Annotated in this window: 327 protein-coding genes, 2 tRNA genes, 2 rRNA genes and 2 riboswitches (2 of these 333 running past the window's edge); of the genes, 184 read left to right on the top strand and 147 right to left on the bottom strand. The window is 45.1% G+C overall.

Annotated features, from left to right (window positions below):
• A 23S ribosomal RNA gene (locus ECHVI_RS19295) occupies positions 1-862 on the top strand (it extends 2,036 nt beyond the left edge of the window).
• A gap of 94 nt (positions 863-956) precedes the next feature.
• Positions 957-1,068: ribosomal RNA gene (rrf, locus tag ECHVI_RS19290) — 5S ribosomal RNA — on the top strand.
• A 649-nt stretch (positions 1,069-1,717) separates the two neighbouring features.
• Here rrf and ECHVI_RS19280 read toward each other — a convergent pair.
• From ECHVI_RS19280 to ECHVI_RS19270, 3 genes are read right to left on the bottom strand one after another with little or no spacing between them, the layout of a single operon-like run.
• Positions 1,718-2,296: a Maf family nucleotide pyrophosphatase gene (locus ECHVI_RS19280; protein ID WP_015267712.1), complete on the bottom strand. Its 579-nt coding sequence runs from the start codon at positions 2,294-2,296 to the stop codon at positions 1,718-1,720.
• 12 nt (positions 2,297-2,308) lie between these two features.
• The gene (locus ECHVI_RS19275; protein WP_015267711.1) at positions 2,309-3,592 is read right to left on the bottom strand and encodes a DUF1015 domain-containing protein; all 1,284 of its coding nucleotides are present in this window, start codon (positions 3,590-3,592) and stop codon (positions 2,309-2,311) included.
• Positions 3,585-5,084, bottom strand: coding sequence for an acetyl-CoA carboxylase biotin carboxylase subunit (locus tag ECHVI_RS19270; RefSeq protein WP_015267710.1), 1,500 nt, complete (start codon positions 5,082-5,084; stop codon positions 3,585-3,587). The genes ECHVI_RS19275 and ECHVI_RS19270 overlap by 8 nt, the downstream gene beginning before the upstream one ends.
• A gap of 176 nt (positions 5,085-5,260) precedes the next feature.
• Here ECHVI_RS19270 and ECHVI_RS19265 point away from each other — a divergent pair, with 176 nt between their 5' ends.
• Positions 5,261-6,511, top strand: a complete 1,251-nt coding sequence (locus ECHVI_RS19265; protein ID WP_015267709.1) for an aminotransferase class I/II-fold pyridoxal phosphate-dependent enzyme — start codon at positions 5,261-5,263, stop codon at positions 6,509-6,511.
• 97 nt (positions 6,512-6,608) lie between these two features.
• Complete coding sequence (locus tag ECHVI_RS19260; protein WP_015267708.1) at positions 6,609-6,785, top strand: histone H1-like protein Hc1; 177 nt, start codon at positions 6,609-6,611, stop codon at positions 6,783-6,785.
• A 111-nt stretch (positions 6,786-6,896) separates the two neighbouring features.
• Here ECHVI_RS19260 and dapA read toward each other — a convergent pair whose 3' ends face one another.
• The 3 genes from dapA to ligA are packed head-to-tail and all read right to left on the bottom strand — an operon-like array spanning position 6,897 to position 10,733.
• Entirely contained in the window at positions 6,897-7,757 is an 861-nt protein-coding gene (gene dapA / locus ECHVI_RS19255; protein WP_015267707.1) for a 4-hydroxy-tetrahydrodipicolinate synthase, read from the bottom strand.
• 3 nt (positions 7,758-7,760) lie between these two features.
• A complete protein-coding gene (locus ECHVI_RS19250; protein ID WP_015267706.1) occupies positions 7,761-8,249 on the bottom strand; it encodes a DUF6913 domain-containing protein in 489 nt (162 codons plus the stop codon).
• A 21-nt stretch (positions 8,250-8,270) separates the two neighbouring features.
• Positions 8,271-10,733, bottom strand: coding sequence for an NAD-dependent DNA ligase LigA (gene ligA, locus ECHVI_RS19245; RefSeq protein WP_015267705.1), 2,463 nt, complete (start codon positions 10,731-10,733; stop codon positions 8,271-8,273).
• 142 nt (positions 10,734-10,875) lie between these two features.
• Here ligA and ECHVI_RS19240 point away from each other — a divergent pair, with 142 nt between their 5' ends.
• Positions 10,876-11,520, top strand: coding sequence for a TetR/AcrR family transcriptional regulator (locus ECHVI_RS19240; RefSeq protein WP_015267704.1), 645 nt, complete (start codon positions 10,876-10,878; stop codon positions 11,518-11,520).
• Positions 11,521-11,572: 52 nt separating this feature from the next.
• On the opposite strand, the gene xseB is transcribed toward ECHVI_RS19240, so the two are convergent.
• The gene (xseB, locus tag ECHVI_RS19235; RefSeq protein WP_015267703.1) at positions 11,573-11,779 is read right to left on the bottom strand and encodes an exodeoxyribonuclease VII small subunit; all 207 of its coding nucleotides are present in this window, start codon (positions 11,777-11,779) and stop codon (positions 11,573-11,575) included.
• Positions 11,772-13,085 carry an exodeoxyribonuclease VII large subunit gene (xseA, locus tag ECHVI_RS19230; protein WP_015267702.1) on the bottom strand — a complete coding sequence of 438 codons (1,314 nt, stop codon included), beginning with the start codon at positions 13,083-13,085 and terminating at the stop codon, positions 11,772-11,774. The genes xseB and xseA overlap by 8 nt, the downstream gene beginning before the upstream one ends.
• A gap of 333 nt (positions 13,086-13,418) precedes the next feature.
• Here xseA and ECHVI_RS19225 point away from each other — a divergent pair, with 333 nt between their 5' ends.
• From ECHVI_RS19225 to ggt, 6 genes are all read left to right on the top strand, one after another.
• Positions 13,419-14,330 (top strand): dihydrodipicolinate synthase family protein, encoded by a 912-nt coding sequence (locus tag ECHVI_RS19225; protein ID WP_015267701.1) that lies wholly within the window; start codon positions 13,419-13,421, stop codon positions 14,328-14,330.
• Positions 14,331-15,767 carry an aldehyde dehydrogenase (NADP(+)) gene (locus ECHVI_RS19220; RefSeq protein WP_015267700.1) on the top strand — a complete coding sequence of 479 codons (1,437 nt, stop codon included), beginning with the start codon at positions 14,331-14,333 and terminating at the stop codon, positions 15,765-15,767.
• A gap of 70 nt (positions 15,768-15,837) precedes the next feature.
• Positions 15,838-16,836, top strand: coding sequence for a 4-hydroxyproline epimerase (locus ECHVI_RS19215; protein ID WP_015267699.1), 999 nt, complete (start codon positions 15,838-15,840; stop codon positions 16,834-16,836).
• A gap of 144 nt (positions 16,837-16,980) precedes the next feature.
• Complete coding sequence (locus ECHVI_RS19210; RefSeq protein ID WP_015267698.1) at positions 16,981-18,231, top strand: NAD(P)/FAD-dependent oxidoreductase; 1,251 nt, start codon at positions 16,981-16,983, stop codon at positions 18,229-18,231.
• A gap of 169 nt (positions 18,232-18,400) precedes the next feature.
• A complete protein-coding gene (locus ECHVI_RS19205) occupies positions 18,401-19,279 on the top strand; it encodes a PPK2 family polyphosphate kinase (RefSeq protein ID WP_015267697.1) in 879 nt (292 codons plus the stop codon).
• Positions 19,280-19,663: 384 nt separating this feature from the next.
• Positions 19,664-21,412: a gamma-glutamyltransferase gene (ggt, locus tag ECHVI_RS19200; RefSeq protein WP_015267696.1), complete on the top strand. Its 1,749-nt coding sequence runs from the start codon at positions 19,664-19,666 to the stop codon at positions 21,410-21,412.
• 186 nt (positions 21,413-21,598) lie between these two features.
• Here ggt and ECHVI_RS19195 read toward each other — a convergent pair whose 3' ends face one another.
• The 8 genes from ECHVI_RS19195 to ECHVI_RS19160 all read right to left on the bottom strand — a co-directional run bounded on the left by ECHVI_RS19195 (position 21,599) and on the right by ECHVI_RS19160 (position 33,487).
• Positions 21,599-23,209, bottom strand: a complete 1,611-nt coding sequence (locus ECHVI_RS19195; RefSeq protein ID WP_041738924.1) for a hypothetical protein — start codon at positions 23,207-23,209, stop codon at positions 21,599-21,601.
• A 40-nt stretch (positions 23,210-23,249) separates the two neighbouring features.
• Positions 23,250-24,419, bottom strand: coding sequence for a DUF4249 domain-containing protein (locus tag ECHVI_RS19190; protein ID WP_015267694.1), 1,170 nt, complete (start codon positions 24,417-24,419; stop codon positions 23,250-23,252).
• 6 nt (positions 24,420-24,425) lie between these two features.
• On the bottom strand, positions 24,426-27,191 hold the full coding sequence (locus ECHVI_RS19185) for a TonB-dependent receptor (RefSeq protein WP_015267693.1): 2,766 nt from the start codon (positions 27,189-27,191) through the stop codon (positions 24,426-24,428).
• A 3-nt stretch (positions 27,192-27,194) separates the two neighbouring features.
• Positions 27,195-27,929 carry a hypothetical protein gene (locus ECHVI_RS19180; protein ID WP_015267692.1) on the bottom strand — a complete coding sequence of 245 codons (735 nt, stop codon included), beginning with the start codon at positions 27,927-27,929 and terminating at the stop codon, positions 27,195-27,197.
• Between the two features lie 306 nt (positions 27,930-28,235).
• Entirely contained in the window at positions 28,236-29,951 is a 1,716-nt protein-coding gene (locus tag ECHVI_RS19175; protein WP_015267691.1) for a pectate lyase family protein, read from the bottom strand.
• Between the two features lie 370 nt (positions 29,952-30,321).
• Entirely contained in the window at positions 30,322-31,089 is a 768-nt protein-coding gene (locus ECHVI_RS19170) for a LytR/AlgR family response regulator transcription factor (RefSeq protein WP_015267690.1), read from the bottom strand.
• 23 nt (positions 31,090-31,112) lie between these two features.
• Complete coding sequence (locus ECHVI_RS19165; protein ID WP_015267689.1) at positions 31,113-32,153, bottom strand: sensor histidine kinase; 1,041 nt, start codon at positions 32,151-32,153, stop codon at positions 31,113-31,115.
• Between the two features lie 71 nt (positions 32,154-32,224).
• Positions 32,225-33,487 (bottom strand): hypothetical protein, encoded by a 1,263-nt coding sequence (locus ECHVI_RS19160; RefSeq protein ID WP_015267688.1) that lies wholly within the window; start codon positions 33,485-33,487, stop codon positions 32,225-32,227.
• 26 nt (positions 33,488-33,513) lie between these two features.
• Here ECHVI_RS19160 and ECHVI_RS19155 point away from each other — a divergent pair, with 26 nt between their 5' ends.
• From ECHVI_RS19155 to ECHVI_RS19105, 9 genes are all read left to right on the top strand, one after another.
• Positions 33,514-33,693 (top strand): hypothetical protein, encoded by a 180-nt coding sequence (locus ECHVI_RS19155; RefSeq protein ID WP_041738917.1) that lies wholly within the window; start codon positions 33,514-33,516, stop codon positions 33,691-33,693.
• 157 nt (positions 33,694-33,850) lie between these two features.
• Positions 33,851-36,334 carry a hypothetical protein gene (locus ECHVI_RS19150; protein ID WP_015267687.1) on the top strand — a complete coding sequence of 828 codons (2,484 nt, stop codon included), beginning with the start codon at positions 33,851-33,853 and terminating at the stop codon, positions 36,332-36,334.
• A gap of 1,227 nt (positions 36,335-37,561) precedes the next feature.
• Positions 37,562-38,554 carry a 2-hydroxyacid dehydrogenase gene (locus ECHVI_RS19135; RefSeq protein ID WP_015267684.1) on the top strand — a complete coding sequence of 331 codons (993 nt, stop codon included), beginning with the start codon at positions 37,562-37,564 and terminating at the stop codon, positions 38,552-38,554.
• A 312-nt stretch (positions 38,555-38,866) separates the two neighbouring features.
• On the top strand, positions 38,867-39,331 hold the full coding sequence (locus tag ECHVI_RS19130) for a hypothetical protein (protein WP_015267683.1): 465 nt from the start codon (positions 38,867-38,869) through the stop codon (positions 39,329-39,331).
• A 129-nt stretch (positions 39,332-39,460) separates the two neighbouring features.
• On the top strand, positions 39,461-39,706 hold the full coding sequence (locus ECHVI_RS19125) for a YtxH domain-containing protein (protein ID WP_015267682.1): 246 nt from the start codon (positions 39,461-39,463) through the stop codon (positions 39,704-39,706).
• A gap of 1,670 nt (positions 39,707-41,376) precedes the next feature.
• Complete coding sequence (locus ECHVI_RS19120; protein ID WP_015267681.1) at positions 41,377-42,999, top strand: sulfatase; 1,623 nt, start codon at positions 41,377-41,379, stop codon at positions 42,997-42,999.
• A gap of 280 nt (positions 43,000-43,279) precedes the next feature.
• Positions 43,280-44,518 (top strand): heparan-alpha-glucosaminide N-acetyltransferase domain-containing protein, encoded by a 1,239-nt coding sequence (locus ECHVI_RS19115; protein ID WP_015267680.1) that lies wholly within the window; start codon positions 43,280-43,282, stop codon positions 44,516-44,518.
• Between the two features lie 8 nt (positions 44,519-44,526).
• Positions 44,527-45,651, top strand: coding sequence for a family 20 glycosylhydrolase (locus ECHVI_RS19110; protein ID WP_015267679.1), 1,125 nt, complete (start codon positions 44,527-44,529; stop codon positions 45,649-45,651).
• Between the two features lie 234 nt (positions 45,652-45,885).
• Positions 45,886-47,352 carry an alpha-L-fucosidase gene (locus ECHVI_RS19105; protein WP_015267678.1) on the top strand — a complete coding sequence of 489 codons (1,467 nt, stop codon included), beginning with the start codon at positions 45,886-45,888 and terminating at the stop codon, positions 47,350-47,352.
• Positions 47,353-47,437: 85 nt separating this feature from the next.
• Here ECHVI_RS19105 and ECHVI_RS19100 read toward each other — a convergent pair whose 3' ends face one another.
• A complete protein-coding gene (locus ECHVI_RS19100) occupies positions 47,438-48,019 on the bottom strand; it encodes a TetR/AcrR family transcriptional regulator (RefSeq protein ID WP_015267677.1) in 582 nt (193 codons plus the stop codon).
• Positions 48,020-48,114: 95 nt separating this feature from the next.
• Complete coding sequence (locus tag ECHVI_RS19095; RefSeq protein ID WP_015267676.1) at positions 48,115-48,873, bottom strand: SDR family NAD(P)-dependent oxidoreductase; 759 nt, start codon at positions 48,871-48,873, stop codon at positions 48,115-48,117.
• A gap of 290 nt (positions 48,874-49,163) precedes the next feature.
• On the opposite strand from ECHVI_RS19095, the gene ECHVI_RS19090 reads away from it, so the two are divergent.
• Positions 49,164-49,808, top strand: a complete 645-nt coding sequence (locus tag ECHVI_RS19090) for an SDR family oxidoreductase (protein WP_015267675.1) — start codon at positions 49,164-49,166, stop codon at positions 49,806-49,808.
• Positions 49,809-49,971: 163 nt separating this feature from the next.
• Here ECHVI_RS19090 and msrB read toward each other — a convergent pair whose 3' ends face one another.
• The 3 genes from msrB to ECHVI_RS19075 form a co-directional block, all read right to left on the bottom strand.
• Positions 49,972-50,484 carry a peptide-methionine (R)-S-oxide reductase MsrB gene (msrB, locus tag ECHVI_RS19085; protein WP_015267674.1) on the bottom strand — a complete coding sequence of 171 codons (513 nt, stop codon included), beginning with the start codon at positions 50,482-50,484 and terminating at the stop codon, positions 49,972-49,974.
• Between the two features lie 104 nt (positions 50,485-50,588).
• Positions 50,589-51,194 (bottom strand): peptide-methionine (S)-S-oxide reductase MsrA, encoded by a 606-nt coding sequence (gene msrA / locus ECHVI_RS19080; protein WP_015267673.1) that lies wholly within the window; start codon positions 51,192-51,194, stop codon positions 50,589-50,591.
• A 184-nt stretch (positions 51,195-51,378) separates the two neighbouring features.
• Complete coding sequence (locus ECHVI_RS19075) at positions 51,379-51,954, bottom strand: RNA polymerase sigma-70 factor (RefSeq protein WP_015267672.1); 576 nt, start codon at positions 51,952-51,954, stop codon at positions 51,379-51,381.
• Between the two features lie 212 nt (positions 51,955-52,166).
• Between ECHVI_RS19075 and ECHVI_RS19070 the strand changes: the two genes are divergently transcribed.
• The 4 genes from ECHVI_RS19070 to ECHVI_RS19055 all read left to right on the top strand — a co-directional run bounded on the left by ECHVI_RS19070 (position 52,167) and on the right by ECHVI_RS19055 (position 59,557).
• Complete coding sequence (locus ECHVI_RS19070) at positions 52,167-53,201, top strand: FecR family protein (RefSeq protein ID WP_015267671.1); 1,035 nt, start codon at positions 52,167-52,169, stop codon at positions 53,199-53,201.
• 148 nt (positions 53,202-53,349) lie between these two features.
• Positions 53,350-56,871, top strand: coding sequence for a SusC/RagA family TonB-linked outer membrane protein (locus tag ECHVI_RS19065; RefSeq protein WP_015267669.1), 3,522 nt, complete (start codon positions 53,350-53,352; stop codon positions 56,869-56,871).
• An 11-nt stretch (positions 56,872-56,882) separates the two neighbouring features.
• Positions 56,883-58,643 carry a RagB/SusD family nutrient uptake outer membrane protein gene (locus tag ECHVI_RS19060; protein ID WP_041740037.1) on the top strand — a complete coding sequence of 587 codons (1,761 nt, stop codon included), beginning with the start codon at positions 56,883-56,885 and terminating at the stop codon, positions 58,641-58,643.
• Positions 58,644-58,891: 248 nt separating this feature from the next.
• Positions 58,892-59,557: a 3-keto-disaccharide hydrolase gene (locus tag ECHVI_RS19055; RefSeq protein ID WP_052331501.1), complete on the top strand. Its 666-nt coding sequence runs from the start codon at positions 58,892-58,894 to the stop codon at positions 59,555-59,557.
• 192 nt (positions 59,558-59,749) lie between these two features.
• Here the strand turns inward: ECHVI_RS19055 and ECHVI_RS19050 are convergent, their stop codons facing one another.
• A complete protein-coding gene (locus tag ECHVI_RS19050; protein WP_015267666.1) occupies positions 59,750-59,929 on the bottom strand; it encodes a histone H1-like protein Hc1 in 180 nt (59 codons plus the stop codon).
• A 357-nt stretch (positions 59,930-60,286) separates the two neighbouring features.
• The gene (locus tag ECHVI_RS23770) at positions 60,287-61,648 is read right to left on the bottom strand and encodes a DUF6600 domain-containing protein (protein WP_015267665.1); all 1,362 of its coding nucleotides are present in this window, start codon (positions 61,646-61,648) and stop codon (positions 60,287-60,289) included.
• A 575-nt stretch (positions 61,649-62,223) separates the two neighbouring features.
• On the opposite strand from ECHVI_RS23770, the gene ECHVI_RS19040 reads away from it, so the two are divergent.
• From ECHVI_RS19040 to ECHVI_RS23080, 17 genes are all read left to right on the top strand, one after another.
• Complete coding sequence (locus ECHVI_RS19040) at positions 62,224-65,325, top strand: SusC/RagA family TonB-linked outer membrane protein (RefSeq protein WP_015267664.1); 3,102 nt, start codon at positions 62,224-62,226, stop codon at positions 65,323-65,325.
• A gap of 2 nt (positions 65,326-65,327) precedes the next feature.
• Entirely contained in the window at positions 65,328-66,932 is a 1,605-nt protein-coding gene (locus ECHVI_RS19035) for a SusD/RagB family nutrient-binding outer membrane lipoprotein (RefSeq protein WP_015267663.1), read from the top strand.
• Positions 66,933-67,206: 274 nt separating this feature from the next.
• Positions 67,207-68,241 carry a LacI family DNA-binding transcriptional regulator gene (locus ECHVI_RS19030; RefSeq protein WP_015267662.1) on the top strand — a complete coding sequence of 345 codons (1,035 nt, stop codon included), beginning with the start codon at positions 67,207-67,209 and terminating at the stop codon, positions 68,239-68,241.
• Between the two features lie 682 nt (positions 68,242-68,923).
• Positions 68,924-71,992, top strand: a complete 3,069-nt coding sequence (locus ECHVI_RS19025; protein WP_015267661.1) for a SusC/RagA family TonB-linked outer membrane protein — start codon at positions 68,924-68,926, stop codon at positions 71,990-71,992.
• A 12-nt stretch (positions 71,993-72,004) separates the two neighbouring features.
• Positions 72,005-73,633 (top strand): RagB/SusD family nutrient uptake outer membrane protein, encoded by a 1,629-nt coding sequence (locus ECHVI_RS19020; RefSeq protein ID WP_015267660.1) that lies wholly within the window; start codon positions 72,005-72,007, stop codon positions 73,631-73,633.
• Positions 73,634-75,042: 1,409 nt separating this feature from the next.
• A complete protein-coding gene (locus ECHVI_RS19015; protein ID WP_015267659.1) occupies positions 75,043-77,337 on the top strand; it encodes a GH92 family glycosyl hydrolase in 2,295 nt (764 codons plus the stop codon).
• Between the two features lie 32 nt (positions 77,338-77,369).
• Positions 77,370-78,269 carry an ROK family protein gene (locus tag ECHVI_RS19010; protein WP_015267658.1) on the top strand — a complete coding sequence of 300 codons (900 nt, stop codon included), beginning with the start codon at positions 77,370-77,372 and terminating at the stop codon, positions 78,267-78,269.
• Between the two features lie 165 nt (positions 78,270-78,434).
• Positions 78,435-79,844: a sugar MFS transporter gene (locus tag ECHVI_RS19005; RefSeq protein ID WP_015267657.1), complete on the top strand. Its 1,410-nt coding sequence runs from the start codon at positions 78,435-78,437 to the stop codon at positions 79,842-79,844.
• Between the two features lie 391 nt (positions 79,845-80,235).
• Positions 80,236-82,542: a GH92 family glycosyl hydrolase gene (locus tag ECHVI_RS19000; RefSeq protein ID WP_015267656.1), complete on the top strand. Its 2,307-nt coding sequence runs from the start codon at positions 80,236-80,238 to the stop codon at positions 82,540-82,542.
• 55 nt (positions 82,543-82,597) lie between these two features.
• Complete coding sequence (locus ECHVI_RS18995; RefSeq protein ID WP_015267655.1) at positions 82,598-83,110, top strand: cupin domain-containing protein; 513 nt, start codon at positions 82,598-82,600, stop codon at positions 83,108-83,110.
• A gap of 527 nt (positions 83,111-83,637) precedes the next feature.
• Positions 83,638-84,108: a TIR domain-containing protein gene (locus ECHVI_RS23765; protein WP_052331450.1), complete on the top strand. Its 471-nt coding sequence runs from the start codon at positions 83,638-83,640 to the stop codon at positions 84,106-84,108.
• Positions 84,072-84,488 (top strand): hypothetical protein, encoded by a 417-nt coding sequence (locus ECHVI_RS23760; protein ID WP_052331449.1) that lies wholly within the window; start codon positions 84,072-84,074, stop codon positions 84,486-84,488. Before ECHVI_RS23765 ends, ECHVI_RS23760 begins: the two co-directional genes overlap by 37 nt.
• Positions 84,489-84,583: 95 nt before the next feature.
• On the top strand, positions 84,584-85,216 hold the full coding sequence (locus ECHVI_RS18985) for a DUF5343 domain-containing protein (RefSeq protein ID WP_015267654.1): 633 nt from the start codon (positions 84,584-84,586) through the stop codon (positions 85,214-85,216).
• Positions 85,209-85,790 (top strand): Swt1 family HEPN domain-containing protein, encoded by a 582-nt coding sequence (locus ECHVI_RS18980; RefSeq protein ID WP_015267653.1) that lies wholly within the window; start codon positions 85,209-85,211, stop codon positions 85,788-85,790. The genes ECHVI_RS18985 and ECHVI_RS18980 overlap by 8 nt, the downstream gene beginning before the upstream one ends.
• Positions 85,791-85,803: 13 nt before the next feature.
• Entirely contained in the window at positions 85,804-86,361 is a 558-nt protein-coding gene (locus ECHVI_RS18975; RefSeq protein ID WP_015267652.1) for a hypothetical protein, read from the top strand.
• A 139-nt stretch (positions 86,362-86,500) separates the two neighbouring features.
• Positions 86,501-87,070: a hypothetical protein gene (locus tag ECHVI_RS18970; RefSeq protein WP_015267651.1), complete on the top strand. Its 570-nt coding sequence runs from the start codon at positions 86,501-86,503 to the stop codon at positions 87,068-87,070.
• A 157-nt stretch (positions 87,071-87,227) separates the two neighbouring features.
• Positions 87,228-88,118 (top strand): TlpA family protein disulfide reductase, encoded by an 891-nt coding sequence (locus ECHVI_RS23080; RefSeq protein WP_015267649.1) that lies wholly within the window; start codon positions 87,228-87,230, stop codon positions 88,116-88,118.
• A gap of 19 nt (positions 88,119-88,137) precedes the next feature.
• Here the strand turns inward: ECHVI_RS23080 and ECHVI_RS18960 are convergent, their stop codons facing one another.
• The 14 genes from ECHVI_RS18960 to ECHVI_RS18890 form a co-directional block, all read right to left on the bottom strand.
• Positions 88,138-88,998 (bottom strand): vanadium-dependent haloperoxidase, encoded by an 861-nt coding sequence (locus tag ECHVI_RS18960; protein ID WP_342662023.1) that lies wholly within the window; start codon positions 88,996-88,998, stop codon positions 88,138-88,140.
• Between the two features lie 77 nt (positions 88,999-89,075).
• Positions 89,076-90,629, bottom strand: coding sequence for an IS66 family transposase (gene tnpC, locus ECHVI_RS18955; protein WP_015267032.1), 1,554 nt, complete (start codon positions 90,627-90,629; stop codon positions 89,076-89,078).
• Positions 90,630-90,799: 170 nt separating this feature from the next.
• The gene (gene tnpB, locus ECHVI_RS18950) at positions 90,800-91,141 is read right to left on the bottom strand and encodes an IS66 family insertion sequence element accessory protein TnpB (protein ID WP_015267031.1); all 342 of its coding nucleotides are present in this window, start codon (positions 91,139-91,141) and stop codon (positions 90,800-90,802) included.
• Positions 91,141-91,446: an IS66 family insertion sequence element accessory protein TnpA gene (gene tnpA, locus ECHVI_RS18945; RefSeq protein WP_041738757.1), complete on the bottom strand. Its 306-nt coding sequence runs from the start codon at positions 91,444-91,446 to the stop codon at positions 91,141-91,143. Before tnpA (ECHVI_RS18945) ends, tnpB (ECHVI_RS18950) begins: the two co-directional genes overlap by 1 nt.
• 38 nt (positions 91,447-91,484) lie before the next feature.
• Positions 91,485-91,931, bottom strand: coding sequence for a hypothetical protein (locus tag ECHVI_RS18940; RefSeq protein ID WP_157501531.1), 447 nt, complete (start codon positions 91,929-91,931; stop codon positions 91,485-91,487).
• The gene (locus ECHVI_RS18935) at positions 91,928-95,233 is read right to left on the bottom strand and encodes a VCBS repeat-containing protein (RefSeq protein WP_015267648.1); all 3,306 of its coding nucleotides are present in this window, start codon (positions 95,231-95,233) and stop codon (positions 91,928-91,930) included. Before ECHVI_RS18935 ends, ECHVI_RS18940 begins: the two co-directional genes overlap by 4 nt.
• A gap of 1,475 nt (positions 95,234-96,708) precedes the next feature.
• Positions 96,709-97,584, bottom strand: coding sequence for an ROK family protein (locus tag ECHVI_RS18930; RefSeq protein ID WP_015267647.1), 876 nt, complete (start codon positions 97,582-97,584; stop codon positions 96,709-96,711).
• Positions 97,585-97,674: 90 nt separating this feature from the next.
• A complete protein-coding gene (locus tag ECHVI_RS18925) occupies positions 97,675-100,002 on the bottom strand; it encodes a PIG-L family deacetylase (RefSeq protein ID WP_015267646.1) in 2,328 nt (775 codons plus the stop codon).
• 73 nt (positions 100,003-100,075) lie between these two features.
• The gene (locus ECHVI_RS18920) at positions 100,076-101,314 is read right to left on the bottom strand and encodes an ROK family transcriptional regulator (RefSeq protein ID WP_015267645.1); all 1,239 of its coding nucleotides are present in this window, start codon (positions 101,312-101,314) and stop codon (positions 100,076-100,078) included.
• Positions 101,315-101,791: 477 nt separating this feature from the next.
• Entirely contained in the window at positions 101,792-103,378 is a 1,587-nt protein-coding gene (locus tag ECHVI_RS18915; RefSeq protein WP_041738900.1) for a toxin-antitoxin system YwqK family antitoxin, read from the bottom strand.
• 100 nt (positions 103,379-103,478) lie between these two features.
• Complete coding sequence (locus ECHVI_RS18910; protein ID WP_015267643.1) at positions 103,479-104,048, bottom strand: hypothetical protein; 570 nt, start codon at positions 104,046-104,048, stop codon at positions 103,479-103,481.
• 10 nt (positions 104,049-104,058) lie between these two features.
• Positions 104,059-105,057: a 3-oxoacyl-ACP synthase III family protein gene (locus ECHVI_RS18905; RefSeq protein ID WP_015267642.1), complete on the bottom strand. Its 999-nt coding sequence runs from the start codon at positions 105,055-105,057 to the stop codon at positions 104,059-104,061.
• Between the two features lie 285 nt (positions 105,058-105,342).
• The gene (locus tag ECHVI_RS18895; protein ID WP_015267641.1) at positions 105,343-106,041 is read right to left on the bottom strand and encodes an SOS response-associated peptidase; all 699 of its coding nucleotides are present in this window, start codon (positions 106,039-106,041) and stop codon (positions 105,343-105,345) included.
• Positions 106,042-106,067: 26 nt separating this feature from the next.
• Positions 106,068-107,027 (bottom strand): YheT family hydrolase, encoded by a 960-nt coding sequence (locus ECHVI_RS18890; protein WP_041740026.1) that lies wholly within the window; start codon positions 107,025-107,027, stop codon positions 106,068-106,070.
• Positions 107,028-107,150: 123 nt separating this feature from the next.
• Here ECHVI_RS18890 and ECHVI_RS18885 point away from each other — a divergent pair, with 123 nt between their 5' ends.
• On the top strand, positions 107,151-108,821 hold the full coding sequence (locus ECHVI_RS18885) for a pyruvate dehydrogenase complex dihydrolipoamide acetyltransferase (RefSeq protein WP_041738894.1): 1,671 nt from the start codon (positions 107,151-107,153) through the stop codon (positions 108,819-108,821).
• 299 nt (positions 108,822-109,120) lie between these two features.
• On the top strand, positions 109,121-109,663 hold the full coding sequence (gene hslV / locus ECHVI_RS18880) for an ATP-dependent protease subunit HslV (protein WP_015267638.1): 543 nt from the start codon (positions 109,121-109,123) through the stop codon (positions 109,661-109,663).
• 164 nt (positions 109,664-109,827) lie between these two features.
• Here the strand turns inward: hslV and ECHVI_RS18875 are convergent, their stop codons facing one another.
• Positions 109,828-112,554, bottom strand: a complete 2,727-nt coding sequence (locus ECHVI_RS18875; RefSeq protein WP_015267637.1) for a tetratricopeptide repeat-containing hybrid sensor histidine kinase/response regulator — start codon at positions 112,552-112,554, stop codon at positions 109,828-109,830.
• Between the two features lie 57 nt (positions 112,555-112,611).
• Positions 112,612-113,004 (bottom strand): Dabb family protein, encoded by a 393-nt coding sequence (locus ECHVI_RS18870; protein ID WP_015267636.1) that lies wholly within the window; start codon positions 113,002-113,004, stop codon positions 112,612-112,614.
• Positions 113,005-113,179: 175 nt separating this feature from the next.
• Here ECHVI_RS18870 and ECHVI_RS18865 point away from each other — a divergent pair, with 175 nt between their 5' ends.
• From ECHVI_RS18865 to ECHVI_RS18845, 5 genes are all read left to right on the top strand, one after another.
• On the top strand, positions 113,180-114,166 hold the full coding sequence (locus tag ECHVI_RS18865; RefSeq protein ID WP_015267635.1) for an aldo/keto reductase: 987 nt from the start codon (positions 113,180-113,182) through the stop codon (positions 114,164-114,166).
• A gap of 15 nt (positions 114,167-114,181) precedes the next feature.
• The gene (locus tag ECHVI_RS18860; RefSeq protein WP_015267634.1) at positions 114,182-115,078 is read left to right on the top strand and encodes an aldo/keto reductase; all 897 of its coding nucleotides are present in this window, start codon (positions 114,182-114,184) and stop codon (positions 115,076-115,078) included.
• 437 nt (positions 115,079-115,515) lie between these two features.
• Entirely contained in the window at positions 115,516-115,785 is a 270-nt protein-coding gene (locus ECHVI_RS18855; RefSeq protein ID WP_015267633.1) for a hypothetical protein, read from the top strand.
• Between the two features lie 132 nt (positions 115,786-115,917).
• Positions 115,918-117,564 carry a SulP family inorganic anion transporter gene (locus ECHVI_RS18850; RefSeq protein WP_015267632.1) on the top strand — a complete coding sequence of 549 codons (1,647 nt, stop codon included), beginning with the start codon at positions 115,918-115,920 and terminating at the stop codon, positions 117,562-117,564.
• 137 nt (positions 117,565-117,701) lie between these two features.
• Positions 117,702-118,334 (top strand): carbonic anhydrase family protein, encoded by a 633-nt coding sequence (locus ECHVI_RS18845; RefSeq protein WP_015267631.1) that lies wholly within the window; start codon positions 117,702-117,704, stop codon positions 118,332-118,334.
• Between the two features lie 1,954 nt (positions 118,335-120,288).
• On the opposite strand, the gene ECHVI_RS18840 is transcribed toward ECHVI_RS18845, so the two are convergent.
• A complete protein-coding gene (locus ECHVI_RS18840; protein ID WP_041740023.1) occupies positions 120,289-120,639 on the bottom strand; it encodes a single-stranded DNA-binding protein in 351 nt (116 codons plus the stop codon).
• Between the two features lie 207 nt (positions 120,640-120,846).
• Here ECHVI_RS18840 and ECHVI_RS18835 point away from each other — a divergent pair, with 207 nt between their 5' ends.
• The 7 genes from ECHVI_RS18835 (at position 120,847) to ECHVI_RS18805 (ending at position 125,467) form a co-directional block, all read left to right on the top strand.
• A complete protein-coding gene (locus ECHVI_RS18835) occupies positions 120,847-121,221 on the top strand; it encodes a hypothetical protein (RefSeq protein WP_015267629.1) in 375 nt (124 codons plus the stop codon).
• Between the two features lie 38 nt (positions 121,222-121,259).
• Positions 121,260-121,892 (top strand): cation efflux transmembrane domain-containing protein, encoded by a 633-nt coding sequence (locus tag ECHVI_RS18830; RefSeq protein WP_015267628.1) that lies wholly within the window; start codon positions 121,260-121,262, stop codon positions 121,890-121,892.
• Between the two features lie 183 nt (positions 121,893-122,075).
• A complete protein-coding gene (locus ECHVI_RS18825; protein WP_052331447.1) occupies positions 122,076-122,798 on the top strand; it encodes an aspartate/glutamate racemase family protein in 723 nt (240 codons plus the stop codon).
• Between the two features lie 30 nt (positions 122,799-122,828).
• The gene (locus ECHVI_RS18820) at positions 122,829-123,566 is read left to right on the top strand and encodes a flavodoxin family protein (RefSeq protein WP_217189903.1); all 738 of its coding nucleotides are present in this window, start codon (positions 122,829-122,831) and stop codon (positions 123,564-123,566) included.
• Between the two features lie 54 nt (positions 123,567-123,620).
• The gene (locus ECHVI_RS18815) at positions 123,621-123,995 is read left to right on the top strand and encodes a nuclear transport factor 2 family protein (protein ID WP_245553370.1); all 375 of its coding nucleotides are present in this window, start codon (positions 123,621-123,623) and stop codon (positions 123,993-123,995) included.
• An 85-nt stretch (positions 123,996-124,080) separates the two neighbouring features.
• Positions 124,081-124,497: a DUF3995 domain-containing protein gene (locus tag ECHVI_RS18810; protein ID WP_015267624.1), complete on the top strand. Its 417-nt coding sequence runs from the start codon at positions 124,081-124,083 to the stop codon at positions 124,495-124,497.
• A 208-nt stretch (positions 124,498-124,705) separates the two neighbouring features.
• Positions 124,706-125,467, top strand: coding sequence for a DUF1835 domain-containing protein (locus tag ECHVI_RS18805; protein ID WP_015267622.1), 762 nt, complete (start codon positions 124,706-124,708; stop codon positions 125,465-125,467).
• A gap of 127 nt (positions 125,468-125,594) precedes the next feature.
• Here the strand turns inward: ECHVI_RS18805 and ECHVI_RS18800 are convergent, their stop codons facing one another.
• A complete protein-coding gene (locus tag ECHVI_RS18800; protein ID WP_015267621.1) occupies positions 125,595-128,231 on the bottom strand; it encodes a glycoside hydrolase family 2 protein in 2,637 nt (878 codons plus the stop codon).
• 203 nt (positions 128,232-128,434) lie between these two features.
• Here ECHVI_RS18800 and ECHVI_RS18795 point away from each other — a divergent pair, with 203 nt between their 5' ends.
• The 6 genes from ECHVI_RS18795 (at position 128,435) to ECHVI_RS18770 (ending at position 137,254) form a co-directional block, all read left to right on the top strand.
• Positions 128,435-128,872 carry a VOC family protein gene (locus ECHVI_RS18795; RefSeq protein WP_015267620.1) on the top strand — a complete coding sequence of 146 codons (438 nt, stop codon included), beginning with the start codon at positions 128,435-128,437 and terminating at the stop codon, positions 128,870-128,872.
• Between the two features lie 54 nt (positions 128,873-128,926).
• Positions 128,927-130,276, top strand: a complete 1,350-nt coding sequence (locus tag ECHVI_RS18790; protein ID WP_015267619.1) for a DUF2254 domain-containing protein — start codon at positions 128,927-128,929, stop codon at positions 130,274-130,276.
• 136 nt (positions 130,277-130,412) lie between these two features.
• Positions 130,413-133,361 carry an FAD-binding and (Fe-S)-binding domain-containing protein gene (locus ECHVI_RS18785; protein WP_015267618.1) on the top strand — a complete coding sequence of 983 codons (2,949 nt, stop codon included), beginning with the start codon at positions 130,413-130,415 and terminating at the stop codon, positions 133,359-133,361.
• Between the two features lie 164 nt (positions 133,362-133,525).
• Positions 133,526-134,680, top strand: coding sequence for a glycosyltransferase family 4 protein (locus tag ECHVI_RS18780; RefSeq protein ID WP_015267617.1), 1,155 nt, complete (start codon positions 133,526-133,528; stop codon positions 134,678-134,680).
• Positions 134,681-134,868: 188 nt separating this feature from the next.
• On the top strand, positions 134,869-136,179 hold the full coding sequence (locus ECHVI_RS18775) for a glycosyltransferase family 4 protein (RefSeq protein ID WP_015267616.1): 1,311 nt from the start codon (positions 134,869-134,871) through the stop codon (positions 136,177-136,179).
• A complete protein-coding gene (locus ECHVI_RS18770) occupies positions 136,154-137,254 on the top strand; it encodes a DegT/DnrJ/EryC1/StrS family aminotransferase (protein ID WP_015267615.1) in 1,101 nt (366 codons plus the stop codon). Before ECHVI_RS18775 ends, ECHVI_RS18770 begins: the two co-directional genes overlap by 26 nt.
• Before the next feature lie 105 nt (positions 137,255-137,359).
• Here the strand turns inward: ECHVI_RS18770 and ECHVI_RS18765 are convergent, their stop codons facing one another.
• Genes ECHVI_RS18765 through ECHVI_RS18745 form a run of 5 tightly spaced genes read right to left on the bottom strand, consistent with a single transcriptional unit; the run spans position 137,360 to position 143,630 of the window.
• Positions 137,360-138,850, bottom strand: a complete 1,491-nt coding sequence (locus tag ECHVI_RS18765) for a lipopolysaccharide biosynthesis protein (RefSeq protein ID WP_015267614.1) — start codon at positions 138,848-138,850, stop codon at positions 137,360-137,362.
• A gap of 3 nt (positions 138,851-138,853) precedes the next feature.
• Positions 138,854-139,570 carry a class I SAM-dependent methyltransferase gene (locus ECHVI_RS18760; protein WP_015267613.1) on the bottom strand — a complete coding sequence of 239 codons (717 nt, stop codon included), beginning with the start codon at positions 139,568-139,570 and terminating at the stop codon, positions 138,854-138,856.
• A 50-nt stretch (positions 139,571-139,620) separates the two neighbouring features.
• Entirely contained in the window at positions 139,621-140,478 is an 858-nt protein-coding gene (locus tag ECHVI_RS18755) for a glycosyltransferase family 2 protein (protein ID WP_015267612.1), read from the bottom strand.
• 22 nt (positions 140,479-140,500) lie between these two features.
• On the bottom strand, positions 140,501-141,211 hold the full coding sequence (locus ECHVI_RS18750; protein ID WP_015267611.1) for an SAM-dependent methyltransferase: 711 nt from the start codon (positions 141,209-141,211) through the stop codon (positions 140,501-140,503).
• On the bottom strand, positions 141,195-143,630 hold the full coding sequence (locus ECHVI_RS18745; protein ID WP_015267610.1) for a YfhO family protein: 2,436 nt from the start codon (positions 143,628-143,630) through the stop codon (positions 141,195-141,197). The genes ECHVI_RS18750 and ECHVI_RS18745 overlap by 17 nt, the downstream gene beginning before the upstream one ends.
• A 1,597-nt stretch (positions 143,631-145,227) precedes the next feature.
• Here ECHVI_RS18745 and ECHVI_RS18740 point away from each other — a divergent pair.
• Positions 145,228-146,073, top strand: a complete 846-nt coding sequence (locus tag ECHVI_RS18740) for a hydroxymethylglutaryl-CoA lyase (protein ID WP_015267608.1) — start codon at positions 145,228-145,230, stop codon at positions 146,071-146,073.
• Between the two features lie 65 nt (positions 146,074-146,138).
• On the opposite strand, the gene dprA is transcribed toward ECHVI_RS18740, so the two are convergent.
• The 10 genes from dprA to ECHVI_RS18690 all read right to left on the bottom strand — a co-directional run bounded on the left by dprA (position 146,139) and on the right by ECHVI_RS18690 (position 156,631).
• Positions 146,139-147,260: a DNA-processing protein DprA gene (gene dprA, locus ECHVI_RS18735; RefSeq protein WP_015267607.1), complete on the bottom strand. Its 1,122-nt coding sequence runs from the start codon at positions 147,258-147,260 to the stop codon at positions 146,139-146,141.
• On the bottom strand, positions 147,241-147,594 hold the full coding sequence (locus tag ECHVI_RS18730) for a MerR family transcriptional regulator (RefSeq protein ID WP_041738885.1): 354 nt from the start codon (positions 147,592-147,594) through the stop codon (positions 147,241-147,243). The genes dprA and ECHVI_RS18730 overlap by 20 nt, the downstream gene beginning before the upstream one ends.
• Before the next feature lie 403 nt (positions 147,595-147,997).
• On the bottom strand, positions 147,998-149,332 hold the full coding sequence (argH, locus tag ECHVI_RS18725) for an argininosuccinate lyase (protein ID WP_015267605.1): 1,335 nt from the start codon (positions 149,330-149,332) through the stop codon (positions 147,998-148,000).
• Between the two features lie 188 nt (positions 149,333-149,520).
• Positions 149,521-150,609 (bottom strand): M20 family metallo-hydrolase, encoded by a 1,089-nt coding sequence (locus tag ECHVI_RS18720; RefSeq protein WP_015267604.1) that lies wholly within the window; start codon positions 150,607-150,609, stop codon positions 149,521-149,523.
• Between the two features lie 63 nt (positions 150,610-150,672).
• A complete protein-coding gene (gene argB / locus ECHVI_RS18715) occupies positions 150,673-151,473 on the bottom strand; it encodes an acetylglutamate kinase (protein ID WP_015267603.1) in 801 nt (266 codons plus the stop codon).
• Positions 151,474-151,505: 32 nt separating this feature from the next.
• Positions 151,506-152,447 carry an N-acetylornithine carbamoyltransferase gene (locus tag ECHVI_RS18710; RefSeq protein WP_015267602.1) on the bottom strand — a complete coding sequence of 314 codons (942 nt, stop codon included), beginning with the start codon at positions 152,445-152,447 and terminating at the stop codon, positions 151,506-151,508.
• 144 nt (positions 152,448-152,591) lie between these two features.
• Positions 152,592-153,737 (bottom strand): aspartate aminotransferase family protein, encoded by a 1,146-nt coding sequence (locus tag ECHVI_RS18705; protein ID WP_015267601.1) that lies wholly within the window; start codon positions 153,735-153,737, stop codon positions 152,592-152,594.
• A gap of 49 nt (positions 153,738-153,786) precedes the next feature.
• A complete protein-coding gene (gene argC, locus ECHVI_RS18700) occupies positions 153,787-154,755 on the bottom strand; it encodes an N-acetyl-gamma-glutamyl-phosphate reductase (protein WP_015267600.1) in 969 nt (322 codons plus the stop codon).
• Positions 154,748-155,947, bottom strand: coding sequence for an argininosuccinate synthase (gene argG / locus ECHVI_RS18695; protein WP_015267599.1), 1,200 nt, complete (start codon positions 155,945-155,947; stop codon positions 154,748-154,750). The genes argC and argG overlap by 8 nt, the downstream gene beginning before the upstream one ends.
• A 9-nt stretch (positions 155,948-155,956) precedes the next feature.
• Positions 155,957-156,631, bottom strand: coding sequence for a GNAT family N-acetyltransferase (locus tag ECHVI_RS18690; RefSeq protein ID WP_015267598.1), 675 nt, complete (start codon positions 156,629-156,631; stop codon positions 155,957-155,959).
• Positions 156,632-157,440: 809 nt separating this feature from the next.
• Here ECHVI_RS18690 and ECHVI_RS24125 point away from each other — a divergent pair.
• Together ECHVI_RS24125 and ECHVI_RS24120 are read left to right on the top strand one after the other, a co-directional pair.
• Positions 157,441-157,821 carry a helix-turn-helix domain-containing protein gene (locus ECHVI_RS24125; RefSeq protein WP_015267595.1) on the top strand — a complete coding sequence of 127 codons (381 nt, stop codon included), beginning with the start codon at positions 157,441-157,443 and terminating at the stop codon, positions 157,819-157,821.
• 30 nt (positions 157,822-157,851) lie between these two features.
• Complete coding sequence (locus tag ECHVI_RS24120) at positions 157,852-158,511, top strand: Fic family protein (RefSeq protein WP_015267594.1); 660 nt, start codon at positions 157,852-157,854, stop codon at positions 158,509-158,511.
• Positions 158,512-158,776: 265 nt separating this feature from the next.
• On the opposite strand, the gene ECHVI_RS23895 is transcribed toward ECHVI_RS24120, so the two are convergent.
• The gene (locus ECHVI_RS23895) at positions 158,777-158,932 is read right to left on the bottom strand and encodes a hypothetical protein (RefSeq protein ID WP_015267593.1); all 156 of its coding nucleotides are present in this window, start codon (positions 158,930-158,932) and stop codon (positions 158,777-158,779) included.
• A 129-nt stretch (positions 158,933-159,061) separates the two neighbouring features.
• Here ECHVI_RS23895 and ECHVI_RS18670 point away from each other — a divergent pair, with 129 nt between their 5' ends.
• The gene (locus ECHVI_RS18670; protein ID WP_041740018.1) at positions 159,062-159,772 is read left to right on the top strand and encodes a DsbA family oxidoreductase; all 711 of its coding nucleotides are present in this window, start codon (positions 159,062-159,064) and stop codon (positions 159,770-159,772) included.
• 121 nt (positions 159,773-159,893) lie between these two features.
• On the top strand, positions 159,894-162,068 hold the full coding sequence (locus ECHVI_RS18665; protein WP_015267591.1) for a B12-binding domain-containing radical SAM protein: 2,175 nt from the start codon (positions 159,894-159,896) through the stop codon (positions 162,066-162,068).
• 93 nt (positions 162,069-162,161) lie between these two features.
• Here the strand turns inward: ECHVI_RS18665 and smc are convergent, their stop codons facing one another.
• Both smc and ECHVI_RS18655 read right to left on the bottom strand, forming a co-directional pair.
• Positions 162,162-165,716: a chromosome segregation protein SMC gene (gene smc, locus ECHVI_RS18660; RefSeq protein WP_015267590.1), complete on the bottom strand. Its 3,555-nt coding sequence runs from the start codon at positions 165,714-165,716 to the stop codon at positions 162,162-162,164.
• Positions 165,717-165,922: 206 nt separating this feature from the next.
• Positions 165,923-167,155: an IS4 family transposase gene (locus ECHVI_RS18655; protein ID WP_015264509.1), complete on the bottom strand. Its 1,233-nt coding sequence runs from the start codon at positions 167,153-167,155 to the stop codon at positions 165,923-165,925.
• A gap of 660 nt (positions 167,156-167,815) precedes the next feature.
• Between ECHVI_RS18655 and ECHVI_RS18650 the strand changes: the two genes are divergently transcribed.
• Both ECHVI_RS18650 and ffh read left to right on the top strand, forming a co-directional pair.
• Positions 167,816-168,343, top strand: coding sequence for a large conductance mechanosensitive channel protein MscL (locus tag ECHVI_RS18650; protein WP_015267589.1), 528 nt, complete (start codon positions 167,816-167,818; stop codon positions 168,341-168,343).
• Positions 168,344-169,605: 1,262 nt separating this feature from the next.
• Complete coding sequence (ffh, locus tag ECHVI_RS18645; protein ID WP_015267588.1) at positions 169,606-170,946, top strand: signal recognition particle protein; 1,341 nt, start codon at positions 169,606-169,608, stop codon at positions 170,944-170,946.
• A gap of 85 nt (positions 170,947-171,031) precedes the next feature.
• On the opposite strand, the gene ECHVI_RS18640 is transcribed toward ffh, so the two are convergent.
• Entirely contained in the window at positions 171,032-172,204 is a 1,173-nt protein-coding gene (locus ECHVI_RS18640; protein WP_015267587.1) for a 2-isopropylmalate synthase, read from the bottom strand.
• 143 nt (positions 172,205-172,347) lie between these two features.
• On the opposite strand from ECHVI_RS18640, the gene ECHVI_RS18635 reads away from it, so the two are divergent.
• Positions 172,348-173,904, top strand: a complete 1,557-nt coding sequence (locus ECHVI_RS18635) for a hypothetical protein (protein ID WP_015267586.1) — start codon at positions 172,348-172,350, stop codon at positions 173,902-173,904.
• Positions 173,905-174,165: 261 nt separating this feature from the next.
• Complete coding sequence (locus tag ECHVI_RS18630; protein ID WP_157501529.1) at positions 174,166-174,558, top strand: hypothetical protein; 393 nt, start codon at positions 174,166-174,168, stop codon at positions 174,556-174,558.
• Positions 174,559-174,575: 17 nt separating this feature from the next.
• Here the strand turns inward: ECHVI_RS18630 and ECHVI_RS18625 are convergent, their stop codons facing one another.
• The 4 genes from ECHVI_RS18625 to ECHVI_RS18610 form a co-directional block, all read right to left on the bottom strand.
• Entirely contained in the window at positions 174,576-175,952 is a 1,377-nt protein-coding gene (locus ECHVI_RS18625) for a pyridoxal phosphate-dependent decarboxylase family protein (RefSeq protein ID WP_015267584.1), read from the bottom strand.
• Between the two features lie 47 nt (positions 175,953-175,999).
• Positions 176,000-176,476, bottom strand: a complete 477-nt coding sequence (locus ECHVI_RS18620) for a nucleoside deaminase (protein WP_015267583.1) — start codon at positions 176,474-176,476, stop codon at positions 176,000-176,002.
• A 140-nt stretch (positions 176,477-176,616) separates the two neighbouring features.
• Positions 176,617-177,348, bottom strand: coding sequence for a LytR/AlgR family response regulator transcription factor (locus ECHVI_RS18615; protein WP_015267582.1), 732 nt, complete (start codon positions 177,346-177,348; stop codon positions 176,617-176,619).
• Entirely contained in the window at positions 177,345-178,421 is a 1,077-nt protein-coding gene (locus tag ECHVI_RS18610; RefSeq protein ID WP_015267581.1) for a sensor histidine kinase, read from the bottom strand. Before ECHVI_RS18610 ends, ECHVI_RS18615 begins: the two co-directional genes overlap by 4 nt.
• Before the next feature lie 299 nt (positions 178,422-178,720).
• On the opposite strand from ECHVI_RS18610, the gene ECHVI_RS18605 reads away from it, so the two are divergent.
• Together ECHVI_RS18605 and ECHVI_RS18600 are read left to right on the top strand one after the other, a co-directional pair.
• Positions 178,721-181,240, top strand: a complete 2,520-nt coding sequence (locus tag ECHVI_RS18605; RefSeq protein WP_041740015.1) for a TonB-dependent receptor — start codon at positions 178,721-178,723, stop codon at positions 181,238-181,240.
• Positions 181,241-181,534: 294 nt separating this feature from the next.
• Positions 181,535-182,770 carry an acyloxyacyl hydrolase gene (locus ECHVI_RS18600; protein ID WP_015267579.1) on the top strand — a complete coding sequence of 412 codons (1,236 nt, stop codon included), beginning with the start codon at positions 181,535-181,537 and terminating at the stop codon, positions 182,768-182,770.
• Positions 182,771-183,663: 893 nt separating this feature from the next.
• Here ECHVI_RS18600 and ECHVI_RS18595 read toward each other — a convergent pair.
• The 3 genes from ECHVI_RS18595 to ECHVI_RS18585 form a co-directional block, all read right to left on the bottom strand.
• Entirely contained in the window at positions 183,664-184,644 is a 981-nt protein-coding gene (locus tag ECHVI_RS18595) for a pyruvate dehydrogenase complex E1 component subunit beta (RefSeq protein ID WP_015267577.1), read from the bottom strand.
• A 198-nt stretch (positions 184,645-184,842) separates the two neighbouring features.
• Positions 184,843-186,204 carry an NAD-dependent succinate-semialdehyde dehydrogenase gene (locus ECHVI_RS18590; RefSeq protein WP_015267576.1) on the bottom strand — a complete coding sequence of 454 codons (1,362 nt, stop codon included), beginning with the start codon at positions 186,202-186,204 and terminating at the stop codon, positions 184,843-184,845.
• A 342-nt stretch (positions 186,205-186,546) separates the two neighbouring features.
• Entirely contained in the window at positions 186,547-187,413 is an 867-nt protein-coding gene (locus ECHVI_RS18585; protein WP_015267575.1) for a DUF808 domain-containing protein, read from the bottom strand.
• A gap of 964 nt (positions 187,414-188,377) precedes the next feature.
• On the opposite strand from ECHVI_RS18585, the gene ECHVI_RS18580 reads away from it, so the two are divergent.
• Positions 188,378-188,890: a metallophosphoesterase family protein gene (locus ECHVI_RS18580; RefSeq protein WP_015267574.1), complete on the top strand. Its 513-nt coding sequence runs from the start codon at positions 188,378-188,380 to the stop codon at positions 188,888-188,890.
• Between the two features lie 37 nt (positions 188,891-188,927).
• The gene (locus tag ECHVI_RS18575; protein ID WP_015267573.1) at positions 188,928-189,662 is read left to right on the top strand and encodes an EcsC family protein; all 735 of its coding nucleotides are present in this window, start codon (positions 188,928-188,930) and stop codon (positions 189,660-189,662) included.
• 261 nt (positions 189,663-189,923) lie between these two features.
• On the opposite strand, the gene ECHVI_RS18570 is transcribed toward ECHVI_RS18575, so the two are convergent.
• Together ECHVI_RS18570 and ECHVI_RS18565 are read right to left on the bottom strand one after the other, a co-directional pair.
• A complete protein-coding gene (locus ECHVI_RS18570; RefSeq protein WP_015267572.1) occupies positions 189,924-190,730 on the bottom strand; it encodes a 3'-5' exonuclease in 807 nt (268 codons plus the stop codon).
• A 394-nt stretch (positions 190,731-191,124) separates the two neighbouring features.
• On the bottom strand, positions 191,125-192,528 hold the full coding sequence (locus ECHVI_RS18565) for a fibrobacter succinogenes major paralogous domain-containing protein (protein ID WP_015267571.1): 1,404 nt from the start codon (positions 192,526-192,528) through the stop codon (positions 191,125-191,127).
• A gap of 304 nt (positions 192,529-192,832) precedes the next feature.
• Here ECHVI_RS18565 and ECHVI_RS18560 point away from each other — a divergent pair, with 304 nt between their 5' ends.
• Positions 192,833-194,389 carry a sulfatase family protein gene (locus ECHVI_RS18560; RefSeq protein WP_015267570.1) on the top strand — a complete coding sequence of 519 codons (1,557 nt, stop codon included), beginning with the start codon at positions 192,833-192,835 and terminating at the stop codon, positions 194,387-194,389.
• Between the two features lie 62 nt (positions 194,390-194,451).
• Here ECHVI_RS18560 and ECHVI_RS18555 read toward each other — a convergent pair whose 3' ends face one another.
• Positions 194,452-195,531: a phosphatidylinositol-specific phospholipase C1-like protein gene (locus ECHVI_RS18555; protein WP_015267569.1), complete on the bottom strand. Its 1,080-nt coding sequence runs from the start codon at positions 195,529-195,531 to the stop codon at positions 194,452-194,454.
• 450 nt (positions 195,532-195,981) lie between these two features.
• Here ECHVI_RS18555 and ECHVI_RS18550 point away from each other — a divergent pair, with 450 nt between their 5' ends.
• The 3 genes from ECHVI_RS18550 to ECHVI_RS18540 all read left to right on the top strand — a co-directional run bounded on the left by ECHVI_RS18550 (position 195,982) and on the right by ECHVI_RS18540 (position 198,832).
• Entirely contained in the window at positions 195,982-196,401 is a 420-nt protein-coding gene (locus ECHVI_RS18550; protein WP_015267568.1) for an SRPBCC family protein, read from the top strand.
• Positions 196,402-196,444: 43 nt separating this feature from the next.
• Positions 196,445-196,936, top strand: coding sequence for a VOC family protein (locus ECHVI_RS18545; RefSeq protein ID WP_015267567.1), 492 nt, complete (start codon positions 196,445-196,447; stop codon positions 196,934-196,936).
• A gap of 252 nt (positions 196,937-197,188) precedes the next feature.
• Positions 197,189-198,832, top strand: coding sequence for a purple acid phosphatase family protein (locus tag ECHVI_RS18540; protein ID WP_015267566.1), 1,644 nt, complete (start codon positions 197,189-197,191; stop codon positions 198,830-198,832).
• A gap of 6 nt (positions 198,833-198,838) precedes the next feature.
• Here the strand turns inward: ECHVI_RS18540 and ECHVI_RS18535 are convergent, their stop codons facing one another.
• Positions 198,839-199,234, bottom strand: a complete 396-nt coding sequence (locus tag ECHVI_RS18535; protein WP_015267565.1) for a response regulator — start codon at positions 199,232-199,234, stop codon at positions 198,839-198,841.
• A gap of 1,058 nt (positions 199,235-200,292) precedes the next feature.
• Here ECHVI_RS18535 and ECHVI_RS18530 point away from each other — a divergent pair.
• Positions 200,293-202,104, top strand: coding sequence for a DUF5060 domain-containing protein (locus tag ECHVI_RS18530; protein WP_015267564.1), 1,812 nt, complete (start codon positions 200,293-200,295; stop codon positions 202,102-202,104).
• A 1-nt stretch (position 202,105) separates the two neighbouring features.
• On the top strand, positions 202,106-203,977 hold the full coding sequence (locus ECHVI_RS18525) for a sulfatase-like hydrolase/transferase (RefSeq protein ID WP_157501527.1): 1,872 nt from the start codon (positions 202,106-202,108) through the stop codon (positions 203,975-203,977).
• A gap of 379 nt (positions 203,978-204,356) precedes the next feature.
• Here the strand turns inward: ECHVI_RS18525 and ECHVI_RS18520 are convergent, their stop codons facing one another.
• Positions 204,357-206,699, bottom strand: coding sequence for a type IA DNA topoisomerase (locus ECHVI_RS18520; RefSeq protein WP_015267562.1), 2,343 nt, complete (start codon positions 206,697-206,699; stop codon positions 204,357-204,359).
• Positions 206,700-206,998: 299 nt separating this feature from the next.
• Positions 206,999-207,886: an NAD(P)/FAD-dependent oxidoreductase gene (locus ECHVI_RS18515; RefSeq protein WP_015267561.1), complete on the bottom strand. Its 888-nt coding sequence runs from the start codon at positions 207,884-207,886 to the stop codon at positions 206,999-207,001.
• Positions 207,887-208,212: 326 nt separating this feature from the next.
• On the opposite strand from ECHVI_RS18515, the gene ECHVI_RS18510 reads away from it, so the two are divergent.
• From ECHVI_RS18510 to ECHVI_RS23755, 4 genes are all read left to right on the top strand, one after another.
• Positions 208,213-209,940: a capsule assembly Wzi family protein gene (locus tag ECHVI_RS18510; RefSeq protein WP_015267560.1), complete on the top strand. Its 1,728-nt coding sequence runs from the start codon at positions 208,213-208,215 to the stop codon at positions 209,938-209,940.
• A gap of 282 nt (positions 209,941-210,222) precedes the next feature.
• On the top strand, positions 210,223-210,939 hold the full coding sequence (locus ECHVI_RS18505) for a sugar transferase (protein ID WP_015267559.1): 717 nt from the start codon (positions 210,223-210,225) through the stop codon (positions 210,937-210,939).
• 215 nt (positions 210,940-211,154) lie between these two features.
• On the top strand, positions 211,155-212,228 hold the full coding sequence (locus tag ECHVI_RS18500; RefSeq protein ID WP_015267558.1) for an NAD-dependent epimerase: 1,074 nt from the start codon (positions 211,155-211,157) through the stop codon (positions 212,226-212,228).
• Positions 212,212-212,391, top strand: a complete 180-nt coding sequence (locus ECHVI_RS23755; protein ID WP_157501525.1) for a hypothetical protein — start codon at positions 212,212-212,214, stop codon at positions 212,389-212,391. The genes ECHVI_RS18500 and ECHVI_RS23755 overlap by 17 nt, the downstream gene beginning before the upstream one ends.
• Positions 212,392-212,393: 2 nt before the next feature.
• On the opposite strand, the gene ECHVI_RS18495 is transcribed toward ECHVI_RS23755, so the two are convergent.
• Positions 212,394-213,110 carry a LytR/AlgR family response regulator transcription factor gene (locus ECHVI_RS18495; RefSeq protein WP_015267557.1) on the bottom strand — a complete coding sequence of 239 codons (717 nt, stop codon included), beginning with the start codon at positions 213,108-213,110 and terminating at the stop codon, positions 212,394-212,396.
• 1,459 nt (positions 213,111-214,569) lie between these two features.
• On the opposite strand from ECHVI_RS18495, the gene ECHVI_RS18480 reads away from it, so the two are divergent.
• The 27 genes from ECHVI_RS18480 (at position 214,570) to ECHVI_RS18350 (ending at position 253,124) form a co-directional block, all read left to right on the top strand.
• Positions 214,570-215,391 (top strand): polysaccharide biosynthesis/export family protein, encoded by an 822-nt coding sequence (locus tag ECHVI_RS18480; RefSeq protein ID WP_015267556.1) that lies wholly within the window; start codon positions 214,570-214,572, stop codon positions 215,389-215,391.
• 7 nt (positions 215,392-215,398) lie between these two features.
• Positions 215,399-217,831 (top strand): GumC family protein, encoded by a 2,433-nt coding sequence (locus ECHVI_RS18475; protein ID WP_015267555.1) that lies wholly within the window; start codon positions 215,399-215,401, stop codon positions 217,829-217,831.
• A 476-nt stretch (positions 217,832-218,307) separates the two neighbouring features.
• Positions 218,308-219,252, top strand: coding sequence for a UDP-glucuronic acid decarboxylase family protein (locus tag ECHVI_RS18470; RefSeq protein WP_015267553.1), 945 nt, complete (start codon positions 218,308-218,310; stop codon positions 219,250-219,252).
• On the top strand, positions 219,249-220,250 hold the full coding sequence (locus tag ECHVI_RS18465) for a mannose-1-phosphate guanylyltransferase (protein ID WP_015267552.1): 1,002 nt from the start codon (positions 219,249-219,251) through the stop codon (positions 220,248-220,250). The genes ECHVI_RS18470 and ECHVI_RS18465 overlap by 4 nt, the downstream gene beginning before the upstream one ends.
• Before the next feature lie 37 nt (positions 220,251-220,287).
• On the top strand, positions 220,288-221,835 hold the full coding sequence (locus tag ECHVI_RS18460) for an MATE family efflux transporter (RefSeq protein WP_015267551.1): 1,548 nt from the start codon (positions 220,288-220,290) through the stop codon (positions 221,833-221,835).
• Positions 221,836-221,842: 7 nt separating this feature from the next.
• Positions 221,843-222,754 (top strand): polysaccharide pyruvyl transferase family protein, encoded by a 912-nt coding sequence (locus ECHVI_RS18455; protein ID WP_015267550.1) that lies wholly within the window; start codon positions 221,843-221,845, stop codon positions 222,752-222,754.
• Entirely contained in the window at positions 222,754-223,905 is a 1,152-nt protein-coding gene (locus tag ECHVI_RS18450; RefSeq protein WP_015267549.1) for a glycosyltransferase family 4 protein, read from the top strand. The genes ECHVI_RS18455 and ECHVI_RS18450 overlap by 1 nt, the downstream gene beginning before the upstream one ends.
• Before the next feature lies 1 nt (position 223,906).
• Positions 223,907-225,157, top strand: coding sequence for a glycosyltransferase (locus ECHVI_RS18445; RefSeq protein ID WP_015267548.1), 1,251 nt, complete (start codon positions 223,907-223,909; stop codon positions 225,155-225,157).
• Positions 225,158-225,175: 18 nt separating this feature from the next.
• The gene (locus ECHVI_RS18440) at positions 225,176-226,597 is read left to right on the top strand and encodes an O-antigen ligase family protein (RefSeq protein ID WP_041738868.1); all 1,422 of its coding nucleotides are present in this window, start codon (positions 225,176-225,178) and stop codon (positions 226,595-226,597) included.
• A gap of 8 nt (positions 226,598-226,605) precedes the next feature.
• Positions 226,606-227,733 (top strand): polysaccharide pyruvyl transferase family protein, encoded by a 1,128-nt coding sequence (locus tag ECHVI_RS18435; RefSeq protein ID WP_015267546.1) that lies wholly within the window; start codon positions 226,606-226,608, stop codon positions 227,731-227,733.
• Between the two features lie 60 nt (positions 227,734-227,793).
• Positions 227,794-228,960, top strand: a complete 1,167-nt coding sequence (locus ECHVI_RS18430) for a glycosyltransferase (RefSeq protein WP_015267545.1) — start codon at positions 227,794-227,796, stop codon at positions 228,958-228,960.
• 1 nt (position 228,961) lies between these two features.
• The gene (locus tag ECHVI_RS18425) at positions 228,962-229,732 is read left to right on the top strand and encodes a WecB/TagA/CpsF family glycosyltransferase (RefSeq protein ID WP_015267544.1); all 771 of its coding nucleotides are present in this window, start codon (positions 228,962-228,964) and stop codon (positions 229,730-229,732) included.
• Between the two features lie 112 nt (positions 229,733-229,844).
• Positions 229,845-231,287, top strand: a complete 1,443-nt coding sequence (locus ECHVI_RS18420; protein WP_015267543.1) for an MBOAT family O-acyltransferase — start codon at positions 229,845-229,847, stop codon at positions 231,285-231,287.
• A gap of 6 nt (positions 231,288-231,293) precedes the next feature.
• Positions 231,294-232,181 (top strand): hypothetical protein, encoded by an 888-nt coding sequence (locus ECHVI_RS18415; RefSeq protein ID WP_015267542.1) that lies wholly within the window; start codon positions 231,294-231,296, stop codon positions 232,179-232,181.
• A gap of 10 nt (positions 232,182-232,191) precedes the next feature.
• Positions 232,192-234,099 (top strand): heparinase II/III domain-containing protein, encoded by a 1,908-nt coding sequence (locus ECHVI_RS18410; protein WP_157501523.1) that lies wholly within the window; start codon positions 232,192-232,194, stop codon positions 234,097-234,099.
• Positions 234,100-234,248: 149 nt separating this feature from the next.
• A complete protein-coding gene (locus tag ECHVI_RS18405) occupies positions 234,249-235,646 on the top strand; it encodes a UDP-glucose 6-dehydrogenase (RefSeq protein ID WP_015267540.1) in 1,398 nt (465 codons plus the stop codon).
• 136 nt (positions 235,647-235,782) lie between these two features.
• Entirely contained in the window at positions 235,783-237,303 is a 1,521-nt protein-coding gene (locus ECHVI_RS18400) for a DUF4301 family protein (protein ID WP_015267539.1), read from the top strand.
• 3 nt (positions 237,304-237,306) lie between these two features.
• A complete protein-coding gene (locus tag ECHVI_RS18395) occupies positions 237,307-237,966 on the top strand; it encodes a hypothetical protein (protein ID WP_015267538.1) in 660 nt (219 codons plus the stop codon).
• Between the two features lie 29 nt (positions 237,967-237,995).
• Positions 237,996-239,696 carry a capsule assembly Wzi family protein gene (locus ECHVI_RS18390; protein ID WP_015267537.1) on the top strand — a complete coding sequence of 567 codons (1,701 nt, stop codon included), beginning with the start codon at positions 237,996-237,998 and terminating at the stop codon, positions 239,694-239,696.
• Between the two features lie 274 nt (positions 239,697-239,970).
• Positions 239,971-240,591: an RNA polymerase sigma factor gene (locus ECHVI_RS18385; protein WP_015267536.1), complete on the top strand. Its 621-nt coding sequence runs from the start codon at positions 239,971-239,973 to the stop codon at positions 240,589-240,591.
• A gap of 9 nt (positions 240,592-240,600) precedes the next feature.
• Positions 240,601-241,665, top strand: coding sequence for a FecR family protein (locus ECHVI_RS18380; protein WP_015267535.1), 1,065 nt, complete (start codon positions 240,601-240,603; stop codon positions 241,663-241,665).
• A gap of 347 nt (positions 241,666-242,012) precedes the next feature.
• A complete protein-coding gene (locus ECHVI_RS18375; protein WP_157501521.1) occupies positions 242,013-245,357 on the top strand; it encodes a SusC/RagA family TonB-linked outer membrane protein in 3,345 nt (1,114 codons plus the stop codon).
• Between the two features lie 20 nt (positions 245,358-245,377).
• Entirely contained in the window at positions 245,378-246,832 is a 1,455-nt protein-coding gene (locus ECHVI_RS18370; RefSeq protein ID WP_217189901.1) for a RagB/SusD family nutrient uptake outer membrane protein, read from the top strand.
• Positions 246,833-247,160: 328 nt separating this feature from the next.
• Complete coding sequence (locus tag ECHVI_RS18365; RefSeq protein ID WP_015267532.1) at positions 247,161-248,618, top strand: sulfatase family protein; 1,458 nt, start codon at positions 247,161-247,163, stop codon at positions 248,616-248,618.
• Positions 248,608-249,741, top strand: coding sequence for a family 43 glycosylhydrolase (locus ECHVI_RS18360; protein WP_015267531.1), 1,134 nt, complete (start codon positions 248,608-248,610; stop codon positions 249,739-249,741). Before ECHVI_RS18365 ends, ECHVI_RS18360 begins: the two co-directional genes overlap by 11 nt.
• 214 nt (positions 249,742-249,955) lie before the next feature.
• Positions 249,956-251,470, top strand: coding sequence for a sulfatase (locus tag ECHVI_RS18355; protein WP_015267530.1), 1,515 nt, complete (start codon positions 249,956-249,958; stop codon positions 251,468-251,470).
• 13 nt (positions 251,471-251,483) lie between these two features.
• Positions 251,484-253,124, top strand: a complete 1,641-nt coding sequence (locus tag ECHVI_RS18350) for an arylsulfatase (protein ID WP_157501518.1) — start codon at positions 251,484-251,486, stop codon at positions 253,122-253,124.
• 69 nt (positions 253,125-253,193) lie between these two features.
• On the opposite strand, the gene ECHVI_RS18345 is transcribed toward ECHVI_RS18350, so the two are convergent.
• Positions 253,194-253,820: an HPP family protein gene (locus ECHVI_RS18345; RefSeq protein WP_015267528.1), complete on the bottom strand. Its 627-nt coding sequence runs from the start codon at positions 253,818-253,820 to the stop codon at positions 253,194-253,196.
• A 320-nt stretch (positions 253,821-254,140) separates the two neighbouring features.
• On the bottom strand, positions 254,141-256,975 hold the full coding sequence (locus ECHVI_RS18340; protein ID WP_015267526.1) for a glycoside hydrolase family 2 protein: 2,835 nt from the start codon (positions 256,973-256,975) through the stop codon (positions 254,141-254,143).
• A 296-nt stretch (positions 256,976-257,271) separates the two neighbouring features.
• Between ECHVI_RS18340 and ECHVI_RS18335 the strand changes: the two genes are divergently transcribed.
• The 5 genes from ECHVI_RS18335 (at position 257,272) to ECHVI_RS18315 (ending at position 262,377) form a co-directional block, all read left to right on the top strand.
• A complete protein-coding gene (locus ECHVI_RS18335; protein WP_015267525.1) occupies positions 257,272-258,012 on the top strand; it encodes a FadR/GntR family transcriptional regulator in 741 nt (246 codons plus the stop codon).
• Between the two features lie 2 nt (positions 258,013-258,014).
• Positions 258,015-258,653 (top strand): bifunctional 4-hydroxy-2-oxoglutarate aldolase/2-dehydro-3-deoxy-phosphogluconate aldolase, encoded by a 639-nt coding sequence (locus ECHVI_RS18330; RefSeq protein WP_041739999.1) that lies wholly within the window; start codon positions 258,015-258,017, stop codon positions 258,651-258,653.
• Entirely contained in the window at positions 258,643-259,803 is a 1,161-nt protein-coding gene (dgoD, locus tag ECHVI_RS18325; protein WP_015267523.1) for a galactonate dehydratase, read from the top strand. Before ECHVI_RS18330 ends, dgoD begins: the two co-directional genes overlap by 11 nt.
• Positions 259,804-260,015: 212 nt before the next feature.
• Positions 260,016-261,338, top strand: a complete 1,323-nt coding sequence (locus ECHVI_RS18320; protein WP_015267522.1) for a GntP family permease — start codon at positions 260,016-260,018, stop codon at positions 261,336-261,338.
• Between the two features lie 4 nt (positions 261,339-261,342).
• Positions 261,343-262,377 (top strand): SMP-30/gluconolactonase/LRE family protein, encoded by a 1,035-nt coding sequence (locus ECHVI_RS18315; protein ID WP_015267521.1) that lies wholly within the window; start codon positions 261,343-261,345, stop codon positions 262,375-262,377.
• 194 nt (positions 262,378-262,571) lie between these two features.
• On the opposite strand, the gene ECHVI_RS18310 is transcribed toward ECHVI_RS18315, so the two are convergent.
• The 11 genes from ECHVI_RS18310 to ECHVI_RS18260 all read right to left on the bottom strand — a co-directional run bounded on the left by ECHVI_RS18310 (position 262,572) and on the right by ECHVI_RS18260 (position 271,866).
• Positions 262,572-263,246: a hypothetical protein gene (locus tag ECHVI_RS18310; protein WP_015267520.1), complete on the bottom strand. Its 675-nt coding sequence runs from the start codon at positions 263,244-263,246 to the stop codon at positions 262,572-262,574.
• A 75-nt stretch (positions 263,247-263,321) separates the two neighbouring features.
• A complete protein-coding gene (locus ECHVI_RS18305; RefSeq protein ID WP_015267518.1) occupies positions 263,322-263,726 on the bottom strand; it encodes a GntR family transcriptional regulator in 405 nt (134 codons plus the stop codon).
• A 2-nt stretch (positions 263,727-263,728) separates the two neighbouring features.
• Positions 263,729-264,592 (bottom strand): hypothetical protein, encoded by an 864-nt coding sequence (locus ECHVI_RS18300; RefSeq protein ID WP_015267517.1) that lies wholly within the window; start codon positions 264,590-264,592, stop codon positions 263,729-263,731.
• A gap of 4 nt (positions 264,593-264,596) precedes the next feature.
• Positions 264,597-265,433, bottom strand: a complete 837-nt coding sequence (locus tag ECHVI_RS18295; protein ID WP_015267516.1) for an ABC transporter ATP-binding protein — start codon at positions 265,431-265,433, stop codon at positions 264,597-264,599.
• 212 nt (positions 265,434-265,645) lie between these two features.
• Positions 265,646-266,188, bottom strand: a complete 543-nt coding sequence (gene cobC / locus ECHVI_RS18290; protein ID WP_015267515.1) for an alpha-ribazole phosphatase family protein — start codon at positions 266,186-266,188, stop codon at positions 265,646-265,648.
• On the bottom strand, positions 266,173-266,979 hold the full coding sequence (locus ECHVI_RS18285; protein ID WP_015267514.1) for an adenosylcobinamide-GDP ribazoletransferase: 807 nt from the start codon (positions 266,977-266,979) through the stop codon (positions 266,173-266,175). Before ECHVI_RS18285 ends, cobC begins: the two co-directional genes overlap by 16 nt.
• A 26-nt stretch (positions 266,980-267,005) precedes the next feature.
• Positions 267,006-268,055, bottom strand: coding sequence for a nicotinate-nucleotide--dimethylbenzimidazole phosphoribosyltransferase (cobT, locus tag ECHVI_RS18280; RefSeq protein WP_015267513.1), 1,050 nt, complete (start codon positions 268,053-268,055; stop codon positions 267,006-267,008).
• Positions 268,055-268,786 (bottom strand): Dph6-related ATP pyrophosphatase, encoded by a 732-nt coding sequence (locus tag ECHVI_RS18275; RefSeq protein ID WP_015267512.1) that lies wholly within the window; start codon positions 268,784-268,786, stop codon positions 268,055-268,057. The genes cobT and ECHVI_RS18275 overlap by 1 nt, the downstream gene beginning before the upstream one ends.
• Before the next feature lie 152 nt (positions 268,787-268,938).
• Complete coding sequence (locus ECHVI_RS18270) at positions 268,939-269,448, bottom strand: bifunctional adenosylcobinamide kinase/adenosylcobinamide-phosphate guanylyltransferase (RefSeq protein WP_015267511.1); 510 nt, start codon at positions 269,446-269,448, stop codon at positions 268,939-268,941.
• Positions 269,445-269,597: a DUF5522 domain-containing protein gene (locus ECHVI_RS24115; protein ID WP_245553367.1), complete on the bottom strand. Its 153-nt coding sequence runs from the start codon at positions 269,595-269,597 to the stop codon at positions 269,445-269,447. Before ECHVI_RS24115 ends, ECHVI_RS18270 begins: the two co-directional genes overlap by 4 nt.
• 361 nt (positions 269,598-269,958) lie before the next feature.
• A complete protein-coding gene (locus ECHVI_RS18260) occupies positions 269,959-271,866 on the bottom strand; it encodes a TonB-dependent receptor plug domain-containing protein (RefSeq protein WP_015267509.1) in 1,908 nt (635 codons plus the stop codon).
• A 183-nt stretch (positions 271,867-272,049) separates the two neighbouring features.
• A riboswitch (cobalamin riboswitch) is annotated at positions 272,050-272,246 on the bottom strand.
• 178 nt (positions 272,247-272,424) lie between these two features.
• On the opposite strand from ECHVI_RS18260, the gene ECHVI_RS18255 reads away from it, so the two are divergent.
• From ECHVI_RS18255 to ECHVI_RS18230, 6 genes are all read left to right on the top strand, one after another.
• Positions 272,425-276,555, top strand: coding sequence for a hybrid sensor histidine kinase/response regulator transcription factor (locus ECHVI_RS18255; RefSeq protein ID WP_041738863.1), 4,131 nt, complete (start codon positions 272,425-272,427; stop codon positions 276,553-276,555).
• A gap of 559 nt (positions 276,556-277,114) precedes the next feature.
• Positions 277,115-280,273, top strand: a complete 3,159-nt coding sequence (locus tag ECHVI_RS18250) for a SusC/RagA family TonB-linked outer membrane protein (protein WP_015267506.1) — start codon at positions 277,115-277,117, stop codon at positions 280,271-280,273.
• A 20-nt stretch (positions 280,274-280,293) separates the two neighbouring features.
• Positions 280,294-281,958, top strand: a complete 1,665-nt coding sequence (locus ECHVI_RS18245; protein ID WP_015267505.1) for a RagB/SusD family nutrient uptake outer membrane protein — start codon at positions 280,294-280,296, stop codon at positions 281,956-281,958.
• 45 nt (positions 281,959-282,003) lie between these two features.
• Complete coding sequence (locus ECHVI_RS18240; RefSeq protein WP_015267504.1) at positions 282,004-283,278, top strand: glycan-binding surface protein; 1,275 nt, start codon at positions 282,004-282,006, stop codon at positions 283,276-283,278.
• A gap of 412 nt (positions 283,279-283,690) precedes the next feature.
• Positions 283,691-287,014, top strand: a complete 3,324-nt coding sequence (locus ECHVI_RS18235; RefSeq protein ID WP_015267503.1) for a VCBS repeat-containing protein — start codon at positions 283,691-283,693, stop codon at positions 287,012-287,014.
• Between the two features lie 12 nt (positions 287,015-287,026).
• Positions 287,027-288,784, top strand: coding sequence for a glycoside hydrolase family 9 protein (locus ECHVI_RS18230; protein ID WP_015267502.1), 1,758 nt, complete (start codon positions 287,027-287,029; stop codon positions 288,782-288,784).
• 74 nt (positions 288,785-288,858) lie between these two features.
• On the opposite strand, the gene mgrA is transcribed toward ECHVI_RS18230, so the two are convergent.
• A complete protein-coding gene (gene mgrA, locus ECHVI_RS18225; protein WP_015267501.1) occupies positions 288,859-289,848 on the bottom strand; it encodes an L-glyceraldehyde 3-phosphate reductase in 990 nt (329 codons plus the stop codon).
• A gap of 372 nt (positions 289,849-290,220) precedes the next feature.
• Between mgrA and ECHVI_RS18220 the strand changes: the two genes are divergently transcribed.
• Complete coding sequence (locus ECHVI_RS18220) at positions 290,221-290,640, top strand: hypothetical protein (protein WP_015267500.1); 420 nt, start codon at positions 290,221-290,223, stop codon at positions 290,638-290,640.
• Positions 290,641-291,557: 917 nt separating this feature from the next.
• Here ECHVI_RS18220 and ECHVI_RS23750 read toward each other — a convergent pair.
• Positions 291,558-291,800 (bottom strand): hypothetical protein, encoded by a 243-nt coding sequence (locus tag ECHVI_RS23750; RefSeq protein WP_157501514.1) that lies wholly within the window; start codon positions 291,798-291,800, stop codon positions 291,558-291,560.
• A gap of 1,436 nt (positions 291,801-293,236) precedes the next feature.
• On the opposite strand from ECHVI_RS23750, the gene ECHVI_RS18205 reads away from it, so the two are divergent.
• From ECHVI_RS18205 to ECHVI_RS18185, 5 genes are all read left to right on the top strand, one after another.
• Complete coding sequence (locus ECHVI_RS18205) at positions 293,237-293,809, top strand: TetR/AcrR family transcriptional regulator (RefSeq protein WP_015267497.1); 573 nt, start codon at positions 293,237-293,239, stop codon at positions 293,807-293,809.
• Between the two features lie 110 nt (positions 293,810-293,919).
• Entirely contained in the window at positions 293,920-295,254 is a 1,335-nt protein-coding gene (locus ECHVI_RS18200; protein ID WP_015267496.1) for a TolC family protein, read from the top strand.
• Positions 295,255-295,276: 22 nt separating this feature from the next.
• Positions 295,277-296,383, top strand: coding sequence for an efflux RND transporter periplasmic adaptor subunit (locus tag ECHVI_RS18195; RefSeq protein ID WP_015267495.1), 1,107 nt, complete (start codon positions 295,277-295,279; stop codon positions 296,381-296,383).
• A 41-nt stretch (positions 296,384-296,424) separates the two neighbouring features.
• Positions 296,425-299,583, top strand: a complete 3,159-nt coding sequence (locus tag ECHVI_RS18190) for an efflux RND transporter permease subunit (RefSeq protein WP_015267494.1) — start codon at positions 296,425-296,427, stop codon at positions 299,581-299,583.
• Positions 299,584-299,911: 328 nt separating this feature from the next.
• Positions 299,912-300,328 carry a LytR/AlgR family response regulator transcription factor gene (locus ECHVI_RS18185; RefSeq protein ID WP_015267493.1) on the top strand — a complete coding sequence of 139 codons (417 nt, stop codon included), beginning with the start codon at positions 299,912-299,914 and terminating at the stop codon, positions 300,326-300,328.
• On the opposite strand, the gene ECHVI_RS18180 is transcribed toward ECHVI_RS18185, so the two are convergent.
• The gene (locus ECHVI_RS18180; RefSeq protein WP_157501867.1) at positions 300,325-301,548 is read right to left on the bottom strand and encodes an S-adenosylmethionine:tRNA ribosyltransferase-isomerase; all 1,224 of its coding nucleotides are present in this window, start codon (positions 301,546-301,548) and stop codon (positions 300,325-300,327) included. The genes ECHVI_RS18185 and ECHVI_RS18180 overlap by 4 nt on opposite strands.
• 108 nt (positions 301,549-301,656) lie before the next feature.
• Between ECHVI_RS18180 and menC the strand changes: the two genes are divergently transcribed.
• Positions 301,657-302,754: an o-succinylbenzoate synthase gene (menC, locus tag ECHVI_RS18175; RefSeq protein ID WP_015267491.1), complete on the top strand. Its 1,098-nt coding sequence runs from the start codon at positions 301,657-301,659 to the stop codon at positions 302,752-302,754.
• Between the two features lie 20 nt (positions 302,755-302,774).
• Here the strand turns inward: menC and ECHVI_RS18170 are convergent, their stop codons facing one another.
• Together ECHVI_RS18170 and ECHVI_RS18165 are read right to left on the bottom strand one after the other, a co-directional pair.
• Positions 302,775-304,181 carry an amidohydrolase family protein gene (locus ECHVI_RS18170; RefSeq protein ID WP_157501512.1) on the bottom strand — a complete coding sequence of 469 codons (1,407 nt, stop codon included), beginning with the start codon at positions 304,179-304,181 and terminating at the stop codon, positions 302,775-302,777.
• A 365-nt stretch (positions 304,182-304,546) separates the two neighbouring features.
• Positions 304,547-305,536, bottom strand: a complete 990-nt coding sequence (locus ECHVI_RS18165; protein ID WP_015267489.1) for an NAD(P)H-quinone oxidoreductase — start codon at positions 305,534-305,536, stop codon at positions 304,547-304,549.
• Positions 305,537-305,857: 321 nt separating this feature from the next.
• Between ECHVI_RS18165 and ECHVI_RS18160 the strand changes: the two genes are divergently transcribed.
• The 5 genes from ECHVI_RS18160 to ECHVI_RS18140 all read left to right on the top strand — a co-directional run bounded on the left by ECHVI_RS18160 (position 305,858) and on the right by ECHVI_RS18140 (position 315,320).
• Positions 305,858-308,104: a sodium-translocating pyrophosphatase gene (locus tag ECHVI_RS18160; protein ID WP_015267488.1), complete on the top strand. Its 2,247-nt coding sequence runs from the start codon at positions 305,858-305,860 to the stop codon at positions 308,102-308,104.
• A 269-nt stretch (positions 308,105-308,373) separates the two neighbouring features.
• Entirely contained in the window at positions 308,374-311,469 is a 3,096-nt protein-coding gene (locus ECHVI_RS18155) for a SusC/RagA family TonB-linked outer membrane protein (protein ID WP_015267487.1), read from the top strand.
• Between the two features lie 12 nt (positions 311,470-311,481).
• Positions 311,482-312,894: a SusD/RagB family nutrient-binding outer membrane lipoprotein gene (locus tag ECHVI_RS18150; protein WP_015267486.1), complete on the top strand. Its 1,413-nt coding sequence runs from the start codon at positions 311,482-311,484 to the stop codon at positions 312,892-312,894.
• Between the two features lie 140 nt (positions 312,895-313,034).
• Positions 313,035-314,330 carry a D-alanyl-D-alanine carboxypeptidase/D-alanyl-D-alanine-endopeptidase gene (locus ECHVI_RS18145; protein ID WP_015267485.1) on the top strand — a complete coding sequence of 432 codons (1,296 nt, stop codon included), beginning with the start codon at positions 313,035-313,037 and terminating at the stop codon, positions 314,328-314,330.
• 9 nt (positions 314,331-314,339) lie between these two features.
• Positions 314,340-315,320 (top strand): glycoside hydrolase family 43 protein, encoded by a 981-nt coding sequence (locus ECHVI_RS18140; RefSeq protein WP_015267484.1) that lies wholly within the window; start codon positions 314,340-314,342, stop codon positions 315,318-315,320.
• A 64-nt stretch (positions 315,321-315,384) separates the two neighbouring features.
• Here the strand turns inward: ECHVI_RS18140 and ECHVI_RS18135 are convergent, their stop codons facing one another.
• Positions 315,385-315,576, bottom strand: a complete 192-nt coding sequence (locus ECHVI_RS18135; RefSeq protein ID WP_015267483.1) for a cold-shock protein — start codon at positions 315,574-315,576, stop codon at positions 315,385-315,387.
• Between the two features lie 710 nt (positions 315,577-316,286).
• Positions 316,287-317,465: a lactonase family protein gene (locus ECHVI_RS18130; RefSeq protein ID WP_015267482.1), complete on the bottom strand. Its 1,179-nt coding sequence runs from the start codon at positions 317,463-317,465 to the stop codon at positions 316,287-316,289.
• Between the two features lie 332 nt (positions 317,466-317,797).
• Between ECHVI_RS18130 and ECHVI_RS18125 the strand changes: the two genes are divergently transcribed.
• Positions 317,798-320,347, top strand: coding sequence for a phosphoenolpyruvate carboxylase (locus tag ECHVI_RS18125; RefSeq protein WP_015267481.1), 2,550 nt, complete (start codon positions 317,798-317,800; stop codon positions 320,345-320,347).
• A gap of 827 nt (positions 320,348-321,174) precedes the next feature.
• Here the strand turns inward: ECHVI_RS18125 and ECHVI_RS18120 are convergent.
• The 6 genes from ECHVI_RS18120 to ECHVI_RS18095 form a co-directional block, all read right to left on the bottom strand.
• The gene (locus ECHVI_RS18120; RefSeq protein WP_015267480.1) at positions 321,175-321,663 is read right to left on the bottom strand and encodes a Dps family protein; all 489 of its coding nucleotides are present in this window, start codon (positions 321,661-321,663) and stop codon (positions 321,175-321,177) included.
• A 322-nt stretch (positions 321,664-321,985) separates the two neighbouring features.
• Positions 321,986-323,002 carry a hypothetical protein gene (locus ECHVI_RS18115; RefSeq protein WP_015267479.1) on the bottom strand — a complete coding sequence of 339 codons (1,017 nt, stop codon included), beginning with the start codon at positions 323,000-323,002 and terminating at the stop codon, positions 321,986-321,988.
• Between the two features lie 20 nt (positions 323,003-323,022).
• Positions 323,023-323,346: a DUF3817 domain-containing protein gene (locus tag ECHVI_RS18110; protein WP_015267478.1), complete on the bottom strand. Its 324-nt coding sequence runs from the start codon at positions 323,344-323,346 to the stop codon at positions 323,023-323,025.
• A 6-nt stretch (positions 323,347-323,352) separates the two neighbouring features.
• Positions 323,353-323,916 (bottom strand): hypothetical protein, encoded by a 564-nt coding sequence (locus ECHVI_RS18105; RefSeq protein WP_245553365.1) that lies wholly within the window; start codon positions 323,914-323,916, stop codon positions 323,353-323,355.
• A 178-nt stretch (positions 323,917-324,094) separates the two neighbouring features.
• Positions 324,095-324,637 (bottom strand): acyl-CoA thioesterase, encoded by a 543-nt coding sequence (locus ECHVI_RS18100; protein WP_015267476.1) that lies wholly within the window; start codon positions 324,635-324,637, stop codon positions 324,095-324,097.
• 140 nt (positions 324,638-324,777) lie between these two features.
• Positions 324,778-325,431 (bottom strand): protein-L-isoaspartate(D-aspartate) O-methyltransferase, encoded by a 654-nt coding sequence (locus ECHVI_RS18095; protein ID WP_015267475.1) that lies wholly within the window; start codon positions 325,429-325,431, stop codon positions 324,778-324,780.
• A 134-nt stretch (positions 325,432-325,565) separates the two neighbouring features.
• On the opposite strand from ECHVI_RS18095, the gene ECHVI_RS18090 reads away from it, so the two are divergent.
• Positions 325,566-326,153: a riboflavin synthase gene (locus ECHVI_RS18090; RefSeq protein WP_015267474.1), complete on the top strand. Its 588-nt coding sequence runs from the start codon at positions 325,566-325,568 to the stop codon at positions 326,151-326,153.
• Positions 326,154-326,402: 249 nt separating this feature from the next.
• Here ECHVI_RS18090 and ECHVI_RS18085 read toward each other — a convergent pair whose 3' ends face one another.
• The 3 genes from ECHVI_RS18085 to tamL all read right to left on the bottom strand — a co-directional run bounded on the left by ECHVI_RS18085 (position 326,403) and on the right by tamL (position 330,565).
• On the bottom strand, positions 326,403-326,990 hold the full coding sequence (locus ECHVI_RS18085; RefSeq protein WP_015267473.1) for a phosphatase PAP2 family protein: 588 nt from the start codon (positions 326,988-326,990) through the stop codon (positions 326,403-326,405).
• A gap of 4 nt (positions 326,991-326,994) precedes the next feature.
• Positions 326,995-327,903 carry an oxygen-dependent coproporphyrinogen oxidase gene (gene hemF / locus ECHVI_RS18080; RefSeq protein WP_015267472.1) on the bottom strand — a complete coding sequence of 303 codons (909 nt, stop codon included), beginning with the start codon at positions 327,901-327,903 and terminating at the stop codon, positions 326,995-326,997.
• Between the two features lie 244 nt (positions 327,904-328,147).
• On the bottom strand, positions 328,148-330,565 hold the full coding sequence (gene tamL, locus ECHVI_RS18075; RefSeq protein WP_015267471.1) for a translocation and assembly module lipoprotein TamL: 2,418 nt from the start codon (positions 330,563-330,565) through the stop codon (positions 328,148-328,150).
• 15 nt (positions 330,566-330,580) lie between these two features.
• On the opposite strand from tamL, the gene ECHVI_RS18070 reads away from it, so the two are divergent.
• Positions 330,581-331,342 carry a TrmH family RNA methyltransferase gene (locus ECHVI_RS18070; protein WP_015267470.1) on the top strand — a complete coding sequence of 254 codons (762 nt, stop codon included), beginning with the start codon at positions 330,581-330,583 and terminating at the stop codon, positions 331,340-331,342.
• A 107-nt stretch (positions 331,343-331,449) separates the two neighbouring features.
• Positions 331,450-332,445, top strand: coding sequence for a bile acid:sodium symporter family protein (locus ECHVI_RS18065; RefSeq protein WP_015267469.1), 996 nt, complete (start codon positions 331,450-331,452; stop codon positions 332,443-332,445).
• Positions 332,446-332,560: 115 nt separating this feature from the next.
• Here ECHVI_RS18065 and ECHVI_RS23390 read toward each other — a convergent pair whose 3' ends face one another.
• From ECHVI_RS23390 to ECHVI_RS18005, 12 genes are all read right to left on the bottom strand, one after another.
• Positions 332,561-333,172: an outer membrane beta-barrel protein gene (locus tag ECHVI_RS23390; RefSeq protein ID WP_015267468.1), complete on the bottom strand. Its 612-nt coding sequence runs from the start codon at positions 333,170-333,172 to the stop codon at positions 332,561-332,563.
• Positions 333,173-333,577: 405 nt separating this feature from the next.
• Positions 333,578-334,270, bottom strand: coding sequence for a CPBP family intramembrane glutamic endopeptidase (locus ECHVI_RS18055; protein ID WP_015267467.1), 693 nt, complete (start codon positions 334,268-334,270; stop codon positions 333,578-333,580).
• 320 nt (positions 334,271-334,590) lie between these two features.
• Positions 334,591-334,887: a hypothetical protein gene (locus ECHVI_RS18050; protein ID WP_015267465.1), complete on the bottom strand. Its 297-nt coding sequence runs from the start codon at positions 334,885-334,887 to the stop codon at positions 334,591-334,593.
• Positions 334,888-335,019: 132 nt separating this feature from the next.
• Positions 335,020-335,820 (bottom strand): queuosine precursor transporter, encoded by an 801-nt coding sequence (locus ECHVI_RS18045; RefSeq protein ID WP_015267464.1) that lies wholly within the window; start codon positions 335,818-335,820, stop codon positions 335,020-335,022.
• A 3-nt stretch (positions 335,821-335,823) separates the two neighbouring features.
• On the bottom strand, positions 335,824-336,735 hold the full coding sequence (locus ECHVI_RS18040) for a ribonuclease Z (protein ID WP_015267463.1): 912 nt from the start codon (positions 336,733-336,735) through the stop codon (positions 335,824-335,826).
• A gap of 2 nt (positions 336,736-336,737) precedes the next feature.
• Positions 336,738-337,121: an STAS domain-containing protein gene (locus tag ECHVI_RS18035; RefSeq protein ID WP_015267462.1), complete on the bottom strand. Its 384-nt coding sequence runs from the start codon at positions 337,119-337,121 to the stop codon at positions 336,738-336,740.
• Positions 337,122-337,173: 52 nt separating this feature from the next.
• The gene (locus ECHVI_RS18030) at positions 337,174-338,109 is read right to left on the bottom strand and encodes a phosphoribosylaminoimidazolesuccinocarboxamide synthase (protein WP_015267461.1); all 936 of its coding nucleotides are present in this window, start codon (positions 338,107-338,109) and stop codon (positions 337,174-337,176) included.
• Positions 338,110-338,232: 123 nt separating this feature from the next.
• The gene (locus ECHVI_RS18025; protein ID WP_015267460.1) at positions 338,233-339,537 is read right to left on the bottom strand and encodes a toxin-antitoxin system YwqK family antitoxin; all 1,305 of its coding nucleotides are present in this window, start codon (positions 339,535-339,537) and stop codon (positions 338,233-338,235) included.
• Positions 339,538-339,608: 71 nt separating this feature from the next.
• Complete coding sequence (locus ECHVI_RS18020; protein WP_015267459.1) at positions 339,609-340,790, bottom strand: acetyl-CoA C-acyltransferase; 1,182 nt, start codon at positions 340,788-340,790, stop codon at positions 339,609-339,611.
• Positions 340,791-341,003: 213 nt separating this feature from the next.
• Positions 341,004-341,666, bottom strand: a complete 663-nt coding sequence (locus tag ECHVI_RS18015) for a hypothetical protein (protein WP_157501509.1) — start codon at positions 341,664-341,666, stop codon at positions 341,004-341,006.
• Positions 341,656-342,303, bottom strand: a complete 648-nt coding sequence (locus ECHVI_RS18010; RefSeq protein WP_015267457.1) for a hypothetical protein — start codon at positions 342,301-342,303, stop codon at positions 341,656-341,658. The genes ECHVI_RS18015 and ECHVI_RS18010 overlap by 11 nt, the downstream gene beginning before the upstream one ends.
• 23 nt (positions 342,304-342,326) lie before the next feature.
• Positions 342,327-343,292, bottom strand: a complete 966-nt coding sequence (locus tag ECHVI_RS18005; protein ID WP_015267456.1) for a vWA domain-containing protein — start codon at positions 343,290-343,292, stop codon at positions 342,327-342,329.
• Between the two features lie 289 nt (positions 343,293-343,581).
• Here ECHVI_RS18005 and ECHVI_RS18000 point away from each other — a divergent pair, with 289 nt between their 5' ends.
• The 7 genes from ECHVI_RS18000 to ECHVI_RS17970 all read left to right on the top strand — a co-directional run bounded on the left by ECHVI_RS18000 (position 343,582) and on the right by ECHVI_RS17970 (position 352,916).
• Positions 343,582-345,978, top strand: a complete 2,397-nt coding sequence (locus ECHVI_RS18000; protein WP_041739993.1) for a TonB-dependent receptor — start codon at positions 343,582-343,584, stop codon at positions 345,976-345,978.
• Positions 345,979-345,983: 5 nt separating this feature from the next.
• Positions 345,984-346,805: a DUF4249 domain-containing protein gene (locus ECHVI_RS17995; RefSeq protein WP_041738851.1), complete on the top strand. Its 822-nt coding sequence runs from the start codon at positions 345,984-345,986 to the stop codon at positions 346,803-346,805.
• A 178-nt stretch (positions 346,806-346,983) separates the two neighbouring features.
• Positions 346,984-347,832 (top strand): lyso-glycine lipid O-acyltransferase GlsA, encoded by an 849-nt coding sequence (gene glsA, locus ECHVI_RS17990; protein ID WP_015267452.1) that lies wholly within the window; start codon positions 346,984-346,986, stop codon positions 347,830-347,832.
• Between the two features lie 8 nt (positions 347,833-347,840).
• Positions 347,841-348,797, top strand: a complete 957-nt coding sequence (gene glsB, locus ECHVI_RS17985) for a glycine N(alpha)-acyltransferase GlsB (protein WP_015267451.1) — start codon at positions 347,841-347,843, stop codon at positions 348,795-348,797.
• A 101-nt stretch (positions 348,798-348,898) separates the two neighbouring features.
• Positions 348,899-349,252: a hypothetical protein gene (locus ECHVI_RS23075; protein ID WP_015267450.1), complete on the top strand. Its 354-nt coding sequence runs from the start codon at positions 348,899-348,901 to the stop codon at positions 349,250-349,252.
• A 68-nt stretch (positions 349,253-349,320) separates the two neighbouring features.
• Entirely contained in the window at positions 349,321-350,169 is an 849-nt protein-coding gene (locus ECHVI_RS17975; RefSeq protein ID WP_015267449.1) for an HAEPLYID family protein, read from the top strand.
• A gap of 248 nt (positions 350,170-350,417) precedes the next feature.
• The gene (locus tag ECHVI_RS17970) at positions 350,418-352,916 is read left to right on the top strand and encodes a receptor L domain-containing protein (protein WP_015267447.1); all 2,499 of its coding nucleotides are present in this window, start codon (positions 350,418-350,420) and stop codon (positions 352,914-352,916) included.
• Here ECHVI_RS17970 and ECHVI_RS17965 read toward each other — a convergent pair.
• Together ECHVI_RS17965 and ECHVI_RS17960 are read right to left on the bottom strand one after the other, a co-directional pair.
• Positions 352,913-354,328, bottom strand: coding sequence for an SDR family oxidoreductase (locus ECHVI_RS17965; RefSeq protein WP_015267446.1), 1,416 nt, complete (start codon positions 354,326-354,328; stop codon positions 352,913-352,915). The genes ECHVI_RS17970 and ECHVI_RS17965 overlap by 4 nt on opposite strands.
• Before the next feature lie 146 nt (positions 354,329-354,474).
• Positions 354,475-355,053, bottom strand: coding sequence for a DJ-1/PfpI family protein (locus tag ECHVI_RS17960; protein ID WP_015267445.1), 579 nt, complete (start codon positions 355,051-355,053; stop codon positions 354,475-354,477).
• Positions 355,054-355,293: 240 nt separating this feature from the next.
• Here ECHVI_RS17960 and ECHVI_RS17955 point away from each other — a divergent pair, with 240 nt between their 5' ends.
• The 6 genes from ECHVI_RS17955 (at position 355,294) to ECHVI_RS23890 (ending at position 360,678) form a co-directional block, all read left to right on the top strand.
• Positions 355,294-356,760: a sulfatase gene (locus tag ECHVI_RS17955; RefSeq protein WP_015267444.1), complete on the top strand. Its 1,467-nt coding sequence runs from the start codon at positions 355,294-355,296 to the stop codon at positions 356,758-356,760.
• Between the two features lie 80 nt (positions 356,761-356,840).
• The gene (locus ECHVI_RS17950; RefSeq protein WP_015267443.1) at positions 356,841-358,388 is read left to right on the top strand and encodes a sulfatase family protein; all 1,548 of its coding nucleotides are present in this window, start codon (positions 356,841-356,843) and stop codon (positions 358,386-358,388) included.
• Positions 358,389-359,380: 992 nt separating this feature from the next.
• Complete coding sequence (locus ECHVI_RS17945) at positions 359,381-359,998, top strand: DUF4230 domain-containing protein (protein ID WP_015267442.1); 618 nt, start codon at positions 359,381-359,383, stop codon at positions 359,996-359,998.
• A gap of 162 nt (positions 359,999-360,160) precedes the next feature.
• A tRNA-Glu gene (locus ECHVI_RS17940) sits at positions 360,161-360,235 on the top strand.
• A gap of 25 nt (positions 360,236-360,260) precedes the next feature.
• Positions 360,261-360,332, top strand: a tRNA-Glu gene (locus tag ECHVI_RS17935).
• A 205-nt stretch (positions 360,333-360,537) separates the two neighbouring features.
• Positions 360,538-360,678, top strand: coding sequence for a hypothetical protein (locus ECHVI_RS23890; RefSeq protein WP_169316424.1), 141 nt, complete (start codon positions 360,538-360,540; stop codon positions 360,676-360,678).
• Positions 360,679-361,705: 1,027 nt separating this feature from the next.
• Here the strand turns inward: ECHVI_RS23890 and ECHVI_RS17930 are convergent.
• From ECHVI_RS17930 to gldC, 3 genes are all read right to left on the bottom strand, one after another.
• Complete coding sequence (locus ECHVI_RS17930; RefSeq protein ID WP_015267441.1) at positions 361,706-363,169, bottom strand: SGNH/GDSL hydrolase family protein; 1,464 nt, start codon at positions 363,167-363,169, stop codon at positions 361,706-361,708.
• 12 nt (positions 363,170-363,181) lie between these two features.
• On the bottom strand, positions 363,182-366,070 hold the full coding sequence (locus tag ECHVI_RS17925; RefSeq protein WP_015267440.1) for a TonB-dependent receptor: 2,889 nt from the start codon (positions 366,068-366,070) through the stop codon (positions 363,182-363,184).
• Between the two features lie 214 nt (positions 366,071-366,284).
• Positions 366,285-366,626 (bottom strand): gliding motility protein GldC, encoded by a 342-nt coding sequence (gene gldC / locus ECHVI_RS17920; protein WP_015267439.1) that lies wholly within the window; start codon positions 366,624-366,626, stop codon positions 366,285-366,287.
• 93 nt (positions 366,627-366,719) lie between these two features.
• On the opposite strand from gldC, the gene ECHVI_RS17915 reads away from it, so the two are divergent.
• Positions 366,720-367,163 carry a DUF2147 domain-containing protein gene (locus tag ECHVI_RS17915; protein ID WP_041738848.1) on the top strand — a complete coding sequence of 148 codons (444 nt, stop codon included), beginning with the start codon at positions 366,720-366,722 and terminating at the stop codon, positions 367,161-367,163.
• A gap of 72 nt (positions 367,164-367,235) precedes the next feature.
• Here the strand turns inward: ECHVI_RS17915 and ECHVI_RS17910 are convergent, their stop codons facing one another.
• The 7 genes from ECHVI_RS17910 to ECHVI_RS17875 all read right to left on the bottom strand — a co-directional run bounded on the left by ECHVI_RS17910 (position 367,236) and on the right by ECHVI_RS17875 (position 372,716).
• Positions 367,236-367,739 carry an SRPBCC family protein gene (locus tag ECHVI_RS17910; RefSeq protein WP_015267437.1) on the bottom strand — a complete coding sequence of 168 codons (504 nt, stop codon included), beginning with the start codon at positions 367,737-367,739 and terminating at the stop codon, positions 367,236-367,238.
• Positions 367,736-368,062, bottom strand: a complete 327-nt coding sequence (locus tag ECHVI_RS17905) for a metalloregulator ArsR/SmtB family transcription factor (RefSeq protein WP_015267436.1) — start codon at positions 368,060-368,062, stop codon at positions 367,736-367,738. The genes ECHVI_RS17910 and ECHVI_RS17905 overlap by 4 nt, the downstream gene beginning before the upstream one ends.
• Before the next feature lie 279 nt (positions 368,063-368,341).
• Positions 368,342-368,923 carry a sugar O-acetyltransferase gene (locus ECHVI_RS17900; RefSeq protein WP_041738846.1) on the bottom strand — a complete coding sequence of 194 codons (582 nt, stop codon included), beginning with the start codon at positions 368,921-368,923 and terminating at the stop codon, positions 368,342-368,344.
• Between the two features lie 256 nt (positions 368,924-369,179).
• Positions 369,180-370,247, bottom strand: coding sequence for a beta/gamma crystallin-related protein (locus tag ECHVI_RS17895; RefSeq protein ID WP_015267434.1), 1,068 nt, complete (start codon positions 370,245-370,247; stop codon positions 369,180-369,182).
• A 282-nt stretch (positions 370,248-370,529) separates the two neighbouring features.
• Positions 370,530-370,895 carry a DUF2200 domain-containing protein gene (locus ECHVI_RS17890; protein ID WP_015267433.1) on the bottom strand — a complete coding sequence of 122 codons (366 nt, stop codon included), beginning with the start codon at positions 370,893-370,895 and terminating at the stop codon, positions 370,530-370,532.
• A gap of 471 nt (positions 370,896-371,366) precedes the next feature.
• Positions 371,367-371,642, bottom strand: coding sequence for a hypothetical protein (locus tag ECHVI_RS23970; protein WP_015267432.1), 276 nt, complete (start codon positions 371,640-371,642; stop codon positions 371,367-371,369).
• Between the two features lie 42 nt (positions 371,643-371,684).
• Entirely contained in the window at positions 371,685-372,716 is a 1,032-nt protein-coding gene (locus tag ECHVI_RS17875) for a serine hydrolase domain-containing protein (RefSeq protein WP_015267431.1), read from the bottom strand.
• A 64-nt stretch (positions 372,717-372,780) separates the two neighbouring features.
• On the opposite strand from ECHVI_RS17875, the gene ECHVI_RS24310 reads away from it, so the two are divergent.
• The gene (locus ECHVI_RS24310; protein ID WP_157501507.1) at positions 372,781-372,900 is read left to right on the top strand and encodes a transposase; all 120 of its coding nucleotides are present in this window, start codon (positions 372,781-372,783) and stop codon (positions 372,898-372,900) included.
• A gap of 415 nt (positions 372,901-373,315) precedes the next feature.
• Here ECHVI_RS24310 and ECHVI_RS17870 read toward each other — a convergent pair whose 3' ends face one another.
• The 3 genes from ECHVI_RS17870 to ECHVI_RS17860 form a co-directional block, all read right to left on the bottom strand.
• Positions 373,316-374,158 carry a DUF5694 domain-containing protein gene (locus tag ECHVI_RS17870; RefSeq protein ID WP_015267430.1) on the bottom strand — a complete coding sequence of 281 codons (843 nt, stop codon included), beginning with the start codon at positions 374,156-374,158 and terminating at the stop codon, positions 373,316-373,318.
• Positions 374,159-374,319: 161 nt separating this feature from the next.
• Positions 374,320-374,814, bottom strand: coding sequence for a VOC family protein (locus ECHVI_RS17865; protein WP_015267429.1), 495 nt, complete (start codon positions 374,812-374,814; stop codon positions 374,320-374,322).
• A 73-nt stretch (positions 374,815-374,887) separates the two neighbouring features.
• Positions 374,888-375,703 carry an AraC family transcriptional regulator gene (locus ECHVI_RS17860; RefSeq protein ID WP_015267428.1) on the bottom strand — a complete coding sequence of 272 codons (816 nt, stop codon included), beginning with the start codon at positions 375,701-375,703 and terminating at the stop codon, positions 374,888-374,890.
• Positions 375,704-376,096: 393 nt separating this feature from the next.
• Between ECHVI_RS17860 and tnpA (ECHVI_RS17850) the strand changes: the two genes are divergently transcribed.
• The 10 genes from tnpA (ECHVI_RS17850) to ECHVI_RS17805 all read left to right on the top strand — a co-directional run bounded on the left by tnpA (ECHVI_RS17850) (position 376,097) and on the right by ECHVI_RS17805 (position 404,983).
• The gene (tnpA, locus tag ECHVI_RS17850) at positions 376,097-376,402 is read left to right on the top strand and encodes an IS66 family insertion sequence element accessory protein TnpA (RefSeq protein WP_041738757.1); all 306 of its coding nucleotides are present in this window, start codon (positions 376,097-376,099) and stop codon (positions 376,400-376,402) included.
• A complete protein-coding gene (gene tnpB / locus ECHVI_RS17845; RefSeq protein WP_015267031.1) occupies positions 376,402-376,743 on the top strand; it encodes an IS66 family insertion sequence element accessory protein TnpB in 342 nt (113 codons plus the stop codon). Before tnpA (ECHVI_RS17850) ends, tnpB (ECHVI_RS17845) begins: the two co-directional genes overlap by 1 nt.
• A 170-nt stretch (positions 376,744-376,913) precedes the next feature.
• Positions 376,914-378,467, top strand: a complete 1,554-nt coding sequence (gene tnpC, locus ECHVI_RS17840) for an IS66 family transposase (RefSeq protein ID WP_015267032.1) — start codon at positions 376,914-376,916, stop codon at positions 378,465-378,467.
• A gap of 819 nt (positions 378,468-379,286) precedes the next feature.
• Positions 379,287-397,973 carry a T9SS C-terminal target domain-containing protein gene (locus ECHVI_RS17835; RefSeq protein WP_015267426.1) on the top strand — a complete coding sequence of 6,229 codons (18,687 nt, stop codon included), beginning with the start codon at positions 379,287-379,289 and terminating at the stop codon, positions 397,971-397,973.
• A 3-nt stretch (positions 397,974-397,976) separates the two neighbouring features.
• The gene (locus tag ECHVI_RS17830) at positions 397,977-398,945 is read left to right on the top strand and encodes a PorP/SprF family type IX secretion system membrane protein (protein WP_015267425.1); all 969 of its coding nucleotides are present in this window, start codon (positions 397,977-397,979) and stop codon (positions 398,943-398,945) included.
• Between the two features lie 241 nt (positions 398,946-399,186).
• Entirely contained in the window at positions 399,187-400,011 is an 825-nt protein-coding gene (locus ECHVI_RS23070; RefSeq protein ID WP_015267424.1) for a DUF5675 family protein, read from the top strand.
• Positions 400,008-401,711 carry an N-acetylmuramidase domain-containing protein gene (locus ECHVI_RS17820; protein ID WP_015267423.1) on the top strand — a complete coding sequence of 568 codons (1,704 nt, stop codon included), beginning with the start codon at positions 400,008-400,010 and terminating at the stop codon, positions 401,709-401,711. The genes ECHVI_RS23070 and ECHVI_RS17820 overlap by 4 nt, the downstream gene beginning before the upstream one ends.
• Positions 401,708-402,337 (top strand): DUF4230 domain-containing protein, encoded by a 630-nt coding sequence (locus ECHVI_RS17815; RefSeq protein WP_015267422.1) that lies wholly within the window; start codon positions 401,708-401,710, stop codon positions 402,335-402,337. Before ECHVI_RS17820 ends, ECHVI_RS17815 begins: the two co-directional genes overlap by 4 nt.
• Positions 402,334-404,490, top strand: coding sequence for a DUF4230 domain-containing protein (locus ECHVI_RS17810; protein WP_015267421.1), 2,157 nt, complete (start codon positions 402,334-402,336; stop codon positions 404,488-404,490). Before ECHVI_RS17815 ends, ECHVI_RS17810 begins: the two co-directional genes overlap by 4 nt.
• Positions 404,491-404,569: 79 nt before the next feature.
• Entirely contained in the window at positions 404,570-404,983 is a 414-nt protein-coding gene (locus tag ECHVI_RS17805) for an NUDIX hydrolase (protein ID WP_015267420.1), read from the top strand.
• 58 nt (positions 404,984-405,041) lie between these two features.
• Here the strand turns inward: ECHVI_RS17805 and ECHVI_RS17800 are convergent, their stop codons facing one another.
• The 5 genes from ECHVI_RS17800 to ECHVI_RS17780 all read right to left on the bottom strand — a co-directional run bounded on the left by ECHVI_RS17800 (position 405,042) and on the right by ECHVI_RS17780 (position 410,665).
• Positions 405,042-406,082, bottom strand: coding sequence for an LA_2272 family surface repeat-containing protein (locus ECHVI_RS17800; protein WP_015267419.1), 1,041 nt, complete (start codon positions 406,080-406,082; stop codon positions 405,042-405,044).
• Positions 406,083-406,278: 196 nt separating this feature from the next.
• A complete protein-coding gene (locus ECHVI_RS17795; protein WP_157501505.1) occupies positions 406,279-407,934 on the bottom strand; it encodes a peptidase associated/transthyretin-like domain-containing protein in 1,656 nt (551 codons plus the stop codon).
• Between the two features lie 45 nt (positions 407,935-407,979).
• Complete coding sequence (locus ECHVI_RS17790; RefSeq protein ID WP_015267417.1) at positions 407,980-408,930, bottom strand: FecR family protein; 951 nt, start codon at positions 408,928-408,930, stop codon at positions 407,980-407,982.
• 4 nt (positions 408,931-408,934) lie between these two features.
• Positions 408,935-409,498: an RNA polymerase sigma-70 factor gene (locus ECHVI_RS17785; RefSeq protein ID WP_015267416.1), complete on the bottom strand. Its 564-nt coding sequence runs from the start codon at positions 409,496-409,498 to the stop codon at positions 408,935-408,937.
• A gap of 117 nt (positions 409,499-409,615) precedes the next feature.
• Positions 409,616-410,665, bottom strand: a complete 1,050-nt coding sequence (locus ECHVI_RS17780) for an MBL fold metallo-hydrolase (RefSeq protein ID WP_015267415.1) — start codon at positions 410,663-410,665, stop codon at positions 409,616-409,618.
• Between the two features lie 157 nt (positions 410,666-410,822).
• Here ECHVI_RS17780 and ECHVI_RS17775 point away from each other — a divergent pair, with 157 nt between their 5' ends.
• Positions 410,823-411,152: a hypothetical protein gene (locus tag ECHVI_RS17775; protein ID WP_157501503.1), complete on the top strand. Its 330-nt coding sequence runs from the start codon at positions 410,823-410,825 to the stop codon at positions 411,150-411,152.
• Between the two features lie 22 nt (positions 411,153-411,174).
• On the opposite strand, the gene ECHVI_RS17770 is transcribed toward ECHVI_RS17775, so the two are convergent.
• From ECHVI_RS17770 to aceK, 7 genes are all read right to left on the bottom strand, one after another.
• Positions 411,175-412,047: an ABC transporter ATP-binding protein gene (locus ECHVI_RS17770; protein WP_015267413.1), complete on the bottom strand. Its 873-nt coding sequence runs from the start codon at positions 412,045-412,047 to the stop codon at positions 411,175-411,177.
• Entirely contained in the window at positions 412,044-412,715 is a 672-nt protein-coding gene (gene modB / locus ECHVI_RS17765; protein WP_015267412.1) for a molybdate ABC transporter permease subunit, read from the bottom strand. Before modB ends, ECHVI_RS17770 begins: the two co-directional genes overlap by 4 nt.
• Positions 412,712-413,116 carry a TOBE domain-containing protein gene (locus ECHVI_RS17760; RefSeq protein ID WP_015267411.1) on the bottom strand — a complete coding sequence of 135 codons (405 nt, stop codon included), beginning with the start codon at positions 413,114-413,116 and terminating at the stop codon, positions 412,712-412,714. The genes modB and ECHVI_RS17760 overlap by 4 nt, the downstream gene beginning before the upstream one ends.
• A gap of 40 nt (positions 413,117-413,156) precedes the next feature.
• Positions 413,157-413,918: a molybdate ABC transporter substrate-binding protein gene (gene modA, locus ECHVI_RS17755; protein ID WP_015267410.1), complete on the bottom strand. Its 762-nt coding sequence runs from the start codon at positions 413,916-413,918 to the stop codon at positions 413,157-413,159.
• Positions 413,919-414,050: 132 nt separating this feature from the next.
• The gene (locus ECHVI_RS17750) at positions 414,051-417,569 is read right to left on the bottom strand and encodes a response regulator (RefSeq protein ID WP_015267409.1); all 3,519 of its coding nucleotides are present in this window, start codon (positions 417,567-417,569) and stop codon (positions 414,051-414,053) included.
• Between the two features lie 1,040 nt (positions 417,570-418,609).
• Positions 418,610-419,239 carry a DUF4136 domain-containing protein gene (locus tag ECHVI_RS17745; protein ID WP_015267407.1) on the bottom strand — a complete coding sequence of 210 codons (630 nt, stop codon included), beginning with the start codon at positions 419,237-419,239 and terminating at the stop codon, positions 418,610-418,612.
• A 355-nt stretch (positions 419,240-419,594) separates the two neighbouring features.
• Entirely contained in the window at positions 419,595-421,322 is a 1,728-nt protein-coding gene (aceK, locus tag ECHVI_RS17740) for a bifunctional isocitrate dehydrogenase kinase/phosphatase (RefSeq protein WP_015267405.1), read from the bottom strand.
• A gap of 1,083 nt (positions 421,323-422,405) precedes the next feature.
• On the opposite strand from aceK, the gene ECHVI_RS17735 reads away from it, so the two are divergent.
• The 3 genes from ECHVI_RS17735 (at position 422,406) to ECHVI_RS17720 (ending at position 424,893) form a co-directional block, all read left to right on the top strand.
• Positions 422,406-423,035, top strand: coding sequence for an NUDIX hydrolase (locus tag ECHVI_RS17735; protein WP_041739985.1), 630 nt, complete (start codon positions 422,406-422,408; stop codon positions 423,033-423,035).
• 343 nt (positions 423,036-423,378) lie between these two features.
• Positions 423,379-424,632, top strand: coding sequence for a DUF819 family protein (locus ECHVI_RS17725; RefSeq protein ID WP_015267403.1), 1,254 nt, complete (start codon positions 423,379-423,381; stop codon positions 424,630-424,632).
• A 6-nt stretch (positions 424,633-424,638) separates the two neighbouring features.
• Positions 424,639-424,893: a (2Fe-2S) ferredoxin domain-containing protein gene (locus ECHVI_RS17720; protein WP_015267402.1), complete on the top strand. Its 255-nt coding sequence runs from the start codon at positions 424,639-424,641 to the stop codon at positions 424,891-424,893.
• Between the two features lie 80 nt (positions 424,894-424,973).
• On the opposite strand, the gene ECHVI_RS17715 is transcribed toward ECHVI_RS17720, so the two are convergent.
• On the bottom strand, positions 424,974-425,297 hold the full coding sequence (locus ECHVI_RS17715; RefSeq protein WP_015267401.1) for a YbjQ family protein: 324 nt from the start codon (positions 425,295-425,297) through the stop codon (positions 424,974-424,976).
• Positions 425,298-425,628: 331 nt separating this feature from the next.
• Here ECHVI_RS17715 and ECHVI_RS17710 point away from each other — a divergent pair, with 331 nt between their 5' ends.
• The 6 genes from ECHVI_RS17710 to ECHVI_RS17685 all read left to right on the top strand — a co-directional run bounded on the left by ECHVI_RS17710 (position 425,629) and on the right by ECHVI_RS17685 (position 434,909).
• On the top strand, positions 425,629-426,939 hold the full coding sequence (locus tag ECHVI_RS17710; RefSeq protein WP_015267400.1) for a hypothetical protein: 1,311 nt from the start codon (positions 425,629-425,631) through the stop codon (positions 426,937-426,939).
• 94 nt (positions 426,940-427,033) lie between these two features.
• Positions 427,034-427,135: riboswitch (SAM riboswitch) on the top strand.
• Positions 427,136-427,198: 63 nt separating this feature from the next.
• Complete coding sequence (locus ECHVI_RS17705; protein ID WP_015267399.1) at positions 427,199-428,242, top strand: homocysteine S-methyltransferase family protein; 1,044 nt, start codon at positions 427,199-427,201, stop codon at positions 428,240-428,242.
• Positions 428,243-428,247: 5 nt separating this feature from the next.
• Positions 428,248-430,956 (top strand): methionine synthase, encoded by a 2,709-nt coding sequence (gene metH / locus ECHVI_RS17700; protein ID WP_015267398.1) that lies wholly within the window; start codon positions 428,248-428,250, stop codon positions 430,954-430,956.
• 84 nt (positions 430,957-431,040) lie between these two features.
• Positions 431,041-431,994 (top strand): methylenetetrahydrofolate reductase [NAD(P)H], encoded by a 954-nt coding sequence (gene metF / locus ECHVI_RS17695; RefSeq protein ID WP_015267397.1) that lies wholly within the window; start codon positions 431,041-431,043, stop codon positions 431,992-431,994.
• Between the two features lie 580 nt (positions 431,995-432,574).
• On the top strand, positions 432,575-433,564 hold the full coding sequence (locus ECHVI_RS17690; RefSeq protein ID WP_015267396.1) for a formylglycine-generating enzyme family protein: 990 nt from the start codon (positions 432,575-432,577) through the stop codon (positions 433,562-433,564).
• Positions 433,565-433,589: 25 nt separating this feature from the next.
• Positions 433,590-434,909: a Gfo/Idh/MocA family protein gene (locus ECHVI_RS17685; RefSeq protein ID WP_015267395.1), complete on the top strand. Its 1,320-nt coding sequence runs from the start codon at positions 433,590-433,592 to the stop codon at positions 434,907-434,909.
• Between the two features lie 596 nt (positions 434,910-435,505).
• Here the strand turns inward: ECHVI_RS17685 and ECHVI_RS17680 are convergent.
• The 3 genes from ECHVI_RS17680 to ECHVI_RS17670 form a co-directional block, all read right to left on the bottom strand.
• The gene (locus ECHVI_RS17680; protein WP_015267394.1) at positions 435,506-436,855 is read right to left on the bottom strand and encodes a Gfo/Idh/MocA family protein; all 1,350 of its coding nucleotides are present in this window, start codon (positions 436,853-436,855) and stop codon (positions 435,506-435,508) included.
• A 126-nt stretch (positions 436,856-436,981) separates the two neighbouring features.
• Positions 436,982-438,367 carry a 3-keto-disaccharide hydrolase gene (locus ECHVI_RS17675; protein WP_015267393.1) on the bottom strand — a complete coding sequence of 462 codons (1,386 nt, stop codon included), beginning with the start codon at positions 438,365-438,367 and terminating at the stop codon, positions 436,982-436,984.
• Between the two features lie 377 nt (positions 438,368-438,744).
• Entirely contained in the window at positions 438,745-440,391 is a 1,647-nt protein-coding gene (locus tag ECHVI_RS17670) for a UxaA family hydrolase (protein ID WP_015267392.1), read from the bottom strand.
• Positions 440,392-440,765: 374 nt separating this feature from the next.
• Here ECHVI_RS17670 and ECHVI_RS17665 point away from each other — a divergent pair, with 374 nt between their 5' ends.
• The 7 genes from ECHVI_RS17665 to ECHVI_RS17635 all read left to right on the top strand — a co-directional run bounded on the left by ECHVI_RS17665 (position 440,766) and on the right by ECHVI_RS17635 (position 449,464).
• Positions 440,766-441,761, top strand: coding sequence for a sugar kinase (locus ECHVI_RS17665; RefSeq protein WP_015267391.1), 996 nt, complete (start codon positions 440,766-440,768; stop codon positions 441,759-441,761).
• A gap of 18 nt (positions 441,762-441,779) precedes the next feature.
• Positions 441,780-442,448, top strand: a complete 669-nt coding sequence (locus ECHVI_RS17660) for a bifunctional 4-hydroxy-2-oxoglutarate aldolase/2-dehydro-3-deoxy-phosphogluconate aldolase (RefSeq protein WP_015267390.1) — start codon at positions 441,780-441,782, stop codon at positions 442,446-442,448.
• A gap of 3 nt (positions 442,449-442,451) precedes the next feature.
• On the top strand, positions 442,452-443,459 hold the full coding sequence (locus ECHVI_RS17655; protein ID WP_015267389.1) for a TRAP transporter substrate-binding protein: 1,008 nt from the start codon (positions 442,452-442,454) through the stop codon (positions 443,457-443,459).
• Complete coding sequence (locus ECHVI_RS17650; RefSeq protein ID WP_015267388.1) at positions 443,452-443,946, top strand: TRAP transporter small permease; 495 nt, start codon at positions 443,452-443,454, stop codon at positions 443,944-443,946. Before ECHVI_RS17655 ends, ECHVI_RS17650 begins: the two co-directional genes overlap by 8 nt.
• A gap of 2 nt (positions 443,947-443,948) precedes the next feature.
• On the top strand, positions 443,949-445,244 hold the full coding sequence (locus tag ECHVI_RS17645) for a TRAP transporter large permease (protein ID WP_015267387.1): 1,296 nt from the start codon (positions 443,949-443,951) through the stop codon (positions 445,242-445,244).
• Positions 445,245-446,456: 1,212 nt separating this feature from the next.
• Positions 446,457-448,169, top strand: a complete 1,713-nt coding sequence (locus tag ECHVI_RS17640; protein WP_015267385.1) for an acyl-CoA dehydrogenase family protein — start codon at positions 446,457-446,459, stop codon at positions 448,167-448,169.
• A gap of 119 nt (positions 448,170-448,288) precedes the next feature.
• The gene (locus ECHVI_RS17635) at positions 448,289-449,464 is read left to right on the top strand and encodes a BamA/TamA family outer membrane protein (protein WP_015267384.1); all 1,176 of its coding nucleotides are present in this window, start codon (positions 448,289-448,291) and stop codon (positions 449,462-449,464) included.
• Between the two features lie 18 nt (positions 449,465-449,482).
• Here ECHVI_RS17635 and ECHVI_RS17630 read toward each other — a convergent pair whose 3' ends face one another.
• Positions 449,483-450,196, bottom strand: coding sequence for a glycerophosphodiester phosphodiesterase (locus ECHVI_RS17630; RefSeq protein ID WP_245553363.1), 714 nt, complete (start codon positions 450,194-450,196; stop codon positions 449,483-449,485).
• 442 nt (positions 450,197-450,638) lie between these two features.
• On the opposite strand from ECHVI_RS17630, the gene ECHVI_RS17625 reads away from it, so the two are divergent.
• The 3 genes from ECHVI_RS17625 to ECHVI_RS17620 all read left to right on the top strand — a co-directional run.
• Positions 450,639-451,016: a response regulator gene (locus ECHVI_RS17625; protein WP_041738832.1), complete on the top strand. Its 378-nt coding sequence runs from the start codon at positions 450,639-450,641 to the stop codon at positions 451,014-451,016.
• Between the two features lie 73 nt (positions 451,017-451,089).
• Entirely contained in the window at positions 451,090-451,413 is a 324-nt protein-coding gene (locus ECHVI_RS23740; protein WP_157501499.1) for a DUF6660 family protein, read from the top strand.
• A 389-nt stretch (positions 451,414-451,802) separates the two neighbouring features.
• A protein-coding gene (locus ECHVI_RS17620; RefSeq protein ID WP_015267381.1) for a CusA/CzcA family heavy metal efflux RND transporter crosses the window boundary here: on the top strand, positions 451,803-452,721 show its beginning. The gene runs 3,437 nt beyond the window's last position; 919 of the gene's 4,356 nt are visible here — the first part of the coding sequence; the start codon lies at positions 451,803-451,805; the stop codon falls past the right edge of the window.

Raw genomic sequence — 452,721 nt, 5'->3', positions numbered from 1 at the left:
ATTGTAGTCGCGGTGAAGATGCCGCGTACCCGCAACGGGACGGAAAGACCCCATGAACCTTTACTGCAGCTTAGCATTGGCATTGGGCAAACAATGTGTAGGATAGGCCGGAGGCCGTGAAGGGGCGTCGCCAGGCGTTCCGGAGCCACTGTTGAAATACGGCCCTTTGTTTGTCCGGTGTCTAACCCGCCAGAGGCGGGGACATTGCTTGGTGGGTAGTTTGACTGGGGTGGTCGCCTCCAAAAGGATAACGGAGGCTTCCAAAGGTTCCCTCAGCACGCTTGGTAACCGTGCGCGGAGTGCAATAGCATAAGGGAGCTTGACTGCGAGGCCGACAAGCCGAGCAGGGTGGAAACACGGGTATAGTGATCCGGCGGTACCGTATGGAAGGGCCGTCGCTCAAAGGATAAAAGGTACTCTGGGGATAACAGGCTGATCTCCCCCAAGAGCTCATATCGACGGGGAGGTTTGGCACCTCGATGTCGGCTCGTCACATCCTGGGGCTGGAGAAGGTCCCAAGGGTTGGGCTGTTCGCCCATTAAAGTGGCACGCGAGCTGGGTTCAGAACGTCGTGAGACAGTTCGGTCCCTATCTGTTGCGGGCGTGGGAAACTTGAGAGGATCTGACCTTAGTACGAGAGGACCGGGTTGGACGGACCGCTGGTGTACCGGTTGTGGTGCCAACTGCACTGCCGGGTAGCTACGTCCGGAAGGGATAAGCGCTGAAAGCATCTAAGTGCGAAACCCACCTCGAGATGAGGTTTCCGTACAGGGTTGTCATAGACGATGACGTTGATAGGCTGCAGGTGTAAAGCCGGAGACGGCATAGCTGAGCAGTACTAATAGCCCGAAAGCTTGCCTGTGGACACGTTGTATTATCTTTGGTCATGTCGAAAGCCAAAAAGGAAATAAGGATATTGTTCCGTCGCCTGAGAAATGCCGGCGGGACGAAGAGCTTAGGGTGGTACGGCACGGGGGATCCACCTCTTCCCATCCCGAACAGAGAAGTTAAGCCCTGTCGCGCCGATGGTACTGGGGTTACACCCGGGAGAGTAGGTCGCCGCCCGCTTTTATACAGGCCCTTCCGCAGTTGCGGAAGGGCCTTTTCTTTTTTGTGCAGGTCCCAAAGTGTTGGGGATCTGCCTACTTATGATTGCCGGACATGTGCCTTGCCACGGATGGGCACGGATAAATAAGAAAGCCACAAAGCCACCAAGTCCATGTTGGTCCAGCATGGAAAGGAATGTATCATTGCCTTGTGCCCGGGAGCCTTGGCGGCATGTGATTGTTCGGATAACTAAATTCATCACATTTTTGAAGTATTGAGTGATTAAATTTTACGCCGTAGTGCAAACTGGGGAGAGGTGAAATACAAGATATAAATTGTGTTGTAGCTGGCATTATGGATGACATACATTCGAAAGCCAGCCCCGGAGGGGCGGCACATCCATAGCCATGGGTGAAGCCCTTGGTGAATTAACCCATTCAGCGTTTTCCGTTTTAGCCGCATTGACCGCCCTATTCCCCACAACTTCCCGCCAAAACCCGTTCGTGCGGATAGAGCAAAACCATCACTTTAACGGGGCTACATTATCTTTTACAAAAACGTGTCAACATTCATCCCCTGGATAAGCCATAAAGTCCAAACCACCAAATGCATGCTGCGACCTGCATGGAAAGGGATGTATAATTGCCTTGTGACTTTGCGTCTTAGTGGCCTACCAGTTTTTGAGTGTTTCATATACTTTGTGCACAGGTAATCCCATGACGGTATAGAATGAACCAACTAATTTGTAAACTGCAGCATAGCCAATCCACTCTTGAACGCCATATGATCCTGCTTTATCAAAGGGATGATATTTTTCTATGTAATGCGCTATTTCATCATCGGAAAGATGCTTGAAATGTACCTCCGTGATATCGTCAAAAACAACCTTTTTGGCCTTATCCATGATGCAGACACCGGAGATGACGTGATGGACATTACCGGATAGCATTTGTAACATTTGGACGGCCTCTTCCTGATCATTCGGTTTGTTGAGGACCTTGTCGTTGATTAAAACAGTGGTGTCGGAAGTGATCAAGATTTCGTTATCGTTCAGGTCAGTCTCAAAAGCGGCCGCCTTCTTTTCCGCAAGAAAGGCCGCGACCTGATTGTCCGGGAGTTCTGCAGGGAAATCTTCATTGACATCCTTTGTCCTGATCTCAAAATTGATGTCAAGGCCTTTTAATAGCTCTTGTCTTCGTGGAGACTTACTGGCAAGAATTATTTTTTTATGGGGTAAGATGGTTTTCAAGGTGTTTTAGCGTTAAGGAAAGGTACTGAATTCATTTTCTTTGATAGAACCAAAAAGCAAACCTGAGGATGTTTTTGGATAAAAATTGGTGGTTTTTTGTGGGAGTGTATAGCCCGATTTACATACTTCCATGACCGTATTAACAGATATCTCCCTAGTAATGATGGCTACATCAGCTTGGTGTTGGGATAGTTTCTCTTGGCATTTTATAAGGTCTGTTTCAAATGTGATTTGTTCCGATGATCGCTGTTCGTTCATCGGAATACCTATGATACATTCAACAAAGAAATAATGCAATACCGATATATCCAAACGTTTAACGGTATCTGGTAGGGTTGCCGCAAATTGGTTGAATTTCTCTTTACGCAAGGATATTTCATAGGCATCCCCTCTTAGCATAAGCATATACGTCCAAGGTTTGGTGATGGTAAATGATTCAAGTGAGGTGTCATCTGGAATACGTTCTACTGTAAAGTACAAGGCTGTTTTTTGCAGTAAATGCTCCTTAGTAATGTTGACATTCGAGATCACCCTATGGGTAGGAAGGATTTTTAAGGCATCCGAATGGAGATTGGTGAAATTCATCATATGATAGTTGTAACCTTCCATTCCGGTGTGCGTGGCGCCTTTCCTTTTACAATTGTCTCGATGAAGGATAGCGGCTTGGAACCTATGGTGGCCATCTGCCAAAATAACTTGTTGGCCCTTTAAGAGCTGCACAAACTGCATGATATCCTTTTCTTGGGTGATTGCTGCCAACTGTTCCCGGATTCCTAGATCATTTTTGAAATCATAGAGCGGTGTTTTCATGGCCTGGTCCATTAAGGGCGTCAAGGCGTCTTGGGGATCTTCATAGAGCCCAAGGGTAGGGGTAGGATGTATTTGGGATTTTTCCAATTGCTGAACCCTATTGGGCAGTGCATGGGAAATGGTGTCTTCATGTCTTAACACCACCCTGTCTTCCCAATGATAAGCTCTTATAAACGCAATAAACCCTTTTCTACAATATAAATTGGATGATCCAGGCAAGTTGAAATGCTGAAAATAAACATAAATGGAGGGGAGAGGATCTTGTATCAGGACACCAGAAGATTTCCAATTGTCCAAAAGTGTTGCAGCTTTGGTAGGGGACGGTGATTCCGGCAGTGCAAGGTGGATACTGTTTTGGGGTAGTCGATAACGGGAGGATAGGTTGTCTTCATCGTAGCTTTCCAGTGCGGGCAACGATAATTGGCTGATCTGAGGGCGAAATTTCGGGGCATACCGCCAAGCCCTGAACGGTATGATTTCAGCCATTCATCCTTCGGGTTTTCCATTTGGAATTGTTCTGATCTTGACCATTAACGTTCGTAGATGGCTGTTTTGCGTTCGGAAGCAGGTACGCGGCGATGGTGGCCAAAATTTCCTCTTCCTCTTCTGAGAAATTCTCTGCCAATTTACTTGGTGCAAAATGCTTTTCGACAAACTTGGTGTCAAATTCACCAGATTGAAAAGCAGGGTGAAGCATGACAAATCGGGCAAAGGACAGCGTGGTCGAGATCCCTGTGATATGGTAATCGTCAATGGCTCGGACCATTTTTTGGATGGCCTTTGGTCGATCTTCCTCAAAGGTGACCAGCTTGGCAATCATGGGATCATAATAGATGGGGATTTCCATGCCCTCCCGAAAGCCATCGTCTACGCGGATGCCGGGCCCCTGTGGAAGCCGGTAGGTCGCCAATTTGCCAATGTCAGGCAGGAAATTATTGGTCGGATCTTCAGCATAGACCCTGGTTTCTATGGCGTGGCCCAGAATGGTAAGGTCATCCTGTGCGAAGGAAAGTGCTTGGCCTTCCGCAATGAAAATTTGCTCCCGGACCAAATCCTTCCCGGTGATCATTTCGGTTACGGGATGCTCCACCTGAAGCCGTGTATTCATTTCCAGGAAGTAAAAATTAAGCGCCTCATCGACGATAAATTCGACCGTGCCTGCACCGTAGTATTGACAGGCTTTGGCCACATCAATGGCCGCCTGGCCCATCGCTTTTCTCATTTCTTGGTTCACCACTGCAGAAGGAGCTTCTTCTATGACTTTCTGGTGCCGACGCTGTACAGAGCATTCCCTTTCAAACAAATGGAGGTAATTTCCATGCTGATCTGCTAGGATTTGGATCTCAATATGCCTTGGAGAGGTGATGTATTTTTCGATAAACACGGCACCATCACCAAAAGCAGACTGAGCTTCACTGACAGCCCTTTTCATCTGTTCTTCAAACTCCCCCTCGTCTTGCACGATGCGCATGCCTTTGCCACCTCCTCCTGCACTGGCCTTGATAAGGATAGGGTAGCCAATTTCTACCGCTGTTTTTTTGGCTTCTTGGATGTCCAGAATAGCATGGTCGGTCCCAGGAACCATCGGGATGTCATAGTGGGAAACGGCTTTTTTGGCCGCCAATTTGTCTCCCATGATTTCGATTGATTCAGGAGAAGGGCCGATAAAAATGAGTCCAGCGTCAGCTACCTTTTTAGCAAAGGCCGTATTTTCCGATAGGAAGCCATAGCCCGGATGGATGGCATCTGCACCGAGGGCTTGGCACGCTTCAATGATGCGTTCTCCGAGGAGATAGGATTTGTGGGAAGGTGCTGGCCCGAGGCAATAAGATTCGTCTGCATACAACACATGTGGAGCGTTTTTGTCCACCTCACTGTAGACCGCTACGCTTTTAAGTCCCATTTCCCTGATGGTTCTCATGATTCGTAAGGCTATTTCCCCACGGTTGGCTACCAGGATCTTTCTTATTTTTGGCATAATCGATAAGGGCTTCGTCCAAGGCTAAAAATTCCGTAAATGTAAGATAGTAATTAATGGGTAAATAACTGAAAAACGGGGCTTTTTTTGCACAAGACTGGAAAAAGTGCTATTTTTGGGGGTTTTAACGGACCGCTATAAGAAGTAAAGATTAAGTACTCTAAACGTTATAAGTTTTGGATATATTTGAAAAATTAAACACGAATCTAGGCCCCTTGGGCAAACATTCGGATTTGTCTGAAGGATATTTCATGTTCCCGAAGTTGGAAGGTGAAATTGCACCTAGAATGAAATTTAAAGGGGAGGAAGTGCTGACCTGGAGTTTGAACAACTACTTAGGACTGGCCAATCACCCTGAAATCAGAAAAGCTGATGCAGAAGCTGCCAAGAGATGGGGAGCTGCCTATCCCATGGGCGCTAGAATGATGTCAGGAAACACTGATATGCATGAGCAGTTGGAAAATGAATTGGCAGCATTTGTAGGGAAGGAAAAGGCTTACTTACTCAACTACGGCTATCAGGGAATTATGTCCGTCATCGATTCTCTAGTGGATCGTAAGGATGTCATCGTGTACGATAGCGAATGCCATGCCTCTATCATCGATGGACTGAGAATGCACATGGGCAAGCGCTTTGTGTATCCTCATAATGATATGGAGAGCTTCGAAAAGCAATTGATCAGAGCTGAGAAGCTTACCAATGAAACCGGAGGAGGTATCTTGGTGATCACCGAAGGAGTTTTCGGGATGACCGGTAATATGGGAGACCTCAAAGGTATCGTCAAGTACAAGGAAAAGTACCAATTCAGATTAGTGGTGGATGATGCCCACGGATTCGGAACTATGGGGCCTACAGGTGCCGGTGCCGGTGAAGCTCAGGGGGTACAAGATCAAGTGGACCTTTATTTCTCCACTTTTGCCAAGTCAATGGCTGGAATTGGAGCATTTGTGGCCGGTGATACCAAGGTGGTACACTACCTGAAATACAATATGCGTTCCCAGATTTTTGCCAAGGCGTTGCCGATGATTTTCGTGGAAGGAGCCTTGAAAAGGTTGGAGATGATTCGCGAAAACCCTAAGCACAAAGAAAGATTATGGGAAGTAGTCAATGCCCTTCAGAACGGCCTTAAAGAGAAAGGCTTCAGCATCGGTACGACTACCACTCCGGTGACTCCTGTGGTCCTGAACGGTACCGTAGGCGAAGCAGCGACGCTTAGCAAGGACCTCCGTGAAAATTACAATATATTCTGTTCTGTGGTGATCTATCCGGTCGTGCCAAAAGGCATGATTATCCTCCGTTTGATCCCTACTGCAGCGCATACGTTGGAAGATGTAAGTGAAACGATTATTGCCTTTGAAGCCATTAAGGACAAATTGACCAGTGGCTATTATAAAACTACCGAATTGGCAACCTCATTTGGAGAATAAATCCAAAAAATATGCCTCTTCTGTTGTTTTATAAACATTTTGACTATATTGAGAAGGTAAATAAAACTTATCATCAACCAAAAAACTAATTTTTACTATGAGCAGATTTAGTGAAATTAAAGATCTCGTTACCGCTTTGGAGTCAGACTTCGAGAAGTTCTATGACAAAGGCAATCAAGCTGCTGGTACCAGAGTAAGAAAGGGAATGCAAGATCTTAAGAATATCGCACAAGATATTCGTAAAGAGGTTCAGGAAATCAAGAATAAAGAGTAATATATCTTCTTGTATTAAAAAAGGAGACCAACTTAATTGGTCTCCTTTTTTTTTGTTCTTATATGGTCTTGTTTCAAACAGGCCAGCCCTTCTTTACTTGGTAATTTAGGGTTAAACCTTTGCGGCAAGTTCCTTGATTTTTTTGTCCAGACTTTCCGTAGCCCTCAGCAAGGGGAGGCGCACTTGATCGCCACATACGCCCATGTGCTTGAGGAGATTTTTGACTCCTACGGGATTACTTTCGACATACATCCAAGCATTGATGTCCAATAGCCTGAAAGTAGCCGCCAGTGATTCTTCCGCACTGCCATGGCAAATGGTCTTAAAGATATCGGGATAGGCATTGGCCAATACCGAAATGGCTCCGTGTCCACCGATGGCTTTTAGTGAAGTCGTTAACATGTCATCACCAGAAATCAATAAAAAGTCCGATGGTTTTTTGCGGATGATATCCATGCATTGGACCATATCGCCGCTAGCTTCTTTCACGCCGATAATCTTAGGGTGTTCGGAAAGGCGTAAGGTCGTCGCTGCCGTGATATTGGACATCGTACGGCCAGGGACGTTGTAAAGGATAATTGGAACTGGACTGGCATCAGCCACTTTGATATAGTGTTGATAGATTCCTTCTTGGGTGGGTTTATTATAGTACGGACTGACCGATAGCAAGGCGGCCACCCCTGAAAGGTCCGTTTCATCTATTTCATCAATAGCAGCTTGCGTGTTATTGGCTCCGATACCATAAACGATGGGTAACCTTCCATTATTGGTTTTAACGGCTGCAGCAAGGATGTCATGCTTTTCCTTGCGGCTCATGGTGGATGCCTCTCCAGTGGTACCCATGACCACCAAGTAATCGGCTCCTCCCTGGATGACATGCTCTATTACCTTGTCCAATCCATTATAATCAATATTCCCTTCTTCATCAAACGGCGTAACTAATGCTACCCCTGTCCCAATAAATTGTTCCATTTTTTAAATTATCTTCTTTAGGTATTTCAGTAAATTTTCAATATTTGGCGATAGATTATTTCCATCTTTTTCCAACATTAAATCCAATAATTCCCCACCGATCTCACTTCGAAAGCCGATTTTATAATCTGCAGGCTTTCGCTGGACGACCAAGTGCATAAAAGGATCAAAAGTGGTGGTGGTTACCATCAAGATATCAGCGTGTCGGTCAATGAAATCCTGCAAGGCTTCATCTGGCTTTCCAAACAAACTGAAATTTTGAATAGAGAAGCCTTTTGAGTCCTCTTTACTTTCATGATAGTACATGCCTGAAATGGTGATGCCAGGCCAATGGGTGGCAACACATTGCTCAGCTTTTGCCAAATTTTCATAAGAATTTGCTAAAATATGAATTGATTTTATTTCCTCAATCGATTTTTTGCTTTTCTCGTATTTTTGGTCCTTATTTTTCTGGATTTTTAGTCCAACAAAGAATTTTTTGATCCATTTCATACCTGATGGCTTGGGGATGGGTTAATCCGCGATCATGCTTAAGAATTCATTTTCAGAAATCATCTTGATGCCGAGTTTTTGCGCTTTTTCTTTTTTACTGGGCCCCATGTCTGCTCCTTCAATGATCAGGTCAAGGTTTTTAGAAACGGATTTTAGGTAGGTGCCCCCGTGGGCAGAAATGGCCTCTATGATCTCGTCACGTTTGAAATGTTCAAATTTTCCCGAGGCCAGCACTTTCAGGCCTTCCAAGGCATTGCCCTTTTGCTCTGGGAGATCTTCTGCTTTGATTTCAAAATGTAGCCCATGGGCTTTTAGCCGCTGGATATTTTGCTTGTTTTCTTCTTGTGAAAAGAACTCCCGAATGCTACCGACCAATGTCTCCCCAACACCGTTGATGTCCAGTAGCTGTTCGGTGCTCGCTTGAGTAAGGTTTTCAATGGTCTTAAAATGCCTCGCCAAGAGTTGGGCGGTATTTTCTCCGATATTTCTAATGCCCAAGGCAAAAAGCACCTTTTCGAAAGGTTGGTTTTTGGAGGCTTGGATTCCAGCGAGCATATTGGAAATGACACCTTCCTGGAAGGTGTTGCCTTTCAGTTTTTTGATTTTATCTTCTTGATCCTGATGCAGTTCAAAATCAAAGGTCAATACGATATCATGCACCGTGTTCTTTTGTTGGCTCAGGAGCTGCAGCTTTTCCATGGAGCATTGATTCCCTACAAACATGGCCATCACCGCCGAAACGGGCAAGAAATCTTCGATTTGGTCATGGGGAAGGTCGCTCAAGGTGTCCTTCAGCTTGTCAAGCGCAGCCAGGTTTAAGGCTACTTTTTTGTTTTGCTGCTGGATGAAATCAGGGAATTGCGCCAGCTTCTGATGCTGCTCCAGTGCTTCGGTGTCCGATAGGTACCGGTCGATGGCTGAAAGTGAAATGCCATCAGTGATCGCAAAGAGCGCCTTTCGCAAGGTGACATATAAATATCCGTCGCTGCTTTTTTCATATTGCTCGGCATTGATCTCCAAGCCTAGCAGCTGGTCTTTTTTAGCTTCCAGTTCGTACAGGTCGGCAGGATGCTCTATGTATCCTTGATTGATCAAGGCCCTTATTCGCTCGGTTCCCATACTGTCAATATCCATGGCGCGCTTATGCACAAAGTGCTCTATCCGGCCAAGTACTTGTGGTGGACAGGATGCAGTATTTGGACAGAAATGTTTGGCTTCACCTTCTTTCCTTTCCAGTGGTGTGCCACATTCCGGGCAGTGGGTGATGTAAGCGATGGGCTTGGCATCAGCTTTCCTTTTTTCTACCGCCACGGCGGTTATTTTAGGAATGATCTCTCCGCCTTTCTCCACAAAGACCACGTCACCGTGGTGCAGGTCCAGTCGCATGATTTCATTGGCATTGTGCAGGGAAGCACGCTTAACGGTGGTGCCTGCAAGCAAGACAGGGGAAAGATTGGCCACGGGAGTGATGGCTCCCGTTCTGCCCACTTGGTAAGTGACGGACATGAGCGTACTTTCCGCACTTTCTGCTTTATACTTATAGGCGATCGCCCAACGGGGGATTTTAGCGGTGAAGCCAAGTTCTTCGCGCTGGGCATAATCGTTTACCTTAAGCACTACACCGTCCGTTTCCAGTGGCAAGCTGTGGCGCTTTTCCCGCCATGATTCTATGTATTCGAATACGGCATTGATATCCGTACATTTTTTATAGGTAGGAGAGATGTTAAATCCCCATTTTTCCAAGCGGTCCATGGCTTGATCATGCTGGTCCACTCCGATTTGATCGCCCAGAAGCTGATAAAAGTAACAGTTTAGGCGCCTTTTGGCGACAATACTGCTGTCCTGCATCTTTAAGGTGCCTGACGCCGTGTTTCTAGGATTGGCCAAAAGCGCTTCGCCATTGGCCTCCCTTTCGGTATTGATCTTTTCAAATTCCTTGACGGGAAGGAAAATCTCACCACGGATTTCAAATTTGTCCGGAACATCATCGCCTTGCAGGTAAAGTGGAATGTTCTTGATGGTTTTTACATTGGCCGTGACATTATCGCCCCGGTAGCCATCTCCACGCGTGACCGCCCTGACCAGTTCGCCTTTTTCATAAACCAAACTGATGGCCACGCCATCAAATTTCAGTTCACAGCAATAACTATATTGGCGATGTCCCAAGCCTTTGGCCACACGCTCATCAAAGGCAATGAGCTCCTCTTTGCTGTAGGTATTTCCCAAGGACAGCATCCGGGTTTCATGTTCCACGGTTTCGAATTCCTTGGTGATGGTGCCGCCGACATGCTGGGTAGGACTGTTTTTATCCTGAAACTCTGGAAACTGTTCTTCCAGTAGCATCAACTCTTCCAGCAACTTGTCAAATTCAAAGTCACTGATCTCACTTTGATCTTTCTGATAGTACAGCTGGTTATGGTGGTTAATGGTAGCTGTTAGCTCAGCAATTCTTTTTTGGGCTTCAGGTTTTGGAATGGTGCTCATCTAGCTGCTTAAATTCTGATTGCTTCTTGATGTTCAAATCTACATTTTTTCGTCGAATTTACGGGGGAAAACCCCTTCATTATTTGTTTAGGCTGGCTATTTTGCCTACAATAGCTATATTTGGGGTGGAGCAACGACAACAATGAAAGCGCAACGAAACGAGGAAGTGGAATTAAAAATTCTGGAAACGGCTAATCAGCTGTTTTTAAAGAATGGGTTCAAACATACCACCATGGATGATATCTCCAAAAAATTGGGGATGAGCAAAAAGACCGTTTATCAGTATTTTCCAGGTAAGCAGGAGTTATTGGAAGCCTCTTTTAACATGCTGAGAACCAAGCTGAGCATGAAGGTGGAAACCATTTTGGAAAATGAGGAACTCAGTTTCCTGCTAAAGTTGAAATCCATGTTGTCTGCCATTGCCAAGGATTTGGCGCCTATCAATCCGGCCTTGTTGGCCGATATGCGAGAACAGGTGCCAGAAGTGTGGGCTGCCCTGGAGGACTATATCCGAACTTCCGCTTATTTGCGTTTCCAGCGGTTGATTCAGACGGGAATTGATCAGGGGCTGGTGGCTTCCCACGTGGACAAGAGCATGGTGGTGCTGCTGTACGCCTCGGCCATCCAAAATTTAATCGATCCCAAATTTTTGGGGCAGTTTCCAAAAGAGATGGTGGAGGGCCTGAAAACCAACCCGGCCAAAATATATGATCAGGCCATTTCCATTATATTTGAGGGCATCTTGACGCCTGAGGCACGGGAGGAATACCTACGGGGAAAAGCCTGAAGGTGACAAGGTTGGCACAGTTGAAGGGGATATAATCCAGGTTGGCTAATTTTTATTGGTTTTCATCCTCTCCAAAAGCCTTTAGGATGTCTTCTTCTGTCATTCTCAACTTGGACTTGCAGTCTTTTACCAGTTTACTGGCCTCCTTTACCAATACGGAAAGCTCGTCGATGCTTTTGTCATCTTGTTCCAAAAGACGGACGATTTCTTCTATTCTGGCCACTGCTTTGTCGTAACTGAAATTTTTCTGATCACTCATGGTTTTCTATTGATTTGATGGTACTCTGAATCGTTGTTTTTGCCCCATAGGTCGTAAGCTGATCGCCTTCTTGGGGATTGGCCTTGCTGATGGGGAGGCCATTGATTTCTGAACGTGTATATCCTTTTTTGAAGAAGGTGGCAGGGTCAAGCCGGATCAGGTCCGTTTTCAGGCTTTCCATTTTGTCTTTTTGCTGCTGGAGGATCCCCTGTACTTCTTTTTTGAAGATCCCTTCCATGGTTTCCAGTTGATGGGAACGTAGCTTTATGGCCTGGTTGGCGAGGGATCGAATGCGGTATTGGAGGAGGTTAGTCCGTTCTTGCGCGCGGTTCTTTTGGTTCTGGAAAAGGCTTTTCAGCAGGTGACCGTGCTGGGAGATTTTTCGCTCTTCTTTTTGAAGATGGTAGGCTGCATTTCTTTCCAATATCTTAAGGTGCTTTTCCAATAAATCCTCAAATTCCCTGAAACCTTCCAGGATAAATGCGGCTACTGCAGTAGGGGTTTTCATTTTGGTGTGGGCGACCATGTCCACTATGGATTCATCCCGCTCGTGACCGATGCCCGTGACCACTGGCAAGGTGGTATTGGCGATGGCCTTGGCCAATCCATAATCATCAAAACAGTCCAGGTCCAACTGGGCTCCTCCGCCCCGAATGATGACCAGCAGATCAAAGGGGTGGGCCTGATTGGCCATTTCGACCTGCTCAATGGCCAAAGTCATGCTGGCGGCCGCCTGATCTCCTTGGAGCGTGGCTTGGTAAAGTTTCCAGTGTACCTGAAAACCTTCACGGTTATGGTCTACCTGATTGATAAAATCCTCAAAACCTGCTGCATTTGCCGAGCTGATGATCGCCACCCGCTGCGGGACTTGGGGCAAGATAAATTGTCTGTTCAACTCCATAAGCCCTTCTTTGGTAAGCCTGTCGATGGTCTCCTGTCGTTTTCTGGCTTTTTCTCCCAAGGTGAAGTTTGGGTCGATGTCCTTGATGTTTAGGCTCAAGCCGTAGACTTCATGGAATTGCACACTCACCTGTGCCAAGACTTTCATGCCGGGTTTAAGGGATTGGCCGGTAATGGATGAAAACCTACTGGAAATGCCCCGGTAGGTATAGGACCAGATGTTTCCTCGGATTTTGGCGAGGATCTGTTGGTCTGTTTTCTCCACCAGTTCCAAATAGGCATGCCCACGGGGTGAATCCCGCAGTTCACCAATCTCTGCGATGACCCAATAGCTGGGATGAAGCTGGATATCCAGGGCTTGCTGGATGAGTTGGTTCAGCTCAGAAAGGGAAAGTGGATGTTGCATGACGGCAAAGTAAAGAAAAAATAAGGGGAGAGAGAAGCATGTGACATGAACTGTCGCGATATTCTGAAAGCTATTTTCACACCTGAAATAGGAAAAGGATAAGATCCACCAAAGGAATCATGGTTCCGTGGCCAAAGGCCATCAGAAAAAGAGGGGGTAGCACAAAAAAAGATTGGCGTACCAGTAGTACAAAGGATACCTAGCATACACAAAATGTATTTGCCCTGTTTCAAAATTCCGCTCAGCCAATATTGTATCAATAATCACTAATTTGGTGCAATAATCACACGGGACCAACTGTTACCTTTGTTACGAACGATAAATTAAGAACGTATGAATTGGAACGGAGTTTTTCCTGCGGTTACCACGAAATTTCATGGTGACGGCAGCATTGATTATGATACTTTCTTCCTTAATTTGGAAGCCCAAATAGATGCAGGCGTCAGCGGTGTGATCTTGGGAGGTACTTTGGGTGAGTCCAGTGTGTTGGAGGATGAAGAAAAAATCGAACTGACCAAGAAGACCAAGGAAAAGATAGCCGGCAGGGTTCCCGTGGTGCTGAACATCGCTGAAGGCTCCACCGCAAAGGCTATTTATTGGGCCAAAAAGGCGGAAGAGCTGGGGCTGGACGCCTTGATGTTGCTTCCTCCCATGCGGTATCCTTCTGATCATAGGGAAACAGTTACCTATTTTAAAACGGTGGCACAGGCGACCCATCTGCCGATCATGATCTATAACAATCCGGTGGATTACAAGACCTATGTTACCTTGGAGATGTTCGATGAGCTGATGGAATGCGAGAATATCCAAGCAGTAAAGGAGTCCACGCGTGATGTGTCCAATGTGACCCGTATGAAAACCAGGTTTGGTGATCGCTATAAAATCCTTTGTGGGGTGGACACCTTGACCATGGAAAGTGTCCTGATGGGCGCCGATGGACTGGTAGCAGGATTGGTTTGTGCCTTCCCAAAAGAAACCGTCGTTCTTTTTGACTTGTGCAAAGAGCGTAGGATTGAAGAGGCATTGCCGATTTATCAGTGGTTTTTGCCCTTGCTGGAATTGGATATTCATCCTAAATTGGTGCAATACATCAAACTGGCTGAGCAAATGGCCGGCATTGGTACAGAAAACGTGCGTGCACCCCGATTGACGTTGATAGGAGAAGAACGTGCGCGTGTCGAAAAACTCATTCAAACCGGTTTGGAAAACCGACCGGAATTAGCTGAAATCAAAACCAGTATATAAATGCAACTAGATAAGGTAGTTTACCAATCTGAAGCAGCTTTTGAACAGTATAAAATCACTTCTTTGGCAGAGCGGGCGGCTTTTCTCCGGAAAATTGCCGACCAATTGGAAGCCATCAAGGAGGCCTTGATTCCTACGGCGTGTGAGGAATCGCATTTACCAGAAGGAAGGATCACCGGAGAATTGGGCCGCACTACCGGCCAAATCCGTCTTTTTGCCAAATACGTAGAAGAGGGAACTTGGCTTGAAGTCACGATTGACCATGGAGATCCAGAAAGAACTCCCGCTCCCAAACCAGACTTGAGAAGGATGCTCGTGCCCTTGGGGCCCGTGGCGGTGTTTGGGGCCAGCAATTTCCCATTGGCATTTTCTACGGCCGGTGGAGACAGCATTTCAGCCCTTGCGGCAGGATGTACGGTGGTGTACAAAGGACACCCGGGTCATCCCAAAACTTCCTTGATGGTATTCGAAGCCATTCAGCAGGCCATTGCAGCGGCGGGGCTTCCAGAGGGTGTTTTTCAGCATGTGGAAGGGGGCATTTCCGAAGGCCAGACTTTGGTGCAGCACCCTGCGATCAAGGCGGTAGGGTTTACAGGTTCCTTTAAGGGGGGTAAAGCCCTGTTTGACTTGGCCAACAGCCGGCCTGAACCCATTCCCGTTTATGCAGAAATGGGCAGTATCAATCCGATTATTGCCTTTGAAAGCGCACTGGCCAATTCCGAGCAAGTAGCCGGGCAATATGCCCAGTCCCTGACATTGGGAGCCGGGCAATTCTGTACCAATCCGGGGGTGATTTTTGTGCCTGCGGACATGGCAGAGGCCTTTGCCCAAAATACAGGAAAAGTGCTGGCGGATGCTGCGGGACAAGCCATGTTACATGAAGGAATCCAAACCGCGTATCACCAAAGCCTGGATCACTTGGCAGACACAGGTGGACTGAAGTGGATCCAAAAGGCTGCGGCAAAGGATGCCGGACATCCTGCCCTGGCTTTGACCGACTTGGATACTTGGATCAAATCACCATCGCTGCAAGAAGAGGTTTTTGGACCATTTGGCATCGTGGTGGCTTATGACAGCATAGCGGCGTTGCTAAAAGCAGCAAAAACCCTCCAAGGACAGCTGACCATCACCCTGTGGGCCAGTGAAAGCGAACTTACCGATCAGGCGGCCTTGATCAATACGCTACAAGATAAATGTGGCCGGTTACTCTTTGGCGGCGTGCCGACAGGAGTGGAAGTGGGACATGCCATGCAGCATGGCGGACCGTTCCCTGCCACCACCGATAGCAGGAGTACCTCTGTAGGGGTTTATGCCATCAAACGTTTTGCCCGACCATTTGCCTACCAAAACTGCCCCGACGGGTTATTGCCCAAGGAGCTGAAAGAAGCCAATCCATTGGACATCATCAGAACCGTGGACGGTGAAGTAGTGAAGTAGGGCAGTATCAAGAGAATAATAAAAGAGGGAAATCTTCAGCAGTAAGATAGATGTAGTTATCACGCTATAAATGAAAAAAACCTTTAGTTGTATTGACGCCCACACGTGTGGCAATCCGGTACGGGTGGTCACGGGCGGTCTCCCTTTTTTGGAAGGGGAAAACATGTTTGAGAAAAGGCAATTTTTCATCAAACATTACGATTGGATCAGAAGAGGGTTGATGTTTGAGCCGAGAGGGCATGATATGATGTCCGGCTCCATGCTTTATCCGCCACATGATCCTGAGAATGATGTGGCTGTTTTGTACATTGAGACCAGCGGGTGCTTGCCCATGTGCGGACATGGTACGATCGGAACGGTGACAGTGGCCATTGAGGAAGGACTGATCACGCCAAAGGTACCTGGAAAGCTAAGGTTGGAGACCCCCGCAGGGTTGGTTTTGGTGAGTTATACGCAAGAAGGAGAGAAGGTTACTTCCGTCAAATTGACCAATGTCCCCAGCTTTGTGATTGCGAAGGATTTGAACATCAGCTGTGACGTGCTTGGAGAGTTGATCTTTGATGTTTCCTACGGCGGTAATTTCTATGCGATTATCGAGCCGCAGGAAAATTTCGGAGGATTACAGGACTTTACCGCAGAGCAGCTGATTACCATGAGCCGAAAACTGCGCAAGGCGATCAATGAAGTTTATACCTTTGTGCATCCCGAAAATTCGCGGATCAACGGCCTCAGCCATATCCAGTGGATTGGCAGGACCTTGGATGAACATTCCCATGGCCGAAATGCCGTTTTTTATGGCGACAAGGCCATCGACCGCTCTCCATGTGGGACGGGGACTTCGGCGCGGATGGCCCAATTGTATTCCCGCGGATTACTCAAGGCAAATGAACCCTTTGTCAACGAAAGCTATATCGGCTCCACCTTTACCGGTGAGATTATCGGGGAGACCAACGTTGGCGACTATGATGCCATCATTCCCAGCATCGAAGGCTGGGCTAAAATCACCGGATACAATACCATTTTCCTTGACGATGATGATCCGTATGTGCATGGATTTCAGGTGATTTAGGAAAGGGTAGCGGGCCGATTATAGACAAATGTAAGTACGAGGTACACGGGATCAAGTATTCAGAACCAAGTGCAAAGATGGATTAGCCTTATCGCTATCCACAGAATAACAGTTGAACACAAAACAATTCGACAACAAAGCAATATGAAACCAACGGTGGTAATTGGAGGTGGTGTGGTAGGACTCTTTACGGCATATTTTCTCCAGCAGCAGGGAGAAGAGGTGATTGTCGTGGACAAAGGAGACATGGAGGAGAATTGTTCTACGGGCAATGCCGGCATGATCGTGCCCAGTCATATTGTGCCCTTGGCTTCTCCGGGGATGATCGCCAAAGGGATGGCCTGGATGTTCTCGTCCAAGAGCCCTTTTTATATTCAGCCCCGTTTGGATAAGCGTTTGGTGGATTGGTGCTTGCAATTTTACCGTCACTCCAATGCTGCCCATGTGCAGCGCTCCATCCCTTACCTCAAGGCAATTAGCCTGTACAGCAAGCAGCTTTACTTGGATTTTGTCGCCACACATGGTAATGAGGCTATAAAATTACAAGATCGAGGATTACTGATGCTTTACAAAACCAAGGAAGGAGAGAAGGAGGAAGCAGCCCTGGCGCATTTGGCCCGTGAAAGTGGGCTACGCGCTGAAATCCTCAGCAAGGATGATATCCGTAAACTGGAGCCTCACCACGAAGTGGATGTCCTTGGTGGCGTATATTTTCCCGATGATGCCCACCTTTCGCCCAAGGACCTCTACCGCTTGCTCAAAAACCACTTGGAGAAAAGTGGTGTCCAGCTCCAGCGTAATGTCACCATCACCGGATTTGAGAAATCAGCCGGTAATGTAAACGCCGTCATGACCAATGAAGGTAAGATCGACTGTGGCCAGGTGATGGTTTGCGCCGGGTCTTGGTCCGGGGAGATCGCTAAGATGCTTGGGTTCAGGCTTCCCATGATGGGAGGGAAGGGCTATAGTTTTGAGCTGCCCAATACGCCGGAGCTGAAGCAGGCAAGTATCCTTACCGAGGCCAGGGTATCCCAAAGCCCTTATGGCGAGAAGGTCCGGTTTGGGGGAACCATGGAAATTTCCAGTCACGTGGACAAAATAAATATGCGCCGGGTGCAAGGAATTTTTGAGTCCATAAAAGCCTATTATCCTGAATTTAAGGCAGCATTTCCTTCCCAAGACAAGATTTGGAAAGGCATGCGCCCCTGCTCACCCGACGGGTTGCCCTATATCGGCAAGGCCCCCGGCTGGGAAAATGTCGCCTTCGGGGCGGGCCATAGCATGATGGGCGTAAGCTTGGCACCGGCCACCGGCAAACTTTTGGCGGACCTCAAAAGCGGAAAGATCGGAACCCTAAAAACCGATGCATTTGCAGTGGATCGGTATGCTCGGTAAAAAACAGATTTCATGTATGGGGGTGATTTAAGGAGCAAGTAGATTTGACTCATGCCGTTCAATGCAAAATCCTTCATTAACCAGTACTCAAAAACACCTATGCCTTCCAATGGTATTCAAGGTCCTATGGAGTTTTGATGAAATGATTTTATATTGAATAAAAAAAGCAATGGATAAAATCAAGACTTCTTATTATCGAGTAGATGCCCCTATCCGTTTGAAAGATGTACCGACCTTAACCAATCTAAATGCTTCAGATGATCAATTGAAGGATCGCCTGAGTGATATCAGAAGGAAAATAGGAAAGCTACAAGATGTCCTGTACGCCCACGGCAAGTATAGTGTGTTGGTGTGTTTTCAAGGCATGGATACCGCAGGGAAAGACAGCTTGATACGAGAAGTCTTTAAGGATTTTAACTCAAGAGGAGTAGTGGTGCATAGTTTTAAAACGCCTACTAGTATCCAAAAGAAACAAGACTATTTGTGGCGACATTATATAGCATTGCCTGCCCGTGGGAAATTTGGTGTCTTTAACCGCTCCCACTACGAAAATGTATTGGTAACCCGGGTACATCCCGAGTACATCTTGGGAGAGCACCTTCCTGGAGTAGATTCGGTGGAAGATATTACGGATGCCTTTTGGCATGAACGTTTTGAGCAGATCAAGGCATTTGAAAGGCATTTGGCACAAAATGGCACCATTATTTTCAAGTTTTTTCTCCATTTATCCAAAGAGGAGCAAAAGAATAGGCTGTTAAGGAGGTTACGTCTTGAGGAAAAAAACTGGAAATTCTCTCCAGATGATCTAAAAGAACGCACCTTGTGGGACAAATACCAGCAATATTATGAAGAAGCCATCAATATTACCTCAACGGACCATGCACCGTGGTATATTATTCCGGCAGACAATAAAAAGGCTGCTAGAACCATAGTGGCCGACATTATGTATGATGAGCTGAAAGAGCGAAAAGACATCAAATATCCCGTGCTAGGAGAAGAGGTAAGGGCAAAGTTAGATGTTTATAAAAAGCAGCTCCACCATGAATAAAGGTTTCCTGTGCGGAATGCAAGGTGTGTTCACCGCTTCTTCATACGGGCACTACAAACTGCTAAGTGGTGATTTGCTTTCGGCAATACGTTAACATTTATGAGAACCATTGAAAAACCAAAGTTCACGAATAATTATACCTTGCCATGGTAATCACAGCTTTAGTAGGATTCATACATTTAGACCATCTGTTGTGAACTCTTAATCTTGCTTACTCCCTGGGATTTTTTAGGAAAAATTCCTTACCCTTTCAAGTTTTTTTGACCAACGGAAACAAAATATTCGCAAAAAAAGCAGATATTTTGCAGGTGTTACGGAGGTATGGAGCGGTCTGATTGACAAAATAGTAATAGGAGTACACAAAAATTAAAACAAATCCCCTTTATGAAGTTGATAGTACGACAGCAAATGGCTGACAAGCGATTTTTTTTGAAAATAACGGCCCTGTTGATGGCCTTGGTGTATGTTTCCGGCTGTGCCAACCTGGGCCAAAAGGAATACCTGGAAGGCAAAACCGTTTTTGGTGAAAAGGCCATGGTGGTATCCGCCCATCCAGAGGCCACTCGAGTGGGCGTGGAGGTGCTTGAGAAAGGAGGAAATGCCGTTGATGCGATGGTCGCGGTGCATTTTGCGCTGGCGGTGGTGTACCCCGCAGCGGGAAACTTGGGCGGCGGAGGCTTTATGATGTACCGTCAGCCGAATGGGGAAGTGGTGTCGCTGGATTTTAGAGAAAAGGCACCCCTAGCGGCATACGAGGAAATGTACCAAGATGAAAATGGGGATATCATCGATGGCCTCAGCCTGGCTGGGCCGATGGCTTCGGGCGTTCCCGGATCCGTGGACGGCATGCTCAAGGCCCATGCCCGATATGGCACTATTCCCTTGAAGGAATTGTTACAGCCCGCCTATACCTTGGCACGGAGTGGTTTTGCGATCACCGCCAAGCAGGCCAATAATTATAACAGGTACCGTAAGACGTTCATCGAGCATAACCGCGATAGCACAGACATTCCTTTGGTAAAGCTGGAAGGAGAATGGGCAGAAGGCGACCTGCTGATCCAAAAAGACTTGGCCGCTACCATCAAACGCATCCAAAAAGCGGGAAGAGATGGTTTTTATAAAGGGAAAACGGCCGAATTGCTGGTGGCAGAGATGAAAGCTGGAAATGGCATCATCGAGCTGGAAGACATGGCCAAGTACACGTCCAAGTGGCGTGAACCTATCACCGGCCAGTACCGGGGGGCGACCATTTATAGCATGGGACCGCCCAGCAGTGGCGGCATTGCCCTGATGCAATTGCTAAAAATGTCGGAGCATTTTCCAATGGGCGATCTGGGCTTCCATACTCCCGAAACCATTCACCTGATGACCGAAATGGAGCGAAGGGTCTATGCGGATAGGGCCAAGCACCTTGGGGATGCAGACTTTTGGGAGGTGCCGCAGAAAGCACTGTTGGATGACCAATATATTGCCAGTCGCGTAAAGCAGATCAATCCGAATAAGGCCACCGATAGTGAAGAGGTGCTGGCCATGCAGCTAAATCACCAGGAGAGCGAAGAAACCACCCATTACTCCATCGTGGACGCCAATGGCCATGCCGTGTCGGTGACGACCACCATCAATTCCGGCTATGGCTCCAAGGTATTCGTTTCCGGAGCCGGCTTCTTGATGAACAATGAAATGGATGACTTTAGCAGCAAACCAGGGGTGCCCAATGTTTACGGACTCCTGGGAGGAAAGGCCAATGCCATTCAGCCTGAAAAGCGCATGCTGAGCGCCATGACCCCAACCATAGTGGAAAAAGATGGAAAGCTTAAAATGGTGGTCGGAACACCGGGGGGAAGTACGATCATTACTTCTGTTTACCAAGTGGTCATGAATGTGCTGGACCATGAGATGAACATGACCGATGCGGTATCCAGTGGCAGGGTACACCACCAGTGGAAGCCCAATTTTATTTTTCCCGAAAGAGATGCCTTGGATCCAGCGATCAAAAAAGCCCTAGAAAAAATGGGCCACCAAATCAAAGAAAGGGGCAGCATTGGACGGGTAGATGCGATATTGGTAGGGCCGGACGGTAAGCTGGAAGGTGCCGGTGATCCTCGCGGAGACGATTGGGCAGCAGGTTTTTAACCTGCTGCATTGGCTATTTTCTTCTCTATGCCGTGGCACACAGGCATTGCGATCTAAACGGCCACGGCGGATAACATCATTCGAGCAAATCTGTGTTCATCCCTTTTATCCATGGCTTAAACCCGAAAGGTCCTCCTTTTGGGGAAGGAGCCTCCGGGAATAGTGCTTGATCCCCATACGGTGGGCTTATTTTTCGTCGATAACTTCCAATTCCTTCGTGGTCCAAACTTGGCGACCATCTGGTGTAATTTGGCTGACCCTGATTTCATAGGTTCCGGGCACCTGCGAGGCTGTAAATGAAAGGCTTGCCTTTCCGGAATCGTCCAGCTGAACCGATTCTTCCCAAAGCAAAACAGACCTAAAATCTGGAAAATGCTCGTCCTTTTTGGGAGCATTGAACTGCCAGCTTACAGGCTGCTGGATGGGAGGGTATTCCAGGTACAGCGCATGTTCAGGAATGGGGTAGCCTCCAAAGTCATTGTCGTAAGAAGTGAAACTTAGGATTCCATCAAATCCATAGCTGAGAATATAAAAGCGGCGGTTGATGATCTCAGCCCGTTTGATGTTTTCAGGGCTAAACTGGGCAAGCTTATCACTGTCAAAAACGGGCATCCCATCCACAAGGATCAGCGGATTGCCATCAAAGACAGAATGTTCTGGGATATTGGTCAGTTTAAAGTAGTATTTTCCTTTGTTTTTCCGCACCAGTGCCGTGGGCATGTACTCCTTTAGCGTAGTGGCCAAGTCCTCAAAACGATTGTAATCATCCAAGTTGTAGCCGCGGTCAGGGGCGTAGCCAGTGACGATGGGCTGAAGATTTTGCTGCCGAGGTTTTAAAAAGTACGTACTTGTACTGGCACTCAACACCAAATTGTCCAAGAGTTCTTTTTGTGCTGGGGTGATTTCAAGTGGTGGAAAGTCCAACCCTTCAGCGGGAGCATCGGCAAAAGGGAGCTGTAAGTTTAACCCAAAGGGAACCGAATCCACATCCGATTGGAGCAGGAGAAATTCATAGTGCTTCAGGGCTCCCAAGTCAAAGTAGATTTCTCCTTTCCTGTTGGCCTTTCCGAGGTATAAAGCCGATTGGTCACCATGAGCGGAAAGGAAGTACAGTTTGGTCGTGTCCGCTTCTTTTGCCGTCAGCGTGCCTTTGATGATGTGGCCACGAAGTTCCGGTAAAAGCGCTTCCATTTGGGGCTTGGTTTTGGAGGGAGGGGAGTTTTGCACCCATTGCGTCCTATCCAAAAATGGATTTTTCCTGCTGATGGAAACGGTGACCTTGCTGTCGGGGGATGCCGATAAACGAAGACTGGATTGTTCGCCAAGGTTCAGCGCTTCCTTTTCGGGCTGTACCGTAATGGCATTGGAAGCCGTGATGGATTGCCAATTGCCGTCAAGTGGTTTTTCCGCGGCCTTAGGGGCAGGAGGGATGGCAGGATTGATCACAGAAATCAATTCCTGGTGGTACTGGCTGGCATCGTTCAGGGAGGCTGCGTAACGCGAATAAACCCTAAGCAAGTAATGGTCTGAAGGGGTGTTTTCCGGAACGGTGAGGTAAGCAGATGCTTTCCCATTTTTCAAGGGAATGACCGCCCCGCCGAAGCGTTTCCCTGATCGACTGACCAAATCTGCATACGCGAATGTCGACTTGGTCGGCGCTTGGTCCATGGTGATGTTGATGGATAGCGGTAGCCGTTCACCGGCCACGGCAATGGATTGGCCGGCATGGACATAGACGTCCTCTTTTGGCAGTGAGGACACTGGTTGGTTTTGCTGCGCCAGCAGGTTTGATCCCATTATGGCGAATATAAAGAGTAAGGTTAGTCTCATCATCATATTAATTAGCCCAAAAGTCAGGTTGAACATTGGTGCCTCGTAAGGTACAGTCGGTGCATCTTCTACTTCCTCCCCGATAACCAATAATTCCTCCAAAACCTCCTTCTACGATTTGTACTGGTACTGTTCTTCCACTTGAAAACCAATTGGAGGCTTCCGGCACTGGAATGGTATCGTAGATTAAGTCACAACCGGCATAAAAGGGGTTGGTAACAATCCAATGTCCGATATCCAATCGGTCAAAAAACACCCTTTTAGAGGCCGAAGCGCCAGCAGTGACCATGCCGATGGCCTTGTAGCTGCCATTGTCCTGAAAGTGGACGTTGGTATTGATGTTGGAAGGTAATGGGCTGAAAATATCGCCCATATCATTGGTGTTTTTGTTCAGCGTTTCATAAAAGGTAAAGGCTTCCTGCGAGATGGCACGCTGATGGACCAAGATGGAATACCTTTGGGTAAACCTTTCCGAGCCAAAGGGCACTTCTTGGATGACCTTTTCGTAAATGTACTCGTCTTGGAAACGGGCCGATGAGGCAATATTAATGGTGTTGGAATATTCTGTGCGCCAACACCGGTCAATTCGTTCAGTGCTAAGATCTCGATACACCACGGAATCCTGTTCCGGATCAAATTTCAAAAAAGAACGCAATTCCGGATTGAAAATCCAGGTTTCTTCGTACTCCCAAGCGAAATAACGAACATCTTCATTGCCATGTGTGGAAACATAAATCTCCGTTGCAGACCGGTCATTATCTTCTCTTTTTATGCCTACATTCTCGATCGCTGGGCTAATGATCGGCGTAAGCCATTCACTTTGATACAGCCCTTGGTCCGGTATGTCGATGTTTAGTCGGTATTGTTGATCATTGGAAAGCTCGTGCAGCTGGGTGTAGGTGCCATTTTCGGTAAACGGAAGCGGATAGGTCTGTCCCGATTGGCTCTCGATAGATACTTGTGCGTTAGATACCGGTATATAGGAATTCAGCACATCGTTCAGCGAACCGGTAGTGCTCAGTTTAACGACCGTCGCTCGGCCTCCGGTTTCGATGTGCCCTTCCACCACGAGGATACCCAAGTCTTCTTGGTTGATCTCAGGATCGTAAGGCTCACGACAACTGATCAGCAGCAGGGAAAATATGATGAGCGTGTATATGCGTTGGGATAGCTTCATGTCCAATTAGAATTTGAAATTGTAGGTAATGTACGGGATAGGCTGTGCATAGATAGACAATTGATAGCCTCTCAGGTTACCATTTACGGGCGTGAAATATACGGAGTACGGATTACTCCTTCCGAGGAGGTTGTATACCCCCAGTGACCAAGAAGCATGGGCAGGTTTGTCCACTTTGTGGTTTCCTTCCAGGTTCATGGAGAGGTCAACTCTAAAGTAATCAGGAATTCTGTAAGCGTTGCGGTCGGAGAAGTAAACTTGTTCCGCACCATTATAGTAGAATTTTGAAACAGGAAGTGTGATGGGACGTCCTGTGCTGTAATTGGTGTTCAGGGAGACATTGGCGCGTTTGGAAAGCTCATAGTTCATGGCCAGCACTACTGCATGAGGCTGGTCAAAATTACTGGGATACCAGCTGCCGCCATTGATTTTCTCAGCAGGCTCATCTGAAGCGGTTTGAAGCTCAGACCTGGAGTACGTATAACTCAGCCATCCACTCAGCTTTCCTGTGGATTTTTTTACTTGGAATTCCAGCCCATAGGCCCTTCCATCGGTGTTGAGCACATCTTGCTCGATTTCATTGTTTAAGAGCAGTTCCGCCCCACTTCTGTAATCGATGAGGTTTTTCATTCCACGGTAATACACCTCCACGGAAGCTTCCAGCTTATCTTCCTTCAGGAGCAAATCCTTATAGAATCCCACCGAAAACTGGTTGCCTTGCTGTGGCCTGATATAGGGATCACTCAGTTTCCAAGTGTCGGTAGGGGTAGCAGCGGAAGTGTTTGAAAGCAGATGGATGTATTGCCGCGTCGTATGGTAGCCCGCCTTGATAGAGGTGAAATTGTCAATGATATACCGTCCGGAAACCCTTATTTCAGGAGCCGAATAGGTGGTAATCACTTCGTTGTTATCATAGCGCGTTTCGCCGGTGATAGTGGCTTCACTTTTGGGCAGCCCGTCTGCATAATCGTACAGTTGGTTTGGCCCCAAAAAATTATAGATCACGTACCGAACACCATAATCGGCCGTCAGCTTTTCATTGATCTCAAAACGATCTCCAAGATAAAGGGCCGTTTCCAGGGCCTTTTCCCGGTTCACCGTTTCCGGAATGATGATGGATTCGTCGCTTAAAGGGACCATTTTACCCGGGTTCATGTTGTAGTAGATGTTATCCATGCCAAAATGAAGGGTATGCTGATCATCATGCTCGTAGGTGAAGTGTGCCTTCAGGTTGTACTGCTCGATATCAAAATCAAATGCATAAGTGTTGAGCGGATTTTCATATCCTTCGATCCCAAATTCATATTGGTCGATGCCAAGGATGATTTCACCTTCCAGGCGGTCACTGTAATAATGCTTCCAGTTGAGGTTTGCATTGCGGTTGCTGTAATTGAACAACGTGTCTGCCGCAAAATTAAAATCGTCCTGGCTCCAATAGGAAGAAAAGCTCAGTTCGTTTTTGTCGTTAAAATAGTGCTTTAGGTTTAGGTTAAGGTCGTAAAATGATGCGCCGGCAGCATTGAGGTCAGATTTTTCATTGACCAAGTCCAGAAGCCAATCGCTGTAGGTCGCCCGTCCGCTGACCAAAAAGGTGGTTTTCTCACCTATCGGCCCATCAAAGGTCAGCCGGCTGGTAAGCAGTCCAATACCACCCTTTCCATGAAATTTCTCCTGATTGCCATAGTCTCCCTTCACATCCAAGACAGACGATAACCTGCCGCCGTATTGGACTGGCATGCCTGCTTTATGGAGTTCTACTTCCTCCACCATATCGCCATTAAAAGACGAGAAAAAGCCAAACAGGTGAGAAGGATTGTAAACGGTAGAATTATTCAATAGGATCAGGTTTTGGTCGGCAGCGCCCCCCCGGACATTAAAGCCCACGCTGGATTCCCCGACGGTTTTGACACCGGGGAGCGTAAGGATGCTCTTGATGACATCCACTTCGCCCATGACCGATGGCAGTCTTTTCATGGATGCTATGGACATGGTCTCTACCCCCATTTCCGTGCGGTTGATATTGGACAAGCGGTCTGAGCTGACGATAATTTCATCCAAGGAAACGATGCTTTCGTCGATTTGCATGACCAAGCTTCCATCACCCAATAAGTCCACCTGTCGCTGCTCTTGATACTGGCCCAAATGCTGCACGTGAAGGGTGTGTCGGCCTTTAGGCAAGGTGATGCTAAAGCGTCCGTTTTCATCCGTTACAGCGCGCGTGTATTGCTGCTTTTCAAAGACTACTGCGCCAATGATCGGTTCGCCATTCTTGAGGCTGAAGATCCGACCACGCAGGGTGGCCTTGTCACCGTCGTCCTGGTCGTCCGGGCTGCCGATAGTCCATAATTTGTTGCCGGTATAAGCCCTGTCCAGGTAGCGCTCGTCCTGGGTATTTCCCAGGCTGTCCGAAGGCTGCTCCGGGTCAAAGAAATTTTTTGAAAGTCCCGTGTGAAAATGGTCTGTGGTATGGATAAACACTCTTTTCTGGTCGTCAATGGTGTATTGGAGTGGTGTTTTCTCAAACATCAAATCCAACACATCTTCCAGGTCATTTTCCTTGGCGCTGATATTTACGGAAAGCGTGTCCACATCCGCTTCGTCATAGAAGAAGCGATAGGAGGTTTTGTTTTCCACAGTATGGACAAATTGGGAAAAACGAACGCCAGGGAATAATCCCGTGATGGTTTCCTGCTGTCCGTCCTGGCCATATGCCTGAAGTGACATGAGCGTAAGGCATCCCCATAAAAAAAACTGTCGTAGAAGGTTCCTCATAAGTTAACGGTTGATTGATTCGGAAGTGTAAAAATTGCCCAAGGCAATCAGGACCTGTCGTGTGTTCTTTTTGAACCGCAGGCCTTCCTGACGAAGGATCTTATTGATTTGTTTTTTCGAAATTCCCATCGTCTCCACAACGTGTTTTTTACGGGTAACACGCCGAAAGCCATTGGAGGTTTTGATAAAAAAATCTTCATGATTTTCAAACTCAAATGACTTTTCCGAAGAACCGAAATCTTTTTTGATTTCTTCTTCTTTGTAATGCTTGGAGATGATCATGATGTCCTTTTCCCAAAGTACTTCATAATAACCGTTATAATGCCACGTGTATCCCGGCATGTCCGGTAATTGGATGAATTTTCTTCCGCTTACCAGCTGAAACGTCTGCACCTTTCTATGGTCCAAAATAATCTGCTGATAGTTTCGGGGATGATAGGTGATGAGCTGGTCTTTGACGACATCTAAGTTGAGCAAGACCTTGTCGAATTCCTCCCCATTGATGTTCACGGCCCCTTCTCCATAGTCAGAGGATACCAAGAATGGTGTCCCGTCCACATGAAAGGTTCCTCCCACCTCATATTGTCCTCCCGTGGCGGTCTCCTGTGGAAAGGGGATTTTATCCTTGTATGCCTGTTGTAGAAGCGATAGGTCTGTCTGTAAATGCTGGGCATGGCCCATTTGGGAAAGGAAACAGAAAACAAATAAAGCAGTTCCTAAGTAAAAGTAGTTGATCATACAGCAAATTAGGTAATTCGCATATGAAAATGAAAAAGAGTTTGGTAATTGTTTTAATCCAGTGATAAGTGGTATTCAAGCTTAATCGAAAGGAAAATGTGGAGGGCTTTTTAAATACAAAGGAGCCTGCCTCAAAAGTCCATGTCAAGGCGATCTCCAGCGTCTGAGAAGTAATCATCTGGGTACAATACCAGTACATCAAATCACTCCCGTTTACTTGGAATCGCTTGTCCCGAGCATTTTCGGGGACATGTGTTGACTTATGAAACAGCCTCCTTAATTGGACTTGTCAGAAATCATTAACCTTTATTTTTCCACTGAAAGTCCATTTTTGGCCAACGTGTCCTCATTATTGGACAGATCAGACCAGTCAACGGTTAGTTTAGGGTTAATTCCGTTGATGTATTTTTCGATGTTGGTATAGCCATCTCCATTGAGATCGCCATTGGCATCGGTAGGGTCATTGGGGTCCAGGCCGTGTTTGTTTTCCCACTCATCGGGCATGCCGTCCTTATCGGCGTCCTGATAGGGGGTGCCGCTGTAGGTTGGGTAGCCGCCCACCTGGCTGATATCGGTAATGATGCCTTTTTTATAGGAGTCCCTTGGTAGCCTTCGGTGTTCGAATTGGTAGAAGGATTCAGGATCGAGTCCTTTTACGTATTCAGGCTTTCCCGTTTTTACCGTTCGGATGATTCGTTGGTCCACGGGATCCCTTTTGGGAAGAGTGGCCCCTACATTTTCGGTCACAAATTCGACGGCCTTTTCGGTCGGCATGATGGTCATGTGCGGCATGGGAAAAGGCTTGTTGGACTTCATCCTCGGAAAGAAGTGGGTAGCTTCTTCATACGTCATGAGTTTGCCATCTTTTCCTTCCATTTGCACGCCACCTTGCCAATTGTCTGAAGTGACTTTTTCATTGCCCTCCACAATATTGCCGGTAACATATGCCCTGCCAAATACCATGGAGTCCAAATCACTTCTCCCAGCTTCTGGCTTGAGGATCCTGTAACTTACCGGGCGACTGAGGTCGGTTACGGGACCTGGTTTATAATAATTGTTGATGATGTTATATTTTGCTTTATAATCACCACCGTCTGTGGTGCGGTGTGACCAATTGAAGACGATGTTGTTGACGAAATTAAAGATGCCGTTCCAGCCAATGGAAGGATTTCTGCCCGCATTGCTGGCCCACAGGTTTCGCATAAAAGAACAGTTTTCTCCCCCCAGGGTACTGCCCAGTGAGTGATTATAGGTGTCGAGGTCTTCGGAGAAGATGCTGTTTTGAATGGTGATGTTTACCGTAGGCAGCTTTTCACGTTTATATCCTCCTCCTGGATCGTACATGTGCCTGTAGATGGACATGTTTTCGTCCAATCCCCAGCTGGCAGAGACGTGGTCGATCATGATGTTTCCCACGGGGTTTCCTCCGATGGCATCGTCCCTTCTGCCGACAAAGGTTTCTCCTCTGCGGAACCTCATGTGACGGATCACGACATCATGGGTGTCCACCCATACGGTTTCTCCTGCCACACATACGCCATCACCGGGAGCTGTTTGGCCCGCGATTGTCACGTAAGGGGCGCGGATGATCAGGGGTGTTTCCAGTTTGATGATACCCGCCACGTTAAAAACAATGATCCGGGCTCCACCGGTTTCACATGCCTCACGAAGGGTACCGGGGCCGTGATCTTCTAAGCTGGTGACCGTGATGACCTTGCCGCCACGACCGCCAAAGCTGTACATTCCGCCTCCTTCAGCACCTGGAAAGGCCGGAATATCGGCTTGGGGCAGGTCTGTAGGACGGGCAGCCCAAGGAATATAGGGCTTGCCTTGCATTTCTTCCCGGTAAACGGCAATCCGAGCCTTTTCCCAAGCTTCATCTGAGTGCTGTAATGCTGCGGACTTGATAGCGTCTGCCTTTGCCCGCTGCTCGGAGGAAACATCCGGATATTGGGCAAACACTTCCGAAAATGACATGAAAGTGATGACCAAGCATAAAAAGCTGATTCGATTCTTTAGCATTGCAATATGGTTTATTGTTCTGTTGGATCGAACAGGAGAAGTTCTTTCTTGTTTATTCCTGTTTTTTAGTAATGCTAACTTACTTTAATTAATACAATCCAGTAACCAACGGCTTTTCAAAAGGGACATTCTTCCATTGAACCGGGATATTTCGGCCTTGGAATTATGGATGTAAACCCGAGATGTCCTTTTCTTGGAAATGAAGCCCAAAGCGTAAAAAGCTGGGGACAGCAGTATCCTTGTTCCGAAAAATGCAGACATTTATCATCCCACAGCAAGATGGTTTGATCCAAAATGCAGTGTGCCGAGTAGTTTTGGAGGTATCCGCCATCACCGCTTGCGAATGGTGTTTTTGATGGAGAAGGATGTGCTATTTATCCAGCCAGGCTTTGAAATCTGGTGTTTTTTCGCTGCTGATGATGATTTCAGCGTCCAGTGGAGGAGTGAGGTCAAGTTTCACCCTGCCTTTGAAATAAGGGTGTATGGCCGAAACCGAATCGATGTGCAGGATCAGCTGACGGTTGGCGCGGAAAAATGTGTCAGGATCGAGGATGTGTGTAAGTTCGTCTAGTGATTGATCCACGGGATATCGGTCTCCTTCATTGGTAACCAACAGGTTTAGCTTCCGGTCAGTATAGACATAGGCGATATCCCTTGTTTTGATGGAGCGAATTTTCGTTCCTGATTTTACCAAAAACCGGGATTTATACGAAGGCTCTTGTTGCTTCAGCGCGGTGAGCAGCTCATCCACATCGATCGAAGCGGAAGTTGGGCGGGAGGATGCATTGATTTTTTTTAATTTCTCAAGGCTTTGCTTCAGTTTTTCATATGAAAAGGGCTTTAGCAGGTAATCGATGCTGTGTACTTGAAAGGCCTTGATGGCATATTGGTCGTAGGCAGTGGTGAAAATGACCGGGCTGGTCACTTCGACTTGCTGGAAAATCTCAAAACAAACCCCGTCATCTATCTGGATATCCATCATGATCAAGTCGGGCGCGGGGTTTTCCCGGAGCCATTGAACCGTTTCGTGAACAGCGGTAAGGTTGTCTAAGACCTCAATGCCGCTGTCATATTTTTCCATCATTTTCTTCAGTTTTGCGGCAGCTAAATGCTCGTCTTCTACGATCAGTACTTTCATGACAGATACCGTTGGTTTGGCGTTTAGTAAGTGGAGGATTTAAGGCGATCCACTTTTAGTAGTGGAAGCTTAACCGTGAATTTACCATCGTTTTGGGAAATGACCATTTCCTCATCGGAGAAATAGGCCAATCTCTTTTTGATATTTTCCAGCCCAGACTTGGGCAAAGCGGAATATTCCCTGTTTTTGGGCTGATACGTGTTTTCGACGATGATGTACCGTTCCTCTTCCAGGAAGATCCTGATGGTCAATGGTTGGGAAACGGTGGCGATATTGTGTTTAATGGCATTTTCCAACAACATTTGTACGGCCAAAGTGGGAATGTGATGGGAGGGGTTGGCAGCTTGATAGTCGATGGAGATTTTCAGTTGTCGGTTTAGTCGCTGCTGGAAAAGGTAAATATAGGAGTGGATAAATTCGATTTCAGTATCCAATTCGACCAATTCCTCGTCCCGGTGCTGGAGGACATAGCGATACACTTCGGCAAACTTGTCCAGAAAGCGATGGGCATCTTCGGTATCAATATCGATCAGTGAAGAAAGTACATTGAGGTTGTTAAACAAGAAGTGAGGATCAATGTGTACTTTAAGGGATTCCAAGCGGCTTTTGAGGTTTTCTGCTTGGAGCTGTTCGGACCGTAGCGCAGCTTTTTTCCAGCGTTGCATAAAGTATACCCCAAAATTGAGGGACATTACAGGGATAAAAAACAATAGGCCGTAGATGTTCAGCAGCAGCATTTGTTCCCCGTCGGGCGGTAAGCCGATAAAAAGTGTTTTCAGAAAATAGTAGCAGATATTAATACAGACCAATGAATAGACACCACTGGCCAAAAACTGAATCAAAAAGCGACGAAGGGGCAGTTTTCCCCATGGGTGGAGCCTGTCCAGTAGCTGATGGAGCTTGATATTTCCCCAAACCAAAAGGATCAGGACTGCAATGATCCATAGCAGGGCAGCGGCATAACTGGTTTCACCAAAGGCAAACAATCCCAGTACGGGCAGTGCTGCAGCGATCATCGCTACAAAAAACCAATTTTTATTTGTAAAACCCCTCTTTACTTCCATCCAGATAGTAGAAATTAAAACCGAATTGTGTGCAATTTATGTTTTTGCATCGAAAAAGCACTAAGATTGCGCTAGTGATCAAACTTTAGCCGTTGTAAATTTTGCCAAGGAACATAACTGAACTGGCCATCTGTTGATTGGATCATGATGCCCCAGTTGTTTTGGTCCACATCGCTTCGTTCACCAAGAATGATTTTTTGGTCGTCCATCAGGATCACGGCGGTGTGAGTGGCACTTACGGGATAAATTTCCTTGATCAGTGAAAAGGGCACTTGCCTTAACCCACCACCTTTTGCCCAGCCGTCCAAGGTTTCAATGCTCCAATGCTCATCCAGGTCGTAATAAATGGATCCTTTTATTTCCTGTCCACTTTTAAGCGCTACGGTGCCATGCAGGGCATTGGGGATTTTGAAGTCATCGTAGCCAAATCCCGCTCCAGCCGGATACGGAGTGAAATGGGCGGTTTTAAAATCTCCCCACTTCAGTTCTATCTGCCCCCAATGTGGATTGCGGACTTGTATACCGGCATTTTTATTGGTGACATTGCTTAATTCATGCAGGTAAATTTCTTTGTTGGACTGTAGTTGGATAAGTGACCCTTTGTTTTTTGGCCGAATGGATTTTACCTCATAGAAGTGATAGCGGCCCCTGCGATCATCGATGGTGGTGCCATCGAGGTATTGGTCATCGAGGTGCTCATGGAGGTCCCACTTGATCAGGCCCTCATAAGCATATCCCGTTCGCGTGGTTACTTGCCCATAAAGTGGCTTGCTTTCATAATTGGCGAGTGTAGTGGGTGTTCGCTGAAACCGTACTCGCTCAATTTCCCTCCAGGGAAGGCTTGTTCTTTCGCCATTTTGGAGCTGGACGTGGATGGCTTCCCCTAACTGGTGGGCATATTCCGGATCATCGTTTAAAAAAACCCGAATGTTTTCGTGGTTTTTAAGGACAATGGTGGCCTCTTCCTCTCCCGTGACCATGATCTCCAAAATATTGCCAAATTGACTTTGGAAGGTAAGCTTCCGGGAAGGATATTGATTTTTCCATAGGGCCATAAACCCCCAATCGGACTTTTTTTCCCCTGCACTGAGGTGCCTGATGTCTTCTTGTCGGAGGTGGTCAAGGATGGTGTTGTCCCTTTTTTCAGCCACCAGGAGATCCACCCAGAGGTTTTGCCCTGCGCTCCAAGTGATAATTCCTTTCAGTCTCGATTCATCCCGGAGTTCGACTTCACCGTAGATAAAGGCCTCATGCTGGGCATTGAGCTGGAGGCTGGAGAAAACACAAAGCATTAACAACAAAAGGGGCCGAATATGGATCAAGCGGATATACATTTTGGATTTACGAAAATATAAAATAAGTGGAAAACAGGACCATTGGCAATGGCGAATCTTTAAACAGGGACAGTCGATTGCTGAATCGGGATGTCAGCTGGCTGAAAGGAGGGAAGGGAAGTGAGTTTAACGTTTCCCTTGTACCAGGGGCCAGCAGGAAAGGCCAAATTCCATTGAACGTGGGTGGAGGTTTTTCGGCAGGTTAATTTCCCGATTCAGTGGAGAAATATCCATTTTGGCAGGAGATGGTTTAAGATTGGTGAAGAAGGATGGTACTTTTGGGGTATCTAAGAACGCTTAAATGGATGCAACAACCTGACTTGTTTCAGCAGTATCCAAACACCAAAAATAACCCATAGCATCATGATAAAGCGAAAAATGACCACTTTAGGAAAGTACTTTTTAACCTTGGCCGGAGTAATGCATCTTGGCCTGATGGCCATGCAGGGTTACGCACAATCGCCGACGGTGAAAGTTGATTTTGACTTTGGAGGAAGAAAATTGGCAGAAGTAAATGAGCCGGGGTATACCTCCTGGATCGTGGAAGAAGGCCAAAAGGCCGAAGCGACTTTTTCAGGCGTCCACTTTACCATCAGTGGAGAAGGGCTTCAAAGCAGTTGGTACAAGGCAGGTGTTCAAGCTCCCTTTTATGCCCGATTGAGCAATGATGGTATGGTGGCCGAGCGGGAGATTCACATGGAGATCAAAGGACTTCCGGCGGGGAAACATACCTTATTGGGTTTCTTCAATACTTTTGACAACCCGGAGAACCATTCCTTTTCACCGATCGATGTGTATGTCAATGGTGAATTGCAAGCGGATGACCTTATCCCTTCCAACAGAACCGAGAGCAAAGCGGCGACTGCCACAGGGTATTTGGAGTTTGAGGTGGCCGCAGGCGAATCGGTAAAGATCAGGATGGTGAATGACCCCAAAGCAGATGGAGATGCAGCAGAGTTGGTATGGAATGGCTTTGAACTGAACACGCCCAATATCAAGCAGCAGGCGAAGACGCCATTTCCTGAAGATGGGGATGAGCATGTGGAGGCAGAAAATGGGGTGACCTTGACATGGAAGCCTGCAAAAGGAAGCGTCAAACACCAACTTTATTTCGGGACTTCAAAAGCGGCTGTAGCGGCCGCCACACCCAATAGTGACCTCTATCAAGGAGAATTATCATCCGCAGCATATCAGGTGTCGGACCTTTACAGCATGGATACCTATTATTGGCGGGTGGATGAAATAGATGAAAAGGGCGCATTGACCAAAGGAAATATTTGGTATTTCAGGCCCGCACAATTGGCCTTTAGAGGAGCAGAGGGCTATGGTCGCTATGCACGAGGCGGAAGAGGTGGAAAAGTGGTCACGGTGACCAACCTTAACGACAGTGGCCCAGGAAGTTTAAGAGCGGCCGTTACCAATGATATAGGGCCTAGAACAATCGTTTTTTCCGTGGGAGGGACCATTGAGCTGAAGTCCAGACTGGTGTCAAACCAGCGTTACGTGACGATCGCCGGTCAGACGGCGCCAGGGAAAGGTATTATGATCGAGCGAGCACCCCTTGGCATTACCGGAGACGATGGAGTGGCCCGTTTTCTTCGGGTAGGAATCGGTGCCGGCAGAACATTTGATGGCATGGGGCTTACCGGTGCTAATTACAGCATTATCGATCACTGTTCCATCAGATGGACGATCGATGAATCCTTTAGCTCTCGAGGGGCACACCACATCACTTTACAGAAGACCCTGATTGCCGAAGCTTTGAATGTGGCAGATCACAGCAAATATGAAGAAGGAAAGATGCACGGCTATGCAGCCACGATAGGCGGAGATATTGGTAGTTTCCACCATAATTTGTTGGCGCATAATTACGGTAGAAACTGGAGTATGGGAAGCGGGTTGGATGGCAATGCCTACTACAAAGGCAAGCTGGACATCAGAAACAATGTCGTTTATAATTGGGGAAGCAGAACCACGGACGGAGGATCCCATGAGGTGAATTTTGTCAATAATTATTACAAGCCCGGACCGGGTACCAAGCATTTTATAGCCTTGACCATTGATCATGAGGGCGTTGGTCTTGGAACACAGCGGGGTTATTTTTCCGGTAATGTCATGCCGGGTTATTTTGATGAGGACAATCAGGAAGAGGGCAGAAGAGAGCGTTATCATAATGGTGATTATAAGAAGTACGAAGGCTTTGTCGATAAGCCGTTCTTTCCTTCTCATGTCACCACCCAACCTGCACGGGAAGCTTATAAAATCGTCCTTTCGGATGTCGGTGCCAACCAGCCGGTGTTGGACGATCATGACCAAAGGATTATCCAAGAAACCCTGGACAGCACTTATACTTATAAAGGCAGTCTGAGCGGTATTCCCGGGATGCCGGATACAGAGCAAGATGTCGGCGGATGGGAAGAATACCCTGAGGTGCACCGATCAGAAAACTGGGACAGTGACCTGGATGGGCTGCCCGACTGGTGGGAAGTAGCGAAAGGATTGAACCCCGAAAGTCCAAGCGATGACTTCTCAGATGCCAATCAAGATGCCGATCGGGATGGATTTACCCAACTGGATGATTACTTGGACTGGATGGCGCGGCCGCATTATTTTCTTAGCAAAGGAGAACTGCTCGAGCTTGATCTATCGACTTTGTTTAAGGGCTTTGAAGAATCGCCTCGTTTTTCAGTGATGGATCGGTCCGAAGGGCAAGGATTTGAAATTTCGGATGGAGAGTTGACATTCAAGGCTAAAGATGCGGGGTTTGCAGCCGTGAAAGTTAAAGTAAAAGATCAGGAAGGACATACCATGACCAGAATGGTAAATGTCTTTGTAAAAGATAATTAATTCGTTATTTGGGTTTTTGTTAATTGATGGCAGTGCTTGCCTTCTGGGTGAGGATTGCCTAAAAGAAAGGTTGGAGTGGAAACACTTCAACCTTTTTAGCTTTCGGGCAACCGTATTTTTTAGTTCTTTAGCTGGATTTATGCATTGGGCTTACGTGCGGCATGAAATGGGACAGCACCAGGGTGTTTCAGCGTGTGGGTGAAATTATAAATCGTAGTATAACGAAGGGTTCAAAACTATTTAAGATCACCATAATTTTTCTACTGCACACTCCGTGTTTAGTTAACTAGCGCTGGTGTATCCGTGCTGGTTTCCTTGAGCAGTTTAAGGACAGCTGAGTGCAGGGACCGAAAAGTAAAAGGCTTATTTACGATTTCCTTTTTAAGCTTGCAGTTACATTGTTCGATTTCATTTGGGCCTAGAAGGCCTGGGGAGAGGATTATCAGAGGACAGTGGTAATGGGCGCACAATTGGTCGATTTTCGCTAGGAATGCATGATCATTTCGATCTTCAAAACCCACGATTAACAGGGAAGGATGATGCGAAGGGATTTTTATACCTTCGGGCAATGATTTTAAGACAACGGGATTGAAATTGCCATATTTTAGCATTTCGCAAATGTTGTCCGCCAGATCAAGATCCTTTTCAAAGATTACAATTTCAGCCATATCAAATAATTGGAAAGATGCTTCAAGACTCCTTATCAATTTAAATGCCGCATTACGATTGACATGAATCCCTCAGTGAGTTGGTGTATCTTGATAGAGGGATTTGCTAAGGCTTGTCTCTTTCCGTGTTGATTAATATAAGGGGTTCTTTAATGATTGAGTATTGCTACTTGTAAATGAACAAAGAATTTTAATCTTAATAAAAAAATATTCAATAAAAGAAGTGTTTTATGATAAAAATCATCTTTTCATGGTGTTTTTTTAACCGTTCAGCTGCGTTATGGATCCATTTGTTGTTTAAAGAAGGTAAATCCTTGTAGGAGTCGTCCTGTGAGGCATGACCAATGTATATGAACATAACGACAAAAAAATAGAGGTTAGGATGAAAAAACATAGGTGATTTACACGGGGGCATCCAAAATTATGGAAAGGATACTTTTGAAGTAAAGAGGAATTGGCTACTTTTAGTAAGTAATTTTTGCATGTTTAAGGAGCCGTAAAGAGCTTTTCTGAAGGCGTTATTTTACGCGTTACCATCCACCTTTTAATGTCACTAAAGATGAAGATCACAGCATTCAGTGCCCACAAATTTGAACATAGTTATTTAAAGGAAGCACTTTCGGATCACGAGCTGAAGCTCTTGGAGGTGCGGTTGACAATGGATACGGTAGACCTGGCAGCAGGAAGTGATGCGGTAGCGATTTTTGTGACCGATAATGGTTCCCGACCGGTACTGGAAAAGTTACAGCAATTTGGCGTGAAGTATTTGGCATTACGCTCTGCAGGGTTTAACCATGTCGATCTTTCTGCCGCGGAGGAATTGGGGCTAAAAGTGGCCCGGGTGCCTGAGTATTCTCCTGCAGCCATTGCGGAGCATACCGTTGCGCTGATGCTCGCATTGAACCGTAAATTGGTCAAAGCCCATAACCGCGTGCGGGATTTGAATTTTTCCTTGGATGGCCTGGTGGGGTTTGACATGGAAGGGAAAACCATTGGTATCGCCGGTACCGGTAAGATTGGCAGCAAAGTGGCCAAAACCCTCAGCGGATTTGGGTGCAGGTTGTTGGCATATGATCCCTATATCAATGAAAGCTTGAAAGCGGAATTGGAGATCGAATACGTGGATTTTAAAACGCTCTGTACCGAATCAGATATCATCACCCTCCATTTACCACTCTCATCTTCATCCCAATACATGATCAATTCGTCCAGTATGGAAGACATGAAAAAGGGAGTGATGCTCATCAATACGAGTCGAGGAGCCTTGGTGAATACCAAAGAGGTCATCGAGGCCTTAAAAACCGGAAAAATCGGTAGTTTCGGGATGGATGTGTACGAAGAGGAAGAAGACCTGTTTTTTGAAGATCATTCGGAAGATATCCTGCAGGATGACGTGATCGCCCGTTTGCTTACGTTCCAGAATGTCTTGATCACCAGCCACCAGGCATTTTTGACCAAAGAAGCACTGGAAAAAATAGCTGGAGTCACAGCCTTTAACCTCAACTGCTGGGCAAAAAATGAATCCAGTCCTCATGAGCTTAAAGGAGGCTAAGGGCTGCAATTAGCCTTCGGGTCTCCTCGGGGAAAGGGCTTTGTGTTTATTTTTTAAGATTTTGTTGTCAATAGGCGTTCATTTGGTTAAATTATATCCAAGAGAAGCACATGGTATTTCGAATTCGTGCAATTGGCTCAAAAAAGGTGATTTCAACTAAATATTGGTTGGGATATCGTTTCGAATTCAGGGTCACAACAGGGGATGCCGGTTTTGGGGGATGGGATTACCAAGCCACCAAAACAAATGTGGCCTGAATCCACGATAGAAACAAGGGCATGCCAAAAGTAGACGCAATCCACCCCATAAGTTATGAAGGCTGGTTTTGGAGATCAAAAAGAAAGCTCAAACGTGCACCAAAACGGTGACTTGAGTACTGAGTTTTATGCGCTTGGTGAGCATTGGAGGTCTGATTTGGCCTTTTATCAAGATGAAATTCGTTTTCTAAAGGAACTAATGGCGGGGTATTTCCATCATTTTTTGGAAGATCTTGATTTTAATTTCTCCAGGAAAATAGAAAACCGGTTGGCCATTTTGGATCGAAGAAGGGAAGAGGTAGATGACAAAGTCAGCCGCCAGCTCCATGAGATCAGTCAAGGCTGCTATACAGGTCGTCCCGTGTCAAGGGAGGTATTCAGGCGCCAAGAGGAATTGGAAGCATTGGTAGCCCTTTTTGCAAAGGATTTTAGAATCCTAAAAAAACAAATCTTTAGGCTGACCGAGGACGGGTTAAGCCGCTTGCGAAAAGAAAATGATCAAGAATATCAGGGGTTGTGAATATTTCTAGCATGGTTGTTGATTGAATATGAGTGTGCGTATCCATTTGGTACATAAGTTTTTAACCATGGGACGTAATTTTGTAAAATAAAATTAAAATTAGTTTAAATCACTAAAAATTGTAAAATTATGGGTGAAGGAAAAGTATTATTAGGAGTAGTAGCCGGATTGGCTGCTGGAGTTGCCTTGGGAATTATGTTTGCTCCTGATGAAGGAGGCAAGACTAGAAAAAAAGTCCAAAAACAAGGCGAAGATTTGGCTCATTCCCTCAACGGAAAGTTAGACAAGAAATTTGATGAATTAAAAGGTTCTATCTCTGATCTTAGCAAAAAGGTCAAGGCACAAAAAGATGCTGTAATTGCTAAAGAATCTTAATTTTAAAGCATCCTAAGCCATTAGGCTAGAATATTTGATAAAAAGTCCTCGGTTGCGAAACCGGGGACTTTTTTGTTTTTTCAATGCATGTTTTGGCGTTTCAACTGATCAAGCAATATTTCTGGGAGGGGAGAGTTTGTTATCTAGGGGAATAATGATTCGCCACGAAGGCTCAAAGGCACAAAGCAATTATTAATGACTTTCCGTGTAGATTATAGCATCCACTTCGTGTCTTGGGTACATTTTTATTTAGCCTGGGTTTTGCCATCGATATAGCCTTAATTCCTGTTATTTTGCATCAAGTCATATTTTTGGGGAGATGAACACGGATTTACAATGCCTAAGCATCCTATCTTCTGTCTTTATCAACGTTCATCCGTGGCCGAATAGCATACCATCGAAAAGACTAGTCCCGAACTTTTACGCTTGGTCTAAGAGGATCACCTTGGATTTTTTTTCAGCCCGACAGGGACTTCAAGTAGATGTTTGTCCCCAAACCCCATGCTGGAAACGAAGGCTAAAAGCCTAGCTCAGCACTTCGGTAGCCCCCTTCTTGATGATCAATGGGATCAAGCCACTTTTCCAGGGAATAAATATTGACATGTTCTGATGAAAGAATACTTCACACCGTTACAACGATGGTTTTCCGCTATCCGCACAAATGGGTTTTAGCGGGAAGTTGTGGGGAATAGGGCGGTCAATGCGGCTAAAACCGGCTATATTGTATGGGCAAATTTACCATGGGCTTCACCCCATGGCTAAGAATGTGTCGAGGTTGTCTCATAAATAAATAATCCGTCATCACGAGCGGAGTGAAGTGATCTCGATGAGCTTTCATTGCACGGATGACGAGATTGCTTCTTCCGATATCCATCGGAATCGCAATGACGAGGACTTATGAGACAGCCTCTATTTTTCGAACATATATAAGACATAATGATAGTTACAAAATATCTTGTGTTTCACCTCTCCCCAGATCACCCCATGGATAAAATGTGATCAAGCGATAATAATGGAGTACTTATACGAGGGCATGACAAATGCCCTTCCCTGCAGTCCATATTTCAAATGCGGACTAGATGATGAATTTAGTTATCAGAACAATGATACGCCGCCAAAGCCAACATGCACTTGGTGCCTTGGTGTCTTTGTGGCATTTTTTTTATCCGTGGTTTTGCCAATAAGTAAAACTGGCAGTCCCCAACTTTTCCGCTTGATCCACAAAAGTGGTGGGGCAGTTGGTTTAATGATGGGGAAAGTATAAAGTACGCGGTAGGGCTTTCCTGCAAGGCAGGGATCGCCCGTGTTGCGGGTACTCCTTTAACCCGCATTATGCATTAGCCTATCTACACCACGGTGCACAAGTATTGCGACCTGAACCTACTTCAAAATCAGTCGCTTCGCTGCTGTTTTCGATTTTACCATAGCGATGCTATGATTCAATCTCCAAACAGCCTGATTTCCTTGTAGTTTCAGCTCTCATTACGATTCCTAATGCAAAAAGCGGGTTTAAGAGGTGGAGTGCTCCTGAGCATCCTAGTGGTAAGCGGTATCTTGAAGTCAAGCCGTAAGGCATAATCACCTACCGAAATGGAAAATTTTACGTTTTGCTTAAGTAATATTTATTTTTTCCTATGTTTCATAAGTAAAAAGTTGTATAATGTTACATTATGCGAAATTTATATGATCTGAGCAGTATGGTGAATTTGTTTTTTAAGCGGGATTTAAAACCGTTTGTATTGGTTTCATTGATGTTAGGATTGGTGGCCATTCATCCAGCAAGTGGTCAAGAAAACAACCAGCCCAATGTCTTGGTAATTTTGGTGGATGACCTGGGGTATCATGATTTGGGCATTACGGGAAGTGATTTTTATGAAACCCCACATATCGACAAGTTAGGAAATGCAGCTTTTCGTTTTGAGCAGGGATATGCTTCGTCAAGGGTTTGTAGTCCCTCGCGGGCGGGGTTGATGACAGGTGTTACGCCCGCAGTACACGGTATTACCGATTGGATAGGTGCCCCAGAGGGAGAGCAATGGCGAAATTATGGACGCTTCACCCAGTTGCTTCCGCCAAATTATTCCCATTCCCTTCCCGATCAGCTTATCACCATTCCAGAAGCCATGAAAGCAAATGGTTATGAGACCTTTTTTGCGGGAAAATGGCATTTGGGCGGTGAAGGTTCATTCCCTGAGGACCATGGCTTCGATATCAATATCGGTGGTTATGAAGCGGGCAGTCCAAAGGGCGGCTATTTTGCCCCATATGATAATCCAAAGCTTAGCCAAGGGCCAGATGGAGAAAACCTCAGCATCCGTCTGGCAAAAGAGACAGCAGCATTTATCGAAAACGCACATGAGAAGCCCTTTTTTGCCATGATATCTTTTTATGCCGTACATGGCCCCATCCAGACGACGGCAGAGAAGTGGTCCAAGTACCGTGACAAAGCTGAGGAGTCGGGTATTGCAGCCAATGGGTATGCCATGGAACGACGGATGCCCATTCGACAGGTGCAGGATAATCCAGTGTACGGGGGATTGGTGGATACCATGGATGAGGCCGTGGGAATGGTGTTGGAGGCCTTGGAGGCTCAGGGGCTGGCTGACAATACCTTAGTGGTGTTTACATCGGACCATGGTGGTGTAGCTTCTGGCGATAATTTCTCCACCTCCAATTTGCCCCTCCGTGGAGGGAAGGGGTATCAGTGGGAAGGAGGACTTCGAGTGCCCCTTTTCATAAAGGTGCCAGGCACCCTAGGAGGAGCCATCCAAACGCCAGCCAGTAATATTGATTTATTGCCTACACTGGTAGAGTTGACCGGTGGAGACTTGACAGCCCTGAAAGGAGTGGAGGGGGTGAGCTTGGTACCTGTGATGGAGGGTAAAAAGATCAATCCCCGGGATCTTTATTGGCATTATCCCCACTATGGAAACCAAGGGGGCGATCCAAGTTCCATTATCAGGTCCGGTGAGTGGAAGCTGATATATTACTGGGAAAATGGGCAAGCTGAGCTTTACCATTTACCTTCGGATCCGTACGAGCAGCATGACCTTGCCGGCTCAGAGCCGAAAACCGTGAAGCGGCTCACCCAAAAGCTACGGGACTATCTGGAAGCGCATAAGGCTCGGTTTCCCTATCCTGACCCTAATTATGATCCTGCAAAGGAAGCCGAGTGGCAAGAACGGATGAGGACCCAGCGTCTACAAACACTCGAAGAGCAGCGGAAAGCTATGCTTTCACCTGGATGGCAGCCCAATGACGATTGGTGGGGAAGTAAAGTAACGAGTGAATAAAAAAATAACCTCGATATGGTGAGCGATTTTACTGAAATCTAACCATTCACCCATGCAGGTAAATTTTACTATACGAGTTGCCAAAAAACAATGTCCTCACTGGGATTGATATAGCCATCTTAAAACAATAATACCTTTCACATTTTACTTCACAGCTCCGGTAATTTTCGATGTATTAAGGGTTGTTTGTAAAAAAAATCATTAAATAAAAAACTATTATTGTATAAATTACATTATTGATGGTTTAGTTTTTAATAAAATAAAGTATTAAATTCAGCCAATGCATGTCAATAATCCTACGAAAACCCAAAGGCCGTCCAAAGTTTCGGAACCGATAATTGAAGCGAAGCGATCGTATGCCATCGATGTGTTTCGGGCGGTTACCATGCTGTTGATGATTTTTGTGAACGACTTGTGGACATTGGAGGGATACCCCGATTGGTTGGGCCATGCTGCGGTCGGGGAGGATCGACTAGGCTTTTCGGATGTCATTTTTCCAGCATTTCTATTTATCGTTGGTTTATCCATTCCATTTGCGCTGCAGAATCGTTTTCGTAAAAGAATACCCAAGATCAAGCTGGCGGAGCATATTATCCTACGGGGGCTGGCATTGTTGGTCATGGGCATCTTTCACGTCAACTTGGAATCTTATGCGGCACAAGCGCCCTTGACCAAGCCTGTTTGGCAGCTATTGATCACAGCGGGCTTTTTCTTGATCTGGATGGATTATCCTTTGGGCTGGAGGAAAGTCGCTAAAAGAGGGTTGAGGGGGATCGGGATCGGGTTGTTGGTGATCATGGCATTTCTTTACCGGGGAGGCACTGAAGCCAACCTGAGTGGTATGAAGTTCCATTGGTATGGGATTTTGGGATTGATAGGATGGGCGTACCTGATTTGTGCCTTGATATTCCTGTTTACCAAAGGCAATCTCCTTAAACAATGGATGGCTTTTCTCTTCTTCATGGCCTTTAATTCGTTGGAAAGCCTGGGCTTGCTGGAATTTCTGGAGCCCGTCAAGCCTTATGTGTGGATCGTGGGGAATGGTGCCATGCCGGCATTTACCATGGCGGGTGTAGTGGTGTCACTTTATTATCAAAGATGGTTCTTACAGGGACAGTCAAGACGCTTTGCGCAATTTGTAACGGGTTTTTCAGGGGTGATGCTAGGCTATGGTATCGCTACAAGACCCCTTTGGGGAATTCATAAAATCGGTGACTCACCTTCTTGGGTGGCCATTTGCCTGACCATAAGCGTGGCCGCTTTTGGTTTTTTTATTTGGCTGGTAGACATTAAAGGGAAGAAAGCGTGGTTTAGCTGGCTCAAACCTGCAGGAACAAGTACCTTGACTTGTTACCTGATTCCGTATGTCCATTATGCACTTTATGTCATGGTAGGGGTACAGTTGCCTGATGTTCTGCGCACGGGGCATTTGGGGATCCTGAAGTGCTTAGGCTATGCACTGGCCATCGTCCTGCTCACAGGTTTATTGGAAAGAAAACAAATTCGATTAAAACTATAATAAGCGTTATGAACAATTTCTTCAAATTATGCTGTACACTATTGGTGATTTTGGCCAATGTTTTTGGCCTTAAGGGGCAGGACACTACCTCCCGCCAACTTCCGGTGCGGGCGTTTGCCATTGCCGCCCCTTCTCCCAATGAACTGGACAGGTTTGTGCAGTTCATCGACGAAGAATTGGCTCCGCGCAAGGTAAATGTACTGATACTGCGTGTGGAATATGGCTATGAATATGAAAGCCATCCCGAACTTCGGGCAGATGATCCACTGACCAAAGGAGAGGTAAAGCAGTTGGTAAAGGTATGTCGGGAAAATGGCATTCAAATTATTCCACAGGTCAACTTGCTCGGCCATCAGTCTTGGCATGGTGATTTGGGTAAATTGCTGGAAGTATATCCGGAGTTTGATGAGACGCCCCACGTGCAATTGCCCGAGAATTACGAATGGCCCAATGAAGATGGGCTTTATTGCAAAAGTTACTGTCCCCTGCATCCGGATGTGCATGCGGTGGTCTTTGATTTGGTAGATGAAATCTGTGATGCCTTTGAAGCAGAGGCTTTTCATGCAGGGATGGACGAGGTGTTTTACATCGGAGACGACCAATGTCCACGTTGTAGCGGAAGGGACAAGGCCAAGCTCTTTGCGGATGAAGTTTGGAGAATCCGCAATCATTTGGCTGATAGCGGCCGGGAGCTATGGATCTGGGGAGACCGCCTGCTGGATGGGAAGATCACCGGACTGGGAATGTGGGAAGCCAGCATGAACAACACCCACCGAGCCATTGACATGATCCCAAAGGATGTGGTGATCGGGGATTGGCATTACGAAAGACCTGATCAGTCGGCCGTTTATTTCGCCATGAAGGGCCTTCGTGTGCTGACGTGCAATTGGCGTAAACCCAAGGTGTCCGCGCAGCAGGTAGAGGATATGTACCGGTTTAGGGATTCGGCTACCGAAGAAATGAAGCCCAACTTTTACGGCATGATGCAAACCGTTTGGTCCAGTGCAGGAGGCTTTATGGAAGGGTTTTATGCCAATAAACCTGACCAAGAAGGAGGCAATGAAACCGCTTGGCATACCTTTCGAGTGATGTTTGACAGGGTGAATGAACTGGAAGGACAAACGAACCCCTGAAAGGGAGAAAGAGGTGGTAAAGCATTTCCCTTTCGTCATCCTGAGCGCTTGCCTGTCCGGGAGGGGGAGAAGGATGGCGAAGCGAGCCCATGTTTTGGATAATGGGATCGCGCTACTCCGTGGCCATGGCGTTCGTGATGACGTTCGGTAAGGAGTTTTGTCCATTGAGTAGTGATGAGAAATAATGCCAACGTTGAACAAATCATTAACTGAAAATAGTAACTTCCTGAACTTATGAAAACGAAAAGATTATTGCTCCTTTGCCTGATGGTAGTGACCGTTTCCCTTCAGGCGCAGGAATATGAGGCCAACTGGGCTTCCTTGGATCAGCGGCCAGTGCCCGCTTGGTTTGAGGATGCGAAATTTGGGATTTTTATTCATTGGGGGCCGTATTCGGTGCCCGCATGGTCACCCAAAGGCACTTATACCGAGTGGTACCAGTATTGGCTGCAGAGCAAAAAGTTGTTTGGCAATGGAGATTTTGAAGGGGATGAAGTATACCGATACCATGTCAAAACATATGGGGAGGATTTTCCTTATTATAATTTTGGGGAAATGTTTACCGCAGACCTGTTCGATCCCAAGGAATGGGCGGCACTTTTTGAAGAGGCCGGAGCCAAATACATTGTCCTGACTTCCAAGCACCATGACGGTTTTACCCTGTGGCCAAACGAACAGGCCAATGACCGTGGATTTGCCTGGAACAGCATGGAAGTAGGGGCCCATCGAGACCTTGTCGGTGAGCTTACCAAGGCGGTGCGCAAGACGGAAGTGAAGATGGGGGTGTATTACTCCCTGTACGAATGGTACCACCCGTGGTGGCAGCATGACAAGGAGCGGTTTGTAGAAGATCATTATCTCCCCCAGATCAAAGATCTGGTCCAGCGTTATCAACCGGATATTCTTTGGACGGATGGTGAATGGGAAATGGAAGGGGAGCAGTGGAAAAGTGAAGCATTCCTGGCCTGGCTCTATAACGAATCGGCCGCCAAAGACCATATTCTTGTTAACGACCGCTGGGGCAAAGGCCTTCGCCAACAGCATGGCGGTTACTATACGACCGAATACGAGGCCGGTAAGACCTTTGACAAGCCATGGGAAGAGTGCCGCGGCATGGGATTTTCCTTTGGATACAACCAAAACGAAGATGCACAGGACTATAATAGTGCCCAGGCCCTGATCCTGATGCTGGTGGATATCGTGAGCAATGGCGGTAATCTCCTGCTGGACATCGGTCCAGACGCTCGGGGAAACATTCCTCCCATCATGCAAGAGAGGCTGCTCGAAATAGGCCAATGGCTAGAAGTGAATGGGGAAGCTATCTATGGTACCAGAAAATGGACTAAGGCTGCCCAATGGTCTGAAGGAGACCGTGAAATTGACCACGAGAAGGGATATCGTGGTGGTGATTACATCCTCAAGCAAACCATCGATCCCACTCCCGGAAAGGCCGTCAAACAGCTGTTCTTTACCCAAAAAGAAGGAGATGTATATGCCATCAGCCCTGTCTATCCGGCGGAGACATTACGCATCAAGGACCTCCAGGCCAGCACGTCCACGGAAGTCACGTTGCTGGGGCATGATGCTCCACTGGATTTTCAGCAGCAAGGAAAAGATCTCTTGGTTACCGTACCCCGCTTGGCCTCTAACCAGATGCCCTGCCAGCATGCTTGGAGTTTCCGGATTACGAATGTAGAGTGAGGTGGTCACCCATTATGCACGAGCTTGTCTGCTGCTAGAGAGAGAAAAGGATCGCTTTACTACATATCTGTTCCCGTGAAAAATACTAATCCAACACCGAAAGCAGCGCATCTACCGACCGGGAAAATTCGGTGGGGTCGAAGTCTGTTTTGGTGATGACCTTTAGGCCATTATAAAAGGTGAAAAAGAGGGTGGCGATGGCACGAAGGTCCTTGTCTTTGGATATTTGGTTGCGCTCGACGCCAGTAGTTAGGTAGTGATAAAGCATGGTCTCGCAGCGAAGTTTGTTCTGATTGATCAGTGTCGCAAATTCCGCTTCATGCGAGATGAACTCAACGGTGCAGTTGACGGCAAAGCAGCCTTTTTTTTCCGTGTCCAGGGAGGATTCCTGAATGGCACGTTCAAAGAGCTTTTTTAATCCAGTTCTTACATCTGGATGGGAGTCGAGAAATTCTCGTTGGTGGGATGATTGGGTGGTGGTATAATGGCAGAAAGCCTTTTCAAACAGTTCTTTTTTACCGCCAAAAGTAGCGTACAGGCTTGCCCTGTTGATGTCCAGAAAGGCCACCAGGTCTTGGATAGAAGTGGCGTAGTAGCCCTTTCTCCAAAAAAGGTTCATGGCCTTTTCCAGCACTTTCTGCTCATCGAATGACTTATCTCTTGGCATGGTTTATTACATCGGAACTTTACAGGTACATGTTCACTCGGTACCCGCAAAGTTCCGATATTGGAATTTTCATTCCAAATCAATACAAAAAAACATTAGCTTACCAGCAGCGGATTGACATTGGTACCGCCATCGATGTTGTATTCTGCACCGGTAATAAAGGATGCCCTGTCAGAGGCCAAGAAAGCTACCAATTCGGCAATGTCTTCAGGTTTTCCGTATCGTTTGAGCGGGATTCTGTTTTGCATCGCTGCGGCCATACCGTTAAGCTGGTCTTCAGACATGCCGGTTTTACTGAAAATCGGAGTGTAAACAGGCCCGGGATTGACCGCATTCACGCGGATCTTTCGGGGTGCCAGTTCGGTGGCTGCTGTTCTGGTGTAGGAATTCAGTGCCGCTTTGGATGCACCGTAGATGCTTGTGTTGGGCATTCCTGTGTAGGCATTGATGGAGGACAAGTTGATGATGCTCCCACCATCCTTCAGAATGGGCAAGAATTTCTCGATGGTAAATACGGCTCCTTTGAGATTGATGTCCATCTGTTGGTCAAAGAGGTCTTCCGTCGTTTGGCCAATCGGCGCCGGTAAAAAGATGCCTGCATTGACAAAAAGGATATCGACATGACCAAAATCGGCTTTCACCTGGTTGACTGCCGCATCAATCGCCGCTAGCTCCAAAACATCTGCAGTAATGCCCGTGACGCCTAGCTCAGCAGCCGCTACATTGACTTTTTCGGCAGATCGACCGGTGATGATGACCTGCGCACCTTCTTCTTTTAGTTTTTTCGCAGTGGAATAGCCAATGCCACTGTTGCCTCCAGTGACCACGGCCACTTTTCCGTTTAAATGACTCATAAAGCTTGTGTTTATTGTGTTAAAAATATTTTAGAACGATCGTTCCAGAAAGAAACCTGCATATTGGAACGATAGTTCCAGAATGGTGATGATAATGAAAAAAATTTTTGGCTTTCCTTTGGCTGGGCTCAGGAATCGGAGGAGTGAGGTGGTGGCGAATGGACTTACTAATCCCTTACCTGTCAAATTAGGCCTTTTTAACCATCCCGCTTTCCACCCTTCTTACCTTTATATTTTTTGAAGTCTCCTTGATCTTTTTAACTTTATGCTCAACCAAAAATAAGCATGCAATGAAAGTACTTGTGATAGGAGCAAATGGACAAATAGGCCAATTGATCGTGGAGAACCTTCAGGCAGCTGATGGCTTTTCGCCAGTAGCCATGGTCAGAAAGGAAGAACAGAAAGCTGGTTTGAAGGAAAAAGGCATCACGAGTGTTTTGGCTGATTTGGAAGGCCCGGTGGAGGACTTGACCAAGGCCATGAAAGGATGCGATGCGGTTGTATTTACGGCTGGATCCGGTGGGAAGACCGGGGCAGACAAAACCTTGTTGATCGACCTGGATGGAGCCGTTAAATGCGTGGAGGCAGCGGAAGCAGCCAATGTCAAACGGTTTGTGATGATCAGTGCCTTGCAGGCCAATAACCGGGAAAATTGGAACGATGCCCTGCGCCCATATTACGTGGCCAAGCATTATGCTGACCGGATGTTAGAGATGAGCAAGCTGGACTATACCATCATCCGGCCAGGTGGGCTGCTGAACGAACCTGGAACAGGGAAGGTTAATGCAGGAGGAACCCTTGACCGTAGCACAATCCCTAGGGCGGATGTCGCCCATACTGTTCTTGAAGCGCTTAAAACGGATCGGACAGTCAAAAAGTCCTTTGATCTAGTCAGTGGCGAACGATCCATTCCCAAAGCCCTAGAACAGCTCTAGGATAAGTGGATGATAGCCATTTCGCTTGTAGTTCCTGCTGCACTTTTTATATCGCGGGGAGGGGACAGGGCATGGGTTTTGGTGGATGAGGTGGCGCTGGATTGATAACAACAGCCACCCTGCAATTCTTCTTAAAATCTTCTCTTTATTGTCAATGCTTGGCTCAGTTGAGGCCAACAGTGCCCAAGGGCTCAAAATCCAAGGAAACCGAATTCATACAAAAACGCTTGTGCGTGGGGGGAGGCCCATCGTTAAAGATATGTCCAAGATGGGAGTCGCATCTTCCACAAAGTACTTCGATGCGCTGCATGCCATGGGAATTATCTTCTTGGTAGATCACACTATTTTTGCGTACCGCCTCAAAAAAACTGGGCCATCCACAGTCGCTTTGGAATTTAGCCTCTGAAAGGAACAATTTGTTACCACAGACCGCACAATAATACGTGCCTTTTGTATCGCTGTCCCAGTATTTGCCGGTAAAGGCCCTTTCTGTGGCAGCTTCACGGGCGACGGCGTAGAGAAAAGGAGGAAGGATTTCTTTCCATTCGCTGTCCGAAACGTTCAGTTTGGTAGTATCCGTTCTGGAATAATAGGGATTGTCGGTTTTTTGGCTTTGTCCCATGCTGCTGCCATAAACGGAAAGCAGTACGAGACCCAATAAGATAATTTTTTTCATGATGCTTGTTGCTTTAGTGTAGGGTGTGTTGCCTGTGTAGCATGACAAAACATGGTGTTGGTGCGCTAAACGCCATCGATTTTACCACTGGTCATCATCATCAGTTATTTGCTTTCCTTCAATTTATCTTTAAACACCTTTTTGAATTTTTCTAATTTTGGCGTAATGACAAACTGGCAATAACCTTGATTTTTATTCAGATTGTAGTAGTTCTGGTGGTACTCTTCTGCTACATAGAATTTCTCCATGGGCGCTACTTCCGTAACAATCTTTTTGGGATAGATGTTTTCTTCGTCCAGTTTGCGGATATAATATTCAGCTTTTTCCTTTTGGGCCGCAGAATGGTAAAATATGGCACTTCTATACTGGGTGCCGACATCATTTCCCTGCCGGTTTAGCTGGGTAGGGTCATGGGCGACAAAAAAGGCTTCCAACAGTTCATCATAGGTGATCACCGCTGGATCATACACGATGGAAATGGCTTCTGCATGGCCGGTTTTACCGGTACAGACAGCTTTGTAGGTAGGATTGGCCACATGGCCTCCAGTGTATCCCGACACCACTTTTGATACTCCTTCAAGTTGTAAAAACTGTGCTTCCACACACCAGAAGCATCCTGCGGCAAAGGTGGCGCTATCCGTTTTGGCCGATTCAGCGGATTGGGCAATCTGGGGGGTGAAGAGCAGCAGTAGGCATGCCAGGGTCAGCATAAGGCTTTTCATAATCGAATGGGGATAGGGTTACTATGCTTTATTTTTTGTTCGTACATTTTATAGTACGTGAAATGCCCGGTAAATGGTTTGTTTTCGGTTCATATTAGCGGCAAAAAATTAGCAAAGGTAGGGGTAAGGGAGTAATAGTAAAAAGTGGTGATGAAGCTGTGCGTTAGCGATGTCAAGTGAGAAAAAAGGCCAATAGTGATGTAGACATGATTTTGGCATCCTGAAATACTTGTCTGAAGTTTTGAAGAGCTAATGTAAGATGGTTTTCAACCGTTTTAGTAGAAATATTCAAATTACTAGCGATTTCTTTATGAGACATTCCCTGTAATCGAGACATTTCGAAAACCTGTCTTCTCCTTTCGGGTAAGGCTGTAAGCGTTTTTTCTACAATTCCCATGAGTTCATTGTATTCAAGGGTGTTCTCCGTATTATTTACAGGGAGAATTAGGTTCATTTGATAGGTCTTGTTGGCTTTGGATCGGATGCTTTTTCTGAGCATATCAAGGATCGTGTTTTTGGAAATCATAAAAAGATAGGCTTTTATACATTTTTCTGGGTCTATATTTTTTCTCGAGCACCAGAATTTAACGAAGACGTCCTGTGTTATTTCTTCAGCATCAGACGATTTTAAGCCATAGTGGATACAGAAAAAGTAGATCCTTTTATGGAATAATTGATAAAACTCGTGAAAAGCACTTTTATCACTTTGTTTGATTCTAAACGCTATTTCAGAAAGATCGGTATGCATTTAAGTAACACTGTTTTTAATAAAATGAAAGGAAGGGGGATGAAGTGTGTTGTAATATAAAAAAATGAAAGTGATTTTTATAATAAAATAAGTAAAAATCAATTGTTTTGTTTTAAAATATTTTATAACTGAAAAATTATTTAATAAAAAATAAAGGAAGTATTAGGGGGATTAGAATGGTGAAGCGTATTAATAAATAAACATCGGTAGAAATGAGTCCATTGCTTATAAGGAAATTTTTTGAGGGAAAGTGTACTTCTGAGGAAGTGCATGAGATATTGGTATGGATTAATTCAGCCTCTGGAAAGTGTCAACTCGAGAAGGAATTTGAGAAGTATGATGAGAACATGGGTGGGCAAGGGGCTTTGGATAGTGAAGCTTTGTTTTCAAAAATAAAAGAAAAAATAAAAGTAAAAGAGCGTTCAAACCCGGCTTTTCGAGACGACAGAAAGGACTGGGAGTTTCAACGAAAAAGAAGAGGATACAAAAAATGGTATGCCATTGCTGCAGTGATGGTGTTGGTGGGATGTTTGGCGTTTTGGGGAGCTAAGATGGATAAGAGTGAGCATTCCATGCCTGTACAGAAAATAGAGATGATCACAAAATCCACCTCGATTGGGCAAAAATTACAATTGACGTTGGTAGATGGCAGTCATGTATACTTGAATGCTGGAAGTAAGCTGATCTTTCCCCGTCACTTTGATGATCAGGTCAGGGAAGTTTATTTGGAAGGAGAAGCTTTCTTTGATGTTGAAAGGGACGAACAGCGGCCATTTATCGTGAAAACTCCAAATACTACTACGCGAGTCTTAGGGACCTCCTTTGTCGTAAAGGAATCTGGCCATTTAGGAGAGACCAAGGTGGGCGTTTTGACGGGTAAGGTAAAAGTTACCAATAATGTCATGGACGAAAATAGTGAGCGGAAACTTCAGTTTACGTTGCTACCTATGGAAGCCGTCAGTTATTCGTATGTGGACGGTAGTATGACAAAGTCCAGGGTCGAATATGATGAAATGTTTGCCTGGAAAGACAATATTATCAGTTTTAAGGCTGCCAGTTTTCAAGAAGTTATTGCCGTACTGACAAAGTGGTATGGAGTGAGGTTTGATATACGAAAGGGCTTTTCCAGCAGTAAGGATTTTACAGGAAGGTTTGAGCATGAGTCATTAGATCACGTGCTGGAAGGACTGAGTTTTACATTCCAGTTCAACTATCGGATAGAAAAAGAAAAGATACTTATTTATTAATCCAAAAGAAAAAAGAATGCCTATGAACAAAAATAGAATATAATCAAAAACAAAAAAGATCACTGAGCATAGCTGTATTTGGTCGTCCAGCATGCCCAATGATCCGAATTGTTTAACAGACAATTAATTATCCATAAACAACTTAAGTATGAAAACAAAGTTACTAAAAAAAATTGTAACCGTGGGAAAGTACGCCTTTTTCGGTATGATCATTCAGTGCTTGTTCTTCAGCAGTTTATTGGCTGGGGAGACGAGTGGACAAACAAGTCTGGAAGAGGTGTATGTGTCCCTTAATGAAGATGAAATGTCGGTGGAGGAAATATTTAAAGCCATCGAAAAGGAAACCGATTTTAGGTTTAGTTATAAAAGAGGAGATGTAAGAAGGCAATCTTTCACCAATGAAGCGTCCAGTGCAGATGTGTCCATAGGAAATGTGTTGAGGCAGTTATCCATGGATGCTGACCTAAAATTCAAAAGAATCAATAATGTTATTTATGTAGGGAAAAAAGGGCATGTTCATCCTACTGAATTGGAAGAAACGTATGTGGCAGATGTAAAGGTCACTGGCACCATCCTCGATGAAAATGGGATGCCTATCCCAGGGGTGACCGTTACGGTGCAGGGAACCACGAAAGGTACGGTAACAGACATTGATGGAAATTATACGATCATGGTGCCAGAGGAAGGGGCACTGATATTCTCGTTTATTGGTTATGCCACTCAAATCATACCCGTAGGAGATAAAAGTGTAATAGATGTCACTATGGCGGAGGATACCAAAGCCCTAGAGGAATTTGTGGTTGTCGGATATGGAAAGCAGAAAAAGGTAAATATAACAGGAGCGATTACTGCTGTAGAAACAGATAACCTTACTCAGATTCCCACCAATAACCTATCCAATACTTTGGCCGGTAGGGCTCCAGGGGTAAATGTGACCGGTACTTCTGGGCTTTCAGGCTCTACCTCCTCTATCAGGATCAGGGGGAGTTTTGGCGATCCATTATACGTGATTGACGGCATCGTGCGTGATAAGACGGCTTTTGATGCATTGGAAGCCCAAGAGGTGGATCAAATTAGTTTTTTGAAGGATGCTGCTACTGCATCTATTTACGGGTCCCGTGCAGGAAATGGAGTAGTTTTGGTGACTACCAAGAGCGGATCGAAGCAAAAACCCATGTTTAATTTCCAAACTTCTTATGCTTTTTTTTCGCCCACAATGGAGCTGCTATCGGATAAGACCACGGCAACTGATGAGCTTATTTATCAGAATAGGGTAGCAGAATATAGGGGAACTGCTCCTCCCAATGGAGAAGAGGAATTTGCCTATTTCAGCGATAGAAGCTATAATGTGAACGACTTTATTTGGCAGAATCCTTGGAGTCAGAATTATTCCCTGAGTGTAACAGGGGGAAGTGATAAATTGACCTATTATTCCCTGTTGAGTTACAGAGGAGAGGAAGGATCGTATAAAAGCCTCGAACATGGAAAATTTAACTTACGAACCAACGTCACTGCCCAAATTTCGGACCGAATCAAGCTTGGGGTAAATATAGCTGCTACCCAGCAAAACCATGATCGGTTTTACTGGCCTTTTTCAGGAGATGATGATTATGATGTTTCGGATTTATACCGAGTGACGTTTAACTGGCCTAAGGTTTATCCTTATTACTTGGAGGAAGATGGAACTCCAGCGAATTATGTGACCGATTACCCTGTCCAGACTCCTATGGGGAGTTGGTTGGCATGGAGTGTTATTGATCAGATAGTAGGGGATAGGTACATCAAGACCCGTAAACGACAATTGAACAATATTCTCACTTTGGATGTCGACTTGGGGGATTTGGTGCCTGGACTGACCACAAAGGTCGTGGGGAATTACCTGGCCCAAGATTTCATGAGGAAGAAATTCCTGACTTTTCAGACCAATTATGTCTTTAACCAGGCCGATCCAGATGGGAATCGATTCTTACCAGCTCCACCCGATCCAAATAATACCAATGTATTTACATTTAGCCAAAACCAGGAGTTTTTGAGCTATGATATCAATACCGCTTGGAGTTATCAATTTGATTGGTTTTTGAACTATTCGAAGGTCTTTGGAAAACATGGAATCGATGCGATGGCGGTTTATGAACAAGCAGAAAATGGCTTATATGGGGCATTTGCCAAGGCAGAAGACCCCGTAACGGACTATGATCAGGATTTTGTGTATTCTACTGATGCCCAGATGCGCTATGGTAATGGCTATGAGGAAGTGGGAGCGAGGAGATCCCTGATCGGTAGAGTGAATTATAATTTTGCAGAAAGGTATATTGCTGAGTTTTCTTTCCGATATGATGGTAATACTTTATTTCCAAAAGACAAACGCTGGGGATTTTTCCCATCTGTTTCAGCCGCCTGGAGGATCATTGATGAGCCTTTTATGTCCAATGCCTCAAACTGGTTGAGTGATTTGAAATTACGCGCTTCTGTAGGAACCACGGGAAATGACCTAGATGTCAATGGCAATAAAATCACACCGTTTTCATACATAAGGACCTATGGAAATAGCGGCACTTATATTTTCGGCAATGATCTTTACAGAGGGATTGCACCTGGGGATACTCCCAATCCTAATTTGACCTGGGCCACTTCCACTACCTACAACATAGGAGTGGATTTCGAAATGATCGACACAAGGCTTTCAGGGTCGATAGATGTTTTTTATAAAAAGGAAGAAGATATCCTAGGGTCTAGGTTGGTAACACTTCCTGATAATTATGGCCAATCGTTGGCTCCGGAAAATTATGCAGCTCGTTCCTGGAGAGGTGGTGAACTATCCTTAATGTGGCGGGATATGGCAGCAGGAGGTAAGTTGGATTATTCCATCTATGGTAACTTGGGTTATGCCAAAGACCAATGGGATGTTTTAGATCAAAACCCGATTTACCTTGAGGGTGGCAACCGGGCATCGGAAAGTCAGATCGGCCAGCCGGCCAATCGCATTTTTGGTTTAAGAGCTTTGGGCATTATCAGGACGCAGGAGCAGCTAGATGAACTCATGGAGGCTGGTTTTAAGCAATATGGACGTGATCCTTACCTTGGAGGGCTTTATTTTGAAGATATTCGAGGGGATGGTTACTCACCAGGGCCTGATGGTAAAATTGACGGTAATGATTTTCAATTGTTATCAAATAATGCTGCACCGCGGCTCAATTACGGTTTTGGGTTCAATGTAAACTGGAACAATTTTACTGTCAATGCCCATTTCCAAGGAGTTGGCGTGTATGACAGGATTATCAGTAACCAGGAAGGAGCAGGAATGAGGCAGCATGGTGGAACAATCCGGCCTTATTACCCGCTATGGGCAGATGATGTATGGACACCGGAGAATCCAAATGCCAAATATCCTCGCCCCATAGGGTATAACTGGTATGAGTCCGGCACTGGTTCGACTTCTTTTTGGATTAGAAATGGCGCTTATCTGAGGTTAAAAAACCTGAATGTAGCTTATAACCTGCCCCAATCTTGGGTGTCCTCCATAAACGTGGCAAATGCCCAAGTGTTTTTCAATGGAACCAACCTGTTTTCCATTTCCGATATGAAGGAATTTCATGATCCAGAGCAGAAGAACTACGATTCTTTTCCACTTATGAAGTCTCTGACGGTTGGTTTAAATGTTAAATTTTAATGAACAATACGATGAAAAAGATCATATATACTCTGACGATCCTGGTCTGGATGACGAGTTGTTCTGATGTGCTAGATATAGAAAACATCGACAACTACGATCCTGAGCAAGTATGGAATGACGAAAGGCTGGCCAATGCATACTTGGCAAATTTATACAGTATGTTTGGCAATTGGAGTACTGGTGCAGACAGGACTAGTCAGCAAATAGCGGGGATCGTTTGGTATGAAGACCAAATAACGATTTCAAATGACAATTTTAAAAGCTGGAATTATAACCAAATCAGGTTGATCAATCAGGCTATCCAAGATGTTCAAACAGGTACTTTATCACAAGAAGTTAAAGACGAGGTGCTGGGACAAGCGCTGTTTATGCGCGCTTATGCCTATTTTGAAATGGTCATGTATCATGGCGGGGTTCCTTATATTAAGGTCCCTCAGGATCGCTACGAGGATGATTTATATGTTGCTAGAAATACCACAGCGGAGTGTTTTGATTTCTTAATTGAAGATTTGGACCAGGCAATAGATTTGCTGCCAACCCATATTGAATCTTCCAGTTCCGATTATGGGAAAATTGATGGAAATTTTGCGTTGGCTTTTAAGGGAAAAGTGTTGCTGTATAAAGCTTCGCCTCAATTTAACCCTTCCAACCCTTGGGATAATTCTCATTGGCAAGAGGCTTTTGAAGCCAATAAATTGGCCTATGAAACATTGTTGGAACAAGGATACGCTTTGGTAGCGGATTATTCCAACGTAGCGTTAGAGGAAAGGAACAGTGAGGTGGTTTTTTCAGTGATTAACAGCTATCCAAATAAAACTGCCGTTTGGGAACATGGTGTTCGTCCAGGTTCGGAGAGTAGAGGGCCGGCTTCGGCATGCCCTACTTGGGAATTTATCAAGGAATTTCCCATGAAGGATGGGAAATTGTATTCTGACCCCACAGGAGCCTACTACATGTCTGAAGCCGATTTTTTGCAAAACTATTGGAAAAACCGAGATCCGAGGTTTGATAAATCCATCGTGTGGGCAGGGAAGACCTATGAAGTCTCCGGTAAGGCAGGAAAACGCCAATATACTGCATTGGGTATTGCCCATGAGCTAGATGATTTTGGGATCAATCCTGCCGCACAGACAAATTCTACCAATTTGGATCGTTATACTGGCTTTTTTATCCTAAAAAACAGTTTGCTAAATCTCACCCAAGCTGAAGTGCAACAGTATGACCTTGATTATGTCCTGATGCGTTTTGCAGAAGTAATGCTGAATTATGCAGAAGCAGCCAATGAGATGGGCGATATGACGACCGCCCTTGAAATACTTCGTCAAATCCGGGAAAGAGCTGGCATAACTCCGGGAAATGACGGGAACTTTGGGATTCAGGTAGGGTCCAGAGAGCAAATTCGAGAAGCCATATTGGCCGAGAGGAATATTGAATTTTGTTTTGAAGGACATCGTTTTTGGGATTTGAGAAGACTTAGGATGCTGGATAGATTGGATGGTACTACCAAGCACGGAGTGGAATCCATTGCTATTGATGAGGATGGTTCAGAAATGCCACTGGTTGAAGCACGTTCATTGGCAAGTGCCTATGAGTTGACGGAAGAGGATTTTAAATACTCCATTTTACAGGTGCCACGTTCCGGTGTGAAGGTCAGTGTGGTACCGGAAACATACTACTTCTTCCCAATTCAAAAAGCTGTTTTAGATCGCAATCCAAATTTAGAGCAAAATGAAGGTTGGGGAGGGACGTTTGACCCTACGTTAGAATAGTTAGCCCCTTTACCTTGTCTTTTGAAAGTTGATAGGGCTTTCAAAATCAAAAACAGGTATCACGATCCACTGCTGTGGATCGTGATTTTAATGATACTCCACAACATGGAGTATCATTGTTTACAGAAAAGGTGAAATCAACAGATAAACTAGTAAGGGAGATCGCCTTATGCTCATATTGATTGGGATAGATTGAATTTTCTTGCTAACTATATATGATTCAGAATGTTTATTTTAAAAAACAAAAGATGCGTGATTATTTAGATTTTAACAAACCACCTTTCCTAGCGGTATTGACCTGCTGTTTGTGCTTTGTATTGATCAGTTTTACACCTAAAAAGGCCTTTGTAAGCCTTTTCAATGGAAAAGACTTAGACGGTTGGGTGGGGAATAAAAAGGCCTACTCAGTAGAAGAGGGCCTCTTAGTTATTAATCCGGAAAATGGAGGTGGTGGAAATTTATATACAGAAAAGGAGTACAGTGACTTCCATTTAAAGTTTGAGTTTTTATTGACTCCAGGAGCCAACAATGGATTAGGCATTAGGGCTCCCTTAGAAGGGGATGCAGCATATGCGGGAATGGAACTGCAGATTTTGGACAATAGTGCAGAGAAATATGCTGACTTGCATGAATACCAGTATCACGGTTCGGTATATGGCGTGATTCCAGCCAAAAGAGGCTTTCTGAATCCTGTCGGAAAATGGAACAGTGAAGAAGTGACCATTAAAGGAAAGAAAATAAAGGTGATCTTAAATGGGCATACGATCCTCAAAGGGAATATCGCCAAGGCGAGTGCAGGAGGAACTTTGGACGGAAAAGAACATCCTGGATTAACTCGTGACAAAGGGCATATTGGCTTCCTTGGTCATGGCTCTGTAGTGAAGTTCCGGAATATAGAAATAAAGGAATTATGATTGATGGGAATTCCCCCTTTTATGAAATTACCGTGATGAATAGAGAATACGCACTTTAATTTACTTGGGATTGAGTGATCAAGAAGAAGTATACATGACTACCGTCAATAGTGTATTCTTACAAAAAAACAGCCGCTGATTTTATCAGCGGCTGTTTTTATTTGATTCATGCTATTAAAAATAGCAAGAAGATTATTTTCCTGAATTCTTGATATCAGTTACTTCTTTTCTGATATCTTGAGCAAGGGTTTTGATCGCTTGCATGCCGTTTCTAACTCTTGTGCCAGCAGCTTTGTTACCTTTTTCGTAGAATTTGGCGAAATCGTCTTCCAATGAATCAACTAGTTCTTTTACTTCTGTGAATCTGCTCATAGTGTTAAATTATTTAAGTTTATGTCATTAAAAACGTGAATATAGGGAGTTTATTTAGTTTTCAATAGCCCTTTCACGACATTTAGCATTTAATTTAATCGTTTTATTCGGCTTATTTGTCCATTTTAGAGGGTTTTTTAGTAAAATTTAACATGGAAGTAAAAGCCCTTTCCTGCTTACTTATATCAGGTTTTTTACGTTTCTATATGTAATTAGCTCAAAGTCTGCGAGTTAGTGTGGGTAGATTGACTTTTGAGGCATCATGTTTACCATTTAGAAAGAAAAAAAGCACAACCAGACCTCCGGTCGTGCTTTTCAGTAATCTATCACCTAACATTAAAATCTATTTCAATAATATTATTCATTATTACCTCTTGATCTGCTATTCCCCCCACGGGAGGAGCTTCCAGACCTGCTTCTGCTGCTAGAAGATGAACCTGATGACCTACTCACCCTAGAAGAGCTGCCTGAGCTACTTCTACTGACAGCCGAACCGCTTCGGCTTTTGGAAGGTGTTGCTGTAGGCCTAGAAGATTGGCTCCTGGAACCAGTGGATTTGCGCATGGATTCCCTGTTGTTCGTAGGCCTGGCCGATCTGCTTTGGGCACTGGATCCTTTGTTAGAACGCGATTCATATCGCTTGCTGGCAGAGGATGATCTTCCATAAGACTTACTATTGCTTTTCGTGGGCTTAGCCATTTCACGAGAAGTATTTCCAGTTCTTGTGGAACTCCTAGCATTATTTTGCTCCCTCCTGGAAGGGGTACTTCTATTGTCATAGGTCGAATTTGTGGAACGCCTAGATGGAGAAACTGCTCTTTCATTCGATCCACTTCGCTGTCCTCTGGAAGGGGACGCACTGTTTGAACGGGACCTGGCATTGGAATTATACCTGGTCGTGTTAGCGCGACTCGTCCTTGCTTGTTCACGGGAAGTGACTCTTTGGGGTTTACCCGTGACGCCCCTGTCATTTCTGGCCGTCCTTAAATCAGGCCTGTATACATTTAGGGTGTTTCTTGACCTTGATAAGGACGCACGGCCAGCATTTCTGGAATAGTTTATCCTATAGACATCGACTGATCGTCTGCTATACCGTTCGATATCACGTCTATGAGGTCCGCCCACATACCGATTATTATTATATACAACGGTATTGTTAATAATGGTGGTATTATGATAAATGTTTACAATATTTCGCCTAGGGGCATAATATCGATAAACGTGTCGGTTCATAAATCGGGTCCTTGGAACGAATACCCAGTGAAAGCTTGGTAAATTGATGGAGACATTGATGGATACTCCTGGTCCTAAAGGAGCCCAGCCGTAATATCCTCCGCCCGTTCTCCAGTTGACCCATGCAGGTCCCCATTCATATCCAGGTACCCATGCCCAGCCGTAATAATCATCATACAGCCATCTGCCGTAGTGGAACGGAGCCCATCCCCAATCGTAATACGATACCCACGTGTTTCCGTATTCGGTCATGGCCCAATGCCCATTAGACCCGTAGGGATGGAAATCCCTGTCTACATACGGTAACCATATATAACCGTGTCTGGGGTCATTTATCCAATCACCATAAGGAGATAATTCGTCATAGAAAACCTGAAACGATACTCCCATCGGTGTTTCTGCTTGTGTCTTTTTGGTATTCATTACAAAAACCAAACACGTTATCAGCGTTATGCCGATCCATTTTATGTTTCTTATTTTATTCATAACTAATGGGATTAAGAGTTAAATAATAGGTTGGTTTGGTTAAACGAGCTGTTGCTGCGTTCAAATAGTCTAAAGCTAAAACCGTTCCAATTTGAAAAGGGTAGAATTATTCATAAAGGGCTAAAATGATTTATTAGGCTTTAAATACTTGTTATTTTTTTGTCTTGACAAAACACAATCGTGTTCATAGAAAAGTATTGATTAATTAAGGAGGGATAACTGTAAAATTTAATATAAGTATGTGATTTTTGTGAAAAATAGAAGTGATTATACCTGTGATTTAGTAATTAATAGTTTTTTAAACTGTTGTAAGATAAAAAAACAATTAACAGTTTTGTCTTTATTGCCAATTGTCTATATTTATTAAAACAAGTAAAAAAACCGTAAAAATAACAAATCACCCTTTTTAAATGTTTAATAGTCCGATCATCCTAAAATGAAGCGGGCGTGCCAAAGAAAGAAAATAACCCAATATAACTGCCCTGTTTGCGACCGGAAAAATACCCAGGGTATTTTAACTTGGTCTGATGAAGACCTTTTTGCTTAATCATTTTAACCTAAAACCCTATATTCAAATGAGAAAAATTCTACTGACCATGATGATCATGGTAATGATGGGAGGGCACTATATGTCAATGGCCCAGACCCCATCACCTTCGAGTTCATCTCCGGCCAAGACCATTACAGGTACGGTCACAGATGCAGATAGTGGAGAGCCAATACCTGGCGTGAATGTCTTTCGAAAGGGCACTACGACAGGGACTTCCACGGACTTAGATGGTAATTACACGCTGAATAATGTTCCAGAGAATGCCACATTGGTATTTTCCTTTATCGGGTATACTTCCCAAGAAATGCCTGTTCAAGGCAAAAGCACGATCGATGTGGCTTTGTCCCAGGATACGGAAGAATTGGGCGAAGTGGTCGTAACCGCCCTGGGCATCAGCAAGGAAAAGGAGAAGCTAGGCTATTCTGTGACAGAAGTAGGTAGCGAGGCCTTGGATCAGGCGCGGGAAACGAACGTGGCCAATTCCTTGGCCGGCCGTGTGGCTGGTTTGGTCGTAAAGGGGACAAGCAGTGGGCCGGGAGGTACTTCGAAGATTACCCTTCGAGGATTGCCCAGTATCAGTGGTACAGGTTCTCCTTTATACGTTATAAACGGAATCCCAATGGATAATACCCAACGTGGATCGGCCGGACAATGGGGCGGTAGTGATAACGGTGACGGCATCGGTAACCTCAGCCCTGATGATATTGAATCCATGACGGTGCTTAAAGGACAGGCCGCTTCGGCATTATATGGCTCAAGGGCTTCTAATGGCGTGATTCTCATTACCACAAAAGCCGGTAAAAAGGGAGGAGACTGGTCCTTGGATTATACCATGAACTTTATGGCAGAGCAAGCGGTAGACTTTACAGACTTCCAAAACGTTTATGGTCAAGGAACTGGCGGGTTAAAGCCTACCACCGCCGCTGATGCACAGACTACAGGGAGATTGGCATGGGGAGCCATGATGGATGGCAGTCAAGTGATTGGTTTTGATGGAAACAATTATCCTTATGCTCCCGCCAGTGAAAATTATATTGATTTTTACAGGACAGGGACGAATTTCACCAATACCGTTTCGGTATCAAAAGGTTTGGGTGACGACGGGTCGTTCAGGCTGTCCTTCTCTAACCTCGATGCCAATTCCATAGTCCCTAATAGTGGAATGGATCGAAAGACCATTAACCTGAATGTAGATCAAAATATTACCGATAAGTTGAATGTTACCGCTATGGTCAATTATGTCAATCAGCTATCGACGAATATTCCCTACCTGAGTGATGGCCCCAGAAACCCCAATAACTTCCTGTTCTTGGCCCCAAATATTGACCATAATATCTTCGCTCCGGGATATAATCCTGAAACGGGAGCGGAGACGGTCTTCAGTGATGATATTTATGTGACCAATCCTTACTTCATTACCGAAAAAGGGATCAACGACTTGGAAAGAAACCGTACCATTTCGGCCTTATCGGCCAAATACAGCTTTACTCCTGATATTTATGCGATGGTCCGTGTGGGAAATGACGTTTCCAATGACAAAGTGAATACCGTGGAACCTTACGGACTTGCTTATACAGCAGATTTACAAGGTGCACTGAACAATCGTGGCCAGTCGACCCGGTCTGAACTTAATATTGACGGTATTTTCGGGGCTGTTGTAGATTTGACGGAGGACATAGAAATGGATGCCCTCGCAGGGGTAAACATGCGTAAGAATAAATTCGAATCCATTGGTTTGAGTGGTAGCCGATTTGTATTGCCTTACCTGTATTCTCCTTATAATACCGAAATATTCAACAGGAACAATAATACGCTGTCCTACCAAGAGCGGGAGGTGCATTCGGCTTACTATTCCCTAGGCTTTGGGTACAAGGATTTTCTGACCTTGACCACTACTGGTCGATATGATGTTTACAGTACATTGAATCCAGAGAATAACAGTATCTTTTCGCCATCGGTAACCCTGGCGTTTGTCTTTGATCGACTGCTGAATATCGATGCCATGGACTTTGGGAAATTCAGGGCATCCTATGCGGTGACGAGTGGAGAACCTACCCAGCCGTACCAGACGCAGTTTTACTACAGCTCTGCCAACGCCTTTAATGGTGTTCCTGCCGGATCAGCACCGCTTTCTTTACCAAACAAAGATTTGAAACCGTTTACCACGGATGAGGTAGAACTCGGGTTGGACTTGAGCTTCTTTAAAAACAGGTTGAGCTTTGACATTGCCTACTTTACCAAGACTACCCATGACGAGATCATGAATGCCACTTACAGCATTACCTCTGGATTTAACAGTGGCGTGGTAGCGACGGGGTCTGTGTCCAACAAAGGATTGGAAGTGTTGGTGTCAGGTGTGCCTGTCCAGACCACCAAGTTCTCCTGGAACACCTCCGTTAACATGACCAGTGTAAAAAATGAGGTGCTCAGTACAGGACCGGACAATAACCCTATTACCTTGGGGCAAAACAGGGCTACACTAGGCAATGCTGTGACGGCTTTCGTCGTGGGAGAATCCGGGCCGCAGATCAGGGCCTATGATTATGCCTATAATGAAGATGGCAGCATCATGGTGGATGATTCTGGCTTGCCAGTAAGAGGAGAACTCAAAAATTGGGGATCTGTCCTGCCCACTTTCTATGGTGGATGGAACAACACCTTCAACTATAACGGGATCTCGTTTTCATTCTTGATCGATTATAGCTTTGGTAATAAGGTGCTGTCCGCGACGGAATATTATTCCACCTGGAGGGGCTTGCATAAAAACACCTTGGTGGGAAGAGAAGGTGGTATTTCCACCAATGGAGAAACGGCATCCGCAGAGGACTATTACAAGTCCCTGGCCCAAAACGTCACCAGTACCAGTGTAGTGGATGGTGACTTTATCAAGCTAAGGCAACTGACCCTTGGGTATGCGTTGCCTGCCAAGTGGTTTGCCAATACGCCTGTTGTCAAAGGGCTTAACGTGTCATTGGTAGCCAGAAACTTGGCCATTTTGATGCGTCATGCTGAAAACATCGACCCTGAAGCTTCCTTTGGTTCCAATATCAACTATACAGGTATCGAAGGGACCAGTTTGCCAAGCACCCGGTCATACGGATTTAACCTTAAATTTAAATTGAATTGATCATGAAAAGATATATAAGTTTAATGCTGGTAGGGTTGTTAGTGGCTTTCACCGGCTGTGATGGAGATTTTGAAGAGATCAATACCGATCCTAATCAGGCGGACGGCGACCTCTTTGATCCCAACCTGATTTTGCCGACCGTGTCCTACAATTATGGAAACATGGTAACGGGATACACCGGTTCGATTCTGTTTCAGAGTATGTGGGTACAGGTGTTGGCCTCTACGTCCACAGGAGGAGCCAATTATTACTCCAATGCAGACAAGTATGTCATCTCGGGGAGTACCAATAATTACATCCAAGGTGTGTGGAACTTAGGGTACGAAGCCTCTTCCAGGATCAATCAGATGCAGCAATTGGCCATGGACAAGGGAATGACCAACCTCAATGCCGTTGGGGACATCATGAAGGTGTTGACCTTGTCTTTTGTGACGGATATCTATGGCGATATCCCCTATACCGAAGCCCTGCAGGGACAAGAAGGGGTTACCCAGCCGAAGTATGACCAGCAGTCGGCCCTGTACATGACGATGTTGGCAGACCTGGAAAATGCCATCAACACCTTGGGCACAGGGAGTGATGAGATTACCAATGACGTGATCTATGGAGGCGATATTGCCAAATGGAAGAAGTTTGGTTATTCCTTGATGCTGAAAATGGCCATGAGAATGGTGACTGTAGACCCTGCGTCCGCCCAAAGTTACGTCGAAAAGGCGGTCGCCGGTGGAGTTTTTGCTTCTGCTGCGGACGACGCCTTGATGTATTCGGATCAGAATAACGGCTATTCCAATTCCAGTGCGAATGCCCTTAATGTACAGGATGATATTTATGAAGTACGGTGGTCTAAAGAGATGATTGATTACTTGAAAATGATGGATGATCCACGTTTGCCGGTCATTGCTGAAGTTCCCCCAGCTGGCCTTGCGGCCAATAGGAACGGCAATGTGGTCGGTAACAATGATCCGGCTGTGCAAATCGGCATGCCCAATGGTTATGACCTTAAAGGTCAAGCTACCGATATAAAAAATGAGCCAAACTATCCAGGGGGAACAGGTGAAGGAGACGATGTGGCTCCCATTGGGAACTATTCCCGGCCTACCGCCATCTACCGGGATAGGGACGCACCGATTTTCTTCCTGACTTATGCGGAGGTGCAGTTGTTACTGGCTGAAGCAGCCGTAAGGGGCTATAATGTGCCTGGAACTGCCGCAGAGCATTATGAAGCTGGGGTATTGGGAGCGATGACCTCCATTGGGAAATTTGGTGGAGGAATGGTCTCCAGTGCTGAGGCCAATGCTTATGTGCAGGCCAATGCCTTGGATATGAGTTCGACAGCAAGTGCCATGGAAATGATCAATGAGCAAATTTGGGCCACTACGGGGCTGTTTGCCAATTTTGTGGAGGCGTGGAACAACTGGAAGCGTTCGGGCTACCCGATGCTTACACCTGTGAATTATACCGGAAACTTCTCCAATGGCGAGATACCGCGCAGGCAAATTTATCCTTCTTCTGAAGGAACCACGAATCCCCAAAGCCTAAATGATGCCATTTCCAACATGGGCGGTGACACATGGACAACGACCGTTTGGTGGGATCAAGGAAACTAACGGGATACATTACCTTAAATTTAGATAAGTAAGTAAGGTTGTCCTTCTTTAAGGGCAACCTTATTTTAGTGGATGAAATCTTTGTAAAAATTTTTATCAAACTTCTGAATACCTTATATTCAACTACCTTTATCCGAAGTGTCCCAATTAACCATTTTCGCACAACTCAAGGGCAGTTGATCACGAAAAAAACACAAGAATCCATTATATTTGACGGTTCCCCAACTTTATGATCCCTAGAAGTAGGGAGATCGTTTTCGTATAACCACTAAGAATGCAAAAAAAGAAACATTCCATAAAAGCCATTGCCAAGGAGCTAAATATTTCAGTAACCACCGTTTCATTTGTGTTGAATGGCAAGGCAGAAGAAAATAGGATTAGCCAAAAGCTGATCGATAAGGTTCAGGCTTATGTGAAGAAAATTGGTTACCAGCCCAGTCAGCTGGCCAAAAGTCTACGAACAGGAAAGTCTAATATCATTGTGTTTATGGTAGAGGATATTTCGAATCCATTTTTTGCGACTATTGCCAAGATGATCGAAGACCAAGCCTTTAAGGATGGCTATAAGATCATTTATTCCAGCACCAATAATGACCCGGCCAAAACCATGGGCTTGATCAGTATGTTTAGGGATTTGCAAGTGGATGGCTATATCCTTACCCCACCTGTGGGAATGGATGCTGGATTTTTGTCCGAATTGTCTAGGGACCGGAATCCGTTGATCCTTTTTGACCGATACCTTCCGGAGGTAGATTGCAGCTATGTGGTGATCGATAATTACCAAGGAGCAAAGCAAGGACTGGATTTGTTCTTGAAAGATGGATTGAAAAAAATCGGTTTTGTAACCATTGACTCCGACCAATCGCAGATGCATGAGAGGAGGGAGGCTTACGTACAGATGTGCAAAAAAGAAGCCATCGATCCCAAGATTTTGGAAATCCCTTATGATACTTATTCTTCTCAGGAAACAGAGGATGCCATGACGGCGTTTTTCGAATCCAACGGTGATTTAGAGGCCGTGTTCTTTGCTACCAATTACTTGGCCATGAAGGGAATGCAGGTGATCAAACAGCTAGGAAAGAAAATTCCTGCAGATTTGGCCGTGATTGCATTTGATGATAATGAGTTTTTCAAGTTCAATACTCCCTCAGTATCCAGTATCGTCCAACCCAAGGAAGAAATTGCACGGGGCCTGATCCAATCTATGCTGAAATTGATCAATACCCCTCAAGAAGAAAGAACATCCCATCAAATCGTCTTACAGGCATCCCTTAAAGAAAGAGAATCTACCCAAAAGCTGACTTCTTAGAGGTAGAAAGGGTGGGGTTTCAGTGATGAATTTGCTCTAGCTGTTTTCAGGTAAAGCGTGTGCTTTTTATGATTATAGGATATAAGGTAGTCTGATTTTTTGCCTGATGAGGTTGAATATTATTAAACGATTGATTTGCGTACGGTTTTCTGATATGACTTTTCGGAGTGTAATTTGGTTTATTTTGATTAAAAATTGTTGAATTAACACTTATTGCTGAAGTTGTTAGCAAGACTACTTTTTACTACTTAGAAAAATGTTTTTTTAATTTTTTTTTGAATAAAATAGTAAGATCCTTTACGCTTTGTTTTAAACGATTTTTTGTTGTTTTCAACTATTTAAAGGGCTTTTAATGGTTTTTTTAATGAAGTCGTTGATTTGATAGAAATAATCTATGTTGATGGATTTGAAATTAATAAATGAAAAAATAGGATTTTTGGACTAATTGTGCAAACAGTTTTTTTGAGATTGTCAATGGCCTTTTTTTGTCCGTATTCGTGCAGCGATTTTCTCACCCAAAAAATTAGTAGAAATACGTACTACTAAATCGACTTTGCTTTTATACTAAAAGGGTTTAGCTTTAAAGTAGATTTTGCTTAGTCCTTTCCGTGCATTTCATGAAAATGTACAGTTTGGAGGCAGAAGATTAATAGTTAGTTGATAACCTAAAACCCAAAGTTAAATGAAAGAAAAGTTACCAGCTGTTCGTCGCCTTAGCGGCACAGGCATGAGCTTTCGTAAAGTGAAAGGAGGCATTTTAATGATGCTATTTTCAGGAGCCTTAGGCTCCGTCACACATGCGGAAGAAACGTTTTTTGTAACCGATGAGTCCAGCACGTCAGCCAGCATGTCGTTTTTTCAAACTACCGCCAAGCAAGTCACCGGCACCGTGACTGACGAGTCTGGGGAGCCTCTTCCCGGGGTTTCCATCCTAGAAAAAGGAACGACCAATGGTACCGTGACCGACCTCGATGGCAATTACAAGATATCTGTCGCCTCTGATGAGGCGGTATTGGTATTTAGCTTTATCGGGATGGCCAGTCAGGAAGTTCCGGTGGGTAGCCAATCGACCCTGAATGTGGAACTGACGTCCAATACCGAATCACTGGAGGAATTTGTGGTGATCGGCTATGGGTCCCAGAAAAAGCGGGAAATTACCTCAGCAGTGGCGAATGTGGAGGAAGATGATTTTGTACAGGGCGGTATGCGGTCGCCAATGGAGCTTATCCAGGGTAAAGTGGCCGGTCTGAACATTAACAGGCCCCAAGGAAACAACCCCAATGGATCCACAGATATCCAGTTGAGGGGCTTGACCTCTTTAGTGGGTACGACCAGTCCGTTGATTGTGATTGATGGAATTCCCGGCGGGAGTTTGGATTTGCTTCAGCAGGATGATATTGCCTCTTTTGATGTGCTGAAAGATGGGTCCGCAGCAGCCATCTACGGTACCCGGGGCAATGCAGGGGTAATTCTAATTACCACCAAAAAAGGGAAGGCAGGGCAATCCCGGTTCGATTATTCGACCTATTTCCAACGGGAATATGTGGATAGGAAACCAGATTTCCTTACTGCAGATCAGTTCAGAGAACTAATTGATCAAGGATTGATGGACGAAGTCAATGATTTGGGTAGCTCTACTGATCTCTATGAACGATTGCTGAATAAGCAGAACCTGAGCCAATACCATAACTTTGCAGCTTCCGGTGGTGGCGAAAACTCATCTTACCGTGCGTCCTTCTATTTTAATGATGCAGAAGGAATCGCTAGGGAAAACAGTCGTAGGCAATTTGGTGGAAGGATCAATTTTAATCAAACAGGACTAAATGATCGGTTGACCTTGGCGGCAAATATTGCCACTAACTTCAACAAGGCAAACATGCTGGGCGGTAGCTCTGGAGATTTTGAGCAAGCCATTCAGCGAAACCCAACGGCGCCTATTTTCAATGAGGATGGGTCCTTTGTAGAAACTGAAGCCTATAACAACTATAATCCGCTTTCCCGGTATGCCAATAGAATCAGTGAAAGAAATCAACAAACCTTTTCTGGAGATGCCAGGTTGTCTTTGGACATTATAGAAGGGCTAACCGCATCTGCATTCGGTGCTTATGTGAGAAACACTTACAACGATCGGTATTACCAGTCCATGAATGATTTTGCCAACCGGCCGACCTCCCAATATCAGGGAATGGGCTATGCGTCAAAATTCAACCACCTTAACTGGTCCAATACCTTTGAGTCAACGCTGAACTATAAGAAGATATTCGACTCCGTTCATTCATTGGATGTCGTAGGAGGCTATAGTTATCAGTATTTTTCCACAGAAACCTTCAATGTAAACAACAATGGCTTTACCACTGATGGATTTCTGGATTGGAATCTCGGCGCAGGTAGTGCCATTAACAATACTCAACTTCCCCGTCCGGGAATGGGTAGTTTCAAGGAAGACAATACCTTGATTGCCTTGTTCGCTAGGGCAAGTTACGCCTTTGACGAGAAGTATTTCCTTCAGGCAACGATCAGGAGAGAGGGTTCTTCACGTTTTGGGGAGAACCACAAATGGGGGAATTTCCCAGCTGTATCCGTAGGTTGGGAACTGACCAAAGAAAGTTTCCTTGCTAACAGTACAGCGGTAAATAACCTGAAAGTAAGGCTTGGCTATGGCGTTACCGGTAACCAGGGGATAGGCAACTATAATTCCATTGTTACGCTCTCTACCGGAGGGGTTTATCCGCAAGAGGGGATTTTCTATCAGACCTATGGGGCTTCCCGAAACCCTAACCCAGACCTTCGCTGGGAGAAAAAGAGAGAGTGGAACCTGGGATTTGATTTCTTGCTCTTTAACAATAAGCTAGGGGGATCTTTGGATCTTTACAATAGAGAGACGGTCGATTTGCTCTACAATTATACCGCCCAGCAACCGCCATTTGTGCGGAGCTCGCTACTGACCAATGTGGGAAGTATCAATAACAGAGGGATAGAGATTTACCTGACTTCCACATTGATTCAGAATAGTGACTTTAGCTGGCGGGCAGACTTGACGGCCAATACCCAGCGGAACAAGGTGAATTCACTTTCCAATGACGTCTTTACCATTTCGTGGATCGAGGAAGGCGGACTGCCCAGTCCCGGAAACTTGGGTAATGCCATACGAGTGGAAGAGGGTGGAGCCATTGGTAATTTCTATGGTAAGCGCTTTGCAGGGTTTACGGAAGACGGGAAGTGGCAATTTTATAAAGCCGACGGTTCGGTCGGAGGCACAGCTGACATGACCACCGAAGACCTTACCATTATCGGTAATGGTGTTCCCAAGTACATGGCTTCATTGAACAATACCTTTACCTATAAGAATTTTGACCTGACGTTGTTTTTCCGAGGCAAGTTTGGATTTGATATTTTGAATACCAAGGACCTGTATTTTGGCAATAAAAGATGGTTGCCGAATAACCTGCTGGAGAGTGCTATCACCACGCACGATGAGCTGGACGATGATCCCCAGTATTCCGATTATTACTTGGAAAAGGGAAGCTTTGTAAAGCTTGACAACGTAACCTTGGGCTATAATTTCACCCTTAACAGCCCATACCTCAGAAACCTGCGTGTGTATGCTTCCGGTCGAAACCTTCTGACCATTACCGGTTATTCTGGGATCGACCCTGAACTTCAGGATGTTGGCTTGAACACCGGAATCGATAACCGAGGGTTCTATCCTAGAACAAAATCATTTGCACTGGGTCTAAAAGTTGGATTTTAAAGCGAGGAAATCATGAAAAAATACATCAATAAAATAGCAGGAATCCTTGCACCGGCAGCGATATTGGGAACAGTATCCTGTATGGACTTGGATGAAACGATATACAGTGAATTATCAAAAGATAATTTTTACAACAATAAAGTTGAAATCATGCAAGGGGTGCTTCGGCCATTCACCCACATGCAAGCTTGGTTAGCCCCGACAGGGCAAAGCGGTTATTATTATCATGGCGAGATGGCTGCGGATCAAGTGGCTTGGCCGCAAAAGGGGAGACACGGATATGATGGCGGTGACCATATCAGGTTACATTATCATACCTGGACCTCACAAGAACCACGGTTAAGATCAGCATGGTCGCTGATGTGGGCAGGTTTGGGTTATGTGAATTCTGCCTTGTCTGATTTGGAAAGCGTGGATTTTGCCGCGGCGGGCGTTTCGGAAGAAGAAAAGCAATCCCTATTGGCAGAAGTCCGTGTGATGCGGGCTTATCATTATCTGAAAATCATGGACATGTGGGGAAATGTACCGATCGTGACAACGGTGGGCGAACCCATCAATCCACCGTCAGCGACAAGACAAGAAGTATTCGCCTTTGTGGAGCAGGAGCTGCTTGATAATGTGGAATTGCTACAGCCACTGTCCCAAGAGTTGGTAGGGCGTGTATCCAAGGCTGCTGGATATTCCATGCTTTCGGAGCTTTACCTCAATGCCGAAAAGTGGACCGGTACGGCCATGTATGACAAGTGTATCGAATACAGTGATAAGGTCATCGATGGTGAAGGAGGAAGCCTGACGGGCACCATGGAGCTGGATCCCGATATCCTAGGGCCTTTTAACAATACCAATCATATGTCTCCTGAGAATATTTTCCAGTTTGCCTTCAGTAGAAAAGGAGGTTTTGAATTTAACTGGGGAGGCTTTTATGTGGGCTACAGCAACATGTCCGAAGTATGGGACGTGACCTTCAGTGGCTGGAATGCCTTTGTGGTGATTCCTTCGGCATTTGACGCATACGCTGAAAATGACCTTAGAAAACAGGAATGGTTTCTTTTTGGCACGCAGTATAAATACGGCACCAATGAACCAGTACTCGGGACTGAAGAGTACGACGGACAGCCGCTTACATATGTAAATACCATCCGTAGAAACAGTGAAGGTGCCACTGGTGAAGGCAGCATGACCGAGGGAGAAGAAAACAGTGGGGCGCGCTTTAACAAATACCGGTCCGGTACCAAAGAGGATGAGAATTACTGGGAAAATGACTATATCATCTACCGGCTGACAGAGCTTTACTTTAACAAAGCCGAAGCCATCATGCGTCAGAATGGAGGTACGGCCACGCAGGAAGCAGTGGACCTGATCAATGCCAGCAAACAACGGGCATTTACAGCGGCCGACTGGGTGAATGAGCAGTATACCACCGCTACGCTGACCTTGGATGAACTGCTAGCAGAGCGTGGAAGGGAATTTATCTTCGAAGGAAAAAGAAGGACGGATTTGATCCGCTTTGGAGAATTTACCCAGGGAAGCTGGTGGGATCATGAGGCGACCAATGATCCCAATCGAGAATTGTTCCCGATTCCTCACGTGCAAACCGCCCTTAACCCGAACCTTGAGCAAAACCCTGGTTATAACCAGTAAAAAGCCTGGGTAAGGAGCTGAACAAACTATAGTAAAGCCACGGATTCACAGATGAATGATGGAAGTTGCCCAAAAGGCACCGCTGACCATTCACGATCTGTGTGTCTGTGGCTATTTTTATTGCTAATGAACTTATCGAAATTGGCCATTGATGCACGGTTGGGCGTCATTATGCATTATTTCTGGGGGATGAATGCTGACATGTTCTTATGAAAGAAGATTTCACACCGTTCAAACGATGGTTTTCCTCCATCCGCAAGAATGGGTTTTAGCGGGAAGTTGCGTAAGCCACGGATAAAAGGGATGTACACAGATTTGCCATTTCATAAGCATCCTATCTGTGTTTATCAGTGTTCATTCGTGGCCAAATAGCAACCAAAAGCTAAGAATGTGTCGAGGTTGTTTCAAAAATAAATAATCCGTCATCACGAGCGGAGTGAAGTGATCTCGATGTGCTTTCATTGCACGTATGACGAGATTGCTTCTTCCGATATCCATCGGAATCGCAAGGACGAGGACTTATGAGACAACCTCTGGCTTTCGATTTTTCATCATACATAGTACCAGGGATCAAGGAATATTTCTGATATGAAATGGAAGAATCCAAGCTTTGCCGAGAAGCCCTCACCATAGCCAAAGGCATGTGCATCATAAACTTTTAGGTCACGTAAGCCACGGATAAAAGGGATGTACACAGATTTGCAATGGTTTAATCATCCTATCTGTGTTTATCAGTGTTCATTCGTGGCCAAATAGGAACCAAAAGCTAAGAATGTGTCGAGGTTGTTTCAAAAATAAATAATCCGTCATCACGAGCGGAGTGAAGTGATCTCGATGTACTTTCATTGCACGTATGACGAGATTGCTTCTTCCGATATCCATCGGAATCGCAATGACGAGAACTTATGAGACAACCTCTGGTTTTCGAGTTTACATCATGCATAACACCAGAGATCAAGCAATATTTCCAAGGGCAGCTTCCTTAGACGGAAGGCATTTTATCTACGGACTGTAAGAATCCAAGCTTTGCCGAGAAGCCCTCACCATAGCCAAAGGCATGTGCATCGTAAACTTTTAGGTCACGTAAGCCACGGATAAAAGGGATGTACACAGATTTGCCATTTCATAAGCACCCTATCTGTGTTTATCAGTGTTCATTCGTGGCCAAATAGGAACCAAAAGCTAAGAATGTGTCGCCCTTTTGGGGCTGGCTGTCGAGTGTACTTCATACCTAATGCTAGAATCAAAATCCATACCCTATAAATTAATCAAAAATAAAAACTAAAAGGGTTTAGCTTTTTAACGTTTAGCTAATATATTTGTAACGATGGGTTGGATTAGGTAAAAAGTACAAAAATCCATTCCGAGAAATCAAATAACAACTAACTAAATAACCAATCAATAATACAATGAAGAAATTTTGGATCAAGACCTTGGCGATGATGACCTTGGCCGTGACGGCTTATGGGCAAACCGAGCTGGTGGAGCAGGTGGATCATCCTGTGGATTATGCCAAGCCCCTCATGGGAACGGATTCTGATTATAGTTTATCAAATGGGAATGTGTACCCCGCTATTGCCATGCCATGGGGGATGAATTTTTGGACACCCCAGACCGGAAAGATGGGAGATGGCTGGGCATACATGTACGATGCCACCAAAATCAAAGGGTTTAAGCAAACCCACCAGCCTTCCCCATGGATGAATGATTATGGCCAATTTTCCATTATGCCCATTACCGGTAAGCCGGTATTTAAAGAGGAAGAGCGTCAAAGTTGGTTTTCACATAAGGCCGAAACGGTTACGCCCTATTATTACAGCGTTTACCTGGCCGACCATGATGTGACCACGGAGATTACGCCTACAGAACGGGCTGCCCGGTTCAGGTTTACCTTCCCAGACACGGACAGTGCCTTTGTGGTGTTGGATGCTTTTGATAGGGGATCCTATGTGAAAGTACTTCCCGAGGAGCGCAAAATTATTGGCTATACGACACGAAACAGCGGTGGCGTACCGGATAATTTCCGCAATTACTTTGTAGTGGAGTTTGACAAGGCGTTTACCTTCACCAAAACCTTCAAAGACGATGCCCTTCAGGATGCCCTGGAAGCAGAGGCTAATCATGCTGGGGCTGTCATCGGTTTTAAAACCACCAAAGGGGAAATTGTCAATGCTAAAGTAGCTTCTTCTTTTATCAGCTATGAGCAGGCAGCCCTCAACTTACAAGAAATTGGCGGTCATGATTTTGATGCATTAAAGGAGCTGGGCAGGAAAACATGGGATGAACAGCTTGGCCGTATCAAGGTTTCCGGCGGCACCCAAGACCAGATGGAGACCTTTTATTCTTGCCTTTACCGTTCATTGCTATTTCCAAGGAAGTTTTTCGAATATGATGCTGATGGCAACGTGGTGCATTACAGTCCATATAACGGCGAGGTCTTGCCGGGTTATATGTTTACCGACACCGGTTTTTGGGATACCTTCCGCTCTTTGTTTCCATTCTTAAACCTGATGTATCCGGAGCTAAATGCCCAGATGCAGGAAGGCCTTGCCAATGCCTACAAAGAAAGTGGATGGCTGCCAGAATGGGCCAGCCCTGGGCTACGGAATGTCATGGTGGGCAATAATTCTGCTTCTGTGGTAGCCGATGCGTTCTTAAAATACGAAGGAGATTACGATTATGATATTGAAACCTTGTACGAGGCGGTCATCCATGGCGCCAATAATGCCGGACCGCTGACTGCTGTGGGCCGTGCTGGAGCTGAATACTATAAGGAACTCGGGTATGTGCCTTACGATGTGGGCATCAATGAAAACGCTGCAAGGACACTGGAATATGCTTATGACGACTTTACCATTTATCAATTGGCCAAGGCGTTGGACAAGCCAAAAGAAGAGGTAGAGCTGTACAAACAAAGAAGCTTGAACTATAAGAAGCTTTTTGATCCTGAGACCAAGCTGATGCGAGGCAAAAACCAAGATGGTGAATTTATGGCACCATTTAACCCATTCAAGTGGGGTGATGCTTTCACGGAAGGAAATAGCTGGCATTATACCTGGTCAGTTTTCCACGACGTGCAGGGATTGATTGACTTGATGGGAGGCCGCGAGGATTTTGTAGCGCAACTGGATAAGGTTTTTTCATTGCCGCCGGTGTTTGACGACAGCTATTATGGTGGTGTGATCCATGAGATTCGGGAGATGCAGATTGCCAATATGGGCCAATATGCCCATGGAAACCAGCCGATCCAGCACATGATTTACCTGTACAATTACGCCGGGGAACCGTGGAAGGCACAGCACTGGGTGCGGGAAACCATGAACCGCATGTACATGCCTACCCCTGATGGTTACTGCGGAGATGAAGACAATGGACAGACTTCTGCTTGGTACGTATTCTCTGCGATGGGCTTCTATCCTGTATGCCCCGGGACCGACCAGTATGTCATTGGAGCACCGCTCTTTAAGCAGGTCACCCTTTCCCTTCAGAACGGCGAGGAAGTGGTGATCAATGCTCCTGAAAACAGTGCTCAAAACCGGTACATTGATGCGTTAAAAGTAAATGGCAAAAGCTATTCAAAAAATTGGCTGAGCCACAAGGAACTGATGAAAGGTGCGCAGTTGGACTTTGACATGTCAGCCAAGCCCAACAAAAAACGAGGTACTAGCAAAAATGATGTTCCTTTTTCACTTTCAAACGAGTAAAAGGCCGATCACGACAAGAGCAACGATCATAGATGGACAAAAATAAAGTAGTAGGAGTAGACATCGGTGGGTCTCATATAACCACTGGATTGGTGGACATCGATACCAATGTGTTGGATGAGGCCTCTTTAGTAAGAAGGGAAGTGGATTCTTCCGGTAGTGCTGCGGCCATTATCGAAGAATGGAAAACAGCCATTGAAGCCATTCCCGGTTATTCCGTCCAGCACCTGAAGATTGGCATCGCGATGCCGGGGCCATTTGATTATCCCAATGGAATCTCGCTGATCGAGCAGCAGGGAAAATACACCTCCCTATATGGTTTGGAGGTGAAAAAGATGCTCGCAGAGGCTTTGGGCTGTGATGAGACAAGCATTCATTTCGAAAATGATGCGGCTTGTTTTCTACAGGGCGAGGTGGCCAGCGGTGCTGCCCGTTCTTTTGACCATGCCATTGGCCTTACCCTGGGCACCGGCCTTGGGAGCTCCCGTTACCATGGGCATTTTGCTGAAGATGCCGCGCTATGGTGCAGTCCCTTCCAAGGAAGTATCGTGGAAGAGTTTGTCTCCACAAGGTGGTTCGTGGAAGCTTATCAAAAGAAAACGGGGAAAGCTATTACCGAAGTTCGGGAGCTGACCCTTAAGGAAGAGAACAAGGCATACGCTGCGGATATTTTCGAAGAATTTGGGGAAAACCTGGCCCGATTCCTCATCGATTTCATTCAAAAGGAATCTCCAGAGGTCATCGTCCTAGGGGGAAACATCACCAAAGCGGAAGAGCTCTTTCTGCCCAAGGTAAAGGAAGAACTGGAACATGCTGGCCTGTCCACACCTATCAGGATTACCGAACTGGGTGAGCAGGCAGCGCTGATCGGTGCCGCATGCAGCTGGAAAGTCCAAAAGGAAAATGGCAGTGCCGGTTCCAATGGCCAATAAAGAATCTTGATCCCACCAGTCGCTTGTTCGGCTGAAAGGACGGAAACAGGACATGGCGGGCAGCAGGCGGTATCCAAACCCTGCCTGCTGCCCGCTTTAATAAAGAGTCTTTACCACATAAAACCAATTCCATTTATACCATTCACCCAATAACTTAATAAGCCCATGGCGTCAGTTACCATTTCTAAAGAGACCGAGGACAACAACGTAGAATTTGATTCAGGTCAGCAATATTTGGGACCATTGTTTTTGGTTACCATGTTGTTCTTTATGTGGGGATTTATCACCTGTATGAATGACATCCTAATTCCCCATTTACAGCAAGTATTTACCCTACAAAACTGGCAGGCCATGCTGATTCAGACGGCTTTTTTTGGGGCTTATTTCTTTATTTCACTTGGCTATTATTTGATATCCATCACCAAAGGCGATCCTATTGGCAGGATCGGTTATAAAAATGGCATCATCCTGGGTTTGGTGATTTCGGCCGTGGGATGCCTGTTTTTTTATCCTGCCGCCAGTTTGGTCAGCTTTGGTTTTTTCCTGTTTGCCTTGTTTGTGCTGGCATCAGGGATTACGATCTTGCAGATTGCTGCCAATCCCTATGTGACCATCTTGGGAAAGCCTTCGGGGGCTTCCAGCCGATTGAACATGACCCAGGCGTTTAACTCGCTGGGGACCACCATTGCGCCATTGATAGGAGGGTACCTAATTTTCGGGGCCATAGGGGATGTGGACATCAGTGCCGATTCGGTGAAAATGCCTTATGTAGCTTTGGCGCTTACCCTGTTGCTGATTGCCTTAATTTTCAAGCTGTTTAAATTACCGGAAATAGGCTCGCAAGGAGTGATCATCTCGGATAGCGGAGCCTTGAAGCATCGACATTTGATGCTTGGAATCGGAGCTATATTCGCCTATGTCGGTGGAGAAGTCACCGTGGGAAGTAATTTGATCAACTTCGCCCGGCTGCCGGAAATTGCAGGGCTGGATGAAGCAGAGGCCAGCCATTACCTGGCGCTCTTCTGGGGAGGAGCCATGGTAGGGCGGTTCTTCGGAGCAGTAGCCTTGGCGGATTTTAAGCACAATTTGAATCGTTTTCTCATTATAGGAGCGATTACAGCGATATCATATGTGACCATCTATTATGTGTACGGGGGAGAGATGGCTCTTTATGCCTTGGCGTTCATCGGACTGAATATTGTCGTGATCATCATCGGACAATTTATCCCCAACCGGACCTTATGGCTCTTTGGCATTACAGGCATAGGCTTATTGGTTATCGGCCTGCTGACATCGGGACAGTTGGCGTTATGGTCCATTGTAGCCTTGGGCTTGTTTAACTCCATCATGTTTCCGACCATCTTTTCCCTGGCCATTAAGGGCCTTGGCAAATACACGGCACAAGCATCTTCACTGCTCGTCATGGCGATTGTTGGCGGCGCCATTGTACCGCTGCTGCAGGGCCTATTGGCGGACATCAGCGGGAGTGTGCAGCTTTCGTTTTTGGTTCCTTTGGCCTGTTATCTGTATATTGTTTTTTACGGTATGAAAGGATATCGGGTAGAGGAGGGGTGAGTCTTGAGTCTTGAGTCTTAAGTCTAGCTACTTGATACTAGCTACTAGCTACCTCTGACGTAGGTTATGATAAATTTTGCAGTGTTTTAGATTACCGGGTGGTGCTGGGTCTCTGCCCCAGCACTGGCTAGCTTGGAGTCTCTGACTCCATTATGCTGTCCATCAGCATTTGCAAATTCTAGGGGGTGATTCCCGATAGGGGCCCTTCGGCTACGCTCATGGACCCTTATCAGACTGTTCCTGGTTTGAAATCAGGAATTCGTGAGAGGGGATTTGCAATCCCCGTGATGGATAAATGAAGCGACTAGCTCGGAGAGGAATGGTTTATCCTTTTTACTTACATAATGATAAATTTTGTAGTGTTTTTGATTACTAAAGAATAGCAAACCCAATGAAAAAGATACTATTAACGAGTCTAATGGGCTTTTTAGCTTGGGGCACCCAAGCCCAAGAAGACCTTTCCCAATACGTGGATCCCATGATTGGTACCGCTAAAATGGGGCACACCTATCCGGGGGCTACGGTTCCCTTTGGCAGTGTGCAGCTGAGTCCGGATACCGATACGATTCCCTACGAGGTAAACGGCCGCTATAATCCGGAGGTATACCGCTACTGTGCCGGTTATCAATATGATGATGCCACCATCGTCGGTTTTAGCCATACCCATTTCAGTGGCACGGGACATTCCGACTTGGGGGATTTTCTCATGATGCCGACCAGTGGGCCTTTACAGCTCAATCCCGGCACCGAAGCCGACCCTGATTCGGGCTATCGGTCCCGGTTTTCCCATGATCGTGAACATGCCGCTCCAGCGTATTATCAGGTAACGCTGGATGATTATGACATCGACGTGGAGCTGACCGCCACCACCAGGGTAGGCGTACACCGCTATACATTTGCCCAGGGAGAGGATGCCCATGTGATTTTGGACCTGATGGCAGGAATTTACAATTATGACGACAAAAATGTCTGGACCTTTATGCGGGAGGAGAATGACACGCTGGTGACAGGTTTTCGCGAAACCACCGGCTGGGCGCGGACGCGGAAAGTGTTTTTTGCCCTTTCCTTTGACAAGCCGATCAAGCAATACGGCAACCGCAAATATGATGAAAAGCAAGCCTATCGAGGCTTTTGGGGCCGGTTTAACGAATCCGAAAATTTCCCAGAAATTGCCGGTAGGAAGATCCGTGCCTATTTTGATTTTGACTTGGAGGACGGCGAGCAGCTGATCGCCAAAATGGCCATTTCACCCGTAAGTACGGCCGGTGCCATCAAAAACATGCAAGCCGAAACACCGGGATGGGATTTTGATGCCATTCACCAAGCAGGTGTGGACAGCTGGAACAAGGAACTGCATAAAGTTCAGGTAAAAACCATCCAGGAAAGCGACAAGGTGAATTTCTACACGGCCATGTACCATGCCTTTTTGGGGCCGACGGTTTATGGAGACGTGGACGGGCGATATCGTGGCTTGGACATGAATATCCATCAGGCAGAAGGCTTCACCAATTATACCAGTTTTTCCCTTTGGGATACCTACCGGGCCTTACATCCGCTGTTCAATGTCCTGCAGCCTGCCCGGAACAGGGACATGGTAAAATCCATGTTGGCCCATTACGATCAGAGTGTCCATCCGATGCTGCCGATATGGTCGCATTATGCCAATGAAAACTGGTGCATGATCGGCTACCATAGTGCTTCGGTGATTGCAGATGCCGTGGTGAAAGAAACGGTGACTGCTGATTTGGCCCATGCGCTGGATGCAGCCGTGACCACGGCCCAGACAGCTTATTTTGACGGCATCGGAGCTTATATGGAAAAGGGCTATGTGCCGGAAGATGTCAGCGGGGCTTCTGTTTCCAAAACCTTGGAATATGCTTACGACGACTGGGCCATCGCGCAGATGGCGGACAAAATAGGCAATGCATCCATTTCCCGGGAGTTTGCCGCTAGAGCAGAGAACTACAAAAATGTCTACGATCAGCAGACCGGGTTTATGCGGCCAAAGCTCAAGGACGGCAGCTGGAAGCAGGGCTTTGATCCGCTGGATACCCATGGGCAAGGATTTATCGAGGGGAATGCTTGGAATTACAGCCTTTACGTGCCCCATGCTCCCCAAGAGATGATCAACATGATGGGCGGCGACCATCGTTTTGTGGAGCATCTGGACTCCTTGTTCAGCATGGACCTGCCGGACAGGTATTTTGCCAATACAGAAGATATTTCCCGAGAAGGCATCATCGGCAACTATGTGCACGGAAACGAGCCTTCACACCATGTGGTGTACCTTTACAACTGGACCGACCAAGCTTGGAAATCCCACGACAAGATCAGGATGATCCTTAGGGCGATGTACCAAACCGGTGCGGATGGACTGGGCGGAAACGATGACTTTGGCCAGATGAGTGCTTGGTACCTGTTCAGTGCCTTGGGTTTTTATCCGGTGGCCCCAGGATCAGTGGAGTATGCCCTGGGCAGTCCGTTGGTAGAAGAAGCCACCCTTAACCTGGAAAATGGCAAGACATTTACGGTAGAAGCACAAAACCAATCAGAGAAAAACCAGTATGTCAGCAAGGTGCTTTTGAACGGTGAAGAGCTGCACGAACCCTTTATCCGGCATGCCGATATTATGAAAGGTGGCAAATTGACATTTATTATGAAGGGAAGGCCGAATAAAAAGATTTTTTCCAAGGATTAATCTTTAGCAATTCCTAATTTTAAGTGCGAACGAATCTATTAAACCGTAGAACAATATGAAAATCGAAAAGAGCGCTTCAAAGGAAGCCATTTTTAAGCAGATCAAAGATTGGTTGGATTTTAACGGATATGAAGTAGCCGCTGAGGACCGAGAAAGACCTTGGGGCGGTTTCTTTGTGATCGAGGAAAGCCAGATCGCCAAATTCAGGTCGCAGTTTTTTGCCAGCGTGGAGTTTTCGGAAGAGCAGTTAAAGCAAAAACTAAGTCCGAAAATTCTGATCGTAGGACCTGAAAAACGTTTGTCCTGGCAATACCACCACAGAAGAGCTGAAATCTGGAAATTGGTAGGCGGAGAAGGCGGCATCGTGACCAGCCCAACTGACGAAGAAGGTGAGTTGCAGCCGTTGGTGTTAGGAGAAGTCGTAGAACTGGCGAAAGGCGAGCGGCACCGTTTGGTAGGCATGGACAATTGGGGCGTGGTGGCCGAAATCTGGATGCACACCGACCCTTCCAATCCTTCCAATGAAGAAGACATCGTCCGCGTACAAGATGATTTCCAGCGGAAATAAGCACTGCACAGCTTAAAATATAGGATGGCGGAACATAATCGCCAATCCCCACGAACCCCTTCAGCAAAACCTGAAGGGGTTTTGCTTTTCCCCTCGATCTAACGTCTCCGCAAGGTTATAAAAAGCACCATCACCCAAAGATTCTTCGTGTCTTGGTGCCTTTGTGGCGATTAAGAGACCGTCACTGCGAGGCGAGGGATGTGATTAGCGGGCTGGAGCCGTGGCAGTCTTGATCTCGAGCGACAACACCCTTACCCCATGCACCATTCTTATAGGCGCAAACATGTACCCTTTTTTACCGTGCCGAAAAAGTTTAGCGGAGGCAAACCGCGACCAGCCCCAAGTTACATTTTCTGAGGAAATATCGATAAACGAATAAATACCCCATTTAGGGTATTTTTCAGCATATAAATTTTCGGTAAATTTCGAAAAAATTCGATTATAGTCGGATGTAAACGTTTATAGTCGTTTTTTAACGGTTTATAGTGGGTATAAAGGTGTTAGCTACAAATTAAAATAGACAAAAAATGAAAGTATTTTTAAGTTGGTCAGGCACTAAAAGCCATAAGGTTGCATTAACACTTAGAGACTGGTTGCCATCAGTAATCCAATCTATTGAACCATATGTCAGCTCAGAGGATATCGACAAAGGAGCTCGTTGGAGTACGGACATTGCAAAAGAACTTGAAGATTCAGGCTTTGGAATTCTGTGCGTGACTAAGGATAATCTTCATGCTCCTTGGCTGACATTTGAAGCAGGCGCATTATCTAAGAAACTGGAGAAGTCTTATGTTAGTCCATTTTTATTTGACATAAAAAGGTCCGAAATAAATGGCCCAATTCTTCAATTCCAATCAACAGTTCATAATCAGGAAGATGTATTGAAGTTGATTAAAACCATTAATAAGGCATGCGGAGACACTAAGCTAAGTGATGAAATGGTTGAGAAGGCATTTAAAGCATGGTATCCTACACTTCAAGAAGAATTAAAAAAGTAGCCGAAGAATTCAAAACAGAAGAGGCTGACACAGAAGAACCTGAAAAGGAAAAACAGGAAATACTTGAAGAACTTCTTGAGTTAACCAGAATTAATCAAAAAATTCTTCGTTCACCCGAAATATTAATGCCCCCTGATTATTTAAATGAAGTTTTAAGAGAAAAAGGAGACAAACAGGCAATGATGTTCTATGATGAATATAGGCACTTTAACAAAGAATTAGAGCACATGATTTACCGTCTAAAAGAGTTAGTTGATAGGTACAGTGGACAGAAGATGCCAGTAGATGAAGAATTTATGGATTTGATAATGCGAATGAGTGAAATTCATGAAAGAATCCAAATGCTTGATAGAAGAATGAGAAAAAATATGATGAGATAAAAATCTGTAGCTAACAAAGGCTATAAGCAACAGCACCCTGCGGGATGCTACTGCTCATAGCTGGACCGTTGTGCATTATTTAAAACCGAATAATTATGAGTAAAGATTTACCATACATGAGTTCACCAGGTACCTTACCAAAAATTCTTAATAAAATAATTGAGGCAAGCGTACCAGAAAATTTTAATTACGACTTTCTTGGGACTAAACTTGGGTTTACCGGAGGCAATCAAAAAACTTTCATTTCATGGGCGAAAAAATGTGATTTGTTAAATCAAGATGGGACTCCGACTCAGATTTATAAAAATTTTAGAAATCCAGATTATAGAGGTGCAGCTATGGCTAAAGCACTTAAAACCGGTTACATAGAGTTATACACTCGGAACGAATATGCACATGACCTTGCTGATAAAGAGCTTAAGAAACTTATTTCAGAAGTAACAGGAAAACCACATGACAATAGCACAGTTAAAGCAATTTACAATTCATTCAAAAATGCAAAGGAATTTGCAGATTTCGAAGCAACTGTACCGAAAAAAGAAAAACCAGCTGAAAAGACTAAAGAACAAACACCTTCCAATTTGCCCGTTCCAATCCAAAAAGCACAATCTTCCGAATTGAAATTAGGCCTTAATTACACCATCAACTTAGTTTTACCTAAAACAGATGATCCAGCTATTTATGATGCCATTTTTAAATCACTCAAAGAAAATCTATTAGATGAGTAATTTAGATAAGATTAAATTGTTTGCAATGGCTAACTCGCTAACTGAACACCAGTTAGATAAAATTGAGAAGGATTTTGACATAGATCTTGAAAGAAATCCTAAACAAGAGGTTCAAAAAAAAGAATACTATCTACAATTTGACTCTGAATTTAGAAGGGAGGCAAAATCAATGGCCGAGCATTATGAGGTCTTCTATTGCTTAGAAAAATCAATTAGAGCCTTAATCCTCCAATTGATGGAGGAAAGGTATGGAGTTAATTGGTGGGTAGATCAAGTGGCAGAACCGATTAAGGTAAACGTTGAGAAAAATATAAAAAGAGATGAAGATTCGGGCTTCACTATCAGGTCAGATGAAAAAATTGATTACACGACATTTGGAGAACTAAGCCAAATTGTAACGGGTAACTGGGAGGCCTTTGAAGAGCTATTTAAGCGGGGTAAAAGATCCTTCCAAAAAATAATGACCAATTTGAATCAGCTTCGGGGCCCAATCGCTCATTGCAGTCCTTTGGCCGAAGATGAAGTCGTAAGACTAGAGTTGACAGTGAAAGATTGGTTTAGGTTAATGGAATAAACTCAAATTTCTAATGAAGGCTTTACAAATCAGACTATTTAGAGAGAGACTTGCTCAAGACAAGGAGAACCTAAGCATTAGGAGGACACTTCATGAACACTATGAATGGCTCGAATCATATTGGCAAAATCGCTACAATGGGAATAATCATATAGATCAATTTGACAAAGAATTTGGCGAATTTTATTGGGCTAGAAAAGATACGAAATCTATTGCTCGAAAATTTTCCTCTTATCCACCAGTAGGCAGTTCAAGGATGGACTTTGAACCAACAGTTTCCCTTCAAAGAGCGACATTCTATCTAAGATATTTTTGCGATCTGTTTGAGGAGAAATTTCATGATACAAGTAACGAAAATGAAATTGGAGAGGCATGGACAAAAAGTCCATTTGTTGCTCTGCTCACAATAGTTAAACAAGTACGGGATAATCTTTTTCATGGATGTAAAATGGAGTTGGACGAACCTCAGTACACAAGAAATAAAGAACTTATTGGAATGTCAGTAGAAGTAACTACTATCGTTCTTGACAACCTTGAAAAAGCGGAAGAAAATAACTGTGCACAACAATGACTATAAATAACCGATAATCAAGTTAATAAACGAAAAAAAGTAAAACAAAGGTCAGTGCTAAACTGAAAAAATTAGGGTATAAAATGCCCAACTGTTTTTAGCCTCGACCGATTTAGTGCATTTGAAAAAAATCAGAACAATGAATAAAATTGAGTATGAAAAATTCAAATTTGACAACATTTTGCAAACCCTTGCGAATGAAGAATTATTTGTTCAATGGTTAAGAAAGTTATTCTACTTGAATAGCGAACTGAACAAGGAATATGATTCAATTTATCAAAGTTCACTTTATGTAGTCTTTTACGAACTAACAACTGTAGGAATTGAATACTCAAAAAAAGTATTTGAACACGTAAAAACCAGTCAAAATCTCAAAAAGAAAGAATTTTATTTGGAGCTTATAAATGGTCTTAAAAATTTAAAATCACTCTTCTCTGAATCGGAATTTGAATTTATAGAATACAAAAGGCATAGTTCTTCTCACATTTTTCAAAACCACTATGAAAAGCGGATTACTGACAATGGAAAGATTATAACAAAACGAAAAGGAAAGTTAATAGACGAACTGAATAAAGAATTTGGAGAAACTCTAATAAAGTATGGTTTTGATAGAGGTTTCGATGAATATATGACACGAAAACTTTATCCAAAAGTAACGGAGTTATATAACGGACTTGAAAAAATAAAAATGCACTATAACAATGTATAACCGCAATTACGGCGGATTCGACTATCCCGAAGTAAGTTCGGGACAGGCTGTCCGAATCCACTCGGAATTGCTATCGTCTGTGCTAAACTGAAAAACACTATCTTTAAACCCGTAACTGACGGTTATACGAGACCGTTAACAACAATCTAAATCACTAATGATGCTGAAAAACAATTTCTTTTTGATGTTAATATTGACATTTTTAGGTAGTTGTCAGAAAGAACAAAAAAGTTCATATAAAACTGTGGAGTTTCAAAAAGGTTTTCCTGAAATTTTAGAACCTATTGAAAAAAACCTGCCCTTTAAAATTCAAAGCCATTCTATTTTGGAATCCAATAATGATTCAATCGATATTTATATTGGATTTCTTAAGCAAGGAGAACAATCTGGAAATTGGATTGCACTAGCTTCAAACAAGCAAATAAAACAATTTAGCACAGTTGATTTAAACCCAGATTCAGAAAATATAAAAGAGAACGATATCGATATCGAGTTTAATAATTCAATAAACCGAGTTTCTTTAAGAATAAAAAAAATTGACACACTAAAAAACAGTATCACTTATTCTTGGGTTAACCAATCAATCTTAACTGACTCACTAACTGTTTTAACAATCGACAAACCTCTGGTTAAAGGAAAAATATTTCCTTCAATCGAACTAACAGATATTAACGGAGAGAAATTCGATTTGGATAATTTCAACGGGCAAACTATTGTTGTTAATTGGTGGGCTGTTTGGTGTGCACCTTGTAGAAAAGAAATTCCAGGATTGAATAAATTAGTCAGCAAATATTCCGATAACGATGTAAGGTTTGTATCAATAACCGATGACTCAAAAGATAAAGTATCTAGCTTTTTAGAAAAAAATGATTTTGAATATGATATAACGTTCATTTCTGAAAATGATAGGGTTTTATTTGGAAATACTTATCCCAAAAACATTATAATTGATAACAATAAAAACATTGTTTTTTACAAAGAAGGAGGAAATGAAAATGTCTGGTTTGAAATTGATCAACACCTTAAAGAAATTAATAATATTGAATAAAAAACTAATAACACCCCAATCACCGCTCCACCACCTTCTCCTTTTCCAGCAGTCCGATGATATAATTTCCGATTTTGTGGCCTTGTTTGACGCCTACTTCGATGGCGTCGCGAAAGTGAATGCCTCCGTAGAGCCTGGAAATGGCCGCTTCGTCAGAAGCCTGTAGGAAGGATGTGAATTTTCGTGGTGGCAGGCCAAAATACTCTTCTGAGGTATCCGTATAGGCAAAATGATCCCCAAAATAGTAGGTGAGGAGGGTGGCGCTGGTCCTGGAGATCACGCTGTGTCCACTGGTGTATTCCGGGAAAGGGGGCGTTTGGAGGATGGGGCGCCATGTGGGGTCGATGTGGCGGTTGATGACCGTCTCTGGCCGGATCCTGTCGGAGTCGTATTTTTCTTCCCAGCAGCTGATAAAGGCATCGTGCAGCCCCGTGGAGAGGAGGGCATGGACTTCCACGGTTTCGGCAAAGGTAATCCCCGCCTTTTTGCAGGCGATGCCGGTGATGTTTACCCAGTGGCCACCCGGACTGATTTTCTTCAGCCCAATGGCCATATGCCCGCTGTAAGACACCATAAAGGGATTGCAGTCCCAGAAATTGGCAATCAAGCGCTGCTCCTTGGTCAAGACCTTGGTCGTGTCATAAACTTCTTTGGTCAGCAGGTAAAAGTCACTGGTGCTGTCCATGGAGTACGGGGCAGGCGGCCGGGGCTTAAATTGGGGCAGGTCGGACAGGTAAAAAGGGCGGATGGTCTTCCACTCCGGATCGATGGCCCCAAGGTACGCCGGAGGCGTGGGATACCAAGTGCCTGGCTCCTGGGCAGGGGCGTAGCGCGGGAGGGTGCTGAGCTTGCCATATCCGTCACTTTTGCTGTAGGCCAAGACCTGCTTGGCGATATTTTCGGCGTATACACGGCTGTTTTCGAGCGTTTGGGGGCTGATCCACTGTAACCGCCCTATTAACCGCGTGTTGTTTGGTTAAAGTTTTGTGGGTATAGGTCACGGATGTTCTTATGGTTGGTGGTCATGATATTTCTCAGAGCATGTTCGAGCCACTGTTGGGGATTGACGTCATGTAATTTACAGATGCCGAAGAAGGAATAGATCATGGCCGCCCTTTGGGCCGCTTTATGGGAGCCGGCAAACAGGTAGTTTTTTCTGCCGACCACCATTGATCTGATTTCCCTTTCCACGGGATTGTTGTCGATCTCCAGTTTACCGTCATACAGGTAATTGGACAGTTCGGCCCATCTGTTTGCCGAGTAGAACAGGGCTTTTCTCAGCCCACTTTTGGGCAGGGCCTTGGGCAGCTGCTTCTTGATCCACTCGGACATTTTGTTGATCACCGGCAAGGCCTCGTCCAAACGGAGCTTCTTGCGGTCTTCGGCAGAGAGGTTTTCCTTCTTGGCCTTTCTTTCCACATCGTAAAGCTTGCCGATAAAGCCCAGGGCCTCGGAAGCGGCCTTCTTGTTTTCCACCAAGGTCTCAAAAAACTTTCTCCTTGCATGTGCCCAACAGGCCAGGTGGGTGACCTGCTTATTGGCCACATAATGTTCGTACACGCCATATCCATCACTCTGCAGGTAGCCCTGAAAGTTTTCCAGTATGGCACTGGGGCCTTCCTTGCTCCGGGTAGGCCGGTAATCAAAGAGTACGGTGTTTTCCAAAGGGTTATGGTATACCCAGTAGTAACCCGTGTGGCAGGCGCCCTTCTTGTTGTCGCTGTCCAATACCCGGATGGTACTCTCGTCCACCATAAGATAGCCCATGGCCTTGGTGTCGTCCACCAGACAGTCGTACAGGGGTTCGAGTTTTTCCAGCCCCTGTTTCACCCATCCCTCAAGTGTGGTGGGCGCTATGGGGATCTTTTCCCGTTTGAAACGCTGCGCCTGCCGGTACAGCGGCATATGTTCCAGGTATTTCCTTGTAAGGATGTCGGTGAGCAGGCCGTAACCCGGGATGCCCTTTGGAATGGCCCTTTCCGGCAACAGGCCGATCTTTACCCCGGCACTGCTGTACCTGTCCTTTGGGGCATACTTATAGCGGATGTATCTTCTGCGGATATATTGGGCAGGGATATAGTCCAGCTCTTCGGTCACTTCCTTGCCGATACACTCCATGCCGGAAAGGTCCCCTTCCGGATGGATCTCGATCTCTTCCACGGGAAGGTGGTCGGGCAAGGGCTGTCTGCCCGTATGGGCGGGACGTTTCTTGCGGATGTATTCCACCTTGCGGGAAAACCCTTCCTGCTGTTGCTGTTCTTGCTCTTGGTCAGGTTCAAAGGGCAGGGCCATCTGGTCCTTGTTCCCTAAAAAGCGCTCCCGCTTCTGGGCAAAGGACATGCGCTTGAACTTCTCGATCATCGCCAACAACTGCTTCTCATAAGCTTCTTTCTCGGCCAGGATACGTTCCTTCTCGGCTATCACCCGCTCACGGTCGGCCACCTGTTGCTCTGACTTTTGCAGCAGGGCAAGCAGTTCGGCTTTGGTCAACTGGTCGAGTGGCTTTGACATGCCCGAAAATAAAACCTCCCGCTTATAAAACCATGGACTTTTTTTCCACAGCCCCTGTGGAAAAAAACCTCAGGAGATGATTTCGGCCATTCTGGCTTCAAAAAGCTGTCCGTAGGACTAACAGAAGGGCATACAGCCCCGAAAAGCTGAACACGGGTCAGTAAAAAAAATCAACCGGGGATATACCGGGGACGCTGCCGGTAGCCTTCCACCTGGATGCCCGCGACCATCAGCACCAGTTCGGGCCAATCCAGCACGCCGTCACCCCTGTCCTCCGGGAGCAGGAAAGTGCCTTTTTCCAATCGTTTGTAATAGACCACGAAACCGCCCTTCTCCCAGTGCAGGAGTTTGATCAGGTTGCGGTGGCGGTTGACAAAGACGAACACTTCCCCGGAGACCGGGTCACGGTCCAGTTCATTGGTGACGATCCCGGAAAGCCCGTTGAACCCTTTGCGCATGTCAACCGGGCTGCGGTACAGGAAATATTGGTGGTGGGAGCCCAGCGAAAACATCAGTACAGCCTGATCAGGTTGGACAACAGCGATAGGTCCTCGGACGGCACCCGCAGCTTTACCCCGTTCGGGTACACCACTTCCACCGCCTCTGCAGGAACACTGCTGCCCTGGGTACGGACCGGTAGAAAACCAGTGGGTTCCCGGACCTGTTCCCCCGCCAGCTTTCGGTACCAATAATTGAACTTGGGATAACCGATCCCCTTTCGCGCACTGAAGGATTTCTGCGTCAGACCGCTGCTCTTGTACTCTTTGACAAGGGCGGCCATTTCTTCTTGTAGGTTCATCACTTTTGCTTTTTCCACAAAGCTATGCGGTCAAAACACGCCATGAAACATGTACTTTATAAGGTGGTTACGATCCACTTTTGGCTACGGTAGCGGTCGATAAGCTTTTGCTGGGCGACTTGGAGGCTTATGCCGGAAGGCATGATACCTTTTCCCACACTCAGCATGCTGTAAATGGCCGCAAAGGTACGGTCGATCTCCTGAGCGGGAGGATAGGAGATGGCCATGGGTGAGATAAACTGCTGCTGAAGCGGCTGGGCAAGGCGGACGGGTTTATCCAAGGCCACATAGGCGCCCATGGTGATATAGCCGTAAAAGCGCGCTGCTCCGGTCGGAGAAGTGACATCCGACACCATGATTTTGGTGGTTTCGAACAAGTTCTCTACATATAAGTTGACTTTTTGTTGTTCCGTCTGTCCATTTCCGTCGGTGGGCAGCTGAACCAAAAGCAGTACGGTAAGTAGCCAGGCATAGCCAATAGAAGAGGGTATCTTTTTCATCATGGGGTTACTTTTTTGTAGGCGATGATCCCTTGGTTGTTCAGGCCAAACAGCAGGAATTTTCCTCCCGGCAGGGTCAGGGGCAGGATGGATTTGATATCGCCCTTGATGGCGAGGCCCGACTTGTTTTGAGGAAGAAATTCAAAATTCCCTTGGCCATCCCCCAGGAAGACCTGGCCGTAGTTGGCATCCATGACACCGATGCTCAGTCGGGAATAGGTTTGGTTTCCCCCGAGGAGGATATCCAGGGTTCCATTTTCATCATAGTCCATCACCTCAATGCTGTACACGGGGGCAAACTGCGCTTCGATGGGCAGGAAATGCAGCTTGAACCCGTCGCCCATATTTTCCAGGTACAGCGTCCTCAGCTCGTTGACGGTGAGTTTTGCGGCCTGTTCCAGTTGTTCTTTGGTCAAAATGTCCTCCATCTTCGCCTTGGAATAGGTTTCGTAATCGGTGAATTTGCTGCGCATGCCGTACAGCTGGTCGAGCAGCTCATCCCGGCTGGCAAAAGGATATGCTTCTCCTTGCACGTACCTTTCCATAAGCGGGTCGATCGATCCGTTATCGTCAAAATCCCCATAGTACAAGGTCATGGGTTGTTCTTTGGTGGCTTTCAGTTGGGAGTTCAGGCCATAATTTCCCAAGATCACATCCTCATCCCCATCCTGGTCCACGTCCCCTTTTGCCATGCTGCTCCAAAGGCCATGCGGGGAATCGGGCAGCCATTGGGCCGTTTGATCGATCAGTTGTTGGCCGTTTTGGTTGATGTACACCTGAATGGGCAGGCATTCCCCCGCAATGATGAGGTCACTGAATTGATCGCCGTTGAGGTCTGTCCACAGGGCATCCGTCACCATGCCGATGTGTGCGAGTTCAGGGGCCAGGGTGGCGGTTGCGACGGTAAACTTGCCGGTACCATCATTCATCAGCAGGTAGCTTTCAGGGACTTCAGGGTATTTTCCCGGTACTATTCGCCCGCCCACAAACAAATCCGGAAAGCCGTCCCTATTGATGTCCGCAGTCCGGACCACGGCGGTGCTGGTCAGCATGGTGGGCAGCGCTTCCTCGTTGAGGACAAGTTTTCCGGTGCCATCGTTGAGGTAAAGCCGGTCTTGCAGCGCTTCGTCTTGGGCGATGTACTGATGATAGCCCCCGCTGGCCACATACAGGTCGGGATGACCGTCCATGTTGGCGTCGAGAAAGTGTGCATCCGCATCCGTGTGTGCTTCGCTGGAAGTAAATCCCTTGCTGGGCACGATGTGGCCGGCCGTATCGACCTGAAACAGTTGGCCGGGATTGCCTTTGGTACCGCCAATGTACAAGAGCATGCTGCTATCCGAGAGGACGGTGGAAGCGATTTTAGGGCCGAGGTAACTGGGCATTTCCGTTAAAAGCGGTTGGCGCTTGAAATCGTTATAGCCTTTTTCCTGATGCCGATACTGGACAGGTGATGGGGCCAATGCATAGTAAGGAGCGGCCGTGCTTGACTGGTCGAGTTGCTCCATTGGCGAAGCCTGTGATTCGTCGAGGACAAGGGTTTGGTTTGGCTGGACTCCTTTTAGCAGTTGTGTTTTGCCAGAAGGCCATACGATGCGCAGGGAATCCACTGTTTCATGCCTCCCCAATCCCACCTGCAAGGTGTAGCTGATGGAAGATTGGAAGCCTCTGGTGGGCATTTGTTCCAAGAGCAAGGGGCGGTGGCCGGCATATACCGTTACTTGACTGCCGATGCCAAAGGTGTTTTTCCCTTCCCCCTTGAGCTTGACTTTTAAGAAATTAGCGGTGCCGCTAGAGCTGGGCGTATTTTGATACACGGAAGCCACTTCATTCAGGTTGTTGACGACCAGGTCCAGCATGCCGTCATTGTCCAAATCGGCATAGGCTGCCCCATTGGAGAATCCCCGTTTCGACAGGTTCCATTGGTCGGAGACATCTTTGAAGGTAAGGTCGCCGTTGTTTTGAAAGGCATAGTTGGGAATAGGAGTGGAGGTCATGGACGTGACCAGCTCCAGCGTATCGGCTTTTTCACGGTCGATGGCCTTTTGGAAATAATAGTCTCCCTTGTATTTCAGAAAATCACGGTTGGTATAGTCCCGGTAGTAGCCATTGGTCACATAGAGGTCCTTGTAGCCGTCGTTATTGGCATCGAAGAACAGGGAAGACCAGCTCCAGTCCGTATTGGAGACGCCCGCAAGTTGGCCCACTTCACTGAAGGTGCTGTTGCCATTGTTCACTTGGAGCATGTTGCGCATATTTTGATGGTGAAAGCCCTCGGCTACCATCAGCCCATAATGCTCATAATTTTCTGGTCCATAGAGCAATTTTTGGCGTTTATTGTCTTCCGGCAGCATGTCCAAGGTAAAGATGTCCTTCATGCCGTCGTTGTTGATGTCCGCGATGTCCAGGCCCATGCTGAAATGGCTGATGTGCTGCAGCTTTTCGGTCAGCTTTTCGGAGAAGGTGCCGTCTTGGTTGTTGAGGTAGAGGTAATCGTGCTCCACGTAATCATTGGAAATGTAGAGGTCCGGCCAGCCGTCGTCGTTGATATCCGAAGCAATGATCCCCAGCCCGAAGCCAAGGGAATTTCCGATGATGCCGGCAGCTTCACTAATGTCCGTAAACGTCCCGTTGTCGTTTCGGTAAAGGCGGTCTCCGGCCGTAGGGTGTCGGTCTGTCTTTGCCGCGGTGAATTCCAGTTCGTGAATGACTTCGATGTTATGGTTGAGCAAAAACATGTCCAGGTCACCATCCTTGTCAAAGTCAAAGAAGAGTGCCTGCGTACTGTTTGAAGTAGCGTCCAGCCCATAGGCGGCAGCGCTTTCGGTAAAGGTAAGGTCACCATTATTGATGTACAGTTCATTGGTACGGCTGAGGGCATCGCCGTCACCGGAATAGCAGACGTAAATGTCCAGAAAGCCATCCGCGTTTACATCAGCCATGGTCACGCCTGTCGTCCAACTGTCTTTTCCCCTGACACCAGCTTTTTTGCTGATATCCTTGAAGTGAAAATTGCCTAAATTATGGTACAGGGCATTGTCCACCATGTTTCCGGTCAGGAAAATTTCATCCAGGCCGTCATTGTCAAGATCGCCTACCGCCACCCCGCCACCATTGTAGAAATATTCGTAGGTCAGGATGTTATGGTGTTCGTCCTCTGTGATCTGGTTTTTAAAGGTTACCCCGCTGGATTTTGGTTTGACCTCTTCGAACGTGATCGCAGGAACAGCCTTTTGTGCATGACTTGTTTGGGCCAAGGCCATCAGCAGTATGAGGATGGTTAGGGTAACGTGTTTTCCAAACATTTTTTTTGATAAGTGGTTGAATATGTACGGGAATTAAGCATGTATAATATAAAAGGATAATTTGTTATTTCAATGGTTTATGGGAAACAGTTTGTTCCTTCCATAAGGTTACAGGGAAATGCGGAGAGGATGATTCGGTAAGGTGGCATTACAAATGCCATGCTCGGCAATCCGCATTACAAATGCGGATTAGCGACGCACTAACTCCAAAAAACTTTGCGCCTTAGTGCCTTCGTGGCAATAAATAAACAGTGATGTATTGGCATTACAACTGCGGATTACAGGACACGGGGACAGCCCTGAAAGGGCGTCATAATCATAGCCATGGGTAAAACCCCTGGTTAAATAGCCCGTTGGAATTTCCCGTTTTAGCCGCAAAAACGATCCTACTCCCCAAAAATTCCCGCTAAAACCCATTTATGGTGAATAAGGAAGAACATTTCCACATGAGATGGGTATTGGCATTACAAATGCCGTGCTCCGCAATCCACATTACAACTGCAGATTAGCGACACACCACCCCCCAAAATCCTTTGCGCCTCAGTGTCTTCGTGGCAATAAATAAACAGTGGTGTATTGGCATTACAAATGCGGATTACAGGACACGGGATAGCCCTGAAAGGGCGTCATAACCATAGCCATGGGTAAAACCCATGGTCAAATAGCCCGTTGGAATATCCCGTTTTAGCCGCAAAAACGATCCTACTCCCCGAAAATTCCCGCTAAAACCTATTTATGGTGAATAAGGAAGAACATTTCCACATGAGATGGGTATTGGCATTACAAATGCCATGCTCAGGAATCCGCATTACAACTGCAGATTAGTGACACACCACCCCCAAAAATCCTTTGTGCTTTAGTGCCTTCGTGGCGATGAAAAATAGTGATGTATTGGCATTACAAATGCCATGCTCAGGAATCCGCATTACAAATGCGGTTTAGCGATGCACCAACCCCAAAAAACTTTGTGCCTTAGTGCCTTCGTGGCAATAAATAAACAGTGATGTATTGGCATTACAAATGCCATGCTCAGGAATCCGCATTACAAATGCGGATTAGCGACACACCACCCCCCAAAATCCTTTGTGCCTTAGTGCCTTCGTGGCAATAAATAAACAGCGATGTATTGGCATTACAAATGCCATGCTCAGGAATCCGCATTACAAATGCGGATTATCGACACACCAACCCCAAAAAACTTTGTGCCTTAGTGCCTTCGTGGCAATAAATAAACAGTGATGTATTGGCATTACAAATGCCATGCTCAGGAATCCGCATTATAAATGCGGATTAGCGATGCACCAACCCCGAAAAAACTTTGTGCCTTAGTGCCTTTGTGGCCAAAAAAAACTTGTGACCCTATTAATGATGGAAGTGGGAAACAGAAAAATGAACAAAAGCTGTCCCATTCATATATCCACGTAAGAAACAGCCCATGTTTTCAGGTTATTCCGGGGAATGATGAGACAGCTTTTTTATTTGGCTAGATTGGCTACGTGAGACTCCGCTTCAGTAACCAAAGCAGCGGCTCCCATGATGGCCGAATCATCAAATGATGAGGTGTAAATGGTCAGGTTATCGCTGATGGAGGAATAGGGGAAGGTCTCCACCGTTTCCTTAAGTCCTTTGGAGAAATAGGGAAATGCCTTTCTGATCGAGCCTCCGATAACAATGGCCTCTGGGGCATAGGTGAACAAGATGTATTTGATCAGGTTTCCGATGTGGGTCCCGTATTCATAAAACAGCTTTAAGGCTTCCTGGTCTCCTTCAGCGGCTTTGGCAGCCAATTTCTTGGCGGTGGTATGGTGCAGTTTACGGAAAAACTTACTGCTGCAGTAATTCTCAAAATTACTGTCCAGATAAGGTACGCCGCCCCATTCGCCCGCTCCGCAGAGAAATCCCGGATAAAGCTCTCCATTGGTGATGACACCGGTGCCAATGCCTGTTCCCAAGGTGATGCCTACCATGTGACGGTGCTTATTGGCTCCACCAAATTTGTATTCCCCTAAGGCAAAACAGTTGGCATCATTGTTAATATACACTGGCTTTTCCAGTGTTCTTTCCAAGTAATCTTTGAGGGCTACTTTATTGAAAGCAGGGATGTTTTCAAGGTTATACACGATGCCTTTCTCAGCATCCACCAAGCCGGGAATGCCTATACCTATTCCATCTATCTCATGTGAAAAGTAGGAAGCGATAAAGTCAGCGATAGTCGATAATATGACTTCTTGGGGCTCCTGTGAAGGGGTGGGAATTTCCCGCTTCTCTATCAGTTCCCCATCTTTCATAATACCGGCATTTATAGAAGTCCCTCCAATATCAAGTCCCAGAATCAGCCGATTTTTTTTCATGTATCTACGTTTAAAAACCAAAGATATCCGAAGGCACGTACGCCCTCGGATACCTCAATAATTATCAGGCGTAAGGTTTAAAGCCTGAGATTAGATCATCCCTTCGATTGATTTTTCCAATTCTCTGGCGTGGGCGATGAATTCTTCGACATTCATGTCCTTGAAGAAAATCAAGCCATGGCTAGCCCTTACCTTAGCCATATCGTGCTGGTAGAAATAGTCTTTTCCTAGCAATAACTGCACGTCGTTCAGCTGGTTTACCCAAGTGCGTTTGGCGATGGTGCTGAATTTACCGTTGTGGGCATAGCTAGGGAACGAGGCATTTACCTGGCTGAGGTAGCAGTTGGCAAAAGAGTCTTCCATCACGGAGAGGTCACCTAACGAAACCGGTACGATGACATTGGACTCCGCTGCTTCAAACTTAAACCATACGTTTCTGTACCCGATGATGCGCAGGTCGCTGAGGTCTTTTTCTTTGCTCCACTGTCTTACGGCTTCGGCAGTTGCTTGAAGCACTTTGTAGTGGGTGTCAGGACCACTGCCTTCCGGATCCAAGGTCAAGCTGATTTTGGTAGGATTGATTTCGCGGAACATCTCCACGATAGGTTCCACATCCCGCTTTTTGTCCGGTTGCTCGGTGAAGATATCACCGGTATAGAAGCCTAGTCTCAGGTGGTGTACATTTCTTACTTTTACCCCAAAGTGTGCCCATACCAATTCCTCTTCGAACTCCCGGATCATGCCTTTCAGCTTCTGGATTTTTGGTGGGTTTTTCTCTCCATCGTAAGAGTTTTTGAGAATGCTGATCACATCGTTAATGGTCTCACGAAGCTTTTGGTTGTTTTTCACGCCAAATACTTCCACTACTGCCCTTACCACACGGTGACAAAGCCCTCTTTTTTGTTGCTCAGGATCTTCTGAAGCCACATTGGTGAGGTAATGGTACACATCTTTGTCCATTTTCAGCTTATAACCGGTCTGGAAGAAATCCTCATAGTTGACCATCTGGATTTGGTCTTCATCCAGCAATTTCTTGGTATGCAGCAAGGTGTCGATCACAAAGGTGTTCGTCACCGCCGTAAACCCTGAAGTCAATACGGAGAAATGCGCTTCATTGGTTTTTTCGCTCAGCTGGTTGGTGATGTGCGGCAGGATCCCCAAAGAAATGTCATCATGGTGTGGTCCTGTGTGCAGCAGTACTTCATTTTCCTCTTTTTCGATTCCTCGATTCAGCTTATCGATGGTGCTTTGGATCACCGATGCCACCGTGTTTTCTGAAAGATCAGGAATAAGGGAAGTATAAGGATCGTTTTTCAGGTCCTCTAGTTTAAGCCTACTGGCATATTTGCCCAGCTTTTTACACAGCTCAAGGATGGACTTTTCGGTTTTGGCCTGTGTCCATTCGCCTGTTTTGTAGTAGGTGTTGATGCTATCGGTGAGCTTGGAAGCGCCCCCTTTGGTCAGGTAAAAGCGACCATTTTTCAGTTTTTGGAGTACCGTAGCCGGGTGGATGTTGGTCAGGTCTGTCTCCAGTGAATCTTTGACGATTTGTGCCTTGGCCTCGCCAGCAGCGATGATGATGCCCACGGCTTCTGGATTGTAGACGATGGTGTCCAACCCAATGGTAATGACCAGGCGGTTTGCCGAGACTTCTATCCCGCCCAGGTCACCAGCTGCTACCGCTTGTGTTTCAAAGTTGGTTTCTGTCAGCCTGGTCGTGGAGAAGATGTCGGATCCTCGGGTGTTGAAGGCAATGTGGCCATCAGGACCGATGCCGCCCAAGAAGAAGCCGATGCCTCCTTTTTCCCTGATTTTTTGTTCATACTCTCCGCACCATTTGTCGATCAGAAAGATGGATTCCTGCTGCAGTTTTTCTTGCTTGTTGGCAGCTTCCCTAAACCTCAGGGAAAGGTCTACTTTAAGATCCGGGAAAATTTCGGAAAAGTGTTTTCCTTCTGCCAATGGAATATCATCGGAATTGATCAGCAACGCTTTTTTAGGATCAAGTCCAAAGCCATCAATGTAAAACTTGTTTACATAATGGTAAAAACTGTTGTGCTGGGAGGAAGAGATAGGGTAAAATTCGTCGATCTGTACAAAATGCAGGTCTTTAAGCACCGGCTTTTTGAGATCGCTCATTCCGTAGTCTTCACGGATTTGCTTGCCTTTTTTGCTATCCCAATTCTCAAGCAGAAATTGGGTCCATTTGATGAAAAACTCAGGAGTTTTACCGGTTGGTAAGCTGATCACCCCGTTAGGGTTGTGGGCAGCCCACTCCAGGAACCTACATGCCGTCAATAACCCAAGCTTTGGGAAATTGTCTACAGTCAGGTAAGGGATCTTGGTGGTGATCTCTTTCACCCCTGACTCTTTTAAGAAACATTCTTCTACTTCCGATAAAGGATAGTTGCTTAGCATATTAAAATTGTTTTTTATGTTAATGCTATGTTCAAAATGATCTCTAGGCATGCAGTATTCGCTGCTACCCGGATCAGTTGATAATATCTTCAAATATATTCTCGATCACTACGGCAACTCCGCCCAATAGTCCCACTTCCTTGCCCAGTTTGTACAGGGTCAGTTCGGACTTTTCACGGGACTTGGCCATGCTGAAAATGTTCAGGGCCTGCTGGATCGGTGTGATCAGGTATTGCTGCGCTTCTGCCACGCTGCCCCCCACGATGATCAAGTCTGGGTTGAGCAATTGGATCAGAATGGAAATTCCCCTGCCCAAATCCAGTCCCACATCCGAAAGGATGGTGATGGCCCGTTGGTCTCCCGCCAGTGCGGCATCCACGATCAGGGAAGGATCAATGCCTTCCCCACGCTCCCTGGCCATACGGCTCAGGATAGAGTCGCTGTCTTTTTCGATGGCTTCTTCGGCCATTCTTACCATGGCGGTGCCAGAAGCCACTGCTTCGAGACAGCCCTTTTTGCCACAGGTACAGGAAATCTCCCGGGATTCGAAAATGGGGGAGTGGCTGAACTCGCCCGCAAACCCAGCTCCGCCCCGGTAGAGCTTGCCGTCAATGATGATGCCCAAGCCGATTCCCCAACCTACAAAGATGCCGAGGACGTTGTTGTATTTTTGATCTTGGCTAAACTTGAATTCGGCCAAGGTCATCGCGCGGGCATCGTTTTCTATGAAAACTTTTCTGTCAAAACGTGCTTCAAAATTTTCGACCAAGCTTTTCTTGCCAAACTTCAGGTAAGTATGGTTTACGCCATTTACGGAGTCCACCAATCCCGGCATGGACATGCCGATCGCAATGATTTTTTCGTTCGGAATCCCTGATTCCTGCATGTAGGTCTCCATGAAATCACCTATTTTATCGAACGTGGATTTTTCGTTGTTCAAGGTGATTTTAAAGGTACCCGTTTCAGTGACGGCTTGGTTTGAACTGTCATATATGGCCGCACGAACCACAAACTTGCTTATATCAAGCGCCAAGACATAGAAAGAATCTTGTGCCAATCTGTAAAGGTCGGGCTTTCGGCCACCTTGTGATTCTGCTCGGCCTTGTTTGACGAGCTTTCCGGCTTTGATCAGATCAGTCAGTAAGGAGTTTACAGTAGGCAAACTGATGCCTACCTCATTACAAATCTCACTTGCGGTATTGCTACCATTCATATAGAGATTCTTAATGATTTTGATTTTGTTGAGGTAGTTTTTGATTTCTACTACTCCCTCTTTTTCGTCTAGGCTCTTTTTTGGATCGATTAAATTCATGTATGTTTTATTTATTAGGGTATTCAAATAAACAAAATATGCCTCAATATAAAAAATACTTTTATAAAAAAATTAAAAAAGATTTATGTGTTTATGTTAAAATATTGATTGGTAGGTGCTGTTATCGGAGAGATTGTTAAGAAATGTACTCAATTAATGGTGAAAAAGGAAGAACAAAAGTCCTCTAATAAACGAAGTGTGGAATGAAAAATGAAAATTTTGAAAATAAAAATGGCTATGGATGTGTAGCCCCTCTGGGGCGAGGCATCGGGTGTGCTACATACCAAATTCCGTGTGTTCATTGAAGTTTCCAGAGCAGGGGGATTCCCCATGAAGATAAACCTTACCCTCAGAAATATGGCTTGATCTGCACTTGCCTTGCTCAATGTCCTATTCTAAAAGCACAAAACCCTGCTCCAACATATGTAGAAACAGGGTTTTGTTCACTTGAAGCATTGATGCCTGAAGGTGGTATTGCTAATCAAATGTTTGGAAGGGTAGATCGGGTTCGGGCAGTTTGTCCGGGACGATCTCATCATCCTTAAAGGTAATGATTTCAGCCAATTTGCCAGAACGTGTGTAATAGTTCCACCGGCCTTCTTTCTTACCGTCCTCCATGTTTCCAGAAGACGCGATTTTTCCATTGTCATGATAGTACGTCCACTTTCCCGTTTGCTTGCCAAAGGAGTAAGTGCCTTCTGATTCTTTGGTGCCGTTGACATAATACGTGAAACGGGTGCCTTCACCGTCTTTAAGGGTCCCCTTGTCCAAGGTGCTTTTACCGTTATAGGTGTGGTATTCGCTCACATTCATCAGCCTGCCATTGCTCCAGTACTCTTCCTGCGTAAGGTTTTTATTGTCATAGAAAAGGCCCCAAGTGCCTTCCTCAAAGCCGTAAAAATAACTGCCGACAGATTTTAACTGGCCACCATCGTAGTAATAGAACCATTGGCCGTGTTCGGAGCCAAGTTCATATTCTCCTTCAGCGATGAGGATGCCTATTTTATTAAAATATTTCCAAAGCCCTGATTTTACACCATTTTTATATTCTCCAATGGAATAGAGCTGCCCATCAGTGTAATAACTTTTCCATAGGCCTGTTTTTACCCCACCGGAATACTGGCCGCGGACGGAAGGTTCGCCATCTTCATGGTTTTCTTGGTATTCTCCGACCGGCATTCCCAGCTCATAGACTTTGCGCTTGGCCAGGTTTTTATTGGGAAAATACTCTTCCCAAGTGCCTACTGGAATATCGTTTTCATAGCGTTCTACTCTGGCGAGCCTTCGGTTTTCATAATAATACTTCCAAGTGCCCGTTTTATGGCCATTTTCGTCATACTGCTCTTCGGAAGCGACGGTCTTAGAGCCAGGAAAATAAGTGGTCCAGGTGCCGGTCTTTTTCCCGTTGGTGTATTCTCCCGTTTGCTCGACCACATTATCGATCGAATAGCGGGTGAAATTGCCATCAGGTTCTCCTTCTACATAATTGACTTCGATGACGAGTTGGCCTTCACGGCTGTATTCCAAGTATGGCCCGTGTAATTCTCCTTCCTTGTAAGTGCTCTTAATGGCCAGCTGACCACTTTCATAATAGGAGAGCCATTCACCGTCCAGCATACCGGCTTTGAACTGTCCTTCTCGCTTTCGTCTCCTGGAGGGGTTGTACCCGTAAACGGCCACGCTGGCACCGTAATACTCTTTGTATTCGCCCACAGCGACACTATCCTTATAGGTGGCATCTACCAGCAGGTAGCCTTCTTTGTCATATTCTTTAAATGGCCCGGTGAGGTTGCCGTTGCGGTATTCCGCCACGATGTGTTTCGTGCCATTGGCGTAATAGGTCGTCCAAGTGCCGTCCTTTTTACCGGCCTTGAGATAACCTTCTTCCAAAAGCCTTTCATCTTTGGGCGAGTTAAGCTGCCATAATCCTTCCATTTTGCCGTCTACCACTACGCCTGAGGCCACTACTGAGGAGTCGGCATTGTATATTTGTACAGCTTTTTTCTGCGAATAACTGAAGGTGGTACTCGCCAAAAGACAACATATTATAAAAAGATACTTCATTAGCGTTATAGAGCGTTTCTGATAGGTTTTTGTATGAGGGGTTTACGTTTTCTGTTCTTTTCTTGTTTCTAAATTAGAATTAATTCTTTAAAAAAAACGATTAGATATCGTGAATCTTCTTCAAAGAAAGCCATTCTGCAGTGATGTGTTCGCGGAGTTTTTCCAGGTCGGCAGGGAAAGGAATATGTTTGACCATTTGCAGGTGGCGATAGCGCTTGACATGATGGGGAAGTTCCTCATGCGCGATGGATAACGTGCGCCGGCCATGCTTGATAATGCCCGTGTAATCCCATGGAGAGCCAGTAATGCAAGTTTCGAAACCATGCTGTTGGTAGCCATTGAAAACCTCCTTTTTGGGCGGTCGCTCACTCCCAAAAAATACCAGGACATAAAGGCCATTTCCCCACCAATTGAGAAAGCGAATGTTAAAGCCCTCTTTCTTATCAAAGTTTCTCACCAAATCCAATACTTGGTAAGGGCAATGTTGTAGTTCGTTGCCTTTGGTGATTTTGCTGCCCTGTGCTGCGGGATGAAAGATGGCCAGTTCTTGGTCGCTGATTTGATTGGCAATGCCCGAAAACAGCGAGACGAATTGTGTCTTGAGGCGATGGATGCCCAAAAACAAATTTTCATCTTCCAAAATATGTAAGTTGATCTTTCCTTCCTCCATATTGGCAGGCTTACCAGTAAAGCAATACCGACCCCCAGGCAAAGCCACTTCCAAAGGCTGCCAAACACACCAAATCGCCTTCTTTTAACCTTCCCTGTTCCCACGCTTCGCTGAGCGCAAGCGGGATGGTAGCGGCCGTGGTGTTGCCGTATCGCTGGATATTGTTGAATACTTTTTCGTCAGAGAGGCCAAATTTTTGCTGAATAAATTGGCTGATCCGCAGGTTGGCTTGGTGGGGGACGAGGAGGTCCAAGTCACCGACCGTTTTGTTATTGGCAGTAAGGGCCTCCTGAATGACTTCATGAAAGCGAACTACGGCATGTTTAAATACCACATTGCCGTTCATCTGCATTCTGAAACTGTCATCATCTACCATTTCTGGCGAAAGCCGCACTTCTCGGCTGCTGCCCGGATCCTTGAGGTACAATTCTTCGGCATAATCGCCATCAGCATGCAAATGGCTGGAGAGAATGCCTTGCTGTTCCCCATCGGTCGCCTGGATGATGGCAGCACCTGCGCCGTCCGCAAAGATCACCGCATTGGACCTTCCTGCGGTGCTTTTATCCAAGGCAGAGGACTGGATTTCTGCACCGACCAAAAGGATGGTCTTGTACATGCCCGTTTTGATAAATTGATCGGCGACAGACAGTCCGTAAATAAAACCGGAACATGCATTTCTGATATCCAAGGCACCAATGCCCTGTAGGCCAAGTTCCCGCTGCAGCAAAACCCCATTGCCAGGGGCAAAATAATCAGGGGTGCTGGTCGCAAAAATAATGAAGTCAATGTCGTCAAGAGCAATCCCGGCACGATCGGCAGCCATTTTGGTGGCCTTGGTGGACATGTTGGCTACTGTATCCACTCCCGGGGTAAACCATCTGCGCTCTTTGATGCCGGTTCGTTCCGTGATCCATTGGTCATTGGTGTCCATCATCTTGGTGAGGTCGTCATTGGTGACGATGTTTTCGGGGACGTAGTGGCCCACACCGATTATTTTGGATTTTTTCATGATCAGTTTGGTTAATTTCAGCCTTTAGCAGCTTAAAATGGCCATTTGAAATGCATGACCTAGGGTACAAATATGCACCATCTTTGTGAATTTTCATGGGGAAATGGAATATTCGAGATGGGAATGGCTATAAAAAATGCTTTTGCAAAAAAAAATGAAACGGAGGGAAGCGCTTCCTTTGGGAAAGAAAGGGGAGGTCGAATGGCTATGAATGTATTGCCCCTCCGGGGCGAGGCGTCGGGTGTGCTACATGCTGAACGTTAACTCATCGAACGCTTATATTCTTTACCCAAAGAGGGTATAGTTTCCGAACTGGTCCATTGGGCCGGTCTTTTTGAGGAGGAATTCAGCGTCCACATTGATCTGATTGACCATTTGCGAGACGGTGTAGGCGGTCATGCTTCCCGCGTCCGGGCCATGGAGAACGGCCAGCAGCTGGTCGGTGCCTTTGAATTTGTCCAGCCATATTTTTTCTTGATCCCGCTCTAATATTACCGGCATCCGATCCCCAAAATCCTGATGGAGGGCGTCAGCTTCTGTGGTCAGCAGGGAAAACGTGTGGTTCACCTTGCCGGATTCACTCTCAAATTCCTCCCAAATCCCCGCAAAGCTGAACAGCCTCTTGTCGTGAAAGGTAATGCGGTAAGGAATTTTGGTTTTCTTGCCTACTTTTTTCCACATATAATAGCCATCGGCAGGGATGATGCACCTTCTCCTTTGGAAAGCGGATTTGCTGGAGGCCTTCAGGTGAACGGTTTCAGCTTTGGCATTGATGTACTTTTGGGAAACCGGCTTGTTTTTGGAAAATTCCGGCGTCACTCCCCAATAAAAATGGGAAAACCCCCGCGGACTTTCAGAAGTGATGATGGGCAAAAGCTGGGTAGGGGCAATATTGTACCGGGGTTGGAAATTGTCCAACATTTCCGCTTCAAAGCGGCTTTCCAAATCTTGTTTGGTGGTGGCTAAAGAATATCGTTCACACATGGTGGTCAGTGGGAGTTTGGTGTAAATTAAGCATCGGAATCGATAAATTCAAATGCCCGGTTTTCTGACCAGTAGATTTCTTTACGTTTTCGTGGTGTAAACCCCACGTGTCCACCGATTTCAGGGAATTCCATAAAGACCTTTTCCAGAGAATGGGCTTTCTCCACGGGAAAGCATTCTTCGCTCAAGAAAGGGTCATTTTTGGCATTCAGAATCAAGGTAGGGATGGTGATGCCATCGAGATAATACAGTGAAGAGCACTGGTCATAATAATGATCGGCATCCCTATAGCCGTGCATGGGGCCGGTAAATTTATCGTCAAATTCCTTAAGGGTCTTTACTTTTTGAAGCCCATCAGTAGACAGGTCGTCTGGAAACATGAGGGCTTTCTGTTGGACTTTTACTTTGAGGGTTTTTAAAAAACGGTTGGAGTAGATCAGGTTTTCCTTGCTGCTGATTTTGGTACAACTGCTTTTGAGGTGAAGGGGCACGGAGATGGCGACGGCCTTTTTTATTTTGGAGCTTTTGGGAAGGGGCTCTCCGAGGTACTTTAAGGTGAGGTTTCCGCCGAGACTAAAACCAATCAGGTAAACCTGAGCATATTTTTCCGCTGCATGATTGACCACTGTCTCCAGGTCATAAGTAGCTCCGGAATGGTAAAAGAAAGGTCTGATATTGAGTTCGCCGCTGCATCCCCTGAAATTCCAGGTCAACACATCATATTTATTTTGAAAAAAATGTTTGGCCATACCGCGCATATAGGGTCTTCTGCTATCCCCCTCCAGACCATGACAGATAATGACAAGTTTTTTACTATCTTGGCGCAACCAATCCAGGTCGAGGAAGTCCCCGTCCGGGGTGGTAATTCTTTCTCTATCAAAGGGTAAGGATAAGTGCTTGCGGAACAGCGCGGGAAAGATGGTTTGCAAATGACCGTTAAACAGGACAGAAGGTCCGGTATATGAGGTGTTGGTAATCAAAGGCATTTTAGAAAGAATCGAAACGTTTTCATGATTTGCAGTCATGAAATTACCATTATTAAATTTGAATAAAGATATTTTAAGAACTATTTTTGACTTGCGTAAAATTGAATAGGATATAGAAAACTTATGGCCGAAGTAATAAGAATGCCCAAAATGAGCGACACCATGGAAGAAGGGGTGATCGCAGCTTGGTTAAAGAAAGTAGGAGACGATGTAAAAGCCGGGGACATCTTGGCAGAAGTGGAAACCGACAAAGCTACCATGGAGCTGGAGTCTTATGATGAAGGGGTGTTATTGCACATTGGAGTGGAAGAGAAAGACGCTGTCCCAGTAAATGGAGTAATCGCTATTATCGGTGAAAAAGGAGAAGACATCGATGACTTGCTCAAAGATCTAGATGGTGGAGGCAGCGGAGATGCCGATGCTGCTAAATCGGAAGCTCCTGCAGAAGATAAAAAAGAAGAAAGCAGCAGTGAAGCGGATCCTTCAGAAGAAATTGACACATCCGATATCAATGCCAACCTGATCACCATGCCTAAAATGAGTGATACCATGCAGGAAGGTACCATTGCCTCTTGGTTGAAAAAAGAAGGCGATGAAGTGAAATCAGGCGATATCTTGGCAGAAGTGGAAACCGATAAGGCTACCATGGAGCTGGAATCTTATGATGACGGCGTATTGCTGCATATCGGTGTTCAGGAAGGAGATAGCGTGCCGATCGATGGCGTGATCGCGGTGATCGGGGAGAAAGGTGCCGATTACGAAAAACTGCTCAAAGCGCACGAACAAAAATCCAATGGTGGCAGTGACGAAAAACCTGCAGCCAAGGAAGAAGAAAAGAAAGAAGCTCCAAAAGAAGCATCCAAACCAGCACCGAAGAAAGAGGAAACTGCAAAGCAGACCACTTCTTCAAGCAGTGCTTCTTCCGACAATGGCAGAATCAAAGCTTCTCCATTGGCCAAAAAACTTGCGGAAGACAAGGGTGTGGATATCGCATTGATCAAGGGATCTGGTGAAGGCGGAAGGATCATCAAGCGTGATGTGGAGAGCTTTGACCCTGCTTCGGTACAGCCTGCTGCCCAATCGGGTGTAGCGGCGCCAGCAGCCGTGGGACAAGAGTCATACACGGAAGAAAAAGTTTCCCAAATGCGGAAAACCATTGCCAAGCGATTGGCAGAAAGTAAGTTCAGTGCGCCGCACTTCTACCTGACCATGGAGATCAACATGGACAAGGCAATCGAAGCGCGAAAAAGCATGAATGAAATTGCTCCAGTGAAGATCTCCTTCAATGACATGGTGATCAAAGCGGTGGCCGCCTCACTGAAGCAGCATCCAAAAGTGAATTCCAGCTGGCTGGGAGATAAAATCCGTTATAACGAGCACGTTCATATCGGAATGGCCGTGGCCGTAGAAGAGGGACTTTTGGTACCGGTGATTCGTTTCGCGGACAGCAAGACGTTATCCCAGATTTCCCAAGAAGCCAAAACCCTTGGTGGAAAAGCCAAAAACAAAGAACTGCAGCCTAAAGATTGGGAAGGAAACACCTTTACCATTTCAAACTTGGGGATGTTTGGCATTGAAGAATTTACGGCAATCGTAAATCCGCCAGATGCATGTATCCTTGCTGTGGGAGGAATCAAGGAAACGGTTATCGTAAAAGATGGTCAGATGCAGGTAGGAAACGTGATGAAAGTAACCTTGTCTTGTGATCACCGAGTGGTCGACGGGGCAGTAGGCTCTGGTTTCCTTAAAACCCTCAAGGGACTATTGGAAGATCCTGTGAGAATCTTGATTTAAGTTTGTAACAGCGGCACACCACTGTGCTGTAAACATATGTCAAAAAGTCCTGTTCGGTGTATTCCTGACAGGACTTTTTCCTTTAGTATGGTTTTTGTCCCATTCGGATGAAGTTTTATGCAAGGACGACGGTTTCGCATGGCAAATTATTTTTGGGTGTGGATGTTGTTCCTTGTTGTGAACGCAGATGATCCGGTCATGGAAAGTGATGCCGCAATGTTGAAGGCTACATGCAGGATCATTTGGGAATTATAAAGCAGAAAGCATATTCATATTTTAGCAATACAATAGAACAAGACATGGAAAAATTAAGATCCACTACGGTAGTGGCGATCAAACATAACGGTGAAGTAGTCATTGGTGCGGACGGCCAGGCCACGTTGGGCAATACCGTGGCCAAGAGCAGTGTCAATAAAGTGAGGAAACTCCAAGGCGGAAAAATAGTCACGGGATTTGCAGGTTCCACAGCGGATGCATTTACGCTGTTGGAAAAATTCGAAGAAAAGCTGGGAGCCTACGGAAATAATATGAAAAGGGCGGCGGTAGAATTGGCCAAAGAATGGCGCACCGACCGTATGCTGAGTAAATTGGAGGCGATGATGATCGTCGCAGACGCTGATGATGTGCTGATCATTTCCGGGACAGGAGATGTGATCGAACCGGATATGGAAATTGCGACGATAGGCTCTGGGAGTATGTATGCCCAGTCCGCGGCCAGAGCGTTCAAAAAGTTTGCCACGCAGCTTACAGCAGAGGAAATGGTAAGGGAGAGCCTGACGATAGCTGCAGATATCTGCATCTACACCAACCACAATTTGGTGGTGGAAAAAGTGACCTCTTGATTTAAGGAAGCTTTTTTGCCATCAATGCCATTTCGTGTAAGGAATTAAAGCAGATGACAGTCAGTGCGAAGTTAAGGGCCTTAGAGTGCCCGATGATTTCACGCTGGTGGTCTTCTTGCTTGATTAGGGATATTTGGATGTAGCCAAAGAGATAAAATGCACTGTCAGCTCCCCACTTTCTGGGTGAGGTGGTGGAGCAGTATTTTGGTGATGGCTTCTTTGTCCATTGGTTTTGCGGTAAAGTCGTCGAGGCCTGCCGTTTGACTTTTTTGTTTTTCATTGTTCAAGATTCCGGCTGTCAGGGCAATGATCGGAGTATGCCTGTCAGTACCTTCGATTTCACGAATCTTTTGGGTGGCTTCATAGCCATTTAGCACGGGCATTTGGATATCCATAAAGATCATGTCCACTTCATTGTTTTGGAACACTTCCACCGCCTGCTTTCCGTTTTTGGCCTCCAAAATAGTTGATTTTGGCACGAGGGAACGAAGCAGCTTTTTGGTCAGGATCATATTGACCATATTGTCTTCTGCAATTAAAAAAGTAGGGGATATGACTTCGAGTTCTTTAAGGTCATTTGGCTGGGGCAATATAGTTGAGCTTACTTCATGCACGGGCTCAGTATTGAATAGCTTCTGTGCAATGTCCAGAAAATCAGGTTTCTTAAAGGGTTTGATAAGAAAAGCATCCACGTGTTCTGGAAGGGTGGCGTCCCGTACAAAAGCGTTGTGCATGAGGATGACCTTGGTCGTCTCAGGAATCAGGGTGTTTTCTTGGAGTTTTTTGATCAATGAAATGCCATCAATGCTGTAGAGGCTTTGATTGATCAAGATCAGGTCAAAAGGACCTTCTTTTTCCAATAATGACTGGGCTTGCGCATCATTTTTCGCCAATTTGGAGGTACCCTTGAGTCTTCTAATAATCGTGCTGATGACTTGACGATGGCGCTTGTTATCATCGATGACAAGAACCTGACGATTGGATAGTAGGGTAGAAGGGACTTCCTCGGCATTCTTCTTGAGCACGACAAGATCCAGGTCAAACCAAAATGTACTGCCTTTACCCATTTCACTTTCCAAATGGATTTGGCTATCCATCATTTCCAGTAATTTTTTGGAAATGGCCAGACCAAGTCCGGTTCCACCAAATTTGCGGCTAGTGGAAGAATCTTCTTGGGTAAAGGCACTGAATATTTTGGCCTGGTTCTTTTTGTTAATCCCTGTTCCGGTGTCTTTTACCATAAACCGGATGGTGGCTTCCCCGTTTGGAAGCGACCTTACATAGGATATTTTCAGGATGATTTCACCTTTTGAGGTAAATTTCACCGCATTGCCCAAGAGGTTGATCAGGATTTGTTTTAGCCTAAGCTGGTCGGCCATCACAGAGAAGGGGATGTCCTCGTCGATATCCAAGATCAGTTCGAGTTTTTTCTTGTGGGCATGAAAAGCAATCAGGTTAACGGCCTCAATTCCCAAGGCATACATTTCTGTGGGAGCCTTTTCTATTTCAAGCTTGCCGGCTTCTATTTTGGAGAAGTCCAGAATATCGTTGACGATTTCCATCAAAGACTTTGCTGATTGGTTGATGAGGTTGATGTATTGTCTTTGGCTGGCGTCCAAGCTGGTGGAGCTGAGCAGGTCTGAAAAGCCGATGACACCGTTTAGGGGAGTCCTGATTTCGTGGCTCATGCTGCTGATAAAGTCCGATTTTGCCCGGTTGGCCGATTCTGCCTGCTGTTTGGCCTTTCTGATCCTGTAAGTGCTAAACAGGATGAACGTGGCCAGGATAATCATCAGGATAAAACCAATGAGAAAAATGTTCCTTTTGAAGATTTGTTGCTGCAGTTTTTCATTGATGAGTTTTTCGTTCAGGGCCATTTCGGTATTGATGGCGTCCAAGCGCTGGTCAAAGTCAAACTGTGCTTCCAACTTGCCCATGCTTTTGGCATTCAGCTCACCATGGAGGCTGTCTTCCAAGGCGGTATATTCTTTTTGGTAATTGAGGGCTTGCTTCCAATTTCCCAATGCTTCATAATAGTGGGCATACATTTGGTTGATCTCCATCATATGCTCCCGATACTGGTTTCGGGTGCTGATGGTCTTGCCTATGTCCAAGTAGCGCTTAGCCATATAATACTGGCCAGAAGCTAAATATAAGCGGGACAGTCGGATGATGACACTTACTGTGGTGAAGTAGTAAGCGTTCTCGTTTTTCAGGATATTGTAGCATGCGGTGTAGTTCCCAATAGCTGCTGTTGTATCCCCTTCTGCCACATTGATATCCCCCAGCGTCCTATGGGCAAAGGATGAAAGAAATTGATTGCTCCCTTTTTTAATGTAAGGAGTGATCAGGTCTCGGGCCTCTCCATAGTTGCCCATTTGGGTCAAAATCCAAGCAATATTGTTTAGCGCCCTTCCGGTAAGCATACTGTCATTTAGGGGCTTACTTTTTTCATAAGCCTGTTTAAAATATCCCAGCGCATCCTCAAGTTGGTCGGTGCTTCCGCTATAAATAGCGCCAATATTCAGTAGAGACTTGACCAATAGCCGCTGGTTGTTCAGCGGAACGATGCTTTGGTGGCCCTTGAACGCATACTCAATGGCCATGGCATACTGGTTCATCCGGAAATAGATCCAGCCCAGATTGATCATGCTTTCTGCTTCGCCTAAGCTGTAGTTGATTTTTCGGGCTTGATCGAGTGCTATGATGGAATTGTCAAGGGCTTTCTGGGTATCTTTCTCAATGTTTTTTTCAGCCCAATTGTTCAGGCTATCAATTTTACCTTCCAACGATAAGGCCAAGTGCGGCGAATTGACCTGAAAGGACATCGCCTCAGAGAATGGCATCATCGAAATGAGCTGAAGGATCAATATGAAACGAAGAAGTTTCATCGAGAATTTTTTCTAGGGGTTATTAATCGACGAACTGGTTGGTAAACAGGGGAATGGCTATTCTATTTTGGTGTCGTAGACCTGCACCTTTTTCCATTTTTCTTCATGCTTGGCAATGAATTTTTTGTGCGTTTCATGAATTTGGTAAATATTATGGTCTTCCATGGTCCTAAAATGCACGGTAAGCGACACATGAAAGGAATGGTCCACAGCTTCCCTTCTGGCAGTGGCTGCGGGTTTACCAATATAAGCCTTCTTGATGCTGTCAATTTTGATAAGGTCTTCGCAGCCCTTGAGGAAGCTTTTCATGTCCTTTTCTGGGTCTTTGAGCCAAAAATAGACCTGATGGATCAACAAGTCTTTAGCAGGAGCTGCTTTGGCGCTTAACGGGAGAAAAAGGCTCGTACCAATTACCCCCAATCGATTAAGAAATGATCTTCTGGTTTTCATAGTTGTTTTTATATCTTCAATTTAATTGAAAAAATAAGTGGTTATTCAGGAATTACTTAAACATCTTTGGGTCATTAACCGACAAATAAACATAATTGCTTATTCATGCTATATAATTGAATTTTATTAGTGTTTACTTTGCTAATGTATAAAAAAAGGATAAAATATCAGTCATATGAATTATAGAAAACTAGGAGGTACCGACATCGAGGTTTCAGAAGTTTCACTTGGCACCTGGCAAGTAGGTGGCGGCTGGGGAGGAGGCTTTGATGAAAAAGCTGCAGCCAAGATCTTGCATGAAGCCGTCGATGGTGGTGTAAACTTCATCGATACCGCAGATGTCTATGATGATGGAAAAAGTGAAGCGGCGGTAGGCAGGCTGCTCAAGGAACGAAGCGAACAGCTCTACGTGGCCAGTAAATGTGGCAGGCAGATAAACCCTCATGTGAGTGAAGGATATACCCCTGAAGCTCTTCGGAAATACGTGGAAGCAAGCCTGAAGAACATTGGAATAGAAACGTTGGATCTGATCCAACTCCACTGTCCACCCACGGCCGTGTACCGGCGGGACGAGATTTTTGAGCTGTTTGATCGGTTAAAGGAAGAAGGGAAAATCAAGCATCTCGGCGTAAGTGTGGAAAAGGTAACGGAAGCGGAGTTGGCGCTGAATTACCCCAATGTGAAAACGGTGCAGATCATCTTCAACATGTTTCGTCAAAAGCCAGCCGACAGCTTTTTTGAACTAGCCAAAGCCAAAGATGTGGGTGTTATCGTTCGGGTGCCTTTGGCCAGCGGCCTTCTCAGTGGAAAGATGGACCGTGAAAGGGTGTTTGATAAAAATGACCACCGTCATTTCAATAGAGAAGGACAAGCTTTTGATAAAGGAGAGACATTTTCCGGAGTGGATTTTGAGAAGGGACTGGAAGCAGTAGCTGCACTCAAGGATGTTTTGGGAGAAGAGGAACCTTTGGCGGCTTGGGCTTTACGTTGGATTTTGATGTTTGACCAAGTAAGTACGGTCATCCCAGGAGCATCTCGGCCATCCCAGGTAAAGGCCAACCTGCTTGCATCGGCCTTACCTGCCTTGACCGCTCAGCAAATGGAGGCTGTTAAAGCAGTCTATGCACAATATATCAAACCCGATGTACATCATTTGTGGTAATTAAAACAAGCATTTATGCATTATAACCAGTTAGGAAAATCAAACATCAAAATCAGTGAGGTTTCGTTTGGCTGTATGTCCCTGAAGGGGAGCAAGAAGGAAAATATACAACTCATTCACCAAGCTATTGAGCACGGCATCAATTATTTTGATACGGCAGACCTGTATGATGCAGGCGAAAATGAGAAAGTCGTGGGAGAGGCGCTGAAAGGGCTTCGTCAAGATGTGGTGCTGGCCACCAAAGTGGGAAACGAGTTACGGGCTGATGGAAGCGGCTGGGATTGGAACCCCCGGAAATCCTATATCCTCAAGGCCGTCGATAAGAGCCTCAAGCGGTTGAAGACCGACTATATTGATCTTTACCAACTGCACGGGGGAACCTTGGATGACCCGATTGATGAAACTATTGAAGCCTTTGAATTGCTCAAATCCCAGGGGAAAATCCGAGAATATGGCATTTCTTCCATACGCCCCAATGTCATCCGCCAGTATGTGGAAAAATCAAACATAGCAGGAGTGATGCTGCAATATAGTTTGTTAGACAGAAGACCGGAAGAATCCGTCTTGGACTTGCTGGAACAAAACGGCATCAGTGTCTTGGTGCGCGGAGGATACGCCAAGGGGATGTTGCTGGATAAACCTGCCAAGGAATATTTAGACTGGTCGGAAAAAGATGTTCGCCAGGTGAAGGAAAAGCTGATGACGCTGAGCAAAAACCAAGAAACTGTTCAGCAAGTAGCGTTAAAGTACCCGTTGGCACATGCGGCGGTGACAACTGTTGTTTCTGGCATTCGAACATACGAGCAGCTGTTGAGCACGATGGAAGCATTAGAAGCGGGGCCAGCGGTAGATGGCATTATCCAGCAGCTCAAAGCTGACCTGAAGCCCAATTTTTATGAAGCCCATCGATGAGCCACCCTTTGTGTAGGGGTGACTTTCAGTTGGTATTGGGGAACAGTGAAAGCATCCCATGTTTTGGACCGCTGGTCGATGGAGTATCGGCCAACTCGCGCGCATTTCTTACCAAAAGAAACCCCTTTTGTTGGTAGAAAATCATGCTTCCTTTTCCTCAGGCCATGTCGCCAGATGAAAAGGGAGTTCAGGTAAAAAAAGCAAGGTGTTTAGGATTATGTGGCTAACCGATTGATAGCCAAAACCAGTGGTGTAAAAATAAAGGCTTCTTTTACTAAAAATTTCACTATCGCTATAAAATACCGAATCATAAACCGCCGAAGGTTATTGAATCCCCAAACTTTTCGCTATTTTTGACGTATAAGATTACGGCAGTTTTGTCAACTATTTTGAAAATTTGTAACACACATATCAGAAAAAATCTAGCAATACTGTTAATGGTATTGTTCACTGGATTTATCTTTACACCTATAGTCGTCACGATTATAGATGCAAAGACTGATGTGTCCATGTTTTATTCTGTGGTGGAAGAGGAAGAAAATGCTGAAAACCACAAAACTGAAAAATCAACATTTTTTAAGCGAAATGAAATGATGGCATTATCAATGATCTTGGCCGATGAAGAAATCAGTCCAAGGTTTCATTTGGAAAGTGATTATGCCTTTGTCATGGGCGACCAATTTTGCCCACCTCCCGAATTCTCTTAAGTTTTACTCGTTCCTTTAGGTACTGAATTTCCGTGCCTCAAGCTGTTTGCAATCATGCGTGGCAGCAGTGTGCTGAGCTCTTTATTGGCGCAAATCAATCGATTACTAAAAAAATCAAAACGAATAAATTTTATGACAAAGGTGAAAAATCTCTTTGCAAACCTTAGATCAGATATTCCATCGGGACTGGTAGTCTTCTTAGTCGCCCTTCCGTTATGTTTGGGCATTGCCTTGGCTTCTGGAGCCCCATTATTCTCTGGGATAATCACGGGCATTGTGGGCGGTATCGTGGTAGGACTGCTGAGCCAATCCCATGTAAGTGTGTCAGGACCAGCAGCAGGATTGACGGCCATTGTAATTGTAGCCATTCAGGATTTGGGAGGTTTCCAGATTTTTCTGGTGGCAGTGGTATTGGCCGGTTTGATGCAGCTTGTCCTTGGTTTTCTTAAAGCAGGAAGCATTTCCAATTACATCCCAAGTAATGTCATAACCGGCATGTTGGCCGGTATCGGTGTCATCATATTTTTGAAACAAGTGCCTGTAGCGCTTGGATCAGATGCTGAAGTAGGTTCTGGTCTAGACATTTTCACGGGATTGGCGGCTTCCTTTATGGACATGAAAATGGGAGTGATACTGGTGACGGCAGTTTCATTATTTATCTTGATCGCATGGGGGAGTGTCCCCGCCCTTAAGCGTCTAAAACTCGTACCTCCTGCACTTGTGGCAGTAGTAGCTGGTGTTATCGTCAATGAGCTTTTTATCATGAGTGGCAGCGCCCTCGCAATAGGAGAGAAGTACTTGGTAAGCCTTCCTGTACCGACTACTCCAGAAGAATTTAAAGGTTTGATCACCATGCCGCAGTTTGCAGAGATCGGTAATCCTGAAGTGTGGATTGTGGCCGCTACAATAGCCGTGGTGGCTTCTATTGAAACGCTATTATGTATTGAAGCGGCAGATCGAATGGATCCCATGAAGCGGGTAACCAATACCAATGTAGAGCTAAAAGCCCAAGGTATCGGTAATATTATCAGTGGAATGATCGGAGGACTTCCCATGACCTCAGTAGTGGTAAGAACCACCGCCAATGTGAACTCTGGAGCAAAATCAAAAATGTCAGCGGTAATCCATGGCTTTTTCTTGCTGATCAGTGTGTTGACCATTCCGTTTATCCTAAATAAGATTCCGTTGGCCACCCTGGCGGCCATCTTGCTGATGATCGGGTTTAAGTTGGCCAACCCAGCTACCTTCAAGTACTTCTGGAACCAAGGAAAGTACCAGTTTATTCCATTTATCGCCACCCTTACAGGGGTCGTGTTTTTGGATCTTCTGAAAGGAGTAGCGTTGGGGCTTGTGATCAGTGTTTTCTTTATCCTTAGAGGAAATGCAAGACGCGTATACTATTTCAATAAGGAAGGTTATCAAGACGGGGACGTGATCCATGTGGACCTGGCCCAAGAGGTGTCTTTCCTGAACAAAGCAGCCATCAAGCAGACCTTAAATCATATCCCTAATGGGGCAAGAGTGGTCATTGATGCTTCAGATACCGTTTATGTGGCGCATGACGTGCTAGAGCTTATTCGGGAATTCAAAAAAATCCAAGCTCCAGAAAGGGAAATATCCGTAAAATTGGTAGGCTTTAAGGATGCCTATAACCTTGAAAATGACATGGATGAATCCAATCATGTTTCTACCGAGCACAAAAACATCATCAATTACCGTAAAAAAGGAAGTACTTCACACCGTGAGGTGATTTCTGATTTAATTAACGGAAATAATTAAATTCGTATTACAGAACCTGTCCAGAGACAGCCAAAATCTAAAAGGAAGCTTAATGCTTCCTTTTTAATGCACGGTGATGCAGGCCTGTAAGTAGAAATACCCAAATATTTGTATTATTTAAATAAACTAACCAAAATATGAAAGCACATACTGCGGAAACCCAAGCGTCAGTAACTCCTCAAAAAGCATTGGCTTTTTTGAAAGAAGGTAATGAACGGTTTGTAAACAACTTGAAATTAAACAGACACCTTCTTAACCAAGTAAATGATACCCGTGATGGCCAGTGGCCCTTTGCTATAGTGCTGAGCTGCATCGATAGCCGGACTTCTGCGGAGTTGATTTTTGATCAGGGATTGGGGGATATCTTCAGCGTGCGGATTGCAGGTAATGTAGCCAATGAAGACATTCTGGGCAGCATGGAGTATGCCTGTAAGGTAGCAGGCTCCAAGTTGGTCGTAGTCCTTGGTCATAGTAAGTGCGGAGCCGTTACTGGTGCCTGTGCTGAAGTAAAGATGGGAAACCTAACAGGGTTATTGGAAAAAGTGAATCCTTCCATTGAGAGGATCAGCCAAAAGTCCGATAAAGAACATACCGATCCGGCATTCGTGGAAGAAGTTTCCAAACAAAATGTTTTGGATACCATGGATGTGATTTTGGAAAAAAGTGATGTCCTAAAGGAGCTTTTCGATGAAGGCAAAATAGGACTTGCCGGAGCGTATTATGATGTGGAGACAGGAGAGGTAACCGTGACCAAAGAGATGTTCAAGTAATCACAATAAGTAGCTGTTTGATTTTATGAAAAGGGATGGTCGTTTGGCAAGGTGGTGGTAATACGCTCCGCTTTGAGCCATTTCCACTTCCATTAAAGCACCGGTTGCCGTTTCCAGTGTGATCTATCCACCTTTGGCGGAACCGGCCCCAAAGGCATTAGTGCTTTATCAAACCGAGACTATACGTTAAAGAGCGACTGTTCTATTTGAGAACAGTCGCTTTTCTTTTTCTATGAGATCAAATGGGATCAAGCAATATTTCTGGGGGACGAATTTTGACATGGTCTTATGAAATAGAATTTCATACCGTTAAAACGATGGACTTCCTCAATAGGGCAAACGCTTTTAAAAAAAAAGTTCCTATTTGCATTTATATCTGCCGTTCCTACGGAACTTACCCTTTTGTGTGTAATCATTGTTGGTGCAGGTGACAACCTGGACCTTCTATATGCCCCTCCGCCAAAGGCGGATTAGGCAGGAAGCCCAGTTGTTAGCGCATATGCAGGGTATAACCTCATCCAAGCCAACCACTATACATGAGCAGATAGCCGTGACGACTTGTGCGATCCAAATTAACAAATCATTCTTTCAGCCTATTCCGCCATTCGGCACCATAGGCTACTGCGGTTTCCAATGTGCACATCGTGGCAAAGTGCCTGCGGCACGATAAATTTTGTAACCTGCGGATTCATCCGCAGGAACTTAAGGGCTCCCCAACTTCCCGAAGGAGTGCCAGCGGCACGGATGATAGCTCCTCTACACGAAATTAATACTAAAAGCATTTGCCACATTTGACAAACCATCAGGGAAATCGCTATTAGCCCCTTGAAGTTCTTTAATTCAGGCTTACACCTCTTTACTAACAGTTTAAAAGTGTTTGCCCTGGGGGAACTGACAATTTTTATTATGGAGTAAAATGCCCCCAACTTTTCGGCTTGATCCTGAATTTTGACATGTTCTTATGAAAGAAAATTTTACACCTTTAATACGATGGTTTTCCTTTATCCGCACGAATGGGTTTTAGCGGGAATTTGTAGGGAATAGGGCAGTCAATGCGGCTAAAACGGAAAACGTTGGATGGGGTAATTTACTATGGGCTTCACCCATGGCTATGAATGTGTCGAGGTTGTTTCATGATAAATAATCCGTCATCACGAGCGGAGTGAAGTGATCTCGATGTACTTTCATTGCACGTATGACGAGATTGCTTCTTCCGACATCCATCGGAATCGCAATGAGGACTTATGAGACAACCTCTTGCTTTCGAGTTTACATCATACACCATACCACGGATTAAGCCATATTTCTGGGGGCAGCTTTATTTAAAAGATGCAATTTCATCTATGAACTGGGTGAATCCAAGCTTTGTCGAGAAGTCCTCTACATAGCCAAAGGCATGGGCATCGTAAGCTTTTAAGTCAAGTAAGCTACTGATAAAAGATTTGAACACGGATTTGCCATTTCTTAAGCGTCCTATCTGTGTTTATCAGCGTTCATCCGTGGCCAAATAGCAACCAAAGGTGGCGAAGAACATATTTACCCATCGAAATAGGCTACCCCCAATTTTCGGCTTGATCCGCCTTGTGCCCTTGTGGCATTTTTATTTATCCGTGGTTTTGCCGTTAAGTAAAACTGGCAGTCCCCAATTTTTTTGCTTGATCCGTCAAACGATCTACCAAGACGGATCAAGCCAATATTTTGTGGGCGTGTTATCTCAAAAGAATCTAATTCCAATCAGAAAGGGATTGAACCCGATTGCATGAGGGTTTTCTTTCAGTAGGGATTAGAATTATTTTTTATGCGACATATCATATCTCCGCTACCACATATTTCTACTAACCATATATCATCTTTAGTGGAGCATTTGAAATAAACTTCTCCTCCATGATTAGCCTCAATTTTTAGCAAAACTAACCATCGCCAAACCAGCAAAGGTGATGCTGATGAGTGGGCATTACTTGGTCGACATGTTTTTTTCGCCGAGGAGAACCACGTCTTTTGCCTGTACCTCTGTGACGTACTTTTTTTCGCCCTGGGCGTCATTATAACTCCTGTTGATCAGTTTGCCTTCAATGGCTATTTCCGTACCCTTATCGGTGTATTTGTGGATGATTTCTGCCAGTTTCCCCCAAGCGACGACTTGGTGCCAAGTGGTGTCTTCGATGCGTTCACCTTTGGCATTTTTATAGACCTCATTCGTGGCCAAACTTATGCGTGCTAAGGCATTGCCATTATCAAGGACTTTGTAGTCTGCCTTCGCGCCCAATCTACCGATCAATTGTACTTTGTTTCTAAGGGTGTTCATAACTTTTTGGTTTTGGTGAAAAACTGATAAATAATTGATGTGTTCGTGTAGATCAAAGGTGGGAGAAACGTGCGTGATTAGTCGGTTGATATCCGTTTGTTGCCGTTTGTAATCGTTTGTAAACGGATGCATTCGGGTATATACGGTTGATAAAGCGTTTTAAATTGTGTATATTCCAATAATTTTTGATTTTAATGAGTAGCGTACATGATGTTTTTAGATGATAAGAAATGCCTAAATTGCCAAAAGCCCATTCAAGGGAGGTCGGACAAGAAATTCTGTGATGACTTTTGCCGCAGCCATTATAACAACCACCTCAAGTCCGGTAAATACCAAATGGTCCGAAAGATCAATAATGCCCTGAAAAAGAACCGCCGAATACTTGCCATGGCACTAAGTGATGTCAAAGAAACCATGCGGATCTCCAGAGAGCAGCTTCTCCTGAAGGGCTTCCAGTTTAAGTACCATACCCACCGGTATGTCAACAAAAGAGGGGATGTCTATATTTACTGCTATGATTATGGCTACTTACAGCTGGACAGTGATTGGTTTTTGGTCGTAAAGATCAAGGAGGCCGGTTGATCAGCGGCAAATTTTTGGATATCTTACCAAAAAGGAAGATGGTATCCCAGGAAAAAAAATTACTCAAAGTGGCCTTTGGTTTAGCCATCTTTACGATGGTGTACAATTTGGCCGAAGGAATTCTGGCAACCCATTGGGGAATGGAGGATGAGAGCTTAGCACTTTTTGGTTTTGGGACGGACAGCTTTATCGAGGTGATCTCCGGAATGGGAATCGCACATATGGTGGTCAGAATCGGGCGTAATCCAGGAAGTAAACGTGACGAGTTTGAGCGGACGGCCTTACGGATTACGGGATTTGCTTTTTATATCTTGGTCGTCGGATTGGCCATTTCAAGCTTTTATAATATTTGGACCGGACATCAGCCGGTTACGACATTTTGGGGGATGGTGATCTCGGTCGTTTCCATCTTGGTGATGTGGGCCTTGGTGATTGGGAAACGTAGGGTGGGGAAACAGCTCCAATCTGAACCGATCTTGGCAGATGCCAATTGCACCTTGGTTTGTATTTACATGTCCGTCATTTTATTGATCAGCAGTGGCCTTTACGAATGGTTTGGAGTTCCTTATGTGGACAGTGTTGGGACCTTGGGACTGGCCTATTTTGCCTTTAAGGAAGGAAGAGAGTGCTTTGAGAAAGCCAATAGTGATTGGTATTGTGGCTGTGATTGAGGGAGAACCTCCAGTAAAAGCCAGATCATGAACAGTTTCTCCCTAACCTGGCGTTGGAGGTTTATGAGTTAAATTAGCTTGAATTTGTTAAATTAGCTTACCGTGCCAGAGCGTTTCGGGTATTGGGAGTTTTTAATATGGGTTAGAACATTTTTTGATACCAAAAAACACGAGGGTCATGACATGAAAAAAATTGGAATTGTGGGAGGGATTAGCTGGACTTCCACGTTGGATTATTATAAATACATCAATGAAGGCATAAACCATCGATTAGGAGGACTCCATGCGGCAGAATGTGTGATTTACTCTCTGAACTTTTCGGATATCCAAAAAGTAGGGTGGGTGAATTCTTTCGATCTCATTTACAATGCCTGTGAAAAACTCATCTCATGTCATGTCGATGCGATCGTTTTGGGAGCCAATACGGCTCATCTATTTGCAGATGAAATACAGGCGCACCTTGATGTCCCTATCATCCATATTGCTGAAGCTACTGCGAAAGCCATAAAAAAAGAAAACCTGAGTAAAGTGGGATTGTTGGCGACAAAGTTTACCATGGAGATGGACTTCTATAAAGATAAACTACTACAAAATAATATTGAGACCATCATTCCAGCAGAAAACAAGGATGTTGAAACGATTCAATACATTCTAAAAAATGAACTGGGAAAAGGAATTGTAAGCGAAGCGTCCAAACGGAAATTTATACGGTTTGCAGAAATGCTGGTCGACCGCGGTGCTCAAGGAATTGTGTTAGGGTGTACGGAAATCCCAATGTTGATCCATCCAAGTGATGTCGGTTTTCCGGTATTTGATACGACAAAACTCCATGTTGAGCAAATTGTGGAATATGCAATAACAGGTTGCATTCCCAGTGATGAATCGTTCACATCAAAGTATGAATGATTTTAAACCGATAGCTATATAAACCAAATTATGATGAATAAACCCAATTTCAGTAACTTGAAGGCAGTTTTTGTAAACTGCACCCTTAAAAAATCACCTGAGACGAGTCATACGGACTATTTGATGGACGTATCCAAGCAGATGATGAAAAAGGAAAAGGTCACCATTGATGAGATGAGGTTGGTGGATCATGAAGTGGCCTATGGGGTGTATCCCGACATGGCCGAACGGAATGGTCAGGCAGATGAGTGGCCCGCTTTGTCTGAAAGGATCTTGGCAGCGGATATATTGGTGATTGGTACGCCGATATGGCTTGGCGAGAAGTCTTCTGTCGCTCAGAAATTGATCGAAAGGCTCTATTCCTTGAGTGGCATGACCAATGAAAAAGGCCAGTACTTGTTTTATGGCAAAGTAGGCGGCTGCATGATTACCGGAAATGAAGATGGGATAAAGCATTGTGCCATGGGCATATTGTATGCGCTTCAGCACATCGGTTATTCCATACCGCCTCAGGCTGATTGTGGTTGGATTGGTGAAGTGGGGCCGGGGCCAAGTTATGGTGATAAGGAGTGGAATGGGCGTCAGTTGGAAAAGCCTATGGGGTTCGATAGTGATTTCACCAATCGCAACACTACTTTCATGACCTATAATTTGTTGCATTTGGCAGCGATGCTCAAGCAAAATGGGGGGTATCCAAATTATGGTAATTCACGCGCAGCATGGGATGATGGTTCCCGGTGGGAATTTGAAAATCCGGAATATCGATAACTTTTTGGAAGGAGATGTGATGCTAGGTTTTTCCGGGCTTTAGTGTACAAGTTTATGACAACAAAAAAAATGACACCAAAGGATTTGATCGAAGCATGGGTAAAGGCCTTTAATGAGGGAAATGCTGCAAAGCTTTCTGATTTTTACCATGATGATGCTGTAAACCATCAGGTAGCAAATGAACCGATAGAAGGTAAATCAGCGATATTTGAGATGTTTTCTGATGAATTTCGTCAAGCAGAGATGACCTGTATCGTAGAGCAAATACTTGAGGATGGTGAATGGGGCATTTTAGAGTGGAAGGATCCATTGGGATTGAGAGGATGTGGGTTTTTCCATGTGGTGGACGGCAAAATTAAGTTCCAGCGAGGATATTGGGATAGGCTTTCCTTTCTAAGAATGCACAATTTGCCGATTCCGAAAGAATAAATGATTATTTGTTGTAATCCGAGGGCCTGCTTGATTGGTATGGGGCAGCGGTGTTACTTTTATGGATAGAATGAATTTATAAGATATGCTTTTGTCAATCGTATTAAGCTGCATCCTTCTGGGACTCGGATTGATTCATTTCAATTGGGTAGTAGGAGGGACATTCGGCCTTGAGGAGGCCATTCCCACCAAGGAAAATGGAGACTTGGTTATGAATCCCGGAAAAGTGGACAGTGCCATTGTAGGCTTGGGACTGACGGTCTTTGGTCTTTTTTATCTGATAAGAGCCGAAATCCTAGAGATAAACCTTTCAAGTGGTCTGATGAATAGTGTGGGATGGATCATTCCGGTCATTTTCTTGCTGAGGGCTATGGGAGAATTTAAGTACGTGGGTTTCTTTAAGAAAGTAAAAAGCACACCTTTTGGGAAATGGGATACCAAGCTTTTTTCTCCACTTTGCTTGTTTATGGGCATATTGGGTATCCTCATCCAACTCTTTTGAAATAGGAGGAAAAGGTCATTACAATTGGTCTTTTGGGGTGAAACAAAAAACTTTTTAAACGGCATGCGTATATAAATAGAAAAGATAATAACATGGCCATATTGATAGAAGTGCTATTTGCTGCCTTGGTGACCAATTGGAAAAAGGTGAGGTGGATTTTCAGTAAAAAAGAAGGTGCTGTGGATTCAACTGCCCAACGCTAAGGTCCATGGAAGAGAAAATGCTAATAGAAAATCAATTTCATATTCTTAACGGAGATGCCCTCAAGGATCGATTCCCCCAAAAAATCCCCGGGGAGGTGATCGTAGCACGTGAGTGTTTGGTAGATGGTGAGGTGAAAAGTGAAAGTTTATCGGATTTTTTTGCCAAGAGGGCAGCCTATATATCCAGTGCATATCCGGGCTTTACCGAGGCGGATTATTACGGTGAGACCGTTTCCGAGATGGAGAAAATCATGAAAATACCTGATGGGGCCCACGTTTATTTATGGTTTGAAGATGACTTGTTTTGCCAAGTTAATTTTTGGTTTGTGGTAGCCCTGCTTTCCCAGCATGTTAGAGGCTGTAAGCTATATTTGGTCCGGCCAATGACAAGTCTTTATTACGGTTTTGGAGGCTTGGACCAAGCAGGCCTTTGGGAGGCTTATGGTCAAAGCGCGGAAATAAAGGAAGTGGACCAGGTAGCAGCACTCTGGAAAGCTTACCAGCGCGAGGATCATGAAGCCCTGATGCAGGGGGCAAGGAAGTTGGAAGCTACTTTTCCTTTTGTGCTTCCAGCAGTAGAAGCTTACTTTGACAGCATCCCGTCCAAAGATGACCTTGGAAGGCCCAAGAAAACGTTGTTGGCCATCATGGAGGAACTGGAGACAGTGGCCTTTGGCCCGGTTTTTCAGGAATTCCACAAGCGGGAAAGCATTTATGGTTATGGAGACCTGCAAGTTAAGCGACTCTTTGATGAGCTCAGGGCGTAAGGAGCCGTTGGCTTTGGAAGATGATGTGAAAGGTGTTTCCCTTACCCAAATGCTTCCACTTGATCCGTTTTGAACAAAAAAGAGCGGTCTCATTTTCGAGACCGCTCTTTTTTCATAAAGGTATTTATTACTCTATGGTGATGGTTTGCAGGGGAGTATTCCATCCTCCGATTTCGATGGCTGCGCTGTTCTTGTCCAGATCTGCATAAGAGACCGTGACGACTTTTTCTTCACCAGGGGTTAGGGAAACGTAATTGTCGCTAAAGAAAGTGGGTAACAGGCGTTCTCCGCTTTCCGTGTCCACCAAAGATATCCGGTTAAAGAAAGAAACCGTATTACCCGATGGATTGGTGAGTTTTAAGCTTACTTCACCCGGTGCAGACTGCGTAGCCGTGGCCTGGATATTCGCTTTTTCCATGCGTTGTAAGCCGGAATAATTTCCATTGGCATCAGGGAGCCAATAGAAATTGTCGCTTAGGATTTTTTGGTCGGTGTTGAGCAGTTGGACGGAAAGAAACATGCCTTCATCGGCGCTAAGGGCTTTGATGCGCTCCTGTAAGGACATGATCAGCCGGATGCTGGTTGGCTCCAGGTAGCAGAATACTTGGGTTAGCTGCTGATCATTTCCCTGCATGTCATAGGCCGTCACACGAAGCATGATGTCATGTTGTTGGTCAAAGGTGTTGTTGGCGATCATAATGTTTCCTTTGACTGGGTCGTACATGCCATGAAGGACTTCGCTGCCGTTTCGAAGCCCGTAGAGGCTTGCATTGGGATCGAGGTAATAATCGTACATCTGGCCCCGGAGCGACGTCCAAGGGTTTTGGGTTTTCCATATAATCACCCCCGTATACCAGTCCCACATATGTGCCGTAAAGCCTTCGATCAGTCCACGGTACTGATTATAGTTTACCAGCTGCGCCTTGGCAGCAAAATCCTCCATGTCCTCAGGGCTGCCATAAGGTTCCAATGCATTTCCATAGTCAATATATTTATGGTAGCTCCATACTTCATCTCGTACCTTTTCGGTACCGTCCATTTCCACTGGGATGACTTGATTTTCTTCAGGAAGAAAACGCTTAAGCGAAGTGGCATCTCCTGTCCCGACAGAACCCACTTCAGAATTGAACGGCCAGGTTTTTTCAGCCCAAAAGGTGGAGATATCTTGGATGCCATAAGGGCCATCGCCGTTTCCTCCTTTAAAGTTGTAGGACATTTCATCAGAATTCGAGTAATCGATAAACCAACGCGTACCGTCCAGCTTTGGCAAGACATCTTCTTTTAGCGCTTTGAGGATATCAGCAGGAGGGGTGATTTCATTTCCTCCGCACCACATGGCGAGCGAAGGATGGTTTCGAAGCATTTTAACGACATCAGCCGCTGATTCGATAAACAGGCCATGGTCGTCTGGATATTGTCGTCTGGTCCATTGATCATCCTTCTTCTTTGGGTCGAGCCATCTTCCATTGCAGTCTCCGGACATCCAGAAATCCTGAATGACCAACATGCCATATCGGTCACAGGCCTCATAAAATTCCGGACGTTCTGGAAGTGCACCGCCCCAGATACGGATCAAGTTAAGGTTCATGTCACGGTGAAAGCGGATTTCGGCATCGTACCGTGCTTTGGAAAACCGAAGCATGGCGTCTGAGATAATCCAGTTACCCCCTTTGATAAAGATTTTTTGGCCGTTTACGGCGATTTCTTTGCTTCGGGTATGGGAGTTCCATGTGGTTTGGATTTCCCGCACGCCAAAGGTGATCTTTTCCCTGTCGGAGACAGCACCATCCGCGGTGAATTGCAGGTCGATGGCGTAGAGGTGTTGTTCGCCGTAGCCATTTGGCCACCAGAGCTTGGGGTTTTGTAGGGTGAAATCAGGTAAGGCCACTTCGGCGGTTTCTTGGGGCTTTAAGGTGACCTTTTGGCTGATCGTTTTGCCGGCTAATGTATATTGCAAAGTCCCGCTGATGGAATGGTCAAGTACGTTTTGTAACTCAGCGGAGACTTTGAGGGTAGCAGGTTCTTGGGAAGCTCCAGGTATTCTTGTACCCGGTACCAAAGTGACAATATGCGGATGCTTTAGGTTTACAGTACCTGTTTTTTCAATAAATACTTTGTCCCAAATGCCTGTATTCCGATCCCGGACAGGTTGGATCCAGTCCCATCCCGCAGTATATTGGAGGGCGACTCCTTTGGCTATGGTGCCATCACCACCTTGGCCTCCATTGGGGTTTCCCACGTGATCTGCAGGATGCACCAAAACTGCCAAGCGGTTTTTTCCATTTTTTGCCAGAAGTTTGGTGATGTTATACTGCTTGCGCAAATACATGCCTTTGAAAGGCGTTTGGTTTACTTTTTGGCCATTCAAGAAAATGTCTGCGCTGTAGTTGATCCCACGGAAGTTTAACCACACTTGTTCTCCATCGGTGGCAGATTCCTCAAATTCCTTCACAAACCAATACGTGTAATACTCCCTTCCAGTGTCATAAATGTCCTTGATTTTTTCATTGTTCATTCCGTAAAAGGGGTCGGGTACTTTGCCGTTGTTTAGCAGGGTGGTGAGCACCGTTCCAGGTACAGTGGCGGGCATCCAACCGGTCAAGGGGTATGATGGATTGGAAAGGGCATGGCCGTCTGCTTGGGTGTCATCAATTGGTTGACAATACCAGTCAGTGTTCAGCTCATAGCGGTCTTGCGCATGGCACAAGGAGGAGATGAACAGCAACAACAGTAAAATCGGAAGGTATAATCGGATGGTTTTCATAGGAGCCGTAATCGTTTTTAAATCGGGTAATTAATTTAGGGTGTTTAAATTTAATCAAAATTTCAATTAATAAATGTTGATTACATAAAATTTGATGAAATCCTATACTTGATTATTTAAAAATTATAGTAAATATTGGTTTTTTGGTTTGTTTTAAAGCAGTGTGAGTCTTTGATCCAAGGTTGATAGGTCTTTTAATTTACATGAGTTTGCGCGATTTGTGTAAATTTTCCTACATTAAACTTAATAACAAGAAGATCAAGAGAGACATGGCAGGCATAAGGAGAATTGTTCCAAACATTTATTCCGACCAGTTGGAAGCTACGAAGGTGTTTTATCTTGATTTTTTGGGAATGGAAGAAGCGATGGACTTGGGATGGATCATGACATTTGTTTCCAAGGAAAACCCATTGGCACAAATCAACATTTTCGAACATGAGGGAGGGCTGCCGGTTAATAACGAGGCAGTGTTTATGTCCGTGGAGGTCTCGGATGTGGACGGCATGTACCGTAAGGCAAAGCAATTTCAATATGCCATTGTTTACGATATACGAGATGAAAGTTGGGGCGTGAGGCGTTTTTTTGTTAAAGATCCGAATGGGGCGACCTTGAATATCTTGTCTCATCTTCCTGGGAAATAGTGATTTTCTTCCGGAAACCGTATATTCAATTTATTACCACTTAATCTATATCTTGTGAGGGCAAAACTTATCTACTTTTGGTCCAATTTGCAATCCAGTTTTTGGTTTGTACCACTTTTATTGATTGTATGTGCGCTTTTAGCGGCATTTGGCCTGGTGTTTTTGGATGATGCGGTAGACATAAAACCAACGGGAGTTTTTGGCTATTTTATGATTGGTAGCGCAGATTCGGCCCGGAGTGTTTTATCGACCGTGGCTGGGGCGATGATAGGGGTGGCAGGAACCGTTTTTTCCATTACCCTGGTGGCCTTGACCTTGGCCTCATCCCAATTTGGCCCGAGGTTATTGCAAAATTTCATGCATGATAAACTCAACCAAGTGGTCTTAGGGTCTTACATTGCCACGTTTACCTATTGCTTGGTGGTGCTCAGTACGGTGAAGTCCAGTGACAGTGTGCAGTTTTTGCCAACCATTTCCGTGGGCTTTGCCATTATTTTGGCGTTGGTCAATATCTTCCTTCTGGTGATTTTTATCCACCATATTTCCATTAATATCCAAGCCGACCAAGTCGTTTCCAATGTCAATAGTGGCCTTAACCGTAATTTTAAAAGGTTATTTCCTAAGGAAGAGGACAAAGAAGAAGTGCACGAGATCACGGAATCGGAAATTGAACAGCTAAAAGAGAAGGCGTTGTTCAAGAAGGTGTTTAAAATAGACAGAAGTGGTTACTTGCAGGTGGTTAATAGGCAAAGACTTATTGGTTTGGCACAGGAAATTGAGGGGTTTATTGAATTACAAAGTCATGCCGGGCATTTTTTGGTGGAAGGCCAGGAGGTATTTGTGGTATATGGTGACAAGGAATTGGAGGAAGGCTTTGAAGGACGCTTATTGGGAGCAATGCTCATAGGTAGCAAGCGGAATTCTACCCAAGATTCAGAATTTGCTGTTCGTCAGATGGTGGAGGTGGCCTCCAGGGCGCTGTCCCCCGGTGTCAATGATCCCTATACTGCCATTACCTGTATTGACAAGCTTACCGATTCCATTTGTTACCTGACATCGGTGAACCTTCCCGGGCCATATCGCTTTGATGAAGAAAAGAAGCTTCGCTTGATTTTAAATACCATGAGTTTTGATGGTGTAGTCAGTGTGGCCTTTAACCAAATCCGGCAGTTTGGCCAAAGCAGCCCAGCAGTCCTTATCCGTTTAATGGATGCCATGGTCACGATCTACACCCTTTCCCAGCGGCCTGAGCACAAAAAAGTAATCTTAAAGCATGCTAAAATGATTCGACAGGCAGGAAAGGAACACTTTGGGGAACGGAATGATTTCCAAGACTTGGAGGAGCGATATCAGAAATTGGTTAAAGACGCCGAATCCGTTAAATCTGCTGATAAGGTATCCTAGCCTCCTTCAAGGGGTATCCATTTCAGATTCCAAGATCAGCGGTATATTGGTCATTTACGGAGGAAGGATGACATTTTTTCAACAGATATTTCATTTTATTATTTATTAGTTGGACGAACTGTTTTAATTTTATGGCATGTCGAACAAACCAGCGAATTTGTCACCTTTTTTGGTAGGTTTAGCCAAAGAATTGGAAGGTGATTTTTATTACGATCAATTGATGAAAACCCTGTATGCCACGGATGCCTCCGTTTACAGGGAAATGCCTTTGGCAGTGGCCATGCCGAAGACCAAAGGAGATATCAAAAAGCTTATCCATTTTGCCAATACCCATAAAACTTCCCTTATTCCTCGTACAGCGGGGACTTCACTGGCAGGACAGTGTGTAGGAGATGGTATCGTGGTGGACGTGTCCAAGTATTTCACCAAGATTCTGGAATTCAACAAAGAAGAAGGTTGGGTACGCGTGCAGCCCGGAGTGGTGAGGGATGAGCTCAATGCTTTCTTGAAACCCCATGGATATTTCTTCAGTCCTGTTACCTCGACGGCAAACAGGGCAATGATCGGTGGGATGGTGGGAAACAACTCTTGCGGTACCACTTCTATTATTTATGGGTCCACAAGGGAACACACCCTTGAGCTTCAGACCATCTTGAGTGATGGCTCAGAGGTGACCTTTCGTGCGCTTTCCAAAGCGGAGTTTGAAGAAAAGAAAAAACTGGAGACGCTGGAGGGGAAGTTGTATCGGGAGATATACCATGAGCTCAGTCAGCCCGAGCAGCAAGAAAACATCCGAAAGCAGTTTCCAAAACCATCCATACAACGGCGGAATACAGGATATGCAGTGGACTATCTGCTGGAAACAGCAGTTTTTTCAGAGCATGATACCGCCTTTGATTTTTGTAAGCTGCTGTGCGGTTCGGAAGGAACGCTAGCCTTTACGACCGAGATCAAAATTCACCTGGATCCACTTCCCGCGCCCAAGGACGTGGTAGTGGCTGCGCACTTTGGGACCATTCACGAATCCATGAAGGCCACGCAGCTTGCGATGAAGCATTTTCCGACCGCTTGTGAGTTGATGGATAAGATCATTCTTGACTGTACCAAAGAGAATATTGAGCAAAGCAAAAACCGTTATTTCGTCGAAGGCGATCCAGAAGGGATTCTGATGGTGGAGTTTAGAGACGAGACCGAAGAGGGAGCGCTCGGTCAAGCCCAAAAAATGATTGACGCCATGAAGGCCGCTGGGTTGGGCTATGCCTATCCGATCATTACCGGGGAGCGGACCAAAAATGTCTGGACACTCCGAAGTGCGGGACTTGGCTTGCTCGCCAATATTCCGGGAGACCGTAAGGCCGTGGCGTGTATTGAAGATACCGCCGTGGATATCGATGACCTTGCCGATTTTATTGATGAATTTGGGGAGATCATGAAGGGGTTTGGTCAGAAGCCGGTGCATTATGCCCATGCCGGTGCTGGTGAAATCCACCTACGGCCCATTTTGGATTTGAAAAAATCCGAAGATGTCGAGGATTTTTATAAAATTACCGAAGCGGTGGCCAAGCTGGTGAAAAAATATGATGGTTCACTCAGTGGCGAGCATGGTGACGGCAGGGTAAGGGCTGCCTTTATCCCCATCATGGTGGGAGAAGAAAACTATCAGCTCTTCCGCAGAATCAAGCAATCCTGGGATCCCAATGCCATCTTTAATCCTGGAAAAATTGTGGATACCGCCCCGATGAACAGCTTTTTGCGCTATGAACGGGACATGGTCACTCCGGAGTTTGAGACGACGATGGATTTTGGCCATGTGGGCGGAATATTACGGGCAGCAGAAAAATGCAATGGGTCTGGTGATTGTCGGAAATTACCCGTTTCCGGAGGGACCATGTGTCCGAGTTATATGGCCACCAAAAATGAGCGGGATACTACCCGCGGCCGGGCCAATACCTTGCGGGAGTTCTTGACCAAAAACACCCAACCCAACCCCTTTGACCATCCTGAGATCAAGGAAGTAATGGACCTGTGTCTGTCCTGTAAGGGCTGTACCTCCGAATGCCCTTCCAATGTGGACATGTCCAGCTTGAAAGCGGAATTTCTGCATCAATACCACAAGACCCACGGCATTCCTTTGCGGAGCAAGGCCTTTGCCTATATCAATAACCTGAATGAATTGGGCAGTTTGGTGCCGGGAATGACCAATTTCCTGATGACCAATAAGGCTACAGGGAATATGATGAAAAAAGTCCTTGGGGTGGCTGAAAAGCGACAATTGCCCACCATTGCCAAGGTAAACCTCCGAAAATGGTACAATAAGCACTATGGTAACTTGCCCGCTCCTTCCAAGAAAGTTGGTGCTGTCCACTTTTTTTGTGATGAGTTTACCAATTTCAATGATACCGAAATCGGTATCAAAGCCATCCAACTTTTGCACCACCTGGGCTATGAGGTGAAACTGGCAGATCATCCGGAAAGTGGGCGAGGGGCCATATCCAAAGGGCTTCTTGACCGGGCAAAAAAGCTGGCCAATCAAAATGTCCAACTATTCAAGGATAAAGTGACGCTGGACGAACCTTTGGTAGGGGTAGAGCCTTCTGCCATCTTGACCTTCAAAGATGAGTATCCTCGTTTGGTAGATAAGTATTTGGTGGAGGATGCAAAGAAATTAAAACGTCACAGCATGATGGTAGATGAGTTTTTGGCCAAGGAGGCCATGCGTGGCAACATTTCAGCAGACCAATTTACCAAAGCCCATAAAAAGGTTTTGCTCCATGGTCACTGCCACCAAAAGTCCCTTTCTTCCGTTTCCTTTACGCAGAAGCTGTTGACGTTGCCCGAGAATTACACCTTGGAAACGATTCCTTCTGGTTGTTGTGGTATGGCGGGGTCGTTTGGTTATGAAGAAGAACATTATGAGGTAAGTATGAATGTTGGGGAATTGGTGCTGTTCCCAACCATTCGCAAAGCCGATAAGGCTACCGTGGTGGCCGCTCCCGGTACCAGTTGTAGGCATCAGATTGCGGACGGGACGGGCAGAAAGGCCCTCCATCCGGTAGAAGTGCTGTTTGATGCAGCAGGCCTGTAAGGGTTTGATGGGCAGGTTTTTTACACCTGTCCATCTTTTATAATTGTTTTTTGCTCTTTGGTAACATATTTGAGGGAGTCATTTTTGTTGTAGTTATTATTCACCTATTAAAATATATTCCTTCATTTTTTAGGTTTATATTTGTGCTTTTAAAGTAAAAGTTCATGCCAAAGCTGATACGAATTACCACTGTTCCGCTTTCCCTTAAATTGCTGCTTTCCGGTCAAATGAAATACATGAAAGCGGCAGGTTGGGATGTGCAGATGGTGAGTGCAGATGGAAAAGAAGTCAATGAAGTCACCGCTAAGGAAGGGTGTGAGCACCACAGCATTCCATTTACCCGTCAAATCACTCCCTTGCAGGACCTGGTATGCCTTTGGAAATTATATCAATTTTTGAAAGTGGAGCAACCGGATATTGTCCATACCCATACGCCTAAAGCTGGCCTTTTGGGCATGATCGCTGCCAAACTTGCGGGAATAAAGATCCGCATCCATACGGTAGCTGGATTGCCCTATGTGGTGACCAAGGACAATAAGCGTAAAATGTTGGAAAATGCCGAACGTTGGACATTTAAATATGCCACTCATGTCTGGCCTAACGCCCATTCGCTAAAGGCATTTATCGAAAAAGAGCAGCTTGCACGCCCGGAAAAGCTGGAGGTTTTGGGAAATGGTTCTTCCAATGGCGTGGATATCGCACGATTTAGCCGTGAAAATCTTAAGGAAAACCATTTGGTGGCAGCGACAATGCGTGTAATGCCCGGGGAAAGTGACTTTATCATTTTGGCCGTGGGCAGGTTGGTGAAGGATAAAGGCATTCAAGAATTGGTGGAGGCCTTTCTTAAATCCCGGATAGTAAATAAGTCCAAGCTGGTGTTGTTGGGAGATTATGAACAGCACTTGGATCCATTGGATGAGGATATCGTCAGGAAGATAGCCGATCATCCCAGAATAGTGCAAGTCAGCTGGTCAGATCATGTGGAGCATTATATGGCCATATCCGATGTGCTCGTGCATGCATCTCACCGAGAGGGCTTCCCCAATGTGATTTTGGAAGCTGGAGCCATGCAAGTGCCGGTGATCTGTTCTGATATTCCCGGCAGTAGTGATCTTGTACAGAATAAGAAAACAGGGTTGGTATTCCCCGTAAAAAGCGTATCTGTGCTGAAGGATGCTTTGGAATTTGCTTTTGTCAAACGGGAAAGCATGCAGCTACTGGCGGATGCGCTGCATAAAGAGGTGGTAGCGCATTTCGACCGCAAGAAGATGCATGCCCTGCTGTTGGAAAAATACCAAAGCTTGATGGAGAAGAAGTGATGGATGCTTGCAAGGCCCTAATTTAAAGGTGATTTTTTTGATAGCTTTTATCTGCTGTTAAGGCAAAAAGGTTCTTAAGCCAAATTGATTAAAAATCGCCCAACCTAAGCCCTTTGCGTATCATATTTCATCATAGTTTTTAGTGTTTTTCAAGCTTTAATCTTCATTATCCTTTCTATCTTTATGCCATGGAGAACAAAAATAAGGTGTTGATCATTACCTATTATTGGCCACCAAGTGCAGGGTCTGGTGTTCAGCGATGGTTGAAATTTTCGAAGTATTTACCGGAATTTGGCTGGGAGCCAGTGATCTTTACACCGGAGAATCCTGATTTTGATCTAAAAGATGAGACCATGCAGAAAGAGGTGTCTCCCCATTGGGAAGTCATCAAGTTTCCGATTTGGGAGCCCTATGGCGTGTTTCGATTCTTGAAGAAGAAAAAGGAAGGAAAAGCAGCCGATCCTTCCAAATTGATCGAAAAGCGGAAAAAGAATTGGTTTGACCAGACGGCCATTTGGCTGCGCGCCAATGCCATCGTGCCTGATCCGAGGGTGTTTTGGGTAAAGCCCTCCGTGGAGTTTTTGGAAGAAGTGATAAACAAGAATGGCATAAAGGCGATCATTACCACAGGCCCTCCCCACAGCATGCACCTGATCGGCAGGAACCTGAAGCGGAAGACGGGACTTCCTTGGATTGCCGATTTTAGGGATCCGTGGTCCACGTGGGAGTTTTTGGATACCCTTCCCATGATGAAGTCCATCAGAAAGCGGCATGAAAAGCTGGAAAGATCCGTTTTTAGGGAAGCAGAAAAAGTGGTGACCATTTCCCCTACGTTTCAGGACGAACTCCAGAAAATAGCCCACCGCGACATCGACTTGATCACCAATGGTTTTGATTCTACCGATCTTCCTAGCGGCTTTAAGCAAGAAAAGGAAACGGGTGGAGATTTTGAAATTGTCTATACGGGCATCATTGATGCGATACGTAATCCCATTCCATTTTTGAAAGCATTCAAGCAGGCTTTTATGCATGCGAAGCGGGGGGTGAAATTGACCTTTGTGGGACATGTCAGTGAGAAGGTGACCCATGTTATCGAAGAAGACAACTGGTTGTCGCAGCATGTGGAGTTTGCCGGATATGTGCCCCATGAGCAAGTTTTTTCTTTTTATGAACGAGCAGACATGCTGCTGTTGATCCTCACCAACACCAAGAACGCCAAGGGAAATATTCCCGGAAAATTATTTGAGTACATTGCCACAGGGAGAACCATTATCGCCTTGGGGGATCCGATGGGAGATGCAGCCAAAATCATTTCTGAAGCCGGGGCAGGGCGGGTGTTTTCTCATGAGGCCGTCCAGGAAGTGGAAGCTTACCTTTCGGACCAGGCCAATGCCTCACGGTCCCAGGGAGGAAGCCGTGACATTTCACGGTTTGAACGCAAAACATTGACCAAAAAATTAGCCCAATTGCTAAATGAGCAGATCGATACCATTTCTTGAACTGGCCCCCATGCACCGGGATCTGGCTGATGAGCTGAAGGCGAAGTTTGCGGCGCTGCTGGAAAAGGGACTGTTTTCCGGGGGTGAGGAAGTCGAGGTATTGGCGTCCTCCATGCAGGAGTTTTTAAAGGTTCCTTACGCCATTCCCTGTGCCAATGGCACCGATGCCTTGGAATTGGCCTTGAGGGCCTTGGAAGTAGGGCCTGGTGATGAGGTGATCGTGCCGGCATTGACCTGGGTGTCCACTGCAGAAGTGGTAAAAATGGTGGGAGCCAACCTGGTTTTTTGTGATGTGGATGCCGATGGCTTGATGGATTTGACCCTTCTTCCCTCGGTCATCTCCCCAAATACCAAGGCAGTGATCCCAGTGCACCTGTACGGGAAGATGATGGATATGAAGTCACTTGCAGCGATAGCCCAAAAGACTGGAATCAAAGTGATAGAAGATGCTGCACAAGCCTTTGGCGCTTTCCAAGGAGGCAAAAGTGCCGGGGCTTATGGTGATATAGGTTGCTTTAGCTTTTATCCCACCAAAAACTTGGGGGCACTGGGCGAGGCTGGGATGCTGACAAGTCATGATGGGGGACTATCGGAAAGACTACGGTTGTTATTGAACCATGGTCAGCCCCAGCGGGACGTGCATGAGCTTATTGGCCGGAACAGTCGGATCGACACCCTTCAGGCTGCTTTTCTGAACGTGAAGCTGTCCTATTTTACGCCTTGGCAGCAAAGGCGAAAGGCCTTGGCAAAGCTTTACCTTGACCATTTGCAGCACCTTAAAGGAATCAAGGTACCGTCCAGTATCCTTCAGGAGAACCATAATGCTCACCTTTTTACCATCCAGACAAACCAGCGGGATGCCCTTAAGGAATGCTTGTCCAAAAAGGGGATTGGAACGGCCATTCATTACCCGCTTCCTGTGCCGGCTATGAAGCCTTTTGGGGAAATTGATGCATTTCCAGTGGCCGCCCGGATCGGGAAAACCACCCTTTCGCTTCCCTTACATCCTTATCTCAGAGAGGATGAGGTTAGGTACGTTTGTGAAGAGGTTCAACGATTTTTTAATAAAGCTTGATCTTGAGGTGAAAATTCCAACCTTTTATGGGGTATGATCAACTTCTCCAAACGTTAACCATGTGCTGGTTGTGGCTCATAACAGGTGTTCGTAGCGGATCACACGTTATGGGCGAAAGCCAATTTTCCTCAAATACTTATCGACCACGACATTGAAGTCAGGCGAGCAGTTGGCCAAATACACAGAGGGGATGTAAAGCACGAGGACGATAAGGCCTTTCATGATCAAATTGAGGTAGATATTTTCCACATTGGGGATCCAATCGGTAAGGGCCCACACGCCTGCAATAATCAGAATGGTTTTGAGGTTTTCGATGGTGAAAGGGCTGAGGTGGTACTTTTTACGCAAAAAGAGGTAACGAAGGCCGTTGATCAAGGTCATGCTGATAAGGGAAGCCACGGCTGCTCCAGTGACGCCCATTACAGGAATCAAAAGGTAATTGGTGGCGATCAGCAAGGCCAAGGTCAAAAATCCCATGAACAGGTTGTAATAATAGTGCTTGGAAACGGCAATGATCTGATAGTTGACGGAGGTAACACAGTCCACCAATTGCGCCAGCGCGATAAACAGTAAGACCGGAATGGCAGCAGCATAGCTTTCGCCTAGGTACATCCCAACACTGTAGCGATTGCACCAGATGCCCAAAAACAACAAACCACCTATCACCAAAAGGGTCTGGCTACTCTTTTTGTATATGGACTGAATGGTCGAATAATCGCCCTTTGCCATGGATTCCGAAATGGTGACGATGGATACTCTTCTGATAGCCTTGGCGGGAACGCTGATGACGACACCAAAGAAGAACAAGGTGGTATAAATCCCCACGGCATCTTCTCCCATCAGCCACTGTACCATATACGTGTCAATGTACAGGATCAATCCACCACTTAAAAGTTCTAAAATACCTGCCGAGGAAATTCCGGCAATGGTCTTTTTTTCTGCCGGGGTAAAAGGACCCGGCTTTCCCAGAGAAAAGACCTTTGCCCGTTTGAGCATGATGAAGGAGATGGTGACGGGCAAGATAAAAATGGCCAAATTGAAATAGATGAGCTGCTGAAAATCAATCCAGTGGAAATAATAGAGGATCAAGGCTAAAATAGGCAATGTTTTTTGGATGATGCTGTCCGCAAAGACCCCTGGAAGGGGCTGATGATTGGTACGGAGGTAAGCATCCAAGATATATTGGAAAATCCTTAGGCCTATGACGGCCAGAATACCTATGTAAAATTCCTTGTTATAATCGAAGCCAGCAAAGCCTCCGTCTTGAGTTTGGAAGATAAATGCTTTGGTTAGGGAAAATGCAGGGATGGCCAGTGCCAGTCCGATCAGTCCCACCAATAGCGAGAACGTGATAAACCGCTTTTGCTTTTCTGGGCTGGACTTGAATTCAGGCATCATCTTCAGCGTGGTGAGATTGGTGCCCAACGTAAAGATGGAAGCAAACAGGGCGGTGGTATTCAGCACCAATTGCAACAGGCCGATTTCACCTTCGGAAAGGATCTTGGGACGCAACAAGGCAGAGCCCACAAACCCGATCAGAATACCTGCATAGGCAATGATGGTCGTTTGTGAAGATTGTGTCCTGATGCTGCCCATACGTTACGGTTTGATCCAAAAAGTGGTGTCCGAAAGCCCGGTCGTACAGGTAAAATGCTCCCAATCCTTCAATACCTTAAAGGCCAGTTGGTAGCTTGGTCGGTCCGAATTGTCCAAGATCATCAAGCCGCCTGGTTTTAGCTTTGGCAGGGAGTTGAGCAGACAGGCCACCCGTGCACGGCCGTCTACCAAGATGAAATCAAACGTTCGATCTTCAAATTCATCGGACACATGAAAGTAGTCCCAAAATTCTTTTTTATAGCGGTAGTCTTTTTCTATCAGCTGAAGTCTGTCGAAGAAATGCGGTGGAGCTTGAGGTTCAAAACCACTCTTTTCTGCAATGTACCGGTAATCGATATTTTCCAAGCCGTTTTCATCCATCCATTGGTGCACATGCGTGTACCAGCCTTTATGGTGCTCGATACTGACCAGCTTTTGGATTCGGGAGGCAAAAAACTTACTGCTGGACCCGCTGCCAAACTCCAGACCAACCATGTCCTGCTTTAGCCAGTCTTTTAGGAAATTCACTGCAGATGGAGCAAACCACGGACAGGGCTTGTTTCTCCAGCGAAAGTAGTAAAATACTCCTTTGATCAAGGGCCGACAAATCCTGTACCGGAGATATTCCCACCCGGCGCCTTTGTCTCTTTGCCAATTGGAATTGGGAAGAATGCTTTTTGTTTGGGCAAGTTGGAGTTGTTGGATGATGGGATGTGCCATGCGTAAAAAGGACCTGTTGCTTTTGGTGATCAAACTTATGAAAAATACGGTTATTTACCGCTGATCTTTTGAAAGATGTTTTTCCATCTGTACGAACGGATGAATTTTCCCTCTTCTGCAGAGACCGCACGTTGGATTCCATTGAAATAGGAAGAGACATAACCGATCATGCTGTCCAAGAGGTACCCCGGTTTTTTTTGCCTCCAGCTGACCTTTGCCATGGACAGAAATGCAATGCCCAGACCATAGCGCATTTTGTACATGGCCTGGCCTTGCAGGTATTTGGCTTTTTGGGAATAGGCACTCCCCGTGGGACGTAAATGCTTTACTTTCAGCGTTGGAACCGTGACGACGTCAAAGCCATGGTAGCGCGCCAGCAATTCATCGATCGTATCCCAACCGATGGAGCATCGCAGTCCGCCCATTTTCTCAAAACAGGTCCTCCGGTATGCTTTAAACGCTCCTCTGATATGGTCCTTGCCCATTGGGTGGTTAAGCTTCCATTCTGCACCATCTTTTTCATAGGCAAATCCTCCTACCATTCCGGCCTTTGGACATTGATGAAAGATCTTGGCAACTTCCTGAAAATAATTGACAGGGAGGATTAAGTCTGCATCCAACTTGACAATAAAATCATAAGGTTGATCTATTTCCTTCAGTCCTTTGTCAAATGCTGCCACCACTTTACTTCCCGGAAGACGGGAGGCTTCTGTTTGGCTATTTACCTTGGTGATCCAAGGGAATTTTTTCGAATACCGATCGATGATGGCTTCGGTTTCATCAGTGGAGTGATCATTGACGATAACCGATTGCTTGGGGAGCAACGCCTGTTGGGTCAGGGAGTCAAGCAATAAAGGTAAATACTGCGCCTCGTTGTGCGCAGGAATGATAACACAATAATCTAACATAGGATGGCCGGGAGGTTGCTGCCTATAACAAGCCCAATAAGTTGTTTGGCAATTTTTCTTTTAGGTTTGCCCACTTTTTCTTCGGGGTAGGGGCCGCGATTCTTGTCAGCGGTTTGAAGATAAAATATTGAAAATCATTTTCCTCATAAAAGACATTGTAAGAAACGGCCTTTTCCAAGTAAAAATCATTTACGGTTAGGCTTTCTACCAGCCCAGCGATGTTTACGGAAGGCTCGATAAATTGTAGGCTTTCCGGGTCATTGTACGCCCTCCATTCCGAAAACCGGGGGGTAGGAAGGTGGATGAATATGGTGGTGTCTTCATGGGAATGCCTCCTTACAGCCTCAAACAGCCGAAGGTGCTTGTCCGTGGTGATCTGCTGAAGAATGTCTGTCAATACGAAAAAGTCATACGTTTCTCCACGGTTTTCAAAGGCCTTCATTTCTGCCTTCACAAAGCTCAAGTTCTTCTGCTTTTTCCATAGCTCGGATGCCCGCTGGACCGTGTCCTCATTGATGTCTACACCAAGTACTTTGCCGTTTTTAACCTTATTTGCCAAAAGATGACTGAGTTCTCCCAAGCCACAGCCGCCTTCGATGACTTTGTGATTGGATTTAAGCCCCTCTGCTACTAATTTATCCAGAATACTTACGTTTAGTGCACTGATTTCCTGTTTTCTGGAATCCGTAGAAAATTGATCATAAAAACTAATGTATTTATCCTTTTCTTCCATAGTCAGCAAATTTTGTGAACGGTAATATTAGCCCAGCAATTAGGAGTAATATAATAAAATATTGGCATGAAACCGCAACAAAGGAACCACGATAATAGGCGGTTGGTTCAAATTTGAAAACCACTTCTGCGTTTCCTTTAGGAACTGAAACACCTCTCAATAGGTAGTTTGTACGTAATATATCTGTTTTTTCACCATTTATTTCGGCGACCCACCCTTCGGGATAATAGATTTCGGAAAATACTACTAGACCCGCTTTGGAGGCATTTACGTTATATACCAGTTTGTTGGGCTGGTGGTGTGCCAGGGAAATGGTACCCGCCCCTGGCTGAGCGCTGAATTCATTGGTGTTTAGGGTAGCTTCGGTTTTGGTGTTTAATTGGGAGAGTTTGTTGATTTCTTCTTCATTGCTGCTTACGCCGATAATCTCCTGTGGGAACCAAGCTGGGCCATTGGCTTCAGGGTTTTGGAAGACGGCTTTTTCACTGTTTCCGGCCAGGATGTATTTGGTGTTGAGCATGTTTAGGGCGGGGAGGTTTGCATAATCAAAGTTTCCCTCCTGTGCCTTTTTGACAAATTGCGAAATTTCCGGCTGTAGCACCCTGTCTATTAAATCCTGATAGCGCCTCATTTTGGCTCCATGATAACCGCCAACGCTTTGAAAGCGATAGCTGGTGCGGGCTTCTTTAAAGGTGTTTTGGAGGTTGAGCACTCGGAAATAGCCCTTGTCCTGCATGACCTTTTGGTCTGCTGGCGTAGGGGTAAAATACGTTTTGCTAGGGCTTTTCTGTAGGGAATCGTCGTTTAGATATCGCTTGTTAATGGTCCAGACATCCGCTACGACTAAGATGGCAATTCCCAATGTGGCATAGAAGTAGTTCACCTTCCCTTTGATGGCAAGGAAAACCAATAAGGCACTCGGAACGATAAAGGCCAAGCTTCTCAGGGCATCTTTGCGGAGCATGGCTTTTCTGTCTTCGCGCAAGGCATCGACCAGCCATCCCGGGAAGCTGGCGTCTGCGGCGCCTTTGTATCCAAATGCTCCTGCCAGTAGGATCAGCAGCAGGACAAACCCGCCCACTATGCCAATAGAAAGCAGCAGTGCTTTAGTTTTCTTTTGTTTGTCTTGGTCGGCATACAAATGCTCCAGGCCAATACATCCCAAAACAGGCACAGCAAACAAGGTGATGCCCAAGGCCATGGAAACGGCTCTGAACTTGTTATAGCCCGGAAGATAATCAAATAGTGTATAGTTAAACCAAGCCAAGTTTTTGCCCCACGCCAACATCAGCGATACCACCGTAATGGCCACAAAAATATTTCTAAAGCGTTTTGGCGCGTAAAGGATGCCGATCACAAATAGGAATGCCATGATGACACTGCCATAAATGGGGCCGCCGGTAAAGGGCTGGTCTCCCCAATAGGTAGGTGCGCCTTGAAGAAAGTTGGTGAGCTGAGCGCCCGATACCCCGTTTTGTTGAAGTGCTTCTGCGGCGTTGGAGTCATCAGGTAAGCCTTCCTGGCTGGCTCCCCCTGAGAAGTTGGGGATCAGCAGGGTCAGGGATTCCAGCTTTCCCTGAGACCAGCTGAAAGCATATTCTTTGCTAAGTCCAGCGTCATTTTCTCCGGAAGCTTCCAACAACTTTTCCCCGCGAATAGAGTATTTTCCATACTCCAGTACCGAGATCAGCCGATTGGCATTGGCACCGACCGCGATGAGTCCACCGACTATTAGTATCCCGGCAATTTTACCAAATTCAGGTAATCTTTTCTCTTTGATGTAAAACGCCAGTTGGCCAATGGCGTAAATCAGCACCACAATCAGCGTGTAATAGGTGATCTGAAGGTGGTTGAAGCGGATTTGGAGCATGAGGGCCAAGGCCGTGATGGCGAAGCCCAGTAGTTTTTTTCCATTGAAAGCCATGTTGATCCCTGCCAAAATCAAAGGGATCAGGCAAATGGCCCATATTTTGGCATTGTGGCCGGCTTCCAAGCTAAGCATATGGAAGGTGTTAAAGGCAAATGCCCATGCCCCCATGACGGAGATTGCTGGCCTTACCCTAAAACTGAGCAAGAGCAAGTACATGCCGACCATGCCAAAGAAAAGGCCATTGATCGGATGAGGGAGTCCAAGGGTAATGGCACTGATCACTGCCCTGCTGATGTCGCCCGGGTATTCGGTGTTGACCAGATAGGCAGGCATCCCTCCAAACATGCTGTTGGTCCAGAGGGCTTCTTCTCCGGTTTCTTCACGGAAATCGATCATTTCCTTGGCGGAACCTTCCCACTGGAGAATGTCGTTTTGGAAGATCATTTTTCCGTCAAAAACGATCGGGGAAAAGTATAATACGATCAGGACGTAAAATGAAACAATCCCGAGAAGATGTGGCAGCACTTGCTGCTTAAAGTTGACTTGCATGCTGGTTGGTTTGGTTAGCATTAATATCAAAATGATGTGCAAATTAAAAATTAATGGGGATTTCTAATAGTGAAAATGGGTGAGATGTTGGCAGGTGTTCATGGGCTGTATTGGTGTCCATTTACACGGGTGAATTTTTCGGGAAAGGCAGGGACGGGGAGCATGAATTCAATTTTATGGCTTGCTTTTATTTAGTGTCCGTGCTATTACTACCTTTTTCACTCCACTTATGTAAAAATTTTATTTATTAAGCACTTTAATTAAAAATAATTTTTCTTATCAAGGATTGGTATGCGTATTTATTATAAATTTGAATAACTAACATAGTTGAATGCAAGGACGTTAAGATTGGCGTCTAATTTGGGGTTTGGCAAAGATGAAAGTAGTTGAAGTACTTTGTCATTTCCCAGAGGTAACGTCCGAAATTTAACTTATGGGTTTATTGTTAATTGACTAAAGCTATGAAACGGTGTTTCATAGCTTTTTTAGTTTAGATCAGGTGGGGGAGGAGGGGATCAAGCGAAAAGGTGGGATCAAGCCATAATTCTGGGGGACGAATGTTGACATGGTCTTATAAAAAAAAGTTCCTATTTGCATTTATATCTGCCGTTCCTACGGAACTTACCCTTTTGTGTGAGATCATTTTTGGTGCAGGTGACAACCTGCACCTTCTATATGACCCTCCGCCAAAGGCGGATTAGGCAGGATGCTCAGTTGCCAGCGCATATTCAGGGGTTAACCTCTACCAAGCCAACCACTAAACATGAGCAGATAGCTGCGACGGCTTGTACGATCCAAATCAACAAATCATTCTTTCAGCCTATTCCGCCATTCGGCACCATAGGCTACTGCGGTTTCCAATGTATAAATCGGGGCAAAGTGCCAGCGGCACGATAAATTTTGTAACCTGCGGATTCATCCGCAGGAACTCAAGCACTCCTCAACCTCCCGAAGGAGTGCCAGCGGCACGGATGATAGCTCCTTTAAACGAAATTAGTACTAAATGTTGATAACCATCAGGGAAATCGCTTTTAGCCCATTGAAGTTCTTTCATTCAGGCTGACATCTCTTTACTAACAGTTTAAAAGTGTTTGTCCTGGGGAAACTGCCAATTTTCATGATGGAGTAAAATGCCTCCAACTTTTCGGCTTGATCCCATATTTCTGGGGGATGCTGAGTTAGGCTTTCAGCCTGAAAGAATGAAATTGAGGCGTCTACACCCCAAGTCCTTGCCTTGGGCTAGGGTGATAGAAGACTTTCAGCCTTCAGTTCCAGTATAGGGTTCGATAAATATCTGCTTGCCCCTGTCGGGCTGAAAGAAATCCAAGGTGAAGATTTCTTTAAAAAGACAAGCGTAAATCTTCATAACCTGCGTCATCTACATGCTATCAGCACCAACCACACTACTCCCCACAACTTTTACGATTGGTTCGTTAGTGAGTGATTTTTTTGGCTGTTCCTAAATCCTGTCCATGTAAGGATTTAAAGTCGTGGAAAGATCTTCTGGTATTCACCTTGCATATTCGTTTAAGGTACCCCACAGATAGTGATATAATTTTTATACCTTCGATTTTCACAAACGTATTACCATACCAACATGAAAATCATCGAATGTCCACGGGATGCCATGCAAGGGCGAGAAGTGTTTATTGATACGGCCATCAAGGCCGCCTATATCAACCAGCTGTTGAATGTGGGCTTTGACACGGTGGATTTTGGGAGTTTTGTAAGTCCTAAGGCCATGCCCCAAATGCGGGATACCGCCGAGGTGCTCGACCTGCTGGATTTGTTTCATTCCAAATCCAAACTGCTTGCCATCGTGGCCAATGTCCGAGGAGCGGAGGATGCGATGCAGTTTGAAGAGATCGATTACTTAGGGTTCCCATTGTCCATTTCGGAAACGTTCCAACAGCGAAATACCAATAAAAGCATTCAAGAGGCCCTGGAAGTGGTGGCGAATTTACAGAATATGTGTGAAGTGAAAGGCCGGACATTGGTGACGTATTTGAGCATGGGATTTGGCAATCCTTACGGGGAGCCCTTTTCTGCAGATTTGGTGGCCGAATTTGTCGGAAAACTTGATGAGCTGGGCGTGAAGGTGATTGCGCTGTCCGATACCATTGGTGCGGCGGATCCAGCGCTGATCGAGGAGGTTTTTAAGACCAATACGCAGGCCTATCCGGAAATTGAATTTGGGGGGCATTTTCACAGCCGAGCAGAACATATAGCAGAAAAAGTCGAAGCGGGCCTTCGTGGCGGCTGTAGAAGGTTTGATGGTGCCATTAATGGTTTTGGTGGATGCCCGATGGCCAAGGATGAACTCGTAGGCAATGTGGCCACAGAAGCGTTGATTGAGGTGTTGGAGAAGAATGGCTATGATCTCGGCATGAACCAAGAAGAATTTGGAGAAGCCATGAAGTTGGCCAAGTTTGTATTCCAATAAGACGACAGCTAAGATTGGAAGGATTATGGGGGAAGAAGTCCCTTACTTTTCATTTGCACGACTTTTTAAGCAAGCTGGTATTTTTTACCTGGCAGGGCTTTGACGACTCCTTGAAATTCCAAGCTGAGGAGAATTGAGGCTACTTGTGAAACGGGGAGTTGGCTTTGCCAGCTCAATTGATCGATTTCCAACGGGCTTTTTTCCAAAAGGATCCGAAGCAACCGTTGTTCTTGATCGGAAAATTGATCGAGGGTTAAGGTATTGTTCTTGGCCGTGGGTGTGTTTTCTTCGTCGGTGGACCAAGAAAGGGCCTCTTGAATGTCTCGGGGACCGGTGTAGATATTTGCTTTCATGGAGCGGATCAGGTTATTGCAACCTTCGCTATACGTGTTTTGGAGGTTGCCAGGGACGGCAAATACTTCCCTGTTGTAGCTATAAGCAATTTCTGCGGTGATCAAAGCGCCTCCTTTTTTGGCGGCTTCCACCACGATGAGTGCATCGGATAGGGCGGCGATAATGCGGTTTCGGGCAGGGAAATTAAGCGGGTGCATGGCCGTTCCCACCGGGTATTCTGAAACCAAGCCCCCTTTTTCAGCCATATTTTCGGCGGTGTTTCGATGGGCTGCAGGGTAGAGGCTCTCCAGTGAATTCCCCAGTACCGCCACGGTAGGAAGTTCAAATTCCAATGCAGCCCTGTGCGAGGTGATGTCAATGCCATAGGCCAAGCCACTGATGACCGTTGGCTGAAATGGTGCCAAGCCTTCTACGATTTTCCGGGTGATGTTCTTGCCATAATCCGAGGCATTTCGGGTTCCTACAATGCCAATGCTACGTTTGGGGTTTAGGTCTATGTGCCCTTTCGTAAACAGCAGGACCGGCGCATCCATAAAGGATTTAAGTCTCTTGGGGTAGGAATGGTCTAGGTAACTGTGGACTGTGATTTGGTGCTTTATACAATCCTCTAATACATTTTCCGCCTTTTTTAGGTAGGTATCTTTTTGGTTTCGAATAGCCAGTAGCTTACTGCCAATTCCGGGGATTTTTGCGGCCTTTCCCTTTGGCATGGTGAAAAAATTAGCTGCTGACCCGCAATAACTGATGATGTTCTTGAAAGCGTAGGGCCCCAGTTTGGGAATCAGGCTTAATGCTATGGTGTAAAGGAGTGTTTCATGTGTTGTCTTCTGCATGGATATTGTTTCGGATTTCTGACAAAAAATCCCGTATTTCTTTCAGGCGGTTGACCATGCCGGCTTTGTCAGAAACCTCATATTGGTCTTTTTTGATGATTTCTTGCGCACCTTGGAGCGTATAGCCTTTCTCTTTTACCAGATGAAAAATCAGGCCGATCTTCTCGATGTCCTCTTTGGTAAATCTCCTGTTGCCTTTTTTGTCCTTTTTGGGTTTGATGATGTCAAATTCCCCTTCCCAGTAGCGGATCAGGGATGTGGCTACACCAAATTTATCGGCTACTTCACCAATGGAGTAGTATTTCTTTTCTATTTCTCGTTCTTTGTACGGCACTTGGCAAAAATAAAATGTATGAAAATCAAAATAACGAATTTTTGAGAAAGATGGCAACGGAAGGTGATTATTTAGTAGCAAGTAGCTAGACACAAGTATCAAGACTAGAGAAAAGAGTCAAGAAGCAAGAGCAAAGCATTATCCGGTCAACACTAATCAGGGAAGTACATCATGTCAGCGCTCATCCAGATTTGCAATCTGAATGTCGGAAAAGGTAGAGTTTTAATCCGTTGGTAACGAGGTTGTTTAAAGATAGATTGCTTTCTGTTAGGTTATGACATCATTGGGTAAATAGGAACATAGCGGCAATGAAAAGATGATGACATGAACAAAACTGGATGAGCGGAACTGTCTGCCCTAAAGTGGGGCCGCTGAATTCACAGCTCCGCTCAAATCTTATTGGTTATGCTTCCAGTAATTTCTGATAACTCGTTTCGATGGCGCTAAAATCAAATTTTGCCAAAGCCGTTTCCATTTTTGTTCTGATTTCGTCAAGGCACAGCTGTCCGATACTGCCTTCATGGCTGTGGTTGACGGTGTGGTCGGGAGCAAAATCATCACTTTCGATGTCCAAGCCTACTTTTTTATAGGCATCACGGAAGGGCATTCCCTGCAGTACCAAGTCATTGACCACTTCTACGCTGAAGAGGTGCTTGTAGAACTTGTCCTCGAGGATGTCAGGTTTTATCTCAATATGCTCCAGCATGAATTTGGTGATCTGCAAGCAATCCTTAAGCTTCTCAAAATCCGGGAAAGTCGTCTCTTTCAGCAGTTGCAGGTCACGGTGATAACCAGTGGTGGTATTGGTCATCTGCATCATCAGGTTTTGAGGGCCACTTTGGATCTGGTTGGCCTTGGCACGGATCAGTTCGAAGACATCAGGGTTCTTTTTATGAGGCATGATGCTGGATCCAGTGGTGAGGTTGTCTGGAAACTTGACGAAACCAAAATGCTGGTTCATAAAGATGATGATATCTGCCGAAAGCCTGTTGAGCGTACCGGCCATTCCCGCCATGGCAAAGGCAATGGCTTTTTCGGTTTTACCACGGTTGTTTTGGGCGTTGATGACGTTATAGTGCATGTCCTTAAAGCCCAAGAGCCGGGTGGTCATGGTCCTGTTCAGTGGAAAAGACGAACCGTAGCCTGCTGCTGATCCAAGTGGATTTCTATCGGCCAGGTTGTAAGCAGCCAGCCAAAGTTCCATGTCTTCCGCCAGAGATTCCGCCATTGCCCCAAACCACAGTCCAAAAGAGGAAGGCATGGCCAGCTGCGTGTGGGTATAGCCCGGCATGAGGTCATTTTGATGCTTTTCGGCCAACGTTAGCAGCAAGTCAAAGAGTGCTTTGGCATCGTCCAGCACTTCCTGGATCACCGCGCGGTAATACAGCTTCAAGTCCACGGCTACCTGATCGTTCCTGGAGCGGCCACTGTGCAGTTTTTTGCCCACATCCCCATAGCGTTCAGTCAGTAAGAACTCCACTTGTGAATGGACATCTTCCACCCCAGGATCAATGGTGAAGGTGCCCTCTTGGATTTCCTGGTAAATATCCTTAAGCCCTTTCTTCAGGATGGCCAGCTCTTCCTTGGTGAGCAGGTCAATGCTCTCGAGCATGGTGGCATGCGCCAATGAGCCCAATACGTCAAAAGGAGCCAGCACAATGTCAAACTCAGGATCACGACCAATGGTGAACTGTTCTACTTCCTTGGTGCTCGTGGTATTTTTTTGCCAAAGTTTCATGAGGGGATTGTTGTTGTTAATTTTTAGGGTTTGAGAGGTTCAATTTATTTATACATTCGTCTGTAAAGGTAGCTTAATAGACTTCCAATTCTTTAACACTTTTTACGTATTCCATTGAATGAATATAAAAAATATATTTTGATTTTATCTTGCCGATTACTCACCACCGACCACTACACTTCGATTGACTAATTGGTTAAATCTGCATAGCCATTCAAGATGTCCACATATCGGTCTATTCCCTGATCGATTTCCTTTAAGTGAATAAATTCGTCAGGGGTATGTGAGCGCGCAGAATCTCCCGGTCCGATCTTAATGGAAGGGTAGGGGATCAAGGCTTGGTCGGACAGGGTAGGGCTCCCATAACATTTGAGCGATAATTGATGGATTACCTCCCAGATGCGGTGGCCTTTAGGAAGTGCGGAAGAATTGAGCCGCATGGATCTAGGTTGGAGATCCGCTTTGAGGAATCCCTTGAGTTCGTCCAAGGCTTCCTGCAGGGTGTAACTGTCCGTGACCCGGACGTCCAAGGTATAGACGCATTTGTCGGGGACCACATTGTGCTGAGATCCGGCTTGGATGATGGTGGCTGATACTTTGCTTTCGCCCAAGTATTCGGACACTCTTTTGAAGGAATAATCCTTTAAGGTATTTAGATCAGGAAGGGCTTCATAAAGTGCATTGATGCCTTCGTTTCGGGCGGCATGACCGGCTTTTCCGGTGACGGTGGCATCGATGACCATCAGGCCTTTTTCTGCTACAGCCACGTCCAGCAGGGTGGGCTCACCGACGATGGCCAGCGCTATGGTGGGCAATTCCTCCAGTAGCAGGGCAATGCCGTTTTTGCCACTCACTTCTTCTTCCGCAGTGGCGGCCAATATCAGGTTGAAAGGCAGTTTTTGGTCATATAAATGAACAAATGCAGCGATGAGGCTGACCAGGCATCCTCCGGCATCATTGCTGCCAAGTCCATAGAGTTTCCCCTCTTCCTCAATTGCCTTGAAAGGATCTTTGGTATAGCCATTATTGGGCTTGACGGTATCATGGTGGGAATTGAGGAGGACATTGGGCAAATTGGGATCAAAGTGCTTGTTCGTGGCCCAGACGTTGTTTTGCAAACGCTTGGCCGGTATGCCTTTGCTGGTCAAGTATTCCTCCAGCAACTTCGCGGTATGATCCTCCTCTCTGCTAAGGGACGGGGTTTCGATCAGTTGTTTTAGAAGTTCTTTGGCTTCTGCCTTTAATTGCTGCATGGCATTGGAGAATGTTTGTAGCATGTTTGGCCGGGTTTTCTAGCCCGGCCAAACTATTGGGATTTATTTCTTTTAGAAAGCCAGTAATCAGTAAAGATCATAGCGGTGCCGTTCGATATTGGTGCCTGATTTTTTGCCTTTAGAGGCCAAGATCAGGTTTTCAGCTTTTCCCAGCCAAACATTGCTGACCCCCTTGTGCAGGGCACTGAAGGCATTGTCCAGCTTGGGGATCATGCCGCTATGGATGACATTGTCCCTTTTGAGTTCGTCGTAAATGTCCTCGTTGATTTTGGGAACGAGCGAATCATCATTATGCTCATCGATCAGGACGCCGGCTTTGTTGAAGCAGAAGTACAGTCTGACGGTGTGTTTTACGGCCATGGCCGTCGCAATTTCTGAGGCGATGGTGTCTGCATTGGTGTTGAGCAGGTTGCCTTTGCGGTCATGTGTAATGGCTGAAAATACGGGAACGACATCTTTTTCCAGCAGCACTTCCATCAGTTCCGTGTCCACTTCTTTGACATCCCCCACAAAACCATAATCGATGTCCTTTACCGGCCGTTTGGCGGAGCGGATGAGGTTTCCGTCTGCACCGGTGAAGCCCATGGCGTTTTGCTCCAGCTGTTGGAGTTTGGCCACTATTTTTTTATTGATCATTCCAGCATACACCATGGTCACCACATCAAGGGTAGCTTCATCCGTGATGCGCCTTCCGTCTACCATTTTGGGCTCGATGCCCAGCTGCTGGCCAAATTTAGAAGCCATGACGCCACCGCCATGGACAAGGATTTTTTTTCCTTCCAATCTGGCAAACAGCATAAGGAACTCTTGCAGTTTCGCAGGATCGTCGATGACATTACCGCCGATTTTGACAATGCTTATTTTCATAATGGGTGAAGAGGTTGTCGTGGTTGTAAAGGTTATTTTAGCAGTTCACTTAAGGCTGCCTGCGCAGCAAATACCCTGTTTTTGGCTTGGTGCTGCACCAAGCTTCTCGGGCCGTCCAAGATCTCATCAGAAAGCTCCACATTTCTTCTTACGGGAAGACAGTGCATCACTTTGGCATTTGGTGCTTGCGAAAGCTTTTGTTCGTTGAGCATCCAGGATTCATCGGTGCAGAGGATTTTACCGTATTCGTTAAAGGCACTCCAGTTTTTGACGTAGACAAAATCGGCATTGGCCAGGGCTTTGTCCTGATCATGTTCGATGGTGGCTCCTTGGGTAAACCTTTCGTCCAGCTCGTAGCCTTCGGGATGCGTGATGGTCACGTCGTGTCCACAGCCAATGGACCATTCCGCAAATGAGTTGGCCACGGCGTGTGGGATGGCCTTGATGTGCGGCGCCCAGGTCAACACCACTTTTGGCTTCTCCTTTTGCTTGTGCTCTTGAATAGTGACCATGTCTGCCAAACTCTGCAAGGGATGCCGGATGGCACTTTCCAGGCTTATCAGCGGCAAACCACTGTGTTTGGCAAATTGGTGCAGGATGAAATCTTCACTGTCTTCATCCTTGTTGGTGAGCGAAGGGAAAGCACGAAGGGCCAAAATGTCAAAATAACTTCCCAGCACTCCTGCAGCATCACGAATATGTTCGGCTTTGCCTTGGTTCATGATGACGCCATCTTCCATTTCGAGGGCCCAGCTCTCCTTGTCCATGTTCAGGACAATGGATTCCATGCCCAGGTTGGAAGCAGCAATTTGGGTGCTGACGCGTGTTCTTAGGCTGGGGTTGAGAAATAATAATCCAATTCGCTTTCCCCTGCCGAGGTTGTTGTCCGAAAGTGGGGCTTTTTTATATTCCAGGGCTTTTTGAATAAGCTGGTCGGCAAGGGACTTGTTTTCAAATTGGGTGTAATACTTCATGGTTTTTGGTTTTCTCGCAAAGCCACAACGTCCTCTGCTGGCATAGCGTCGGTACTGCTGGCTTTTTGCGTATCTTGATTGAAATTCTTACGTTTTATGTTGATGCGATGACTTTTTGGAAATGTCACTTTCCTGAAAGCGGAATCATGTGGATTGCTTTACATTCAGAACTGTTTCTAGCTTCTCCAAGAATAAAGTTAAGGCTTTTGGTTCAATGTTTAACGGGGGAAGCAATCGAATGGTGTGCTTGCCTCCGGCACTTCCGGTAAATATTTTGTGCTCATGGATCAGTGCCGCGCGAACGGGGCCTGCTTCTGTAGCCAAATCAAAACCGATCATCAGGCCTTTGCCTCGCACTTCTGTCACGCCAGCTACTTTTTCCAATGCCGCCATGATCGCTTTTCCGTTTTCGGCAGCAGCGGTAATGAGGTTTTCTTCGTCGATGACTTCCAGCACGGCCAACGCGGCCGCGCAGGCCAAATGGTTTCCTCCAAAAGTTGTTCCCAGCAGGCCATGTGACGCCTTAAATTCCGGGCTGATCAATACCCCGCCGATCGGGAAGCCATTGCCCATGCCTTTGGCTACCGTGATCAGGTCAGGCTTTAGGCCCTCTACCCACTGGTGGGCAAAGAACTTTCCACTTCGGGCATAGCCGGATTGGACTTCGTCAAGGATCAATTTGGCACCGTATTGTTTGGTCAATGCTGAAAGGCCCAATAAAAACGCAGGATCTGGCACTTGGATGCCGCCAACCCCTTGGATGCCTTCCACGATCACGCCGGCAATGGTTCCTGTTGCCAGTTGCTTTTCCACTGCCTCCAGGTCATTGAAAGGAAGAATATGCACGCCTTCGTGCGCATTGAATGGCGCAATGATCTTGGGATTGTCGGTCAGGGCCACGGCCCCGGATGTCCTGCCATGAAATCCTTTTGTGAAGGCGATAAACCCTTTCTTTCCGGTCTCAAAAGAAGCCAGCTTCAAGGCATTTTCATTTGCTTCTGCCCCGGAGTTGCACAGGAAAAGGTCATAGTCAGGATAGCCTGAAAGCTGCCCTAATTTTGTGGCCAATTCTTTTTGGATCGGGATCTGAACAGAGTTGGAATAAAAGGCAATATTGTCCAGTTGTTCTTTGATCCGTTTGGTATAATGCGGGTGGCTATGGCCAATGCTGATCACGGCATGCCCCCCGTATAAGTCTAGATATTCATTGCCCTGATCATCCCAAATCGTGCTCCCAGAAGCTTTTACAGGCGTCACATCGATCAAAGGGTATACGTCAAATGGTTTCATGGCTTCGGTTGTAAATTGTTCTTAAGTTGCTCTATTATCGGTTATTGCATCAAAAAGCGACACTCTTAAGCCTCAGTCCTTCTTTTTCGTTTAAGCCGAATGCCAAGTTGTAATTTTGGACGGCCTGGCCGGAAGCTCCTTTCAGGAGGTTGTCAATGGCCGAATAGATGACCAGCTGTCCGGCTTCCTTTTTCAGGTGGACAATGCATTTATTGGTGCTTACCACTTGTTTTAGGTCAATATCTTTTTCTGAAACATGGGTGAAGGCTGCATTTTGGTAAAAATCATGGTAGATTTTATACGCTTCTTCCAGGGAACCTTCAAAAGGAAAATAGGCTGTTACCCATATCCCTCGGGAGAAATTTCCCCGATAGGGAACAAACAGCAGGTGCTGGTCAAATCCCGTCTGCAGTTGTCCAAAGGTTTGGCTGATTTCTTTAAGGTGCTGATGGGTGAAGAGCTTGTAGACTGACACGTTTTGGTTTCGCTGGCTGAAATGAGTGGTCTCGCTCAGTTTTTTGCCTGCTCCTGTGCTTCCTGTAATGCCGGTAATGTGAATGTCGCTTTTGGCCAGTCCAGCAGCGATGGCAGGCGCCAAGGCCAGTTGGATGCCAGTGGCAAAGCAACCCGGGTTGGCAATGCGTTTGGCTTGACCGGTTTGGGAGGCATTTACCTCGGGAAGGCCGTAAAGGAAACCATTGGATTCATCACGAAAATCAGTGCTGAGGTCGATGATGACGGTTTGGTCGTCAAATTTATTTTCTGCTAGAAAAGCTTTTGCCTGTCCATGGGGCAAGCCCAGAAAAACGGCATCCAGTCCTGTGGTTTTTACTTCATCGGTAAAGACCAAATCGGAGTCGCCGATAAGGTCTGGATGGACTTCATCTATCTTTTTGCCCTTTTGGCTGTTGCTGTGGATGTACACCAGTTCGCAGCTGGGATGGTGCACCAGAATTCTCAATAATTCCCCTCCTGTATATCCGGCAGCGCCAATGATGGCTGTTTTGATTTTAGTCATTGTCTAAGGTTTGGTTCACTTTGTGGTAAATAGCCGTTTGGTTCCCAAGGATTTTGGTGAAGCCTTTTACATCTTCAGCGGTATAGCCTTTGTTCATTTCCCCGTAGCTGCCAAATTTAGCTGACATGAGATCATGTGGAGAATCGATCCCGATCAATTGGAATTGGTAAGGTTTTAAGGCAACTTTTACTTCTCCAGAAACGAACTGCTGAGTGTCTGCCAAAAAGGCTTCTAAATTTCTCATCACGGGATCCAGGTAATGGCCTTCGTGCAGGTGGTTTCCGTAGAATTCCGACAATTGGTTTTTCCAGAAGGTTTGCCATTTGGTGAGGGTGTGCTTCTCCAGCAGTTGGTGTGCTTTGATGATGATCAAAGGCGCCGCTGCTTCAAAGCCCACACGGCCTTTAATGCCGATGATGGTGTCCCCCACATGGATGTCACGGCCGATGGCGTAAGGGTCTGCCAAGGCTTGGACTTTTAGGATGGCATCCACGGGATTGCTGAATTTTTGACCGTTTACACCCACTAGTTCTCCAGCTTCAAACTGAAGGCTGATTTGAGTAGGCGTTTCCTTGGTCAGCTGGGTAGGGTAAGCTTCTTCAGGAAGTGTGTCTCCAGAGGTAAGGGTTTCCTTACCGCCCACAGAAGTGCCCCAAATTCCTTTGTTGATGGAGTATTTTGCTTTTTCAAAATTCATCTCCACGCCATGCTTTTTAAGGAATTCGATTTCCGCTTCTCGGCTTAGCTGGAGGTCGCGGATAGGGGTGATGATCTCTGCCTCTGGAAGAATGGTCTGGAAGATCATGTCAAAACGGACTTGGTCGTTTCCAGCTCCAGTACTTCCGTGTGCCACGGCTTTGGCCCCTATTTGTTTTGCGTATTCGGCCAAGGCTTTTGCTTGGAGAATTCTCTCAGCACTTACTGAAAGGGGATATGTTTGGTTTTTTAGCACATTGCCAAAGATCAGGTATTTGATCACCTCATTGTAGTAGGTCTGGGTAACGTCCAACACCTTAAAGGAGGCAATGCCTAATTTTCCGGCCCTTTCTTCGGTAGTTTTAAGCTCTTCTTCACTGAATCCACCAGTATTGACCAGTACGGCATGAACTTCATAGCCTTTTTCTTGGGAAAGGTGAATGGCGCAAAAAGTGGTGTCCAAACCACCGCTGTATGCTAAAACAACTTTTTTCATGTGTGTAGTTTATATTAATTCAAAGGTCTTTATTGTCTTTTTTTTTATACCTGTAAAGACTGCACGTTTCATGCGTACCAGTCGTTCGAACAGGTTAAGGTTTTTGCCAAAATCCTTTTTCATGGCCACTTCTTTTTTCTTTTGGTCCTTGGGGACGTAAAGCATGGCGGTGCAAAGGCAGTTTTGACGGTTTTTGCTTTTTAGGATCTCGTAATTGACGCAGCTTTGGCAGCCTTTCCAGAATTCCTCATCATCGGTCAGGTCAGAGTAGCTTACGGGGACATATCCCAGCTCAGAGTTGATTTTCATCACCGCGGCCCCAGTGGTGAGGCCAAAGATTTTGGCATGGGGGAATTTGGAGCGGCTGAGCTTAAATACCGCTTTTTTGATTTCCCTGGCTAATCCTGATTTTCGGAAATTCGGGGATACGATAAGGCCAGAGTTGGCTACGAACTTTCCATGGCCCCAGGCTTCAATATAGCAAAAACCAGCCCATTCTCCTTCCTTGGAAAGCGCGATGACGGCTTTTCCCTCCATCATTTTTTGGATGATGTAGTCGGGAGATCTTTTGGCAATACCGGTACCACGTGCTTTGGCCGAAAGGGCCATTTCATCCACGATGGTTTCTGCGTATTTACAGTGCTGTACTCCCGCAGTTTGAATGATAAATTGACTTTTTGTCATATTTGGTATTTATCGATGGAGTCCGGATTGGCACAAAACCCCAATAACGTGTTGCCAATAATTGACTCCTAAATGGTATAAGAAATTGATTGATTAATGTTGAAGGCAGACATCCACGTAGGATGTCAAATAATATAGCAGGGACTAGGCCCTAAACAGACTCCTGAAGTCTTTCCTAGGTGAAAAAATAGGCATAGCAATACGCTCAATGGAAAGGAGGTCCATTGTGTTGTTGAAGGCCGCTATGTGGATTAGGTTGTTCATTTTTCTAATGCGGTACAAATGTTCGAATTAAAAATTAAATATACAAAATTTTTTTCGATAAATTTTACGAAAGTGGATGTTCCATTATACTTTGCTTTGTGATGGTCTTGGTTCATCTAAATTTAATGTATATGAATGTTTGTTTTTATAGGTGATTATTCGGTTTTATAGGGCGTTTTGAGGCTGCACTCATTTGCTAATGGAAGATTTAAGGTTTTTCGTGAAATATTATTTCAATATTTTCCAGATGAATCGTTTTTTATAAACGAGCGCTTCATTTTTAAGCTTTGATCATTTAATACGAAGGAAATTTATTTTAATCCTTCCAAAAGACCAAACCAAGTCCCTTTCAGAAAGCCAAACCTTAAATGGAAGGCGGGTTTTTAGCGGATATTTTGATAACAACCTAAGGCTTAGCGGACCCAAAGTGTACAAATGATCCCTATAATGTATCCGGTGATAACTGCCGATGTGGATTAAAATTGGATATAGGTATTAAATCCTCCGAAAAATTGACTAAATTTGTCAAAAGTTTAATTGTCAAAATGAAAAAGCTAGGGAGACATCTGTATGCTGCACGTAAGTCCAAGGGGCTTACTTTAAGCGGAGCTGTTAAAGAGACAGGCGTGGATGCGGGTTTGATCAGCAAATTCGAGCATGGGAAGCGTTTGCCTTCCTTAGCGAACCTGACAGCATTTGCTCAGGCCTATCAGCTATCATTCCCTGAATTAAAAAAGCTTTGGTTGGCAGAGAAGGTGGTGGATTTGGTGCAATACGAAGCCGATGCTGCCGAGATTTTAGCCTTGGCAGAAAGCAGGGTGGAGTATTTGGCTGGAGAGAAAGCCCTTAAAATGGATAAGATCCCATCTGCCGTTCAAGAGAAGCTTTCCAAGATCGATACCCTTAAAGCTAAATGGGGAAAGTAGCGTCCACTCCAGGGGACCCAGCTCCAAAAGATGAAAGAATATTTTAACGTGGCCTATACTTTTGAGAGCAATCGTATCGAAGGCAATACCCTGACCCTTCAAGAGACCCATCTGGTGATCAATGAAGGCATTACCATTGGCGGGAAATCCATGCGAGAGCACTTGGAAGCCATCAATCACGCGGAGGCAGTGGCCTACTTGGAAGAGTTGGTGGGGAAAAAGGGTGATATTTATAATCGTACGTTACTTGAGCTCCATTATTTGATTTTGAAAGGAATCGATAGGGAGAATGCAGGGCGTTACCGTTCGGTTCCTGTGAGGATCGCTGGGAGCAAGCATGTGCCACCTCAGCCTTATTTGGTGGATAAAATGATGGAGGATTACTTTACACATTACCAAGCGCAAAGGAAAATCCTTCATCCGGTGATCCTGGCAGCAGAGATGCATGAACGGTTGGTGAGTATTCACCCTTTTGTGGATGGTAATGGCCGGACGAGTCGTCTGATCATGAACTTGGTATTGGTCGGGAATGGCTATACCATTGCCAACCTAAAGGGAGACCAGGCTTCAAGGTTGTCCTATTACAGGGCCTTAGAGGCTGTACAGGTGCATAATGACCCTGCGCCATTTTACCATTTGGTCGCAGATGCCGTATTGGATTCCTTGGAGCAGCATTTGGAGATGGTTTGAGAAGAGAGGTTGTCTCATCAGTCCTCGTCATTGCGATTCCGATGGATATCGGAAGAAGCAATCTCGTCATACGTGCAATGAAAGCACATCGAGATCACTTCATTCCGCTCGTGATGACGGATTATTTATTTATGAGACAGCCTCTTTTCATTCTCCACGACAAACAGGAAGAAGTAAGTTGGATGTGCGGAGAATGGGCGTTTTGGCTTATTTTCACCAACGGTCTGCTGCCTTCGCAGTATGGTTATAAGCAATAGTGATCCCGCTAGAGGATATAGAGCAATATGAACAAGATGGCCAATAAAATAGCTACCCACTGGATGATAGGACTGCGTTGGGGGAATTCAAATTGGCAGATAGGGCAGACTTTTGCCTTGGCATCTACCTCCATGGCGCACGAGGGGCATTCTTTTGTTTTCATGTTGTCGTCAATGGTTGTTTCAATAAAGGTTATGGGCTGCCCTTTTTTATAAAATTCCTGCCAGGAAAGGAAAAAAGGGAACTCAATGGCGCTTAGTTTGATTATTGGTTTAAAGTAATTAAAAATATGATGAAAATAGAGATTTGGTCGGACATCATGTGTCCTTTTTGTTATATCGGTAAGAGGAGGTTGGAAGCCGCTTTGGCAGAATTTCCCCATAAGGACGACGTGGAGGTGGTTTGGAAGAGCTTTTTACTAAATCCGGACATGAAAACGGATCTTGATAAGAGCATTGCCCAATACCTTGCCGAAACCAAAGGCTGGACAGTGGAGCAGGCCGAAGAAGCCGGAAATCAAGTGACCGAAATGGCCAAGGAAGATGGTTTGGAATATCATTTTGACAAAGTGGTCGTCGCCAATGGCCGGGTGGCCCATCGGTTATTGCAGTATGCCAAGACTGAGGGGAAAGGTGATGCCATGAAGGAAAGGCTTTTTAAGGCTTATTTTACTGAGGGAGCCCATACGGCAGATCCAGACACTTTGGTGAAACTGGCTGTGGAAGTAGGATTAGATGCAAGTAAAGCAAGGGAATCACTGGACTCCAAGGAGTTTGACCTTTTGGTGACCCAAGACATATATGAATCCCATCAGCTTGGGGTCAGGGGAGTGCCCTTCTTTGTGTTGAATGAAAAATATGGTGTTTCCGGCGCTCAGCCAAAAGAGACTTTTGCCCAGGCCTTGGAGACTTCATGGAAGGACTATGCCCAAGAAAAGCCAACTGTCCAGGATTTAAGTGGCGATGGTGACGGAGCGGCCTGTGATGTAGATGGAAATTGCTAGCCAAAGCCTTCACAATTTGAAATGACAAAAAATAGTCCTTGTTTCTAGCACGGACTATTTTTTTTGATCCTATTATTCCATCTATTCTTTCTAACTTTGTGCAGTATCAAAAAGCTCCGTTTTGTCAACAAAAGTATTATTCATCACCCCGCCATTTACACAGCTCAATACGCCTTATCCTGCTACGGCCTATTTGAAAGGATATTTGAACACCCTTGGGGTTTCCTCGCATCAGGCGGATTTGGGGTTGGAGGTAATGCTTCGGTTGTTTTCTCGCGAGGGATTGTCACAAGCATTTGAATTGGCGGAGGAGCAAGGGCTGGATTATTCCGATAATGTGCAGCGGATGATCAGGATGAAACCGGCTTATTTGCAAACCATCGAGACGGTGATCGATTTTCTGCAGGATAAGAACCCTACGCTGGCCTATCATATTGCTGAGGGAAATTTTCTTCCCCAAGCGGAAAGGTTTTCCCAATTGGATGATGTGGACTGGGCTTTTGGAAGCATGGGCTTGCGGGACAAGGCCCGCTATTTGTCTACATTGTACCTGGAGGATTTGGGGGATTTGATCACAGAGGCCATTGATCCGCACTTTGGTTTTAGCCGCTATGCGGAGCAATTGGGCATGTCGGCCAGTACCTTTGATGGGATGGAGGCTGCATTGCAAGAGCCGGTGAGCTTGATTGATGCGTTGCTTTTGGAGGTTTTGGAGGAAAAAATACGAGCATTCGATCCTGCGTCTGTGGCCTTGTCCATTCCTTTTCCTGGGAATCTTTATGGAGGACTCAGGTGTGGGCAGTACCTAAAAGCCCGCTATCCAGGTCTCAAGGTCTGGATGGGAGGAGGCTATCCCAACACAGAGCTCCGGACATTAAAGGATCCGAGGATCTTTGACTACGTGGATTTTATTACCTTGGATGATGGAGAAGCTCCTGTTCGGCTGCTTCTGGAGCACCTTGACGGTCACCGTACACTGAAGGAATTAAAGCGGACATTTGTTCGGGTGGATGGAGAAGTGCGGCAGTTTAATAATCCTTCCGTCAAGGATGTGGCGCAGCGGGATGTCGGCACCCCTGATTATGCTGATTTGCCCTTGGGGGATTATCTTTCGGTGATTGAGGTGGCCAATCCCATGCACCGGTTGTGGAGTGATGGTAGATGGAACAAGCTGACTTTGGCACATGGCTGCTACTGGGGGAAATGTACTTTTTGCGACATTTCTTTGGATTACATTGGACGTTATGAGCCCATTACGGCCGCTATGCTGTGTGATCGGATTGAGGAAATCATGGCCAAGACCGGTACCAATGGCTTCCACTTTGTGGATGAAGCAGCGCCTCCCGCTTTGATGCGGGACTTGGCACTTGAGATTTTACGTCGGGGGTTGATAGTGGTATGGTGGACCAACATCCGTTTTGAGAGTAATTTTACTGCAGACCTTTGCCGGTTATTGCGGGCTTCCGGCTGTATTGCCATTTCCGGAGGATTGGAAGTGGCGTCAGATCGTTTGCTGGGATTGATCAAGAAGGGCGTGACGGTGGCGCAGGTGGCCCGTGTAACTCACCACCTCACCCAATCGGGCATCATGGTGCATGCTTACTTGATGTATGGCTATCCCACGCAGACAGCACAAGAAACCGTGGATTCGTTGGAAATGGTTCGGCAGTTATTTGAAGAAGGGGTGTTACAATCCGGTTTTTGGCACCGGTTTGCGATGACGGCCCATAGCCCCGTGGGGCTAAATCCGGCGGCATTCGGCGTACAACGTACTGACCTTAGCTTGGCACCCTTTGCCAATAATGAGGTGGAGTATGAAGATCCCTTGGGGGTGGACCATGCGGCTTTTTCCGAAGGACTTCGAAAATCCTTGTTTAATTACATGCACGGGATAGGTTTTGACATGCCATTGGATAAATGGTTTGATTTTGAAATTCCTGCCACTACCATTCCTGAAAATTATATCCGGCAGCAATTGCTGGAGGAGCCGCCCTTGGCCTATAAAAAGCACCAGCGGATTGTTTGGATAGGAGCACAGCCGGACTTGCAGGATGCAGAAGAGGAAGGGTTTGTGGAATTGGTGTTTTCGGGCAAAAAGGAGGATTTTGCCATGGAGTTGCCATTGGAGTTTGGTGAGTGGGTGGCTGGCCTTTTGACGCAGGTTTCCTATGATCAACCATTAAACCGTCTTCAGGTGATTTGGGAGGACTACGAAGCGACCATGGGGGACTTTGAGGATTTGGTGGAATCTGAGGTTTGGGAGATTTTAAGGGAACAAGGATTGCTGATTTTTTGAGGTAGGATAGAGGCATTGCAAATGCCCTGCTCGTAAGCCCCTCGTTGCAAACGAGGGGCAGTTGATGCAGTAGTTTATTTATGGCCGCTAAAACTAATCTTCAATAATATCTTCCAATTCCCTCAGATCCACCGGAACCACGCGGGAGACACCCGCCTCGATCATGGTGATGCCATAGATGATGTCGGTGCTTGCCATCGTGCGCTTGTTATGGGTGACGATGATGAACTGGGATTCGTGGGAGAATTTTTGGATGATTTGGTTGAATTTGTCGATGTTGGCATCGTCCAGCGGAGCATCCACCTCGTCAAAGATACAAAATGGTGCAGGCTTCAGCAGGTAAATGGAAAAGAGTAGGGAAGTGGCCGTCAAGGTCTTTTCCCCACCTGAAAGCTGGTTAATGGTGAGCGGCCTTTTTCCCTTGGGTTTGGCCATGATCTCAATGGTGCTTTCCAGGGGATTGTCCGGATCGGTCAGCTTCAGGTCGCAGTCATCTTCTGCAGTAAAGAGGCTCCTGAATACTTTGATAAAGTTCGTCTTGATCTGTTCAAAGGCCTCCAAAAAGGTTTCTTTGGCCACGGTGTCAATTTCCTTGATGGTGTCCATTAAGGAATTCTTGGCCTTGGTCAGGTCTTCTTTTTGACTGGTGATAAAAACATGGCGTTCTTTGATCTCATCATAAGCCTCCATGGCCATCGGGTTGATCGGGCCGATTTTCTCCAGCTTTTGCTTGGCCTTGCTGACTTCCTCACGAATTTGTTCGGTAGATTTTTCCTGATAGGCCTCGTCCACTTCGGGATCTTCTTCCATTAGGGCATCCAAGTCTATTTCAAACTCTACACTCAACCGTTCTTTCATGCTGGAAAGCTTGAGTTTGATTTCATTTAGGGCGTTTTGGAGCTCCATGATGATCGTGTCGATGCCCTCTTTTTGTTTGGAAATGGCTCGTATGCCCTTTTCCATCTCGTCAATATCTCCGCGGGAAGCATAGTAATTTTTTTCTGCTTCGGTTACACCCGTTTCGATGGCTTCCTTTTCAGTGTAGAGTTCGATCAGCTCATCGTCCTTGATTTCATTGTTGTCCAGCAGGCCTTTGATTTCTTGATCAATGCTGCTGAGCTCTCCCTGCGATTTTTCGATACGGTCCTTGCTGTTTTCAAATGCCGTTTTCTTAAAGGAAATCTCTTGTTCCAAGCTGTTGACTTTGTTCAGGTGCTGATGGTACTGGATGTTTTCTTGGTTATAATTGCTGGAACGGACGGCGAGACTTTCCTCCTCCTGGAGCAAGTGGTCGTTCATGATTTCCAGTTCTTCTTCCATTCCGTCAAACCCATCTTTGGCTTCTTGCAGTTTTGGGCCTATTTCATCCACTTCTGCGCTGAGGCTTTCTATTTTCTCCAAAATGTCTTCCCGCTTATTGGCATTGGTAGAAAGCATTTCTGCCAGCTGCTCTTTTTTGGTTTTGATGGAGATATATTGCTGGTTGACCTCGCTGATTTCACTTTGGAGGTTTTCTATGTCCTTTTTGTAGGAAACCTCTTTAAGCTTCATCAGGTCGCTGACGTTCTTGTCAAGGTTTGACCGGGCGGCACTTACTTTTTTATGAAGTTCCTTTATCTCCACTTCCAGCTTCTCCAGGTTTTTGGCCCGTCCGATTCGTTTCCCTTCAAAAAGCCCAACTGATCCCCCCGAAATGCTGAATTTACGCTTGGTAAACTTGCCACTCTCCGTAATGAAAATGGCGTCATTGTCCTGGGGGATATCGGTGATTTCTCCTCTGACGATATAGACGTCATCAAGGATATAGCTGATCAGTTTGCTGTATTTTTCGTCAAACTCAATGATTTCCGTTGCCGCAATGGCATTGGCGAAAAGCTTGTTTTGAGCTGGTCTGAAGCGCTCAAAGTGCTCTAAAACAAAGAAATTGGCTTTTCCCCGGGCAGCATCACTCAGCAAGTTTACCGCAGCAATGGCCTGCGCTTCTGTCTCCACCACGTAATAGTTCATGTAGCTTTCGAGGTAGTTTTCGATGGCTACACGGTAATTTTCACTGGTGGTGAGAATGTCGGAAAGCAGCGGAGTGTCCTTGCCCCAGCTTGATTTTTTCTTGAGAAATTTGATGGCTTCCGGAAAACCTTCCAAGTTCTCTACCAAGGATTTGGTCAGGTTAAATTCGTTTTGCTTGGCGTCCAGTTTTCTGCCTAGCTGGGTGACCTCTTCACGGATCAGCTCAATCGTGCGATTGGCATCTTCGATCTTCTGATTTTGATCTTCTTCTTGTGATTTTAACCTTTGGAGCTGGTCGGTTTTTGCGTCCAGTTCATCTTTGAGCAGCACCATCCTTTCTTCAAATGATGCCAGGTTCGCTTCTTGGCTATCGTCATCAGAGGCCGTTTTTTCGAGCTCCTGTTTTAGAGATGATAGCTGTATTTGTTTGATCTCCAGTTCTTTGCTGAGTTGGTAGATCGTGTCTTTTCGGGATGCATAATCTTTGCTCAGAACTTTTTGACGTTCCTGCTGAATGGCATGGGCAGATTTTTGTTCCTCGTATTCTTCTTTGAGCCCCTGAACAGTCAGTTCTTTCTCGGCAAGAAGCTTTTCAGCGACTTCTTTTTCTTGTTCGAGTGAGCGGATGCTGAAGCCCGCACGGTCGTTGGACTTACGGTCTTGGTCGATTTGTTCCCGGAGTTTTAGGGCTCGATCCTCCAAGAAACGGAGCCGCTCGTTTTTGATCTTCTTTTCACTTTCAAATTGCCTGATCTTGTTTACGTGCTCGTTTAAGGTCTTTTGGCGAGTGGAAAGAAGCTTTTCTTTATGGATGAGGTCGGATTTGAATTTTTCGAGCTCTGCCTCTTTTGTGGTGATTTCGTTGTTTATCTGAAGTTTACGGTCGTTTTCTGCCGTGATCTTTTCATTCGTATTGATCAGGTTATCGGTATGGGTTTTGACACTTTTCTTGGCCAGCGCAATACTGGAAGCTTTATAGGACTTTTTGATTTCAAAATATTTTGCCGCTTGCTTGGCCTGCTTTTCCAGGGATTTTAGGTTTTTTTCGATTTCATATAATAGATCTTCCACCCGGTCCAGGTCAGCATCTGTGTCATCCAGCTTCTTAAGGGTTTCTTTTTTGCGGGTTTTGAATTTGGAGATACCGGCCGCCTCCTCAAAGAGGTCCCGACGGGAATTGTTCTTGTCATTCAGCAGTTCATCGATCATTTTGAGTTCGATGATGGCATAACTGTTGGACTGGATTCCCGTGTCCATGAAGAGGTTGTTGATGTCTTTTAGGCGGCAAGCAATGCCGTTGAGCAGGTATTCGCTGTCTCCTGACCGATAGTACCGTCTGGTGATGGTCACATGTGTGTATTCGGTGGGCAGAAGGTTTTTGGTGTTTTCAAAGGTCAGCGACACCTCGGCCATGTTGGTCGGTTTGCGGTTTTTGGTGCCGTTAAAGATTACATTTTCCATTTTGTCAGAGCGCAGCATCCTGGTTTTTTGTTCTCCCAGGACCCAGCGGATGGCATCCACGACATTGGACTTACCACAGCCGTTAGGCCCTACGATACCGGTAATGCCTTTGTCAAAATGGATGGTGACTTTGTCCCCAAAACTCTTAAAACCCTTGATCTCAAGCTTGGTCAGCTGCATATAAGCTCAATTAAAATAGAATATGACAAACAAAATTAATCAGTTCGGGGCAATAAGCAAATGGAAGGTCAGGTTAGTAGAGCCAGCGGCAGCTCATGGGGGATAGGTCAGGAATTTCAAAAAGGATCATTGTTGTCCGGTAAACCCGGATATTAGTTAAATTCAATTCTCAACCTACTGATTATAAAGCGGTTACTTGGTTTTTGTCAGGAGCAAGCCCCCCTCATCTCAGGGAACAGTGTGTTTTGATTTTTCAAAATATCTTCTTGTATGATGGCTCTCCAGCTTCCTTCCGGATCCTCCAGGAACCTATACAAGCTGATATAATTCATTAATTGCTGTCTGACCAGGGATACCAAGTTGGAGAAAGCCCATTTCCTTTTGACCTGGCTTTTGATCAAGGTCAAAAGGAGATTGGCCAACATGGCCGACCATATCTGTATTTCTATGGCATTTTCATTGTCGCCCAAGAAGTACTTTAAAGGGAAGTTCTGCTTAAGCTGTTTGAATAATAGCTCTATCTGCCAGCGTCTTTTATAGATGAGTGCTATCTTCTCTGCTGCCATCTCAAAATTATTGGTAATGAACTCAAACAGGCGTTCACTTTTGCTGTCCCAATAGGCTATTCTCCTGGAACGGTGCTCCTGTTGCTTGTTCTTGCCATATCGTAAGATGATTTCTTCATCCTTGAGTACTCCGGAATCTGCCTGATCAGGAATATTAAACTCCTTTCGGGCCTGATAGACAGCATTGTCTTTTAACCTGGTCACATACCATATCCCGCTTTCGGTCAGGACCTCATATTTTCCATAATCCACATATCCCTTATCAAAAGTGATGATAGAGCCCCCGGGCAGGTTGAAAACCTCATCCAGGAAGGTATGGTCATGTCGGACAGCCGCACTGTAACGGACAAGATAAGGAACATGGTCACTCGCCCTGATGATGGTGTGGGCCTTAATACCTCCTTTCTTTTTGCCCGTTTTAGGGTTCCTGCCTACTCCCTTGAGAATATCCTTGAACAGACTAATGGTGGTAGAATCCATAATATAGAGCCTCTTCATATCAGCATCCTTCAACCGGCTGTCCGTTAAACTGTCACCATGCCTTTGGTACACACTCATGTATATATCGGCGAACACATCGCTCACACGTCGTTTGTTGGCTTCTGATAACGTACTCCGCCTTACCACATAGTTCAGACCCAAATGGGCCAATCTATGGGCATTGGCCAACAAACCGACAAGTGTCTCACGAATGGAATGATAGCCCTCAAATGCTACAAACAGCATTACTATCAAGTGGTTATAAGTCGTGAACTTCTTCACATAACGCTCCGCATTATGCCTGCGGGCTATCTCCCTTACCTCCCCCTTGTCAATGAACTTTATTAACTGATTGAATATCGGCTGTCCGCTAAAATTACTACTTTTGCCCATGGCTTAACTTTTTTGTGTCGTAACTCAAAAGTAGCCACAATGGGCTGGTTCAGCAATGGACTGGCCCTCTTTCATTTATTTTTTACCGGACACCAATGAAAAAGGATATAAAATCTGGCTATTTGTCAAAATAGTGAACAAAATGTATCCGGCTACTGGGGGGTGAATTTTTAAAAGCACTTAGGGTAAAGCGCTGGATGAGGATGATTCTTCTAAATAAAAAGTGGGAGAGAAGCCTGACAAAAGGTTAGCGGGAGAAGGCATTCCCCGTAAATCAACATTTCAACCCGCTTTATGCATTAGGAATCGTAATGAGAGTTGAAACTACAAGGAAATCAGGCTGTTTGGAGATTAAATCATAGCATCGCTATGGTGAAGTCGAAAACAGCAGCGAAGCGACTGATTTTGAAGTAGTTTCAGGTCGCAATAGATAGGCTAATGCATAATGCGGGTCTAAGGGAGGTCCTTTCTTTACTCAATTGGAGAATTCCACTATGTAAGCGGATACGATCACAGCATATTTTCGCACAAAATTGATTTTATGGGGCGAATATAGCAAAGGGATGAACTGGCCTTTTATACTTCTTTAATGGGAATTTGTTTGAGATGGTTTGATTTAGGTTTTTTTCGTACCTTGCTTGAGACCAAAACAATGAATTTGTGGACAACGGAACGCTGATATATATCATTTTGACCATTGTGTTTTTTGTGATCCAGGCTTTGACCAAAAAGAAAAAGGACAAAGGGCAGGAGGATGTGGACTTACCGGAAGGAGAGGAAATGCCTCGCAAGCCTGTTTCTTTTGAAGAACTGCTTAAAGAAATCCGCCAAGATCAGCAGGAGCGGCAGTCAGACTTGGAGAAGGCTGGACAAAAATCCAGGAAGGAAGCCCCAGCACCGCCCAAAACCACCAATGAAGTACTGGAGAAAATCCCAGCCCAAGAGCGTCCTAAGCCAGAAACACAGTATTATGAGGGGACCTATCAGGCAGATCATGCCACGCATGGTGAAAAGTTGGTGAAGCTGGACGACCAAGTGGATCTCCACGATGATGAAAAACTATTGAAAGAAGTAGAGGATGTGGCCGAGGATAAAAAAGGGACCAATCGCTATCGAAGGATGTTAAAAGATCCGCAAACGCTGAAAGATGCCGTAGTGGTTTCTGAAATCCTAAATCGTAAGTACTAGGGCGCAATTTTTTATTTTTCGGAGCAATGATGCACCATCAAGGCTCCATGACAAAGCAATTATAAGTTCCTTTCAGGCTGAAAGCCCAGCTCAGCACTACGGTAAACCCCTTCTTGATGATCAATGGGATCAAGCAATATTTCTGTGGGGATGAATGTTGACATGTTCTTATAAAAGAAAATTTCATACCGTTAAAACGATGGACTTCCTCCACAGGGCAAACGCCTTTTAAAAAAAATCCTATTTGCATTTATATCTGCCGTTCCTACGGAACTTACCCTTTTGTGTGCAATCATTTTTGATGTAGGTTGTCACTTGCTCCTTCTATATGCCCCTTCGCCAAGGGCGGATTAGGCAGGATGCTCAGTTGCCAGCGCGTATTCAGGGTTTAACCTCAACCAAGCCAACCATTTTGCATGAGCAGATAGCTGCGACGCCTTGTACGATCCAAATCAACTAATCACTCTCAGCCTATTCCGCCATTCGGCACCATAGGCTACTGCAGTTTCCAATGTACAAATCGGGGCAAAGTGCCAGCGGCACGATAAATTTTGTAACCTGTGGATTCATCCGCAGGAACTTAAGCACTCTTTAACCTCCCGAAGGAGTGCCAGCGGCACGGATGATAGCTCCTTTACACGAAATTAGCACTAAATGCGTTTGCCAAACTTGAAAACCATCAGGGAAATCACTTTTAGCCCCTTGAAGTCCTTTAATTCAGGCTGACATCTCTTTACTAATAGTTAAAAAGTGTTTGCCCTGGGGGAACCACCAATTTTCATTATGGTGTAAATTGCCCCAAGCTTTACCGCTTAATCCAATCTTAAGGCCAAGCGCAAAAAAAACCGCTGATCAAACCAGCGGTTTTTCTTTTTAAGGATTAAAAATTAAAAGTTAAGTAATTTTTATTACTTCGAGATATAAAAAAGTGAAACAGTACTTCTAAGGTACGAGATAATTTCATAAAACAAAATACCGTGATTACGGTATTTTTTGTTTTATAATGTAAATGAACGTTTGGAAATCATATTTTGCTTTTGATCTTGTGAATATTACCTATATCAAATTTAAATTGCCAGTTTGGGTTGAAGGGAGTGTTTATCCTGTTTGATGGGGTTGGGAGAATTGTTTTTTGGTGGGGGATTTGTCTAGATACAGAAAAATGGAGCCAGAAATCAAAAGAATTGGGCGAATAAATAACCTAGGCCTTCGATAGAAATTTATTTATTGTATTTTTGCAGTAAAATAGAAGGAAAGAACCCATGTTTGATAATCTTAGTTATAAACTAGATAGAGCGTTTAAGACCCTTAAGGGGACCGGTAAGATTACCGAAATCAATGTCGCGACCACCGTAAAGGAAATCCGTAGGGCGTTGATCGATGCAGACGTAAACTATAAAGTAGCGAAGGAGGTTACTGATACGATCAAGAGCGAGGCACTTGGAAGGGATGTATTGATCTCTGTTTCTCCGGGCCAGTTACTCGTTAAGATTACGCAGGAAGAGCTGACCAAACTGATGGGGGGAACCAAAGAGGACATCAACCTCAAGGGTGATCCCAATGTGATTTTGATCTCAGGGCTCCAAGGTTCTGGTAAAACCACCTTCTCAGGTAAGCTGGCCACGCACCTGAAGAAACAAGGACGCCAGGTGCTTTTGGTAGCCTGTGATATTTATCGTCCTGCGGCCATTGAGCAGCTGAAGACTTTGGGTGAGCAGATCGGAGTAGAGGTTTACGCTGAACCAGAAAATAAAAACGCTTTGGATATTGCTTCCAAAGCCATTGCATACGCCAAAAAGAACGGAAAGAAAAACGTCATCGTCGATACGGCAGGTCGTCTTGCGGTCGATGAACAGATGATGAATGAGATCTCGGACTTGAAGGAAAACCTAGATCCTGCCGAGACACTTTTCGTCGTAGACTCCATGACTGGTCAGGATGCGGTAAATACTGCAAAGACCTTTGATGAGCGATTGGATTTTGATGGGGTAGTACTGACCAAACTGGATGGTGATACCCGTGGTGGTGCCGCCATTTCCATCCGTCACGTCGTGGATAAGCCAATCAAGTTTATTTCCACAGGCGAAAAAATGGAAAACCTGGACGTGTTCTACCCGGACAGGATGGCCCAAAGGATCCTGGGGATGGGAGATGTGGTGTCTTTGGTGGAGAAAGCACAGCAGAGTTTTGACGAAGACGAAGCCAAGCGGATCAATGCCAAAATCCGTAAGAACCAGTTTAATTTTGATGATTTCCTTTCCCAAATAGAGCAGATCAAAAAGATGGGGAATCTAAAGGATTTGATGGGTATGATCCCAGGGATGGGGAAAATGATCAAAGGCCTGGATATAGACGATGATTCTTTCAAACCCATAGAAGCCATCATCAGGAGTATGACCCCATTGGAAAGAGAGAACCCTGATGTGATCGATGGAAGTAGGAGAAAACGAATTGCAGATGGAAGCGGCAGGTCTATTCAAGAGGTCAATAACCTTATGAAGCAATTCCGGGACATGAGAAAGATGATGAAGCAAATGAATAAAATGGGAGGTGCCCAGCGTGCATTGGGAAACCTTATGCCTAACAATATGGGAGGCAAATAGTAAAAAATACTAATTCAAATTTTATAAAAAAATCCAGCAGGAATCAACCTGCTGGATTTTTTTATGGATAATTGATCTTCAGTGATTAAGCTTCCACGTTTCCAGGGACGCTGGAGACTTTCATGATTTCATGAAGATCTTCATCGGTAATTTCTTTTTTCATATCGGCATGTTCAAGGAAAAGTTGGTAGATGTCATCCAACTGAAGCTTGGTAATGGTATAACCAATTTTATGGAGCCTGAAAGCCAATGCCGCTCTACCACTTCTAGCCGTTAGGACAATCATGGATTCGGTTACCCCTACTTCTTCCGGGTCAATGATTTCGTAAGTTTCGCGGTTTTTGATGACACCGTCTTGGTGAATACCGGAAGAGTGGGCAAAGGCATTCGACCCTACGATGGCCTTATTGGGCTGCACGTGCATTCCCATACGTTCAGAAACGAGTCTGGAGATCGGGTTTAGCAGTCTGGAATTGATTTTATTATAGACGTTGAGTCTAGGGTGCTGTTTCATGATCATGGCGACTTCCTCAAGAGAGGTGTTGCCGGCTCTTTCTCCAATGCCGTTGATGGTACATTCGATTTGGCGTGCTCCGTTCATAACGGCAGATATGGAGTTGGCAGTGGCGAGTCCGAGGTCATTATGGCAGTGGGCCGAGATGATGACATTCTCTATGCCCTTTACATTGTCCATGAGGTATTTTATCTTGGCACCGTATTCATCTGGCAGGCAGTAGCCAGTGGTGTCAGGAATGTTTAGGACGGTAGCACCGGCTTTGACCACTGCTTCGCAAATGCGAGCAAGGTATTCGTTGTCTGTTCTTCCGGCGTCTTCGGCATAGAACTCGACGTCTTCTACAAAAGATTTGGCATGTTTTACAGCTGCTACGGCCCGTTCCAGGATCTGATCAGGCGTACTCTTAAATTTATATTTGATATGGGAAGGGGAAGTACCGATTCCTGTGTGAATTCGAGGTCTTTTGGCATATTTTAGGGCTTCAGCAGCCACTTCTATGTCCTTGGCCACGCCACGGGAAAGGCCACAGATGATCGGTTCAGAAACGCTTTTAGAAATTTCTACGACTGATTTAAAGTCTCCTGGACTGGAAATCGGAAAACCTGCCTCGATCACATCCACGCCCAGACTTTCCAGCTGTCGTGCAATTTCGATTTTTTGCGGGGTGTTCAACTTACAGCCAGGGACTTGCTCTCCGTCCCTTAAGGTGGTGTCAAAGATCAATACTTGTCGTTTATCCATAATCTGAGTTTTTATTCTAAAATCTAAAGTAAAATCTTATGGTTTGATTGTAAATTGACTTACCTTTATTTGTCCAATGTCTGAATGCGATATGTTTTATTTAAATAACTGTATTACAGTTGTTTAGGTGTAAAAATTTACCGATGTCTGATAAAGAAAAAGATAGTGTATTTATTTTAATTAAATCCCTGAGTGCTTCTGAGAAGCGTGGGTTTAAGTTGTACGCGAAGCGATTTGGAGCAAATGAAAATGCCAAGTTTGTAAAGCTTTTTGATGTCATGGACAAGATGCAGGTGTACGATGAGCCGTACCTGATCGCAAAGACGCCGGTGACCAAGAAGCAGCTGGCCAATATGAAGTCGCATTTGTACAAGCAGATTTTGGTGAGTTTGCGACTGATTTATGCTGATCATAATGTGGAATTGCAGCTAAACGAGCAAATTGATTTTGCTCGTATCTTATATAACAAGGGACTTTATAAGCAAAGCTTGAAGCTGCTGGATAAGGCTAAGCAGACTGCAAAGAAATACTTTTTGGATACCATCATGCTGCGGATAGTGGAACTGGAGAAGGTAATCGAGTCGCAGCATATTACCCGCAGTATGCGCGACCGGGCGGAGATATTGGCCAATGAGGCCAAAGACCTTGTCGGCAGTGCTTCGCTAAAGAACACCTTGAGTAACCTCTCGCTACAGCTTTATGGGCTTTATCTCAAAATGGGGCATGTCAAAGACGAATACGACAGGAGGTTGGTAGAAGCCTATTACCTCAAAAACATGCCAGATTACGAACTGGATAAGTTGAACTTTTACGAAAAACTGTACCTCTTTCAGTCACAGGTTTGGTTTTACCATATTTTACAGGACTTTCCGCTTTGCTACCGGGCGGCGCAGCGATGGGTAGGGCTGTATCAGACCCATCCACAAATGAAAAAAGTGGCCACAGGTAATTACCTGAAAGCCTACCATTACTTGTTGGATACGTTGTTCTATTTGCAGCAATACGATCGGTTTATCATCGTTTTTGAGCAGTTTAAAGACAGTTTGGAAAATGATGATTTTAGGATGGATGATAATTGCAGGATATTGGCTTTCCTCTATTTTTATTCCAATAGCATCAACTATTATTTCTTGATTGGTGACTTTAGTCTGGGTGTGGAGAAAGTGATACCTTCCTTGCTTAAAGAAATGAAAGACCTTCGGTCAAAGTTGGATGTTCACCACGTGGTCGTGCTTCACTATAAGATCGCGTGTTTGTATTTCGGAAGTGGTGACAATTTAGGGGCCATCAGGCATTTGGATGAGGTGATCAGCCATACTGGGGATGGGCTCAGGGAGGATTTGCAGTGCTTTGCTCATATTCTTAAACTGATCGCCAGTTATGAGGAAGGCTTGGACGATAATTTGGAGCAACAGATCAGGAATGTCTATCGTTTTCTGATCAAAATGCAAGATTTGCATTTGGTACAGCAAGAGATGATGCAATTCGTCAGAAAGCTCAACAGGATTTATGAATATGAGCTGAAATCTGCCTTTAAGGAGCTGAGGGATAAGCTGATACAGTACGAAAATCATCCATACGAAAAGCGGGCTTTCTTGTATTTGGACATCATTTCTTGGCTGGACAGCAAAATCCAAAACCGCCCGGTGCAGGAGGTGATCAGGGAAAAGTTTCAGCAGAAAATGGTAAGAGAAAAGTGAGGTTTAAAGTATGAAGTAGTAAGATTAGAGAAAAAGGGTAAAGAACCAAGACTAGTTTAACTTGAAAATTTACTACTAGCAGTGATTGCCTAGTAGAGAATAGTTGGGGCATGCCATGTGAAGGAGTAAAATAAGAATCAGCATCATGATATAATGTTGTGCTTGGGCAAAGGATACTGATTCACAAATCCAGCACAATATTTCTACTCCAATTGATAAAGTAGTTATTTATCAAACCTGTAAAACAAGAATATGGTAGTAATGAAAAGATATAATTATCATTTAATACTAATGTTACTAGTAATTTTCTTTACTATTTTTTTATGGCTAGTAGGCGAATTTGATGAATTTCCTCGGCAGGATATAAATTGCAAGTTACATCATGATTTTTTTAATGAAAAAATCACTGATGGAAGGGTTAAAGAAAAATTCATTGATTATAATAATCATGGATATAAGATTGTGAAAATTGAAAATGGGGATGATACTTATGAAGTACATTTTGATCTGGAAGAGAACAACAAAGATTTTGAAAAATTGGAAGTGTCGGATATAGTGAATAAGTCTAGTAATTCATTTATTCTTGAGGTTAATGAGGAATATACTGTTAAATTAGGATTTACTTGTCTATATGATACTATTCCTTCCAATTAACAAAGATGATAACTCTTTTAATTCATTAGTTTTAGGACAGCGGAAATATCTTCTTTGGTGGTTCTGAAGTTAACAAAAGCCGCCCTGATCGCTTTCCTTTCCTTATAAACAGTAGGCGTCATAAATACTTTTCCTGTGGCGTTTAATTTATCTAAAAAGGAAATGGACTCTGCCTCATTTTTTAAACAAAAGCAAACCGTGTTCAGCCTCACGGGGGCCAAGAGTTCACAATGCACATTCTCCTCAATAGCTTGGCCAAACTGCTTTGCCAATGAGATGCAGTTTTCCACGATTTCCTGATAGCCCTTACGTCCATACGAGGTGAGGGTAAACCAGGCCGGAAGGGCTTTTAGCCGTCTGGAATTTTCGGGCAGGAGGTTGAGGTAATTGAAATTGGCCATGGGGTCTCCCAGGTACGGTGCATTGGAGTTTTGGAAGGAAGAAACCTGGAGCAATTGGTGTTTTTCTTTTATGAGGAATATCCCGCTTTCATAGGGGACATTTAGCCACTTGTGGCCATCAAGGGTAATGCTGTCTGCGTTTTCCCAGTCGGTCAATAAATGCTCATGGGCAGGCGAACAAGCTGCAAACCCACCAAAAGCTGCATCTATATGCCACCAAAAGGGGTGTCTTTCCTTGAGCTTCGCTATGGCAGAAAAGTCATCAAAATCAACGGTATTGACAGTGCCAGCACTTGAAATAAGAATAAATGGTTTCCCATCGAGGCTTTCAATGGTACTTTCCAGGTGATCGATGTCCATTGCTTCCCTGTCGCCACTTTTGGTGTGGATGCTTATGATGTTTTTACTGCCCAATCCTAACATTGCCAAGGATTTGACAGATGAAGAATGGGGGGTGGCGGAGAGAATAGGAACGGTTTCACTCACCCCGTCTTTGGCAAAATCCTTCCCGAGCTGATGGCCTATCCATTGCCGGGCGGTGGCCAGACAGGTGAAATTTGACATGGTAGCACCGGAGACGAATCCCCCAAGGTAGTCTTTTGGTAATTGGAGTAGCGCTAGCAGCAAATGGATCGTTTCCTTTTCGATGATGGCAGACACATCACCATGGCCTTTGGTCGTTTGCGTATTCTGATCATAAATGGAGGTGAGCCAATCACCGGCGATGGCGGCGGGAGTGGTTCCTCCAGTGACGAAGCCCCAGAACCTCGGGCCTGAGGAGGCCACCATTAGGGGTTCGAAGCGCTCACTAAACAGATCGAGCGCATGCAGGGTGCCTGAGCCTTCTTCTGGCAATTCACCCATGTTGCTGACCTGGTGGTTTGAGGAAGTGGGTCTTTCTGCCAATGTGCTTAAATAGTCCATTGCTTTTGCTTGTACGGCAGTCAAAAGTGTTTCCAGCTGGTCAAGGTCATTTTCTATACTTTTGTGCATAGGTCGTCGGTTTGGTGAGATTAGCCCGATTCGTTGATTAACGAAAATCAGTAAACGTTTTTGTCTTCCTTATCGATCCACTCACGGAATACTTCTAAGGCTGCTTTGTCTGGAGCGTGGACCATCGAAATTTTCCTTTGTGCAGGGGGTAAAGGGAGTTCTTGGTAGATGAAATCATCATCAAATCCTGCATCAGCGGCTTCATGTCGCGTGTTTGCATAAAAAACTTTCGCGGGCCTGGCCCAGTAAATAGCGCCGAGGCACATGGGGCAGGGTTCACAGGAGGTGTAGATCTCACATCCTTCCAGCTGGAATGAACGCAAGGTTTTGCAGGCTTCCCGAATGGCCACTACTTCTGCGTGGGCCGTGGGGTCGTTGGTGCTCAGCACTTGGTTGTTCCCTTTTCCGATCACCACACCGTCCTTGACGATCACGCAGCCGAACGGACCACCTTTTCCGGAGGTCATTCCTTCTCGTGAGAGCCTGATGGCCATCTCCATAAATGTTTTTTGAAGCGCTTCCATGGGATAAAAATAAGTTATTACCGATCAAACAAGGATGATCTAAATTAGGACAGTTTTAGGAATAATAAAATTAAAAAAACAAAAAGTCAGGTCCTGATTTGTAGTGTGGTGGCCTTCTTGATTTGATGTTTAATAGTGAATTAACCAATCCACTTGTTCACAAATTGGAGGAAGTTTTCTTTGTAATGGTCACTTACCGTGATGGTCGTTTTACCGATGTTGACGGTGTTTCGAGTGATGGAGTCGATGTGGTCTAAGGAGATGATATAAGAACGGTGAATACGCATGAATTGGGTCTCAGGAAGAATGTCCTCCATATTTTTCAGACTGGTCAGGGATAGGAGTGGAGAAGGCTTTCCCACGAGGTGGACTTTTACATAGTCCTTATACCCTTCCAGGTAAAGGATATCCCTGAGCATGACCTTGACCAGTTGGTATTCCACCTTCAGGAAGATATAGTCTTTTTTGCTGGTTTCGGGGACGGCCGCTTGCTGTTGATTTTCGAAAAACTGGTAGGCCTTTGTGGCAGCCCTGAGGAACTCCTCATAGCTGAAGGGTTTAAGGAGGTAATCCAAGGCATCTACTTTATAGCCTTCCACTGCAAACTGATTATAGGCAGTGGTGAAGATGATGCGGGTACTTGAAATGGATTTGTTGCTCTCCAGGACCCTGGCCAACTCCATTCCAGAAAGGTCTGGCATCTGGATATCCAGGAAAATCAGGTCTACTTCATTTTTATGGGTGTGCGCAAGGGCGTCTATGGCATTTTCAAATTTACCTTCCAGGGATAAAAAGGCTGTTTGTTCTATAAAACTACAGAGCATTTTCAGGGCCAGGGGCTCATCATCGACAGCGATACATTTTAGTTTCATGCAAGATTGATTTTGAGGGTGACGCGGTACTCATTTTCTGCGTTTTGATCATCGATCAAGAGCTCATGCTTTTTATGGTACAATAAAGATAACCGCCTTTTGGTATTGGACAAGCCGATGCCATGCTGATGGGATTCTGGACTGCCCATGTTTTTGGGGACAATCTTATTGGAAGTTTCCAGGGTGAGGAGGTCGTTTTCTGTGTGAATTCTAATGGAAATGATCCCCGGATAACGACTGCTGACGCCATGCTTAAAGCAATTTTCCACAAAGGGCAACAACAGCATTGGAGCGACTACGCGGTCTTCGACGTGATCCTCAATATCCAGCTCGATCTGCACCTTTTCGGAAATGCGTAATTTCATCAGTTCGATAAAATCCTTGATAAAACCGATTTCCTTGCTGAGCAGTGTTTGGTCTTTTTCGGTTTCGTAGAGGACATAGCGCATCATTCTAGAAAGCTTGTGCAGGGCAATACGGGCACTTTCCACATCAATGCTGGTGAGTGAATAGATGTTGTTGAGAGTGTTGAAAAAGAAATGCGGGTTGATTTGGGCCTTGAGGTAGGATAGTTCAGAGCTGATCCGTTGCTGGTCAAGCTGCCTTCGGAGGGTTTCATCTGCCTGCCACTTTTGGACCGCTGCTATGCTCGTACTAATTCCTGCAGCCAAAAAAAGCACCAACAGCAAGAAAACATCAATGTAATCCTTTTTGGGTTTGTAAGGTTTATCATCGTCTGGATGAAATGCTTCGTGCATCAATTCCGGCAGTCGGATGAGCCGTTCGAAATATTCGACGGCATACATCAAGGTGAAACACAAGCCCAGGATGACCAGTAAGAAAAGCCAGTTTTTCCCATTAAAAAGGAGCTTAGGGACAAAGAAGTCTTTGTTGGTATAAAAGAATGCCACTAGCACGACCACTAAGGTCAGCTGTCTGTACCAGAACTCCACCGGTAAGGTGGTGTTCCATGAGAGCGGCCCCAATAGAAATAAAACTGCACCGATCAGGAGCCAAGCCAAGATATGGATAAGGATCGATACGTGTTTGTGCAGTTTAAGCCCTTCGTACATGCGTATTGGGTTAGTGAAGCAATAAACATAAAACAAAGTCGCCAAAACAGAAAAGATAATCTGCCATTTAGGCTTTTTTCCCTATGGATAGTGGATATGAGCCGTTAAAAGCGGTTCGTCGAACAGCTGCTTTCCACCCATCTACTGTAATGCCACTTTTGTCGATAAAGAACCGCTTGTCATCTATTCTATTTTTTAGTGTTTTCGATTAGGATTACTTTGCTTTTGAAATTTGTCAGCGCCCTCCAAATGCGTTGGCTAAATCTATTGATAGGATGATCAAAACTAAAGCAAAATACATGAAATTAACGATTCAAAATGTGGGCATCTTGATGCTCCTCCTTGTTGGGATGGGGAAAATGGCCCTTGCCCAAGAGGCTTCCAGCTCGAGTGGAAATGACTACCAGTTGACCGGAACCGTCGTAGCAGCCGAGGGTGGAGCACCCATAGCCTACGCAACAGTACTTTTGTTAGAGGAATCTACTGATAAGCAAGTGTCAGGAGGGGTCGCCGATGATGAAGGGAAATTCTTTATTACAGGATTTGGTCCTGGGACATATAAATTACAAGTAAACTTTGTCGGCTTTGCGCCTTATCAAAAGTCTGGGATCAAGGTGTCCAGTGGCCAAAAGAACCTGAGTTTAGGGAATATTGGGTTGGAAGAAGAGTCCGTATCACTGGATGAAGTAACGGTCCAAGGTCAGCGGGAGCTGATCACAGAAAAGGTGGATAGGACCATTTATAACGCGGAAAATGATAAGACAACCGTGGGAGGGGATGCTACGGACGTGCTCAGGCGTGTACCGATGCTTTCTGTGGACCTCGATGGCAATGTGTCCATGCGGGGAAGCAGTAACATCCGGGTGCTGATCGATAACAAACCTTCCACCATGTCGGCCAGTTCCATTGCTGATGCCTTGAAGCAAATTCCTGCCGATGAAATTAAGTCTGTAGAGGTCATTACTTCTCCATCAGCCAAATATGATGCTGAAGGTACGGGAGGGGTGATCAATATTGTCACCAAGAAAAATAACCTTCAAGGTACCTCGCTCAGCATCAATACCTCTGCCGGGATGAGAGGAAGTAACCTCGGCTTGAATGCCAGTGCCAGAAAGGGGAAATGGGGATTTAACTTGGGCGGTTTTGGTCGTGCAGGTTATAATATTAATGGGGCCTTTGAAAATAGCCAGCTGGTAACCAACCCCGATGGATCGGTTTCCAACATTCTCCAGACCACCGACACCCGTTCCAATATGCTAATGGGGCGCTACAATTTTGGTGCAGACTATGAAATCGATAAATACAATTGGTTGGCGGCATCCGTTAATTTTGGGATGTTCAATTTTAAGAACAAACAGGACAACTTATTGACCGAAAATTACCTGGACGATGAGTTGATAAGCTCACTGATGAGGACAGTGGATATGGATAACCTGTCCAATACCGTGGATGTCAGTCTTAACTATACTCGGACATATGAGAAGCCACAAAAGGAATTCAGCATCATGGGACTCTATAGCCGAAATAACAGGACCAATGACTTTGTCCAAGCCTTATTGGACGGGAACTTTGAAGAGATAGCGCAGCGAACAAAAAATGAGAATGCTTCCAATAATCAAGAATTCACCCTTCAAGTGGACTATATTACGCCCCTTGGGGATGGTGAGGATCAGATTTTGGAATATGGAGCCAAAAATATCCTACGTAGGGTAAACAGTGATTATGCCTATTTTACGGCTGAAGGAGCAGATGGTGAATATGTGGAAAATGAAGATGCTGATTTCAGCAATGAGTTTGACTATGACCAAAATGTGACCGCAGGATACGTGTCATATACACAAGGCTTCCTTAAGCACTATACCGCGAAAGTTGGCGCCCGATATGAGTATACCACTATCAATGCGGATTTTAAGACAGGAGAAGAGCAGGCAGATATTCCGGATTATGGCGTTTTGGTGCCAAGTGTCAACCTAAGTCGAAAATTTGAAAGTGGTAATATGCTCAAAGCGGCCTATAACCGTCGGATCCAGCGTCCATCACTGCAGTTTTTGAATCCAAATATCCAAGGGGCTAACCCCACTCAAATTACCCAAGGAAATCCGTTGTTGGACCCAGAATACACTGATAATTTTGAACTGGCCTACAGCACCTATTTCAAGTCTGCCAGCATTAATATTTCCAGTTTTTATCGTAATACTACTGGCTCTATCCAGCCGATCAGAAGTGTGCTGGATGACGGAGTAATCTATACTACGTACGAAAATATCGGTAGTGAACAGGCCGTAGGACTAAACCTTTTTGCCAATATCAATGTGTCCAACAAGCTGTCCTTTAACGGAGGAATAGATACCTACTATGCCATGATCGATAACAATGTGGACGATCCCCTGTACAATGCTTCTAATGAAGGTTTTGTAGTAAGTGGCCGGATGTTCGGTAACTACAATATTACGGAAAGTTGGGTCTTGCAGGGCTTTGCATTTGCCCGGGGAAGAAGGGTAAACCTCCAAGGATATGAAACCGGCTTTGGCATTTATGGATTGAATATCAATAAACAATTTGCAGAGAAAAAGGGTAGTATTGGTTTCGGTGCGGAAAACTTCTTTACACCGGAATTCAAAATGGAAAATGAAATCGTTTCCCCGACCATCATCCAACACAGTACCAATTACATGCGAAACATGAACTTCAAGATCAATTTTAGCTATAGGATTGGTAAAATGAGTGTCTCTCCTCGAAGGAAAAAGCGCTCCATCGAAAATGAGGACCTAAAAGGTGGAGATAGCAATGGTGGAGGAATGATGGGGCCTGCACAATAAATAAAAACACTCTAAACCCTGGTTGGAGTACATGAGGATAAAACTCCTCTTAGTTAATGTTAAAAGGGTTAAACTGAAAAGCCTGTCGGATCATTCTGGCAGGCTTTTTTGGTTCATTTTCAGCTATTATAAAGCTGAACTCGCCACTACCATCGGATGAAGCCGGTCCTTGATTTTTGATGGTGGACTCCTTTGAATATGAAGCAAATGATTCGTGGTGACATAAAACCAGATTAGCCTAAAAGCTGTATATTAGCCTGTATAGAAAGAAATTGCGAAACTGCTTTTTTGAGGATGGGGAAGAATATCACACGTTATTTTTGGGGAGCACTAGCCTTGGTTTTCATGGGGGTGAATTTCCCCATCATGGCACAGCAAACGCAGGCTACCGAAGCTCCTTCCGCCGTTACGGCAAAAAACTATGTACATGGTTTCGGGGTGGAAATGAGGTATGCGCATGTTTTTCCCTCCAAGCCATTTTACAGGAGTGATGATACGGCTTATCGTTTGACCAAAAGTGCATTTTCAGCACACCTGCGTTATGGCTTTTATTTGCCAGAGGGTACCAGCCGCTATCGGGTGTATGGAGATACGTATTGGGGCATTGGGCTGGCTCCGTTTTACTTTGGCAATCAGGAGGAACTTGGGAATCCCGTGGCACTGTATCTTTATCAAGGGGCACGGATAGCCAATCTTTCACGCACCATTACTTTTAATTTTGAATGGAATTTCGGGCTTTCGGGCGGTTGGCAACCTTACGACCCAGAAAGCAACCCAAACAATAAAATTGTCGGCTCCCGCTACAACGCATTTATCAATACCAGTTTGCTGCTGAAATGGAAGCTCAGTAGTCACCTTGACGTCACCGCAGGTGCTGATCTCACCCATTTTTCTAATGGCAATACGGCCTTTCCCAATGCTGGAATAAACATGCTCGGAGGAAAGGTAGGGGCTGTATATCGGTTTGAGGATACGGAAAGGATGGACCGAAGACGGTTTTATTCCGCGCATAACTTTCCCCGCCATATCAGTTATGATGTAGTCCTGTTTGGCTCATGGAGAAGGAAGGGCGTAACGTATCTGGATGAAAAGATTCCCTCTCCTCATACTTACCCGGTAATCGGTGCAAATATCGGTGCATTCTATAATGTCAGTTATAAATTTCGAACGGGAATTTCAGTGGATCCGTTATACGATGGCAGTGCCAATGTGTACGCTGAAGATTATATCATCGGAACGGAACAGCCATTTGTTACCCCTGACCTAAAATATCAACTGGCCTTGGGAATGTCTGCCCGTGCGGAGTTTGTCATGCCGGTGTTTACGGTGGGAGTAGGACTTGGTACGAATGTCCTGCACAAAGGTGGGGATTTTAAAGGGACCTATCAGGTGTTTTCCTTAAAGACCCGCTTGGGGAGAAATGCCTTTGTCCACATTGGATATAACCTAAAGGATTTTAGCGAGGCCAATTTCCTGATGCTTGGGATGGGGTATACCTTTGGAAACAAGCGACCCAAGCTGAACCGGTGAATTTTCCCTTGCCATTAAAGCGAAGGTCGTTTAATCCCGTTTTAGGATGGTCCGTTCCTATGGGACTTCAGTTTAGCTGTAGCCAATTAGGTTCCAAGTGGACGTCTGTACCATACTTCATGCCTTGTACTACACCACTCTTTATAAAAGAAAATTTCATACCGTTAAAGCGATGGTTTTCCTCCACAGGGCAAACGCCTTTAAAAAAAATGTTCCTATTTGCATTTATATCTGCCGTTCCTACGGAACTTACCCTTTTGTGTGTAATCATTTTTGGTGCAGGTTGTCACCTGCACCTTCTATATGCCCCTCCGGCAAAGGCAGATAAGGCAGGATGCTCAGTTGCTAGCGCATATTCAGCGTTTAACCTCAACCAAGCCAACCATTATACATGAGCAGATAGCTGCGTCGGCTTGTACGATCCAAATCAACAAATCATTCTTTCCGCCTATTCCGCCATTCGGCAAGATAAGCTACTGCGGTTTGCAATGTACAAATCGGGGCAAAGTGCCAGCGGCACGATAAATTTTGTAACCGGATTCATCCGCAGGAACTCAAGCGCTCCTCAACTTCCCGAAGGAGTGCCAGCGGCACGGATGATAGCTCCGTTACACGAAATTAGTACTAAATGCATTTGCCACACTTGAAAACCATCAGGGAAATCACTTTTAGCAGCCCCTTGAAGTTCTTTAATTCAGGCTGACATCTCTTTACTAACAGTTTAAAAGTGTTTGCCCTGGGGGAACTGCCAATTTTCATTCTGGAGTAAAATGCCCCCAACTTTTCGGCTTGATCCCTAAATTTCTCCAGTGCACAAGAGTGTACATGCTGAAAAAGAAAAAGGCTATTTCAAATGATTTGAAATAGCCTTTAGCGTATCGTTTAATGAAGGATTACTTCACGTAAGTCACTTGCTTTACCGCTTCGATTGTCCTCTTTACATTTGGAAGCGTCGCTTCAATATAAGTAGGCGCGTAGCTCAATGGAATATCCATGGAATTCACCCTTAGGACAGGCGCATCCAAATAGTCAAACATGTTTTTCTGGATGTTGAAAGCCAAGTCAGTGGCCAAAGAAGAAATTGGGTTGGCTTCTTCTACCACTACACATCGATTGGTTTTCTTTACAGATTCGTAAACGGTGGCGTAGTCAATAGGACGAACCGTTCTTAAGTCGATTACCTCGGCTTCGATACCGTCTTTGGCAAGTTCTTCAGCCGCTTCCAACGCCACTTTCATGATTTTACCAAAAGAAACAATGGTCACATCTGCTCCTTTGCGCTTGATGTCTGCTACACCGATAGGTAATAAGTATTCTCCTTCTGGAACCTCACCTTTATCAGAATACATCAATTCAGATTCCATGAAAATGACAGGATCATCGTCACGGATGGCTGCTTTAAGCAGACCTTTTGCGTCATATGGGTTGCTAGGAACGACTACTTTTAGTCCTGGTGTGTTGGCAAACCAATTTTCGAAGTTAGAAGAGTGAGTGGCACCCAATTGTCCGGCGTTGCCAGTGGGACCCCTGAATACGATCGGTACATTATATGCACCACCAGACATGGCGTACATTTTCGCTGCTGAATTGACGATCTGGTCAATGGCCACCAAGGAAAAGTTAAAGGTCATGAATTCGATGATCGGACGAAGACCGTTCATGCCCGCACCTACGCCCAGTCCGGCAAAACCACCTTCTGAGATCGGGGTGTCGATGACCCTATCTGGTCCAAATTCATCCAACATGCCTTGGGTTACTTTGTAGGCTCCATTGTATTCGGCCACTTCCTCACCCATGAGAAACACGTTTTTATCGCGTCTCATTTCTTCGGACATGGCCTCTCTTAATGCTTCTCTAAATTGTATTTCTCTCATTTTTTAGCCAAAATTTTCGCTCGTAAAAATAGAAAGTAATCCATCAATTACCAAGTCGAATGCAGAATTAACCTAGGAATGTTACCAAGGTTTGAGGTTTTTAGGATTTGGTGTCTTGAGGGACGTACTTTCATAAAAGTAGGTGGTTTTGCTATCTAAGCTGTTGCTCAGTTAACCTGTCTGATGAAATATTGGGACTTACCCTAAATAAACGGTCTTAATATTCATGAATTCTTTAATGCCGTTTTCGGCCAATTCCCTTCCGTATCCGGATTTCTTGATTCCCCCGAAGGGCAAGTAGGGATTGGAAGCGACCATGGAGTTGATGAATACGGCGCCACTTTCGATCTTTCTGCTCAGTATGTCGGCTTTTTGGGGGTCTTGCGTCCAGAGGGAAGCCCCTAGCCCAAATGCCGAATCATTGGCGATGGCAATGGCCTCGTCCACGTCATTGGCCTTGAATACAGAAGCAACCGGTCCGAAGAGCTCTTCACGGTATGCAGGCATGTCCGGGGTGAGTTTGCCGAGAATGTAGGGCTTAATAAAAGCTTTGCCTTTTTCTGGTTTTGTTCCTTCTAGGATTACTTCAGCGCCTTTTTGGATTGATGCTTCCACTTGCTCGTACAGCTCCATGGCAAGGTCAGGACGCGCCATGCAGGCATAACCTGCTTTTTCATCAAGGGGATCTCCCGGAACATAGGATTCGATAGCCGATTTAAAGTGGGTGATAAATTCGTCATAAACCTCCTGTTCAATGATAAAGCGTTTGGCGGCAATGCAGCTTTGGCCAAAATTGATCATCCGGCCTTTGGCCGCGGTTTTTGCGGCTTCTTTCACATCTGCATCCTTCAAAACGATAAACGGATCACTTCCGCCCAACTCCAGCACCGTCTTTTTGATCTGTTCACCGGCTTGGGCCGCGATTTTTTGTCCAGCTTTTTCACTTCCGGTAAGGGTGGCGGCCTTTACATCAGGATGGGCAATGATGTTGGCGACCTTGTCCGATCCGATCAAGAGGCTTTGGAATACGCCTTCCGGAAATCCCGCTTGGGTAAATACTTCTTCGATGGCCAGGGCGCATTGGGGAACATTGCTGGCATGTTTGAGGAGACCTACGTTGCCTGCGGTCAGGTTGGGAGCGGCAAAGCGAAAAACTTGCCAAAAAGGAAAGTTCCAAGGCATCACGGCCAAGACTATGCCCAATGGGTTATAGACCACTTTAGCCTCCTTTCCATCGGGCAGTGCTATGGGGGCGTCAGCGAGCATTTCCTCGGCGTTCTCAGCGTAGTATTCACATACCCAGGCACATTTTTCTACTTCGGACTTGGATTCAGTGATGACTTTGCCCATCTCCAAGGAAATGATTTTGCCATATTTGTCGGTATTGTCGCGGAGCACTTGCCCGGCCTTTTTCATCAGGTCAGCCCTTTGGGAGATGGGGAGCTCTCGCCACGAAAGGTAAGCTTCTTGCCCTTTTTGGATGGCTGCCTCTACTTGCTGTTCTGTGTGGTCAGTAAATTCTTCTAAAAGTTCTCCAGTATATGGATTAATGGATTTCATAGGATTACGTTTTAAGGTTTTGCTTTCCAATATAAATGGCCGGTGATCCATAAGTCATCATTTCGATCCACTAGGAAAGGGAAGGAATCCTTTCGGCCATCCATTCGGCTATCAATTGATTTATCATAAATGATGGATACAGGCTTTCCCATCGCGGAGAGCGTCATTCTAACTTATGTAACAATCCCAGAGCCATGACAATTGTTTAAGCATAAACTGTTCCTAAACAAGAAACGATCATGGTGAGGTGTTCTGTTGATTTCATCATGATTGCTTCATAAACTGTTCTAAGCATTCCTGCCGGGTATGGGGCCCCTTATTGCTCACGTTATGCTTGAAGGGTTATTTTCCCATCACCTTTCGGATGGCTTTGAATATAAGCAATGCGATGAACCCTACGATCAGTCCAATGACAAAATCCTTGACCATACTGGGAATTCCAGGAGCGAAATGGTAAAGGTAGTCGATGTTATGGGAAAATATGCCTCCTGCCACCAGTAACAAGGCCAACGTGCCGATGATTCCCAAGGCTTTGATGACGATGGGAAGGGCATTGACCAGCCCTTTACCGAGGGTAAACGTAAAGCCAGATTGTTCTTCGCTTCTCGCCATAAGTTTATATCCTGCTTCGTCCATTCGCACGATCAAGGCCACGATGCCGTACACCCCGACAGTGGCCAGGATAGCGATAAAGGTGACGATGATGATCTGATTGATCAGTGGTTCGCCCACCACCGCTCCGAGGGCGATAATGACAATTTCCACAGATAGGATGAAATCGGTCACGATGGCTGATTTAATGCGCTCTTTTTCGACTTCCAAAATCTCCTCTTTGGTGCGGGTTTCCTTGATGGCTGCTTTTTTGGAATGGTGGTGAGGGACAAAGAAATGGTAAACCTTTTCAGCTCCCTCAAAAGCCAGGTAAACTCCTCCAATGAGTAAGATGATGGTAATCGCGGTAGGCAAAAACGAACTGAGGAGGAAGGCGATAGGTAAAATAATGAGCTTATTGACAAAAGACCCTTTGGAAATGGCCCAGAGCACAGGGATTTCCCTGGAGGAGGCAAACCCCGAGGCTTTTTCAGCATTTACCGCTAAATCATCGCCCAGTATGCCGGCAGTTTTACGGGTTGCTATTTTGGTCATGGAAGCCACATCATCCATCAGGGTGGCGATATCATCTAGAATTGCAAAAAAGCCTGAAGCCATAGTGTAAGTAAGGTTGTTGTTAAAAGCTTAAAAATAGTAAAATCCTTCATAGAAAAGAATGGAGATGGGTAATTCGCAGGGCGAACGCATTTAAAAAAGTATCACAGTTGGAATATATGTCTGTCGTTCCTATGGAATTTAGCTTCATATGTGCTACAATTTAGGGTGCGGGTGACGCTACCCCTACTGTTTTATATGATCCTCCGCAGAAAGCCTGATTTGACAGCATGCTCAGTTGCTGACTACAAAACTCATAAATTATTTATATGTATCCGCTGCATTACATGTAATCAAATGCACTACTGTTTATGCTTTGATCAGGCTTTCCTACTTTCCCCCCCCCGAAAGCTTTCGGGGCAGGCTATTGATGAAAAAGTAGGCAAAAAACTTGTCCGCCGTGGTGGATCTAGGCCATGGAGCATCCTTCAAATTAAGTGGTTTGGTTTACGAGTACGATTTCGTTTGCCTTAATTTGATTTTGTGCCAGTTGCCGTGGGCTAAAAATGAGTGGATCTCGCTTGTCCACTGCGCGAGCTAACTCATTTTCTCAACGACCCCATCAACTGTCCCAAAACCGAATGCTCCAAAGTCCGAACAATGGACTCAAAGTGAATACTTCGTTTCTATGAGACTGAGTGTTGCGTTACAGATACACATAAAATTCTTAAACTTATCCATACCATTCTCCCCACTTGGTCAGATAAGTTAGGTGGTTTATTCACCCTCTAAACCAACTGATGTTCTTGCTCTTTCAGTATTTGCCTGTGCTGCTACTCCTAATGAACAAACTGGGGTAAAGTGCCAGCGGCACGGATGATAGCTGCCCTACACGAAATATAATATTAAATGCGTTTGCCCTGGGGGAATTCGTCTTTATCTTTTGTGGCGTCGTTAAATTCCATTTCTTTGTTATTGGCTTGGTCATATCCAAGTTGGTCTGAGTTTATATTTGAGCAGCAACAATATGGTGAAAATAGCGTTAATTTCAGATTCCCACGGTTATATTGATGAAAAGACACTTTCCCATCTGCAGGATGTGGATGAAATCTGGCATGCAGGGGATATTGGCGATGAAAAAGTCATGGAGGCCTTGCCCAAAGGAAAAAAAATAAGGGCGGTCTATGGCAATATTGATGATTTGGCCTGTCAGCAAAAGTATCCTGAGGAATTGATTTTTGATCTTGAAGGTGCCAGGGTGATGATGGTACATATTGGTGGCAAGCCGCCCAGATACGCCACGGGAGTAAAGAAACACCTAAAAGAAATAAAGCCCACCATTTTTATTTGTGGTCATAGTCATATTTGTAAAGTGGAATTTGACAAGGAACTGGGCTGCCTGTATATGAATCCAGGGGCTATTGGCAATCATGGATTTCACCAAGTGAAGACCCTGCTGAAATTTGACCTTGAGGCTGGCCAACCAAAAAATCTCCGGGTCGTTGAATTAGGTAAGCGAGGGAGTGGGCGAGGGGAGTAGTAATCCGCCTATTGAAAAGAACCTTTAACCTACAAGGATGTTGTTATACGAAGAGATTGCCTTTTATGAAATGAATGCTTGGCTTCAGAAGATGAAGAAAAATCCATCTTTGGCAAACAGGATGGCCAAGGGTGTGCAGCATCGAATCAATAACATCATCCCGGAAAAGGTGCACCAAGCGATTACCTTTGCCATCGAAAAGATGGTCAAAGGGGTGCTTTTTGGATCTAGTTTTATCAATGCCACCTTGCCCGATGAGGTGATTTTTAAGAAGCGCGAGGAAAAAGTAAAAAGTAAAATCAAATGGTACAAGAGTACGGCCTCCGTGGAAGGAGCCATTACGGGAGCAGGAGGGATTTTGATGGGGTTTGCGGATTTTCCGGCTTTTCTCAGCATCAAGATGAAAATGATGTTTGAGTTGGCTTCACTGTATGGGCATGATGTGAAAGATTTCAGGGAGCGGCTTTATATCCTGCACGTGTTTCAATTGGCCTTTTGCAGCCAAAAGAAGCGAAATGAATTGATTGCCATCATTGAAAACTGGGAAAACCACAAGGAAACCCTGCCGGTAAAGGGGGACGGGTTTGACTGGAGAAGCTTTCAGATCGAATACCGCGACTATATGGACTTGGCGAAGCTAGCCCAGCTTATCCCGGTTATCGGGGCAGGAGTCGGGGCAGTGGCAAACTGGCAGCTTTCCGATCATCTCGGCAAAACCGCCATCCAATGCTACCGGCTGCGGTACTTTGCCCGAAAGGGAATGCTAGAGTGAGTCAGTTGGGAATTGAAAGATGCTATAATCAGATAAGCCTGCTGGCTACCCTCCAAGTTCTCCGGCGGGTAACCCGGCCTCCAAATGCGATAGCAGATTCTCTACTCCGCCGAGTGCCTGATTTCACTCTTTTCCACGCTCAGCATAGCCATCAGGAACAGCTTAATGGAGTAAACAACTCTGAGTTTGTTAAATGCTGGTAGACAAGATGTCAATGTCTCAAGTCTCACTACTCAATACCCACATCTCACTACTACTCACCTACCGATTATTGAAGTTTCGGAGTTTGATTTGGGTGAATTTACGTTTGGTATCCAGCGGGAAGTCACCTTTCATCATCCAGTCATAGTAATTGGGCTCTTCTTTGAGTACCTGCTCGACAGGCTTGCCCTTGTGTTTGCCGAAGTTAAAGCATTCTACTCCTTCGTCATTGAAGATAAACCTTCCGGCCAAGTCCACCATTTTTTCATTAATCAGCTGGTGAACCTTCTTCATGTCATTTTCGATCACGCCGACTTTGTTTCCCTGGAGGTCAAAGGCCTCTTCATCTTGGTAGCGTTCGATTTGGGCTTTGAAAACTTCATAGGTGGCAATGGTGTCTGCTTCTGCACTATGGGCATTTTCAAGGGTTTTGCCACAGTAAAATTTGTAGGCTGCGGTAAGGTTTCGTTTTTCCATCATGTGGAAAATCTTTTGGGCATCCAGCAAGTTTCGCTTTTCGATGTCAAAGTCAATCCCTGCCCGTAAAAATTCTTCCACCAACAGTGGTATATCAAACTTCAGGACGTTAAACCCTGCCAGATCCGCTCCTTCCAGAAACTGGTGAAGCTCCTTGGCCACATCTTTGAAAGTAGGGGCGTCCTTGATGTCTTTGTCATAAATGCCATGGATCAAGGAGACTTCCTTTGGGATAGGGATTGTCGGGTTGATTTTCATGGTTTTTGTTTCCTCTTCCCCTCCTGGATGTACCTTTACGATGGAGACTTCTACGATTCTATCGGTGGATATATTGATGCCGGTAGCCTCAAGATCAAAAAATGCAATGGGGGATTTTAAATTTAAATTCATCTTTAGAAGGGTTAACAGGAAATCGGACGTCTTGAAAAGCAAGCGTCCTGTTAAAATTTCATTTACCTTCCAAAGATAGTGATTAGCTTTTATCCTGCCTGACTATTATAGTAAAAAGATGGATCCAGCAAGATTTCTGTGAGGTGATGAATTTAGTTATCAGAACAATGATGCCCCGCCTAGGCCAACATGCACTTGGTGCCTTTGGGACGTTGTGGCATTTTTATTTATCCGTGGATGTGCCATGAAGTAAAACTGGCAGTCCCAAACTTTTCCGCTTGATCCACATAGATGAGCATTGAAAGCGGGGGGAACATAAAAACATCAGACCTGATACCACAATCAGTTCTGATGGAAGGATGTTAGGTGATAGGTGTTTGGTTTCGGGATTGGGTCAATCTTTCACACATCTGATGTTATAGAGCAAATCCCTGTAAAAGCGCTGTCGGGCAATTCCTGCATCACCGGCTTCTACCATTCTCCCCATCATGGCCTCTCCACCGTTTGCTTGTGGTGACCACCAAAGGGCATAGTCGCTGTCATCAATGTAAACGAAAGAACCCCTTGAAGATCCTGGAGGCTCTTCGTTACAACAGTAGTAATTGTAATTGTAAGCAGAAAAGCCGGTTTCGTTGGTGGCATCATCATTGTCCTCAAAGGTATTCGACCAGTCAGTGGCCTTGATCTTACTGCCAACCCCTTGCTCGCTGCCTCTGTAATCCGAGTTGAAGTATGTCCTGAAGTTATCTAATGCATCGGCCGGCATTCCTAAGTACGTTTCCATTTCTTTCCAGTCTTCATCTGTGGATATATGCCAACCACATGGGCAGATATTTCGTTCATCCAAGATGACGTCCCCCGTATAGTAGCCTCCGCGATTGGAGGTTTGATAGTTGGAGTTGAGTAGGACCAGCGGGACGTTGTTGTTAAGGTATTCATCGATATAATTATCTTCCGGGACAAGGAGGTCATCTCCATTACAGAAAGTATTACTTTTTAAATTCTCTGCCATCCAATATTGGTTTCCGATTTTCACAACAGGATAGGTGTTGCCAGCTGCATCTGTAACGGTAGAGGCATTTTTGTCAATCTCAAAATAGTCTTCATGGTATTCAAAAGGCTCAATGGCCATTTCAATGAAGTTAACCTGCCCGTCAGCCTCCTGTAGCTTCAGGTAAAAGTGGTAGTGTTTATAGGCTTCGGGCGTAAAGGTTTTGGTGAGTTGGTTTTGATTGAAATTTTCCTGAATGGTAAGGACGACTTCTTGATCTTCAAGGGTATACAGGTAGTAAAAAGCATCGTCCTCAGTGAGTTCCATCGGTGTCCCTCCCAAGTTGGCCTCACTGACAAATTCATTCTTTACCGTTATCAGGCCATAAGAGGTTTTTGCCTCCATGGAAATGTCCATAGCTTGGCTGGATAGCTCAAAGTTGCCTTCGATGGTGAAAGGAAGAAAACCTTCCAATCCCGCACCCTCAACTTGTGAGAAAAATGAATATGTACCATAGGGAAGTTCAATTGCATACCCCTCCGAGAAATCATTGGGGTTATATTGTAAGGTGTATTCCTCATGAGTAGCCTCATTGGTGACCATAAGAGTAGCGGTATGGGGGAAAATGTGCTGCCAGTCGGAATCCAATAGGCTTCGGCTATTTGGAGCTGTGGTGCCAAAATTACTGATGGCTACACCGGTAAACTGTACAATTCCCTGCTGCATTTTTTCAGTAGAGTCTTCCATGCAGGAAGTGGCCAATAAAAGCAACAAACATATACCTGCGATGTATGGTGTGCGTGTCATGATTCAAAAATGTTTTATTATGCTAAAAATTTGATTTAAAATACAAAAAAATATATCTAAAAAATAATAGGTGTGGACTACCCTAAAAATATAGTATATGATCATGATAAACTTGTGTATGCCTGTATTTGCCAATGTTTGTTTTTTAGAAGCTGCCTAGGTCGATAAAAAATGAACATTTAATGTGATTTGGAGTTAACTTTTGATATCTTACGGTATGGTTTTGATTCGTTATTTATAATAGTCATCATACCGTGATTTTACATCAAACGATCTATTTGTTGATATGAATAAAGTTAAATTTATGGTGCATATTGAGCACTACTGTTTTGCGGGGCTTTTGCTTCTATTAATTGGCTGTAAGTCCAATACCCAGTCAAAGCAAGAGGAAGAAACCGTGGCAGCTCATCCAAATATTGTGGTGATTTACATGGATGACCTGGGATATGGAGACATGAGTGCTTATGGTGCCACGGAGATTAGTACTCCCCACATGGACCGACTTGCCAATGAAGGGATCCGTTTTACAAACGGGTATGCCTCCTCGGCCACATGTACTCCCAGCCGCTATGCACTTCTTACCGGAACGTATCCTTGGAGAAACAAAAATGCCAAAATCCTTCCGGGAACAGCTCCATTGCTGATAGACACTGCCCAAATGACCTTGCCCAAAATGTTGCAACAACAGGGGTATTATACCGGGATTGTTGGGAAATGGCACCTTGGCCTTGGGAGTGGAAATGTAAACTGGAATGAAAAGATCAGCCCAAGCCCCAATGAGGTAGGTTTTGATTACAGTCATATTTTGGCTGCTACCCAAGATCGGGTACCGACGGTGTATATCGAAAACGGTCATGTGGTAAACTTGGATCCGAATGATCCTATTGCAGTGGATTATCAGCACAATTTTGAGGGAGAACCTACGGGGAAAGATAATCCCGAAATGCTCACGATGGACTGGCATCACGGTCACAATAACAGCATTGTGAACGGCGTGCCGCGCATAGGTTTTATGAAAGGGGGCGCTTCGGCCAAGTGGAGTGATGTGGATATGGCAGACCATTTTCTGGAGAAGGCCAGGACATTCGTAAAGGGGCATAAGGACAAACCTTTCTTTTTATATTATGCTTTGCAGCAGCCCCATGTGCCACGAACGCCTAATCCGAGATTTGTCGGGGCTACCGGAATGGGGCCTCGTGGAGACGTGATCGCAGAGGCAGATTGGTGTATTGGAGCATTTTTGAAGACCTTGGAGGAAGAGGGGATTTTGGAAAATACGTTGATTGTGTTTTCCAGTGACAATGGCCCCGTTTTAAACGATGGCTATGTTGATGATGCTGTGGAAAAACTCGGTGACCATACTCCTTCAGGACCGCTAAGAGGAGGCAAATATAGTCTTTTTGAAGCCGGGACGCGGGTGCCGTTTGCCGTGTATTGGAAAGGAAAAATACAACCAAGTGTTTCCAATGCCTTGGTTTGTCAGCTGGACCTCATGTCTTCCCTGGCGGACTTGGTGGGAAGTGACCAAAAAGGACCGGACAGTGAGGATTTACTGGCTACATTCTTGGGAGAAGCGCCTCAGGGACGGGATGAATTGATTTTGGAAGCCTCTGGTCGGACGGCGCTGCGGCAAGGAGACTGGATTATGATTCCACCCTATAAGGGCCCAGCAATAGCTAAAGCCGTTAATATCGAACTGGGAAATGCGGATGTATATCAGCTTTATAATCTGAAAGAGGATATTGGTCAACAGCAGAATCTGGCACAATCCAATCCTGAAAAACTTCAAGAAATGGTGGCCAATTATGAAAAAATACGAGGTGTCGATCAAGGTGAAATCGAACAGCTGGAGCTAAAGTGATCCAATAAGCGGAAATGATGATGGTCAAGTTTCCGCTTATTGGATTTATTAGATGACGAAAATCAAGGTCTTGATCGTTCGTAGGTGTTGCCGTCAAATGCAACTTTAAAATCGGATTCAAATAATTCGCTGGGGATGTAGTAATCGGTGGAAATCACTTGGGCTCCACTGCTCTTGGCCTTTTCAAACCGCGTATAATCATGGTTTCGGGCTTCCTTGGTGCCTGCATCTGCACGGGTTCGGATCATATAGCCTTTGGAAACCAAGTCTTGAATATAATCGTGGTGCTGTACAGGATCATTGATGATACGGAATCCGGCAGCAGGATGCCCTTCCTTTACGTTAATAAATAATACTGCATCTTCTAAGTTGGGATGGACAGAGAGGTAGCGGTTGTTCTTTTCTTGTTTTTCGTCCAGCACAAATAAAAATCGGCCTCTGACCGTTTCCAGTGCAGGCCATCCCTCCTTCAATACGGCCTCTTCCAATGAAGCGTGGTCCCCACGTACCAAATCAGGCGTAATCAATTTTTCGGGTGCGAAGACGGAACGTATTTCTTTGTCGATACTATCCAGCGCCGCCGCAGTGAAGGGCAGGGGTGGTGTCATCTGGGGTAAACTGTCATCTTTTGCATTGATCAGGATGATGATGGGATGGTGGTCTGGGTGGGCATAACTCCAATTGGAAAGTTCATTCAAGGCGTCTTTGAACAATAAGTGATGACTTCTGAAATCAATGTCTTGCACATGGAATAGCTTAAGTCCTGCTTGGTCCAGTTTACCGGCTTCATCAAATGGTAAATGGGCCATACCGGCCGAGTCCAGGCTGGCCAAGGCTTTTGGTTGGCTGTATCTGCCACCAACCGGATCATGGAATACATCCAATTCCAAATTGCGCAGCCCTAGCTCCAACTGCTCGTTTAATGGGATGTGATCATATTCCAAGGAAATGGCAGCACTGGAATCCATATTGGCAATAATGGCCATCACTTTTGGTTCGATGCCAATTTTATAACTGTTGTGACTGCCGATTACTTGGATGTCGTTTAGTTGTTTGGTTTCTTCTTCTTGCTTTTGAGAGGGGGCACAAGCGGCCGCAATAGCCAAGATAACTCCTGCGATAAATAAATTGACATTCTTCATGATCTATTGATTGAATTTTAAAATAGAAGCGAAAATGCATGTTTCTAACACGATGATGGACAATTTACAGTAAAGGAATTATTAACTTTTTTGGTTTAAAAATATGAACACATGCTGTGCCAGATTTTAAGTGGCACAAGAATAAGGATAAACATGTGCAGGCTGCAGCAAATAGCGTGGCCAATGCCGTATCCTCAGAGAGATCAGGGCGTAGTCGGTGCTTATCGGCCACATGTGGATGTTGTTTGTGGTCACATCCGTTGTTTTCAACATCGCCGAAAAGAAAGAACAGGTGTTTTTATTACGCATAAATGGTGTTAGGAAGAGAACTGACGGGATTGCCCCTTTTGTTCGCCGCGTTTATACCTTTTGGGGAGGGGATTTATGTATGATATTTGTAGTGGTAAGAGAGAAGTTGAAAAAATTACGACAACCAAAAATTACAATACCATGAAAAAGATCACTGTAAGTACCACCGTAAATGCACCTGTCGATAAGGCTTGGGCCTATTGGACAGGGCCAGAACATATCATGCGATGGAACAATGCCTCCGATGATTGGCATACCCCGCATGCTTCCAATGACCTTCGCGAAGGAGGAGCTTTTACCTCGAGGATGGAGTCAAAAGATGGTACCATGGGCTTCGACTTTTCGGGAACCTATCAGGCGGTACAAGAAGGAAAATTGCTTTCCTATGCCTTGGACGATGGGAGAGAAGTGGAAGTGGTTTTTACCCCGGAAGGTGACAGGACCGTTATCAAAGAGACCTTTGACCCGGAGCAGACCAATCCTATTGAAATGCAAAAAGGCGGATGGCAGGCCATTCTTGACAATTTTAAAAAATACGTTGAAGAAAAACAGCAGAAGTAAAAGCTGGTTTGCTTCATTTATCTACCCAAAACCATAACCCACCATGAGCACGATTAAGACATCTCAAAACATCGTACCGTTTCTTTGGTTCGATAAGGAAGCGGAAGAAGCGATTCACTTTTATACAGATTTATTCCCCCATTCAGCAATCCACAAACTTACCAAATGGCCGGAAGGAGGGCCCATGCCGGCAGGGACGGTACAGATTGGTGATTTTGTCATCAATGGCCTTCGAGTCCATGCCTTTGATGCCGGGCCAAACTTCACCTTTAACGAGTCCATTTCCCTTTTTGTGCAGTGTGATGACCAAGCTGAGATTGATCATTATTGGGAGCAGTTTATTGCCAACGGTGGTCAGGAATCACAATGTGGCTGGCTGAAGGATAAGTTTGGCCTTTCCTGGCAGATTGTCCCGAAAGAACTGGGGGATATGCTGTCTTCTGAGAACATAAAGGGCGCAAAACAAATGATGGAAGCGGTGATGAAGATGAAAAAACTAGAAATAGCGGACTTGAAAGCGGCTTTTGAAGCCTAGCCAGGGTTTGTGCGATCTTTTCTGTGAGCCACAGGTAAATTCCCTTGGGGAAAGCAGCTTCGGCAAAGGCCAAAAAGGCAAAGTTTAGCCATTAAGGATTAGAGTTATTGCAGGGCCATCATGCAAGTTCAGCCAAATGAATGGTACTTGCGATGGCCTGAATGATAAGGAATAAGTTTACTTTATGATAATTAATTGTTGACGATAGGGCAATAGTTGATTGGTAAATTTGTGAAAAGCGATAATCCCCATATGATGAAGTACCACTTTCCTTACGTAATGAAGGCTGCCTTAGCCTTGCTAAGCATTATCATTTCCATGCCGTCTCTTGCACAGCAGATTGATATCCAACCTTATCTACAGGATGTAACGCCCCATAGTGCGGTCGTGATGTGGCAGACGGATTTTGGGGATGAAAGTACTGTGGAATGGGGAGAAACTGTTGATTTGGGTAATACCTCCCAGGGGGAATCACTCGATGTCAACTTTACTGAAGCCAGGGTGCATGAAGTGAGGGTAGAGGGCCTAAAGAAGTTCACGACCTACTATTACCGAGTCAGGACAGGGGATGCCGTGTCTGACGTGTTTCAGTTTAAAACCCCTCCATTTGCCAGTGATCATCGGTCCTTTAACATGATCGCCATGAGTGATATGCAGATTGATGGTAATGCTCCAGAAAAATTTAGGGAAGTGGTGAACGATGGGATTTTGGCCTATCTGGATGATCAATTTGAGGGTAATGTTCCTGAAAATTTAGGGTTGGTGCTTATCCCTGGAGATTTGGTCCAAAATGGAGCCACATATCACCAGTGGAAAGATCATTTTTTCGATCCAGCGAAAGACTTGTTTTCACAAGTGCCTGTTTACCCCGTTCTGGGCAACCATGAAAATCAATCTGTCTTTTATTTCAAATACTTTAGCCTTCCCAAAAACGGAAGTCCCGAGTACGCCGAAAACTGGTGGTATAAGGATTATGGAAATATCCGAGTATTGGGATTGAATTCCAATGTGGAGGATGGCATAGGGGGAAGCAAATACCAATTGGCTTGGCTGGATAAGGTGCTTGCCGAAACAGCTGGGATAGATGAGATTGATTTTGTCTTTGCTCAGATGCATCATCCGCACAAGTCCGAACTATGGATCCCGGGAGAATCGGATTTTTCTGGGGAGGTAGTCCATAAGCTGGAAGCCTTTACGGAAAAAACAGGAAAACCGAGCGTCCACTTTTTTGGCCATACACACGGCTATTCCCGAGGTCAATCCAAGGATCATAAGCACTTGTGGGTGAATGTGGCCAGTGCCGGAGGCGCGATAGATAATTGGGGCGAATTTGAAGGGCGTGACTATGATGAGTTTACGGTGACCCAAGATGAATATGGTTTCGTCATGGTGGAGGTGGACGCCAATCCCTCCAATCCCAATTTTACCGTCAAGCGGATCAGCCGTGGTAACCAATACCACGCTCGAAACAACGAGTTGACTGATTCCATTACCGTATGGAAGTATGAACAAAAACCTCAACCACCACAAGGAATATATCCCAAAAATGAGCAGGTGTCTCCAAAGGGATTAGTGCTGAAAGCCAGTGATTTTAGCAGTGATCGGAAAAGTGCGATACATGCCGCATCCAACTGGCAAATTAGCACGGATAAAGATTTTTCTAAGCCACTAATGGATAGCTGGAAGCAACATGAAAACTGGTACTTCAATGAGAACCAACAAAAGGATGATGACCTTCGTGATGAGGAAGTTTTTAAGTTGCTGAAACCTAGGACAACCTATTATTGGAGGGTACGGTACCGCGACCAAAACCTCAACTGGAGTGATTGGTCATCAATTTGTTCATTTGAGGTGCTCATCGAAAAGCGATCGCCTCAACATGAACCCGGTGAGTAAAGCAAATCAGGTGTTTTCCTCCAATAATTCCTTGACCTTTTCAATGGAAATGGGTTTTACGATAAAATTTTTAATGACACTGTACTCTTTCGCTTTCTTAGTGTCATTAGGGTCTATACTGCTGGATATGATGTAGATGATGATGTTGGTGGCAGGTTCGATTTTAAGGAATTCGTCTAGAAATTTCCATCCATTCCAAATGGGCATATTGATGTCCAGAAGGATCATGTCCGGTAGGGGGTCTCCATTGTCTATTTTCGATGCTAAGCCTTCATAAGCCTCTTGACCATTTTGATAAAACATGGCATTCACATCGAAATTTCCCATTTCAATGATTTTTTTTACTCCAAAAGTATATATAGGATCATCATCTATAATACAAAGGCTCTTAATACTTGTCATCTAAAAATTGATTAATTTCAGTAAGTAATTAATTCTTAATCGTTTCTTTTTTTCTTCTCGTTTAGGGCTGACGGACTATATGGCGCTGTTGTTTGGATTACACTTTCTTGATGTATAATCTAAAATATTCCAAGTAAAATTACTAGCTAATGCTAATTATTTATTAAGGTTTACCTTGTTGGTGATAAATACTAAATATAGGTATAAAACATTCACAAATGTTATAAAATTAGGGCAAATATACAATTTTAAGCTAATAATATTCGTTTGGTGACCTTTTTGATGTGAAATAATTGCTCAAAAAGAGCTTTTTCTTTTATAACATATTGGTTTTATGTTATTTATTGAATTTTTCTTAAATATACCATCCAGTTAATAATTTTGGTAGTTTAGCTGTAATTAAAAACCCTTACTGAATTTGTTGATGGCTTATTTTTCTGATTTCCACACAAACACATATGTGAAAAGTGCAGGAAATCAACCAATATATGCTCCCATAAAAAGAATGGATTGAATTACGTAATTTTAGTTGAATAACACAATTATAATTATACATTGCTTGTTGTTTATTATATTTCTAAGGAAGTCTTTTAGCTGACAACTCAGTTCGATTATGAAGCCTTCACTGCGAGGCTTGAGGGGATTTGGGGGGAGCTGTGGCAATCTTAGTATTTGGGAATTGCCACACCCTTTTCCTATCCACATCCTCATTAAAAGTTTTCGTTCCTGTTTAAGGTGAGTTTTTACTTAAAACACAAGTACTTTTGGCAAGTGCTAATCAGGATAGTGATTGCCGTAACTTTGAAGAATATACTTACTTTTTGGTAAATCTGGAAAGAAGGAAGCGAGCTGTCGATATCTTCCATATCACCGAGGATTCCGTTCACCATTCAAAGGCAATGAAATAAATTACTCATGTAGTTTCTTACTAATATTTTTGACCGAGCTTGCAACCACTTAAAAATGTTGTATAAGAAACTGAAAACAACTAAAATTGAAAGATGCCCCAGCCTTGATCATAAAATTCACATACCCACAATATAACCCAATTTGACATTATGATACACTATAAAAATACCTTGGTAGGTTTTCTTCTACTGTTAGCAGCTCATGCTGTACAAGCACAGCGTCTTCATGGAGAGCTGCAGAAATGGCATAAAGTCACCCTTGATGTAGAAGGTCCCCAAGCGGGTGAGATGGATGAAGAGAATCCCTTTCTCCAATATAAATTTGATGTGGAGTTTCGCCATAATGCCTCTGGAAAGCGGTATTTAGTTCCGGGGTATTTTGCCGCTGATGGACAGGCAGGAGAATCCGGTGCCACCGAAGGCAATGTCTGGCGGGTACATTTTGCTCCGGATGAAACAGGGGAATGGAAATATAAGGTCCTTTTCTTTGAAGGAAAATGGGCCGCACTCAGGGATACTTCCAAACTCAGTCCCGTTCCTTCGATCAATGGCTTACAAGGGGAATTTGTAATAGCTCCCAGCGATAAGGAAGGAAGGGATTTTAGAAGTAAGGGACGGCTTGATTACGTTGGAGAACGTTACCTCCAATTTAAGGAAACCGGAGAGTATTTCTTGAAATTCGGTTCAGATGCGCCGGAAAACCTGTTGGCATTTGCGGACTTTGATGGGGATTTTGCCGAAGATGGCCATAAGGATGATTTGGTAAAGACCTACCAGGCCCATGTGGGAGATTGGAAAAGTGGAGATCCTACATGGAGGCAAGGAAAAGGGAAGGGACTGATAGGCGCGATCAATTACCTTCACGGGAAAGGTGCCAATGCTTTTTCATTTCTGACGATGAACGTATCCGGTGATGACCAGAATGTATTTCCTTTTGTGGATCATGATACTTGGGACAGGTACGATGTGTCCAAACTCGATCAGTGGGAGATGGTCTTTGAGCATGCAGACAAGTTGGGCATGTTTTTGCATTTCAAGACCTTGGAAGTCGAAAACCAAGGACTGTTGGACAATGGAGGGATAGGCATGTTTACCAAATTGTATTACCGGGAATTAATTGCACGTTTTGGTCACCATTTGGCGGTAAACTGGAACCTTTGTGAAGAACAAGGAGACTGGGTGAAGACCCCACGGACTTTTCCATTAGAACCTAGGGATTGGCTGATGTTGGCTGATTATGTTCGGACCGTAGACCCCTATGACCACCATATTGTGATCCATAACGGTAAATGGTTTGATCCGCTTTATGGAGATACCCCGCTCACCGGAGCCTCTTTACAGACCAATAGGAAGGATTTTGCCAATGTACATAAAAACGTGCTCAAGATCCTTAAGGATAGCAAGGAAGCAGGAAAGCAGTGGGCTGTAGCTTGCGATGAGCCAGGAGATGCGCAACACTCGTTGCTTCCCGACGAAGAGGACCCCTTACATGATGACGCCCGTCAAAATGGACTTTGGGGTGCGATGATGGCGGGAGCATGGGGTACAGAGTGGTACTTTGGCTATAAACATGCCCATTCGGACCTAACTTGTCAGGACTTTAGGTCCAGGGACAAGTTTTGGGATCAGGGAAGGATTTGTCTTGATTTCTTCACTGGTCAAAACATCCCTTATTGGAAGATGGAAAACAGAGATGAGTGGCTGGTAAAAGGAGAAGGATACGTGTTGAGTGATGAAAAAGACCAAGTGGTGGTGTACTTGAAAGATGCTCAGGCTGCAGAGATAGACCTTGGCAGTCTCGATGGACGGTTTGATGTGAAATGGTACGATCCTCGTAGTGGTGGAGCATTGCAAGAAGGCAAAACGCTTACAGTCTCAGCAGGACAAAATGTAAAATTGGGCGATGCGCCAATGAGTGCCGATAAGGACTGGGCAATTTGGCTTCAGCGACCAGAAAATTAAAATGAAAAGACCAATCATGTTTCAGCGTACAATTATGGATAGGTGGATGGTATTATTCCAGTTGATAATGGTTTTCCTGATCTCCCACGGCTCCATTGCACAGGAGCGTCCCAATATTGTTTGGATCACTTCGGAGGATAACTCCAAGCATTATATGAAATTGTACGATTCGGATGGCGTGGAAACTCCCCATATCGAACAGCTTTCGGAGACAGGACTGGTGTTTGACCATGCTTTTTCTAATGGGCCAGTATGTAGTGTGGCACGGTCCACCTTGATCACAGGGTCCTATGCACCGCGCATTGGTGCACAATATCACCGGAAAATGAAGACGGTGCCTATGCCGGATGATCTAGAGATGTTTCCGTTTTATTTGCGTGAAGCAGGGTATTATACCGCCAATAATGCCAAAGAAGATTACAATCTGGACAAAGGAAGTAAGGTGTGGGATGAATCTTCCAATAAGGCAAGTTATACAAACAGGAAGGAAGGCCAGCCATTCTTTTATGTCCATAACTTTTCCGTTACCCATGAAGGTCAGCTCCACTTTGGGCCGGAAAAGATGGAGAAAATCCCTGTATCTACTTTGCCTCCAAGCGGGAATTTGCAGCCAAACCATCCTCAAACGGCATTGTTTGAATATACCAGAGCGTATTATCTGGACAGGATAGCAGAAATGGATAGGCAAGTAGGGGAGCTGATCGACCAATTGAAAGAAGATGGGCTTCTGGAAAACACTTTTGTGTTTTACTTTGGTGACCATGGCGGTGTTATGCCAGGAAGTAAAGGGTATTTATATGAAACGGGACTGCATGTGCCATTGGTCATCCATGTACCCGAAAAATACAAAGAAAGGGTTTCCTATAAAGCAGGGGCACGGGTGCAGGAATTCGTGAGTTTTGTGGATTTTGGCCCGACGGTACTTCATCTGGCAGGGGTAAAAGTGCCCAGGCATATGGACGGGGAGCCATTTTTACGTAAAAATAATAAGTTCCCTAATGATGTAACTTATGGTTATGCAGACCGTTTTGATGAGAAATATGATTTTGTCAGGTCGGTAAGAAAGGGGAAGTACAAGTACATTAGGAATTTTCATCCATTTAATTTTGACGGTCTCTGGAACGATTATCGGTACAAGCAGATGGCTTACCAAGAATGGCTTGACCTGTACAGGTCTGGCAAGCTCAATCAGCATCAGCGACGGTTTTTTGAAGCAAAGCCAGTAGAAATGCTGTTTGATATAGAAAAAGATCCCTATGAGATCAACAATTTGGCAGAGGATCCAGCATATGAGGAGCAATTACTGGCCATGAGGAAAGAGCTGGGGGATTGGTTGTTGTCCATGCCGGACCTTTCTTTTTACCCGGAGTATTACCTGATAGAGGAGGCCTTTGATGATCCCGTGGCCTTTGGACAAGATCATAAGAAGGATATCAAAAATTATTATGCTACCATCAATCTTGCTATAAAGGATTTTCATGAGGTGGAGAAAGCACTGCACCGTAAATTGCAAGACGATGATCCGTGGGTGAGGTATTGGGCTTTATGTGCCTTGTCCAGCTTTGGAAAGGAGGCCAAAACGCTGGAGGATGCGGTTAACGAGATATCCAAGAATGATCCCATCAGGATAAACAGGGTTCGGGCAAGCCAATTCCTGGGAATCTGTGGGGTATCAAACCCCATGAGGGATATTGAGAAGGCCCTGTATTCGACAGAGGATCCACATGAAGCGTTGTTGATATTGAATATTTTGGTTCAGATGGCAGATGGCCCTTTCGGGTTTAGTACCTCTATAGAAGTAGCCAAACTGGTTCCGACTGTGGCAGAAGACAGCAATGTGATCAGAAGGCTGGAGTATTTGAAGGGGAAATGAAAGTTAGGAAATCCTAAACGATCCTGTTTTGGATTCCTTGAAGTAAAGCCAAGGTGAAAATTTCATGTGTGTACTAGGGGAAATAGCCGAGTACATTCATAAAAGACTGCTGCTTTCTATCTCCCCATATCTCCAAACAGGCCTTACTTGACGCCTGGTGGGGTCACTGTGAGGATAACTTATTGAACTCAGGCAATACCGTTCCATTCCATTAAAATCTAAAATAGTGTAAGTTGTTGATGTTTTTAAAGCCCAACGGACTGGAGAATTGAGAATAATAGCTTTGCATCAGTTTAACCTGATAGTATATATATTAAAATAAATACGTTTTCTTCTCCAATTCCATCTGGTTAGAGGCACAGCAATGGAACAGAAGCCTTCATTGGCTGATGATGCTAAGGACTAACTCTTTGGTAAGTGGTTTTCCATTGGCCATTTCTTTGATGGATTTAAATGCATACCTGAAATCACAACCACTTTTCCATTCACTGCAGCCGTAGGCGGTTTTGCCCTTGATGATGGTTCCTTTTTTACATTTTGGACATGGCGGCATTTGTGGAGGGGTGGGTTTGGTGGGGGCCTGGGCTTTGAGATCGAAATTAATAGCGAAACTGTCCGTTAATTTCAAGATGCCTTCCACTTTTTCACCATCCATGAGAAACCCTTTCAGTTTAGTTGTGGCACCCTTTTCGATTAATCGTTGCACCTGCTTGTCGGTCAATTTCTTCCCTTTTACTTTCATGGGAAGACGAAGGTCACACCCATTTTTCCATTGGCTACATCCGTATGCTGTTTTTCCTTTGATAATATTGCCTTGGCCGCATTTGGGGCATGTCACCTCCGAAAGTCCTTTGGAAGCGGCTTTGCTGGTTTTCTTTTTGGACGCCGAAGGAGTGCTTTTCTTTTGGTTATCAGAGGCAAAAGGAGAGGCCAGGCGAGGTTTGTTGTGTTCCTGCTTTACTTCTGAGACCAGTTCAGCTACCATTTTTTTCATATTGGCTATGAACTGGATGGCGCTGAAGGCTCCTTCCTCGATTTCTTTTAGTTGCTTTTCCCATTGGCCGGTAAGCTCTGCGGATTTAAGCAGTTCATTTTGGATGGTGCCGATAAGCTGAATGCCCATTTCGGTGGGGACCACGAGCTTTTTTCTCCGTTCGATATACTTACGCCTGAAGAGTGTTTCGATGATGCTGGCACGAGTGGACGGCCTTCCGATGCCATTTGCTTTCATCAGGTCGCGAAGTTCATCGTCTTCCACTTGCTTGCCGGCCGTTTCCATTGCCCTCAGCAGTGAGGCCTCGGTATAGTTTTTGGGAGGTTTGGTGATCTTTTCTTTTAGCGTTGGGTGGTGAGGACCATGCTCTCCTTTCTCAAAGGTGGGGAGGATGCCTTCTTCTTCATCCTCTTTGCTGTCCCCGTCATCTTTTTCTTTTTTGTTGTCTTTTGCGAATAGGGCCCGCCATCCTTCTTCCAGGATTTCCTTGCCTTTGGCCAGGAAGGTGGTTTGTTCGATTTCCCCCGTTACTTGGGTTTTGGCTACTTTACAGTCAGGGTAAAAGGCTGCCAAAAACCTTCTGACGATGATGTCATAGACTTTTTGTTCGGTATGCCCGAGTTGCTTTTCTTCACCGGTGGGGATGATGGCATGGTGGTCCGTGACTTTTTTGTCATTGAAGACCTTTGGGGATTTCCTGATTTTCTTTGCCAGCAATGGCGCCGTAAACGAATGGTATTGGCCGAGTCCCTTCAGTATTCCAGAGATCTTGGGATACATGTCGTTAGGGAGGAAAGTTGTGTCCACCCTGGGATAGGTGACCACTTTCAGTTCATATAACCGTTGGACGGTTTTGAGGGTATTGTCAGCGGTTAGGTTAAACTTATTGTTACAGTATACCTGTAAACTGGTCAGGTCAAATAGTTTTGGGGCATATTCTTTGCCTTCTTTTTGGTCAATGGCGGTGATGAAGAGGTCCTTTCCTGTTATTTGCCCCAATAGCGCTTCACCGTCTTCTTTTTTGAGGAATTTTCCTTCCGTGCTGTGAAAGGTGGTGTCTCTGTAGGTGGTTTGTAACTCCCAGTAAGGTTCGGGTTTGAACTGCTCGATCTCCTGGTGCCTGTTGACCAGCATGGCCAGTGTGGGCGTCTGCACACGGCCAATGGATAGGACTTGCTTGTATCCGCCGTATTTGAGGGTGTACAGTCTGGTGGCATTCATCCCGAGCAGCCAGTCCCCGATCGCCCTGGAACTCCCGGCATAGTACAAATTGTCAAATTCCTCCGCTGGCTTCAGGTTTTCAAAACCGGCTTGGATCGATTCAGTCGTCAAGGAGGAAATCCATAATCGCTGTACTGCTCCTTGGTAATTTGCTTGTTTGAGGACCCATCGTTGGATCAGTTCACCTTCTTGGCCGGCATCACCGCAGTTGATCACCACCTGGGCTTTGTTGACCAAGTCTCGGATGATCTTAAACTGTTTTTTTACGCCATTGTCGGGGATGATCTTCGTTTCGAAGCGTTTGGGGAGCATGGGTAAGGTGTATAAATCCCAACGCTTCCAAGTAGGATCATAGTCCTCGGGCGGATAGAGCGAACAGAAATGGCCAAAGGTCCAGGTAACCTGATAGCCATTTCCTTCAAAATATCCATCCTTGCGGTTTTTGGCCCCGATGACTTGGGCTATTTCTCGGGCCACGCTTGGTTTTTCGGCAATACAAACTTTCATTCCAAAAATGATAAAAGGGCTGTTTCAGTAATCTATCCCTGGATGGAGCTGTGCCTTTGGCGAGAAGCCTTTTGAAAAGCGCCAGAAATCCACCCCACACCATTTGGATGGTCGGTTTACGGCATGCTCACCAAAGGCCAAAACAAGCTCGATGGATGTGAAGTAAGTGAATCCACTTTACTAAACTTCCGAGACAGCCACCAAAATAGAACCTTAAAATTAGTCAAGGAAAGTAATTTGCCCCAATTTTTTCCTTATTTCTTCTGCCGTGTTGGTTTATTAAAGCGGGATCCTCTGCATTATCCCATGATCAGGTCAAAATTGATCATCGCACCAGCCATCGTTCCTCCAGCCACGGCAATGGATACGGCACGAAGTGGGGTGGAATTGTCTCCAGCAGCATAGATTCCTGAAACGGTTGTTTGCTGTTTCTCATTGACGATTAAATGCCCTCCCTCATTAACTTCACATCCCAGTTTATGGGGAAGATCCGTGTGTTGCTTAAAAGGAATGGCCGCATACATCACCGGAAATGTGATGGATGACCCGTTGGAAAAATGAATGTTTTCCAACTGACCGTTTTTGTGCTGGAACCTGATGATTTCATGGGATAGGACAGGGATGCCATCTTCCTCCAAGGAAGCATGCTGCTCGGAGGTAAGTGTTGAAGGTCCATTGGTAAGGAGGGTGATTTCACTGGTCCAATTCTGTAAAAGTTTCCCCATATGGAAAGCCTTTTCGCCATTGGCCATGATGGCAGTCGGCTGACCTTTTACTTCGTATCCGTGACAGTAAGGACAATGGATGATCGAAATGCCCCAACAGTCCGCAAAACCTTCGATAGCAGGCATTTGGTCTGCCACACCCGTCGAAAAAAGTAATTTTTTTGAAGCGTAGTGCGCCCCTGTATTCGATATCACGTTAAAGCCCGCTTCAGTTTTATCAGCATCGATGACCTCTTCTCTCCTGAAGGTCACCGTAGGATAATTTAGCACCTGGTTTAGGCCAATTTCTGCGATTTCACTTGGTCTTTTGCCGTCTTGGGTCAGGAAGTTGTGGGAATGGGGCGTTTGTTTATTGCAGGGATGGCCGCTATCTAAAATCAATACGCTCCGTAAGGCGCGGCCCAAGGAAAGGGCAGCGGATAATCCGGCATAACTGCCGCCGATAATGATTACATCGTACATAGTATGGTATTAGTTAATTTATTTTATATCCATATGGATTCAATACCAATTGCAACATTGTTGCAATAATTAAAGTTCTGTTTGGTTCAAATTAATTTGCCTCACTGGTCAAGTGAAGCAGCTAACAGATTGATGACGATTTTTAGTGACGTGAAAATGGAATTTACATTTCATTTACCTTCCTTTCCGATGATTGCTGGAGCAAGGGCAATCTCACGACTTTTTATTTACGATTCCTGACAAATCACCGCTGAATAAGCCATTGTTTATCTAACTTTTTGCAATAAACAGGTTTGAAGATTGATTTATTTTCAATGATTATAACGATGACTAAAGGGAAATGTAATTCCTGCTTCGGTGGAGCATCTTTCTATGTGGGGAAGGGACTGTCCGTTACGGTGCTTTTTCTAATCCTGTTTATACAGTTGGCACAGGGACAGGTATTGCCTTTAAATCAGTCTGTTTTCCAGGACTACATTCGGCGGCAGCAGGTAATGGACACCACCAGTGGTGCACTTAGCTTTAATGTGCGGCCTTTGTATTTGGATAAAATAGAAGAGGGGAAATACAAAGACCTCTTGACGGATGGGCTTTTCGGAGAGGTAGTGGACAGAAAGTCTTTTTCTTTAAGGGTATTACCGATGATACTGAGCCATTCCTATAATTCAAATTATCCCTATGCTGGCGGAAATGGCGCAGAAGTACCTGCAAAAGGCCAGCAGCTCTTATGGAGCGCAGGTGTTCACCTGCAAACAGGCCCAGTGAGTATCCAGTTGTATCCGCAGTTTCATTACGCACAGAATTTACCCTTTGAAGAATACCCAGGGGAGGCGCCCATTACTTTTTTTGAGTTTATGGAGCGGGGCGTGGATGGGGTCGATTTGCCCGTAAGATATGGAGATGGACCGATCAGTGAGCTCCTGCCGGGAAATTCACATGTGAAAGTGATGTTTGGGGGATTTGCCGCTGGGGTCTCCACCGAAAATGTCTGGTGGGGGCCAGCGAAGTATAACCCGCTGATGCTTGGGGACAATGCCCCAGGTTTTCCTCATGCGACCCTCCATACGACCAAGCCTGTCAGGACCTTTTTGGGACATTTTGAGGGGCAATACCTCATGGGAAGACTGGAAGGCTCTGGACATACATATTACAGTGACAATGCCTTTTCGTCCGTTTTTAAGCCCATCGAAGAGGACGATTGGAGGTATTTTACGGGGATTTCGATTTCGTATTCCCCAAAGTGGCTGCCGGGATTGTCGGTAGGGGCCAGCCGTGCTTTTCAGATTTACCGGGATGATATGGGGGGCAATTTACGCGCCTGGATGCCGCTGTTTTCGCCGCTCCCAAAAGACGGCGAAGGGGTACTGGAACATGTCAACAGACGTGAAGACCAAGTGCTGGAGTTTTTCTTTCGGTGGGCAGTCCCTGAAGCGCATAGCGAGCTATACTTTGAATTCATGCGAACAGACCATTCCTATAACTGGCGTGACATGATCCTCAATCCAGAACATTCCCGTGGTTTTGTGATAGGAGCGAGTAAATATATTCCCATTGCTGGTGACCGGTTTATCGGGATCAACTTGGAAATGACCCAAACGCAAAATCCTATAAATAATATCATCAGGTGGGATGGTTTACCGAATAAGGGCCGCGGACTCTATGATAACTATCAAGTGATCCATGGTGTGACGAACAAAGGCCAAGTGCTCGGTTCGGGATTGGGCAGGAGCGGAAATATCCAGATCTTCGAAATCAGCCACGTGAAGGAGCTCCAGAAAATAGCCTTGCAATTGGAGCGGTACGCGCGTGATCAGAACTTTTACCATTACGCCAATAGCAACGGGGAGCAGGTGGCGCCATGGATTGATTTTGCCGTGGGCGGGAAATATGAAGGTGAAGTCATGGATCATGTATGCTTACAAGCCCAATTGAGGTTGGTGAAAAGTATGAATTATAATTTTTACGCGCCCTATTATAATGATAAAGATGGTCGCTATCGTGGCGACCCTGCACTAAACATTAATTCAACGATAGTACTCTCTTATATTTTTTAGCAAAGCTTTGGAGTAATGTTGATTTGTAAATAAAACGCAGTGATTTAAATAGTTATATATAAATACATTTAATTATAATTAAAAGTCTTTTTATTTACTTATAGTTATTTTTAATATATAAATAACCATATAAATATTAATTTAATAGTACGGTTGTCAAATGCGGTATGTGTCCGGCCGATAAGTACTGGATACGTTTCGAGTGAACCCTTTATAGCCTAATAAATTAGCACGAACACCTGTTTTTTTTATGAATTATTTTCTACCAAAACTTAATGTCTTATGAACGGTTCAGTTGTACATTTCAGAGAAAGTGAAAGCAATTTGGGGGTAATGAACGAACCCCAGATGGAACAAAATGTAGGGAGAGAAAACACTCCGATGATATCATCAGGTTTCAACAAGGCAAACTTGGTGGTGAAAAGAGCTTCAGATATTCTGATAGCCTTGATGTTTATGGTGATCATAGGGTTTTGGTTATTTCCGATTATTGCCCTGTTGATAAAATTGGATTCCAAAGGACCTGTTTTTTTTAAGCAAAAGCGCCACGGAAAGCATAATGAGCTGTTCTTCTGCTACAAGTTCAGAAGCATGGTGGTAAATCAAGAGGCAGACACCAAACAAGCCACCAAGAATGATGCTCGGGTGACCCGTGTGGGGAGGTTTATCCGGAAGACCAGTATCGATGAGCTACCCCAGCTGATCAATGTTTTTAAAGGTGATATGTCCATTGTGGGGCCACGCCCTCACCCGGTTTCGCTAAACGAACAATTTTCCAGCCAGATCGATGGTTTTATGACCAGGCACCACTCTAAACCGGGTTTGACCGGCTTGGCTCAGGCCAAAGGTTACAGGGGAGAAACCGCTGAGTTTTATCAAATGTACGCACGCTATCGAATGGATATCTTTTATCTCAAAAAATGGAATCCAGTGTTGGATTATAAAATCATCTGGATGACCTTTTTGAGTTTAATGCTCCATCGTGAAAATGCTTATTGATAAAGGCCTCAAATTTCTTCATGATGAAGAGGCTGTCTCATACATAAATAATCCGTCATCACGAGCGGAGTGAAGTGATCTCGATGTGCTTTCATCGCATGTATGACGAGATTGCTTCTTCCGATATCCATCGTAACCGCAATGACGAGGACTTTTGAGACAGCCTCTTTTTTTCATCAAACAAAATAGATCAACTACCATAAAAAAAGCATTGAATGAAGTATTTAGTGACAGGTACGGCAGGGTTTATTGGTTTTCATGTAGCCTTGAAATTGCTGGAAAGAGGGGATGAAGTCATCGGGGTGGACTCCATAAATGATTATTATGATGTCAATCTAAAATATGGCCGGCTTGAAGCCTCAGGGATATCTAGACATGAGATAGGTACAGGAAAGTATGTTCGGTCGGCGGTGTATGGAAATTATACTTTTGTGAAATTTGACTTGGCGGACAAAGCATTGCTTTTTGAATTAATGGCTGCCAACAAGGTGGATGTGGTCATCCATTTGGCGGCTCAGGCGGGAGTCCGGTATTCCCTGGAACATCCAGATGCTTATGTGCAAGCAAACATCCAAGGCTTTTTAAATGTCCTAGAAGCTTGCAGGCAGTATCCGGTAAAGCAGCTGGTATACGCTTCCTCAAGTTCCGTATACGGTGCCAATAAGGCGATGCCGTTTTCGACAGAACATGCAGTGGACCATCCAGTAAGCTTGTATGCGGCCACCAAGAAATCCAATGAGCTCATGGCCCATACCTATAGCCACCTGTTTGGGATTCCCACGACGGGACTGCGCTTTTTTACCGTTTATGGCCCCTGGGGCCGACCGGACATGGCCATGTTTCTTTTTGCAGATGCCATTAGGAAAGGAGAGGTGATCAAGGTGTTTAATTACGGTAAGATGGAAAGGGACTTTACCTATATTGATGATATCGTAGAAGGGGTGGTGAGAGTAGCCGATAAACCCAGAAAGCCAAATCCTAACTGGCATGAGAATCCCACAGTCAGCACTTCATACGCCCCATATAAGATTTATAATATAGGGAACAGTAAACCTGTAAAGCTGATGGATTATATTCATGAGCTGGAGAAAGCAATGGGGAAAAGTGCCCAAAAAGAAATGATGCCCATGCAGGCCGGGGATGTAGTTTGTACTTATGCAGATGTCCAGGATTTAAGCGCGGATACTGGATACAGGCCTGCGACCCCTCTGGAAGAAGGTGTGAAGCAGTTTGTGAAGTGGTATGCTGCATATTATAAAGCATCTGTCCCGCTTGACGAAGTCAAATAAGTGCCCGGTTTATTTCATGTCCAATGGGCGCTTTGGTCCCCATCATCATTTTTCCTATGGTGTGATGGAGAAAAATGATGATGGATCCCAGGCCAATCCTTATGAAATGCTATTAGGTTTTCGGGGCAGCGCACCAGACGACAAGGCATCCAAGGTCATGTAGCCCTAGTTTACGGGGATGGCTTTTCGGTCTTCCAGGATACCTTTTAGTTTTTTAAGAAATCCCCGCCTCATCGGGATGATCTGACCACCTACGGTGAGCTCTTTGGCATTATACGCATGGATATGGTTTACATTGATGGTAAAAGATTTGTGAATGCGTAAAAAGGTCTCGTCAGGGAGTTTTTCGGTAACGTCTTTTAGAATGTCCCGGATCGTATAAGGCTTGGATAAGGTGTGGATTTTTGTGTACAGCCCATCTGCTTCCAAAACCGTGATGTCTTCGACGGGAACAGGGACCATGAAGCCTTTGTCTCTTATTTTTAAGGTTTTTGGCTTGGCTTTCTCTTTGGGGACTTCTTGGTTTTTAAATGTAAGGTAAAGGCAGGTTTTGAGCGTATCGATATGAAAAGGTTTCAATAAATAGCCTTCATACATGACTTTTGAAATTCTATCGAGTATCATTTTATCAGAATAACCTGTTAAAAAAATGATGGGGATTTGATAGACTTCTCTTATTCTCTTGGCCAATTCAATTCCGTCCATATCTCCTTCGATCAAGACATCCATTAGGATCAAATCTGGTTGGTGGTACCGAAGGTAGTCCAGTACAAGGTTTCCATCTGAGATAACGGGTGCCACTGAATACCCCAGGACAGTTAATATTTCTTCCAGGTTTTCTCCCAGGTCCAATTCGTCTTCTACAATTAAAATTTTCTTCATAGTCGTGGTAGTCTAATTGCGTGGTCAAATAATTTCTACTCCAAATGACTTCCCTCCTTGGCTCTTCATAAAGGTAGGAGGTAGCTGTTGGTAAAGCGGTATTTATACCTAATGGAAGTTGGTGTGGCCATCAGGTAACCATCGGTTATTTTTGGGTGAACTGTTGCGTAAATAAGATCGCTCTTGGTGTTTTCTAAAATAGTCTGCCGCGTTGGTGAGAAGTGTTCTTAGCCTTCATTGTTGCGTATTAATTCTACAAAATGAGGTCTTTGTGCTTGGAGTAGTAGGAATGCGGTCAAAAGTTCTCAGTGATGCTTTTAGGGCATTTTAATGCCAGTGGTTATTTTCTTTGTCTTTGTCTGTTCATATAAATGTTTTTTATTCAATGATTATTAATATTTATTATACAAATAAGTATTTAAATTCAATAAGTGTAAATATTCGTAAACGTTTGGTGTCTATTTGTAAATAAATGGTAATCTCGATGCTTTTTATTTGTGTTGAGTTAATAAAGTGCAAATAATGTAATTGATTTGATGTTTTTTGTTTATGAACAATGTGTTTTGGTTAGTGAATTACAAAATATATGCCTTTCTACTGAGGATTTGTAAAATAGTAAAAATTACTTTTAATACTTTAAAAATGTATGGTAAATAGTTCGATTTATATCCTTATAGGGAGAATAGATAGTGGGTTATTGACGTAACTTTTGGAAGGCTTCAGGAATTGCCCTGCCTGGGCCGAGCATCGGTTCATATCAAATTTTAATAAGAAGATTTTGAAAAAACTGTACAGATCCCTGGGGTGGAATAGAAGGGCATCACCTAAGGCAATGACGTGCATTTGGAACATCTACCGGGGAGCCAGGTCATTTTAGGTGGACTTAAAAAAACACCTGCTCTCATTTAATCATCATCAGCAGTAGGGTACGAGTGAACCGAGTCCTTAAAAACACTGTACAGCCGAAAGCTTTAAAGCCAATAATAGATGATGTGTTTTTACTTTTATAATTATTCGTCTTTATAATACGAATATGGCATTGAAATCACCTGATTATTGTTTGTTTGATACTAAAGGAGGTTTTTTGTAAATAAAAATAGATTTAGTGATGAGGTGGTGAGGGCATTTATCGTCATAGTGCTGTGTGAGATGATAAAAAGGGAGAAAATCACCTTTTCTATCGTTTTTTTAAAGGATTTGGGTGGCGATTATCAGCGTAAAATAAGGGGGCTTGCGTTTGGTTTACAAAATCTATCATATGTTTTAGAAAATTTCACTTTTCAAATGATTCGTTCCAATTTCCACTTGTCAATAAGCCCAGAAAACCTGTGGAAGTGAGTGTTCGAAAGAGCCGTTTACCGCAGTATCTTACTTTCAGTCCTGATAACATCAGGGAAAATGCATGGATGGCTTTAGCATAGCATCCAAAAGAACCATAGCCTTTATTTAACTAACTATTATGACCACCACCTTTAGAGCCTTTGTCCTCCCAATGGTATTGTTGTTTTGTTTCACAGTGTTTTCCTGTGTGCCGAACAAGAAAGTGATTTACCTCCAAAATCAGGAGGGTAATGAACCGATTCCTGATGAACAACTCATCAGCTATGAGCAGCCCGAGTATCGGTTGCAATACAATGATATCATAGATATTCAGGTCATGACGGCAGAAGACCTGATCGAATTTGGTTTTAACAGCAGTCAGTCGACCTCTACCAGTAGTATGATGATGGGCCAGATCGCACAGACTGGTGGAGATGTATATTACATGACGGGGTATTCCGTCGATGCCAAAGGAAATGTCCGTATTCCCATCATCGGGGAGCTGAATGTGATGAACCTCACCGTAGAAGAAGTGAGGATAAAAGTCCAAGAAAAGCTAAAGGGCTACCTGTCCTCGGAATTTTATGTGCGGGTCAAACTTGGTGGGATCCGGTTTTCCGCTATTGGCGAATTTAGGCACCCGGGCAAGTATGTGGTCCTCCAAGACCGAATGACCATTTTTGAAGCTATAGCCCAGGCCGGAGACCTTAGTACGGTGGCCAAAAGAGACGAAATTTTACTCATAAGACAATATCCCGAAGGAACGAAACTACATAGGATCAATCTGAATGATCGGCATATCATCGAATCTCCCTACTATTTTATTCAGCCAAACGATCAGATTTATGCAGAACCCATGAAGGTAAGGGAAATAGGTTCTGGCGTCAATGCCACCCAGACATTGACCTTGATCACCTCATCCATCACCGCTTTGGCTTTACTTCTTAACCTTTTTAACTAATGGACCTATGTTAGCGAAGAATACCCATGTAAATCAACTGCCTGAGCTAAATCAGGAAGAAGATGTAGACATCAAGACCATCCTTAACAATTACTTGAGGCATTGGAAAATGATCGTGGCCTGTACATTTATGGGGATAGTTTTGGCCTATGCTGCCAGTAAATTGATGACCCCCATATATAAGGTGAACGGCTCCGTTTTGGTTGGCGAAGAGTCTCAGGATTTGGGAGCTGATTTTCTAGGGGCCAGTTCACTGCTCCAGCCAAAAAACAATATCGAAAACGAAATAGGTATCTTGACCTCTTATGCATTGACCGAGCAGGTCGTAGAGGAGCTTAAACTCAATGTTTCTTATTTCGAGGATGGTTTTTTTGCTAAAGTGAGCAAATACGGTAACATCCCCCTGGACATAACGGTAAATTGGAACAAAGAGCAGTTAGTCGGTGGAATGTTCAAGTTAGAAGTTCTTAGCGAGGAAAAGTACCGATTGTCGATTGATAATGATGAACTCTATATTTATCATCCTTCAGATCCATTTTTTAAAGTGGAGTTAGAGGAGAAATTGGATGGTTTAGAAGGTGAACATGCCTTTGGAGATCATCTGGAGGGAGACCATTTTGAATTTCAGGTCAATAATATCTCCGGGCAACCCGGCGAGACGGTGTTTTTCAAATTTTCAGATACCCATTCCCAGGTGATTAAATACCAAAAGGCCATTAGCGTGGCCCCGACCAATAAGCTGGCTTCCATCCTTCAGATCAGCATGGAAACCCCAAACCGGAAACTGGGACAGGATTTTATCAATAGACTTATGCGCGTTTACCTCGAACGCGAACTCAGTGAAAAAAATAAAGCCACGGCCAATACCATTAGCTTTATTGATGATCAGCTCAATGGTATCACCGATTCTTTGAGCTATTTTGAAACACGCCTGCAGGATTATAGAACCAAGAATCATGTTTTCAATCTTAGTGAAGAAGGCGTGATGATATTCGAAAGGCTTCAGGATTATGAAAAGCAACGGAGTGAGATAGAGCTCAAATTGGATTATTATCATACCCTGGAGAGCTACCTTCAAGGTGAATCGGATGAGGGATTGGTCGCTCCTTCGATCATTGGAAATACGGATCCCTTGTTAAATAGCCTGGTGGTAAAACTGTCCGAGCTTCAAACGGAACGGCTACGGTTAAAATCCACTTATTCCTCTTCTACACCTGCATTGGAGCAGATCAATACGCAGATCAAAACGACCAGACAGTCCGTTTTAGAAAACACGAAGTCGGCTATAAAAAATACGGAAAGTGCATTGGCAGAAATAGCCAATAGAATCAATCAAGTCGAACAGGAAATTAACAAGTTGCCAGAGACGGAAAGGAACCTGCTGGGGATCCAGCGAAAGTTTTCCATCAATGAAAACATCTATTTGTATTTACTCCAAAAAAGGGCCGAATCCCAGATCGTCTTGGCTTCCAATACCCCTAAACACTCCATCCTGGACACTGCCAGGGCAGCAACCAAGCCGGTAGCGCCCAAGACATTGATCAACCTTGTTTTAGGAGCATTTGTCGGGTTGTTTTTTCCAGTTGGATTTATTTTCGTCAGAAACTTTTTCAACAACAAGATAGAGGACCCCAAGGAACTGGAGGAACAGATTCCGGTCCCGCTTATTGGCATGATAGGGAAAAATCCGGCAAGCCACGAAAATGTGCTGACAGTGCTCAATAGGCCAAAATCTACGATTTCTGAAAACTTTAGGAGCCTACGGGCCGACATGACTTTCCTAAGTCCCGGGGCGAAAAAGCTAACGATACTTTTTACCTCTTCGGTATCCGGAGAAGGAAAGACGTTTTGCGCAGTGAACCTGGCCTCTGTTTATGCGATGATGGGGAAAAAGACCATTTTGATCGGGTTGGATCTCCGTAAACCAAAGATCGCTGAGGAATTCGGTATGATAAACGACCGTGGAGTAAGTACTTGTCTGAGCGTAGGCATGCCTTGGAAAGAAGCCGTAAAACCGTCTGGCTACGACCAATTGGATGTGCTCCTTTCTGGGCCGGTTCCGCCAAATCCAGCCGAGCTACTGGCACAAAATTATTTTACAGAAATGATCGAGGACATTAAAGCACATTATGATGTGTTGATCCTGGATTGTGCACCCGTAGGCTTGGTGTCAGAGACCAAAGAACTCTTTTCCCTTGCCGATATCAATATGTACGTGTTCAGGCAAAACTATTCCCCAAAGGCAAACCTGCAGATTTTGCGTGGACTGGTGGAGAAAGGCGGCGTAAAAAAGATGTATTCGCTATTAAATGATGTCGATTTCGAAATGGGCCATTACGGATTTGCCTATGGATATGGATACGGATACGGATCCAATGGATACCATGAAAACGAGAAAGAACAAGCCAATTGGCTAGGAAAGCTAGTTGGTAAAAAATAAGCCCAGGGTAACCGCTTCAACCATTGTTGATAGTTGATTTAACAAGTGTCCCGGTCACAGGCCGGGGCACTCCCAAAGCGGAGCTAGCCAACTGACCGGTAGCAGAATTTTTACGAAAAGCTACAGGAGATTATCGCCTTTAGCAGGCGATTAAAGTACGGTTTAGGGGGCAAATTCACTTGATTATCATTTAATTTCATTTCATTAATAATTAGTGATTTTATATTAAAAAACATGTAATTAAAGTGTTTTTTAATATTATATTTATAAATAATGATCTTTACAATTGTCTTCGCTAAGTTCATGAAATATGGGACTGACGGGGCGAAGCTGTATCTGGGCATGATCTACATGATCCCAAAACTTTAGACTTAATAATCACATTTAGAAAATGCCTGGCGAACCTTATTGGGGTTTTAGGACAGTGCCCAGCGGGCGAAGAAACTTTATTATTTACTCACTATTTGAAGCAAAAGATGAAAAGAATTTTAGTGACAGGAGGCTCGGGATTTTTAGGATCCCATCTCTGCGACAGACTACTGAAAGAGGGGAATGAAGTATTGTGTGTGGACAATCTTTTTACCGGTAGAAAATCAAATATCCACCATCTGCTGGATGAGAAGAACTTTGAATTTCTCCGGCATGATATCACCTTTCCGCTTTACGTAGAGGTGGATGAAATTTATAACTTGGCTTGTCCGGCAAGTCCGGTTCACTATCAGTTTGATCCTGTCCAGACCGCCAAAACCTCAGTGATCGGTGCCATTAACATGCTGGGACTGGCCAAGAGGTTAAAAGTAAGGATCCTACAAGCCAGTACTTCCGAGGTATATGGTGATCCGGAACTCCATCCCCAACCAGAAAGCTACAAAGGTAGTGTCAATACCACTGGCATCAGGGCTTGCTATGATGAGGGAAAACGGTGTGCCGAAACCTTGTTTTTTGATTACCATCGCCAACATGGCGTGGACATCAAAGTGATGCGGATCTTTAATACCTACGGCCCCAGGATGCATCCAAACGACGGCAGGGTGGTGAGCAATTTTATTGTACAGGCCCTCAAAGGGGAGGACATTACCATTTTCGGTGATGGGCTACAAACGAGGAGTTTTTGTTATGTAGAGGACCTGATTGAAGGTATGTATCGTCTGATGAATTCAAGAGACGGTTTTACGGGGCCGGTGAACATCGGAAATCCTGGTGAGTTTACCATGCTTGAACTGGCTCAGGAGATCTTGGATTTGGTGGGCAGTGGAAGCCAACTGAAGTTTTTGCCACTTCCCCAAGATGATCCCATGCAGCGTCAACCCATCATTCACATGGCCAAGAAGGAATTGGGGTGGGAACCAAAGGTAAGGCTCCGTGAAGGCCTTATTGAAACCATAAATTATTTTGATCGGATTTTAAAAGTACCGGTATGAGCAAGATCGTGAACGTAGTGCTTTCAGGGGGCGTGGGCAGTCGGTTGTGGCCACTCTCCAGGAAGAGTCGTCCCAAGCAATATTTACCGATTTTCGACGGGGAAACCTTGTTTCAAAAGACAGTGGCCAGAAACCGATCGATAGCCGATGAAGTACTGGTGGTAGGCAATAAGGATAACTATGAATTGTCCAGGAAAGACATGGCTGCCAGCAAGCTGAGCCAATACAGGGAACTGGTGGAAGCCTGCCCCAGAAATACCGCTGCTGCCATCGCATTTTCTGCTTTTCACTGCCATGAGGAAGATGTGCTTTTTGTGACTCCATCAGATCACCTCATAACACCTGGCACGGCTTACCAAACCGCCGTAAAACGGGCCATACAGCTGGCCAATGAAGGAAACATCGTAACGTTTGGGTTAAAGCCTAGCCATCCAGAAACCGGGTATGGTTACATCGAAGCGGTTGGGGAGGATGTTAAAGACTTCCATGAAAAACCCGAACAGGAAAAGGCGGATAATTTCTTTAAACAAGGAGGATATTTGTGGAATTCAGGCATGTTTTGCTTCCAAGCAGGGGTTTTCCTTGCCGAATTGAGAAGGTATGAAACGGAGATTTTCGATCAGGCCTATGGGGCATATATGCTTAAGAAGGAGATTTTTCTGCCAGAAACCGAATCCCTGCGCATTCCGTCACTTTCGGTGGATTATGCCGTGATGGAGCGATCCAAAAAAATCAAGGTGGTAGCAGCCGATTTTGAGTGGTCCGATATGGGATCATTCGAGGCGATTTACGATTACCTTGGCAAAAAGGGGCACCACCTGGATGACTCCGGAAACATGGTCATCGGAACCAACACCCATATCGAATTTACAGGCTTGACCAATACGCTTTTGATCTTTACCAAAGATGCCGTGCTGGCCCTGAAAAAGGAAAATTCACAAGAAGTCAAGGACGTGTTCCAGCGACTTGAAAACGAACGGCCGGAACTGGTCATGTGAAACACTTAAGAGGCCAAATCACCAACGTCCAACACGAATGAACGCAGCAAACAGGGTAGTATTTAACACTGGAATCCTTTATGGAAGGATCATCATCACCGTGGGCATCTCATTGTTCACGACCAGGATTGTTCTGGATGCATTGGGGGCAGAGGATTATGGTATTTTTAACCTGATCGCAGGGGTAATTGTGATGCTGTCTTTCTTGAAAAATGCCATGGCGACCTCTACCCAGCGTTTTTTGTCCTTCTTTCAAGGAAAAAAGGACAAAGTAATGCAAGCCAAGATTTTCTGGAACAGCATGTTCTTCCATTTGATGCTCGGGCTGGCATTATGGGGAATCCTGGAGCTGGCAGGGTTATTCTTGTTTGATGGCTTTCTGAATATCCCCGCAGATAAACTTGGCGAGGCCAAATTGGTCTATCATTTTATGGTCGTCAATGTGTTTTTCCTCATACTGTCTGTTCCTTATAATGGTTCCTTGGTGGCCCATGAGAATATGGTTTATGTGGCACTGGTAAACATTTTGGAGGTATTGATGAAATTGGCCATTGCTTTATTTCTGTACCAAACTTCCGGAAGTAAGCTCATCATTTATGGACTGCTAATGGCCGGCATCAGCAGTGTGAGTTTTGTAGTCTATGCGGTTTTTTGCATCAAATCCTATGAGGAGTGCAAAATCTCAAACCGCCAAAAAATAGATAAACCACTGTTAAAGGAACTTGGATCCTATGCGAGTTGGAACTTATTTGGTTCCCTATGCAGCTTGGGAAGGACGCAGGGCCTTGCGGTGATTTTGAACTTGTTTTTTGGGGCAATTATCAATTCTGCTTATGCGATTGCTAACCAAGTCAGTGGGCAATTGATGTTTTTATCGACCACCATGCTGAAGTCCATCAATCCACAGATCATGAAGAGCGAAGGCAATGGAGATCGAAAACGAATGCTTCGCCTGGCCATGATTGCCAGCAAGTTTGGATTCTTTTTGTTGAGCATTGTGGCGGTCCCGTTCATTTTTGAGATGAACAATATTTTGGGGGTTTGGCTGAAAGAGGTGCCTGATTATGCGGCGGTTTTCTGCCAAATGGTCCTGGTAGGTTCCATTATCAATCAGCTGACCATCGGACTGCAATCGGCCATTCAGGCTACGGGGAGGATAAAGGCATATCAGGCCACGGTCGGAGGGGTGTTGTTGCTTAATCTCCCGTTGGCTTTCTTGTTGTTGGAAATGGGCTTCGCAGCCTATTCCGTATTGGCAGGATACATTGTCGTGGAATTTATCGCTTGTTGTTTAAGGCTATACTTTTTGAACAGACTGGCAGGGCTTTCTGTCCGACAATACTTTGATCGGGTGATTCTAAAGGAAATTGTACCATTGCTGGTATTGGTGGGGACATGTTTACTGTCCATCAATATCCTCGATTTCGAATTCAGGTTTTTGTTCACCATGGCTTTGGCAGCCACGGCTACTGCAATCGCGATAAACTTCTGGGGACTTTGCGAAGATGAAAAGGAAATAGTCACCAAGGGGATCCAGAAAATTAAAGAGAAGATAACCAAAAAAAAGCAACTGGCATTTAAATAACGCATCTATGGAGTATTTATACTATAAAACAAAAAAAGGAAACTTCGGCGACGACCTGAACGGTTGGTTATGGCCAAAGCTATTTGGTGAGGAAGATTCTTCAGATGACCTGGCTTTTTTAGGAATAGGCACCATTTTATATGAACATAATAAGCATATCATTGGCGCTCGAAACAAAAGAAAGGTGGTTTTTGGCACCGGAGTCCGACCGGTATATAAGCAGTTTCCTATGGATGATCAATGGGACGTTCGATTTTTGAGGGGGCCACTCTCTTCCAACCACTTTAATAGAAAGTTCGATTATATTTCTGATGCAGCTTATGCCCTCCAATTGCTCCCTGAATTTCAGCAAATAGCCCAGACGAGTAAACAGTACGAGGTCAGTTTCATCCCTTACTTTAAGTCTGAAAGCTATTTTGATTGGAAGAGCATTTGTAAAGAACTGGGTATACACTACATCACCACCCATACTGATTTAGGGATCGAATATACCTTGAGAGAAATAGCGGCCTCTAAATTTGTGATCTCTGAGGCCATGCACGGAGCCATTTTAGCTGATATTTTCAGGATCCCCTGGAGACGTTTTATTTTGACGACACCTTATACAGAAGGGGAGCGGGTAGCTGAATTTAAATGGACGGACTGGATGAATTCCGTAGAGATCTTTCAGCATGACCCACTGTATATCCCACTGTACAAAAAGGGAAGATTTCATTCCATGATTAAAAGCCTTACGGGAGGGAATGTGGCGGCCGATGTGATGTTAAAAAGCAAGGTGAAAGATCAAATTCTCAAGACACTTTCCCAGCAGAATATTAGCTATGACTTGTCTTCCGACCAAAGGGTAAATCAGGTATTTTCCCAGATAGATGAGGAAGTCGCGGTCCTGAATCAGAAACTTCACAAGCCGGTTTTTTGATGAAGGTAGTATATGTGACATATCCTTGGTTCTTGGATTTTTCTATTGAGTATATAAAGGAATTGGCCAAACGTGTGGACCTTCATGTGTTTGTGATCACCTCTGAAGGGAAATTATCATCGACCATCTTTAACCTCACTTCAATACCTCATCATAACTCCAAAGCGATTTATCCCTTTTCGGCCATCAAGGACGAGTTAAAAGATGCGGCATTTTTTGACCCTTATATTATGGATTGCAAGTCTTTTGATTTTGTTTTCTTTCCGAAAAGGCGCGTAGGTATGGATGGAATAAAAAAGAACAAGCAGCTGGCTAAAATGATTAACGCCATCGCTCCTGATGTGATTCATTTCGATGATATTTCCATAGAGTTATTTGCATTGCCACTTTTTGTGAAGTGCCGCAAATGGGTGATAGATGTGCACGATCCCAAACCACATTCAGGAGAGCAGGATTGGAGAAGAAAATTGATCAGAAGCCTGATGTACCCAAGAGCGGATTTTTTTCTCACGTTTTCTGAGCATTCAAAAAAGACTTTCCGGGCCATTTACGGTAACAAAAAATCGGTTCATAATCTTTCATTGGTTCCATACACCTTTTATGCCAATTACGAAAGCAGTACCTCAGCAATACCGCTTCCTGACAATTATCTTTTATTTATCGGAAGGGTGTCCCAATACAAAGGCGTAGATGATCTATTGAAGAGCTTCCAGGCGCTTTCCAAACGGCATCCAGATCTAAAATTGGTCATCGCGGGAAAATGGAAGGCCAATTTCGCTGTCCCGGATGAATTGGTGAAGAGTGAGCGGATTACCATCATCAATCGCTTTTTGGAGAACGAGGAAGTGGCTGCTTTGGTAAGGCACAGCAGGGCCGTGATCTGCCCGTACAAAGATGCGACCCAAAGTGGTGTGGTGATGACATCCTTTGGACTGGAAAAAAAAGTAATCGTTTCCAACGTCGGCGGGCTACCCGAAGCAGTTTCCGAAGAATGTGGTTTGGTATACGATCGTCAAGACGAAGAGGGATTGACCAAGGCCTTAGATACGTTCCTTGGCAAAGACATAAATGAAGAGGTTTTCCAGCCTAAAAATGAAAACTCGGCGGCATACAATACGGCACAACTTGTAAAACTATACCAGGCAATTTGACATGAAAGTTATGGGCTCAAAGGAATTAATATTAATCACTAAAAGGTTTCCTTTTTTCAAGACGGAAGCTTTTCTGGAAAGTGAGATTAAGCTGGTGGCGAAATGCTATGATAAAGTAACGGTCTATCCGTATGAAATAGGAAGTTACTGCAGAAAAGTACCTGAAAATGTAGTTGTCAATTGTTCATTTTCGGAAGCTTACCAAAGAAAAGTCTCCCGAGCCATCCAGGCCTTGTTTTCCAGCGATTTTATAAAGGCCGTATGGGCGCACCGGAAAAAGCTAAAGTCATGGAAGGATGTGGCCATGCTGCTAAAATTTATCTCCAATGGAAGGGCTTATGCACATTTCTTTGAGGGCAAAGCTGAATTGCTCCAGAAGACAAATGTCGTTTACACCTATTGGTTCAACGAGGCCACATATGGCTTTTTACAGCTAAGGGAATCCGGAAAGATGGCCGCATCGGTCATCAGCAGGGCGCACCGCTTTGACATTTATGAAGATGCACCGAACGTCCGTTCTTTTTGGCCCTATAGGAAATATTGCTTGGATCAGTTACAAGCCCTTTATTCCATTTCTGAGGATGGAAAAAGCTTCCTCGAAACCAAATACGGAAATAATTCCGCTATAGAAGTATCGAAATTAGGTGTTTTTGATAAGCAACAGGTGGCCCGAAAATCAGGAGATGGGAGGTCGGTGATCGTTTCAGTATCCAGGGTTGCTCCGATGAAGCGGGTGGATTTTATCAAAAAGGCTGTCATCCAATATGCCTTAGAACATCCTCGGCAGCACGTTAAATGGGTGCATTTTGGTGATGGCAATGGCTGGGACAAACTTAGGGACAAAGCAGGTGTCCCAAGCAATTTGACCATTATCCTAAAAGGATATGTCAAAAATGAAGCGATTTATACCTACTACGCCGAGCAGCCTGTCGATCTGTTCACCAATCTCAGCTCCACAGAGGGGATACCCGTATCGATAATGGAAGCGATTTCGTTTGGGATCCCCATTGTCGCCACCAAAGTAGGGGGAACAGGGGAAATCGTCGGTGCAGAAACCGGAAAATTATTACCTCCCAATCCCACCTTGACTGAAGTAGTGGAAGGTTTTACAGAAGTATTGGAGAAAAATATTCCAGCTGATCAGGTGAGGGAGTTTTACCATGAAAATTTTAATGCAGAGAAAAATTATGCTGCATTTGCCCAATCCCTTTCTGCATTAAGTACTCCTACCAAACAATTTCAGCTAACGTAAGATACCAGCACAGCCCGAATGAATAAAGTTGTTTTACTCTTGGCCCTTATCTATTCCTTGGGGAAATGGGGGTATTTAAATTGGCAAGGCAAGCGGTCCAACCACATGCTGATCAGCTTTTTTGTGTTGATGCTGGCATTTGATTTTGGTACTTCCTTTCATACGTTTTTGACCAAGACCAATTATGAAGGAACCATGGTCGATCGATTGGGGGTATTTGGGAATTCGCTATGGATTTCCCTTTCCACTTTTGTGATTCCGATTGGTTTTTTCTTGGGATACCAGCGCTTTGCAGTGCTTCGATTCAAGGAATACAAGTGGGAGATAGTGGTGCTGGTAATGAGCATGATAGCGCTCTTTAATCCCATGAATCCCTATCCTAAATCCGTTTTGATATTTCTTTGCTATGCCGGACAAATTTTCCTTTCGGTAAATTATATCAAGGGCAATTTCACCCAAGGAGAGGCGCTAAAAGGTGTTTTTGACGGGTTGATGGTGATAACAGTCCTGCAGACAGTGCTGGTCATTATGTATCCCGTTTTGGGCATAGAAGCCGCATTGACCTTTTTCAAAGGGGAAGACATGATTGATTATGCGTTGAAGCGGGAAGGGTATACTTCTGCGGTGGGGATATTTGGCCATCCAGGTACGTTGGCCTTGTTCTCCTTGATTACCGCAATATTCTTCTTGTCCTCTTACCTCAATGGATTTAAAAAGTCGCTTTCCCTGTACTGTTTTTTGGCAAATGTATTCATTATACTTCTCACCTTTTCCAGGACTACTTACGTGACCAGTGCCATCATTATTGGTATAGTACTCGTATCATTCTATTCCAAAAAGAGCTTTTTCTCTGTCAAAAACCTGGTATTGGCAGCCTTTGGTTTTGCGGCCTTAATAGGGGTGCTTTTTTTAACGCCGCTTAGTGAACTTTTTCTGGCGAGTGATTTCGAAAACCAGATCGAGGTACGCTTCTCATCTTGGTTTATGGGGTACGATATTTGGAGCAGGGCGAAGTTACTTGGCGTTGGCATCAATGCGCATGTCTATTATATGGGGCATTTCATCAGGGTCACTCAGGATTTGGCGGTGGTGGAATTTATTACGACCAATCCCATTCATAATATCCATTTGATCGTACTGGCGGAGACCGGAATCATAGGGATGATGCTTTGGCTGGTGTTTTTTGGAAGCAAAGTCTCCAGTCATACCAAAACCCTAAAGACAAGCAATATTGCAGTCAATATCTTCAGCTTGGCCACCGTCGGGATTATGATATCCATCTTTGTGTATGGCTTTTTTGGCTGGGCTCCTTTAAAGAGGGAAATGATCACGTTGACATTTTTGATTGGCCAAGTCCATGTTTTTAAGGCTTTTCATTCCCGGTCTTCACATCATTACCAAGTTAAACCATTGCGTTTTACACAGCAACTTGTCAATTAATCATTTGTATGGAAAAAACAGTCACCACTTACTTTCAGGGCAATACCCAGTTTGAAAATACGGGAGATGTGCTCATCAACAAATCACTCATCGAGTTGTTCCGAACCCATGGAAACGTAGTGATCAATGATGAAAAGTTACCCGGTTTTTATAAGGAAGCGCTGAATTTGGCCAGCCATGAGAAAAGCTCTAGCAATAAAGGAAGTTTTTATAAACAGCTTTTCCAAAAAGCTTGGGCCAGCCTATTTAAAAAAGGCCAAAAAGTGATCATGGTGGCCGGCCCTCCCGGTCATATTTTCGGTAATTCCAACAAGAAAATCAGAAAAAACATGGAATACACCGCCTTTTTGATCGCTTTACAGCTCCTAAGGGTAAAAATTGTCAGAATGGGTTTTTCCATGGGGCCGATTGGTAAAAAACAAGCAGTAAGTGAACGGATCCGAGCTTGGTTTACCCATCACTACTGGGTTAGGGACTCGATCTCGCTGAGTTTGGCCCATGAAATCGGCATTCCCAAAGCACGCTTTTTTCCGGATTTGGCCTGGACGTATCATGCCAATGGGGTAGACCTATCCCAAGCCCAGAAGGAAGAAATCATTTTTAGTTTCCGCGATGCCATTTACAAGGATGACGACGGGCAGCGCTACAAAAATGCCTTGGTCGAAAGACTGATGTTTATCATTGATCACTTGAAAGATCGCTATAAGCTGAAGATTACCTATCAGGTATTGGGGGATTATGCCTTTTGCAAGGAGCTTCATGAAACGCTCAGGGCCAAAGGGTATGAAGTGGATTTTGAGGAAGCACAAATTACCTTAGAAACGGCTGGAAGAGCCTATCAAAATGGCGTGGCCATCATCACCAACAGGCTGCACGGGGCTTTGCTGGCAGCGAAATATGATGTGCTGCCATTGGTGCTTTCCGATATTGATAAGCACCTCAAGATCAAAGGGATTTACCATGATGCAGGATTGCATGATTTGCTGCTGGAAGCCAGTGATACCAATGAGGCAATACTGGAGAAAGTGCTCACGCTATTAGAAAACCGGACTCAGATCATGGAGCAGCTAGCGCAGATCGAACAGCGCTACCATGCGCTAACCATGGACAGCATGGCCAAAGTCCTCAACGGCTGAGCGGTACATTGAATAGCAAGTCCCAAAACACAATTTAAACCTCTACCAACGAACTTATACATGAAATTACTTTACTTGTCAGGAGCTCCGCGGGTATCCACACAGTTGAAAGCCGATGCAGGTGGAGCCAGGGCCCATATTCTTGGCGTGATCAATGGTTTTAAATCGATGAACTGGGAAGTGGCCGAGTTTATAGTGGGAAACCGCATCATGAAAAGTGGCCATAAGACTGATTTTCAGAAGAGCCTTTCCAAAAGTTTTTTTAAGCGCCTGGCCGCAGATCTGATCAGGATCACTTATGGAATGTATAACAATCGACTTTCTTTCAAGAAGCATACAGAGGTGGATTGTGTCTACGAAAGGTTAGGCGCTTTCCAGTTGATGGGACATAAATTCAGGAAGCATGGGGTGCCATGGATATTGGAAACCAACAGTGTGCTGTATGAAGAAGCCAAAAATGACCGGAAGAGCATCATCCTATCGGGCATTTGCAAAAAAATGGAAGCAAAGGCCTACCAATCCTGCGATTACCTGATCTGTGTTACCGATGAACTTAAGGCGATGGTGCTGGATCATTTTGATATTGATCCGGCGAAGATCCTGGTGGTGCCCAATGGGGTGGATACGGACCGTTTTGATCCTGAAAGGGTGACCCCCATTCGCGAACATGATGAATTTACCATAGGTTTTGTGGGGTCGGTGATCGCGTGGTGCGGGGTGGATGTCTTGATCAGGGCTGTTGATATCCTGAAAGATGAAATTCCTCTAAAAGTGACCGTAGTAGGAGATGGCCTCAAAAAGCAAGACTGGGAAACTGATTGCGCTAATGCTGGCTTGTCGGACACCATCAAGTTTGTGGGAAGAAAGGCGTGGGATCAAATCCCGGGGTATATCGGTGGATTTGATGTGTGCTATTCGGGGCAAGTGGCCACGAAGTCAGGTAAAATGTACCATTCTCCCTTAAAGATTTATGAATACCTCTCCATGGGCAAGCCCGTATTGGCGGCCAAATTCCAAGATGCTTCCAATATGATCCATGATGGTGTAAACGGCTTTTGCTTCAAATCAGGAGATGTAGATGATCTGGTCGAGAAAATACGAACCGCCTACGGACTGTTCAAGGAAGGGAAGTTTAGGCCGGAAGAAATCAGAAGACCTGTCGTGACCTCCCATAGCTGGAAGTCTAGAATCGAATATATTTTAAAGGAAACGAAAACACTCAACTGATATGGCCTATAAACTACTGGGAACAGAAGTGGATGATTTTAACTTGTCTTCACTCCTCGATTTTATTGTCCGTTCTGCAAGAGCGAAGGAGCGCAATATCATCCTAAGCCAAAACTTGCATGGGATCTATACTTACCATAAATCCAACTCAGAACAATTGAAGCGACTCTATTCCATCGCCAAGAAGCGGATCGATGGGATGCCGTTGGTTTGGCTGGGCAAGGCCTTGGGCTACCCACTTTCCAAAGACAACCGACTGACTTGGGTGGATTTAATGGATCCCCTGATGGAAAGGGTAAGGGATGAAAAACTCAAGGTCTTTTACTTGGGAGCCGATGAAGTCAGTGTATCCAAAGGAGTCAATATCCTGAGGGATAAATTTTCGGGACTGGAAATTACGTATCGTCATGGATATTTTGACACGAACAAGCGCAGCCAAGAAAATCAAGCCGTCGTTCAGTTGATCAATGCATATGCGCCCGATATTCTTATTGTGGGAATGGGGATGCCAAGGCAGGAGCACTGGATCCTTGATAACAAGGATGAGCTAAATGCCTCCGTGATCATGACCTGTGGAGCAGCCATAGAATATGTGGCAGGAACAGTCAGTACGCCACCACGGTGGATGGGCAGAACGGGACTGGAGTGGCTCTACCGACTGCAGGAAGATCCCAATAGGTTTTGGTTCCGTTATTTGATCGAACCATGGTACATCTTTAGGCTGGCCGCCAGTGACCTTAGGAATCCCCCGCTCAAGAAGCTGAAGACCTAAGCAGTTTTATAAGCTGAAGCATGCATGATCCATGTTCCCTTTAGGATCTGCATAAAATTCCCCTTGCCCAGATGAAGCATCACGAAACCGACTATCATAAACGTTAACGGAAATGCTGTTTAATTCACTTGATTTTGCAATCTTTTTGCCACTGGTGTTTTTTTGCTATTGGTTTGTCTTTCAGAAAAACATCAAGCAACAAAACCTCTTGTTATTGGTCTCCAGCTATGTGTTTTATGGTTGGTGGGATTGGCGATTTTTGTCCTTGATTCTATTCAGCACGGTATTGGATTACCTGATTGGAAGGAGGATGGACAAGGCCGAGCAAGAAACCACTCGAAAATGGCTGTTGGCCTGTAGTGTCTTGGTTAACCTAGGCTTTTTAGGTTTCTTTAAGTACTATAATTTCTTTGCGGACAGTTTTACGGAGATGTTCAGTTTCTTTGGCCAATCCATCCACCCGCGAGCCATCAGCATTGTGCTTCCTGTGGGGATCAGCTTTTACACTTTCCAGACCCTCAGCTATTCGATCGATGTGTACAAGCGAAAACTGGAACCGGCCAGGGACTTTGTAAGCTTTGCTACATTCGTCAGTTTTTTTCCCCAGCTGGTGGCAGGCCCCATCGAAAGGGCGACACATTTACTGCCCCAATTTTACAGGCGTCGTAAGTTTGATTATATGCTGGCGGCAGATGGCACCAAGCAGATCCTTTGGGGTTTTTTTAAGAAAGTGGTCATCGCGGATAATTGTGCAGAATACGTAAATGTTATCTTCCAAAATTACCAAGAGTATTCAGCAAGTACGCTCGTTTTGGGAGCGGTCATGTTTGCTTTTCAGATTTATGGGGATTTTTCGGGTTACTCGGATATTGCGATTGGTGTGTCCCGCTTGTTTGGGTTTGACTTGATGAAGAATTTTGCCTTTCCCTATTTTTCCAGGGACATGGCAGAATTTTGGAGAAGGTGGCATATTTCCCTTTCCACGTGGTTTAGGGATTACTTGTACATCCCGCTTGGAGGCAGTCGCGGAGGACTGGGAATGAAGATCAGGAATACCTTTATCATCTTTTTGGTCAGTGGATTGTGGCATGGGGCCAATTGGACCTTTGTGATTTGGGGAGCGTTGAATGCCCTTTGTTTTTTGCCTTTAATGCTCGCAGGCAAAAATCGGCATAACCTTGACCAGGTGGCTCAAGGAAAGCTTTTTCCCACTTTTAAAGAAGCTGGACAGGTGTTGCTGACCTTTGGGGTTACGTGCTTGGCCTGGGTGTTTTTTAGGGCTGAGAGTGTCACCATGGCGGTAGATTATATAGCCAACATGTTTTCGCCTTCCCTTTTGGTGAAGCCAGAAGTGTTTCCGGTAAGGATTTTGGCTTTGGTAGCCTTGTTTGTGGCGATCGAATGGCTGGGCAAAGAAGGCGATTTTGCGATACAGTCCTTGGGACTGAAGTGGCGACGTCCCTTGCGATATGGGGTGTACTATGGCGTATTTATATTGATTTATTTCGCAGGAAATTTCTCAGACGAAATCGAGTTTATTTACTTCCAATTCTAAACGACCATGAAAAAATACTTTCAAAAACTCGTTCCTTTTATACTTGGAGCATTGGCCATCAATATTTTGGTGACATTTGTAGTGGATGGGTTGTATTATGTCCCTTACACCAAGATGACGCGGGAAATAAAAGGGAAAAAGCTCAAAGGAGTGATCATGGCTGATTCCCATGGATTGCCGCTAAAGCAAAACATGGAGGATCGAGGCATCATGAATATCTCCTGGAGCAGTGACTCTTATGAGGACATGAAAAATAAGCTGAATTTTTACCTCCAGCATAAAGACTTGGACTATGTTCTGGTCTCGGCGGATAACCATTTACTCTCAAACTACCGGGAAAACCTAAACAACATCGAAGCTTCGATCCATTACGTGCCACTTAAGGAGACCGATTACAGTTTTTGGGAATATGCCTATTTGAAATATGTAAAGCGATATTTTTCCTTGATAAGCCCCAAGAATCGGGACATTTTCATGGCTAGGCTAAAATCATTTTTAAAGCATAATTTGGTGAAACAGGAGTGGAAAGCTGTAGGGAATAAACTAGCCAAAGGAGAAAAAAGGGTCAATCTTCATTTTAGCAACTTGTCAAAATCTGCAAAACTGGCCGAGGATTTAGAAGAGATCATTTTACGTTGCAGAGAAAACAATGTAGAGGTAATTGGAATAAAGTATCCGCTTACTTCGGCATATCTTTCGGCGATGGAATCATCAAATTTTGGGGCTGACAGTGTGTTGAAAGTGCATAATTGTAAAATTCTTGATTTCCAAGAAGTGTTCGCCAATCGAAACGACCTTTTTTCAGATGAGGACCATTTGAACCAAGAAGGAGGGGAGAAGCTGGCAGATATGCTGGAAAATAACCTTGTGAGGTATAGGGCTTCCACTGATTGATAAGCAGATTTTGGCGGTAGAGAAAGTTACGTTGACCTTCTTAAAGCGTAGCATGACCATTTTCGGGCTTTGCTGGATGCTGCTGGGGGGTGTCCCCCTATATGTCGTGGCGCAAGACCTGCCAGGGGCAAATGGTATCCCTGCCCATCCTAGAATCCTCTTACAGAAAGGTAGAAAAGAAACGGTCCATGAGGCGTGCAGGAAAGAGGGCTGTTGGAAGACGCTGGATGAGATGGTGAAAAAGACAGCAAGGGAGCTACTGGATGAACCGGTCACTTCTTTCCATTATCGGGGCAAAACCATGTTGCCACAAGCCAGGGAGCTATTTAGGAAAATCTTTTACCTTAGCTATGCCTATCAGTTTACCGGGGAAGTTGATTTTGCGAAAAGGGGAATCCAAGAAGTATTACATGCCTGTACCTTGGACAGTTGGAATCCACAGGTGTTTTTAGATGTGGCAGAGATGACCATGGCCGTATCCTTGGCCTATGATTGGTTGTATCATCAAATGGATGTTCAAGAGCGGGAACAGGTTAAGAAATCCCTGGTGGAGAAGGGAATATTGCCATCTTATGACGATGCTTTCAATCAGTTTTTAGCATTGGACAATAACTGGAACCAAGTATGTAACGCAGCGATGGTGTGGGCCTCCATCGCGATCTATGATGAGGCACCAGAACTGGCGATGAACACTATAAAGCGCTCACTGGATAGCAGCCAGCTGCCCATGTCCACCTATGGAGAAAACGGTGGTTTTCCTGAGGGGCTGATGTACTGGACCTACGGGACGACCTTTCATACGCTGATGTTAGCAGCCTTGGAGCCGATCATGCATGATCAGATAGCAGCTTATTATTCACCGGGATTTTTAGCTTCCGGGCAGTTCTTCGTGCACATGATTGCCAATTCAGGGGATGCATTCAATTGGAGCGATGCCCTTGAAAAGCACTACCTAAATCCCGCGATATTTTGGATGGCAGCAACTACAGGTGATCCCTCACTGCTGTGGAACGAAAAGAAGGTTTTGGAGAATATGGACTTTAAAGGGCTGCCTCAATCAAGGATGCTTCCTGCCGTTATATTGCTGGGAACGGAATTTATGCCCGAGGATATCCCTGCTCCTTCATCGAAGGCTTGGAGGGGAAAAGGGGATAACGAAGTGGTCACCATGCGTACCTCATGGCAGGATGCCAACGGGATTTTTTTGGGACTAAAACTGGGGAATGCCCATGAGCATCATGCCCATATGGATATGGGAGCATTTGTCTTAGAGGCGGATGGTGTAAGGTGGGCGATGGACATGGGCATGCAAGACTACCATTCTCTTTCATCAAAAAAAGTAAACCTGTGGGACAGCAGTCAGCATGGTGGACGCTGGACAGTTTTTAGGCACAATAACTATGGCCATAATACGCTTACCCTGGACGATTCCCTAATGGATGTGGAAGGAAAGGCCAAGTTAATGGATTATAACGATACGGGTACTTTTCGCTTTGCGGTGGGCGACTTGACAGATGTTTTTCTCAGGAAAGACCGTAAAGTGATGCGTGGGGTGGGGATTAAGGAAGATAAGCTAGTCATTATCAGAGATGAAATCAGCAGTTCCCCTGAGCCCGTCAGCATCAGATGGCAAATGGTCACACCGGCCAAGGTAAGGATCCAAGGGAACAAAGCCCTCTTGAAGAAAGATGGAGAGCACCTGAGCATGATCGTGAAGTCTTCCACACCCACCAAAATCAAGATGTGGCCGGCCCATAAGCAAAAAGCATATGATGCCCCCAATAAAGGCGTCAACATAGTAGGGTTTGAACTTTTGGTTCCTGAAGGGAAGCCAGCAGCCATTGAGGTGCTGCTCATACCGGGCTCTTCAGAAGCTTCATTGTCCAGCCCCTCTCTTTCCCTTTCTGAATGGAAGTGACCATAAGTAGCAAGTACGATAACAGAAACCAACATCAGAATCGATTCTACCTAAATACACAATAACCCTAATGCCAAAGGGGATTTATCCCTGTTTTTATAGCGCTACTGTTTAGTTCATTGTTTTTAAACCATCAATTAATTAACCGAATGAAAGTCAAAAAAATATGTTGTATTGGTGCCGGATACGTAGGTGGTCCCACCATGGCTGTAATTGCCCAGAAATGTCCTGATATCTACGTGACCGTAGTGGACATCAATGAAGAAAGAATCAAAGCTTGGAACGACGAGAATTTGGACAACCTGCCGGTGTACGAACCCGGTTTGGACAAGGTAGTCGCCGAGGCCAGGGGCAGAAACCTTCGGTTCTGCACCAATGTGGAAGGAGCCATCCAGGAAGCCGACATGATCTTTATCTCTGTCAATACTCCGACCAAGACCTATGGAGAAGGAAAAGGCCAAGCTGCGGACCTGAAGTGGATTGAGCTCTGCGCGCGACAAATCGCCGCCGCCGCCGAATCGGATAAGATCGTAGTGGAAAAATCCACCTTGCCCGTTAGGACTGCAGAAGCCATTCGGGATATCCTGGAAAATACCGGTAACGGGACCAAATTCCAGATACTTTCCAATCCGGAGTTTTTGGCAGAAGGAACGGCCATAGAGGATCTAATGGATCCAGACCGTGTGCTGATCGGTGGGGACACCAAAACACCCGAAGGACTGGAGGCCATGGAGGCACTTGTAGAGGTATACGGCCATTGGGTGCCGAGAGAGAAAATCCTAACGACCAATGTATGGTCTTCAGAGCTCTCTAAGCTTACAGCCAATGCTTTTTTGGCCCAGCGGGTATCCTCTATCAATGCCTTGTCTGAGTTATGCGAAAGCACAGAAGCGGATATCAATGAAGTTTCCAGGGCCATCGGAACGGACAGCCGAATAGGCAACAAATTTCTCAAGGCCTCTGTAGGGTTTGGGGGCTCTTGTTTTCAGAAAGACATCCTTAATTTGGTGTATATCAGCAGAAGCTATGGATTGACCAGTGTAGCCGATTACTGGGAGCAGGTCATCAAGATCAATGACCACCAAAAAGGAAGGTTTGCGAAGAACATCATCCGTTCGTTGTACAATACGGTCAGTGGCAAAAAGATCGCTTTTCTGGGCTGGGCCTTTAAGAAAGATACCAATGATACCCGGGAATCCGCTGCCATCTATGTGGCTGACCACTTGCTCAATGAGGACGCCAAGGTAACGGTCTTTGACCCTAAGGTAAAAGAAGAGCAGATGTACAGCGACTTGGATTACCTTAATTCCAGGAACAAGGTAGATAACAGAAAACTCATGAAAGCAGAGCACTGTCCCTATGAGGCTTGTAAGGGCGCTCATGCCGTGGCGGTACTTACCGAATGGGACGAGTTTGTCGATTACGATTGGCAAAAAATCTACGATAACATGTTAAAGCCTGCCCAGGTCTTTGATGGAAGAAGTGTACTGGATAAGCAAAAGTTAAGGGACATTGGTTTCCGGGTGTATACCATTGGAACGACGTGATATTTTTTAGCCGTGTGTTGTAAGTGTTTAGTCCACAGAAGGGAGGTCCATCATACAGGATCTTTCCTTTTTGGGCTATCGCTCTGCAGCTTTTGATTACAGGATTAACCACACCAACGCTAAAGCATTTAAAATTATGGAAGCATTTTCAGAAAAGATTTCTATTCAAGGTAAATCCTTGCCGGCAGTGAAGGCGCAGATTGACCGATTTGCTAAAGGATTTCCTTATTTGTCTATTGTCCGTCCAGCCCAGGCTACCGATGGGATCAAGGTGCTGTCGACGGATCAAATCAGCAGGCTAGGAAAGGATTTTCTGGCCCAGCGCGATCGTCTTGCCATGGTCAAATTTGTCCCGGCAAGTGGAGCGGCATCAAGAATGTTCAAAAAGCTCTTCGAGTTCTTGGATGGAGACGGCTACTTGGCCCATAACCAAGAAGCCGAAACCTTCATCAAGCACTTGCGTAATTTTCCATTTTATGAAGACCTGGAGCAAAGCTTGGGCAAAGTGGGGAGCTATGCAGGACTGGCATTGCAGGACAAAGACTTTAAATTGATCATTTCCCAATTTTTACTCGACAGTGGCCTGGGCTATGTAAACTTGCCAAAGGGCCTGGTGAAGTTTCATCGCTACGATGACCATGAAAGGACTCCCGTGCACGAACATTTCGTGGAAGGCCTTCAATATGGTGTGGGCAAGGACAGGAAGGTTCACTTGCATTTCACCGTTTCTAATGAGCATTTGGAAGCGTTTAATGCAGAATGCAACCGGGTGAAAGCTGTATTGGAAAAAGAACATGACATCACTTTTGAGGTGAGTTTTTCACAGCAAAAGGCTTCTACGGATACCATTGCGGTCAACGTGGACAATACCCCTTTTCTCAAAGATGATGGGACCTTGTTGTTTAGGCCAGGAGGACATGGGGCCTTGCTCAGCAACCTGGAAGACATCGATGGAGACGTGATCTTTATCAAAAACATCGACAATGTAGCCGGAGAACGGGGCGGTAAGGTTTCCAGTGAGTATAAAATGGCCATGGGCGGATTACTTCTGAACCTCCAGCAGCAGGTATTTGATTATTTGGACGCCTTGGAAGAAGGTGAAGAAGGCGTGGAAGCAGCTATAGAGGAGTTTTTACAGCAGGAACTGTGTGTGGTGTTGCCGAAAGCCTATTGGGGAAGTGCATTGATGGAACGACGGTCCTTTCTTAAAAGCAAGCTGGAACGGCCCATCCGCATTTGTGGGATGGTGCGAAATACAGGCGAGCCCGGTGGAGGACCGTTCTGGACCCAAAACCACGACGGGTCAATTTCCCTTCAAATTGCCGAAAAGGCACAAATTGATCCAAAGCACCAGGAAGCCTTATTGATGGAAAGCACCCATTTCAATCCAGTAGACTTGGTTTGTTCCATTAAAAGGCGCGATGGCCGAAACTTCTCCCTACCACAGTTTGCGGATTCCGATGCAGGATTGATCAGTGAAAAATCCCTGAATGGGAAGGCCCTGAAAGCCTTGGAATTGCCGGGTTTGTGGAATGGGGGCATGTCCGATTGGAATACCATTTTTGTAGAAGTGCCATTGGAGACTTTTACACCAGTAAAAACCATCAATGACCTCTTACGGGAAGCGCACCAGCCTATGGTGAAAATGGAAAAATAGTACATGAAAAAGCGTGTTTTAGATAGGTTAGTGCGATACGGTTTGTTGGTCGCAATAGGAGTGATGGGAGCATGCCATGAAGGATTGGCCCCCGAAGAAGTAGTCGTCTATGAAAATGACTTTAATGGGGAACAACTTCAGGAGGTGCGGAATGGAAGGTGGAGGAGCTATAATGGAACGACCGTATTGGGCAATTATAATAATGAAGAGGTGGCAGTCCAAGTGGACAATCTACCGGCCCATAAAATGCTGCGAATTACCGTAGAGCTGCTGCTCCATGATTCGTGGGATGGCAATGCCGGATCGTCGAGTGGGCCGGACATATGGTACTTGAATGTGGATGACCAAGCGTTGGTAAATACCACCTTTTCAAACCAACCCTGCATGTCCACCTGGTGCCTGAGCCAATCCTTTCCGGATGCTTATGGCAGGCATAATGATCCCAAAACAGGGGCCTTGGAAACAGCACTTCCTGGACTTTGCCAATATGCCGATTCCATAGGATGGACCACCAAATACAGGATTTCGGAGATCGTCCGCCACAAAGGAGACCAGCTTACACTGGTCTGCGGCGATAAAACCGTCCAAAAATACCTGAACAGTTCCCAGATATGTGATGAAAGCTGGTCCTTGTCCAGCATTAAAGTAAGTCTGGTAGAATAACATTACCGGACAAGATGGATAATTGATATATGTTTACCAATTTAAAGAAGGGGATAGGGGCCATGCTTGTTTTTGCGTCGATGGCCTATTCTGCCAAGGCGCAATCGACCAACTTAAACGCCCCTTTTCTCAAGGAATATTTAAGAAGACAGCAGCTGATCGGGAATTTTAACCCTAACTATTCCCTGACCATCCTTCCCTTGACCCCCGAAGTGACCGATTTGCAGGTTACCGGGCACAAGAAGAACGGCTGGTATGAGGAGCTTTATGGGCAAAAGCGGGCCCTGTCTTTTGGCCGAGGGAAGGGCAGCATCAAAATGCTTCCAGAAATGGTCAGGGGCCAGTACAACTCGGATTATGCTTTTGGTGTCAATGACGGGGCGATGATTCCCAATGCCGGATTGCAGACCTTGATCAGTGCAGGGTTTTATGTGCGGTATGGGGCATTGAGTTTACAATTTCAACCCGAGCTTTTGACTGCACAGAATTTGCCGTACGAAGGCTTTCCGCAGCAGCACTGGGGATCCACCTGGGACCAATATTACGAATGGCTGAATACTACTGATATTGTGGAACGCTTTGGCCCTTATGCCTATGTGGAATACCTGCTGGGGCAATCGCACCTTAAATACCATTACAAAGATTTGGCGATCGGCATCTCCACTGAGAGTATTTGGTGGGGGCCGGGGAGGAGGAATTCCCTTTTGATGAGCAATAACGCCCCGGGCTTTTTGCATGCCACCCTGGAAACTACCAAGCCCATCGAAACCAATATAGGGCGTTTTGAGGGGCAATTGATTGCGGGGAAACTGAGGAATTCGGGCTATCTTCCTCCAGGATCGGATTATACCTTCAGACAAACGCCCTTGTATATTCCCAAACGGGATGAGGATGAGCGGTATTTGGCGGGCATTATCGTTAATTATCAGCCCAAATGGTTGCCGGGGCTAACCTTGGGCTATTCCAGTGTTTCACAGATGTACCGCGCAGATATGGACAGTTTTGGGGATTATTTGCCCATTTTCAATGGGGCCAAAAGACCGGCCAATGTTGTGGACCTGGATGCAGAACAGCGCAATCAGCTGAGTGCCGGCTTTTTCAGATGGGCCAGTCCCGGAAAATTGTTTGAGTTTTACGGGGAATATGGCACAAACGGAAACAGTAAAACCTTTCGCGAGATGTTCATGTACCCAGACCTGAACCGGGCTTTTACGTTGGGATTTACCAAATATATTCAGTTGAAAGATCCGTCCACGTTTCTGGGTGTTCAGTTAGAAACCACCCAGACAGGGCAATCGGTTCGGGAAAATATTCTGGCCAAAGAGAGCTGGTATACGCATCCATATGTCCGTCACGGATACACCAACAATGGCCAGGTCATGGGAGCCGGCAATGGGCCAGGGAGTAATGTGATCTTTGCAGAAGTTAGCTGGAACAGAAATTTCACTAAACTGGGCATTCAAATGGAGCGGATCGTGTATAACAATGATTTTTACTATAAACGTTTTGAAGAAATCAAGGACTGGAGACGAAAGTATGTGGATTTGGTGCCTTCATTCGTAGCCGAATGGCAAGTGTACCGCTTTTTGGTATCAGCAAAGTTCCAGTACGTCAAAACCCTAAATTATAAATGGTACCTTGAAAACAGCACCGATGGAACATATTGGGTCCCGGGATTGGACAAGGACAATATGGTAGGACATTTTAGTTTAATGTACTTGCTGAAGTAGGCATATGAGTTGATTTGTGATAGATTACTGTTAGATTTTAGTTGGAGAAAAAAGGGAGCCGCTTGGCTTCCTTTTTTTTTGCCCTTTCAGAAGGTTGAAAAACCTATATTTATTGATGTAAATAATTGCTAAATCGTTAAAGAAAACGATTGAATTTTTTAATAACACTAAAAATTTCATTTTTAAGGATTTTTTCTCGGAATTATGGGGTCATTTGAGGAGTTTTCTATCTCTTTATGTTACTATCTGGTGTAAAAGCCAAATAAAAGTTGATATGAAACCCAAAAAAGCACCTGAAATAACCGATAAATACCAAATTCGGTATTCCGAAAAGGAGTACTTGGATATGGCTGATGAATTGGTGTGGGCGTCCTTTAACAAGGGCAACGAATCCACCTTCAGTTTCCTTTATAAAAACTACGCGGCGGACTTGTTCGCTTTTGGTTATCAATTTTGCGGCGATGCCCATTTAGTGGAAGATTGTATCCAAAATCTTTTTATATACCTCCGAAAAAGGAGAGGAAGTCTAGGAGAGGTGCACAGCATCAAATCCTACCTTTTTAAATGTATCCGCTGCGAAATCACCAAAAGATTAAAAGAAAGAGGATTGCTCCGGGATGCTGATGAAATACTTCATCACAAGGCTTTTGCCCTTTCACTTTCCCCAGAGACGATCCTGATAGAATCCGAACATCGAGAACAACAGCAAAAAAGAATCAATCACGCATTGTCCCAGTTGACCCTGCGGCAACGCCAAGCGCTATTGTTGCTTTATGAAGAAGAAATGACCTATAGTCAAATTGCAGAAGTGATGGGCTTTACAGAGGTGAAATCAGCCAGAAAACTCGTCTACAGAGCACTTTCAAGTTTGAAAGAAATCTTCCTTAAAAAGTGAACCAACTATATGAAAAGAGATAAAAACATATTGAAATACAGGGACTATGAGCTGGAAGACTTTCTGGGTGATACGTTTTTCATTGCTTGGGCGAAGGATCCGAAGGGTGACGGAGAACACTTTTGGGAAAAGTGGATTGCTGAAAACCCCGGAAAGCGGCAAATGGTCATGGAAGCAGCGTCCCTCATCCGTTCAGTGGGGTATCAAAATCGCCCACAGCTGTCGGATAGTGCCTATTTGGAGATTTTTGAGAATGTATTGCGTACCGAGCCCCGAAAGGAAAGTAAAGACCGCCTTCCAAAAGAAAAAACGGATTGGCGCACTTGGCTAGGGATTCAGAAGGTTGCTGCAGCGGTCCTGTTTGCCTTTTGTGCATGGGCCGTCACCCAAGTATATGTGATTTCTCCCGAAACGGAAGAGGATCCCCTTCCGGTTTTGTGGGAAATCAGTGAAAATCCTGCTGGAGTCCGCTCCACCCTGAACATGGGAGATGGCAGTACCATCAGCCTCAATGCCAGCAGTAAACTGTCTTTTCCGGAGCATTTTTCAGATACGGTCCGTCTGGTAAAGCTGGAGGGAGAAGCTTTTTTTGATATTGAAGAAGATGGCAGGCCTTTTATCGTCGACCTAGGGAATACCATGGTAGAAGTGATGGGGACGACTTTTAATGTCCGCAACCCTAAAAATGGTGAATTGGCCGTGGCCTTGATATCCGGAAAAGTCAAGGTAAAGGATGATGCCGGCAACCAAGTGATCTTAAACCCTTCCGAAATGCTAAGATTCCATCAAAACGGTGATCGCTCCCTGACGAGTTTTGACCCATTGGAAGTCACGGGATGGAAGAATAAGGTCTTGGTTTTCAGAAAGGCTGACAAAGATGAAATCATTCGAAAAATCCGTGATTGGTACGGAGTGGAAGTGAGCTGTGATCCTCGCATCGATCATTCCTGGGCATACTCTGGGGAATATAAAAATGAGTCCCTTGAAAATGTCCTTAAAGGCATCAAAAGGGCACTTGGCATTGAATACGAGGTCAAAGGAAAACAGGTGATCATAAAACCCAGAGCCCTTTGAACCTTGGACAAAGGGGGCCATCCCCCTGAGCAAATGGTTCCTTCCTGCTGTGGAGGAATGCTTTAGGGTATTTTACGAAGGAAATATCCTAAGAGGAATAGAAATATGGGATGATTATTCCCGAAGCGTAGAAAACTTAATAACCCAATAACCTAACCCTAAACAACATGGAACAGACCAATACCAGCTAATAAAAAGTGGCAGCAAGGAACCGTTCAGTTCCCTACTGCCAACCATTTTTTCCTGTCGTGAACTTTGGACGGTAAAGACAGGAAGCTTAAGGAATAATCACTTAAACATTTAAAGCTATGCAAAAAAAAATACTGAGACAATTAATAAAGATGTCTATGAGAGTTTTATATGGGTTTCTTATCCAGCTTGCCTTTTGCACGGTATTGCTAGCCAATACTTCCAAAGCCCAGCGGAAGACCATTGAAGAAGTGCGTGTGGATGTCCGCCTTCAGGATCGGACCTTGGGAGCCATCATGAAAGATTTGGAGCGAAAGACTGATTTCAGGTTTACGTTTGATACCAATGGTGTCAACACCGATCAACAAATGGCTTCGGATAATTTTAGCGGGACGGTATATGAGTTATTGGTGATTTTGTCCCGTCAGAGTGGCCTAAGTTTTACACAGATCAACAGCAATATTCATGTCAGTGAAAACGAGAGCCGGAAAGAAGTAGCGATTAAGGAGGCGGCTGAAATTACCGTGAAAGGAAAAGTGGTCGATGAAAGTGGGCTGGCCTTGCCAGGCTTGACAGTGAAGATCGAGAGCTCAGGAAGAGGCACCGTGACCGATTTGGATGGAAATTACCAGATCACAGCGGAAGAAGGCGATGTGCTCATCTTTTCCTTTATTGGTTTCGAAACCCAGCGTGTCCAGATCGGTAACCAGACCACCATCGATGTGGTCATGAAAGAAGATACACAGGCATTGGAAGAGGTGGTGGTCGTAGGGTATGGAACCGTGAAGAAGAGTGATTTGACCGGCTCTGTGGTTTCCCTCAAGTCAGATGAGCAAAACCAGGGAGTAAATACCTCCGTGGACCAATTGCTCAAAGGCAAAGCAGCAGGGGTCAATGTGGTGCAAAACAGTTCAGAACCCGGAGGTGGCATATCCATCAGTATTCGAGGTGCCAGTTCGGTAAATGCCGGTACAGGGCCACTTTATGTCATCGACGGATTGCCGATTGATAACAGTTCCATGACCGCAGGAAGCGGTGGGAATTATCCCGATTCCAGAACACCTACCAATCCTTTAGCGGCCATTAACCCAAATGACATTGAGTCCATCGAAATATTAAAGGATGCTTCTGCTACGGCCATTTATGGAGCCAGGGGCGCCAATGGCGTGATCATGGTCACCACCAAAAAAGGTAAATCCGGTCAGATGAGAATCAATTATGACGGATATGTAGGGGTACAGCATGTCGCCAACAGACTGGATGTGCTCAGTGCCGAAGAATACCAAACGGTGATGAATGGCATCATTGCCGATGGAGGAGGAATTGCCGATCAGGAGGTGGATGTGATCGAAGATGGCGGCACTGACTGGCAGGACGAACTCTTCCGCACCAGTGCACCGGTAACCAATCAAAACCTGTCTTTTTCAGGAGGAAACGAGAAGACCAATTACTTCGCGGCACTCAATTACTTTAACCAGCAAGGAGTGGTGAAAAGCTCTGCTTTTGAGCGGTACAGTGCTCGTCTAAACTTGGAAACCAAGTTTTCCGATCGGCTGACAGTGGGGCTGAACATGAATACTTCATTCAGCGAAAATGACCAAGTGCCGGCCCAGTCCTTTGGGGTGAACGAAAACAATGGGGCGTTATATGCGGCCTACAATTTTGATCCGACTTTGAGTATATACGGCGAAGACGGTCGCTACCGCATTTCACCATACATTTCCATTGACAATCCTTTGGCACTGGCCTTCGGCAAAAATGCCATGATCGAGCGCTACCGCAATATGGCCGTTACGTATGCCAATTATAAAATCCTTCCCGAGTGGTCGGTAAAAGTGAATTTTGGCACGGATGTGACCAATCAGCGCAAAGATGTATACATCGACCGGTCTACAAAAGACGGGCTCGCAAATGGCGGCATTGCGACCATCTTACAAGAAAGGCAGTCCAACTACCTGATGGAGTTTACGACCACGTATGACAAAACCTTCAACGATCACCACCTGACCGCAGTGGCAGGGGTCACCACGCAAAAATTCTCCATGGCCAATACCCAAAGCCATGGCAAGAGCTTCCCTTCAGATGCTACAGGAACCGATAATATCGGCTTGGGCGACCCTACACAATTTAACATTAACAGCTTCAAGGCGACCAACCGTTTACTTTCCTATTTGGGCAGGGTAAATTACACCTTGAAGGATAAGTATCTGTTTACAGGAACGCTTCGAATTGACGGTTCGTCAAGGTTTGGGGAAAACAATAAATACGGCTATTTCCCTTCCGGGGCTTTCGCGTGGAAGGTGAAAGAGGAATCGTTCATGCAGGATTTGGAAGCATTGAGTACCTTTAAATTCAGGGCCAGCTGGGGCCAGACCGGTAACCAGGAGATTGGGAATTACCTTTCGATCAGTACGTTTGTGCCGGGGCCAGATGCGGTGTTTAACGACCAAAAAGTATCCACAACACAACCTGCGCGGATTCCTAATCCAGATCTGAAATGGGAAACCACAGAACAATGGGACATTGGATTGGATTTTGGGCTGTTCAGGGACAGGGTTTTCGGTAGTTTGGATTATTTCAGCAAGAAGACTTTTGACATGCTGCTTTACCTGCCCATTCCGACGTCCACGGGCTATACCAACAGGATTACCAATATCGGTAGCGTGAAAAACTCCGGGATTGAGGCGGCCATTACTTCGGTGAATTTTGATGGAGATTTTACTTGGACGACCACGTTGAATCTGGCCACGGTAAAAAATGAGGTGACCAGTCTTGGAGGAGTCGGGCAGATCATCGGTGGAAGTGCCGGTTTTGCCAACCAGATCTGGATTATCAAAGAAGGCTTGCCGATGTATTCCTTCTATGGCTACCAAGTAGACGGGGTGTGGCAAGAGGGGGATGATTTTGACCAAACCACCGATAATGTGGCCCCGGGGGATCTGAAATTCCGCGATATCGATGGGGACCAAACCGTCAATGCCGATGACAGGGAAGTACTGGGCAATTCATTTCCGGACTTGACCTATTCCCTTGCCAATACCTTCGAATACAAAGGCTTTAGCTTGTATGTGTTCTTAGAAGGTGTGCACGGCATCAGCATGTTGAACAACAACCTAGTGGATACTTATTTTCCGATCAATTTCAGGAGAAATAAGTTTGCCGAACCCTATCTGAACAGATGGACACCGGAAAATCCATCCAATGAATACCCCTCCTTTGTCAATCCAACTGCCCAAGGACAAAAAGAAGTGAATTCCTATACGGTACAGGATGCATCTTACTTGCGCTTAAACACCGTGACGCTTAATTACACCATCCCCATGCAGAGCAATACCTTCCGTAATGCACAGGTATATGTGACGGGGACCAATCTGCTGACCATCACCAAGTACGATGGCGTGGATCCGGCTGTCAATCCTAACGGAAACGCCAATATCAGGATTGACTACAATGCTTATCCTACGGCGATGTCTTTCTTGCTAGGAGTGAAACTTGGATTTTAAATAGGGAAATTATGAAAACGATGAAATTACTAAAATATAGCTTGATAGCACTGGTTCTGGGAATGATGTGCGCTTGTTCCGATGTACTGGATGAAGAGTTGTTCTCTCAAATGGCACCAGAAAACTTTCTGACCACCCAGGAAGGAATCAAATCCACCTTGGACGCGGCCTATGCAGAAGGGTACTTAAACGGCTATTCCCACCACAGCGTGCGGAATATTGAGGAGTGGTGCACGGACATCGAGTGGGAGACCGGTGGAGGCGAAAACCGAACCGCCGTTTTGATGATTAATTTTACTTGGGATGCATCCGTAGGCTGGATGTACGGCGATATGTGGCTGAAGCCTTATCGTGCCATTCGAAATGCTAATGTGGTCCTGGAAAATGTCGAAGCGGCCAATATTGGTGATGATTTGAAGCAAACCTATGCTGCCGAAGCAAGGTTTATCAGGGCCCTGAGTTACTACTACCTGCACACCTGGTTTGGGCCAGTGCCGTTGCGACAAAGTCCTGAGGATGATATTTACCTAGCGAGACCTTCTGAGGAAGAAATGAGGCAGTTTGTTGAGTCTGAATTGCTTGCGGTGATCCCTGACTTGCCTGCGCCTGGCCAAGAGCAAGCTTATGGCCGTGCTAACAATGGCGGAGCCAGAGCACTTTTGACCAAGTTTTACCTTAATACCAAGCAATGGCAAAAAGCTGCCGATATGGCTCAAGAGGTGATGGATATGGGGGATTATAGTCTTTACCCTGATTATGCGATGCTTTTCAGGGTAGAGAATGAACAAAATTCGGAATTTATCCTTACTTATCCTCAGATTCCCAATAGTCCTGGAAATAACTATATCAATGGCGCATTTCCCGAAGGATTTGCCAGTGATCCCAAAACCGGGCTGACTTTTCTAAACTCCTGGCGAAACTGGGCGGCACAATACAGGCTTTACGACAGCTTTTACAATTCCTTTGAGGAAGGCGATGCCCGAATGGATCTGATCATGGACAGCTATATAAACGGCCAGGGCAATGCCGTTTCCCTACTGAACAACAACAATACCCGTTCCTTTAAATATTGGCCAGATCCCAATGGATTGGGAAATGAACATGGGAATGATGTTCCCGCAGTACGCTATGCCGATATCCTCTTGAGTAGGGCGGAGGCGCTGAATGAACTCAATGGCCCCAACCAAGAGTCAATAGACCTGATCAACATGGTCAGGGAGCGTGCGGATTTGGAGCCGTTGGAGCTAAGTGATTTTACGTCTATGGCCCAGCTCAGAACCCATTTGCTAAACGAACGGGCTTGGGAATTCTATTCCGAAGGAAAGCGACGGGAGGATCAGATCAGGATGGGCACCTTTGTATCATCTGCCGTGGCGCGTGGTGTCACCAATGCCAAGCCGACACACGTGCTATTCCCTATTCCACAAGCGGCCTTAGATGCCAATGAGATGTTGGTGCAGAATGAGGGGTATTGAAGTGTTTAGTATCTATTATCTATTATCTAGTATCAAGTATTGAGTATCGGGTATCAAGATGTGGGCTTTGGGTTAGTGGTTTCCTTAGCGTGTTCCACTTGAGGAGGAGTAGGAGTTAAAAGTTATGCAGAGGGCTAAGTCACGGTAAGAAGAGCATTGAGCCTGAGGCCTGCCATGCCCAGGCTCAATTTTTGTCAACCAAGGGCCATTTGCCACCGAAAGAGGATGTTTGACGAATTTATAGTATTTATTGGTAGATTTATGGCATTTGTCCAGTGCTGATTTGTGCATCTTTAACCTGAAAATTAAGGCCCATTTTAAAAATAAAATGAACCAAAATAACCAACAAAATACCATCTCCATTTTAGCCTTTTTTATGCAAAGGCTTTTCCAATCGGCTTCTCTGAAGCGATGGTTTATGGTGTTGTTGTTCTTAGGTGGAACAGCGACCATAGAAGCCAGACAAAAGCCCAATATGATCGTTTACTTATCTGACGACCTCGGATACCTGGATGTCTCCGTGTACGGAGCATCGGTGGTGAAGACACCGATCCTACAGCAGCTCAGTCAGGAGGGGATGACCTTCGACAATGCCTTTGTGGCATCTCCTTCTTGTGCTCCCAGTCGCGCGGCGTTATTGACCGGACTGATGCCTGCCAAAAATGGTGCGGAGGTGAATCATGCCTTTCCTGCCCCTGACATCCCGTACCTGATTGGTCAGTTGAAGGATAATGGGTACTCGGTATTTGCCTTCGGTAAGGTGGCGCATTATGGTGGTAATGAAAAATGTGGTTTTGACTTTCACCATGACGAGCAGGTAAACCTTTACGAAAACATCAGCGGGTATTTTGATTCTACCAAGGTAGAGGGCCCAGTGTGCATTTTTGTGGGAGACCGCAGACCACATGTCTGGTGGACAGAGAAAATGGATTATTTACCGAAGGAGGTGGACCTACCGCCCTATTTCATCGATACCGAACCTACTCGTGAGCACCGTGCCCGGTATTATACCGATGTATCTGGCATGGATAGCGAAATGGGACAGGTTTTGGATTATTTTGATAACATGTTGGGCAGTAATACCCTGACCCTTTTTACCAGTGACCATGGGGCTCAATGGCCTTTTGGAAAGTGGAATTTATATGATGCGGGCATTAGGACGCCACTGATCGTCAAGTGGCCAACTAAAATCCAAGCAGGCAGTAGAACAGCAGCGATGGTGAGTTGGGTGGATATTATGCCGACCCTTCTCGAAGCTTCAGAGAGTGCAGTGCCAGAAGGGCTTGACGGTAAATCTTTTATGGAGGTGCTAAAGGGGAATACTTCTACCTTCAGAAAGGAGATCTTTACCACACACACCGGGGACGGCAACTTCAATGTTTACCCGATGCGGAGCATTCGTGATGAGCGATATAAGCTCATCATCAACCTGGCTCCCAATGCCTATCATACAAACCATTCGGATATCTTACGAAAAGATGGAGCAGGGGCTTTTTGGGACAGCTGGGATGCCCAAGCCGTCCAAGATCCTTTGGCAGCAGCTGTGGTCCAGCACTATTTTATACGCCCGGCAGTGGAGTTTTATGACCTCTCCAATGACCCTAATGAGCAGCATAATCTTGCGACCAATGCGGCCTACCAACCCAGGATCGCTAAAATGAAAGCACAATTGACCGAGTGGATGAACGCACAAGGAGATGAACAAAAGCTTTATAAGCAGCCCTACTATTTCCCCGGCCCCAAACCCAATGGCGAAACCATAAAAGAAAGACAAAATGAGCATTAAGAAAGTAGTACAGTTGGTCATCATGGGCAGTGCGTTGGTATTTGCTAGCTGTAGTAAGCAAAGCAAGGAAGCGGCATTTAAGGCGCATGATAAGGCGATATTTCTAAAGGAAGGATGGATTCGGGATCCGTATATTTACTTGGACCATGACGGATATTATTACCTGACAGGGACCACTCCTTTGCCCCATGATCCACGGGAGGAGACCGAGCCTTATAATACAGGCTTGGATGCAGCAAACATGGAGTTGTTTGGCAAACCAAGTATCGTGGGGCATAAGATTAGGGTGTGGAGAAGTGAAGACCTGCTGGAATGGGAGTCTCTTGGGGAGCCGTTTGACCTTGCGGAAGGATACTGGGCTCAAAAAATGCCCGATAAACTGAATGAAAAGCCCGCGAGTGATTGGAGATTGTGGGCGCCAGAGCTGTATCATGTAGCCGGTAAATGGATCTATGTACACACTTCCCCGGATCCTGTCCAAGGCGGAGCCAATCTGGCCATTTCAGAAGGAGAGGATATGGCTGGTCCTTTTTCATTTCCCATGGGAGATGATATGCGGAACAAGCACGATCCCAGTTTGTTTAAGGACGACGATGGTACCTGGTATTTGCTGTGGGGAAATACCTTTATCGCACCCATCAAACCGGGATTCACCGGACTGGCAGCCGAACCAAAGCGGATCGATCCTTCTGATCGGGTAATCGGCCATGAGGGGGCTACCATCAGGAAAATAGGGGGTAAATATGTGCATTTTGGTACCGCTTGGTCCACTGATAAGATGCGAAAGGGCTCTTATAACCTTTATTATTGTACCGCGGACAATATTACCGGTCCTTACGGGCCAAGGAAGTTTGTGGGACGGTTTCTGGGACATGGCACTCCCTTTCAGGACAAAGCAGGAAGATGGTGGTGCACCGCTTTTTACAATGGTAATGTACCGCCGGTAAGCAAGGAGGGGATTCAAGAAGTGGACTTGGGTGAGACGGCCCAGACCATCAATGAGCAGGGTACGACGATTGTGCCATTAGAGGTGAAGGTATTGGATGATGGTGAAATATATATCCGCGCGCTTGATCCAGATTATGCCCTGCCAGGTCCAGATGAGGCCCAGCAGTTTGAGTAGCATTTGATTAAAACAATGGAAATACGTCATTGCGATCCACCACAGCGGAGAAGCCTGTTTAACGCAGGCAGGCCATCTCAGCTTCTGTACACGGGATTGCTTCGTCGTCGTTCCTCCTCCTCGCAATGACGGTGAGAGAAGCGGTACCAATGAGGCAGTTTTGGAACGCTCAGTAATTTTATAGGAATACAAAGTGAAAAATTAATTAAATAGTATGAAAAATAATTGTTTTAAAGGAGTGAAATGGTGGGTTTCTTTTGTGCTAATACTCTTTGCAGTGCCTTCGGCCATGGCACAGCAGAAAGAAAAACCCAATATACTGTTGATACTGGTGGATGATCTCAAGCCCAATTTGGGGGCATATGGTGATGAGCACGCCATCAGCCCAAACATTGACGGCTTGGCCAATAGCGGTATGCGTTTCGATCAAGCCTATTGTAATCAAGCGGTCTGTGTTTCCAGTCGCTACAATTTGATCTTGGGATCCCGATCTACCAGCACGGGATTGTATGATTTTGGCAAAGAGTTTAGGGACGTTATTCCTGATGCCGTAACGATGCCGCAGTATTTTAGGGCAGCAGGATACCATGCAGAGTCCATGGGGAAGGTATTCCATATCGGTCATGGCAATACCAATGACGCTGCTTCTTGGAGCATCCCACATTGGAAGGAGAAAGTGATCGAATACGTGGAGCCAGAAAGTACGCATGGACAACTGACCCGTGAAGAGGCATTTTTCGAAAACACGCGAATGTACATTGAAGGCACGCCTCCCAATCATGAATTGCCACGGGGGGCGGCTTGGGAAAGCCCAGATGTCACGGATGAGGCCTATGCAGATGGCCGTGTGGCCCGTCATGCCATCGATCGGTTGCGTGACCTGAGCAAAGCACCGGACCAGCCTTTCTTTATGGCGGTAGGATTTGCCCGGCCGCATTTGCCTTTCAGTGTACCCCAAAAATACTGGGACATGTATGATCCGGAAACATTGCCTTTGGCGGAGTTTGAGGAAGGGCCCGAAGGAGCTCCAGATTTTGCGGTCAAAAGAGGAGGGGAGATCAACCAGTTTTTCCCCATTCCCCATCACCAACACGTTTATGAAAAGGACTTGCAGCGAAAATTGGTACATGGCTATTATGCCAGTCTGACCTATATGGATGCCCAGGTGGGCAAAGTCCTGCGGGAGCTGGAGCGATTGGATTTGGATGAAAATACGATAGTTGTCCTATGGGGAGACCATGGCTGGCATTTGGGTGATCATGCCATCTGGACTAAACACACCAATTACGAGCAGGCCAATCGGATTCCGATCATTTTTAGGGCTCCTGGGGTGACGGCCAGCGGCAGCAGCACCAAGCAGTTTGCCGAAACGGTGGACATCTTTCCGACCTTGGCCGCATTGGCTGGATTGGACCGGCCGTCGGGACCACAGCCTATTGACGGCATCGACCTTACACCTACCCTGATGAACGGAAATGAGATCATCAAAGATCATGCATATCATGCCTATAATCGTGGAGGCTATTTGGGGGAAGCGATCCGTACAGACCGGTATCGGATGATCCGCTGGACCCATACCCAAGACAAGCAAAAAGAAGTGATTTACGAATTGTACGATTATCAAAAGGACGCTCAGGAAACCAAAAACATTGCAGCAGAAAACCCGGAAGTAATCAAAGACTTGGAAGCTAAATTGGACCAATATCCCAAAGCCAAAAGGCTTCCTTAACGAATAAACGGATATGATGATGCACAAGGGAAGTTTGTGGCTGCTGAGCCTGTTGATCGTATGCTATGGCTGCGGTAAACGTGCAGACAACAGCAACACGCATGAAAGCCAAAAGCCTAATATTATCCTGATCATGTCGGATGATATGGGCTATTCAGATCTTGGCTGCTATGGCGGAGAGATCCATACGCCTCATTTGGATAAATTGGCTCAAAACGGTTTGCGGTTTACGCAGTTTTATAATACGGCGCGATGCTGCCCCACACGGGCTTCCTTGATGACAGGATTGTACCCTCACCAAACGGGGATTGGCCATATGACCAATCCGCCGTTGAGTGAGTATCACGATTACCATATTCCAGGCTATCGCGGAGTGCTCAGCACACAGACGGTTACCTTAGCTGAATTGCTGAAATCTGCCGGTTACCATACGCTCATGTCTGGAAAATGGCACTTAGGCATGGAGGAGGAAAGGATGTGGCCACTGCAGCGGGGCTTTGAGCAGTTTTATGGAATTTTGGCTGGAGCCACCAATTATTTTGCGCCTACTCACCCTCGGGGGATTACAGAACAGAATAATACCATTCCCATTACTGATCCCAATTATTATACGACCGATGCCTTTACGGACAAGGCCATTTCCTTTATCGATAAGGCCAGTGGTGAGGGGGAAGCTCCCTTTTTTCTGTATTTGGCGTATAATGCACCCCATTGGCCTATTCAGGCACCTAAAGAGGATATAGACAAGTACCGGAAGCGCTACAAGGAGGGCTGGGGAAAACTTCGACAGGAGCGTTACGAGCGGATGGTAGCCATGGGATTGATCGAGGAAGACTGGTCGATGTCCCCCCAAGATGCACAAGATTGGGATGAACTTCCAGCGGAAAAACAAGAAGAAATGGCCCTAAGGATGGCGATTTATGCCGCCCAAGTCGACCGGATGGATCAGAATATCGGAAAACTGGTAAACCATTTGGAAGCACAAGGTGAACTGGATAATACCCTTATCATTTTCTTGGATGACAATGGTGCCTGTGCTGAAGGAGGGCCTTTGGGAGGAGGTCCTGCAGCGCAATTGGAGACCCTTAAGGGCTATTTTCTTACCTATGGCCAGGCTTGGGCCAATGCTTCCAATACTCCTTTTAGAGAGTATAAACACTGGATCCATGAAGGCGGCATTTCCTCGCCATTTATCGTCCACTGGCCCGAGGGCATTGCTGCTGATCGCAGGGGGACTTTGGTGGATCAATATGGTCATTTGCCCGATATCATGGCGACGCTTATGGAGCTGACCGGAGCAAAATATCCCACGCAGAAATCAGGAAAACGGTTGCCCCAACCCGTCGGGGAAAGCTTGCTGCCACTGATTCAAGGAGTAGCCGAAACAAAAAGAGAGCAGCCCATTTTTTGGGAGCATGAAGGAAACAAGGCCATCAGGGATGGAGATTATAAATTGGTCATGAAATGGAATGATGAGGGGCCACAACAGTGGGAGCTTTATAACATGAAAAATGACCGTACCGAGCTTCATGACCTTGCCTCCAGCATGCCCGAGAAGGTGGATGAAATGGCTGGCTTGTGGGAGCAGTGGGCGGAAAACCATCAAGTGGAACCTTGGGATAAGGTAAAGGCAATTATGGAGCGCGATCGTTAGGGAGTAGGGCAGTTGATAAAGCCATTACCTTCTGGTAGCGAAATATAGTCGCGAAGGCTTTAGGTCTTTTTATCGAATGCCCAGTGCCCGTTGGAGATTTAGCCAGTATTTTTTCCTTCTGCCCATGTAAGGAGAGACTTTTGGATTATAAGGATAGTGGCGGTCTTTGGGGATATTATTCACCAAAAGGGCGATGATCAACAGGATCAATGCCCCGGTAAACACAGGGCTCAGCACATATAAAAAGCCAAGTTTCTGTATTTTCGGAGTGCCAATGACAGCTATCAAGGCAGTAGCTCCGCCCGGGGGATGGAGGGCCTTGAGGATTTGCATGGCAATGATGGCAAGGGAAACTGCCACGGCACAAGTTAGCCAGAAAATGTCCAGGTTTCCCACGGTATTCATCACTAAGACCCCTACGAAGGCACTGACGGTATGGCCAAAGATCAGGTTTCTGGGTTGGGCAAGGGGGCTGTTGGTGGCTCCATACACCAAAACGGCTGAAGCGCCAAAAGAGCCGATCAAGAAGACGTTTTCCAATACCCCAAACCGATGCAATTCCGATTGGATATAGGCAATGGCCCCGATCCCCAAGAATCCACCAATAAAGGTCCATAGATGGTCAATTGGGTTTAGAATGGTCTGCTTGTAAACGACATATCGGGCTTTTCGGTATCCCCGTTGGACTTTTTTCACTTTTGGTTACATTGATTGCAGTGCAAAAATAAAGAAGCTTTTCGGTATTAGGGCATTTACCATTCGTTTCGGACCTTTCTTTATGTTTATAGCCCATAACCAAAAGTGATAATGGTGTTTTAATCCCAATTGGCCAAGGATAAACGCGGCTCAACACCGATAGGATGCGAATACCATTGCAAATCTGTCTGCATCCGTTTTATCTATTTAATGTTTATCCTGGATCATACATACTTGACCAAAAGGCAAAAAATAAAGCGGCTGCCCCAAATATTTTAGGATCAGCCGCTTTAAGGTCATGTGTTAGTTATGGATAGTGGTCAGTCTTGCAAGATGCCAAAATAGAAATAAAGGGTCCTCTTAACAGGGCCATCTACGTGAGTGTTTTCGCCCATGGGGCCATAAACAGCGGCGTTTCCAGTGATTCCAAGCGCAAGTTTGCTGCCCAAAGCAGGAATGCCATCCAAAAAGGAAATGTCCCCTTTTGGTAGGGCAGGATAGCCTTTGGGGCCAGAGATGCCATAGAAATCAAATAAGCGAACATAGAGATCGGGTTCGTTGGCCACGACGTAGAATTTTCCTTGGGCAGTGTTGATCTCCATCCAGGCGATGTCTCCAAAGTAACCTTTAAACTCCGGGTATTCCCAAGGGGTGGCCCCGGTGTGGGTGTCATTGTACATGTTTTGATGGGCATCAAACCTTCCCTGCGGGCGGTTCTTCCATACACGGAAAGGGCCTTTGCCCAGCCATTTTGCACTGATGACATTGGCTTCTGGGTAATCGAAGCTGATGCCCGGATATGCATAATCCCCTTCCGGCAGTTCATATGCATAATCAAGCGTCACCCAACCATTATCAGCAATGCTCCATTCGGCATATTGTAGGGCTCCTTCATATTGGACCCTAAACACGGCTTTGCCATCTTTTTCTTCATAGGAAACATCGCTGACGCTGATTTCCCCTTCGGTAAATACGGGGCCATTGCCGAATGACAATTCCGGACCTGAAGGCTTTTTGATATGGATAAGTTTGCCGTCTTCCTTGTTAAATGTCAAGGCAAAATGACCTCCGCTGATGGTCAGGACACTGTCTTTGTCTTCTACTTTGCTGGCCTCATCTCCTTTGGCCATGATGGTTTCTTTGATCAGTTTTTGATTGGGTTGGATGCGCCACGACCACGTGTAGATTTCCTCACCATGGGGATCCGTAGCCGTAAGCATCAGTGCATCCTGTGCTCTCCAGTTGGCCGGCAATGGAAGTTGTAGGGTGCCAGCTGCGGTGGGCGCCAGATCAGGGCCCATCAATTGCCCTGATTCCACCGTGCTATATCCGGCTTGAGGATTTCCAATGGAGTTGAAGGAAACCAATTTCCAATCGAATGTAACGTCTTGGAGATTGGTGAAATGGTAACGGTTTTCCAGGTTCAGCAATCCGTCCCAGCGAGAAATGTCGTTGATTTTTTCGATATGAACGGGCGAATAGATTTCTTTAATGGCGTAGACGCTTCCCTCTTTTTGGCGGAAAGGGCCGACCAGTCCATCAGGGGCATTGAGTCTGTTGACGTCAATTTTGTTATGGATGTCCGTTCGGACAATGCCTTCATCAGACAATACCCAAAGAAAGCCACCTGCCGATAGCTTTGACTGCCACATGAGCTCCCAATAGTCGGTAAGCCCTGCCGCACCGCCGCCATCATCCTGGCCGTGCAGGAATTCGGTAGGCATATAGATCAAGGTGTCTTTCAGCTTGTTTTGCAAGCTCTCATAATTTTCGTAATGATCCGTATCTACTCCATTATGGGAATTGCCCGGGCGGTGATGGGCATGAAGTACCGGCCTGCCCGAAGGATCGTACATCCCAAAATCATCATCCAATTCCTTATTGGTACCTCCTTCATTGCCATTGCTCCAGAAGAGAATGGAAGGGTGGTTTAGGTCTCTTTCCACCAATTCCTTGACCAGTTTCTCACCCGGTTCGGTATCATAAGCATTTTGCCATCCGGCCAGTTCGTCCATCACATACAGCCCCAAGCTATCGCAAAGGTCCAAGAAGGAAGGATCGGGAGGGTAATGTGCCGTTCTGACGGCATTCATGTTCATTTCCTTGATCAGGAGAATGTCGTTAAGGTCTATTTGTGGCGTAAGCGAGCGCCCTGTTTCTGGCCAAAAGGCATGTCGGTTGACACCTTTTAGTTTGATTTTGGTGCCATTCAGGTAAATGCCATCCCCTTGCTTGATTTCAATGGTGCGGAAGCCAAAACGTTCATGGATTTCATGGAGTTGTTCTCCCTTGTGAGCAAGGTTAAGCGTAAGATGGTATAAATGAGGTGTTTCTGAGGTCCAGAGGTTGACGTTCTCCAGTTTTTCAGAAAGGATCACCTTTTGCTTGTTCTTTTTTGCCGTGGTGGTGAATTGGCTGACAATATTGCCTGATTGGTCGGTAATGGTAGCCGCCAGCTCAGCGGTTTTTTCTAAGCCTTCTAGGGTTACTTCAGCACTGAACGAGCCATCCGCTTCTGCGGTAATGGCCGCTTTGGCAATGTGCTGTTTGGGCAAGGCTTGAAGATAAACCGGTCTGAAAATTCCACCAAAAATCCAATAATCGGCATAGCGCTCCGCACGGTTGACCGAATGATCGGAGGACATTTTGCTCACGGTGACCTCAAGCAGGTTTTCCTCCCCAAAAAGAAGTTTATCGGTGATGTCGTATTTGAAACGGTAAAAAGCCCCTTGGTGGATTTCTCCTGCCAACTGACCGTTAATTTTTACTTCCGTGTCAGTCATGGACCCTTCGAAGACCAATTCGATGGTTTTGCCCTGCCAGTCTGAAGGCACTTCAAAGGTATGCCTGTATTTTCCCTGCTCATCAGCAAACCGGAAATTCTTCCCATAGGTCACATAATCGCGGCCATAATTATACGTGCCAAACCCCTGCTGTTCCCAGTGAGAGGGAACCTCGATGGTGGACCATTGGCCACTGTTTCTGCCATCTGTGCAGAAAAAATCCCAAGTAACCGTGTGTTTACTATCTGTTCCGCTGAGGAACTGTTTTTCAGTTTGTTGGGCATGAAGCGTAAAGGTAAAGAGCACGAAAAACAACCAGGCTCCTCGGGTTACAAACGCTTGGATGCGTCGGTGAATCATATTTATTGTCATTGAATGTTATAGGTTATGAGTACCAATTTCATTCAAAAAAAATATAATTATTCGAGAAAACTGTTCTGCATTGGGGGGGATGCCGAGTAGCTAGGTCAGCGGACAGAGCCAAGAGGAAGGAATAATGTAGCAGGTAGCAGGACAAAAGTAGCAAGTATCAAGTATCAAGTATCATGTAAAAGGTACGAAGTATAGGGGATTTGGAATGACGTAAAGTCAAGAGAAATTTTTCAATATTTCAATCGTTAATTTGTATGATGTATGACAAATTTATATTTTGAGAAAAATATATAAACATGGAATTTAGTGAGATAGGCAATCGGAAATCCCTTAGCGAACAGGTAGAAGAGGTGCTCACCCAGTCCATAAGGGATGGGAAATACCTTCCTGGGCAAAAAATCCCCACGGAGAATGAACTTTCCAAGGCTTTTAATGTCAGCAGAACCGCGATCAGGGAGGCTATAAAAACGTTAAGTGCCCGGGGTATTGTGGTAGTAAAAAAGGGAAGTGGAGCTTTTGTATCGGAAGTAAGCGTACAAAATGCTTCGGAGATGCTGAACATGTTTTTTGAGCTGTCCTCAGACAAGGACCTGATGCTGCAGACCATCGAAGCCAGGCGGATACTAGAGCCAAGAATCGCTGCTGAAGCGGCCATTAAAAGGACTGAAGAGGATATACAGCTGCTGGAAAAGAACATGGACGCCATGCGGGCATGTCCTTTGGAGGATAAGCAGTTCGAAGCGGAATTGGACAATGACTACCATCGGATATTACTGTCCATTGCCGACAATAAGGTTCTGGAACTTCTGTTAAGTCCTGTATTCAGCTTGATGCCAAAATTCAAAATGAATGTATTTGCCAAGCCTGCTTCCGGAAACTTGGAGGCCGAGAAGGCCATCATGCTTCAGCACCATCAGGAAATTTTGGAAGCAGTGATTAGGCAGGATCCGTATGGAGCCCAGGAAGCGATGGAGAAGCACTTGCACGACACCCGTAAAAATTACCTTCACGTGATCAAATCCATTGACCGAACATGAGCATGACCAGAACAGAAATTGGTGATTTCATTCTTCAGGAGAAACTCATCGCCATCCTACGGGTCAGCGATGCGGGTACGTTGCCCGTTTTAATTGCCGGACTGGTGAAAGGTGGTGTTAAAGTGTTGGAAATCACAACCAATAGCCCCGACTACGCGGCACAAATTAAAGAAAACAGGCAGCTTTACCCGGATATTTTAATAGGGGCCGGCACCGTGATCAATGAAGCCTCGGCCAAGGAAGCCATAGCAGCAGGGGCGCAGTTTCTGGTCTCTCCCAATACGCATGTAGGTGTGATTTCCTTGGCACATGCGCACGGCATTCCCGTGATCATGGGTGCATTGACGCCTACGGAAATAGGATTGGCACTGGAAAATGGCGCCGATATGATCAAGCTTTTTCCTGCTGGGGATGTCGGGCCGGGCTACCTGAAGTCCATCAAAGCGCCATTTGATAATGCACGGATATTTGCCGTGGGAGGCATTCATCTGGAAACGATCCACTCTTGGATGGAGGCAGGTGCCGATGGTATTGGCTTGGGGAGTGTGTTGACCCAATTGGCCGGGCTGAAATTGACGGAGGAAGTGGTGGCCCATAATGTTCGAAAGTATACCGAAAAAATAAAGGAATATGTCCAATGATCTTAAAATAGAGCGAATTGAGCTCTTTAAAGTGCCACCGCGGTGGCTATTTGTCAAGATTACCACGAAGTCAGGCTTGGTGGGCTGGGGAGAGCCCGTGATAGAAGGGAAGGCCGACACGGTGGCGGCTTGTGTTCGGGAGATGGAGCAATACCTTATAGGAAGGGGCGCCCATGAAATCGAAGACATTTGGCAAGTGCTGTACCGAGGTGGATTTTACCGTGGAGGCCCCATTTTGATGAGTGCCCTTTCTGGGATTGACCAGGCCTTATGGGATATCAAAGGCAAACACTTGAATGTACCGGTGTACGAGCTGTTGGGTGGAGCGGTGCGCCAGAAGATGAAAATGTACTGCTGGATAGGTGGAGATCATCCTGAGGTGGTGTTGGAGCAAGCCCAAGAGAAGGTGGATGCAGGCTACACCGCTGTCAAAATGAATGCCACGGGAGAAATGGACTGGGTGTCTTCGGTCAAGGAGGTGAAAAAGGTGGTCGAGAACATCAAGTTGATTCGGCAGCATTTTGGCGATAGCCTGGATGTGGGGCTGGATTTTCACGGACGGGTGCACAAGCCCATGGTAAAACGTCTGATCGACGAGTTGTCCCCCTTCGACCCCCTGTTTATAGAAGAGCCAGTCCTGGCCGAAAACAATGATGCCCTTGGGCATATTTATCGTTATTCGGCTATTCCTATAGCCACAGGAGAGCGTATGTTTTCACGCTGGGATTTTAAGGAAATCCTACACCAGGGAGTAGTGGATATCATCCAGCCTGACCTGAGCCATGCAGGGGGGATTTCCGAAGTTCGGAGGATCGCCACGATGGCAGAAGCCTATGATATTACCATCGCTCCCCATTGCCCACTTGGCCCGATATCCTTGGCTTCGGCGCTTCATGTGGACTTTGTTTCGGCCAATGCCTTTATCCAAGAGAGCAGCTTGGGAATTCACTATAATCAAGGATTTGACTTGTTGGATTATGTGAAGAATCCCGAAGTGTTTGATTTAAAAGAAGGGTATATTGACCTCTTTGATCGACCGGGATTGGGTGTGGAGATGGATGAAGAGCGACTCAAGGAAGGACAGAAAATAGGCCACCACTGGGCCAATCCTATTTGGAGAAATGCCGATGGAAGCTTTGCCGAATGGTGATGTTTAGTGTCAAGTACAAGGTACAAGTGCCCCTTCGGCTACGCTCAGGGACATCCGGCTTCGCTCCCTTCCGCTCCCTTCCGTTCCCTTCGGCTACGCTCAGGGAGCGGAAGGGAGCGGCTAAAACGATAGGTGAACGCTACTGAACCTTTCAATTTTCAACCTTATCACCTTACAACATACAACCTTTAAACCCATAACCCTAAACTCCAATGACCTATTTGATTGCCTTGATCCTTTCGCTGGCCGTGCTGATTATGGGGATCATAAAATTTAAGGTACATCCTTTTTTTATGCTTCTCTTGGCGGCTTTGACCTATGGCTTGGCCGCGGGGATGTCCGGCCAACAAATGATAGCGGCGATCAATATAGGCTTTGGGGAAATTCTAGGTAAAATCGGCTTGATCATTCTCTTTGGGGTGACGATCGGTACGATCTTGGAAAAATCAGGGGGAGCTTTGGTGATGGCCAACCGGATCCTTTCACTTATCGGCAAAAAATCCATTCACCTGGCCATGATGGTGACAGGATACGTGCTGTCCATACCGGTTTTTGCGGACAGTGCTTTGATGATGATGAATCCATTGAACAAAATGCTTTCCAAAAAAGCAGGGGTGTCTTTTGCGGGGACCACGGCCGCTTTGGCCATGGGCTTGACCGCTTCCCATGTAATGGTACCGCCTACTCCCGGGCCAATTGCGGCGGCGGGTATTTTGGAAGCTAATTTGGGAGATGTGATCGTTTGGGGGCTTTTGATCAGTTGTGTGGCGTTGGTTCCATGCTATGGGTATGCCAAAAAGGTAGCTGATAAGCTCATCGTGCCTGTGTCTGTGGAGGTGGTGGCATCACCGGCCGCGCAACCTCCTTTATGGAAGTCCCTTTTGGCCATTTTAATTCCCCTGCTGTTGATTTTGATCAAGTCAGTATTGGAATACCCCACTATAAATCCCGGAGACAGTATTTTGGTACAGGTCCTGTTGTTTTTGGGAACGCCTGTCATGGCGTTATTGGTGGGGGTGATCCTGTCTTTGATGTTGCCCAAAAAACTGGATGAAGCAGTGTTTTCATCATCAGGTTGGATAGGGGAATCCTTAAAGGTGGCGGCGCCGATTATTTTGATCACCGGTGCCGGAGGAATTTTCGGAAAGATGCTGCAGGAATCCGGTTTGGCGGAAGCTGTCACGGCAGGCTTTGAGGGGGCCAAATGGGGACTGTTTGTCCCGTTTCTCTTGGCCGCCTGCTTGAAGACCACCCAAGGGAGCAGCACGGTGGCCTTGGTGACCACTGCTTCTATTTGCGCTCCTTTGATGCCTTTTCTCGGACTTGATGAGGGCTTTATGCGGACGATGACGGTACTGGCCATCGGTGCAGGTTCCTCTGTGGCTTCCCATGTAAATGACAGTTTTTTCTGGGTGCTAACGCAATTGACCGGCATGAATGTGAAGCAGGGATACCAAGTGCAGACTGCAGGAACTTTTGTGTTTGGCTGTAGTGCGATGATCGTGATTTATGTGATTACCAAAATTTTAGCTTAGCAATATGAATTTGAAACCAATGCTTATAGGGTGGCTGTTGGTCACGGCTTTCGGCTGTTCCGACCAGCAAAAAACTTCCCAAGTCTCCAAACATGCGATTCCTACCTCCTCGGAGAAGCCATTTTCCATCGAAATCCTGGATGATCAAGCCTTGAAGGTGATTTCCCGGGATGCTACTATCGAGCGGATGGCATCGGGGTTTGATTGGGTGGAAGGTCCCTTGTGGATAGGAAAAGGTGATTACCTATTATTTTCCGATATTCCCCGAAACAAAGTGTACAAGATGACTTCCGAAGGAGATACGAGTACATATCTGAACCGCTCCGGCTATTCGGGTGAGGGTGCGTATAGCCGGGAGCCCGGCTCCAATGCACTTCTGTTGGATAAGGATAATCAGTTAGTACTGATGCAGCATGGAAATCGAAAAGTAGCCAAAATGAAGGGAGGCCTTGATGCTCCAGCGCCTGATTTTACCAGCTTGGTTCATGATTATCAGGGCAAGAGGTTGAACAGTCCCAATGATGGCATTTTCGATAAACAGGGCAATCTGTATTTTACTGATCCTCCCTATGGCTTACCGCCACGATTTGCCGGGAAGGAATTGTCTTTTCAAGGGATCTATTGCCTAAAAACGAATGGGACGTTGGTGTTGCTGGATTCATTGTCCAGGCCAAATGGAATCGCGTTATCACCGGATGAGAAGCACTTGTTCGTTGCCAATTCGGATGAAAAAAATGCGGCATGGTTTCAATATCCTCTTGAAGCACCGGGCGAAGTGGATACGCGTTCGCTATTTTACGATGCCACCGAGGAGGTGCTTCCAGGGGGGCGAAATGGCCTTCCTGATGGGATGAAAGTGCACCCAAAAGGGTATTTGTTTGCTACGGGACCCGATGGCATTTGGATATTTGACCTGAAAGGCAAGGTGCTGGGAAAGATCCACACAGGACAGTTGACGTCCAACTGTACGTTTACCGATGATTATAAGCATCTATATGTGACGGCCCATAGAGACATTTTGCGTGTTGATTTGAAGTGATTCCCTCGTTATATATCATCATCCCCCTCGTTACAAACGAGGGGGATGATGAGCAGGAATCGCCCAACCTTCCAACTTTCAAACCTTTCAATCCTCCTCGTTACAAACGAGCAGGATTGGGTGGATTGGGTAGACACAAGTCCGCATTTTATATGCGGACTTTCTGATGATGGCTAAATGAATTTTAAATGTGATTAGTTAAATGTGATTTTTGATGTTTCATCCTTCTTGATTTCGGAAAAATCAGGAAGTCCCTTAACGGTCAGTTCACTGTTGTTTTGAAGGTTGATGTTGGTTAGGTTCTTGATATTATTTCCGTTAATTGAAGCGTTTTCCAAATGTAGGTCAAGGTGATCGATATGAGCCAGTTCATTTTTCGATTGGTTAAGGCCACGAATATTGAGATAGTTGACATGGCTGTTGTTATAGGCTAATTTAAAATAGCACCCCAAATTATCGACAAATAGGGAATCATAATTTCCAGAAATGGTCATGAAATTTGCCTCCCTTATAACGACGTTTTTGATATCGTTTGAATTGACTTTAATCACGGTATTGTCTCGCCAATCATCTTGCGATGAATGAATATAGCAGGTGTCATTGGAGAACGTGATGTCGTAGTTTCCTTTAGGCTTAATTCCTCGGCTCGTTACGGTTATGTGGTTTTCGGAGCTTTTATGTAGCTCTATCCTGGAATGGGCAGCGAGGCTCAGTGTGGAGATGGGCCGGTCTATGGCTACTTCTTTGAGTATTTCAGGAGCTTTTTTACTTATTTCATTTGACTTGTTATTGGCGATGACAATGCAGGTGGTCTGTACTGCCAAAGCCAACATCACAAAGCCGAAAAGGATTTTATTACTTGTTTTCATATGTGTATAATTGCTTTTTAATGGTCATATCGCCTGTCCCGAGCTTGATTCGGGATAATCTCGCATGGTCGATTTTCATTCCCCAGTGTGACGTTTTCCGTCATGCTCGATTTTATGATTGTTTTCATCTATAATTTTCAAAAGTGGTTTTAGGTCCATCGCGGAAAGTCCAAGGACTTTTACTCGGTGGATCAGTTGGGGAAGTTCATGCGCTAGAAAATCCGCCTTTTGCCGTTTATGGATTTTTTGCGGGGCATTGTCTGCCACGAAGAAGCCAATGCCACGTTTGTTGTCCAAGATTCCTTGGTCCTGCAGAATGCTGTAAGTGCGCATGACCGTGTTACGGTTGACTTCCATTTCTTCTGCCAGTTCGCGGACGGAAGGGACCCTTTCCCCGGGGGGGAATTTTTCCCGCAGGATCTGGTCGCAGAGCCAGTCTGCGATCTGAAGGAAGATATTTCTGGATTCGTTGAATTCCATGATTATACTTGTTTTTCTTTTAGACGGAAGTAACAGCTAAACCAACAGGCCAAACAGCCAACTCCTCCGATTATTGTTGCAGAAAGTGCGATTAAAGGAACCTCTTCCTTGAAAAACACGGGGTAAGAACCTTTAAAATCAATACTCCAAAAATTTACCTGATCAGGTACGATAATGAAGGATACCGTACTTGCATAGACATTTATGAGAAATATCAAGAACAATATGGAGAGCGGTCCAAAGAATACATTCCATTTTTTAAAAATACTACCTCCGAGAAACAGTAAAGAAGCACCCAATACTCCCAAACAGATTAAAACGATCAATTCAAAAGTACCTCGAAGACTATCTCCAAAAAGTTCAGAAAAGCTGAATTTCTCAATTTCTGGAAGTTTGTCCATAGGTAGATTATTAGAAATCAGGAATGATTCGTAGCTGTTTAGGTATATATCGGCTGTAACATTGGCGGTTAGTTGAAAGGCCAAAGGGTAAATGATTAAGAATAGAAAAACCCGGATCACCCATTGCACCATATATTTCTCAAAAATGGATGCAGGTAGTGTGAGATAACTTGTCACAGAGCCACTATTTCTCAACCAAGGAAAACTTTTTCCCACGATAAATACTCCGAACACAATATATCCCAAAATTAATAAAGGAATATAATTCTTGCTTTTCCAATCGGGACTTGAATACAAAGGATAATCAGGTTTTGGAAAATCAGGAAAGACGGACCAAAAAAACAGGCCCATGATTAGCATGGCAACTGGAATTGTGGTGATATAATAAATGCGATTATTGTTAAAATCGTAGGTAAGCAGTTGTACAAACCTGCTCAAACTGAAGAATTCATTTTCTTTTTTCATGAGATTAGACGTTTACAGGGTTAGTAGTGTGGAGGCTGTCATTGATGACAGCGTTAAAGAGCAATTCCAAAGAAATTTGGGAGGGCTGCTGGGGGGATGTTAGTTGAGCCACGTAATGGTAGCCTCCCATGCTTTTTTCCACGTAAATGCTGTTTTCGTCTGCCTGTGGCCCAAAACCAAAATACCACTGGTCACTGATATGGAGTATTTCCTCATCGAAGATTACCTTTCCATGGTTGACAATGACTGCCCGGTCAATGAGGTTTTCGACATCCTTCACTTGATGCGTGCTGATGATGACCGTCTGATCCTCCTCGATATTGGCAGTAACTATCTTTCGGAAGAGACTTTTGGAAGGGATGTCCAAGCCATTGGTAGGCTCATCCAGCAGCAGAAGCTTGCAGCCCGAAGAAATGGCAAAAGCAATCAAGAATTTCTTCCTTTGGCCAAAGGACATGTTCCCGAGCTTCTGATCATAGGGCAAGTCAAAATCCCTTTGCAACTGGTTCATCTTTTCTCTGTCGAAGCGGGGATAAAAAGGTGCTAGTGAGCCTATGTACCGCTGCATGGTGTTTTTTTCTGGTAGAAAATTCTCCTCAGGTAGTAAAATCAACTCTTGCAAGAAAAGGGGAGAGCGACCAAAGGGGCGATATCCATTGATCTGGATGTCACCGGATGTAGGTTGCAGCAATCCTGCTAAAAGCCTCATCAAGGTGGATTTCCCGGCACCGTTTTTCCCAAGGAGTCCAATGACCTGACCAGGCTGGACTTTCCAGTCCATTTGATCGAAAAGTGGAGCCTGCTTACGATAAGCAAAACTCATTTGGTTTAACAAAATCATGGTTTACTGTTTTAGTGTCATAGTGTATTATGACAGTAAAGAAATGATTTTATTTTTTGAATACCAAGTAGTTGGGAGAGAAAGTTGTAAGGGGAATGGGAAATCTTTGTTTATGTAGGGGCATTACACATGCCCTGTTCAACCCCCCTCGTTACAAACGAGCAGGAATCACCCAACCTTCAAACCTTCAAACCTTCCAACCTTCCAAACCTTCAAACCTTCCAATCCTCCAATTTTAAAACCTCCCCATACTCCACTTTCAGTGAAAAGGAGTCTTTAAGGGCGATATCATTAAAATGGGCATGGATGGCGCGGATGGGGCCGGCATGGGTGATGATGGTGACATTTTTGAGCTGTTGTTTGCGCAGCGCGACGATGAAATCCACACAGCGATCATACAGCTGTTGGTAGCTTTCTCCGCCAGTGCAGGGGATGCGGACAAAATCTTCCATCCAAGGGGTGATTTCAGCAGAGGGAATCTCCTCCCAAGCTTTCATCTCCCATTGGCCAAAGTCCAATTCCATCAAGCGTGGATCCGCCGTGATGGCATGGTGAGGGAACAATGCCTCCGCTAAACGGGAACAGCGAAGGAGGGGACTGGTGAAAATAGCCATGGGAGAGGGGGCATCGACGAGCTGCGCTTTGATGGTGCTCACTTCTTCCAAGAAGCTGTCAGCCGGTAACAGGTCCGTCTGGCCATAGCAAATCCCTTTGGGAATGGCTGGCCTGGTATGGCGAATCAAGCGAATTTCCATATGATGAGCAGACTCAAATAGAAAATAACCTCGGTCACTTGCTGTACAGCTCCCAAGCAATCGCCCGTATAACCGCCAATCCATTTATTGAACCATCGGCCCATCCACCATTTGGCTATAAAACAGGGGATAATGGCCAGGAATACCGCATAATGCTGAAAAAGTGCCATGGGCAAAAAGCCGAAAACAGATGCAACGAACAGGTCCAATGTGGGGAAGTCCCCCTTGGCAATGGGTTTGGACTTACTGCCAATTGTATCGTTTAACTTAGCATATTGGTGGGTTTTGAAAAACGTCAACGCTACAAAGCGGCTGACGGAATGTCCTGAGACGAAGCAGGCAAGAATACGTTGCTGAAACTCGAAGGAATAACTGCTTTCTTGAATGTTTTTGACCAATTCCAATATGGCCAAAAATTTTATCGCGAGGATTAACATAAGCCCTATCGCTCCGAAAGTGCCCAGCCTGCTGTCCTTCATGATGGCCAAGATCTTCTCCTTGGTCCATCCGCCACCAAAACCATCCATGGTGTCAGCAAAACCGTCTTCATGAAATGCACCGGTCAAAATAATACTTACCGCAATGGACAAAAATAGGACAATGGTGATGGGTAATAGTGGATATAATAGTAACAATATCAGCGCCGAACTGCCCCCGATAATCCAGCCGATTAAAGGAAAGTACTTTCTGGAGATTCGAAGGTATTCTTCAGAATGGTCAACCCACGAGGGACACGGTATCCGCGTATAAAACATCAAAGCTGTAAAAAAGGCCTGTAATTCTCTCCTCATAATTTATAAAGATAAAAATCTTTAGGTTATTGGTTCTCTTTGCTTACCCCCGCGCTGTCAAAACTGGCCATTTCATTTAGAAAGGCACATGCCGATGCCACGATAGGGTAGGCCAAGGCTGCTCCAGATCCTTCGCCAAGTCTCATGCCCAGTTGGAGCAATGGTATGGCTTTGAAATGATCTAGCATGGCGGCGTGCCCCTTTTCATCAGAGCAATGGGTAAATATGCAGTAAGACAGGACATGGGCATCGATGGCTTCAGCAATCAGCAAAGCCGCCGATGTAATGAAGCCGTCCACCAAAATGATCATTCCTCTGCTGGCAGCCTGCAACATGGCCCCACAAAGCTGGGCAATTTCAAAGCCACCAAAGGTACTTAAAATTTGAATTGGATTTTTCTTATCGATTCGATTATGTTGATGAATAACTTTGTCCAGCGTTTGAAGTTTCGTTTTTTGTAGGGAGTTGTTAGCACCAGTGCCCTTCCCGACACAATCTTCCAGTGGCAGCCCCATTATCGTATGCATGATCAATGCCGCAGAAGAGGTGTTGCTAATGCCCATTTCCCCGAAGCCAATCACGTTGCAGTTGCGCTGATACACCTGGTCCACCAGCTCGGCTCCTTTTTGCATGGCCTGTTGGCATTGCGCTAGGGTCATGGCAGGACCGTTCAGGTAATTGGCCGTGCCTTTGGCTATTTTGGCATGGATCAAATGGGGTTGATCACCAAAATCGTGGTTGACCCCAGCATCGATGACTTCTAGCGCCAACTGGTGTTGCCTGGCAAAAACATTGATGGCAGCACCTCCCTCTAGGAAGTTCATGACCATTTGGTAGGTAACTTCTTGGGGATAGGGGTTGACCAGGTTTTCCTTGGCGATCCCGTGATCCCCAGCAAATACCAGGATATGGGGATTGTTTAGCGATGGACTGAGCGATTGCTGGATCAAGCCAATGCGAAGCGCAAGACTTTCCAAGTCCCCAAGCGCTCCGATGGGCTTGGTCTTAAGGTCGATTTTTTGCTTCAACGACCCTTCGAGTGATCGGTTTAGTTCAGGAATGCAAAATGTCATCATTATTGGTCCAGTTTTAGGTCCTGAAAGTGAAAACCCACGGCTTTAGGCTGTTCTTGGGTATCGGAATAACAGCTGTCTTTTTGGTCTTTCGGAGCCTCGTAACGGCGCAAGACTTTTTCGCCAAAGGTAAAGGGAATGGCTGAAGTGAAAATGGGACCATCAAACACAAACGTATGAAACTCTCCGTTTTCTCCGCACGGATCGATGGCCGAAGGCAGGTCTTTGATAAAATCCAAGTCAATGACCCTGCCCAAAAATTCCTCGGGAACTACCGTGTCTTTGATACAGACGACTACCGTTTTAAACCCTAAATCCAAAAATTCCCGAATAAGCTCAGAGGTGTCTCTTTTCCATAGTGGAAAGCGTGCCTTAAGGCCTTTCTGAGCAAGTTTTTCTTCCCGGTATTGTTTGAGGTCCTCTAAGAAAATATCCCCAAAGATGCTTTCTGTAATGCCGGCCCGTTTGAAGGCGTCCATCTTTTCGCCCATAAGCAGGTTATAGGTGTCCATACTGGGCATCTCCGGGAGTAGCAGTTCATCCAAGGGAATCCCTATGGACTTGGCCTGTGCGTGAAGCAATTCCCTTCGTACGCCATGCATGGAAATCCGTTGGTGATGACCGTTGATGGTAGTCAAAAGGCTGTCTACAGTGATTGAATCATCTTTCAGCACATGATGCAGCGCCAATGCACTGTCTTTCCCGCCGCTCCAGTTGAATACACTTTTGATCATTTTCGTTAAGGGTATAAATTTGAGGATACTGTTTTTAGTGGTTTGACCATTTCCTGCTGGGTGTTTGCCTTGTTTGCTTTAGCGCCCAATACTCCTTTTCTACATACAATATACCATTTCCTTCGTAATCCAAACTTGATATTCCCAAGGAGTTATTTTAGGTTGAGGGGTAGGCCACTGACCATAAAAACCGCCTTATCCGCCCTTTGGGCAATGTATTGATTTATCCAGCCTTGTAGTTCGGTAAACTTTCGGCCCGTTTCCGTTTGGGCATGGAGTCCCATGCCGATTTCGTTCGAGATGACGATCAAGGTGCCCTGTTGGGCGGAGGCAAATAACTGGGCCAATTCTGCTTTGCAATCCTTCAGACAGCTGGTGATGTCACCTTTAGCATCGCCATACCAGTTGGTAAGCCAGAGGGTCACACAATCCATGACCACTACTTTTTGGGCCACATCTACCTGTCCAATGTGCTTTTCCACCTCCATGGTGGTCCAGCGTTCATCGCGATCCGCTTGGTGCCTGTCCACGCGTTGCTGGAAGTCTTGGTCCCAAATCCTGGAAGTGGCCAAATAAATGGGAGCCCTCGTAAGGCTTTCAGCCAATTGCTGGGCATAGCGGCTTTTTCCTGAGCGTTCACCGCCTGTGATGTAATGGATCATTTCTCTTTGAGTTTATGGTAAGGACAATTTTGACACCCATTGCCGCAGCATTTCCCTTGTCTGAGCAAGTACCAACCTGAAAATACGAAGAGCCCCTGATCATTGATGGTGTAATCAATTCCCTCGATCAAGGACGAGGGTTTTCCCATGGTTTGAATGGTTTTGATTTTTTGGGGCGTTAGTGCTGTCATCCAACTGGAAATCCGAGCTTTTATGGCGGACTTTAAGCAGCTTGGACAAAGGCAATCACCCTGTTCACCTATCGGCACAATAGGAGGAAAAGCACTGCACCAACATTCCGTTGTGCAGGCAAAAGCTTTTTGGCAATTTGGGCAGCGCTTTTCTTTGATCATTTTTCTTTCTTCGTAATAGATGGATCACCCTGACTTCACATGAGGCAGGCTTCTTTTGAGCTTTTCTGATTTCATCCTTTATGCGCAGGATGGAAACCGGCAGCACCCAGCCAGGCTGGGGCAGCGCCCCAATACCTGACTGAGTGCTGCTGCGGACTCAAAATTGATACCGCGCCCCAATGCTAAAGTTACGGCCTCTGGTGGTATAGCCATAGATGGCATTAAAATCTTCATCCAAAAGATTATTGACCCCGCCATAGACGTTCAATTTATCATTTAGCAATCTTTGCTGCACAAATAGATCCACCAATCCATAGCTGTCCAGGTCAAAGGCTCCACCTACACCATAATCATAGACGGTACGACTGCTGGTGTAATTGTATTTCAAGGAAACTTGGGTGTTTTCTGCTGGATTGGCATTGAAAGCCATGCCCCATTTGCTGCCAGGTACCCGATAGAAGGTTTCGGGTTTGTCTGTACTGACATGGGCAAAATTGGCCGTCATGCTAAAATATTGATTGACCAACCAAGAGAAATCCGCTTCAAAACCCTCTACTCTTCTTTGGTCAGTGGTGTTTTGGTATTCTCCGCCAATATATCCCCCGTTTTCATCAAATAGGGAAACAAATTCAATCGGGCTGGATTCGTCTCTGGTGAAATGCACCAAATTGAAGGTGAATTGATTGCCTATATAAAAGGAAATGCCTTGTTCATAATTTAGGGATTCCTCAGGATTCAGCAGGCTGTTTCCATAGTCCGGAGAATTGAGCTGATAGAGCGTAGGGGTGACATAGGAGGTCGCCACTGAAGCCAGTATTTTTGCCGAAACCGTTTCAGAAATGTCAAACAGATAGCTTGGGTTTACATTATAAATGAATTTGGCATCGTAGTTTGTATGGGTATTGACCCTGGCTCCGACGTGGATGTTAAAGCCACTTGGTGCATCATAAAAAAAGGAAGCATAAGGATCAACAAGGGTGAATTGGTTGTCCTCAAAGACGATCTCTCCCGGCTGCTCGTAAGAGAGCTGTTGGAGGTTTACGCCCCAAAGTCCTTTAAGGCCTTCCAGCAGTTGATGTTCTTGGGTGAGGTCCAGCTGTAGGTTTCTGCCCTCATATATGGAGGGGAAACTACTGATAAATTCCCTTTCACTGATGTTATACACCGACTTAAGCTTGATCGCTCCTTTGGAATAGGTATAGGTAGGCGTCAATCCAAAGCGGAGTTGATTGCTGGTTTGGAGGTTTTGGGCATCCAAGAAAGGGCCACCATCGTAGTCTGCTTTCATGGCGTCATAGCCGGATAGAAAACCAAGGCTGAACCGGTCTGAAAACTGATAGCCCATTTTGACCATCAAGTCTTTTCGGTCGATGCCATCTCTACCAAATTCCACATCCGGCACCGTGTCGGCTGCAGCAGAGAAACCTTGAGAGTGATATAAGCTTCCTGAAACCAGGTAGTTAAATCGGTCTGATTGGCCGTTGAGACTGAGGTTGCCGCGATAGGTGTTAAATGACCCTCCGCTGAAATCAGCAGAACCGCCAAACGTTTTGTTTTGATTGCCCGACTTCAATTTGATATTGATCACGGCAGCAGAAGCTCCTGTGCCATAAAGTGTACTGAGTCCCCCTCTGAGTACTTCAATGGATTCGACCTGATCCAGTGGAAGTAGCCTTAAATCATAGGTGGCGTCTGCCAAGGAGGGATCATTGATGGGCGTGCCGTCAATGAGGATGAGCGTGTTTTTGCTACTGGCTCCGCGTACAAAATAGCTGATGTTGGTGCCGGGAGCACTGAAATTCCCATCGATCTGGATACCGGGAACTTCATTTAATAAGTCGGTGATGGTTTTTCCGGCATTCCGCTCGATATCGGCTTGGTCGAGTTTGTAGATGGTCTTCCCGGATTTTTCTTCAGGAAGTTCGAATTTGGTACCGGTAACGACCACTTCGTCGAGGTTACGGGCTTCTTGAGCCTGTGCATTGGCATGCCAAAAGGTAACACCAGCAAGGAGAAGGGGGAGAAATCCCCGTTTTTTGTTGAACGTAAAGATGTGCTTGTTCATAGCGTGTTTAAAAGGATTAATAATTGGACACTATGAACTTTCTGGTAAAACTGTAAAAATGTCCCCAGCGCTAAGGACAATTTCATACTGAAATGGCCAAGACCTTTTCAGCAAGGAACCATTGGTGAAGGTCGCAAGGTGCTTGCACCACCCGTGGTTTCATAGCCTTTCACCCGAAAGCTCTGAATATTGCAGTAGTTGGCAGGTCTTCTGACTTGCTCCACACCTGGCGCCTTCCCACCCGCATTGGCGGACAGTGGCTTGGATACCAGTTGCTTTTGGGAGCTTACAGCTGCGGGTACAGTTCCGGATTTTCACCGGATTCCCTATTAAACCATTCACCAATAAGGCGAGTAGGTACCAAAAACTGCCGCAAAGATAGGGCTTTTTACGGAGAAGTTGCAAGGTAAGGTGATTTTCAACTGGGGTACCTTGATCGGATGATCCCGGTAAATGGATGAATTATAAATGATAGTGTCTTATCAGCTCTTGTCAAATTAGTTGATTTGACGTAAAGTTTACGCTATATTGGCAATACCCAATGACCCCAATAGCCAGATGAAGTGTTCTTTTACTCCTTTGCTGTACGTTTGTTTTCTATTGCTTGGCCTTTCTGATGCCTTTGCACAGAAGGGAGATTACCTATTTGGCACCTTTACGGTGGAAGACGGCCTTTCCAATAATAGTGTCACGGCCATATACCAAGACAAAGAAGGCTTTATCTGGATGGGGACGAACTCCGGGCTAAACCGTTATGATGGAAAGGAATTTCGGGTGTTTCGAAACCGCCCAAATGATACCACCTCACTCACAGAAAACAGTATCCGCAAAATCATGCCGGGGCCAGAAGGCCAGTTATGGCTGTTGAACCGGAACAATTTGGTGGAGGTATATGATGCCAAAACCGAAACATTTAGCACTTCGCTCGGCCCATATGTTGCGAAATACCACTTATTAAGTGATATAGTCAGTTTGGTGTATGAAGATCGGCAAGGCCGGTTTTGGTTTGGACACCCCAATCAAGGGATCAGTATTTATGACCCCACATCTGGCGAAACCATTTACCTTCAGCATGTGTCCGGGGACATTGAAAGCATCAGTTACCAGTATTTGTCGGCGGTGGATGAAACCAGTCAAGGTGAGGTATGGTTGGTTTATTCTAACGGCGCGGTGGACATTCTTGACGGAAAAACCCTTAAGGTCAACCGGCGGATCGAACTGTTTGCCCAAAAGAAGGTCAACTATACCGATGATTTTGAAATTTTCATTGATCAGGAAGATGATGCTTGGATTTATTTGTATGAAAATGGGGAAGGCCTTTTTTATTATGACAGCTATGTCGATCGGTTACATCATTTCGATACCGATTCCAAGAAGATTACCTTAAACAACAATCAAGTTCGGGGCATTGTAGAAAACAAAAGTGGGGAAATATGGATAGGTACGGATCATGGTGGAATCAATATCGTGGACAAAACCGACATGCGTGTCAGTTATCTGCAGCACGATGCTGAAAATCCCCACAGCTTGGCGCACAACAGTGTGTATGCCTTGATGAAAGACCGTTCCGGCATTATTTGGGTAGGTACTTTTAAAAATGGCATTAACCTGTACAATGAAAAACTGATTCGTTTTCCCCATGTAAAGCACTCGTTGACCGCTCAGCATTCCCTGCCCTACAATGACATCAACTGTTTTGTCGAGGATGAAAAAGGTAATTTTTACATAGGCACCAATGGCAGGGGACTGCTGTATTACGACCGGGAAAGGCAGCGATACACCTCGTTCAGGCATGAGGCAGGAAATGAAAATAGCCTGGCCGGAGATATCATTGTGGACCTGATGATGGACAGTCAGGGGGTGCTTTGGATAGGAACGTACCTGAACGGGCTCAGCAAGTATGATGGAAAGCAGTTTAAGAACTATTGGCCCAATGCCAATGATCCACGCAGTCTGGCTGGGGAGAGTGTTTGGGAGCTCTATGAGGACCAACAGGGGAATGTTTGGGCCGGGACCTTGCGGAATGGCTTGGATCTTTATGATCCTGAGACGGATGGTTTTATCCACTTCAAGGCCAATGAATCAACGATTCCTGTACACTGTGATTACATCTCTTCCCTTCAGGAGGACCTTGAGGGAAACCTATGGATAGGTGGTGGCAACGGAATCGATGTGATCAATTTTCAAACCGGTGCAGCAACGTTTTACCAGCAAGTTTTGGGCGACCAAAGCACCTTGGTGGGCAATAATATCATGGACATTTTCAGGGATAGCAAGGGAATCATGTGGGTGGCCACGACCCAAGGACTCAGCTATTTTGATGCGGAAAATGAGCGATTTTATAATTTTAATGCTACCGATGGACTTCCTTCGGATCATATCGTCAAGATCCTGGAAGATGATCAGTACCACCTCTGGCTCAGCACTACCAACGGGCTGAGCGAAGTTTCGGTGAATAGAAATCAACCTGACTCCCTGGTTCTTAGCTTTCGCAATTTTGGAGTGGGGGACGGCCTTCAGGGAAATTTTTTCAATGAAAATTCCGCCCTGAAAACTTCTCAAGGAGAATTGGTCTTTGGCGGAGCCAACGGCTATAATATTTTTTATCCTGAAAAAATGAAAGTAAACCAGGAAAGTCCAAAAATTGTCCTCACCGATTTTCAGTTGTTTAATAAAGCAGTAGATATAGGGGAAAAGGTTTCCGGTCGGGTGCTGCTAGAAAAAAACATCAATCAAACCGAAAAGCTGACCTTAAAGCATAATGAAAATGTATTTTCCATTGAATTCGCAGCCTTGAATTTTATCCACTCGGACAAAAACCGGTACCGCTATAAAATGGAAGGCTTTGACAACGACTGGGTGGAAGTGGAAGATGGTGTTACCAAAGCCACCTATACCAACCTGGACCCCGGAAACTATACCTTCAAGGTAAAGGCTGCCAATAACGATGGAATTTGGGCTGAAAAGGCACAGTTGCTGAACATTGAAGTGCTGGCACCGTTTTGGAAGACGCCTTTGGCCTTTTTGATCTATTTTATTTTGGTAGCCTTGGTGGTCATTGCCATCCAGCGGGAGATCATCGCCAGGGAAAAGGATCGGCTGCAGATCGCCCAGGACAAAGAGGAAGCCAAGCGGATGCAGGAGTTGGACAGGATGAAAACCAAATTTTTCACGAATGTGAGTCATGAATTCAGGACCCCCTTGACCCTGATTTTGGCTCCGGTGGAAAAGCTGCTGAAGTCCACCGATTCTCCGCAAACGCGCAGCCATTACCTGACCATCCAGCGGAATGCCAAGCGGCTGATGAACCTGATCAATCAATTGTTGGATATTCGCAAAATTGAAACGGAAGGCATTGATTTATCACCCGTGGAGGGAGATGTCATCGGTTTCTTGCGTGAGACCACGCGGTCGTTTGAGGACTTGTCCGAAAAGAAACACATTGCCTTGGATTTTCATACCAATAGAGCGCAGTTGTTTACGTATTTTGATGTGGATAAATTGGAAAAAATACTCTTTAACCTGCTTTCCAATGCCTTTAAATTCACCTATCGGGGTGGAGAGATCCATGTGGCGGCCCATTATGAGAAGCCACTGCCCGGAAAGGAAAAAGGAGTCCTGTCGATCAGTGTTCAGGATACGGGAGTGGGCATCGGAAAGGAAGACCAACAACGGATTTTTGAGCGCTATTTTGTAGGGGATGAAAACAGTGATAGCCTGAACCAAGGAAGTGGCATAGGCCTGTCCATTGTACAGGAGTTTGCGCGCCTGCACAGAGGGGAAGTGCTGTTAGAAAGTGAACTTGGGCGGGGGAGTACGTTTACGGTAAGGATTCCGGTGGAAGAAATCGTCCCGATGGAACACGTCTCGACCGATCCGGAACTTGATCAGGAAACAGCGGATAGGTCTGAGAAGAAGACCGTGTTATTGGTGGAGGACAATGAAGATTTCGTTCACTATTTGAAATCCTGCTTGGTGGAGGAATATAACGTGTTGACCGCTTTGGATGGCCAGCAAGGGAGTGAAATTGCTTTTGAGCAGATTCCGGATATGGTGATCAGTGATGTGATGATGCCCAAGATGAACGGCGTGGAGCTCTGTCAGTTGCTGAAGAAAGATTTACGAACCTCCCATATCCCTGTGATCCTCCTGACGGCCAAATCATCCGAAGAAAAGCAACTGGAAGGACTTGACAGTGGGGCAAATCACTACATCACGAAACCTTTTAACGTCGACCTCCTCCTGCTGCGGATCAGAAACCTCTTGGAAGAGCGGAGCCTTCTCCAAGAGCGATTCAAAAAACGTATCGGGGTCATCACCAGTGAGGTGAAACTGGAGTCATTGGATGATCGGTTGATCCAAAAAGCGGTGAAAGTGGTGGAGGATAATATCGATAATCCTGAACTTTCCGTGGAAATGCTCAGCAGCGAACTGGCCATGAGCCGGGTGCACCTTTATAAAAAACTTACTTCCCTAACGGGCAAAAAACCATTGGAGTTTATTCGGATGATCCGCTTGGAACGTGCTTGCCAGTTGTTGGGAGAAAGCCAATTGACCGTGGCGGAGGTGGCCTATGAAGTCGGGTATAATAATGCCAAATATTTCACCAAGCATTTTAAGGCAGAGTATCAGGTCATTCCTTCGGTGTATGCCCAGCAAAAATTGGCGGCAGCACAAAAGGAAACCTAAACCAAAATGGCCTCTTTAAAACAAAGGGAAACCAGTAGGATGGGAGCGTCTTTTACGGGGTAAATCAGATTGTTACACGACCGGTCTGGTGGCCAAAGTACATTTTTTTGGAGTATAGCATTCCAAAAAAGGAGTTGTTTTTATGGTTTAGGATCGATTAAAAGTGGTTTTAACAGCTTATAAGGACATTTTACCGCCTGTTAACATTTGTGCCCCTTCAAATAAACATTTTGCAACCCTTTAAATTTTTTATAAACCCTACATTAGTTTAGGAAATTAACCTAAACCCATCATGATCGATACATTGATTACCTTAAAGCCAAGAGATCCTTTTTGGATGCTCGAAAATTATACGTCACGCTTAGGATTGTTTGCTTTCCCGCCACCTCGGGTACAGCCCTCGTGCCAATGGCTTTTTTTACGGAGCTATTTTAGCGGCAATGATAGCCTTTTACTATCCATCACCTAAACCTGTTGGAAAAGGACTTCCATGAGTTGTTGAGACTGGTGGAAGTGCTTTTTTCGTGTCAATTAACCTAATCAATAAACCTCAATAACTATGAAAAAATGCTTACTCTTAGGGTTTCTGTTGTTGATAGCAGGAATCACCTATGCCCAAGTCACGGTGACGGGTACGGTAAGTGCCGCCTCGGATGGAGAAGCCATTCCCGGGGTCAGCATCATTATCAAAGGGACCACCAAAGGGGTCACCACTGACTTGGAGGGAAACTACACCATCACCGCTGATGCAGACAATGTGTTGGTTTACTCCTTTATCGGCTATAAACCGCAAGAAATGTCCATCGGCAATCAGAGTGTTATCAATATCCAGTTGGAGGAAGACATCTCCAACCTGGAGGAGTTCGTGGTCGTCGGCTACGGAACCATGAAAAAATCTGATATGTCCAGTGCACATGTGACGGTGACTTCAGAAGACATCGAAAAAACGGTGAATACCACCATTGAGCAGGCCATTCAAGGGCGAGCAGCGGGGGTATACGTGACCAAGAACACGGGTGCTCCCGGCGGGGGGCTTTCTGTAAATATCCGAGGGATTAATTCCATTGGCGGTACAAATGAGCCACTCTACGTGATCGATGGTGTGCAAATCCAGCCCAATACCGTCTCGTATGGGCCTACTTCGGGTACTAACCCATTGGCAGGCTTGAATCCCAGTGATATTGAATCCATGGAAATTTTACAAGGCCCGTCTGCCACGGCCATCTACGGTTCGCGTGGTACCAATGGGGTGGTGCTGATCACCACAAAAAGGGGGAAAGAAGGCCAAACCAATATCAATTATTCGTACCTGTACAGTTTGCAGGACAAACCAGATAATTTGGCCGTGATGAACCTGCAGCAATATGCAGAGATGACCAATACCATCCGTGACCTGACAGGTGGAGATCCTCCGGCAGCATTTTTGGATCCATCGCTACTTGGCGAAGGTACGGATTGGCAGGATGCGCTTTACAAAACCGCCGCCCTCAACAAACATACGCTAAGCTTAAGTGGGGGCAACGAAAGCACGAAGTACTACCTTTCCGGAGAATACTTTAACCAAGACGGCGTGGCGATTGGTTCTGGCTTTGAACGGTATTCGATGAGGTTAAACCTGGACAACGAAGTGCGGGATTGGTTAAATATCGGCGTCAACCTGGCCTTGAATGAAACAGACGAGCAGCTTGCCACGGGCAGCAGTGATGTGATCAACTACGCCATCCAAATGGCTCCCAATATCCCCGTGCAAAATCCAGACGGCAGCTGGGGCGGTGCAGATCCTTTGAATGGGAGTAGTTTGCAATTTACCCCGCCAAACCCCATTGCCCTCGCCAATTTACTGGATAGGACTTATAAACGCAGACAGGCTCTTGGTGGGTTAAACGTGGGCATCGACATCATGGAGGGGCTGAGGTTTACGACTCAGCTGAACGGAAATATCAATTATGCCAACGGCCATTTCTGGACCCCTACGTATACGCTTGGGTCGGTGACCAATGACGTGAACGAACTGACCAGCAAAGCGGAAAATAGCTTTTACTGGAACTGGTCGCAGACCTTGACCTATAACAAGACCTTTGCTGATAAGCATGACCTGACCTTGATGTTTACCCATGAGGCTCAAGAATCCAACTGGGAGTCCATAGAAGGTTCCCGGCAAAACTTTACCTCCAATGACCTTCCCGTGTTGGGCTTGGGGTCCTCACAGGGCGCCACCAATGCCGGAAACAAAAACCAATGGGCCATGGAATCCTATTTGGGAAGGATCAATTACACTTACGATGACAAGTACATCGTGTTGGCAGCTTTGCGGGCTGATGGCTCTGCAAACTTCGGCCCGGAAAACCGTTGGGGCTATTTCCCTTCCGTTTCGGCTGCCTGGAGGGTATCAGAAGAAGATTTTATGGCAGGAATGGCCGTGGTGGATGAATTGAAAATCCGCTTGGAAACCGGACTTACCGGTAACCAAGGCAGCGCCAATGCCATCTATGCGCCCCTCAGCTCACCCAGCGTACCCACGCCGTGGGGTGGCGGATTTTTGGTGACGCGGTATGGAAACCCGGAATTGGCTTGGGAAGAAACACAAACCTATAACGTGGGCTTTAACCTGAACATGTTCAATAACAGGGTACAGGTGGAAGGTGACTTTTACATGAAGAGGACCGATAACCTTTTGCTGCCCAATCCGCTGCCTTGGTACATGGGCACAGAGGGAGAAGGCAGTATCGGCACGCCTACCGTAAACATAGGCTCTTTAGAAAACCGCGGCTATGCCTTTACGATCAATACGGTCAATATCGATAACCGGGCTACATCCTTCAGGTGGAGTTCGAACTTTAACTTTTCAGGATTTAAGACCGAAGTGACCAAGTTTTATTCCGAGTCGGCCTTTATCGATCGTACCGCTTGGTACATGAATGACTTTACCCAGCGGGCAGTGATCGGCCAGTCTCCTTGGTTGTTTTACGGATATCAATATGAGGGGATTTTCCAATCTGTGGAGGACATTGAAGGAAGTGCCATCCCAGCAGATAACAACGGCGAAAGGTTACCCATTGGTGAAGATGATATCTGGGTGGGGGACATTAAGTACAGAGACCTCAATGGAGACAATATCATAGACGAGCGAGATCAGACCTTTATCGGCAACCCTTGGCCAAAATTCACTTTCGGTACCACGCAGACCTTTGAATACAAAGGATTCAAGTTGGATATACTGCTCTTGGGAGCACTTGGAGCAGATGTCTTTAACTATGCACGGTTCAATAATACCAACCCCAATAACATCAACTTGGGCAGAAACCTATTGGTGGAGAGCTTTGATTATGCCAAGGTGGAAACCGATAGTGAAGGGAATCCCTACTTGACCAACCCAGGCACTGATATCCCACGGATCACCGTCACCGATCCCAATGGAAACGGGACACGGATCAGTGATAAGTTTGTGGAGGATGGTTCCTATGTAAGGTTAAAGAACATCAACCTAAGCTATGAATTCGACAAGAACCTTTTGGGATGGCAAAATGTCGTACGGGGTGCACGGCTGTCTTTTGGCGTGCAAAACCTCGCTACCTGGACCAAGTACAAAGGCTATGATCCAGAAGTGGGTGCCTATGTGGGCAATAATGTGGATGCCGCCAACCAGCTGATCGGAGTCGACTATGGACGGTATCCGTCCACCAGAATGTACAATTTCAGCTTGGGCATTGATTTCTAAATAAAAAAATGAGAACAGTCATGAAAAAATATATTCAAAAAGCAATGATGCTGGTCGGAGGATTGACCCTCACTGCAGGCTTGTGGAGTTGTGGAGAGGAGTTTTTGGACAGGCCACCTCTGGATGCGATCGTGGATGCCAACTTCTATCAAAATGATGAGCAGGTATTGGCCGGGACGGCCCCGTTATACAATATTGTATGGTTTTCCTATAATGATAAAGCCTCCCATGGTATTGGAGATGCCCGCGGAGGAATCCTCACATCTGGTTCTTATCAGCTGGAAAATGTCCGTTTCAATACCACCGGTGAAACCCCGGAAAATGGTGCTTCGTGGCGGTCGTTTTACAATGTCGTGGGCCAGTCCAATACCTTGATCAATAATATCGAGCAGCATGCCGGTGAGGAGGTCACAGACCGGATCAGGCGGCATGGTATCGCCGAAGGTAGGTTTATGCGCGGCTTGGCCTATTATTATTTGGTACAAAACTGGGGCCCTGTTCCGATCATTACCAATAATACCACCTTGCTGCAGGATACGACCATCGCCCGAAATACGGTCGAAACGGTATGGCAGTTTATCATCAAGGATTTTCGCTATGCCGTGGACAATTTGCCCGAAAGCTCCGTACAGGAGGGCAGGCTAAACAAGTGGAGTGCGGAAGGCATGCTGGCCAAGATGTACTTGACCCGGGCAGGCATTTCCGGCTCCCGTGATCAGGATGACTTGGACAGTGCGGCCTACTTTGCCAAGCGGGTCATTGACAATAGCGGCGCCACGTTGATGGAAGATTACGAAGACCTCTTCAAAACAGCCAACAATAACAATCAAGAAACCTTGGCGGCATTGCAGTGGACTTACAATGCCGGCAACTTAAATGCTTGGGGTGCCCAAAACTCCGTGCAGGCTTTTTTGGCCTTTGGCTCTGAGATCACGGGCTTCTCTGACGGTTGGGGAGGAGATATTGGTGGTTCCAAGTGGGTGTTGGACCTTTATGATGATTGGGTGTTTGATGAGCGTAGAAAAGCCACTTTTATGTTTCCTGGCGATCACTACGATTACATTACGCAGGTTCCTGCGGGAGGTTCTGCACAAGAACTGCGTGTTCCGGCCCCCAGTGAAGATGCTGGGCAGCCTTACGGCACCCGGGCTTGGGTGAAAAAGTATGTCGTGGGACGGCCTGAGGACAATGACGGAAAAGTCGTGCAGCAGGGCACTGAAATCAATACTTATATATTACGCCTTTCTGATGTTTACCTGATCTATGCAGAAGCGATGCTCGAAACTGATCCTGCAGAGGCGCTCACCTATTATAACATGGTCCGTGAGCGGGCAGGGGTGAGCACCAAAACTTCCATTACTTGGGAAGATATCTTTAACGAGCGGATTTTGGAATTTGCCATGGAGGGACAGGCTTGGTATGAGTTTACAAGGCTCCAGTACTACGATCCCCAGCGGGCTTATGACATGTTGAGTAATCAGGACCGGGGTACATTTAGGATTTATCCGGATCAGATTCCCGATCCTCGCATGTGGGAGGTAGAGATTCCTGAGGACGATACCAGTCCACGGTACTTTGATGTGAATTCGAGTAATTTCCATTTGCCGATTCCTTCGGTGGAGCTTTCCAAAGCACCCAACCTGAGGAAGTCTCCTGTACCTTATGACTTTAGCTCAGAGGAATAGTGATCCGACAACTGAATAGCTCAATAACCAATAACGCAGTAACCCATGGAAAATATTCATAAAAATAAATTCAATATCCTTAGCAGTGCCTTGATCCTTGTGATGGCGCTGTTTTCACTGGCTTGCCAGGAAGATGAGGATGTAGTGACCGGCATGCCCAGTATTGAGCGTGTCCGCTATACGGATCCTGCTACGGCAGACAGTGCTTTTAGTCGCGCCACCTTGGGCAGCACCTTGGCGATCCTTGGAAAGAATTTGGGGACCACCCAGCAGGTGTACCTGAATGACTATCCAGTAGGGGTAAATCCCGCCTATGTCACCAATGAGAATGTGATCGTGACCATTACGGACAGCGTGCCCACCGTGGCTACCAACCCTGATGTACCGAACATGCTTCGTCTGGTCACCAAAGGTGGAGAGACGTCCATCTCTTTTCAGACCTTGCCGCCCGCGCCCCAGATCAGCCGGGTAGCAAACGAATACGTGAAACCGGGGGATCAGCTGACATTGTTTGGACGGTATTATTATTTTATCGATACCGTGTATTTTCCGGGAGAAGATATATTTGTGACCGATGGATTCAGCACCAATAGCACCGGAAGCCGCCTAACCGTGACGGTTCCAGAAGGTGTGGATTTTACCGAAAGCAATTTTGTGACGGTGGTCACCCAAAGTGGTGCCTCGGCTACAAACAGAAGAACCCAAATCTACGATGGCAATGGCATGGTGGCAGACTTTGACACCAATGGTGCACTGGAGTGGCCATGGAACTGGGGCTGGGGAATTTCTGGCAATATGATCGTACCGTCCATTGGTGGCATTGAGGGGATCGATGGTAACTTCGGTGCGATTGATATGGATTTGCCTCCGCAATATGGATGGAGCAATGACAAAGTGATGAATTTCGCCAATTGGAGCGGAGTACAAATTTTCCCAACCAGTCCGATGGATAAATATGCACCTGGTACCCCAGCTGGTAAATTTGATATAAGAATGGAAATTGCAGTGAACACGGATGTATCCATAGAAGATGTAGAACTGCTGATTTGGTATCCCGATATCAATGGGAACGAATTACAAACTTCGGTGCCGCTGACTGATTTTGTAGCTACCACTGATGGTACTTGGTACACGCTTTCTGTGAATATTAGCCAGCTCACGAGCGGTAATGTTAGGCTTAGTACTTATGGAGATTTTCTGGCAGGAAGTGGAGATGGTACCAAGCAGCTTAGACTGGTGGTGCAAAATACCAATTCCTCTGAAAGTATCCCCGTGGTCATGGGCATTGACAATGTGCGCGTGGTAAGGGCAGAAGAATAAAAATATTTGAACAAAAGTTGGATTATGGTTTTGACTCTCGAAGCGGTAAATTGCCGCTTCGAGTTTTACTTCGGCTACGCTCAGTAAACGTTTGGCTGCGCTCAGGAACCTTGGTTGTGCTGATTTTCGGCCTCAGTACACTGCTGTCAAACAGTATTGCAAATTCTGGCTTGGGGGATAGTAATGCTCTTAAGTTAAGGGAAGGTTAGTCTGATCGTCATCCTGAGTGGACCTGTATATTCGCCAGATAGAGTCGAAGGTTGTCGCATGGCCTCGACTCCTAGATTACCGGATAGGCAAGCGCTCGGCCTGACATCCATATTATTTTAGCATTTATGTGTGGTTATCTGGGAAATCTGTGAGAAATTATCCTGCTGATATGTAAGGCATAATCAAAAACAAAACACCCAAAATGAGTAAAATAACCATAAACATCTTATTTTTTTTATCATTGGCGGCGGCCATGTTTTCTTGTGGAAAGCAGGATGAAGCAGTAAAAAGCCCGGCAGCAGATCCACTTTTTGCCTTGCTGCCTCCAGCCCAGAGCGGTGTAGCGTTTCAGAATACCATCACCGAAACTCCGGAAGCGAATGTATTCAAGTACCAATATTTTTACAACGGCGGCGGAGTCGCTTTAGGTGATGTCAATAACGATGGTTTAGCTGATCTCTACTTTTCCGGAAATATGGTAGACAATAAGCTTTACCTTAACAAAGGGAAAATGCAATTTAAAGATATCACCTTAGCGGCAAATGTCGCCGGCAGACCACGGTCTTGGGCCACAGGTGTGTCCATGGTAGATATTAATGGTGACGGGTGGTTGGATATTTACGTTTGTTACAGTGGTGAACTTCCCGAGGAGAGCAGACGTAACCAGCTTTTTGTCAACCAGGGAGTCGATCAAGAGGGGATTCCATATTTTAAGGAAGAAGCCGCAGCATATGGCTTGGATGATCCTGCCTTTACCACTTCGGCGGCTTTTTATGATTATGAAGGGGATGGAGACCTGGATGCCGTGTTGCTCAACCACAACGCGGATCTTTTTCGGAACTTGGATGCCATGTCCTTCGAGTATATCCTGTCCCAAAAGGACAAAAACTCGAGTACCAAGTTGATGGAAAACAGGGGAGGAGAATTTGTGGACATTACTGCCTCAGTAGGCTGGGATGAAAGTCCTCTTTCTTACGGACTGGGCCTGAGTATATCGGATTTCAATGCCGACCAGCGACCGGATGTTTTTCTAGGCAATGATTATTCGGCAGCCGATTACCTGTATATCCAGCAGGATAACCATACTTATACGGATGAGTTAAACCAACGGATGGGCCATACCAGTTTGTACAGCATGGGCAGTGATGCCGCCGATGTGAATAATGACGGATGGATGGACTTTGTCAGCTTGGACATGCTTCCGGAGCAAAACAAACGGCAAAAACTATTGTCTTCCCAGGATAATTATGAGCATTTTAACCTCTTTCATGAAGTAGGCCTTCACCATCAATATATGCGCAATATGCTGCAACTGAACAATGGCGACGGGACGTTCAGTGAGATCGGGCAGCTGGCGGGCATTTCCAATACCGACTGGAGCTGGGCTCCTTTGTGGGCAGATTTTGACCAGGATGGATGGAAAGACCTCTTCGTGGCAAACGGTTTTTTGCGGGATTTTACCAATTTGGACTTTATCAAATACCGCAGTTCTATTTTTAATGTGGGGGCAATGTCCAAGGAGAGTGTTTTGGCGTTGATCAAGGAAATGCCCTCATCAAAAGTAAAAAATTATGTGTTCCAAAATAAAGGGAACCTGCAGTTTACAGATCAGGGAGCGTCTTGGGGGATCGACCACTTTTCCAACAGCAATGGGGCAGCCTATGGTGACCTCGACAATGACGGCGACCTGGACTTGGTCATCAACAACGTCAACTTAGAGGCTTTTATCTATGAAAATAAGCGAAATACCCGTTCGGCACATCATTGGCTGCAGGTGGCCCTTGCCGGAAAAGGAGCCAACACGCATGGTATTGGTGCCAAGGTTTGGGTATACCAAGGCGCTCAGCAGCAGCTGCTTGAACAGATGCCATTCCGCGGATACCAATCCAGTGTAAGTCCAGTGTTGAATTTTGGATTGGCCGGGGAGAAGATCGATTCGGTGAAAGTGGTCTGGCGGGATGGGACGGAACAAACGTTAACAGCGGTAGCATCCAACCAGCGACTGACTTTTGCCCAGGAGGATGCCAAAGCCGTCAACACCACCACCCAAAGGCGAATGCCCCTTTGGGAACCCGTGGAAGGCTCCGCTATGGTCGTTCATGATGATAAGCAGTTCAATGATTTTAAAAGACAGCCGCTGCTGATCAATCCACAGAGTACTTTAGGGCCACCAATGGCCAAGGGAGATGTCAATCAGGATGGACGGCCGGACGTGTTTTTTGGTGGTGGAAAAGGACAGGCTGCCAGTGTGTTCCTTTCTACGGGAACAGATGAATTCGAAAGCGTGCCCCAAGCGGACTTTGAGAAGGGAAAAGATGCAGTGGATGTGGCAGCGGTGATGATGGATGTGGATGGTGATGGCGACCTGGATCTGTATGTAGCCAGTGGCGGTTACCATGATTTGGTGCCGGATGCCGCCTTATTGACCGACCGACTTTATATGAATAACGGAAAGGGGCATTTTACTTTTGTCCCCGATGCTTTGCCACAGATCAAAGAGAATACCGGTACAGTAGTGGAGTGGGATTATAATCAAGATGGATTTCCCGACATTTTTATCGGTGGAACGGTAGTTCCGGGGAGATTTCCAGAGTCGTATCCTTCCAAGTTGCTCCAAAACGATGGGACAGGGAAGTTTAGATTGGCACCAGATGGGCTGAAGGATGCTTTTTCGTCACTGCATTTGGTGACCGATGCCAAGGTCGCTGACTTGGACCATGATGGGACTGGGGAATTGGTGGTAGTGGGCCGTTGGATGGGAATTGAAGTGTTTGATGTGGTGGATGGAACCGTGAAAAAAGTGACAGACGATTATTTTGATCAGGATTATGTTGGCCTATGGAATACGTTGTTGTTAGAGGACTTGGATGGTGATGGCAGCCTCGAACTGTTGGCCGGAAACTTAGGACTGAATTCCCAGATCAAAGCGAGCAGGAAGGAGCCTGCAGCATTGCTTTTTAAGGATTTCGATGGTAATGGGGCAGTGGATCCGATCTTGTCCTTTTTTATCCAAGGAGAATCCTATCCCTACGTTACCAGGGATGAGCTGTTTGAGCAAATCAGTAATAAGCGAACAGCATTCGATGATTATGCCAGTTATGCAGAAGCCAAAATTACCGATATCTTTTCATCGGAAGAATTGGAAGGTGCGCAAAACTATCAGGCGACGACATTGGAAACCACCTTATTTACCCAGACGGAAACCGGGCGGTTTAAATTATTGGAATTACCGATTCAAGCCCAGTTTTCACCTGTTTATAGTGTAGTAGCGCTTTCAGTGGCGGAAGGAAAACAGCTTTGGCTAGGAGGAAATATTCACCAAACCCGCATAAAACTGGGTGACACCGATGCCAATCATGGTGTGCTCTTGGAAATGGACAAGACGGGCCATTTTCAATATGTCGACCAAAACACCAGTGGATTTCAGATTCAAGGAGATGTCCGTAGCGCCTTGCAGCTGGAGAATGAGTTGTGGGTAGGGGTGCATGACCAGCCATTGCTGAGATTTCGAAGAAAAGAACATTAACCCATATAACCTATGATAACCCCACAAAACGTATTTCAATGGTGTTTCGTGATGACACTTTTGTTGGTAGCATGTAAAAATAACGGACCATCTGACGAGCCGACGCCAGTGATTCGCTTAAACCAAATTGGCCATTATCCTGCCAGTGAAAAAGTGGCCATTGTGATGAAAAAAGCGGAAAGTGATGCTTTTCATGTGGTATCCAAGGAAACAGGCAACCCGGTCTTCGAAGGGAATCTCGTGAAAGTCACTTCATCTACCGTTCCGGAAAGAGAAACTTGGAAAGCTGATTTCAGCAGTGTTACGGCACCTGGAATGTACCACATCCAAATCGATGGCGTAGGAAGTTCTCATCCCATCATGATCAGTGAGTCTCCTTATGATGGGCTTCTTTCCGCTGTTTTAAAAGGTTTTTATTTCCAGCGTGCATCCACAGCGTTGGATTCGGCAGTTGCAGGGAAGTGGGCGCGAGCAGCAGGTCACCCCGATGATCAGGTATATGTGCATGCTTCAGCAGCGAGCCCCACCAGGCCAGCAGAAACGGTGATTGCTGCTCCAAAAGGCTGGTATGATGCAGGCGACTATAACAAGTACATCGTCAACAGCGGCATATCGATGGGGACAATGTTGTCGCTTTATGAAGATTTTCCCGATTATTTTTCAAAAAGTAGCTGGGACATTCCCGAAAGCTCCAACGCCTTGCCAGACCTTTTGGATGAAATCCTTTGGAATTTGGACTGGATGGCAGAGATGCAAGATCCCGAAGATGGTGGGGTTTACCATAAGTTGACCACGGCGAAGTTTGCAGGAATGGTCATGCCCGAAAAGGCCACAGCCAAACGCTATGTCGTCCAGAAATCAACGGCCGCTGCCTTGGATTTCGCTGCCGTAATGGCACAGGCGGCCCGTGTCATGAAAGATTTTCCAGTACTGGAAAAGCGTAGCAAAGAGTGGCAGGCGCAGGCAGAGGCCGCGTGGACGTGGGCAATGGCCAACCCTCACCAGCTGTACGAGCAGGAGAAGATGAATGAACAACATGATCCTGATATTACCACGGGGGCTTATGGTGACAGTCAATTGCAGGACGAATGGATCTGGGCTGCCTGTGAGCTCTATTTGAACACGGGGGAGGAGCGGTATTTGGAAAAACTACCTGATGCTTCGGCCATTTCTTTCACGGTCCCCAGCTGGAGCAATGTGGCTTGGTTGGGATATTATTCGTTGTTACGACACGCAGATAAAAAGACTTCCCTCGCACCTTTGGTAACGGCATTGACTGGTACGTTGGAGGCCGTCGGTGACGAATGGCTTACGCAAATGGAGGGGACTGCTTTCCACTCGGTCATGGGAAAGGATCCTAAGGATTTTGTCTGGGGAAGTAATGCGGTGGCCGCCAATCAGGGCGTTGCACTGATCCAACTGTATAAGCTGAAAGGACAGTCTGCTCACTTATCGGCTGCCAAGGCTAATTTAGATTATTTGCTGGGAAGAAATGCCACTGGATATTGTTTCGTCACGGGATTTGGTGCACAATCCCCCATGCATCCTCACCATAGGATATCTGAGGCAGATGGTGTCAAGGAGCCGATTCCAGGCCTTTTGGTGGGTGGGCCAAACCCAGGACAGCAAGACGGATGTAACTATCCTTCGGGAGTTTTTGATGAGTCTTATGTGGACCACGTCTGCAGTTATGCCAGCAATGAAATTACCATCAACTGGAATGCTCCCATGGCCTATTTGATTGGGGCAATGGTGGCCATGGAGCCATAAAAAAGTGATGTATATGGCAGGTAACTAGGGAAAAAGGAGCTGTTCCTGATTTTATTCAGGAACAGCAGAAGGGATTACTTCAATATCTGCTCGATATTCGCCAGTTCCTCATCGGAAAAGGAGCAGTTGTCGAGGCATTTTAAGGAATCTTCCAGTTGGGAGGTTTTACTGACCCCGATCAAAACGGAAGTGATGCGGACATCTTTTAGGAGCCATGAAAGTGCCATTTGGGCAAGGCTCTGTCCACGGCTTCGGGCAAGTTCGTTGAGTTGGTTGATTTTGGAAAGGGTATCTTCCGTGATGGCGGACTTTTGGAGGAAACCGTGGGATTTGGCAGCGCGGGAATCCTCAGGAATGCCTTTGAGGTATTTGTCCGTCAGCAAGCCTTGTGCGAGTGGGGAAAAGGGAATGCAACCCACGCCTTCATCTCCCAGGACATCGAGCAGTCCACCTTCTACCCATCTTTCAAACATGGAATATTTTGGCTGGTGGATCAGGCAAGGGGTGCCCAGTTCTTTTAAAATGCCAATGGCCTTGGCCGCATCTTCCGCTTGATAATTGGAGATTCCGACATAAAGTGCCTTTCCTTGGCGAACGATCAGGTCTAGGGCGGCCATGGTTTCTTCCAATGGCGTGTCGGGATCAGGGCGGTGGTGATAGAATATATCCACGTAGTCCAGCTTCATCCGCTGTAAACTTTGGTCAAGACTGGAAACCAAATACTTTTTGGAGCCCCATTCTCCATAAGGGCCTTCCCACATATAATATCCTGCCTTGGTGGAAATTACCAGTTGGTCCCGGTAGCCCTGAAAGTCACTTTGGAGGATTTTGCCAAAATTCTCCTCAGCACTTCCGGGAGGCGGCCCGTAGTTATTGGCCAAGTCAAAATGGGTGATGCCAGCATCGAATGCGGCTTGGAGTATTTTTCTGGAATTTTCAAGTACATCTACATGGCCAAAGTTATGCCAAAGACCAAGCGACAGGGCGGGCAGCTTTAGGCCGCTTTTACCGCATCTGCGATAGGTCATGTGATCATATCGGTTTTTGGAAGGTTGATAATCCATAGGTTTTTTTAGCTGTTTTTTTCAGCGATGAATATACTAAATGCGAAAGTTTCTTTCAGTTTTATGTGGAAAGAAAGTGCCCGGGAAAGATTTTTTTTATTCACTAACCAAGCTATATGTTATGTATGTTAGTTTTAAAATTGGCTACAAAACATAGGGACATGGGAAACTTTGTATTTATATAAGAAATTATATGAAATATCTAAAACATTATTTAAAAAGCATTTTTTTATATAAAAAACGGTAATTTGTTGTTTGTTAAAAAAATAATAATCATCTTAGTATCAACATAAAGGAGCAGAGTAAGGATAGTTTTTAAATACTCTTGACCTAGGTTGTTTTTGTTTCATTTCACTATGATAAGGTATGGTTATGAAGCTGAATCAAGATTTTTCCGGTGGCGAATTGATAGCCGGACTAGATGTCTGCCGAAAGCCAACAGCTGTGTTGGATTATATTCCCTTAATGGAAAGGGAATTTAACAGGGTAGAAACGATTATCGGCAAAGAGCTGACGCCTGCCGCGGCCTATCATTATTATGATTTCTATGACATGGCATGTGAGATCAAAAGGATGTTGAAAGAAAAACGATTGGCAGTAAAGGAAGCGTGGGGAAGGGAAATGATCGAGAAAAATGTGGCCACTTGTGATCAACTAGGAGAAATGACGTTATGGAATATCCTGATAAATATGGTAAACATTGATCATATGGATCATGGATATTTGGAAAAAAAGATAAAGGATAAAACCATTTTAAAAATATTGAGGGCACTCAAAGATTCTTTTCGTTGATTTTTTAATATGTCAAACTTGGTGAAAAAAAAGGTTCAGGGATTTTTTCTGGACCTTTTTACTTTTTATCTAAGCGATGCCGTTACAAATAAGGATCAAGCATAAAAGATGGTGCTATCCTATTTCGATGGGTAAATATGATCTTCGCCTCCTTTGGTTGCTACTTGGCCACGGATGAACGCTGATAAACACAGATAGGATGCTTAAGGCGTTGCAAATCCGTGGTATGGTGTATGATGTAACCTCGAAAGTTAGCCCCAAAGGGGCGGCACATTCATAGCCATGGGTGAAGCCCATGGTAAATTAGCCCAACCAACGTTTTCCGTTTTAGCCACATTGACCGCCCTATTCTCCACCACTTCCCGCTAAAACCCATTCGAGCGGATGGAGGAAAACCACCGTTTTAACGGCATGAAATTTTCTTTTATAAGACCATGTCGAAAATCATCCCCCCAGAAATATTGCTTGATCCATTATACCTACGCTTGCCATCTTTGGTTACTATTTGGCCACGGATGAACGCTGATAAACACAGATAGGATGCTTAAGGCGTTGCAAATCCGTGGTATGGTGTATGATGTAATCTCGAAAGTTAGCCCCAAAGGGGCGGCACATTCATAGCCATGGGTGAAGCCCATGGTAAATTAGCCCATTCAACGTTTTCCGTTTTAGCCGCATTGCCCGCCCTATTCTCCACCACTTCCCGCTAAAACCCATTCGAGCGGATGGAGAAAAGCATCGTATTAGCGGTGTGAAATTTTCTTTTATAAGACCATGTCGAAAATCATCCCCCCAGAAATATTGCTTGATCCATTATACCTACGCTTGCCATCTTTGGTTGCTACTTGCCCACGGATGAACGCTTATATTCACAGATGTGGTCCTAAGGCATTGCTAATCTGTGTTCATCCCTTTTATCAGTGGCTTAAAATGAGGTTGATGTTTACGATGCCCATGCCCGTTGCTATGAAGAGGACTCCTTTCCAAGCCTTGGGATAAGCTGTTTTGGAACCCCATTCTGAAATCAAAGGCTGAATGGCTAGCTCAGCACTTCGGTAAACACCGCCTTGATCTGTAAAACCACCTGTCACTAATAGCGCTACAAAGGCACCAAGGCACCAAGTGGATGCCTTAATTCTGCATCGAAAGGAATTTATCATTGCTATGCGTATAGATTCGCCAAGGCTTGTGCACCTATCTGGTCCATCCATGGCTTACTGGAAATATGGCCTGATCCTGCATTTCGGTTTTCCTGATTCCTGTTTGACTTGGATAAATGTCAAAAAGGAGAAAAAACCCATTGTTTTAGTGAGTAAAAGTGTGTACGAACAACAAAATAAATTTGATGAAAAATACCCCAAAAAGGGTATTTTTTATTCCACAAAAAAATTTAAGTGCTCCATTTAGGCATGATAATTTGTGTTAAGTAATTGATAAAAAGTTGATTATGGAGATGTTTTTTGTTGCGTTTTTAGATTTCTGTGATTACATTTAATTCATTAACTGATTTTTAATAAATGGCGGGTTTTTCTTAAAATTTAGTGAGGAATGCCCTTGTTTATTGAATGTTTTGCGGTAGGTGTCTAAAATGCTAGGTCTATTAATAATTGGACTAGTGTTTGCTAACTAACTATTAAAACGTTGTTTTAATTTAAGTTTCATTAAATAAAAGCCAAATATGCTAATAACCTCGACAAACGGTTTTTTGTCTGTAGTAAATAGTCCATCGAATGGTGATCATTTGTTGGTTAGGGCAAAATGTAAAACAGACTTGTCCCGCTTATTTGACGAACGAAGGATTCATCCTATTCAGCATGAAACCTTTAATTTTGGGATATTTTTATGCAAACAAGAATTTGCAGATACCCTAATCAAGATGATCAAGTGCATTGACTATACAAATTTTGAATCAGGTATGATCACACTTGACTGATTTTTTGATGCGTTTGACCAATTACCACTAACAGCTTTTCTTTCCCAAAATACTCTTCTTGTCCCTTTTGTTCCTGGTTTTCGTTTTTTTATTAGGTAAAAGCATGCAAATATCATGAAAATGGGGTTGATGTATTTCTCAGTTTGTAGAATCTTTCCCCAAGGTTTGGTTCCGTGATAAGGCAGTATGTAAAAAAATGATGGAGGTGGTAGGAATTTTTTTTAGGATGCCGAATAGCCAGGGCAGGTAAGGAGATAATTGGTTAACTTTTGCTCATTCAGTACTGATCAGTCATTAGCCAAAGTGAATTCAGGAGGAGCGGATGATCACCTGCACTTTTATCCATGATATGATGTGTTTTATCCTAGTTAGCTACCGTACATCACCAATTTAAACATTTGTTTAGACCGAAAGAACTTTAGTCTTCTATCGATGGTTAATGATATCCAAAGCAGTAAGCTGTTATATTTTGTCAAGGAGGTAGTGTTGTGGAATTATTGAACTCCTCAAGTATAATATCCCAAGGTGAAACTGGGCAGTGGGACAGGTGATTTTATCTGATAGAAAGTAGCCCAAGCAAATAAAATAAAAAAAACATATCCTAGGGAACTAAACTGTTTCAAAATCGATTGAATGTTCATTCGGTTTTATGGATAAAGACAAATGAATAAAAGGGAAAGTATACTTGAGGCCACGCTGGAATTGATCAAGGACCATGGGTTTCATGGATGTCCGATGAGCATGGTGGCCAAAAATTCCAATGTCGCTGCAGGAACCATTTATCATCACTTCAAAAACAAGGATGATTTGATCATGGAGCTCTATCATTATGTAGTGGGAAAGTTGGTGAATGTCGCGACAGAGGCTGATGACGCCAGTTTGGATTTCAAAACACGCTTTATGCAGTTTTGGCATACCATGAAGCGTTTTTACTTTAAGGAAGCCGCTATCCAGCGGTTTTTGGAGCAGTTTTACAACTCCCCTTACTTTACGGATCAGATGCAGGTCAAGGATAATCCATGGTATAGTTGGATGCAGAAGTTTTTTGAAAGTGGATTAGAGAGCGGGGCACTGAGAACAGGGGCGCGACCTCAAATATTGGCCATTATGGTCCATGGAAGCATTGTCAGCTCGGTTAAAGTAGAACTCCATCACCATAAAAAAATGAATTTGGACGATATCAACCTTGGTGAAATTGCAGAGATCGTATGGGATGGAATTAAGCAACAAACCTAGCCCAAAGAAGCCATTCCTCCTGAAATAAACCCAAAAGAAACTTTCGACAGGCTTAGGAGAAGTTCAATATTAAATAGGTGTATAATTAAGTGTTTTCAATCAACAGTTTTATGAAAATGAGAAATCGTGTACTCTTATGGCTTATGACGGGGTACTTATTTTTGCCCGGTTTGCTGTATGGACAGGAGGCTACGGGCGACCCAGGTCAGCTAGAGCTGACACTGGATCAGTGTATTCAATATGCTTTGGATAATGGACCTGCCATGCAGCAGGCTTTTTTGGATGAGCGGATTGGAGACCGGGAAATCAAATCCAGCTTGTCGGGATGGTTTCCCCAAATTTCAGCCTCTGCCGCTGGGACCAAAAACATCAAGTTACAGCAGCAGATCATCGGTGATCAATTGATTACGTTTGGTCAGAATTATAATTCATCAATTTCCCTACAGGTAGACCAAAACCTGATCAACAGGGAGCAGATATTTGCCGGAAGGACATCCAAATACATCAAGCAGCAATGGGACCAAAACAAAACCAATGTGGAGATTGCTACTGTCGTGGACGTGAGCAAGGCGTTTTATGATGTGCTGTTGACCTATGAACAGCTCAAAATCATCGATGAAAACCTGGTTCGTCTCCAGAAGCAATACAGTGACGCCAAGAGCCGCTATGAATCCGGATTAGTGGACAAGACAGATTACCAGCGTGCGGCCATTACGCTTTCCAATACCCGTAGCAATAAGAGAAGGGCAGATGAGAGTGTGGACGCCAAATTAGCTTACCTGAAGCAGTTGATGGGATATCCAGTCGATGCTTCATTGGCATTGGACTATAATGTAGAAGCAATGGAAGAGAAAGCCCTGACGGATACCTCCCAGGTGATGCTTCCAGAAAACAGGATAGAATTCCAGCAAATCCAGACCGAAGAGCAGTTGGCACAATTGAATACAGGGTACCAAAAATGGGCATACTTGCCTACGCTTACGGCCAATTACAATTATAACTGGCTGTACTTTAACAATGCTTTCTCGCAGTTGTACGACAGAAGCTATCCTACATCGGGCTTGGGGCTAACCCTTTCCCTGCCCATTTTCCAAGGCGGGAAGCGGCATCAGGATATCAAGATCGCGGAACTGCAGCAGGAAAAAGTTTCAGTAGAGAAACAAAACCTGCAGAAGCAGATAAACACGGAATATAAAACAGCCCTAGCCAATTACAAAAGTGACCTTTACGAGTGGAAGACCATCAAGGAAAACATGCAATTGGCTGAGGAAGTGTACAATATCATCAAGCTGCAGTACGATGAAGGGATCAAGGCTTATGTCGATCTGATCGTAGCAGAGACAGAATTGAGGACGGCACAATTGAGCCACTTCAATGCCATGTACAATTTAATGTCCAGTAAGATCGATCTGGACAGAGCATTGGGAAATATAGAAATCAACTAAACAGCATATAATCAATCGGGAAATGAAAAAGTTTTTGTGGATAATTTTCGTTGTGGGAGTCGCAGGCGTGGTGAGTTCTTGTGGCTCTGAAGCAAATACGCAAGCAGGTCAAGGCCAGCAAGTGATCTCCGTACACGCTACATCGGTGACCAGCAAACATGTGACAGGACTGGACCTCTATCCGGGTACGGTGGTGCCCTTAAATGAGATTGAGATCAGGCCACAAGTGAGTGGGTATATTAACAAGATTTTTGTGGAAGATGGTCAGGAAGTGGCCAAGGGCCAAAAGCTTTATGAAATAGACAGGAGCAAGTACCAAGCGGCCTATGAGCAAGCGCAGGCTACCTTAAAAAGTGCCAAGGCCAATTTAGAGCGAGTAAAGAAAGATTTGGCTCGATACGAGGCGCTGGACAAGCAAGAGGCCATCGCCAAGCAGCAATTGGACTATGCAAAAGCTGATATCCTGACAGCTGAATCTCAAGTGTCCTCAGCCGAGGCGCAGGTAAGAAGTACCTTGACCGATTACAATTATTCGGTGATCACTGCTCCTTTTTCCGGTACCGTAGGGATTTCACAGGTAAGGTTAGGCGCCCAGGTTTCTGCTGGCCAAAGCCTTTTGAACACCCTTTCTTCCAATGATCCGGTATTGGTGGACTTTGTGGTCAATGAGCGGGACGTCAGAAGGTTCAGCAAGATGATGAAAAATGAAAGCCTACCTGATTCTACCTTTACCATTCAGTTTGGGGAAAATGATGTATACAGACATCATGGAGAATTGACCACTATTGACCGTGCAGTGGGCAGACAGTCCGGTACGATCAACATGCGGGTAGAATTTCCAAATCCCGACCGCGAATTGATTCCCGGGATGACCTTAAACCTGCGGGTGTTGAATCAAGATATCGGCGACCAAATAGCCATACCTTTTAAGGCCGTGACAGAGCAGATGGGCGAGTATTTTGTCTATGTAGTCGGTGATGACAGTGTAGTACACCAGCAAAATGTCCAGCTCGGCACTAAGGTAGGGGCAGAGATTGTGGTGAGAGAAGGGCTTAAGCCTGGTCAAAAAATAGTAGTGGAAGGTATTCAGAAACTACGAGAAGGCGCTAAGGTACAGATAGATGCCTAAGTGAAAACAATCCTTTTAAAACGCCAAAGTAAGATAATTTTATGATATCCGAAGTTTTTATCAAAAGACCGGTGACGGCGATGGTGATCTCCATAGTGATTTTATTGGTTGGAGCCATCTCCATTGTCAACCTACCGGTGACACAATATCCAGATATTACGCCTCCTGTAGTATCAGTATCTGCCAACTATACGGGTGCTGATGCCAAAACGGTAGAGCAAACCGTCGCGACACCGATCGAGACACAAGTAAACGGGACCCCGGGTATGGCTTATATCAGCAGTACCAATACCAGTACGGGGCAAATGAACATGAACGTCACCTTCGATGTGGGGACAGATATTGACATTGCCACGTTGGATGTGCAAAACAGGGTGAGTATTGCGGAACCACGGCTGCCGGAAGCGGTAAAACGGCTTGGGGTGACCGTGCGTAAACGGAATCCAAGTATCATGATGGTGATCAGTTTGTATTCACCGAAAGGTACCCATGATACCAAGTTCTTGTCCAATTATACCAATATCTTCGTGAAAGATGCCTTATTACGGGTACCAGGTGTAGGGGATATCAATGCCATAGGCCAGGATTTCAGTATGCGGGTTTGGCTGAAGCCGGATAAGCTGGCGCAATACAATATCTCTACCAGTGAAGTAACTGCTGCCATCCAGGAGCAAAATCTTCAGGTGGCTGCCGGTACCGTCGGAGGCATGCCTCAGTTGGCCTCGCAGACATTTGAATATCCCATTACAGTAAACGGCAAGTTGGAACGGAAAGAGGAGTTTGAAGACATTATCGTCCGGACTGATCCTACTTCGGGGAGCCTGGTGTACTTGAAAGATGTTGCGCGTATTGAATTTGGAGAATTTGATTATGGAAGGTTTTCTACTGTAAATGGTGAACCTGCTGCGATTTTGTTGGTGTATCAAGCACCGGGAAGTAATGCCATCGACACCGCTGAGGGGATTTATAATGCCTTGGATGAAATGAAAGCCACCTTCCCGGCAGATATGGATTACGTGGTTCCTTTTGAATCTGTGTCCGTGGTGCAGGTATCCATCGATGAAGTGCTGCATACCTTGGTGGAGGCCTTGATCTTGGTGATCATAGTGGTATTCCTCTTCTTGCAGAGTTGGAGAGCGACCTTGATTCCTATTTTGGCGATTCCAGTGTCGATAGTAGGGACTTTTATATTCTTTATTCCGCTAGGTTTTACCATCAATACCCTGACCATGTTTGGGTTTGTACTGGCGATCGGTATTGTGGTGGATGATGCCATTGTGGTGGTAGAAGCAGCGCAGCATTATATTGATTCCAAGCGGGTTTCTGCGAAGGAGGCGACTTTATTGGCCATGAAGGACATCACTGCGCCGGTAATCGCCATTGCCTTGATCTTGGCGGCTGTATTTATCCCGGTAGGGTTTATCCCAGGAATTGTGGGCCGGATGTACCAGCAGTTTGCGATTACCATTGCGATTTCCGTATTGATTTCTGCCTTTGTGGCCTTGACGTTGACACCTGCCTTGTGTAGTTTGTTGCTGAAGCCTATGGAAGTGAAAAAGGATTCCAAAGGAATAAATAAATTCTTCTACAAGTTTAACACCTGGTTTGAGCGGGTGACCAGCTCCTATGGCAATGGGGTGAAGAAAAGTATTAAAGCTACGCCATTGGTGCTCATTATCCTTGTCTGTATCTATGCGGGGACGGTAGGACTCTTCCAGGTCAAACCGACAGGTTTCTTGCCGACAGAAGATGAGGGAAGGCTCTTCATTTCTTTGGAGCTGCCGGAAAGTTCTTCCACGAGTAGGACACGAGCGATCATGGATGAGATGGTGGAGATGATCACCACTACAGATGGGATCCGAAATGTGACAGGGATTGGAGGGCTTAATGCCATCAATTTCTCTTTTAAATCAAACAGTGGTACGTTCTTCGTTCAGATGGACCCATGGGACGAGCGTCAGGATCCTTCCAAGCAGCTCTTTGGGTTGATTGGGCAGCTGAACCAAAAATTTGCAGCCATCAAGGAAGCCAATATCATCGTCGTGCCACCGCCGGCTATTCCGGGTTTAGGCCAGACCGGTGGTTTTAGCTTTATGCTCGAGCAACGTTCAGGTGGTGATATCAAAGAATTTGAGCAGGTGGTCGGCCAGTTTTTGGGCGCAGCCAACCAACGCCCCGAAATAGCCATGGCCTACAGTTTCTTTACCGCCAAGACACCCGGGTATCATGTGACCGTGGATCGAGAGAAAGCCAAAAAGTTAGGGGTAGCGATTTCTGATGTGTTCTCTACCATGTCCACGTATATGGGAAGTGCTTATGTCAATGATTTCACCCGCTATGGCCGTAATTTCCGTGTCGTGGCCCAAGCAGACACCGCTTACCGTATGGATATTAAAGACCTGGATCAATATTATGTGATGAACAGGGAAGGAAAGTCGGTGCCATTGGGGGCAGTAGTAGATTATGAAATAGTCGAAAATGCTCCGGTGATCAATCACTATAACTTGTTCCGATCTACCGAAATCAATGGTAATGCAGCAGAGGGTTACAGTAGTGGACAGGCCTTGGCTGCATTGGAAGAAGTGGCCGCAGAGGTGCTTCCGGCAGGTTACGGATATGATTTCTCCGGCCTGAGTAGGGAAGAGCTGGCTTCTGGGAATACCACCATTTTGATCTTTGCCTTGGCGATTATCTTGGTGTCATTATTATTGGCAGCACTTTATGAAAGCTGGTCGGTTCCGTTTTCGGTTCTATTGGCCTTGCCATTGGGAGCTTTTGGAGCAATCCTCGCCTTGACGTTTTTGCCAAAACTCGATAATAACGTGTACGCACAGATCGGTTTGGTGACCCTGATCGGGTTAGCTGCGAAGAATGCCATTTTGATCGTGGAATTCGCCAAAGAGCGGGTGGATGCCGGGATGCCATTACTTGCCGCGACGATCGAGGCGGTAAAGCTGCGGTTGAGGCCGATTGTGATGACTTCCCTTGCCTTTATCCTTGGAGTGGTTCCATTGGCACTTTCCAATGGCGCTGGTGCTGTAGCCAGACAAACCATTGGCTGGACGGTGATCGGTGGGATGCTTGCCGCAACCTTCTTGGCGATTTTTGTGGTGCCCGTTCTTTATGTGGTGATTACCAAAATTGCCTATGGCCGTAAAAAACTGAGAGAGCTCGAAGAGCAATATCAGCCTGAGACCTGATATTCAGCATCAACTCGGTAATAAAATAGCCTGGTATTGGGGGGATTTTCCTAATGCCAGGCTATTATTTTTTAATTATTATTAAAAAAAATGACTTTTGAATACATAAATATGTATATTATGTTTATATTTATGCAGATAAATAATTGAGAAGCCCGCAAAATCAACTGGTCATTTCATTTTTGTTACTGATTTCTGAAGAAAAATAAGGTAATCAAAACCGGTATTTTGAAGTTGGTCAGGGTCTTAATTATAAAGTCATCATAAATACAATTAGTGTTAATTGATTTAAGTTTTTAATAATAACTCTCCAAAAAAAAGAAAAACTATGGGAGAAGTAATCTATCATCACGGGACTGCAATGAATAAAAAAAACTCAAACCTAGAGAACCACCACTCTGAACATGACGAGCTGTTGATAAAAGATGCCTTGTTTGTAAGGGACAAGGGCTGTCTTCGGCGTGTGAAGTTCAAAAATGTCCTTTGGCTGAAAGGGGATGGGAATTATACCACTTTGGTCACGAAGGACAAAGTGTATTCACTGCGCAACATACTCAAGGAATTTGAAGCCATATTACCGGAAGAGGAATTTGTGAGGATTCATAAATCCTATCTCGTAAGGCTCGACAGGATCACGACCATTTCGCCCAAGGAAGTGACCATTGAGCAAGAACGGGTACCGGTAGGCCGTACGTATTACCAAAAACTCATTCATGGAATAAACAAGTTGGGTGCCGGGGCTTAGGCCTTTTTATGGTGCCACAATAAACTACTATCTCCATAGCTTAGAAACCTGTAATCGTGGCTGAGGGCTTCATGGTAAATGTTTTGCCACCGACCTTTGGTAAATGCTGCTACTAAGAGTATCAGCGTGGAGGCGGGTTGGTGAAAATTGGTGAGCAAGCCGTTACAGACCCTGAATTCATAGCCTGGCATGATAAAGATTTCTGTGCTGCCAGTGATTTCATGGAGGTTTTCTGCATTCATGTAATCTAAAATAGCCTGTAAACTCTCTTTTAGAGTAGCCTTTTTTAGCTGTTTCTGATAGGGGTAAAGTTTTTGGATTTGGAATTCTTTGCTGTCACCGTTTAGTAGTTTCACACCATACCAATAAATACTTTCCAATGAACGCATTGAAGTGGTGCCAACGGCCACGATGTTACCGTCGTGCGCTAGAAAGTGCCTGATATTTTCTTTGGTGACCACCACCTGCTCGCTGTGCATGGGGTGATGGGTTACTATTTCGGCTTTGATGGGCTGGAAAGTGCCCGCACCGACATGGAGGGTAAGGTAGTCGGTCTGGATGCCGGTATCTGAAAGTTTTTTGAGGATTTCATCAGTGAAGTGTAAGCCAGCAGTGGGAGCTGCCACGGCACCTTCTTTTTGGGAGTATACCGTCTGGTAGCGGGGCTTATCTTCATTGGTGGCTTTCCGATTAAGGTAGGGCGGAAGCGGTACTTCGCCTACGGCCTCTACTACTGCCGCAAAGGTCAGGTGGTCATCATCCCAGTCTATCTTTACCCGTCTTTCTTCGCGGTTTTCAAGCGTTGCACGTATGGTCAGTGCTGTACCGTTGGCCATCACTTTACCTTGCAGGACTTCTCCGTCTTTCCATTTCTTCAAATTGCCGATCATAGCCTGCCAAGTAACGGTACCGGTGTGCATCATGGTTTCGTTGATGAGCGTGCTGGGTGCTGTGGGCTGCAGGAGAAAAACCTCTATCTTGGCTCCGGAATCCCTTTGGAATATCAACCGTGCCGGAATGACTTTGGTGTTGTTAAACACCATTAGGGTGTTGGATGGCAATAAAGTCGGGAGCTCATAAAAGCGGTGATGCGCTATTTTTCCGTTTTCATAGTGCAGCAACTTAGATTGGTCCCGCTTTTCCAAAGGAAATTTGGCGATACGGTCTTCAGGAAGGTCGTATTGATAATCGGAAAGTTTGATTTCGGCCGTGGTGTCCATTTGCATACCTCTTAATTGTTGGGATTTTCCTGGCAGGGGAAAGGTAATTACCATTGATTCCCTTAGCTTTGTTTTTCGGACAGCAAATATAAGGCATTACGATCAGACATGAACCATCAGCAGCCAAATCCCCTTAAAGTTAACGCCAGCTGGCACAAATATACCTTGGATTTTAAATTTGATGCAGGCACTTCCAGAGGGGTGTTAAAAACAAAGGATTCCTACTTCATAAAGATTTGGTCACAGGATGATCCTGAAACCGTCGGATGGGGCGAGGCCGGACCCTTGCCCAAGCTCAGTCCGGAAGAGGGAAAAGACCTTCCAAGCCTGTTGGATACACTGGTAAAGAATGTGTCTGAGAAGGAGATCCACCGATCAGAGGAATGCATACTGGCGTTTTGTGAAGAAATGGTAGCGACTGATTGCCCCAGTGTTCGTTTTGCATTGGAGACGGCTTTGCTGGATTTGCATCATGGCGGGCGAAAGCTGATCATGGACAATGATTTTTTTAGTGGCCAAGCCAAAATTCCCATTAATGGCCTTATTTGGATGGGGGATGCGGCTTTTATGCATCAGCAAATAGAGGACAAACTGGCCCAAGGGTTTACGTGCATCAAAATGAAAATTGGCGCCATCAATTTTGAAGAGGAATGCAGGCTTTTAGCAGGCATTCGAGAGCGATTTTCAGCGGATGAGATTACCCTTCGTGTGGATGCAAATGGCGCTTTTTCACCAGCAGAAGCCATGGATAAATTACGTCGATTGGCGGCATTTGATCTCCATAGTATCGAGCAACCCATCAAGGCCGGACAATACCTGGAAATGCAGCGTCTGTGCGCAAGCAGTCCTCTGCCGATAGCCTTGGATGAGGAACTGATCGGGGTGACGGAGTTGCAGGAAAAAGCAGCTTTGTTGGATACGATCAAGCCACCTTTCATTATTTTGAAGCCTACGTTGGTAGGAGGGATCAAGGCTACACGGGAGTGGATCAGGTTAGCGGAAGCCCGGCAGATAGGCTGGTGGATGACCTCTGCCTTGGAAAGCAATATAGGGCTTAATGCAATTGCCCAGCTTACCGCTTCGTATCCTACCGACCTCCCGCAGGGATTGGGAACGGGGCAGCTTTATCATAACAATATCGCATCTCCCCTGGAAATCCAAAAAGGGCAGCTGGTTTATCAGCCTGGCCGGCAATGGGGGGATTAAATCAGACACGATTACCGCTGTCATTTCTTCAATTTATCGTACTTATCGTCGATGGCTTTGAGTTTCTGGTCAATCTGCTCACGGCTAATCCATGTACCCCTTACCATCACACCATGTGGATGCTGCATATGAGCAATATCCTCCAGTGGATTTTTGTCCAAAAGGATGAGGTCAGCACTGGCGCCTTCCTTTATTTCGCCAAAGTTCCCCTCTTCCTTGAAGTATTGGGCAGGATGGAGGGTGCCCATTTGGAGGACTTCCAAAGGGCTTAATCCGGTGTTTACCATGGCTTGCATTTCATGTTGGATAGAAAAGCCCGGGACATTGAAAACCTGTGGGGCATCTGAACCCAAGAGCAACCCGTATCCATTTTCATGAAGGCTACGGATGAGTTTTTTTCTGATTTCCATAAATTTTCCCCATCGCTCAGCACTGTAATCTGCCGTTTCGGTAAGGTTCTTCTTGCTGTTGATCCAGTTTTCGATGACTTCTGGGGCCATGTATACCATTTCAGGTTCCTTGGCCAGTGCCGCTGCAGGGGTGGGCGAAAACCAACGGGTAAACAAACTCTGGGTAGGCACCACCCATACTTGGTTTTCCTTGGAAAGTTGGACGAGTTCAGGGATCAGCGTGGTGTCCACCTTTTCGGTGAAATCATACCCAAAGAAGCCATTTTCGTTCGGGTTTACCTGAGCGGATGCTGGTACCAATCCTTCCAAAAAACCGTCCACATGGTCAATGGTGGCATAGCCGCTTTGAAGCGCATGCCTGATCCCGACCAAGGTGGATACATGGCCGGCAAAGGGGATGTTTACCTTTTTGGCGGTTTGGACAATTTGATCAAAAACATGTAGCCTGAGACCGGGGTGGAGCTTGAGAAAGTCGAAACCATCCTTTTGGTAGGCGGTGACTTTTTCGATGGCTTGCTCGGGGCTGGTGACGGTATTGCCGTTAAGGGAAGGACTGGAAGTATAGATCCGCGGGCTTAGCATTTCGCCTTTGGTTACTTTCTCTTTTAGTTCAAGGTGCAAGTGATGGCCCAGCATGCCACGGACGGTAGTGACGCCATTGGAGAGGTATAGGAAAAGGGTTTCTTCCATTTGGGGATCATTCCAAATGACTGCTGGAAGATGAGCATGCATTTCAGCCAGGCCTGGAACCAGGTATTTGCCTTCGCCATTGATCAGTTCTGCTTCTTCGATTACTTCGGCTTCATCTTTGGAAGCGGGAAGGATTTGTTGGATTTTTCCCGAATCGATCACGACATGCTTCTTGGAGATGCTGCCGCTTCTGATATCGATGATGTTCACGTCCGCGATCACCTTAGCAGTGACTGCCGGTGGCCCTTTTTGATCATTTTTATCTTGACATGCAATGGCCACCAGTGTGACCATTGCCATAAACAAGTAGGAAACGTTTTTTCTCATGGAGTTCAGCATTGGCTTGTCTAAATATACACAGTTGTCCCTTTCTTGGCTAATATGAACGAAAAAATCAGGCCATATTCGCTTCGGAGCGGCTGGTTTCCCGATTATACTGCCTGATCTGGATCAAGCCATATTGCTGAGGGGTGATTTTCGTCATGTTTTTCAGGAATGATCGTTCAACCATTAACCTGAGTCGCTGCTGCCACTAAGGGGCGGGAAGATTGGAAGCGATATTGCTTCGTCCCATCTCCTCGCCATGACGAAAGAGGATGCTTTTACAACTGCTATTTAAGTAATCATATGAAGGATGTCCTCCTGAGCGATTGCCTATCCGGGAGGCAAGGAGTCGAAGGATGCCTAACGGGCTAAACTTCCACAGGGATTTGAAGGAGGATTTTGCCGATATGTTCCGAGCTTTCCATGAGTTGGTGGGCTTTTGCGGCCTCCTGTAGTGGGAATACCTTATGGATAACAGGCTTGATCTTTTCGGGAAAGAAAGGCCAGACGTGTACTTGTAGATTTTTCGCAATATGGCCTTTATATCCAATGGACTGGGGACGCAAGGTGGAGCCTGTCAATGTCAATTGGTTGGCCATAATTCTCAGCAGGTCCACTTCTCCCATGCGCCCTTTCATGGCATTGATCATGATCAATTTCCCTTTTGGACGGAGCAGCCGAATGTTTTTGGCGGTATAATCTCCCCCGACCATATCAAGGATGATGTTTACTTTTTTAAAGTCCGGGTGGGCTTTGATTACCTCTTCGAAATCTTCGTCTTTGTAATGGATGGCGAGGTCCGCTCCCAAATTTTGGCAGAAGGTACATTTTTCACGGCTTCCTGCTGTCACGATGACTTTACCGCCCAGCGCTTTGATCATTTGGATGGCCGTGACTCCTATGCCACTGGTGCCGCCATGGACGAGTACCGTTTGGCCCGCTTGGAATCCCCCAATATCAAAAACATTGTTCCAAACGGTGAAAAAGGTTTCGGGCAGCGCAGCCGCCTCCAAAAGCGAGACACCTTCTGGAATGGGGAGGCACTGTACTGCCGGTGCGGTGACAAATTCCCCATAACCACCTCCTGCCACCAAGGCACAGACTTCGTCGCCCAGCTCCCAGTTTTTGACGTCTTTTCCTATCGCAGAGATGGTTCCGGAGACTTCTAGGCCGGGAATATCTGCTGGAGCATCTTCGGGAGCCGGGTATAACCCTTTCCTTTGGGCCACATCGGGGCGATTGATACCGGATGCGGCAACTTTTATCAAGACTTCGTGAGGTCCCGGATTAGGGATGTCGCGTGCTTGTACTTGCAGCACATCAGGTCCTCCTGCTTCAGTGATTACGACGGCTTTCATCATGGTTTCTCGTTTTGCTTATGGTAAATATAAAGCATGGAAAGAGGGATTAAAAAATTGCACCCAAGCAAATGCTACTATAAAAAGGAAAAAAATACCCAATCCTTTGATTTTCAATAAAACTTGGTGTGGGTTTTGGTTTTAGTAAATAAAAACATAGTCGATTAATTAATTGTTAATGTTTTTTGATTTTGGGTGTCAAGTCCAAATTTATAATTGTCATACGAAGTGTTTTCATAATGAATGTGCTGGTTGTTTCATAGTTGAATAGTAATATATTTGTTTAGGTATAAAACATTTAAAAAACCGCTAATACATACTATGGAACAGATGATTTACGTGGTCCCCTTACTGGGGATTTTGGGGCTTATCGTTATGGCCGTAAAGTCAGCATGGGTGAATAAGCAGCCCACTGGCGATGAAAATATGGTAGAACTCGCAGGCCATATTGCCCGAGGAGCCATGGCATTTTTGAAGGCTGAGTGGAAAGTGCTCTTTTATTTTGTGGTCATTGCCGGAATCGTTTTGGCTTGGTCAGGTACCTTGGTAGAAAACTCCAGTCCGGTGATTGCGGCATCCTTCGTTTTGGGTGCATTTTTATCAGCATTTGCGGGATATATCGGAATGAATATCGCCACCAAGGCAAATGTCCGCACTACCCAAGCGGCCAAATCGGGACTGGCAAAAGCCTTGAAAGTGTCCTTTTCAGGAGGGACGGTAATGGGGCTAGGAGTAGCAGGTTTGGCGGTTTTGGGCATGGGTTCGTTGTTTATTGTATTTTATCATATTTATGTGGTTTCCAACGGTGGAGATGTGAATGGCCTGGATATGGAACGGGCATTGGAGGTGTTGGCCGGGTTTTCATTGGGAGCCGAGTCCATCGCGTTGTTTGCCCGTGTAGGAGGGGGGATTTACACCAAAGCAGCAGATGTGGGGGCAGATTTGGTGGGAAAAGTGGAAGCAGGCATTCCAGAGGATGATGTCCGTAATCCTGCCACCATTGCCGATAATGTCGGCGACAATGTCGGTGATGTGGCCGGCATGGGAGCGGACCTATTTGGTTCGTATGTGGCGACCATTTTGGCGTCTATGGTGCTCGGCAGGGAGATCGTTTCCAATGATCAGATGGGAGGGATCGCGCCCGTGTTATTGCCTTTGATGATAGCGGGGCTTGGCGTGGTATTTTCGATCGTAGGAACTTTATTTGTGAAAATATCCAAAGAAACCGATAGTGTGCAAGCTGCCTTGAACAAGGGCAACTGGATTTCTATTTTACTGACCGTCGCGGCATCTTACTTTGTGATCAATTTTATGCTTCCAGATGGTGATTTGGTCATGCTCCGTGACCATTCCCCCGTGTTTACCAAAACAGGGGTGTTTGGGGCCGTGTTGATCGGATTGGTGGTAGGCGCCTTGATGAGCATTATCACGGAACATTATACCGCCATGGGCAAAAGGCCTGTCAATAGCATCATCAAACAGTCGTCGACCGGTCATGCCACCAATATCATTGGAGGGCTGTCGATTGGGATGGAGTCTACGGTATTGCCGATTTTAGTGTTGGCAGCAGGGATTTACGGCTCATTCTTAAGCGCAGGCTTGTATGGCGTGGCCATTGCAGCTGCCGGGATGATGGCGACTACGGCCATGCAGCTGGCCATTGATGCCTTTGGGCCTATTGCGGACAATGCCGGCGGAATAGCAGAAATGTCCGGTTGTGACAAAGCGGTAAGGGAGCGCACGGATATTTTGGATGCCGTGGGCAATACCACTGCTGCTACCGGAAAAGGGTTTGCGATCGCTTCGGCGGCGTTGACAGCCTTGGCGTTGTTTGCGGCCTATGTGGGCATTGCTGGCATTGATTCCATTGATATCTATAAAGCCGATGTGTTGGCAGGATTATTTGTAGGCGCCATGATTCCCTTTATCTTTTCGTCTTTGGCCATTGCGGCAGTTGGCCGGGCTGCCATGGACATGGTCAATGAAGTCAGGCGGCAATTCAAGGAAATTCCTGGGATCATGGAATACAAGGCCAAGCCAGAATACGATAAATGCGTGGAGATCTCCACCAGTGCTTCCATTCGGGAGATGATCGCACCTGGAGCGTTGGCGTTACTGGTGCCCATCATTGTGGGCTTCCTTTTTGGGCCGGAAGTACTTGGAGGAGTGCTGGCCGGAGTGACGGTTTCTGGAGTATTGATGGGGATTTTTCAGAACAATGCCGGAGGAGCTTGGGACAATGCCAAGAAGTCTTTTGAGAAAGGCGTGGAGATCAATGGTAAAATGGAATACAAAGGATCAGACGCGCACAAAGCCTCTGTGACAGGGGATACTGTTGGAGATCCTTTTAAGGACACTTCTGGCCCCTCCATGAATATTTTGATCAAACTGACCTCCATTGTCTCGTTGATCATTGCACCTCATATAGCTGAAGGACCGGCTCATGTGGTAAGTGATCAGCAGGATGATGCAAAAGAAATCAAGATGGAAAAAGAATCGGAAAAATTAGCATTGCTTCAGGATGAAGAGCGGATTAGGGAGAAAGGTGACGGACAACGAATGGAGTGATGTATTAAGAACCTGAAAAGTAACGATTTAAAGCCTCGAAGATGATTCGAGGCTTTTTTTTATACCCGTTAAGCGTGAAAAAACATCTTTTGTCATATTATCTAAATTTTATTTTATCGGTTTGTTTATTAACAAATAATTTACAAAATTGACATATTATGTTTGGTAGGTTTCGGTGAAATGAATCTATATAGATTATAGTTTTGTTTATTAAGTTATTAAAGAATATAATTTTAAATTAAGTTGAGTAACCCACAAATCAATTACTAATGAAGAGAACCTTTACAAAATTATCCATTCTGGTTTTCGTCTTTTTGCTAGTAGGCTCGGCCTATGCCCAAGAAGTAACGATCACCGGAACGGTAACGACTGCGGAAGACGGCGAGCCACTTCCCGGGGTGAGTGTACTGTTACAGGGAACCAATTCCGGTACTGTGACAGACTTGGATGGAAACTATTCCATTGATGTGGCAGACAGGGAAGGGACGTTGGTTTTTTCCTATTTGGGCTATGTTACCCAGACCTTGGCCATCCAAAACCGAACCACCATCGACGTGGTGATGGAAGAAGATGTATCGGAGATGGGGGAATTTGTCGTGACGGCTTTCGATATCGACCAGAGCGAGAAAAGCTTGGGATATGCTGCTCAAGTGGTGGAATCAGACGAGATTACGAAAACCAAGCAGCCAAACTTGGTCAATGCACTTCAAGGTCAAGTGGCCGGAGTACAAATCACCAATTCGGGTGGTGCTCCAGGTCAAAGTGCTCGGATCGTGATTCGGGGAATCAACTCCCTGGACCCCAATGCCAATAACCAACCACTATTCGTAGTGGATGGTGTTCCCATCAATAACTCAACCATTGAGTCAGGGAATACACCGCGGGGTATGTCAAACAGGGCAGCGGACATCAATCCGAATGACATAGAGTCCATGTCCGTGTTGAAAGGAGCTGCGGCAACCGCCTTGTATGGTGTTAGGGCTGCCAATGGTGCGGTGATCATCCGTACGAAAAGAGGACAGGCCGGGCAGACAAGGATCAATATCAACAGCTCCATCGGAATGGATAAGCTTGTTAAATTACCAAATCTCCAAGACCAATTTGGTCAAGGGTTTAGTGGTGAATATGATCCGTCGAGCTTTTGGCCAGCGTGGGGAGCTCCGATTGCAGAGGTGGCAGAAACCGTGCCTGGTCACAAGTATCAGGACAACTGGAACAGGGCGTTTGATACGGGATTAAACATTGATAATAACATTAGTTTTTCTGGAGGTAGTGAAAATGCTACGTTCTATGGTTCCTTTGGCCGTTTGGATCAGCAAGGGATCATTCCTTTCAGTGATTGGAGCAGGACAACTGCAAAACTGAGTGGTTCGGTAAAGGCCAGTGAAAAATTTGACTTTAGCGGGTCGATGAATTTTTCCAATTCAGGCGGTAACCGTGTGCCGCATGACAGGTTTATGGAGCGAATGATGTACTGGGCGGAGACGCAGGATGTTCGGGATTACATCAATCCAGATGGTACCATGAAAACGTATGGAAATACCAACCCGATTTACGATGCACGATTTGCTACCTATGAGGACAATGTCAATAGGATCATTGGAAATATCAATTTGAATTACCGACCAACAGATTGGTTGACGTTATCTTATCGATTGGGTACAGATGTATCCAGTGACAGTAGGACGGAGATTACCCCTGGGCCTAAAGGCATTGACGGTGAAGTAGCTTTAAGCTCTACCGGGTTTATTGAAGAAACCAGGATCAATGCGCGGGATTTGACATCCAATTTCTACATTACCCTTCAAAAGCAATTCTCTGGTGATTGGAATACAACGTTAAGGTTAGGGAATGATATTTTTGAGCGGAGATATGACAGGGTGGTTTCTACTGGTTCTGATTTTGTGATTCCAGAATTCTATAACCTTAATAATACCGCTCAAATATTTGCAAGTCAAGATAGCCAAATTAAGCGTTTGGTAGGGTTTTATGGTGACCTCACCGTAGATTATAGGAACTTCTTGTTTATTAACCTGACTGGAAGAAATGATATTTCATCTACGCTTCCTAAGGACAATAACTCTTTTTTCTATCCATCGGTAAATTTGAGTTATGTGTTCAGTGAGAACATGGATATGCCTTCGTGGTTCACTTTTGGTAAGATCCGGGCTTCTTGGGCGCAAGTGGGTAAAGATACCCAACCCCATATCCTAGGAGCTACCTTTGTGTCTCCTAGCGTGTTCCCATTAAACGGCCAGGTAGGCTTCAGCAGAAACAGTACCTTTGGTGATCCTGGTCTAAAACCTGAATTGACTACTTCAATTGAATTTGGTACCCAATTGTCTTTCTTGGATGGCAGGCTCGATTTGGATGTGACCTATTTTAAGTCCAACTCAAAGGATATGATCATCCCTGTTCCAATATCGGATGCCACAGGCTTTAGTTCTTATATCACCAATGCAGGTGAAATCCAAAATAGCGGTATAGAATTGGTTGTTGGGGCTGATATCATTGAGACCAGTGACTTTAAGTGGACGGTGACTGGAAATATGACCAAGAACAAAAACGAAGTAGTAGGGATCCGAGAAGGGATTGATGAAATTATCGTAGGAAGTCAATTTGGTTACGGAGGAAGTACCGTGACGATGAAGCTGATTGAAGGAGATGCTTATGGTAACATGTATGGTACCAGCTATCAGCGGTATGGTGCCGATCCCGAAAATCCAATGGCACAGTCCAGCCTTCCTAGGGTGATTGGTGCAGATGGATTCCCTGTTAGAAACGGGTCTCAATTGATCTTGGGGAATGCCGTTCCGAAGTGGTTTGGAGGACTTAAAAATGAATTCTCTTATAAAAACTTTGATTTGAGTTTTCTAATTGACTTCAGGGCAGATTTGAAGCAGTATAACCAGTTTGACAACTTCCTATCAGCTTTTGGGAAAAATGATTATACCGCCATTCGAAACGAGTCCATTGTTTTTGATGGCGTATTGGCTGATGGCTCCACCAATACCCAAGAAGTATGGCTAGGACAGGGAGTTGGACCTGATGGAAGGGATTACGGTGCCGGTTATTGGAGGAATACCTACCGGGGGATCAGTGAAAACTTTGTACAAGATGCTAGCTTTATCAAGTTGAGAAACATCACCTTGGGATATGACTTCAACACCGAGCTATTGGAAAATACTCCGTTTAGGTCTATCAGGGCATCTGTAGCAGCAAACAATATCATATTGTTCACCCCTTGGGACGGCTTTGATCCGGAGTCATTCTCCGCCGGAGCGGGTGGAAATGCCGTGGGTTTTACCGGATTGGGATATCCAGGTGTGCAAAGCTTCTTCTTTACACTTAATCTAGGACTCTAATTAATGATTGCAATGAAGAGATTTAACTATAAATATATCGTTTGGGCTGTTGTGGTCTTGTTTGCCAGTTCATGTGAATCCTATTTGGATGTGAATGAAAACCCCAACAATCCCCAGGATGCGCCGCTTGCAGGTTTGATGACCAATGTGACGTATCAGACTGCATTAAATACTTATTCTGTAGGGAGTTTTACATCCTTTTATGTGCAGTATTTAGCCTCGCCTAATCCAGCTAGCTCTACCGATACCATGGAACCTGTAAATTATAGCGGTACCTGGTTTGACTTGTATAATGTCATGACGGATCTTCATGTCATGATTGAAAAGGCTGAGGAGACCGGAGCAGGGCACTATCTGGGTGCTGCCCAGATCATGATGGCCCTTAATCTAGGAATGGGCGTGGACATTTTTGGTAACATGCCCTTTTCGGAAAGTTTTAATTTCGAGACGGTTACGCCTGCTTATGATGACGATGAGAATTTGTATGGCCAAGTGATGGCTTACTTGGACCAGGGTATCCAAAACCTCAATGGAGAGACGACATTTTCTATCGCTGAGGATGATTTTATTTTTGGCGGTGATGTGGACAAGTGGGTTGCATTTGGAAATATGCTGAAGGCCAGATTTATGATCCACATGAAAGGTAGTGCCGGGTATAGTGCTGCAGAAGTGTTAACTGCGGTGGAAAACGGCTTCTCCTCAAATGATGATAATGCTCAGGTGATCTTCTTTGAGCAACGCATTAACCCTTGGTCTGCTGTGGCCAGGGACAATGCCAATTTGCTTTTGGGAGGATGGATTTCCGAGCAGTTTATCCAAGCACTGGATGGAACTTCCTATCCGGCTGTTGATCCGCGATTGGCTTTGATGGTGGGGACTACAGACGATGGAGAATTTGTCGGTACAGTCAATGGTGCAGGAAGGGGCAATGCTCCAGAGCAGGGTGCCAGGTCGACATTGATCCAGGGACAATATTATACCTCTGAACTATCTCCCGTCTTGATCGGTACCTATGCCGAACAGAAATTCATCGAAGCGGAAGCGGCATTTGATTCAGATAAATCCAGGGCTTATCAGGCATATCTTGACGGGATTGAGGCGCATATGGATATGATAGAAGTTGAGGAAGGGGATAAAGCGGCTTACTTGGCTGATCCAAGCGTTAGCATGGGAGAAGCAGCATTTACCATGGAGGATATATTCAAGGAAAAATGGGTAGCCATGTTCCTTCATCCTGAAACTTGGAATGATGCCAGAAGGTTTGATTATGCTTATAAGGATATGAGCACGCCTGCTAACCTTAATCCTGACTTAAACGGTCAGTTCATTAGAAGATTGGCTTATCCTGACAGTGAGGTCAGTAGAAATGGTCAGAATGTGCCAAGTGTAACATTGCTTGATCGCATATTCTGGGATGCTGAATAAGCATTGAGAAACCTTATTTAACCACAGATAAAGATAGGTGTGCGTAGGTGTTTGAGGAGCCATCCCAATACCTTGCTTATCAGCTTTATCTGTGGTTTTTTTAATTGCTAACGATAACTCTTACGAAAACCAACCACGCCATGAAAAAATTATTACCAGTGCTTTTCCTTTTGTTTGCCGCCTGCACGGTACAGAAAGTCAAAAAATCAGTGCGCGATTCGGAGGTGTTCAACCAAGGGTTTACCGGCTTTATGTTGGTCGATCCTGCCAAAGACAAGGTGCTGTATGCGCTAAATGAAGATAAGTATTTCACCCCCGCGTCCAATACGAAAATGTTTACGTTTTATGCAGCGTATAAGGTGCTTGGTGATCAGGTGAATGCACTGGACTACGTGGAAAGTGGTGATTCCCTGATTTTTTGGGGAACGGGTGATCCCTCTTTGATGCATCCTGACTTTGAAGACCGCACGGTGCTCGATATGCTGGGCAATACCGATAAACGGTTGTACATGGCGGACAATTTTGACGAAGTGCAGGCCTATGCTTCAGGGTGGTCGTGGAACTGGTTTCATTATTATTATGGCCCAGAACGTTCTGCTATGCCGGTATACGGCAATATCGTCCGGTTTACCAAAACAGCCGAAGCGGACAACTTTAGCTTTTCCCCTCATTTTTTAGCTCCTCAGATCAAGGAAGATCATAGCTTACCTGCCAGGGAATATGCGATCGTAAGATCGCAGCATATCAATGATTTTCGGTATCATGTGGTGGGGGAAGAACTGTCTTTTGAAACGGATAAGCCATTTGTGACGTCCGCCCAGCTGACCAAGGAAATGTTAGCGGATACCTTGGGTAAAGACATTATGATGGTCGATTACGACAAGGTCAAAAATAGGCCGCATCAAAAGTTGAAAGGAATCGCAACGGATTCTCTGTACAAGCAAATGCTAAAGATCAGCGATAATTTCCTGGCCGAGCAATTGATGGTACTGGTGGCAGACCAGCTTTCCGATTCGCTCAATGTCCGAGGTGCTATCCAATACTTGGAAGAAAATTACTTGTCCGACCTCCCGGATGCACCTCAGTGGGTCGATGGATCAGGCCTTTCCAGTCAAAATAAATTCACCCCTAGAAGTATCATTAAACTCTTGCAAAAGATCAAAGAAGAGGTGCCCGAAGAGAAGATCTTTGCCTATTTCCCATCGGGAGGAGCATCCGGTACCATTCGTTCATGGTACAAGTCCGATGATGAGCATCCCTACGTTTATGCCAAAACCGGTACCCTGAGCGGTGTCCACTGCCTAAGCGGCTATTTGCTTACCAAAAGCGGCAAAACACTCCATTTTAGCTTTATGCACAATAATTATGTGATCAGCTCCAGTGAGCTGAAAAAGGAAATGGAAAAGGTACTTTATTTGATTTATGATCAGTATTGAATAAAACTCATGAATGTAACGATGATTGATTGCATGAAGATCCTTGTCCTTTTGATGGTTTTTCTTTCTTTTGGCCAAATAAGTGCTCAGCAAGGACAGGTCATTACCCTTGCCGATCCCACCATTTTTCATGATAATGGCACCTATTACCTGTATGGGACGAGTAGGGCAGATGAAGGTTTTTTGGTGTATCGGTCCAGTGATCTTAAGCAGTGGGAGGGGCCTGTTGGGAAGTTACCTGAAGGGTTTTGCCTCAGCAAGGAGAAGGTGTATGGAGATCAAGGATTCTGGGCACCCCAAGTGTTTAAAAAGGATGGCCGCTATTATATGGCTTATACGGCAAATGAGCAAATAGCCATAGCCAGTAGTGATAACCCTTTGGGTCCCTTTGTTCAGCCGAAGCAGGCGGCCATCAGCCTGGAGCAGCGTATGATCGATCCCTTTGTTTTTAATGCTCCCGATGGCAAGACTTACCTGTACCATGTGAAAGTAGCCAATGGCGGAAACCGAATTTTTGTGACGGAGCTAAAAGATGACTACAGTGGATTGGTGCCAGGCAGTACGCATTTGTGTATCGAGGCTACGGCTCCCTGGGAAAATGCTGAATCTGCTGAATGGACCGTGACAGAAGGGCCTACGATAGTGGAGCATGAAGGGCTTTTCTATCTCCTGTACAGTGCAAATGACTTTAGGAGCAAGCATTATGCCGTGGGCTATGCTGTCAGTACCTCGCCAATAGGGCCTTGGAAAAAAGCCGATGAAAATCCGATTTTACATCAGCAAATGCTGCAGGTGCCTGGGCCCGGGCATGGAGATGTGTTCAAGGATGAGAAAGGACAATGGAACTATGTCTTTCACACCCACCATGATCAGCACACCGTTAGTCCCCGCAAGACGGCAGTAATTAAGATGGAATTGGATCAAGACGCTTCAGGGAATAGGGGATGGCGCGTTTTCCCGAAAAGCTGGCATTACCTTTATGAAAGGTGAAAAATAAAAAAAGCTATCAGCTGCAGCTGATAGCTCTCATGATAATGTCACTAAATGCTATATCTTAAGATAATTTTACATTCACGGCATTAAGACCCTTTCTTCCTTCTTTAAGGTCGAAAGTCACTTCGTCATCTTCTTTTACCTCATCTACCAAACCGGTGATGTGTACGAAATATTCTTTAGATGACTCGTCGTCAATAATAAATCCGAATCCTTTAGACTCGTTAAAAAATTTAACTCTTCCTGTGTTCATAATAATAATGATAATAAATGATGTTTTAATTAATGAACCAAAGGTAGTGATTGTTTTTACATTTGCACTATTTGAATAAAATATTTTTTTGAAAGTTAAAATGGCCGTAATATATAATTCACCTATTGCCTTGGTTTTTGTCGCAATGTTTTGTGGAGGTTTTGTGAGGTGTTTGTGGTTTTATTTTAGGTTTATCGATCCAATTCGATATAAAATTTCTATTTAATCCATATAATTGATTTTTACCTTTTTTAGGTACACTTGTTTTTTTTATAATTTTCGAGCAATAAATATTTGTAAATCAGCGAATAAATTAATGTTGGCAATTCAAAGAAATATGGGGATAAGCAAAAATCTTGGGGTATTTGGTTAGATGAATAAACGCTAGGAGTAGTAAAGTACGCAGTATGGTGCGGTACCTGACATAAGGTGTTTTGCATATAATACATGCAGATTCCGAGGAGATCGCAACGCTCGCGCATCTGGAAAATACGGTAGAGGCCATTTAAATTGGCGGTTCCTCTGGAACTTTCCACATGGGCGAGCCATTTAGGGCGCAGGTGGTCACCTACGCCTTTTGTATCCTCCTCGGACAAAGGCGGAAAATACTGGGCCAACTTCCATGAAAAGCATTAAAACTATTTTGCCCGCTGATAAATAGGATGAGCACAGATTTGCAATGGTTTTATATGGCTTGAACTGAAGTACGATCATTCACCTAACATGAAGAAATATACTGGGCGGTGTATGGGCAATTTGGCATTGGTTTTTTTGATAATACCAGACCGAGGATTCCTTTCATATGCCAGAATACTGTCGGAGTTTTGGTTGCCGACAAAGAGGAATGTTCCATCTGGAGACAAAGCAAAGTTCCTGGGAGTCTTTCCGCCAGAACTGATGGCTTGGATCTTGTCTAGGGTACCGGTCTGGGCGTTGATGCTGAAAACGATTATTTCATTGGAATCACCGCGGTTGGAGGCATAGAGAAACTGACCATCATCACTGATTTTTATTTCCGCTGCTCCTTTCTCGCCTTCAAAGCCTTGTGGCGTGAGGGCATAGCTGTCCAAGTGGGTGATCTTGTTTTCATCCAGGTTGTAATCGTACAGGCCAACTTCGGAGGTTATCTCATGAATGAGGTAGATCTTGTCCCCTGATTGGTTAAATGCCAAGTGACGTGGCCCCGATCCCGCCTTTACCGTAAAGGAAGCAGGAGAAGAGGCCGTGAGCGGCTCCTTCCGGTCGGGATCATAATTATAAATGGAGACCTTATCGGTACCCAAGTCTGCTACGAAGAGCTGCTTTCCATTGGGATGGAAGACAAGGCTGTGGACATGAGGAGACGACTGCCGGCCTTCATTGACACTGGATCCTGTATGCTGGATGGTCTGGACAGCTTCACCGAGGGTGCCGTCCTCGTTTATGGGCAGCACGGCCAAGTCACCACTCCCATAATTGCCGGCAAAAATAAATTTCTCATCAGGGGATAGGGTGATGTAGCAAGGGCCGCTTCCTTGGGAGGCACTTGTGCTGAGCTTTTTAAGGCTGTTGGCAGATCGATCAAAGCGGAAAGAACAGACACTTCCACCATTTTCTCCGCCTTCCTCCTGAACCGTAAAGACCAAGTCCCTTTTCAGATTTGAAATGACAAAGGAAGGATTGTTAATGTCGCTTTCCATGAGCACCGAATCGAAAGTGGACGTTTCGGGATGGTACTGGATGAGGTGGAATCCATCACTTGGCTTGGAGGTATAGGTTCCCAACCAAAAGGTGATGGGGGAGGCCAGGCTGTCAGTGGAAGATTCAGATGTTGCTTGCTTTTCAGAGGAATTGCAAGCAAAAAGGGTGGACATGGCTACGAGCATTAAAAGGTAAAAGGCTGATTTCACTGTATTATCGTTTTTTTAAGGCGTTTAAGGTAATTATTATTTAGAACGTATGCTTAATTTGAGAAAGAAATTTTGTAATGTATTGATATACTGATTGTTAGTTTTGTATTGGGTGTGCGGGAAAATTTGAGGTATGGATTTTGATACTTGAATAATTCACTCAATGTTTTGCTAAATCATCGGTGAAACCTGTGTTTTTTTATAAAATAATCAACGAAAACAGTGTTTTTGTAATTATTTTATTGTAAATTAGGGTTGTTTTTGATCAAATTGTTTTTAATTCGACAAATTTTGATTAAATTAAAATTTTCATAAAAAAGTAACTATAAACCATGTCAAATACCTACCAGACTGAGGTAGCCAAGCGGTTTACCATTTACAACAGTTTATTTCTAGACTTGCCTTTTGATGACATCTACCGAACGGGGACGTTGCTTCCCATTTTATCTTCGGAATGTAAAAAAGGTTTTGCCGAGGGGAAAACCCCAAAAGAGATTATCAACTCGTTTTTTGAGGGCATGTTGGCCTCTAATTCATCCAAAGAAAAACACAATTTACTGTTTCAGCTGGTTCAATATGTAGAAAGACAGGTGGTTCTTTTTGACTCTATTGAAGATGCTGCATTCGAGAAAATCAATGACGTAAAGGGTAAAGGTACCATGAACGCCTTGATTTCCCGAGTGGAAAGTGACAAGAAGAAGGCCGAGCTCATCGAAAAGCTGAGGACGTTCTCCATTCGCCTGACCCTGACAGCTCACCCTACACAGTTTTATCCGGGCAATGTACTGGCCATCATCACCGATCTGGAATCGGCCATTAGAAAAGATGATTTGGGCAGCATTGATGCCTTGCTGCGGCAATTGGGCAAAACGGCCTTTATCAACAAGGAAAAGCCATCCCCTTATGAGGAGGCTGTCAGCTTGTGCTGGTTTTTGGAGCATGTCTTTTATAAGAGTATTCCGGATATCATGGCCAGGGTGCTCAGAAAGCTGGACATCCCTCTGCACGAATGGGACAACCCAGACCTGCTCAAAGTAGGTTTTTGGCCAGGCGGTGACCGTGATGGCAATCCTTTCGTGACGCATCAGATTACCATGGACGTAGCGGATAAATTGCAGGAAACGATCCTTAGGTGTCTTTACCGGGATGTGCGGAAAGTGAGAAGAAGAATGACCTTCAAAGGAGTGGAATCCTTGATGCTGGAAGCGGAAAATGGCATTTATAAGACCTTGTACGGAGGAGAAAAAGTGCTGAAATCCAAAGAGGACCTGCTGAAGATCCTTTTGAAAGCAAGGGAGATTATCATTGAATCCCACGACGGGCTTTTCTTGGATATCCTGGACGAATTTATCCTGAAGGTAAACGTGTTTGGCTTCTATTTCGCTTCCATGGACATGCGCCAGGACAGTAGAAAACACGCCGCCCTTTGGGAAGAGATCATTGAAGTGACCAAGGGGAAAGATGCCCTGAAGAAATACCAGGAAGGCACCGAAAAAGAGCAGATCGAAACGATCCTTTCTTTCACGGAATTGCCTAACCCTAAAACCCTGAAGGATGAGTTCCATCAGGAAATGTTGGAAAGCATTGCTTCCATCAGCTATGTTCAGGACAATAATGGCAGTGAAGGCCTTCACCGGTACATTATTTCCAACTGTCAATCGGAATTGCACATTCTGCAAGTATATCAGTTGAACAAGCTTACATTGGCTCCCAAAGGAGACTTGAAACTGGATATCGTGCCCTTGTTTGAAACCATCGATGACTTGGCAGCGGCACCGGAAATCATGGAACGCCTATATTCCAACCCTGTATACGGTGGCCACCTGAAGTCCAGAGGCAACAAGCAAAGCATCATGCTGGGCTTCTCTGACGGTACCAAAGATGGCGGGTATATCCGAGCGAACTGGTCCATCTTACGCGCCAAAGAGGAACTCACCAAGGCTTCCAGAAAGTATGAAGTGAGTGTAGTGTTCTTTGACGGTCGAGGAGGACCTCCGGCCAGAGGTGGCGGAAACATGCACAACTTCTACGCTTCACTGGGAGACCAAGTGGAAAATGAGGAAATCCAAGTGACAATCCAGGGGCAAACCATTAGTGCCAACTATGGCAAACCGGTTTCTTGTACCTATAACTTGGAGCAACTGCTCAGTGCAGGATTAGAAAACCACCTGTATCCGACCGAAGAAAACAGGCTGACAGATGATCAGCGGGCTTTGATCGATGAGATGGCCGATATCAGCTATCAGGCTTATAAAGAATTTAAGAGCCATCCGCAATTTGTGTCGTACTTGGAAAAAGTGACGCCATTGAAATTCTTTGGCAAGACCAATATTGGTTCACGTCCTTTGAAGCGAAGCAAAGGGGAGGCCATGAAGTTTGAAGACCTGAGGGCCATTCCTTTCGTGGGATCTTGGGCGCAGATGAAGCAAAATATTCCAGGTTTCTATGGAGTCGGAAAAGCCATTACCGAAATGGAAAAAAGAGGCAAGAAGGATCAGGTAACCAAGCTTTACCAAGATTCTCTTTTCTTCCGCTCTTTGATGGGCAATTCCATGCAATCACTGGCAAAATCTTATTATCCTGCCACAGCTTATTTGAAAAACGATAAGGAATACGGTGAGTTTTGGGAGTTGATGCATTCGGAGTACCAGCAATCTTTCAAAAAGATATTGGAAATATCCGGCATGCATGAGCTTTTGGAGGACAATGCTGTCAGCAGCCAATCCATAGCCATCCGGGAAAAGATTGTATTGCCTTTGATTACCATTCAGCAATATGCCATTCAGGAAATGCTGGAAACCGGTAAAGAAAATACGGTTTTACAAAAACTGATCTTGAGAACGATGTTTGGTATTATCAATGCCGCAAGGAACGCGGCCTGATACGTACGAGATTATCATTATCATCCCGCATTCCTTCGTTGGAGTGCGGGATTTTTTTTGATCATATCGGGTATATTCAACCGCAAATCAAACGGATCACACCATATTTCTGGAGGACCAGGATTTATCCTCATGATGACGGATTATTTAATTATGAGACAGCCTCGACACATCCATAGCCATGGTGTTCACCTATGGTAAATTGCCCCATAACATAGCCGGTTTTAGCCGCCTTGCCCTCCCTAATCCCCAAAAATTCCCGCTAAAACCCGTTCAGTGTCTATGGCGGAAATCATCATTTAACATTTCATAAGAACATGTCAACATTCGTCCCTTGGAAAGTGACTTGATCCTAATGATCATCAAGGCGGTGTTTGCCGAAGTCCTGAGCTAGGCTTTTAGCCTGAAAGGAAGCAATTATGGAATCTGCACCCCAAGGCAAGGCCTTGCCTTGGGGTAGGGTGATAGAAGGCTTTCAGCCTTCTATTTCAGAATGGGGTTTGGGATAAATATCCGTTTGAAAGCCTCTTTTCGGGCTGAAAAATCCAAGGTGATGGCCTATTAGGGAGGTACTTTCAGAATAGACCAGCGAAAATCTTCATAACCTGCGCCATTTGCATGCTATCAGCACCAACCAACATCCTTTCCTAACTTTACCGCTTGATCCCCATCTCTGTTTATCAGCGTTCGCATGACAGCCAATGATGGTTAGGGATAGAGTTAGCTATAAACGTAGGCTAGCCCCTTCATTTATTTCAAAACACACAGGCATAAAAAAGCCCCGATCTTGCGAGATCGGGGCTTTTTTTGTGTATTAGACTGAATTTTTACTTCAGGAATGAAGTAAGCATCCAGTGATGTAGTTCTATGCTCTTGATCATGGCAATCAGCATGTCTTCTGTGGCGGAATCGCCTAAATCGGCAACTTTTTCGGCACAATCGTTCATGTTTTCTGCCAAGATCTCAAAGTCCTTAAGTACCTCTTTGACCATCTCATCTGATGGCAGGTCAGTACCTACTTCGGTGATATCGGAATGCTCCAAATAGTCCTTGATCAGGCTTAGTGGCGTCATGCCGAATATCCGAATCCTTTCAGCGATCAAATCGATGTTTTCAAATGACTCGGTATATAACTCTTCGAATTTTTCGTGCAGGTCAAAGAAATCACCACCCGTTACATTCCAGTGAAAATTCCTGAGTTTTTGATAGTGCACATGGTAATTTGCCAATAGCTTATTCAGCGATTTTACGATTTTTTCCGATTCGTCAGCATTGTAACCCAATTTTTTAAAAACTCTTTTTTCTGAAGTAATCATAGTTGTGATGGTTTTAAAATTAAACGTTAATAAATTAACCGTTCTACTATTTAGGTTGTGGCTATCTTCAGAATGAAAATAACCTATATTCTGAAAAGAAGGTAAAATCCTTTTGATTTCACCTTGTCTTGGTTGATATGTTTAAAACATATTCTGTGCCAAGTAACACTTTAGTATACGTAATCTAACCGTCAGGGATGTGTAAATGTTTTGATTTAACAATAATTTGGAATTGATATATGTAAAAATAACTGGGCGACAGGAGACTAGGTAAGCCTGAGGGCCTTTGTTGGATTTTGAAGGTCCCTAAAATCGGTGAAAGTTACTTGTGCAAGACCTGTCTTAGACTGTGACGGAGAATTTCCCCCATGTTTTTACAGTCCATGAAGACGGATGTCTTGTAGTGCTTGGCCAGATCCTCCTTCAGGCTTTCGACATTTTCTGGCGGAGCAATGGTGTCCCCTTCCATGCTGTGCAGGATGTCTTCGATTTCCATGGTAGAAGTTTTCAGTCTAAAAGCGATCAACGCCCGCTCTTCCCGTTGGTATTGGGCCATGGATTCGGGCGTGATATGCTTGATGCCAAGCTGGATGAGGGTGTTGTTCTGCTTGTAATATTGGGGAAGATAGATGGTCTTACGTCCCTCATAAGATTGCTGGTCGAAGTCAATGGCCCTGATCCGGTAATGGACTTCTTCAAAATCTGGCGTCACGTCCACCACAAAGTTAGAGGAATGCATGTCCCCAAGCAGCCGTACGAAGCATCGTTCGTTAAACTTGACAAACTCCTTGGAGATCCGGATGGGGTTGAGCAGGGGATCCCTGATATGCGTACGCATAAACTGCTCCCCGGGAATGCCGGCAATGTGTTCCTCGATCAAGGTGTCCTGATATACCAAGTAACTGATCCGGTTAGGGGAGAGGAGGTGCTCCAGTTCCAGTCCGTAAACCCGGGAGGCGTCCGCGGTTTTTACGTAAAAATAATCGAAGTTATCGTTGATGCGGTTGACGATCCGCACGCGGAAAGGCTTGGTATTGCCGTAGGTACACAGGTCCACCCGGTCCACATACAAATGCTGCATGACACTCATGTCTCCTTCGGCCTTGAGGATGGCATAGATTTTCCGGAGGTTATAATGGATGTCCGCGCGGTCCTGCTCATTAAAAAAGACCGTTTCCCAGAGGGTGTCATTTCCCCGGGAATCATAGAGGGAAATCGAACTCATAAATCTTAGGAGTTCTTTATAATGGACAGGAATATCCACTTCCCTGCCATACTTGATTAGATAGGTGCGCAATCCACTGCTGATCGGATAGATATGTTTCTTTTTATCGATCATAACTCCCTTGGGATGGCCGGTTAAGACTGGTCTTCCAATTGATGTTCTTGCTGTCTCAATTTGCGGTCAAATAGAAACGGGCCGAAAGGCAATACTGAAGCAATGAGCGCAAATAAGGTCCTGCGAAAGGACCAGTTAAGGCTTCGGCGGGTGGGAAAAACCAAGTATACATACACGATAAAGAGGATGCCGTGCACCCAGCCTGTATATTTGACCGCCAAGGGCATGTCCATGGTGTACTTCAGCGGCATTGCCACAAAAAGCAACAGCAGGTACGAAATGCCCTCTGCGTAACTGATGATCCTAAACCTGTTGAGGATTTTTAATTGATGTTCGGTATTCATTTTTTTCTATTTGTTAATGTTAAAAAGTACCTGTAAACTCTTCCACAGTTGCCTTTTGAGACTTTCATCTTCAAATATGACCGGCAAGCCATCTGCAAAAAGAAATTCGGTTTCCCCGTCACTGGTGACTTCGTATGCGGTTTCTTTGTGCTGAATAATGGGATGGTTCAGCCGTCCAAAAACCAGTACTTTGTGTGGATTAAGCTGCAGGATAGCCTCTGGAGGAAGTTCGGCTACCCGAGAAGCGGGCACCAAGGCAATGTCCTTCAGCGAATAGGAAACAGCCCTGAGTATCTTTAGCAAAAATGTCTTTAGATCCTCACCCAATGGATCATCCTGATGGATGACCAGTAACCCTTTTTCAAAATCCCCATCATAAGCCAATGACGGAAGGGGATTGGTTTCCTCAGGGGCAGCCCCTGCGGTGGTTTCTTCCGTATCCTCGGCGAGTTCCTCAGGAATGTCTTCCGCGACATCCTTGAATTTATCGGCCAATAAGATCTCTTGGGCGTCCTCCGGGATTAGGAAAATATCTTCCTCAATGAAGAATCCCAATTTGTCGATATCCATTTCTTCCATACGGCTAAAATGATCAAAAAATCCCCTGAAAACAACTTTTATAGGACTTCATGTAAAGGTCTCGACGGTCATGGTGGGAATACGTACGCTTTATGATTTTTTCTCCAGCGTCACTTGGTTTGGAAGCGGTTGATGGGGTGAGGATTGATCCGGCCGCTACAGCCGGTCGCTACTCCTTCTTGGCTCCCAATGCCTCCTCCAGTCCAAAGATGGATTTGAGCTCAACGGCATCTTTGGGATCCATTCTTTTGGAGAGAACCAAACGCAGTTGGCGCCTGCGGAGGGCTCCGGCAAATAGCTCTTTTTCCTCATCGGTGGTAGGCTCCAGCTTGGGCACTTCAATGGGGCGGCCATTTTGGTCCACGGCCACAAAGGTGAAAAATGCCCGATGGGTTTTGGTTTTGATATTGGCAGGGATATCTTCTGCCCATACTTCGATGTAGACCTCCATGGAACTGTTAAAGGACCGGGTCACTTGGGCTTTTAGTGTCACGACATTGCCCAGGGCAATGGGATGCTGGAAAGAAATACTGTCTGCCGAAGCGGTCACCACGATCCTGTTGGAGTGTTTTTGGGCTGCAATGGCACCGACCACATCCAGCCAATGCATCAATTTGCCCCCCATCAGGTTGTTGAGCGTATTGGTGTCATTGGGAAGGACCATCTCGGTCATGATTACTTCAGATTCCTGTACTTTCTTTATTTTTCCCATTTTAATTATATTTTTCACGAAAATACAAAATAAATACTCTAGAAATCAAGTTTTTTATCGGTATTTATAAAATAAAATTTCGAATACATACACTGTTGCTAACATTGTCCTCCCTGACATAAGCAGTATTGGATACTCCTTTACCATCCTTCATTGCCCAGCAGTGGCACAAAAGCAAAGCTATCGTATTCCTCTTGGGTTATTTGCTTGGCGGTCTTTTTGGTCAGCTTCATCATCTTTTGGGTTTTACGGTCCCCTACAGGGATCACCAAAATGCCGCCTACTTTTAATTGTTTCAACAGGCTTTTCGGCACGATGGGGGCCCCGGCAGTGACGATGATCTTATCAAAGGGAGCCTTTTCGGGAATGCCCATGGAGCCATCTCCTTGGTAGAAGTGTGCTTTGATCCCCAGTTTTGGAAGAAACTTTTTGGTCCGTTGATACAGGTGCTGGTTGTACTCGATGGTGTGTACCTCTGCGCCCAGTAGGTAGAGAATGGCCGCTTGATAACCAGATCCGGTGCCGATTTCCAGGACTTTGTCACCGGGCTTCAAGGCCAAGAGCTCACTTTGAAAGGCCACGGTAAAAGGTTGGGAGATGGTCTGACCTTCGCCGATGGGGAAGGCTTTGTCCTCATAGGCATGGCTGTGCAAGGCGCTGTCAAAGAAGAAATGCCGGGGAATCGTGGCAATGGCTTCCAGTACTTTTTTGTCCATAATGCCCTTTCTTTCCAGTGTCTTTACCAGTGCCTTTCGCTGGCCTTTATGAGAATAGCTATCCTCCAATTTTATCATGATGATAAGTGAACTTATTTGCGTTGAAACTTCTTTTTAATGCTAAGTTAATGGATTAAATCGCTTAATTTTAATCCTGAATGGGCAATTTTACTTATTGCCTGATTTTATGAACGTTAAATTTTAGTGTGAAAATGTTTACGGGTATCGTAGAAACCATGGGCGAAATCGTCGCCATTTCCCAAGAAGGTACAAATATCCATTTTGATATCAAATCTCCCATTACCAGTGAATTGAAGGTGGATCAATCGGTGGCCCATAATGGGGTGTGCTTGACTGTGGTAAAAGTCACCGGTGAGGTTTATCGTGTGACGGCCATTGACGAGACCCTGAAAAAAACCAGTCTACAGGAATGGAAGGAAGGCACGATGGTGAACTTGGAGCGGTGCATGCCTGCAAATGGCCGTTTTGATGGCCATATCGTACAGGGACATGTCGATCAGATCGGAACGGTGGCGCGGGTCGAAAACCAAGATGGAAGCTGGTTGTTTGATTTTTCCTATGATGCTGCTGGCAATGTGACCGTAGAAAAAGGTTCCATTACCATCAACGGCACCAGTCTTACTTGTTTTAACTCCAAGCCGGGAGGGTTTTCCGTAGCCATTATTCCTTACACCTATGAACATACCAATTTCCATCAGCTGAAAGAAGGGGACAAGGTCAATTTGGAATTTGATATTGTCGGAAAGTACATCCAGCGGATGGTAAAGGGGTACGATTGATAATCCAAAGCATGTGGTATTTTAATGTTTCTTCCTTTACAGGGGCAGCAATGCTATTTGGGTAAGGGAAGTTAGGGGCAATGATTTGAAGTAAGAAGGGAAATCTAGCATCTAGCGTCTCATACCTAATCAATGGAAATTAACTGCCTGACAGTGGACTACACAAGACGTAAGGATCCAGAATACCTACGCCCAAACCGTCAAACCTTCCAACATTAAAACCTTCCAACCTTCAACCCTTCCAACCCCTTATCCCTCATCCATTTCTTCCACTTTTCGGATGGTGGTCATTTTGATCTTGATGACGAGCCACCAGGCGATGAGTGCTGAAAGCATGCCCACCAAGGCACCGACGGTCACATCGGCAGGGTAGTGGACGCCCAGGTAAATTCTGGAATAGGAAACGATCGCAGCCCACAGGAACATCCAGCCAAATCCCTTGACTTTTCGGTGGAAGGTCAATAGCAAATAGGTGGCCAGTGAAAAGGTGTTGGAGGCATGGGACGAGGCAAAACCATACATGCCGCCACAGTGTTTGTAATTGAACATGATGCCTTCCCACCGGGGATCATGGCATGGGCGGGGCCGTTCGAAGAAGGGTTTCATAAAACCAGAGGCCAATTGGTCACTAAAGAGAATCGCCAAAGCAATTCCAATGAACACCCAAATGCTGCTTTTGCCGGCATTTTTAATGATCAAATAAACCAATAGCGCATAAAATGGCAGCCAAATCAGTTTGCCTGAGATGCCGTACATTATTGGATCCAGCCAGTCCAGGTGCTGGGCATTTAGGAAAAGGAAAAGCTCCTCGTCCCATTGTTTCAGTGTTTCTATCACGGGCTTACACGTTTATCCAGTCAATATCTTTTTTGAGCCATTCCAGCGTTTCGGCTTCCTTGCTGCCTTCCTCGGGGATGTTCATGTATGCCCATTCCGCCACTGGTGGCATGCTCATCAGGATGCTTTCCGTCCGTCCATTGGTGTCCAGCCCAAACTTGGTTCCGGCATCCCATACCAAGTTAAACTCCACATACCTTCCCCGTCGCAGGGCTTGCCATTTTTGCTCGTTTTTTCCGAAGTGCAGGGGGGCATTCTTTTGCATAAAGTGTCCGTATACTTCCGGAAAGAGGTAACCGATGGCCTTTACAAATTCAAAAATCGATTCAAAGGAGTTTTCCGCTGAGGCCGTCAACCGGTCAAAGAAAATCCCTCCAACTCCGCGGGTTTCATTACGATGGGGAAGGTAAAAATAATCGTCTGCCCATTTCTTGAACTTGGGATAAAAGGCAGGATTGTATTGGTCACAGGTGGCCTTTACCTGCTCGTGAAAGTAACGGGCATCTGCCTTGTCCACGTAATGGGGCGTAAGGTCTATGCCACCGCCAAACCAATAGGTGCCATCACTCATCTCGAAATAACGGATGTTCATGTGGATGATCGGAACCATGGGACTGCTGGGATGGATCACGATGGACACACCCGTCGCGTAAAAATCCGCCTTTTCTAGCTGGAGCTTTTTCAGGATTTTTTCGGGTGTGGGGCCATGGACGGCAGAGAAAGCCACGCCGCCTTTGGCGATGACGTTTCCGTCTTTGATAATGCGCGTGCGGCCACCGCCTCCTGCTTCTCTTTCCCAAAGGTCCTCATGGAATTTGGCCTTGCCATCAGCTGTTTCCAGTGCTTGGCAGATATGGTCTTGAATGGTTTTAAAAGCTTCAGAAATCTGTTCTTTGCTGATGTTGTTTGGCATTTATCTATCGGTCAATGATTCAATGTAAAATTATTCACAGGTATCCATCCATCTACCATTATTGGCTGGAAGGAAGCCCAAAACTTCATGGCTAAACCGGTCACTTCAATCCTTTGGCCACTGCAGCCGCAGGCCTTCTACGAACATGGTGCGAGCGCCTTTAGCTCGGTGAAGATGCGGATCATCAGACGGCATTTCCATTGCTTGAACGGGCCGCTTGCAGCAATGTTCCAAAATTAAGCCATTAGAAAGGATATCCAATACCAATGTTAAATACGGTTTGTCCCTTTTCTCCCAAGGGCTTTTTAAAGGACAGGTTATCCAGCACGAAACGTTCTCCCTCCGGCTGGGCAGGATCGATGGCCTTGATGCCCATGTCCAGTCGGAGGACCAGGAAATCAAAATCCATCCGCAACCCGATGCCCGTCCCCACGGCAATTTCCCTGACGAAGGTTTTGGGCTTGAATTGGGATCCTTCCCGGGTGGGATCTTCTTTTAACGTCCAGGTGTTTCCGGCATCCACAAAAAACACCCCGTCAAAATACCCGAAGAGTTCCCTTCTGATCTCAAACATGCCTTCTAACAGGATATCTCCCGGCTGCTCGTACCGATAATCAAAATTCCCTTCTTCATCTGTCTGAGGAGTGAATGAGCCCGGGCCCAATCTCCGCGGTGACCAAGCCCTGATACTGGTACTTCCTCCAGCAAAGAAGTACTTTTCATAGGGCAATACCCCGTCGCTTATCCCGTAAGGAACGGCCAGCCCGGCATTGATGCGATAGGCAAAGGTGCTCTTTCGGCTGAGGGGAATATACCTTCTGAAATCTGACTGAAACTTCAGGAATTGGAAGTACTTCAGGTTACGGTCCTGAAAGTGGGACTTGTTCAATAGGTTGATGGTGGTGCCACCGCTTTCAAAGTTTAGGCGCCACAGGGAAGAGCGGTTTCTTTGCCAAAGGCCATACTGGTTAAAGTTAATGATGACCTGGCCCGAAATACTGCTGACAAAGGAAGACTGAAAGGAATTGATCAGGTTGTTGCCCTGCTCTTGGAGTTCGATCAGCCTTTCTTCAAAGGCAGGATCCAGGTTTGACCGGATGAGGTTGGCATCCAGCAGGTTTACTGTGTATTGCTGCCGTTGGTTTCTGGTGGCCCAATTATAGGCAAAGATGGTGTTAAAACCTTCACGGACATATTCGGGGCGGTTGACATAATTATACCCGATCAGGGTCCTGGTGCGGGGATTGTACCGCCCGTAGCGCTTGAGGCCTCTTTTGCTGAAAGGCAGCAAGAACTGCGGAAAGATCACGGAGGCAGAAGTGCTCAGTTCACGGCTGCGGTATACTCCGCCTTCTGCCGTGGCCGAGGCCACACCTTCCAGTCCGGCACGAAAATTAAACTCAAAGATCTCCAAGCCCCGAAAGAGGTTCCTGTTTCGAAGGGAATGGCTGAAAAATGGCCCGGGCAATTGCTCTGTGATACTGGCTCCCAGCTGATTGGTGATTTGGTATTTTTCATTTGGCTGGGTCTGAATGCGCGTGGTGATGTGGTTGCCCAGCGTGTCAAAGGAGATGTTGATATACCGAAAAATGTCCAAATTGGCCAGCTGTCGTTGGGTTTCGAGCACTTCCTCCTTGTTGTACAGCGCGCCTTTATCGATAAATACCCGGGAGTCAATGATCTTCTCGGCATAGCGGTCCCGGTACATGATATAGGAAATGTCATCGTAGCTTCGCCGGACCTCCTGATCGGAAATGACGTCCGTGGGACTGGAGATCTCAAAAATCACCGAATCGATCGTGTAGACCTTGTGCTGTTCGGCAAAGGTCGGTTTTCGGATGACCTGCTCGATCACGACGTTTTTGTCCACAGTGTCCTTGTAGACGTTGTATTCAATATAGGATTTTGAAAACGTATAATAACCGTGGTTTTTGAGCAGGTCCTCGGTGTGCTGGCGTTCTTTGGTGAGGTTGTCTTGGTTATAGCGTTGACCAGTATGCACCAAGCTGTTTTCCTCGTCCCGTTCCAGCAAGCGGGAGATATTGGCATCTCCTGTTTTGGTGTAGCTGCTGTCAATGAGGTACGGACTGTTTTCGGACACCAGATAGGTGATGAGCATTTTTTTCTTTTTCCGCTTTTCGTGGACGCTTACCTCCGCATCAAAGAAGCCGTGGTTGATCAGGTAATTTTGGATTTCCCGCTCGGATTCGGCCGTTTTGGCACTGTCATGGATGGTTTTTGGATTTCCCGTCCGCATAAACCAATTGCCATAGTTGAACTTTTTTTTGAGGTCATCCAGCCTGCTGGAATATTTGTAATATTTCTTTTCGAGCTTGTTGTTGTTGGGAGACTCTTCCAGTTGCTGCTGAATATCACGCTGTTTGGCCTGTAGGGAAGCCATCTTATCGGCCACTTTGGTGCTGTCATAGGTGGCGGCACCAATATTGTAAATGAATACGCCCGGTGAAAAGTTGATCAGGGGCACACGTGTATTGGGCGTTTGCTTGATCAGCTGCTTTACTTTTGCTTCATTGGCTTTTTTAATGCCTTTAAGGTCCACGTCATAAACCAAGTATTCGCCCTCTTTGAGCCCCTTGGTCAAAGAACATGACGAAAGCAACAGCAAGGCAAGAATAAAGTTTATATATTTGGTTTTATTCACAATTCATTGACCTTAATGATCAGCAAAAATACGCTTAAGTTTATTAAATCCTTGCAACAGAAAAAATTCCGTAAACAAGAAGGTGCTTTTTTTGTGGAAGGCACCAAGAATGTGACGGAATTACTGCACTCGGATTTTGAAGTTACGCATCTTCTTTATACCGCCAAATACCAAGCCCAACATTCCCAGCTGATCGCTGCTTCCAAGGCTGCTGCCTATGAAGTGCCCCAGAAGGTCCTGGAGGCGACCGGTTCTTTCAAAACCAATGATGCGGCATTGGCGGTGGCCAAACTGAAAGAGAACCAACCTTTTGACGTGGAAGCGGGGGAATTGGCCATTGCATTGGACGATGTACGGGATCCGGGAAATTTGGGGACCATCATCCGTATTGCGGATTGGTATGGCATTCAGAAATTGATCTTATCGCCTCAAACGGCCGATTTTTACAATCCTAAAGTGCTTCATTCCAGCATGGGGTCGTTTACGCGGGTATCCTTTTTTTATGCGGACTTGGCGCCTTACCTGTCCCGGCAGGCATTACCTGTGTTTGGCGCTTTTCTGGAGGGACAGGACATCCATCGGCAATCCCTGGCGCCAGAGGGCATCATCCTGATGGGCAACGAGGCCAATGGCATCAGTGCACCCTTGGAGAAGACCGTGAGCCACAAGCTGACCATCCCATCATTTGGCCATGCCGAATCCCTCAATGTGGCCATTGCCACCGCCGTTATTTGTGATAATTTCCGGAGAGGGAAGTTTTCCAGATCAGATGTGTAAAGGGTTCCTTCGGCTCCGCTGAGGGGGCATGGCGATGGCCAAGAGTTGTCACCCGCGGTTTCCCATTTTATAACGATTAACCAACTTTATTAAGAACGCAGTGCGTTATGAGCCAACTTAAAAATATTCTTACCAAAGCCGGGCTAAACGGCTTTTTTCTGGCATTGATCGGGACGATCGTATTGGCCAATATCTTTCCGGAACTAGGGGCAGAGGACAGCATCATCCCGTTTAAGGAAATCACCCATTACGGGGTGTCGGTGATCTTTTTCTTCTATGGGGTGAAGATGGATCCGGTGAAGCTGAAAGCCGGATTGGCCAACTGGCGGTTACACCTGCTGATCCAGAGCACGACTTTCTTGGTGTTTCCGGCGGTGGTGATGGCGGTCAAGACCATGGTCGGTGCAGGCGACGATCCTTTGTGGCTGGGCGCGCTGTACCTCTCTGCATTACCGTCCACGGTATCCGCATCGGTGGTCATGGTCTCCATTGCCGGAGGCAATATTCCCGCGGCAATCTTCAATGCCAGCATTTCCAGCATGGTGGGCATCTTTATCACACCGGTGTGGATGGAGCTCTTTTTGGAAGGGAGTGAGATGACCTTTGACCTCTTGGATACCTTTTGGCAGCTTAGCCTTCAGGTGCTGTTTCCGGTGGTGGCGGGCTTTCTGCTGCACCGGTCGCTGGGGCCTTGGGTAAGCCGGCATAGCACGGCCCTGAAAAACCTGGACCAAGCCATTATCTTGATGATCGTATTTTCGGCCTTTTCCGCTGCTGTGGGCAGGGGGATGTTTGAAGGCAGGAGCTGGAGCTTTTTGATCGGTCTGGGCGGCCTGATGCTGCTGCTTTTTCTGGTGATAGTCGCCTTGATGTACGGCATGGGCAGGCTGTTGGGATTTGATCGCGCGGATCAGATTACGGTGCTTTTTTGCGGCTCCAAAAAATCCCTGATCCAAGGTGCGGCCATGGGAAAGGTGCTGTTTCCGGATCCAGTGACCTTTGGTGTGATCCTGCTGCCCTTGATGCTTTACCATGCCCTCCAACTGGTAACCGGCAGTGTGATCGCACAGCAGTTGGCAGAAAGGAACAAAGAGAAGGCGTAAGGGGAGTATTAGATAGGCATTTCAAATGCCGTGCTCCGCAGTCCGCATATCAAATGCGGACTGGTTTGGGCTACCATGGCTCGCCTAAAAGCGTAGCAACGGTGTTATTCATTCTTCAGATTTTAAAAACAGCACCAAGATTAAAGCTCATATAAAAATGCTTTCCACTCCTTTGATTGGTAGCGTCTGTTAATCCAAGTAAATTAGAATTTTCAATCAGCATTAGAAATTTAGGTGATACGTTGAATTTATATCCAATTCCTCCATTTAATCCAAATTGAGTTGAATTTGCTAACCTATTTATGTCAACAAATCCATTCCCATCATTATAATCTGCTTCAGCATTGGTCAAAAATCCAATACCTACTCCATAATTTACGAACCAATTTCGTTTTGTTCCGAAATGATAATTTACAGTCAATGGGACAGTTATGTAAGTGGTTCTTTCGGAATATTCGTTCGCAAAAATTAAAGCATCTATAGTGTTAGTTCCCATTTTTTGATAGGACAAACCTGCGCGTAAACTCCATTGATTGTTAAAAAAATAATTTCCATATGTTCCTAATTGGATTCCGGAAACGGATGATGAGCCAAAAAGTAAAGATTGTAATTGATAAGATGCGCTATATCCAATTATCGGTATGAACTCTATGTCACCTTTTTCTCTCGTTTGACCATGGCATAATAAACTACTTACTAAAAGTCCAATGCAGATTAGATATTTCATTTTTCAGTTGTTGGGGACGTTCATCTTTTTCACTTGCTGGGAACGGTTTGGGTATGCCTAGTGCGGGATTAAAAAGCCAAAACTTTCAATCTTGCACAAACAGTAGCCAAAGCTGCGTTTTGTGTTTTTGAATTTATTAAACCAAACCGCTCAAGCTCTGCTTTGACGGTTTAGAAACACCGATCTTTCATTTTTCTCTTCAGCCCGCATGGCGTATAGGTTTCGTTGGGGCATCGCTTTCTATTTTTTTTATCATTGATTCGAAATAGAATTTCTGCCTAATCCAAGTGATTAACCAATTGGCACCCAGAAAGAATGTCAGAATACCTAGGAAGATTCCAAAGCTGTCAGATACAAACCCAAGGATTGCCTTCGTTACGCTTGTACTATGTGAGCGGTTTGGGCTTATTTCATTTTATTTTTTGTCAATTTGTTTACTCTATATCCCAAAATTCCTGCGTTTACGTCAATAGAAATATGTAAAATAATTGCAATCCAAATATTGTCTGTAAAATAGTAGATAGCACTAAACAATAAACCTAAAATAAATGAACTAAGTAAGTTGTTTTTTCCGCTTCCAATGTGTGTAACAGCAAATATTAAATTCGTTACTGTAAATGCAATTATTAGGTTTACGCTCTCTTTCAAAAATTCAAAAAGAAACAATCGGAAAATTATTTCTTCGCATATTCCTGCACTAATAGAAAGAAACATAAACCATTTTAGCTCTTTGTCGGATTTTGGTAAATAATGATAAACATCTTTCAGTTTTTCTATAATAGGATTGGTGTCATTTGGGGTTATTTTGCTTGCTCTGTATTGAAAATAAGCAAAACCCAAAATTAAAATCATCAGTCCAAGATTTATTAAGGACAATGTTGGTTTAAAATTTAAGTCAGGTTGTTTGTAGGCGATAAAGTTGAATAAAATCAAAAGTGTTAAACCCCAAAATATGAATAAAGTCTTTTGGTAGTCAATTAGACGATATTTCTCATTCTGTCTGATATTATTGTTTGCTTTTTGATGCGTAGCGACAATATAAATCGGGTAAATTGCTCCAATCAAACATGCTAATATTATCGTTGATGTATTATTCATTTGTCCATCAATTTTAGATATAGGGCTATTGCTTGCTGCTAACACCTTTACAGTCTCGATATTCCATTAGCAAATACCCTGTAAACGTTTACTTCCTTATAACATCGGGCCATTGCTGAAAATACCAAAAATTTATCCATTGAAAAATACCCTATGTGGGGTAATTTTGCTGGGAGGGAAGTGGAAACGATGGTATCGGTAATAGGTTTAAAGGTAAAGATAAGATCCTTTGGTCTCGATAGCGTTGGCATTGCAAATGCCGTGCTCCGCAGTCCGTATTTCAAATGCGGACTGGTTTGGAAAGCGCTCAAAACGTTTCTTTATTTTATATTACGTTCTTTTAAAATATTTTCGATTTCTTCTTTTTTGTACTTGTTTTTACTAATTAATTTAAAAATTGCATATAAAAGTATTAGTCCTAAAAAATAGCTGAAGTTGCCCACGAAAATACTGTAAATTAAAATTCCAACTAAGAATCCTATCAAAGTTGCATCTATGGTTTTTGAGGATTTCAATTTTTTCGCTTCTTTCAATAATTCCTCGTTTGATAATGCTTTAAGTTTATTTTGTTCCATTTTCTTATTAAGAATTTCAATTCCGTAAACTTGGGCCAGCATTAAAGCTAACGATTAGTCTAAAATACATTTTTAATTGATCTTGTGCTGCTTTTTTTTATGCAATTCATCAATGATTTCGTTACAACTTCAATTAATAAATCTCTTGTTGCTGAATAGCAGCCGCACCATGCCTCAAAAAGAAGTGTCCTCAGCGGCTTCTTCGGCCATGCGTTCGGCGTATTCCTTGCCGAGGTAGCGGTCGATGAGGTTGTGGCCGAGGTAAAGCAGGGGCGTTAGGATGATGGCGACGGTAAATTTATAGATGTAATTGATGATGCCCACGGCGATCAGCTGCTCGATGGACCAGTTGCCAAAGACATAAAAGGCAATGCCCAACACCACAAAGGAGTCGATCAGCTGGGAGACCAAGGTGGATCCGGTAGCGCGCAGCCAGATCATCTTGGCACCGGTGATTTTGCGGAGCTTTTGGAAGACGAAGACATCGATCAGCTGACCCAGCAAAAAGGCGGTCAGGGAGCCGATGATGATGCCCAGCCCTTGGCGGAAGATGACGTCAAAGGCATATTCGATATCAAATGGCTGGCCATTGGGGTCCGTGCTGTTGACGTCCAGCCAAAACTGGGCCGGCGGCAAGGCCGTGACGATGGCGATGAACACAAAGGCATAGGCGATAAACCCGGCGGTAAGAAAGCTGATCTTGCGCACGCCCTTTTTGCCAAAGTACTCGTTTATAATGTCCGTGGTAATGAAGACGACCGGCCAGATCACCGCTCCGGCCGTAAGGTTAAAGTCCAGCACATAATCCCCGAAAAATGTCCAATTGGCCGGCTCCAGCCCCAATGTGGCCTCACCGGAGAAGATTTTGACCCCAATGAGTTCGGCCAGGATGGCATTGGTCAGGAAGATGCCACTGAGGACGATGAACAGCGTGGTCTTCTTGTGCTGGAAGGTGTGGTCGGCGGTGGTGGACATAGGCTAGAGGGAATAGGTTTCTCCTTCGGTGCTGAGTTGGCAGCGGTCAAAGACACGCTTGGCCTCTTCCCACAGCGGCTCCAGCTCCACATACCGCGTGGAATAATGCCCTAGCAGCAATTGCTTGACATCGGCTTTTTGGGCAATGGTGGCTGCTTGGCTGGCCGTACAGTGATACGTTTCGGCAGCCCGTTCGCACTCGGCTTCCATAAAGGTGGATTCGTGGTACAGCAAATCCACTCCTTTCAAGTAAGGAACCAGCTCTTCGTCGAAGATCGTGTCGGAGCAGAAAGCATATTTTCGGATAGGGTCCGGGGGACGGGTAAATTCCTCGACCGTAAATACATTGCCGTCTTTATCCATATAGTCCTTGCCATGTTTGAGGACATTGATGGCCGGAATGCTCAGGGGCTGTTCCAGCAGTTTTTCTTTGATGATATGCCGGAGACCGGGCTTTTCCACGACCAAGAAGCCCGTGCAGGGCAAGCGGTGCTTCAGGGGGAAACTGTATACCATAAACTTCTTGGCATCCACCAGCAGCTGTTTCTGGTCGGGATCTGTGCGGACAAAGTGAAGCGGATAGTTGAGCTTCGTATTGCCGTATTTGAGTTGGGTGGTGATGATCTCGTCCAGGCCACGGGGGCCATAAATGGTCAGGGGTGTCTTGCGTTTGTTGAGGTGAAAAGTGGAGATCACGCCCATCAGTCCGAGGTAGTGATCTCCATGTAAATGTGAAATAAAGATATGGTCGATCTTAAACGACCGGATTTTATAGCGTTGCAACTGGATTTGGGTGGCTTCCCCACAATCGATCATCAGCAGTTTGCTGCCAAGGGTGACAATCTGGGAAGTCTGGTTCCTGTCGTGCGCCGGAACGGCCGAATTGGAGCCTAGAATGGTTACCGAAAATTCCAATATTAGTTTTCCTCTTCTTCCTCTTCCTTGTTTCCGTCGATCTCATGCATAAAGATTTGGTCTGCTGCATTTTCGATCGAATCTGCCACATTCATGACTTTGTCCAGCATGGAGATTTTGATCAGCTTGGTGACGTGCTCTTGTGGACTGGCGATGATGAAGATTCCTCCATCTTCGCTAAAGGCCCGGTGGCCCACCAAGAGGGCGCTCAGCCCGCTGGAGTCGGCATATTTGACTTGGCTCATGTCCAAGACCAGGTTTTTGTAGCCTTCTGCATGCACGGTCAAAAGTTCTGACTTTAATACCGGAGAAAGCGGTGAATCCAGCTTTTCTTCCTGCAAAGTGAAAATTACGTATTGTTCTTTTTTATCTACTGCGTACTTCATTTTTAAGGTTTTTTGAAGCCCTGTGGGCCTTGTTGATTGGGATTGTTGGAAATCAAATGTTTTCTTCAATGGATTTCCTGATCCTGTCCATCATATCGGTATTGTCTGCTTTCTGGAATTTTTCACCAGTAATCATCTCATAAAGCTCAATATAACGGTCGGAAATATCATTTACAATTTTATTGGGCATATTGGGTACCTTCTGGCCCTCTTTGCCTTGGAAATCATTGGCGATAAGCCACTGCCTTACAAACTCTTTGGAAAGTTGCTTTTGGGGCTGGTTGGTTTCTTGGTTTTCCTCATAGCCCTTTGCATAAAAGTAGCGCGAGGAATCCGGGGTGTGCACTTCGTCGATCAGGTAGATGTTACCATCGGCCTTGCCAAATTCATATTTGGTGTCCACGAGGATCAACCCTTTGTCAGCCGCCATTTCGGTGCCGCGCAGAAAGAGTGCCCTGGTGTACTTTTCGAGAATGGCATAATCTTCAGCACTGACAATGCCCTGAGCGAGGATATCTTCCCTGCTGATGTCCTCATCGTGGCCTTCGTCGGCCTTGGTTGTCGGCGTGATGATGGGCTCGGGAAGCTTGTCGTTTTCTTTAAGGCCTTCCGGCAGACTGACCCCGCAGATGCTCCTTTTGCCCTCGCGGTACTCCCGCCAAGCGTGGCCGGCAAGGTAGCCCCTGATGACCATTTCCACCTTAAAGGGCTCACACTTTTTGCCGATCGTCACATTCGGATCGGGCGTAGAAGTCACCCAGTTGGGCACAATGTCCGCTGTGGCCGCCAGAAACTTGGCTGCGATCTGGTTCAGCACTTGGCCTTTAAAAGGAATGGGCAGGGGAAGGACCACGTCAAATGCAGAGATCCTGTCGGAGGCGACTACCGCAATCTTGTCTTCAAACATGTAGACATCCCGGACTTTCCCTTTGTAAAAACCAGTTTGATTCGGGAATTCAAATTGGGTTTCTTTGATGGCCGTATTCATGATGCTGTCACTTGCTTTGGGGCAATTGCCCGGTTTTACCGGTGCTTGCCTTAGGTTAACGATTCAATTATAAATAGCAAAAATAGGAGATAGGCTGATTTTAACCTTTCTTTTCGGGGAAAATTATTCAACTAATTTCCCTTTTTTATCATATTTTTCTGTTTTGATGAGGGTTCCTTCCTCGTCATAATATTTCCATGTATTGGATTTTTTATTGTACCAATAACTGCCCTCTACGAGAACGGTTCCTTGTGGATTCACCGATTGGTAGGGCCCGTGTTTCCAACCTGCATCGTAAGTGGTCAAGGTCTTGAGCTGACCATTAGGGTGATAGGACTTTTCTTCGCCATATGGTTTGCCTTTTCTGAATTCCTGCTCCAGTATAAGGTTGCCTGCTTGGTCGAATCGGCGGTAGGTGCCATCCCACTGCCCGTATTGGTAGGGGATTACCTCCTGTTTGCGTCCATCTTCATCGTAGGCAATGACTTGTCCTTGGGGCACTCCCTGCACCAGTTGGACCTTCTTTTGGATTTGGCCATTTTCATGGTAAAAGATATGCTGCTGTTTGATCCCATCACGATCATAGGCGATGACTTCCGATTTTTTGGCGGAGGGATAGTAAAGGATTTGGTTCCCGACGGGTGTTCCTTTTTTATATTCGATGAGCGCTTTGGTGGTGCCGGACGGATAGAATGTTTTGAACACTCCATCAGGACGGCCGTTTTTGTAGTTGCCCTTTTTGGCTATTTGACCATCCTCAAAATAGGCTGTAAACACATCGTCTTGGACGCCTTTGTCATAATAAGCTTGCTCTTTTAGTTGGCCGTTGGGATAATAGGCGGTGACTTGGCCGTCCAGCTGTCCGGCCTCGTAATGTTCATGGGATTGCAGTTGACCGTTTTCGTAAAAGCTCTTGAAGCTGCCTTCCAGGACTCCCGCTTCGTAATTGGCTTCAGACCGGACGGTTCCACTTGAGTAGTACTCGGTGTGCTTTCCCTGTGGCTTGTTATGAAGAAATGGTCCGGTCATTTTTAAGGCACCCTCCGGGAAATAGGTTTCCAATGTCCCTTCCATCATGTCCTCCTGGAAAGCGGCCTTTTGGATCAGGTTTCCGGACTGGTCGTAGGAGAGGGCAGGACCTTCCCGAAGATTGTTCTCGTATGCGACGGTTTTGAGGGTGTCGCCCTGCTCGGGATAGTAATGGACGAAAACCCCTTCCCGCTTTCCGTTGACAAACATCCCTTCAAGCTGGAGCGACCCGTCTTCGTAATACCGCCGATAGGTCCCCTCGATTTGGTCATTTTCCGAAAAGTAAATTTCCATTAGCTTGGATTGCTCTTCATCATAATAGGTGCGTACCGTGTCTTGGGCGTTACCATAAAAGCACAGCAATGACAGGAAGAAGAGGATGGTATATTTTAAAAACATGTCGTTTTAGGGACGTTCAAATGCTCGAATGGATAGATCAAATGGCTATCTTGGACGGTTTCAGCTAAGGATCACCTGAGGTTTTCGATGACCATGGCAGAAGCACCACCACCGCCATTGCAGATGCCGGCCACACCGATTTTGCCGCCTTTTTGCCGCAAAACTGAATGTAAGGTGGCCATGATCCGCGCACCGGAAGCGCCTAGCGGATGGCCGAGGGAAACGGCTCCTCCAAAGACGTTTAGGCGGTCATTTGGGATGTTCAGCTCCTGCTGGTTGGCAAGGGCCACGGCAGAGAAGGCTTCATTGATCTCATAATAGTCCACCGCTTCTGCTTGTATACCTGCGTTTTTAAGGGCCTTTGGGATGGCCAAAGCGGGCGCCGTGGTAAACCAAATCGGATCCGTGGCCGCATCGGCAAAGCCAAGGATTTTGGCAACGGGTTGGAGGCCTAGGGCTTCGGCCTTTTCCTTGCTCATCAAGACCAGTGCAGCGGCGCCGTCGTTCATGGTGGAAGCGTTGGCTGCGGTGACCGTACCTTCCTTGTCAAACACCGGACGCAAGGAAGGGATTTTTTCGAACAGGACGTTTTGGTATTCCTCGTCCTCGTCCACGGTGATGCTTTCTCCTTTCCTGCTCTTGAAGGTTACGGGAATCACTTCGTCCTGAAATGCCTGTGCTTTCCAAGCTTCGGCAGCACGTCGGTAGGATTGAATGGCATATTCGTCCTGCGCTTCACGGCTGATGTTTTTTTCCTTGGCGGTGTTATCCGCACAATTGCCCATGGGGAAATTGTAGTACACTTCATGCAGGCCGTCCTTGGCGAGGCCGTCGACAAATTCCCCATTGCCAAATTTATAGCCGAAGCGGGCTTTGGGAATGTAGTAGGGGACATTGGACATGCTTTCCATGCCGCCGGCCACGATGATGTCACTTTGGCCCGTCATGATGGACTGGGCAGCAAACATCACCGACTTCATGCCCGATGCACAGACTTTGTTTACCGTGGTGCAGGGAACATGGTAGCCAATACCGGCACCTATGGCCGCTTGGCGAGCAGGTGCCTGACCAAGGTTGGCCGACAGGACGTTTCCCATGATCACTTCATCGACTTGTTCTGGGGTGACTTGTGCCCGTCCCAAAGCGCCTTTGATGGCTTGGGCGCCGAGTTCTACCGCGGTGAGTCCGGACAGTTTGCCGCCAAAACTCCCCAAGGGAGTCCGTACGGCTGAGATGATATAAACTTCTTTCATTTGGGTTTATGGGTTGTTGAGGTTAAAATGTTTGAAAGTTGCAGGGCTGCAAGTTTTTTGGTACGATGATAGGTTTCATGTTTCCAATTTAGCTTTTACGTCCCTACTGTTGTTATGTGTTGGCTATGACGAGGAGTTACTATCCCATTTAACCTCTCCTGTAAGAGAAACTATATACTCAAGCCTCAAAACTCCGGACCAAAGACTCATAACTTACCAATCCGGTAAATTCTTATCAGGCCGTTTGCTTGGTTTTTTTCTGGTTTGCTGGATATAGCGCATTTCGGCATTGTCCATGGCATCCAAGATTTGTTTGGCTTGCTCTGGAGAGATATTCATCTGCTGGAGTTTTTGGCGAAGCGCTTCCATGGCTTTTTCACGTTCGCTGAGGTCGCTTTCCATATCGGAAGATTCCTCCGAAGCTTCCTGATTTTGGGATTTTTCGCCTCTTTTTTCATCCATTTTATCGGATTCTTGGGCCCCATCTTCTTGGGTTTGCTCTTCCCCTTGGCCATCCTTGGATTCTTTCTCCTGCTGCCCTTGGTCTTCTTGCTGCTGGTTTTCGTCTCCCTGCTGTTGCTGGTCTTGGTTTTGTTGATCTTGCTGCTGCTGGTCCTGCTGATCCTTTTGCTCCTGCTCTTGGTTTTGCTTTTCTTGATCGTCTTGCAGCTTTTCTTTCAGGGCATTGAGCTTGGGATCATCGGGGAATTTCTGCAGTCCCTCTGCCAAGGTCTGGCCTACACCGGCATAATCGGCATGCACATAGTTCTTGGCCGCTTGATTAAAATACGTGTCTGCCGATTGGGCAGATGCCTGGAGGGTCGCCACCAGCATCAGGGCCATCAGGCCAGAAAAAGACGTTATGTTAATTTGCATTGATTTCATTGATGTCTCCTAGGTTCTTTATAAACTCCTGATAGTGCGAAACAGTTTCATCGATTTCCAAAGCTTTGGCCATGACATCCAGTGCCTCTTGGAATTTGAACTGGTCCACCAGCTTATCGGCTTCCGCTTTCATTCGCTTGGCGTAATTGGAAGGCTCCTGTTTGTTGTCATCTTGATTTTCTTGGTCTTGCTGATCCTGGTTCTTGTCCAGCCACCGTGCCAGCAGTTCATAGTTATAGCGGGCAGTTTCGTTGGTAGGGTCTTTTATCAAGGCGGTCTTAAAAGCAGCCAAGGCTTCTTCGTATTTTTTATCCCTGCCCAGCAGCACCCCATTTTGATTAGCAGCTGCGCTGGCGATGTGATGCTTCGCTGCACCCGTCATTTCCAGGTACTTTTTCTTGGCTTCTTCTTCCTGCCCGTTAAACTGATAACTCAATGCCAGGTCAAAATTGGCTTCAGGGGCGGTGATGCCATGTTCATTCAGCAAGGCAAGGTGCTGGCGAACGGATTCCTCGTATTCGGCTACCTTGTATTTTTCGGCAGCCAAATCGATGGCGGCATTTTTCTCCGAAATCTTTGACCACGAAGCGGGAATAAGCAGTAATGTTGCCAGAAGTATTTTGTTCATATTTCCTTTTCGGGCATTTAAAGTTACATACTGATGGTTTTCAGGGGCAAGATCATATCGAGTATTGCCAAGCCAAGTGCTGCCAGCAAGAAGTAAAAATACTTATTGGCAGAAGCTTCTACTGTTCTGGAACCAGTGACGGCGCCTTCCAGCTTTTCGATGGAAGAAATCAGCTGCGGAATCTCCTGATTTTCGTCACTGATTTCAAAATACTGGCCATTGGTTTCACTGGCAATTCTTTTCAAGGTTTTTGAGCTCAGTTTGCTGACCGCTGGCGCATTGGAAGATTCGTCCATGATCACACCGTTTCCTTTGGGGATGGTGCTGCCCTTTTCTGTACCTACGCCAAGGCTGAAGACCCTAATGCCTTCATCCTTTAGCTGGTCCAGGATATTGTTAAGGTTGTCTCCAAAATTCTCCCCGTCACTGATCAGCACGATGGATTTGGATTTTGGATCTTGGTTTTCGTCTGTATGGAATTTCTGGATGGCCAGTGCCAATGGCGCCGCGATGTCCGTACCATAGTTGGGCACCAAGTTGGTGTTCAGGCCGTCCAGGTGCAGCTGCAGGACATTCTGGTCAAAGGTCAGCGGACATTGGATAAAAGCCTCCGAACTAAAGATGATCAGGCCGATACGGTCGGAGCTGAAATTTTTAATGAGGTTTTTCAGCTCAAATTTCACCCGCTGGAGCCTGGAAGGACTGATGTCCGCGGCATTCATGGATTGGGACAGGTCGATCGCAATGAACAGGTCCTTGCCTTCTTGTTTGATTTCTTTGGTGGCGTTGCCCACGGAAGGTCCCGCCAGTGCTACCAAGAAGAGCAAAAAGTACACGATCCGCAAGCCCATCTTCATTAGCAAGCGGTGTTTTTTGACCTTCAGCCTTTTATTGATGCGATAGAAACGCACAAGGTAAAGAAAATAAAGCGCCCCAAATACGGCGGCGAGTATACCAATTAATGTTAAGTCAGGATATGCCCAAATCATGCCTTGAAATTAGGAATTTTAATTCAAAACGAAACAACTGCCGATAAATTATCATGAAAGGTCCGGTAAGTGCTTTCGCAATGGAGTACAAAGGAGGGAAACCGCCGTCTCCCGACGCAAGCATTTCATACGTTACGTTGATGAAGGGGTCACTGCCCAAGCGAGTTATTGGTATAATTGCGGAGAATCAGATATCTTAATGTCATCGATCAAGAATAGGCAAGTAAATTGCTCCAGAAGTTCACTTAAAGTTAAGGACGCTCAACATGAAAAGGGCAAAAGAAGAGACATGAAAAAGCTTATATCCTTTTGGATAATGGTGATGACCGTTTGGGGAACTCCTCATTTGGTCATGGGGCAAGAAACGGCCATCCTTCGAGGAGAGGTGGTCGACCAAGATAGCGGGGAAAAACTGATTGGTGCTTCTGTCTATTGGAAAACGGCAGCAAATGAGGGGGTTGTCAGTGATGAAGATGGTGCTTTTGCATTGCCATTGACCCACGTGCCCCGGACCTTGGTCGTGTCATATTTGGGGTTTGGAAAAAAGGAAATTCGGATAGGGAAGGAAGATAGGGAGAGCAAGTTGACCGTGGGGCTTTCCTCATCCGCCGAAGGGCTTGCGGAGGTGGTCGTGGAAGGGAAACATGAAGAAGTCATTACCCAAAGTGTGGACATGGGCAGAAATATCGTTCCAGTGGAGGCCTTAAAATCCATCCCCAGTTTATTTGGTGAAGTGGACGTGCTCCGTGGGCTCCAGCTGCTTCCCGGTATCCAGACCGCAGGAGAGGGGACGACGGGCTTATTTGTCCGCGGTGGCAGTTCGGACCAAAACCTTATCCAGTTGGATGGAGCTCCTGTTTATAATCCCTCCCATTTTTTTGGTTTCTTTTCTGTGTTTAATCCAGATGCCTTGGATGAAGTGGACCTCTATAAGGGGAATATCCCGGCAACTTATGGCGGCAGGTTATCGTCCGTGGTGGACATTTCCATGAAAGAGGGGCGTACAGACAGGATCCATGGAGCAGGGGGGATTGGGAATATCAGTTCCAAGATCACGGTGGATGGACCGCTGTTTTCAGATAAGTCATCTTTTGTGCTTACCGGAAGAAGGACCTATGCGGACCTGTTTCTGAAACTCTCCAATAACGAAGAGATCAACAGTAATCGGCTGTATTTTTATGACTTGGGCGGTAAGATGACTTTTAGGCCCTCCCCAAAGGATAAAATCAGCATTTCCAGTTACTATGGCCGGGACTATTTGCAGGCGGGGGACATGTTTGGCTTTGGTTGGAAAAACTGGATCAATGCTGCCCAGTGGCAAAAGACCTTTAATAAAAAGACTTTTCTCGATGTCAATGGATACTATTCCCGATACGATTATATGATCGATATCATGGACCAAGACAACGGGTTCAGCTGGAGCAGCTTATTGTCAGAAGGAGGGCTGCGGTGGTTTTTTACCATGATACCCAGCGATAAGGCCGTTTTTGAAGCCGGTGCCCATACCCGGTATTATCACATTTCCCCGGTGGAAATGAGTACGGCCCCGGGAAGCCAAATTACCCCGATCACGACCAATCCAGGCAATGCCCTGCAGCAGGACTTTTTTGTTTCTGGAGAACTGGAAGTCACCCCAAAGCTTAAAGTGGAAGGGGGGCTGCGATGGAGCTTGTACGCCCAGATCGGCAAAGGCGCAGAATATCGCTACGATGAAGGACCCGGTAGGGAAAGCGGAGAAATCATCGATACCGTGTTCTACGATAAATTGCGCCCCATGAAATTCTATCAAGGCAAAGAACCGCGGATTGCTTTGCGCTATAAGATTACCGACAACGTTTCTTTCAAAAGTGCCTATAACCGAAATTACCAATACCTTCAGGTGGCTTCCAACAGCTCCGCAGGCTTACCAATAGACCGATGGACACTTGCCAATGAATACATCCATCCGATCACCTCGGACCAGTATTCTGCGGGGATTTACAAAACGATTCAAGGCGGCGATTGGGAAGTGTCTTTGGAGGGGTATTATAAAGAATACGATCGGATCATTGATGTAAAGCAAGGAGCTGATGTGCTTTTTACGGATCATTTGGAAACAGAAGTGTTGGATGGCAGAGGATGGTCCTATGGCGGTGAGTTTTTGCTGAAGAAGAATGTAGGCCCCACCACGGGATGGTTCGGGTATACTTATTCGAGGACCTTTCGGGAAATCGCCGGCATCAGTGAGGGTAAACCCTACAATCCGCGTTATGATCGGCCCCATGATATTTCACTGGTATTGCAGCATGAGTTCAGTGAGCGGTTGACCGCTAATATGACCTTTGTGTACTCCACAGGGCAAGCGGTGAGCCTTCCCGTGGGGACTTACTCCGTAGACAATCAGGAGATGCCACTATATGGGACCTTGCGGAACGAGGACCGGTTTCCGGATTATCACCGGATGGATTTGGCCGTTACCTGGAAGAACAAGGACAAAGGCAAAAAATGGAGGGGAAGCTGGAATGTCAGTATCTATAATGTTTACGGGAGAAAAAATCCCTATTCTTACCAGTTTAAGGATATCGTAAACAATGATATTCATTACGATTCAGACTCCGATGGAATGGTTTACTCCAGGAGACCAGGAGTGGTGATGACTTACCTGTTCACCTTTTTACCTTCTATTTCTTATAACTTTGAATTTTAAATGCGATGCATAGAATAATTGCCATTATGATAGGGGTGATGCTGATGAGCTGCCAAGAGGAGGTCAGGTTGGACCTGCGGGAAACCGCACCGCTTCCAGTGGTGGAAGGGATCTGGACCACCAACAGCAACTTGAACCAAGTGAAAGTTTCGATGAGCCAGTCGTATTATGACTCCACTTCCTACCGGCCTGTGACCGATGCAGAGGTGTACATTGTGCATGAGGAGGGAAATAACCGTTTTGATTTCGAATATTCCGAACCGACCAAATCCTACCTGCCCGTATACAATGACCGGGGGATTGAAGGGCAACATTATACCTTACACGTCAGAATGGACGGGAACCATTACCGTTCTTCAGGCGTGTTGCTGGAAGCTCCAGAGCTGGACAGTCTGACGTACCGTTATAAGGAGAAAAGATTGCTAAGACCTGCCGGATATTACATTACCCTGCATGGCAAGATTCCTTTTGAGGAAGATAATTTTTACCGTGTCCGCGTGGTGCGAAATGACACCTTGTTGGTGTCCAGAAATGATTACTTGTTGTTTGATGATACCTTCGGGACGGCAACACTCGAGAATGGGTTTGAAATAGAGACCATCCCCTTTGATGAGGGCGATGAGGTGCGCATCGGGCTCTACCGCTTGAATGAAGGGGCCTATAATTATTTGGAAGGGCTGGTAGAACTTATGTACAATGATGGGGGACTGTTTACCCCTCCGCCCCAAAATCCGCCAAGCAATTTCGAATTGGTGGAAGGGGAGACGCCTGTTTTGGGATATTACATGGTCGGGCCTGTTTTGTCGGCTACGGTCACGATCGAATGAGCAGTTGACGATAAACTGCACAATTTTTTAAGTGTAGCTTTATGATTTTTTTGTATTTTTAACCATTCAAGTTCGTTTTGACGGCTTGAAATGAATTGCCATTAACACCCATATAGGAAGCATGACCCTGTTAATCAAACTATTAATTTACGGGATGTGCAGGAAAAAGGCTTGACGCTTGGACAAAAACGATTGGTCATTGGAGGAGTCGAAAAAGAAATTTATTGAAATCAAAGAGGTCATCCGGGACAAAAATCCCAAACTGCTAAAGTGGATTCCGGGCTTCGTGCTGAATTACATTCGAAAAATCACCCATGAAGACGAGGTGAATCGGCTGATGGCAGATTACGGGCATTTGCACGGGATGGAATTCGTCAATGCCTTAATACTGGATTTTGGCGTCCAAATTGACCTTAAGGGGGCAGAAAATATCCCCCAAACAGCACCGGTGATCTTTGTGTCAAACCACCCCCTTGGAGGATTTGATGGAATTGCCTTTATGCATGCCATCGGCAAGTACCGGCAGGATATTCGGTTTTTGGTGAATGATATTTTGACTAATGTCAAGAACTTTGATCCGTTGTTTGTCCCAGTAAACAAGCATGGCAGTCATGGGCGAAAAGCCGCGAGGTTGATAGAAGAAACCTATGCCGGGGAAAATGCCGTATTGGTTTTTCCTGCAGGACTGGTTTCAAGAAAACAGGCCCATGGCATCAGTGACCTAGAATGGAAGAAGAGCTTTATCACCAAAGCCAAAAAGTATAAAAAAGATATCGTACCCGTCTACATTGATGGCAGAAACTCTTCTTTTTTTTATAACTTGGCTAAGTTCCGTAAAAAAATCGGTGTTAAAGCCAATATTGAAATGATGTATTTGGCCGATGAGATGTTTGGCCAAAAGAACAAAAAAGTCACTATACATGTAGGAAAACCAATTTCTTACCAGTATTTTGATGATACAAAAAGTGAAAAAGACTGGGCAGCAGAAGTAAAGAGCATTGTTTACTCCATGGCCTCAGAAAGTTAACCGTTTTTATGCAAGAGATAATAGCACCTGTAGATAGGGAACTTTTAAAAAAAGAGCTGACACCAGAGCGTTTCCTGCGCCATACGAACAATGGGGACAATCAGGTCTACTTGGTCAATCACCATAACTCCCCGCACATCATGCGGGAAATAGGTCGACTGCGCGAAGTCACTTTTAGAGGAGCCGGAGGTGGCACGGGGCTGCCCTTCGATATAGATGACAATGATACCTGTGAAAACTGTTACGAACAGCTGATTGCTTGGAATCCGGTGGAGGAAGAGATCATTGCAGGTTATCGGTTGATCGACTGTAATAAGGCGGGGCTGAATCACCATGGAGAGGTAAACCTGTCCACAGCGCACTTGTTTAGATTTACGGATAAATTCAAATCCGATTACCTTCCCTATACCATTGAGTTGGGGCGGTCGTTTGTGCAGCCAAAATACCAGCCCAGGAAAGATAATCGTAAAGGAATATTCTCCCTGGACAATCTATGGGATGGATTGGGTGCCGTGGTAGCGCTGCATCCTGAAGTAAAATACCTTTTCGGAAAAGTAACCATGTATCCCCACTTCAATGCGGAAGCGCGGGACCTGCTGCTGTATTTCATGAATTATTATTTTCCAGACAATGAGCATCTGGTGGAGCCTATCAGTCCACTTCCTTATAAGACCGATGTGAGCAAATTCCAAGGGCTTTTTGAAGGCCTTGATTATAAAGACGGCTATAAAGAGCTTAACTCTCGTGTAAGGGCCTTGGGCGAAAACATTCCGCCATTGATCAATACTTATATGAACCTTTCTCCTACCATGAAGACCTTCGGGACGGCGATGAACGATGAGTTTGGAGCCGTGGAGGAAACGGGGATCATGATCACGCTTTCGGATATTTATGACAGTAAAAAGCATCGCCACATTGAGACGTTCGAGCGGGACAAGTTTTTTGATAAAGAAGTCAAGGAATAAGCGTTAAGGACGATTCCTCAAGGTGATTCGAAAAAGTACATGTTTCCGTTTTTTAGCTATTCCCTGATGAGGTGGTGATCTGCTATTTAAGAAATAATAACGTGCTGAAGCTGCTATGGACCATCATGGCAGTTTATGTGCTGAACATCAGTGCGGACACTGTAGATCCTCGTCCATATTACATGCCAGAGGATTTGTCCATCAATGATCAGGAAAGCATGGCAGAGGTGCTGGTGGAAATGGTGTTGGGATTTGAAAAGGCCTTTCCTGAATATGATGACCCGGATACAGATGATGAAGGAATGTCCTTCGATATTGGGGCATTTGTGCTTCAAGCATTGTACACCCCTTCTTTTAATCCAATTTTTAGATTGATACGCAAGGTCTTTTTAAGCTTAAACATGCATTTGCCCCAGGGACACGGTCACCTGGAAGGCCCACCCCCGAAAGCCTGAGCTTTTTTTAGAAATGACACCCTGATGGGGAGTCTTTAAACATTTTTAGCAACAAACATACAAATCAAATGAACTTGAAATTTTCATGGTCACTGCTGCTGATAGTAGCGCTGACACCGCATGCCTATGCCCAAATGACAACTGCAGAAGAGGATAGTCTATACATTCATAAAAAGGAAGCAAAATTGCCCGATAAAGTACTTCACGCAGAGCCCCTTTATATTGATTTGATCAGGGATCTTGGCGCCAGAAAGGGGGAGCGGGAATGGAACCTTGGTATGGGATTGACCGATAACACCCATTTCGATGCCTATGAAGCACTGATCGAATACGAGTGGGCTCCAGTGGACCGTTTGGGATTGGAAGTAGAGCTGCCTTTTACCTTTTATACTCCATTGGCGGAAACGGACAAAGGTGAAATTCCTGCAAATAGATTGAATAGCCTGAAGGTGGCTGCACAGTGGACCTTTTTTGTGAACAAGGAGATGGCCACTTCCATGGCCATTGGCTATATCAATGAGTTTTTGCTGGCTGACTTTGGGAGTTTTGGAAAGCCATTGCTGACAGGCAACGGGTACAATCCCTTTTATATTGTCGCCAAACGCTGGGGCAGCTATTTCCATTCACTCATTTATACAGGTCCTATTATCGAGCGGGACTTTGAGCGGCACCAAACGCATGTTACCTATGCCATCAATCCCAGCTTTCATTACATGATTCCCGGGACCAGAAACTTCATTGGCATCGAATGCAATCAAGTGATTGATCAAGGGGATTTTGACATGACTCTACGGCCCCAAATGCGTGTCGGAGTAGCGCATAATTTACTGGTGGGCATCGTGGCAGGAATTCCGGTAGAGCGGGAAAATGAACGCTTCAGTTCGTTTATCCGGCTGATTTGGGAACCGTCACATTGAGCCAAAGGATAGGATAAGAAACGGTCTCTTTATTCAATTTCGAGCAGAAAGAAAGCGAATAATGGAGACCGTTTCGCATTTATAAAAACATTATTTTTGTATTTGAAAGTTATTTAAATATATTTGAAATACTTTTAATTGCTTTTCAATTGCGTTATGGCCAAGTGTAAGGGGCGTACGATAAACTTTGCTAAAGCCAACAGGAGAAAGCTTTTTAAAGGTGCATTTTTAACCATAGAAACTACGTCATGAAGAACTACTACTTTCCCCTTATGCTAAGTGCATTGGTAGGGATATTTTTATACGGGTGTCAAACCGATCTTCCCGAGGTCGGTGAGCTCAAAAGTCCCGTTTCCTTTGGGTTTAGTTTGCCAGCTGGCAATGCGTCGTCAAAAGTGGCGAGCAATGATTTTAGATTAGTGGTGAAGGCTCAAGTGACCATCAGTAAGGCGGATAGTTCGGCGGAAGTTCTCAGGAAAAAGGAATTAAAGGTTTATGAATCAGATGGAGTGCTGTATGCCGAGGAAATTTTCTTGCCTATGGGGGATTATTTGATCACTGAGTTACTCCTTTTAAGTGAGGAAGGTGTGGCGATTTTTGCGATACCAGGGAAAGGAAAGCTGCAAGATCACATTGACAGGCAATTGCCGCTGCCTTTTTCGGTCGAAGGGAAAAATGCTACAAAAACGGTGACGATGGAAGTCCTTTCTACCTTGGGATTTACACCGAAGGAATTTGGGTTTGATCCAGCGGAGGTAATGTTTGAGGAGGCTGAGTTTTTCAAGGTAATGTTAGTGGAAAAGGGAGATCCTCAAAACATTCTAAATGGAGCTATAAGCCTCAAAAAATCAGATACAACGGTTTCTTTTGAAATAGATTCCATTGCGAAGATATTGCTCAAAGAAGAATATAGTTATGACAATAGATCCTATTTAGAAGCGAGTTCTCCTGGTTATTTATCGCTTAATGTGTTTGCGGGAAGGGACAGTTTACTGCAGCATAAGGAAGATCCATTGATCATTGAGCTCGAAAAATTGAAGGATTTTTATTCATTCAAGATAGGTTTAAATGCTTTTCATGTCAGGGAGTTGCAAGGGATGATGGTGAATTCCTTGGAGGAAGTGGTCAACTCCAGGATCACGCTCCTCCACGATGGAAGTGCTTTGGAGGAGTATAAGGATGTGGAGGTGGTAATTGTTGAAGAGGAAGGATACTATTTTTTGGAGACGATAGACCTACCCATTGGTGATTTTACCATTCAGGAATTGTACTTGCAGAATGCAGAAGATAAGACGCTATTTGCCGTTCCTTTTACAGCATCTTATATCGAAGAGTATTACAAGTATTCCTTACCGCTTCAGTTTTCTGTTTCAGGTGATACAAAATCACATGTCAGGTTTTTTAGCGTAGTGGACACCCGCGGATTCCTGCCCAGTGAATTTAACTTTGATCCTGATCGAATAAGTTTCAAAGAGGAGGTTTTACCTTTCTATGTGACCCTACAGGAGAAGGATAACCCTGGCAAACACCCCACTGGGACGTTAATTTCCGGAACCAATGTAGAAATAAAAAAGGAGGTAAGCTATTTGACCCGTGTGAATTTATTTGAAGGTGATTATTACGATAATCATGACGTTTATGTAAAGGTGCAAGCGAATGGCTATGAGGAGTTTAAATACATGTATCCCAAAGACAGCTTGCTTCAGCACCATGAGGATACCCCCTTGGTGATCGAACTGGAGGTGAGATCATTGGTCGTGGATGGGGTGTATAGGGGAAATGTGGTCCTGGAAACGCAGGCAGAGGTGGATGAATTTGCCAAATGGCATTGTACGACCATTAGTGGAAATTTGACGATAAAAGGACAGCGTGGTGCTGAAGACCAGATTGCTGACCTTGCAGGGCTGCAAAGTATAACGGAAGTTGGGGGTATGGTGAGCATTTCTGATTGTGATCATTTATCGAATTTGAAAGGCTTGGAATATTTGTCATCTATTAATGGAGGAAGGTTGGAAATAGCGCGCAATAATTCTCTACAAAATCTAAAGGGACTTTCTGGTCTGACCATCTTAAATGAATTTACGATCAGTGAAAATGCTTCATTGGTAAATTTAGAAGGACTCGAAAACCTAAAGGAAATAGGAGGGATGGTACTGGAATCCAATCCACTGCTAAATGCATTAAAGGGACTGGATAATGTAGAACGAATGAAATCACTATGGATAGATGATAGTGAATCACTGGTGGATTTTAACGGGTTTGATACCTCCATTTCATCATTGGGAACATTTGTTAGTATTAACAATCATAATTTGGAGAGTCTGCGGGGACTTATCCTGCCTGCCTGCAAAATAGATGGCGGTGTAGAAATCACAGACAACTGGTCACTGGAGAGCCTTGCTGGTTTGGATTTTAGTCAGCATGTAGCATTTAGCGTTTCGTTAGAATATAATAGTGGGCTAAAGGACATTTCTGCGATGGCTGCTATCAAAACGATTGGCCGGAAATTGACCATTGAGACATGCCACAGATTAACGAGCCTTAATGGACTGGAGAATTTAATTTCTGTGGGTACAGCGAATAGTAGTGAAAGTCTTGAAATATTAGATAATAAAAAATTAGTTGATTTTTGTGCATTGACCTCCTTATTTACTGAAGGGGATGTTTTTGGATATGATATTCAGTTAAACGCTTATAACCCTACAGAAGCTGATATGAAAACAGGAAAGTGTGTTCTGAGAGATTAACCGGCCAATTTTCTGACCATCCCGCCAAAAATAGGCCCGTGGAAGGGATAAACTGCATACCAATAGACCCTTCCCCAGAGCCCTTTGGGGCGGAAAGTGGCTGTCTGGACCAGGCAGCCATTTTCTATTTTGAATTCCAGCCAGGCATCCCCGGGAACTTTCATTTCGGCATAAAGCAGGAGCCGTTTCTCCGCTTTTTTGGCATAGAGGACCCGCCAAAAGTCCACCGCGTCACCGGAGTTGATGGTGGTGGGATGGGTGCGCCCACGCCGGAGGCCGACCCCACCTGCCAGCTTGTCCATAAAGCCGCGGAGTTTCCAGAGCCAATTGCCATAATACCAGCCGGTATCGCCACCAATGGCAAAGATGCGGTCCAGCGTGTCACTTTCGTGGCTCACCGGAACACTTCTGCTATCCACAAAACACCCGTGCGTCGGGATCTGGATGTATTCGGAAAGGTTGTTTTCAAAGCGGCCGCTGATCAAGGAATCTTTCCAGCTGGAAATGACCTCATTGGATTCTATTTTGGTAAACGCAGCACTGAGGGCTTGCTGGTAATTCATGGGCTTTATGCCGAGGGTTTCGGCCAAATGGTTGGGTTGACAGATCACTTCCACTTTCATGCTATCCACCAAGGCTACAGCCAGCTTGTAGGAAGTGCTGGTCACAAAAAACAGCCAATAGGAGGAGAGCCGAGGTGTCATGACCGGTACGGTCCAGATGCTCCTGGCCAAGCCCCTGTTTTTGGCGTAGCCCAAAAGCATTTCCTTGTAAGAAAGGATATCCGGCCCTCCAATGTCAAATGCACGGTCATGGGCTTTGGGTTCCCCTAAGGACAAGCTGAGAAAGCTGATCACATCTCGTATGGCAATGGGTTGGCAGCGGGTTTTAAGCCAGCGGGGCGCGATCATGACCGGTAATTTTTCTACCAAATCACGGATGATCTCAAACGATGCACTGCCCGAACCGATGATGATGCCTGCCCGTAATGCGGTGAAATGGTAATGGCCTTTGGCCAGCTCTTCTTCTACGACTTTTCTGCTTTGCAAGTGCTTGGAGAGCATCTCATTATTGATAATGCCTCCGAGGTAAAGGACATGCTTGACTTCACTGCCTTGGAGGCTCTTGCGGAAATTTTGGGCGGATTTTTTTTCCATCTCAGAAAAATCATCCGCACTGGACATGGAATGGATGAGATAATAAGCTGCCTGGATGTCTTTTGGGATATGGGATAGGCTGCTTTCTTTTAAAAAGTCCACTTCCACCACTTGGATGTTTTTGCGAAGGGAAGGGGGCGGCTCGAACCGGTTCTTGTCCCTGACACAGCAAACCACCTCATGTCCCATGCGCACCAGGGAAGGGAGCAGTCTTTTACCAATATATCCGGTCGCACCTGTCAGTAGAATTTTCACGTAAAAGGTCTTTATCAATTCAACTCGCAGCCACGGGAATGGTTTCAAAAGATCATAAAAAAACCTTGGGAACGTAGCAGCTTCCCCAAGGTTTTACAGGTCTATGCGGTCCAATAATCGGACGAAACAGCTTTCGGATGCGTTGATCAATGGGTAATCTTTATGCCCAGTAATTTATAGAACTCTGCTAGGATGGCCTGATGGCCGGGCCAAGCGGGAGAAGTAACCAGGTTTCCGTCGACGATGGCTTGGTCTGCCGGGATGTTTTTCCAGGTGCCGCCCACCAGCTCGATATCCGGGCCTACGGCCACATAGGCGGTAAGGGTACGGCCTTCAAGGACCCTGGCGACGGTGAGGATTTGGATGCCGTGACAGATGGCGGCTACTGGCTTGTCTGCTTCAAAGAAGTGCTTGACGATATCCAAGACTTTTTGCTCCAGTCTCAAGTATTCGGGAGCCCTTCCTCCGGGGACATATAGCCCGTCGTAATCGGATAAATTGATGCTGTCAAAGTCGGCATTGATGGCAAATCGGTGTCCAGTGAGCTCCTTATAGGTTTGGTCACCCACAAAATCATGAATGGCAGTAGGAATGGTATCTCCTTTTTTACGATCCGGAGCAATCACATCCACTTCTAGCCCAACAGAAAGCATTGCCTGAAAAGGAACCATGATTTCATAGTCTTCCACATAATCTCCGGCAATCATTAATATTTTTTTAGCCATAACTTAAAAGTGGTTTTTAGCGTTATCGATCTATTTTTCTAAAATTTAGCCATTTAATGGTTGATTAAAAAGCGCATGGTGTTAAGAAAGTTTTACGGCTGGATCAGGTATTATGTTTTGTGAAAAATTCAATATACTTATCATGTATTTATGTAAAATTATGTAAAAGTTACGGATCCTTTTGTTAGATTTGTTTTAGGTTGCTTATTGAAAAAAATATAGAAATTAAAGTTGATTTTAATGAAAATGAAATTAAGGCTATTGTTCCTAATGACCATGGCGGTGATGGCAAATCGGGCCATTGCCCAAGACCCGCAGCGGCCTAACGTCCTGTTCATCATCGCGGATGACCTGACCGCCAATGCCGTTTCCTGTTATGGCAATCCCTTGAACATCACACCCAATATCGATCAACTTGCAGCGGAAGGAATCCGATATGAACGGGCATACTGTCAATTTCCCGTTTGTGGCCCTTCGAGAGCATCTTTTATGTCGGGGTACTATCCCCATGCTACGGAGACCTTTGGCTATACTAGTGGTCGGGAAAATATTGGGCCTGAGAAAGTGACCTGGTCGCAGCTTTTTAAAAACGAGGGCTATTACACGGCCCGTGTCAGCAAAATATTTCATATGGGCGTGCCGGGGGACATCGAAAAAGGCTCAAATGGCGCTGATGATGCCGCTTCCTGGCAAGAGCGATTCAACAGTCAAGGCCCGGAATGGAAGGCTGAAGGCGCGGCCGAGCTAGTGCAAAATAACCCTTACAATGCATTGGAGCGAAAAGGAGGCAATGTCATGACCATTGTGAAGGCCTCCGGTGATGATGGTGTGCACGCGGACGGCAAGACCGCAGAAAAGGCCTCAGCCTTGATCAGAAAGCACAAGGATTCCCCCTTCTTTTTGGCGGTAGGGCTGGTTCGGCCCCATGTTCCTTTTGTGGCACCGGCAAGTTATTTTGAAGCATTCCCGTACCGTGAAATGGTGCTGCCGCCAAAGGTTATCGGTGATTGGGATGATATTCCTGCCAGCGGCATCAATTACGTTACCACTGTCAATGCAGAAATGTCCGAAGACCAAGAGAAAAAAGCCATTTCTGGGTATTATGCAGCCGTCTCCTATATGGATGCCCAAGTGGGGAAAGTGCTGAAGACCTTGAAGAATGAAGGCCTTGAGGACAATACGATCGTGATCTTTACATCGGATCATGGTTTTCATTTGGGAGAGCATGAGTTTTGGATGAAAGTGAGCCTGCATGAAGAGTCCGCTAAAGTGCCCTTGATCATCAAGGTGCCCGGAAAGTCCCCTGCTGTTTGTCGGTCTTTTGCGGAGCTCATAGACCTTTATCCGACCGTGGCAGAGCTCGCGGGACTGGAATTGCCCAATGAAATCCAAGGCAAGAGCTTGGTCAATACCTTGGATGATCCTACATTCGAAGTGAGAGATATGGCCTTTTCAGTTTCAAAATATAGGGGAGTGGAGGCTTTTTTATTGCGAAATGATCGCTGGGCATTTATCCAGTATGGAGAAGAAGGAGAGGGGGGAATGGAGCTTTTTGACATGGTCAATGACCCTCAACAATTTAACAACTTGGCCAAAAATCCGCAATATGCAGCCCAGGTGGACATGTTTCAGCAGCGGCTAAAGCAGAAATTGGTTGCGGTAAGGGATAATGATCTGGGGAAGTCGTACGGCATGGGTGACCTTTGAACCTCGCTGAGTGATGTTAGGCAACAGGTGATTGTTGGAAAAGGATTGAAATGAAACGAAATTTTAAAACCCAATTTTACATGTATAAACTAGTTGTATGGCTGGGCTTGGCAGCAGGGATGTTTTCCTGTGCCAAACCCACGGAGGAAAAACCACCAAATATTGTGATCATTGTGTCTGATGATCATACCCGGCAGGCGATCAGTGCTTATGGAAGCACGATTGCCCAAACGCCAAATATTGACCGCATTGCGGAAGAAGGGGTGTTGTTTACCAATGCTTATGTGACCAATTCCATTTGTGGGCCTAGCCGTGCGGTGCTGTTGACAGGAAAGTATAGCCATAAGAACGGCTTTAGAAGAAATTCGGACAGCAAGTTTGAAAGTGACCAAGATCAATTTGTGAAGCATTTACAGGCTGGCGGCTACCAGACCGCTTGGATAGGGAAGTACCACTTGGGAGAAGATCCCCAGGGTTTTGACCATTATGAGATTTTGCCCGGTCAGGGCTATTATTACAATCCTGATTTCTTTGTAAAAGACAGTGGCCGCGTAAACCGCACGGGATACGTCAGTGATTTGGTAGAAGATGCTGCTGAAGGCTGGCTGGACCGAAGGGATCCTGAGAAGCCCTTTTGCTTGGTTATTGGCCACAAAGCCACCCACCGTACTTGGATGCCTGATCTGCAGGATTTGGACAAGTTTGATGCGGTGACTTTTCCGCTTCCAGCCAATTTCTATGACGATTACGAAGGGCGCCAAGCAGCGATGGAGCAGGACATGACGGTGGACAAGACCATGCGGATGGCCTATGACTTAAAGATGTACCCTGAAGATTCCAAAGACCGGAACATTAAACGGATGACCCCTGAGCAAAGGGCCCAATTCGACGCCCATTATCAGCTGATACACCGGGAATTGGATTCACTGAACCTTTCCGGCAGGGAGCTGGTGGAGTGGAAATACCAGCAGTACATGCGTGATTACTTGGCTACCGCCGAATCGATGGACAGAAATATCGGTCGTACACTGGACTACCTTGAGGCGCATGGGTTGGATGAAAATACCATCGTGATTTATATTTCCGATCAAGGGTTCTATCTGGGCGAGCATGGTTGGTTTGACAAGCGGTTCATGTATGAAGAATCCTTCAGTACGCCCATGATGATGAAATACCCCGGTGTGATCACGCCTGGAAGCAAGTCGGATGCAATGGTTATGAACTTGGATATCGCCCCTACAGTCCTGGATGCGGCGAATGTAGTCATCCCTGAGGATATCCAAGGGGAGTCCATGTTGCCGTGGCTGACAGGTCCCCAAAAGCAGGGGAGGGAAGTGTTGTATTACCACTATTATGAAGTGGGCGAGCATAATGTTTCTCCCCATTTTGGAATCAAGACTGACCGGTATAAGCTCATCCGTTTTTATGATCAAGTGACTTCTTGGGAACTCTTTGATTTGGAGAAAGATCCCTCGGAAATGCAGAACGTTTATGGTCAGGAGCGCTATCAGGAAGTGCAGGAAACGATGAAAGGAAAGCTATTGGAAACGATTAAAAAGTATGAAGATGCCGAGGCAGAAGCGCTTTTTCACGAGGACATCAGCACTGCAGAAGGCATGAAGAAATAGTTGGATTAGCCCTTTAGGGGGTAGCTAATGTAAGGCAAACGCATTTAGAAAACCCAGTTTACCTCGGCCCACAAATCTGCCGTGTCCAAGTGGCGCTAATGGCAGCATAAGGGAAATTCGAGGTTGTCTCATAAGTCCTCGTCATTGCGATTCCGATGGATATCGGAAGAAGCAATCTCGTCATACGTGCAATGAAAGCACATTGAGATCACTTCACTCCGTTCGTGATGACGGATTATTTATTTATGAGACAACCCCACCTTACTTCAGCCCATTGGAGCCCATTGGGCTAGAATGGTAGGGACAAACACTCCTTACGGCCTGTAAGGCCAATTTAAAATAAAGGCCGTTAAAATACCTGGAGGAAGTGTTGCGCTAGGCTTTCAGCCTGCGGAGGGAATGGGGTTGGGCATATCACCCCAAAGCCTTGCCTTGGGCTAAGGTGAGTAAGGCCTTCAGGCTTTGGCTTCTGGTGGGGGTTAGGGACAAAATAACCACGCTTGAAGGCACTATCAGGCTTAGAAACCAAAATGGGAAGATTTCATTAAATTCGTTTGCCTTGATAGCCAATGCTTTAGTTTGATAGTCGTCCTGAGCGGAGCTGTCTATTTGCCAAATTGCGTCGAAGCATGGCGTAGGGCCTCGCCTGTCTGTATTCTAAGGCCGGATTGGCAAGCGCTCGACATGACATCTATTCGTTAGGTTAACTTAATAGCATTGAGGGGATAGCTGGGAAATCCCTGTAAAAGACTCATCAAATGTCTTCCAAAAGAGGAAATTTGATGAGTTTTTTATGTTGTAAGGATTTTACAGTAACTTCTTTGGCCATTGTCCTGGACGGTTGATTTGAGGTTCTTCATTGGAGGTTTGTTGCGGCTAACCATAAAAAATGGTCCTGCATTCACGATGACAAAAATGGATGTGCATAAATGTGTCTTCAAATAAAAGAAAATGGGTATCTTTCCCGTAAATAGACGGAAACAAAATCAATTATGCGGAAGTTTTTGTTCGGAGTTTTAATTGGCCTGCTAGCGATAGGGGTTTATCGCTGGATTGCAGGGGGGATCGAGCGTAAAAATACCCTCGAGGAAAGTTCCAGCCTGATCCAGCAAGAGGTGAAGCAGGTCAGCAAGCTGATCGTCACGGAAGGCCATTTTTCACAGGTATACAATTACAAACAGTCCGAGGGGATGTTTGGCAATCTGTGGATCACCAAGAAGAAGGCCTTGGTGGTCGTCAATGCAGAGGTACAAATTGCCTATGACCTCTCTAAGGTGAAGTTTGACATTGATGCGGCCAACCAGACTTTGTACATCAGGGAAATCCCCGAGGCAGAGATAAAGGTCTTTCCCGATTTCAAATATTATGATGCTGCTGGGGATTATTTCAATCCATTTGATGCCGATGATATCAATACCATTAAGTCTCGCGTAAATGCCTCCATTCGCAGAAAAGTGGAGGGGTCAGACCTAAAGGAAAATGCCAATCGGCGGTTGATAGCCGAACTTGCCCGTTTTTATGTCCTTACCAATTCCTTGGGCTGGAGACTGGTGTATGAAGATAAAGAGGTGTTAAGTCAGGGGGATTTTGAGCTGAAGGAATTACATTGACAAAAGATTTATGGATGAAAGATAAGCTAGCTTATTTTTTTTAACTAATAACCAGTGGGTTGGCGTAAAGGTCAGAATATTTTTTGGCAGGGTTTTGTATTGTAAAATTAACCCTCTATATTTGCATCACCTTACAGAAAGGCAAGGAAATAAAAATAAAATGGTCCGTTCGTCTAGGGGTTAGGACGCATCCCTTTCACGGATGAAACACGGGTTCGATTCCCGTACGGACTACCATTTTAGCTTGCCATTTTTGTTTTATGGTCCGTTCGTCTAGGGGTTAGGACGCATCCCTTTCACGGATGAAACACGGGTTCGATTCCCGTACGGACTACTGACAAAGTGATGTTTTCATCATTTCTGATTGCTTATAGCATGATGAATTTTTGTTTTATGGTTGTTAGTGGTTAAAGTGAATGGAAAAGCCTCGTTACTATGTTACGAGGCTTTTTTTTGTGTCCATTTCTCAGCTGTTTTGAAAAGTTCCTGGTATTCAGCCACGGATGAATACGGATAGACACAGATAGGATGCATAAGAAATGGCAAATCCATGTTCATATCTTTTCTCCACGGCTTACAGGACTTTAAACGTTTACGATACCCATGCCTTTTGCTATGAAGAGGACTTCTCGGCAAACCTTGGATTTATCCAGTCCACAGATGAAGTAGCATCCTTTTAAATAAAGCTGCTCCCCCGGAAATATTGCTTGATCCATGGTGTTATGCATGATGTAAACTCAAAAGCCAGAGGTTGTCTCATAAGTTCTCGTCATTGCGATTCCGATGGATATCGGAAGAAGCAATCTCGTCATACGTGCAATGAAAGTACATCGAGATCACTTCACTCCGCTCGTGATGACGGATTATTTATTTTTGAAACAACCTCGACACATCCATGGCTATGGGTGAAGCCAATGGTAAATTAACCCATTCAACATGGCCAGTTTTAGCCGCATTGCCCTCCCTATTCCCCACAACTTCCCGCTAAAGCCCGTTCGTGCGGATGGAGGAAAACCATCGTTTTAGCGGTGTGAATTTTCTGCCATAAGAACATGTCGAAAATCATCCCCCCAGAAATATTGCTTGATCCGTGTTATTGTGTATGATGTAAAGTCAAAAGCCAGAGGTTGTCTCATAAGTCCTCGTCATTGCGATTCCGATGGATATCGGAAGAAGCAATCTCGTCATACGTGCAATGCAAGCACATCGAGATCACTTCACTCCGCTCGTGATGACGGATTATTTATTTATGAAACAACCTCGAGACATCCATAGCCATGGGTGAAGCCCATGGTAAATATGCCCATCCAAGGTTTTCTGTTTTAGCCGCATTGTCCTCCCTATTCCCCACAACTTCCCGCTAAAACCCGTTCGTGCGGATGGAGGAAAACTATCGTTTTAGCGGTGTGAAATATTCTGCCATAAGAACATATCAACATTCATCCCTTGGAAAAGTGGCTTGAACCCATTCCTCATCAAGGCGGTGTTTACCGAAATGCTGAGCTAGGCTTTCAGCCTGAAAGGGAGAAATTATGGAATCTGCACCCCAAGGCAAGGCCTTGGGCTAGGTTGACCAAAGACTTATAGCCTTCGGTTTCAGCATGGGGTTTGGGGGCAAATATCCCACAAACCCTCGTTTGCAGCGAGAGGCTTATCGAGCAAGGCATTTGTGATGCGCTTGGCAGTTTATGATTAAATTTCACTCATTTACCTAGGAAGGTCGTTTCCTACGTAAGCATTGGGGTTTACTTTTAGGATGTTGGCTTCCCATTTGGCATTTATGGCATCGATGACCAAGTTGGTCAAGAAAGCATGGGCGCGTCCGTTTGGATGGACCCCATCCACGGAAAATCCACCATTGGGAGGAATGATGCTGGCGTTAAGGGCGACTCCTCCAGCATTGACCTGTCCTGCGGCGACTTGCTCAATAAAGGATGCTGCATCGACTAGCACCAGGCGTTCAGCGTTGGCATCGACTGTTGCAGCGATCATCTCGTTAAAGCTGGTGATTTTTGCATTGACCTCGGCTTGTTCATCGGGGATCAGCATGAACTCATCTTCCACGGGAAATGTAACTCCTCTTTTGCCATTCGGGTGTTCACTGGAAGGGGCACCCAATGCTTGTGCCAGCGGTAAGGTGGTTTTATCCTCTGCGGTACTTTGGCGAATGGGTGGCAAGCCTAGTGCACTAAGGTCTGTCAGGCTTTCATCTTCCATGACAAAGGCATTGGCGCCAGCGGTGAAGGTAATGGTTCTGTATTGCCGTTCTTCTTCTGTGATGAGGCCGCCTAGTGCAGCCTGCTGAAGGCCTCCATTATATAGGGCATAGGCTTGGTTGGCTTGATCGGCTTCGGATTGGGTGAGGGGAACAGCGTTATATGGGACCAAGTTAAAGTAGGGCAAGTGATTAAAGGGAGGGATGTTCAACACGACACCGAAGGCAGCCGTGTTGGCTTGGAGCATGGTACCCAAAGCGGCGGTTAGCCTGGCTTGGAAATCTTCATTTGAGGTTAGGATGTTTGGGTTGGAAGCACCATCTATGGCATAGCCCAATACGTCGTTCGATCCCAGCCAAAAGCTAAAGAATGTCCCGCCGTCGGCGAGAGCAGCTGCTGCATCTCCGATAATGGTCGATTGGCCAGGGGCGCTGGCAAATCTTGCATAGAGTGGCGAGTACGCAGGGTTTTGTTCACTGGCCGGGCCACCAGTCATGGGGGTCAGGGCTTGTCCCAGGGTGATCCCGGGCACGCCGAAATTATTCAAAGAGGCCTTGTCACCAGTGTAGGGCGCAGGAATTTCTCCCGGGCCAATAGGGGCCGGGGAAATGGAGCCATTGGGTGCCGTCGTCAGAATCAGCCTTCCAAGCGGGCCGTTTGGTCCCATGGAGAAGAAACCGTTTTCGGAATCAATGTCCGGAACATTAAAGGCTCCGCCACCCGCAGCTTCCAATTGTCCCGCTAAAATCACAGCAAAGGAGTGCTGCTGGGCACGATTGTAAAGGGCGCCGTCCATCAGGCCAGCGGTAAGGGAGTTTCCGACGGCCACGTACTTTGAAAAGTCAGCATTGCCGGCGTCGGGCTCTTGGACAGGTGATTCAGGGAATTCGTATTGACATGCCCCGAGCAATAGCCCCGTAAGAAGTATATAGATCGATTGGTTACGTAATTTCATGATCATTTGGGTTTAGTTTAGGAGTTCGTCAAAAGTGATGCTCACGTAGTAGATGGCGCCAATGGTCGGGCCACCGTAATTCAGAAAATAACGTTCGTTAAAGACATTTGATCCTCCGAGTTTAATGATGGATTTCCAGTCTTTGACCTTATAGCTTACTTGGGCATCCACTGTGCCCACCTGCGGCACTTCGCCGGCTGCAAAGGAAGATTCCCAGCGGAAGGCGGTTTGGTAGCGGTAGGTGACGTTAAACCCTAACCTTTCGGTCAGCTTCCTGTTGGAAAAGATGAGGTTAAACTTATGTTCTGGCGTATTGAAGTCCGAAAGGAAACCTTCTTCTATCGTCGTCAGCAGTTTGTTATAATTATAATTGCCGCTGAAGGTATAATTTTTGGGTAAGTTATAGGTGATGCCTATGGCGGCTCCGTTGGCCTTGACACTGCTGCCGACCAGGTTGGTATAGGTTTGGAAGGTGTTTTCCTGTCCAGGAGTGGTCACTGGGGTCAGCAGGGCTGGAGCATTGACGGCATTGATCGCAGCTTGGTCGCCATTGGCAGGGACGGGGTATACGGGGCCTGGTGCCTTTCTGACAGCGGTTTGAGTGATGAAGTCATTGTAAATATTGTAATAATATGCCGCGTCAATCAATAACCGATTATCTGCCAACAGTCCTTTATAGCCAATTTCAAAGGATTTTACCTGTTCGGGCCTTAGGTCCGGTAGGTCGTTGACCGCAACGAGTTCTGCTGTGGCTTCCGGTGCTGCCGGGCTGTATCCTTCACCTACTTTGGCGATATAGTTATTAACCGAGGCCAGTGAAAAGGCGTTTTCGAAAATCCTGTATTTTTCCCGGTAATAGGGCAGGCCACCCAAAAGCCTTGCCGAAACCACATTTAGGTCGATGTGCTGTCCCTGTGTGGTGGGCATTCTAAAGCCGGTTTGGTAAGAGAGCCTGATATTGCTGTTGCCTTGGGAGAATACGGCGGCAAAGCGAGGATTGACTTGGCCTTTGAAGTTTTCATTTTTGTCATAGCGGACTGAGGCCATCAGCTTTAACTTATCGTTCAGGACTTTTTTTGCCCCTTGGGCAAAGGCTCCATATTCCGAAATGGTGATGTCATTGCCTTCCACATCGGCGAAGATGGTGCCGTTTGAGCGCAGTTCGTAGAGGCGATAGCTGGCGCCAGCTTGCAGGTCCATGAAATCAATTTCATTTTTGAAATTATATTGCCCCTCGGCCATATACATTCTAGAACGATCATTGAAAAGCGATCCTTCGGGTATAAAATCGGATTTTACCTGCTCAGAAATGTTGTTGAATTCCGTGGTTCCAGGCATGATGCGACCTTGGTCCGCCACACCGCGTGCGGCTTGATGGGCTGCCGCTTGTTGGTCGACGGTACCAGAGGCTCCAGGAGCTACGCCTTGCTGAGCCAATGCGCCCATATAGGCAAGGGTGTATTCCCCAAACCAAGAGGAGTTGTCTTTCCAAGTATCGTTGATGCGGACACCTGTCAAGTCGGCAATAAACGATCCGCCGGAGTTTTCACGCGTGGTATAGCCCCGCAAGAAGAAGTTGTCCCCGGTCAGTTCCAGTTTGTGTTGGGAGATTTCAAAATCCGATAACGAATAACGCTGGGCTCCTGTATAGACGGAGGTGCCCGAGCCGTAGTTTAAGGTGTAGGAGAGTTCCAGAAAATCATTGATCCGATAGTGAAGGGCACCGTTAAATTTATAGGCTGCAGCGCCATAATCGACCAAGTAGGGTTCTTCATAACCGGTTCTTGAGACGATTTGATCGGGGATGCTGGGGAGATAACCGTCGATGCCCAGTGCAGCAGCCTGTTGCTGAATGGCACCTACATTTCTTAGCAGGCCGATGTTATTGGCTACCTCATCTCCGAAAATGTGGACACGGTTGGCGCCGGGGTTAAACGGCAGGTCACCTTGGCTTCTTGCATTCAGATCACTCATGTCGGTGCCGTACCAGTCTTCCGCCCGCATAAAAGAACCGTTAAGCTTAAAGGCCCATTTGTTGTTGAAGGCTTTGGCGTATCGGATAGCTCCTTCGTACATTGGCTGGGCACTTTGGGGTTCTCCTTCCCGGCCGTTGATATGGTTCACGCCTTGTTTGTAATAGGCACTTAGGCCTTGGTAGTCAAAGGGATTCTTGCTATTGACCAAAAGGATTCCGTTAAAGGCATTGGGGCCATAGAGCGCAGAAGATGCACCCGGGATAAATTCCACCGTTTCCACATCCAGCTCGGAGGGGCCGTTCAGGTTACTGATGGGGAAATTGAGCGCGGGCGCTTGGGTGTCCATTCCATCAGTGAGCTGTACAAAGCGGGTGTTGCCGGTGGAATTGAATCCACGGGCGTTGAGGATTTGGAAATTGATCGAGGAAGAGGTGACGTCGACGCCCTTTAGGTTGGCGATGGCTTTATAGTAACTGTCGCTGGCGGTTTCCTTGATGCTGAGGATGTCCATCTGTTCGATGGAAACGGGAGAGGTCAAGATGCTTTCTTCCACCCTGGAAGCAGATACGACCACCTCCTGGCCGAGCAGGGTTTGTTCTTCCAGGTTAATCTCCAGATCAGTAGCGTTGGAAGTGGTGATCAATACTTCTTGGCTGGTATAGCCCACCATGGATACTACTAACGTTAGGGGAGGAGCTTGCTGCACCTCCAAGGAAAAATTGCCGTCCAAGTCCGTGACAGTGCCGACCACTTTTCCTTTCACTAAGATGTTGACCCCTATCAAGGTCTCGGCAGTGCCGGCATCTGTGACGGTTCCGTTGATCGTAGTCGTCTCTTGGGCAAGTGCTAGGCTTATTCCTGAAAGAAATAGCGCAAAAAATAAAAACACCTGCGTTGCTTTCCGTTTAGGTAGTGCTTTCTTCATGTTATTTTTGGGTTAGTTTCGCTAATTGCATTTAGCCAATTGAATGACTAATCGCCTAGTTAATATAAGGTAAAAAATTATTTATTGCGGGTGTGTACCGGATAATTTTGGGGTTGAAGGCAATAATTTAACATTGCAGGAGCATAAAAAAGGGCAGCCGCTGGCGTCAGGGGCTGCCCTTTTTTTAAGGGTATGAATCGAAAACTGGTCTGTGTTACTTCGTCTTGTTGTTTTCTTCGTTGACGTGTTTTACCAATCGATCACAAAGTTCCTTGATTTCTTCTGACATGTATTCGTCGCCAGTGCTGTTAAGGATGGTCTGGCCCATGCCTCCCAATATATCGATGTAAAACCGCTTCATCTCTACCACGGACATATCATCTGTCCAAAGGTCAATCCTGAGGGTGCTGTGGTTCAGGTTGTCCCAAACGTTAAGGCTAATGCTTTTGGTTTGTTCCGCACCTTCACTTTCTTTGTCCGTAGCGTCCCAGGTAATGGTTTTCGGTAGGTTCTTTTCGTCCAAGTCGATGTTGAACTTTATCTCTGAATTTTTCATGTGCTGATTCAATTTTAAAATGCAAAACTACAAAACAATGTTTGGAGTTCCTTTTAAATGTGCTATAAAACTAAATTTCTATATTTGTTACCGATGAAAAGAATTTATAACATACTGATAATTGGTTTTTTAACCCAATTGATAGTGGTGGGAACCGTTGAGGCCCAGCAAGATAAAATAGAAGGAGAGTGGTTCACCACGGATGAGCAGGCGAAGATAGCGATCTTCAGAGGAAAGGAAGGATACAATGGAAAGGTCATTTGGCTGGCAGACATGGAGGAAGGAGCCGAGGCTCCTCTGGATACGGAAAATGAAGATCCATCGCTGCGAGAAAGGTCGATTTTAGGCCTCAATATCCTGGAAGGACTAGCTTATGAGGATGGCGAATGGGTGGATGGAGAGCTGTATGACCCGGAAAGCGGGAAGATTTATCGGTGTTTGGCGCGGTTTAAGCGGGATGAGGACCAATTAGAGGTTCGCGGGTATTTGGGCATGCCGGCTTTTGGCAAATCGGTTTTGTGGGAACGGGTAAAGTAAAAAAGGGACTGATGGCCCAGGCTTCTATTGGGAAATAGGCGAAGCAGTCCGTTCGCAAATGGATTACACGGCTTAATTGGAAAGGGTTTTCAGGAGTTTTTCCAACTGTTCCAGTGTTTGGGTAAGTCCTTCTTGCATGCCCATCTTGACGACCACTTCCAAGTCTTCAAGTGAATGGTAACTGATCAGGATTTTCACGGTGGTGGTCTCCGCCGAATTGGTAAAATGGGTTTTCCAGTGTCCTTCTGGAAGATCAGGAGATGCTTTGCCTTCTTCATCACAGAAAACATCATTTGCGGTATAATGGTCGATCGGTTTGATTTCTTTGAAGTCTAAACGGCTCCAGTATTTTTCGCCCTCTGGGCTAATCATGGCAAAAAGCCAATATCCTCCTTCGGTGAAATCCATGTGCTTGGTCTTCGCTCGGTAAGGTTCCGGCGCAAACCACTGATCCAACAGATCACTTTTCGTAAAACAGTCCCACACCAGCTGGCGACTGGCTTCAAATTCCTTTTTAATGGTCATCGTATTGGTTTTCCTGTTCACAAGAAAATCAAATGCAAGTTTCGTTTTCATGGTTTTTTATGGTTGAGGTGAGATAATAAGTTGTCCAATTGGTCAAAGCGGCTTTCCCAGATTTTTCTAAACTGTTGCAGCCAATGATCGATTTCCTTCATTTTGTCCAGCTTTATTTCATAAATGATCTCCCTGCCTTTTTGGTTTGAATCGATGAGTTCACATTCTTGAAGCACGAGGAGATGCTTGGAAATGGTTGGACGTGCTGCATCGAAGTTTTCAGCAATGGCACCTGCGGTCATGGCCTGTGCCGCCAAAAGCACCAATATGGCCCTTCTGGTGGGATCGGCGATGGCTTGAAATGGGTCACGTCTTCGTTTCATGTTAAGGATTGTTTTTTATGTAGCCATTTGACTACTAATATACGCGTAGCTATTTGGCTACGCAAGTAAAACGATCATTTTTTTGAGCAGCATAAGGCCATGAATCAATTATAGAAAGAGAAGGGATAACCAGAGAAGGAGAGGGCAGGAGTGGCATGGACTTCTTTTAGATTCTGATGATCCGATTGGTTTCGTGGTTTTGGTCATTGTCCGAAAAACATGCATATGCTGACACGGTCAACGCCTGTGGAAACGGTGAAATGTTTTTTGTAGGGCTTATTAGGTCTTGTAAGTGGTTTTGTGGTCTTTTTCATTCAGTGTTTTGATGACTTTGGCAGGATTGCCCACCGCCAGACTATCCGCGGGAATGTCCTTGGTCACGACGGCTCCCGCTCCTATGACCGCACGATCGCCAATCGTCACCCCCGGACAGATGGTGACATGGCCGCCGATCCAGCATTCCTCACCGATGGTAACGGGACGACAGTCTTCCCATTCCCTTCTTTCTTCCACATTTAGGGGATGCCTTGCCGTATAAATATGTACACCCGGAGCGAGCAGCGTCTTTCTGCCAATGGTCACCTTGGCACCATCTAAAATAACTGCATCAAAATTGATGAAAACACCTTCACCGGCATGGATATTCTGTCCATAATCACAGTGAAATGGAGGCTCAAGATGAAGGTCTTTGGCTGAATTGGGACACAGTTCGTTGATGGTCGCCTGAAACTTGTCTGTATAATACTCGGTGACATTGAGCTTGTGCAGGATGCGCTTGACTCTTGTGCGGATACGGATCATGTCCTCACAGTGCGCATCATAGGGCTCGCCTGCCATCATTTTTTCCATTTCAGTTTTCATTTATCTAAACGTTTTCGATGGGAAGAGTTTGTGGATTGGTTTGGGTATATTGATGGTATTGTTAACCTAAAGGTAGGTGATTTTAGTAAAAAATGAGACAGTCTACTAAAATTGATAATTGGCTTCTGTTGATTTTCAAATTAAATAGGAGGGGTTCTCCCAAAAGCAATACTCCCTCCTCGGACGAATTGCCAAGAAGGGAATTTATTGAAAAGGTGTCATTGGCTTACAGCCAATAATAACACTGGGCAATCGCCTAAGAAGCTACTTTTTCAGTTTCTGCCGGTATTGGCCAGGCACTTATTTCTGCCTCACCATGGGCATAGTCATCTACCTCTATTTCTACATTTTGGTAAAACTTATTATCGGTTCCTTTTACCAAAAATGTGTAGATTGCATTTACCTTATATTTTTTTGGCTCCAGAATTACCTTCGCTTGCCCTACACACCTTGGAGGAATGGTCATGTTTACCTGCTTGGAAAAGGTAATGTTTTCGGATTTGGTCTCTTCCTTACCAATGGTAAAGGTGTTTTCCAGGGTGGAAGTAATGGTTTGGGATACTTCAGCGGATATAGGTCCTTTTGATACGCCCACGCTGGTTGTAGTGCTTTTAGAGATTCCAATCATGGTGGAATTGCTCCATGAACGTGTGGTGGATTTGGAGAGTTCTTTTGACAGGGTCAGAATGGTGTTTTGAGGAATGTCGGTAGCATTATTGGTAGAAGTGGCTATGCCGATAGGACTTCCATTTGGCACCATGACCTCATTGGTATATTCTATTCCGATCAGTTCCAAGTCTGGTCGGATGATTTGCACACTGGACACACAGTTGTTAAAGCCATAAATGGATAAATCATAATGGTCTCCAGGTCCCAGCTCCAAGGAAGCACCTCTAAGCCTAGAGTCCTTGTACAAGATTACCTGGGCTCCTTCTGGTACCTTCAGTGATCCTATTTCGTCATTCTTAAAGAACGGAAAATCAAAACTGGTGTCTTGACCGGTCCCGGCAAGGTTTTGGCGATAGCCTGTGAAGTTTTTGTGCTCATAAAACGTTACTAAGGGGTTGATCTTAGCATCATGTTCGAAGACTTCTATCGAACTGATTTTGTTATTCCAATTTGGGAGGTTGGGGTATTCTCCTTCAAAAAGCACCAAGTACCTGCCTCGAAAGCCTGTGTCCAAATAGAAATGGGCATAGCATCCAGGTGTGATTTTTATGGAACTCATTTCGTTATTTCCTATGCTGACGGTAGGATATTGCCCTTTTTCGAGTTCGACTGTTGACCCAGCATAATCTTCGAGTTTAAAAATTGTTACTGCCATAATAATTTGATTGTTAGATGGTTAAAACTTATGATGGCAAGTTATACCATTATTAAACTGCATTCAACACCGTGAAAATGGTATTTTTTACCTAAAAAATTGAAAATAAATGTTGTCATGGCCGGAAGGATCCCTTAGGTTACTATATACTTTATGGCATCTAAGGCCGAGAAGAGCAGAAAACAACCTAAAGATCAGTTGATCTTTAGGTTTTTGATTCTTTTAGTCTAATTCGTTTTGGTTTGATCTGTAGATGGAAAAATAGGCTAGGGCAGGGGTGTTTCAACGCTCGCGCAGTATTTTTTCCATTTTTTTGCCTTTAGCCAATTCATCTACCAATTTGTCCAAATACCGCAGCTGCCGGGTGAGCGGATTTTCGATTTCTTCCACCCGGTAGCCACAGATGACGCCTTTGATCAAAGGGGCATTGGGATGGAGAGTGGCCTGATCAAAGAACTCTTTAAAGGTTACCTTTTCTTCGATTAGTTGCTGTATATCCTCATTATGGAAGCCAGTAAGCCAAGTGATGACTTGGTGGAGCTCTTCCTTGGTCCTGCCTTTTTTAGTTACTTTGGTGAGGTAATGGGGATAAACCGAGGCAAAGGTCATGTTGGCGATACGTTCGTGCTGTTTGTCAGAGGTTTTCATGATATTATAGCTTTTCGGATAGTCATACGATTTTTATGGCCCCAAGTTTATCCTAGACAGTTTGAGCATTATTTTGGATCAAACAGAAAAGATGGAGGTTAGCCTATTTCGATGGCCAAACAGATTCTTGACCACCTCAGGTTTCTTTTTGGCCACGGATGAACACTGATAAACACTGATAGGGGTCAATCGGAAAAGTTTGGTACTGGCAGTTTGCTTAATGGTAACACCACGTGTAACCAAAAGGCCAAAAAGTCCCAAATGCACCAAGTGGATGCTGCAACCTGCACTGAAAGGGCGGTAAAGTTACTTTATGACTTAGAGCCTTTGTGGCTTATGATTGTTCCGATAAATAAAGATAAATTCAGTCATAACTTTTCATTCAAATCTTGTCGTCTGACGATTGCCATTATTTCAACTGTATTTTTACTGACTTTATAATAAATACAATCCACTCCACAAACGCATCGTTTATATCCCTTTTCTATATAAACTACTGATTAAAAGGAAAAAAAGTCGTTCAGCAATAATGTCAAAATATTTGTCCGCTTGAGTTATTCCCAATTTTTCAACTCCGTCATGATACATCCTAATCAAGCCGTTGACTAATTCACTTTTTCTTGAATACTCTTTATTGTCCACTTGGGCTTTTAGCCACTCGCCATTCGGTTTTGTTAATGAGATACTTTGTCTTGCGATAACGTTGCTGTTTGGTGTGAAAACACACCAAAAACGAATCGGTTCCATATTAATTCCAACGGTCAATGTATGAATCGTAGCTTGATTGTTTTAGTGAATTTTTTTCCTAATGATTGATACAATTCGGTTAATGGTAATTTCTGATAAATTCCACTCATAGCCTTCAAAATCTGTTGTGTTGATAAACTGAACAACCACCGCATCTATATCTTTGTGGTATTCTGCCAAGCTTTGGTAACCAACCACTAAACCGCCGTGATTATATTCGTAAGGATAGATTTCTTGTTCTCCTTCTTCAAACACCGACCCATTATTTAAGGCTCTAATAAAGATGGCAACGTCTTCTGCTGTTGCCAACATTCCATTATCACGTGCCTTAAAGTCTTCTTCAATTCCTACGTAATAACCGCTCATTACATCATCTAAATTGACATCGTTAATCGAAAAAAAAGTGTTGTTTAGTTCTAAAGGTTTTAAGATTTTTTCTTTGATATATTCGTGATGATTGTATCCCAAAACCTTATCCAAAATCATACGAAGCAACAAATAATTCGTATTGGAATATTCATATCCCTTGCCTGGTTTAAAACTGGCAGGTAAGTCTAAAGCAAAATCTAAGGCGTTTTTACCATTTTCTTCTTCGTTTTCCCAAAACGCTGGATTATTGGTGAAATTTGGAATTCCAGACCGATGCTGAATCATCATCTTTAGGGTGATTTCTTCCGCATTTTCAATTCTACCTCTAAGCTCTGGAAGATAATCAGTAAGCATTTTACCAAAAGACAAGTGTTTTTCTTTCACCAATTTTGTAGCAGCCACTGCAGTATATAACTTGCTAATGCTGGCAATTTTGAAGAGAGATGTTGGGTCGGCTGGAATTTTATTTTCTCTGTCTTTCCACCCACCTGTATAAAATTGGGGTTGTTTTCCTGCTTGGTCCACATAAACAATCATTCCATCAAATCCGTGTCCGATGGCTTCATCTACTTGTTCTTGAACCGTATCAGGCAACGGTAAAACCCATGCCTTTACCAAAATCCATGGCACAAAGAACAACGATATTACCGTACCGACAAGCAATACAATGCGTACAATCGATTTCGCTTTTTTGTTTTTTATCATTTTTTCTATTTCAGTCTCAGCCTAGTTATGCTGCCTAGATACTTTTCTATACATTTAATTTTCATTGAAGGTTTTCGAATTCGCCCCAGAAGCAGGAGCATTCCTCAGGAGTTTCTTAATCCATATCCTCCCCAAGGGATTTACCCGCATCCGGCATTGCGGCAACCTGGCCTCGGTCTTTTAAAAGGACCACAAGGCCATTATAGAGTGCCAGACCGGCGAAGTGGACCTTGAGGAAGCTAAGAGTACCGATTCCCTACTCAGGAAATCCCCAGGCTGCAGGACTGGTACGCTGCATACGGTGGCACGCTTCGACCAAAGGGGACACCAAACGGTGTAAGGGGAAACTTATGCCCAAAAACCATAAAGCAGCCCGAAGAGCTATTCAAAGGGCTATAACCATTACAATGAAAGGCCTAAACGTTACCAAACAGCAGGAAAAAAAGCCGCTCAGAGCTACCGATTTTTAGATTCCAACTCCAAGAACACAAAAGGGGAAAAGTTTTCCCTATAATTGTCCCTTTCCCAACACCACTCGTTTAATACTGCTTTTAGACTATACTGTTCCAGCCGTCAGAATGCTAAGCTATTAGCGGTAGTTATTTTAAATATTTATTAACTTTAACAAGTTCTAATTCGGGTGTGTCTTTTATGAGTTGATTCAATATTTTTAGATGTCCTTGTCCATAAATCACTAAAATCCTTTCTGTATTTGAATCAGCAAGTTGTCTAATATTATCGAAAATTTTAATGTTTGACTTGTACCAGTCTCCAACAGTTTCTGCTCCAATTTTATTTTTCTCATTTCCTATTTGACTTAATAGAATATAGCCAAAATGATTTTTATTTATTGCTCTGTCGGTATTAAGGTAGTAGACTGCATCTTGAATAGTACCGTTCGAAGCAATTTTATCATATTCCTTCGCCAGTTCCGTAGCATTTTCTATAATTGCGTCTATCAGTTTGGATTGGCCATTCCGTTCAGCAAAGGCAACAGTCGAGTCAAAAGCATATTGGACAGGGGAATATGCTAAAAATAAACGTTTATGGTTTAATTCTCTTGCCAAACGAAAAGCAATTTGGTCGGTCTCTTCCTCGGTCAGTTCATATGTACCGTTTAAATAACTTGTATACTTTTCGTTGAGTGCTTCCTCCGAGCGATAAGGTCGTTCCACGGCTATTTTTGTAGGATTGAATTTTTTAAGTGATTCAATTAATATTTTAATTTCTGCTTGTCTTTTCTCGCTTTTAACTTCGGTGAACTTTTGATTTACTGTATTGTTTTTTGAAGTGAAGTGTAACATTCCCAATATTGCTACTTTAGGCAAGTTCTTTTTTTCTGTGGTTGGTTTTTCTTTTTTATTTGAAATATCATTGCAAGAGAAAAACACAACGAGAAGCGAAATAATAGTCAATTTTGAAATTAAATTACAATGTTTCATTTTGTGTTTAATTACCGCTAACAGTTTGTATATAAGCAGTAGCGAATATTTGAAGCCCAAACTTTTCAGTTTACAAGATACTTAATTAAATGCAAAAACGGTTCGAGTGGGCACTCAAACCGCTATTGCTTATACACATTGCTGTGCATTCGTTCTTTTTCCTAATTTGGCGAATGAAGTCCGATTTTGTTTCCCTCCGAGTCGTGAAAAATAGCAAAAAATCCACTTTCGTCTGTGTGAGGTGTTTTAGGAACAATAATTTTTCCACCGTTGTTTTCTACTTTATCAAGAATGGTTTGCAAATTATCTCCTCCATTCAGGTAAATAGTTACTCCGTTGGCAGAAGGTTCGTAACCTTCACCTTTCATAATAACTCCTGTTACCATCTGGTCTTGGTAAGGGAACAGGCCCATTTCCATTTCTGGAAATTCTAATTTTTCAATATCCACTACTAAAATTTCTTTGTAAAAGTTGATGGCTCGTGAAATGTCCGTTGCAGGAATTTCAAAAATTGAGATGTAACTGCTCATATTATTTATGCTTTTTGTATTTGTTTCTTGGGTGGGCCTGTGGTCGGGAGTTGAAGAATTTTCGTTTCTACAAGACATAATACCGAATGTTAAGGCAATAATTGCGATAAAATTTTTTTCTTTCATTTCTAGTTTGTTTTCAACAGAACAAAACTAATAGCTGAAAGTCGGTTAAAATTGTAAAAATGCGACACCTGGATTATTTATAAAAAAGGGCTGAAAGAGCAAAACTTTCGTGAGCAATAAACTCTTTGGGGTTTATTCCTGTAAACTCTCTAAAGTCTTTTATAAAATGTGCCTGGTCAAAATATTCACTGTTATGGGCAATGTCGGTCAGGTTTTCCGACTGTTGGTTGAGTAACATTTTTAAAGCAGTTTGTAGGCGAATTAGCTTTCCTAATTTTTTAGGGCTTAAACCAATTTGTTTTTTGAAGTTTCTTTCGAGTTGTCTTCGTTTTGAAGGTTCATCTTTAAAAATTGAGGTTATTGAAGCTTTTCCGTTTGTCGATAACAAGGAATCTACGGTGTTTTTTACAATTGCATTAATCGTTTTTTCATCATTAAGCTTGTCCAAAAGAAATTTTTCGATAATGTTTATTCGCTCTTCCGTGTTTTTTGCTTTGATTATTTTTTGCTCTAAATCAGTTACTGTTTCTACTTCAAAAAGTTGATTTAATGGTGTTTCTTTATTTACCAAATTTGGGATTGGTTTATATACAAAGTTGGCAAATCCATAAGGATAAAATCGAATAGCAAATGTTTTGACAAATCCTGTTGGCTCAATGAAAAAAGGTTCAACTGTTTGTCCGAGCACCATTGCACGAGGTTGTAGTATAAATTTATTTTCGGAAGTGTACCGTTTTATATCGTCTCCGAGAATAAATGCCATTTCAATACAGCCATCCGGTACGATTCGTTGTTTTTGCGGTTCGTTTTGCATTGGTACTTCCAAAGTCCAATAACAACTCACAAGCGATTTTAAGTCTATATGTGGTTCGTATGTTTGATAATCCATTATCGTTCGGGAATTTTTTCAGAGTTACGAACAATGACCTGCTATAATGAGTGCGGATTAGAAGGCACGGATCCTTCCTCTTTCACAGATCCACGCCTTGATTTAAAGTTAAAACTTGTGGCGGACTTTTCAATCACCAAGAAAATATCTTTACCGATGAAGCCCCATTCATTCATCACAATTGCGATCAGCCGATTCATTTTAGTCCTAATATTTTTCGCGTACGTTCAGGGTACCTGCTATAGAGCGCAAAACCAGTCGTTCCAATTCCGAGCAAAAGGAGGAGGAGGTATATTCCTGAGTGTCGTGACTTTACAGTGCTGAAATCTATGATTGTTCGGTAACCACCTTATAAAGTACATGTTTCATGGCGTGTTTTGACCGCATAGCTTTGTGGAAAAAGCAAAAGTGATGAACCTACAAGAAGAAATGGCCGCCCTTGTCAAAGAGTACAAGAGCAGCGGTCTGACGCAGAAATCCTTCAGTGCGCGAAAGGGGATCGGTTATCCCAAGTTCAATTATTGGTACCGAAAGCTGGCGGGGGAACAGGTCCGGGAACCCACTGGTTTTCTACCGGTCCGTACCCAGGGCAGCAGTGTTCCTGCAGAGGCGGTGGAAGTGGTGTACCCGAACGGGGTAAAGCTGCGGGTGCCGTCCGAGGACCTATCGCTGTTGTCCAACCTGATCAGGCTGTACTGATGTTTTCGCTGGGCTCCCACCACCAATATTTCCTGTACCGCAGCCCGGTTGACATGCGCAAAGGGTTCAACGGGCTTTCCGGGATCGTCACCAATGAACTGGACCGTGACCCGGTCTCCGGGGAAGTGTTCGTCTTTGTCAACCGCCACCGCAACCTGATCAAACTCCTGCACTGGGAGAAGGGCGGTTTCGTGGTCTATTACAAACGATTGGAAAAAGGCACTTTCCTGCTCCCGGAGGACAGGGGTGACGGCGTGCTGGATTGGCCCGAACTGGTGCTGATGGTCGCGGGCATCCAGGTGGAAGGCTACCGGCAGCGTCCCCGGTATATCCCCGGTTGATTTTTTTTACTGACCCGTGTTCAGCTTTTCGGGGCTGTATGCCCTTCTGTTAGTCCTACGGACAGCTTTTTGAAGCCAGAATGGCCGAAATCATCTCCTGAGGTTTTTTTCCACAGGGGCTGTGGAAAAAAAGTCCATGGTTTTATAAGCGGGAGGTTTTATTTTCGGGCATGTCAAAGCCACTCGACCAGTTGACCAAAGCCGAACTGCTTGCCCTGCTGCAAAAGTCAGAGCAACAGGTGGCCGACCGTGAGCGGGTGATAGCCGAGAAGGAACGTATCCTGGCCGAGAAAGAAGCTTATGAGAAGCAGTTGTTGGCGATGATCGAGAAGTTCAAGCGCATGTCCTTTGCCCAGAAGCGGGAGCGCTTTTTAGGGAACAAGGACCAGATGGCCCTGCCCTTTGAACCTGACCAAGAGCAAGAACAGCAACAGCAGGAAGGGTTTTCCCGCAAGGTGGAATACATCCGCAAGAAACGTCCCGCCCATACGGGCAGACAGCCCTTGCCCGACCACCTTCCCGTGGAAGAGATCGAGATCCATCCGGAAGGGGACCTTTCCGGCATGGAGTGTATCGGCAAGGAAGTGACCGAAGAGCTGGACTATATCCCTGCCCAATATATCCGCAGAAGATACATCCGCTATAAGTATGCCCCAAAGGACAGGTACAGCAGTGCCGGGGTAAAGATCGGCCTGTTGCCGGAAAGGGCCATTCCAAAGGGCATCCCGGGTTACGGCCTGCTCACCGACATCCTTACAAGGAAATACCTGGAACATATGCCGCTGTACCGGCAGGCGCAGCGTTTCAAACGGGAAAAGATCCCCATAGCGCCCACCACACTTGAGGGATGGGTGAAACAGGGGCTGGAAAAACTCGAACCCCTGTACGACTGTCTGGTGGACGACACCAAGGCCATGGGCTATCTTATGGTGGACGAGAGTACCATCCGGGTATTGGACAGCGACAACAAGAAGGGCGCCTGCCACACGGGTTACTACTGGGTATACCATAACCCTTTGGAAAACACCGTACTCTTTGATTACCGGCCTACCCGGAGCAAGGAAGGCCCCAGTGCCATACTGGAAAACTTTCAGGGCTACCTGCAGAGTGATGGATATGGCGTGTACGAACATTATGTGGCCAATAAGCAGGTCACCCACCTGGCCTGTTGGGCACATGCAAGGAGAAAGTTTTTTGAGACCTTGGTGGAAAACAAGAAGGCCGCTTCCGAGGCCCTGGGCTTTATCGGCAAGCTTTACGATGTGGAAAGAAAGGCCAAGAAGGAAAACCTCTCTGCCGAAGACCGCAAGAAGCTCCGTTTGGACGAGGCCTTGCCGGTGATCAACAAAATGTCCGAGTGGATCAAGAAGCAGCTGCCCAAGGCCCTGCCCAAAAGTGGGCTGAGAAAAGCCCTGTTCTACTCGGCAAACAGATGGGCCGAACTGTCCAATTACCTGTATGACGGTAAACTGGAGATCGACAACAATCCCGTGGAAAGGGAAATCAGATCAATGGTGGTCGGCAGAAAAAACTACCTGTTTGCCGGCTCCCATAAAGCGGCCCAAAGGGCGGCCATGATCTATTCCTTCTTCGGCATCTGTAAATTACATGACGTCAATCCCCAACAGTGGCTCGAACATGCTCTGAGAAATATCATGACCACCAACCATAAGAACATCCGTGACCTATACCCACAAAACTTTAACCAAACAACACGCGGTTAATAGGGCGGTTACAGTAAATGGGCAAGTAGGATAGGGGCAAATTCAAAGTTCATATGTTCTAAAAAGCTAAGTGTCTGAAAATAAATATGGTATAATTAATCAGTTGAATTATTACCAATATTCTCTTCTTGAACATCAGTTGGTTTAAAATACTAGTTGGTGTATTGGATTATATATATTTTTTTATGTATCCGATTACTTATTCTTAACTATACTTAATGGAGGAGTATTTAAGTTTTATAAGCGTTATTTTACTACTAAAAACAATAAAATTTCCAATTGATACTACTTAAATATATCTATAATTACCAATATTTGAAAATTTATCAGATTATTATATTTAATCATTAAAATTTCACTACAAATATATAACACTATTAAGTTATAAAAAATATTTAAATTATTAATATTTTATGAAATAAAAGAATAGAGAAAAATAAGAGTCTAATTGGTGGATTATGTATACGTATTGCTGATTTTAGCTTTTTTGTCAGATTCATGGGTGAGTTGTTATCGCTTATTTTTGGGGGGTAACTGAGTTTTTTGCAAAAATTTAACGAATTGTTCCAAGTCTATCTTAAAGTAATTTTTGAATTTAAAATTTTAAGGAAAAATTGTTCTATACCTTTTGTTTGACAAATTATGCTCTATTGAAAAGGGAGCCTTTATGAGGAATTCATGGAGTTTTCAATTATTCAAAGAACAGGTCTTAAACGAAAAGCTGCAAATTCAAACTGCAGAACATTTTAAATTAAAGGATATAGGATTTTAAAAAAAGGGGCTATCGGCTCGTTTTTTTAATTAAAACCAATCACGCTTATGATAGTGGTACGCAATGCGCTGTTACTTTTTATGGTACTTTTTGGCTGGGTAAGAATTCCTTCTGCTTATGCCCAAATCCTCACTACCGACATGCAATTAAGCATGACCGTGGATAATTCAACCCCTGAAGTCGGGGAAACCGTTACCTTTACCTTGGCTGTTCAAAATGCCGGTAATATCCCAGCTTCAGGTGTCGTGGTCTCGAATCCATTACCTTCGGGACTTAATTATGTAAGTGATAACGGTGGTGGAAATTTTGATCCGTCTACTGGAGAATGGGGAATTGGTATCATGACCGCTGGTCAAGGGGCCTCTTTGGAAGTGGTGGCTACCGTAGAGCCTACTGGCAGCTATACGGCTTCAGCTACGGTCTCAGCCAATCAAAACGATAATTTCCCTGGTAATAACAGTTCTAATGTCACGCTATCTCCTGTCCCGGTAGCTTCTACCTCCCTGTCTCAAACGGTTTCCAACGAGACTCCTTCCATAGGTGAAGAAGTGACGTTTACGCTAACCCTTACCAACGATGGCCCTTCTACCGCTACAGGTGTTTTGGTGGAAGGACTGTTGAGCAATGGCTTGCAATATATTTCCAGTAATGCCAGCTCAGGGAGTTTCGACCGTGAGGCTGCCAGCTGGACCGTTAATGATTTGGCTGCTGGAAACCAAGTAGTACTGAATGTGGTAACAGAGGTCTTACAGCCTATATCCCAAAATATTTCCTATCAACTGGACGCTAGTATATCATCCCAAAATGAAATTGACCCAAATGAAGATGATAACAGTACCGCTGTCAGTATTTTTCCTGTGGCAAACCCTTCCTGGGAAATCACAAAATCATCTCCTGACGCATCGTATGCCGCTCCGGGAGATCAGGTAGGATTCACGATAACGCTTCAAAATACCGGTAATGTAAACGTGAGCGGTGTCCAGTTGACGGATGAGCTCGTAGACCAAGCGCCTGTATTGGTCAGCGGAGACTCCAACAACGATGGTATTTTGAATCCTGAGGAGTCGTGGACGTATTCCGCGACCTACACCGTTACGCAAGCTGATATAGATAATGGCAGCATTACCAATACTGTTAGTGCCAATGGCAATCCCTTAAAGGGAGAACTTCCGGACACTGTTGATGAAATCACCATAGATGCAGCACAAACGCCGTCATGGACCTTGGCCAAAACCAGCAATACAACACCAAATGAATACACGAATCCCGGAGACGAGTTAACCTACGAAATTACCGTTGAGAATACCGGGAATGTGTCAATTAGCGATGTTAACGTAAATGATCCCACGGCCGGCAGCGGTCCGACACTGATTTCTGGAGATTTGGATAGTGATGGTGTGTTGGATGTGGATGAAATTTGGACCTATGAAGTTCGCTATACGGTTACGCAGGCAGATATCGATGCGGGAACTTATACCAATACGGCTACGGCGTCAGGAAGCCCGGCAGGAGGAGTACTGGATCCTGCTTCTGACCAGGAAATTATTCCTGCTGTCCAGAACCCTTCTTGGAGCCTGACCAAAACAAGCAATACCTCACCCAATGAATTTACCGTTCCAGGTGACCAATTGACATATGAAATCATCTTGGAGAATACTGGGAATGTATCGATCAGCGAGGTGGATGTAAGGGATCCCATGGCCAGTGGTGGTCCGACATTGATTTCAGGTGATGATAATGGAGATGGAGTGTTGGACGTCGGCGAGTCGTGGTCTTATGAAGTGGATTACACCGTGACGCAGGAGGATATTGATGCTGGGGATTATACGAATACTGCCACTGCTTCAGGTGCTCCCGCTGGAGGGACGCTGGAAGATGTCAGCGATAACGAAACCGTACCGGCTGTCCAAACTCCTTCCTGGACCATCAGCAAAGATGCAACGACGGCCAGTTACGCGAATCCCGGAGATGTGATTGACTACGACATTACCGTTACCAATACCGGTAATGTTTCCATCCGAAATGTGGATGTCCAAGATGAACAGGCTTCCAATGGCCCAAATTACAGCTCAGGAGATGATGATGGGGACCAAGAGTTGGATGTAGGAGAAGTTTGGGTGTATACGGCCAGCTATACTGTCACCCAAGCGGATATTGACAATGGAAGCTTTACGAACAGTGTTACCGGTACTGCTGATCCTGCAGGAGGGACGTTAGAGGATGTTACGGACCAAGAAACGGTACCTGCTATCCAAGAGCCGGAGTGGGCAATTGTCAAAAGTACCGATGAAATTAACTATACCAAGGTAGGACAGGTCCTGAATTATACCATTGAGGTGACCAATACGGGTAACGTGTCCATTTCATCTATTGCGGTGACAGACCCTCAAGCCACCAGCGGCCCAAGTTATCTTTCCGGCGATGATGGGGCAGACGAGGTGATGGCACCGGGCGAAACCTGGGTGTTTTCGGCCACGCATGAAGTCACCCAAGATGATCTCAATAATGGTTCGTTTACCAACACGGTAACAGCCAATGGGGATCCGGCCGGTGGAGAACTTGATGATGTGACTGATGAGGTTACGATCCCTGCGGTAAAGGATCCGGCCATCCGTGTACTTAAGGTGGCCAATAAGAGTGGTTACAGCCAAGTGGGAGAAGAGATCACCTATACCATTTTTGTCAACAATAGCGGTAACGTTTCCTTATCCGATGTCGCGGTAACGGATCCTTTGACCGGTTTTGCAGATGGAATTGATGTCATTAACAGTGGCGATACCATCCGTTTTACCACAACATATACGGTTACCCAAGAGGATATTGACAATGGTAGCATTACCAACACAGCAGTGATAGATGCTACTGATCCAGACGGGAATCCTCTTCCAAGTGAAGACGATGAGATCATCAATGCCTCTCAAACACCTAAAATTACCCTTAGTAAAAATACCGACCAGACGAGTTATGATGCCGTGGGGCAGATAATCACGTATGAAATTGTCGTGTCCAATACCGGTAATATTACCATCGAGAATCCAGTGGTGGATGATCCACTGGCCACTTCTGGCCCAACCTATTCGTCAGGAGATACGGATGGAGATGGTGTTTTGGATGTAGGGGAATCTTGGGTCTATACCGCTACGCATGCGGTAACACAGGAGGATATTGACGCAGGAAGCTTTACCAATACCGTTACGGCAAATGGTGATCCAATTGCGGGTGATTTAAGGGAAGAAACTGCCAGTGAGACGGTCGATGCGGATCAGCTGCCTTCCTGGACCATCGAAAAGAGCAATACCAATCCTACCAATTCCTATGCGCAACCCGGCGATGAGCTCACGTATGACATCGTGATCGTCAATACAGGAAATGTGTCCATTAGTAATGTAAGTGTATTTGATCCTAAAGCCACTACTGGGCCTACGTATGTGGCGGGAGATGATGCCAATCCGGATGTTTTGGATGTCGGAGAGTCGTGGACGTATTCCGCGACCTACACCGTTACCCAAAAGGACATTGATAATGGCAGCTATACCAACACGGCCTCCGCCAATGGGAATGGCATAGGGGGAGATTTACCGGAAGTGTCCGATGATGAGACCGTACCGGCAGAAGCATTGCCGAGTTGGACGATCAGCAAAACCGCTGGCCAAGACACTTATCAAACGGTAGGTGAAAATGTGACATATACCATTGAAGTGGAAAATACGGGTAATACTTCCATTACCAATCCAGTGGTCAGTGATCCGCAAGCCACCTCAGGGCCTACTTACCAATCTGGAGATACCGATGGGGATGGAGAGATCGATCCAGGTGAAACTTGGTCATATCAAGCGACTTATCAAATTACCCAAGCCGATATTACCAATGGCAGCTATACCAATACAGCCACAGCATCAGGAGATCCCACCAACGGCACGTTGGATGATGTGACCGATGAGGAGACCATCGATGCAGTACAACTAACAGAACTGAGCTTGGACAAATCTGTCTCTCCTGCCACGTACGATGCTGCTGGACAAGAGGTCGTGTTTACCATTGTGGTGACCAATAGCGGTAACATGCCGATCAATAATGTGATCGCTTCTGACCCGTTATTGGGCGTTAATGAATACATTGGCACGCTTCAGCCAGGAGAAAGTAGGACGATTACAGTGCCTTACACCATTACGCAAGCAGATGTGGACAATGGCAGCATCACCAATACCGCTACTACCAGTGGGGAGGATGTGGAGGGAGGAACGGTAGATGATACAGATGATGCTACCACAAATGCCGACCAACAACCGGAAATTTCAATAGAAAAATCATTGGATGGGTTGGGATACACTGGCGCTGGTGATGAACTGAATTATACCCTTACCGTGACCAATACCGGGAACGTGACGTTGACGGATGTTGTGGTGACGGATCCATTGACAGGGCTCAGTCAGACCATTCCGGAATTGGCTCCTGGTCAAACGGTAGAAATCCCCGTGACCTATACCGTTACTCAGGAAGATATTAACAACGGTTCTGTAACCAATGCCGCAGAGGTGACCGCAGATGATCCTAATGGGGACCCCGTCATTGATGATGATGACATCACCACCAATGGAGGTAAAACCGGGGAAGTCAATATCATTAAAACGGTGGATGAAAGTGCTTTTTACTATGCGGGAGATACCTTGCATTATAATATTACGGTGGTCAATACTGGTAACGTGGACATTACAGATGTTACCGTGACCGATCCCCTTACCGGTTTGACTGAAACGGTTCCGGTAGTAGCTCCAGGCGATACATTGCGTTATACCACTGAGCATATTGTGACGCAAGAAGAAGTGGATGCAGGAACGATTACCAATACCGTAGAATTCGAAGGGACGGATCCAGATGGCAATGAGGTGGTGGATAATGATGAAACCAATACCAATGCTGCCAAAAATCCAGAGCTTACCGTCAATAAAACATCCAATCCAGATGAATATACCAGTGCAGGTGATGAAATTACCTATACCATTACGGTTACCAATACAGGTAATGTCACCTTGACGGATGTAGTCGTGACGGATCCTCTGACAGGCTATAATAATACCATCCCAACGTTAGCTCCTGGGGAGACGGTGACTATTGAGGAGGAATATATCGTAACTGCCGATGATGTGTCAAGAGGATTTATCACCAACACCGCCACTGCTGAAGGACAAGATCCGGATGGGAATGATGTGATTGACGAAGATAGTAATATCATCAACCCTTCAGGGGAAGACCGAACTGAGTTGACCATTACCAAAACACTTGAAGAGTTTGGCTACAGTGATAATGGTCAAGTGCTGCATTATACCATTACCGTGCGTAATACGGGAAATGTCACCTTGAACGATATCACGGTAACGGATCCGCTGACCGGACTGGACGAGAACATCGCTACATTAAATCCTGGGGAAACCGCCGTATTTGAACAGGAATATACCGTAACACAAGCGGATGTAGATGACGCTGTGATTACCAATACGGCTACAGCGGAGACTTCCACTCCAGTGGTTTTGGAAGATAGTGATACCAAGATTATTTATGGCACGCAGACTCCAGACATAGAGTTGAGAAAGCGTGTAGTGGAGAATGGTTATAAGTCCGTGGGCGATGTGCTGACTTACACGATCTTTGTTCGTAACGAAGGAAATGTAACGCTTAGCAATGTGCAAGTAACCGATCCCAGAATGGGAATCGACCAGTCATATCCGTCGTTAGCACCCGATGAACTTCAACGGATTGACTTTACCTACACCGTGGAGCAGGAAGACCTGGATAGGGGATATATTGAAAATATAGCAGATGTTACTTCCACTGCTCCAAAAGGGGAAGTGTTGACAGATGAGGACACGGTAAGAATATTTGCCGCTCAAAATCCGCATTTGGAAATGGTAAAAACAGCCTCAGAGGCTTCCTTCGGGGCGGTAGGTGATGAAATCAACTACACCATTACCGTCAACAATACCGGTAATGTTTCGTTTTTTGATCTGGTGGTTACGGATCCCTTGACAGGATTAAATTCCTCCATTGGTACGTTGGCACCAGGGGAGGATGCGCAAATCACAGCAACTTATACAGTCACACAAGATGACCTGGACAACGGAAATGTCACCAATACGGCCGCCGTGGACGGGACGGATTTTGATGGCAATCCAGTAAATGAAACCAGCACGGTGGTGGTTCCGGCGGAGCAAAACCCTGAACTGACGCTCACCAAGACGCCAGATATTAATGAATTTGACCAGCCAGGAGAAACCATAAATTATGCGATCACGGTCACCAATAGTGGAAATATTACCATTACTGATGTCAATGTCACGGACCCGCAAGCGGTCAATGGACCTGACTACGAGTCAGGAGACACCAATGATGATGGTATTTTGGAAGTAGGGGAAACCTGGAATTTCACGGCTGACTATACCACCACTCAAGCAGATGTGGACAATGGAGGCTTTACCAACACCGTAACGGCTTCAGGTACTCCAGCTGGAGGTAACCTTAATGATGGCACGGCCTCAGCCACAGTGCCATCCGTCCAATCACCTTCTTGGACGATTGAAAAAACCAGTACGACTGCTCCGAATACTTACAGTTCGCCAGGTGACCAACTCACCTATGAAATAAGCCTTGAGAACACCGGCAATGTATCCATTCGAACCATTAGTCTGGCGGATGCAGGAGCGGATAATAGTCCATTACTGGTGGCAGGAGATACCGACAGCGATAATGAATTGGATGTGGATGAAACCTGGGTGTTTGAAGCAAGCCACACCGTTAGCCAAGCGGATTTGGATGCCAGCAGCTATACCAATACCGCTACAGCTTCCGGGGATCCATCCGGGGGAACTTTAGCGGATATCAGTGATGATGAAACCATTCCTGCTACGCTGAATCCGGCCTGGACACTGACTAAGGTGAGCACCACACAGCCCAATTCCTTCAATAGCGCAGATGATCAGTTGAACTTTACCTTGCAATTGGAAAATACGGGTAATGTTACGATTAGCAATGTCCAGTTAATGGATGAAAAGGTGAATGAAGGACCTACCTATCGCGGTGGAGATACTGATCAGGACGGTCAATTGGATGTCGGAGAAACGTGGAATTATTCTGCCAAATACCTTACCGTACAAGCAGATGTGGATAATGGAGAGGTGGTCAATACGGCCATTGCTTCAGGTACTGTGGAAGCTGGAACCTTGGAAGATGCCATAGGAGAAACGACTGTTCCGGCTATTGTCAATCCACAATTGACCCTTAGAAAATCCGTGGAAGAATCAGGCTTTACGGCTCCAGGAGAAGTACTGAACTACACCATTATCGTTACCAATACCGGAAACCAAACCATTTCGGCCGTTCAGGTGACAGATCCTTTGACAGGGCTATCTGAAACCATTCCTACGTTGGCTCCAGGACAGTCTATTACGTATAACGAGCCTTACACCGTGACGCAGAATGACCTGGATGTGGGGACGATCGAAAACACAGCAACGGCCAATGGTACGGATCCGGATGGAAATGACATTACAAGTGAAGATACTGAGGTGATCAATGGTTCCCAGTCACCTGCACTTGACCTCATCAAAGGCGTATCAGAAAATGGTTATATCCATGCCGGTGAGGTGGTGAATTACACGTTGGTAACACAAAATACGGGTAACGTAACCCTCTTCGACGTGGTGATCGTGGATAGTTTGATCAACTTGAACATTGAAATTGGGCAATTGGATCCTGGTGAGCGCAGACGGTACGATGAGCCTTATACGATTACCCAAGCCGATGTCGACCGTGGTGAAATAGCCAATACGGCGTACATCATCGCCACCGATATCAATGGAAATGAATTGATTGACTCAGATTCAGAATTGCTGATTGGCACACAATTGCCGAGTCTTTTGGCTTCCAAAACCAGCTCCACTTCCAATTATGATGCCGTGGGCGATACCATTCAGTATACGTTTACCTTGACCAATAACGGTAATGTGACTTTAACGGATGTTTTGGTGACGGATCCAAATGCTGAAGTTACCAGTGTCAACCCGGTGGCCTCTCTGGCACCAGATGAATCAGTAGTGCTGCAGGGTAGGCATGTGGTCACCCAAGCGGATTTGGATGCTGGAAAATATACCAACAGGGCTACGGCCGTGGGCAATGATCCTAATGATGTTCCCATCAGCGCTACCACCAACCAAGTGACGGTGCCGGCTATTCAAACCCCGCAATTAACAGTGACCAAAGCTACTTCCACTGAAAATTACGATGCCGTGGGGGATGTCATAGCGTATACCATAGCAGTGGAAAATACCGGTAATGTGACCATTACCAATATCAATGTTTCCGATCCAAAAGCTGAAATCCTTGACGATCCGGCCATTGCACAGCTGGCTCCAGGAGAATCGGTTACTTTACAAGCTTCCCACACCGTGACCCAAGCCGATTTGGATGCCGGAGAATATGCCAATACGAGCGAAGCTACCGGTAAAGACCCCAACAATAAAAATATAACGGACCGTTCAAATGAAGTGGTGGTGCCTGCTGTTCAGGAACCGGCTTTGGAATTGACCAAGTCTTCCACCAAAACAACTTATAGTGCTGTTGGGGAAGTTATTCCTTATAGCATGGTGGTGACCAACACAGGAAATGTCACCATGCACGATATCGAAGTGACCGATCCCAAAGCAGAGATTTTATCAGGCAGTCCTATTTCCAGCTTGGCGCCTGGTGCTTCTGCCGAAATTACTGCCCAACATGTAGTGGTGCAAGCGGACATCGACGCCGGCATATATATAAATCAATCCACCGCCACGGGTAAAGATCCCAAGGACAAAACCCTTTCTGTGGTGTCGAATGAGGTGGTTTTGACTGCTGTTCAAACAGCTGCTTTTGAAATAAGAAAGGCTACCACTACACCTACTTATGATGCGGAGGGAGATGTGATCCTGTACGAATTGGAAGTAGAAAATACCGGCAATGTGACGCTTCATAATATTGTCGTAAGCGATCCCAAAGCGGAAATTACCAGTGGCAGCCCAATAGCCACACTTTCTCCCGGTAAAATAGCCAAGCTTACGGCAGAACATACGATCACGCAAGGAAATGTAGATGCAGGAAGCTATACCAATCAAGCCACGGCAACCGGTCTGGATGTAAATGACGAGCAGATCACGAACCTTTCCAATGAAGTAACCGTCAATGCCGTCCAATCACCGGAAATCCAAATCACCAAGACCGCAAGCCCGCTAAATTATGAAACAGTGGGAGCCGAAATTGACTATACCATAGTGGTCACCAATACCGGAAACGTCACCTTGTCAAGTGTAAATGTCGTGGATCCGCTAACCGGTCTTGAGGAATTTATCGGTTTACTTTCGCCGGGATCGAGTAGAAGCTTCACTACTGATATCGTCATTACACAAAGAGATTTAGATAATGGATCCATAACCAATACGGCTTCTACTACCGCAATGGATACCCATGGAAATGAAGTGAATGATGAAGATGATGAAACTGTTACGGCCATACAAGAACCATCCATTACCCTTACCAAAGAAGGGGACAAAGCTACGGTGTTTGAAGTCGGAGAGCAGATCAATTATACCTTTACCGTCACCAATACAGGTAACCTTACCCTTACTAACGTATCGCTTTCCGATCCACTTACGGGTTTAAGTGAGGGAGTGGTAATCTTGACCCCTGGTCAGACCTTGACTTTTAACGACAGCTATGTGGTTACTCAAGCGGACTTGGACAATGGCCAAATACCGAATACCGCCACCGTTAGCGGTACCGCTGCTAATGGTACTTTAGTGAATGATGCTGATGATTTTTTGGTTACGGCTGATCAGATAGCGGCGATTGAAGTGAATAAGGAAGGTGATCGCTTTACCTATTATAATACAGGCCAGGTAATTACTTATGACTTGGAAGTGACCAATACCGGTAATGTGACCTTAAGTGATGTAACCTTGGCAGATGCCCAATTGGATTTTGAGCAAAATCTTGGTGAAATAGCCCCTGGTCAAACCAAGCGCTATACAGGATTGACTTATACCATTACACAACCTGACTTGGATAATGGAAGCTTTCTCAATACTACGATCGCTACTGGCCAAGCTCCGAATGGGGATACTGTAAGTGACGAAGACTTCTTCGAGGCGGATGCCCTTCAGGCTGGAGTAATTGGTATTTCCAAAACTGCCACCCCAAGGTTCTTTAACAATGAAGGAGATGAAGTGACCTATACTGTGGTCGTGACCAATGAAGGAAATGTTACCCTCACCCTTGTACAGGTGAACGATCCGATCACGGGGCTGAATGAGACCATCCCTACCCTAGCTCCAGGCGAATCACAAACATATAATACCATCTATTCCGTTACACAAGAAAATGTGGACAATAGGACATTATTAAATACCGCTACCGCATCAGGCATAACCGCCGGCGGGGAAGAAGTCAGTGTATATGACCAATACCGTATTTATTCCTATGGGATTCCAGCCATAGAAATCACCAAAAATGCCAATGTCAATACCTTTTCCCAAGCTGGAGATGTCATTGAATACACGTTGAGGGTAGAAAATATAGGCAATCAAACGCTCAATGACGTAGTGGTAGAGGATCCGTTGACAGGCTTTAGTGAAACGGTATCGACACTCAGTCCGGGTGAGGTAGCCCTATTTAGTTTTACGTATACCACCACACAAGAAGACGTGGACAGAAGGTTGTTGGAAAACACGGCCACGGCCACAGGAACTGGACCAAACGGTAATGAAGTGACAGATGAAGACCGTGTGGAGATTATCCCGCTTTGGTCAGCCAGTCTGGATCTGCAAAAAACAGCCGATCCACTCTTGATCAATCAGGCAGGAGATCAAATTACTTACAATTTTGTATTGACCAATACCGGCAATATTACCTTGACCAATGTTCGAATTTCTGATTCATTGATCGGTGCCGAGCAGGAGGTGGGGACGATGGCACCTGGGGCTTCCCAGACGTATTCGGTTACTTATACCGCGACCCAAAACCAGATCGATGAAGGCAGGATTGTCAACGTCGCTACGGCCACGGCAGAGGCTCCCAATGGGCAATCAGGTACGGTGGAAGATCGTGCAATTGTGCTGGTGCGAAGGTCAGGCCAGATCCAGGTGACCAAAACAGCAGATGTATCCTCTGTGCAAGTAGCCGGAGATATCATCAATTATGATATTGAGGTAACCAATAATGGAAATGTTACCTTGACGGATGTGGTGATTACAGATCCGCTGACAGAATTTGAGCAGCAATTGGACAGCCTAATCCCTGGAGAAAGCCAATCCTTTACCACGTCATATACCGTCACCCAAGCAGACATAGATGCTGGAGAAATTCCGAATACAGTAACCGCTAGGGGAGTGACGCCTGCCAATAGAGAGGTAGTTGATGAGGATGAAGCGCTGGTGATAGCAGAAAGGAATGGAAGCATCGAAGTGGTGAAAACGCCTGAAATATCGTCCTTTGATGCAGCCAGTGTGACCATTCCTTATCGTATCACTGTCACCAATACAGGGAATGTAAGCTTAAGTAGTGTCAGGGTAAATGATCCACTCACAGAGTTGAATCAAGTGGTAGGTACCCTAGAACCAGGTGAAAGTCAATCATACGAAACGACCTATCAAACCACCCAACAGGATGTGGACAATGGCATGGTTACCAATGTAGCCACTGCTCGGGGCAGGGCTCCATACAGTGTATTGCTCATTGATGCAGATACGGCTAATGTCCCCGCTGATCAACGGGCAACAGTTGATTTGGTGAAAACCGCAGATGTTGATGAATACAGTACAGTAGGTGAGCTCATTACGTACACCTTGACCGTCACCAATACCGGTAATGTTTCCCTGAGCAATGGAAGCCTAACAGATCCGCTGACAGGAGTAAATCTGAGTGGAGGCACCTTGGCCACAGGTGAAACCAAAGCCTTTACGGCTTCTTATACTGTCACGCAAGAGGATCTTGACCGTGGTTATATCCGGAATATCGCTACCGTCAGGGGAAATGCACCTTCTGGGGAGCGGGTATCTGACCGGGATACACTGCAAATCAGTGCCGTACAAAACACCACCATTGAATTGACCAAATCGGCCAATATCTCCACGTATACACAAGCGGGTGAAGTGATCCGTTACAGCCTGAACGTTTCCAATGCTGGCAATGTCACCTTGTCCAATGTCACGGTAAGGGATCCTTTGACTGGTATGGACCAGATGGTAGGTACTATGGCTCCCGACGCTAGCCAAGGCTTTGTTACCCGATACACCGTCACACAAGAAGATGTAGATGCTGGGGCGATCACAAATGACGCCGTAGCCCAAGGATTTACACCAAGTGATCAGTCGGTGACAGACAGTGCTGCGGTAACCGTAGTCGGTTTACAGTCGCCAAGTATTTCCCTTACCAAACTGCCCGATGTCGATTCCTTTGATGCGGCAGGATATGTGATCAATTACAGCTTGGAAGTAGAAAACACCGGCAACACGACATTGACTGCCGTTCAACTGGTAGATTCCCTGACCCAGACAGATCGGGGTCTGGAGGATTTGGCACCGGGTGAAGTGGTGACCATCAATGCCTCCTATACCACTACTCAGGAAGATCTGGATGCAGGAGAGGTGCTGAATACGGCTACTGTTACTGGAGAAAGCTCATTGGGAGAAATCGTCTCTGGGGAGGACCAGGCGAATGTTCCGGCCTTAGTGGAACCATCCATTCAGCTGCAAAAGGCTGCCAATGTCACCAATTATGATGCGTTGGGACAAGTCATTACGTATACCTTGACTGCTATCAATACTGGAAATGTCACCTTGGACAGTGTTACGGTCAGGGATCCTCATAATGACTTTGAAGAGCTTATTGGCACCTTGTCTCCAGGACAAGACACCACGCTTACCACTACTTATGTGGTGGAGCAAGGAGACTTGGATGCAGGAAATATAACGAACATAGCCACAGCAGTAGGCCTCGATCCATTTGGGGAATGGGTAAGTGACGATGCGACGGAAGTCATTACTGCTGATCAGTTGGTAGCCTTGGACCTAGACAAGGCCGTCACCCCTAAAACCTACTCGGCAGTGGATCAAGAGATTACTTATACCTTGACCGTGATCAATGAAGGTAACGTTACCTTGAGAAATGTCAATACTGACGATCCACTCATTGGCTTTAACCAAACCATACCTACGCTGGCACCAGGTGATACGGTAGTCTTTACCCAACCTTATTTGATCATCCAGGATGACCTTGATCAAGGCCGTATCGTCAATGAAGCTACCGCCGTAGGGGATGCACCAGATGGAAGTACAGCAGAAGCGGAAGACAGGGCCACGATCATTGCAAAACAAGCTCCAGCAATCGAAATCACCAAAACGGCTACGCCACGAAACTATAGAAGTCCAGGAGAAGTGATAAGCTATACCCTGGAAGTGACGAATGTGGGTAATGTAACCCTCCAATCTGTAAATGTGACGGATCCGCTGACTGGCCTGAACCGGTTCATTTTGGCCTTAGCGCCAGGTGAATCGCGAACGTTCAGCACAACTTACACGGTGGACCAAGTAGATATCGATACGGGAATCGTCGTAAACAGTGCGACGGCCAATGGCAAGGCTCCTGATGGGGAAAGGGTAAATGATGTGGATACAGCGCGTGTTTATGCATTGAGGGCTGGTGTGATCGAAATTGACAAAACCGCTTCACCTAAAGTTTTTGATGCTGCGGGGGATGTGGTGACCTATACCATCACCGTCACCAATGCCGGAAATCTTACCCTTTCAAGTGTCCAAATAGCAGATGATAAAATTGGGTTTAGCCAAAACCTACCGGTATTGGCACCAGGGGCTTCCCAATCTTACACAGTGGATTATAGTCTCACTCAAGCCGATGTAGATGGATTGGTGGTGGTCAATACCGCTACTGCTACAGCGATGACACCAGACGACGAGGAGGTGACGGATAGCGATAAGGCCACCGTCGTAGCTCGGGGTGAAGGAGCGATAGAATTGACCAAAAGTTCATCTGTGAAAATTTATGAAGCACCAGGCCAGGTTATTACTTATACCATACAGGTAGAGAATATCGGTAACGTGAGCCTCTCAGATGTTACCGTGACAGATCCATTGACAGATTTTGAACAGCAGGTCGGTACCATGGCTCCGGGAGAGATCCTGACCTTCACGGAAGAATATACCGTAACACAGCAAGACATTGATAATGGACGCATCATTAATACGGCTTCGACCCAAGGAACTACACCAATAGGTAGAGTCGTGGAAAGTGAAGACCGAGTGATCATACAATCTATTAGGTCCCTGGATTCCGGACAGATTCTCGTCAGCAAAGAGGCTCAGCAAACGACTTATGATGAGGCTGGTGAAGTGGTCGAATTTGAAATTATTGTCACCAATTCAGGAATTTTAACACTCTCCAATATCCATGTACTGGATAGCCTTACGGGCATGCTGGAGGAGGTCCCAACGATGGCTCCGGGAGATTCCATAACCTATACTACCAGCTATACCATTCTTCAAGAAGACTTGGACCGCGGTCAGGTGACCAATACGGTAGAAGTTGATGGTACTACGCCAAAAGGTAGGGTAGTGGAAGCGACCGATGATGCCCGCATACGTGGTCTGCAGGCATCGGCAATAGCCTTCGGAAAAACAGCAAGTCCAAAAGTCTACCATGTGCCTGGAGACGTGATTACCTATACGCTAATTGCCACGAATACCGGTAATACCACTTTAACGAATGTGCAAGTAAGTGATCCGCTGACCGGGTTTGCCGCTACAGAAGATGTCCTTGCTCCGGGTGATACTGTGATTTTTAACACCACTTATACCATTTCCCAAGCTGATATAGATGCTGGAAGGGTCGTCAATACCGCTGAAGTCACGGCATTAGATCCTGATGGAATAAACATAAGCGCTGAAGATGATGCTCGTGTCCTCGCTTTAAGGTTGGGCAGATTGGGATTGGAGAAGACCAATGTTACGCCTGATTATGCTGAAGTAGGAGATGTAATCGATTATACCATTTCGGTAACCAATACCGGAAATGCTACTTTAGTTTCGGTAAATGTCAGTGACCCGTTGACGGGCTTGAATGAAACCATCCCTCAGCTGGATCCAGGACAAAGCGTAACATATAATACAGCTTACACGGTAACGCAAGCAGACCTCGACAGGGGAGAAGTGGCCAATACTGCTACCGCCCAAGGCCTGACGCCAATTGGCCGAAATGTACGCGCCACGGACGATGCTTTAGTTCCTGCATTGGTTTCAGGAGGTATTTCACTTACCAAATCCCCAGATGTAAATGATTATGATGCGGTGGATGACGTAATTAACTATTCTTTGGAAGTGGCCAATGTCGGTAATGTCACCCTTACAGAAGTCCAAGTGAGGGATCCACTAACCGGACTGACGCAGCAGGTAGGTAAACTGGTACCAGGGCAGTCCACCACCATCCAAACTGACTACATCATCCAGCAGGACGATTTGGATAAGGGCACAGTAGACAATACGGCCACAACTTCCGGCAGAACCCCTATGGGACAAGCGGTCAGGGATACCGCCAGTGCACAGGTGGTGGCCATACAAACCCCAGCCATAAGCCTGACCAAATCAGCCAACAAAGATACGGTATCGCAAGTAGGAGAGCGAATTACGTACACCTTGACGGTCACGAATAGCGGGAATGTTTCACTGCATGACCTCTCCTTGGTAGATTCCATGACCAATTTCACCGAAACGGGCGCATTGATGGCTCCGGGGCTTACGGTAACGCTGGAAACATCCTATGAAGTTACCCAAGCAGATTTGGATGCCGGAATGATTGAAAACATTGCGATGGTAGAAGGATACAGCCCAAGTGATGAACTGGTGAGCGCTCAAGATACAGCAGTGGTGCATGTAAGTGAAAACCCGTCCATTCTGATCACCAAATCAGCCAATAAAGACACCGTGGCCCAAGCGGGCGAATCCATCCAATATTCCCTTAGCATCACCAATACCGGGAATGTGACGCTTGGTGAGGTAAATGTAACTGATCCATTGACCGGCCTAAATGAAGCTGTCGGGACATTGATTCCGGGAGAGAGCACATTAGTGGAAAGCCAATATGAGGTGACGCAAGCAGACATGGATGCTGGCACGATTGATAATACCGCGCAAGTATCAGGTTCCTCTCCTGCATCTACCACTGTACAAGATGAGGACACTTACCGAGTCTATACGCAGCAGGAAGGTGCCATTTCCTTGACGAAAACCGCCAGTCCAAGCAGTTACGATGCCGTAGGAACAGTCATAACGTATTCCTTGACGGCCAGCAATACGGGAACCGTCACACTTTCTGATGTAACCGTTAATGACCCAAGAACAGCCTTTACCGAAAACTTGGGAAGCTTGGCACCAGGAGCGTCTGCCACTACTGAGACTACCTACACGGTAACTCAAGAAGATCTAAACAATGGCAGCATCACCAATTTAGCGGATGTGTCCGGAATATCCCCGAATGGGCAAAATGTGATGGCAGAAGACAGTGCGCTGGTGATGGCTCAGCAGATGGCACAAATTACCCTTGAAAAATCAGCCGATAAACAGGAAGTGTTCGAAGCAGGAGAGGTAATCACGTATGATTTAGTAGTCACCAATACCGGGAATGTAGACCTTGTGGATATCTCACTTACTGATCCGATGACCGGGTTGATTGAAGACGTGCCCGCTTTGGAGACAGGAGAATCCATCACTTTCTCAGCCCAATATACTACGACCATTAATGACCTGGCTGCAGGTACATCCCTGATCAATACAGCAACCGTCCAAGGTTTTGGGGTGAATGGCCAAGAAGTAGAAGCTGTCGATCAAGCAACCGTAACGATTGGATGTGTCGGAAATACCTTGATTACCGGCAGGTTGTTCAATGCAGCAACAGATGAGGGATTGGCAAATGTTCCGGTGATATTGGTGCCAGAAAACAACCAACCTGGTGAAGGATTAATGGTGCTGACAGATGAATCAGGGCAATATACCTTTGAAGGCCAAAGCACCGGAAAATACAGGCTGATGGTTTTTGACCGAAACATCAATAAAACCCAAGACCTGTATCCTGTCAATAGCAATACGGTTAATCTTAACCTTCAAAACTGCACTTACCTCACGTATGATTTCCCTTATGATAATGCCTCAACACCGGTCATCAACGGTTACGTTTGGTACGACCTGAACAGCGATGAAACGCAAAACGAGTGGTTTGATGCAAACGGTGATGGGGAAGTTACCCAAAACACCATAATGCAAGGAGAGCCAGTGGATATAAGCGAGTGGGAATGGTTTGATTTTAATGGTGATGGAAGCTATGAAGGTCCTGAAAATGACGGAGAACTGAACAAAGCAGGCTTTGGTAATCCTCAAGGAGCCAATATTGAGATTTCAGGACCCAATGGCTATTTCCGCAAAGCCACCATCAATGCTTATGGTTTCTGGCAGCATGCGTTAGAAAATGCCGATCCATTTGGTGAATACACGATCACCTTGGTGCCAGACAGCACCTTTGCCCGGAATGGTATCGGGCTTGCAGCCACCGGCTTGGTAAGCATGTTACCGAATAGTGGCGCAAGGTTGTCAGCTGTACAAGAGAACCTGATTTGTGAATTTACGACCGAACAAGTGCTCGTGAAGAACGTGACGATTGGGGATGTCCCAGACTTTGACTATGGCTTGAGTTGTAGATTGGAAGAGGAACCCATCATTGCAAATGATGATGATTTTGGGGAGTTCTTCTTAAGCTATGATGGGGTCTTGGGGAATGTGCTGGACAATGACCTTTTCAATGGTGAGCCTGCACAGCCAGAAGATGTCACGATAGTGGTTACAGATGCAGATGGGCTGTTGGGATTGAATGTAGCAGCGAACGGTAACCTGACTGTAGTGCCGGGCATCAATGAGCCGCGGGAATACACGCTTTCTTATGATCTTTTGGAAACTGGTGACGAGGACAATTTTGACAGTGCCGTCATAGTCTTCAGCTTGGTGAATGATGAAGTGGATTTGGCCATTTCCAAAACCTCTTTCGGTGCGGAGATCTATGAAGGCGATGAATTTGAATATGAGTTGGTGGTGACCAATGTCCATGATACAGACGCCACCAATGTAATTATCAGCGATGTCCTACCAGACGAGTTGACCTATATCAGTTCTGAGGTAGTGACCAACCGGGATGATATCATTGTCAATACCAATGTAAATGGTCAAGAACTGGCATGGGCCATGCCAAGTCTTCCTGTCGGTGGAGAGGTGACCATTACCATTCGTGTGGAAGCCGGCAACCCCGCCAGCATTATCAACACGGCTGAAGTGGAAGCGTTTGAAGAAGACATCAATCCGGAAGACAATACGGCTACAGACATCAATGAAATCAATCCATTCCGAATTCCAAATGTCATCACACCAAATAACGATGGTGACAATGATACCTTCGAGGTGCTGGGATTAGGCAAATTTGAAAGTAACAGGATCACCATCTTCAACAGGTTCGGTGATCACGTGTTGGAGCAGGAAGATTACCAGAATGATTGGGACGCTCCTGGGCAGGTGGCAGGTACGTATTACTACATCCTTTTGTGTTATGATGAGGATGGTACCGAGCATGAGTTTAAAGGCTGGATTCAGGTAATAAAAGATTAAGCAATGAAAAGAATTTTTAAAATAACAGCGTTTTCTTTGGCCTTTTTGGTGACATCTATGGTCTCTGCCCAGCAGTTACCCCAATTTAGCCAATACATGTTCAATGGGCTGCACATCAATCCGGGATATGCAGGTTATAAAGGGGAGTCCTATGTCCAATCTACCTACAGGAGTCAATGGGTTAATTTCCCAGGTGCCCCTAAAACCTTTACCGTAACGGGGGATTTCAGTGCCAATGAGGGCAAAATGGGGTTTGGTTTTTCAGTTATGAGTGATCGGCTTGGGCCGGTCACCACCAACGGCATTCTGCTGACCTATGCTTACCGTATTCAAACGGGTATGCGATCGCACTTGGGATTGGGTGTCAGTGCAGGGGTGTCGGAGTACGCCATAGATGGTTCTATGCTGGATCCCAATGATCATCCTGATGCACAACTTCCGGAAGGCCGGGTCAACTTATTTACGCCGAATATGAACACGGGCATTTTCTTCAATACTCCACGGTTTTATGCTGGACTAAGCATGTATAACTTAATTGGTAAAAAATCATTGGAAAGGGAAGATGTAGCATTGGCCTATCATGATTTTCATTATTATCTGACAGCAGGAGCGATGATTCCGCTTTCCGAAAAAGTGCAAATCAAGCCATCCTTTTTGATCAAGGAAGTCAAAGGAGCCCCTACCAGTTATGATTTAAATGCAATGTTCTTGTTTTACGAAAGGATATGGCTGGGCGGGTCCTATCGGTCCAATATGAAATTAGGCAAGGAAAATTTACCGGATAACCTCAGTAATAGGAATTCCATTGCCATGATCCTTGAGTTTTTTGCCACGACAAATTTGCGGATCGGCTATGCTTATGATCATAACTTAAACGTGCTGGATTCTTACAGGAACAATTCCCATGAAATTTCCATCGGCTATTACCTTACGCCAAGAAATATAAGGATGCGCAATCAGCGTTGGTTTTGATGTTTAGGAAGGTTTTGACCCTTGAGGCTTTATGACATTTTTAAAGAAATAGCAACATTTGTACTGGCACAATGACCGTTCATACTGATTATTTTTCAGGACACTTCTTTGTCTATAAATAATTGATAATAAAGGGCTTAATATATTTGAAATATAGCTTTAAATAGTTAAATTTTACTTTATCACTTAGCGATAACTTTTCCAACTATTTTTCTTCAGCTGCTTTCAAGGTAAAAATGCTATGAAACGTTTATTAGGACTTTTGGTCGTTGTAATGGTATTGGTATTGATCCTGGTTTTTATTACAAATCCTGCATTGATATCCAAGATTTGGCTCTATTTGGTAGGATTTATCGGGTACATTGTAGCATTGGCCGAAAAAGGCTTTCAATCCCTGAAAGAGGCCTTTTCAAAAGAAGAAAAGCCAAAAGACGAAAAGTCAAAAGAGGAAGCCGTGGCACCCAAACCAGTTTCGGCAGTAAAGTCCGCGGAGCCTAATATCGCAGAGGTTTCCCAATTATCGGAAAAAATCGAACAATTGGAAGGGAGACTAAAGGACACGACAGCCCAAGGCGAGTCTCTAGGAGGAGGAACCGTGACCGTACTTCGCTACATAGATGATGGAGAGACCACTTTGGGATTGCTTTTCCTTCGTAATAAGTTCTTTGCTTATACGCTTGAAGATACTTTCAGGACAGAGAAAATCAAACATCAAACCAGGATTCCTGCGGGGAAGTATACACTTGATTTTAATAAACAGTTAACCCCAAAAACGGAAGATTACAGGGATAGGATGCCCTGGTTCGACTTTCATTTGGAGATCAAGGAAGTTCCAAATTTCAGTCACATTTATATCCATATAGGAAATAATCACCAACACACCAGTGGTTGTATTTTAATAGCCGACGGGGTAAGTGCCGGACTTCCCAGGGCTATTACCCAATCCGCCCTGGCTTATAAAAGATTTTATAAAATAGTACATGGCCTGCTACAGTCCAACGAGCAGGTAACCATCCAAATCCATAACGAAGATTGGTTCGAAAAAAGTAAAATTGCCGTCCTATGATACAGTTTATCTCCAAACACCGTCTCCCCATCATTCAGATCATAACGATTGTCGTTATGATCCTGCTTTTGGGTATTTTTGTAGCCCCTATTTTTGAAGGGTTCGAGTTTTTGGCCGTAGGGATCATCATCGTCGTCGGAATGGGGATGATCTATGGAGTTTTGGTGCGGTATTTTAGAACTCCCGAAGAAAAACGGAAAATTTACCGGAATAAATACCACGATGTCTTTTTTAAGGGAACGGTGATATTTGCTGTATTGCTGACGATAATGGGGATTTTGCATGGACTTTTAGCCTATCTGGATGGAGGCAATCCTTATCGGATAGTAGGACTATTGATGACGGTAATCTGGATAGCGGTGTTCATGATCTACTTTGTTTGGTCTGTCTATTTTTATAATATCAATTACGGCATCACAGATGAAGAATGGGAAAAAATCGCTAAAGCCAAGGAAATGAGTGCTTATGGTGTTCAGGAAGTGGACACAGGAATCCCCGAGCCTTTGTACAATCCCTATCGCAGCCAGACCTTTGGCCTGCCTCCAGGAACCGTGAGGGGCATGATTGCCTTCACCCTGCTGATTGGTGGGATGTCACTGTTGGTCAGCAGTTATGGCATGGACTATATTTCCAATGCAGAAATGGCCTTGAGGGCCAAGCAGTTTGAGTTTTTCGAAACGGCATTTTTGATGATGATTGCCTTTTATTTTGGTGACCGTTCCTTGAAGTATTTGCGGGATCGCTGGAATGCTGCACCGAGTGCTGAGAAGAAAGCAGAGGATCAAAACCTCACCACCGCACAAACACCTTCACCATCTCCAAGCGCGCAAACATTTGATTTTCCCACCACTGATCCGGTAGGGCTTGATGATCAGGCCTTTCGAGAGGAGGATATGATTTTTAAAGAAATCAATCAGCCGGAAAGCACGGCCAAGCCATTGACAGGTCTGAAGAATGCATTGCTTAAAGGACCTGAAGTGATGGAATCCATGGGCTCAGCTTATGTGCAGATCAGGGATAATATCACCCAAAAAGTGCTTGCCGATGAGGAAATAAAAGATGCCTTGGAGAAGTTATGGCAGGAAAAACAGCTAAAACTGGCATTTCCAGTGGTGAAGGCAGTCGTTTCGGTAGAATCTTCAGGTAGAGGACACCTGCCGGATGGAAGGGCAAAGATTCTCTTTGAAGGACATAAGTTTTGGTATTGGCTGTCGAAGGTAGGCAAGACACAAGAGGAACTGGAAGACTTGCAGCGTCAATTTCCTGATATTGTTTACCCCTCGTGGACCAGAGACCATTATCGCTTAGGGGCTGATGAATACCAGCGGTTGGAAAAGGCCAAAGAAATCTGTCAAGGCGTAAACGATAAGGCAGCAGTGTATGCTACGTCGTGGGGACTCTTCCAGATTTTGGGCGAAAACCTGGACCATTTTATCAAGGGTAGAAATTATAAGGATTGGAAAGATTTTGAACATAAGCAGCATGAGGCGGAACGCTACCACTTTATGGATTTCTTGACCTTTATCCAAACCAAAAAGCTCGATGGTAAACCATTGATCAGCTTTATTTTCGAGGAAAAACATGGAAACTACGATTGGGCTTCTTTTGCCTATGGATATAACGGCCGTGGTTATAAGTTAAACAAATACGACGAGCGATTGGCCAGAGCCTACCATAAATACAAGTCCCAAGGTATATGACCTGTGTTCAAACATATCGAATACTCGGGCTTGCCCTCATCATGTCATGGCTATTCACGGGATGCAAAGAAGACAACCGTGCCATGGTGGTTGGTAAAATACAGCAGGCAAATGATTTGGCCACCACTGAGTTTTTGATCGATAAGGTTGTCTTTGGCACCAAAACAAAAAAGCTGCTCTTTATCAACATTAGCGAAGCCCGCTTTTTGGCCTATTCCAAAGCAACTGTCAAAACCGGGGTAGATCTCAGTAGCCTCAGCCCTGAAGATATTACGATAAAGGATGACATGATTTCCCTAAAGCTTCCCCCCAGAGAGGTCGTAAATTTCAGCTATCCGCCTGCATCCTTTCAGGAAGATTCCCTTATTTCAGATACCCGGGCTTTTTTGAATTCGATCAAGGTGAGGGATCAAGAGGAATTTTTCAGGCTTGCAGAACTTGACATTCGGTCTAATTTGCAGTACATGGGCATTGTAAGGACTTCTCAGGGCCATACAAGGAAAATGTTTGAAACGTTGCTGAAGTCCTTAGGCTATCAAGAAATATACATATCCTTTAAGAGTGATGAGCTGCTCATCCCACAAGTAAATTTGTTGACAGAGGAGGACCAAATTATTTCACCATGATCGGGTTGTTGTTAAAAAATTGGCGCTTCATCATTGATGTCCTGTTGGTCATTGGGATCGTCATTGTTTTGTTTTGGTGGAATCCGATGAAGATTTTTGGAGGAGGGCTAAAATTAGAAGATACGGCCAACTTAGTCACAGATGTCAACCAGATACGAGAACTGGTTACGGCCGAGTATTATGGGGAAGTCATCACGTCCATTGAAGAAGCCCGGCTAAATCCACTGCAAGAAGAGGACATCAAAAGCAAAGTAGGTTTACTTTATGATGACTTAATGGCCGCATTAGGGCAGCTGGAAGCATTTCAGGCGATCCCGCTGTCACAACGAGTCGATGAATACAGGAATGGGGATAAAGTCAGCAACTGGAGACGAAAGGTAAAGCATGACGTGAGCAGTAGAAATATCCTGGAAAAACTAGATTATTTGGACTTGCTGGTAGAAATACAGTCTGACCCATATTATTTGCCTTTAATGGGGTATCTGTGGAGGACCATCGATAAAAAGGAGATGGGAGAGGTTCCAAACGATCGGGATATAGAAGCCACCCTGTTCTTCCTTTACCAAAATTCGCCATTTAGGGATTTTTCGGCACGTGAACTGGACGGATTTATGGAGGATTATTATTATCACCTTCAAGCGTCCATCAGCAGGCGTGAGTCCAGAAAGAAGCTGACCATGATCGGAAGGGGATGGGTGAAAGCTGGATTTGATTTTAGTGAACTCGGCCCTGAATCAATTGTATATTACGAGGAAAGTGGGATCATTCATCTCATCGGTGTGGCCCCAAAGATTCTGGATGCAGATATTAATCCTTGGTTTATTCCCGAAAAAGGGATCCCTGGATTCCAGATTTTAGATGAACATGGCCCTGTTAATTTTCACGATGCCAAGCGTGTAAAGCAATACTGTGTAGAAAAGCTAACGGTGCAGGCTTATCAGGCCAGCATTCTCCAAAATGCTCACGAACAAGGGCAAGAAACGCTAAAGAACTTTTTCAGCTTACTGACCGATAGCGAAATAAAACAAGTCATCTTCCATAGCAGTCCGTTTACGACTTTTGCGAGGGAAGCCGAGAAAGATGAATTGATTACGTATGCAGAGGCTTATATGCTGGATTCGCTCCTTGATATAGAGCTGCAAACCATTGATTCCCTAGAAAATACCGTGCAAAATCAATCTGTAAATAGGGGATTTGCCAAAGAAAACCGGAGAGCCGTTAAGGAAACGTTATTTCACCTTGGCCAATTTCCTTATCAAGATGGAAAGCGCCAATTCGGAATGTTCTCCAAACGGGCTACTGATATTGCCGAGGACAGTATCATTGACAATAGGGAAATGAAATGGCTAGAGGCTTGGAAGCTTCCGGTCTCATTTGACGAGTTAGAAGGAATGCCCGTCCATAGTGATTCCACTGGTGAATCCAGCTATTGGATGACGCGGCCATTTGGCTATGGTAAGGCCTATAATACCATGCTGTCGGATTTTAGTGATGCTGGCGTAATTCCAGCTTTCTTTGATACAGTTATGATTGCTGCGGATAATTTTGATCCGGAAATGTTCTTGGATACCGTTAAAGTTGTGGATTATGCTCATATCGATCAAACCACCATTCAGCTGGTTTATCAAGATAATGCCAAAACTGCGGCCTTTTACCAATCACACTGCTATCCATTCGAACCAAATCTCTTAGAACTAACAGCATTTATAACGTCCAAGGAGATACCGGTTGATTCCGTCTCATACGTTGGTAACAGCAGCCTTTCACCTGTAGACACGGGCTTTTGGTTTTATGATCATCATTTAAATAATTCATATGCTTATCACATCCGCTTGAAGCCCGAGCATGTATTTGCACCACCCATTACTGCGTTATTGCAAAAACAGCAGTTTTTGTATGAATCCGACACGGCCTATTTGGGCTTTGGTACATCAATTTCAGCCGAAGCTGACAGTGTATATCGTCATGAAAATCCCTTGTCCACGGAACAAATAGCGATGTTAAATGATTTTTTTGCAGCACTATTAAAGGTGAGAAAGGAAGAGCAGAACAAGAATATAATACAAAAAGCCAGCGACTGGTTCCGCGCTAGGTCCGCCTCCAAGGATCAAAAGACCCTTTTCGTCGGTAAGAGTGGAATCAGGTTTCAATAGGAAAAGTCATGAGGGGTTTTATCCTATTGGATAATCCAGTAACTTTCTTTTTGTAAAACCGAGACCAAAATTTTTGACCATGACGACGATTCCCGAATCCTTTTATCGTGTAAGTGTAAAAGTACTTATTCAAAATGAAGCAGGGCATTTTTTACTGATTAGGGAGGCCAATGGCATGTGGGATTTGCCAGGGGGTGGACTGGATCATGATGAAACTGCTGAAGAAGGAATACGACGGGAAATGCAAGAGGAAATGGGCATCGAACCGTCTTTTATTGCACTTCACCCCAGGTACTTCTTTACTTTTATAAATCCTAAAGGTCTTCCTGCTGCCAATGTGATTTATGAGGCGAAAATCATCCATCACCACTTTACACCTTCTCCTGAATGCGAGGCCATGCAATATTTTGATCCTAGGGAAATAGAAGGGATAACGGTCTATCCAAACATTCCTGTTTTGGTGGAGTTACTGAAAAAAGATGAACACAGGTAATGGGGCGTATGGCCCATTTACCTGTGTTCACCTGTTGGGGAGTGAATGACGGTTAAGGTTATTTGGAAAGCTTAATTCTCAATGCGGCATTTAGCCCAATAACAAGCTCATCATTTTCGTCAAAGCGCTCCCGATAAAATGAGAATGCAGGATCGATGACATCATAGTCATGGGCATACCAAATCCAAGCGGCACTGGGGCCGGCTAAAAGCTGTACGCGCTCTCCTAAGGTGACACCGAAATTAAGGCTGGCGCGGGTAATGCTGTTTTCTGCGTGAATTTGATAAAGGTAATAAGCCTCGGGGTTTATAAAGAAGACCGGCCCCAAACTGATCAGGCTACCAAAGCCCGCTCCCACGGCAAATTCATCATTAAAATCTGGGTTATAGGCGCCATTGAAGGAGGTATAGAAGGCGGGAATTCCTATTTTTACCGAAACATTATAGGGGAACAACTCATTGTATCCCACTTCTACTGCTTGATATCCGCCTTTTCGTACGACCGACAAAAACCCTAGCGGAAAGCCACCTTTTTCTAGGGAATCCGCATAATTGACAAATCCCAACTGGAGTGTTCCCAATTTACCGGTGGAATTGACAAAACCGATTTGGGCGCCAGTTACTTCTTTTGGATTGATGTTTACAAAACCCACCTGGGCTCCGTTAAGCTTGCCTGTGGAAGTGTTGATAAATCCTGCCTGCAGTCCCGTGGAAGCGTGTACTTGCGTATTGATGAATCCCAATTGGGTGCCGTTCACGCTATCCGTACTCGTATTGATGAAGCCTGCTTGCAGGCCATTTACAGGGCCATCAGTGGTATTGACAAATCCTAGTTGGAGTCCGTTCTGGAAGTCTCCAATGGTGTTTACAAAACCTATTTGGGCGCCCGTAAACCCTAGGGTATTGGTGTTGATGAATCCTATCTGGGCTCCCTTGTGGTTTCCATTGGCCTGGTTGACAAAGCCAATTAGGGGATAATTAAAGCCTTCTGGTGCTTGGTTGTACATGACCGTGTAAATGGGGGTGGAATCGTTCTGTGCGTAAACTAACGGTGCAGACAGTACCAATACACTGATAAAGATGATCCTAAAGATTTTCATGAGTAATGATTTTATTTGCTTTATATCTAGGACACGAAGACGTGACATTACCCTGATGGCCTTGAGGAATTTTTTTAAAATTATTAACTGCACTTGCAGAAATTCGCTTAGCTGCTTATAAGATTATAGATGGATCGTAGATTGGCTTTGGTGGCAGTAAATCAATTAAAACCATAGAGGCTTTCTGATTAAAGAATCAAATGATCACAAACTGTAACCCAAAAGTAAGTCCCATGTACCACGCCTGTACACGTTGTGAATTGGAATTGTCCTCGATGACCCATCCAGGGATATCATTTTCGGCTGGATTTTGCCGTAATAAAAAGTTCAGGGAAGGACCACAGATGATCTTAATGTTTTTGTGCGGTGAAAAAGCCGGTAGGAGTTTTATAGAGCCGAGATTGGTAGTGGTTTCCGGAGGGCCAAAAGACGTTCTGGAAAGGAATTCGGTGTCGAGGTCAAACCATCGTGTGTTTACCGTATGGAGCCCCAATCCAGCGTCAATGGCCCAATTGTACATGCGATCTTCCGTGGCGTATGCCAAACCAAGGATTCCATAACTGTAGGTTCCTCCAGTCCTAACCGTGAACATCATGTTTTTCAGTTCATCAAAACCTACGGTAAAACTTTTTTCACCGTTTTTGATAATATTGATCAACCCTATGGGATAGGCACTGGAATCTGCCACGTTTAACAAAGAGGTGAGTTGAAATCCGCTGACATTTTTCCCAATATTGAATAGCCCTGATAGCTGGTTGTCGGTGTGGCCTTTGCTGATATTGCCCAGGCCCCCAATCTGCAAACCGTGGGAAGATTTGGCTTTATTGTATATCCCTGCCAATTGAAGCCCTTCAAAAGGTCCAGACACATTGAACAGCCCGGCGGCTTGAAGGCCAGCTCCAGATCCCAATACCCTGTTGGAAATACCGGCAAGTTGCACCCCCGAGATATTTCCTCCAACGAGGTTAAAGATCCCAGCAGCTTGAAGATAATTGGCATCTTTTCGGTTGATGTTAAAAATCCCACCAAGTTCTATTCCATTGGTGCCTGCGGTATACCCTCCGATAATGTTAAAAGACGCGTGGTTGATGATTTGGCTGTTCATCATGCCATGCGTGCTCAAACGAGGCACCAAGGAGACCTGAACCGGCATTTCAGCAAAGAAATTACCGATGTTCATGCCTTGCATACGTTGCCTAAACCCAATCATCATCCGTCCCAGAAAGGTGTCCTGCAGATTTTCATCTCCCGAACCATTCGGGTAGTAGCGGAATTTTCCTTTTTTGGGCGAGGCTTGGATATCAAAAGGGGGAAGGAGCATGAAAGTGGTATCGCGGTAATCTTCCTTGCTCACCGTGATCATCACGGAGGCATTCGGATCTTTAAGCTTCAATTCAAAATACCCATTCTTATCCGTGATGGATGAGGTAAGCATGGTTTGTTCGTAAACACTGGCATAAGCAATTAACTCATCACTCTTGAGATCCTTTATTCTTCCCTTTACTATCCAGTTTTTACCTATTTGTTCGTCATCACCTTCCTCCAGATACAAGCGATTGGGAGCATATCGGATGACGATATAGCCTGATGTTTCGATAAATTCATACCGATCGCCCAGCATCACGTTCAGCAGTCCACGGACATCTCCCGAGAAACCATTTACCTGTACAAGGCTATCCTCAGGAAGGATGTTGCTGTTATAGGAAAAAAAGAAATCCTGATCATCGGACACCTTTTTTAAGGCTTGTCCTATGGTGATTTCTTTCTCGTCCTTTAGTGAAATCTTTCTATCCAGATTACTTTGTGCAAAAAGTAAATTTATACTGCCAAGGAGCCCCAATAGAAGTATCAAAGTACATTTAACTAGCTTTGGTAAAGCCATATTGATGAAAATAGGTTATTTGATGATGATTTGGTCAGGTTTTCTGATGACAGTGAGTCCAAAAGTAGCTTTGAGTACTTCAAGATTGTTCTCCAGTGAATCGTTTCTGAAGGTAGTGGTTAATGGCAAATTCCGCAAACGTTCGTTCATCAAAACAATATTTGCCCCATAGGCTTCATTCAACACTTCAATTACCCGCCAGAGTGGTGTCTCGTGTGCTTCAAAGTAATTGCCTACATAATAACCGTAAAGGTTATCCTCCACCGTCGAACTCGTCAAAAGTCCTTTCACCTGATTGATCAGCAAGCGGTCACCTGGTTTGAGAATGCGTACTTCCTCTCTATAATTCACCTGGACACTTCCGGATTGTAAGATGACCTCAATCTGCTCATCTTGCTTTTTGATGTTGAACTTGGTTCCCAGTACCGTAACCATGGCTTCTCCCACCTGTACTTGGAAGGGTTTCTTTTCATTTCTAGCCACTTGAAAAAAGGCTTCTCCCTGGATTAATTCTGCATTTCTGGATCCTTTTATAACAGATTGATTAAAAGACAACTGACTTGATTTGTTTAAAGTGATGATACTGCCATCAAAAAGCGTATCCGTGACCGGTTTTTGATCGGCAGCTAAGTGTAAATTGGAAAGCAGAAAATTATCGGGCTCCAAGAAACGAACATAGGCAAAGGCAGCCACCAGGAAAATACTGGCTATTGCGGCCACCTTATACCATGGCACCAATGTAACTTCCTTTGGCTGATGGGCTATTCTCTTTTGAAAGGAATCCCAAGCCTCATCCGTACTGATACACCTGTTGGGACGGACATGTTGGCTCTTTTCCCAGATATAGTGGATACGCTCATATTGTTTCCGGTGATCCGGATGGGCTTGTATCCACTGCTGGATTTCCTGATGCTCATATTGATCAGTTTCTTCAATGATGTATTTTATTAATTTACTTTCGTCCATAAGATCAACTATTGGTAAACAGGATGAGTAGGATAGGGAGGAAGTCCGCCAGTGCTATCCTGAGGTGTTTCAATGCTTTGCCCATATGGGTTTCGACCGTTTTTACGGATATGCCCAGTCGATCAGCGATTTCCTGATATTTCAGGGATTCATACCTGCTCAGCAGAAACACTTTTCTGCATTTTTCGGGTAACTCCTGAAGGGCATTTTTTAGCGCATCCATAAGCTCATGATCATGCCCTTCGTCCATTTGTGGGCCAGCATCATTGGCTTGGTGCAGGGTAATATCATGGTGTTTTTGTTTCACTTTCTGATGCCTAAGGTAATTCATGCTATTCCGGTAAACCATCTGGTAGAGATAGGCTTTGAGTGAAGAAGCAATGGTGATGGAATCTCTTTTTTCCCATATTTTCAGGAATACCGTTTGGACGATTTCCTCTGCCTCGTCTTCATCTTTGACGAGCATGCATGCATACGCATACAACGCTTGAAAATGACTTTTGAAGGTCGATTCAAACAATTGCTCGTCAATTGGTGCGTTAATGGTATTCTCAATAGAATATTCCACCTGTTCAAGATTAAAAGTTTAGCTAAATTTAATCGTTTTATCCCTATTATATAGGTAAGACACGCGAAAAGTAAATTACCCTTACCAAGGCAAAAAAAATATTACAGGAGCAGGCGCTTAAACATAATTTTCCCACCAATTATTGGCCTTCAGTTTTTCTTCTAACGTGTAAATTTCTCCGAGCTGCGGCGTAAAGATCTGCAAACCTTTTTCACCGGCCGCTTTAGCAAAACGCTCTACAGGTTCTTTCCAGTCATGAGGGGCCAAGGCAAATCCACCCCAGTGAATCGGGACGGCTATTTGGGTGTTGGCATCTATGGCCGCTTGGACGCTTTCTTCTGGAAACATATGGATTTGTGGCCAGTGCTTGTAGTATTGGCCACATTCGACGAACATCAGGTCAAAGGGACCGTATTTTTCACCTATGGTTTTGAAATGGGTGTCATACCCGCCATCACCACTGTGATAAACGGAATAATCTGCAGTTTTGAAAATAAAACCACCCCAAAGCGATTGGGCCCGGTCAAATGCCCCCCTGCCGGAAAAATGCCGACTGGGCGTGTAGGTAATGTTGATGGGGCCAAGTGTCACCTGATCCCACCAGTCTAGTTCAGTGATCAATTCCTCATTCAAACCCCATTTTACCAAATGCCTGGATACTCCCAGTGCTACGATCCAATTTTTCACCCGTGGAATAAGTTTTTTGATGCTGGATAAGTCCAAGTGATCGTAATGGTCATGGGTGATCAATATCGCATCGATTTCAGGTAGGGTATCGATAATCTCGATCGTATCTTCGCTGAAACGTTTCGTTTTGATGGGGGCAATAGGAGAAGCATCATCGCCAAACATTGGATCTATCAAGATGTTTTTTCCTGATAGCTGTAGCAGCAAAACGGCATGGCCATACCACACCAGTTTTAGGGAGTGGTCGTCTTTCTTAAACTTGGTACGGTTAAAATTTTTAATGGGCAACGGCGCTTGAGGCATTCTGGACTTTCTGTTGGAGAAGTTGTCTTTGAGTACTTCAGGGAGGTTTCCTAAACTAAAACCCATAAGGGTGGGAGAGAGGTTATGGAACTTTTTACCTTTCCAAGCGCTCGATATTTTAAATTTTTCCAAGTCCTTTTTGCGTAATGATGCGCCAAATTGTGCTTTTAATGACATAAAGTTGCTTATTTTAGGAAAAGTAGTGAAATTGACCTAAGTTCACGTGGCATAAACTATAACCACAAATTTAAGTTTTCTCAGATAATTGTTTTCTTATACGCCAACGATTTTTAATATGTTGTACAAAGCATTAATAAAGAAAGGATATCGGCCTTTGACAGACAATATACGTGAATTATTGTCGATGATGGGATTTGATGTGGTGTCATCCAATCCGGAAAAGGGTCAAGAAAATGACGCGAAGGAAAAATTGGATTTGGTCGTGGATATGGTGGATGAAGAAATTCCCTATGAGGAGTTTATGGAAATATATGGTGGTTATAACTCAACTGGCATTCCTACTATTCTAATTACGGATACGGAGTTTAACAGTAATATTGTGAATAATTTACCGGATGGAAGTGATATATCTATTTTGTCCAGGCCGTTTACGTACGAAAAGTTAAAAAAAGCCGCTATGCCAAAAGTAAAGAAAGAAGAATAGTCTTGTTCTTTCACCTTTTAGGTTATAATTTTTTTATCAATGGGTTAAAGGCCTTAGAGCCTACCAAGACTTTATCACCTACACCTAACTCCTTGGTCTCATCCATATCACACACCACCTTTACAAGATCGTTTCCTGTTTTTACATGAACAATATGGACCACGTCATCTTCAAGTATGTCCATGATTTCTCCCTGAAATTGGAATTTGGCACTGGTAAGTCCTGTCCCGAAAAATTCTTTTGGGGTGCATTGCCGCAAAACTTTACCATGATCGAGTTCAATTATTCGATCCGATAATTTGATGATTTCCCCGGCATCATGGCTGACCAAAATGGTGGTTAGCGCGTATTTTCGATGAATGGCAAGGATGTATTCCTGAAGCTTTTCCCTCATGGAGGGGTCTAATGCTGATAAGGGTTCATCCAACAATAAAATATCCGGTTTGAGGGCCAGCGCCCTGGCCAAGGCCACGCGTTGTTGCTGTCCACCGGATAAGTGTTTTGGCAGGGTGTCCTGAAGGTGCAAAAGCCCCATACTTTCCAGCAATTCCATCAAATAAGCTTTATCCTTTGCATTTTTTAGGGCAAAAGCAATGTTTTCCTTTACAGTCATGTTCGGAAAAAGTGAATAATCCTGAAACAAATAACCCAGTTTTCGCCTTCCGGGAGACACATTTTTGCCGAAGGAAGCATCAAACCATTGCTCACCATTTACCGAAAGGTGTCCTTTATCCGGCGTCAATAGCCCACTGATCATCCGCAAAGTAGACGTCTTGCCAGAACCTGACGGACCAAAAAGGGTGATGAATTCCCCTTGAGAGATGGTCAGCTTGATGTCCAGATCCATGGCAGGGCCATTGGCCTTTAAAGATTTTTGGAGGTCTATATTGATCATTTGGTGAATGTTTTAAAATAGCTTCCATTGTAAAAATATACGCAGAGCAGGGTGATAAAAGAAAGTAACACTAAAATGATAGCATATTGGTTTGCAGCTGCATAATTTAAACTTTCCACTTCGTCATAAACGGCAATGGAGGCCACTTTGGTCTTTTCGGGAATATTGCCCCCAATCATGAGCACTACACCAAATTCCCCCATGGTATGCGCAAAAGTGAGCACACAAGCTGTCAGAACAGAGGGCTTTATATTAGGCAGCAGTACTTTCCGAAGGATGGTCCACTTACTTTTACCCATGAGAAGTGATGCTTCTTTGATACTGGTAGGAATACTGGCCAAGCCCGATTGCAACGGCTGAACCATGAAGGGCAAACTATAAAGGCACGAGGCTAGCACAATACCGGAAAAGGTAAATACCAGCTTGATGTCCAACACTTTTTCTAGCCAGTGTCCAAAAGCATTTTGGGGGCTAAATGCCACCAGCAAATAAAACCCCAATACCGTTGGAGGCAACACCAAAGGCATACTGACCAGCGCTTCCACGACAGGTTTGACCTTTATCCGGGTTTCCGATAGCCAATAGGCCAATGGCAGTGCTACAATGAACAGGATCACGGTCGTCACCAAGGCCAGTTTTAAGGTCAATATGATGGGAAACCAATTCATAAGGGAGATAGCATGACTTCATTGGTTTTTATTGCGGCAACGACAGCCATATCAAGGGCCAATGCCAGTGATGTTAACGATTCGGTGCTGATTAACGCCACGAGTACACCGGATGCAGTTTCAATCCGCAATCTACTCAATAATTTTCCTGGTTTGATCGCTACTATATGGCCGGCAATATTGTTTTCAATGCTCCAATTCTTAGGGACAGAAGTTCCTATAAGCACTTCGGTTTCTTTGAAAAGGACTTCAATAGGGGAACCTTTTTGGAGGTATGGGGCAGTAGTAGGCGTGTCGATAACCAACGATTGGATAGCCACGTCGCCCTGAAGCTGTATGGTAACGAGGGACATTTGATCGCTGCTGTTAATGTCCTTGATATGTCCGGTGAACTTGTTCATAGAGATCAGTAGCAATTTACAAAGAAAGCCAGAGGAAGTATTACGAACCAGCAGGTATCTTGTAGCCATAATCCTCCAAAATCCGTTGGGCTTCCTTTGAAAATAAATATTCATAAAACAGCATTGCCTCGGGTTTTTGGTCTGCTTTCCGGTCAATGACTACAACCCCTTGTTCGATAGGGCTATAGTCCTTTTCGTCCAGCAAGGTCCATTTACCTTTTCCTGACAGGGCAGGGGATTTGACCACTGAAAGCGAAGTAAAGCCAATTTCTGCTGATTTTGATACAATATATTGGTTGGTTTGGGAGATGCTTTCACCAAACACCAATTTATTGCTTAAAATTGGGAAAAGACCATGGGCTTTCAGTGTTTCTTCAGCTGCCAACCCATAGGGGGCCGTTTTGGGATTGGCAATAGCAATATGGTGAATGTTGGGATCAGTAAGGGCCTCCAAGGAAGGGGTAATGCCTTCGTCCATCGACCACAACACCAAAGCTCCTAAAGCATATACTTTGGCGGGAAAATGGGCTAAGCCTGCTTCGTATACAGCATTCGGATATTTTAGATTGGCTGCAACAAAAACGTCATATGGCGCACCTTCTTTTACCTGCGCGGTTAGTTTTCCCGAGCTGCTCACCACCATATGACATGGCACGCCAGATGAAGCCTCAAAACCTTTTTTCAAAGCTTTCATGGCATATTGCATATTGGCAGCTGTGGCAATGGTGAGCCTCGAGTTTGGTCCTGTTTGGCAGCCAGCCATGGTGAAGACCACAACTATTAGAATACTGAAATACTTCATAAGATTTACAGCTTTGGATAGATTTAATTGTATGTGGAAGGTTGTTAGATGATTTGGGTCAGTTTTCCCTCAATGGAGTATATTTTTTTAGTTTAAAGATTAAAAATATAGATGAAGATGATGTGTTCAAAGCTAATCTCCTGAATATAAATTTAGGTCAGCCAATCGTTCAGTGATTTCTAGCAGGATTTCATCAGTTAAGCTGCTGATTAATGAATGTTTTTCCATAGAAAGTGATGCGTTCTCTAGCTTGGAGGCAAGACTAGCAAGTTTTTCCATACATAAAGAAGTGGCAGAGCTATAAAGTTTATGGGCTATTTTAGAAAGATCCGGATTGTCAATTGCAGGAAGCAATTCTAATGAATCTTTAGTTTTAGTTAGTTCTTTTTTGCTAATATTAATTAACTGTTTGAATATTGGGTCTTCTAGGTCCTTAAAGTCCATGACTAGTTGTAGCTTTCGAATATTAAATGGATTAAGGTTTTCAGAGGGTATAGAGGGGGCATTTTTATGCTTATCAATGGATTTACTCCATTTTTCCAAAAGGCGAATAAGATCTTCTTCCACAAATGGCTTGGCTATAAAATCATCCATACCAGCTTCCATGCATTTTTCTTTTTCTCCTTTTAGGTTGCCTGCTGTAAGTGCGAAGATTAGCAGGTTTTTATTTTTATATTCCTTCCTGATTATTTTTGTGGCCTCATATCCATTCATTTCAGGCATTTGCACATCCATAAATATCATGTCCGGTAAATTTACTTTAAGTAGTTCGAGTGCTTGTTTTCCATTGCTAGCCTCTAATACTGTAGTTTTAGGAGAAATGTTGTGAATGACCGTTTTTCCCAACAGCATATTGATCGCATTATCTTCCACGAAGAGAATGGAGCTTTTTTCAGTCAGCAAAGGGGGGGCGTAAAGTCTTTTTTCTTTAGGTTCCTTCCCCTTACGATTGTTATGCTTTATTTTGAGAAGAGCGTCATACATGTCTTGCATTTTTATTGGCTTGATTAACCGGTGTGGAATGCTTAGTTCCTTTGATGCTAGACTGATGGTTTTATCTTCTGAAGAACTGTGGAGAAATATGATAGGCTGCTCCTTGAAATTGGCACGTATTTTTCGGGCCGTATCGATACCGTTAAGGTAGGGCATTTGAAAATCCATTAGGATTACATCATATTCTTCTCCGTCTACCAATCGCTGAATAGCTTCGTAACCATTTTTTGCCTGAACTGTCTGAATCCCCTTAAGCGCCAGCATTCGTTCTATGATCATACGATTGTTTGCATTATCATCTACGATTAAGATTTTGTGCAAGTTAGGTTCTCCTTCTAGGGGGATAGCTTGGCCATCCTCACATTTTATTCTCAAGTCAAAATAGAACGTACTTCCTCTATTAGGGGTGCTGGTTAATTGGAGCTTACTTCCCATCAGTTGTAGCAAACGGTTGGAAATAGTAAGGCCCAGTCCGGTTCCTCCATATTTCTTGGTCGTACTTACATCTTCTTGGGAAAAAGCCTCAAATATCTTGTCTTGTTTTTCTGATTTTATGCCAATTCCAGTATCTCGTACGGAAAAACGAATATCCATTTCTCCATTTTTATTGGAGTTCGAAAGAGGTGTTAGTTTGAGCTCAATTTCTCCTTTATCGGTAAATTTAGAAGCATTTCCTAATAGATTAACCAGCACTTGTTTGAGTCTAACACTATCTATCCAGGCAAACCTTGGAATATTTGGAGAAATATTAAGTAACATTTCCAAGCCTTTTTGGTGGATAACATATGTGATAATGTCACTGGCCTGTTCTACCAGCTCATATAAATCGTAGCGCTCGATGTCAAGGTCCAGCTTACCCGCCTCGATTTTGGAAAAGTCCAAGATGTCATTGATGATATTGAGGAGGGAATTGGCCGATTGATTAACAATCGAGAGATATTGTTCTTGCCGATCGTTCAGCTCTGTTTTTAAAACCAAGTCGCTAAAGCCAATAATTCCATTGAGTGGTGTGCGTATTTCATGACTCATATTGGCCAAAAACTCCGATTTGGCCCTATTGGCTTGTTCAGCATGTCGCATTGATTGCTGTAGGTCATTTTTTTGGAAATAGGCTTCCGTTATGTCTTCGGTAAGCATAAGAATACCACCGATTTTCTCTTTTGAGCGGTACCAAGGCCTGATTTCCCACCTCACATATTGATCATGTGACCATCCTTCTGGCCGCCATACATCTTCTTCACACTTGATGACTTCTCCACCTAAACCACGCCGATGGACTTCCTGCCATTCTTCAGAGATATTGGTGAATATTTCATAGTGGGATTTTCCGATTAAGTCCTCCTTTTCGAGCCCATACATTTCTATCCATTTGTCGCTATAAGCAATAAACTTTAATTCATTGTCCAACATCGCCACAGCTGCAGGCACATGCTTGACAAATGAATGTAGCCTTGCTCTTTCGATTAGGAGGTTTTGGGTCGCTTTCTTTTCATCCGTAATATCGGTAGCTACGCCCAAGTATCCATTGATTTCTCCATTATCATCCCGCATAGGACTCATGGTTAATTTTACCGTAATCCGACGCTTATCTTTTCGGATGTATGTCCATTCTTTTGAATCAGAACCTTTAAGAATAGACTCATATATAAAAGCTCGCAAGGGGTCTATTTCTTGGCCATACTCTTCCTTTAAACGATGGACGCTTTGTTGGATCTCCTCTTTATCATGGAAAATATCAGGTGTACATTTATCGACTACCTCTTCTGCAGCATAACCCAACATCCTTTCAGCTCCTTTGCTGAATAACCGGACGATCCCTTTAGCGTCGGTGGCTATGATGGACACTTCCGTAGAAGTATTTAGGACGTTCTCCAATAATTTTTTTGATTGAATGACATTTTCCTCAGCTTCTTTGGCTTTTGTGGTATCTTGTATGGTGCCAAAAATCCGAACACAAACGCTGTTTTTAAACTCAGGTTCACCAATGGTCCTTATCCATATAATATTTCCCTTTGCTGTTTTTAACCTGAGTTCCAAGTCGTAGGGTTTGTTTTCCCTGCGTGCCTTCGATACTGCCTTTGTGATCAGTGCTTTTGAATCGTCAATATCATAAAAGGTTAAAGCGCTTTTTAACGTGGGAACAAAATCACTTTCTACTTCATGAATTTCACGTGTAATATCTGTCCAAAATATCGTGTTGGTCTCACAGTCTAGCTCCCAACCGCCAACTCGGGCCACTTCATTGGTCTTGTGGTAAATCTCCCTTAAGCTCTGACGTGGTAATTCCACATCCTTATTGACTTCATACTGAGTTAATTCATGAAAGAGAGCGTTGGTGATAATAGATAACGCTTCCTTTATGGCTGATGTCAAGGATATGCTGGCTTTAAATATCAGTACCACGTAACCGATAGGCATGACATTTTCGCCCTTTATGTTGGCAATTAGCCTATACTTGGTTTCAGTAAATCCTTCATTTAAAATGCCTACAGAAATCTCATATGTCCCCGCAGTCGCATCCGATATGTAAGTATGTAAAGATGCCGAAATGGTTTCCAAGGGTTCTTCATGTATGCCGTGGGACAATACCATTTCTACATGTTTATCTTCTGCCAAATATAGTAATGCTGCTTGACATCCAGTGGAGTGCTGCATCATTGTTAGCCAATGTTTACAGGATCTTTTTATGGGTGTGGGTAAACGATTTAAAGCTACTTTAAAAGTCATTTATATCTGGTCAAACCTGATCGGTATCTGATTGAATAATATAGTAAATAAGCATTTTTTTTGGCAATATAAAAGTGCTGGCAAATCTATGGTTTAAAGTCCCTTTTTATGAATTCAAATACCTAAATCTTGCGGTTTAAGCTTGGCAAAATAGTGCTTGGTAAAGCTGAGGAGTGGATAATGATTTTTTATCTTATAATTTCAGCTAGATCCGGGATCACGCTACGATGTTGGGGGAGGATGTTGGCTGGTGCTAATATTAGAAGGGCCTCGACTCCCTGGCCTCAGTAGGAGGGCCCTTGGTCTAGCATCTAATAAATATAGTAACATAATAGCATTGAGGCCTCAAGCAGATACTTATACCCAAATTCTATGCTGGAACCGAAGGCTGAAAGTCTTCTATCACGCTAGCCCAAGGCAAGGCCTTGGGGTGCAGTGACCATAATTTCTTCCTTTCAGGCTGAAAGCCTAGCTCAACACTTCAGTAAACCCCGTTTTGATGATCAATGGGATCAAGCCATTTTTCCAAGGGATGAATGTTAACACGTTTTTGTGAAAGAATACTTTACACCGATAATTGATGGTTTCCACCATGGACACTGAATGGGATTTTGCTGGAATTTATGGTTAGTAGGGAGGGCAGTGTGGCTATAACGGGCCATGTTAATGGGTTAATTTGCCATGGGGGGAAACACATGACTATGGATGTGTCGCCCCTATGGAGCTAAACATAGGTGATAGAAATAAAAAAATGGATGACTAAGAATCAAGCGAAATAGTTGGTAACTGCCCGTTTGCTTCGTGATAAAAAAAAGTCACAAAGCCCCAATGTCACAAAGAAATTTAATAATTGTTTGGTGCCTTAGCGTCTTCGTAACAAACCATTTTATTTATAAATAAAACATTTAACGCCTCTAGCAACATGGCCTGATCCAGAACCAATCACAAGCTCAGCATGGTATTCCTGACGATCAATAATAACTATAATTGTTGGTAACCAACCTAAATTGATTCATCACTTTATAAGTGGCTCTTGTTAAATCAAGATTAATACTAGGGGAGTTTACGTCAAAATTTGCGGCGGTATATCCTTGCCAGATGGTTTTGTTTTTTTTGTAATCAATGACATAGATGATCAGCATTCCTTCATTTTCATAGTACTTTATATTTTCATAATCTTCCCCCTTTTTTCGGTCTTCCTCGTCTTCTTCTTCGTCCTCAAGCACTTTTTCCTTTTCTTCCCGCAATTTCTCTTCCTTCAAGATCTCCAACCCCCTGGCAGAAAGCCAATTGTCGAAATCGGGTTGGATGTACCCTCGGTATCGAATCTGGTTGATGAACAGTTTATAATAAATCAGGATATCTGGTTGTTCTATTTGTTGGCTAAAGCCTTGGGAGTTTAAGCGTGAGACAATGGTCTTGTTTATGATAGGGATGTGTTTGATCGAATCTGTCCCTGTATCCTCCATAAAAGCGAAGGTCTTGTATTTCTTGAAGTTTCCGCGATAATCATAATCATATTCGGCGACAAAATCCTTGGATGAAAAACAAGAGGTCAACAGAAACAATGTTAAGGCGATGCATAGATTTGCTGTTTTCATGTTCCGACAATTTTAATATCAATTTTAAACCATAATTAAGTCAAACAATTTAAGTTTCTGGTTCCGTGTTTTTGTCAAAAAATGATGCTTGGTAAATGACGATATTAAGAATAATAATTTTCTTTATATCATTATTGTACTAACTGAATATTAATGAATTACAAGGTTATATCAAAATTAATAACCCTTAAAAATGCCAATTGTTTCAAAAAATTTTTATTTACGTATTGGGTGTTCCATCCCGTTAGCGCAAAAAGTCATTACAGCTGTATCAGCACGCTTAAAACTATTCATTTTATCCAATCCAGGATTTCGATGGATATGATAGTAGTAATAAACGGCATTAGTAGATTAATTATACTTCTTCCTCTGGCCGGAAGCGCATGTACTCCGGATAGGGAAATGCGTGGATCAATTCCCCGTGTTCGATGCGGCCTTGGATTTTCTGCCAGTGCTCCGGATCAAACAGCAATTTATGAAATTCGAAAAAATGAGGCTTTATATCTGAGCGGCCAATCATAAACCGCTTGAAATCTTCAGGGAAAACATCATTTTTGGCGATTTCATACCATGGGCGTGAGGCGTAGATTTGATCAAATGTCACGGGTTTTGGTTTGATTCGGAAATTCATCTTTGTCAAGAATTCAATTTCGTCATAGTCATAAAAAATTACCCTTTTTTGTCGGGTTACGCCAAAGTTCTTGGTCATCATATCACCAGGAAAGATATTGGCCTTTGCCAATTGCAAAATGGCGTTTCCATATTCTTCAACCGCAATTTTGGCGTCTTCAAGCGTACAATCCTCCAAATACATATTAAGCGGCGTCAATCTCCTTTCCGTATACAAATGTTTGATAAACAAGGTGTCCCCATCGATCTTAATCAAGGAGTTTACGGTATTTTTTAATTCTTTCAATAAATCAGGATGAACCCGGTCCATTGGAATCTGAAAATATTCAAATTCGTGGGTATCGGCCATTCTTCCTACCCGGTCATGGAGCGATACCAAGCGGTATTTATCTTTTACTTCTTGACGGGTCATGTTTTTTGGTGGGTCAAAGTGGTCTTTGATTACCTTAAAGACAATGTTATAAGAGGGCAAGGTAAATACGGTCATTACCATGCCTTTGATTCCTGGTGCTACCGTAAATTGATCATTACTGGTGTTGAGGTGGTTCAAAAAGTCCCGGTAAAATTCAGTTTTACCATGCTTGTTAAACCCAATCGCATTATAAAGCTCATAGACTTTTTTATGCCTGATCACAGAATTGAGAAAGGCGACAATTTGAGACGGGATTTCGGTTTCCACCATAAAATAAGATCGGGTGTAGCTGAAAATGGCACTCATTAAGTTCGGATCGAAGATCAGCGTGTCCACATAAATCCCTTTTGGGCCATTTAGAAATGGGATAATGAACGGCATCCATTTGCCTCCCAAAAATGTCCTGCCAATTAAATAAGCAGCCTTATTGCGATAAAAGACTTGTTTTAGGACTTGAGTGGTCGTGTTTTCATCTACCTTATAGCGGGTCAAAATCACTTCTCGGATACTTCTTACCAAATACTGGACATCCTTTTCGCGTTGATAGTAAGGGGCTTGGAAATCAAAATCCTCCAAAATCTTTCTAATGATTTTCTGTACCCCCCAATGAGAAGGATAATTATGGAAAAGCGGTTCTTGGGAATGGATTTCACAGGAGTCATATCCTTCCAAAACATACATCAATTCCTCATCTATGGAAAGGTCTGATACAGCTTTTCTTATGACCGAGTTATAAAAGGATTCGGCAAGTTCTTTATCTTTTCGGGTGTTGATCGCTTTCGAAAATGCTGTTTTTACGTCTATCCAAAATTGCCTGTCCTTTAGGTATTCTCCGTAGCTTTCTTTACACGAAGCCACTACTTCATTGACACAGTCTTTGTAGAGTCGCAGGCGTTGGCGGTGGTTTAACTGGACCCCGTCCCAATCTCTTTCCCTAAAGTAAATGGGGGCTCGTTTAGTATGTTCATGAAAGGAAGTAATGTATTTATGGTAAGCATCTATGATTTTTTGGACAACGAGCGGTTGGGTAGCTGTACTCATGAATGGTGGTGGTTGGAATCAAAACTTAATTTCGAATATAAATAAAAGTATAGTCATATACAGCAGATTGCACAATATATGAGTAGAATTTAAGGGGGATTTTTTCAAATCCCATAGCCAGTATTCCATGAAGTATTTTTGATTACAACCATATAATTTATGGTTAATTAACATTAACTTAATAGGTAAATTTTGTTTTTGTTTATCGGTACAGATGGCGAACTAAAAACTAGTCTAAAGGCTAATGCAATCGTTTGTTTGCTTATTGGGAATTATTTTTTACCTTTCCGTTACATTATTCAAATTTTTGAATAATTCAACAATAGGTTTAATAGGTTTGATAGTAAAAAAAAGGTCTGTACCATGTGCAGACCTTTTTTTATGTTCCTCAGGACGAGGTGTCATGGATCAAGCCGAAGAGTTGGGGGGATAGCCTATTTCGATGGGTAAATATGTTCTGCGCCACCTTTGGTTCTATTTGGCCACGGATGAAGGCTGATAAACACAGATAGAATGCTTAAAAAATGGCAAACCCATGTTCATATCTTTTATCCGCGGCTTACATGACTTTAAAAGTTTACGATGTTCATGCCTTTGGTTATGAAGAGGACTTCTCTTCAACGCTTGGATTCATCCAGTTCATAGATGATATAGCATCCTTTTAAATAGAGTTGCCCTCAGAAATATTGCTTGATCCGTGGTATGGTGTATGATGTACCCTCGAAAGTTAGCCCCAATAGTGGCGACACATCCATAGCCATGGGTGAAGCCCATGGTAAATTTACCCATCCAACGTTTCCCGTTTTAGCGGCATGGGCCTAACTATTCCCCATAAATTCCCGCTAAAACCCATTCGTACGGATAGCAGAAAACCATTGTTTTAATGGTGTTAAATTTTCTTTCAAAAGAACATGTCACATTCATATCCCAGAAATATTACTTGATCCCAAATGAGCGGGATGTGCAGCTAGCATAATTCCCATGCACTATGCCCAAGCTTTGGCAGGATCTTGGCCCCAACTTTTTGGCTTGAACCAGTACAAGTGCTTGTGCCATAATAAAATCTTGGATAGTTTTAAGGTGATGAAATTGGAACGAGTAATTCAGAAGCTAGAAGATAACATCAAAAGACCATTGCCCGGTAAGGCTGGTCAGGTGAAAATGGCGCCTCAACCTATCGATAATGCAAGGTTTGCCCAACACGACTTGAGCCATGCCAGGGAAGGAGCGGTCTTGATTTTATTATATCCGAAGGGGAAAGGTTGTTGGGTACCCTTTATCAAAAGACCGGAGTATGATGGTGCCCATGGTGGTCAGGTTTCACTCCCTGGTGGTAAAAAAGAACAGGAAGATGCCAATCTTCAAGAAACTGCGCTTCGAGAAACGGAAGAAGAGATAGGGGTTCCGGCCAAGGACGTACAGGTGATCGGAAAGCTCTCACAGCTGTTTATTCCGCCAAGTAACTTTTTGGTCACTCCATATGTGGGGTTTACGGAGCAGGCTCCCACATTCGTTCCTGACCCAAGGGAGGTTTCCAGGATTATCCATTGTGATTTTAACATTCTCATGGATCATAACATTCGTAAGAAAACCACCATAAAGGCTCGAAATAATATAGAGATACAAGCACCTTATTTTGATATTGATGCTGAAATGGTTTGGGGGGCTACGGCCATGATTTTAAGTGAGCTGCTGCTGATTTGGGAGAAGTAAATGAAAGACACCCCAAGGTTTAATTCTTCACCATAGTGCATGGGCTGGTGCCGTTTGACCTAGAACACGCGACCTGGTTTACTGATTTTTTGGGTATCTACAGCCTTGTACTTTCCGAAAATTTCAATTTGGTTTTGACTTAATGAACCTATCCAACTCATCGCATTCCTGTATAAGGAGGAAATAATCCGGGCTGTCTAGGTGTATCTGAGACCAATTAGGGTTTTGACGGATCTTTCGTTTAGCTGGGCGGAGGGTAAAGTTAAGGATACCTATATTTTTTTTTATCCAAGGTTTTGTTTCTTTTGTACTACTTATTTGTTTTAAAGAATTTAAACATTCCATGCAGGAAAGCACTCCTTTGATCACTAATGATGCCGTTGTCTTAGGTATCCTCGTCAGCATTCTAGCCATTGTATTTGGTACGGCAGCCAGCAAAAATCCCTTTTGGCAAAAGTTCTACAGGGTGGTTCCTACGGTGCTGTTATGTTATTTCCTGCCTTCTATTTTGAATACCTTGGGCGTTATTTCGGGAGAGACCTCGGCATTGTATAGGATTGCTTCTCGGTATTTGTTGCCGGCTTCGTTGGTCTTACTGACCCTAAGTATAGATTTTAAGGCCATTATTAAATTAGGTCCAAAAGCACTCACCATGTTTTTGGCGGGGACCTTAGGGATCATTTTAGGTGGTCCTTTAGCCTTGTTGGTGGTTTCGATTTTTGATCCAAGTGTAGTGGGGGGCGTCGGTCCAGATGAAGTGTGGAGAGGATTGTCTACCATTGCAGGTAGCTGGATTGGTGGAGGGGCCAATCAAACCGCCATGCTGCGGACATTTGAGCCCAGTGGGGAGCTTTTTAGTCAGGTCATTGCGGTGGATGTGGTCATGGCCAACTTGTGGTTGGCTTTTTTACTGTATTGGGCAGCCAATCCCGGCCGTATCGATAAGCTGTTCAAAGCGGATAGTTCGGCTATTGATGCCCTGCAGAAAAAAGTGGAAGCCTATCGCGGAAGCATCATGAAGATTCCAAGTATGGCCGACACATTAATGATTCTGGGAGTAGGGTTCGGCATTACCGGCTTGGCCCATTGGATAGCTGATTTTATTGCGCCGTGGATAGGGACCAATTACCCTTCATTGGAAAAATATTCCTTGGATTCTCCTTTTTTCTGGATCGTGATCATCGCCACCACCGGAGGATTGATCCTTTCCTTTACCAAAGCCAGAAACCTCGAAGGAGTGGGGGCGAGCAGATTGGGAAGTGTATTGCTTTATGTGCTCATTGCCACGGTAGGCATGCAGATGGATTTGTTTGCCATAATGGACAATCCCACTTTATTCTTGGTCGGTGCCATATGGATGCTCTTTCACATAACGATTATGCTAATAGTGGCCTATCTTATCAAAGCTCCTTTTTTCTATGTTGCTGTCGGTTCACAGGCCAATGTAGGAGGCGCAGCCTCTGCCCCGATTGTAGCATCAGCCTTCAATCCTTCATTGGCACCTGTGGGGGTTTTATTGGCCGTGTTTGGTTATGCAGTAGGGACGTATGGAGCGTATTTGTGCGGTTTGTTGTTACAAATGGTGTCAAACCTTTAGCGATACATGGGAAAGTTCAGGAAATTCATATTTGTGTGTGCCGGTTCGGATTGTAAAAAAAATGGCTGTAAAGGTTTGCTCAAGGATGTCCAAGATCTTACCAAACTGGATACGCACAAAGGGAAATATAAAATTGTCAAAACCAAATGTATGGATTTTTGCAAAACGGGTCCCATGGTGGTCATTAACAATGAGGTGATCAAAAAAAGCACCAAGGAAAAAATCCATCAAATTTTAGAAGGGAAACTCACACATGAATAAATTATCCGTGCCCTGGTCATATGATTACAGAGCACGGATGAAGGAATACATCTCTTTCTACAGAAACGTTACATCATTTATCATTGCTTGGGTTCTACCAATACGGCGGTTCCACTCGCTGTAACCATCAACATGCCATCGCGGATGGTTTCATAGTCCAGGTCCACACCGACTACAGCATTTCCTCCCATCGCTTTTGCTTGCATTTCCATTTCCATCAGAGAAGTTGACTTGGCTTCTTTCAGTACTTTTTCATAGGTGCCTGAGCGGCCACCGACGATATCTGTGATACTGGCAAAAAAGTCCCTGAAAACATTCGCTCCTATGATCGTTTCTCCAGAAACAATTCCAAAATATGTTTTGATTTCATGTCCTTCCACTGAAGGGGTGGTTGTTGTAATCATACTGTTGTTCATTTGTTTGTTAAAGAGTAGATAACTAAAACAGGGCAGTTAATATACTATAAAATCCCATAAAAGTAGTCTTTTGGGATCGATATCTCCTACGGCCATGTGGGCTGAAAGTGATATCTTGTTAATAGCGTTTTAGCTGAGATTTGTCAAATTTGGACAGCTGGGTCGATCTGGGATGGGCCATAGATTAAATCTTTACCGAAAATCCAGCAAAATGAGATCAAAATGTTTATTATGTACCTATGGCAGATGACTTATAAACCTGATAAAAGTTATCGCCTTTTAACATATAAATTTTATTTTTGAGCTGAAATTTCACCTGATGAGGACAATTGTTGTAATTTTTATTTTGGTGTGCTTCGGTGGAGAAGCTTTTGCACAAGAGACCAGAGGGTATCAGCGGACCAGCTTCAATGTTTACTATGGTACCTCTGGAGCCAATCTGCAGGGATTGAATAAGCTCTTGGAAAATCATGGTCAGCCCCCCATGCCAAACAGTTATAATTCCTATGGCCTTAGTTATCAAACACGGTTTAACGACTTTATCATTGGAGCCGAGCTCTATCAAAATAACGGTGTGGAGACGCCATTTTACGATTATGCGTTGGATTACCGTACGACTAGGGCTTTTATCAATTTCGGCTATAGCTTTACCGAAGAAGGGAAATTTCACCTGATTCATTACATGTCTATCGGCATGGGCTATTTGAATGTGGAAATGCTTGAAGAGCGGGAAGGGGAAAACCTGGACCAGTTTTTGGCCGATCCCGCTCATGGATTTATCCTGAGAAGGAATGACATCAACAAGGGCAGTCAGTTTATGGGTGGTTTTTTGACGGAAATTGGTTTTGAACTGGGCTATGACCTCAATATTTTACCCAGTGAAGAAGTCATTAGCATGATCGCCAAAGTTGGCTATTCTTTTAATCCCTTCGAAGATTCCTGGAACTTAAATGGATTGACATTTGACAATTTGCAAAGCGGTGCTTTTGTCCGGTTGGGTGCTGGCATCAGCCTTCCTGAGAAAAATTATTTCTACCGGGATGCATCTTTAGGCATACACTTAATTTATGGTGCGCACTTTACCAAGCCAAATGACCTTAATGCTCACCTTAAGAATAATGGCTACAAACCCCTAAAAGGAATTCCCAAAAACTTAGGTTTAAAGCTTTTAGGGGAAAACAGAGGGTTTCTGTACGGAATAGATTTATATAATCTAAATATGTCTGGTGAGGCAAATCAAGATTATGACCAAAGCCTTAGCAGCTTAAGGATATATGGGAACTTGGGTGCCAAACTGATCGATATTTATAATTGGGAAGTGGGCGCGTTGGGCGGCTTGGGCTATGGTAATGTACGGTACAGCTTGATCCATAAGCGAAAGCTGGATTTTCCTGATTTAATTGATCTTCCGGACTATGATGGTGAATTGCGAAATGGTGGAATGATGGCTAAACCTGAAATTTATTTAAGTAGGGTTTTCCCCCTTGCCAAAAGATCTAAGGTTGCCTTAGTGGCTTCGGTATACGGAGGAGTAGAAATTCCACTTGGAAGCTATGAGTTAGGAGCAGTCAGCATGTCTCAATACATGTCCAATCCCTATTTGCAGGTGGGAGTAGGAATCAGGCCCTGATTGATATTTACGGAGTGCTTACTGAAACCGATATTATCAAAATAAAATGGGTAGAATGTAATTTTTTTCCACTAATTCATGTTAACTTTGGAATTGCTTATCGAGAAAGACCGAGGGAAGGGCCCTATGACGTCTTAGCAACCTGATCAGACAAGGTGCTAACTCCCATCCTGAGCTTGTCAGGAAAAGATGAGCGGTAGATTATTGCTTTTCTATCGGTTCTTTGCTCGATACAGCTTTTCTTACTATTAATGAGGGCATGAATACACGAACCGACATATTACTTCAACAAGTAGACAAAAAGATCTTGATACTCGATGGTGCGATGGGTACCATGATTCAGCGTTATACGCTTGAAGAAGAGGATTTCAGGACACCTGAATTGGCCAATCACCCCAAGGCCCTAAAGGGCAACAATGATTTACTGTCACTTAGCAGACCGAAGATCATTCGGGACATCCACGATACATATTTGGAGGCTGGAGCAGATATCATAGAAACGAATACCTTTAGCAGTACTTCCATTGCACAGGAGGATTACGATCTTTCGCAATTGGCCTATGAGCTCAATGTGGAATCCGCAAGAATCGCCAGGGAAGCGGCCCTTTCATACAGTGAAAAAACTCCCGATCAGCCCCGCTTTGTGGCCGGTGCTATCGGGCCTACAAACAGGACGGCTTCGATTTCCCCAGATGTCAATGACCCTGGGTACCGTGCCATTAATTTTGATCAGCTCTCCGAGGCCTATGCCGAGCAGGTTAGGGGATTACTGGATGGGGGAGTTGATATTCTCTTGGTAGAAACGATATTTGATACCTTGAATGCCAAAGCGGCATTGTTTGCCATCCAAGAGGTTTTTGAGGAAAAAGGACTACCCCTTTCTCCAGAGGAAGGAGGGATCCCCATCATGATTTCAGGAACCATTACGGATGCTTCTGGCAGGACACTCAGTGGACAGACCACGGAGGCTTTCCTCATTTCAGTTTCTCATGTACCTTTGATGAGCATTGGGCTGAATTGTGCATTGGGGGCAAAAGAGTTAAGACCTTATCTGAAAGTGTTGGCAGAAAATGCACCGTTTTACGTCAGTGCCTATCCAAATGCCGGGCTGCCCAATGAGTTTGGCCAGTATGACCAAACCGCCCAAGAAATGGCCGATCAGGTGGAAGAATTTCTGAAAGATGGCTTGATCAATATCCTGGGTGGTTGCTGTGGGACCACTCCTGAGCATATTCGAGTGATAGGAGACGTCAGTAAAAAATACAAACCCAGAAAACTAGCGTATACATTAGAAGAAGAATAGTGGGAATGGATAAGAAGACTAAACATAACCAGCTCAAATTATCCGGGCTGGAACCATTGGTGTTTACACCGGAGTTGAACTTTGTCAATATCGGTGAACGGACCAATGTGACAGGTTCCAAGAAGTTTGCCCGTTTGATCTTGAACGGCCAATTTGATGAAGCTTTGGAAGTGGCTTTGGACCAAGTGAGGGGCGGAGCACAAGTATTGGATGTCTGCATGGATGAAGGGATGCTGGATGGTGAGGCAGCCATGGTGAAGTACCTTAACCTGATTGCTTCCGAACCAGAGATCAGTAGGATTCCTATTGTGGTGGACAGTTCCAAGTGGAATATTATTTTAGCGGGGCTAAAATGTATCCAAGGAAAGGGAATCGTCAACTCCATCAGTTTGAAAAATGGCGAGGACGAATTTATCCACCAAGCCAAAACCATCAAGAAGTTTGGTGCAGCCGTGGTGGTCATGGCCTTTGACGAAGATGGCCAAGCGGACACTTATCAGCGACGCGTGGACATTTGCAAACGGAGCTATGATATCCTTGTGGAAACGGTGAAGTTTAATCCTAATGATATTATCTTCGATCCCAATATCTTTCCGGTAGCTACCGGAATGGAGGAGCACCGAAGCAACGCCATAGATTTCTTCAAAGCCACAAAATGGATAAAAGAAAACCTCCCTGGGGCGAAAGTCAGCGGAGGCGTCAGCAATGTCAGCTTTTCGTTTAGGGGAAACAACCCTGTCCGTGAGGCCATGCATGCTGCATTTTTATATCATGCCATTCAGCATGGTATGGATATGGGAATTGTTAATCCCACCATGTTGGAAGTGTACGACGATATTCCAAAGGACCTGCTGGAGCATGTGGAAGATGTGCTTTGGGACAGGAGGGATGATGCTACCGAACGGTTGTTGGATTTTGCAGAGACCGTCAAGTCAAGCGGCAAAAAAGAAGTGGCCAGTGAAGCTTGGCGTGCAGAGTCAGTAGAAAAGAGGATCGAACATTCCTTGGTGAAAGGCATCATCGACCATATCGAAAGTGATGCGGAAGAAGCTCGTCAACATCTAAAAAGTCCCTTGAAGGTAATCGAAGGGCCGTTGATGGATGGCATGAACGTCGTGGGGGATCTCTTTGGGTCCGGAAAGATGTTTTTGCCCCAAGTGGTAAAATCTGCCCGGGTGATGAAAAAAGCGGTGGCTTACTTGGAACCCTTTATGCCGAAAGCAGGAGATGCTGACTTTAACGAAGAAAAGAGTTCCATCAAAAAAGTGCTGCTGGCTACGGTAAAGGGTGATGTTCACGATATCGGAAAGAATATTGTTGGTGTAGTATTGGCTTGTAACAGCTACCAGATTATCGATCTTGGCGTGATGGTGGATGCGCAGACGATCATAGATGAAGCCATTAAGCAGGATGTGGATATTATCGGGCTGAGCGGATTGATTACACCTTCCTTGGATGAAATGGTGAATGTGGCTTCAGAGATGGAAAGACAAGGGCTGAAAATTCCGCTTTTGATCGGTGGAGCTACGACGAGTAGAATTCATACGGCCGTGAAGATAGACCCGGTATACAGCGGCACGGTGGTTCATGTTCTGGATGCTTCCAAGTCGGTGCCTGTGGCAGGGGAAGCGATCAGCGAAGACACTAGAGACGCGTACCATGAGCAGATCAAGGCTACCTATGCGGAACTTCGAGAATCCCATCAAGCCAAGCAAGAAGCCAAGAAATTGGCTACATATGAGGAGGCAAAAGCCAATCCAGTCGTGATAGATTGGGATCATTACGCTCCCACAAAACCCGCCAAATTAGGTCGGACGATTCTTGATCTGGACATTAAAACCTTACGTAACTATATTGATTGGACACCATTTTTCAGTACTTGGATGCTGTCCGGTAAATATCCGAAAATCCTAAAGGACGAAGTGGTCGGCGTCCAGGCGCAAAAGCTATTTGACGAGGCCAATGCCATGCTGGACAAGGTGATCGATGAGAATTGGTTGCAGGCCAAGGCGGTGGTGGGGTTATATCCTGTTAAGCGAAGTGGCGACGACTTGGCTATCCTTGATGAAAACCTACATGAAACGGGGACCACTTTCCATTTTTTGCGGCAGCAAGGTAAAAAGGGTAAGGGCGTTCCCAATCGTTCTTTGGCCGATTACCTTCATCCCGAGCAAGTGGATTATTTTGGAGGTTTTGCGGTAACGGCCGGGTTGAACATGGACAAAAAGGTAGACGCATTCAAAGCTGAAGGCGATGATTACAACGAGATCATGTTCAAGGCCATCGGTGATCGTCTCGCAGAAGCTGCTGCCGAATACATGCATGAAGTAGTGCGAAAAGAACTTTGGGGCTATGCTCCTAAGGAAAAGCTTGAAAATGATGACCTCATCAAGGAGTCATATGCCGGCATTAGGCCTGCACCGGGCTATCCAGCTTGTCCCGAGCACTCCGAGAAAGTTACCCTGTTCGAATTGCTCGATGCCCAAAACAGCATTGATGTGCATTTGACAGATAGCTTTGCCATGCTACCGACTTCTTCGGTCAGCGGATTTTATTTTGGTCATCCTGAAAGCAGGTATTTCGGATTGGGTAAGATCGGTGAGGATCAGGTAGAAAGTTACGCCAAACGGAAAGGCGTTTCCAAAGAGCAGGCAGAAAAATGGCTTTCTCCAAATTTGGCCTATAATCCAAAATTAAACCCTGTTTTGGACTAAATATTCATTCATTTCGACATGTGCATGCGGCACTGCTTTCTAAAAGTGGTGCCGCTTCATACTATAACAACCTTAATTTGACCGATGAAAGTAACAGAACACCTCAACCAAGCCAAAAAGACACTTTTTTCTTTTGAAATACTTCCCCCTCTGAAAGGCCAAAGCTTAAACGAAATGCTGGATGGCATTTCGCCCTTGATGGATTTTAATCCACCCTTTATAGACGTCACCTATCACCGGGAAGAGTATGTTTATAAAAAACATGCCAATGGCCTTTTGGAAAAAGTAAGTACCCGTAAAAGACCGGGAACTGTGGGAATATGTGCCGCTTTGATGAATCGGTTTAAGGTAGATGCCGTACCGCATATCCTTTGTGGTGGATTTGACAAGGAAGAAACCGAAAATGTTTTGATAGACCTGAATTTCATTGGGGTAGAAAATGTCTTGGCACTTCGAGGAGATGCACCAAAATCTGAAGGGAGGTTTATCCCAGAAGAAGGAGGACACAGCTATTCCAATGAACTGGTTCAGCAAATAGTGGGGATGAACCAAGGAAAATACCTCCATGAAGAAACGGAATCAGGCTTTCAAACGGACTTTTGTGTGGGGGTAGCCGGCTACCCAGAAAAGCATTTCGAAGCACCGAGTTTTAAGTTTGATCTAAAATATCTGAAGGCTAAGGTGGACGCTGGAGCAGAATACATCGTCACGCAGATGTTTTTTGACAATCAAAAGTATTTTGAATTTGTTAAGCAAGTGAGGGAGGCTGGCATCACCGTGCCGATCATACCAGGGCTTAAGCCGATTACGACATTGCGTCAGATCACTGTATTGCCAAGCATTTTCTTTTTGGATTTGCCGGATCCCTTGATGGATGAATTGGAAAAATGTAAAGATAATGCCGCCGTACGCCAAGTGGGGATTGAATGGGCGATCCAGCAAAGTAAAGAATTGATTGATTTTGGCGTTCCTTGCTTGCATTATTATACGATGAGCAAGGCCAGCACGGTACATAAAGTAGCGAGCGCTGTTTTTTAAGCATAAGGCACGGTGCCTTAAACGACCTGTGTGATTTTCAAGGATATGTGCATATACTAGCAAAGCAATCTTCCTTATAATCATACAGGTTTTTTATTTTAGCCTCTTAAAGATCAAGGTTTAAGCAATATTTCTGGGTGGAGATATTTTGTTATTTAAGGGAATAATGATTCGCCACGAAGGCTCAAAGGCATAAAGCAATTATTAATGACTTTCCGTGTAGATTACAGTATCCACTTCGTGTCTTGGGTACATTTTTATTTAGCCTGGGTTTTGCTATCGAAATAGGCTTAATTCCTGTTATTTCGCATCAAGTCATATTTCTGGGGAGATGAACACGGATTTACAATGCCTAAGCTTCCTATCTGTGTTAATCAACGTTCATCCGTGGCAGCCCCTAGCTTTTTTAAAAGGTTGTTGGTTACGTTTACTACTTTCGGAGTTGAAATTTTTGTGTTTCCATCTGATCAAAGGGAAATATTACCATAAGCATTTCCTTTCATTTTTTATACGAACGGGAATATCCTTATAAAAATAGTTGCTATATTGGAAGCTAATATTATTAACCCATTAACCCTATATGTTACTTAATAAGTTTGTCATTCCAGCTATTATAGCAGGTAGTATACTGATATTTGACTCAGGAAATACTGTTTATTCTGATCCTTTTGAACAGTACAAAGAAGAAATTCCTCATACTGATTTGATTTTTGAAATGGCCCCCATTCCTTCGGGGGAGTTTGTCATGGGAAGTCCTAGCGATGAGCAAGGAAGAAATGAAGATGAAGGCCCCCAACGCCGTGTAACCGTAGATGCATTTTGGATGGGCACCCATGAGATCACTTGGGATATTTTCGAATTGTTTCTAAATAAGAATTATGAGGCTTCCATCAGCAAAAAGGAGCTTTCCCCTGCGGTGGATGGATTGACCAGGCCCACCACGCCCTATTTGGACATGACTTTTGGGATGGGCAAAGAAAATAAACCGGCCATTGGCATGACGCAATATGGTGCGATTCAATTCTGTAAGTGGCTCTACACCAAGACGGGTAAATTTTACCGTTTGCCAACAGAGGCAGAATGGGAGTATGCGGCAAGAGCAGGTGAGGGCTCAGCGTATTTTTTTGGTGATGACCAAACGCTGTTATCAGAATATGCCTGGTACAGCGAAAACAGTGAGGAGACCACGCATAAAATAGGCCTTAAAAAGCCCAATCCATGGGGACTTTATGATATTTACGGAAATGTAATGGAATGGACCAATGATGCCTATGTTCCCCACTATCCGGAAATGGAAAAAGTGGATGATAACCCCAAGGCCTCTTCAGAAGAATTGTACCCAAGGGTGATCCGAGGGGGAAGTTATATAAGCGAGCCGCTTGATCTTCGCAGTAGCAGACGTTTTGCCTCCAACCCTGAATGGAAGCAGATCGACCCACAAATCCCGAAGAGCCGTTGGTGGTTTCCAGAGGCGCCATTCTTGGGGATCAGGGTGGTGCGACCACTCAAGCAACCTTCCGAAGAAGAAATCATGGCCTATTATGATCAGGCCCCAATTGATGACTATTAATCACATAAAACCTAATATTTACACAATGAACCTAAAAGATAAAAACCAAAGAAGAGAATTCCTAAAAGCGTCTGCTTTGGTCACAGGAGGGATGATGCTCAGTCCATTATCCATTCCTGGTGCCTATGCAGCGGGAAGTGATGAAATTAAGATTGCCTTGATTGGCTGTGGTGGTCGAGGTACTGGAGCGGCGTTTCAAGCCTTTGGTACGGACCAAAACATTAAGTTGGTAGCCATGGCCGATGCATTCAGGGACAGGCTGGACGACAGTTACAAAGCATTATCCTCCAAAATCGGAACGGAAAAAGTGATAGTGCCAGAAGATAAAAAATTCGTCGGTTTTGATGGATATAAGCATGCAATAGCAGAAGCTGATGTGGTATTATTGGCAACGCCTCCTGGATTCAGACCTATCCATTTTGAAGAAGCCATTCGTCAGGGGAAACATGTTTTCATGGAAAAACCTGTAGCTACGGATGCCAATGGGATCCGCCGGGTGATTAAAGCTGCAGAGCAAGCAAAAGCCCAAAAGCTCAATGTGGTGGTAGGATTGCAAAGAAGGTACCAGGACAACTACATCGAAACCATCAAGCGCATCGAAGACGGGGCGATTGGGGATATCGTCGGTGGACATGTCTATTGGAATGGAGGAGGTGTATGGACTCGTGCACGGCAACCTGAACAAACTGAAATGGAATATCAGATGCGCAACTGGTATTATTTCAATTGGTTGTGCGGAGACCATATTACAGAACAGCATGTACACAATATTGACATTGCCAACTGGATTAAGGGAGGATATCCGGTAAAAGCAGAGGGCACTGGCGGTAGAATGGTTCGTACGGGATTGGACACTGGTGAGATTTTTGACCACCACTCTGTGCGATTCACCTATGCGGATGGCACGGTGATCGACAGCGAATGTCGTCATTTTCCTGGCGCCTTCAATAAGGTCGATGAATCTTTTGTGGGTACCAAAGGAAGGGCTTACATGAATGCCGGAAATGTAGGGAAACTCTCAGACCTAAAAGGAAATGCAATATACGACCATGACGGTAAAGGAAATATCAATCCCTATCAGCAAGAACACAACAAACTATTTGCCGCCATTGTAAAGGGTGAATATATGTATGAAGACGCTACCAGATCGGCCATGAGTACGATGACATCTATTTTAGGAAGAAATGCCACTTATTCCGGAAAAGAGATTTCTTGGGATGAGGCATTTAATTCTGATATAGACCTGATGCCGGATAAGTTTGCTTGGGATGCCTTACCAAAGGTATTACCAGATGAAAATGGCCTTTATCCGCATGCCATCCCCGGTCAGACCAAGGTGGTCTAGTCCTTCAAACAAAGAATATCATTTTGTATCCGTGCAGATGTGTAGCCTGATGATGGCCGCCGTTGCACGGATTTTTTTGTTAGGTGATCGTAACATAAAAGGAACACTTTAACCAAAATAGACAAGACAAGCCGTTGGAATGAACCATCTCAGCAAGCAGAAAAGAGAGGAGATAGCTTATTTCGATGGTTAGACATATGTTTTGCCAACTTTGGTTTCTATTTGGCCATGGATGGACGCTTGCCCTCCTTTAGGGTAGCTGCCCACAGAAACATTTCTTGATCCACCATTTCAGCTAATCACTGACGGTTTTCATGAATTGGTTAAACGGTTATCCGAATAATTGGATAAGCAGTTATTAGAAGGATATCTACTGAAGTGATTGATCTCAAGGAGAAGGATGATACTTTGCATTGACCTTGGGGCCGAAATTAAAGACTTTTTGGTTCTAGTTTATGCTGTGCATAATGTCCGATAAAGAAGAAAAGGGATCAAGCCACGAAGTTTAGCCCCGTGGATGATCCCTTTTCAATATCCTGCATTCCGAATACCAACCAATTATTCGTTAATGTTTGGTATGAGCATGGTTTATACCATTAGATAGTAGGTTCGTATCCTTTTTCATAGTCCCTGGACCAAAGCTTTTGGGCAGCTCTGCTATTGGTGATATGGCCATCTTTGGTGTCACACTCCAATACATCTCCAGTTCGTGAAGCGATATTTGCCAAGTGGCATAGCAAGGTGCTTTTCGCTCCTTCATCAATAGGAGAATTTTGTTTTTCCTTTCCTCTGATGGCTTGGAAGAAATTATAAACGTGTGTGGTGGACACGTCGCCTCCTCCGCCCAAGGCTGTGCCGGCTTCAGAACCTGATCCATAGTTTTCTTTAACTAATTTACCATCCCTGTCATATTGTTTATACCCGCTTCGATCAATGAAGGCTGATCCTTCGGTACCATAAATGATGGTTCCTCTACCGCCACCATAAGTTTTCATGCTGTTTCGGCTCTTACCATCCCACTGAATGGTCTTGTTACCTTCAAATTTAAATACGGCATCCATGGTATCGTACATGGTCCAGCCATCATCAGGCCAATGGTATTTTCCTGAATCTACCATCACGCGATTAGGAAACTCTACCTGCAGTGCCCATCGGGCAATGTCCAGCTCATGAGTCGCATTGTTACCTGTCTCTGCTGTTCCAAAATCCCATCCATACCAATGCCAATTATAGTCCCAAGTGTCGTGCATGTATTCTTTGCGCGGAGAAGGCCCTTGGAAAAGATCCCAGTCCAAACCTTCTGGTACCGGTGCTTTGGTGGGGTTTACCACACGTCCTCTGGAATTGGAGTAAAATGCCGTGGCTTTGTATGGATTGCCAATTTCTCCATTATGAATGGCATTGATGATTTCTTGGGAAGGTGAAGAAGACCGCTGCTGGTTTCCCATTTGGATCACTTTATTGTATTTCTTTTGGTATTCCACCAACAGTTCTCCTTCTCTGGGATTGTGGCTACACGGTTTTTCTACATATACATGCTTTCCTGCTTCCACGGCCATCCAAGTTCCCGGTGCATGCCAGTGGTCCGGGGTGGCATTGATGATCGCATCTACTTGAGGGTCTTCAATGACTTTAAAAATACTGTTTTCCAATTTTGCGTTGTGGTCGATTCGCTTGGCAAAGTTTTTTGCCGCTTTTTCCCGTTGTGACTTCATGACATCACAGAGGTAAACCAAGTTTACATTGGAGACCGGCAAGGAAATGGGATCATAATAGGCCCCCAATCGTCTTCCCAAACCACAAATGGCTATATTCAGCCGGTCATTTGCTCCTAGGATGTTGCCGTAACTTTTGGCGCTGAAGCCCAATGCCCCCAAGCTGGAAATGCCTGCAGTGGCAAGGACTGATTTTTTGATAAATGTTCTTCTATTATTATTGGTTTTCATAAGGCTTTTTAATTTTCTAAATTATACCGGATAGGAATCTATTAAAATCAAATGACCCTGCTAACACAAATGGGTGACAGGGTCATCTGATTTAATGGTCCATTTTTAGCATGAATGGCTAACGGCTTAATGTAGTGGTTTTAATTTGATGCTTTTGAAGCTTACCAGGTTTCCATGATCCTGAAGAAGGATGTGACCTTGATCAGCTTCTCCAAAATCTTCCCATTTGGCGTATTTGCTCCCTGCCACCAGTTTACGGTACTCATCAGAACCTCTTTCATATTCGAGAACTTTTACACCATTTAGGTAATGTTCTACATGATTGTTAGGGTAAACGACCACCCGACCTTGGTTCCATTCACCAATTGGTTTTATAAACCGGGGTTGTTTGTCAGCTGTAATCAGGTCATACAGGGAAGAAAGGGTCCTGTTTCCGTTTTTTCCTTTTTTGGCATCGGGATGCTTTTCGTCGTCCAAGATTTGATATTCTAACCCAATGGCTGATCCTGAAGTTTTTTCATCCAGCGTCACAAAGTATTTCACACCGCTATTGGCTCCTTCGGATAGCTTGAACTGGAAAGAAAGATCAAAAGCACTGTACATGTCTTCTGTGATGATGTCTCCAAAAGATTGTGATTCACTACCATCGGATTCTGCTATCGTCAGCACCCCCTCACTAACTGTCCATCCCTTGGATGGGAATTCTTCACCTTTGGCTGATTTCCATCCTGCTGTGTTAGTTCCGTTAAATAGCAATTTCCAGCCATCTTCCTTTTCATAGTCCGTCAGCGAATTGTCAATGGTACTGACCACATAGTGTCCTTTTTCAAAAGCTTTTGGCTCCAGGTTTTCAGTTTGGACCTTAATGTTCTTGAAGTACGTTTTTCTGCCGGCATGATCAGGATTGCTCCCGATGCTATGCACTTGAAGGCCAATAAACCCTTGGCTGTCCATGTCGTCCACCAAATAGGCTACAGGCTGCCCGTTTATCCAAGTTTTGATTTCATTTCCAATGGCTTCGATACGGTAGTGGTTGTATTCTCCTAGTTTGAAGGCCTTTCGTGCCTCTGGGTTTAAGCTTAACGGATAGAGCCAGCCACGTCGCGCTTCATCATAGATCCCGCCAGACCATGCACGCTCTTTGGGGTCAGCTTCTACTTGATAGCCGAAAACCCGGCCTTTTTGAGCATCATATTGCCCGCGGGTCATCACGCCTGAATTGCTGGTTTCGTCCTCAATTTTCAGGTCCAATTCCAGAATGTAATCGCCAAAGATCTTTTCGGTGGAGAGAAAAGTGTTTGGGGTATTTACTTTGGATATCCCCACGATGGCATCGTCCTCTATGATAAATTCCGCTTCACCACCCAAAGCCTTCCAGCCTTCCAGTGATTCACCATCAAAAAGTGAGGTCCATCCATCTTCGGTAGAGGTACTTTCCTTTTTTTGTTCACAGGAAAAACAAATCATTCCACTTAAAATTAGCGCAAGTGGAAAAGATAATTTCTTATACATGTTTATCTCGGTTTTATTGATTTTAGTAAGCTAAAAATGAGGATTTAATCTTTGCTTGACAAATATTGTACGTAGTTTAATTACGAAATCGATTCCGAGAGGTAGCGGTGCCAGAAGGGTAGCTGATAGGGGAGTGGAGTGGAAAATGGAAGGTTAGATAATTCGTAGTTTACAACTGGATAGGCGAATTTGGGGCGAGATTGGGAGGTTCACCTGTAGGACACGTTGGGCAAATGGCTACATAGAAAAGTCATTCATCCATCAGGTGAATCGCTTAAAAACATGGGACATTCCTGAATTTTAAACAAAAAAGCGCCTTCTGGCGCTTTTTTATATCAGGGCTGAAACCTGAGGGATTTAATATTTGGCTCCGCTATTTACAACGAAACGCCTCTTTTCCAAGGGATGAAGTCATCCTGATTTAACGTCATGGCTTTGGCCTTTTTGTTGCCACTGGCCACTTCAATGATGTGCTCAAGAATTTCTTCGCCCATCTGATCGATGGTTTTGTCACCTGAAATTACCCCGCCGGTATTGATATCAATGATATCATCCATCTTTTCTGCCAAAATATGATTGGAAGAAACTTTTAACACTGGGGTTACAGGATTTCCGGTGGGCGTGCCCAAGCCGGTGGTGAAGAGGATGACGTTAGCTCCAGATCCAGCCATAGCAGTGGTGCTCTCCACATCATTGCCTGGAGTACATAGTAAATTAAGGCCGGGTTTGGTGACATATTCTGCATAATCCAACACGTCTACAATAGGAGAGGTACCTCCTTTTTTAGCAGCTCCTGCAGATTTCATTGCATCCGTGATCAGGCCGTCCTTAATGTTTCCAGGACTTGGGTTCATGTCAAAACCTGAACCTACTGCTTCTGCGGAAGCGGCGTAAGCTCTCATTAACGTCACGAATTTGTCAGCGGACTCATCGGTCGTACAGCGGTTGATCAATTCTTGCTCTACCCCACACAGCTCCGGAAATTCGGAAAGGATGGTTTTTCCGCCAAGTGCTACCACCAAGTCAGAAGCATGGCCTACGGAAGGATTGGCCGAAATGCCAGAGAAGCCATCAGATCCACCACATTCAAGCCCTACGGTAAGCTTGCTCAAAGGCGCAGGTTGTCGCTCCAATTGATCTGCATCGGTGAGGGCAAGGAAGGTTTTTTGGATAGCATTGGTGAGAAGGGTGTTTTCTGTTCCTTCTTGTTGTTGCTCCAAGATAATGACAGGCTTTTTAAGGTCTGGATTGATCTTGTCCAGTTTTTCCCTTAAGATCGATGGCTGTGCATTTTGGCAACCCAGGCTAAGGATGGTCGCTCCTGCCACGTTAGGATTGTTAATGTATCCGGCGATCAAGCCACAAAGCATTTCGGAATCTTGTCTGATTCCGCCACAGCCTGCTTGGTGGGTGAGGAATTTGATGCCATCTATGTTTTTAAATATACGCGATTCCCCATCTTGCTCTGCAGTTTCCACACTGAGGGTCGCGATTTCTTCTTTTTTACCTTGCGTGTAAAGGTCTTTCATTTGCTTGACAAAGCTCTTGTATTTATTGGGCTTCGCAAATCCCAACTCCTCTACAAAGGCATTTTTCATGATTTCGATGTTCCGGTTTTCACAGAACACAAGCGGTATAACCAACCAATAATTGGCAGTTCCTACTTGTCCATCTTCCCGGTGATAGCCCATAAAGGTGCGGTCGGCCCATTTGCTTACATCGGGTGCATTCCATGGTTTGAAATCCCGTACTCCGGTAAATTCTGATGTTTTGTGGGCTACATTTTGGGTTGTTAATACTTCACCTTTAGCAATGGCATTCATGGCTTTGCCACAGATGATGCCATACATATAAATGTCTTCGTCGGTAGCAAATGCCGCTTCTGCAAATTTATGTTTTGCCTTGACATCATGTGTCAGGGTAATTTCATTTCCTTCAAACTCAATTTGCTCACCGGCTTTTAGGTCAGTTAATGCTACCAGGACATTATCTTTTGGGTGAATCTTTAAGATTTTATGTAACATGTGTTTTAAAATTTATTATATTGCGCAATCGATTGCACAATTTAGGCAAAAAAATGCTAAAGCAAATGAAAATTCCGGTTTTTTTCTGCTTAGAAAATATTTTCATCGGTTTTGAGCATCTTTGTCTAATGAAATACCTGGTGGGAAATGGTTTGCCAAGAAAAATTAACAGGGAAGGCTTAAAATGACCTTTAAAATTTTTTTTGGAAATTTATTTGGGCTTAATTCGGTAAATGAAACCGTAGGGTCATAAAATTGCCTTCTTTGAGATGGATGTTTTTAATCACAAAAGATGAAGGGAAAGATCATGCTCAAGGTTTGTAGTCGAATTTCTGAAACAAATAACTTCATAACCAGTAACCAATAACCATTAGATGAACAAGCGCGTAATTACGCTCGGGGAAATCATGATGAGACTCTCCACTCCGGGCCATGAAAGATTTGTCAGCAGTAATCAATATAATATCGTGTATGGCGGCGCAGAAGCCAATGTAGCTATTTCACTGGCCAATTGGGGCATTTCCACAGCGCATGTAACAGCTTTTCCAAATAATGACATAGGAAAGGCAGCCCTCCAATATCTACGATATGCCGGACTGGATACGCAATATGTGTATTTTGAGGAAGGAAGAATGGGGCTTTATTTTGTCGAAAACGGCGCAATGCAACGCTCTTCCAAAATTATATATGACCGATTTGACTCTGTTTTTGCGAATTTTGATGGAGATAAAATCGATTGGAAAGCGGTTTTTAAAGGTGCTGACTGGTTTCACTGGACGGGTATTACGCCGGCCATTTCAGCTTCAGCTGCTAAGATTTGTACCGAAGCGGTCAATGCGGCAAGTGAACTTGGCGTCAAAATAAGTGGTGACATCAACTACAGGAGAAACCTTTGGCAGTATGGAAAGCAGCCATTGGACATCATGCCAGACTTGATTGCCAAAACCAATGTGGTCATTGCCGGTCTTACGGATTTTGAAAACTGTATGGACATCCACGAGCAGGACTATGAAGCTGCTTGTAAAAAGGCCCAAGAAAAATGTCCTTCCATCGAATACATTTCTACTACCCATAGAAATAGCATCAGCGCAAGTCACAATGGCCTTTCAGGCGTATTGTGGAATGGGCATGAGCTGTTGGAAAGCAAAAGTTACGACATGACCCATATTGTGGACCGAGTGGGAGGGGGCGATGCCTACATGGCAGGGCTCATTTATGGTTTGCTGGAAGGAGAAGACCAGGCAGCATTGGAATATGCAGTAGCCGCTTCTGTTTTAAAGCATTCTATTCCAGGTGATGCCAATTTTGTAACGGTCGATGAAGTGAGCCAGTTGGTGAAAGGTGAAAATGTAGGAAAATTATTAAGGTAGTTAACCAGTAAATATCATATGAAATTTAGCAATAGTGAGATCATTGAAGCGATGGAAAAAACGGGGATGATCCCGGTTTTTAACCACAGTGATCTGGAAGTAGCCAAAAATGTAATGGACGCGTCTTATAATGGAGGGGTGCGTGTTTTCGAATTTACAAACAGAGGGGAGAATGCATTGGAAGTCTTTAGAGAACTGAAGGCTTATTCCAGTAGGCATAAAGGCCTCATGTTAGGGATAGGCACTATTTTTACCCCAAAAGAAGTGGAAGACTTTATAGAGGCAGGTGCTGATTTTATCGTTTCACCTGCCCTTATCCCCAACGTCGCCGTGACGGCTACCAGAAACGATACCCTTTGGATTCCGGGTTGTGGTACGGTGACTGAGATTTTTAACGCACGGGAAATGGGAGCTCAAGTCATCAAAGCTTTTCCAGGAAATGTGCTTGGGCCGTCCTTTATTTCAGCTGTTAAAGCTGTTCTTCCTTCCCTAAAGATAATGCCTACGGGAGGAGTGGAACCTACAGAAGAGAATTTGGGCCAATGGTTCAAAGCAGGTGTGACCTGTGTGGGCATGGGATCACAGCTATTTAAAAAAGATTGGATCAAACAAAAGAAATTCGATGCGCTCGAAAAACAAATTTCGGAGGCGTTGGATACCATTCAGAGGATTAGAAATAGCCAGTAATACATGAAGAAGTTAAGCAATTATCATAGACCCAATTTTCTCGTTAGTATACTGCTTTTTGGTTTATTGGTCGTCTCATTTTCATGTCAAGGTCCGGGTAGCAAACGAGTGATCAAATTGGGACATGGACTGGATACCAAACACCCTGTACATGAGGCCATGCTTTACATGGCCAAAAGGCTGGAAGAGAAATCCGACGGGAAACTTACCATGAAGGTATACCCAAATGCACAATTGGGCAACGAACGGGAGTTGGTGGAGTTATTGCAAATCGGGAGTCTTGGAATGACCAAGGTATCCTCTGCAGTAATGGAAAGCTTTGCTCCAAAGATCCAAGTGCTGAGCCAACCCTACCTTTTTAGGGACAATGGTCACCGAGAGCGGGTGCTTAATGGTGAAATCGGTAAAAGGCTCCTCAATGAAGGAACCCAATTTTGGCTCAAGGGGCTGTGCTTTTACGATGCTGGATCGCGGAGTTTTTACACCAAAGATAAGCCGGTAGAAAGTCCGGAAGACTTGGTGGGCAAGAAAATCCGGGTGATGGAAAGTAATACGGCCATTAACATGGTCAATAGTTTTGGAGGATCACCAACACCGGTTTCTTGGGGAGAGCTCTATACGGCACTGCAGCAGGGAATAGTGGATGGTGCCGAAAACAATCCACCAAGTGTAATCAGTTCAAGACACTATGAGATTTGTAAGTTTTATTCATTGGACGAGCATACGGCCGTTCCGGATATGCTTATCGTGAGTACCAAAGTATGGGACAGACTTTCCGAAGAGGAACAAAACTGGCTGCAGGAAGCTGCGGATGAATCTGCTAAATTTCAGTATAAAATTTGGGCTGAAGCAGAAGAAGAGAGTATGAGGCAGTTGGAAGCAGAAGGAGTGACCATCACACGACCAGACAAAGAGCCCTTTAGAAAAGCGGTGGAGCCCATGTATGAGCAAATCAAACAATCACAGCCAGAAATGTACGAGATCATAGAAAAGATTAGGAACCATGAATAACCAAAGTAACTCACTCAAAAACCGGATAAATCATAATGTGGGGTATGCATTGATGTTCATCATGGCGCTTATGGTGATCAATGTGACTTGGCAAGTACTTTCCCGTTATGTGTTTCAATCACCCAGTTCATTTACGGACGAACTAGCAAGGTTTTTATTAATTTGGCTTGGCATGTTGGGTGCGGCCTATGTGGCGGGACATAACGAGCACTTGGCCATCGATATCCTACCTTCCAAACTTAAGGGAAAAGCCAAAAACAATTTGATGATCTTCATCCATGTTATCATCATTGCCTTTTCTGTTCCTGTGATGATTTTTGGTGGTAGCAACTTGGTATATATTACTTATATTTTAGGGCAAAAATCCACTACGTTACAGATACCTTTGGCGTATGTATACACCATCATTCCAATTAGTGGGGTTTTGATTCTTATCTATCAAGTGGCCGACATCAAACTCCTTCTTCAACAAAACCCAAAATCATAATCATGGAATACATCACCATAATCATATTAGTATTAAGTTTTATAACGCTGATGGGACTAGGTGTACCCGTCGCATGGAGCCTCGGTTTTTCCAGTTTGTTGACATTGATGGTAACCGTAGCGGCTGTTCCATCTATGACGACCATCGCCCAACGAATGGGTGCGGGGTTAAATAGTTTTTCACTCTTGGCCATTCCCTTTTTTATTCTGGCTGGAGAAATCATGAACAAGGGAGGGATCGCCAATCGGCTCATTAACCTCGCAAAAGCCCTTACTGGAAAACTTCCGGGAGGACTACTATATGTGAATGTTATCGCTGCCATGCTGTTTGGGGCGATCGCAGGATCAGCCGTAGCAGCGGCGTCTGCATTGGGCGGAATTTTAGGAAAAAGAATGGAAGACGAAGGTTACCCTAAAGAACTTGGAGTAGCGGTAAATGTGACTTCATCCACCACAGGGCTCGTCATTCCTCCTTCCAATGTATTGATTGTTTATTCTTTGGCCAGTGGCGGAGTATCCATTGCAGCCCTATTTGTAGCCGGATATATTCCTGGTCTGTTCATGGGACTTTTACTCATGCTTACTGCCGCCTATTTTATCAAGAAAAAGAAACTGCCTGCTGGAGAGCCTACTTCATTTAAAGAATTGGGAAAAGTGTTCTTTTCTGCTGCACCCAGCTTGACCTTATTGGTAATCGTAATTGGGGGAATCGTCATGGGGGTGTTTACCGCCACGGAAGCATCAGCTATCGCCGTTTTATACTGCTTGGGACTTTCTTTCTTTTATGGGGAGTTAAAACCCAGGGATTTACCGGCCATTTTGCTCAAATCATCTGCCACTACTGCAGTGGTAGCCATGTTGATCGCTACCTCCATGGCCATGTCTTGGGTGATGTCCAGTGAAGATATTCCGCAGTCCATTAGTGCTGTGTTACTTTCATTAAGTGATAACAAGTTTGTCATCCTTATTATCATCAACCTAATCTTACTTTTTGTTGGGATCTTCATGGACATGACACCTGCGGTATTGATCTTTACGCCGATATTCTTGCCAGTAGTCACCGAATTGGGTATCGATCCTGTGCACTTTGGTATTATCATGGTACTTAACCTTTGTATAGGTTTGTGTACGCCACCTGTAGGTTCGGTGTTGTTCATTGGGGTAGGTGTGGCCAAGACCTCTATCTCCAATGTCGTCAAGCCGTTGCTGCCTTTCTTTATTGCCATGATCATTGGATTGGCAGTGATTACCATCTGGCCGCAACTTACCCTTTGGCTACCAAGTTTATTTGGACTTTAACGGCAAAGATCATAAGTTAAGCTAAATTATAATAAAGTATCTACTATAATTATTGCGAAAGCGAAGGGATGGTCTACCGAAAAGCAGGCAGTCCCTTCGCTTTTTTATGATACCTCATTTGACATTTGAGAATGCTCATTTTTTAATGAAGACGGACATTTTTAAAGCATCTTTATACCCTTTATGCAAGTGTTCCAGGATCAGTCAGAAAAGTTTTAAGCTAGCCCATTTCGATGAGTAAACATATGCTTTGTCACCTTTAGTTCCTATTCTGTTACGGATGAACGTGAATAAACACATTTAGGGAGCTTAAACCATGGTAAATTTGTGTCCATCCTATTATCTTTGGCTCATTTAATAAAACGTTCTCTAAATGTTCCGTGAAATCATTTTGTGTGCATTCATCCAGTCCACAGTTGAAATACCCTCCTATTTGTCCATATTAATTTTTATAAAGGAGTAGTTTTATCCTTTCATATATTTTAGTCATCCCATGATTTTTCCCAGTAGAATCTTGAAAAGTAAAATCTTTGCTGGATCAGAGAGGCAAGCAACGTGATGATATTGGTATTTTTTCAAATAATTATATATTACACTTAAATATTGGGTAATTTACTATATTTAAGTAAAATTAGTTCAAACAACGTAACCCAAATGAAAAGGGCATTCCATTTCTAGGGACAATTAGATTTGAGACAACACTGGATTATGGATTAAGCAGAAAAGATGGGGGCTAGCCTTTTTCGAGAGCCAATCATATTCTATGCTACCTTTGGTTCCTATTTCGCCATGGATGAACAATAATAAACATGTTTAGGGATCAATCGGAAAAGTTCGGTATTGACAGTTTGTTTTTTGGTAACACCACAGGAAACAAAAATGCCACAAGGTCTCAAATATTCCAAGTGAGTGCTGCATCTGCACTGAAAGGGATTTAAAGTTACTTTGTGCCTTAAAGGCTTTGTGGCGTATGATTATTCCGATAAATAAAGAAATTTATCACCCCAGAACTATTGCTTGATCCGGGGTTATTGGATTTCCCCCCTTTTAACGACAATGTTTTAAATACTAAAAGTAGAACGTAAGTATGTTTAAATCGTTAGATAAATAGAAGGTAATCGGTTTAATTTAATGGTAATCAGCTAATATTTACCCACAAACCCTAATATATGATGATATTTGGTAAATTATTGCATCCCTAATTTTTGAATTATGCATAACCTATTGGGTTTTTCTCAGGAAAATTCTTCTTCGTCAAACGAGGTAGTGGATGATCATTTTTCTACTAGTAAAAACTATTTTGTTAGTGATAAAATTCTAGTTCATTTTTTACAAAAAGAGTTTTCTTCCACTGTTTGGTCTTTTATCCAAGCGCGGCTCACTAAGCTAGGAAAGAATGCAGCTTCGAATATGGATGAGCTTTCTATGACGGCAGATAAAAACCCTCCCAAGCTCGTCAAAAGAGATTTATTTGGGAGGGATATCCAAAAGATTACCTATCATCCTGCGTACAAGGCCTTATTGAAAATAGCGGTAGACGCAGGAATCCTAAGCATAAAATGGAACCCTACATTTCGGTCAGTGTACAAAGGCCAGTTGCACCGCATGGGCTTTAGTCTTGCCTTTATTTATGGAATGGGGGAGAGTGGCGTATCTTGTCCGCTGTGCATGACGGATGGAGCTGCCATGATTCTGGATAAATACTTGCCCCCTGGAGATAGTAAACGATTCATCGAACATATTTATACGAGTGAGGTCGAGCATTTGTATACTGGCGCCATGTTTTTGACCGAAAAAGCAGGAGGTTCAGATGTTGGTGCAAACCAATTACTGGCCACTAAAGTAGGGGAATCCTCTTATCTTCTAAATGGAGAAAAATGGTTTTGCAGTAATGCATCTGCAGAAATCAAATTGGTACTTGCCAGAACAGATAGTGGTATTAAGGGTACGCAAGGATTATCGTTGTTTCTTGTTGAGAACAGTCAATTTGACGACAGTGGTGGGACAATGGAATATGTCCGACTGAAAGATAAGTTAGGGGTCAAATCTATGGCTACGGCAGAAATCAATTTTAAAAATACCCAAGCCACCATAATTGGAAAAGAGGGCGAGGGGTTCAAGATCATGACCGAAATGATCAACCTTTCCCGCTTATGGAATGCCGTCATTTCCATAGCGGGTCTTAGGAGATGCCTGATCGAAGCTTACCAGTTTTTATGCTTTCGGCATACATTTGGCAAGCGAGCACTAGAACATGCGTTGGTCAGGAATAAACTTTATGAATTGGCATCCCGTTATGTGGCTGACTTTTACCTCACTTGGAAGACGATAGGCATGTTGGACAAGTTGGAAGCGGGTGAAGATGAATACCAAAGTATGTTAAGAGTCCTCATCCCAATGGTAAAGAAGAAAAGTGCGGAAACAAGCGTTTATGCGATCAGGGAGTGCATGGAGCTTTTGGGAGGATTGGGCTATATTGAAGAAGGTGTTTTGCCCAAATTCATGCGGGACAGTATGGTATTACCGATATGGGAAGGTACCGGAAATATGATGATTTTAGACACCCTTAGGGCATGTCATAAAGGTGATGGCCTGGAAAAACTTGTCCATCAGACCAAGGAGTCTTTGGCCAAAAAGCCTGGAATGAATAAGGAACTCGCCAATTTTAATTATATACTGGGGCAACTAGACACGCTTGAAGTGGTGGACCGGGAAACAGCAGAATATAACGCAAAAGAAATTTTCGAGAAGATGACACTTTACATCCAGTTGGGATTCCTCATCAACCAAGAGGACCGTGAGAGTGCTTCTTGGATAAGGCCTACCATACACTGGCTAAGACACCAGCTTTCTGATAAAAAGGAATTGATAAAGTCTCCCATTACCACTGAGGAGATCATTAGGATGATTGCCTGGGGCTTTTAATGCGAAATGTTTTTTGATAATAAGCAGTAAAATCTCTCGAAAACAGTCCACGTTTTATGAATTATATAAACAACATTGATCCATTATGCGTTATTATCCCAACGTGTTAATGCAATTGGATGAAAAGAAACATTCTCATTTTATTTTTAGTATGGAGTTTTAATGCTGAGACGGTTGAAGCTCAAGAAACTGAATCCCGTAGTGGAGCAAAGTCCGGTCAAAAAAATGGATTTATCCACCGTTATATCAACGGGTTGATAAACGACACCAGTGATGTAGCCCAGCCTCGGTTTTTATTTTACCCGACTTTGGCCTACGCTCCTGAAACCAGCTGGGAAATAGGCCTTAGCTCCTTATATGTGTTTTATGCCAATAGGGATACGACCAACCGGTTAAGTGAAATCAATGGTTTCACCTTTGTCACCTTGGAAGGGCAATATGGCTTGTGGTTTGACCATGCCATTTATACAGATAAAGAAGATTGGTTTTTCTTGGGTAAACTTCGATTTCAGCGCTTCCCAATGTACTATTACGGAATTGGGCCAAGCACACCCAGCGATTATTTGGCTGTCGTAGATTCACGTCAAATATTGATCAAGGAGCGGGTGTTACGAAAATTGAAGAAGGACTTTTACCTGGGGATGGAGTTGGACTTTAACAATTTTGGTTCAGTGGCATTTCAACCCCGAGAAGAAGGTACAGAAATCACTTATCCGGTGGGAGCAGAAGGTTCTACCAATGTTGGCCTTGGGCTCGGTTTGGTTTATGACAATAGACATAATGTACTCAATGTCCGAGATGGACTCTTCTCGGAATTGGCTTATATCCAATATGCTCCATTTTGGGCGGGTAAATATGAGTTTGCCACCATTATTACCGATAACCGAATTTACCGACCCATAAGTAAGAACAATGTCCTTGCGGCCCAGTTATTCGGGCAGTTCAATACCGGTGATGTTCCATTTAACATGATGAGTGCCCTCGGCGGAGAGAGTATGATGCGAGGCTATTACTATGGTCGTTACCGAGACAATAATTACCTCACCACCCAGGTGGAATTGCGATTCTTGCCGATACCGTTAGGCTTTTCCAAGCGGTTTGGCGCAGCAGTGTTTGGTGGCACGGGGACGGTCTTTGACGATTTCAGTAACCTTTCTCTGGATAAGGTGGTATGGTCCGCAGGGGCTGGATTGCGCTTTTTACTGTTCCCTTCCAAAGACATTTATACCCGTATCGATGCGGCCTTTACCAAAGAAGGCCATGGATTTTACATCTATATAGGCGAGGCTTTTTGATTGGGAGAACGGTACCCTTTATTCATTGATCAACTTAAAAAGCATTTCCGGTTCGTCAGTGGTGATGAAGTCCACATTTTGGTCGAGGAGCCATTGCATATCCGCTTTCTTATTTACCGTCCAGGCATTTACCGTCAATCCTAGATTCTGCGCTTCCTTGATCCATTCAGGCTTTTGACGCAAAAGCTTGATATTATAATCAAACCCAAAGAACCCAGCTTCATGAAGTGCTGCAGGGGATTTATCACCACCAAGGTATGCGACATTCGCTGATGGATCAAGGGCGATGGCACGAAGGCCCCCTTCATAACTAAAAGTAATATAATCCACCCATTTTTCAGCCCCTAGACGCTGTACAGTTTTGACAGACTGTTCCGCTATAAACTCGCTCCTTTCTGTACTTATTTTGGAAGGCTTAATTTCAAAAATCAGTTTCGTGGATCTTTGTTCCATTCCCTTTTTCAGGTATTCTTCCACCGTAGAAATCTTCTCGCCATTTTTATGTTTTATGGTCAGCAGTTCTGCATAGGTACTTTCTTCGATGACCATCCCTTCAAAATCAGCATCATGATTCACGACCAATACACTGTCTGCAGTCATCCAAACATCAAACTCAGACCCCTCACAGCCGAGTTCAACAGCTCTTTCTAAGGATGCTAAGGAATTTTGAGGGAAATTAAATTCTTTCCAAGCACCTCGGTGTGCAATGATTTTATTGTGGTGGAAATCCATCTTTGATTCGCAGGATATAAGTAAAGGAAAAAGAAAAATAAGGAAAATTAGCGATTTCATAGAAAGTGTTCTTAATTAGAAATTATTTGAAGGTAAAACTAATTAAAATGTTAAGCTATTAATTCGTTTGATAAAAAATTCACATAAATATAACCTTAGTGAACTCCGTATGCATGATTTCAGCGCTAAAGGCATTAAAAACGTACATTTCCTTTAATACCATCACTCATCCGCTAAAAGGTTAATTTCTATGTTCATAAAACTATATTTGCGTTTTGTTTCGTAAATTAAGTACTTTGTTTATTCGATCAAACTTTATCTAAAATTTGCACAAATGATTCCTTAATCCCCCATTCTAACCTTGTTGCATTATTTAGCATCATGATGAAAAAATACAAGCAAAGCTAACAAACGATTAATCACCCAAACAAAAAAAACAATAATGGCCAAAATTTTAATCCTGGAAAAGGATCAAAGTTTATCCGATAATATGCAGGAAATCCTTGAATTGGAGGGGCATGAATTAAAGGAAATCGACAGTGTAAACGACCTTAAGGACGGTTTTTGTGCATTCAAACCGGATCTATTTATCCTTAGCGCTTTTCTGGAACGCTACGCTTCTGGGCCTGAATTGGTGAACCTCCTGCGAAAGTACCATCAAATTCCAGTGATGTTTGTTTCGGATGTATATTCTCAGGTAAGGTTTGAAGCAGAGATTGAAGCTATTTCAAACACCATAATTTTGAAAAAACCTTTTAAAGCCAAAACCTTGGTACAGAAGGTCAAGGAAGCGTTGGTTTTAGCAGGAAAATCTGTATAAATATCCCTTCTGCCTGGTAGAAATTTGATTTTGCATACCTATTGCATGCCTTAATTTGGTACCTTTACAAATAATGAAAATACTTCAAGTCATATTGAGTTATTACTTGCTGATATTACTGGTGATTCCCTGTGCGGATGATACTTCAGTGACACGGGCAGACTCGACAGAAACTGTGGTGGTGGCGATGGATGGGCACCACTCCCAGCACGCTGACGAAGATCATTGTTCCCCTTTGTGTGTTTGTCACTGTTGCCATATTCATTATGTAGTAGGGGATAGGCCCCAAGTTTCTTTTATTCGGCAATTTACAGCCAATCATTCCATAGCTTCCAGTGATGGTAAAGGAATGCATGCTTTTGACTTTTTAAAGCCTCCAAAAGATCTCATATCATAAATCTGTTTTAGTTAAGCTGATAGTAATGTCTCGTTGAACACTCGACTTGGGACTAAAACGTCGGTTACTTATGGCATTTCCCTCAGTTAAGAGGAGGAACCCACTTTACCGCTTGGGGTATTCCGCCAAGGCTTGTGGATTCGACCTTATCGCAAATGGCTTTTGACTTTTGCGACGATGTGGCCAGGCCAAGTAACGATAAATTTCCCCAGTCACCTTGCTAGTGCAGTGCTGTACAGCGTCATGTAGCAGTCGGTTAACGTCACACTATCAGCGATCCTTCACGAATTCAATTCGAGACATCCTTTTGTTTTCTTTTACAACCATAGTGTCATGCATGGAGCCCTATGGTTTCCTGTGATGTCCTTTCAAATCAAAAAATCATTGACATGATCAATAGGCTTATTACATTTTCAATTAAAAATAAGCTCATTATCGGACTTTTTACCTTGGCATTAATAGGTCTTGGGGTTTGGAGTATGCTGCAAGTTCCGATAGACGCTGTACCTGATATTACCAATAATCAGGTACAAGTCATCACCCAAGCACCTAACTTAGGTACCGAAGATATTGAGCAGTTTGTTACCTATCCGGTGGAACTGGCGATGGCCAACCTACCGGGGGTAAAAGAAGTCAGGTCCGTTTCCCGGTTTGGCTTATCCGTGGTGACCATCGTTTTTGAGGATGATCAAGGCACCTATTTGCCCAGGCAGCTGGTAGCAGAGAAGCTAAACCAGGTCCGGGACGAAATACCAGATGGCTTTGGCAAACCCAGCATGGGGCCCATCAGTACCGGTCTGGGAGAAATATACCAGTACACCCTGGAGGTAGATAGTGCTTTCCGCGACCACTATACCCTTACACAACTGCGGACGATTCAGGACTGGATCGTCAAGCGACAGATGGCAATGGTCCCTGGGGTCGTTGAGGTGAATGCCTTTGGAGGGAAAATAAAGCAATATGAAGTGGCGGTCGATCCAGATGAACTGAGCGCAATCGGTATCAGTATAAGTGATATTTATGCCGCTTTAGCAAAGAACAATCAAAATACTGGTGGAGCCTACATCGAACGAAACCACCATGCCAACTTTATCCGTGGAGAAGGATTGGTCAGAAGCCTGGATGACATCCGAAACATCACCGTCGCCAACCAAAATGGTATTCCTCTCAAAATAAAAGATGTAGCGGAGGTAAGGTTTGGCCATGCGGTTCGCTATGGAGCATTTACCAAAAATGGCAAAGGAGAGGCTGTAGGCGGTATGATCCTTATGCTAAAAGGGGCAAATTCCGAAAAAGTAATTACAGCCG

The organism is Echinicola vietnamensis DSM 17526, from assembly GCF_000325705.1.
GTDB classification, from domain to species: domain Bacteria; phylum Bacteroidota; class Bacteroidia; order Cytophagales; family Cyclobacteriaceae; genus Echinicola; species Echinicola vietnamensis.
The sequence above is the reverse complement of the archived record's forward strand: the minus strand, read 5'-3'. Positions and strand labels throughout refer to the sequence as shown.

Excerpts from the sequence above, each read along its gene's own strand:
- ECHVI_RS19275 (WP_015267711.1), bottom strand. The coding sequence starts at position 3,592 with ATGGCTGAAATCATACCGTTCAGGGCTTGGCGGTATGCCCCGAAATTT.
- ECHVI_RS19270 (WP_015267710.1), bottom strand. The coding sequence starts at position 5,084 with ATGCCAAAAATAAGAAAGATCCTGGTAGCCAACCGTGGGGAAATAGCC.
- ECHVI_RS19260 (WP_015267708.1), top strand. The coding sequence starts at position 6,609 with ATGAGCAGATTTAGTGAAATTAAAGATCTCGTTACCGCTTTGGAGTCA.
- dapA (WP_015267707.1), bottom strand. The coding sequence starts at position 7,757 with ATGGAACAATTTATTGGGACAGGGGTAGCATTAGTTACGCCGTTTGAT.
- ECHVI_RS19250 (WP_015267706.1), bottom strand. The coding sequence starts at position 8,249 with ATGAAATGGATCAAAAAATTCTTTGTTGGACTAAAAATCCAGAAAAAT.
- ligA (WP_015267705.1), bottom strand. The coding sequence starts at position 10,733 with ATGAGCACCATTCCAAAACCTGAAGCCCAAAAAAGAATTGCTGAGCTA.
- ECHVI_RS19240 (WP_015267704.1), top strand. The coding sequence starts at position 10,876 with ATGAAAGCGCAACGAAACGAGGAAGTGGAATTAAAAATTCTGGAAACG.
- xseB (WP_015267703.1), bottom strand. The coding sequence starts at position 11,779 with ATGAGTGATCAGAAAAATTTCAGTTACGACAAAGCAGTGGCCAGAATA.
- xseA (WP_015267702.1), bottom strand. The coding sequence starts at position 13,085 with ATGCAACATCCACTTTCCCTTTCTGAGCTGAACCAACTCATCCAGCAA.
- ECHVI_RS19225 (WP_015267701.1), top strand. The coding sequence starts at position 13,419 with ATGAATTGGAACGGAGTTTTTCCTGCGGTTACCACGAAATTTCATGGT.
- ECHVI_RS19220 (WP_015267700.1), top strand. The coding sequence starts at position 14,331 with ATGCAACTAGATAAGGTAGTTTACCAATCTGAAGCAGCTTTTGAACAG.
- ECHVI_RS19215 (WP_015267699.1), top strand. The coding sequence starts at position 15,838 with ATGAAAAAAACCTTTAGTTGTATTGACGCCCACACGTGTGGCAATCCG.
- ECHVI_RS19210 (WP_015267698.1), top strand. The coding sequence starts at position 16,981 with ATGAAACCAACGGTGGTAATTGGAGGTGGTGTGGTAGGACTCTTTACG.
- ECHVI_RS19205 (WP_015267697.1), top strand. The coding sequence starts at position 18,401 with ATGGATAAAATCAAGACTTCTTATTATCGAGTAGATGCCCCTATCCGT.
- ggt (WP_015267696.1), top strand. The coding sequence starts at position 19,664 with ATGAAGTTGATAGTACGACAGCAAATGGCTGACAAGCGATTTTTTTTG.
- ECHVI_RS19195 (WP_041738924.1), bottom strand. The coding sequence starts at position 23,209 with ATGGGATCAAACCTGCTGGCGCAGCAAAACCAACCAGTGTCCTCACTG.
- ECHVI_RS19190 (WP_015267694.1), bottom strand. The coding sequence starts at position 24,419 with ATGAAGCTATCCCAACGCATATACACGCTCATCATATTTTCCCTGCTG.
- ECHVI_RS19185 (WP_015267693.1), bottom strand. The coding sequence starts at position 27,191 with ATGAGGAACCTTCTACGACAGTTTTTTTTATGGGGATGCCTTACGCTC.
- ECHVI_RS19180 (WP_015267692.1), bottom strand. The coding sequence starts at position 27,929 with ATGATCAACTACTTTTACTTAGGAACTGCTTTATTTGTTTTCTGTTTC.
- ECHVI_RS19175 (WP_015267691.1), bottom strand. The coding sequence starts at position 29,951 with ATGCTAAAGAATCGAATCAGCTTTTTATGCTTGGTCATCACTTTCATG.
- ECHVI_RS19170 (WP_015267690.1), bottom strand. The coding sequence starts at position 31,089 with ATGAAAGTACTGATCGTAGAAGACGAGCATTTAGCTGCCGCAAAACTG.
- ECHVI_RS19165 (WP_015267689.1), bottom strand. The coding sequence starts at position 32,153 with ATGGAAGTAAAGAGGGGTTTTACAAATAAAAATTGGTTTTTTGTAGCG.
- ECHVI_RS19160 (WP_015267688.1), bottom strand. The coding sequence starts at position 33,487 with ATGTATATCCGCTTGATCCATATTCGGCCCCTTTTGTTGTTAATGCTT.
- ECHVI_RS19150 (WP_015267687.1), top strand. The coding sequence starts at position 33,851 with ATGATAAAGCGAAAAATGACCACTTTAGGAAAGTACTTTTTAACCTTG.
- ECHVI_RS19135 (WP_015267684.1), top strand. The coding sequence starts at position 37,562 with ATGAAGATCACAGCATTCAGTGCCCACAAATTTGAACATAGTTATTTA.
- ECHVI_RS19130 (WP_015267683.1), top strand. The coding sequence starts at position 38,867 with ATGAAGGCTGGTTTTGGAGATCAAAAAGAAAGCTCAAACGTGCACCAA.
- ECHVI_RS19125 (WP_015267682.1), top strand. The coding sequence starts at position 39,461 with ATGGGTGAAGGAAAAGTATTATTAGGAGTAGTAGCCGGATTGGCTGCT.
- ECHVI_RS19120 (WP_015267681.1), top strand. The coding sequence starts at position 41,377 with ATGCGAAATTTATATGATCTGAGCAGTATGGTGAATTTGTTTTTTAAG.
- ECHVI_RS19115 (WP_015267680.1), top strand. The coding sequence starts at position 43,280 with ATGCATGTCAATAATCCTACGAAAACCCAAAGGCCGTCCAAAGTTTCG.
- ECHVI_RS19110 (WP_015267679.1), top strand. The coding sequence starts at position 44,527 with ATGAACAATTTCTTCAAATTATGCTGTACACTATTGGTGATTTTGGCC.
- ECHVI_RS19105 (WP_015267678.1), top strand. The coding sequence starts at position 45,886 with ATGAAAACGAAAAGATTATTGCTCCTTTGCCTGATGGTAGTGACCGTT.
- ECHVI_RS19100 (WP_015267677.1), bottom strand. The coding sequence starts at position 48,019 with ATGCCAAGAGATAAGTCATTCGATGAGCAGAAAGTGCTGGAAAAGGCC.
- ECHVI_RS19095 (WP_015267676.1), bottom strand. The coding sequence starts at position 48,873 with ATGAGTCATTTAAACGGAAAAGTGGCCGTGGTCACTGGAGGCAACAGT.
- ECHVI_RS19090 (WP_015267675.1), top strand. The coding sequence starts at position 49,164 with ATGAAAGTACTTGTGATAGGAGCAAATGGACAAATAGGCCAATTGATC.
- msrB (WP_015267674.1), bottom strand. The coding sequence starts at position 50,484 with ATGAAAAAAATTATCTTATTGGGTCTCGTACTGCTTTCCGTTTATGGC.
- msrA (WP_015267673.1), bottom strand. The coding sequence starts at position 51,194 with ATGCTGACCCTGGCATGCCTACTGCTGCTCTTCACCCCCCAGATTGCC.
- ECHVI_RS19075 (WP_015267672.1), bottom strand. The coding sequence starts at position 51,954 with ATGCATACCGATCTTTCTGAAATAGCGTTTAGAATCAAACAAAGTGAT.
- ECHVI_RS19070 (WP_015267671.1), top strand. The coding sequence starts at position 52,167 with ATGAGTCCATTGCTTATAAGGAAATTTTTTGAGGGAAAGTGTACTTCT.
- ECHVI_RS19065 (WP_015267669.1), top strand. The coding sequence starts at position 53,350 with ATGAAAACAAAGTTACTAAAAAAAATTGTAACCGTGGGAAAGTACGCC.
- ECHVI_RS19060 (WP_041740037.1), top strand. The coding sequence starts at position 56,883 with ATGAAAAAGATCATATATACTCTGACGATCCTGGTCTGGATGACGAGT.
- ECHVI_RS19055 (WP_052331501.1), top strand. The coding sequence starts at position 58,892 with ATGCGTGATTATTTAGATTTTAACAAACCACCTTTCCTAGCGGTATTG.
- ECHVI_RS19050 (WP_015267666.1), bottom strand. The coding sequence starts at position 59,929 with ATGAGCAGATTCACAGAAGTAAAAGAACTAGTTGATTCATTGGAAGAC.
- ECHVI_RS23770 (WP_015267665.1), bottom strand. The coding sequence starts at position 61,648 with ATGAATAAAATAAGAAACATAAAATGGATCGGCATAACGCTGATAACG.
- ECHVI_RS19040 (WP_015267664.1), top strand. The coding sequence starts at position 62,224 with ATGAGAAAAATTCTACTGACCATGATGATCATGGTAATGATGGGAGGG.
- ECHVI_RS19035 (WP_015267663.1), top strand. The coding sequence starts at position 65,328 with ATGAAAAGATATATAAGTTTAATGCTGGTAGGGTTGTTAGTGGCTTTC.
- ECHVI_RS19030 (WP_015267662.1), top strand. The coding sequence starts at position 67,207 with ATGCAAAAAAAGAAACATTCCATAAAAGCCATTGCCAAGGAGCTAAAT.
- ECHVI_RS19025 (WP_015267661.1), top strand. The coding sequence starts at position 68,924 with ATGAAAGAAAAGTTACCAGCTGTTCGTCGCCTTAGCGGCACAGGCATG.
- ECHVI_RS19020 (WP_015267660.1), top strand. The coding sequence starts at position 72,005 with ATGAAAAAATACATCAATAAAATAGCAGGAATCCTTGCACCGGCAGCG.
- ECHVI_RS19015 (WP_015267659.1), top strand. The coding sequence starts at position 75,043 with ATGAAGAAATTTTGGATCAAGACCTTGGCGATGATGACCTTGGCCGTG.
- ECHVI_RS19010 (WP_015267658.1), top strand. The coding sequence starts at position 77,370 with ATGGACAAAAATAAAGTAGTAGGAGTAGACATCGGTGGGTCTCATATA.
- ECHVI_RS19005 (WP_015267657.1), top strand. The coding sequence starts at position 78,435 with ATGGCGTCAGTTACCATTTCTAAAGAGACCGAGGACAACAACGTAGAA.
- ECHVI_RS19000 (WP_015267656.1), top strand. The coding sequence starts at position 80,236 with ATGAAAAAGATACTATTAACGAGTCTAATGGGCTTTTTAGCTTGGGGC.
- ECHVI_RS18995 (WP_015267655.1), top strand. The coding sequence starts at position 82,598 with ATGAAAATCGAAAAGAGCGCTTCAAAGGAAGCCATTTTTAAGCAGATC.
- ECHVI_RS23765 (WP_052331450.1), top strand. The coding sequence starts at position 83,638 with ATGAAAGTATTTTTAAGTTGGTCAGGCACTAAAAGCCATAAGGTTGCA.
- ECHVI_RS23760 (WP_052331449.1), top strand. The coding sequence starts at position 84,072 with ATGGTATCCTACACTTCAAGAAGAATTAAAAAAGTAGCCGAAGAATTC.
- ECHVI_RS18985 (WP_015267654.1), top strand. The coding sequence starts at position 84,584 with ATGAGTAAAGATTTACCATACATGAGTTCACCAGGTACCTTACCAAAA.
- ECHVI_RS18980 (WP_015267653.1), top strand. The coding sequence starts at position 85,209 with ATGAGTAATTTAGATAAGATTAAATTGTTTGCAATGGCTAACTCGCTA.
- ECHVI_RS18975 (WP_015267652.1), top strand. The coding sequence starts at position 85,804 with ATGAAGGCTTTACAAATCAGACTATTTAGAGAGAGACTTGCTCAAGAC.
- ECHVI_RS18970 (WP_015267651.1), top strand. The coding sequence starts at position 86,501 with ATGAATAAAATTGAGTATGAAAAATTCAAATTTGACAACATTTTGCAA.
- ECHVI_RS23080 (WP_015267649.1), top strand. The coding sequence starts at position 87,228 with ATGATGCTGAAAAACAATTTCTTTTTGATGTTAATATTGACATTTTTA.
- tnpC (WP_015267032.1), bottom strand. The coding sequence starts at position 90,629 with ATGTCAAAGCCACTCGACCAGTTGACCAAAGCCGAACTGCTTGCCCTG.
- tnpB (WP_015267031.1), bottom strand. The coding sequence starts at position 91,141 with ATGTTTTCGCTGGGCTCCCACCACCAATATTTCCTGTACCGCAGCCCG.
- ECHVI_RS18940 (WP_157501531.1), bottom strand. The coding sequence starts at position 91,931 with ATGATGAAAAAGATACCCTCTTCTATTGGCTATGCCTGGCTACTTACC.
- ECHVI_RS18935 (WP_015267648.1), bottom strand. The coding sequence starts at position 95,233 with ATGTTTGGAAAACACGTTACCCTAACCATCCTCATACTGCTGATGGCC.
- ECHVI_RS18930 (WP_015267647.1), bottom strand. The coding sequence starts at position 97,584 with ATGAAAAAAAATCGGCTGATTCTGGGACTTGATATTGGAGGGACTTCT.
- ECHVI_RS18925 (WP_015267646.1), bottom strand. The coding sequence starts at position 100,002 with ATGCTAAGCAACTATCCTTTATCGGAAGTAGAAGAATGTTTCTTAAAA.
- ECHVI_RS18920 (WP_015267645.1), bottom strand. The coding sequence starts at position 101,314 with ATGAATTTAATCGATCCAAAAAAGAGCCTAGACGAAAAAGAGGGAGTA.
- ECHVI_RS18915 (WP_041738900.1), bottom strand. The coding sequence starts at position 103,378 with ATGAAGTATCTTTTTATAATATGTTGTCTTTTGGCGAGTACCACCTTC.
- ECHVI_RS18910 (WP_015267643.1), bottom strand. The coding sequence starts at position 104,048 with ATGGAGGAAGGAAAGATCAACTTACATATTTTGGAAGATGAAAATTTG.
- ECHVI_RS18905 (WP_015267642.1), bottom strand. The coding sequence starts at position 105,057 with ATGAAAAAATCCAAAATAATCGGTGTGGGCCACTACGTCCCCGAAAAC.
- ECHVI_RS18895 (WP_015267641.1), bottom strand. The coding sequence starts at position 106,041 with ATGTGTGAACGATATTCTTTAGCCACCACCAAACAAGATTTGGAAAGC.
- ECHVI_RS18890 (WP_041740026.1), bottom strand. The coding sequence starts at position 107,027 with ATGCCTTTGATTACCAACACCTCATATACCGGACCTTCTGTCCTGTTT.
- ECHVI_RS18885 (WP_041738894.1), top strand. The coding sequence starts at position 107,151 with ATGGCCGAAGTAATAAGAATGCCCAAAATGAGCGACACCATGGAAGAA.
- hslV (WP_015267638.1), top strand. The coding sequence starts at position 109,121 with ATGGAAAAATTAAGATCCACTACGGTAGTGGCGATCAAACATAACGGT.
- ECHVI_RS18875 (WP_015267637.1), bottom strand. The coding sequence starts at position 112,554 with ATGAAACTTCTTCGTTTCATATTGATCCTTCAGCTCATTTCGATGATG.
- ECHVI_RS18870 (WP_015267636.1), bottom strand. The coding sequence starts at position 113,004 with ATGAAAACCAGAAGATCATTTCTTAATCGATTGGGGGTAATTGGTACG.
- ECHVI_RS18865 (WP_015267635.1), top strand. The coding sequence starts at position 113,180 with ATGAATTATAGAAAACTAGGAGGTACCGACATCGAGGTTTCAGAAGTT.
- ECHVI_RS18860 (WP_015267634.1), top strand. The coding sequence starts at position 114,182 with ATGCATTATAACCAGTTAGGAAAATCAAACATCAAAATCAGTGAGGTT.
- ECHVI_RS18855 (WP_015267633.1), top strand. The coding sequence starts at position 115,516 with ATGGTATTGTTCACTGGATTTATCTTTACACCTATAGTCGTCACGATT.
- ECHVI_RS18850 (WP_015267632.1), top strand. The coding sequence starts at position 115,918 with ATGACAAAGGTGAAAAATCTCTTTGCAAACCTTAGATCAGATATTCCA.
- ECHVI_RS18845 (WP_015267631.1), top strand. The coding sequence starts at position 117,702 with ATGAAAGCACATACTGCGGAAACCCAAGCGTCAGTAACTCCTCAAAAA.
- ECHVI_RS18840 (WP_041740023.1), bottom strand. The coding sequence starts at position 120,639 with ATGAACACCCTTAGAAACAAAGTACAATTGATCGGTAGATTGGGCGCG.
- ECHVI_RS18835 (WP_015267629.1), top strand. The coding sequence starts at position 120,847 with ATGATGTTTTTAGATGATAAGAAATGCCTAAATTGCCAAAAGCCCATT.
- ECHVI_RS18830 (WP_015267628.1), top strand. The coding sequence starts at position 121,260 with ATGGTATCCCAGGAAAAAAAATTACTCAAAGTGGCCTTTGGTTTAGCC.
- ECHVI_RS18825 (WP_052331447.1), top strand. The coding sequence starts at position 122,076 with ATGAAAAAAATTGGAATTGTGGGAGGGATTAGCTGGACTTCCACGTTG.
- ECHVI_RS18820 (WP_217189903.1), top strand. The coding sequence starts at position 122,829 with ATGATGAATAAACCCAATTTCAGTAACTTGAAGGCAGTTTTTGTAAAC.
- ECHVI_RS18815 (WP_245553370.1), top strand. The coding sequence starts at position 123,621 with ATGACAACAAAAAAAATGACACCAAAGGATTTGATCGAAGCATGGGTA.
- ECHVI_RS18810 (WP_015267624.1), top strand. The coding sequence starts at position 124,081 with ATGCTTTTGTCAATCGTATTAAGCTGCATCCTTCTGGGACTCGGATTG.
- ECHVI_RS18805 (WP_015267622.1), top strand. The coding sequence starts at position 124,706 with ATGGAAGAGAAAATGCTAATAGAAAATCAATTTCATATTCTTAACGGA.
- ECHVI_RS18800 (WP_015267621.1), bottom strand. The coding sequence starts at position 128,231 with ATGAAAACCATCCGATTATACCTTCCGATTTTACTGTTGTTGCTGTTC.
- ECHVI_RS18795 (WP_015267620.1), top strand. The coding sequence starts at position 128,435 with ATGAGTTTGCGCGATTTGTGTAAATTTTCCTACATTAAACTTAATAAC.
- ECHVI_RS18785 (WP_015267618.1), top strand. The coding sequence starts at position 130,413 with ATGTCGAACAAACCAGCGAATTTGTCACCTTTTTTGGTAGGTTTAGCC.
- ECHVI_RS18780 (WP_015267617.1), top strand. The coding sequence starts at position 133,526 with ATGCCAAAGCTGATACGAATTACCACTGTTCCGCTTTCCCTTAAATTG.
- ECHVI_RS18775 (WP_015267616.1), top strand. The coding sequence starts at position 134,869 with ATGGAGAACAAAAATAAGGTGTTGATCATTACCTATTATTGGCCACCA.
- ECHVI_RS18770 (WP_015267615.1), top strand. The coding sequence starts at position 136,154 with ATGAGCAGATCGATACCATTTCTTGAACTGGCCCCCATGCACCGGGAT.
- ECHVI_RS18765 (WP_015267614.1), bottom strand. The coding sequence starts at position 138,850 with ATGGGCAGCATCAGGACACAATCTTCACAAACGACCATCATTGCCTAT.
- ECHVI_RS18760 (WP_015267613.1), bottom strand. The coding sequence starts at position 139,570 with ATGGCACATCCCATCATCCAACAACTCCAACTTGCCCAAACAAAAAGC.
- ECHVI_RS18755 (WP_015267612.1), bottom strand. The coding sequence starts at position 140,478 with ATGTTAGATTATTGTGTTATCATTCCTGCGCACAACGAGGCGCAGTAT.
- ECHVI_RS18750 (WP_015267611.1), bottom strand. The coding sequence starts at position 141,211 with ATGGAAGAAAAGGATAAATACATTAGTTTTTATGATCAATTTTCTACG.
- ECHVI_RS18745 (WP_015267610.1), bottom strand. The coding sequence starts at position 143,630 with ATGCAAGTCAACTTTAAGCAGCAAGTGCTGCCACATCTTCTCGGGATT.
- ECHVI_RS18740 (WP_015267608.1), top strand. The coding sequence starts at position 145,228 with ATGAAAATCATCGAATGTCCACGGGATGCCATGCAAGGGCGAGAAGTG.
- dprA (WP_015267607.1), bottom strand. The coding sequence starts at position 147,260 with ATGCAGAAGACAACACATGAAACACTCCTTTACACCATAGCATTAAGC.
- argH (WP_015267605.1), bottom strand. The coding sequence starts at position 149,332 with ATGAAACTTTGGCAAAAAAATACCACGAGCACCAAGGAAGTAGAACAG.
- ECHVI_RS18720 (WP_015267604.1), bottom strand. The coding sequence starts at position 150,609 with ATGCTACAAACATTCTCCAATGCCATGCAGCAATTAAAGGCAGAAGCC.
- argB (WP_015267603.1), bottom strand. The coding sequence starts at position 151,473 with ATGAAAATAAGCATTGTCAAAATCGGCGGTAATGTCATCGACGATCCT.
- ECHVI_RS18710 (WP_015267602.1), bottom strand. The coding sequence starts at position 152,447 with ATGAAGTATTACACCCAATTTGAAAACAAGTCCCTTGCCGACCAGCTT.
- ECHVI_RS18705 (WP_015267601.1), bottom strand. The coding sequence starts at position 153,737 with ATGAAACCATTTGACGTATACCCTTTGATCGATGTGACGCCTGTAAAA.
- argC (WP_015267600.1), bottom strand. The coding sequence starts at position 154,755 with ATGACTAAAATCAAAACAGCCATCATTGGCGCTGCCGGATATACAGGA.
- argG (WP_015267599.1), bottom strand. The coding sequence starts at position 155,947 with ATGAAAAAAGTTGTTTTAGCATACAGCGGTGGTTTGGACACCACTTTT.
- ECHVI_RS18690 (WP_015267598.1), bottom strand. The coding sequence starts at position 156,631 with ATGACAAAAAGTCAATTTATCATTCAAACTGCGGGAGTACAGCACTGT.
- ECHVI_RS24125 (WP_015267595.1), top strand. The coding sequence starts at position 157,441 with ATGAAAAAGCTAGGGAGACATCTGTATGCTGCACGTAAGTCCAAGGGG.
- ECHVI_RS24120 (WP_015267594.1), top strand. The coding sequence starts at position 157,852 with ATGAAAGAATATTTTAACGTGGCCTATACTTTTGAGAGCAATCGTATC.
- ECHVI_RS23895 (WP_015267593.1), bottom strand. The coding sequence starts at position 158,932 with ATGAAAACAAAAGAATGCCCCTCGTGCGCCATGGAGGTAGATGCCAAG.
- ECHVI_RS18670 (WP_041740018.1), top strand. The coding sequence starts at position 159,062 with ATGAAAATAGAGATTTGGTCGGACATCATGTGTCCTTTTTGTTATATC.
- smc (WP_015267590.1), bottom strand. The coding sequence starts at position 165,716 with ATGCAGCTGACCAAGCTTGAGATCAAGGGTTTTAAGAGTTTTGGGGAC.
- ECHVI_RS18655 (WP_015264509.1), bottom strand. The coding sequence starts at position 167,155 with ATGGGCAAAAGTAGTAATTTTAGCGGACAGCCGATATTCAATCAGTTA.
- ffh (WP_015267588.1), top strand. The coding sequence starts at position 169,606 with ATGTTTGATAATCTTAGTTATAAACTAGATAGAGCGTTTAAGACCCTT.
- ECHVI_RS18640 (WP_015267587.1), bottom strand. The coding sequence starts at position 172,204 with ATGGATAAACGACAAGTATTGATCTTTGACACCACCTTAAGGGACGGA.
- ECHVI_RS18635 (WP_015267586.1), top strand. The coding sequence starts at position 172,348 with ATGTCTGATAAAGAAAAAGATAGTGTATTTATTTTAATTAAATCCCTG.
- ECHVI_RS18630 (WP_157501529.1), top strand. The coding sequence starts at position 174,166 with ATGAAAAGATATAATTATCATTTAATACTAATGTTACTAGTAATTTTC.
- ECHVI_RS18625 (WP_015267584.1), bottom strand. The coding sequence starts at position 175,952 with ATGCACAAAAGTATAGAAAATGACCTTGACCAGCTGGAAACACTTTTG.
- ECHVI_RS18620 (WP_015267583.1), bottom strand. The coding sequence starts at position 176,476 with ATGGAAGCGCTTCAAAAAACATTTATGGAGATGGCCATCAGGCTCTCA.
- ECHVI_RS18615 (WP_015267582.1), bottom strand. The coding sequence starts at position 177,348 with ATGAAACTAAAATGTATCGCTGTCGATGATGAGCCCCTGGCCCTGAAA.
- ECHVI_RS18610 (WP_015267581.1), bottom strand. The coding sequence starts at position 178,421 with ATGTACGAAGGGCTTAAACTGCACAAACACGTATCGATCCTTATCCAT.
- ECHVI_RS18605 (WP_041740015.1), top strand. The coding sequence starts at position 178,721 with ATGAAATTAACGATTCAAAATGTGGGCATCTTGATGCTCCTCCTTGTT.
- ECHVI_RS18600 (WP_015267579.1), top strand. The coding sequence starts at position 181,535 with ATGGGGAAGAATATCACACGTTATTTTTGGGGAGCACTAGCCTTGGTT.
- ECHVI_RS18595 (WP_015267577.1), bottom strand. The coding sequence starts at position 184,644 with ATGAGAGAAATACAATTTAGAGAAGCATTAAGAGAGGCCATGTCCGAA.
- ECHVI_RS18590 (WP_015267576.1), bottom strand. The coding sequence starts at position 186,204 with ATGAAATCCATTAATCCATATACTGGAGAACTTTTAGAAGAATTTACT.
- ECHVI_RS18585 (WP_015267575.1), bottom strand. The coding sequence starts at position 187,413 with ATGGCTTCAGGCTTTTTTGCAATTCTAGATGATATCGCCACCCTGATG.
- ECHVI_RS18580 (WP_015267574.1), top strand. The coding sequence starts at position 188,378 with ATGGTGAAAATAGCGTTAATTTCAGATTCCCACGGTTATATTGATGAA.
- ECHVI_RS18575 (WP_015267573.1), top strand. The coding sequence starts at position 188,928 with ATGTTGTTATACGAAGAGATTGCCTTTTATGAAATGAATGCTTGGCTT.
- ECHVI_RS18570 (WP_015267572.1), bottom strand. The coding sequence starts at position 190,730 with ATGAATTTAAATTTAAAATCCCCCATTGCATTTTTTGATCTTGAGGCT.
- ECHVI_RS18565 (WP_015267571.1), bottom strand. The coding sequence starts at position 192,528 with ATGACACGCACACCATACATCGCAGGTATATGTTTGTTGCTTTTATTG.
- ECHVI_RS18560 (WP_015267570.1), top strand. The coding sequence starts at position 192,833 with ATGGTGCATATTGAGCACTACTGTTTTGCGGGGCTTTTGCTTCTATTA.
- ECHVI_RS18555 (WP_015267569.1), bottom strand. The coding sequence starts at position 195,531 with ATGAAGAATGTCAATTTATTTATCGCAGGAGTTATCTTGGCTATTGCG.
- ECHVI_RS18550 (WP_015267568.1), top strand. The coding sequence starts at position 195,982 with ATGAAAAAGATCACTGTAAGTACCACCGTAAATGCACCTGTCGATAAG.
- ECHVI_RS18545 (WP_015267567.1), top strand. The coding sequence starts at position 196,445 with ATGAGCACGATTAAGACATCTCAAAACATCGTACCGTTTCTTTGGTTC.
- ECHVI_RS18540 (WP_015267566.1), top strand. The coding sequence starts at position 197,189 with ATGATGAAGTACCACTTTCCTTACGTAATGAAGGCTGCCTTAGCCTTG.
- ECHVI_RS18535 (WP_015267565.1), bottom strand. The coding sequence starts at position 199,234 with ATGACAAGTATTAAGAGCCTTTGTATTATAGATGATGATCCTATATAT.
- ECHVI_RS18530 (WP_015267564.1), top strand. The coding sequence starts at position 200,293 with ATGATACACTATAAAAATACCTTGGTAGGTTTTCTTCTACTGTTAGCA.
- ECHVI_RS18525 (WP_157501527.1), top strand. The coding sequence starts at position 202,106 with ATGAAAAGACCAATCATGTTTCAGCGTACAATTATGGATAGGTGGATG.
- ECHVI_RS18520 (WP_015267562.1), bottom strand. The coding sequence starts at position 206,699 with ATGAAAGTTTGTATTGCCGAAAAACCAAGCGTGGCCCGAGAAATAGCC.
- ECHVI_RS18515 (WP_015267561.1), bottom strand. The coding sequence starts at position 207,886 with ATGTACGATGTAATCATTATCGGCGGCAGTTATGCCGGATTATCCGCT.
- ECHVI_RS18510 (WP_015267560.1), top strand. The coding sequence starts at position 208,213 with ATGACTAAAGGGAAATGTAATTCCTGCTTCGGTGGAGCATCTTTCTAT.
- ECHVI_RS18505 (WP_015267559.1), top strand. The coding sequence starts at position 210,223 with ATGAACGGTTCAGTTGTACATTTCAGAGAAAGTGAAAGCAATTTGGGG.
- ECHVI_RS18500 (WP_015267558.1), top strand. The coding sequence starts at position 211,155 with ATGAAGTATTTAGTGACAGGTACGGCAGGGTTTATTGGTTTTCATGTA.
- ECHVI_RS18495 (WP_015267557.1), bottom strand. The coding sequence starts at position 213,110 with ATGAAGAAAATTTTAATTGTAGAAGACGAATTGGACCTGGGAGAAAAC.
- ECHVI_RS18480 (WP_015267556.1), top strand. The coding sequence starts at position 214,570 with ATGACCACCACCTTTAGAGCCTTTGTCCTCCCAATGGTATTGTTGTTT.
- ECHVI_RS18475 (WP_015267555.1), top strand. The coding sequence starts at position 215,399 with ATGTTAGCGAAGAATACCCATGTAAATCAACTGCCTGAGCTAAATCAG.
- ECHVI_RS18470 (WP_015267553.1), top strand. The coding sequence starts at position 218,308 with ATGAAAAGAATTTTAGTGACAGGAGGCTCGGGATTTTTAGGATCCCAT.
- ECHVI_RS18465 (WP_015267552.1), top strand. The coding sequence starts at position 219,249 with ATGAGCAAGATCGTGAACGTAGTGCTTTCAGGGGGCGTGGGCAGTCGG.
- ECHVI_RS18460 (WP_015267551.1), top strand. The coding sequence starts at position 220,288 with ATGAACGCAGCAAACAGGGTAGTATTTAACACTGGAATCCTTTATGGA.
- ECHVI_RS18455 (WP_015267550.1), top strand. The coding sequence starts at position 221,843 with ATGGAGTATTTATACTATAAAACAAAAAAAGGAAACTTCGGCGACGAC.
- ECHVI_RS18450 (WP_015267549.1), top strand. The coding sequence starts at position 222,754 with ATGAAGGTAGTATATGTGACATATCCTTGGTTCTTGGATTTTTCTATT.
- ECHVI_RS18445 (WP_015267548.1), top strand. The coding sequence starts at position 223,907 with ATGAAAGTTATGGGCTCAAAGGAATTAATATTAATCACTAAAAGGTTT.
- ECHVI_RS18440 (WP_041738868.1), top strand. The coding sequence starts at position 225,176 with ATGAATAAAGTTGTTTTACTCTTGGCCCTTATCTATTCCTTGGGGAAA.
- ECHVI_RS18435 (WP_015267546.1), top strand. The coding sequence starts at position 226,606 with ATGGAAAAAACAGTCACCACTTACTTTCAGGGCAATACCCAGTTTGAA.
- ECHVI_RS18430 (WP_015267545.1), top strand. The coding sequence starts at position 227,794 with ATGAAATTACTTTACTTGTCAGGAGCTCCGCGGGTATCCACACAGTTG.
- ECHVI_RS18425 (WP_015267544.1), top strand. The coding sequence starts at position 228,962 with ATGGCCTATAAACTACTGGGAACAGAAGTGGATGATTTTAACTTGTCT.
- ECHVI_RS18420 (WP_015267543.1), top strand. The coding sequence starts at position 229,845 with ATGCTGTTTAATTCACTTGATTTTGCAATCTTTTTGCCACTGGTGTTT.
- ECHVI_RS18415 (WP_015267542.1), top strand. The coding sequence starts at position 231,294 with ATGAAAAAATACTTTCAAAAACTCGTTCCTTTTATACTTGGAGCATTG.
- ECHVI_RS18405 (WP_015267540.1), top strand. The coding sequence starts at position 234,249 with ATGAAAGTCAAAAAAATATGTTGTATTGGTGCCGGATACGTAGGTGGT.
- ECHVI_RS18400 (WP_015267539.1), top strand. The coding sequence starts at position 235,783 with ATGGAAGCATTTTCAGAAAAGATTTCTATTCAAGGTAAATCCTTGCCG.
- ECHVI_RS18395 (WP_015267538.1), top strand. The coding sequence starts at position 237,307 with ATGAAAAAGCGTGTTTTAGATAGGTTAGTGCGATACGGTTTGTTGGTC.
- ECHVI_RS18390 (WP_015267537.1), top strand. The coding sequence starts at position 237,996 with ATGTTTACCAATTTAAAGAAGGGGATAGGGGCCATGCTTGTTTTTGCG.
- ECHVI_RS18385 (WP_015267536.1), top strand. The coding sequence starts at position 239,971 with ATGAAACCCAAAAAAGCACCTGAAATAACCGATAAATACCAAATTCGG.
- ECHVI_RS18380 (WP_015267535.1), top strand. The coding sequence starts at position 240,601 with ATGAAAAGAGATAAAAACATATTGAAATACAGGGACTATGAGCTGGAA.
- ECHVI_RS18375 (WP_157501521.1), top strand. The coding sequence starts at position 242,013 with ATGAGAGTTTTATATGGGTTTCTTATCCAGCTTGCCTTTTGCACGGTA.
- ECHVI_RS18370 (WP_217189901.1), top strand. The coding sequence starts at position 245,378 with ATGAAATTACTAAAATATAGCTTGATAGCACTGGTTCTGGGAATGATG.
- ECHVI_RS18365 (WP_015267532.1), top strand. The coding sequence starts at position 247,161 with ATGAACCAAAATAACCAACAAAATACCATCTCCATTTTAGCCTTTTTT.
- ECHVI_RS18360 (WP_015267531.1), top strand. The coding sequence starts at position 248,608 with ATGAGCATTAAGAAAGTAGTACAGTTGGTCATCATGGGCAGTGCGTTG.
- ECHVI_RS18355 (WP_015267530.1), top strand. The coding sequence starts at position 249,956 with ATGAAAAATAATTGTTTTAAAGGAGTGAAATGGTGGGTTTCTTTTGTG.
- ECHVI_RS18350 (WP_157501518.1), top strand. The coding sequence starts at position 251,484 with ATGATGATGCACAAGGGAAGTTTGTGGCTGCTGAGCCTGTTGATCGTA.
- ECHVI_RS18340 (WP_015267526.1), bottom strand. The coding sequence starts at position 256,975 with ATGACAATAAATATGATTCACCGACGCATCCAAGCGTTTGTAACCCGA.
- ECHVI_RS18335 (WP_015267525.1), top strand. The coding sequence starts at position 257,272 with ATGGAATTTAGTGAGATAGGCAATCGGAAATCCCTTAGCGAACAGGTA.
- ECHVI_RS18330 (WP_041739999.1), top strand. The coding sequence starts at position 258,015 with ATGACCAGAACAGAAATTGGTGATTTCATTCTTCAGGAGAAACTCATC.
- dgoD (WP_015267523.1), top strand. The coding sequence starts at position 258,643 with ATGTCCAATGATCTTAAAATAGAGCGAATTGAGCTCTTTAAAGTGCCA.
- ECHVI_RS18320 (WP_015267522.1), top strand. The coding sequence starts at position 260,016 with ATGACCTATTTGATTGCCTTGATCCTTTCGCTGGCCGTGCTGATTATG.
- ECHVI_RS18315 (WP_015267521.1), top strand. The coding sequence starts at position 261,343 with ATGAATTTGAAACCAATGCTTATAGGGTGGCTGTTGGTCACGGCTTTC.
- ECHVI_RS18310 (WP_015267520.1), bottom strand. The coding sequence starts at position 263,246 with ATGAAAACAAGTAATAAAATCCTTTTCGGCTTTGTGATGTTGGCTTTG.
- ECHVI_RS18305 (WP_015267518.1), bottom strand. The coding sequence starts at position 263,726 with ATGGAATTCAACGAATCCAGAAATATCTTCCTTCAGATCGCAGACTGG.
- ECHVI_RS18300 (WP_015267517.1), bottom strand. The coding sequence starts at position 264,592 with ATGAAAAAAGAAAATGAATTCTTCAGTTTGAGCAGGTTTGTACAACTG.
- ECHVI_RS18295 (WP_015267516.1), bottom strand. The coding sequence starts at position 265,433 with ATGATTTTGTTAAACCAAATGAGTTTTGCTTATCGTAAGCAGGCTCCA.
- cobC (WP_015267515.1), bottom strand. The coding sequence starts at position 266,188 with ATGGAAATTCGCTTGATTCGCCATACCAGGCCAGCCATTCCCAAAGGG.
- ECHVI_RS18285 (WP_015267514.1), bottom strand. The coding sequence starts at position 266,979 with ATGAGGAGAGAATTACAGGCCTTTTTTACAGCTTTGATGTTTTATACG.
- cobT (WP_015267513.1), bottom strand. The coding sequence starts at position 268,055 with ATGATGACATTTTGCATTCCTGAACTAAACCGATCACTCGAAGGGTCG.
- ECHVI_RS18275 (WP_015267512.1), bottom strand. The coding sequence starts at position 268,786 with ATGATCAAAAGTGTATTCAACTGGAGCGGCGGGAAAGACAGTGCATTG.
- ECHVI_RS18270 (WP_015267511.1), bottom strand. The coding sequence starts at position 269,448 with ATGATCCATTACATCACAGGCGGTGAACGCTCAGGAAAAAGCCGCTAT.
- ECHVI_RS24115 (WP_245553367.1), bottom strand. The coding sequence starts at position 269,597 with ATGGGAAAACCCTCGTCCTTGATCGAGGGAATTGATTACACCATCAAT.
- ECHVI_RS18260 (WP_015267509.1), bottom strand. The coding sequence starts at position 271,866 with ATGAACAAGCACATCTTTACGTTCAACAAAAAACGGGGATTTCTCCCC.
- ECHVI_RS18255 (WP_041738863.1), top strand. The coding sequence starts at position 272,425 with ATGAAGTGTTCTTTTACTCCTTTGCTGTACGTTTGTTTTCTATTGCTT.
- ECHVI_RS18250 (WP_015267506.1), top strand. The coding sequence starts at position 277,115 with ATGAAAAAATGCTTACTCTTAGGGTTTCTGTTGTTGATAGCAGGAATC.
- ECHVI_RS18245 (WP_015267505.1), top strand. The coding sequence starts at position 280,294 with ATGAAAAAATATATTCAAAAAGCAATGATGCTGGTCGGAGGATTGACC.
- ECHVI_RS18240 (WP_015267504.1), top strand. The coding sequence starts at position 282,004 with ATGGAAAATATTCATAAAAATAAATTCAATATCCTTAGCAGTGCCTTG.
- ECHVI_RS18235 (WP_015267503.1), top strand. The coding sequence starts at position 283,691 with ATGAGTAAAATAACCATAAACATCTTATTTTTTTTATCATTGGCGGCG.
- ECHVI_RS18230 (WP_015267502.1), top strand. The coding sequence starts at position 287,027 with ATGATAACCCCACAAAACGTATTTCAATGGTGTTTCGTGATGACACTT.
- mgrA (WP_015267501.1), bottom strand. The coding sequence starts at position 289,848 with ATGGATTATCAACCTTCCAAAAACCGATATGATCACATGACCTATCGC.
- ECHVI_RS18220 (WP_015267500.1), top strand. The coding sequence starts at position 290,221 with ATGAAGCTGAATCAAGATTTTTCCGGTGGCGAATTGATAGCCGGACTA.
- ECHVI_RS23750 (WP_157501514.1), bottom strand. The coding sequence starts at position 291,800 with ATGATAAATTCCTTTCGATGCAGAATTAAGGCATCCACTTGGTGCCTT.
- ECHVI_RS18205 (WP_015267497.1), top strand. The coding sequence starts at position 293,237 with ATGAATAAAAGGGAAAGTATACTTGAGGCCACGCTGGAATTGATCAAG.
- ECHVI_RS18200 (WP_015267496.1), top strand. The coding sequence starts at position 293,920 with ATGAAAATGAGAAATCGTGTACTCTTATGGCTTATGACGGGGTACTTA.
- ECHVI_RS18195 (WP_015267495.1), top strand. The coding sequence starts at position 295,277 with ATGAAAAAGTTTTTGTGGATAATTTTCGTTGTGGGAGTCGCAGGCGTG.
- ECHVI_RS18190 (WP_015267494.1), top strand. The coding sequence starts at position 296,425 with ATGATATCCGAAGTTTTTATCAAAAGACCGGTGACGGCGATGGTGATC.
- ECHVI_RS18185 (WP_015267493.1), top strand. The coding sequence starts at position 299,912 with ATGGGAGAAGTAATCTATCATCACGGGACTGCAATGAATAAAAAAAAC.
- ECHVI_RS18180 (WP_157501867.1), bottom strand. The coding sequence starts at position 301,548 with ATGGACACCACGGCCGAAATCAAACTTTCCGATTATCAATACGACCTT.
- menC (WP_015267491.1), top strand. The coding sequence starts at position 301,657 with ATGAACCATCAGCAGCCAAATCCCCTTAAAGTTAACGCCAGCTGGCAC.
- ECHVI_RS18170 (WP_157501512.1), bottom strand. The coding sequence starts at position 304,181 with ATGAGAAAAAACGTTTCCTACTTGTTTATGGCAATGGTCACACTGGTG.
- ECHVI_RS18165 (WP_015267489.1), bottom strand. The coding sequence starts at position 305,536 with ATGAAAGCCGTCGTAATCACTGAAGCAGGAGGACCTGATGTGCTGCAA.
- ECHVI_RS18160 (WP_015267488.1), top strand. The coding sequence starts at position 305,858 with ATGGAACAGATGATTTACGTGGTCCCCTTACTGGGGATTTTGGGGCTT.
- ECHVI_RS18155 (WP_015267487.1), top strand. The coding sequence starts at position 308,374 with ATGAAGAGAACCTTTACAAAATTATCCATTCTGGTTTTCGTCTTTTTG.
- ECHVI_RS18150 (WP_015267486.1), top strand. The coding sequence starts at position 311,482 with ATGAAGAGATTTAACTATAAATATATCGTTTGGGCTGTTGTGGTCTTG.
- ECHVI_RS18145 (WP_015267485.1), top strand. The coding sequence starts at position 313,035 with ATGAAAAAATTATTACCAGTGCTTTTCCTTTTGTTTGCCGCCTGCACG.
- ECHVI_RS18140 (WP_015267484.1), top strand. The coding sequence starts at position 314,340 with ATGAATGTAACGATGATTGATTGCATGAAGATCCTTGTCCTTTTGATG.
- ECHVI_RS18135 (WP_015267483.1), bottom strand. The coding sequence starts at position 315,576 with ATGAACACAGGAAGAGTTAAATTTTTTAACGAGTCTAAAGGATTCGGA.
- ECHVI_RS18125 (WP_015267481.1), top strand. The coding sequence starts at position 317,798 with ATGTCAAATACCTACCAGACTGAGGTAGCCAAGCGGTTTACCATTTAC.
- ECHVI_RS18120 (WP_015267480.1), bottom strand. The coding sequence starts at position 321,663 with ATGATTACTTCAGAAAAAAGAGTTTTTAAAAAATTGGGTTACAATGCT.
- ECHVI_RS18115 (WP_015267479.1), bottom strand. The coding sequence starts at position 323,002 with ATGATCGATAAAAAGAAACATATCTATCCGATCAGCAGTGGATTGCGC.
- ECHVI_RS18110 (WP_015267478.1), bottom strand. The coding sequence starts at position 323,346 with ATGAATACCGAACATCAATTAAAAATCCTCAACAGGTTTAGGATCATC.
- ECHVI_RS18105 (WP_245553365.1), bottom strand. The coding sequence starts at position 323,916 with ATGGATATCGACAAATTGGGATTCTTCATTGAGGAAGATATTTTCCTA.
- ECHVI_RS18100 (WP_015267476.1), bottom strand. The coding sequence starts at position 324,637 with ATGGGAAAAATAAAGAAAGTACAGGAATCTGAAGTAATCATGACCGAG.
- ECHVI_RS18095 (WP_015267475.1), bottom strand. The coding sequence starts at position 325,431 with ATGATAAAATTGGAGGATAGCTATTCTCATAAAGGCCAGCGAAAGGCA.
- ECHVI_RS18090 (WP_015267474.1), top strand. The coding sequence starts at position 325,566 with ATGTTTACGGGTATCGTAGAAACCATGGGCGAAATCGTCGCCATTTCC.
- hemF (WP_015267472.1), bottom strand. The coding sequence starts at position 327,903 with ATGCCAAACAACATCAGCAAAGAACAGATTTCTGAAGCTTTTAAAACC.
- ECHVI_RS18070 (WP_015267470.1), top strand. The coding sequence starts at position 330,581 with ATGATCAGCAAAAATACGCTTAAGTTTATTAAATCCTTGCAACAGAAA.
- ECHVI_RS18065 (WP_015267469.1), top strand. The coding sequence starts at position 331,450 with ATGAGCCAACTTAAAAATATTCTTACCAAAGCCGGGCTAAACGGCTTT.
- ECHVI_RS23390 (WP_015267468.1), bottom strand. The coding sequence starts at position 333,172 with ATGAAATATCTAATCTGCATTGGACTTTTAGTAAGTAGTTTATTATGC.
- ECHVI_RS18055 (WP_015267467.1), bottom strand. The coding sequence starts at position 334,270 with ATGAATAATACATCAACGATAATATTAGCATGTTTGATTGGAGCAATT.
- ECHVI_RS18050 (WP_015267465.1), bottom strand. The coding sequence starts at position 334,887 with ATGCTGGCCCAAGTTTACGGAATTGAAATTCTTAATAAGAAAATGGAA.
- ECHVI_RS18045 (WP_015267464.1), bottom strand. The coding sequence starts at position 335,820 with ATGTCCACCACCGCCGACCACACCTTCCAGCACAAGAAGACCACGCTG.
- ECHVI_RS18035 (WP_015267462.1), bottom strand. The coding sequence starts at position 337,121 with ATGAAGTACGCAGTAGATAAAAAAGAACAATACGTAATTTTCACTTTG.
- ECHVI_RS18030 (WP_015267461.1), bottom strand. The coding sequence starts at position 338,109 with ATGAATACGGCCATCAAAGAAACCCAATTTGAATTCCCGAATCAAACT.
- ECHVI_RS18025 (WP_015267460.1), bottom strand. The coding sequence starts at position 339,537 with ATGTTTTTAAAATATACCATCCTCTTCTTCCTGTCATTGCTGTGCTTT.
- ECHVI_RS18020 (WP_015267459.1), bottom strand. The coding sequence starts at position 340,790 with ATGAAAGAAGTTTATATCATCTCAGCCGTACGGACTCCCTTGGGGAGT.
- ECHVI_RS18015 (WP_157501509.1), bottom strand. The coding sequence starts at position 341,666 with ATGCAAATTAACATAACGTCTTTTTCTGGCCTGATGGCCCTGATGCTG.
- ECHVI_RS18010 (WP_015267457.1), bottom strand. The coding sequence starts at position 342,303 with ATGAACAAAATACTTCTGGCAACATTACTGCTTATTCCCGCTTCGTGG.
- ECHVI_RS18005 (WP_015267456.1), bottom strand. The coding sequence starts at position 343,292 with ATGATTTGGGCATATCCTGACTTAACATTAATTGGTATACTCGCCGCC.
- ECHVI_RS18000 (WP_041739993.1), top strand. The coding sequence starts at position 343,582 with ATGAAAAAGCTTATATCCTTTTGGATAATGGTGATGACCGTTTGGGGA.
- ECHVI_RS17995 (WP_041738851.1), top strand. The coding sequence starts at position 345,984 with ATGCATAGAATAATTGCCATTATGATAGGGGTGATGCTGATGAGCTGC.
- glsB (WP_015267451.1), top strand. The coding sequence starts at position 347,841 with ATGCAAGAGATAATAGCACCTGTAGATAGGGAACTTTTAAAAAAAGAG.
- ECHVI_RS17975 (WP_015267449.1), top strand. The coding sequence starts at position 349,321 with ATGAACTTGAAATTTTCATGGTCACTGCTGCTGATAGTAGCGCTGACA.
- ECHVI_RS17970 (WP_015267447.1), top strand. The coding sequence starts at position 350,418 with ATGAAGAACTACTACTTTCCCCTTATGCTAAGTGCATTGGTAGGGATA.
- ECHVI_RS17960 (WP_015267445.1), bottom strand. The coding sequence starts at position 355,053 with ATGGCTAAAAAAATATTAATGATTGCCGGAGATTATGTGGAAGACTAT.
- ECHVI_RS17955 (WP_015267444.1), top strand. The coding sequence starts at position 355,294 with ATGAAAATGAAATTAAGGCTATTGTTCCTAATGACCATGGCGGTGATG.
- ECHVI_RS17950 (WP_015267443.1), top strand. The coding sequence starts at position 356,841 with ATGTATAAACTAGTTGTATGGCTGGGCTTGGCAGCAGGGATGTTTTCC.
- ECHVI_RS17945 (WP_015267442.1), top strand. The coding sequence starts at position 359,381 with ATGCGGAAGTTTTTGTTCGGAGTTTTAATTGGCCTGCTAGCGATAGGG.
- ECHVI_RS23890 (WP_169316424.1), top strand. The coding sequence starts at position 360,538 with ATGGCAAATCCATGTTCATATCTTTTCTCCACGGCTTACAGGACTTTA.
- ECHVI_RS17930 (WP_015267441.1), bottom strand. The coding sequence starts at position 363,169 with ATGAAATTACGTAACCAATCGATCTATATACTTCTTACGGGGCTATTG.
- ECHVI_RS17925 (WP_015267440.1), bottom strand. The coding sequence starts at position 366,070 with ATGAAGAAAGCACTACCTAAACGGAAAGCAACGCAGGTGTTTTTATTT.
- gldC (WP_015267439.1), bottom strand. The coding sequence starts at position 366,626 with ATGAAAAATTCAGAGATAAAGTTCAACATCGACTTGGACGAAAAGAAC.
- ECHVI_RS17915 (WP_041738848.1), top strand. The coding sequence starts at position 366,720 with ATGAAAAGAATTTATAACATACTGATAATTGGTTTTTTAACCCAATTG.
- ECHVI_RS17910 (WP_015267437.1), bottom strand. The coding sequence starts at position 367,739 with ATGAAAACGAAACTTGCATTTGATTTTCTTGTGAACAGGAAAACCAAT.
- ECHVI_RS17905 (WP_015267436.1), bottom strand. The coding sequence starts at position 368,062 with ATGAAACGAAGACGTGACCCATTTCAAGCCATCGCCGATCCCACCAGA.
- ECHVI_RS17900 (WP_041738846.1), bottom strand. The coding sequence starts at position 368,923 with ATGAAAACTGAAATGGAAAAAATGATGGCAGGCGAGCCCTATGATGCG.
- ECHVI_RS17895 (WP_015267434.1), bottom strand. The coding sequence starts at position 370,247 with ATGGCAGTAACAATTTTTAAACTCGAAGATTATGCTGGGTCAACAGTC.
- ECHVI_RS17890 (WP_015267433.1), bottom strand. The coding sequence starts at position 370,895 with ATGAAAACCTCTGACAAACAGCACGAACGTATCGCCAACATGACCTTT.
- ECHVI_RS23970 (WP_015267432.1), bottom strand. The coding sequence starts at position 371,642 with ATGGAACCGATTCGTTTTTGGTGTGTTTTCACACCAAACAGCAACGTT.
- ECHVI_RS17875 (WP_015267431.1), bottom strand. The coding sequence starts at position 372,716 with ATGATAAAAAACAAAAAAGCGAAATCGATTGTACGCATTGTATTGCTT.
- ECHVI_RS17870 (WP_015267430.1), bottom strand. The coding sequence starts at position 374,158 with ATGAAACATTGTAATTTAATTTCAAAATTGACTATTATTTCGCTTCTC.
- ECHVI_RS17865 (WP_015267429.1), bottom strand. The coding sequence starts at position 374,814 with ATGAAAGAAAAAAATTTTATCGCAATTATTGCCTTAACATTCGGTATT.
- ECHVI_RS17860 (WP_015267428.1), bottom strand. The coding sequence starts at position 375,703 with ATGGATTATCAAACATACGAACCACATATAGACTTAAAATCGCTTGTG.
- tnpB (WP_015267031.1), top strand. The coding sequence starts at position 376,402 with ATGTTTTCGCTGGGCTCCCACCACCAATATTTCCTGTACCGCAGCCCG.
- tnpC (WP_015267032.1), top strand. The coding sequence starts at position 376,914 with ATGTCAAAGCCACTCGACCAGTTGACCAAAGCCGAACTGCTTGCCCTG.
- ECHVI_RS17835 (WP_015267426.1), top strand. The coding sequence starts at position 379,287 with ATGATAGTGGTACGCAATGCGCTGTTACTTTTTATGGTACTTTTTGGC.
- ECHVI_RS17830 (WP_015267425.1), top strand. The coding sequence starts at position 397,977 with ATGAAAAGAATTTTTAAAATAACAGCGTTTTCTTTGGCCTTTTTGGTG.
- ECHVI_RS23070 (WP_015267424.1), top strand. The coding sequence starts at position 399,187 with ATGAAACGTTTATTAGGACTTTTGGTCGTTGTAATGGTATTGGTATTG.
- ECHVI_RS17820 (WP_015267423.1), top strand. The coding sequence starts at position 400,008 with ATGATACAGTTTATCTCCAAACACCGTCTCCCCATCATTCAGATCATA.
- ECHVI_RS17815 (WP_015267422.1), top strand. The coding sequence starts at position 401,708 with ATGACCTGTGTTCAAACATATCGAATACTCGGGCTTGCCCTCATCATG.
- ECHVI_RS17810 (WP_015267421.1), top strand. The coding sequence starts at position 402,334 with ATGATCGGGTTGTTGTTAAAAAATTGGCGCTTCATCATTGATGTCCTG.
- ECHVI_RS17805 (WP_015267420.1), top strand. The coding sequence starts at position 404,570 with ATGACGACGATTCCCGAATCCTTTTATCGTGTAAGTGTAAAAGTACTT.
- ECHVI_RS17800 (WP_015267419.1), bottom strand. The coding sequence starts at position 406,082 with ATGAAAATCTTTAGGATCATCTTTATCAGTGTATTGGTACTGTCTGCA.
- ECHVI_RS17790 (WP_015267417.1), bottom strand. The coding sequence starts at position 408,930 with ATGGACGAAAGTAAATTAATAAAATACATCATTGAAGAAACTGATCAA.
- ECHVI_RS17780 (WP_015267415.1), bottom strand. The coding sequence starts at position 410,665 with ATGTCATTAAAAGCACAATTTGGCGCATCATTACGCAAAAAGGACTTG.
- ECHVI_RS17770 (WP_015267413.1), bottom strand. The coding sequence starts at position 412,047 with ATGATCAATATAGACCTCCAAAAATCTTTAAAGGCCAATGGCCCTGCC.
- modB (WP_015267412.1), bottom strand. The coding sequence starts at position 412,715 with ATGAATTGGTTTCCCATCATATTGACCTTAAAACTGGCCTTGGTGACG.
- ECHVI_RS17760 (WP_015267411.1), bottom strand. The coding sequence starts at position 413,116 with ATGAACAAGTTCACCGGACATATCAAGGACATTAACAGCAGCGATCAA.
- modA (WP_015267410.1), bottom strand. The coding sequence starts at position 413,918 with ATGAAGTATTTCAGTATTCTAATAGTTGTGGTCTTCACCATGGCTGGC.
- ECHVI_RS17750 (WP_015267409.1), bottom strand. The coding sequence starts at position 417,569 with ATGATGCAGCACTCCACTGGATGTCAAGCAGCATTACTATATTTGGCA.
- ECHVI_RS17745 (WP_015267407.1), bottom strand. The coding sequence starts at position 419,239 with ATGAAAACAGCAAATCTATGCATCGCCTTAACATTGTTTCTGTTGACC.
- aceK (WP_015267405.1), bottom strand. The coding sequence starts at position 421,322 with ATGAGTACAGCTACCCAACCGCTCGTTGTCCAAAAAATCATAGATGCT.
- ECHVI_RS17735 (WP_041739985.1), top strand. The coding sequence starts at position 422,406 with ATGAAATTGGAACGAGTAATTCAGAAGCTAGAAGATAACATCAAAAGA.
- ECHVI_RS17725 (WP_015267403.1), top strand. The coding sequence starts at position 423,379 with ATGCAGGAAAGCACTCCTTTGATCACTAATGATGCCGTTGTCTTAGGT.
- ECHVI_RS17720 (WP_015267402.1), top strand. The coding sequence starts at position 424,639 with ATGGGAAAGTTCAGGAAATTCATATTTGTGTGTGCCGGTTCGGATTGT.
- ECHVI_RS17715 (WP_015267401.1), bottom strand. The coding sequence starts at position 425,297 with ATGATTACAACAACCACCCCTTCAGTGGAAGGACATGAAATCAAAACA.
- ECHVI_RS17710 (WP_015267400.1), top strand. The coding sequence starts at position 425,629 with ATGAGGACAATTGTTGTAATTTTTATTTTGGTGTGCTTCGGTGGAGAA.
- ECHVI_RS17705 (WP_015267399.1), top strand. The coding sequence starts at position 427,199 with ATGAATACACGAACCGACATATTACTTCAACAAGTAGACAAAAAGATC.
- metH (WP_015267398.1), top strand. The coding sequence starts at position 428,248 with ATGGATAAGAAGACTAAACATAACCAGCTCAAATTATCCGGGCTGGAA.
- metF (WP_015267397.1), top strand. The coding sequence starts at position 431,041 with ATGAAAGTAACAGAACACCTCAACCAAGCCAAAAAGACACTTTTTTCT.
- ECHVI_RS17690 (WP_015267396.1), top strand. The coding sequence starts at position 432,575 with ATGTTACTTAATAAGTTTGTCATTCCAGCTATTATAGCAGGTAGTATA.
- ECHVI_RS17685 (WP_015267395.1), top strand. The coding sequence starts at position 433,590 with ATGAACCTAAAAGATAAAAACCAAAGAAGAGAATTCCTAAAAGCGTCT.
- ECHVI_RS17680 (WP_015267394.1), bottom strand. The coding sequence starts at position 436,855 with ATGAAAACCAATAATAATAGAAGAACATTTATCAAAAAATCAGTCCTT.
- ECHVI_RS17675 (WP_015267393.1), bottom strand. The coding sequence starts at position 438,367 with ATGTATAAGAAATTATCTTTTCCACTTGCGCTAATTTTAAGTGGAATG.
- ECHVI_RS17670 (WP_015267392.1), bottom strand. The coding sequence starts at position 440,391 with ATGTTACATAAAATCTTAAAGATTCACCCAAAAGATAATGTCCTGGTA.
- ECHVI_RS17665 (WP_015267391.1), top strand. The coding sequence starts at position 440,766 with ATGAACAAGCGCGTAATTACGCTCGGGGAAATCATGATGAGACTCTCC.
- ECHVI_RS17660 (WP_015267390.1), top strand. The coding sequence starts at position 441,780 with ATGAAATTTAGCAATAGTGAGATCATTGAAGCGATGGAAAAAACGGGG.
- ECHVI_RS17655 (WP_015267389.1), top strand. The coding sequence starts at position 442,452 with ATGAAGAAGTTAAGCAATTATCATAGACCCAATTTTCTCGTTAGTATA.
- ECHVI_RS17650 (WP_015267388.1), top strand. The coding sequence starts at position 443,452 with ATGAATAACCAAAGTAACTCACTCAAAAACCGGATAAATCATAATGTG.
- ECHVI_RS17645 (WP_015267387.1), top strand. The coding sequence starts at position 443,949 with ATGGAATACATCACCATAATCATATTAGTATTAAGTTTTATAACGCTG.
- ECHVI_RS17640 (WP_015267385.1), top strand. The coding sequence starts at position 446,457 with ATGCATAACCTATTGGGTTTTTCTCAGGAAAATTCTTCTTCGTCAAAC.
- ECHVI_RS17635 (WP_015267384.1), top strand. The coding sequence starts at position 448,289 with ATGAAAAGAAACATTCTCATTTTATTTTTAGTATGGAGTTTTAATGCT.
- ECHVI_RS17630 (WP_245553363.1), bottom strand. The coding sequence starts at position 450,196 with ATGGATTTCCACCACAATAAAATCATTGCACACCGAGGTGCTTGGAAA.
- ECHVI_RS17625 (WP_041738832.1), top strand. The coding sequence starts at position 450,639 with ATGGCCAAAATTTTAATCCTGGAAAAGGATCAAAGTTTATCCGATAAT.
- ECHVI_RS23740 (WP_157501499.1), top strand. The coding sequence starts at position 451,090 with ATGAAAATACTTCAAGTCATATTGAGTTATTACTTGCTGATATTACTG.